The organism is Candidatus Galacturonatibacter soehngenii (assembly GCF_008830185.1).
Lineage (GTDB): Bacteria > Bacillota > Clostridia > Lachnospirales > Lachnospiraceae > Lachnotalea > Lachnotalea soehngenii.
Window position 1 is genome coordinate 692,057 of the sequence record NZ_WAGX01000005.1, and the last position, 461,373, is coordinate 1,153,429.

A 461,373-nucleotide genomic window follows, 5' to 3' on the forward strand; every position below is an offset into this window, starting at 1 on the left:
GCCTCACTTTCATATGAATTATTTTATCATAAATATCAGTGTTACTGTTACAACTTTAGTTTAGCATCTCACGCCCAGTCTAGATATTCGCTGTACCATTCTTCCTTTCTAATCGGAAGCTTTTCCTTAAGTGCCGCCTCATCAATCTGAATAATTTTGATCCCTGCTTTTTCCAGATCACAAACCTCTTCACGAATCGCGATGCCGATCTGATATGCCATCTCTCGAAGACTGATATCCTCTCTTGGAAATGACCAATTCAATATAGTAACAGGCCCAGTGAGCATTCCCTTAACCGGTTTATTGGTTAAGCTCTGTGCATACTCAGAATATTTAACAGTGATCGGTCTGATACGCTTAACGTCACCAAAGATAATCGGTGGTTTTACACATCTTGTACCATAAGACTGAACCCATGCACTCTCAGTGAATACATACCCCGCAAGATTTTCTCCAAAAAATTCCACCATGTCATTGCGTTCAAATTCTCCATGTACCAATACGTCCAGTCCAATTTCTTCTTGTTTTCTGATACAATCCTCTATGAACTCAAATATCTGTCTGTCATATGTCGCCTGCTCGATTTCACCTTTTCGGAAATTGCTTCTGTTCTTTTTTACATCCAATGTCTGCGGAAATGATCCTATCGTTGTTGTAGGAAGCAACGGAAATTTAAATTCATCCTTTTGAAGCTGTTCCCGTTCCTTTCTATCCATTTTTCTTCTGAAATCCTCTTCCGAGAGCGCCGAAACATCCGCTTGTACCTTTTTATCCTCATACAGCCTGTCAGTCTCGAATACTTTTCTGTTGTCACGATACTCCTGCGAGACTTCAAAGTCTCCTCTTTCTGCAAGAATGGAAATTTCATGCAGTTCACTCAGTTTTTCCTTTGCAAATGAAAAGCGTTTCTGAATATCTCTCTCAAGCTTTGTTTCACTTTCAATGGTATATGGAACATGGAGCAAAGAACAAGATGTTGATACAACGATATGTTTCGCATATTTTTTGATTTCGGAAAGTAGTTCCAACGTTTTCCGATAATCACATTTCCAGATATTTTTCCCGTTCACAACGCCAGCAAATAAAATTTTATCCTCCGGAAATCCGTTTGTGCTTATTAGTTGAAATGTCTTCTTTCCTTCAATAAAATCCAATCCAATCGCATCAAAATCTAAATCTACAATTTCCCTGTAGCAGTCCCTTACATCTCCAAAATAGGTCTGAAGCAATACTTTTGTTTTGTTTTTTCCTTTTAATATTTCTCTATATAGTGCTACAAATTGTGCAATATCTTCTTTAGATAGGTCTGTTACCAATGTAGGTTCATCGAACTGAATCAATTCTGCACCCAATTTATCGAACCTTGCAAGAATGTCCTTATAAGATTGAATTATATCCTCCACAAAATCACTGGCATTTTTACTGCCATTATATTTTGCAAGTTTTAAAAATGTAAAAGCTCCAATAATAACTGGCCTTGTTTCGATTCCTATAGCTTTTGCTTCATTATATTCATCAAACGGCTTGTTGCCGGAAAGTTTGATCTTAGTATCATCATAAAATTCTGGTACCAAATAATGATAATTAGTATTGAACCACTTTTTCATTGCAAAGGCTTTCACATCGCCATGTACACCCTGATATCCTCTTGCCATAGAAAAATATGTTTCATGCTCATTCAACTTCAAATTCCTATATTCTCTAGGAATAGCATTTAATAAAGTAGTCATATCCAGCATACCATCATAAAATGAAAAATCATTGGATGGTATATAATCAATACCGGCATTTTTTTGTAACTGCCAGTGTTTGCTTCTTAAAGCTTTACCTGTTGCATTCAAGTTTTCTTCGGTTATTTCTCCGCGAAAATACTTCTCTGATGCAAACTTTAACTCTCTCTGCTTTCCCACTCTTGGGAATCCAATTATTGCACTTTTCATTGTCAACCTCCGTTCCATTGATATATTAATCTGATGTTATATAGTATAGAGCAGTTTAATCATAATGAAAAATACAAAAAAATATGCGTTTGAAATAGTTTAAAGCTATATCAAACGCACATTCAAATTATGGGTCGTGACCCTGTTGAGCTCGCAAAGCGAGCGAAATATTAACCACCCGCTATGCGGGTGCGCGACGATTGTTATACAAAAAAATCACCTTTCCGTTATAATAAGGTTGTTCAAGCCGATTTATAACGAAAGGAAAGGTGATTTTAATGGCCAATAAGGCAAATAGTCTATCACACACTAAATGGATGTGTAAATATCACATAGTGTTCACTCCAAAGTATAGACGAAAAATAATTTATAATCAATATAAAGAAAGTGTAAGGGATATTTTAAAGCAGTTATGCCGGTATAAAGGAGTAGAAATACTAGAAGGACATTTAATGTCTGATCATGTACACATGTTGGTAAGTATACCACCCAAATTAAGTGTCTCACAATTTATGGGGTATCTAAAAGGAAAAAGTGCATTAATGATATTTGATAAACATGCAAACCTCAAATACAAGTTTGGAAATAGACATTTCTGGGCAGAAGGATATTATGTAAGCACAGTAGGACTAAATGAGGCAACAATACGTAAGTATATACAAGAGCAAGAGACACATGATATTGCGATGGATAAGTTAAGTGTAAAAGAATATGAAGACCCCTTTAAGGGGTAGCCAAGTAGTACGATTACCCTTTTAAGGGTAGCTACGAGTCAAGGGCAATAAGGCTTGAACAAAGTGAAAGCCAGCGCCCTTTAGACGCTGGCCGGTAACTGCCCCTTATAGGGGCGAGCAAACCACCCGTTTGACGGGTGGTCATGATTTTCTATGCTATATTAAATTACATGGAAATACTAAAACATTTTCATTTCTATTTGGCATATTCAGATATATGAATTTTTAATGATTCCATGTATACCTTCCCATACCTGCTGAGTGTCATATTCTTTTGCTTTATTGTCCCCACACACATATATTCTTCGACCTTAAGAGGTTTGGCGATAATATTCTCTCCATTCAACTCCTTGCTGATTACTCCCGTGCTGACAGTATATCCATTCAAGCCAATTACCAAATTGAATAATGTTGCTCTGTCCCTTACCTTGATATTTTTATTTCGATCAAGAGTACTCAGGATTTCCTCTGAAAAGTAGAATGAATTATACCCTTCTAATGAATCAGCGTAAATCTTTAGCTTTTCCCTCTGATTTGGTTTTTCTTCCCCAAGAATTTCATACAGCATATCCATATCTAACTTTCCTGACTGGCTCATCCGCTTCATTCGATTTGCTTGAGATAAAGACGGAATCACCTGCTCCAATTCCATAACTGCATGAAGCTCATACTGTTCTTCTTCTGACAGATAAGACAGTTCTACTGCGGAACGAAATGCCAGTTTTTCTTCATCTACCATATCCAGAATCTTTGGTATCAGATTGGTAAGGCGAATATATCTTGCAATCTGATTCCTACTTTCTCCAATCTGTCTTGCCAACAATTCATCTGTCCGTACTCTCTCTTTTTCTAATGGCTGACTGTCTAATTCCCATTTTCCCAAATCATCATAAGAACAAACCAATTGATTCAATTCTAAAGTAGGATTATCTAACTTCGTCCCCACTGGAGACAAAGTTCCATCTTGAAACAAATCATTTCGCTTCCCCTGTTGCTTCATTGCCTCCAATTTCATCTTATAAGCAAATGCCTTTTCACTTGGTCTTATATGTTCTCGTTGGAGATTACTGTCGATCATGGCTATTGTGGCTTCTGCATCATCCAACTGCATGACCATGACAGGAACTGTATCAACACCAGCACATTCACATGCCGCTTTTCTTCTATGACCTGCAATAATCTCATACCCTTCTCCATCAGTATTAGGTCTAACAATCAGTGGAACCAATACTCCCTTTTCTTCAATACTTCTGGATAATTCAAACAACTGCATATCATGTTCCACCCGAAAGGGATGTCCTTTAAACTCATGCAATTCACTGATTCTGACGTTTCCCGTCTGTAATTCCTGTTCGTTGTTCCATAATGAACACAATTCCTTTGATTTCTTCATCTTCTCATTCCTCCTGTTATTCTAGGTGTCATGTGAAAACTGGCAAAAAAAGAAGACCGCCTGCTTTCACATCAAAGATGTTGAAAACAAGCGGTCTTTCGACTTTTTCTTATGAAGTTGTTGACGGTTTATTTTACTGAAATAATCAAATTTATGAACGATATATTTTTGTGTCCACTCATACCAGTTCTATAACTACTGAGACTTTAATCTCATTGGAAATCTCTTTTTTTCTTCCGAAATTAGATTTCCCAGTGAACTTAAAAACCCTCGCAAAGTGCGTAAATTCAAGGATTTCTACATATTCACCCTTTGTAGACAACAGACGGTCTCCACATGCACCGTCCCCGGAAACATATCCACCGCCACAGCCTTTTCCACACCATACCCTCTCTCTTGCAATACCTCCAAATCCCTTACTAAACTAGTTGGTTTACAAGAAATATACACCAAGCGGTCCACTCCATAAGCAATGATTTTCTCCAATGCCTTTGGATGAATCCCATCTCGAGGCGGATCAAGTACAATCAAGTCTGGTTTATCTGTAATGGAATCAATTACTTTAAGAACATCCCCTGCAATAAATTCACAGTTACTTAGCTGATTCAGGCTCGCATTTTCTTTCGCTGCTTTGACTGCCTCTTCTACAATCTCTACGCCTACTACCTTTTTCGCAACTGGTGCCAAGATTTGTGCAATTGTTCCTGTACCACTGTATAGGTCAAATATCATCTTATCCTTTGTTGTGCCTACATACTCTCTAGCTGTATCATAGAGTACCTCTGCCCCAAGTGAATTCGTCTGAAAAAAAGAAAATGGAGATATTTTAAACGTTAATCCAAGTAATTTTTCATAAAAATAATCTTGTCCATACAAAATAAAAGTCTCATCACTTTGTACTACATCTGCCAAGCTATCATTAATTGTATGTAGAAAGCCAACTATTTTTCCACTTAATGATAATTGAAGAAGCGCTTCGGTTAATGGACCTAAATCCTGTGTCTCTTGAGAAGTCGTCACTAGATCAATTAAGATTTCAGAAGTTTGTGCTCCTTTTCTAACCAAGAGGTGTCGAAGATAACCCGTATGGCTCATCTTATGATAAAAACTTGTATTTTTCTCTTTAAAATAATTTAATACACAAGATAGAATTAAATTGTAATCATTATCCACAATCTGACACTCATTTACTGTTACTATGTCGTGAAAACTACCTCTTTTGTGCATGCCAAGTGCCAATGGACCATCTTTTATTTCATCACCAAAGGAGAACTCCATCTTATTGCGGTAAGCAAACTGATTTGGACTGGCTTTAATTCCTTCAAATTCGTATTCATCTTTTATTACAGAATCCAGCAAATCCTTTACCTGTCTCTCTTTTAGCTTTAATTGCTCCTCATATGAGATATTTTGATAAGTGCAGCCACCACAGTTTCCAAAGTGGATACAATATGGCTTTTCAAGCTCGATTGGGGCTTTTTCCAAAACTTCTAGAATTCTACCTTCGCCACGCCCTTTTCTAATCTTGTTTACTGAAAAACGAAGCTTTTGTCCTTCAATCGCATTTTTAACAACTACCTTTTTATCCTCCACACGAATGACTCCTTTATTTGGAAAATCAACCTTTTCCACTACGCCTTCGTATACTTGTCCTTTTTTCATACATATCCTCACTATCTTCTCATAATTTATATCATACAACACAACAAGAATGCAAAATGCATCTCCTATTCGCATTGTGTTTATTCCTATATATACAAAAAATCGCCCGCTATTTATGCGGGCGGTTCCTGTTCCTGTTGAGTAAAATCACAATTCTTCTAAAAAAGTATTATTCTACTTCGTCTTCCTCATCATCAAAAAAATCATCGTCAAAGTCTTCATCAAAATCATCTTCAAAATCTTCTAAGTAATCTGGTGTAAAAAACTTATAAGCAGCATAAGCGATTCCAGCTATAGCCGCGATTGCTCCAACAATTGCAAATATCCAAAGAACTGTATTTTTACATTTCTTTTCTTCTTCCTGTTTTCTCAATAAATCGTTAATTTTTGACATACTCAATAAATCATCAAACTTACTCATAACTTACACACCCTTTCTGAATCCTATCTATTAATCTTTGGTTTTCATTCTGAAATTTATATCTCACTCACTAATAAATTTCACTTTTCTTATTATACCACCATTTTCCCAAATTTACTATAATTTGATAAAATAAGTTTAGCCATGCATAGTAAAAAGAGAGTTGACCGGGCAAGCTTGCTTGCTTAGGGCTACTTTATTTTTACTATATTTGGCGCTCTGCCACAGCGAGAAGCTGCTTCGCAGATTCGAGCTGGCATGGCTTTACTTTTATCAAGCCATGCATAGTAAAAAGAAAGTTGACTGGGCAAGCTTGCTTGCTTAAGGCTACTTTATTTTACTGCTCAACCTTTTTCAATTTCGCAAAGGAGGCAAACATCTTTTTAACTCCAGCCGTGTTAAAAGCAACGGTAACCTCGTAATCTTTTCCGCCTTCTACGATTGCAGTTACAACTCCAGTCCCAAACTTAATGTGTTTTACCGTATCTCCTATTCCATAGGTCAGGCTTTCAGCTTTTTTTACCTGAAACATTTTAGGTTCAAACACCTTGCTTTGGAACGTATTTCTTGCTTGCTGGTATAACATAGATTTTGGCATTTCCTGAATTTTATCCTCTGTAACTTCCAAATCAACAAAAGAAGATGGAATCTCTTTGATAAACCTTGACACTTTATTATATTGCGTTTCGCCTCTTATCATACGTTGCTTTGCACAAGTAAGTGTTAAATGTTGTCTTGCTCTTGTAATTCCAACATAACAAAGCCTTCTCTCTTCCTCTATTTCAGTAGGATCATCTGAAGTAATCGTCATGTAACTTGGAAAGATTCCATCCTCCATTCCCGCGAGATACACATTAGGAAACTCCAATCCCTTTGCACTATGAAGCGTCATTAATACAACATGATTGCTATCTTCAGCTAAACTATCAATGTCAGCGACTAAGGCCACTTCTTCTAAGAATCCACTTAATGACGGCTCATCCGTTGATTCTTCATAGGTAACAATTTTGCTGATTAATTCATCAATGTTTTGAATTCTTGCAATTGCTTCTTCATCATTCTCTGCCTCAAGGTCTCTTACATATCCTGTTTCCTCGATAATCTCGTTCATAATTTCCGTTACGGAAAGAAATTCAAGTTTACTTCTTAAGACTTGAATAAAGTTAACGAAGAGTTTAATCTTTGCTCCACTCTTTCCTATTGAAGGAATGTCTTCTACTACACGGCATGCATCATAAAAGCTCATCTCATGTGCAATCGCAAAGTCTTGTACTTTTGCAATTGTCGCAGCTCCAATTCCTCTCTTTGGAACATTAATGATTCTTTTTACACTTAAATCATCCTTTGCATTGTCAATCGTCTTTAAATAAGCTAATAAATCCTTAATTTCCTTTCGTGCATAGAAGTTGATGCCTCCAACTATTTTATAAGGAATATTGGCAAGAATAAATTTTTCTTCAAAAGTACGAGACTGTGCATTGGTTCTGTATAGTATTGCACAATCATTGTATTCATATGCGCCACTTCTTACTTTCTGTGCGATATCCTCAGTGATATATTCTGCCTCTTCATAAGCATTTTGGAATTGTCGATATGCAATTTTTTCGCCTTCTTCATTTTCGGTCCATAGTCTTTTATCTTTTCTTCCAAAATTATTTTGAATGACATGATTTGCCGCATCTAAGATTGTTTGCGTGGAACGATAATTTTGTTCCAGCTTAATCACAGTTGCTTCATTATATACTTTTTCAAAATCTAAAATATTACTTATATTCGCCCCTCTAAATTTATAGATTGACTGGTCATCATCACCAACCACACATAAGTTTCGGTACTTTGATGCAAGTATGCTTATTAATTGAAATTGCGCTGTATTCGTATCTTGATATTCATCCACCATTATGTATTTGAATCTTTCCTGATAATAGTCAAGTACATCTTCATTATCACGAAATAATTCAACTGTTTTAACAATTAGATCATCAAAGTCCAGGGCATTGTTACTTTTTAGTCTCTTTTGATATTCTTCATATACCTTGGCAATCTTTTCTTTTGAGTAGTCTCCTTGCACATTCAGCCTATATTGAATTGGGCCAATTAACTCATCTTTTGCCTTTGAAATAGCACTAAGAAGCATTTTTTCTTTATATACCTTTGTATCAATATCTAAATATTTGCATACTTCTTTCATAATCGTCTTTTGATCATCGGTATCATAGATTGTAAAGTTATGATCATAACCAAGTCTATCGATGTATCTTCTTAAAATCCTAACACAAGTGGAGTGAAAGGTACTTACCCAGATACTTTCTGCGCCAAATCCAACCAAGCCATCGACTCTTTCTCTCATCTCTCCTGCTGCCTTGTTCGTAAACGTAATCGCCATGATATTCCATGGATTGATTCCTTTTTCTTCTATTAAATAAGCAACTCTATGTGTTAGTACTCTTGTTTTTCCTGAACCTGCGCCAGCAAGTATCAGAACAGGACCATCTGTTTGAAAAACAGCTTCCTTTTGTTTTGTATTAAGGGTATCGTATATACTCATTCTTTATCCACCTATTTTATACTAGCTTTGTTCCACAATTGGAACAAAAATTCGCTCCACTTGTTTTTGTTCCACAATTTGGGCAAAAATTAGGAATATTGTTTCCTGTATTTTGCTGACCTTCTTGCTGATTTAAGCTTTGGTTTTGCTGTTGTTGTTGGCTTCCTTGCATTTGATTCATCATTTGTTGTCCCATCATAAGCCCCATCTGAAGTCCTGCCATATCCCCAGCAATCGATGCCCCTTTATTTCCATTTGCCATACCATCTGCCATAGCAAACTGGGTGTATTTTGCCATATCCGCAACCATACTTTGGGACGCAGCTTTTTCAGCCATCTTTTGAATCTCTTCTGGATAAGAAAAGCTTTCCACTGCAAATCCAGTAATTCCAATACCGATTTTACACATCTCCATATCCAAATCTTCTCTGATTCCTTTTGCTATTTCAAAGGCATCTGCTTGCAGATGAAACATGTCTTTGCCACACTTTAGAATCCATTTCATGAGCAATTGATTTAAAACAGCAACAACTCTTTCTCTTATTTCATCTATTGTAAATTGCTTTTTAATTCCTGCAATTTTTTCAATCAAAACGGCATGGTCTACTACCTTACAGTTAAAGTTACCAAACGCTCGAATCGGCATACCTCCTGGCAATCCACTTGCTGGTATATTAATTGCGTTCTTGGTACCCCAATTAATGGTAAATTCCTTTGTATTAATAAATAACACTTCTGCACGCATCCCACTGTTAAATCCAAACTTAAATCCTTTTAAAGTAGATAGAAACGGAATAATTTCTGATTCAATGTCAAAGCTTCCTTCCTCCGTAAAAATTCCTTCCACCTTACCATTGAACATAAAAATAGCGTCTTGACCTTGACGTATGATTAACTTACTGCCCTTTTTAATTTCTTTATTATCCCATTTCCAAAAGATAACATCATCTCTATACTCTTCCCATTCTACTACGTTTGAAAACTGTCCACTAAACAATCCCATATATGCCTCCTGACTCCAATAGATGTAACTAGCAAAGTTACAATATTACAACAACTTTGCTAGTAAAAATTCTTCTATGTAGCTTATTTATTGATATGACCTAACGTCCCATTTTTGCTTTTAGTGCTGCTAATTCATCTTCCACTACGGTATCACCTTGACTATCATACTTATTCATAAGTTCTATTGTATCATCTTCCTTTGTTTGATTAAGCTGTGCCATTGCATTTGCTTCATCAAGCATGCGGTTGGCCTTGTCTTCCATTCTGTCAAAGGCTGATAAACTGTTATTTGCCCCTTGAAGACTTGAGCCTATTTGGTTTAATTTTTCCTGTGTCTTTGCAACTGCTACCTTTGCCTTTATGGCATCTTTTCTCGCATTTAAATCATTGATGTCTCCTAGCAGTTTATCATGCATTGATTTCATCTTATCTGCATTTGCTTTTGCTGCATCATATACTCTTTGAAGTTCACTTTGTTTTTGTACATATTGTGCTTTTTTCGTAAGAAATAATTTTGCATCTGTATCATTGTCTGCAAGTACTGCTTTTTCTGCATAAGCTTGCATTTTATCCACTTGTTCACTGCATTCATCTAATTCACGTTTTGCTCTTGTCTCCTCTGCCATAATAGCAGCGGTTTCTGCTTTTACTTTTCCAAGATCACTTTCTAAGTTTCTAAGATATTGATCTATCATTTTTGCTGGGTCTTCTGCTTTATCAAGCAATGCGTTCATATTTGCTGACATGATGTCACTAAATCTCTTTAATATACCTATCATAATTATTTCCTCCTTGGAATTTGAAAAGAATATCTTTTCTAAATTTTTCTCGTGTAACTATTATATTATACTTTTGCTCCTATGTCTAATGTCTCAACTCATTTATAACTATTTTAATTTTTTTGAAACAATATCAAATAAGAAATCATCTTTTGTAAAAGTACTTGTCATCTAGTTTTCAATACTATATAATGTTAGTGAGGTGATTGAAATGACTATAGACCGGGATGATTTACTGAATAGTATTTTAGAGAGTCTATCCAGAATTGATTATATTAAGCCTGATGAAATACCAAGTATTGAGTTATACATGGATCAGGTTACAACATTTATCGAAACACATTTAAAGTCTTCCAAGCGCTATCAAGAGGATAAGGTTCTTACGAAGACTATGATTAATAATTACGCTAAGAATAATCTTTTGCCTCCTCCTGTGAAGAAAAAGTATTCCAAAGAGCATATCTTAATGCTTATTTACATTTATTATTTTAAAAATATCTTATCTATTAATGACATTCAAAGTCTTTTAAATCCTTTGGCAGAGAAATACTTTAACACTGATAAAGAAATAAATATGGAGGATGTTTATACTGAGATCTTTGGATTGGAAAAAACGCAGATTGATGTATTAAAACAAGATATTACAGATAAATTCATGGCTTCACAAAAGACTTTTGCTTCAGCAAATGAAGAGGATCGTGAATTCTTAACCTTATTTTCATTTATTTGCATGTTAAGTTTTGACGTATACAATAAAAAGATGTTAATCGAGAAAATCATAGACCAGCTTCCAAAAGGTGATAACGCAAAGGGCAAATAATTAGACGAGTCAATAATGGCTCGTCTTTTATTACGATTATTACTTAGATTCATCCTGAATGTCTGGACTTAATAATTTATCTTTTTCTAAAATATGATGCACCAACCAATCATTTAAAAACTCTAAAATATCTACTAACGCTTGCAATTGATTACGGTCCATATTTTCAAAATCAATACTATCAATTTTTTCAAGAAACTCTGTATGTTCTGCTTTTTGTGAAAAAAACTTTTTATGTCCAATGCTTAGCATATAAGCTTCTTCGTCCGCAAAGTGTTGTGCCGCATAATCTTTTAATTTTCCAATGATAGCAACAATTTCATCAAACTTATCCACTATAAACTCGTCCTTTAGTAACATATATGCTTCATCCGCGATATGAAACAATTCTTTGTGCTGCTTATCAATTGCTTCTACACCTATGTAATATTCATCTTTCATTTCGTACATATTCATTCTCCTTTTCGTATTGTATTTCTTCCCTTTTTTAAAATGCGCCAATCAGTGTTATGATTGGCGTAATAAAAGACTTATTCTTCGCTATCTTCATCGTCCTCGATTTTTATTCTTGAAAAAACCATATCATACCCATCATTGCCATAGTTCAATGAACGATTCACACGGCTTATGGTAGCGGTAGATGCACCCGTTTTTTCAGCTATTTCTAAATATGTTCTTTGTTCTCTTAACATTCTTGCTACTTCAAAACGCTGGGACAATGACAGTAGTTCATTAATGGTACATACATCTTCAAAAAAAGTATAACATTCTTCTGCATTTTCAAGACTTAAAATTGCTTGAAACAAATGATCAACTGCCTTGGTTCTAATTGTTTTGCCCATATCATTCCTCCTCTTTAATATGGCGATACAAAATCAATTGTATTTTAACATATTAAAGTTCTAAAGTCTAGTTCTTACCCTCTTTATCGCCTTAAATATTTCTTTAGTTCACTCACTGATCGATTAATAATAAGTTCTTCTGGAAAATCTACTTCTTTTATTAATTCAAATGCTAAATCATGTCTTCCTACGTCGCTGTCTGTATGAGCATCACTACCAATTACAATTGGTACTTGATGCTTTTTACATAATGTTAACATCGTAATATCATTTCCTCTTGCATCTTGTCTAGCTCCATTTGGATTAAGAGAGCTGTTATTTAACTCTAAAAGTACTCTATGTTCCTTTGACGCCAAAACGAGTGCCTCCATGTCAACTGGATACCTGTTGTCATCTGGATGACCAATGATATTAACATAAGGATTCTTCATTACATTTATGTATGCTCTTGTATTTTCCTCCATCGTACCTGAAGGATAACAAGGTGTATGCATGCTTGCTATTACAATATCCATTCGTTTTAACAAATCATTACTTAAATCTACATTTCCATCAAAATCTAATATATTTAATTCCACACCAAGCAACAACTCTACTCCACACATTTGTCTGCTTACCACTTTTAAATTACTAAAGTAAAAATCATGACAAGTTCCTGGCATCTGCGGTGCATGTTCGGTTATGGCCAATAATTCTAAGCCAACTTCTTTTGCTGCACAAGCCATTTCTCTAATTGTATTATAAGCATGTCCACTTGCTAAGGTATGGGAGTGTGAATCTAGTACGTATTTCATCTCTTACACTGCCTCCAAACTGCCTTAACCATATCACCTTTAATTAACTTATACATTATATATGAATCGATACAAGATTTCAAGTTCTAATCCGATCCACTTTTGATGCAGTGTAAGAGCAAATTCCAATCATTACCGTTCTTTCTTTTTTTATACTTTTACTAATAATTTTCACAATTGATTTCATAATACCCTTGTGGAAAAAGACAAATGGGGCATATTTCTGGAGCACACTGTCCCCAATATACATTTCCACAATTGATGCAGATCCATACAGCTTCTCTTTCTTTACAAAATACTCTTCCGCTTTCTACATTGTTGGCTAGTCTAGTAAATCGATAGTCGTGATGTTTCTCTATCAGACCTATTCCTTCGAATAAGCTTGCAATATCTTCATAACCTTCTTCTCTAGCTACTTTAGCAAAATCACGATACATAGTGGTCCATTCATAATTTTCTATGGCCGCCGCATTTCTTAAATTTGTTAACGTATCACCCAACATACCATTGTTTAAAGCATTCATCCAAATGACTGCGTGCTCTTGCTCATTATGAGCCGTTTCATGAAAAATCTCTCCAATTTGTATGTACCCTTCTTTTGTAGCTTCATTTCCATATATTCGATATGTCGTACTATTATTTCTTTCCACATCTAATGCTGTAAGTAGATTTTTAAACGTCTGGCTATCTTGAAAATCCATTTCATCACTCCCAATTCTATTCCTTTCATTTTATGCGTATCAATGCAAATAGTTTCATCTTTTTTCGTTTTCCCTTTTCTTCACATGCACATTTTAAAATTACTATCATATGATATAACATTATCATCAAGGAGGAATTTATGAAAATCAAAGGAATTTGTCTTTTTTTCGTTCTCATACTTTGTTTTAGCATGATTGCGGGATGTGGTAAGGGAAAGGGTGCCCCTGGCAAAACAAAAGATATTACCTTAAATGAAGTTGCTCACTCCATTTTTTATGCGCCTCAATATGTTGCAATTGAAAATGGATACTTTAAAGATGAAGGATTAAATGTTACGCTGGTAACTGGTTTTGGTGCAGATAAAACCATGACAGCTGTCTTATCTGGAGAAGCTGATATTGGATTCATGGGATCAGAAGCCTCTATTTATGCTTATAGTGAAGGAGCAAATGACTATGTGATAAATTTTGCTCAATTAACACAGCGCGCTGGTAACTTCTTAATTGCTAGAGGGCCAATTGATAACTTTGATTGGTCTATGATAAAGGGAAGCACTGTACTTGGAGGAAGAAAAGGTGGAATGCCTCAAATGGTATTTGAATACATTTTGAAAAAAAATGGATTAGATCCTCAAACTGATTTGACAATTGTTCAAAACATTGATTTTGGTTCTACCGCTGCCGCATTTTCTGGTGGTCAAGGCGATTACTCGATTGAATTTGAACCTTCTGCAACTGCACTAGAATTGCAAGGCGATGGTTCTGTTGTTGCTTCACTGGGTGAAAGTAGCGGTTATGTTCCATATACTGCTTATAGTGCTAAAAAAAGTTATTTGGAGGAAAATAAAGATACCGTTCAAAGCTTCGTAAATGCCCTACAAAAAGGAATGGATTATGTAGCAAATCATACGCCTGAAGAAATAGCAAAGGTAATTCAACCGCAATTTAAAGAAACCGAATTAAGTACCATAACTGCCATTGTAACTAGGTATTATGAGCAAGATACGTGGAAAAACAATCTAGTATTTGAAGAAGATAGCTTTTTATTAATGCAAAATATCTTGCAAGAAGCAGGTCAGTTAGAAGAATATGCTCCTTATGAAAAATTAGTGGATAATACCTTCTCAAAACAAGCAAAATAACATTTTTGCTCCTTATCACAGTATTTACATACATATTTCACACTTTATATATTGTAAATTATACGATGAAATAGTATATTGTATATACAGCGTGAAAGGAGCATACTATATATGAAGGAAAAAATAAGATTATTTATGACTGGAAGATATGGTGCTGACGAATTAACCCGTTTTATTTTAATGTTTGATTGTCTTCTTATGGTTTTATCACTTTTAATTCGAAGCAATTTTTTGAATTCTTTTTGTATTCTTCTTATTGTCATTTGCTATATAAGAATGTTTTCCAAAAATCATAGTCAAAGATACAAAGAAAATCAAATATTTCTAAAATATATAAACAGAATATATCCTAAAACCGACCGTCTTAGATATAAGCTAAAGCAGCGGGTAAACTATCATATTTACAAATGTCCATCTTGTAAGCAAAAAATCCGTATTCCACGTGGAAAAGGAAAGATATCCATAACTTGTCCAAAATGTAGAAATGAATTTATTAAACACAGCTAATGGCTATTTTTTAAGGCTGTCGATAAAAGCGACAGCCTTAAAAATTTGATTAATACGTCATTATCTCATATCCGTTTTCGGTAACCAAAACCATAATCTCCCACTGTGCGGATGGCTTTCCATCTTTTGTAAAGACCGTCCACTCATCTTTTGCATCTACATAAACATCTGCTTTTCCCATATTAATCATAGGTTCTATGGTAAATACCATACCAGGTACCATCATCATTCCCGTGTTTTTTGGAATTACATAACTCACCCATGGTTCTTCATGAAACTCAATCCCTATACCATGGCCACCAATTTCTTTTACAACCGAATATCCATTGGCTTTGGCGTGGTCATTAATCGCTTGTGCTACGTCACCTAAAAAGCCCCATGGCTTTACTTGTTCTAATCCTAAATTCATACACTCTTTGGCGACTTCTACTAACTTTCTTTTCTCTTCGTCAACCTCACCAATTAAAAACATGCGAGAGGAATCAGAAAAAAAACCATTGTAAATAGTAGAAACATCCACATTTACAATATCTCCCTCTTTCAAAAGAGTATCCTTTGAAGGGATACCATGGCATACCACCTCATTAATCGAAACACATACGCTTTTGGGATATCCATCAAAGTTAAGAGGAGCAGGTATTCCTCCCATTTGAGTCGTCTTTTCATATACCATTTGATCGATCTCTTCCGTTGACATGCCTGCTTTTATATGTTCACCAACATAGTCTAGTACCGCAATATTTACTTTACTGCTTTCTCTCATTCCATCTAGTTGTTTTGGGGTTTTAATTATTTCATGATTTGGAACAAGATGCCCTTGGCGTTTTGCGGCTAATATTTTATTATCAAATGCTTCGTGGCAAACTTTATATTTTTTATGACTTCCACACCAACATAAATCATTTCTTCCAAGTTTTTGTAACATTTTCATTCCTTCTTTACTTTTCATTTTGCACTAAACTGTGAACGACAATTGAAAATGTCTGCTTCGCAGCCGCTTGATTTTCTTCCGATTGCACTGTCGGAACTTCGTTCCTTTGTGCTTACTCTAGAGCTTCGCTCTTTCGTTAACTTATCGGGTAAAATCAAATGTCTGCTTCGCAGCCGCTTGATTTTCTTCCGATAAGTTACATTATAGCACCATCGATTCTTTTTGTAAAATGGGTAAGGTTGAAAGGGGCTGTTGCAAAACTAATGAATTATCTTAGTTTTGCAACAGCCCTTCTACTTATTTATCATCGAAATCAAATATTTGCAATTCAAAATCATCGGAATCATCAAAATCATCTTCGCTGTTTTCAAATACTTCCTCTTCTTCATCCGATGTTTTTTGCTTCTTTTTTAACTTTTCAAGCTTAGCCTTTTCTTTTTTTTCGAGTTTGGCTGCTTTTTTCATTTCTTTTCTTGTTTTTTTATCTAGTACTTCATCGTATTCTTCTTCTAACTCATCTTCGTAATCATCTTCATAGTCGTCTTCATAATCATCATTGTCTTCTTCTAACTCTTTTTCAACAACTTTATGTTTTTTGCGGAAAAATCCTTTTTTATCGGATTTAGTGATGTTGGTTGCTTCCAAATTCTCGTCGTGAAACTCCAAATCTTCCTCTTCATCCTCGTTTTCTTCGTCTTCGTCTTCATCTGTAATAGAATGTTTTTTATCCACCAATCTAAAAATAAGATTAATGATTACAAATACGAGAAGGACTGTGACAACTAGAAAAATATAAATCACTTGCGTGCGACTTCGCATATCTTTTTTATAATTCTCATTCAATTGGTGATACATTGTCTCGTAAGATTCTGAATCTGCTGGTGTATTTTCGGATTCTATGCCACTGTAACGTTGCACTGTTTTTTCTACAACATCATATAAGTAAAGTCCTTTCGAACCTTCTGAGTTCATAAGATACAAAAGATAGTACTCCGAATTTATAGTAGATTGCCAAGCAGTAACTGCAACACCACCAACCGGTACTTCAGTCTCTGTAAAACCTTCTGGAAGGACAACATCCTCTTCCAAACTAACCACTGTGTAGTTTAAAGAAGAATTTACTGGAGCATAAATGGAAAATCCCTCTGTACTTGGATCATATACATAAAAGACAAATGGTTCTTCTCCCACCTGATTTAAATAAAATAATATAAAATTATCTTTTTTAAGAGCATCTACCGCAACGCCTTGATAATTATAACCTATGTATTCAAATCCTTCGGGAACTAAATCCTGAGGTATTTTACAAACATAAAAAGGCGTACCTGCAATCTTTACCTCCACATCTTTTTTAGGAGGTGCTACAATTTGATTATCCTGCGTTTGATTATCCGTTGTTTGTGTCATTGTTTCCTGTGTATTTACATCAAGTGTATCATCTTCTGCCTGATTCTCTCCTGATATTGTTACGGTTGAAGATCCCACTTTGCTTAGTTCAAGGGCATTACCTTTATCATCAATTATTTTATAATCTGTTACTTTAATATTTGATGTTGAATTTTTTAGAGTTTTAAAATTCAACGTATAAGTTTTAATTGAAGAATCTGCCTCACCAGATATTTGAATGGTACCATTTTCTCCTGTTGCTTGAGAATCACTTTTAAATTCCAATGCACTTTCATCATAAGAAAGTTTCATATCTACTGATTGAATTGTTTCACTTCCCGTTGCAGTAACTTTTACTGTTACAGAAACATCTTCTCCTACCTTTGCAGTTGGGTCTGATAAAGAAATTGTGCCAGCTGATGCATAAACAGTTCCTCTTAAAAATGGTATCAGTAACACAAATGTCACAGTTATCATAATCAACTTCTTCATGCGCATGATTAATGTTTTCATTCTTTTCCTCCACTATCGGGTAATCTACCCTAAGTATTTTATTTTTTTATCCTATTCTTCGTAACTTAATAGTAATTTTTCATACCTTTTTCTGGTATTTCATTTTTGACAAAATTAACCTTATAATTATACCGTATATTTATTATTTTGAACATACTTAAATTATAATATGTCATTATTTTATATTATAATTCAAATTTCAACGAATTATCTCATACACTTTATAGCACTTTACACATATACCAATGTATAAAAACTAGTACATTATATAGAAAAAATAGGTTTTTTTTATGTAAAGATTGCGTAAAATAGCAATATACTCCAAAAAAATATTATGGTATAATGCCTTTTATGGGTGCTAAAAACAAACAGTAACATTTGTAACGGAGGTCATTATGGAAGAATTACTAAGAGGATACGTTAACCATGCGGATGAACAGCTTTGTTTTTATTTTGAAAACACAATCAATAACATTGCTAATTTCATATTTAATAACAAAAAGCCAGATAATGAAGTTGTTGTTGAGACAATCTTTGGAAAAGAGTTATTAAAGGCAACAGACCACGGCAACCAGCTTACTGGCAAACCAGCCTATGTAGAAAAGATTGATGAATACTTACATAAATTAAAGTCAGGAAGTATCAAAAGGGAAATCGTAGAATTTTTAGATTTTTCTAACCTTAATAATCGTGACGAATTTGATTCAAAGGATATTGAAGAAAAAGAATTTATACGATTATATGATGGCCATTAATATTTAGAAATAAAACAAATGGAAAGAACGATGCATTCTTTCCATTTTTGTATAATAAACAAATATACCTTGGTAGAGGGTGGTATTTGCTATTACCGATTACTTGCATGAATGTGCATTGGTATTACATTATCTGAATCAGATACTTCAACATCTAAGTAGTTTTTTACCAAATTAAACTTGTATGCCGCTGTGGCACAAGCCAATGCTGTTTCATATCGTTTATTTTCTTCGATTTTTGAATCAATTCTAATTTTACCTGAATTAAGAACTGTGATTAATACCATATTAATTTTATTCTTATAAAATATCTTATCAGTAGGATATTTGATTACCTTTTCAAGCATAATGGTTGGTACGGAATCATCTGTTGGGATGTAAGATGCATTGTATAAACTGCCCTCACATAAAAAAGATTCTGTAAAAACTGGAAGAAAACATTCTTCATTTCCTGTATATTCCTTCAAAGCCATTCCCATGTAATCTCTCCTTTTCCTAATTCTTGCTTATTTTCTTTGTTTCGTAATCACTTACTATAATTATATACAATATTTGAGCTTATAATAGTGAAATTATTGCTTCATAAGTTGCAAAAAGTGCTATCTAATATAGCACTTGATACCTTGTAAAAAGTGCTATATACTAAAGGAGCATCAAGTTTTGGCTGTCAGGCTTTTTGCCTTAAGGAGGTATTTATGAATGAGAACAAACGCACAGGATATTTGGATCAAAAGTTTCGATTGTTTCATTTGAAAGATAAGACCAGTAAGGAATTTGATTTTCACTATCACGACTTTGATAAAATCATTATTTTCTTAAACGGAAATGTTACTTATTTTATAGAAGGAAAGGCGTATTATCTAAAGCCTTGGGACATTTTATTAGTGAATCATCATGACATCCATAAACCTATTATCGATTCTTCGCAAGAATATGAGCGCATTATTCTTTGGGTGGATAACGACTACATCACTTCGCAAAATGACAATTCCTCTGATATTACCACTTGTTTTAAACTTGCAGATGAACGAAGCTTTAACTTAATTCGATTGGATAGCAAATTTCAAAATCGTTTAAAAACAATTATCAAAGAATTAGAACTCTCTTTGCAATCAAAGGATTTTGGAAGTAATTTAATGAGCCAAGCTCTTTTTATACAATTTATGGTGTATTTAAATCGTATTTTTCTAGGTAATCTCTATCTAAAAAGTGACGATTCGCTCAAATATGACAAACAAATCGAAAAAATATTAAACTACATTAATGAACACATTACAGACGAATTATCCATTGACTTCTTATCAGAGACTTTTTATATAAGCAAATACTATTTAATGCATAAATTCAAAAAAGAAACGGGCTTTACGCTTCATAATTACATTTTGCAAAAGCGGCTGATGCATTCTTATCACTTGATCCAAGCTGGTGTGCCTGTTATAAAGGCTTCGGAGCAAAGCGGCTTTCGTGACTACTCTAGTTACCTAAGAGCATTTAAAAAGCTTTTTCACAAGGCACCAAGCGAAATAACCTAGTAATTTGAATTATTTCGTATTATAATAGAAAAAGTGGTTGTGACTCGTATTAAGGTGCAACTAATTCGTAACATATTTAGGAGGAAACTATGAAAAAAATACTAGATATCATTGAGCAAGAGCTAATCGATGCTTTTGTCAATTGTGGATATAGCGAAAAATACGCGCGCGTTACCCTCTCTAACAGACCAGACCTTTGTGAATATCAATGTAACGGTGCTCTGGCTGCTGCAAAAGAATATAAAAAAGCGCCGATTATGATTGCAAATGAAGTCATTGATTCTTTAAAGGCATCTACTTTGTTTGAAATGAAAGAGGCTGTAATGCCAGGCTTTATCAATTTGAAGCTTTCACCTTCTTTTTTGGCTGATTATTTAAACGAAGTGTTAGAAGATGATCGTCTTGGCTGTGAAAAGACGCAAGTTCCCAAAACTATTATCATAGATTATGGCGGTCCAAATGTTGCAAAACCACTACATGTTGGTCATCTTCGTTCTGCTATTATTGGCGAAAGTGTGAAACGAATTGCAAAGTTTATGGGGCATCATGTGATTGGAGATGTTCATTTAGGGGACTGGGGTCTCCAGCTTGGACTCATTATTACAGAGCTAAAATATCGTAAGCCAACTCTTCCTTATTTTGATGATACTTATACGGGTGAATATCCAAGCGAGGCACCTTTTACCATATCAGAGCTTGAGGAAATCTATCCAACAGCCAGTGGTAAATCAAAAGAAGATGAAGCTTATAAAAAAGAAGCAATGCAGGCTACCTATTTGCTTCAAAATGGACATAAAGGTTATGTTGCTTTATTTAATCATATCATTCAAGTTTCTGTTACGGACTTGAAAAAGAATTATGAAAACTTAAATGTTTCCTTTGACTTATGGAAAGGGGAATCAGATGCTCAGCCATATATTCCTGATATGGTCTCCTATATGAAGGAGAATGAATATGCTTACATCAGCAATGGTGCTTTGGTGGTAGATGTAAAAGAAGATACCGATACAAAAGAGATTCCTCCTTGTATGATTTTAAAATCAGATGGCGCTTCTCTTTACAACACCACTGATTTAGCAACCATTGTAGAACGTATGAAATTATACAATCCAGATGAAATGATTTATGTGGTAGATAAGCGTCAGGAATTGTATTTTGAACAGGTCTTTCGTTGTGCTAAAAAGACCAAGCTTGTAAATGAAGATACCAAATTAAAATTTTTAGGCTTTGGTACTATGAATGGAAAAGATGGGAAGCCATTCAAAACAAGAGAAGGAGGCGTTATGCGTCTTGAATCTCTGATTACAAGCATTAACGAGGAAATGTATAAGAAAATTACGGAAAACAAAGAAGGCGTTTCAGAAGATGAAGCACGCCGTACTGCCAAAATTATTGCACTTGCAGCAGTAAAATATGGTGACTTATCCAATCAAGCAACTAAGGATTATGTTTTTGATATTGACCGTTTTATTTCCTTTGAAGGTGACACTGGTCCATATCTTTTATATACGATTGTGCGTATTAAATCTATTTTAGCAAAATATGCTGAAAATAATCAAAGAATTGATAATGCCGTTATAAATCCAGCTAAAACAGACGTTGAAAAAACATTAATGCTTGAACTTACAAAGTTAAACAGTGTGATAGAAGCAAGTTATGAAGAGTCTGCTCCTCATAAGATATGTTCTTATATTTATGATTTGGCAAATGCCTTCAATCGTTTTTACCATGAGACGAAGATATTAACCGAAGAAGACGAAGTAACAAAAGCTGGTTGGATTAAGCTATTAATGCTTACGAAAAATGTATTAGAAACTAGCATTGATCTATTAGGCTTTAACGCCCCTGAGCGTATGTAATAAAGATAAGGTAAACTCCCCTATTATAAGATAAAGTGCCTGTTTCATTAGGCACTTTATTTTATGATTCTTATAACAATTTTGTTAAATCCGATAATTTGGACTGTTGTTTGTATCTCTTCTACTGTTGCTCTACCGTGTCTACCATGAAAAATCCTTTGTCAATTGCATTATAAATAGGAGCCACACAAATCGTGTAGCTCCCACTTTATCGTATGAATATATTATTGATGTATTACTACATCTGTTATCTCCAGTAAAGTCACATCCTCTTGATAGAATTCTAGTATACTTTCATCCTTTTCTATCTTTAAATCATGGAATACAACCTCTTTACAATAATTTGCATAAACTCCTGATATTTTTCCCTTAATACTGCCATCACCAGGGCAAGGCCTTACATCATATCCATCAATGTCCCATTTCGATTTTTTCGTAAGTTGTAAGCGTATATTTTCAAAGCGAACATCTTCAATATAATTATCACTGCTTCCAGATAGAAAAATTCCATTCTCGCCTTTGCAGGTAATGTTTTGAAAAGTGATATTTTTGATTTTACCAGCCTTTATTCCAGGTTTTCTATCGATTGCTGTTAAGCAGATTGCCTCTGCTCTTCCCCACCACTCATGTGAAAATCTTCTTGTTTCAATGGTGATATTAGAAAATACGGCATTTTCTACATTTCCATTATCTCTGATTTGTATGGAAATTCCACGATTGCTACGACTAATGGTGCAATTGTTTACTAATATATTTCTAAAATCAGCTTCTCCTTCGGTTCCAAACTTGATTGCTGCACTGGTTGAGATTAGTGTACAGTTTGAGATTACAATGTTTTCACAGTTTCCATACTGTTTGTAGTCACCTGAATTTTTTAATACAATTGCATCGTCTCCACATTCAATGTGACAATTCGTAATTCTAACATTCTTACAGTGATCTGGGTCAATTCCATCTGAATTTGCCATTTGAAGATTATTTAGAATTCTGATTCCATCAATTAATACATCTTCGCATCCCACCAGATGAACTGTCCAAAAAGCACAATCCTTCATTGTGACATCTTTTATTGTCAACTGTTTAAAGTCTTCTAACAGCATGAGCGGAATACGTGGATAATAGGTTCCCTCAATGTGATACCCTGAATTCGTTCCATAAAATATTTTTTCATTTGCATCAATGGTACCAAATCCGCTCACTGAAACATTTTTTTCATGGAATCCAGTAATAAACGCATGAAAGGGCCTCCCCGCGTACTCACTGTTTAAAAAGGAAGGTAATCCTGATTGATGGGCAACAATCTTTCCCTCATTTGCCAAAGGATAATAGTCTTCTAGGTTGTCACTTGCCTTTAATATTGCTCCTCGTTCTATGTGTAAATCTACTTCTGATTTCAAAAGAATCGAGCCGCTGTTAAAGGTATGTCCTGCTGGCAATAAAACGCGTCCTCCACCATTATGAGTACATGCATCAATGGCAGCCTGAATAGCACCCGCGTCATTCGTTTGCCCGTCCCCTTTGGCTCCATACTCCATTATATTGTATATCATCTTCTCTTCTCCTTACCTACTGATACGAAAGGTTTTGATTTCATATGGCTTTATCTCAAAATGAATTGCTTCGTTCGTTATCTCTTTTGTATCTTCTTTTTCCTCTACCAAGTTACATTCGAATACTTCCTTCGTAAAGTATGGGGAGGCCATAGTTACATTCGTACGTTTTCCATATGCCTCATAAACACGAATGATGATATCACTATTATCCTCCGCCTGTTTTACCACATCTGCAAATACATTTTCTGCATCAAGCTGTAATAAGGAATAGGATAGTGTTTTTACTCCTGTTACAATTTCACCCACAAGTGGACAATTTAGGTCATATGCTTCTTGCGTTACTCTTCCTGTTCTAAAGTCACCCTCATGTGGGTACAATGCATACGTAAAATGATGCACCTCTTGGTCTGCCAAAGGATTTGGGAAAACTCCTGACTTAATCAAGGTAAGTCTTATAACCGATTCATGGATGTCATAGCCATATTTACAATCATTTAGCAATGCAACTCCATAACCATATTCAGAGACATCCGCCCATTTATGTGCACATACTTCAAATTTTGCCTGATCCCAGCTGGTATTTTCATGAGTTGGACGCTCTACGTTTCCAAACTGTACTTCGTAGGTTGCTTTATTGCTCATGATATCAACTGGAAATGCTGTCTTTAACAATAATTGCTGCTGTTTCCAATCCACAGTCGTTTGAAAATCAATTCGTTTCGTATGATGATAAAAATAAATATTTTGCTCAATTGTAGATGCTAGGAAGGAACGTTTCATATAAATACATGCTCGAATTGGTCCATTTTCTACTACCTTACATTCTAAAAGCTCATCTACAATCCAACTTTTTTCTTTGTAGTACACATCAATATTCCAAGCATCAAATTCTTTTGGTCTATCTTCAAATACTTGTAAACGGTTTCCTACTTCTTCTTTCTTTAACACCTGTCTTTTTTCTGCTTTGTCATAGATAGAAACAAATTCTCCCACTTCATTTAGCTGAATTTGATAATGAGGTGTTACAAAATGTAGCCCCTGTTTCATTTCTTCTAGCTGAGAAATAACAAAATCCTGTGTCACAAGCTTCTTTGCTTTTTCTTTTGCAGTCTCTTGATCAATTACTTCCATTCCTTTTGAAGTAACATCAGATACCAAATATAAAAGTTCTCCATCCTTTGATTCCTGACTTTGTAGCCCTTCAATTGGATTGGCATGCTTGTCCACTGCTACGATTGCGCTACGTGAAAAGCCAAGGGTATTATAAACAGCAAGCTTTTCACAAGCCCTCGCTTCTTTGTGGTTTTGCAATATATTATTTTTAGCCTTATTTATAATGGTTTCATCGATTTCATGAACCACTGCATAATCTTCGTCAGAATCTTCATATACCTCTTTCATAGATGATCCTGGTAAGATATCATGAAACTGGTTCAAGAGCACGAGTTTCCAAGCCTTATCAAGCTCATTTGTTGGATAAACATATCCTGTTCCGTAAAGAAGTGCCAGCATACTATAGAATTCTGCATCTGCATTCATGAACTCATACATACGGTTGTTCTTCTTATTTCTTGCCATGGAGGTATAGGTTCCACGATGAAATTCAAGATATAGCTCTCCATTCCATTTTGGTACCTGTTTTCCCTTTAAATTATCTTCTAGGATATGGAAAAAGTCCTTTACGAAGGTCTGTTTTGTTGTTGGTACATCACAGATTCCATACTCTAATCGCTTGTTTTCCTCAAGCATCTCAGGTGTTGTTCCACCACCGCCATCTCCGTGTCCAAAACAGGTCAATAAATCCTGCGTCAAATTCTTGTTTTGATAACGCTGCCAAGTTCCTTTGATTTGATTCGCATTTTGTAATCCGTTGTAGGTTGTGTTAAAGTTTGGCTTTTGATTTAACTCTGGGTATACATCATAGCCAGTTGTGGTAATGAAATACGTTAATATCTCACTTCCATCAAGTCCTTGCCAAAAGAAGGTATCATTTGGAATCTTATTATATTCATTCCAACCTATTTTGGTCGTCATAAAGTATCGAATACCTGATTTCTTTAAAATCTGAGGCATGGCAACGCTATAGCCAAATACGTCTGGAAGCCATAATACCTCTTGATTTTCTACTCCAAATTCTTCTTTAAAGAATCGTTTTCCATGTAGAATCTGTCTGATTAAAGCTTCTCCTGAGGCAAGGTTACAGTCGGCTTCTAGCCACATAGCGCCTTCTGCTTCCCAGCGTCCTTGCTTTACCTTTTCTTTGATTTGCTCATAAAGCTTTGGCGCATGCTCTTTTACATATTGATATAGTTGAGGCTGGCTTGACATGAATTTATATTCTGGATATTGTTCCATTAAATTAAGTACAGTTAAAAAGCTTCGAACCACTTTTTGTCTTGTCTGTTTTATCTGCCATTTCCATGCCACGTCGATATGCGTATGTCCTACACTATGCACTACAACGTCAGAATGTGCTGGTTTCTCACTATAAAAGTGCTCTTTTAAATATTCAATTGCTTTATTTACAGAATCAAAAAAGGCTTCGCTATGATTAACACGAAGATCTAATAAATTAACACACGCATTTAGTGTCTCAATGGTTTTAATTGCTTTTAAGTCATCTTCCTTTAGTAAACATGCAGCATCAAACGGCACTTTCATATCGTAGTAAAGCTCTTGTACTTTGTCATGTAGCACTGCCATTTTTAAATCGAAAAAGTTAGTTTTTTCAGTGCTGTTTGAGTAGGCATAAAAGGCAAGGTCAATTTGTTCTTCCTTTGAATGTTCATTGGCTACTACAATTTCATGGTGATTCATATCCATCGTTGCGTACAAGGAATTATTTTTATATACCATAATCTGCGGATTGTCGGTATTCCATATGTCAGTAGCCCCTGTATTTAGCTGTATTACTACCTTCTTTTGCTGGTATTCTTTCGTCATTGGAAGCGTCGCATAAAACCAAAAATGTTTATCCGTACCACCCCAAGTCTCTCCACGTTCAAAATTTTTGGAATGTTTTAAGTCTGTTTCACAGGTTTCAAAAAAGGTATAATTTCCTTCCTTGACTTTTATGTCTTCCACCCATTTTACATTGGAATATCTTAATTCGCTTAAGCTTTTAAGAATAATTTCAATTCTATTTTTGTATTGCTTCATGATTTCCTCCATTATATCAATAAGTGTCTGTTATAGAATAGGAAAGTTCATAGAACTTTCCTATTCTATAACAGAGTATCCACGCGGCTTGTTTGCGCGTGGTGTACACTTTTTTTCATTATCCTTTAATTCCTGTTGACGCTATTCCCTCTACCAGATATTTTTGCATAGTCAAAAATATAAGAAAAATTGGTAGTAAGGATAAGGTTGCCATAGCAAACATAGCCCCCCAGTCGGAACCTGCTGTTGGATCCGCAAACATCTTAAGTGCGTAGCTAACTGGATATTTCAATGGATCGCTTATGTAAATAAGTGCGGATAAGAAATCATCCCATCTCCACATAAAAGAGAAAATAGCGCTCGTTACTAACGCAGGCTTAACAAGTGGTAACACAATCTGAATGAAAATCCCATAAATACTGCAACCATCAATTGCTGCTGCTTCATCCAAATCAACTGGAATTCCTTTTATAAACTGCATGATTAAGAAAATAAAGAACCCTTGTCCAAAGAATTGTGGAACAATAATTGGAAGGTAAGTTCCTACCCATCCTAATTTATTAAATAATATGTACTGTGGTATCATAATAACCTGAAAAGGAAGCATCATAGCGATTAGCATGCATGCAAACCAAAAGCCTTTTAACTTAAATTCACATCTTGCAAAGCCAAAGGCTACAACGGCTGATGATAACACTGCACCAATGGTTGACAAACCAGCAATAACAAATGAATTCTTAAAAAAGATTGAGAATTTGTTTCCTGCAAACCCTTGCCAGCCTACCACATAATTTCTGATATCAAAGCTAGCTGGTAATAATTTTTCTGCGGTTTTAAAGATTTCTGCAGTCTCTTTAAAAGAGCTCATTACCATCCAAAGTAACGGATATATCATGACAATTGCAAAGAAAAAGGTAAATACATGATAAATCACTTTTGATGACGTTTTTTTGATTTTGTAATTTTCCATTTTTACCTCTTTTCTGACTCGTAGTATACCCACTTATTTTGAGTCTTAAATAATACTAATGTAATGAAACCTACAAATATAACCATAAACCATGCTATAGCACAACCATAACCTAGCTTGCTGTATGTAAAAGAGTTTTGATACATATAAACAGTATAGAATAATGTCGTATCTCTTGGTTTTCCTTGTGTAATAATATAACTTTGTGTAAATGCCATAAACCCATTGATAATTTGATTAATTAAATTAAAGAAAATAGTTGGTGTAAGCATTGGTAATGTAATACTAAAAAAACTACGAATTCCATTGGCTCCATCTATGGTAGCTGATTCATATAAGCTTACAGGAATCTGCTTTAAGCCAGATAAGAAAATTAACATAGAGGATCCAAACTGCCAAATTGCAAGTACAATCAACGTCCAAATTGCTGTACTTGAATTCCCAAGCCATGCGGTATCACTTGGAAGCCCTACAAAGGCTAACAAAGCATTTAACACACCGTCACTAGCAAAAAGTCTCTTCCAAAGAATCGCAACTGCGACACTAGAACCAATAATGGAAGGAAGATAATAGATCGCTCTATAAAAACCTGAAAGTTTTGTATTCTTTACTAAAAGCATTGCAACCGCTAATGCCATAATAAGACGAAGAGGTACCGAAAAAAATGCATAGTATAGGGTAACTCCAAAGGATTTCCAGAACTTATCATCCTGGGTAAGCATATTGATATAATTATCCAGACCGATAAATACTGGCTTATCTAAAATGTTATAACGAGTGAATGAAAAACCGAATGATAGAACCATAGGAATCATTATAAAGGTAAGAAAGCCGATTAAGAAGGGCAGGATAAATACATATCCTGCAACTCCTTGGCTATTTAATGTTTGTCCTAAAGTCTTTTTCTGATTCGGAAGAGATTTGCTGTTTTTCAAGTTTGTTTCCTCCAGACTTTATATATGATTGTTAAATAAGGGATTAAGGGGGGTATTATTTTGCTGCTTCTTCTAATATTTTTTGAGCTTGCGCTACAAAATCTTGTGTAGCTTCATCACTTGTGATATCTGCGTAACGTAGATTTTCAACCGTTGTCTTTAACTGTGCTTCAACCTCACCAGAGCCTGCTGGATTTGGTGCATCAATTGGTGTAGCTACTTTTTCAACTTCCGCGATAAAGTCGAATACTTTTGAAGCTACGGTATCTACTTCTGATCTTAATAGGTTGGCAACTTCTGAGTTAATTGGAATTCCACGTTCTGCCATTAACACTTTGTTTGCCTGGTCACTATTAATGAACCAATCTAAGAATTTTGCTGCTTCTGTTTTGTTCTTTGAAGTCTCAGAAATTGCGAAAAACATACTTGGTTTTAAGAATTCTGGCTGTATACTTGCATCTGCTGTTGTTGGATACATTGTAATTCCAAGCTCTCTTTGTGCTGCATTTGATATACTGATAAACTGATTGGAGTAAGTAAAGTCATTCCAAGTTGTCTGGTCAACGATTGGTTTTGTCTCAACCACATCTGGATTTTTCTCAGCTAATAAATCAGGTGATATTGCAAACTCTGCTTCCGCAAATTTTTGAACATTATCAAAGTGTGCTTTGGTTGCATCTGTAGTTCCTGCAACAATTTCATCATAGAAATGAGAACCTTTGGTTCTTGCAAGAATCTGCACCATGTTTACACCACCGTCAAAGTATGTTTTTACACCTGTTTTTTCATAGATGGTTTTTCCAATTTCATATAGTTCATCAATCGTTGGCTGTGTTGGAATTTCTACCCCAGCTTTATCAACGATTTCTTTGTCGTATGCCATCATTGGAGCGTTACTTCCTAAGCTAAGTGCATATACTTTTTCATCAATTGTTCCACTTTGGATAATGGAATCAGCTATTTTACTTGTATCAATGGTTCCATCAAGAATAAAAGGACTTAAATCAGCTAACTGATTACTTTTTTGGTACTGGCTGATATAAGAATAATCCTGTTGAATGATATCTGGAAGGTTTCCACCCGATGCCATTGCAGAAAGCTTGTCCCAATATCCTGACCAATCTGTAAACTCTGTTTTGATTTCCACATTTGGATTCAGTGTCATATAAAGGTCAACTGCCTTTTGTGTCAAATCATTTCTTGTCTGATTCCCCCACCAGCAAAGACTTAATTGAACTTTCTCACCACTATCCGTTTTAGCAGTATCAGTTGCTTCTGTCGTTGTTGCTCCATCTGAGTTAGTTTTTGTATCGGATGCAGAGTTTGCACATCCTGCCATTACACTTGCTACCATGGTAAGTGCAAGCATCATGGATATTGCTCTTTTTTTCATATCTAATCCTCCTGTTTTGTTTGTTGTAAGCTTATTATAGGTATCCTTCCCCAAATAGTAAATTTAAAAAACGGCTTTTTCGGGGTAAAAAAAACGATATTTTGATAAAATCCCTTCCCCTTTCCTTGTCTGTTTTGTATAATCTGTGGCAGGGAGGGATTTATTTTGGTAAAAAAAAGACACCTGTTTGGTACATTTCAAAATATACCGATAAGAAAAAAAATTACATTAATCGTTTTTATGGCATTGCTTTCCATTTGTATTGCATTTTTTTTAAACCTTCATTTTTTAACCAGACAATACGATAAAGACATGTATGAGACGAATGCACAGTTACTAAATAATGTCATTTCAAATATTGAATCCGAAATGGCTTTCGTTGAAAACCTGTCCAATTATATCATAGCTGACTCTTCGATTCAGCAAAATCTGACTTATTTGTTGGATAATAAAAATAATACAAAAGCCGCTATTGCCAAACGTGAAGCCTATGAGTCTCTCTATACCTATATGTTTTCAAATGATTACATAAAATCAATTACATTGGTTATGGACGATACCATCATTAGTATGGGGGATACCTTTCCTGCAAGCGAAATCGATTTAAACACATTGAATCAACAGGCAATCAATGATGTAGGCAGACCTTTTTGGGCAACGGGTAAGATTTCCAATTATTCTATTCTTTGCACAAGGGAAATTAGACAGTTAAAATATTTAAAGCTTCGAACCCTTGCAGTTCTCTACATTGATGTCGATATGGAGCAAATTATTACGAACGCTCTTTTAGATGCTGGTTATTCTCCAAATCTAGTTGACTTTATTGTAATGCAAGAATCCGAACAAATCTATCCAAAAGAAATCACACATGATATTAAAACGTTTGTATCTTCAAGAGATTTAAAAGCTTATCACATTGATACGTATGAAGGCAAGAAAAAGTTTATCATAACGGGTTCCATGCATTCCGTAGATTGGGATTACTATTACTTTCGTGATTACAATCGAATCTTTGACCATATAACGAAAGCGAAATATTATACCGTATTTTATACTATTTTATTTTCTATCATTGCATTAATTTTTACTAACATCAGTGTGCAAAGCATTCTAAAGCATCTGGATTATCTGGTAGAAAAAATAAAAAGATTTGGGAATGGTATCACTAGCATTCCAAAAAATCCATATCATTATGAAGGCAGAATGGATGAAATCGGAACACTTCATAGAAGCTTTGATCAGATGACACATAGTGTAAAAGTCCTTCGCGATGAGAATTATGACAAACAAATATTATTAAAAGATACTTCGATAAAAATGCTGCAACAACAAATCAACCCGCATTTTCTTTACAATACGCTAGATACCATCAATTGGATGGCACAGATGTATGGAGCAGAAGATATTTCTACCATGGCATTGTCCCTTGGGAATCTATTTCGTGCTTCCATTGCAGAACAAAAGGACTTAATTTATCTAGAACAAGAACTTGCCTTTTTAAACAATTATATTCAGATACAAAAGATTCGCTTTAAAGAACGATTGCAGTTTGAAATCACAATCCCAGAACAATACCATAAAATGCTAATCCCTAAGCTTTGTATTCAGCCGCTTGTGGAAAATGCGCTAAAGCATGCAATGGAATATAGTGATGAAACCTGTATCATACAAATTAAACTGGAAGAAGAAAAGGATGCATATCTGCTTAAAGTAGCAAATACTGGCTCTTCCTTTGAAGAAAACCTACTTCAAAAACTGGAAGAACATACACTGAAAGCAGAAGGCAGTGGTGTTGGACTAGCCAATATCAATGCAAGGATGCGCTTGATTTATGGAGAAGAGTATGGGCTATCCTTTTACAACAAAGATGGTATGGCTGTTGTCGTTTTATCCATACCAAAAACCTATAAAAAGGATATGCCAGAAGATGAAACAACACTATTTATATAAGGAGAATCAACATGTTACGACTTATGATCGTTGATGACGAAGAAACAATAAGGACTGCCATTTCTAAAATGATTGATTTTAACTCATTGGGTTATGAAGTCATTGCAACTGCTAAAAATGGAATGGAAGCCTTTGATATTATATGTGACAGCTATCCAGACGTGGTCATTACTGATATTAAAATGCCCATTTTAAATGGTCTGGAATTAATTGAACGAGCTAATAATCTTGATGTTGGGATTGAATATATCATTTTATCTGGCTATGGAGAGTTTGAATTTGCCAAGCAAGCGATGAAATTTGGAGTACAGCATTTTCTCTTAAAACCAACCAATAAGCAAGAACTCATTCAAGCATTAATTGAAATACACGATACTCGTATGGAGGAGAAACAAAAACAGCAAGTACAACAAAAGCAAATCCTTGATACCGTCCGTTTTCCAATGGAGCAATGCTTTTTAATTGAAGCACTAGAATGGCAACATGACTTTTTAAAATGCTACCAAAAATATGACCAGTTACTAGCCTTTCAAAAAAATTGCCTTCATGCTTGTATTTGTTCCTTTGTGGAAGAAACCCATCTAAACACTTTTATAAAGGACGTACAAACATTACTTAAAAAGCAAGGAATCACATCCTTCTTTCCAATGATTGCTGTTAAAAATACGGTTATTCTAATTCTGGATGTGGAATCTCTTGCACTGCAAGAAGCATTACAAGAAGGTATTGAGCAACTAAAATACCCTGATCAAACGGTAACGTTTGAGGTTAATTTTCTTCATTATCATACAACCTTTGAGCTATTTCAATCCATCATACAAAAAATTGCCCGCTTTGGGCAAATTCTTTGTTTTGATTCTTCTCTTAACGTGTATGAAATTAGAAATAATTTGACCTCCTCATGGAAACTACAAGAATTAGAAACCGTTATGAAAAACGCAACCAGTGAAGAGGAATTAAATGAAGTACTACAGACTACATTTGCCAATACAGAATCTCTTGATTCTGCAAAAAAAATTGCCATTGAACTTTACCTTATGCTCAGTAATTCAGACGCCGAAAATTCACTTGATATGGCTTGTGACTTCTTTCGAAAAGTATATTCTTGTACCACCATTTCATCCATCTATGAATTATTGCGGGTGGTTCCTTCTCATACTTTATCAGAAGAAAATGTTCTGGAGAATAAACAAAAATCCTATATTACCTTGCTTAAAAATTATGTGAGTAGTCATTTGGATGCAGAATATCTTTCTTTAAAATGGCTTGCAGAAAACTATTTATTCATCAGTGTCGGCTACTTAAGTAAACAGTTTGTAAAAGAAGAGGGTGAACGCTTCTCTGATTACCTGAATCGAATCCGTATGGAAGAGGCTAAAAAGCTTCTCTCTTTGTACAGCAATGATAACATCAAAGATATTGCAAAGCAGGTGGGATTTGGTAGCAATCCTCATTATTTTAGTCAGGTGTTTAAAAAATATGTTGGGTGTACACCTAGTGAGTATTGGGAGAGGCAGAAGAAGGAAGGGATGTAGGAAAGAAGAGAGTGTACTTTACTGATTTATACACGGTTTTTTGTCTCACACATAAGCATGCATAGTTACAATATTTGCGGCTGTTCTTTTCCAAAGATAAGTACCTGTTATGGGAAAAGAAAGCCGCATTCTACTGGTTGCAAAAAAAGATTTTATGAATACTTTAGTTATTAGAACTTCACTTAAAAATTCGATTGTATACCCAAGGCAATTTTTTTGCTTAAGTCTCTTAATTCATATCATGGATTCTATTCCTTCGGAAGAAAGCCATGATATTGAATTAAGAGACAGGGTTTTACGGAGTTGGAAGTCCGAAAGTATAACCCTAATAAATATAACAGTTCAATCCTAGTTAAAATTTTGTGAATACATTAGTTATTATATCCAAAAATCTTCTTCTTTTTTTTCTAATAATCCTAAAAGATTTAACGTTTTATCAATTAATATTTGAACATTATATTCCAATCTATCTGGTAATAATGATTCAATATCTTCTATCTCACATCCTCTTTCGAGAATATCAATTAATTGTTCCTCATCACAACTTTCTTTTACTTTCTGAATAAAATAGGGTGAAAAAATAAATTTTTCAGCTTCTTCAATTGACATTTTCTTTTCTTTAATAGCAACAAGAACTCCTATAATATTTATTAAAAGAATTTTGGTATCTACTTCATTCGTCTTAAAGCATATATTTTCTATCTTCATATTTTTATTATCTCCTACTTATTACTCCATCCACGTTTTACTTTAACATTAAATTTTAATTCATAACTAACCTTAGCAAAATTTAAACTAAATAGTAATTTAGACCAGCTATAGACAATCTTTCCAATAGCTGGTCTAACATTTTACTGTGGTGTCACAGCTTGTTGATATATCTTTTCTATAATATCACAAATTTTTTCTAGTTGTTCCAATAATATTTCCGAAAAGAATATATTTCGATATTCATTAATAAATTCTAGATATAATTCTCTATTGTTCTCTTCATCAAAATATCTAAACATTGGTGTAACCATTAAATAAAACTTACCCCCTTTTTTATATAACCAAGTTGAATATTCTGATGTAGTAAAGCAACAATATTTTTCGCCAATCCACTCATCATTTTCATCCATAATAATATCTTTATTAGAAATATTTTCATTTAAACAATAATAATACTCATTTTGTAATACACCTAATTTTTGTTCCAAAATCCTTGCATCAATTTCGTATTTTTCAATATCAACGCTGTACATTTCCTTGATGTTTTTCAAAAAATAAATATTATCGTTTAAAATTTCATAGATATTATTCTCTCCAATCAATCTAATACAAATATTGGAATAATAATCTACTATATCGTCCATTATTTGTAGTTCAATTCTAAATGTATTTTGATTAAATAATATATAATTTTCCACTATTTTATAATCTTTCCTTTCTTTGTTACCATTCCTGCCTTCTTTAATGCGGCTTTCATTGGTTCTGATAATTCACTCCAAGAACGTACATGTCCATGAAAAACTCCCTTTGTAGTTTCATCAAATACAACTATTTCTCCATCACTAATTCCAACTCTCCTAGTAGTATTTTTTCCTATCGAAACGGAGTTATCTAATGCTTCTTGTCCATTATTAGGTGCTTTATTTTTAACTGAATTATTAGTTTTTCCATGATAATCTGCTTTTTCATATGTACCATTTTTACCAGTCTCAGAGTCTCCCTTACTAATATCCTCACCAAGCTTCTTACTTGCACTTATAGATATCTTGATTCCAGCTGCAGTTTCTGTAGCTCCCAACACCATTATTCCAGCTCCTGCTCCAGATATTTCTATCTGACCAGTTGCAGTAGATACTAACGTTATGCCCGCTCCTTTTTGCATGGTGCTTGCTCCTGACGCAGCAGTTATAAGTCCTAACAGCATTGATACTATATCTCCTGTTATTTCACCCTTGTTATAGGTGGTCTGATAGGTCTTACTATATGGTTCGGTACCAATATCTATACTATACACATTCTTTAATACACTGTCCGCAAATCCTCCCAAAAACGTGGCTAGCTGTTTTACCGGCTCTGGCATTCCATTTACAGCATTTTTTACCTTAGTTTGGATTTTCTTCGCATCCAAACACATCTTATGCTCATTATCAGACATGGCGGTAACTAATTTACCATCTACATACGCATAGCTGCTTGTTACATTTGTAACACTTGCTCCTCCATATCTGTTTTGTAAACTCTGCGTCACTGGATCAACTGGGGGTGCATCATCAGACTGATTAGCTAGATAATTCGTAAATGGATCGGTATAACCTCCCCCACTCTGTCCAGAAGAATTGTAGGAACCCGTAGCACCGGTTCTGCTTCCTCCACTTCCTCCGCCTGTGGCTGAACTGTTACTCTTTGACCCTCCTGTAATCATATCGATTGCTGTATCAACTGCTTCTGTTACCGTTTTCTTTACTTTACTTCCAAATTCCTTTAAATCTTCCCATGCTTCGTTAACTGTTTTTTTATTGTTTTTATTCCCTTATCAATTGCTTCCGTTGCTTTATCCAACAGATTACCAAGCCAACCGTGCCCACTCGGATCCATCAGATTCACCGGATTATTCCCCGTATAAGTATACAGATTCTGCGTCAACGGATCTTCAAGCATTCCAAGGTAAGTATCTTGAGTCAGGAAACCTCCAATACCACTATTATAATACCTTGCCCTTAGATACTGCAATCCGGTATTCCAATCTACTGCTTCCGCGTTGTATTGGTATGGACTGTATGTATCCCCATTTACTGTTGCACTTCCGTATGCATCATATTGACAGCTTACCACTGCATTTCCATAAATACTTGTTAATGCCGATACACTTCCTCTTCCATCATAGATGTAATACTGGGTCTGACTTGCATCACGCCTTTGATTTGTATAACTATTTCGTTGTACACCATAATCGTAGACAGACGCTACTTCTCCATTCACATCATACTCCATTAGGACTTGTGTATACTCTTGATTCACATCATTGACATAGCTGGTCATTCTGTAATTTTGACGTTCGATTTCTTCGGTTCCACTTGGAATCAATACAGTGTCATACAATATCTTTTCGTAACCACTTAATGCCTCTGGTTCATCATCCGGGATAAAATCCTCTATTTCCCTTGACATTGGTTTCATTTTGAATACCTTTTAACCATCTGATATATCGGTCTGATTATTCAGATATCGTTACAATCTTCTAAAAAACATTTTCCCATCTTCATATACTTTTGTATGGTCTGTCATCACATCAGAATAGGTGAGTGTAAGCCACTTACAATTACTAGGGTCCGTGGCATTACACCGTATCAAATCCATTAGTTTGTTGATACTCTTTCTAACACTTTTGGGTGTTTGATAACGGTTTTCAGATTTCTTTCTCTCTTTAATCTCCCCAGTTTCTTTATCAATGTATTTATCTTTTTAGATGTTCTGTATCGGACAGTAATTGTTATTTCCAACTCAAAACTGGACTTCTCGAGTATTTCCCGCTGTTATAAGTTTTACCTCGGTATTCTCATGGATTTTAATTGATTCTGAGTTCACTTTTTTTATTTTCATAATAAAACGCACCTTTCGCAACAAAATTTTTTGTTACAAATAGTGCGTTTATATGAACATATTGGAACTTCACCTAAAAATCCCAATGTATACCCAAGGCAGAATTTTTTGCTTAAGTCTATTAATTCATATCATGTATTACATCACTTCGTGAGAGACATGATGTGAATTAATAGACAGAAATTAAATAAGTTGGAAATTCTAAAGTATAGACATAATTAAATATATACTATAATTAATAAATATACATGTCAAAATCAAATTCTGCTTCTAGAAAGTTAGCAAACTCAACAATCTCCTTATCTAAATAAATTGCAGGCTTAATGTTTTCTTCAATGTTTATCACGATAAAAAATTTACATGTTAAATTATATTCTTTTTTCAACTTAACAATTTTTTCTTTTTTATTTGTTAATTTATGTAATAATTCATCAAATAACTCACTAACATACAATGTTTCGACATAACCTGTGCTTATGCTCCAACAGGATTCCTTCATTTCAAAATTACGTTCATTCTTGCTACCTTTCATATAATATTCTGTAGGTTCTACCATCAACATTTTAGTTATTTTTTCAGGATTAAAGTCTTCACCAATAATACTAAATTCTACCATTAAATTAGTCTTGTCCATAATTATTATCTCCTATTTTATATATTCTCCAGTTGCTATAGGGGATTCACCTTTTATATTATATTGAGGCTTCCTCTGAGTGTATAATTCCCCTGTATTCTTATCAACATAAATATCATATTCAGCAACTTTAGCCTTTTTACCATATATATCTTTTTTTAGTTGATGTGCATCTACCCCCTTCTTTTTTAAGTATTTATCGTTTACTTTATCTAGGTCAAGATTTTCTGTTTTAGAGCCTCCCTTATTTTTACCTCCACTATCCCCTTTCTCACTCTTCTTTATTCCCTCTTGCAATTTCTTAATTTCATCTTCAACATCACTGAATCCAGATGCACCATACAATCCACTTACAGCGCTTCCATCAATCGCAACCGCTACACTACCACCAGATCCTCCTGCCACTACAGGCGCTTTTGGAGCCGTTAAACCTCCTCCACCTGCTACTGACCATAGTAAGCTAAGGATTGCTATCGTATCACCTAATTTACTTCCACTATCGTAAGCATTTTGATATTTTCCTGTACTGGTATCAACCTTAAATGGTGATATACTATTAAATAATGCATCTCCTAATCCCTTAAAATAGCTGTCTATTACCTGTAAACATTTTGGAATCTTAACTTCGGGTGATTGAATCTTATCATTTGCATTCTTCGCATCCAAACACATCTTATGCTCATTATCAGACATGGCGGTAACTAATTTACCATCTACATACTCATAGCTGCTTGTTACATTTGTAACACTTGCTCCTCCATATCTATTTTGTAAACTCTGCGTCAACGGATCTTCAAGCATTCCAAGGTAAGTATCTTGAGTCAGGAAACCTCCAATACCACTATTATAATCCTAAATTTATTATAGTATTTATTCATAACTGTTCTTAAACCATTAACTCTCCATCAGTACTATAATACTAAATATACATTAAATTCTTTCGTTTCGCCATCTACCATGGTTGTTTTAACATCCTCTTCCCAATAAGGCAATATATCTTCTTCAAAACAATCTAAAATTATTTCTTTGACTTCCAAATTGTCATTAAGGAATTCTTTATAATCATAAATAATTAAGTTTATTTTTTTACTATTTATCCAGGATAAATCTCTCATCCAATCTAAAAAACTATCCAAACTGCCATTGCATGGATAAGGAAATTGCAATTTTTCCTCAATAACTTCAAGAAAATTATCTTTCGTTTTTATTTTTTTTCCGTCCAATATTATATTTAATCCTTCTGTAAATGAGTCGTTGTTTATTTTTTTGATATATATAACTTTATTTGTCAAATTATTTTGCCTCCTCTTATTTGAGTTTATCAAATGTTGAATAATGATCACTAGTATAATATTTTGAACCATCACTTCCAACAACAAATCTTTCCATATCTCTTTTTTGACCTTCTATTTTATTATTAACATCAAATTCTTTATATGTAATTTTATTACCAGACTTATCTACCTTTGGTAGTTTCCCATTAAGATTTTTATATGTACCTCCTGCTTTAGTTCCTGCTGATTGTCCTGGAACATTTCCACTCCAACCTGAATCATTATATTTTTTATAACTTTCCTTTGCATTTTTAGATAAAGATTTTACAGTTCTAGAACCTATCTTACTAGTCTCAGAGCCTCCCTCTGCAAAGAGTTTAAACTATTACAGAAATTTAGACCAGCTACATATTTTTTTAATAGCTGGTCTAACCTTATTGATGCAATTTTATCTAATCGTTCTTTTTATTTAATTGTTCCTTTGCATTCCATTGATGTGGTGCTGGTCTACCCTTTGAAAACCATATACATCCCTTTTTAATCCATTCTTCCCTCCACATTCTCTGACTCTCCATTTTATCTGGATAATCATCACATCCAAATTGAAATCCGCAACACGGGCATATCTCATCTGAACCATACCCTTCACTATCATATGGTGGTTCAAATAGTTTTTTACAATTACAAACTGGACATATATTTTCCATATGCTTTTCCCCTTTTTATTAATTTTCCTTGTATACTATTAAAATAATTTTGCCCCCTTAGTGTAAATATATATGTATGAATATTAATATATCTATTTTCTTGGTGTTAATCCATCAATACACCATGAACCTAATCGTACAATAGGTTGATTGAATTCATTTTTTAATAATAACATTGAATATATTGGTTTTTCACTCGCTCTCACTTCACATAGTGAATATTCAATATCAGCCTCACTATCACAAAAAGCATAATTAAACTCTGTATTATTCCATAATTCTATAATACTATTTGCAATTTTATCAGTTATAATATCTAAAATATCACTTGAAAATTTTTCTAAAAAAAGTTCTTCTTCTGGTATTTCAAAAAGAATTCCCCTAAACAAATCATTTTTACCTTTTATACTAACTAAGACATTATAATCTTTATTTTGTATTTTGCAATATATCTTTCCTGTTGAAAATTTTTTATCATTTAATATCGAAAATGCTTTTTCAAATCCTTCTTCTCCTACAAATGATTTTTCTTCCCAATTTTCACAAATATCATCGTCTGGATAATTTACAACTATTTTATTACAAAATGGAGATAAGTATTTTATTATATCAACCAAATCATCACCCATCTTAATAATATTTTTATCTGTGTAGACAATTCCTATACTTATAAAGCTTCCCATTATAATCCTCCTATTTTATTTTCACACCATTTGTTAAGTGATAATTAATTTGCTTAGAATTAAACTTCCACCCACCTATATAATTTCCGTTCATATCGACATATGCTCCTAATGAAGTTTCTTCATTCAAATAGACATAAACATCTTCACCTCTATATTTAGACTTATATACTTCCGGTGCATTATCAATGTGTTTCTGAATTGCTTTTTGATATTCTTTAGCTTTATTATTATTCCAATTTCCTTCTACTCCAAAATCTTCTGCATGTTTATATTCATGTTGTAATTTAGACTTACTATATTCAGTCTTTGGAAGTTTTGTCTCAGAGCCTCCCTTGGCAAAGACTCCGAACTATTATATTTATCTAAACCCATACACTAATTTCAAAAAAATCAATTGGTTGCCAGTATTTCTCTTTTTCTCTTTGCCATTTTTCGAATGGCAAACAAGCGTATCACACTGTTTCATTTTATCACAAGCAGATACTATTCTCTATTGATTTTTGCTTTTGATGGATCTCTATATTCTGTCTTATTTTTCAACATCCCATAAATAATATTAACCAATCTTCTTGAAATGCAAATTAAAACCTGCTTTTTGTTCTTACCTTCACTTGTTCTTCGAATGTAATATTCCCGAAAAACTTCGTTTCTTGGCACTCCTTTTGGCGATACCTGAATCATCTGTATTGCTAAGAAATAAAAAATCGCCTGCAACCTTCTGTTGCCCTGTTTGGATGGTAAGTCATTCCCTTTTCCTGCGGAAGAGAACCTCACTGGTGCTACTCCTGCAAACTTAGCTAACTTATCCGCACTAGGAAATCTTTTGATATCACCGATTTCTGCAAGCATATTGGTGGCTGTTGCAATATCAACACCTGGCATAGTCATAAGTGTACATTCAAACACTGGATACAATTCTTCAATACTTTTTTCCACTTCTTTTAACTGCATATTATAATGCTGCAAATCGCCGACAAGACTTCTTGTAATGGCATCTCGTGAAGATTGATATTCATGGTTTGTATTACCATCATTTTTTATCATGTCTAATATAGCATTTGCTGTATTGATAGAACAACGGTTATGGCTGACTGCTCTTAATTCTTCTGCCAGTTCTTCTGGGTCTTTTCCAGTCAGATATTCCTGTGACGGATAGTTATCCCAAAAATATAAAGCTGTTTTGGTACTGATATCCTTAAAACACGTTTTGTAGCTAGGATAGGTTACGCATATTTGTTCATGTAGTTGATTTTTAATTCGAATATGCTGCATCTTGATGTTATCTCGTCTTCTAACCAGCTGGCTGATTGTCCAATAAGCATCATTGGGAATTGCATCTGGTAACGTATCAACGTTATTAATCACAACAAGTGCACTGCTTCGGCATCATAACTGTCACTCTTTTGATACATAGGCACACTTTTTCTTTGTGCAAAAGACAAGGCTGTATTTACATCCTTAACCATGTACCCCTTTTCAATGAGCCATACTGCCAATCCTCTGCCATATCCATAGGCATTCTCAAGCCCATACACTGGTGTCTTTTCTTCCTTGCAATACTTTTCTACTTTTGTTACTAACTTATGAAATTCCGATGGTTTATTCGCAATCGTAATCTCACCTAACTTTTCATTCCAACAATTCAGAATGACTGCCGTATGCGACTCTTTGTGTAGGTCTATGCCCACGTAAATATATTGTTCTTTTCGAATCATAAAATTAAATCCTCCTATAAACTTTCTACTAATGAAATACTGGCAACCTCAGCTGATAAGCGTTATATCCCGAATTACGTTCTTCACAACAGGTATCGCAAGGGAGGCTAAGTCTATCTATCCCTTTAATCACAGGTTATATAGGAAATCACCTGCTGAATGCAGGTTGCACCAAAGACTTACGAATTGCTTTCGTGGTGTGTGATATTAACTCTGAATGTTGCAACATTCAAGTTAAATCTGCTGAAATAGCAGGTATTTCACTGCCTAATTCCATTATACAAATTGCACTTTTTGAAAGACCTCCAAAACTGCCACTACTTCATGTAGCAAACATACAAGATAAAATCTAATTTTTTCATTCTCAGTAAAAAACTAAAGTAGGAGAAATAGTTGCAGATATTCTAAAGACTAATCCCCCTCTGTCAAGCACTTTTTCTAAAAACCATGGACTTTTTCAACCTATCTTATCAATCCACATAGAAAAATCCACATCATACTGGCAGAATGCCAAGTAGCATGCGGATACGGAAAACTATATTTGATTTTTTTCTTTCTCTACCCAAGGCAGATATTTTTCTGAATGGCATCTTCTAATTCCTTACTACCGATACCAATATACCTTTGAGTAACTATAACAGATGAGTGTTGGAGCAGAGTCCTCACCAACTCAATATTGTAGTGATTATTCACATATACATTCGTGGCGAATGCCTTACGAAAGGAATGGCTGCCTATGCCTATTAATCCGAGATACTCACATACCACTTTCAAATGCTTTAGTACTGCTCGTTCTGTGATTGGAAATAATCTAGATTTTGGCGAAATATTATGTTCGTAGGCATAATCACGAATGAACTGGTACACTTCATCTGGCACAGTGAAATTTCTGTACTTGCCAGTTTTTTGTTCATAAATATCAAGGCGGTACCGATTGCCATCTTTCACAAAGGAATCTACGGTAAGATTTAGAATATCACCGACACGAAGTCCAAGGTTATACTCCAAAATCAACACAGTAGCAATCCTCTCATTCGGCTTGTAGTCTACCCCTTGATAGCAAAAACCTTCTTTCATCACTGATACAATCCGCTTATACGTTTCTTCATCTACTGCTTTTGTACGTTTATTCAAATCAAACACCAACTTTCTATCTTTCAATTCTTTTGAATCTGTCCATACTGGCAGACTTGCAAAACCTTTAAATCCTGCAAAGTTCCTAAATTCATCCCCATATAGTTCCATAAATCCAACACACAATAATCGTTGCACCAGTTCAAGCCAAAGTTCCGAATTCAGTACGAATAGGAACTAACAAGCAAAGCCGTAATTCGCCCTGTGTAGCGTTTTAAGGCAAGACTGGAAGTAGTTAGCACCCCGCACATAAAAAGCGAACGTAGGACATTGTGTGTAAGCGTGTGGCATTCCCAACCAAGTCCAAGGAACGAATACCCCCGAGCATTCATCCACCACGATGCAAAATGCCATCTGAAGAATAAGTCTTGGCAAGAATCCCAACTGTGACATTAGCAATACAATCCGCTACATAATCTTTTCCTGCCATGTTAAAGGAAAAAAATGAAAATAATCTCTGTACACAGCTTCTTTCAAAAAATACCAAAGTATTAAGATATTCTGCAACTGCAGGTCTGAAATGTTTCCCATTACCCACTTCAAGATATGGTTGTTCCAGAATACGAAGTGATACCCCTGCATGTAGTACTGCCTCTGCAAATGCTACAAATCTGGATACACTTGGGAATCTGTCAACACTTATTACATAGACGGTATCACCTGCTACTAATCTTGAAAGTAATACATCTAATCTTGATACGTGAATGATATTAACATCTGCTACCTTCTTACTCTTCAGATAAGCAAGACTCGTTCTATCATCTTTTTCTGAAACTATTCCATGATTCATACCTCATCACTCCATTCTGTAAGACATACCTAAAATCAAAAATATATCAATGGCTACATACAGATTGAATTTATCTGATATATCTGCAAACACGCATTAAGTTTAGGATTTGTGACTAGTTCCTATTTCGCAAAATTAAAAATGACTGTGATTTCGGCGATGACACTTAAGTCTTTTCTTTTTAAATGCCAGAATTCACAGTTATATCAATCGATTTTAGAAAAAATAAAAGAAAGAAGAAATTTTGTGACTAATATGACACTTTTGTTTGACTCTAATTGTGAATACACTTCGATACATTGCTAGAAAAGTTCGTAATTAAAATGATCAGCTGGCAGAAAATGGATACCCCTGTGACTGGAATATACCTTAAAACTTCTAATTTTGTCACATTTGCACTAATATATGAAATCAATAAAAGATAGAATCAAAACAAAATCAGTATGTATTAACTCAGAAAAAGATTTTATGAATACGAAATCAGAAAATGTCAAATCAATTACACTCATACTGATTTCAATTTAGCACAGATAAAAACGACAGATATTTTGCTCTGAAATATCTGTCGTCTACATTATTGTTTCTTATAAAATCTCTTATCGATAATATTCACTTTCTTATTCTCATCGCCAATCAAAAATGATTCTCGATACACTAATCTACAATCACTGACACGGTCCATTGCTTCTTTGTTGCTTATTTTCTCCACCACTGGTCGCTTCATACCCCTACTGGCCGAAAACAATGGCATTCCTGTTGGATAAAGTTTTAATCTGCCACCTTTAATGAACTGCTTAGTCTCTCCATTCACTTCTTTATATACTACATCAAAATCTTCATCACCTTCCATGTACTCAATATCACTAAGGTACACTTTAAAATACAGTGCAAGACCATCCGCATCATAAACTTTATGTGCATCTGTAAGACCATGTCCCCATAACTCTGTGATTTCTTTATTGGGTATAAATGGAGCGACATCTTCAAATATCAACAGTATGTGCAGATGCCACGAATTGCCATGACCATCGCCTGGTGGCTCCCCCACTGTGATTCGTTTGAATGATTTTTGCCCCTCTGACAAATTAGTTTGCTTATTCAGATATCGTTGCAATCTTCTTAAAAACATTTTTCCATCTTCGTAGACTTTTTCATGGTCTGTCATAACATTAGCATAAGTCAATGTCATCCACTTGCAACAACTTGGGTCTGTTGCATTACACCGAATTAAGTCCATTAGATTATTAATACTTTTTCGAACACTTTTGGGTGTTTGATATCGGTTTTCAGATTTCTTTCTCTCTTTAATCTCACCAGTTTCTTTATCCAGATATTTGTCCTTCGAAATATTCTGTATTGGACACTTTTTGTTAACTCCAGCTGAAAACTGGACTTCTCGGGTATTTCCCGCAATTTTGAACTTTACTTCGCTATTCTCATGGAGAATAATCTGATTTGAATTTACTTTTCTAATTTTCATATTAAAATGCACCTTTCGCAACAATTTTTTTGTTACAAAAAGTGCATTAATATGAGCCTAATGGAACTACACCTTAAAATCCGATTGTATACCTAAGGCAAAATTTTTTGCATAAGTCTATTAATTCATATCATGTATTACATCACTTCGTGAGAGACATGATACTGAATTAATAGACAGGGATTTACGGAGTTGGAAATCCTAAAGTATAACCATAATAAATAAAAATCTAATCACCAATAGCTATTAAATTTTTATTTTCTGAAATTGCTTTTTACACATATTTTTAAATTGTGAAAATATATAAATAACATCCTCTACATCTTCATGCCTTTGTAAAAAATCACTCTCTACAATGCTATCACAAACTTTAATTATTTGAGCAATTATTTCATTTTCCAATAAGGTATCAGCATATTCTTAATTTTAATTAACATTACTTAATTTTGTTCATACAGTATTCCTTTACCACTAATTAAGGAATATTCATCGATAAGCCCCCTTATATCTGGCAAATTATTTTCATTATACTTGCATTTGTTTAAACCCTCTAAAATATTATAGATGAGTTGTTTCCATTCATTAATAAAATCAATTTTATTCATCGAAACAATAGCTTGACAATTTAGCATTTCTGAAACATTCCCAACTGTATTTCCCCAAAAACTCGTAATATCAACAGTATCATCTTTCCATACAATTGTCCAATCACTTCGAAAAGTATCTGGAAGCCAATGTATTACTATTTTCCCTTCCTGCTTTTCTCTTAATACTTTTAACATATCAATAACATCATTAATCATATAACTAATATCATATTTATAGCACAGAGGAATATATATATTATTCCATACCATTATAGCTTTTTCTGTCCTCATTGGAAAAGTACTTTCAATCGCTGTACTTAAATCATAAACTGATGAATCATATATTTCTGTTACTTGTGGATTACTTGCTTGAATACAAAATAACATTTAGTTAATCTCTCCTTCCTATGGCATTGGATATCCATGCCAAGTTCCCGTTCCATTGTTACGAATCCAAAATCTAGTTGCTGTTTGAGTAGTACCATCTGGATTATATATAATGGATTTAGAACCTTCTGGTAAATTAAAATAACCACTTTCTCCAGGTTCTAATTTATTAGCAGCTTCTGTAGCATAATTTAAATCTTCTTTAGCCCACTGACCTTGAGGATTTCCCGTATCTTTTGCTCTAGCAGCTCCTTCTTTCCATTTAACCCCATGCTTTCCGCTACCAGTCACTTTTGCTTCTGGTTTAACAGTCTTAGAGCCTCCCTTGGCAAAGACTCCGAACTATTATATTTATCTAAACCCATACATTATTTTCAAAAAAATCAATCGGTTGCCAGTATTTCTCTTTTTCTCTTTGCCATTTTTCGTATGGCAAACAAGCGTATCACACTGTTTTCATTTTATCACAAGCGGATACTATTCTCTATCGATTTTTACTTTTGATGGATCTCTATATTCTGTCTTATTCTTTAACATTCCATATATAATATTAACCAATCTTCTTGAAATGCAGATTAAAACCTGTTTTTTGTTCTTGCCCTCACTTGTCCTTCGAATGTAATATTCCCGAAAAACTTCATTTCTTGGTACTCCTTTTGGCGATACCTGAATCATCTGTATTGCTAAGAAATAAAAGATTGCTTGCAACCTTCTATTGCCCTGCTTGGATGGTAAGTCATTCCCTTTTCCTGCGGAAGAGAACCTCGTTGGTGCTACTCCTGCAAACTTAGCTAACTTATCCGCACTAGGAAATCTTTTGATATCACCGATTTCTGCAAGCATATTGGTGGCTGTTGCAATATCAACACCTGGCATAGTCATAAGTGTACATTCAAACACTGGATACAATTCTTCAATACTTTTTTCCACTTCTTTTAACTGCATATTATAATGCTGCAAATCACTGACAAGACTTCTTGTAATGGCATCTCGTGAAGATTGATATTCATGGTTTGTATTACCATCATTTTTGACCATGTCTAATATAACATTTGCCGTATTGATAGAACAACGGTTATGACTAACTGCTCGTAATTCCTCTGCTAGTTCTTCTGGGTCTTTTCCAGTCAGATATTCCTGTGACGGATAGTTATCCCAGAAATATAAAGCTGTTTTGGTACTGATATCCTTAAAACACGTTTTGTAACTAGGATAGGTTACACATATTTGTTCATGTAGTTGATTTTTAATTCGTATGTGCTGTACCTTGATGTTATCTCGTCTTCGAACCAACTGGCTGATTGTCCAATAAGCATCATTGGGTATTGCATCTGGTAATGTATCAATGTTATTGATAACAACAAGTGCAACTGCTTCGGCATCATAACTGTCACTCTTTTGATATATTGGCACACTTTTTCTTTGTGCAAATGACAAGGCGGTGTTAACATCTTTAACTACATACCCCTTTTCAATGAGCCATACTGCCAATCCTCGTCCATATCCATAGGCATTCTCTAGTCCATACACTGGTGTCTTTTCTTCCTTGCAATACTTATCTACTTTTGTTACTAACTTATGAAATTCCGATGGCTTATTCGCAATCGTAATCTCACCTAACTTTTCATTCCAACAATTCAGAATGACTGCCGTATGTGACTCTTTGTGCATGTCTATGCCCACGTAAATAAATTGTTCTTTTCGAATCATATATTTAATCCTCCTATAAACTTTCTACTAATGAAATACTGGCAACCTCAGCTGATAAGCGTTATATCCCGAATTACGTTCTTCACAAGGTATCGCAAGGGAGGCTAAGTCTATCTATCCCTTTAATTACAGGTTATATAGGAAATCACCTACTGAATGCAGGTTGCACCAAAGACTTACGAATTGCTTTGGTGGTGTGTGATGTTAACTCCAAATGTTGCAACATTCAAGTTAATTCTGCTGAAATGGCAAGTATTTCGCTGCCTAATTCTATTATACAAATCGCACTTTTTCATCTTAGCGAAAAAAAACTTTAATTTCTTCGCTCTTCTCACACTGAATTTTTTAGCTCTATTTTATAATAAAAATCAGAATGGTTTTTTCAGAGATTATTACAACGAAAAATACATCAGTACATACATTCGATTGTCAATACCCTTTTTAAAAAGATTAGAAAATTTTACATCAGCTCAATAACTACACATTAAAAAATCCGCACCATACTGGCAAAATGCCAAGTAGCATGCGGATAATGAAATCTATCTTTGAATTTTTTCTTTCTCTACCCAAGGCAGATATTTTTCTGAATGGCATCTTCCAGTTCCTTAGAACCAATACCAATATACCTTTGTGTCACAATTACGGATGAATGCTGAAGAAGAGTTCTCACCAACTCAATATTATAGTGATTATTCACATATACATTCGTGGCGAATGCCTTACGAAAGGAATGGCTGCCTATGCCTACTATTCCGAGATACTCACATACCACTTTCAAATGCTTTAGTACTGCTCGTTCTGTGATTGGAAATAATCTAGATTTTGGCGAAATATTATGTGCATAGGCATAATCACGAATGAACTGATACACCTCATCTGGAACAGTGAAATTTCTGTACTTGCCAGTTTTTTGTTCATAAATATCAAGGCGGTACCGATTGCCATCTTTCACAAAGGAATCTACGGTAAGATTTAGAATATCACCGACACGAAGTCCAAGGTTATACTCCAATATCAACACAGTAGCAATTCTTTCGTTTGGTTTGTAATCTACCCCTGTGTGGGTAAAACCTGCTCTCATGACTGATACGATCCGCTTATAGGTTTCCTCATCTAATGCTTTTGTTCGTTTATTCATATCCACTCACTCCAATCCTCTTAAAGTCTGCCAGTTTCGCCAAATGCATGGCAGACTGGCAAAGTCTATAAATCCTACCAAGTTCCTATATTCATGCCCATATAGTTCCATAAATCCGATACCACTACAAGCGTTACACCAGTTCAAGCCATAGTTCCTAAACCAGTACGAATAGGAACTTACGAGCGGAGCCGTAATTCGCCCTGTGTGGCATTTTTATGTAGTACTGGAAGTAGTTAGCACCCCACACATAAAAAGCGAACGTAGGACATCGTGTGCAAGCGTGTAGCAATACCAAACAAATGCAAGGAACGAATACCCCCGAGCATTCATCCACCACGATGCAAAATGCCATCTGATAAATAGGTCTTAGCAAGGATGCCAACTGTTATATCAGCAATACAATCTGCCGCATAATCTTTTCCTGCCACATTAAAAGGAAAAGCGGAAAACAATCTCTGTGCACAACATCTTTCTAGGCATACTAAGGTATTAAGATGCTCTGCAACCGCAGGTCTGAAATGCTTTCCATTACCCACTTCAAGATATGACTGTTCCAGTATGCGAAGTGATACCCCTGCATGTAAGACTGCCTCTGCAAATGCTACAAATCTGGATACACTAGGGAATCTGTCAACGCTGATTACATAGATGATATCACCTGCTACGAATCTGGAAGATAATACATCCAATCTTGAAACGTGAATGATATTTACATCTGCTACTTTCTTACTCTTCAGATAAGCAAGACTCGTTTTGTCATCTTTTTCAGATACAATTCCATAAATCATAAATCAACCACTCCAATCTGTTATTCATAGTCAAAATCAAAAATCATATCAATTGCTACATACAGATTAAAAACATCTAGGTAATATCAAGTAATACATGAATCACAGAATTTTGTGACTAGTTCCTATATCGCAAAACTGGAAATGACTTTGAATACCACGATGACACTTAAGTCTTTTTATTTTAACTGCCAAAATTTACAGTAATATCAATCGATTTTAAAAAAAATGGAAGAAAGATGAAATTCTGTGACAAAAATGACTCTCGTATTTGACTCTAATTGTGAATTCACTTCGATACTTTGATAGAGAAGTTCGTATTTTCAGATGCTTAACTGCCATAGAATGGATACCCCTTGGCAGGAATATATATCAAAAATACTGCTATTCTTAAATCGATTTTATAAAAGATAAAAACGAGTTTATTCAATATGAAATTGATTTTAGTATCTATGAATTCAATAGAAATTTTTATGAAAACAAATCTAGAAATTATTGATTCAATTTCATCAAAACTCATACCAATTTAGTACACGTTACAACGGCAAATATTTTGCACTTAAATATCTGCCCTTCCTATTTCTAGTTTTTCCTATAATATCTTTTATCTATGAGATTCCCCTTCTTTTCCTTATCGCCTATCACAAACGTTTCTTGGTATACTAACTTACAATCACTGACACGTTCCATTGCTTCTTTGTTGCTTATCTTCTCGACCACTGGTCGCTTCATACCTCTACTAGCTGAGAATAATGGCATCCCTGTTGGATAATACTTTAATCTGCCGCCTTTAATAAACTGCTTGGACTTGCCATCCACAACTTTATCTACTACATCATAAGTTTCATCACCCTCAACATATTCAACGTCACTTAGATATACTTTGAAGTAAAGAGCAAGACCATCTGCATCATAAACTTTATGTGTATCTGTCATACCATGTCCCCATAACTCTGTGATTACATCATTTGATATGAATGGTGCTATATCTTGAAATATCAGTAGAATATGTAAATGCCACGAATTGCCATGACTCTCACCTTGTGGCTCCGCTACTGTAATTCGTTTGAATAATTTTTGACCAACTGACAATTCGGTCTGATTATTCAGATATTGTTGCAATCTTCTGAGAAACATTTTTCCATCTTCATATACTTTTGTATGGTCTATCATCACATCCGCATAGGTCAGCGTAAGCCACTTACAACTGCTTGTCTCTGTGGCATTACACCGAATCAAATCCATCAGTTTGTTGATGCTCTTTCTGACACTTTTAGGAGACTGGTATCGGTTCTCCGATTTCTTTCGCTCTTTAATCTCTCCAGTTTCTTTATCAAGATATTTGTCCTTTGAGATGTTCTGTATCAGACACTTTTTATTCACTCCAGCTGAAAACTGGACTTCTCGGGTATTTCCCGCTATTTTGAATTTTACTTCGGTATTCTCGTGGAGAATAATCTGATTTGAATTTACTTTTCTAATTTTCATAATAAAATGCACCTTTCGTAACAAATTTTTTTGTTACAAATAGTGCGTTTATATGAAGATATTGGAACTACACCTTAAAATCCGATTGTATACCCAATGCAATTTTTTTTGCTTAAGTCTATTAATTCATATCATGTATTGCATCACTTCGTGAGAGACATGATACTGAATTAATAGACAAGGATTTACGGAGTTGGAAGTCCTAAAGTATAACCCTAATAAATTTAAATATCTAATCGCCAATAGCTATTAAACTTTTATTTTCTGAAATTGCTTTCTTGCATAGTTTATCTAAGTGCAAAAAAATATTTATAGCATCATCTACATCTTCATATTCTTGTAAAAAATCACTTTCTAAAATATATTCACAAATTTTACTTATTTGAGTGATTTTTTCATTTTCTAATAAAGTATCAGCATATGGATCAATATCCATAAGACAACTTATTTCAAAATCGATAATGCTACTGTTTGTATATATATACTCTTGTAATTCCTCGTGCAAACTAACAAAATCATCAAACTCTGTAAGTACCTTTTTAGAATTTACTATATCTTTTGATTTTGCAATATAAAAATCTAATCCCATCTTATTCTCCTATTATTCTTATTTTCTCGGGTACGCTGTTATAACATTACCAAATTTGTCGACAACAACCCTAATTGTATTAACTGGTTTTCCATTACTATTTTTTCCAATAGCGTTCTTATATGTATATTCAATTAGCTTTCGCCCATTAGTTGAAGGAGTCACTTTTGAATCTTGGCTTGTCAATGCTTTATTAATTCCTTTTTTTATATCAAAGTTATTATTAAACTTACTTTTGTTTGGAACGGTAGAATTAGGACCATGATTTTCCATAATATGTTCTTCTGCATTCTTACTTATTTTACCAGTCTCAGAGCCTCCCTTGGCAAACCTACCTTACTATTATTATAATATAGACCAGCTATAGATGTTTTCCATAGCTGGTCTAACAAAATCTTTATACTTTCTTTAAACTATAAATTATTTTACCATAAACATGTCTATTAAACTGTCAAGTTTACTTTTATAGTACAATAGTTCATTTATTCCTTCTTTTTCACTACTAATTTCATTTAGCATCTCATTAAATTCATCATCACATTTCAGCATACTAATATCTATTTCATCCTTTTTGATGTACTTTGAGACCACCCCCATTATAAACATATCAATCTCTACTAATTCTGCATATAAATCATATAATTCATCATCTTCTGGTGTATTCGGAAACTCCAAATTATATATTTCCTCATATTTTGCTTTTATATCATTCTTTTTAATCCCAAAATGTAACCAATTTTCCATCTGTTGTCCAATATCCTCCTACTTTGTTTTTGCCTTTGCCTGTTTGAATTTTTATTCCTTTTGTACCATCCTTTAATGTTACTTCTTTCCCATGACTTTTGTTTTTATTATAAAAATCCATCGCATCTTCCGTGTACTGCTCTAATGTTCTTCCTTTTCCGTGTTTCTTCAAATGATAGTCCATGGACTCTTCAACAGTATCAAATGTTGCTTTATACCATTTAGATTTAGTCTCAGAGCCTCCCTTACTAACATCCTCACCAAGCTTCTTACTTGCACTTATCGATATTTTGATTCCAGCCGCAGTTTCTGTAGCTCCCAACACCATTATTCCAAATCCTGCTCCAGATATTTCTATCTGACCAGTCGCAGTAGATACTAACGTTATGCCCGCTCCCTTTTGCATGGTGCTTGCTCCTGACGCAGCAGTTATAAGTCCTAACAGCATTGATGTAATATCTCCTGCTATTTCACCCTTGTTATAGGTGGTCTGATACGTCTTGCTATATGGTTCGCTTCCAATATCCATATTATACACATTCTTTAATACACTGTCCGCAAATCCTCCAAAAAATGTGGCTAGCTGTTTTACTGGCTCTGGCATTCCATTTACAGCATTCATTACCTTGGTTTGGATTTTCTTTGCTTCCATACACATCTTTTGTTCCGCCTCAAATAGTGCGGTCACTAATTTATTATCTACATATGCATAGCTGCTTGTTACATTTGTAACATTTGCTCCTCCAAATCTGTTTTGTAAACTCTGCGTCACTGGGTCTACTGGTGGTGTATCATCAGACTGATTGGCTAGGTATTCTGTAAACGGATCGGTATAACCTCCTCCACTCTGTCCAGAAGAATTGTAGGAACCCGTAGCACCGGTTCTGCTTCCTCCACTTCCTCCGCCTGTGGCTGAACTGTTACTCTTGGGCCCTCCTGTAATCGTATTGATTACTGTGTTAACTGCTTTTGTTACTGTTTTCTTTACGGTATTTGCTATATTCTTGATACCGTTCCATACAGCATTTACTGTTTTTTTGACTGTTTCTAATCCCTTATCAACTACTTGCTTTACCTTATTTATCGCATTACTAAACCATCCATGTCCACTCGGATCCATCAGATTCACTGGGTTATTCCCCGTATAGGTGTACAGGTTAAGCGTCAACGGATCTTCTAGCATTCCAAGGTAAGTATCTTGAGTCAGGAATCCTCCGATATTACTATTATAATACCTTGCCCTTAGATACTGCAATCCGGTATTCCAATCTACTGCTTCCGCGTTGTATTGGTAGGGACTGTATGTATCCCCATTTACTGTTGCACTTCCGTATGCATCATATTGATAGCTTACCACTGCATTTCCATAAATACTTGTTAATGCCGATACACTTCCTCTTCCATCATAGATGTAATACTGGGTCTGACTAGCATCACGCCTTTGATTTGTATAACTATTTCGTTGTACACCATAATCGTAGACAGACGCTACTTCTCCATTCACATCATACTCCATTAATACTTGTGTATACTCTTGATTCACATCATTGACATAGCTGGTCATTCTGTAATTTTGACGTTCGATTTCTTCGGTTCCACTTGGAATCAATACAGTGTCATACAATATCTTTTCGTAACCACTTAATGCCTCTGGTTCATCATCCGGGATAAAATCCTCTATTTCCCTTGACATTGGTTCGATTTTGATTTCTTTTTCTGTCTTTTCGTCTAACATTGAACCATCCGGACTTGTTTTTGTTTCCTCTTCCTTTTTCGTCTCTGTAATGGTTTCTATTTCCGCCTGTGTTGACGCATCTTCGTTTTGCTTTGTATTTTCATATTCTGTGGTCGTAATATGTCTTACAATATAATATTGATTCGTCAAATAATCCCAAGCATCATGAAACCAAGAAGATAAGTATGAAGATGCACCGCCAAAGCCTTGTATAATCCCTTGTCCAAATCCATACCAGAAGAAATGATTCGTTGGATCGACATAAAGCTTTGATTCATCAATCGTAGTGGTAGGTGCATATTCCTTTGGCTCTCCCTTTGAATTATTTGTATCGGTGGTTTTAGTCGTGGTTGTTGTCGTCGTTTGTGTGGTCTTTGTTAATGTAACCCAAACATCGTATCTGATAAATGTCTTTTTAATTGTATCTATTACATGATCCCATGTGGTCTTATCATAATAAGTATCCCATTCTACTGGTTTTTGTCTACTTTGCTCTCCATGTTCAAAATCTCCATGTTCCGCTATGGTTTCCTCATAACTGCTTTTTGTCTTTTCCACAGTAAAAATTCGATTTCCGTCACCATCATAGAGCGCTGCCATCAAAAGTGTTCCCTGCTTCTTAATAGAACTCAAACGATTTTCTACGTCATAGGAATATTCTACAATCTCCTCTCCGGGAGCAAGCTCTTTTACCATATTCCCATTAGCATCGTATTCGTAAGTAGTCTCACCCTTTAGGCTGTCAATTGAAGTAATCAGTCTGTTCGCTTTGTTGTAATGGTTCTCAATCAGTTGTTTTCTTGCCGTTTCTTCAGATTTTTCAATACAGATTCGATTCCCTGCCTTGTCATAGGTATATCGTGTTTCACTCTTTTTTCCGTTTTCTACACTTATTACTTTCGTTAATTGTCCTCGAAGGTCATAGGAAAACGTATTTTCTATCTTAATTTTCTCCTTGTCCTTATAACGGTTTTCCTCTTCCTTTGTAATAAAACCACTGTTATCGTAAGTATAATAATAAGCAGAAATAATCTTATCCTCTGCATCCAGATTTTCAACTGCGGTTACCTGATTCAATATATCGTAGGTAAGCTTAGTGGTCGTCTGGTTTGGTCGTTCAATCTGAATCAAATTTCCTTTTTCATCATAGGTATAGAAAGTTTTTCGGTTGTTTCGATCGGTTAACAAGGTTAATCGGTCTATTGCATCATAACTATAGCTGACTGCTTTCCCATCTGGATAGGTAAGTTTCGATAAATTGCCATACTCATCATAGGTATACACAATTTCTTTCCCATCGCTTGTCTTCACAGAACCAATTCTTCCCGCTTCATCATAGGTATAGGAAGTCGTGCCTGTCACATCCTCCATAGATATCTGGCGACCTTCCTCATCATAAGCATATAATACATTTTGTTCTTTGTACTCTTCACCGTAGGAAATGCTTACCAACTGATCAAGCTTATTGTAATCGTATTTAATTGTGGAGCCATCTGGTTGTTTTGCTTCCTTTAGCCTGCCCTCCATGTCATAGACAAATTCCTGCACCTCGGATAGCGGATTGGTCATAGATGTCATTTTGCCGAGCAGATCGTAGGTATAGCTAGTTGTATTTTGATTTCCGTCCGTAACACTGGTTAAGTTTCCTACCGTATCATAGGTATAATAAGTTTCAACCTGTTCAGAATCCGTTACCTGTATCAACTGGTCTGCCAGATTATATGTATAATCAATTGTTCTTTCTTCTTCATCCTTTAGCTGGGTGATGTTTCCATTTCCATCGTAGGCAAGTCCTAAGCGATTGCCTTTTGCATCTTTAATGGCAGTGATCTGTCCCATTTTATCATATTCATAAGAGGTCTTTTGCCCCATTGGATCAATAATTGCGGCCAACTGGTTTCTCACATCATACTCAAATTTAGTTGTCTGATCCAGTGCATTTGTGACAGTCGTCTGATTTCCCATTGCATCATAGCTATAACTGGTGATTCTCCCACCGTTCTCTGTAATTTTAGTCAAGTTACCCTGTATGTCATAGGTTAACTCTGTTATTTTACCAACTGGATTAGTTAGACTTGAGATACGGTCTAACGCATCATAGGAATAGGTCGAAGTACCTCCAAGTGGCGTTATGACACTGACCAAATTGCCTCTCTCATCATAGGCGTAAGAGGTTGTTGCATTTTCTTCATTGGTAGTGGTCAACACACGGTGCTGCTTGTCATAGGTATAAGATATTTCCCTGCCTGACTGGTCGCGCTCTTTGACTAAGTCTCCTACTTCATTGTATTCATATTGTTTGAATAGCTGTTGTGGGGCTTCAATCTTTGTTAGTCTTCCGATTGCATCATACTCATAAGTAAATTCTGCTGTATTTGGAAGAATTCGTTTTGTCATCTGCCCTAATTTGTCGTATTCCATCGTGGTTACCGCCCCAAGGGGATTGGTAATCATGATATTGTTACCATGACCGTCGTAGGTATATTGATAGCTTCCTCCATTCGGAGTTACAAGCTGAATTAGCTGACTTACATTGTCATAGGTATAGTTTGTTACATATCCTAATGCGTCCTGATACTTTAAAAGATTTCCCAAAGCGTCATAAAGATATTGCTCTTTTCCCCCATCTGCATTTAGTACTGCAATTACTCGTCCAAGAGCATCGTAGGTGTATTTTGTTTCATTTCCATTTTTATCTCTATTTGCTATAATGTTTCCTGTCTTATCATATGAAATAGTTTGGATATTACCTGCCGCATCGGTAATTTGTGTCAGATTGCCAAGTACATCATACGTATAACTGTTTTTTTCCCCTAAAGGATTGGTATCGCTGGTTAGATTTCCAAGTTTGTCATAGGTATATTGATAGGTTCGCATGGCATGATCTTCTTTAGAAATCAAACGATTATTTTTATCATACTCATATTTGGTTACTTTCCCCTCTGGGTCTGTAATACGGATTACGTTCCCCATTGTATCATAATCATACTTTGTCTGATTTCCGTCAAAGCTTACAACACTTATCAGGTTTTGATTTTTATCGTGGGTATATGTCGTTGTTTGTCCCATACTGTTTGTAATGGAAGCAACATTTCCCATGGCATTGTATGTATATGAAGTTGAACTGCCTGCATTGTTTTCTTCCTGAATCAAGCGCCCTGCTTTATCATATTGATAATAAGTAATTAGTCCTTCACTATCCGTAGACTTAATTCGCAGATTTCTATTATCATAAACATGTGTAACCTCCATACCATTTGGAGATATTATTTTGGTATTATTTCCATTGGCATCATATTCCAGTTTGTAAATATTACCATTTGCATCTGTTATTTTTGTTGCCAATCCTCTATGATCGAACTCGTAATTGGTCTTACCGTTTAATGCATTGGTTATAGTGGAAATATTACCGGAAGAATCATAAGTGTATTCGGTCACATAATGATTGGCATCAACTATTTTAGTAATTTGATTTACAGCATCTAAAATATATTTTGTTTGATTCCCCATTGGGTCTGTAATCTGTGTAAGATTATTGTTTCCATCAAAAGAATAGCTGGTTTTGTTTCCATTTGGGTCAATCCTAGCTGTCATATTGCCTAACGCATCATGTTCATACGTTGTTTCATAGCCCAAGGCGTCTATACTTTTCAATAGATTTCCTACTGCATCATAAGTATATTTAAGCGTGCCTCCATTTGGTAATGTCAGAGCCGTCACTTGATTTAACTTATCATAAGTAAATGTATACCTTTTTCCATCACTATATTGTGCCTGTGTTATATTGTTATTCAAATCATAAGTATACGTAACGGTGAGACCACTCGCATTGGTTAATTCTTTTAATCTATTAGCACCATCATAGGAATAGGTTGTCTTTCCCCCCAAAGCATCCATTTGTTCTAACAATAATCCTAATGCGGAATAAGTATATTGTGTCTTGGCACCTGAATCATCTGTAACTGATGTAATTTGATTGGTTCGGTAATCATAGGAATATACTATTGCATTTTGATTTGGTTGTATTTCTTTTACCAAATTACCTACTGCATCATATTCATAACGAAACGTATTTCCTTCACCATTGATTATGGTTGTATTATTTCCTACGCTATCATAACCATAAGCGGTGATAATACCCTGAGGATCTATCATTTTTGTTCTATTACCAAGAGCATCGTATTCATAAGAAAATGTTCTCCCCATTGGATCTATTAATGACAAAATATTTCCGTTTCCATCATGAATAAACGTAGTTTTCGCTCCATTAAAATCTGTAATGGATGTTATGTTTCCTGCCTTATCATAAGTGTAGTATGTACTTTTTCCAGCACCATTTGTTTCTTTTATTTTTCTTCCTGCATTATCATATGTATAGCTGGTTGTCTTACCTGCTGCATCGATTACCGCTGTAATATCTCCACTTGCATTATATGTAAACGTTCTCGTTTGTCCTTTTGCGTCGGTAACGGAACGTATCCAAGGTCCTTGATATGTAAATGTGGTATGGTTTCCTTTTGGATCAGTAACTTTCGTCAAATGGTTGTTTCCATCATACGTGTACGAAAAGACTCGATTCTCAGGTTGAACCACCTTTGTCAGGTTTAGTTTTGAATCGTATTCATATCTTGTTTGCTTTCCTTCATAATCTGTTTGTGATGTTAGCGCATTCATAGTATTATAAGTAAATGTTTTGCTTGCTCCATCGAATCTGGTTTCTTTGATAATATTTCCGTTTGCATCGTATTCATAGAAAGTGGTATGGGCAAGAGCATCTGTTTCAGAAACCATTTGATTATTCTGGTATGTTCTGCTAATACTTGTTCCATTCGGATAGATAATTTTTGTTGTTCGATATTGATCATCATAGTAATAAGTGGTGGTATTCCCATTTCCATCATTGGTAATAGTTCTTCCTGCTGCATACGAAAGTGTGCTTTCTTTGCCATTTGCATCAATTTGACTTACAATGCGGTTTTCACTGTCATAAGTATTTAATATAACTCTGTTACCGTTCCCATCAAACCACTTTGTCATGCGATGCTTATCATCATATTCGTATCGAATGGTTATCCCAAGTTCATCTGTGTAACTAGTCAGATTCTCCGAGGTATCATATCCGTAGGTAATTTGTTTCCCATTTGGTAAAGTAATAGCTATAATATTACCGTTATCATTGCAGGTTACCTTGTAAATAAATCCCGTACTTGATGCAATTTGACGAATGAAATAATTATCATCATAAGTAATTGTAATCGTATTGTTTTTAACATCTGTTATTCTCGTCAAATATCCAAATTCATTAAAGGTTTTCTTAATCTTGTCATGATTTGTTATAGTATATTCATACACTTTATAGGATTTTTCTTTTGTTCCCATCAATACGGTTCTAGAATCTACTGCAACCCGCTCTAATGAATAATTGTATCCAGCAGGTGGAGTATATGAATTTCCATTTTTGGTAAATACGAGAGAACTTCCATCTCCACGGCTATAAATGATATTAAAATTTTCATCCATGGAAATTTGTTCTTCGTATTCCGTTTGCCATCCGCGACCAAATAATCCATTTTTATCAGCTCCTTTTGCATTATAATTTCTTGTAATAGCAAAGTCTTTTGTTTCATCTGGAATACTGGCATCTGTTTGCTCCATAAAAAAATTACCTGTATTTAGGTTAATTGGTTCAAATCCAAATTCACAATGCAGACCTCGTCCCATTAACATTGCATCAATTTGTGCCTTCCCTGAATCGTTTAGTTTTGGTGGATTATATGGTTTGTTTGCATTTTTCTTTGGATTACGGATAAACAGAGTATTATTTTTCACCACTAGCATATCAGCCGCCTTATTATCAAAGAGCATTTGATTAAGTGGAACTCCATAATACTTTGCAATCTTTGGTAATGTATCAAATTGCGTAACTTTATAGACTAAAAATGACTCACTTCTTGCCCTGTTTCCTGTTGTTCCATCTTTTGAAGCAGTGGCACTAATCTGGTATTACACATTAAAGTCATAATCTACAAAGGGGAGCATCGTTTGCCAGTTGGAAAGTTTGTCCTTGTATTTGGTAGTTCCTGAAGGAAATAAGCTATTTGTCGCACTACTATCTGGAAACACCTTGAAAAAACCTGCAAGAACTGAAGAATTAAAGCTTTTGGAAGTGTCATTTAATTCGTATTTTACAGTTGCACCAGGCTTTGCTTCTCCATCTGCGTAAACACCATGAAAAAAATGTTTTCCGTTAATATTTGCTTCAATTAATGTACGTAAATTAATAGTTGTATCATTAAGTGAATACGCATTTTCATCTAACTCACCTTCATACTTCCAATCTATTACAATCTTTGGTTTTTTGCTTTTGCTAATTCCACTGGACTCATAGGTGTAAAACTCTGCATTAGTTTTTGTCTCATTATTCGCAATTAAAACAAGACCATGAACTGGTGCAATCCCTTCTACCCATCGACTTACGGTATCTCTAATATCAATTTCATGTTTTCCTTTTTTAGAATTAAAGCTGCTTTTTTCACCTGCCATTTCTCTATTAATGGATACTGTATCTTTCCATGTCATTCCATCAATCCCGGCTTCATGTGGCAATGCCTCTTCTAAACGATAACAGGTAATTTTTCCTTTTTCATTTCCAGCATATTGATATAAATTAAGTGTAGCATTGGTAATTACCGCATTATCTGGAAGCATAGCAGTAAATGGATAACCGATTATGACATAACTTCTACTCTTTCCATAAACTTCATCATATCCAACGTATCCAGTTGTACTGGATAAAAAGTTTGAGCCTGAGCATATAGAATAAATTACAATATCCTTATCGATTGTATCAATAGAAGGATCTATGTGTATGGGATATACCCTTTCATCACTATTAAGCCATGTTTCATCTGCTTCCATGCTTACAATATAATTCCCCTCTTTCTCCTCCAATGAAAGTGTAATATTCTTACTTTCTGCTCCTGCTTCATCTTTCATAAGCGGTGCAGACAGCAACATAGAAGGAATATTCTCTCCTTCCTTGAATAAGTAAACTACATTGTCTATTAACCTAGCAGATAATCCCTTTTTTGAAAGCTCATAAGTATATATATTTTTATCTGTTTTTTCATTCAATATGATATCTTCTTTTACGCCAAAGGTATCAACCGTATATTGAATGTCGATATTTTCATATACCTGATTATATAAAATAGCATTTTCTTTCACTGCTACTTTACTATAATCTCCCTCGACTGGTTGCAAGGTAATCGAGAAATCATCTTTGTTTAATGTGATTCCATTCGATTCGCTGGCCTCCCCAGGTAGTATAACTTCCATATTATTGCTACTGTTTTTATAGGCCGTAACTACTTCTTTTATCTCTTTAATTACTTCCTCTTCCTCTGTCTCGGTCTGAATTGACTCGTCCTTAATTGTCGTATTTTCTTCATCTTTAATAATTCTTTGATTGCTTAGAATTTTTTCTTGAATCAACATTGATATGTCGTTATTTTTTTTATTTTCTTTGATATCTTCTTCTTTGGTATCTTCTTTATCAATTACAGTCTCTATTTCTTTTTCTTCTATAATTGGCTCGAGCGTATTATCAATTTCTATTTCTTGTCCATTTTCATCGATATATGTATTTGGTATTTCACTATAAACCGTTTTGTAAGCTCCCTCTGCAGTCTTGTAGACCTTTGTATATTGTGTAACTTCAATTGGTGAACCATATAATTGTTCGAATTCATCTACCTCTTCATCTAAAATAGGATACATCAGGTCCTCTTTTTGTTCTTCTGATTGATTTTCTTTTTTTTCATCGATTACTTCTTTATCATCCTCTGTCTTTTTTGAAGTTTCTTCTTGCCCTTCGTCCTTATTTTCATCAGTTTTAGGAAGCTTATCCTTTTCATCAGAATTATCTTCCTTTGATTCTTGATCCGTTTCTTCTATTATCGGTTGCTCTATCGTTGGCTTGTCTGCATCATTTTCCGTATTTTCTTTTTGATTATCGTCTGTATCCTGACTGTCACTAGTTGGACTCTCACTAGCACTGTCTTCTTCTGGAATATTTATATTACTTTGACTATCCTCTATTTGTATAACACTTTCGTCTGTTTCTGAATATATATTTGCATTTGGATATTCAAAAATTTCTTTTTCACTTCCCTTAGACTCTTTTTCACTTCGCACATCTTCAACTATTTGAGCAAAGGACGTAAGTGAATTAGTACTAAACAGGCATACTGTTAATAAACAAGCAACTATTTTTTTGTATTTTTTCATAACTATCCCCTTTTTAATTTAGCTCTCGTTAACTTTTTCCTGATTTGTTATATAAAATGTAATTATTATGACAAGTGTTATCGTTCCAGCAGATATAAAAGAACGTACTATTAATGCTCCATAGCTAGCTCCAATCATTTGCATTATAGAATTTATCAATGTCAGGGCGCAGCAAAAAACTGCAAGAAGTAACATATGGTCTTTTATAAACTTCCACTGCATACCATTCATTAACTTTACAAAATACAGTAATAAAAACGCGTTCACTGGCCCATTTGCCAATTGTAGTCCCAGGTCTATAAAACTTTTCAACCTATCTATATCATCGAAACGTTGTACAAAAATCACACCAATTACACCAAATAGTACTGCTAATATAATTCTAATTGCAATAAATATTATGAAAACCTTCCATAGTATATAAAGTTTTTCTTTGATTCTCATCTTCCCTTGGAATGAAAACATAGAGTAAAGCATTCCAAAACCACCAAAGCATATTGCAAATATTCCTATAAAATACCATGCTGTAAAATAAAAGCTATGATTAATAAAGTCTGATACAATAAAAGGAATAAAGAAATATGATGCTATGCTAAGAGACAAACTCTCACAAAATAGCATAATAAAATGTCTGCATTTTCCTTTACTAAAAAGATATAATTTCTTTTTATTCTCCTCCCACATATTCATCATTTATCCACTCTCCTTCCATGATAATTCCATTAGAATATGTAAATATTCCTTTCCCATCTCTAAGATTATTTTTAAAGTTTCCTTCGTAGGAACCAATTTTTTTATTATTTTCATCCTGATATGTTTCAAAACCATATCCTTCTTTTACATTGTTTACCCATTCACCAGTATAATAATCTCCATTTTCATAGGTCATCTTCCCTGTCCCATTTCTTTTTCCATCTTTAAAACTTCCCTCGTATGTCCATCCTTGCACTGATATTAATATTCCTTCTCCATTCTCCCTGTCATTTACAAAGTTTCCTTTATAACAATCCCCATTAGCAAATACATAAATGCCAAATCCATGTTTTAATCCTTCCCTAAAATTTCCTTTGTACGAAAAACCATGAACACTTGTGAAAGAACCTTCACCATTCCACATATCGTGCTCCCATGCTCCTTCATATACAGACCCATCCGCAAAATAGTAGATACCTTCTCCAGATTTTTCTCCATTCACAAAATCCCCTGTATAGGAGTCACCATTTGGATACTGCATAGAGCCTCGCCCCTCAATTACATCATGTACCCAATCCCCCTGATAAGACCATCCATCGGGGCTATCATATTCTCCATATCCTTCATAATAATTATCTGTAACTTCATTGATATTAGAATAATTTGTATTATAGTCTCGCATACCTTTTTCTTCATAATTTGATACTTGAGCGATATCTTTGGACTCTGTAGTCTCTGCTGTTATGCTCTCTTTCGACTCTTTATTTATGATTGAATTCTTTTCTTGGGAATCACTCGTTTGGTTATTTTTTTTTGAACTATCAGAATTTTTTACTATGTATTCCTTTTCTTCTATATATCCAATAGGCTCTTCCTTTTTAGATAAAAAATTGGCTGTTATTACACGCTTATCTTTTGGTATTTCTCTTATAAAAATAAGCACACAAAGAAGACATAGTATACATATGAGAACTATGTTTTTTTTGATTTTCCCTTTCATTACTCCCACACTCCTATTTCCTTTTTATTAGCACTTACCATTTATACCATTTATGTGAAAAATTTGTGAAATTAACACCTTCTTCTGATACTAGTTCCAAGGTGTTGCCAAATGCTTATGAAAGCAGAGTGTTTTTATGGCGTTATACAGGACTTTAAAAGGCTGTCGACTTTGTCAACAGCCCTAGACCAGCATCTTTTGATGCTGGGCCCAAATACTTTTACGACTCCTTATATAACACCGCAGACGCCGTTAATCCCGAGCCTACGCTACAAAATATACAATAATCCCCTTTTGAGACTTCATTTTCTTCCATCGCATGGGTATATGCAAGAATTGGACTACTTGTCCCTGTATATCCATAGATATCTCCCACATATTTCAATTTTTCTCTTGGAAAAGAAAGTTGTGAGGATACATTGTTAATTGCAGCTTCTGAAAATTGGGTCATAAAGACCATTTTGATATCTTCCATCTCTAACTTATTTTCATTTGCAACCTGTTTGATTATTTTGGCGCATCTGTTTTCGGCTTCAGTGGTATCAAAAGGAGTCCATTTCCATTTCTTCTTTTCTTCTGCTACAGTAGAATCATAAAGATTGGATAACCCACATTCTGGCATCAAAATATAGTCATGTAGGTTTGTATTCGTTGCATAAACAGAATCTAGGAATCCAGCTTCCGATTCATCTGTCTGTACTTCTAATATGGCTGTGGCAGCTGCATCTCCCATACAAGCATAGGTAATGGGGTCTGTAGGTAAACCGTAGTGATGAATCATGGTCGATCCGACTACCATAATCCGCTTGATTCTATGATTGCTTTTCATGAGAGCAGAGGCTTGATCTAGCGCAACTACCATACCAACACAATTTGCATTTAAATCATACACTGTGTGCGCATTTTCTGCTCCAAGTGCATGTCTTAGCATAATTGCGTTTGAAGGAGAGGTGTACTCTGGCGTGTCTGTACTAAAAATAATTCCATCCAAATCAAGTGGCGATAATTTCGCCTTGGCTAGAGTAATTTTTGCTGCTTCCTCTGCCATTGTTAATACGGTTTCTTTTTTATCCTTGCTAATAAATCTATTTTTTCTACCCAAATGTGCCATAAGATGCTCCACTTGGACACCAAGTTTTGGATCCATCTTTGCATAATAATCTACAAAAAACTGGTTCGAGACTACTTCCCTTGGATGATAGATTCCTGTTGCTTTCATAATTATGTTTCGCTGCATATGAATCTCCTTTCCAGAATGTACTTGCCTTTTTATTGTTCCATTTGGGAAATTAAATTTATCAGTTCCAGAATTTTGTCATCCAAACTTTGGAAACCTTCATAGATGTTTTGCATATTTGTATTTTGTCCATCGGACTTAATTGCAACCTCTGTTATGTTTTGTGACATTGCATCCGTTGATACCGATATTTCTTTTGTCTGCATTGTAACTAGTTTTGTATTGTTTTCTAATTCACTCACCTTTTCATGAATGTCACGAATACTACTTACTACTTTCTCAATGAATTCATATACAGTCGCAAAAGTAGTTACTGTCTCATCCGTACGAAGTAAACTTTCTTTCATTGCCTCTTGTCCGTGATTAATTTTATCTGCAATAACCGTAGAACTATTAAGAAGAGGCCTTAAAATCCCTCCAATTTGTTCTACACTATTTGCACTATTTTCTGCTAATTTCCTGATTTCTTCAGCTACAACAGCAAATCCTTTTCCAAGCTCTCCTGCTCTGGCTGCTTCAATACTCGCATTTAGTGCCAAAAGATTCGTCTGTTCTGCAATATTATCAATGCTTTGTAAAATATTTTCAATATTTTGAGTTTGACCAGTAAATGCCTGCATTAACGTGGCAGTATCATCTATGATTACGTTTAGCTCCTTGAATTTTTCAGCCATTGATTTAACAGATACATCACCTGATTTGATGATTTCAACATTTTTTGTTGATAATTCTTCTAACTCACCAGATACTTGATAAACAGAAGTCGTATGTTCATAATTCTTTTCCATATACTCATAGATGGAAGTAGCTGATATAGATTGTTCCTCTGTAATGGCAGCTGCATTTGTAAAAGAATCATTGATTTCTCTAGAAGCCTCTGCTGTTTCACTCACTGATTTTTTTACCAACTCGCTAAACTGCTTTAAAAAGTTGATAGAATCGGTTACTTTTATAAGTAAATTTTTAATTGATTCATTATTGTTTTTAATTTCCTCTACTTGCTTTTCGGATTCCTTTTGTAGTTGATTAATTAAATGAACCAAATCACATAAAATGATGCAACCTAAGCACATATAAAACAATATGATTAAAATCCCTTGCATATTGTCATAGTTAATAAACATCTTCGTTCCATACATAAAATAGAATGTAATTAACAAGATAATATTTGACACATAAATTAAAACGATTAAAATTCTTTTTTGGAATAAACTGATAAAAATTAGATTGAAAAATAATAAAAAGACCGTATTTAAACTTGGGTGTACGACTGTTATTGCAATTGCATGAACAATTAACCCTGTAAATGCGAAATATTTCATACTAGATATTAAAACTTTCTTCCACGCAACAATGGTAAAAATAATTGCTACGGCCGCCCCCAATGTTACTAATACAACGATAACATTCTTAGGTGACCCTCCAAAATAGTTACATATCACCCCCAGAATTACAGAAATCCAAAGTAGTTTAGTAGCTATTTTAATTTGTGCATACTCACGAGAACTTATTCTCTTTTGTGCCTCCATGCGATATATCCCCTTTCTATGCAAAACAAAATTTACAAATATATATCGACATAAACTAGAATGCATTTAATACCAAAATTAACCAATCATTTATCATCTAGCTTCAATTCTGTTGTTTGAAACATAGAATAAATACAATCGCCAAATTTTGTTATAAGAAGTCATACAATTCCCCGCATAAAATAAAAGAGAATGTGGGCTTAAACCTACACTCTCCTTTATTTCTTTATCTAAGCCAAACTCTGCGAATCTGTAGCAAATCCTTTTACATACGTAAAAGCATGCGCTACAGGAGGTATGGCAATCACAACTAATGTAATAATTCCTTCCACACCAATTGTCACTCCATTATAAGCTAATGAATAGGTGAGAGGTGACATCGTCTCTGGTGCATACATTCCAAAAAAGATGACTCCTGATAATACAGAACAAATATAGCGGCCAACTATTCCAACTATATATCCCTTTATCAGTCCATTCTTCTTATTGGAAAATAAGCCTGAAAGGCCTAAGGCTCCAAATGCAAATATGTAGTCAAGTAGCATTTGTGGCAAACTAATAATGTATGGATCAATGATAAGCTGTAAAAATGCATATGCAACACTTGTCATAAGTCCAACTTTTAAGCCATACCAATATCCAATTAAACAAATAAATAACATGCTTAGTAGTGTTACAGAGCCTCCCATAGGCAAGTCCAAAAACTTTATTTTGGAAGTTACGATTCCAATCGCCAACGCAAGTCCAGCAAATATCATGGATTTGGTATTGATACGTTTGGTTTGCTCCTTTTTACCAATCAATCCTGCCAAAAGGATAAGTGCAAGCATTGCAATCACTAAAATGATATAACCAGCACCTGTGATGGAATACGTGGTACCATAATCATCCACTACTTTGGTTACAAAAAATGACATAAAAAATCCTCCTTAAGTAAGTAACTTGGAGGGGCCTGTTTGGTGTGCTTCCTTACGCCGGTATTACCCGGTTCAAGTCATGAGGGTCCGTACAAATGTACTGTCTCAGCCAATGGCTCCCCTAGCATTAAAATGCTATAAAATTGTTTCAAGTTTAATATACTTTTATTTTTAAAAAAAGTCAATCTATATTTTATTATCTTCTAACAAATACTATTAAAAAGAAGTGGGGTTTAGAATGATTATGAACCTTAATCTTTATTTAAGAAATTGTATCTTTTAATCTTTCAGAAAAACGATTATAATACTAGGGAGTAATGATAATTACTAAAATGTTCCATACAAGGAGGAAACAACTTTGAAGCTTTTATCTATAGCAATCCCTTGCTATAATTCGCAAAACTATATGAGAAAGTGTATTGATTCTCTGTTGATAGGCGGAGAGGATGTTGAAATAATTATTGTAAATGACGGTTCATCTGATCAAACCGCACAAATAGCCAATGAATATGCCGCTTCTTATCCATCCATTGTCAAAGCAATTCATCAGCCAAACGGTGGTCATGGAGAAGCTGTTAATACTGGAATCAAGAATGCTACTGGCTTATATTTTAAGGTTGTTGACAGTGATGACTGGGTAAACGACCAAGCATATTTTAAAATTTTAGATACGTTAAGAACCATATTAGGCGGAAATCAATCCCTTGATATGCTAATCAGTAATTTTGTCTACGAAAAACAAGGTGCATCTCATAAAAAGGTTATGAGCTATAAGAGTGCCTTTCCTCAAGATGAGATCTTTACTTGGGACAAAGCTAAGCATTTTAAAAAAGGTCAGTATATTTTAATGCATTCTGTTATCTACCGTACTCAACTTTTAATTGACTGCAGATTAGAGCTTCCAAAGCACACTTTTTACGTAGATAACTTATTTGTATATCAACCTTTACCATTTGTCAAAACAATGTATTATTTAAATGTAAATTTCTATCGCTACTTTATAGGACGAGACGACCAATCAGTTCATGAAAGTGTGATGATAGGAAGAATTGATCAACAGATTTTTGTAAATAAACTAATGATTGAATCCTATGATGTATATAAAATAGCCAATCGAAAGTTACGAAAGTACATGATTAGTTATCTGGAGATTATTACCACAATATCATCCATTTTGTTAATACGTTCTGGAACGGATGAAAATTTTGAAAAGAAACAAGAGCTATGGCGTTATTTGAAAAAACAAAATAAAAGACTTTACTTTAAGCTTCGCTTTGGACTTTTAGGCCGTTATGTTAACCTTCCTGGGAAAAGTGGCAGAAAAGTATCAATTGCTGGCTATAAATTAACCCAAAAGTTTTTTGGATTTAATTAAATTTTTGTTTTAATCATAAAAGGAGCACACTACCTCATTCTAGGTATGTTGTGCTCCTTGATTTATACTCTTTTTATTACTTCTTTTTTCCATTTTTATAGATTAGGTTGGCTATCATTAATATGATGTAAATAAAACCAGCATCAATAAAAATATACTGTAGGCTCCACTCAGCTCCCATATCAGAAACAGTCAACATGTGATATAATCTTTGCATATCCATTGGATAATTATGATAAACAACTACCCAAGGATTTATCAATCCATATTCATACGTAAAATAATTCATATCGTGGTAGATTGGTCCTGTTTTTCTTACAAATGAAAGAACTAAGATAAAGAGACAAATTGCAAAATAATATCTTTTTTTAGGAGCATATTTTATAAGAAACTTTATTACTTTATTCATTATTTCCTCGCTGTGAAATCAAATGCATAACTCATGTTCTGATCTAATATACACTATCCCCCTCTCCCTTTTTTTATAATTATTATATCCCACATAATATATTATTAAATTTATAATATATTATGTTTATTATTATAAACACTTAATTTTTTTTTTGTCAAGTTCTTTATATGGATTGTTTTATTTCTATATTTAATAAATTGTTTTATTTTTACATCTTATTTCCTTAATATTTAACATTAGTCATCTAATCTAATAAATTATAATTAATTTTCAATTTTTTAATTATATAATGTTATTTAACAAAACGTTATATGATTATTCCAAATCTTTCCATTTCTCCAAACTCAATAACTGTTCTCGACAAAAGTTCTACTAAAAAAAGACAACCGCTTCCTCAAAAGAAGCTAGTTGTCTACACTCTAAATCAATATACATCTGCAACATCGTCCTCCCTCTCTTTAAGCATTAAGAGAGAGTGCGTTGATATTCATTTTCTTTACTATCTGATAAAATTAATTCGTTACGATATACCAAAGTATATGCAACTCCTGCCATAATAAAAGCAGTGATTACATCAAATACAGAATGTTGCTTAAGCATAACTGTGGACATAATTATTAATGTCATTAATATAAATGATGCAAAGCAAAGTCCCTTTTTCTCCTTTAACTTATCACTCTTTACAATTGCAAGATGTGTTCCAATGGAATTATATACGTGTATACTTGGAAATAAATTAGTCGGTGTATCCGCTTTATAGAGAGCGCTCACCATTTTTGTAAAAATATTATTATGCTCAAACGTTGTTGGTCTTAACAAATGACCATTTGGATAGACTGTTGATATAATCAAAAAAATGGTCATACCAGAAAATAAAAACAAACACATTTTCCGATAACTTCTCATATCATAAAAAAAGAAATACAAAAAAGTAACAGCTACATATGCAAACCATAGCATATAAGGAATAATAAACACCTCATTAAACGGTATCTTATCGTCTATATCCATATGAATGACATGGTAAGATTTTACTACATGCTTCTCCAAATAAACAAACCATGGAAGATATATTGCAAAATATAGCCACGTTACAGCATGTTTATATTTTTTTAAAAACTCTTTTAAATTCATAAATACCAACCTTTCAAAGAATGGAATGTACTACTGTGAATTATAGCATACTGTTTTTTTATTAACAACTAATTCTCAATAACTTAATAAAGTCTTAAGTAACTAAAAGATATTTCCAGTTATCATGGTCAGCTTCTCATTTAAAGTATGAACCAAAACTTCATCTTGTATCCCAAAAATTTCACCATCTGTATGCACATGAAGTTTTTTTGAAGCTTTTAATCTCAACTTTTTACATCGCATCATGTCAACTGCTTGAAATCTTGTATGCTTTCCAAAATATGCAGTTGGAAGAAAAAACAATAATTTTACTTTACTAATGTTTTTCACCACACATACATCTATTTTCCCATCTTGATAGCTAGCATTTGGGCAGAGCATTAAGCCACCACCTTCATATTTATGTATATGTGATGATATAAAATATATTCTTTTGTAATTTCTTTTATATGTTTCATCGATGGTTACTTCTACATTAACGGTTTGAAACATTATGATTTGCTTTAATGCAAGTACCACGTATGTTAACTTACCAAGTTTAAGCTTATTTAACGTCTTTTTTAATTGCGAATCCAACGCTTCCTGACAGATTGCAGCATCGAATCCCATTCCGCTGCTGACAATAAATCTTCTGGCTTTATTTTTCGCTTTTACCTCACCTATATCTAAATGGACAAAATACTTTGGATTTAGTATATTAAATATCGCTTCTTTGGGACTTGATGGAAGACGAAGACTTCGAGCCAAATCATTGCTTGATCCTGTGGGAATATAACCTAGGGTTACATTTTTAAAATTAAGAATACCCCCTACCACTTCGTTTACCGTACCATCTCCACCTAAAACAACCAATCGAAGCTTTTGATGATTGCTCGTTAGTTCTTTTGCTAGCCAGGTTGCATGTCCCTTATATTCCGTAAAAAACACCTTATAATTGATATTTTCTTTTTTTAACTCTTTTTTTACCTGTTTCCAGATTACTTTTGCATATCCTGATTTTGAATGTAAATTGACAATGAAATAAAGCATATATGATAATCTCCTCCTTTGTCCACTCATAGTTTTATAGTAACAGTTAAAATGCTCTTGGTCAACTGCATAAAGAATGGAAGGTCTCTTGTCAAATATTGTCTTATAAGGTATATTATTAAAGAATAAAAAGATACTATAAATGAAATACAAGAAAGAAGCAGTTGTAAATTCTATTTTTACAGCATAATATGAGGAATAATTTTATGAAAAAAAATCTTATTGTTGGTCAATCTGGCGGACCGACTTGCGTTATTAATTCAAGTTTATATGGTGTTATTTTGGAAGCTCTACAAGCAGAAAACCACATTGATGAGATCTATGGCATGGTAAATGGAATTGAAGGTTTTTTAAAAGGTAATGTCATTTCTCTCAAAAAACAATTAGATTCCAACGAGCAAAAAGTGCTTCAGACAACTCCTGGTGCGTATTTAGGTTCTTGTCGTTACAAGCTTCCAGCTAATTTAGAGGATGAAGTATTTGCAAAACTTTTTGAAGAGCTTACACGCCTAAATATCGGATATTTTCTTTATATAGGTGGCAATGATTCTATGGATACGGTAAGCAAGCTTTCTCGTTATGCCGAATCTATCCAAAGCTCCATTCGTTTTATCGGCATTCCAAAAACGATAGACAATGATTTGATTTTGACAGACCATACCCCTGGCTTTGGTAGTGCCGCAAAGTTCGTTGCTACCACAGTTCGAGAGATTGCAATGGATGCAGCCATTTACGATAAAAAATCTGTTACGATTGTAGAGATAATGGGACGTCATGCTGGTTGGCTCACCGCTTCCTCTGTACTTGCAAGAAAATTTAAAAACGATAATCCAGTTCTTATCTATCTTCCAGAGACTAGTTTTAACGAAGAAGACTTTTTAAAGGAAATAAAGCAACATTTAAACACAAAGACAAATCTTGTCGTGTGTGTCTCTGAGGGACTTCATGATGAGAAAGGTGACTTTATCTGCGAAAAAGTAAACTCTGTTTCTGTTGACAATTTCGGTCATAAAGTATTAGCAGGCTGTGGCAAATATCTGGAAGAACTTGTAAAAAAACATTTAAATGTAAAGGTTCGCTCAGTTGAACTAAATGTAACGCAGCGTTGCTCCTCTACTCTTTTATCAAAAACAGATCTAGATGAGGCGGCACTTGCTGGTAGAGCGGGAGTTCAAGCCATACTTACTGGAGAAACTGGTAAAATGGTAGCCTTTCATCGTGCCACAAATAAACCTTATTCGATTACAACTTCTTTGGTAGATGTAAATGAAGTATGTAATCAAGAAAAGAAAGTACCTCTTGAATGGATTACTAACCATGACACTGATATTGCAGATGAATTTATTTCCTATGTACTTCCTTTAATTCAGGGTAATGTAACAATTCCACAAAAGGATGGTCTTCCTCTTTTTGCATATCGTAATTTCTAAAATAAGAAAAGGATGTATGACTTTTTTAGTCAACATCCTTTTCTTATTTTACATGCTTTTCACCCCATTTAGACATTAACTCAAGAATGGGGATTAAGGTCATTCCTTCCTCTGTTAAAGAGTATTCCACACGTGGTGGCACTTCATTATATTGTTCTCTAAAAATCAGCCCACTTGCCTCTAGCTCTTTTAACTGATTACTTAGTGTTCGATGGGCAATTGGAAGTAAGCTATCACGTAATTTATTGTAACGTATACATTTTGCTTGATAAATCTTCCATAGAATGACCCATTTCCATTTTCCCTCCATTACAGACATTGTGTAATAAATCGGGCATTTTCCATACTTGCTTTCAAAATCCATAATATTATCCTTGCTAACATATAGTTTAGTATATAACAAAAATGTGCATACTTGTTTCACCTATCACTATCATATATAATTTGGTACATAAAATCAAGTAATCAAAAGGAGTACATTATGAATATTATTGCATTTAATGGAAGCCCAAGAAAAAACAAAAATACTGCTACTTTATTAACTCACGCTTTAGAAGGTGCTGCCTCACTTGGAGCAAAAACAAAGCTCATTCACTTATATGATTTAAACTTTAAAGGTTGTGTCAGTTGTTTTGCCTGTAAACGAAAAGATAGTAAGACCTATGGAAGTTGTTCTTATCAAGATGATTTGACTTTAATCTTGGAAGAGATTAAGAAAGCCGATGCACTCATATTTGGCTCTCCTATCTTTCTTGGTTCAATATCTGGCGAGATGAAATCTTTCCTTGAACGACTCGTTTATCCTTATTTAACCTATACCAAGGACTACAAAACAATATTTCCTAGACGCATTCCTACCGCTCTTTTTTATACCATGAATGTTACAAGCAAACAAATGGCAGAACTAAATTACATAGAAAGTCTAAAACGTAATGAAGTATTTTTGGAGCGAACCTTTGGAAGTGTGGAAACATTCTATGTAAATGATACATCACAATTTGAAGACTATTCTAAGTATGAATCCTCTGCATTTGATTTAGAAAAAAAAGCCATTGTCAAAAAGGAACAATTTCCAATTGATTGTCAAAAGGCCTTTGATCTTGGAAAGAGCTTTGTGAAAGTTGCTCTTTCATAATAACAAATGCATATATATTTAGGTTGTTGACGCTGTCGACAACCTTTCGCCCTGTTTCGTTGTAGGACCTTCTTCTAAGCCCATCTCATCGCGCTCCTTAAACGATTGATTCTGTTCATCTAATAAAGTCTTCTTCATAAATTCTTCCATTTCTTTGTTTAATTCCTTTGAACCATGTTTATTTAACGCCGCTTGGATGGCATCGGAATAAAGCCCTGCTCCCACTGTGGTAGCTTCTCCATCTTGACACTTTTCATCTGCGGCAGCAAGGAAGCTAGCCTGCGCTGTAGCCTCTGCAATCGCTGCGGCCTTTGCAGTCTCTGACCTTGCTGATTTTAGGGCGGTTTCTAAATTCTCTCTTATTCGATTTGCTCTCATAGCTTTTCTAAAAAGTTCAAGATTGGTTTCTTTTAAAAATTCAATTTCTTCTTTCGAAACTTTCTTACCTTGTGCGATTTTTCTCGCAATCGCATCTGGAGACATTTTTTTCTTACTTGTTCCTTTTACCTTTTGTATCAAAGGTGCTCCAAATACACTTGTTGATTTCTTCTTATTATTATCCTCGCTTATTGACGTACCTTCTTTTTTTGAAGAATTTGATAGTCCAGTATTACGAAAAACTCCACTTAAATTTACATTAATATTATTATTCATAACTCATCCCTTACCCTTCTTTTGATTCAATTGTAAGTTATATCGTCATAAATACGTTAAGATTAACCCTCTTAACAAAAACGTAAAGTAAATAAAGATAGAAAAATTATTTTACGTAAAAACAATTTCACTATCTTTTATTTTGCTACATGTCTTCTTTTTTACGCCTTCTCTTGTTCATAATACCCCCAATACGACCCGTCTCTTTTGCTGAAAGGCTTTTCCATCCATCCTCAAGAACTCTATCAAGCAATCCCAATTCTTCGGCTATTTCGTATTTTAACTTATCCTCTGGTGCTATATTATTTAAATCAATTTTCTTTTCTTTTTTGCTCATAAAAATACTCCTTTCGCTTCTGCTACTAGGAGTATCACCCTATTTCCTTATTTTATTCAGATTTTGCTTCGTTTTTATAGATTAACTTCATAACTATATTTTGAGGATAATCTCCAAAGGAATCTCCAAAAATATTGACTCCTCCAATATTCTTTGCATCTTCCTTAATCCCAATTCGAACGGATATAAAGGGATGATCCGCCAAATGATAATCTTCTATCGTATTATCATTGACTTTATCTTTATCGATAAACGTACCTCTATCAGTGAACCTCCATGTCTTTAAATTCCCATACTGTGTATTCTTATCTGGCCACCAGTCAGGATTTAACTTACCTCTTCTTCCACCAAAATCACTTGGTGAACACCAAGTACCTGCCTCTAAGCCATTGACCCATATGGTAATATCTGATTTACAGTTCAAATCATAATCTGCTGCCTCAGAACACAATTCCAATGATATTTCACACTGTTTGACCTTTCGTTCTTGAATGGCTGCATTGGGAAAACGATATTCTACATATCCTGCTCCAAACCAAATTAATTTTGCAGTGGTTCGTAGTGGATTATAAAAGCACCTTGGTTCATCCTCTTCATCAATATGCCCCTTCTCATTCACAATTCCACATGTTGGTGTTACTTTATAGTCCACGTAGTTACCTATTGGCATACTAATCATTTCAGTTTTGTTTTTATCATTATTTTCATTTCGATTTAAAATAATATTTAACTCTTCTACTTGCTTATAACATACTTTCATAGAGCCTCTGATACCTGGCTGCAAATCGCAATGAATTAGACCAGCTTCTTCCAAAACCTTAACATTTAACGCTGCTGTAGAGGCTGGAATATCTAGCCTTTCTGCTATTTCATTTACCTTTAAGCTCTCTTTACATAGTAGTTGCAATATATCGATTCTGACTTCAGATGCTAACGCTCTCGCTACCAAAACCAAATCCTTATGGCCTAAATCCAGACTTTTTTTCTCCATTTGATTCTCCTAGTTTCATTCTTACAGTATTTCTGTTTTAATCCATATATTTATTGTAACATAGAATGCAAATTGGTCAACTCATGTTCACTATCTATGAAATCCAGCTATTAAGTCTTACCCTAGATAAGCCTTTAATAATTCAAATGTATTCAAGACACCCTCTTTATGACTTCTCTCATAGCCATGTGATGCATAAACGCCTGGACCAATCAAGCCATGTTTTACATCGTATCCCGCACTTAACGCAACATCTGCATCAGACCCGTAAAGTGGATAGACGTCTACTGCATAATTTATATCCTTATCCTGTGCCGCCTTAACCAAAGCAGTTACTACGTCATAATTGTAAGGTCCTCTGCTATCTTTTGCACATATGGATACTTTAAACTCATCGCATTCCAATCCTTCCCCGATACATCCCATGTCAACTGCAAGCACCTCAACTACATTTTCAGGAATTGAGGCTGCTCCGCCATGCCCTACTTCTTCGTATACTGTGATATGCTGATAAATCTCACGTTCAGGCTCTATGTTTTCTTCTTTTAGGTATTTTGCATATCCTAATAAGATTCCAACACTTAATTTATCATCTAGAAAACGACTCTTAATAAAGCCACTTTGCGTTACAGTTGTTCTAGGATCAAAGCAAACAAAATCACCAGCCATGATACCAAGCTTTTGTACTGCTTCCTTTGAATCCACCTTTTCGTCGATTACTACTTCCATTTCTTTATAACTTCTGCTTGTTTCATCGTACTTTTCATTTACATGAATGGAGGCATTCGTCAACTGAAAGGTTCCTTCATAAACTTTACCAAACCGTGTGATGATTCTACAGTTTTCACTCTCCGCATTGTTTGCATTCATTCCACCAACTGGTGTTAATTTTAATCGGCCATTACTTTTTATTTCGGTCACCATACCACCAAGGGTATCCGCATGCGCTTCTAAAAGAATTGCATTTTCTTTATTTTTCCCACCTATTTTAACAAGGAGTCCTCCTTTTATTGTTATCATTGGCTCGTATCCAAGAGCTTCGTACTCTTTCTTTAGATATGCAATCACATCCTTTGTATATCCTGATGGACTATCAATTGCAAGTAGGTTTTTCGTCTCTTCTATTATATAATCTAAATAATTCATCTTTTAAATTCTCCTTTTATATCTTATTAAATTTCATCATTGATAAACAACTCAATCATCTCACTGGTAAGGCTAATAGTAGTAGATGGCCTTGGTATATCTTCTCGTTTAAACCAGGTAGCTTCTGATAATTCACTTTCTTGTAAGGTTACGGTATCATCCCCGTCAACCTCTGCAAAGTACCCTACTAACAAAGACCCAGAAAAAGGCCATGGTTGTGATTTATAATACGTAATATTCTTAACCTTTAATCCAACCTCCTCCATAACCTCACGTCGAACGGTTTCTTCTAGCTCCTCGCCTATTTCTGCATATCCTGCGACCAGTGCATAATTTTTATAAACACCATGAGCATATTTTGTCAATAACAGCTTATCTTGATTGGTAATCCCAACAATAACCGAAGGGCTTAGGGTTGGGTAAACGAGGTTGCCACAACTAGGGCACTGTAAGGCTCTCTCTGTATCATGCAACTTCATTTTTGTTGCACATCTTCCACAGTATTTATGGTTTTGATACCAATGATGAAGTTGTCCTCCAACCGCTGCTGCAAATACCTTCCATTCTGGTTTAGCAATTCTGATATTATGAAGTAATTCATATTTCCAGTCTATGTTTTCTTCTATCAATAGATTTTGAACATAATAATAATTAACTTCATCAATTGAAAAAAGATAAATTACATTTTCTTTTACTTTAGAATAATCACAGTTCAAATCAGAAAGCTGTGGAAATAGAATATCATTTTCTTTTTGCTGAATTAGCAAAGAATTCTCTTTAAAAATTAAAAGATAATCATTATCTGTTAGTTTATCTTTTTTAAACTCATTGTAAAATCTATGTGGGGCTATATTTTGAAACATATTGTTCTCCTATTCGTATCGCTTATCGGGTGAAATCAAATGTCTGCTTCGCAGCCGGTTGCTGTGAGTACTTAGAGAGAGTATTTTTCTCTCTTAGTACGAACGCACTCAATTTTACTTAGTGAGGTATTTTCGAACTTAGTAAAATTGAGTTTCCTTTTTTTCCGATAAGTTACACTTCGTGTAACTAGCTCTAGAGCTTTGCTCTATCGCTAACTTATCAGGTGAAATCAAGTGTCTGCCTCGCAGCCGCTTGATTTCCTTCCGATAAGTTACATTATATCATAATTGTTTTACAAATACGTAAAATTTGTTATACTAGAGATATAAAAAGTTTAAGAGGTGATAAAATGTCAGAAGAAACAAATGTTACACAAGCAATCCCTTCTATGGCAGAATTTGAGGTAGAGCTTGAGAATTCTTTTAAAAAGTTAAAAGAGGGAGACATTGTAACTGGAACTGTAATTGGTGTATCTGAAACAGAAGTTACGGTTGATCTTGGAAGCTATAGTGAGGGTATTATTAAATTAGAAGAATTAAGCAACGATCCTCGTTTTTCCATTAAAGCTGATATCCAAATAGGGGATGAGGTAAGTGCCGAGGTTCTCTATGAAGATATGGAAGGGCGTATTTTTCTTTCTAGAAAAAATGCATATGATATACTTTCTTGGGATGCATTAAAGGAAATGCAAAAAAACAAAACCGTTAGTAATGTAAAAGTAGCAGAAGCCGTTAATAGCGGTGTTATTACGTATCTGAATGGAATACGTGCTTTTATTCCTGCCTCTCAATTATCCTTACAATATGTTGAAGATTTAGGAAGTTTCGTTGGTCAAAAACTTGATGTACAAGTAATTGAAGTGAATCAAGATGCCAATAAGCTTATTTTATCTGCTAAGGAGCTTTTAAAAGAAAAAGCTTTAGAGGATAAGAATAGTCGTATCTCTAAGTTACAGCCTGGTTTAATTGTTACTGGAAAAGTTGAAACCATTGTACCTTACGGGGCATTTGTTAATATCGGCGAAGATTTAACAGGACTGGTTCATATCTCACAAATCTGTGGACGTCGTATCAAATCTCCAAAAGAAGTAATCAAAGAAGGCGATGAGGTAACAGTAAAAATTATCGATATAAAAGAGGGTAAAATCAGCCTAAGCATGAAGGCAGTGGCAGAAAATGACGAAGTATTAAATGATGTAGAAGAAGCTTCGTTTGAATATCATTCTGATGAAGAAGCCTCAACAAGCCTTGGTTCTTTACTTAGCAAATTAAAACTTTAAAAATAAAAATCCGTAAAGGTTCTCACTTTTACGGATTTTATATTTATTTGCATCAATTTTTCATTTTGGGATTAAAGATAAGAGAAGCTACATACCCTAATATTAGAGCACCTGATATACCTACTGCACTTGCAGTAAAGCCTCCCATAAAAATACCGATGAAACCATCTGTATCAATCGCCTCTTTTACACCTTTCCATAATACATTACCAAATCCGAGCAAAGGAACACTTGCACCTGCTCCAGCAAATTTTAAGAAGGGTTCGTAAAGTCCTAACGCTCCTAATACTGCACCACCGCATACTAACAGTACCATAATCCTACCTGGCATTAATTTGGTTTTATCCATTAAGATTTGTACCAATGCACAGATAAGCCCGCCAACCCAAAACGCATTTATATAATCCATTTTGTTTTCACTCCTTTTTATTTCATTGGTATTATATTTCCCTACAAATTGCAATATATGCATAGGTTTGCCGTTGTATCAGATTTTGTTTTATGCTATATTATTATTATAAAGTCGTGTAGTTTATGTTATTCCTACTACGTGAAATGATATCAAAAGGACAAAACACCTTTTGATCTGGACTTGTTATATTTGAAATTCAACGCAGTTATGATCCGTTTTTAGCTTCGTAATAAAAATGAATAGATTCGTAATTTACAAGGAATGAGGTATTGATATGAAAAAGAAAAAAATCGTAGTTGCACTTGGACGAGAAGCATTTGGTGCAATCATACCAGATCAACAAAGAGCAGTACGACGTGCAGCAAAGGCAATCGCCGATCTAGTTGAGGCGAAATATCAAGTAATTATTACACATAGCAATGGCCCTCAAGTGGGAATGCTTCATACCGCTATGACAGAATTTAGCCGTCTTGATTCTACTTACACCGTTGCTCCTATGTCTGTTTGTGGAGCATTAAGTCAAGGATATATTGGATATGATCTTCAAAATGCAATACGAAGTGAGTTATTAGAACGCGGAATATTCAAACCTGTTTCGACTATTATTACTCAGGTGCGTGTTGACCCGTTTGACGAAGCCTTTTCTCATCCAACCAAAGTGATTGGAAGATATATGTCAAAAGAGGAAGCCGATGAAGAAGTGAAAAAAGGTAATTATGTAGTAAAAGAAGCCAAAGGATATCGAAGAGTTGTTGCAACTCCAAAGCCAATTGATATCTACGAGATAGATGCCATTAAAGCACTTAGTGATGCAGATCAATTGGTAATCGCTTGTGGCGGTGGCGGTATTCCAGTTCTTGAACAGGGCACACATCTACGTGGTGCTAGCGCAGTGATTGAAAAAGACAGTGCGACAGCTAAACTGGCGGATATGGTTGATGCAGATATGATCCTATTCTTAACTGGTGTTGAGAAAGTAGCTCTTAACTATAATACTCCTTCAGAAGTCTTCCTAGACTCCATTACTGTAGCAGAGGCAAAGGAATATAAGAAAGAGGGACATTTTCCTGAAACCTCTATGCTTCCTAAAATAGAAGCTTCTATCGAATTCGTAGAAAAGAAGGAAGGACGAAGCGCTATTATCACTCATTTAGAAAAAGCAAAAGACGCAATTAATAAGAAAACAGGGACTATCATTACTGCTTCCTAACCATTTTATCTAATACAATTTAAGGTCTGTGTTACTAGGTTTGACCAACTTAGTAATACGGACTTTTTTACTTCTTTCTTATTCGTCAAATTAGTGCTATACTAGACAAGAATCGTCATAAAAAGTTAGTAATTGACACAAGAAAGGCAATGTAAGATTCATGCATTCACTTTTCATGATTGATTCAAATATATATTTTTTTAAAAACGGGAGGAAAAAATGAAAAAAAATCTAAAAATGGGATGTATGCTTATTATGTCTGCCATGCTCATTATGACTGGCTGTGGAAACAATAATAGCAAAGACGCAAGTACCCAAACAAACGACCAAACTGCAATTGCTGATACGAACACTAGCACGCAGTCCAATGAGAAGGAAGCTGAGAAAGAAGCTGAGAAGGAAGCTGACGCTACTTCAAGTGCAACGCAAGCTGGTTACACACCATATGATCAATTAAAAGACAGCTACGATGTAATTATCATTGGTGCTGGCGGTGCTGGTATGTCAGCCGCACTTGAAGCTAAGGCAAATGGAGCCAATCCAGTTATCTTTGAAAAAATGCCTATCGCTGGAGGAAATACACTGAAATCTTCCTCAGGAATGAATGCCTCTGAAACCAAATTCCAGAAGGAACAAGGAATTGAAGATAGCAATGATTTATTCTATGAACAAACCTTAAAGGGTGGTCATGATACAAATGATACAAAAATGCTTCGTTTCTTCGTAGACAATTCAGGAGCTGCTATTGACTGGTTAGATTCTATTGGTATTAAATTGAATAATATTACCATTACAGGTGGAATGAATGAGAAACGTACTCATCGTCCTGAAGATGGTTCTGCTGTAGGCGGATACCTAGTTAATGGTCTACTAAATAATATACAAGAGCAAGACATACCTCTTTTTGTAAATGCGAATGTTAAAGAAATAACAATGCAGGATGGTAACGTTAATGGTGTTAAGGTTGTTTTCAATGATACCGATGAAAAAATGATTACAGCAAAAGCAGTTATCGTGGCAACTGGTGGATTTGGTTCTAACCAAGATATCATCTCCGAAGTTAGACCTGATTTAAAAGGACTTGTAACAACCAATCAAGTTGGTAGCACAGGCGATGGCATCCAGATGATTGAAAAACTTGGTGGTACTACCGTGGATATGGATCAAATTCAGGTTCACCCTACCGTTCAGCAAGATAAATCTTACCTTATCGGCGAAGCCGTTCGTGGGGAAGGAGCCATTCTTGTATCCAATGAAGGGAAACGTTTCACAAACGAGCTTGATACTCGTGACCATGTTACCGCTGCAATCAATACTTTACCAGAGAAATCTGCTTTCCTTGTATTTGATTCAGGTGTAAAATCTCGTGTGAAAGCAATCGAACAATATGAAAAAATGGGATTTGTGAAAACAGGTGACACCATTGAGGCACTCGCACAAGAAATGGGAATTCCAGCTGATCAGTTACAGGCAACCCTTGATACTTGGAACAACAGTGTAAAAGATAAAAATGATTCTGAATTTGGCAGAACGACAGGAATGGATAACGACTTATCCGCTGCTCCTTACTATGCGATTCAAATCGCACCTGGAATTCATTACACTATGGGTGGTGTAAAAATTAATACAAATACAGAAGTTCTAAACGAAAGTGGTGACCCGATTCCTGGACTCTTTGCAGCTGGTGAAGTTACTGGTGGCTTGCATGGTCAAAACCGAATCGGCGGTAACTCTGTTGCAGAAATTATTATTTTTGGTCGTCAGGCAGGTATCAAAGCAGCTGAATTTACCAAATAATAAGCACCCTTACTCTAATTCAAAAACAGCGGGCAAGGAAAATTCCTATGCCTGCTGTTTTCTAACTATTATTCTCTTAACTCAACCCCAAAAAACATATTTTTCCATCATTCTTTTTCTATCATAGTGCCAATGAATCTCACATCTTACTATTGAATTGTAAAATGATACTGATCAATACCATATACCACTTTCATTCTATAAGAAGTAAAATATACATCAAGAAATTCAACTAATTTCTTTTTATCTTCCTGTGTCTCGTTGTTTATTACCTCGATCGAAAAACTTTGTCCACCACAAGCATCCTTTAAATGAATCGAATACGGTAACCCTTTTTCTTTCAATTGATTATTTATTTCTATTATCTGACTAATTGACACAATTTTCATAGTAACTCCTTACTCTTTGTTCCCTGTTTCATGAATCAAAGAAATTTCACCTTCAAATACAATTTCTGCTGGTCCTGTCATGTACACCATGTTCTCCACTTGATTCCATTCCACCAATAAGTCTCCACCTAAAAGACGTATCGTTACTTCATTGTCTGTGAGCCCATTTAATATGGATGCAACGGCCGTGGCACATGCGCCTGTCCCGCAAGCAAGAGTCTCTCCTGATCCTCTTTCCCATACTCTCATTTCGATTGTTTTTCGATCCATTATTTTTACAAACTCTGTATTGATGCGTTTTGGAAATCTTTCATGATTTTCAAAATCTGGTCCTATTTTTTCCAAATCAAGCCCTTTTACATCCTCCATGTAAATAACTGCATGAGGATTTCCCATGGAAACACATGTCATATGATAAGTTTTACCAGCCACCTCGATTGGCTCATTTACGACTTGTTCTCCAGTAGCAATCACTGGAATATCTGCTGGCGTTAAGATTGGACTACCCATATTTACCTTTATTTGAACTGCCTTGCCATCCTTAATTGTCAAATCTAAATACTTTATTCCTGCTAGTGTCTCCACCGAAATACTTGTTTTGTCAGTAAGTTTGTAATCATAAACATATTTCGCTACACAGCGGATTCCATTTCCACACATTTCTCCTTGTGAACCATCCGCATTATACATTTCCATTTTAAAATCTGCTATATCGGAAGGTTTAATTAGTATTAACCCATCTGATCCAATTCCAAAATGTCTATCACTTACTAGTTTTGCCACTTCACTTGGATTATCTATTTTCTCTATCAAACAATTCACATATACATAATCATTACCAAGTCCCTGCATTTTTGTAAATTTCATTACACGCTTACCTCTTTTCTTTCTAATCTCTTTTTTGCTATTCTATGGGGTACAAATACTCAACTTATTTTTTCTCTATGTTATATTATAACCTACAAAATAAAGAAAAACAGAGTATTTTTTACAAAAAATTATGCAAAAAATGCTCTGTTAAATGATTCTATATTTTTTACTCTTCTTGTATACCCTCATTTTCTTCAAACCAAGCATATTTATAGAACTCTATTGGTATCTCATCTACATTTAATTCTTTATATAAGTAATATTTCTTTTTGTTTTTAGTCAATATCAACCATTGTTCTTCGTTATAACCTTCTATAGTAAATATTGAATTTTTTTCTTGTGCGATTGTTACATCTCCTATTTTAGATTGAACCTCTAAATTAGAAGGTGCTGTAGAGAAGAGTTGAAATTCTTTATCCTTAAAAGTGAATGTTTGCTTGTATTCCTTAATATTACCTTTTGTAAATTTATACGGAATATATTCGATATTCTCTTCTCCAAATAAAGCCCAGTCTCCCATTAATGTTTTGCTTATAGTTAATAGCCATTGCCCCGTCGAATAATTCTTTATTTCCCTCACTTGCGTTATAATTCCTGATTCATCTTTCATATAGGCAAGTTGTTTTCCTTTTTCTAGGCTAGTACTAGATCCTAAAAATATATAAGTTTTTCCATTATAATCGAAACTACCGTCACTATTATATTCTATTTCTGGTAAATTATTATTATAGCAAGCAGTAAGCAATGAAATTACCACAAATGCTAAAGTTACAATACTTGTTTTTTTCATATCCTTCCTCATTTCCAATAAGAATATATACTATTCCGTTATTTCCGTTCTCATTATTAGCACCTATAATACCTAACATTGCAGTCCCATGTCCATTATCATCATATGTATCTAAACGGTTATTAACCAAATCAACACTATAAATAATCCTATTCTGTGGATATATCAAATCTTTATGTGGGTATATTCCAGTATCTAGAATGGCTATGGAAAAAGTATTTTCAACTTTCAAATCACCACTCTTATAAAAACCTATCATAGATTTTACTATATCAAAATCCAAGATTTCTACACCTTCATCAATATTGGTTTTAGTTTTATTGGTAACTTCCTGTTCCTAAATTACTTGTTTAGATACTACTTGATTATTTTTTTTAACAACTGTTTCTTTTCCATTACACGCAATAAAGCTATTACAATATAATAATAAAAAAAACAAACATATTAAATTTTTTTTCATATTTAATCCTTAGAATTATAAAATATATTTATTAAATGACTATAATTTATAAGAAAATCAAAGACAATTCAAGAAATTTAGCATGAATGGTCATTTTAAAGGCGTGAATAGCATATTACTTATATATATGTTAATTGGTTAATTCTGCTTCATAAACTAGTTTCATATTTTGTAAGTGACCTTCAAATTTACCCTTTTGTATCCACCTTCCCGTTTTACATTTTTTGCGTTAACATATATAGGGAGGCTTATATCTGTTGATACAATCCTCACGTAATAACGAATACAAATCTCTTCTCATTTCTTACAAACGATAAATATAGAATTCTTATAATCATTAGTTCCACATACTTTATTCCTTTTTTTTATTATAAAATACATCTATAGGAAGCCTCAAAAATGTCCATCGTCCAAAACATACATTTTACCAAGGAGGTTTCATATAGATGCATTCTAATTGTACCAAGAATCTTCTATTTAGAAGATGTCTTAATAAAAAAATAATACAAGCTGATACATTTGTAAAAGTATTTATCGAAACAAAACCTACTAATCAGATATGCCTAGCCTGTGGTCAGAATACAGGACGTATTCATGATTATTGCTATCAAACCATAAAAGACTTACCGTTCCAGATGAAGCACACTTATTTAGTTCTAAGAAAAAGGCGATATGCTTGTTGTTGTGGTAAAAGATTTTTAGAAAAGTATCCCTTTCTAGCTTCATATCAAAGACGTACTCTTCGACTTTCCTTTAAAATCATTGATCTACTCAGAAACATGCGTAGCATAAAATCTGTTGCTGATGATACAAATGTTTCAGCGAACACAGTGATACAACGGCTATAAACATTTCACTCTGCAAGATTGTTCCTAATATATCCGTAAAATAATAATTTGTGGTATTTATTAACATATTATACGTCACAATATCTTATTTATGGCAAAACAACAGCACAGAAAGAGCCAGTAAATGGTCGTAACCCACTTAAACTGGCTCAGTTGCTTCTTGATTCAAAACTGATTGAACTATTACACATAAACATCATTGGATCTCATAAAATTATTTTAATACCAAAACTTTTTGGAACATTAGTAGCTATTTTATATTAACTTGAGGACAGACTTCATTTCGATGAAAACAAACTTCATATGTGGACTTTAATTGCTAAGTTTTTTTCAATGTTTTATACTCACTATTTAATCTTTTAACAAAGTCAATACCATCTGAGCCGTTTCAACCATATTGGTTGCACTGTCCATACTACATTTTTGTATATAACGATGTGCTTCCTCTTCTGTCATGTTATTTCGTTCCATAAGTAATATTTTTGCCTGTTTAATGAGTTCGCGTTCCTGGTCGTTTCGTTCCTTTGGCTTTGACTTTAATTTTTTTCGTTTTCTGGCCATTGTTGTGACCATCATTTCGACTGTATTAATTAAATCATTTGCTTTAATTGGCATGGATAGACAAACGATGTCAGTACTATTTGCTGTACTTAGAACGTGTTGGGATGCCATTAAAAGCATCTCAAAATTAGGAGGCAAGGATTCGTGTAATTCAGAAAACATCATATCCGCATATTTATATCCACATACTACGATTCCATAGGTTAGGCTGTCTGCATAATTTAATGCCTGCGCACCTGATGTACATACTGCCGCTACCGAGTATCCATTTCTAACTAACAGGTTTCTTATGTTTTTTGCATCTTCTACTTTGGGAAAAACAACGATTATACTCGCCACAATTACACCTCCTCAATTTATTTTTAAATGGTATAATTGTGTTAAATCTTATACAAGTATTCTTCAATCTCCCAATTTGTTACCTGAGTGCGATAGCTATCCCATTCCATCTTCTTTGTTTTTAGATAAATCTCACTCACATGACTTCCCAAAACATCCAAAATAAAGGAGTCTTCTTCCATAGCCAAAATTGCTTCTTCCAAGCTTCCAGGTAGTGAATCAATGTTTTCTGCCATTCTTTGTTCTTTTGTCATAGCAAAAATATTTTTGTCAACGCTTGCAGGTGGGGTGATTTTGTTTTTGATACCATCTAATCCTGCTGCTAAGCATACTGCAAGTGTTAAGTAAGGATTGGTTGCAGGGTCTGGACATCTAAGTTCGATACGCGTGCCTTCCTCTCTTGAAGCAGGAATACGAATCAATGGGCTTCGATTTGTTGCAGACCATGCAATATATACGGGTGCTTCGTAGCCTGGAACCAATCTTTTATAAGAGTTTACCAATGGATTCGTAATTGCTGTCATTCCTTTGATATGCTTTATAATTCCACCCATAAAGTAATAGGCATCCTGACTTAACCCAAGTTTATCCTTTGGATCGTAAAATGCATTTTTTCCATCTTTTGATAAGGACATATTGGTATGCATTCCCGAACCGTTGATACCAAACTTTGGTTTTGGCATAAAGGTCGCAAATAGACCATGACGCTTTGCTATCGTTTTTACAGCAAGCTTAAATGTCATAATATTATCAGCCGTTCTTAATGCCTCATCATATTTAAAATCTATTTCATGCTGAGCTGGTGCAACCTCGTGATGAGAAGCTTCAATTTCAAATCCCATTTCTTCTAACGTCAGTACCATATCTCGTCTTGCATTCTCGCCAAGATCTACTGGTCCCAAATCAAAATAACCTGCTTTTTCATGTGTCAATGTTGTTGGGAGTCCATTGTCATCTGTATGATATAGGAAAAATTCACATTCTGGTCCAACGTTAAATGTATATCCCATCTTTGCTGCCTCGTTTACTACCTTCCGCAAAACATAACGAGGATCTCCTTCAAAAGGCTTCCCATCTGGCGTATATACATCACAGATTAGACGTGCGACCTTTCCTTGCTGTGGTCTCCAAGGAAAGATTTCAAAACTATCATAATCTGGATGTAAATACATGTCTGATTCTTCTATTCTGGTAAAACCCTCAATGGAAGAACCATCAAACATACATTTATTGTCCAATGCTTTCTCTAATTGACTTGATGTAATTGCAACATTTTTCAGCATTCCAAAGATATCCGTAAATTGTAAGCGAATAAATTCAACATCTTCCTCTTCCACTAATCTGATTATGTCTTGTTTCGTATATTTACTCATCATTCTCTCTCCTCTTCTTATCATTTCTATCTGGTTTCACTTTACAATGTCAAAGGCTGCTGTATTATAGGGAAGTTCAAAGAATTTTCCAATGATACAACAAAAAAGAGCGCATTTCATCTGAAAAACGCCCTTGTTCTTAGTAAGATAATAACAGTGGCCCTTCATTTTGTCAACCTCTAATGCTGAATTGAAAAGTTAATTTCCAGTCCTTTCAGCCAAAACTGGAACTTAGTATTGCAAAGTTACTACCAGAAGTTACTCTTGCAAACCTTCTAGTATGTTATATTAGTAGTTCAGCACCAGAGTCCGGATGGCGCGATACCAAGGAGATATTACAATGGCAAAGAACGCACATCTAACTCTTGATGAAAGAGCCACTATTGAAGGCTTCCTTAGAGAAGGAGCTTCATTTACTGAGATTGGAAGAGAGCTGGGAAAAGATCCATCTACCATATCAAAAGAAGTTAAGAACCATAGTCAAACAATACGAAAAGGGAGCTATAATCCCTGTGCTAATCGCACTAGCTGTTCTCATATGGGAAAAGCATGTAAACCATGCAAACACCCATATCATGGTTCTTGCAAGGGATGCTCATATCGAAACTGTTATGAGCATTGTCCTGACTTTATTGAACTTATATGTCAGAAACTAAATAAACCACCCTATGTCTGTAACGGCTGTGATACCCGCTTACGCTGTAAGCTAGAGAGACATCTTTATGATGCCAAGAATGCACAGAAGGAATATGAAGTAACTCGTTCTGAGAGCCGTCAAGGGATAGCAATTGCCCCAGGAGAACTAAAACGTATTGATACCATCATCTCTCCACTTGTGAAGCAAGGGCAGTCGATACACATGATTTGTGTTACCAATGCTGATGATATCATGCTGGATGAAAAAACCATTTATAACTACATTGATGCTGGTCTTTTATCCGTTGATAACATTGACCTTCCTAGAAAAGTGCGCTATCGCACTCGCTCGCACAAGAAGCCAGTAAGAGTTGATAAACAATGCCATATGGGACGCACTTACGAAGACTTCGAAGCTTATATCGCAGCTAATCCTGATATTCCAGTCGTAGAAATGGATTCGGTAGAAGGCCGTAAGGGTGGGAAGGTACTACTTACCATCTACTTTAGAAACTGCAGTCTTATGCTTGCATTTATCAGAGATACTAATACAGCCAGATCAGTAGCCAAAATATTTGATCAGCTATATGAGTTTCTAGGGCATGATACATTTACACGTTTATTCCAGGTCATACTCACAGACAGAGGGAGTGAATTTACCAATCCTCTTGCTATAGAGTTTAATGAGAATAACGAACGCAGAACACACATATTCTACTGTGACCCTCAACGGTCTGATCAGAAAGGTGGATGCGAGGTAACACATGAGTTTATACGACGCATTCTACCAAAAGGTACATCATTTGATGGGCTGGCTCAGGATGATATTACTCTAATGATGAGTCATATCAATTCATACAGTAGAAAAAAGCTGAACAACCAGTCCGCACACCAGCTGTTCAGCTTCCTAAATAGCGAGGAACCCTTAGAAAAGCTTAACTTAAAGCTTATTCCCGCTAACGAGATCAACCTCACACCTCTGTTGCTGAAAAAGTAAAATAACAAACGCCATTCGGAACAAATATTGAGCCGAGGAGGGGTGGAATTTAATCTTGCAAAAAAGGAAGCTAAATTCGACCTCTGGTTAACGTATGCTCTTTTTCCAGAGATAATTATCTCGAAAAAAGCATAACAGCTTTTGAACGATAAAACAATCTATTTGGCATTGTAAGTTCCAGTTATATTACTTTTTGCAATACTTACTTCCAGCATTTTAGGAATAACTTAGTTTACAGGAATTTAGTCTTGCAAGAGATACGCTGAACCAGAAGTAAATTTTGCAAACTGGAACCTTGGATTCCAATTCAGCGTCAACCTCTAATTATCCTTCTTTACATAACTTTTATCTTACTGTGCATGTCTTAACTATAACAATTTATTCTTTATATTTAAAATTAATACTATTTTTTATAACTTATTCTTCTACCGTACCATATTATTTATGCATAAATTTATTTCCTAATTAATACATTGTATAAAGCAAAACAATAGGAGGGCTTTCCATGAGTTCCAAAACAAAAATCGTAGTAATACAGCTAAAAGAGTTAATTTATACTGGTCTATTCGTCGTGCTTGGGATTCTTCTCGTGTTACTATTGATTTTTATGTTTATCCCAAAAAATTCTAAAGATAATCGAGCAGCTCCTACCATGAATTATGTTGCTGGTGTGTATTCTTCTTCACTAGTAATAAACGACAATACCATTGATGTTGAGGTAGTCGTTGACGAGGATCATATTAACTCCATCCGATTAGTGAATCTAAGTGAAGCAGTAACTACAATGTACCCATTAATGCAGCCTGCATTGGAGGATTTAACAAACCAAATCACTACCAATCAGTCACTTGAGGGTGTTACATATTCGGAGGATAATAAATATACCTCTATGGTACTACTTGATGCAATCCAAACAGCGTTAGACAAAGCAGTCCCTTCTGAGTAATCCATACCTATAGGAAGACCTTCATAAGGTCTTTCTATAGACAATCCAAATCCTCCATCCATACTCTAACGCATGCGTCACTTGGCATTCTTAAATCGCCTCTTGGAGATAGCGCAACTGACCCTACCTTTGGCCCGTCTGGAAGACAAGAGCGTTTAAATTGTTGACTAAAAAATCTACGATAGAATATTTTTAGCCACTTTAAAATGGTTTCTTCTTCATAGATACCTGCAAATGCTATTTTTGCAACTCTATAAATCTTAGAAGGTTCATATCCAAATCTCATTAAATAATATAAATAAAAATCATGAAGTTCATATGGTCCAACAATATCCTCTGTCTTTTGAGAAATTGTACCATTTTCTGGTGGTAAAAGTTCAGGACTTACAGGGGTATCTAAAATATCCTTCAACACATCTGCTAATTGTGTCTCATGACACGTCTCTGCATAGTAGGCAACTAAATGTCTAACCAAGGTCTTTGGCACCGATGCATTTACTCCATACATGGACATATGATCTCCGTTGTAGGTTGCCCATCCTAACGCTAACTCGGACATATCTCCTGTTCCCACTACCATTCCATTTACTTTATTTGCTACATCCATAAGAATTTGCGTACGTTCTCGTGCTTGCCCATTTTCATAGGTCACATCATGAACATTAATATCATGTCCGATATCTTTAAAATGCAATTGAACTGCCTCCTTTATGTTTATTTCCATAAAGGTAGCTTTTAGTATCTGAATCAACTCTACTGCATTATTATAAGTTCGATCTGTCGTTCCAAAGCAAGGCATCGTAACAGCTATTATATTTTTTCTATCAATTCCAAGACTATCAAAAGCGCGCACAGTCACAAGAAGCGCTAAGGTTGAATCCAACCCTCCCGAAATACCAAGTACCACATTCTTACAGCCTGTATGTTTTAATCTCTTCTTTAAGCCGAGACTTTGCATGGATAATATTTCTTCACATCGTCTTGCTTTATCCAAATTATTTTTCGGTACAAATGGAGAAGCATCGAAACTTCTGTTTAACTTCGTTTCTTCTATTTTTAAAGAAAATTCAACGGTTACATAATCTGATTCTTCCAGACATTCAAAGGTAGTCATTCTTCTTCTTTCACTTCTAAGTCGATTCAAATCAATATCGGCAACAATCATCTCATTTTTGAAACGGGCAGATTCAGCCAATGTAATTCCGTTTTCTGCAATGATGTTATGGCCACCAAAAACTAAATCTGTTGTTGACTCGCCCTCTCCTGCATTGGCATAAATATAAGCACACAACAAGCGAGCCGATTGACCATTAATTAAATTTCTTCTATAGGCATCTTTTCCTGTTGTTTCATCACTCGCAGAGGAATTAATAATGACAGTGGCTCCTGCAAGAGCATGCCTTATGCTTGGTGGATTAGGAACCCATACATCCTCACAGATTTCACCTGCAATTACGAGTCCTTCTATCTCCTTACATGTAAATAAAAGATTGGTTCCAAAAGGCACTTCTTTGCCGTTTAGAGTCATTAAAACAGGCTTTTCATTTCCTCTTGTAAAATGCCTTGCCTCATAGAATTCAGAGTAAGCTGGTATATACGTTTTTGGTATCAAACCAAGTACTTCTCCGTTACAAAGAGCGGCTGTTACATTATAGAGTTTCCCTCTCATTTCCATCGGAAGTCCCACAAAAATTAAAATATCTTTTCCTTTTGAAAACTCTGCTAAAAGAAGTAGCTGTTCCTTTGCTTTATTTAATAATCTTTCTTGTAAAAACAAATCACTGCAGGTATATCCAGTTAATACTAATTCAGGAAAAACAATTACTTTTATATGCTGTTGACAAGCTTCTACTATCATGGTCTCTATAGCCAATCGATTGTATTCGCAATCTGCTACCTGTATCTCAGGTGTGGCAGCTGCAACTTTTATAAATCCCTGCTTCATATGCCCTCCATTAATTGCGTTTATCGAACTGCCTTATTATAAATATCCTTTAATTCTTCAACATTAAAATTATATTGGGTATTGCAAAAGTGACAGTTCACTTCAATATCTTCTCCATCTTGAATCATCTCTTTAATATCTTTTTTGCCAATACTAATAATTGCTTTTGATACTCGTTCCTTGGAACAATTACAGTAAAACTGCGTTTTGGTTGTCTCCATAATCTGTATGTCCGAAAAGTCACCCAATATTCGCTCTAAAATCATCTCTGGTGTAAGTCCTTCATCTAACATCTGTGTTACCGACGTGATTTTAGAAAGACTATTTTCTAATTTTTGAATCACTTCTTCCTCTGCAAATGGCATCAACTGTATAATAAATCCACCTGCTTGTCTTACTGTATTATTATGCTCCATTAAAACACCAAGTCCTACGGAAGAAGGTACTTGCTCTGATGTTGCAAAATAATAAGTCAAATCTTCAGCGATTTCACTTGTTTGCAATACAGTCTGTCCGATGTATGGTTCTTTTAATCCCATATCCTTTATCACATTTAAAAATCCTACTCCAACAGCAGTTGCTACATCCAGCTTTCCTTTTTCATTTGCTGGAATCAACACTTCTGGATTCTTCACATATCCTTTTACATTTCCTTTTGAATCCGCTGTTACCGTAACTCCTCCAAGTGGTCCGCCTGCTTTGATTTGTAATGTTAAAATATCTTTTTCGCCCTTCATCATGATACCCATCATACTTCCAGCGGTTAAAAGGCGTCCAAGTGCTGCTGTCGCAACAGGGCTTGTATTATGTGCCTGTCTTGCCTTTTCTACGGTTTCTTTACTTGTTACTGCAAATGCTCTAATCTGGTTATTTGCAGCGGTTGCTCTTACTATATAATCACTCATTCTTATTTTCCTTTCTCTCTTGCAATTACATATATTCTTTCACTATCTTCTTTTGGTGGTTGTCTGGTAAATGCATCATATGCCACAATAAATTCCATACCAGCCTCCAAAAGCAGTGCTTTAATTGTATCTAATTCATATGCTTTTTGATAATGACTTTCCTGATATTTTCGAAACAAGTCCTCCTCTTCCTTAATAAAGAGTGTCAAATCATATTCATTTAGTCTTTCTTCTTTATCATAATAATTATCCCAAATAAAACTGCAATCTTCTCTATTTTCTGCAATTACTCGTTCACCTAATATTTGCTCATATTTATATTGTGTGTTCAAATCAAAGATAAATATTCCTTTGGGATCTAAATAGTTATTTACTAGCTTAAAAACGTCAACTAACTCTTCTTCACTTAATATATAGTTCAATGAATCACAAATACTAACTACTGCTTTCACAGTTCCATATAGTTCAAACTCTCTCATATCTTGTAACAGATACAAAATGTCTAAATTAGTTTCATATTTTTTTTCCATTGCAATTTCAAGCATATCCTCAGAATTATCAATTCCAATCATATCATATCCTGAATGTGCTAAAATCTGTGTCAGATTTCCAGTTCCACAACCAAGGTCCAACACAAGCCCGCTTTCCACTTCATATGTTTGGAGCAAGCCTTTTATATATTCTGCCCATTCCTGATAAGGTATATTATCCATAAAAGTATCATATACCCTTGCAAAACTTGTATAAGCTTCCATATAATCCTCTTTCTTTTCATTTCATTACTGTTTATCCCAGCTCGAATTCGCTTCTTCTCGCTGTGGCGTGCGCCATATACAGAAAAATAAAGGCAACCTTTTGCAAGTAAACTTGCACAGTTTGTAATGGTTTTACTTTATCGCCATTACTGTTTAGCCATGCCAGCTCGAATTCGCTTCGCTTCTTCTCGCTGTGGCGTGCGCCATATACAGAAAAACAAAGGCAAACTTTAGCAAGTAAACTTGCACAGTTTGCCTTTATTTTTCTGTGCATGGCTAAACTGTAATCATATTATAATCGTTTGTTTGATTTAAGTCAAAAAATCTTGTATACTTAATTTAGTGAAAGGAATTAATGTATGAAAAAACAAATGATAACGAAAACCATTCGACGAATTTATATTGCCAAATTAATACCTGCTTTTCTTTTTCTTATTTTTATTGGATATCTACTATATCAATATCCTTTTAAAGATATTTTATTTCCGACTCGTTTACATAGTGTAAATGCTTTATTAAGCGTGGATAAGTCCAATCAGGAATTTATTGAAGTTACTGTCCCTACTTTATATTACACGGGATATGATGATGTTAAAAATTCGAAAAGAATAGGTTCGTATTACTATACTTTTCTGGATGATACCTGTGTGTTTTTTTTGTTAAGTAACAAGGCTGATAGGCCGCAGGATACTGAACTTAGTAATATTACTTTAAAGGCTAAGCAATTGAAGGATACCTCGCGTGTGAATGAATTGAGGGAGTATTTAGCGACTGACTTATTATGGACAAAAGAAGCGCTTACAAAAATAAGCTATGACTATCTAATCAGTGAGCCTGATGCATTTTATATGCAGGGTTATTTTTTACTTGCTTTTATTGTTTTAACTGGATGTTATAGTATTGTTACAGTCATTTCAAGTATATTTTTTATGATTGCTCCATTTTATTCACCTTTTTGTAAATTTATGGCTCCTGGTAATAAGCGTATGGCTCTAAATATAGCTGAATTTGAGTATTCATCTAATCGATTCTTTCATTGCAACAAAACAACGATTACGCCAAATTATATAATAGAGCTTTATACATACAAAGTTGATGTCATTCCACTAGAACAAATTATTTGGATTTTTAAACATAGTACCATCAGTCGTTTTAACGGAATTTCCTATCATTTAGTAATATATACCACATATGGAAAACTAAAGATAAAGAACAAGCAAAAGTTTGAGGCGGATTCTGTTTTAGCTTATTTGAATGATTGTCCTCTACCAATTCTAATTGGTTATTCCAAGGAAAATGAAAAACAAGCAAAAGAAATGATAAAAAACCGTAAATTATACTGGGTAAATCGTTTAAAGGAAGGGTAGCTAACCACCCTTCCTTTTCCACACATTTATAAAGTAATGTTATACTTCTTTTTGCCCTAAATAATAAGTTACTCCTGCCCCCACAACGCACAAGATAATACCCACTATCAATCTTAAAAAGGTTACTTCGCCTAAATGTTTATATAAACCAGTGTTATAAAAGATAGCAATCGGTGATGCTAGAACTAGTCCAAAAATTGCACTATAGGTCATAACGCTATGCTTGCTAAATAAATACTCAATTAGTTTCGCTATAATTCCAATTCCAATTAAAATGCCAATTCCAAAAGGCGCAAGTACCAATATACCACTTATCAGTGAATTGATATCTAACACTTTAAGTGAATCTAAGAAATTTTTAATGGTATTGATAATTCCATAATAATATCCCAATATCATAAGCACCAATGAACCACTCACACCAGGTATTACCATGGTTGCTGCCGCAATTAAACCTACAAAAAATAAAATAATCATATTAAGAGGCGTTCCTTCTAATACATTTGATGTCTCAGACCCTACTCCTAGAAGTGGAAGACCGACAACAAGTGCAAACATAAGAAGAAATGCTATTAGGTTACCAATCCCTAACTTTTTATTCTTTTCAACCATTTTCTTTCTCATATCATTATAAAGCATTGGTAGCCCACCCAGTATAAGACCTACAAACGTCATACAGGTTACAAATGTATGCTGACTTAGTAAATATTCGATCAAGTATGTAAATCCAATTACACCAATCCCAATACCGATAACAATCGGTAATAATACTTTGCAACTTTTTTTCCAATCCTTAAAAAAACCTGTAATGGATGATATAAATTTATCATAGATTCCAAGGGATACTGCCATAGTTCCACCACTAACTCCTGGTATCACATTTGCTACCCCCATAAATATCCCTTTTATAATATCAATAAAAAACGCCATTTTATATTCCTCTCTTATTTACTATTTTCTTTAGCTCGTGTAATAATTGATCCATCTCTTCATCTGTTCCAATGGAAATACGAAGGTAATTATCAATACGAGCACTGTCAAAATATCGTACATAAATATTCTTTTCACGTAATTCTTCAAAGAGCTCTCTTGCTGGTATCATCTTGTGACTTGCAAACAAGAAATTAGCTAGGGAATCGGTAAATAAAAATCCAATTTCTTTCATTTGCTTTTTCACGCGTTCTCTTGTTTTTATAACTCTATCAACCGTGGACTCAAAATACGGCTTATCTTGTAATGATGCTACGCCTGCTATAATTGAAGGTGCATTCATAGTATAGGAATTATACGAATTCTTTACAGCGTTTAAATACTGTATTAATTCTTTATTTCCAATTGCATACCCTATTCTCATTCCTGCCATAGAACGAGATTTGGAATAAGTCTGAATTACAAGTAGGTTGTCATATTTTGAAACAAGGGAAAGCGCTGACTTTCCACCAAAATCAATATATGCCTCGTCAATCATAACAACAACGTCACGATTATGAGAAATAATATCTTCGATGTTTGCTAGCTCTTCATAAATAGCCGTAGGTGCATTGGGATTAGGAATAATAATTCCACCATTCTCCTTATAATAGTCTTCCTTTTTCAGCTTGAAATTCTCATCTAAAGCAGGCCTTTCATAAGGAATCTGATACAGATCTGCCCAAACGCTATAAAACGAATACGAAATATCTGGAAATAAAATAGGCTTAGAAGAATTAAAAAACGTCAAAAATGCCATTCCTATTACATCATCAGAGCCAACTCCTACAAAAACATTATCCTCTTCAACATGATAATAATCAGCCAATGCTTTTACTAAATCAGTTGCCTTTGGACTTGGATACAAGCGTAAATCGTTCGTATCCAAATCATGCAATGCTTGTTTTACTGCATTGGAAGGTGGGTAGGGATTCTCATTGGTATTTAGCTTAATTATATTTTTGCTTTCGGGTTGCTCTCCTGGTGTATAAGGTACTACATTTCTAACGTGATCCTTCCAAGCCATACTATTCACCTCTATCAAATATTCATAAGAACTACAAAAATTTATAAACAAAATCTATCTTACCAAATATATACATTAAAAGCAATGCTCTAATATAATTCGGTAATGATGTTACTATTTGATCTTTGTAACATATCCAGACTCAACCATAAATACAGGCTTATAAGATAACTTAGCCTTTCGAAGACCTTCTGCCCCCGTATCTTCTTCACGGTTTACATACATATAATCAGTAGCATGATGTGCTAGAAACTCTCGATTTATCATTGGATATGCACCCTCAACGCCGGCATATGCCTTTTCAATATGAATAACAAAGGTATCGTTAGTCAGTGGTTCGCCTACTGTGATTGCAACTACTTTGCCTTCTGCACGTATTAATCCACCAATCAACTCAAGTTCCTTTAACTTTTTCAATGCATTTAGACTAACACAAAATTCTACTCTTTTTAATTCATTTGTATCACAATCGTTTTCTTTTCTCCAACCATATGCCATTTCAATGCATTCTTCCAAATTCTCATCTGTGATATCTTCGTATTGCCAATCTGGATACAGCCTTTTGAATTTATTAATATGATTCTTTTTCCCATGATATTTTTTACCAGATAAATTAATAAGCTTTTCTGTTTCATACACATAATTTGCTTCATCTCTATTATATTCTACTTGAAATTCACCTGGATACAGTTCTTCTATAACATGAAACTGCTCCTGGGTTACTCCATACATTTTAAACTCTAGATTCATTTCTTTACAATACTCCATCATGAAATCTATTGCTTTTTTTACATCCCCTCCGCCAATTGGAAAGGAAAAGTATGGTTTTTCACCATTAGAGCGAAAAACAAGCATGTTTTCTACTATTGTAAATGTTACCTTATAATGTGGCTCCCACAAATATATATTTGCAAAACTAATGGAGCAACTCTTTGAATTTTGTTTTTTTATATAAGAGTCAATGAGTTCTTTATCCTCTAATTTGACTTGTCTAAATTCTAACTTCATAATTACCTCTATACTTTCGTATCTATTCTTTCTTCTAGAATCAATCTAGCTATAGTATATTTCCAGCTCGTAAAATGTAATTTGCATAAGGACTCATATCACCTGTTCGAACTGCAAATTTAACATTTCTCGTAAAACTCTTAAAACCAATAAACGGATTTACTTCTTCCTTTGCTTCTGGCATCAATGCCTTAATGGATGCATAATAATCTTTATTACCCTCTTTGAATTCTTCGGGGATAAAATAATATTCTACCACCATTTCTTTTAACATGGCTTTCAATACCGTTTTTACATCAGGAGTTCCTGCTGTGATTGCCAAATCAATGACTGGTATCGTACTAGGAATTGCAAGTCCAGCATTACAGACTAAAAAAAGATCTTGATGCCCTATCTGTGCGATTTGTTTCGCAAGCTCTCCATGAATAATGCCTGTTTTCTTCATATGTTCTCCTTAATCTTCTTTATTTTTAAATTGCATATTATAAAGTCCTTCGTAGATACCGCCCATTTCTAATAATTCTTCATGTGTCCCTTGCTCTTCAATTCCATTGTCTGTTAATACAATGATTTTTTCAGCATTACGTATCGTAGATAAACGATGGGCAATGACAAAAGTCGTTCTGTTTTTCGCTAATTTCTCAAGTGACTCTTGTACCACTCTTTCACTTTCATTATCAAGTGCTGAAGTAGCCTCATCAAAAATTAAAATCGGCGGATTTTTTAAGAATACTCTGGCAATGGATAGGCGTTGTTTTTGACCACCTGAGAGTTTAATTCCTCTTTGACCTATGTCTGTATCATACCCATTTGGAAATGACATAATAAAATCATGTGCATTCGCATTTTTAGCCGCTTGTATAATTTCATAATCCGTTGCCTCTGGTTTACCATAACGAATATTATCCATAATGGTTCCTGCAAATAAGTAAACATCCTGTTGAACGATACCTATATTATCTCTCAAATTCTTTATTTTAATCTTTCTAACATCAACGCCATCTATCAAGATTTTTCCTTGTGTTACATCATAAAATCTAGGTACCAGACTACAAAGTGTCGTCTTTCCTGCACCTGAAGATCCTACAAGCGCTATGTACTCGCCTTCTTTTACTGTAAGATTAATATTACTTAAGACATCCTCATTGCTTTCTTCATAACGAAAGGCAACCTGGTCAAATTGAATATTTCCTTTTACATTCTTTAATTCAATCGCGTTCTTTTCGTCTTTTATATCTGGTTGAATATCCATTATCTCAAGGAATCTTTCATACCCACTCCACCCATTTTGAAATTGCTCTGTAAAATTAATCAGTTTTCTAACAGGTTCTGTAAAATTATTGATATATAACAAGAACGTAATTAAGTCCGTAATGCGTAATGTATGATTGGTAATAAGCAACGCACCAATAGTAACAACTCCAATGGTTATCATAGTAGTAAGCGCACCAAGTCCAGCATGATATCCACCCATGTAAAAATAGCTTCTCTTTTTAGAACTTACAAATCTTGCATTTCCTTGATGAAACTTTTCTAATTCAATCTCTTCGTTTGCAAAAGACTTAACTACACGAATGCCAGCCAAATTATCCTCTATCTGACTGTTAATGTCTGCAATCTTTGCTCTATTTTCCTTAAACGCACGCTTCATCTTTCGATTAAAATAAAAAGCATATACAATCATGATTGGTAAGAATGCAAAGGCAATCAAAGTCAATTTTTCGTTTATACTAATCAGTATCAAAAAAGAACCAACGAATTTGATAATTGAAATAATGACGTCTTCAGGTCCATGATGCAATAATTCTGATATTTCGAATAAATCATTGGTCACACGAGACATTAACTGTCCTACTTTTTGGTTATCATAGAAGGCAAAAGACAGTTTTTGGTAATGGGAAAAGATTTCATTTCTCATATTAAACTCAATCTTAGCCCCCATTACATGCCCATAATACGCAATAAAAAAATTACAAAAGGCTTCTACCAATACAAGGCCAATCATAGCGATACCAAGTTTTATAATAATCTGGACGGATTCACTCGCCTCCATATATACGACCTTTGTTGTTACATAGCGCACAACAAGAGGAATAATCAAAGTAATTCCTGCTCCCAAAATCGCAAAAAACAAGTCAGCAAATAGCCACTTACGATACGGTTTATAGTAAGCAAATAGTTTTTTCCATTTCTGTTCCATCTCTGTCTCCTCTCAAGCTATTATAAATTGTTTCAAATTTAATCACACAAATGTTTTTAACCCGCTTCAATATCATAACATAGTTTTTAAAGCAAGAAAAGGGATTTAATCACACTTGGGTCGGCTAAGGTGATACCAAAGCCATTCTTTCATTATAATGGAACTGATAGGAAATAGCAAATGTTTGTTCGTATCAACCAATTAAGCGTGCGAAATAACAGGAAACATTTTATCTTCTTTATCAAAACTAGCTAATCCTTGGCCCATTACAAAAAGCGTTGTGTCCTCTTCTTTTATCTCTCTTTTTTGGCAGTCTTTAACATCTATTGGAGTGTATCCAAAGATTACATTGCTGATACAATCTCCAAACGCTTCAATTACCCAATCTTCACTTACATAACAATCGGCTATAATGGAATATAGTATAAGTGTAGTCTCATTTATGTCTGCAAAAACATATGTATTTTTTTCTTCTATATAATATACCTTATTTTTGAAAATAGAAGTGGCATAAAACATTAAAAGTCCCGGATTATTCATCTCAAATGAACCAACATAGCATTGCGCTTTCATTACTTTTTCAAGACTTTCCCAATCCTCTTTTTGCTTCATTGGCTTTAACACGGCTGATTGTGTACCAGTGTTTTTCACTTCCTTCGTATATTGATATTCTTTACTTTTTTCAAAACCAAACTTGGGATAAAAATCAAGAACACTGTCATTTGCAAAAAGATAAATCCCATCTGTTTTAGTCCTGTAATCCTCTAAAACAGCCTCCATCAAATATCTGCTAAGACCTTGCCCTCGATACTTTTTGTCAGTAATCACAGTTCCTAACTGAATCAGATGTCTTGTGTTTTCTTTCTCTATAAACTCCATAGGATTGACTGAAATATTTGCAATCACTTTTCCTTCTGTTACAATGGAATAGGGAATGTATTGATCAAGCCAATACCCCCTCTGATACCATGCTTCTATATCTATTCCAAAGGTTTTTTTCGCCAAATCACTTAGACTTTTCCTTAGCGCTTCGTCATCTTTATAATTTTTTATTAATTGATATTCTGCTTTCATTTTTCCACAGTTCCTTTCCTAATTAATCAAACCATTTTGTTTCTAATGTGTTGATTATCCGTAATTCTTGTGTTCTTTCATTCATTATATAACAGTAATACCTACTCTGCATTACTTTTCCATTTTTATCACAAATATAAAAATTCTGTAAAATATGTCAAATTTCCTAAAAATATTATTCAAAATAATGACTTTTATCCTATAATATGGTATCTTTAGTATTATAAAGTCAAAAGAAAGCAGGTGTATCCATGAGTAAAATTAAAATTGTAATAGTAGATGACTCACCGTTTTCCATTGCCTATCTAAGAAGTATATTAGAAGAAAACGCAATCGAAGTAGTTGGAGAGGCTAGCACTTTAGAAGAAGTGAAAGAAGTTGTTAAGAGTACAAAACCTAACTTAGTTACGATGGATATGACACTTCCAGGAACGGATGGTCTTGAATGTACTCGTGCAATACATGAAATTGATGATACAATTAAAGTAATTGTTGTCAGTTCTATGATGGATGACGAAATTGTACAAGAAGCAAAGAAAAATAATGTATCTGCTTATGTCCAAAAACCTGTTGATGCAGAAGAACTAATGACTGCAATCAACCGTGTTATGGCATCAGATGAACTTTTCGAATTATTAGAGAATGAATATACAGCTGTTTTTAAAGAAGGTTTGATGGACGGTCTTAACCGCATGACTAAAACTTCTTTAACTTATAAAGAGGAGTATAACGCTGAAAATGAATACGAATCCGAAGGTATGACTGTAATCATTGGAATCATCGGTAAGTTTTCTGGTCGAATGCTACTTGATTTTTCTAAGGAGACAGGAAATCAAGTTGCCAGTGCTCTATTACGAAGAGAACCTAAAAATTTGGATGAAACATTGGCGGCACTTGCTGAGTTTGCTAATATCGTATCAGGAAATGCCTGCTCTATACTAAACAGAAAAAATAAAGCTTTAGGCCTTCGTGTGGCTCCACCTTCTATCATGCATGGCGATAGCTTATACATATCCGCTCCTAGCTTTAAAACAACAACCGCTATTGCAGAAACAAACTTTGGAAAAATGTTACTTAATGTTGGTTTTAGAAGGAGTGAAGAAAAATGGATATAAGATACGTTAACCCCTTTATCGAATCATTTGCTTCGGTAATGCCACAACTTGGTTTTGGTAGTGTTACAAAAGGAAACCTAAGCGCTAAAGAACGAGAGCTCGTTAGCTCAGGTGTTATTGTAGTGGTTGGAATCGTTGGTTCTATTAAAGGAAATGTAGTGTACGTTATAAATATGGAAAGTGCTAAAAAAATAGCATCTCAGATGATGATGGGAATGCCTGTAAATGAGTTAGATGATATGGCAAAGAGTGCCTTATCGGAATTAACAAATATGTTAACAGCTAATGCTGCCACCTTCTTTTCGCAGCTAGACATTCCGATTGATATATCAACCCCGACATTGCTACATGGCGAAAATGTTTCAGTTGAGATGAGTTCAAACAAAGTACTTTGCATTCAACTTTTAGCAGATGGAATTCCAGTAGATATTAATATTTCGTTTGAAAAATAAGGTAACGCACAGCATAACAAATTTGTCATGCTGTGTTTTTTTATTAATTAATCTGATGACTGCAATAAACACTCGTAGCTAAAAAAAGAAACAATGGTATTTCAACTACTGATGCAATCATGATTACAACCCAGAAGTACTGATTATGATGAGCCTACTGCTGGCCTTAATCCGGGAGAGAGAGTTTCGTTTTCGCTGTATCTTGTCATCATCCACCACAAGAATTTTTTCACTCATAGCTCTAGTTCCTTTTCATCATCTTTCATGCTTTTAAATTATGCCATATAGAATGATTTTATTTGTGAGCTTTATGATGAGAATTCCTTAAGATTTCCCTAAGATTTATTTTTAATCATCTTCCGTTGCGTTCTTCATCTTCAAGGGCAACTTCTATTCAACTACATCCTACTAATAAATACAAAAACACAGAGAAAAGATACTTGTCATCTCTTCCCTGCGCTAAAATTAATCTAACATTTGAATTCTTTTTAAATGTCTTTCTTCTCCCGAAAAGTCAGTTCCTAAAAATGTTTCAACAATTTTAATTGCTAACCCAGGTCCAGTTACACGTCCTCCAAGAGCCAATACATTTGCATTATTATGCAATCTAGTCGCCTCTGCTGAAAAGCAATCGGTACAAAGTGCAGCTCTAATATCAGGTATTTTATTCGCGGCTATCGAAATACCAATACCAGTACCACAAATTAAGATTCCCTTTTCACACTTTCCTTGTGTTATAGCTTGTCCTACTTCTTTGGCATAATAAGGATAATCAACCGAGGCTTTACTATAGCATCCATAATCCTCATAGCCTATCTCTTTTGCATTTAAATACGATATGATTTCTTGTTTTAATTCGTAACCACCATGATCACATGCAATTGCTATCATTTTTATCTCCTCCTATTTGGTGAGAATTTAATTAAAACTGATCACCAAACACTGCCTTATAATCTGCTTGAAACTTAGCAATTCCTTGATCAGTTAAAGGATGTTTTGTCATTTGTTCTATTACAGGATAAGGAACGGTTGCAATATCAGCACCTGCTAGTGCACAGTCAATTACATGGATTGGATTTCTAACACTTGCTGCAATAATCTCTGTCTCAATAAAATGTAGTTTGAATATATCTGAAATACTCTTAATGAGTTCAATACCTGGCATTGAGATATCATCTAGCCTTCCAAGAAACGGAGAAACATAAGCAGCTCCTGCTCTTGCTGCTAAAAGTGCTTGCGTTGCAGAAAATATTAAGGTAACATTTGTTTTAATTCCTTCAGAGCTTAATACTTTAACAGCCTTTAAACCTTCTGTTGTCATAGGTATTTTAACAACCATATTATTATGAATGTTTGCAATCTCCCTACCTTCTTTAATCATTCCCTCTACATCCAGAGTTGTTGCTTTTACTTCTCCGCTAATTGCTCCATCTACGATTGCTGTAATCTCTTTGATTACTTCGTTGAAATCTCTTCCTTCTTTTGCAATCAAGGATGGATTGGTTGTAACACCACAAATGACACCCATATCATTTGCTTTTTTAATATCCTCAATTTTTGCTGTATCTACAAAAAATTTCATTCTTTTTCCTCCAAAGCATTAAAAGGGTTACGCCAATGCTTGCACTTTCATTATCTGCTCTTTTGTCAAGGTTAAAATGTCACTATTATCCATAGAAGTATTTGAATCCTCAATTAACACCATTTTCGTATCTTTTTTTGTTATTGTATTATGCCATAAGGTAGCTGGAATGTTATAAACCTTATTTTTCTCCATTTTCACAGCTTCAAACTGATGCTCACCATTTATTTCATTTGCAAATATTAATGTACAGCTTCCTTCTAATAAAACAAAAAGTTCATCCGTTTGATTGTGTCGTTCCAAGCAGTCAATTCCAGTCACATCATTTGCTGGTTTCCAGTTTTTAATTCCCACCGTCCACTTTTCATTTTCAAAAACACGGTTCATTCCTTCGCCATCAAAAATATATTTCTCAATCTTCATTTTTTCTTCTCCTCTGCTGCATACCCACGCTTCTTTTCTATTTGCACACCTTTTATTTCACTAATTGCCCTAACATTTGTTTTGCTTTTGCTTCAATATTTTCTGCTGTCAACCCATACTCTTTAAATAATTCATGTGGCTTTCCGGATTTACCAAATTTATCTTTGATTCCAATTCGCTCAAATTTTGCCCCTGCATTTCCTGCAAGTACTTCAGCAACAGCAGAACCAAGTCCTCCAATGATAGAATGCTCCTCTACCGTTATAATTCCTTTACACTTCGCATTCATACTCAATATAGTCTCTGTATCAATTGGTTTTATCGTATGCATATTTACTACTGCACAGCTAAACCCTTGTTCTTCTAAGCTCTTTGCTGCCTTCAAAGCTTCCGGAATCATAAGTCCTGCTGTAATGATACAAATATCATTACCTTCTTTCATTATGTTTGCTTTTCCTGGAATAAAAGGAGTATCCTTTGTTGTAATATCTTCGCATACTGGTCTTGCTACACGAATATAAACAGGTCCTTTGATCTGGGCAGCTGCCATAACTGCTTTTTCTGTTTCTGCTGGATCACATGGTACAAAAATAGTCATATTAGGAAGTTCTCTCATAAGGGCAATATCCTCAATTGACTGGTGACTTCCGCCATCTTCACCTACTGATAATCCGGAATGAGAGAATCCAAATTTTACATTTGCATTGGTATAACAAATGGAATTACGAATCTGTTCGAATGCTCTTCCTGCACCAAATAAAGCAAAAGTACTAACAAATGGAATATAACCAGTATTTGCAAAACCAGCTGCTGTGCACACCATATTTGCCTCTGCGATTCCAAGATTATAAAAACGTTCTGGATATTTTTCAGCAAACATACATGACATGGTAGCATGTGCCAAGTCGGCATCCAATGCAACCACTTTACTATTTTCTTCGCCTAATTTAACCAAGGCTTCTCCATAAGCAACTCTTAATGATTTTCCCATCGTCTAATCCTCCAACTCTTTCATTGCAAGCTTGAATTCTTCTTCTGTCATAGGTCTTCCATGCCATCCAGATTGATTTTCCATAAATGAAATCCCCTTACCTTTTACGGTATTACAGCAAATGAATTTAGGTTTGTTATATACTTTTGTATCTAATACCGTTTTTATTTTATCAATGTCATGACCATCTACTTCAAAGCATTCAAAACCAAATGCTTTAAACTTATTCGTTATATCGCCAAGACTCATGACATCTTCATTGCTTCCATCAATTTGTAATCCATTATAATCAAGCATGACAACCAGGTTGTCTAACTTATAGTGAGCCGCTGACATTGCCGCTTCCCACACAAGACCTTCCTGACATTCCCCATCACCAATTACGGTATAAATGTTATAATCCGCTTCTGCTTTCTTAGCAGCAAGTGCAAGTCCAATTGCAATAGAAATGCCTTGTCCTAAGGAACCCGTATTGATATCAACTCCTGGTGTCTTAGTGCAATCTGGATGTCCTTGTAAATGACTATCAATCTGTCTTAGTCTTTTTAAATCCTCTTTTGGAAAATATCCTAAATCTGCAAGTATCGCATATAAGGTAGGGCAAGCATGTCCTTTACTTAAAACGAATCGGTCTCTATCTTCCATTTTCGGATTCTTAGGATCAATTTTCATAGTTCCATAATATAAAGCCATTAGCATTTCTACACAAGACAAAGATCCCCCTGGATGTCCTGACTGACATTCATATAACATTTTTAAAATTTCTGCTCTAAGTTCTTTTGCTTTTGCTTCGTAATTCATTACCTTCTCCTCCTAAGTTAACCTTTCACTGCTCCGGCTGTTAGTCCTTCTACCAAGCGCTTTTGCGCGAAGAAGAACATAATGCATACCGGAATGATTGTAACAATTCCACCTGCTGTAAGTAAATCCCACTGTACTCCTAATTGTCCTATTAAACTTTTTAATGCAACGGGTATTGTTCTCGTACTTGTATTGGTAAACATCACCGCAAACGTATACTCATTCCAAGATGTCATAAAGATATACACTCCTGTTGCTACCAGACACGGACTAAGAATCGGCAATATAATGCGAAAAAATGCCGAGCCTCGATTACATCCATCCACTAATGCTGCCTCTTCAAGCGTAATCGGAAGATCATTTAAAAACCCATTTAAAAGCCATACTGAAAATGGAATTGTAAAAGTTGTGTATGCCAAGACAAGTGCCCATGGTGAATATAAAAGCCCCATCTTTCTCATGATGGAATAAAGCGGAATTAATAACAATACCGTAGGGAACATATTGTTACTAAGGAACATACACATAAGTACCTTTCGTCCTGCAAAACGGTATCTAGAAAATGCATATGCCGCCGCTGTGGACGTTGCAAGTGAAACAATCGTTGTAATAAAGGCAACAATCAGACTGTTTTTCATCGCATCTACAAAGTTAACTGTTGTTGTAAATAATTTTCTATAAGATTCCAAACTTAAGGATTTTGGCCAGTAAGTAACCACCATTCCATATAATTCTGATTCTGATTTTATTGACGTAACAAAGGTCCAATAAAACGGAAATAAGATAAATACTAATAATAACAACAGTGGAATATACAAGGATGCCACCTTTTTAAATTCAAATTTCTGCTTCATTTCTAGACCTCCTTCTTAAAAGTAGAGACCAGGTATGGTATGGCTACGATTGAAAGTAATAAGGCCATAATAATTGCCATACTGGAAGCATATCCAAGATCGAGTGCATTACCTTTGTTAAAAATATAAACACTAAGCGTCTGTGTTGAATATGCTGGTCCTCCTTCTGTCATATTAAAAATAACATCTACAGAATTGGCTACCCAGATAATTCGAAGTAACGCTGTTATATAGATTGTATTTTTAATCGAAGGGATGGTGATAGAAAAAAGCTTTTGACTTGCGCAAGCTCCATCAATATCTGCTGCTTCATAAAGTTCTGCCGGGATTCCTTGTAAACCAGCAAGTATCATCAAGGCAAAAAATGGTATTCCTTGCCATATAATTGCGACAATAACGCTTGGAAAAGCAGTATTTATCTGAGCCAAGAACGGAATTTTCGTATCAATCAAATGTAAGCGCAGTAAAATGTCATTTAATACACCATTATTTCCGTCATAAATCCATCTCCACATCAAACCAATTAAAACCCCAGGTGTCACCCATGGAATTAGGCTGACCGCCCTGATTGCCCCTCTGGCAAAAAACTTCTTATTCAGTAACAGTGCCATAATAAAACCAAATAAAAATTGAAAACCAACTCCAAATACGACCCACAATATTGTCCTTGCTAACGCTTTCCAAAACAAACTATCTTGAAAAACATTTATGTAATTTTGTAACCCAATAAATTGTATATCATTTGGTCTCCTCAAATCATAACTTTGGAAACTCATTAATATTGCATTTACTACTGGAACAAATACGACACACAAAATGATTAATAGAGCTGGAGCAACTAATAGATATGGCCAAATCGTCTTCTTCTTTACCATTTCCAAATCTCCTTTTGTTTGGACTGCCCCCATAAAGCAGTCCAAAAGTTTTTCTATTTTTTATTTATAAAGTTCGTTCTGTAATTTCTCCATGCATTCTTCGGCCGTCAGATTTCCTGCAAGTGCCATTCCTACTGTATTAGGCCAAATACTTGAAACCCATTCTGTAGTCGTATCTAATATTGGTAATATACCTGCATAAGATTGTCCTGCAATAGACGCTTTCATAAAAGGATCATTTTGAAAATAGTCTCCTGCCTGAACCGTCTTACTTACTGGAACATTTCCAGTTCCTTCGCACCACATCTTTTGACCTTCTCCTGTCGCAAGATAGGTTAACCACTCAAATGCTGCTTCTTTATTCTCACAACTTTCAAAGATAACTGTTTCTGTATCTCCCATAGAAGTCCATTGTCCTTTGCCAGCAGGAAATGGGAATGCAGAAACATCATCTCCAAGTGCCTCTACCATATTAGCCGATGATCCTGTATGATGAATGGTCATTGCAGTTAATCCAGATTGAAAATTCGCAATGATTTCATTATAGCCATCGCTGGTAGCTGTTGGTGGTACATATCCATTTTTATATAGATCAATAAAGTCTTGCATTCCTTTTACTGAATCAGCACTGGTTAAGTCCTCAAAGTTTCCACCTTCTCCGTGTATGAAACTTCCCCAAGGCTCTTGACCACCTTTGCCTCCACGCATACCAAATCCATATACATCTGTTTTACCATCTCCATCTGTATCCATCGTACACTTTTTCACTGCCTCTAAGAATTCTTCATATGTAGTCGGTACTTCTACGCCAGCAGCTTCAAAAATAGAAGGGCGGTAATATACATAAAGTACCTGTACATTCCAAGGCATTACATAAACATCATCGGTTCCACTTGCTTCCTTCATTACATTGTACATATTCTCATCAATATCTGAATAGCCGTCCCATTCTTTTAAATATGGTGACAGATTAGCCAGCAAATTGTTGTTCATAAATAATGGTGTTGAAGTCAGCTTCCAGGTTGCACAATCTGGTCCACCACCACCCATAGCGGCATTGAATAAATTCTCTGAATATGCACCGCCATCCCAAGGTGTCTCTTCACCAACTACGGTAATACCTTTTCCATTCTCCTCATTAAATTTCTTAATTATGCTTTGCATTAGAATAGAATAATCTGTATTATCTGCCCAATATCTGAAGTTAATCGTTGTATTTCCAGAATCTTTTGTATCTTCATTCGACTGATTGGTTGTTGTTTCCTGAGTATTACTACTTGTCTTCGAATCCCCAGTGGAGCAAGCTGTCAAACTGATTAGCATGACTACTGCCATTAGTAATGCCATTATCCTTTTTCTCATCGTTTTTCCCCATTTCTTTAATGTCTTTTAAAGTTTCCCATACATGGCGTTCTGCAAAATATTTTGCTTCCATATAGTTTTTTCTAATGATTGCTTCATAGATTCCGATATGACATTCTTTGGCTCTTTCATAGCTTCCAATTACACAAGCTGTTTCATTGTGTCCTACACGAATTGATTCATTAATAATTGGAACAATACGAATTAAAACATCATTTTGTGTACATTCTGCTATGGCTGTATGAAATTGTACGTCTAGTTCTGCGGCCAAATCATCATTTACCTTTGTCTCCTTCATCTTATGAATAATCTCACCCAAATACCTAATGTTCTCCTCGGTCGCACGTTGCACCGCTAATTCTGCAATCTGTGGTTCGAATAGCAATCGCGCTTCCAGTAAATTCTTAACTAATCGATGTTGGTTTGTAAAATTCAAACCAAGAGGGTCTTCTCCTACCCCTGTTTCATCGCTAACAAATGTTCCATTTCCTCTTTTAATAACAATTACATTTTCAGCTCTTAAATATTTCATTGCCTCACGAAGTGTTGACCTGCTGACCCCAAACATCTCCATTAATTCCGGCTCAGATGGAAGTCTATCTCCGGGTTTCATTTTTTGAACAATTATCATTTGCTTGATGTTTTGTGCCGTCTTACCAGGCAATAAATCTGTTTTGTTAACTTCTATTTCCTTCCTTTGAGGCATCATACATCCCCCTTCCATTTTCAACATTGTACGTTTTGCACAATAAACTCATTCTAAAATCAAATTCTTTAGCGCTAAAGATATTATACGTTTATATTAGTCTATGGTATGATGTTTGTCAAGTCGTATTTTGTCGTTTTTCGTCTTTTTTTCTATTTTTCATGTATTATCACCTTGTTTTTTAGATATATATTACATCTCTGACAACATATACATCATACCTTTATACATGTAGAGTGTTTAAGACGTATGATGTTTTTTCTTTTATCTAATTTAAAAATTCGATTGACAAAAAAGAAAATTCAAGCTATTTTAAATTATAAGCGCTAAGCAAGAAAACACTTATATTACTTTCTTGTCATGAATTATGATATGATTACACTTATTATGTAACAAAATGGTTACTTCATACTAAAATCAAATTCTTATATCAAAATTAGATTAAGGAGATAAGAATATGTTTGCATTAGCACCTTCTATTTTAGCTGCAGATTTTAAAAATTTAGGAAATGGATTAGAAAAAATTCAGAAATCTGGAGCTTCTTATGTGCATTTAGATGTTATGGACGGAAGGTTTGTTCCTAGTATTTCTTTTGGTATGCCTGTCATAGAGTCTATAAGAAGTATCAGCAATTGTGTGTTTGATGTTCACTTAATGGTAGAAGAACCCGAGCGTTATATCGATGACTTTATTGCTTGTGGTGGCGATTCTATTACTATTCACGCCGAGGCTACCACTCATGTTTCTAGAGCTATTTCGCAGATTAAAGCTTCAGGAGTCAAAGCAGGAATTGCATTGAATCCATCAACTCCCTTAAATGTATTGGACTACATACTTGATCAAGTAGATATGGTATTAATCATGACTGTTAATCCAGGTTTTGGAGGACAAAAATATATTGATAGTTCCACGAGAAAAATTACTGAGCTTAGAAATTTAATGAATGATTGCGGACTTTCAACGGATATACAAGTGGATGGTGGGATTACGTTAGATAACGTCAGTACAGTAATCGAGGCTGGAGCTAACATTATTGTTGCAGGTTCTGCTGTTTTTCAAGGAGACATTGAAAAAAATACTAAGGATTTTTTAAGGATTATGAAAAACTCTATTTTAATTTAGCAATACAAAGAAGGGAGACATAATGCCAAATAAAATTGAGTGGGCAACATGTCTTCCCTCTTTGTACCTAGATTTAATTATCATTTTTCCACTGTTTTAATAACAATGCAATTTCTAGTGTAGTTACAATCGACATTACATTACATAAAAGTATGGTGTTTCTTAGTATTGTATCTTTTTGAAGAGGGATTAAATAGGAGAAATCCGTCCATTTCACTCTCCACTCCTTTGCAATTCGACTCCAAAAACTAAAATCAGACCATCTGGTTGGAATCCATCTATCAGGAAAATAAAGCCTTGTAGTTTTGAAAAAAACATAGCTTATGAGAACTGTGACCAAGGTATAAACAAAGCACTGCAATAAAATATTTCGTTTTGTATATGCTTTTTTTAGAAAAAAAACAACCAAATAAATCCATATATAAACAGCTGGAAAAATAGCTGTATTGTAAAGTAGCCTTACATAAAAACTACCTTCCAATACAGTGATATAATCTGATGTCAATTGATAATCATTTAGAAAATTAATTGCAGCTACTCCCGTACCATCCTCCAATTTCATTTCCAGATTTGTAAAGCTTGTTTTTTCATCATTATTGATTATGATTACTAATTGCTCTTTACTTTTTACTATTCCTCGAATTACATACTGTTTTGATTCATAAGTAATGGTGTTTCCAACTACATTTTTATCTCGAAACAAATCATATGCCGTTTTCTCATCAATTACGCATCCCAAAGTATCTTTCTCGTAGCAAAAACTGCCAGACTTAATCTGAAACGGACATACCTTTGCCATCTCCCCAAATACCGTTATGATTCTTGTTTTTGTTGTAGTATTTAATTTATTGTTATGAATTGTGATTCTTGGCCCTCTATTCCAAGCGGTGATTCGCCAAGACTTATCTGCATTTTTACTTTGTTCTTGCTTTAACGCAGCTTCTAACTCCCCTTGTTTTACCCCAACGCCTTCTAATCGCAGACTTATTCCATCATAGTTTTTTACTGCATATCGTTGTAGATAGATACAACCACCCCAGGTTAACACAACTAAAGCAATTAAAAAAAATAAAGAAATGTTCTTTTTATTCATCTTCCACTACCCGAATTCTATCTCCTTGTGCGATTTCCTTGTTACTTCCAATGATTATTTGATCTTCATAGGTAATTGCCCCTTCTACTGCTGCCGTTGAAGTATCTTTGTCAATCACAGTTACATCAAGTCGAGACGCCGAAAGCTCATTTCCTAGAATTCCTTCCTTTTGACTTACACTCAATACATATGTCTGCCCCATTCCATCCTCTCTTAGAGCACGTATGGGAATACATTTATCATATTGAGCAGAATCTTTGCTCCATTCAAAGGAAACTTCTCCTCCGATTGTATAATCTCCTTCTGGCAAATTCATCTCACATATAAATGCTCCATTCGTTTCTTTCATTTCTATAGAGGAAATCTCTGCTTTTATACTCTCTTTATCATCTCCAATACGAACTTGAACTGCATCACCAATTGCCAACTTTTCTTTTTGATTTTTATCTAAACTAGCCTCTAAAACCACTCCGTTAACCGCACAAGATATCTTCTCAGTCCCTGTCGTAACAGCGCCCGCTTCTATATCCATTAAAACAAGTGTTCCCTCTTCTAGTGCATATACTTTTCCTTCCCCGTCCAGCAATGACTTTAATTCTTCCACTTCTTTGCTAGCCAAATCAATATCTAATTGAATACTTTTCAAAGTCAAACTTGTAGATTCTTTTTCTTTTTCCTTATTCTCTATTGCAGATTCCACTGCTAGTTGTGCTTCTTCCATAGATTTTTGTGCCTGTGTCAACGCACTGTTTGCATTGCTTAATCCTAATGTGTAATCATAGGTTCCATTTTGCACTGCTTCCCAGCTTTCCTTTGCTTCTTTTTGCAAATTTTTTGCCGACTCTATTGATTCATTCCACTTTTCCTTTCTAGAATCCAAATCTTCTTGAGCCGCCTCAACTGCTTGTTTTGCAGCCTCTATTTGCTGATCAATTGATGCAGCATCTACAGTATCTTTAGTATTTTTGTTTTCTAAATTTTCCTCAACTTTGACACTATTTTTTTTATTTTCAAGATCTTTTAATTCTTTTTGCGCCTTTTTCAATACTTCCTTAGCACTGCTAATATCGTTATCTCTTTCGCTTTTTAACTTCTCATACGCATCCTTTGCTTTCTGATAGGCTTCTTCCATTTCATCATCTATGCTTTGTTTTGCTGCTTCTAAATTTTCTTCTGCCTCCTCAATGCCTTGCTGCGCATATTTCTTGGCAAGCTCCGCGCTTTTTAGTGCGCTTTGACTATCATTTAAGGAAAGTTTATCCTGTTCAATTTTATTTTTATCAATTGCTGCTTTTTTAGTTTCATATAAACTTTGTAACTCCTTCATATCATAAGAAAAAAGCAGATCACCTTCTTTTATTTTTGTACCAACTAAAACAAAGACCTCATCAACTCTAAGACCTTGCAAGATTTTAATCTTTGTCGTCTCTTTTTCCTTTATCGTTCCAGTACCATTTAACTTAAAATTTAGTTTATAACTTTGAGGCTTTTTTACACTGACTTTGGCAACTAAAATCGAATCCGCTGCTCGTGACAAAAAAGAAAATCCAAACATTGCAATAAAAAATAACAAAAGAATATGTTTCATCGTTTTTCGATAAGAATCTCCTTCTTCTTTCGATGTTTTGTTCCATTGCTTTTTGATACATTCTTTCCATTTCATAATATATTTTCCTAACTTCATAAAATCCTCCGATTATTGCTTCAGCCCTGATGCAACGATTCCTTCCTCTAAGTATTGTTGGCCAAAAAGAAAGATCAAGCAAGCTGGAATCAACATAATGACTGAGGCTACAAAAGAGACTGAAAGATTAGATACAGACATCTCTGGTAAATATAAAGACAATGGCCATAACGACTTGCTTTTTAAAAATGTAAGTGGCTGCTCTAGGGCATTCCAATATTCAATAAATCCCAACGTTACTACCGAGATAATTCCTGCTGATGCATTTGGTAGTCCAATCTTTCTAAAAATCAATCCTTCTGAAGCTCCATCTATTTGCGCAGCCTCAATCAATTCCATAGGAATAGCTCGAAAAAATTTCACTAATATAAAAACAGGAAACGTTGCAAATAGATTTGGTATAATAATTGCGACATGACGATCGAGCAAATTCAAACGTTCCAATACAAGATAGCTTGATACCATCGTCACTTGAAACGGCATTATCATTAATACAATATAAAGATAGAACAATAGCTTTTTGCCGCGAAACTCAAACCTGGAAAAGCTCCATGCCGCTGGTAATGCAATTAGTAATTGCCCAAATATACTTGGAAACACCTGCTTACAAGAATTCCAAAACATCACAAAAAATTCTGGGGAATCAAGCAAAAGATTCACATAAGGCCATAGCGTTGGGTATTGTGGTATTACATGCCATACTGCTAGCTTTGTCTCATCTAAAAAAATACCTCCAAAGCACTCTATAATCTCTCCTTTTCCTAAAAATGATCCTAGAACAATCATTAGGATTGGTATCCATACTATCAATCCTAAAATTCCTAATAAAAAAAAGGAAATAAATCGTTTAATACCCACCCTCTTGATCTCCTTTACTTGTTATCTTGTGAATCATTCCTACAAACCCCATAATTATAATCACAAACAATACTGCTGCTGCACACATTTTAGAAATTTCCAGATTCACAAACCAATTGTTAAACAAATGCTGTATCATGTAGATACTTTTATCTGGATAATTGCCAGCAATCAAATATGCTTCTCGAAAAACCTTAAAGGAATTTACCAACGATAATACACTTATCATAAAAACGCTAGGCAATAAAAGTGGGAAGGTAATATATCGAAACTTTTGATATCGTTTGGCTCCATCTAAAGAGGCTGCTTCATAAAGCGTTCCTGAAATGCCCGACAACCCAGCCAGCCATAACACCATATTATACCCCATGTTTTTCCATATGTAGCTAAAAACCAAAACACCAAAGGCATATCCTGAGTTCATCCACAAAATCGATTTGTTTCCTGTCAATGTAAGGAATGCATTAATTAATCCGTTCTTATGAAAAATAATTTTCCATAATAAAACAACCGCTGCAACAGGAATGGCCATGGGAATAAGAAACGTAGTCTTAAAAAAACCTTGGTATTTTTTTTGTCCATATATCACTACCGATAGAGCAAGGGAGGTGACTAATAACAAGGGAATACAAACCAAGAGAAATCGTCCCGTATTTTTTCCCGCCAATAAAAAGGCTTCGTTTTGTATTACAGTGCTGTAATTTTTTATTCCTACAAAGTTCTTTCCCATCGTATCTTTCATAGAGCGATATATCGCATCTAAAAAAGGTAGTAATACAAATACTCCAACTCCAAGGAGACTGGGCATTAAAAATAAATATGCCCGTCTCTCCTCTTTTCTTTTTCTCTTTGAAATCTCTTTTTTATATTGCTTCACTACTCTCATCCCTTACCCGTTATTCTGCCAAATACGTACTAATTCCTGATAAGATATTGTGGACGGTTTCATCTTTTGAGGCGGTACCATCATAAAACTTGCTTGCTTCTTCTACAACTTTATTTATTAAAATATCATCGGTTTCAATTGGGGTATTTAGTGAAAGTAGCATTTGATAAAAATTAGCTCTTTGTTCTTTTTCTGGCCATTCTGCTTCCAAATCAATCGAACCGTCACTTGTTTCTAGGCTTCCTCCAACCATTATGTCATTACGTTCTTCTTCCATCCAAGTCTGTAGTGACTTTTGATTCACTGGAAAGCCATCGTAAAGGTTTACAGATTGTATTTTTTCAGAAAGCATCAACTCTATAAAGCCTTCCGCTAATTCTATATTATCGCTCGCACTATTGATTCCTACCATACCTAATGGCGTAAAGGTATTCATCCTTGTATCATAGCTATATTGCTTTTTATCAATTATTTCAAAAGGAATCATCATACCAACCGCATCTTGTAAATTACCCATTCCAAGTTTAATTTTATCAATGGATAGGTACGCAGAACTATTCATAATAATACTATTATTCATGCTTCTCCTATCATCTAACTCCTGCTGTTGAGCTAAATCAATCTCACCTTCACTTGCGTGTTCCATTGTTTGTTTCACTTGTAAAAGTAAATCACCCAATGCTTCCTCTTTTATGACTCCTTCATCTGAAACAATTTCAGGATAATAAAAACTTAGTAAATACTTTGTCATTGCACTTGCTGTTAATGCAGTGGTCACTCGTTCATCCGTTTGCTTTTCTGAATATTCTCTTAATGTCTTTAATGACTGGGCAGCTTTAACTGCTTCTTCATTACCAAATACAAAAGGTGCTTCAAATCTTGTTGGAATACAGTAAATTTTATCCTGCAAATATTTTTGTAGCATGGATTTACTGAGTGTTTCGTTTTCAAGCTGCGTTGTAATTAGTTTACTCATATCAACAAGTACACCTTTTTCAATATAGGAGTCTTTTGGCAATCCATCTAAAATTAGAAGATCAGCTCCTTTACCTGCCAGTAATTCTGTGTTTAACGCCTTAATATAATCATCTACCGTCGCACTGCCCTCATCTTGTATGGCTACGTTATACGTTACCTTCACATCCGTATTTTCTTTTTGATATTGAGTAATCGCCTGACGTACAGTATTATTTTCTTTTAACGAATAAATTGTCAATTGCTTTGTTGGAACACTTGGAATCGTACTGTCATATATAAATTGAAGAATCTTGTTGTTTCCACTTCCGTCACCACTATCGTGAACAAAACAATAAAAAATCACTTTATCATTTTCTATGCTACCTGTGAAAAAGTTATTTAAATATACGCTTGGAGTATTTAAAGAACTCAAGGAGCCGTCCACTATATTTTCCCACAATGTCCCCTCTGGTGAAAGCTTACTAATTCCATCCTCTCCACAAATATAAATTGTTCCATCACTTGTTGCAGCCAATATGCTATCTGCTGAATAGCCTTCTGTTTCTATTTCTCTTTCTATTTTTTGTTCTTCAGCATTATATACTATTACCTTATCTCCCGTTTCATTGATGGTAATCACTTTATTTTCAAATACTGTAAATGGTGCTATAAAATGATCGGATGAAGCATCGCCATAGGTATTTAATCTTGTTATTTCCGCTCCTGATGAATCCAAGATATATATGCTTCCTAACATATCTTCACTAATTACATAGTAGCCATTTTTTAATACACGGGCGCTTGCAATGCTGTTATACCTTATATAGCCTTCTCTTTCCTTTGCCTTTTCTTCTAAAATAGGCAACTCAATTTTTTGCGCGCTTTCTCTACTTGAATCCACTTTAACTATCATAGAGCCAGACCATCCTTCTCCATAAACCGTATAATACGCATAGAGTTCATTGTCTTCTCCATAAAAAATATTCTCTAACTGTACGAAATTCCCATCAGATCCCTCTTGTAATATCCATGTCTGCTTTGTTCGCTCAAAATTTCCATCTTCCTTTTGTGTATAACAATAATAGGAAGCTTCCTCCACTGAATAAGTATAGATTTCTAAACCTCCTGTTATTCCTTTCACGACTGCGGTCAGGTTTTCTCCTTCACACTCCTTTGGTAGTGTAAAATCAGATTCTACGTAACGTCCAAGTGCACCTGACTCATTCTTTCCACTCAAATTATTTTCTGCTTCACTAGAAACTGCTTTACTTTTACATCCTGATAGGGTTATAAGAATGCACACCATCATCAAAAAGATGGATATCATTTTTTTTCGCTTCACTTTACTTCCTCCTAGATTTTTCTTTATCATAATAAACAATTCTCTAAATAATCTCTAAAAAAGTGTCTTCGACACTCTCAACTCCCCTCCCCCTCAATCTTGAGGGGATTTAGGGGGTTTTCTTTTTGCTACAAATCCTTCATAATAATCTTATGAGCAACATACTTCAGGATATATTTAAAGATAACTATGAAAGAATGATTTATACTTTACACCCTCGCAAGTCGGTCATTGAAAATGTTAATCGTATGATTAACTGCGGTGACCCTTCTTTTGGTGGTGCAATGTATGGTTGCGGCAAATGTGGTACCCTTAAATTTGTTCCTTTCCGTTGTCACAGTCGCTTCTGTCCTACCTGTGGAACTAAGTATTCCATTGACCGCACTACCTCTATGTCTTTTAAGATAATCAATGCTCAGCACCGTCACTGTGTTTTTACCATTGATTCTGAACTTAGACATTACTTTCTTGAAGATAGAAAACTTCTTAATCTTCTTTTTGAAGCTGTTCAAAGTGTTGTCTTTCGCTTATTTCACAAAGACAATAAAGCCGAAAAATTCACGCCTGGATTCATTCTTGTTCTCCACACTTTTGGTAGAGACTTGAAATGGAATCCTCATATTCATTGTCTTCTGTCCGAAGGTGGCATTGGTAACTCTGGTATTTGGCGTCCCAAAACTCACTTTAATTACACATTCCTTCGCAACGCCTTTCGCACAGCCCTCCTTAACTTAATGGAGAAAAAGCTTGGGCCATCTTTTATACTGGTCAAGGCTAAATGCTACCACGAACATAAAGAAGGATTCTATGTCTATGCAAAACCTAATAAGTGTAATCCTAAAGTTGTTACTAAATACATAGGCCGTTATCTTGGTCGTCCTGTTATTGCCACTTCTCGTATCGACGATTACGACGGTGAAAATGTAACTTTTCACTACAATCGTCATGAGGATGACAAACTTGTCGTTGAAACCATTCCTGTTATGGAATTCATTGAACGACTAAGCATGCACATTCCTGAAAAACACTTCAAACAAATCCGCTACTATGGTCTTTATGCAAGAACACGTGAGAGTGATAAAAAGCTATCTCTTGCCATATCAAAAGAAAAACATAAGGTTATTCTTTCATTCAATCGCTGGCGCAATTGCACTTTATCCTCTTTTGGTTATGATCCTCTCAAATGTCCATGCTGTGGCGAGACAATGCTTTTTCTTGAGCTTTATCATAAACATCAGCATATTTCTCTGGACAAAATGTATGAAAGGGCAATGGGAAGACTCCCAACTTTCTCTTCTGCATGAAATATATACATACCACCTCCGTCTGTGATAAAATATATAAAACGGAGGAAAACACTATGTCAAAATGTTCAGATGAAATCAGAAACAAGTATATACAGAATCCACCCGAAGGCATGACCGCTGATGACATCCGCCACATGAGTGAGGATGATTTGCTTGATATGGATTACTTCTTAAATGAAGACGATGCGTTTGACGAAGACTTCCCGGGAGCTGAAGGTTTCTATATCTTCTAAAACCTATCGTTTACTTGTTGTGCCCGCCTCCATGCGGGCCCTTTTCATATCAAGAGTTCTCCGAAGGAGAACTTTCCTATAAAGTAAAAAAGTTTTTGGACTACTCCAAAAACTTTTTAAATGAATCTTTTTAATTTAATGGTAAATGTGGAGCCATTTTCTTCGGTGTCTTCACATTTTATAATACCACCATGTAATTCTATGATTTCTTTTGCAATACTAAGTCCAAGTCCAAAATGACTTTTTTCATTTCTTGCTTCATCTCCTCGATAAAATCGTTCAAATATGTTTGCTTTTATTTCTTCTTTGATTCCGATCCCATAATCAATTACTTGAATATATATATAATTTCTTTTTTCATAGGCGCGTAGTCGTATTTCTTTTCTCTCTTTTGCATTTGCATAAGCCAAAGAATTGTTTATTAATATAGAAAGCACCTGTGTAAGCCTCTCTTTATCTCCCTCCATCTTAGGTAGGGGCTTTGTTGGAAGGTCTACCACCAATCGATATCCTTGTTCTCTGCATAAGGCCTCCATACGCTCATAAGTTTCAAGCACTAACGTATCTGCATCGATGATACACTGATGCAGGGACCAATTCTTTGCATCAGTAGATGCAAGTAAAAGCATATCTTCGATTAGATTGGACATCCTCACACACTCATTTTCAATATTTTTGATAAAGATTGCTTGATTATCTCCATATTTTAATGCAGAAGCACTTGTTTGAAGCACTGCTAAAGGAGCCTTTAATTCATGTGATGCTGCTGCGATAAATTCGGTTTGTCGTTTTCTGTTTTCCTCCACAGGTTTTAAAGACTTGCCAACAAACTTCCAACTTACTACATACAATGCAACTACGCCAAGTCCATACATAATAAATATAACCATTCTGCTACGGATACGGCTAAATTCCATGGGAAAATATTGCAAAAGTATCACGCTTCTATAACCCTTTTTTTCTTTTATTAAATCAACAGCTCCCAAGTAATTTTTGTTATTCCATTTAATTTTATAGATATCGCTCATTACTTTATTTGATGTAATGGGAGGCATGGAAGAATTAATCCCATCTTCCATAGCGCGCTCTTTTACCAATTCCACCAAGTCGTTTCGAAGTCCGCTCTGATATCCGTATCCTTCATAATCAATTGGCTTTCCATTGTCTTCAATATGTATGAGTAAATTGTTATTATTTTCATATTCAGCCAGCCAGACATATTTAATCAAGGAATCCGTTTGAAGTTTTGTTTCAATTGCGTATAAATTATTTTGAAAAGTTTCTAGATTGTTTGCGGCTGCTTCTCTTTGAAAACTTATAAAGATAGTTCCTATTACTACAGTCAAAATAATTCCCGTTGTAATGGTGTATAAAAGCGTCAATTGCTTTCGTAATGTATTAAACATAACTTTTACTCCATTTCCATACGATATCCCACGCCGTGAATCGTCTTGATTTTAACATTGCATTTCACTGAAGCTAACCTTCTTCGAACAAAATAAATATAATTATCCACATTTCCTTCTTCTACAAAATGATCCATTCCCCAAACCTTTGAAAGTATTTGACTGCGAGATAAAATTTGATTTTTATTTCTCATAAAGAACTCCAAAAGCAGCGCTTCCTTCTTTGATAAGGAAACTTGATTTTCTTGATTCGTAAGTGTATGTAACTGCACATCTAACACAAGGCTTCCAAGCGTAATCTTTTCTACCTCTGTTATTCTTGCCGGTCGCCTTAGCAGCGCACGAATTCTTGCTAATAATTCCTCCATAGCAAATGGTTTAATCAAATAATCATCCGCTCCTGCATCTAAACCATCGATTCTATCATTAATTCCATTCAGTGCTGTTACCATAATAACAGGTACTACAATACCTAAACCTCGTGCATGTTCCACTAATGTCAATCCATCTACTTGCGGAAGCATACGGTCTAAAATAATCACGTCATAGATACCTTGTCTAAAATAGTAATCCGCTTCATCTCCCCGATAGCAAGTATCTGCCTCATATCCTTCTTGTCTTAAATGATAAGCCATTGTATCACATAATTCTTTGTCATCTTCAATAATTAATACTCGCATACGACACATCCCTTTCTAATCCATTAAATACCTTTAGGAGCCTGCAATTTGTTCTCCAAAGCTATCTGAAAGTATGTCTAATATAGTTTCATCATTACCTAAGTATAGAATCATAATATTTTGAATCTTATAAAAATGAGGGTTGTCAATCCAATCAATCGTAGTTGTCATGCCCTCATCTCCCTCTGACTTTGTATAAGAAAATCCATCCAAACTTATTCGCTTAGCATCTTCAATTGCCTTATCGGATGATTCGTAAATATATACTTGCATGTTTTCACTATCATTTAAGGTTATATTTACTCTTTCCCCTTCTAAAATACTTTTATTTGCATCTTCATAAGAAAAAGTATTATCACTTTGTTCAAACATTTCTTTCATTTCTTCTAAAAAATCATCTTTACTGATTGCAATTGAACTTTCCAAAGATACACTCTCCTCGGCTTGATTTGCAGCTTTACACCCCATCAGCATGAGTACCACACAAAAAATAACCATACCTTTTTTATACATATTAACTCCTCCCAATTTATCCTGTTTGATTCTTGTTGATTCCTTATTTACATAATAGTATTATCAATACCGTTTCATGTCCACTTACGTTTTTCTTAAGTCATTTCATCTTTTTGTTGTAGACTTTAATTACAAAAAGGACAGGAACCACACAAAGCTGGTTCTGCCCTTGCTATTTTCTATTACTTAGAATTAGTGTTGGTATTTTGCGCAGATTCATATATCCTTAGCACTCCATAGTATTTGCTAATTGTACTTTGATCTCTCACATCTTTACCTACATCTTCAATTCCATAACGAAGCAAAAAATAATCCATATCATGCAATAACTTATAAATTTTTACAATTTCATTTACATCATGGTTTTCTTTTACCTTTGTTAAAGAATCTTTAATTGTAAAAAGGTCTGCTTTTAAATCCTCATTATTGATAGTTAAACTCAATTCATCAATTAATTCGATATAACTATCTGCATTTTTCTCATTCTCAACCATTACTGGTTTTCCATATGTTTGCTCGTACTCTTCTTTCGTAAGCCCAGACTCTTCTTGTGAAACTTCAGTAGGCTCAAATGCCCAACCTATTTGAATCTCTCCAACTTTGTCCACATAATTCCATATGAGGTCTTTTGGATCGGATAAGCGTTTCCACAAATCATTGTAAAAAATACTATTTTCTAAATCCATGTTTGATGTTTTTACTAGGTCAGTTAAGCTTTTTCTCTGCTCTGTTGTCATACCCTCTAATGCTATCTCTCGCATACGTAGCACGGTTTCTTTGTCTGGAACGTATCTATTTTCCTTCGAAGATTTCTTTTTTATCTCTTCCTTTGAATCATCTGTAGACTGCGTTTGCGTTTCTTTTGTTCTATCTTCATTTGTTGCTTGGTTCTTTGACTCCTTATTGCACGCAGTAAGAAGTAGAACACTGATAAGTACTAAGATTGCATTGATACATAATCTTCTCTGTTTATTTTTCATCTTTCCTCCGTCCATGCTTATCTTTTGATACTATTATGTGTAATTCCTTAAATCTTATAACTTATATTTTTTCCCCAATAAAACAATAGTCATTACGCTATTAAGAAACAACAAGATAGCATTTACATAAAACGGAATATGATGACCATAACCATCATATAACCATCCTCCTAATAACGGCCCAATAATTGCACCTAAACTGGACACAAAAAAGTATGTACCATAAGCAGAACCACGTGTTTTCTCATCTACTATGTCCGCCACTAACGCTTCTTCTGCTGGAGATGCCAAGACTAGTCCTATAGATTCCAATACCCATAATATAACTAATAATCTAATATCATTGCATCGAGAGAATCCTAATGATATTATTCCAGCGCATAATAATCCTACAACCATTGGAATAACTCTTCCTACCTTATCACTAATACCTCCTAGTTTTGAGGGTAAAAATGCATATACATAAGCAGCTGGAGTAAATGCCAATCCTAATACAAAAATATTACTAGTAAACCTATCTTGTAAGTAAATCATTAATACTGGACTTAACATTGATGTTGATAAAGATGTTATAAATACTATGCTTAATAATTTGTAAAAATAGATATTATAATTATTTTTATTTTGAATAATTGTCCTTTCATTTTGTTTGACCGAAGTTTCAGGTATTTTTTTATATGCAATATACGCTGCTAATAAAGCTAATATAGCATACCCTTTAAATAAAATACTCCATCCTTCTAGTATAGAAAAATTACTTAAAATAATAAAACCTATAATTGCTCCACATAATGCCCCTTTTGAGCTTGCCCCATCTACTTGTCCAATTGTTTTACCTTTATTTTCATTATCAGCAATATCTGCCGCTATAGAATATGATGTAATCCACATCATTGAAGCTCCTATAGCTTGAATTAACCTGCTTAAATATAGTAATAGTATATTAGTTGAATATGAAAATAAAATCATAGAAATAGCGTAAAATATAAATGAAGACACAAAAAAACATTTTCTTCCATACTTGTCTATCGCTCTTCCTATTATTGGCCTTAATAGTAATGATATAATGCTAAAAACAGAAAATAGACCTCCTATCGATACTCCACTCCCACCAATATTCTTTGAATAGATAGGCAAAATAAATGATAAAAATCCAAAAGCAAATGACCCCAAAAATAAAACTATTTTGAGGTTTTTCTTAACGTTAAAATAATTTTCCATGTACCCTCCATATAATTTTATATAACAGCCCTCAATGATAAAAACTAATTATAATTTACTTTTATCATTTTTATATTAACATATTATTTTATCAAGTCAATTCATCAAATCCTATAATAATAGTAACGTAGTTCTTGTGAAGGCACAACTATAAGAAATAGAAAAAATCGTTCTACCTTTACCGCTGTAGAACGATTTTCAATCATGTTTATCTTATTTTATAACTACACATGCTTTACGCTTCCTCATTCAAGTTAGCCAACTTCGCTGCCTGATCCGCCGCTATCAAACTATCGATTACTTCATACAAATCTCCATCCATAACAGCATCTAATCTGTGAAGTGTTAATTTGATTCTATGATCTGTTAGACGTCCTTGTGGAAAGTTATACGTTCTAATCTTTTCTGAACGATCTCCTGTTCCTACCTGACTTCTTCTTGCTTCTGCCTCTGCATCATTTTTCTTTTGAAGCTCTAATTCATAGAGTCTGGAACGAAGCACCTTTAATGCTTTATCCTTATTCTTTAACTGTGACTTTTCATCCTGGCAAGAGATTACGATACCAGTTGGAATATGTGTCAAACGAACTGCGGAATCCGTTGTATTAACGCACTGTCCACCATTTCCTGATGCTCGGAATACATCAAACTTACAATCATTCATGTTCAGTTCAAAATCCACTTCCTCTGCTTCTGGCATAATGGCTACCGTAATGGTAGAAGTATGGATACGACCGCCAGATTCGGTTTCTGGTACACGTTGTACACGATGAACGCCACTTTCGTATTTTAATTTAGAATAAGCACCCTGTCCATTGATCATAAAGATTACTTCTTTAAAACCACCAATTCCATTTTCATTCAAACTCATCATTTCCGTCTTCCAACGGTTTCGTTCTGCAAATCTTACATAAAGACGATACACCTCTGCCGCAAATAATGCCGCTTCATCTCCACCTGCTCCTGCACGTATTTCAACAATAACGTTCTTCTCATCATTAGGGTCTTTTGGTAATAAGAGAATCTTAAGCTCTTGCTCTAATTCTTCAATGCGAGCCTTAGAATCATTTAATTCTTCTTTGGCTAGCTCTCGCATTTCTTCATCACTTTCTTCCTCTAACATAAGCAAGCTATCTTCCACACTTTGTTTTGCGGCTTTATATTCTTTATATGCCTCCACAATCGGAGTCAAATCACTTTGTTCCTTCATTAGCTTACGAAAGCGTTTTTGATCCTCCGCTACATTAGGCTCATTCAGTTCACTCATAATTTCTTCATAACGAATCAGCAGATCTTCTAATCTATCAAACATCTTTATTCCTCCATGACATTAACTAATCTATTATAATCCAGCCGTACTATGACGGGTAAATTCAAATTCCATTCTTCTATCACAACCACTTGCTTCGCTAAGTGTTTCCAATCACGACTCGGTCAAGTCCAGCCAAATCTTTTATTACTACTACATTATGGAATCCGGACTCTTTCATTAAGGAAGAGACATCCTCACCCTGATCGAAGCCAATTTCAAAACATAGAAATCCCCTTGCATTTAAATGCCTCTTAGCTTTACTTATGATTTCTTTATAGAAGAACAGGCCGTCTACACTGCCATCTAGCGCAATAAGCGGTTCATGTTCTTTTACCTCCGCCATTAAGCTATCTACTACTGCAGTTTTAATATAGGGAGGATTCGAAACAATTATGTCAAATGTATCATTAATTTCTTGAAACAAATCACTTTGTATAAAGGTAACTGGTGCGTCCAAATTCTTGGCATTTTGTCTTGCAACTGCAAGTGCCTTTTCTGATATATCACTTGCAAATGCTTGAATGCTAGGTTTCTCATGTTTTAAACTTATAATAATGCAGCCTGAACCCGTACACATGTCAAGAATCGTCATATCTTTTCTCACACGCTTTAATACCTCTTCTACTAAGATTTCTGTATCTTGTCTTGGAATTAAAACATGTTCATTTACACAAAAGGTCAGTCCCATAAACTCTTGTTGTTTCGTAATATGCTGAAGCGGAATATGTTCTCCTCTTTGCTTTAGGTATGTTATATAAAGTTGTTCCTTTTCTGGTTCCATCTGCTCTTTTTGATGTAAGAAAAAATAGCTTCGATCCGCTTTGATCACATACTCCAGTAGATACCAAGCGTCTATATGACTGTCTAAGATATGTCTGGATTCTAAATATTTTTTTCCATATTCCAAGGCTTCTTGTAAAGTCATCTTAGGCTCCTATCTATTCGGTAATTGGTTGGGCGTTTTTCTCTTTCGTATCATCTTCGATATAAGCTCTCCAGTCAAATACTGCTTCTACGGAAGCAATCGCAACCTCTATCATATCATCATCTGGCTCTCTTGTTGTTAAATTCTGAAGCCATAATCCTGGTTTACTTAATACCTCTATTATTTTATTTTCACTTCTACCTGCAAGCCTAATAAACTCATAGGACACACCTGCAATTACAGGAATCAATAATATTCTTACCAGAACTCTTAGAACAGGTGAATCGACACGAATAAATAGAAAGAAAATAATACTAATAACAATAACGATTAATAAAAAACTAGTTCCACAACGTTTATGTTGCTTTGAACTCTTTCTTACATTCTCTACATTTAATTCAAGTCCGTGTTCAATACAATTAATACATTTATGCTCTGCTCCATGATACATAAATACCCTTTGTATATCCTTCATAAAAGAAATAAGAAAGATATATCCCATAAAGATTACAAGACGCAATACACCTTCTATGGCAGCAATTGCCATATCTGATAAGAACATGTTCTTAAACAAACTTGATATATAATAAGGTAATAACATAAATAAAGCCACAGCAATTACAATAGAAAAACATACCGTAAGGCTCATTACAAACTTTTCCGCTTTATCCTTGAATATCTTTTCAATTAGTTTATCCGCTTTACTTGGCTTAACTTCTTCCTCTTCAAAAAAGCTAGCAGAAAAAGTAAGAGACTTCATACCCAGTACCATTGAATCGATAAAGTTAAATACACCTCTTACAATTGGTATTTTAGATATATTTTTATTTTTTATAATACTTTGAAATTCATTTGTTGATACTTCTATTGTTTGATCTGCTTTTCTAACCGCAACTGCATACTTGTCGGCATTCTTCATCATAACGCCTTCCATAACAGCCTGACCGCCAATTCCAGATGGTTTCATTTAATCCTCCTTTACCTTGCACTTTGTGTAGGGATTTGTATAAGAATGAAATGCTTTACAACTTAATATGATACAAAAAAGGCTGAGATTCATCAACCCCAACCTTACCTGCTCAAATACTATTTGCTTTCGTTCATACCATACTTACGATTGAACTTATCAATACGTCCACGAGCTGCAGCAGCTTTCTGCTGGCCTGTATAGAATGGATGACATTTTGAACAAATTTCAACGTGAATGTCCTTCTTAGTTGAACCAGTTACAAAAGTGTTACCACAGTTACATGTAACTTCTGCCTGATTATATTCTGGATGTATTCCTTCTCTCATTGATTTCACCTCTTTATAAATAATCATATAAAAACCGACACAGTCGATCTCATTTCTCATAAACAGCTTATTCATTGTAACATATGTTATAAGCCATTGCAAGCACTTTTAATTTAATTTTGTTTTCTTTACCATTTGCACAAATTCATCATTATTCTGTGTTTTTACAAATAAATCAAGAATTTTTTCAACCGCATCATCTGAGCGCATGCCATTTAAAGCTCGTCTCATAATATAAACTGCTTCCTGTTCTTCCTTATTAAGAAGAAGGTCTTCGCGTCTTGTTCCTGATTTTGGAATATCAATTGCTGGAAAGACTCTCTTTTCAGAAAGCTTACGGTCTAATACAAGTTCCATATTACCTGTACCCTTGAATTCTTCGTAAACTACATCATCCATCTTACTTCCTGTATCCACTAATGCTGTTGCAAGAATGGTAAGACTTCCACCTTCTCGCATATTTCTTGCCGCACCAAAGAAACGTTTTGGCATATGTAACGCTGCTGGGTCTAAACCACCTGATAATGTTCTTCCACTTGGCGGAACCGTTAGATTATATGCTCTTGCAAGTCTTGTAATACTGTCTAGTAGGATTACAACATCTTTTTTATGTTCCACTAATCTTTTTGCTCTTTCTAGTACCATTTCAGAAACTCTCTTATGGTGTTCAGGAAGTTCATCAAAAGTAGAATAAATTACTTCTACGTTCTTTCCTTCGATTGATTCTTTGATATCAGTAACTTCTTCTGGACGTTCATCAATCAAAAGAATAATCATATGCATATTTTTATTATTAGAAAGTATTGATTTGGCAACTTGTTTTAATAAAGTTGTCTTACCTGCCTTTGGCGGAGATACAATCATACCTCTTTGTCCTTTACCAACAGGTGATATCAAATCTACTATTCTCATTGCAGTTCCATTTGGAGTTGTCTCAAGTTTTAATCTTTGATTTGGGAAAATTGGAGTCATGTCCTCAAAATTTCCACGTTTGGAAGCTTCTGACGGATGAAAACCATTGATAGATTTAACAAATAATAATGCGCTGAATTTTTCTGCCTGAGTTTTTACCCTTGTATTACCCTCAACGATATCGCCTGTCTTTAAGCTGAAACGCCTAATTTGAGAAGGTGATACATATACATCATTTTCTCCTGGAAGATAGTTTGCACATCGTATAAAACCATATCCATCTGGAAGTACCTCTAAGATACCCTTGGCTAAAATCCCACTGTCTAGCTTATCCATTTCTGTTTCAGCCGTCTTTGTCTCGGATTTGTTTTCCGCTTTACTATTTTCTGTCTTATTGCTTTCTTTTTTAGTACTTTCTGTCTTAACTTCTGTTTCTTCTGTTGTCACGCTTTGCTGTGTTGCTTCTTTTTCATCTTCTCTTAGCATCGCATCAACTAATTCACTTTTTTTCATCGTTGAAATGTTTTTGATCCCTCTTGCCTTTGCTACATCTCTTAATGCAACTACTGACAATGATTCATATTTTTCTCTCATAGAATCTCCTTCTTTTGAGTTTTTACTCATACTGTACCCCCAATATATTCAATTCATATTTTTGTAATTGTTTTGGTTGGATTTTTATATCAGAATTGATGATGATTTAGTTACAATATTAACATTATACACCAAACCCCAAAAAATAGAAACAAAATTTTTCACTAAATTTATAATTTTAATACTTTTCATCAAACTATTACATTTTTCTTAACAAAACAGTAAAATAAAATCGTGACTATTCAGTTTTCACCCTTTTATTGACGCATTCAATTAAATCAATTGTGTAAAAGGTGATAAAAATTGATAGTTATCAATTTCTATTCACTGAATAGTTACGAATTTATAAAAGTAACCATATACAACTTATTAATTTTTTACATATTCTAGTTTACTAACAGATATTTCGTATGCAACTCTCTTTTCTGAATTGGCTTCATCAATTTTCTTTGTATATTCCCGACTCTGTATTCTTCCCCATACCTGAGCATGCCCGCCAATTTCAAAGGAGGAAGCAAATCTTGCATTTCTGCCCCAGCAGATACAAGGAATATAATCGGATTTTCCATAAGGCCTATTCACAGCAATCAATAGGTCAGCAATCTCTCTCCCCAGAGGTGTCTTTCGATAAACAGGAGCTTTACAAATATATCCATCTAAAAAGATTTGATTTGTTTTCACATTGTCATCTACTTCTTCAACAAACTCAATCTCTCTTGCAAATACTGATAATACTAATCTGTTCTTCTTTTCCTCATGTCTGTTATAGGATCGAAACTGTCCTTGTACACAAATGTTTTTTCCACGATAATCCTGAGTCACATCCAATAGTCTTTCAGAAATCATAAGAGGTATTACATCTGAAGAATCACTTAGCCTCTTTACAAGGATATCAAGCATATAAAAGCCTTCGCCAAATACCTCATGGCTAAATACAAAGCCTGATACTATTTCCCCAATTACCGTTACCTGATTGTTTTCAATTACCTTATCCGCCATTATAAATTTCTCCCTTCTTTTAAACGAAGTATCTCTTCTCGTATATTGTCCATAAGTATATTTATTCCCATTATTTCCATTTTAGAACGAAATATTAAAAAATTTTTATACAAAACGTAAAACCAGTACAAAAATGCTTGTAATCTCGCTAAAATATGATAAACTGTTAAAGTTGCCATTAGTGCGAGTTTAGAAAGAAGGATTAACGATTTATGAATCAAAAAAGAGAAGATGTTAGAAATATAGCAATTATCGCCCACGTTGACCACGGTAAGACAACCTTAGTAGATGAACTTTTAAAACAAAGTGGAACTTTTCGTGCAAACCAAGCGGTAGCAGAACGTGTTATGGACTCCAACGATATTGAACGTGAACGTGGTATTACTATTTTATCAAAAAATACTGCTGTTTATTATAAAAATACAAAGATTAACATTGTTGATACACCTGGACATGCTGATTTTGGTGGAGAAGTAGAACGAGTTCTTAAGATGGTAAATGGCGTAGTCTTAGTTGTCGATGCTTACGAAGGGGCAATGCCACAAACCAAATTTGTTCTTCGTAAAGCGCTTGAGTTAGATTTACACGTTATCGTATGTATCAATAAAATAGACAAACCAGAAGGAAGACCAGAAGAAGTTATAGATGAAATCCTTGAATTATTTATGGATTTGGATGCATCTGATGAACAGCTTGATTGTCCTTTCGTTTTTGCATCTGCCAAATCTGGCTTTGCAATCAAAGACTTAAATGATGAAAGAAAAGATATGTTTCCACTGTTTGAAACCATTCTTGATTACATTCCTGCACCAGAAGGCGACCCTGAAGCAGATGCACAGGTATTAATCAGTACGATTGACTATAATGAATACGTTGGTCGTATCGGAGTTGGTAAGGTTGATAATGGAACCATTAAGGTAAACCAAGATGCAATTGTAGTAAATCATCACGAACCAGACAAACTAAAGAAGGTACGCATCAGTAAATTATACGAATTTGACGGATTAAATAAAGTAGAAGTACAAGAGGCTACCATTGGTGCTATCGTGGCAATCTCAGGTATTGCAGATATTCATATCGGTGATACGATTTGTTCCGTAGATAATCCTGTTGCCATTCCTTTCCAAAAGATTTCAGAGCCTACCATTGCAATGCAGTTCATTGTTAATGATAGTCCTCTTGCGGGTAGAGAGGGTAAATTTGTTACCTCAAGACATTTGCGTGACAGATTATTCAAAGAGTTAAATACGGATGTAAGTTTACGTGTTGAGGAAAATGATAGTGCAGATAGCTTTAAGGTATCAGGACGTGGTGAACTCCATTTATCCGTATTGATTGAGAATATGCGTCGTGAAGGTTATGAGTTTGCTGTAAGTAAAGCAGAAGTTCTATACCGCACCGATGAAAACGGTAAAAAATTAGAGCCTCTTGAGATTGCATACATTGACGTTCCAGAAGAATTTTCAGGAACTGTTATTGATAAATTAAGCCAGAGAAAAGGCGAACTTCGTGCAATGGGAGCTTCCAATGGTGGATATACAAGACTTGAGTTCTTAATTCCTTCTCGAGGATTAATTGGATATCGTGGTGAATTTATGACAGACACAAAAGGAAATGGTATCTTAAATACTGTTTTTGATAGCTATGGCCCTTACCGTGGAGATATTCAATATAGAAAACAAGGTTCTCTTATCGCTTTTGAAGCTGGCGAATCCATTACTTATGGTTTATATAGTGCACAAGAACGTGGAACCTTATTCATTGGAGCTGGTGAAAAGGTATATGCTGGAATGGTAATTGGACAAAATGGTAAGGCTGAAGATATTGAATTAAACGTATGTAAGACGAAAAAACTTACCAATACGCGTTCTTCAGGCGCAGATGAAGCACTTCGTTTAACAACGCCTAAAGTATTAACACTTGAAGAAGCGCTTGATTTTATTGATGTAGACGAACTACTTGAGATTACACCAAAGAATCTTCGTATTCGTAAGAAATACTTAGATGCAAATATGAGAAGAAGAATGTCAAGAAATTAATCAATTTTTTTGAAAGAACCTTTCACACACAGAAAGGTTCTTTTTTATGTGTTAAATATGGCATCTATGTTATAATAATCTAAAATGGAAAAATATAGAATGGATAAGGAGATTCGTCAATGGATTTTTTAAGATTTTTAGCAGATTATAGGACACCAGAATTGACCTCGCTATTTGGTATGTTTACACACCTGGGTGAAGAATTTATTTCAATCACAATCATTTGCTTTTTATATTGGTGCTATGATAAACAAATGGCTCGTAAAATTTGTCTGTCTTATTTTGCCAGCGGATTACTGGTTCAAGCTTTAAAGATAACATTTTGCATTCCACGTCCTTGGATACTAGACCGTAGTTTTCAACCCGTTTCTTCCCTGCAAGATTCAGCTACAGGCTATTCTTTTCCAAGTGGACATACGCAAAATAGCACTGCTTTATTTGGCTCACTTGCGTTTCTTTCCAAAAAGACATGGCAGCGTATTGTTTTTTCCCTCATTATACTAGGAGTGGGCTTTTCTCGAATGTATCTGGGATACCATACTCCCAAAGATGTAATAACCTCACTGTGTATTGCTTTATTTTTTGTATTCTTCATCAATCAGCTTCATGATATAACTAGTATAAGTAATAAAAAAATCGCTTTATTTCTTAGTACCTATTCGTTTGTTATACTGCTATATGCACTTATGAGAAAGAATCTTTCAAATGCTGATTTGACACAATTTCATGACTGTTTTAAGGCTGTTGGTGCAGGTCTTGGCTTTTCGCTTGGTTGGTATGTGGAACCACACTACATCAACTTTAAAGAACAAGCTGTAGCACCTTTTATGCAAGCAATAAAACTATTATTAGGCTTACTACTTGCTTTGCTCCTCAAGTACGGTTTAAAAGCTTTATTAGGTACTTCTTTTACTGCGGATACCTTACGATATTTTATTCTCGTGTGTTTTATTATGATTCTTTATCCAATCATAATTCACCGATATTTTACACAGCATAATTAATCGTTATTCAAAGGATTTTCTTCGTTTTCTCCACGAGGTTGGCGTCGAACCAGTAATCTCTTTAAAAACGCGACCAAAGTGGCTTACGCTTGCAAATCCTGTATTAATGCTTATGTTTGTTATATTATCATCGGAAGAGTAGAGCATTCTTTGTGCATTCATGATTCTTGTTTTGTTGATATATTGATTAATGGTTGTGTTTGTATATTTTTTAAATTCTCTACACAAATAAAAGGGACTCATATAAAAATGCCCTGCGATATCTGCAATTGAAAGATCATACATATAATTTGCATTAATATATGAAATTATTTCAGTAATCTGATTCTTTTGTTCTATCTTCATTTTCTGACGTTTGTTTCGAAATAAGATAATAAGCATTGTATTTAGCAAGCTTTGACAATATTCATTGCTGTATTGCTGTGGATTTTGTTTTTCCCTATAAATCATATTCATGAGTTGGTAAAACTGTTGGGTTTCCTCTTTTGACAATTGATAGGCGCCCGTAGAGCCCTTTAATATTTCCTTCAAGTTTGCAGAAATAATTTCGTCTTCTCGAAAATAAATAATGAGTCTACAAAACGGAACATCTTTATCACCATAGGAATGATGCAGCATATAAGGCTCAAATAAAAGAAACTGGCCACCCTCAATATGATACATATTATTATCAATAAAATGGTATCTTTGCCCAGATTCTAGATAATACAATTCATAAAATTCATGATAATGTGGGGTAGGCATATTATCGTTTATACCACTAACTCTTTCCGTTGCAAATACAGCACCGCTTTTCATACATTTTTCTGCATAATCAATCATACGATCCCCTTCTTCCTTTCTATTTATTTGCCTTGTCTTTTAGATAAGGATAAGGGTGTCAAATTGCTGACACCCTGCAAAACCTATATGTTTTTATTGTTTTGCTCCTTTATTCTTATCCTTCTATTAGATCATTTGCTAACTCTGTAAAAATAACTCCCAGTGCAAATGCGCCTGCATCTGGATAACCAAGACTTCTTTCTCCTACCGTGCCAGCACGTCCCATACGTGCAACAATTCCTTTTGTTTTGTCTGCACCTTCTACTGCTGCTTTCGCACCTCTATAAAAAGCTTCTTTCATAGAATGTCCTTCTTTTACTGATTGCATCCATGCATCTTTACATGGAATCAACGCATCCATCAATGTTTTATCACCAACAATAGCTCCTCTTCCAAAAGAACGTTCTCCCGTCTTTTGAATTCCTTCTACGGCTGCCTGTAACAAATCAGCGAACTCTTTCATACTTAATGTTGTCTTTGAACCTGCACTTTTACCTGCACTTCGAAACGCCGATCCCCAAATAGGACCAGAAGCCCCACCGCAGTATTCCATAATAATCATGGAACAACTATCTAAAAATTCACCAATGCTAGAGGTGTGGTTCTTTAAGATATCAACCCATTCTCTCTTTAGCTGTTTAAATCCCTTGGCTACACTCATACCAAAATCGCCATCTCCAGCATGAGAATCTAACTCGCAAAAATATACTTCATGCTTTATAATGGAATCGCTTATTTTGTCAACCATATAAATTATGTTTTGTAAAGTAAGTGCTTCGTTATTTAATTTTGCATACTCTTTACTTGTTGAAAGTCCAAAATCAACTTCCTTATTCTCCTCGCTGATTAGACGCATATCTGTATATGGAATACTTTGTTCTGGTCCAGATATTTTTAAAGCAGGGGTAATACTTTCTTCATCCAATAATTCTTTTAGCATTGGATTCATTTTCATAAGAGTAACAGATGCGCCAAACATATCAATGCTTGTCATAAAGTTACCTACAAAAGTTCGATAAACTGGCACCTTTTTCTCGTGTAAAATTCTTGCAATGGAATTGTTTAACACATAAAGTTCTTGTAGTGGCGTACTTCCAAATCCATTTACAAGCACAGTCACTTCTTCATTCTCATTTCTATCTAACTCATTTAGTAATAAATTCACCATTCTATCTGCAAGTTCATCTGCACAAATGATTTTTTCTCTTTTAATTCCAGGCTCTCCATGAATTCCTACACCGTACTCCATTTCACCTTCAGCAATTTCAAAGGTTGGAGTCCCTTTTGCAGGAACTGTACAAGAGCTAAATGCACATCCAATACTTTTGATATTCTTATTTGCTTGTTCTGCCGCACTTTTAACTTCTTCAAGTGACCAGCCCTTCTCTGCTGCTGCCCCTGCAATCTTGTGTACTAGTACTGTTCCTGCAACACCGCGTCTTCCTACAGTGTATAGGCTGTCTTGTACAGCAATGTCATCATCTACTTTTACATAATCTACTGTTATTTTATCTTCCGAAGCAAGGTAAGCGGCATTTTTAAAATTCATCAAATCTCCGCTGTAATTTTTTATAATTAAAAGGGTTCCCTTTTTACTCTCTGTCGCTTTAATTGCTTGATATACTTGAACTTGAGATGGGGAAGCAAACATGTCTCCACACACAGCCGCATCTAACATTCCTTTTCCAATGTATCCTGCATGTGCTGGCTCGTGACCACTTCCTCCGCCACTAATCAAACTAACTTTATCTTTATTTATTTCTCTTTTTTTGATTATTTTAAATTTTTGTATAAACTCAAGTTCTGGATGTGCCATCGCAATTCCATTGCACATCTCAATTACCATAGTTTCCGGACGATTCATTATTTTTCTCATATTCTTAGGCTCCTTTGCATCCGAAAATTAGTTTATCGTACCTGTTTCCTTAAATTTTCTTCCAATTGCATCTGCCGTTTTAATGGCTGCCATTACACTTTCTACTGTCACTGGGAATGGCATTGCATGAATGGATTCTTCTTTGATACAAGATTTTTCAGCCACTTGACGAAGTTCGTCTTCTGATATTTCGCTTACTCCAATGTCTGATAGGCAAACTGGAAGCCCCACAGAAACACAAAAACTTAGAACTTCTTCTAACTCTTCTACTTTCGCATTTTCTAATACAAGCTGTGCAAGAGTTCCAAATGCAACTTTTTCACCATGGAAATATTTGTGAGTTCCTTCTAATATGGTTAACCCGTCATGGATTGCATGTGCTGCTGCTAATCCGCCACTTTCAAAACCAATTCCAGATAATAAGATATTTGTCTCTACTATACTTTCTAGTGCTGGAGTTACTTGATTGCCATCACATGCGATTTTAGCCTTCATACCTTCTCTTAATAAGTTCTGGTAACAAAGCGTTGCTAGTGCAAAAGCTGTCTGTGTTCCAGTTGCTTCTTTGCAAAAGCCTTCACGATAGCCACATGGTAGTCCTGCATTGACACGTGTAAAGGAAGCTACATTTGCTCTCGCTTCGAAATAAGTGGATAAGGCATCACCCATACCAGCAACCAAGAATCTAGTTGGCGCATTGGCTATTACTGTAGTATCTACAAGTACAACACTTGGACTTTGTTTAAAATATGCATAATCGTCAAATGCTCCATCTGGTGTATACAATACAGCGGAATGGCTGGTTGGTGCATCCGTCGCAGCTATTGTAGGTACAATAATCAAGGCCTCACCTTCCGCTACGCATTTAGCAGTATCAATTGCCTTTCCTCCACCTAAACCAATGGTACAATCACAATTTTTCTCTTTTGCTAAATCTTGTAATCTTTTCACTTCTTCTCTGGAGCACTCTCCAACAAAGTTACTTTCTACAAATGTAATTCCAAATTTATTCGTAGTCTTTTCTAATTTATCTTTGATTCGAAGTACATCGTCTTTATGAGCTATTAAAAGTGCAGAATCTCCAAACGTCTTGACAAAATACCCTAAGTTTTCTATTTCATTTTCACCCTGCACATATTTTGCAGGAGAAATAAATGCTTTTCTCATTTATATTTGCCTCCTTTTAATTTCATCCTCCGCTTTTGCGGAGGATGATTGATACTAACTACTCGTCTTTTAATTCAGCAAGTGTCTCGTTAATGAGTCCTTCCATATCAAGTAGATATGCTTCTACCGTCATATTTCCAGCTAATACAGATGCTAATTTCTCTTTGATATCACCTTGTACCGTTCCTGTAAATGCCTGGTATCCCCATTCAGCACCTGGCTGTGAACCGGTTGCAGCTAACTCTTGTGCAAAAATCTCAAAGAACTCTGCTCCATAATCATAGCTTAATTTTTCATTTCCTTTTACCTGTGATAGATAACTATTTTCCTGACAATATTTTGCATTGTTTTCAGCCTGTGAAATCCACTCGATGAACTCTGCTGCTTCTTTTTCAACCCCTGATCCTTGGAATGCTGCTAAATATTTACCACCTGGTACACTTGAACGATTTGCTTCTTTTGGTAAATAGGTAACACCCCATTCAAAATCTGTAATTTCGCTCTTGTAGTTTGCAATCATCCAGCTTCCTGCAAAATGCATTGCTACTTGACCTGTACGGAATAATTCATTTGGATTTTCTGAACCTAACCAAACAGAATCTGGAATTATTTTTTCATCGTGAAGCTCTTTGAAAAAGCTCACTGCACGATTCATTTCTGGTGTATTAAAATTGGATGCTGTTAAATCAGCATTTAACATACTAGCACCAGCTTGATACATTAAGGTACTGAAACGTTGGGTTGAGTTATCAAATACAAGACCATATTTCACATCGCTGTTTTCCATAACCTTCTTCATTGCTTCTTTCCACTCATTCCAAGTCCAAATCTCGCTCTCTGATTGTGGAACAGATACACCAGCTTGTTCAAAAGCTGTTTTATTATAGATTAATCCATTTGCTGTTACGTCCATTGGTGCAGCTAATATTTTATCATCATAAACAAATTTTAAGCCTTCTCCAAAATTATTCTTAAAAGCTTCTGCATCAGATACATACTCTGATAAATCTACTAGCTGATTCCTAAAAGCACCCAAATTAGTTAATCTTGCCAGTGCAGGTACTTCTTCACCGTTGATCATATTTTTAATTTTACTTTCTAAATCACTATAAGGAACCTCAATTAATTCAATCTTAACGTTTTCATGCGTTTCTTCATAAGCACTCGCAAGTTCTTTAAAGGTTACATCTTCTTTTCCGTCTGTAAACCAAACAACATTAAGTGTTTTAATTGCATCTGCGGAATCTCCTCCCTTACCGCAAGCTGTCAATGTGCTCAAAACAATGGTCATTATTAGTAACATAGATATCACTTTTTTCATATTTTTCTTCTCCTTTCGTTTTGTATATACATTTTAACAGTTATTTAGTATAAAAAATCACATATAAACCAGTAAATGTTATTCATTATTGCTATTTTTCTTCTTTTCTTGCGCATATTTCTTTGGAGTGATTCCCGTACTCTTTTTAAAAGTAGCAATAAAATGGCTGTCACTGTTATAAGAAAGCTGTGCCGCAATTTCTGTGACGGAATAACCGCTTTTTAATTTCGCCTTTGCTTCTACCACTTTACGATTCGTGATGTACTGTTGTAAGGTAAACCCTGTCTCCTTTTTAAAATAATGGCTTAGATAATACCGATTCATATAAAACTCTTTTGCTATATCATCTAGCTCTAGTTTCTCATTCACATGTTCTACAATGTACTTCTTAATTTGTTCGATTCTGTTGCGATACAAAATAGGATCTTTAAATTCTGTTTTTCGTATTTTATTTTCGCTACTGGTATCTTTTTGCTCTTTTAAAAAGAAACGGTACATTTCGTTTAGCTCAACGATCAGGTTTAAAATAGCCAGTCTAAGCTTTACTTGCTCTTCTTTTTCTTCCCCTTCATTGATTTCTCTTTCAATATTTAGAAAGAGCTTCTCTATCTTACTTAGATTTTCTTCCGATAGATGCAATCTATGTACAAAATTCTCTGGCCTGCGTTCAAAAAATAAATCGAATTCATAACCAAACGTTTCTGAACATCCCGCAAGAAAGATTTCTGGATCAAACATAAGAACATATCGGTTATGAGGCTTTCCCACTGCCCCACTCGTCCTATGATACTCCTTATTATTCAAAAGAAAGACATCTCCTGCCTTAACATTGTAGGAACGATTCCCAATTTCTAACAACGCTCCATCGCTAAGAAACAATATAATCTCATATTGCTTGTGAAAATGAAATCCTTGCATAGCCCAACTTTGCGTCGAACCATGAAAATAATATAAAGAATCAAATTCCTCAAAAAATACCCTTTCTTTCATGAAAAACACACCTTTCTAGTGCCAAAAATCCATCAATGCTTCTTGCAGCAATAAAATCATAAGTGCCTGTCCATATGTCATTGGACAGCATGGAATTTCTTTGTAAAATTCCTTTGATTCTCCAATTGGAGTTCCATATGAAACCTGTGTAACTGTCCCATCCTCTAATATATAATCAACAATATGATCCAGCGATTTTTGTATAAATTCAACGTATTCCTCTTTTGGTAATATTCCAAGTCGTACGCCTTTCATAATTCCACATAAGAATGCTGCACTGGCAGATATTTCAATATATGAGCTTTCATCATCAATTACAGTATGCCAAAGTCCCGTATTATTATCGCTATATTTTTTCAAGGCTTTTACCTGATTGGTATAAACTGTTAAGAAGTATCTTTTTACTGATTCCTCTATTTCCACGTCTTGAATAATTTCCATTATTGCTATGGTATACCAGCTATTTCCTCTTCCCCACATCACTTTTCCATAATTGTTATTCCTATTAAAGTTAAAGCCGTGATAGAAAAGACCTTCTTCTTTGTTTAATAAATATTTGATATGATTTAGAATCTGATAATTGGCTTCTGCTTTACAGTCCTCACGGTTTAGAATTTTACTTGCACGATATAAGAACAAGAGAGTCATAAAAATAGTATCAATTAATATTTCACCGTCATTAGGATCACCTGTAATCATATGCTGGAAGCAGTCATCACCTGTTCGAATCAGCTTTTTATCCTTCATAATCCAGTCTACCCAGTCTTCTATTAATACTAAGTATTCTGCTTTCTTTGTCTCTTCATACAAATACGTTAAAGTAAGCATTGGTGCAGTCGTATTAACATTGCGTTCTAAGATTCCCTCTTTCAATCGTTCATCAAACCAGCTTATCAAAAAATCTAATATTTCTTTCTTACCACTAATTTGATAATATTTGTAAAGGCCAAATATACCAACCCCTTGAGGCCATTCCCAACAATCAATGTCAATTAAACTAATCGGGAACTTTTCCTCCATTCCATTGTTTTTTAAGGACATCATTTTGTCCGATACTAAATTTAGTAATTCATCTATTTTCTGACGACTCATCATTATGTCTTATTCCTCCCAATCTATCAATCCTTGCACGGTGAGTGGATATTGGTAAACCGTTTGTCCATTGACATAAAATTCATTATTATCCTCTAGCAAGTAAGTATCTTTATTTTCTTGTAAAACGGTTACGTTTTCTTTCACACTAACCTTTAACGTCTTAAATTCTTTAAAGAAATCATCAAGATTTTCGTAATTACAACTTCTTTCTACTTTAAGCACCCATACATTCTCTCTACCATGACTTATAAACTCCTTGTACTTACATGGCCCCGTTTCTTGAATGGAGAGTCCATTATGAGCATACACACCGATATAAGCTCCATCTTTTTCTAGTACAATTACATTCTTTTCTCCAATATAGCGGTCAAATTCACACAGTGGAATATAAGCATGCGTATAATCAATTCGATTTTCTTCGCCTATTTTATATCTTAAAATACTTGTATTTTTGTGTTGAACTGCAAGTGGTAGCACTCCATTTCCTGCCCAGAAATTAGGCCTTCCACTTCCATAGGTATGAGATTCTCCTGGGTGATTAATAAATACCTGTGCAGTTTCGTTAATCGTTGCCTGTACAATATGCTCTTGATATCCTGGTTGGTAAGGTTTGAATCCAACCGCGGTTGAAAGCAATACATCTGCATTCTTATATAAATATAAGTTAACGTGTTGTTCAAAGCCTTGTGTATTTTGATGTATCAATTGTTGGTTCCCTGTAAGCTTCATATATTTTTCATACTCTTTTGGTGCTTCGTAATCGCCTAATACCAAGGAAATATATCCAATTACCGCACGGTTTAAATAACCTGCATTATACGCAACATATAATAGACTGGTCGTACCTGCATTGTAATTACCTTTTAGCTCTTTTTCATAACTTCTGCCAAAACTTGTCATGATAGCTCCTTTGTGCTCATTGATACTTAGTGCATAAAAGATCATATCAAGTGCCTTTTTGGCTTTCTTATGCAAATCACTCTCTTTATCTGTTAAATTGTAAAGCGTTCCAAGCCCTAATACATCAACAGGTATATAAGCATTTGAATTCCACTCTGTAATAAATTCTTTAAAAAATTCTTCAAACCATGCATCTAAAAGCTTGGATCCACTTTTTTCTACTTCTCGTCCCAATCGATTGCTATTGGTAAATATTCTCTCTGGAAGATATTGTCCTGCTAAGTACTGGCATACATGAAACAACAGTGCATGATTTTCACTAAAAAACCACATAACATCATCTCCTGGTTCATCAATCCAATAACGAAAACCTTGCATTGCATCTTCTATCTCACTCTTAAGGCGAACGGACAACAACCCATGAAACGTTTTATAAATATAAAGAATAATAACAAAATGAAAATCACAGCAATCTTTTCTTTGACGTACCCCTTCTAACTCCTCTAAAATGATTTCTTCTGCCCACTTTAAATCTCTCTCGAGTTTAAAAAGTGCCGCTGCTTTATATACATTATTGACCCCGTACTGTATTACTGTCTCAAGTGCATGTCTTTTTCGATCAGCAAGCTTTTCTTCGTGATAGCCTAAAAACTCTTTGCGAACCAATTGTGTTCCAATCTTTCTTTTTAGAATAATACCATCTACATCGACCTCTACACTAAAATAATAATAACCAGGTATAAGTTCATCACTGTGTAATAGAGGTATCATTTGCTGATCAGGTCTAAGTTGGTAGTCTCGATGCTGAATTAACTTAAAGCTTTTTTCCATCTTTTCAATAAACTCACCTGGAGTTATGGTCAAACGAAAATCAACTGGCCTAACACTAAAGTTATTCATTAAAAGCTTTACTGGTTCACTTATATAAGCTTCCTTTTCAAAACAGATATTATCTAGCATCTTCTCTGTTTTAGTTACTATCTCTGTTCTTACTTCATCTGAAACTGGAATTAAAACCGTAAGCTTAGCTTTTCCAATTCTTCTTAAGCGAAAATAATAATCGGTATCTCGTTCTGCTAAATCATCAAGACAAATAACAAACTTATTTTCTCCTTTTTTTACTTTTACCAAAACACGGGTACTTTTTACCATATTTCTAGTAAAAGGAATAAAATCAGTAACCAATTCATCATTTACCCATAATGTCATTCCACCACATGTGGTTAGTTCGAATTCCACCGTTTCATTCTTTTGCGCCTGAATCACTGCATAGCTATAAGTTCTTAAGTAAGTTGGCTTATAATAAAAACCAGATTCCTCCAGTGCTATGTTGCCAAAAGGAGCATAGAATTTAAGGGGCTTCTTTTCTCCAAATACTTCTACTTCTTCTCCCATTTCATACATACTTAAGTCAAGGTATGGTGGGAGATCTGCCTGCCTTTTTGCAATAAATTCCTTTCTACAAGGATTTTCATGAATGGAAAAGCCCTTTTTTAACCACTCATTTACCCTTCCACTTAAGGTAGCTTTTTCAAATTGTTGAACTTGTGTGTAAACCCCAGTAGTAAGGAAATGATTCACATATCCTTCTGCATACAATGGGTATTCGATATATTTCATACGTTTTGCTCCTCCTTACTTTTATTCTTTTACGCCACCTGTTGTCATTCCACCAATAATATACTTTTGTAAAGAAATAAATACGACGATTACAGGTATCATTGAGATGACAGACATAGCTAATAGGCTGTTCCAGTCAACTGAATATTCTCCTGAGAAATTAGCAAGTGCTAACTGTAACGTGTATTTTGATTTGCTATTGATAACAAGCTTTGGCCATAAATAATCATTCCATCTCCACATAAAGGAGAAAATACATAATACTGATATAATCGGCTTAGCCATTGGAAGCATAATTTTTGTAAAAATATAAAATTCTGATGCCCCATCAATTCTTGCTGCCTCCATATAGGCACTTGGAATTCCAGTGTAGTACTGTCTTACCAAAAATACTGCGGTTGGCGATGCTACTGCTGGAATAATTAATCCCCATAAGTTATTGTATAATTTTGTAGCTACAATTACTTTAAATACAGGTATCATAATTACTTCAAGGGGAATCATAAGTGTTGCAAGAACAATTCCAAAAAGAATGGTTTGCCCTTTAAATCGATATTTTGCAAATGCGTAACCAGACATTACATTTACCACCACTGTTAGTATCGTTGCAACTACACTCGTAAAAACAGTATTAAAGAAATAAACGACAAAGTTACCTTCACTCAGTGCCTTTGAATAGTTACTTAGGGATGGATTCTTTCCCAATAAACTTGGTGGCCATTTAAATAATTCTCCCGCGCTCTTAAAAGAGGAAAAAATAATCCATACGATTGGCATAACAAATAAAAAAGTTAATGCAAATAGTATCAACGCTAGTAATACGGATTTGCTTCTATCTTTCCAGGTTTTAGTTTTCATCCTGTTCTCCTCCTTGATTTAATTTAAACTGTATCGTTGTAAGAACTGCCAATATGATAAAAAGAAACATTGTCATTGCGCTAGCATATCCCATTTTGTTTTTATCAAACCCTGTTTCTTGAATTAACTGTACCATTAACTTTGTTGCACCAGCAGGTCCACCTTGCGTCAGTGCAAAAACAAGTGGATACGTCTTTATGACTGTTACCGTTGATAATACAATTACTAACAACGTAGTAGGCTTTAATAGTGGAAGCGTGATATAGCGAAATTGTTGTACAAACCCTGCTCCATCAATTTTGGCTGCTTCATAATAAGTCTCTGAGATTGATTTAATTCCCGCTATAAACATAACCATATAGTATCCTGCAAGACTCCATGTTGTTACGAAAATGATAACCCCCATAGCTGCCCTTGGATTGGTTAGCCATTTAACTGGAGACCTCCCCATTGCTGTAAGTAAATAATTGATAATACCAAAATCTTCTCCTAATAAGAAGCGCCAGCTTAGTCCTACTATAATGGTGGAAACCATAGTTGGCCAATAAAAAGCGGCACGAAAGAAGGAACTTCCCTTTATATTTTGTGTTAAAAGCAATGCCAAAAATAGGGCTGAAACATAAATGGCAGGTACCGTTATTACGGTAAAAACCACAGTATTAAGAAAGGCCCTCCAAAAGCTTTCATCACTTAGTAAATCAACATAGTTTTTTAACCCTATAAACTTTTGTGGGTTAATTCCATCCCACTTTGTAAATGAAATCCATAGTCCATTGACTGCTGGATAAAAAAGAAACACTCCAAATATAGCAATTGTTGGAAGCAACAATAAATATGGAAATATTTTTTGTTCAAAATTTTTCATTTTCATTCTCTCCTTCATAATTTTTATCCATTATAACACAAGAAATATTATAAATATCTCATATAACAATACAAAACTACTAAATTATTGTCATTTCCTGCTTATACACATGTCATTATAAACAATATTTTGATATAAATTTTGAAAATAGCAAGATATGTAGAATGCATCTCGTAATCCGTCATGATTTGAATAGTACTTAGACTCTTATCTCGATATAATAAAAACATCAATCATTGAAATGTAAGGAGGTAATATTTTGAAAACCTGCAACCAAGTAATTAATTTATTACAACATGATTCTTTTTATACTCTTATAACTGATGGTGCACCAATACGAATTCTTTTTCTAACTGATGATATCATTCGAATTAGGGCAGGCTTTCATCGTAATTTTGAAGAGGCTTCTTATAGTTTAGTCATGACTGCTTGGGAAGATATGATGGATCCATTTTTAGGGGAGAGACGCAAAAAGATTACACCTGCACAATCATCTGTTCAAGAAACTGCAACCCAAATTTTAATACAAGGAAGTAAACTTCTTATTGAAATTGACAAAGAACCATTTCGCATCTGCATTAAAGACTTATTTGGAAATTACTTACATGCCGATATTGTCGACCTTGGATACCTTGAGGATTCCAATCACAGATGTATTCATACGAGTGAAATTTTTGATGGAGACTGTTTTTATGGTTTTGGCGAAAAATCTGGAACCTTTAATAAACACAAAAAATATATGTCTATGAGTCCAAAGGATGCAATGGGCTACGATCCAGTGGAAACTGATTCTTTATATAAACATATACCTTTTTATATCAAATGTAATAAGCATACCAAAATAGCATCTGGCTATTTCTATCATACCACTTATGAATGTGATTTCGACATGGGACGTGAACATAGTAACTATTGGAAAAAACACAGTCGCTTTCGAGCAGATGGTGGAGATATTGACTTGTTCTTTATCTATGGTCCAAGTATTTCTGATATTACTCGCCGCTATACAGATTTGACAGGAAAATCTTGTATGCTACCTCGCTATGCCCTTGGTTATCTTGGCTCATCTATGTACTACTCTGAGTTAGATTCTGATTGTGATGATGCCATATTAGAATTTATAGATACAACAAAAGAAGAGGAAATTCCAGTTGATGGATTTCAACTTTCCTCAGGGTATTGCGCGATAGAAGGTAAACGCTATGTGTTTACATGGAATTATGACAGATTCAAAAATCCAAAAGAGTTTTTTGCTTTGATGGAGCAAAAAGGAATCACAACTTCCCCAAATGTAAAGCCTGGATTCTTACTGACACACCCTTATCTAGAGCAGCTAAAACAAGAAGGCATCTTTGTAAAGGACAGCCAAGGTCAAAAAGAATGTATTGGAACTTGGTGGGGAGGAAAGGGACTTTTTGCAGACTTTACCTCCAAGCATACTCGCCAGGTATGGAAAAAATACCTAAAAGAACATGTTTTAGATTTTGGTGTAACAAGCGTTTGGAACGATAACTGCGAATATGACAGTATTGTCGATAAGGATGCTATTTGTGATTATGAAGAAATGGGCGGAACTATTGGACAGTTAAAGTCTGTAATGTCAAACATAATGTGTCATATCACAGAAGAAGCTATTTTAGAAACTTCAAAAAATATAAGACCTTTTATTGTGTGTCGCTCTGGGCATGCAGGAATACAACGTTATGCACAGACATGGGCTGGCGATAATTACACCAGCTGGGATTCGCTAAAATATAACATTTCCACCATACTTGGAATGAGCTTATGTGGAGTCACAAATTATGGTTGTGATATTGGTGGATTTTATGGCCCAGCGCCTGAACCAGAATTATTTGTAAGATGGGTACAAAATGGTATTTTTCAACCTCGTTTTTCCATTCATTCTACAAACATTGATAATACCGTTACGGAAGCTTGGATGTACTCTGATTGTAAGAAATACATTAAAGAAGCCATTCAATTTCGCTATCGATTAATTCCATATCTTTATTCCCTTATGGTTCGTGCGCATGAAACAGGGCTTCCGATTATACAACCTATGATTGCTGCTTTTCAAGACGATGAAAATTGTTATGAAAATGGTATTGACTTTATGGTTGGAGACCACCTACTTATTGCAAACGTGGTAGAAAAAGGCCAATCCATTCGCGAAGTATATCTTCCAAAAGGAGAAACCTTTTATGATTATCATAGCCGCAAGCAATTAACAGGTGGACAAACCGTCCAGATACCAGTCACACTAGCTGACATACCGATGTTTATTAAAGCTGGTGCTATTATTCCAATTGCAGATAATCAGATGTATAACCTCCATCAAGATCATGTAACCGATCTTCATTTCATTATGTGTCCTGATAAGGATGGAGAATTTACCTTATACGAAGATGATGGAATCACAATGGATTATGCAAATGGAGCATTTTTAAAGGAACACATCCAAATGAAGGCTGGTGAAAAAGTAAGTGTTTGCGTGAAACGAGAGGGAAGTTACACGACCAAAATAAAAACTGTGCTTCTTGATATGATTCACACGGAAAAATCTCCTTATTGGGTGCAGTTAAACGAAGAACCACTAAAACACTTTCTTCACCGCTCAAAATTTGAAGCTGCCAAAAGTGGTTGGTATTACAGCCAAAGCTTACGGTCTGTGCTTATAAAATTTGAAAATCCAAAAGAAGACTACCATGTGACTGTTTCTTTTGAACAATTTGATATACTTGGAATGTAAACGTTTATTAGGAGGTATCACAATGGCATCAATGACTTGTAATTATTATAGCTATACTTTGCAACATAATATTACCATAAATATTGTAATTCCAACTCCTGAAGGGAATGAGCAAATTACAAATGAAGAAGTAAAAAAGCACTATCGCTATGAAGAAGGACTTCCAGTTGTCTATCTTCTTCATGGTGCTTATGGCAACTATAGTTCCTGGCTACGTTTTAGTAATGTAGAGCGTTATGCACAAAAACACTGCTGTGCACTTGTCATGGCCTCTGCAGATAATAGCTGTTATCAGGATATGAAACATGGAAATGCATATGCTACCTTTTTCACCAAGGAATTGCCCGCTTTTATCAAAAGCATTTTTCCTATCTCAGACAAACGTGAAGATACCTTCGTAGCTGGCTTTTCCATGGGTGGTTACGGTGCTTGGTATCTGGCTTTATCAAATCCTAACCTTTATGCTAAGGCAGCTAGTATGTCTGGTGCATTAGACATTGCCAAAACCTACGAAGAAAACATGAAAGGTGCCATTTCTGCTCCTTTTCAATGGACGAATGTTTTTGAAGAACCAGACAAACTTGCTGGTAGTCAAGCCGATTTGTTTAAGTTATATGACAATTGTCTTTCAACTGGAATTGTACCAGACTTGTATCAATCCTGCGGAACCGAAGATTTTTTATATGAAATGAATCGTTCGGTCAAAGAAAAGTTAGAGCAAAAAGGTGCTTCCTTTGTGTATCAAGAAAGTGAAGGAGGACATAATTGGGATTATTGGGACAAAGACATTCAAAGCATTCTTGATTGGATGTTTTCTAAAGATATTAATCCACAAAACAAATAACCTCATCCTTAATGATTGCAAAATAGATATCTTCCAGTTCCTCAAGGAAGGCCTTACCATTTGTAGCTTCGATTATCGCTTTTATCAGGCCTTCCTTTTCACTTATTGGTACTAATACAGTTATTTCTACCCTATCGGTGTATTCACTGGATAGGGTATTTATTTTTCTTTGCCCAAGTAGATACTGAATCTTTCCGATTCCATTATAGTCTGTTTCTATACAAAGCTTCGTCGCTAGACACTTATTGGCAATCAACGAATTCGCCAGCCCCTCTTGTACTGCCTTTGAATACGCTCTAACAAGCCCCCCCGTACCAAGTAATGTTCCACCAAAGTATCTGGTTACAATGACTAAGGTATTGTGAATTCCTTCTAAAAGTAACACATCAAGCATCGGTCTTCCAGCGGTTTGACTTGGTTCACCATCATCACTACAACGCTGAATTTCTTGATTCTTTCCTATTATATATGCAAAACAGTTATGATTTGCATTCCAGTATTTTTTCTTCGTTGCTTCAATCAGGGCGATTGCCTGCTCTTCTGATTCAACTGGAAATACTGTGGCGATAAATCTGGATTTCTTTTCTATAATCTCTGCCTCTGCGCCCTCATATACTGCTTTATAGTTTTCTATCATTTCATCCTCCAATGGTTGTATTCTAAAATCATTTCAATTGAGAAGATTTTACTACGTATATTGTATCATTACTTTTCTTTCTGTCAAATATAGAATTTTGAATTAAAATATATCAATCCAAAAAAGCAGACAACTAACTTACTATTTTGTAAATTAGTTGTCTGCACCTAATAAAAAACATAATTTGTTTTATACAAAACTTAGTATACTAATTAAGACTCCACATAATATCATGCATATTGGTAATACATAACGTTTTTTTGAATATGTTTTTAATGAAAAATGAGCTTTTAGCAATATAATCAAACCAACAACAATAATGAGAATTCCTGAAAGCATTATAACATCAAAATTTCCAATTCGTCCATAAATATTATTATAGGGTCTGGAATTCATTCTATCAATATCCACTTATAATACCCCTTTTCAAATTTTTATTATTCGTAGCATTTTATATCCATAGGGCACTGTACATATCCATATTCCCTGTCTTTCAAAGAACAAGAACGATGAATTTGAATACATGGATGTGTTCCAAATGTTTGTAATGTTCTTCCACATTTCACACAAATTTCTGCTCCATACTATCACTATTTACTTTTTCATTCTTCACTTTATTTAAATCTTCTTCATTTGCATAAGTTTTAACTGGACTATTAAAAGCTATAATCCCTATAATAAATAAACATAAACATCTTTTTATTATTTTCATAACTATTCAACCTCCATATTATAATAGCAAATTAACAGTTAAACAATATTCTAGAATATAAGTAAAAGATATCTTAATATCCATATTAACATTCTCTAAATATTTAGTCAACTATTCTTTTGCACATATTGAATTTCTTCCATTCTTTGCATAAATTTCCTATTCTTGACCATCCTTATAATATAAGTGTAACTTGTAAAAAATAGTATTACATATACCCACAAAAGTTGTGAATGTAATTTTTGGTAATCAATTGACCCGTCAAAGTTAGAACAATGCGCACAAAATAGACCTTTCAGCATTTTGAGGCAACAAATTTAGCTTTATTTAGCTTAGGTTATTTGTTATAATAGGGAGGATAAAGGAGGCATATAAATGAATTACGGAAAAAAGGGAGCTTCTGATAAGCAAAAATCCTTAATTTCCAAATCAAATCGATTTGGAAGAAAACTGTCTGTGACTATTTTTAAGGCTTTTATTGCTTGTTTTTTGGCTGTTGCTGTAATTGGCAGTTGCGCAGTCATTGGAATCGTTAGAGGCGTAATTGATAGTGCACCTGAAATATCTACTTACGATGTAACTCCTAAGAAATACTCAACTACTGTGTACGATCAGAGTGGCAGTGAGATAACAAAGCTAGTTGCCAGCGGATCTAACAGAATTGCAAAATCAATTGATGAAATTCCAAAGAATTTACAAAATGCCTTTGTAGCAATTGAGGATGAACGTTTTTGGGAACATAACGGTATTGATATGAAAGGTATTATAAGAGCTGGTGTTGTTGGTATTACAAGTGGCCGTTTCTCGGAGGGTGCAAGTACGATTACACAACAGCTACTTAAGAATAATGTTTTTGAAGGTTGGACGGAAGAAAAATCTCTTACCGATAAATTCAAGCGTAAAATACAAGAACAATATCTTGCAATTAAGCTTGAGAAGTCAATGCCAAAGGAAGCTATTTTAGAGAATTATTTAAATGCAATTAATCTTGGTCAAAATACATTGGGTGTACAAGCTGCATCCCTTCGTTATTTTAATAAGGATGTATCCGACTTAACTCTCTCAGAATGTGCGGTTATAGCTGGAATTACGCAAAATCCTTATCGCTTTAACCCAATCAGCTATCCAGAAAATAACGCTGAGCGACGTAAAAAAGTTCTTAATAATATGTTAGAGCAAGAATACATTACCCAAGATGAATACAATGAAGCAATTGATGATGATGTATATTCTAGAATTAAAACAGTTAACACCGAGATTGTATCCTCTTCTGTTTATACATACTTTGTTGACGCACTTACAAATAAAGTAATGCAGGATTTGCAAGAACAGAAAGGTTACACACAAACGCAAGCTTACAATGCTTTATATAGCGGTGGATTAAGTATCTATACCACTCAAGATAAAGAAATTCAGACAATTGTGGATGAAGAATTTGCTGATCCTTCTAACTATCCTGATGGAACGGAAGTTGCACTTACCTATCGATTGACCGTTACTGCAAAGGATGGAACGGTTTCAAACTATAGCGAAGAAAGCTTAAAGAATTATTTTAAAGAAATTGACGGTATCAGTTACAGTTTGGTGTTTAAAAGCGAAGAAGCCGCAAAAGAGCAGGTGGAACGATACAAGGAAGCAATCCTTACGGATGGAGATAAAATCGAAGAAGCAATTACTCTAACTCCACAACCACAAGCATCGTGCGTTATTATGGATCAAGCAACTGGTTATGTAAAAGCAATTGTTGGTGGACGTGGAACAAAACAGGCAAGTCTTACTTTAAACCGTGCAACTGATAGTAGGCGTCAGCCAGGTTCCACCTTTAAGGTAGTTTCTGCCTTTGCGCCTGCTCTTGATACGGCTGGAATGACATTAGCTACTGTTTATGACGACGCACCTTATAATTATGCGAGCGGACGCCCTGTGAGTAACTGGTATTCCACTGGCTATCGAGGCCTTTCAACAATACGAGATGCGATTGTTAATTCTATGAACATTGTGGCAGTTAAGACATTAACTGATGTAACTCCACAATTGGGATATGATTATTTATTAAAATTTGGTTTTACTACGTTAGTAAACACAAGAAAACAAGCAAATGGTACGGTGCTTACCGATGTTACACAATCTCTTGCTCTTGGTGGTATTACGGATGGTGTTACTAACTTAGAACTAACCGCAGCATTTGCTACCATTGCAAATGGTGGTACTTATACAGAACCAATCCTATATACTAAGATACTTGACCATGATGGAAATGTGTTGATTGATAATACACCTAAAACTACCACGGTAATAAAAAACAGCACCGCGTTTTTACTTACTAATGCTATGGAAGACGTGGTTAAATATGGTACGGGTAAATCAGTCAATTTAGGTACTATGCCAGTTGCAGGAAAAACAGGTACCACTTCTGATTACCGTGATGTTTGGTTTTCTGGATATACACCATATTATACTGCATCCGTATGGGGTGGTTATGATACAAATGATAAAATGGCAAGTAGTACCTCCTTTCACAAGCTTTTGTGGAAGAAAATAATGACTCGTGTTCATACTGGTCTTGAGCGAAAAGAATTTAGCGTTCCAGATAACATAGAAACAGCCGTTATTTGTAAAAAATCGGGTAAACTTGCTGTTGCTGGCCTTTGTGATGCGGATCCAAGAGGCGGCATGGTAGTGAAAGAGTATTTTGCCAAAGGCACTGCTCCTACGGAAGTATGTGATACCCATATCAAACTTGCTACCTGCGCAGTTACACATTTACCTGCAAGCCCATATTGTCCTGAAGTAAACTATGATTCAGACCAGGTATTTATTATTAGACCAGAGGGTTCTGAAGGCGTTACTGATGATTCGCAATATGAGTTACCACCAGATTATACTCAGAACCTGTGTCCAATTCACAATTCACCAGCTTCCAGTATCGATCCAAATTATTATTATAATAATTTACCGACCTACACGCCAGATGGAAGTGGTACAACGAATGAAAATAACAACAATGGATCAACTCCTCCTAACACAGATACAAATAATGGTGGAGGTACGAACAATACAACTCCAGATGCAGGTGTCAATTCCGTATTAGATACGAATGTCCCACCTGGACAAAGAGGTCGAGAAAATGAGCATGAATGGGAGAATGAAGCACCAACAAATCCTCCCATTCCATAAACAATCCAATGCCCAAACAGTTTGTATAATATTTTTGTAATTACAAATACTATCTTTATAATATGGAATAAAAGTGAGGGCAGGCTAATGCAATATATCCGTTTGAATGTTGATGGACTTGAAGATATCGAAACACAGGATAAAGTAAAAAAACAAATAGAAGGCATCGTTGGAGTCGGGAAGGTTAGTGTAAGTGCTGGACAGGATTATGTTGATATACAATTTGATGAACAGACTTCTTCCTCTGAAATAAGTAGTCATTTACAAAATAATGGCTACAAGGTAACTGACATGCTTGACAAACGCTTTCCTTTGTAAACAAACAAAAACACTAAAGCATTTTATAGTATAAGCACAGAGTTCATTCTCTGTGCTTATATTTTTAGCCAAAATCTAATTGTTGATAATTGTTAATAAATTCTTCTAGTTTTTGAATCGGTAATGGTTTGGAGTAGAAATACCCTTGAATTTTATCACAACCATTTTGTTTTAAATAGGTAAGCTGTTCTTTTGTCTCCACTCCTTCTGCGACAATAGTTAAATTCATTTTATGTCCTAGATCAATTATGGTATCTGTAACGTCTGTGTTAGATAATGGATTCCCGATATCATCTACGAAAAGCTTATCAATTTTTAATGTAGTAATCGGTATGTTTCTCAGATACGAAAGTGATGAATAACCTGTCCCAAAATCATCAATGGCAATTTTAATACCTAACTTTCGCAATATCTTTATTTTCTCTGTTACTAATTCCTGTGACTCCATAATTACAGATTCTGTAATCTCAAGCTCTAACAATTCTGGTGAAAGACAGGTCTCTTTTAAGACCTTTTTTACGACTTTTACAAAATCATCTTGAACGAGCTGAATGACTGAGATATTAACTGAAATATTAAATGATTGATTTAATTTTTGATTCAGTTTTGCCACCGTATTACAAGCTGTTTTTAATATCCATTCTCCCAACACCGTGATAAATCCCGTCTCTTCTGCAACCGATATGAATTTAATTGGAGAAAGCATCCCTAGCTCTTTATTTTGCCATCGAATTAGCGCTTCAAAACCATCTATATTATCCGTTCCTATTTTAATTTGAGGTTGGTAATGAATTTGGAATTCTTTATATTCTAATGCATTTTTAAAATTCTTTTCAATATTGATTCGCTCCATCAATTCTTCTTTTAACTGGTTGTTGAAAAAGTAATAACCATTTTTTCCATTGTTTTTTACTTTATACATTGCCATATCAGCATTTCGAAGTAGTTTGTCAATGCTAGCCCCATTCTCTGGAAACATGGCTATTCCGATACTAACGGTGACAGAAAGTCTATTTTCATTGATATCAAAGTTCGATGAGAATATATTTATAATTTTAACTGCAAAATCCTTTGCTACCTCTTTACTCTTAATTTTGCTTGCAAAAAATACAAACTCATCTCCGCCAAGGCGTATCAATGCTATGTTTTTTGACGTTAATGTCAGGAGCCGATTACTGATTGCTATTAATAGCTCATCCCCAATACTATGTCCCAAAGCATCATTTACAAACTTAAAGTTATCCAAATCGATAAAATACATCGCGCCTTCATAGGAATTATCTTCTAGTTTTTCTCCAATCTCCTCATACAAGTAGAGACGATTGTAAAGTCCTGTTAACGTATCATGGTATGCTAAGTGATGCAGTTTCGTACTATATTCTTCTAATTGCTCGTGTGCATCTGATATATCTGTTACCTGTGCTCTTAGTTCTTCTTCTGTAGCAGATAACTCTTCATAAAGTTGTGATAATTCTTCGTTATTTTGGGCAAGCTTATATTTCATTTTATTTATTTTTCTTATATAGAATAAGAGAACACCAGAAAAAGAAGCTAATAATATAATAATAAATAAAACTGTTATAACCAGATTTCTATAAGTTTCTAAAAAGGAAAATGGCTTATTCATAGTAATGTTTTGTAAAGGTAATTGGCTTTTTTTTATCTGAAACTTTTGTGCTACAAGATAATCATATGTAAAATGACTACTTTTTAAGCTAAGTATTGGTATTTCATCTGCCTTCTCACCTTTAATAATTCGATTCGCCAGTTCGCCTGCTTCCATCCCTTGCTGTCTACCAGTCGTAAGATAGCCACCAAACACACCTTGATTCATTCCAAAATCGTACAAATGGTATACAGGTACGTATGATTCACTGCTTATTTTTTTACAAAACGCTTGATGATTAATGGGGCTTCCATCCAAATCCGTAAAATATGTGGTTATGAGTATGATACTGTTTTGATTGATATCAGGGAGTTGATTTATGATATCAGTGCTACTTTCTTGATTCAGAGATATGACATTTAATGTGGAATTCACTTTGTTTGCGGCTTTTATACATAATTCACCCGTAGACATTCCACTTTCTGTGTTATCATAAATAAGATATATCGTATTAATAGATGGGTTTATTTTTAATGCGGCTCTTATGGTATCTTCAGGATAAATCTCTTCTAATACACCTGTATAATTACTCTCATCTTTCGCCTGTAATAATCCTGTTGAATTTACACCGCAAAAAACCACAGGTGCATCAGAAAAAATTGTGCTGCGATTTTCTAAAGCAAAGTAAAATGCAGCGTCATCCGTAGTAACAACAACATCAATTTTTTGCAATGCATATTTATCCTGTAAACTTTTATAAATGTTGTCTAAATTCTTGTCTGTAGGATACCTCTTCCAGTCCATATGTTCTATTGAAATATTGTAATGGGGATTATCCATGGAAAGAGCACTCAAAATCCCTTCTGTCTGATTATCTGTCCATTGGAATCCACTATGATAAGAATTCAAGATAAGAATATGTTTGTAGTCTGAGTTGGAAGCTTGTACTTTCTGAAAAGGTATCAAAAACCACACAACTAAAAGTACAAAGAATAAAAGATGTTTTTTCATATGTCCCCCCATTAGCAATACAATCTGTTTTTTCACACATATGATACTCATATTGAATCTCTTTATTTTATATCTATATAAATATTACCAATAGACAAATTATACCATATTTTTCAAATAAATACACTTTTTATGTGAAATTATTACGAAAAATATTGATAAAAAGTATAAAAACCTTCATCTCATGATTCTCTCATCAAATGAAGGTTCCTGTTTCTTTTTTATGTATTACTGTTCTACACTAATTGGCGTAATAACAATATTTTCAGCGGATACTCCCGTCTTTCTTTTCATGATATCTTCAATCTGAGCTCTTTTTGCATCTGTTACTTCTGCCATATTAACTACTACGTCAGCACTATCATCTGTGATACTAACTACCACATCTTCAAATCCTTTGGATTCTAATAAGGTTTCTGCTGCCGCTTCTCTTTCTGCAATATCTGTCATCTTAATCATTGCATCAATGGCAGTTTGCTTTTGTTCATCTGCAATTGAAGTGTTATTAATAATTTCTAATAATGCTTCTTTGTTCTTTGCTCGAACCTGTTCTCTTGAAAGTTTTGCTTCTGCAATAAAACCAACATTTGTAGTTGCACTCGTTAATACTGCCTCACCTGGTGTCTCACCTTCAGTCGTTGTCGTTGCAGCATCTGTAGGTTGTGTTCCATCAGCAGATGTATCGGTTGCTGTGTCTTTTGCTGTGTCTGTTGCTGGATCTGAGGATAAATCTAAATCATAACTTTCGATATCATCTTTTGCGTTTGGCGCTAATGCATCTAAAACCTGATCGGAACCAGTCTTTGCATTTGCCGCTTGATAAATATCTTCATCTGAGATATCGCCTACATCAACTTCTCCCTCTTCCACCTTTGCACTTGTTTCTTTTGTTGTTTCACTTGTATCTATTTTATCTGCATAGTTTAAATAAAAGGCTGCTGCAATCATAATTGCTAACGCTGTTATTACAATTTGATTTCTTTTAAATACATTCTTCAATTGCTTAATCCTCCTCGCTTAATTCATCTTCATTACCTTAATTTTATGCACTTCTACACGAAATAATGCTAAAATAGCATCTGAAATATTTTTTGCTACTACAGGGTCATCTCCTCCCTTTGCAATGACAATAATTCCTTCTATTTCTGGCTCAATCTCTTTTACAACATACGGAGTGCTCCCCCCACTATTATCTTGCTGATAGACTGTTGCTTCCGTCGTACTTTTATCCGTTGTACTTCTTTTTCCCCCTTCTGCATCCTCTTCCTGCATAATAGATGAAGTGGCAGGCGTATCTTTTTCTACGATAAGCTCTTTTGAAGATTTTAATGTAATCATCACATTAACTTCTCCTACTCCTTGCACTTTGCTTAATATGGTTTCTAAGCGTTTTTCTTGTTCCTCTACATAACTTAAGGTTTGTGTATCATTTTGATTGGATGTGGTTTCGCTTACACTTGGGACCTTTTTGTTGTCGTTTCCCTCTTTACTACTTCGATCTGAGGTAGGTAATGTAATCACAATTAGAAGAACCCCTACCAAAAGTACTATAATAAAATTATCTTTCTTCATATTTTTAAAGCTTAATTTTATATCTTGTAATTTATTCTTCCACTCCATACTCTACCTCTGTATACTAACATTTATATTATCTAAACCTACATTATAGAAGTCATCTATCACATTTTTTACACTAATTTCTTCTGGATTTTCAAACTGCTTTTGCCCTATTTGAATTTTATCTACTAATATTTTTTGATTCTTTTTTTCTTGTGTTGACAGTACTACTTGTATCCCTTCTAAGTTACCGTAATTGTCACTTTCTCTATCTTCGTTCATGACTATTTTAGATTTCACCACAAAATATCCCTCCTTATTTACGATTTCTTCTATCTGATTACTGATTTCATTTTTATATTCTTCTAATAATTTCGATGAGCTAGTATCGGAAATCTGATATGCATCCACCTTTAAGTTAACGATCTCTTGGTTATATATATTTTTGATAAAGTTCGAATCGAGTCTCGTACTTGCTCCTAAAAGCTTACTAATTGGAGATATAACTAAAATTATCATTACAATACCTGTAAACAAGTTAATATACTTTTTATAATTATTATTGGGAATCAAATTCATAACTGCAGTGATTAAAATCATATAAAATGCAATATTTTTAATCCATTGATAAATACCTGTAATCATACCTTTCTCCTAAACTGACGTAGTTGTTGTGGCCGTTACAATTGCTATTGTTATCATAAATAAAATTAGTGATGTCGTTACTACTTTAATTAATAATCTTGCTCCATCACCAACACTACCAATGCAACTAATCATTCTGGCATCCGAAACAGGTTGCATAATGGCTGCGGATAGCTTATACATAATAGAAAATATCCAAAGTTGTATCAATGGCGTAAGACTTAATACAGTAAGAACAACTAAAGCTACGACTCCAACACCGTTTTTAATGATAACAGCAGATCCAATTACCATATCCGTTACGGCATTTACAGCATTTCCAACTCCTGGTATCGCACTTACCGTTTTATTTAACATTGTAGTACGAAACGCATCAATTGCAGGAGCTAAGAGACTTTGAATGATATTAAATCCAATTACCACAGTAAGCAATGCTTTTAGCAACCATTCAATCACTCCCTTTAAAAGCTGTGCAAGTCTAGATAAGAAATCTTCCTTTGAAATGTTGTTTACTAACATTAACACTACATATATATTAATCAAGGGCAAAATTAAGTTGGAAAAAAGAAGTTGAATCCCTGTAATAATCATTAAGATAATTTGATAAAATATCATTGCAGTTGTTGTTTTTCCTGCAAAAGTAAGTGCTAAAAAGTAGGCTGGTACAAGACTTTTCATAAATTCTATTAGAGTATTGACTGCATCCGTAGCAATCGTAGTGACCGCAACAAACGATTTCATTAATACTGTAAGCATTAACATATACACAACATAGAAACTAATGTCCGATATCTGACTGTTATTAAATACATTACTAAAATTACTAAGAAGTGCTGCTGCTATTGTTATAATCATAATATGTACGATCGTTCGTTTTACATAATTGACTTGTCCAAATGCCTGATCAATGAGTGCTTGTACCAATTTATCTACATCAAGGGGCTCTTTTCCTTTTATCACATTTGCTATCATTTCCTTAAAATCTAAGGACTCTCCTTCTAACAACTGATTAAGACTTTTGTTTACACTGGTAAATTCTGTACTTTCAGTTATGGATAAATCTGACTCCTTTGCACATACACTTCCACTCATAGACAAACATGAGGTGAAAAAAAATAACACGCATCCTACTAATTTAAGTCTAGTAATACTTTTTCGTATCAAACCTTATCACCTACCTTTAAATCTCTTATTTAGCTTAGAAAGCTATCAATTGTTTCTAACAATGCAATTAAAACTGGCATACTAAGTGCCATTACTGATATTTTAGCAAATACCTCAATTTGTCCTGCAATTGCACTATAACCTGCATCTTTACATATACCAGAAGCAAATTCTGCTATATAGGTGATGCCAATAATCTTTGCAAGTGTTGTTAAATATACGGTATTTAGCTGAATATAGCCTTGTATTTTGTTAATTGCATCTATGACAATTGATAGCTTATCCGCGATGCAAAATAAAATAATGAGACTGGTAGCCAGTCCAATATAAATTCCGTATTCAGATTTTGTACCTTTAAATTGAATTGCTAATATAACACCAATTACTCCAATAAAGGCTATTTTTAACATGTCCATTCCAATCACCTACAAAGCAAATAGTTTTTTTATAGTTTCAAATAAATCATAAATATATGGTATAATCCAAAACAAAACGACAATTAGCCCTGCTAGACTTGTTAAAAATGCATGCTCTTCCCTGCCACTATGCTTTAACACCTGTCCCAAAACAGATACTAATATTCCTACTGCTGCAATTTTAAATATGATATTTACACTCATGTTTTCCTCCACTCGTACGATTATCGCACACACAACTGATAGCTTTCTTTCCAAATATCAAGGCGTGTAATTATAAGATAATAAGTACTGCAAATAATCCGATTGTAACGCCAAGACAGTGGTACACTCTGATTTTTTCATCTATACTTTCTTTGGTTAGCTTTATTTCCTCTTCCAACTGTTCCACATACAAATCTATCATGCCTAACTGCATTTCTTTATCCATGTAGCCAAGGTGTTCTCCAACTCTTTTTAGGGTTTGACAGTCCTTGTTACTTAACTTTACCTTGGAGAGCTCGTGGTCTATATGCTTGCACCAGATTGCATAAAAACTTTCGCATTCAAGCATCTCAATCTCTAGGGCTATTTTATTAAAAAATAAGTCAAAGGGTTCTTTTGCTCTCTTTGCTACATTAAAAAAAGCTTCGCCCAAGGGCGCCTTTAAATATTTAATTTCACCTCTAAGCATAAGCATAAGTTTTTTAATATATCTTAGGTTATCCAGTCGTATTTTTAAATCTCTTCCTGTCGTATATCCTATTCCTGTTGTTGCCATTACAATTAATATGGAACCGAATAATTTAAGCAAAATTATGCCTCCTCCCTATAAAGAATGGTTCCTCGTTCATCAAAGATTTCTCTAATATTTCCAACTTTTTTATTATTATCCAGTACGATATAACGCTCAAATACCTTTTCTGTTATCATTTTTTGAAGCAGGGGCTTGGTTTTTATATCCTCAATGGAACTTCCATGCACCGTTGCAAGTAATTTGCAACCACAATGAATCACTGCCTCAATTGCCTTTACATCATCATAATCTCCAATTTCATCTATCGCAATCACACTAGGAGACATGGAGCGAATTAACATTAACATACCTTTTGCCTTTGGGCAGCAATCAAGGACATCAGTTCTAATTCCTAAGTCATTTACCGCTACTCCCATATAGCATCCAGCGATTTCACTTCTTTCATCTACCACTCCAACCGTCTTTCCTATCCTTCCATTCACCCCATTTGATATTTGTCTGATAATATCGCGAAGTAATGTAGTTTTTCCACATCTTGGAGGTGATATGATAAGACAATGATGTACTTGATTTTCTTCTTCAATAAAAGGCATTACCGCGTTGGCACACCCTTTTATTTCATGCGATATTCTAACATTAATATAAGATATATACTTTAATCCTGTAATCTTGTCTCCATCAAGAACCGTCTTTCCTGCTATACCAATTCGGTGTCCACCTTGTATGGTGATAAATCCCTGCTTGATTTCATCTTCAAACGCATACAAGGAATAGCTACTTATATAGTCCATTGTTTCTTTAATTTCACTTTTTTCTACATAGTAGGCATCTGACTTCAATTGACTTAGTACTCCGCTTGGTGAAAGAAAATATTCTTTCCCTTTATAGATAAGAATCAATGGACCATTTACTCTTAAGCGCACTTCTTGTAACAGTTCGAAATCTATGTTACTTTGCAATAATATTGTCCTAATATTGCTTGAAAATATTTTAATTAGCTCGTCTCTTTTAATCATTTACTCACCTCTTAAAACAGTATATGAACAGATTACCAATTTATGTTATTAATTTTGTTTCGAAAAAAAAACAGGTATTCTTTTTTAATCCTATGGACATATTAATAATTCTATGTTATATTATAGATACAGTAACAGTAACAATTACTATTATCTGTTAATAAGAATTTTAGCACTTTGGCTTATGTAACAATATCTTGTTTTATTTTTTCACATAGGCTCACACAAGGAGGTTTTCAAATGACAAATCAAGCACAAGTAGATAACTTAGTAACATTATTAGATGGATATGCTGAAAAAGGTGGCCATCATTTGAACGTAAATGTTTTTACAAAAGAAACTCTTTTAGATGCACAGAAGAACCCAGATAAATATCCTCAGCTTACAATTCGAGTGTCTGGCTATGCTGTTAATTTCAACAAGTTAACCAAAGAACAACAAGATGATGTAATTGCACGTACCTTCCACAATGCAATGTAATTGTTTTTCCTTCTTATAATTTATCCTTCTTACCCTTATAAATATGAGGCTGTCGACTTTGTCGGCAGCCTTTCAATTTCATCACTTTTTATTTCTAGCATTTTTTTTATAGCTAGGCTATACTATAAGTTAGCAATAAAAAGGAAGTCTAGAATTAGATATAATATTTAAGTGATATCAGAAACGTTTTCTATTTCTGATTGGGAGGATTATGACATGTCAAGGAAATTGCCATCTTATCTACAAGTGTACAATCAATTGAAGCAAGATATTTTGAAAGGGAAATACAAAATAGGTGAAATGCTTCCCATTGAAGGTGATTTGGAAAAAATATTTGGGGTTAGTCGTATTACGATTCGAAAGGCTGTTAAATTATTAAATGAAGATAAATTAGTGGATGTAAAGCAAGGTCGAGGTACCATGGTACTTGATTTTAAGGCATCTCAAAATCTAAATCACGTCGTTTCCGTTACCGAAACTCTTCGCCAAAAGGGATATAGCGTAAGAACCAAACGAATGCATATTGACCTAATAGAAGCTGATTTAGAAATTGCTAGTTATTTACGAATATCTGCTGGGGAAATAGTGGCACGATTTCAAAGAATCCAACTAGCGGACGAAAAACCAATTGTAATTATGAAAAATTATGTTCCTGCACATCTGGTTCCAAATATTACAAAACATTGCAATAAGTTTTCAGCCCTATATCAGTTTCTAGAGGATACCTATCAAATAAAAATAGATGAGGCTTCCGACCGAATCTATGCAAAAAATGCAAGCTTTGAAGAGGCGCAAATGTTAGAAATAGAAACGGGTGATGCATTACTATGTATTCAACGAACCTGTTCCTATCAAGGCACACCTGTTTGTTTAGATGATGTTGTAATCATTGGTAAGCAATATGAACTTACATCAACCATGCAGGGAAGATATCGAGGTGAAGCAAAAAAATGAAACCTGATTTCATACAAACGTTGCATCGACATATTGATATTAGCTGTGTAAAAAGTACCCATACCAAAACTGAAATTGATACCATGTTAGCCTATGCAAAAAAGTATCAATTTGTCAGTGTTTTTGCTATGCCTTGTTACACCCCTTATATTATAGAAAGTTTAAAAAATGAGTCCTTCATTAAACCTGGTGGTGTTGTTGGCTTTCCTACTGGATGTGACAGTACTTTTTCCAAAGTAGAACAAGCCAAAGAGCTAATTAAGTTGGGATGTCTAGAACTAGATATGGTTATGGCTTATGGAATGTTAAAGTCTGGATATTACAATTATGTCTATGAGGATATTAAACAGGTGGTTCAAGTCAGTGATACAATCCCTGTTAAAGTAATTATTGAAGCCCCCTATCTTACGGATTATGAAATCGCAAAAGCATGTGAAATAGCCGTTTATGCTGGTGCTACTTATGTAAAAAGCGCAACAGGGTGGTCACAGGCCCCTACTACCATACATATGATTAAAATTATGAAGGATACTGTCGCAGACAAAGCCCTCATTAAAGCCGCAGGAGGTATCCGTTCGTTAGATACTATCACGCAAATGATGGAGCTTGGTTGTGAGCGTTTTGGAATGGGTGCAGAATCAGCACGTTCTGTTATGGAAGAACTGCATCATAAAGGTGATTTATGATGTAAGGCATAGAACGTTTCGCTTACAAAATCGTTATCATAAAAATGACAGCAAATCGTTCAAAGATTTACATGAACTTAATTTGCTGTCATAATATTTTATATAATAACTACTGGCTTAATTAAATCTTTTGGTTTATCCTTCATAAGCATAAGCGCATCTTCCACTTTTTCAAATCCATTAAACTTATGGGTTATTAATTTGCTGGTATCCAAACGATTTGTTGTGATTAAGGAAACTAATTTTTCCATACGTAGTCTTCCGCCCGGCATAAGACCACCTGCAATCGTTTTATGCCCCATTCCACATCCCCAGTCAGTGCGTGGAATCTTAACATAATCTCCTTCTCCAAGATAATTTACATTGCCAATTCTTCCACCTGGCTTAAGCATACGAATCGCTTGGTCGAACGTATCGACATCGCCACCTGCAATAATAATTTTGTCTACCCCTTTATTCTTTGTTTCTTCCATAATCTGATCAACAATATCACCCTCGCGATAATTGATGATGTTTGTTGCTCCATACTCTTTTGCTATCTCGATACAATTCGGTCTGGAACCTACTGCATAAATGTGAGATGCTCCACGTAATACAGCACCTGCTACAGACATAAGCCCAACTGGTCCAATTCCAATAACAACTACACTATCTCCAAACTGAACATCAGCAAGTTCAACTCCATGAAGTCCTGTTGGAACCATATCAGACAACATAGCTGCTGCTGCTAAATCAATTCCATTTGGTAAATGTGCAAGATTTGCATCTGCTTCATTTACATGAAATAATTCACCAAACACTCCATCTTTAAAATTAGAGAATTTCCAACCCGAAAGCATTCCCCCTGAATGCATGGAGTATCCACCCTGTGCTTCTAATGAACCCCAATCTGGTGTAATAGCAGGTACAATTACTTTATCGCCTGGTTTAAAATCCTTTACAAGACTTCCCACCTCTACAATTTCTGCAACTGCTTCATGTCCAAGTATCATGTCATGACGCTCACCAATCGCTCCTGCCCATACCGTATGTACATCCGAAGTACAAGGCGATAACGCTAATGGTCTGCAAATCGCATCAAATACTCCACATTTTGGAGCTTCTTTTTCAATCCATCCTGTGCTTCCAATACCTAACATCGCAAAACCCTTCATGTCCATTCTCCTTTATTGTTAATTTTTTATCATATACATATACTAACACATAATGTTTTTATAATCAATATTTTATCTGTTGTGTTTTTACATAATCTTTTTAATATCTTTTTGGACAAAATTGCTATTTTTTTGACAATTTATATTCTATCTATTATGTTTTAATCTATTTTTCTTATCATATTAGGTAACCGTATATCCCAAATAACATTATTCTTATCAGGCATTTTCATGAATTTTGAGCATATCCTTCAAGAAAACTTTTGAAATAATTGATAAAGTATGATAAAGTTTGGCAATGTAGATGAATAACTGTGTTGATTTGGCAGGATTTTCAGATCAGAGTCACTTTATAAACTTTTTTAAGGAGTTTATTGGGCTTACACCAAAGCAATATCAGAGAATATTTTTAGAAGCAAATCACGTTTCATCGAAAGGAGTAACACAATGAATCACTCAAAGACAAGAGGGCATCTTGCGGCTATTTTTACTATCATCATATGGGGCACCACATTTGTATCAACCAAAGTACTACTAAATGATTTTACCCCCATTGAAATTCTTTTCTTAAGATTTATTGCTGGATATTTTGCACTATGGCTTATCTATCCGCATAAACTTTCACTCGTCAATGCAAAACAAGAATGGTATTTTGCATTTGCAGGATTATGTGGAATCACATTATATTTTCTTTTTGAAAACATCGCTTTGACTTATACGTTAGCATCGAATGTAGGAATCATTGTTTCGGTTTCCCCCTTTGTTTCCGCTATTTTTAGCTATGTTTTCTTAAAGGAAAAAAAGCCTGGAATACGTTTTTATGCTGGGTTTCTTATCGCAATGATAGGAATTTGTATGATTAGTTTAAATAAGGATGCTGTTTTTGATTTTTCCCCAATTGGAAATCTTTTGGCCTTATTGGCTGCATTTATCTGGGCAGCTTATTCCACCTTGTCAAAAAAAATTTCCACTTTTGGTTATCCTATCATACCAGCCACCAGAAGGTGCTTTTTTTATGGAATACTCTTTATGTTTCCTTGGGTTATTGGTATGAAATTTGATGTCTCTCTGTTTGAAATTCTCATTCCAATTAATCTCTTAAATCTATTGTTTTTGGGCTTTGGCGCTTCCGCTATTTGCTTCTTAACTTGGAACTATGCCGTTAAAAATCTTGGTGTTGTACATACAAGTGTTTATATTTACCTTGTTCCAATTATTACCACGTTTACTTCAGTGCTTATTTTGAAGGAACCTATTACACAAGCTAGCATTGGAGGTATTTGCTTTATTCTTCTAGGATTATTTTTGTCCGAAAACAAGTGATTCACTTTGGTATACTTATAAGTATTGAAATGTGATGTATTATCATCTAGAATATAGGTAAAAGTAGAAAGGAAGTGACAACATGAAAATAATTAAAATCGCCTTTGGAACCGCTTTGGCAATTATTCTTGCTAATTTCTTTTCTCTTGCCTATAGTCCTTCTGCTGGTATTATTACTTTACTTACCATTCAAGATACAACAAAAGAAACCATTACGATTTCTTTCAAGCGTCTCCTTGCCTTTTGTATTGCAACAGTTCTGTCTTTTGGTATCTTTCAGATGTTAGGATTTACTCCTGTTTCATTTGGTGTTTTTCTTCTTTTCTTTGTATGGATTTGTTATCACTTTAAATTACAAGATGCCATTGCTATGAACGCTGTTTTAACGACACACTTTTTGATTGAAAAGAACATGTCTTTTTCTTTGATTGGCAATGAATTGTTCTTACTCATCATTGGTGCTGGCATAGGAACGTTACTGAATTTATATATGCCTAGCAAGATTAAGCAAATTCGGGATACACAAGCTACGCTAGAAGCCGACATACGTAGTATTCTTTCACATATCTCAGACCAAATAAAAAATGCCTCAAAAATGGAAGTTACCCCAGAATGTTTTACCTCTTTGGATGCACATATTCAAACTGGAATCAAGCATGCCTATACAAACATGAATAATACTTTTTCTCAAGAAAACCAATACTTCTTAAGCTATATGCAGATGCGAAAACAACAATATCAGGTACTTAAAAATATTTATGACAAAATTCTGTCTCTTGAGCACATTCCATCTCAAGCAAATGACATTGCTAACTTTATCAATCACATCGCTCTAAGCCTAAATGAAACTAACAATGCCAATAGCTTACTTATGGAATGCAATTCTTTGTTTGAGATGTTTCAAAGCAGTGAGCTTCCCGTTTCCAGACAAGAATTCGAATCAAGAGCGGTATTATATATGCTATTAAAAGATTTTGAATATTTTTTGAGAATCAAACAAGATTTTGCAATGTCTCTAACAGAGGAACAAAAGATAAAGTTTTGGAATCAATCGGAAGGGGGAAAGGCCATTGAAAAATGATCGTTTATTTGCTATTACGTATACATTACTTCATAAAAAAACAGTCACTGCCTCCTCTCTTTCTAAGGATTTAGGCGTGAGCATACGTACTATTTACAGAGATATTGAGACTTTATCCGCCAATGGAATACCCATTTATTGCACACAAGGCAAAGGCGGTGGAATCTCTATTATGGGACACTATTCCATCGATAAAGCACTTCTTTCAGATGCAGAGCAAAATGAAATATTAATGGCTTTACAAGGTGCTTCGGTTACGGGGCACCTGAATTTAAAACCATCAATTGATAAGTTGTCTGGTATTTTTCAAAAAGAGGTTGATGATTGGATTGAGATTGATTTTACAGGTTGGTCTCAGACTAACAGTACGCGGTCTGATTTTGAGGCTATTAAAAGAGCCATACAAGAGTCTCTTTTACTGTCCTTTTCTTATTATAATAACAAAGGAAAAGAATCAACGCGAAATGTACAACCGTATAAATTAATTTATAAAGGCACGCAGTGGTATCTATATGCTTATTGTATGAATAAATGTGATTATCGTTACTTTAAATTAAACCGCTTAAAAAATCTTCATCTAACACAAGAAAAATTCGAAAAAAATACCAATATAATGCCTTCATTGTATTATAAAGAGGATACAAAGGAAATGATTCATTTGACTCTAAAAATACAAAAAGAAATGGCGTTTCGTGTCTACGATGAATTTGGAGAAGCTACAATTACGGATAACATGGATCATTTTATTGTGAATGCGCAAATACCCCTTAATCCTTGGCTCATTCAATACCTTCTAGGATACGGCGCGTCACTTGAAATTCTTGAGCCCAAATCGCTTCGAGAGGCATACAAAAAAGAATTAAATCAGGTTTTAAATAAATATTTATAATATGACAAAACGTGTCAGGTTATATTTGCTATTCTCTCTTTAAGCAATTCATTTCATTGCTTAGAAAGAGAGGTAGTAAAATGAACTATGAAGTTGTAACTATGCCTGAAAAGAAAGTCGTGGGTGTTCGTGCTCGTACAAAGAATTCCGCTCCAAATATGTCTGAAATCATTGGAGGACTATGGAATCACTTTTATCAAGACGGTATCTATTCACAAATACCAAGTAAAGTAAATGACAAAGGTCTTGGTATCTATTCCGATTATGAAACTGATTTTAATGGAGAATATGAGATTTTTGTAGGATGTGAAGTAGAACAAGAACCAACTACGCAGATAGAAGATACAAGCGTAAAAATTATACCCGCAAGTAACTACGCCAAATTCGTAGTACGTGGGAATATGCATCAAGCTGTGGCAAACTTTTGGAGTGAGCTTTGGGAGATGAATCTAGATAGAAGCTATCTATGTGATTTTGAAGAGTACCAAAATAATAGCATTGAAGATGCAGAAGTTCATATTTATATTTCAATAAAATAACAAAGTTAGTTTGGCAGCACTTTGAATTCAGTTATAGCTTTTGTTATGCTATAATAATCATTCAAAGTAGCTGCTTGACTTTATGTTATACACGTTCGTTTGGCTATGCATATAAGATATCCACTTCCTTCTAATTTGTTTGCTCTGTATTGATATCTAGCCATAATAGGATGATGTTCTAGCCAAGGCATTACATGGTCACAAAAAAGATTAAGTTGGTAGAAGGTGTTCTCCTTTAGGAAAGGAAGAATTGCCATCTTTGAGGATATCTCTGGATGATTTTCTTGCAACTTTCTAAGATCAAGCTCAAAGATACCAGCCTCCTTTGTTTCTACGGGAGTTCTTGGATAATCTTTTTTTATTGACTTTGTCGTTTTCTCTTTTTCTTGCTCCATTTGTGCATAATCGTAACCTATTTCTTCAAATAGCTGGTCTGAAATTTCCTTGGCTTCACATAACATAAATCCTTTTTTATCTAACATCAAAAAAGGAATACCAGTAAGGATAGAGGCTACTATTATCTTGCAATCTCCCATTTCATGAACGAACTTTTCAATAAATTCTCGCATCAAAGAAATAGAATCTCTTTGCCTAAAAGAATCCACAACTTCCTTTGTTTCCTTCCAGCCATCCTCTTTTTTCTCATATATAATTAGCTTCGTTGCGTCTAATAGTGATGCAATTTCTTGCTTTTCGTTTAAGATAACACCTATTTTTGGCATCTTACATCGCCCCCCTTAGTTCTTCGTATACTTGCTTTTCAACCTCTCGTATTTGTTTTTTCGTCATTGCAAATTCAAAAATAGAATCACTAGCCTTTATAAAGTCATAAAAATTACAATTTCCAGTTCGTTCACCGATGCCAAATAGAGTAATATCAATAAAATCTGCTCCCGCCTTTGCTCCTATAATTGAGTTTGCCACTGCCATTCCTAGATCATTATGAACATGCATTTCTATTTTTACATCACTGTTTTCTTTTATTGTCTCAACAATTTCTTTGGTACGATTTGGCGTCAATATTCCTACCGTGTCTGCTAGGCGAATGGTATTGACCCCTTCCCTTGATAATTCTTTTATCAAACTTAGTACAAAACCTATATCCGATCTGGACGCATCTTCTAGCCCTACTGTAATATCAACATTGTTACTTTTTGCTATCGCCACACATTCCAGTATCTGCTTTTGTACCCACACTTTATTTTTCTTTAATTTGCTATATATCTGAATATAAGATACGGGTGTTCCAATATGAATAATGTCAGGCTGACAAACAAGTGATTTCTTTATATCCTCTGGTCTCATACGGCTCCATACCGATATTTTAGCCTGTTTAGTATTTTCTTTTATCTTGCAGATACTCTCTTCTTCAATAGCACCAAGGCAGGGTACTCCTGCTTCAATTTCATATACTCCCAATTCATCTAAAAATTTAGCAATTTTAACTTTATCTTCTGTGCGAAGAACAATACCTGGACTTTGTTCCCCATCTCTTAACGTGGTGTCAACGATATGTTTCATTTCTTTCATTTGCAATCACCTCATGAACAAGCTGTCTGAATTCTTCGTCCTTCAAACTGCTTTTCTTTTCTGTGCACGTTTCTTTGACAAAGGCTACCATTTTTTCCATAACTGCCTCATTTGGCAAAGGTATTTTAAGTTCCTGTAACTTATATTGAATGGCTTTCATACCAGAATGCTTTCCGATGACTATTTCTGCTATTCCTCCGACACTTTTGGGATCATATGCCTCGTAGTTGGCTGGATTCTTCTGAATACCATCCGCGTGAATACCAGATTCCACTTTAAAAATATTTTTTCCAATGACTGGCTTTTTATTACCAATCGTTGTATTTGTTATTTTCTCAAACAACTGTACTAATCTAGGAAGCATGGATAAGTCCCTATTTGGCTTATGTCTTAGTGCAAGGCGAAGTGCCATGATGACCTCTTCTGTTGCTGCATTATTCTTGCAACCCGCAAAACTTGTTGTAACATAGCATCCTCCCATCATCACCCATTGTACTGCTAATGCACTTGCACATCCATACGCATTTTCAGGACAAAAGTTAATTTTGCTTTTGGGTACACTTTGTTTTATTTCAGCCATTGTCTTATCGTAAGATTTACAAATTAAATCATCTAGCCCTACAATTCGAACCTCACTGCATTTTTGTAAAGATTTCAATCGAACAATTTCTCTTGCATCGTTTATTTGAATTTCGTTTATCACATTATCCTTAGGTTCCTCACTATGGCAAATATAGCGATAAAATCCGGGGAATAAATCAGCCATCTCCAGAAATTCAACATGGAGTGCAAATTTTTTCCCATTTATTATTTGCTCCATTCTTTCATATGCATCAACGGATAATTCTATGATATCGACACCAATGTCAAAAAGAAGCTCGCAAAAAACTTGCAGCTCCTCCTTGGTTGGCAGGCAATAATCAAATGTGGTTAATGTATTATCTATGATTTGAATCACCAGACAGACCTCCCCTTACTTACGCCTTTATTTTCTTCTAAATAACCAGTGACTCAACTACTAAGCCACCTTCTATATGCTGCTCCACTATGGTCTCAACATCATCCTCTGTCACATTGCCATACCAAACACCTTCTGGATAAACTACGACAATAGGTCCTTTATCGCAGATACCAAAGCATCCCGTATTGGTAATCATGACTTCACCTGATAAATCTCTGTCGTCGATTTCTTCCATAAATCTTTGCACCAAATCAACTGCTCCTTTTGAATAACAAAAGCCTTTTTGCTGACCATTTATTCTGCAACTTGTACAGACAAATATATGATACTTTGGACTAACCATATGCATTCTCCTCTTCTATTATACCTGATTTTCCTCTATTTCTAGTTCCTTTGCAATTTTTTTTACAGAATCTTCTATTTTATCGTAAGTGGTAAAGACTTTAATTCCTTTTTCATTTAATTTCATTCTAGGGGAATCACCAATTCTCATTGCTATGACTGCATCACAATCAGCAATCGTATGTATAATCAAGGATATTTTATCTTCCTTTTCTTCACACTCTTCTACACCTTTACAATATTGGTCGATTTTTCTTTTCTCTAGGAATTTGGCATTGCCATTTAAATATTCATAGACGTAGAGTTCGCTTACCTGTCCAAAGTGTTGATCGACTATCATTCCACTTTTTGTTGCAACTGCAACCTGTAGCTTTTGTTGTGCATTCTCTTTTTTGATTGAGTCTTCTTGTTTTTCCTCTTTGTGACAAGCATTAAATTCAATGGACTGATCATGATCTAATGTTCCAATTGCATCCGCACGACATTGTCTACAATGATACATTTGTTTCATTGTTTCACCACAGTTTTTACGCATTTCCATGATTTCTTTATTACTAACGAGTGGTAAATCTTCAAACACACTTCCTTTTACTGGTATCAGCTGCATGATATTCGTAATCGTTCCACCTAAATCTTTCACTTTTTTTACTACTTCTGGAATGTGATGATCATTAATGCCTTTTAACATTACAATGTTGACTTTACAAATGATTCCTTTGGAGGTTAATAGTTGGATACCAGTTAACTGATTCGCTAGTAATATGGCTGCTGCCGCTTCTCCATAATACTTCACTCCCATGTAATCCACATATTTGTAAATTTGTGCACCTATTTTGGGATCAATTGCATTCATTGTCACTGTAACGTGGGATACACCAAGCTCTATTAAGTCTCTTGCATAACGAGGAAGCATCAAACCATTGGTTGATAAACAAAAGGTAACATCTTGATCCACTTCTTTAATCATTGAAAGTGTCTGTTTCGTTTCATCGAAGTTTGCCAAGGCATCTCCTGGTCCTGCAATTCCAACAACCGATAGATTGGGGACTTTTTTCTTCACCTCTATGTATTTAGCCAAAGCCTCTTCTGGATTTAAAATACTGGTCGTAACACCTGGTCTGCTTTCATTTGGACAGTCATACTTTCTCAAACAATAATTGCAACTAATATTACATTTTGGTGCAATCGGTAAATGCATTCTTGCATATTGATGAGCTCCACAGTTGTAGCAGGGATGCGTTTTTGTTTTCTCTTCGATTGACTTTTCCATTTTCTTTTCTTCTAGGTTGATTACTTCCATAACATCACCTTTTTCTTTCTTCTTTGTTGCCTGCAACTGCTCTTCATAATATTTCTTATATAAATCTTTACGAAAACTCGTTTCTTTTTTTGACAATATCACATTTGCAATCTCATCTAAAAAGGTAAGAGCCCCTTCATAACCTAGCATACGAAGCCTTTGTCCTCCCACTCTATCATGAATTGGAAAGCTTCTTCGTACTAGACCAATCTGCTGTCTTTCTTCTATCCTTCTTCCATCCGAACTTCCAATTAAAATATTAATTCCAAGTTCTATTGATTTTTCTTCTATTGTTTGAAAATCAATATCGTCCAATATTTCAAACCGATCAATTAAATAGGCCTTGGCAAGTTCTTCTATTTCATGTTCCACCATTTTTTTTAATGTATTACATTTAGAGCCTGTTGCTACAATCATTGGCATAATTCCATTTTCAACACACAATCTTACTGTACTATATACAAAGTCTGGTTCCCCAAAGATTGCGGCTCTTGCTTCTCCATTGTACTTATGTCCATCAATCATTGCATCTAAAAATCGACCTCTTTGATTGGTTATCTCATTTGGAATCGACTTTCCAGATATCTCAGATAAAATTTTAATCAGTTGATCTGTATCTCTAAGACTCACTGGAAGAGCACATTTTTTGTACGGTACACCATATGTATCAAATAAATACTTTGCAACCGAAGGATTATCTTTTGTAAAACTTGATAATTCAAGCGTAAGTCTTGCCCCTGCCATGGTTTGAATGTCCCCTATGCTAGTTCCGCCAGAAGGTAAACGCTCATAAGTCGTTTTATGCATTCCATCTAACGTCTCTGACAGGTCTGGAAGTAGAATGGCATCGATTGAGAAATCTTTTAGCAAATCTTTTAAATATCTTGTATCTGCTGGAGATAATATGGAAGTTACAACATTAATCTTTTCATGCTTTGTTGTATCCATCTCTACATTCTTAACCACTTCATAGATTGCTCTCATATACCCTTCAAACTGCGTTCCGCCATAGCCTGGAGATGGGATGGGAATTACTTTAATATGACTATGTTCTGGGTTTTCCAGATAAAATTTATCAATCATTCGAACCAGATCTTCACCTATTGTCTCTGCAAGGCAAGTAGTAGCAACCCCAATTACTTCTGGCTCATATAATTGAATTAGATTCTTTAGTCCTTGTAAAAGATTTTTCTCTCCTCCGTAAACGGTTCCCTCCTCGGTTAAAGAGGTGGAGGCTATGTCAACTGGCTCGTTGTAATGGGTAGCCATATGCCGTCTAATATACGTACTGCACCCTTGCGATCCGTGCAGTATCGTCATACATTTATGAATTCCGTACAGCGCGGTTGCTGTTCCCATTGGCATACACATTTTACACGGATTTACATTTAAATTAACGAATGTACCTCTCATAGGCTTTCCTCCATATACTTCCAAACAGGATTATTGATACTTCCATTGATTTCCTTTACAAAATTTATCATGCCATCGAATCCGCTTAACGGGTGTTTTCTCTCATGGTTGTGATCACAAAATGCAATTCCAAGTTTATAAGCAAGTGGTCTTTCTTTTACTCCACCAACTAAAATATCTGCTTGTTTTTCCTTCATAAACTTTTCTAGCTCTGCAGGATTTGCATCATCTAGTATCACTGTATCTTTACTAACAAGACTCTCAATAATGTCGTAGTCTTCTTTTTTCCCTGTCTGTGTTCCAACCACTACGGTTTCTACTCCTAGAAAGTCAAACTGCCGAATCAATGATATAGCCTTAAAGCCTCCACCCACGTAGATCGCTGCCTTTTTACCCGTCAAATTCTTTTTATATCTTTCTACCAATGGAGTAATCTTACTGGTTTCTTCCTTCGTAAATGCGATTGCCTTTTGTCTTGCTTCTTCATCTTGCAACGCTTCTGCAATACGAATGAGGGAACTAGTGGTGTCCTCTATTCCAAAAAAGCTTACTTTAATGAAGGGTATCCCCATTTCTTCTTCCATTCGATTGGCTAGATAGGTGCTAGAACCTGCACACTGTACAACGTTTAGCGTAGCCGCTGGTGATTCCAGTAAATTCTCATAATTCGAATCACCTGTAAATCCTGAAATAACAGAAATGCCTATTCTTTTTAGGTAATCTTTAATGATCCACATTTCGCCAGCCAGATTAAAGTCGCCTAATATATTGACACCTTTTCTTTTTGCGGGTTTTTCACTTTTAATCAGTTCCATGATTGCATTACATGCCATTTTATAGCCCACTGATTTATTGCCTGAAAAACCTGGTGATTTTACAGGGATTACTCTTATCTGATACTTTTTAGACATCGTCTTACAGACTGCATCCACATCATCTCCAATTACCCCAACAATGCAAGTTGCATAGACAAAAATAAGCTTTGGCTGATGCTTTGTTGCTATTTCTTCAATCGCTGCGGTTAATCTTTTTTCTCCTCCGAAGATAATATCTGACTCTCTAAGATCCGTTGAAAAACTATTCCGATATAAATCTTCACCACTTGATAAGCTACCACGGATATCCCAGGTATAACTGGCACATCCAATTGGCCCATGAACAATATGAAATGCATCGGTTATGGGATTTAAAACGACTCGTGCTCCGCAATAGACACAAGCTCTTTGGCTTACCGCTCCGGATACGCTATTAGCATCACAACGCATCCCATTACCGCTGCACCCATTTTGCTTATATAGGATAAAATCCTTTCTTTCTTCCAACACACTGACATTTTCCATAAAGATGCACCTCCTCCATTCTTAAATGATCACATAGAGAGCATATTTTGCTCTCTTATGTGTAAGCCGCTTGCTGTGAGTACTTAGAGAGAGTTTTTTTCTCTCTTAGTACGAACGCACTCAATTTTACTTAGTGAGGTATTTTCGAACTTAGTAAAATTGAGTTTCCTCGTTCTTTTCCTTCCGATAGGTTACACTACGAAACTTCATTTCTTCGTGTAATAGCTCTAAAGCTTCGCTTTATCGCTAACCTATCGGGTAAAACAAATGTCTGCTTCGCAGCCGCTTGTTTTCCTTCCGATTTCTTACACTCCGAAACTTCGTTTCTTCGTGTAATAGCTCTAAAGCTTACGCTTTATCGCTAACCTATCGGGTGAAAACAAATGTCTGCTTCGCAGCCGCTTGTTTTCCTTCCGATAGGTTACATGACCATTTCGAAGTCTTCTTCTTTGCAATCTCTGTCTTGTCGGTCCATGATTGCATTGGTGATTAATTCTGCTAATCTCATTGCTCCTTTGTATCCAACCAAAGGCATATAGGAATGAATGTATCTGTCAATAATTGGGAAGCCTGCGCGAACAAATGGAATATCTTCGGCTCTTGCTATATGCTTTCCGTGGGTTCCTCCTATTAACAAATCAACACCTTCTTGTTTGATCCATTGGTGTAATTGATATAAATCTCCTGCGGCTCTCGCAATACATCCATCTACGCCAAATTTCGTAAATAATTCTGCGGCTTCTTTTTCAAAGTCATCTCCTGGTGTTCCTGTTACAATATATTTTGGAATCATTCCCATTTCTAAAACAAATTGGGTCATTCCTAACACAGTATCTGGATCGCCAAAAATGGCTACTTTTTTATTATAGGTGTATGGATGAATATCAATTAATACATCCACCAATTGTCCACGTTCTTCTTCTAATTCGTATGGAACTTCTTGTTGTGAGTATGCTTGCAACTCCATAATATACTCATCTGTTTTTTCGATTCCAATTGGTAATCCAAGTGTCTTACATGGCACTCCGCATTTTTTCTTAAGGGTTTGGGCACCTAATTCGCTTGCAAATTTTCCAAGTGCAAGCGTTAGATTGCTATCTCCAAGTTCTATGATTTCTTCCACTGTGGTTCCACCCTTTGGATACATCTCAAATTTACCAGTCATTGGGCTATCCATAACACCACTCGTATCTGGTAGCATCGTATAAGATACTCCCATAGTCGATGCTAATCGTTTCATCTCTCTCATATCACCTGGATTTGTAAATCCTGGAATCAAGGTTACTTTTCCATTTTTCTTTCCAGTTGAAACGGATAAGTATTTAATAAACCCGTCTACCATATTGCTAAAGCCTGTTATATGTGATCCTTTATAACTTGGTGTATTGGTATGTACCATGAATTTTCCTTCTGGTATATCAATGTCTTGAATAAAGGAATTCAAATCATCTCCAATGGTCTCTGAAAGACAAGTGGTGTGTACTGCAATAATCCTTGGATTATAGATATCAAAGATATTTTTTGCCGCTGTCTTTAAGTTACTTCCTCCACCAAATACGGATGCACCCTCAGTAAAGGAGCTAGAAGACGCCATTGCAGGGTCTTTAAAGTGTCTGGTCAAAAACATTCTGTGGAAGGCGCAGCATCCTTGTGAACCGTGGCTATGTGGCAAGCACTCATGTACTCCTAATGCCGCATACATGGCCCCTACCGGCTGGCAGGTTTTTGCTGGATTTACTCGCAGTGCGGTTCTATCATAGCTTTCTTTTTTTGTGTAATCTAACATGCCTGTTCACCTCCTAGTGTACCTGTCAAAATCGGAGCTGTTTTCCATGGTGCTTTAATAAAACTCCATGCTGGAGTATAAATTCCCATCGTAATATCTCTTGCAAAATTGACAGCTCCTCGAAAACCTGAGTATGGTCCACTATAATCATACGAATGTAATTGTCTTGATAAAATACCACTTTTTTGAGCTACAAATTTATCTTTGATTCCTGAAAAGAAAATATCTGGTTTTAATAATTTTAGAAATTCTTCTGTTTCAAAATGGTTCAAATCATCTACCATGTAAGTTCCTGCTTCCATCTCTTTTGCCATACCACCGTAATAGCTTAGAAGCTTTTCATCCCTTAATTTTTCTAAAACCTCTTTTTGCAGATACAGATGATATTTTTCTGGATCAGGTTCAACTGAAATGCTTTCTATGTTTTTACTGTCTGCATCTTCTTTTACAAAAGGTAGAATCTCTCTTCCTTCATACTCATCTCGATGTGCAAATTCATAGCCTGCTAATACCGTTGAAACTCCAAAATCATGTAAAAGAGTCTGGTAGTGATGGGATCTGGAACCGCCTACATACAATGCAGCGGTTTTACCTTTTAACTTTGTTTTATAATACTCGATATCATCAATGATTTTTTCCAACTCATCTGCAATGACTTCTTCTGTTCGTTTGGTTAATTCTTCATTGTCAAAATATTTGGCTATATTTCTCAATGTCTCTATGGTTCCTTTTACACCAATGAAATTCACTTTCATCCAAGGTACCCCATATTTTGTTTCAATCATTTCCGCGATGTAGTTAATCGAACGATGACACTGTACAAGACTTAGATTGGCTTGATGTGCATTTTTTAAATCTTCAATACTACTATCCCCTGTAAATACTGACACCACTTCATATCCAATTCTCTTTAAGATTCGCTCTGTTTCCCAACCATCGCCACCGATGTTATATTCTCCAAGAATATTAACGGAGAATTTACTTTCAATCTTACGATCTCCTTCACCTATGATAAATTTCATTAACTGATTGTTTGCAATATGATGTCCTGCTGATTGGCTAACTCCTTTATATCCTTCACAACTAAATGCGATACACTTGATATTGTGTTTTTCCTCGGCCCATTTAGCTACCGCGTGGATATCATCACCAATTAGACCGACTGGACAAGTAGAACAAATCATAATTGTGGAGGGATGAAATAATTCCATGGCTTCATCAATTGCCTTTTTTAACTTCTTCTCACCTCCAAATACGACATCTGGCTCTTGCATGTCGGTAGAAAAACTATACTGTAAATAGTTATCTACGCCTTCTGCATTTTTCCCTTTATGTCTTCTGGTTCCCCATGCATAGTAAGAACATCCAATTGGCCCGTGAACAATTTGAAGTGCATCTTTGATTGGCCCAAGTACAACGCCTTTACATCCTGCATAACAGCAACCTCTCTGCGTCATAATTCCTGGAATCGTACGCACATTTGCAGCTATCTGGTTTTCATTTTCATTGTTATTTATCTCTACAATGTGTGTTTTTCTGTTTTTATATACTCTTGAACTGTACTGGTCTAGTACTTTTTCTGCAACGCTCATATTCTCCTCCTCCTATATTAATATGCGTCGATGGTGGATGCACCGTTTCTAATCTGATAATTTTCATATACTGGCAATACAAATATCTTTCCATCACCTGGATTGCCCGATGAATTTGCTTCCATAATAGCCTCTACTACCTTTTCTACTTCTGTATCTTCTACAATGAATGTAAATACACGCTTTGATATCAATCTGGTTGTTTCTGATATATATTCTCCAACAGGACTGGTTGGCAGCTCACCTGCCTCAACGATGGGTTGTAATAGATTCATATCAATTAGCTTTTTCCCTCTACCTAATACTCTTCTACAGGTAAAAGCTGGTACTCCTACTTCTGCCAAAGCATCCTTTGTGATATTTACCTTGTTTTGTCTCACAATTGCCATAACTTCTTTCATAATCGGCCCTCCTATAGTCCTTTTTTCTTCGTACTGATTGTATAGGCCTCTTCTACTGGACTGACAAATATTCTACCATCTCCAAAATGTCCGCTTTCTCCTGTTCTAGCATACTTCATGATAATTTTTACCACATCATCTTTGTCTGCATCATCTACAACCATAAGTATCATATCTTTTGGAATCTCATCGTAATATACTTCTCCTACCTTTACTCCTTTTTGCTTACCACGTCCATATACATCCATTTTCGTAACGGCTGGATAACCTGCTGATAATAATTCTGATAATACGACTCCTACTTTCTCCGGTCTGATAATCGCTCTTACTAATAACATCATTACACCTCCAAATTGTTTATCCTTTTAGATATCCATGATTCCGTGTTCCATTAATAGTTCCTCTAGTCGTTCTTGCTTCATTGGCTTAGGAATTACAAACATATCATTTCCGTCAATCTTTTTTGCCAGTGCTCTGTATTCATCTGCTTGATTTACAGTTGGGTCATAATCAATGACTGTCTTTTTATGAATCTCTGCTCTTTGTACCATGTTATCTCTTGGAACAAAATGTATCATCTGAGAACCCAATTCCTTTGCAAAGGCAGATACTAGTTCTGCTTCTCCATCTACTTTTCTTGAATTACAAATAATACCACCCAAACGCACTCCGCCAGTGTTTGCATACTTTTGGATACCTTTTGAAATGTTGTTGGCAGCATACAACGCCATCATTTCTCCTGAAGCAACAATATAGATTTCTTGTGCTTTTCCTTCACGTATTGGCATTGCAAATCCACCACATACAACATCACCAAGTACATCATAGAATACATAATCAAGATCATCTGTATACGCTCCAAGCTGTTCTAACAAGTTAATAGATGTAATAATTCCACGTCCAGCACATCCAACACCTGGTTCTGGACCACCTGATTCCACACAACGAATGTCTGCATAACCATTTTTCATAATAAAATCAAGATCAATATCTTCACCTTCTTCTCGAAGTGTATCAAGAACTGTTTTTTGTGCCAGACCTCCAAGAACTAATCTTGTGGAATCTGCTTTGGGGTCACAGCCTACTATCATGATTTTCTTACCCATTTCACCTAAGCCTGCTGTTAAGTTCTGCGTTGTTGTTGATTTTCCGATACCACCTTTACCGTAAATAGCCACCTGTCTCATTTCATTTCCTCCTTTAAAACTGTTTCACGTCACAATTGTTACATTGATAAGAAGATTTGGAATAACAAAAAAGAGACGTCTCGACTTTTTTAGAATAAGTCATAAAGTCATGACGTCTCTGTCAAATAGAGTGCTAGCAATTTCTATAGTTAAAATTTTAGCATTCTCTTTCTTTTTTCACAATGCATCTATTTGTCAATATTTAATAGATATTTTAATTATTTTTCTACTTTTTACACTATTGATTCTATATTTTTGTTAATTATCAGAAATTAATCAAGATTCTACTTACATTATTCTAATAGAAGTAAAGCTTCTGGTATAAATCTTAATTTCACTTGATTTCCTTTTACTTTTTCCCATTCATTTTTAGGCATCTCTAGTCTAATTTCTCCATAGTTATGCTGTTTATCGACTCCGTTTTTTTGAGAATTTCTTAGTCCTTCTACTAAAATAATTGTTGTAAACGTATTATCAATTATTTTTTTTACCGTACAAAGCATGGTATTATCAGACTCCTCGTTTGAATCAATCACCTGAATATGATGCGCCCGAATTCCAACATATTGTATATCGTTAGAAACTGGCTCCTTTGTAATTAAATTGATCTGCCAATCAAATGCGTACACTTTATATTCATTCACTTTCTTAATGCGGGTAAAATTCTTACATCCTGTCAAAACAGCGCCTATAAAAGTTTTAGGATTTTCAAATATATCTTTTTTTTCACTGACAAACGAAAGCCTACCTTGGTCAATGACTCCAATCAAGTCACTGATGCGATATACTTCATCGCGATTATGGGATACAAACAACGTTGGTTTCTTGTACGTTTCAATAATATCTAATATTTCTTGTTCCATTTCCCACCTTAAATAGCTGTCTAGCGCCGAAAATGGTTCGTCTAACATAATAATTTTTGGATTTGAAGCAATCATTCTCGCAATCGCAACCCTTTGTTGTTGTCCTCCTGAAAGCTGACTTGGTTTTTTCTTTTCTAATCCTTCTAGATAAAATGATTTTATTTTTTCTTCTACTAACGTCCTTTTTTCTTGTTTGCTTGCCTTTAATCCAATTGCAATATTTTCTTCTACTGTCATATTTGGAAATAAGGCATAGTTTTGAAATAAATACCCAATATTTCTTTGCTGTGGTAACAAATTAATTTTTTGTTTGGAATCAAATAGTATTGTATCATCTAGTACAATCCTTCCCTCATCTGGCGTCTCTATGCCTGCAATGCATTTTAAGGTCATACTTTTGCCTGATCCTGATGCGCCTAAAATTGATAACGTTTCACACCCCATATCAAAGCTGACTTGCAGGGAAAAATTCTGCATTGTTTTTTTAATATCTACATGCAATCCCATCAAACCACCCCCTTTGAATTACCTTTTTCTCTATTGGAAAACCAATTCATAGATATTATGCTTCCAAAAGAAATGAGCATGATAACTGCAACCCAGGCATATGATTGTTCTCTCTGTCCTCCTTGCACCGCTGAATAGATTGCAACAGATATAGTCTGCGTTCGACCTGGAATGTTTCCTGCAACCATAATGGTTGCCCCAAATTCCCCTAGTGCTCTTGCAAAGGTTAATACCACTCCTGCCAAAATACTAGACATCGTGTTTGGCAATACAACCTTTCGAAAAATAGTGAAGTTACTCATGCCAAGTGTTTGACCTGCATAAATCAAATTAGTGTCAACTGCTTCAAATGCCCCTCTTGCTGTGCGATACATCAAAGGAAACGATACAACTACTGAAGCTAGCACTGCTGCAATCCAAGTAAATGTAAGTGTTATGTCAAATTGTAATAAAAACTTGCCAAATGGACTATTTTTCCCAATTAGTAGTAACAAAAAGAATCCTACAATTGTAGGAGGCAATACCATTGGCATAGTCGCAATCCCATCTATGAGTCCCTTCCCTTTTTTCATGTTTGCTACCTTCCATGCAAAAGGAATTCCAAGAATGATTGTTAGAATAGTTGCCGTACATGCAACCTTAAAGCTTATAATCAAAGGCGATATATTCATGTTATCCCTCCTACCCCTTTTGTTTTATTTCATCGTAAAGCCATACTTTTCAAAGGAAGCGACTGCCTCTGGTGTTGATAAGAAATCAACAAAGGCTTTTGCCGCCTCTTGATTGATTGAAGTTTTTATTACGGCAACTGGATAAATAATGTCTTTGTGGCTTCCTTCTGGTGCTTTGCAAATGATTTTAATATTTTCACCTACACTTACATCCGTGGAATATACCACGCCACAATCAACCTCTCCTGCCTCAACCCATGTAAGAACTTGCCTTACGTCACTACCGTAATTCGACTTGGTTTTAACGGTATCTAATATCCCAAGATTTGTAAATATCTCTTTAGAATATTGCCCAACTGGTACGTTCTCTGGATTTCCAAGTGCAATTATCTTTACTTTTTCTGTTCCTACATCTTCAAAGTTTGTTAGTTTAAGTTTACTATCTTTTGGTGCTATTAAAACTACTTCATTATGTAGTAACTCCTTTTTGGTATGCTCAAGTAAAAGGTCCCCTTCTTCTAGTGCATCCATTTGTTTTGTCGCAGCTGAGATAAAGACATCTGCTGGTGCGCCTTCTTCGATTTGGGTCATTAGAGCTCCTGAAGCACCATACGAAAAAGTTAGTGTGACATTTGGAGCTATTTGTTTATAGGTATCTGCTATTTCTTTTGTTACATCCGTTAAACTAACTGCGCATAGAATCGTCAACTCCACTTGTGTTTCTTTTGCTGCACTTGTAGACTGTTTTGTCGTTGCTTGCGTGTCTATTGTTTTTTTACTTGTACATCCTGAAAGTATGGACATTGTTAGTAAGGTTAGTAACATTGTTGCAATCAATTTTTTCATTGTAATCTCCATTCCGCCGCCAAGCGGCGGCACAAATAGTAATGAAAGTATTCACAAACCTTTACTTCCGTGAAATAATAACTTCAAGAAGCTACACTACAAAGCACGGGAGGAGGAGTTGTAAATTCTTTCTCGTTTTAGACAGCATTGTAATCAGTGTAAGTTCTGCCTGTTCAAGCACAAATAAGTGGCTCTATAAGACCGTACACTAAGAATTGTTTTAACGCCTAGGTTAAATTGTGTGGCAGAACAGTCAATGGCTTCTTTACTTAATTTCGAAAGGAGCATGACTATGAAAGTTATCTACCAAACCTGTTGTGGTGTCGATGTACATAAATCTTTTCTCGTTGCCACAATCATTAAAACAACTTCTGGTGTTGAACCTACCTATCAGAAGAAACGTTTTTCTACTTTTAACAATTCTATTCTTGAATTCAAACAGTGGCTGATTGAAAATGAATGCCGCGACATTTGTATGGAATCTACCGGCAAGTACTGGGTTCCTGTCTTTAATCTTCTTGAAGAAGATATCAATGTCACGATTGCCAACCCCAAATGGGTAAAAGCGGTAAAAGGTAATAAGGATGATACGAAAGACTCCAAATGGATTGGAAATCTGTTTCGGCTTGGACTTGTTCCCGGCAGTTACATTCCTTGTAAACCGATACGTATTCTAAGAGAATACACACGCTATCGTTACAAAATGGTTTGTTGCCGTTCCGGTGAAAAGAATCGGTATCAGAATGCGCTCACTGTATGCAATGTCGCATTAGACTCTGTTGTATCTGATATCTTTGGGAAGTCATCCACATCCATTATAGATTACCTACTTGAACAGTCTGGCAATTCAATCAACCACGAAGAAATCGCATCTAAACTCCTTAAAAAGCTCAAGGAGAAAGAACCTGCTGTTATTGAATCCATTGAAGGATATCAGATGACTGATACCCAAAAATATCGTATGCGCCTCGTCCGCGCACATATGGATTATATCACAGCTGAAATCCAAGATATAGATTCTCAGATAGAATTTTTGATTTCTTCCCATGCTGATTTTGAAAATGCTATCCAGTTTCTCTGTACCATTCCGGGTGTTAAACGTGATAGTGCAATTACTATCATCTCCGAAATAGGTATTGATATGTCTCAGTTTTCAAGTAACAAGCGTCTTTGCAGTTGGGCTGGATTAACTCCAGGTAATAACGAATCTGCTGGTAAGAAGAAATCTGTTAGGATTACACGTGCTGGAGTATACCTCAAACCTGCATTGGTGCAATGTGCCCATGCAGCCGTAAAATCCGACAAATCCCCTTACTATAAAAAGAAATATGAATCTCTTTTAAAACGCCGTGGCAAAAAAAGAGCCATTATTGCAATTGCTCGAATGATCCTCACCGCCATTTATCAAATGCTGTCTAATGGTGAAGTATGGAATCCAAGCGATATTTATAAAATTGATATGCCGGTTACCTTAGTTGAAAAACAAAAGGAAAAGGCCATCAAGCAAGCCAAGAAACTTTTATTACGTGAAGGGGTTATTACTGAATCACAATTACTTTCTTGAGCTTTTTAAAAATAAATAGTCCCTATTTTTAAGCTAACACCTGATAGCTTGTTTAAGTGCGCCATTTTCTGGCTGCCCTCTACTTTCTTTCACACTAATCTCCTCCTACTTTTCAACGAAAAAAAGGAGTCAAATTTAGTATTTGACTCCTTTGTCTACGATTGGTTTTCTTTATAAGAAATAATTATAACTGGTGTTTTTCAAATTTGCTATACATATTTAAATTTTTAAGACATTTTATTATAGTTATGAATTTTAAATGAAAACAATAATTTTTCTTTTCTAAAAAAATATGCTACAATTATCATGTTGTTAATTAATTTATTGAGAAGGTTATCTTTGAATCTTTTTTGAAATATTATAAACTTAAGGAGAGCTTAACAAATGAAACAATCACGAATTGATAATTTAAAAAATATTTGGGAAATGGCCAAATCAGTTTTTTGTGCTTTGATTCTCGCCTATGTGCTAAATACCTGTGTCATTGTAAATGCGCAAGTTCCTTCCAGTTCGATGGAGACTACAGTAATGACTGGTGATAGAATTATAGCCAATCGTTTGTCGTATCTCATAGAGCCCCCTAAAAGAGGAGATATCGTTACATTTATCTACCCTGATGACGGTAAGACTGCTTATTTAAAACGTATTATTGGTTTACCATGTGAAACAATTGAAGGAAGAGATGGAAAAATCTATATTAATGGTGAACAACTAGAAAACGATTATACAAGTGAGGAAGGTATTGATAACTTTGGCCCTTTTTTAATCCCTGATGAATGTTATTTTATGATGGGTGACAATCGAAATGATTCTTGGGATTCAAGATATTGGACAAATAAATATGTATCCTCTAAAAATATCATCGGAAAAGCTGTGATAAGCTATTATCCACATCCACGGATTTTGAAGTAGCTAGGACATCTATTATAAGGCTCTATTATTAAATATCTTCTCGGTATGATGTTTTTTCTTCTTCAGTGTCATATCGAATAGTTCATATTCTGCCGAATATTGCGGGAGATGGCTGTTTTTCCCAAACATGCCGAATCTATTGGATATGAATTTCAGTTTATTAATTACATAACTTTCCACTTACCTGAAGGATTTCAAAGGTTATGTCCATTCCGATGGATACTCTGGATATAACAAACTAAGTGGTATCACCAGAGTTGGCTGCTGGGCACATCTGAGGCGTAAGTTTGTGGAAGCAATTCCTACAAAGAAAGCTACAGATGGACCACCGACTAGTGCTGAGATAGGTCGGCAGTACTGTGATAAGCTGTTTGCTATCGAAGACAGTATAAAAGACCTGCTACCTGAAGAAAGATTCTGTAAACGTCTTGAACTTGAAAAGCCAGTTCTTGAGGCTTTTTGGTGTTGGCTTGATTCACTGAATGTATTAAAAGATTCATCACTTGGAAAAGCAGTTACCTATGCGCAGAATCAAAAGCCATATATGGAGAACTATCTTCTTGATGGAAGATGTTCTTTATCAAACAATGCAGCTGAGAATGCCATTCGCCCATTCACCGTAGGAAGGAAAAACTGGCTCTTTGCAGATACTCCAAAAGGAGCAAAAGCAACCGCTGCAGTATATAGTTTAATTGAGACTGCAAAAGCAAATGGTCTCAATGTATTTGCATATCTTCAACATTTGCTGATCTATATGCCTGATGCCCAATGGCAGCAACATCCAGAGGAATTGGATGATCTCATGCCTTGGGCACCAGAAGTACAGGAACAATGTAAATAGAAACTATTGTTGGGGATAGCATTATAAACCATCTCCGTTTTATTTAGTAGGCACTATGTTATTAATCGCTTACGTTAAATAAAATATTTTTTCTTACAAGTATCCCTTTATTATAAAAAATAAGTATCCCCAACTCTTGGAAAGTTAGGATACTTATTTTTTAATCATTCTGAGGGCACTTTTAAGTACCTTTCTTAATTCGAATATACCAAAGGATGCTTGTAAAATCAAGCGTCCTTTTTATTCAAAATCTTCATTTAGCAATCTTTTTATAAATGATTCACGATCATTTATAAATAGCTTTGTCACATTATAACATTCTGTTTCTTCATATTTGCATAAATTTATTTGTTCATTATCAAAAGAATATATACTTCCATTAGGAATACCTAAAAGAATAGGAGAATGCGTTGCTATTATAAATTGTGAACCTGCCTTTGCCATTCTTGATATTTGAATTAATAAAGATAACTGTCTTTGTGGAGAAAGAGCTGCTTCTGGTTCGTCCATGATGTATATTCCCTCTCTTTCATTGGTCTGAAAAAAAGAAAGAAAACTTTCACCATGTGACTGTTCATGTAAAGACTTACCACCGTATCTTTCATAAAAAACTTCTTTTGGTGTCAAATCTCGATAGTCCTCTAATTTACTTGCTACATTAAAAAAACTCTCCGCTCTAAAGAAGTAACCACCTTTTGGTCTCTTAATTCCTTTACTTATCTTAATTGCGTTACTTAGCTCAGAAACATCGTCGTATGTTGAAAAATTGTAATTTATGGTCCCTCCTTCTGGATTAAAACCATATGCAACTGCAATAGCTTCCAATAAAGTCGATTTGCCCGTTCCATTTTCACCTACAAAATAAGTTATTTCATTATCAAAATTTAAGATTTCTAATTGGCTAATCGATGGTATTTCTTTTAAATAGGAATTGTTAGAAATTTTATTCCAATCAATTGTTATTGCTTGAATAAAATTTTTGTTCATCTGTATGTATACTCCCTTCTTACATCATTTTACTACTGAACGTCTAACTTTACTGATATAAACTAATTATGTATTCAACTAATTTACCTTCTTGCATTTCATTATAACTGAATACTTTGTACTTTGATAGATGATTTAAGGCCTCCAGGTAAAATAAGTTATTTCTTTCAATTCCATTATTAAACATTTGAATTCCAGTCTCGCTCTCTGCTGTACTCATATCAAAAGCTAACTCTGAAACACAAAAAATAATTAATTATCTTATTCTCGTTATTGTCATATTATTTAGTTTATTTATTATACCATATACCTTTATTGTTTTACAATTTATTTTTTTCGACAAATCATATTTACTGTATTTTACATAGCATAGGATAGTTTTTTACTAAAGTCATTGATTTTAATATGAAATTTATAAATATTTATTCTTCTTAGTTTTCTTATTTATTTCAAAAAATACTTTATGTAGTGACGAAGCCGAGTATACTCCTTCCTCTATAGGTAGGGGATGAATCTGTGTTTTTTTATGTCACTTTTTTGTTGTAAAATAATAGTAATTGTTGCATTATATATTCAGTAGTATATTATAACTTCTCGGAATTAGCTCATTCCAGTACTAACGTAGATTGAAAACTGAATACAGATAGTTTTAGAGATAAGGAAGAAAATTGTGCATGAGAAATAGACATAGTGGCTGCTATGCTTTAAAATGAAGATGTCATGAAACTTATTATGTAGTGAGTTTACTAAATGACATTTGGAAATCCTCTACGGAAGGCATTTCCCATGCATCAAGATGTTGGAGCATCATGATGCCATAGAGGCGGCAGTACCACATCTTTGTTGAGCGGTGTCTGCCGCCTTCTAGTTTATAGTCTACTTTCTCACGTTTATTGGAGCGTTCCACAGAAGTTCTTTTATCATATTCCTTTTTCCATTCCTTACTGTCTCTTGGCGGTATGTTAAATATTCTGGGATTATCTTTTAGTTGGGTATGTACAGTGCGTCCATACTTTGCATTAGAACAGGGAGTCTCACAGTAACAACCGCGTTTTCGGTCTGATTGCGGACAACGAAACTTACAACGGTTTTTCTTTGGCTCTATCCCATCATGACACATGCGTAAGCCCAGTTTACAGATAGGAGCCCCATCCGGAGCTATCGTGAAGGAATCTTTATATTTGTAGTTGCCATTGTTGGTTTTCTTTAAATCAATAAAAGGCGTGATATGATGGCGTTTACAGTAATCGTATCGTATACAGGAATGGCATCCATAGCCGAGTCTAACAGGAGCTTTTCCAGATGGAACTGCGGCAGATAAACCTGCATGTAAAGAAGGAATGTAAAAATGACAGCATGTCATGTCTGGAAGCTCGCTCAAGCAAAGGAAATACAGGCAGGTCGCTGCGAGAATCAGAAGCTACAAACATATAGAGATAGTAGCCGTTGAAGTAGCATTCTCTAGAAGAGTCCCAGCCACTGTTGTAGTCAGGCTGTGAGAACTTCCATTTGCATTTACAATCAAAGATACCTTTATCACGGCAATCACAGATGCGTTTGCTTCGCAAAAGAGCAGATGTTCGAATGGGAGTGCCGTCACCAGCTACCGAAAGATGGGCTTGATTGATTAAGCCTCTCTCTACAGACCTGCTTAAGAACTGATGAAAATAGAGCTTAAAAATCAGGCTGAAGGGATGGGTAGTTTTCTGAGAATGTTTTTCCAAAAAGGGAAGAAGCCTAGAACACAAGGTATCCGTATTAGCAGGTGTTTTATCCCCCTTTTTCTTACCCTTGGCTACTTTTTCTTTTAGGTAGCGTTCTTAAGGTGAAAGATTGTTGCTATCAGATATCCAGAGGCGGGAAAAGAAATCATAAAAGGTACCAATACCTGGGGTGTCACCAACAGGAAAACCGCTGAGAATAGCATAAAGAGGGCAAGTTTTGAGTAAAGAAACCCAAGCGGTAATAGAAGTAACCTTGAGCTTCAGGGAAAGTAAATAGGAACGGAGCATCAAGGAAGGTAGTCTGGGTTCAGGACCAAGCTTAGAGTAGCGCTCCTGCATGATTGTATCTGTCTGTGATAAATCCAGATACCAGAACGTGGTGATAACATCCCAAGTATCCTTAGAAAGAGTAAAAGGGTCTGGATAATATTTAAGAAATTCGGATACAAAAGTATCCTGATAGGCGGAATGACCGCCAGTAATAACAGGTAACATTAAAATCGCCTCCAAGTCGAAAAAAATAAATTACATTTAATCGGTTTCGCCGCAAATTTTTGTGGATTAGTCAAGCGTTTTTGGCAAAAAAAGTGGGTGATTTTATAAAAATAGAATCTCAAAGCCTTATAAATTAAGGCCTAGAGATTCCGAGAATCTATTTAAGAATATAGGAGGAGGATTACAAAAATGAAAGGACTTAAAACTTTATTATTTGGATTTATGTTTATACTAATCGGTGGGTTTATATTAATTGATCCAAGCAGTAGCTTTGGAGGTGTTGTCGAAATTATATTGTTTGCTATTGGTATCTCATTTGGTATATCTGGATTAAAAAAGAATGACTAGTTATCACTTAAAAGAGCTGGTTATCTCTACCAGCTCTTTATATAAGGCTATTAAAGTGTATTCCGTGGCATAAGCAAGTTAGCCTACTCTTTTCCACATATAACTTGTAATATATGGCTGTAAATTACTAAAGGCTTGACCATTTCCACTTGCACTGGTATTACCAGAAACGGTCATATTATTAAATGATAATGATGTTGTTGCTGATGCACCATGTGTATGATTGCCGTTCCATTCAGTATTACCGCTAACCGTATGCGTATGAGAGGCATCTAAGTATGAAATATCATTTAATGTTGATAATTCTGTTCCACCACCATATCTGCCATGCTCTGCACTTGGTCCACAACTAAATACACCACTGGCTACCAAACCACCTTTTGATTCAGTTATCATATTTCCCAATTTTCCAGTAATATTTGCTCTATCTGCAGTTAATGCACCGGCTAAATGATAATGATTTCCGCCCGCTGCAATACTTACGCTTGTGCTTGCAGTTGCGCTCGGCTTTCCTGTCCAACTAAAATTATGAACATGTGAAGGCATATGTTTTGTTTCTAATGTAGTAGTCTCACTTCCACCAAATTTTTCCGCCTCATTGAAGCTTTGTCTGGTTCCATCGACTCCTATTAATGTTCTTCCTGCCGCAAATCGTTCCCAAAGTCCCCCTAAAAATTCAGCAGGCGATACATCGTTGACGCTGATATAAACAGATCCAATCGGATAAATTTTATCAATCAATGTTCCCATATTAACACTGGCTACTCCATTTGTTACCTGTAACCCTTTTCCAATCTTGATATGTCCTAGTGTTGTTTCAGAGGCTACTTTTTCTTCATGCTCTATAATCTTATCGTTTAACTGTACTCCCATTGCTGCTGATAATGAAGTACTTGAATCACTTGTAGTTAAATCATTTGCAATTTTAACATTAGCTACATCATCTTTCATTTGAATTCCTGTTCCAATTCGAATATGCCCAAGGGTTGTCTCTGATGCAACCTTATCTACATGTTCTATTACTTCACTAATTGATTTTTTTATCTTTCCCCACATAGTAGTATTAGTATCTGTACTATTGATTTGTGAAAGTTCTTCTGGTATCTCAATCTCCGCAATTTTGGTGGCATTTACATGAATGTCTGTGTCTCTTAAATGCTCATCTAAAATATCCACATTATTTTGAATCGGTTCAATGTCCTGACATTCTGGTCTCATTAATCCACTTTCGGTTATTTGCATATTTTCATCCTCCTATAAAATGACAAGTTTTTAGTAGTACAAATAACATTTTATACGCTGTTTAGTCAGCTAATTAATTTGTAAATTGAGTATATCACTATCTTTAGTATCAAAGTGTATCATCACATACTATGAAGCGATATTTTTTTCATATGTTTTTATTCTTCCTTAACTTTGTTGGTATTTCAACAGCTATGCTTTATTACAATCTCGTCCCCTGCAGACTACGTTGCAACTACTTTCCAAATGGTGTGCATTCAAAAGTGAACCTTTTTATACAATAAAAAAGAGCCTACAACATACGTATAAGCCCTTTTACGATACATAATAAACCGATAAGCTTAAAATATTCTCTACATTACTTTACACACTGTCTTCCCTCATGGTTCATATAAAAATTGTCTTTTAAAATTAACTGCGATATTGGAACTAATTCAAAACCTTTATCCTGTAAGCCAGTTATCATTGAGTCCAGTGCATCGGCTGTATATTTTGCTCCGTTATGACATAAAATGATAGATCCATTGCCTAGGTTCTTGTGATTTACAACACGATTTACGATATCGGTAGCACCGTAATCTTTCCAATCGAGACTATCAACATCCCACTGAATCGGATAATACTTTATTTCATAGGTTGCCTTTACTAAATTATTATTATAGTCTCCGTAGGGCGGTCGAAACAAAAACATGTCTATACCTGTCAATTGTTTTACTAAATCATGTGGCTTTTGAATCTCTTCAATACATTCTGCTTTACTTAACTGCGACATTTGCTTGTGGTTTTGACTATGATTTCCTAAATCATGCCCTGCTGCCGCAATTTTTTTAACATCTTCAGGATAGGACTCTATCCACCCTCCTGTCATAAAAAATGTAACTTTTACATTATACTTTGCCAAGGTATCCAAAATTCTTTGTGTATCCTCATTTCCCCATGCCGCATCAAAACTCAATGCAATTTGTGGTTTATCTGTCTGAACACAGTAGATTGGAAGTTCTTTTTTACTTACATTTCCACCTGTGGTAACAGAAATTATCCTTGGTGTGCTAAGAATTCCGGCAGCAAATAATAAAAGTAAAGCTCCAGCAATGACTCCTTTTCTATTTACTCTTTCTTTTATATGTATTTTTGCATTTTGTAATATCGTTTTGTAAACTTCCTTCATATCAAACTCCATAAATGTCCTCTTAATCTCATTATATGTTACTGGTATTTTATATATAACATTGCAAATGAGAACGAAACATCAATTTATTTGATTTTAGCTCTTTTGAAGTATATTAAATCTTGACATAAAAATAAATGGTTCCTCTCATGTTTAAAAACCATTTATTTAATAAATTTATCGTCTAACGAAAATACTAATATATTTATTCTGCAACAATGTTTTCTAGCCAAACACCCTTTTTTATCAAAATATATCCAATTAAGCATTTAATAATATCCATCGACTGGCATATCAAGTAGACAAATATAATATGAATTCCAGTATATCTACTAAAAAAATAAGCCGTTGGAATGCTAATTAACCAAACAAAAACACTGTCAAATAAGAATGTTATAATTGTCTTTCCTCCTGAACGAAGTGTAAAATAGCTAGCGTGCGTAAAGGCGTTGATTGGCATGCACAGTGCAGATACCAATATAAAGCTCTTTGCCAAATATTTTACATCATTGCTTGTATTATAAATGGCTGGAAATAAAGGTGCAACCACCGCCATAACAATTCCTATAAAAATACAACTCACTACTGAAAAGAATATCAGCTTAGTAGCACTATCTTTTGCTTCTTCCATCTTATTAGCTCCTAATAACTGCCCTATTACAACTGCAACAGATCCTCCCAGAGCGATAAATACAATGTTAAACATATTAGATATTGTAGTTGAAATATTCATACCGGCAACAACATCCAGACCTCGTACGGAATAGCATTGCATTGTGATTGCCATTCCACTTGCCCATAAGGCTTCGTTTATCATTAATGGTGCCCCCTTGATTAATATCTGTTTAATTAAATGTCTTGGAATCAAGAAACTTTTATATGCACCTATAATAAATTGATTCTCATTCGCATGTATATGTATCCATATCACAATAATACCACATTCAATAAACTTAGCAATAACGGTTGCTATCGCAGCACCTTGCACTCCTAATGCTGGTAGACCTAATTTTCCAAAAATAAGAATATAATTTAATACTGCATTTACGATTACTGCAATAATACCAGCAACCATAGGCATTACAGTCTTCCCCATTTCTCTAACAGTGTTAGAATAGGCTTGTGATATAGCAAAAGGTACAAGGCTAATCAGCATGACTGCCAAATATTCCTTTGCATGATATAATGCTACTGCAATATCTCCTTTGGTATTTCCCTCATGCAAGTATAGTGAAATTAATTCATTTTGAAACTGATAAAGAACCATAATACCAATCCCACTTAGTGCAATACAGGTGATTATCTTAAAGCGAAAAGAATTTCTCATTCCTTCATAATCACCTTTTCCGTAAAATTGTGTTCCAAATATACTTGCCCCAGAAACAATGCCAAAAATGCAAAGGTTAAATACAAAAATCAATTGATTTACAATTGCAACACCTGACATCTGTTCGGTACCTACTTGTCCAATCATTATATTGTCAAGTAGATTTACAAAATTAGTAATTCCATTTTGTATCATAACTGGTATTGCTACCATTAAAACCATCTTATAAAATTGTCGACTACCAATATACTTCTTCATATTTCCTCCAAATGTTTTATAACTTATCGGGTAAAAACAAATGTCTGCTTTGCAGCCGCTTGTTTTTCTTCCGATAAGTTACATTATACCTTTTGCTTAGTTTTTTATAAAGTGTTATATTCACTTTGATAGTGTAAATTTACAGTAGGATTTTAATAGACAGACTTGCCCCTGATGTGTTTCCGATTTTTTGACTGTCCTTATTTTATTCTATTTTTCTCTTCTTTACAATCCCCAAATATGATTCTTTAATGCTGCGATTTTCTTTATCTGTGTATAAGGAATACTATAAACGGGTATATCTGCAAGGTTTCCCAGTCGTTTTCGATTTGCACGTTCCATCTGAAACATTTGATTACTGTTGTATATTACCTCTTCACAACCCACTGCCTGCGCAAACTCTTGCTTTTGATATCTCACTAATTCCAATATGTCTGCTTTATTGCTTTTATAAATCCTTAATCTTGACATTTTATCAGCACCAGTTTTGCTCCAGCCCAATGGCCTCGAACTCATCCTATCTGCTAATATATGACTGATATGACCTTCCGCGCTGCATTCTACTTCCTTGTTTTTATCTCTTACCCACTGCATGATTCCAGACCAGTTTCCTAGAATATATTCTCTGGCTGCCATGACTGTCTTTTGTTTTGAGCCTTTTTCTGTAACATTTAAAATCTTTTCAAAGGTTTTTTCTGCAAGCCATTTCTTTTCTCCATAGATTGCTTTATAGATTTCTCTTCGTGCATCCTCTACAGAATCTAAAAGATGAGAAGTTGCTCCTATGATATATTTATGCATATGAAAACGATCAAGGACAAACTTTGCTTTATGAATCAGTTTCTGACCACTTTTAATCCAAGCAGCTCCATCTCCATTAATATAGATTTTTTCCAGATATTCTATATCATACGAGTTTTCGATATATTCATACACTTCACCCCAAAGCCTTGTGATTTCAGCACTTCCTTCATAGATTCCTCCAAAATGAGCCTTTCCTATTAATTCATTTCGACCATTATCGTTTGTAATACCTTCATAAACATAAACAAGCCTTGGCATAATTGTATTACTTCTTGGTTTCTTTATATCTCCTTTTTTATCAAGATACTGCAAGGATACGTGGTCTTCGTCAGCATCAATATATAAATATTTCACTTGTTTTTTCTCTTGTAGTGGCTTTATTTTTGGAAATTCAAGGGAATGTATTTTGTTCATAACAGTTTCTTTGCTGACTTGCGTTTCACTAATGGATACTCTCTCTCCACCTTTTCGATAGCTGCTGTCTACAGCCTCATTGAGCATTTGGGCAACTGCATCTTCTGTTAATCTGGTATGGGGATCCAGCTGCATCACTTTATCCAATAGATAGGCATACGTTTTCTCCTTGGGATGATAAAACAACGTCTTGTGGTAAGTTACTTCTCCAAGAGAAGTAACTAGTGATGTTTGATCTCTTTTCACAATCTGCCAGCCTCGACGAATGTGTTTATTTCTCCTAAGCATTTCATCATAGGATTCCCATTCTTCAGCAATCATTGATAGACCAAGATCAACAACACTTTTTGTAACGCCCTGAACCATTTCCGCTATCTTTTTCATATCTGTTGAATAATCTACAAATATATTTTCTAACTTTTTTACCCCTTCTGACTGAAACTGTTGTATACTTTTAATCATAGAAAGCACCTCTTTCTGAATTAGATTTTTGTTTGGTCACTTAAATCCTAACACAGAATCGTGCTTTCTTTTTATATCTATTTCATTTTCCTACAAAAACTTTACACTAGCATTCACTTTTATCTTTTCTTTGAGTAAGTTTTGACTGTATAATTTTAACATTTTCTTCTAATACTATGGTTAAAATATATATCAAAAGAAAGGATGCCATCATGGAGATACTACAGGCAATTTTAACTTCGATTCTTTCCATTATCACGCTGTTGATTTTAACAAAACTTATGGGGAATCGCGAGATGTCCCAATTAAGTATGTTTGATTATATTAACGGAATCACTATTGGTTCTATTGCAGCAGAATTGGCTACTTCGGAATTTACTGATTCTGTTAAGCCATTTGTTGCTATGCTTGTATATGCTGCCGTAAACATATTGCTTGCTATAGTTAATGAAAAATCAGTAATATTAAGAAGAGTTTTCAATGGAAAAACCTCAATACTATACGATAATGGCGAACTTTTTTCAAAAAACTTGAAAAAGGCTAAAATAGATATTAATGAATTTCTATCTCAGTGCAGAATCAATGGCTACTTTGATTTATCAAAAATTCAAACCGTTTTATTAGAGTCAAATGGGAAATTTAGTATTCTACCTTTATCGGATGAACGCCCTGTAATTGGAAAAGACTTAGGAATTGCTCCTACGCAGGATACTTTAGTTGCTAATGTAATTATAGATGGAAAAATAATGAAGCAAAACTTAAAACATACTGGAAAAAATGAAAAATGGCTCATTGATCAATTAAAGGCAAAGAATGTAAAGGATATTTCTGATGTTTTTCTAGCTACCTGTGATTTAAACAATAAGCTAAGCGTATTTAAAAAGCATCCAAAAGAAATGAAAGCTGATATATTAGATTAATGGAAAATGGAAAATAAAAAACCAAATGCCATATGACATCTGGTTTTTTATTTATTTAAAAAACAACAATAAGTAACATTTTAAACTTCTCTTTACCAAATACGGAGTGAGGGTGGTTGGCTGGCATTACAATTGATTGACCTTCTTTTAATACATATTTTGTATCATCAATTGTTATTTCTCCTTCGCCGTCTAAACAAGTAACAAAAGCATCTCCTTTGGATTCATGAGTACTAATTTCCTCATTTTTATCAAATGCAAACAAGGTAATACTAACAGCACCATTTTGCACCAAAGTTTTACTTACTACCTGATTATCTAAATAACCCACTTGCTCTTTTAAATCAACAACTTCAGACTTCACTATATTTTTCATTATATTTTCGATTGCCATATCCATCTCTCCCTTCCTCATTTTAATATGTTATCACTATCATTTACGTATTTGATTTTTTCATACTTCTTATGCAAGAAGAATCTTTAAATCATTTTCAACGTCTGTAATTCCTGCGATACCAAAGTTCTCTACTAATACATTTACCACATTTGGTGATAAGAATGCAGGAAGTGTTGGTCCTAAATGAATATTTTTTACACCTAAATGTAGAAGAGATAATAAAACGATAACTGCTTTTTGCTCATACCATGCAATGTTGTATGCGATTGGTAAATCATTTACGCTTTCTAAACCAAATACTTCTTGTAATTTTAAGGCAATTAAAACTAATGAGTAGGAGTCATTACACTGACCTGCATCAAGAACTCTTGGAATTCCTCCGATATCACCTAAATTAAGCTTGTTGTATTTATATTTTGCACAACCTGCTGTTAAGATAACAGAATCGTTTGGTAATGCCTTTGCAAAGTCAGTATAGTAATTTCTTGATTTTGCTCTTCCATCGCAACCAGCCATAACAACAAATTTCTTGATTGCTCCTGATTTTACTGCATCCACTACTTTATCAGCTAATGCAAATACTTGGTTGTGTGCAAATCCACCTACAATGCTTCCTGTTTCGATTTCTGTTGGTGGTTGACAAGTTTTTGCAAGCGCAATAATTTCTGAGAAATCTTTAACTTCGCCTTCATTTCCTTCAATGTGCTTACATCCTTCCATACCAGCACTTCCTGTTGTGAATAAACGATCTTTGTATGAAGCTTTTGGAGGTACGATACAGTTTGTAGTCATTAAGATTGGTCCATTAAAGCTTTCAAACTCTTCTTTTTGTTTCCACCATGCATTACCATAGTTACCTACAAAATGATCATATTTCTTAAATGCTGGATAGTAATGTGCTGGAAGCATTTCTGAATGTGTATATACATCTACGCCTGTTCCCTTAGTCTGCTCTAAAAGCATTTCCATATCACGTAAATCATGTCCTGAAATAAGGATACCAGGGTTTTTACCTACACCAATATTAACGCTAGTGATTTCTGGGTTACCATAAGAAGAAGTGTTCGCTTCATCTAATAACGCCATACCATCTACACCATATTTTCCTGTTTCAAGTGTTAATGCAATTAATTCATTTACGCTTAATGAATCGTCTAAAAGTTTTGCTAACGTTTCCTGTACGAAGATATCAACTGCTTCGTTTTCTTTGCTTAATGCATTCGCATGTTTCATGTATGCACATAAGCCTTTTAATCCATAAGTGATTAACTCACGAAGACTTCTAACATCTTCATTTTCAGTAGCTAGAACACCAACCTGTGCTGCCTTTGCTCTCATTCCTTCAACTGAATAGTCTTCCCAGATTGCTGCATCAGATAAACCACTCTTATCGGAAAGTTTTGCTAATAATTCTTTCTTTATATCTAAAGACTTATTTATTCTTTCTACAAACACTGCTTCATCAAAGTTTGCATTTGTGATTGTTGTAAATAAGTTCCATGTAATGTAATGATTTGTACTTTTTTCAATTGCTACATTTTCTTTTCTAAGCTTTGTTGTAACTTCAGCTAACCCCTTTGTAACGTATACCAATAAGTCCTGCATTCCTGCAACTTCAGGAGTTTTACCACAGACACCCATTTGAGTACAACCTGTGCATCCTGCTGTTTCCTGACATTGATAACAAAACATCTTATTCTCCATATAATTCTCCTATCTAACATATTATATTTTCTCGAAGTTATTCGAGTATTGTTTACTTGTTGATAGCATCATACCATGAGTAATTTGTATTTTCCGTCACATATGTTACAATTCTTTATTTTTTTTATTTTACTTTTTTATAAATATTCTTCTAACTGTTCTTGTTGTAATATTGTTATTTTTTTCCCACTAACGGAAATCAATCCTTCCTCTTGCAAAGCACTAAGTTCTCGTGATAAGGATTGTCTTGCTACATTTAAATAATCCGCTAAGGCTTCTCTGGTCATAAATAGCTGTATAATATTACTATTCTTCTGTTGATTTAACAGAAATCGAACAAGACATTGGCGTAAGTTACCACTGCTTAGGACCTGCAATTTCATATTCATAAAGTAAGCCTTTTGGGCAAAAAGAGTCAATATATTCTGAAATACAATGACATGAGAAGGTTCTAGCCTCCCCTCTTTCATATCAAATAAATCAGATGTAAATTCAAGTATTTGTGAATTTTCCTGAACTACCGAATATAAATTATATTTATCAACTTGCATATATAAATATACTTCACCAAATATATCACCACTTCTTGTTATCTCTGTAATTAATATTTTTCGCCCTGACATAGTATCCTTACAAATAGAGACTTTTCCTTCCATCAGCAAATACAGTTTTGTTGGTTTGTCATTTTCATGAAAAACAATACTTCCCTTTTTATAGAATCTTTTTGAGATGATACTGGTTTTCACGAAATTCTCAATTTGCTCATCACTCATGTTCTTGCAAAGAACACTGCTTTTTAGTGTAGATACGATTCGATCCATTCTACATTCCTCCTTCATTAGTTAACATGTTATTTTTATTATGTTTTCTTCGATTCGATTTTTCCACATATGTTTCTCTTTTACTACGTTGTATCCACATTCACTGATTTGTTTTGCTTGGTTTGGATCGTTTAGAAGCTTGGTTATTTTTTGAGGAAGCTTTTCTAATTCATCTAATGAATAATATATCAGATCTTCTCCATCCTTAAAGTGTTCTTTCATGTATGTACTTGAATCGGTAACACAAACGGCTTTATTAATCATTGCCGATAGAACTCTGTCATGTATACCATCTTTAAACCATGGCATAATATTTAACACAATCTTAGAATCTGCAATTATTTCTAAAGATACTGGAAAACTAACTGAATTTTTTATAATTAAATGCTCTTTATTACTGCATTTGAAATCCTCCCATCCTGTTCCATACACGGTTATATCAATGTGGTGATCTAATAATGTTTGAATTAGCTTTTCTCTAAAACAGGCTCTAACATATCTCTCAGCCAAATAAAGAGCATTCAAGCAGTCCGCAAACTCTTTATCAGACAAAGTTTCTCCTCTTTGTTCTAATATATATTTCAAAGCTTCTTCTTGTGTCTGTTTTGTGTTTTTTTGTAATTCTTGTACTAAAAGATACATTGTCTCATCGGCATTCATCTCCTTCATCTGCTCCATCATTTCACGAGAACTTTGATAAGACCCTGAAAATAGTACATCAATTTTACGTTGTTCATATGGAATTACGTTTAGGGCCTCCATTGCACCAAGCGGCATAAAAATCACTTTTTGAATGTCCGCATAATGATTTCTTATGTATTCTTCATGTTTTCGGTCAATACATATTACATTAGAGCGCTTTAAATTTAGCTTTATCACTGGATGGTGATACAAGGGATGATCCACTATATAATTATAAAATGGAGCATCAATATGATCTAGATAGCGTTCTCCATTCTCCATTTCCAAACGTGGTAATGCGGAATTAAAATCTATTATGGCACAAAAACTTCTTCCCACATATCCCATCAGCTTTAACTCTATTTCACCATCTTCTAAATCGATTTCACATACCTCAACTTCATAATCGTAATCATGTAGACATCTTTCTATTTCTGATACAAAGAAACGATTTGATTCATAACATAAAATTCTTGAAATAAAAATCAAAATATTTTTATTCATTCCATCATCACCTTTTTTATTAACTAATTGTAGTGTATCACTAATTTTAATTTATTCCTAGTCTGAATTTACTTATGTCTATACAAGGGAAAGAAAAGACAGCGAATACTAACTCGCTGTCTTTTTTTCACCTTGAAACATCATAAAAATAGTTACAAATGCAGTACCTAAAAATATAAACATATCAGATATATTAAATACAATATCTTTTAATTTCCGTACCTTTGTATTAAAACTAAAATAATCAACTACATATTTTCTTTTGATTCGGTCAAGGACATTACTACAAGCCCCACCAATCACAAGACTAAGTGCAAATTTGAGAAAATGAAAGCCTTTTTTACCAATAAGAAAAAGTTGTGCCATAATAATCGAACATGTTAACCCGGCAGAAAATCCTGCTACAAACTCCTGATTTTTATCTAATGCATTAAGTGCTCCCCCTCTATTATAAACTTTTCTTACAATGATTTTATCATTATATTTCTTCTCTGGCTTATTATATTCTAAGTTATCTTCCACATTTTTTTTAACAATGAAATCTAATCCAAAAATCGCAGCCGAAATTAAAAAATATATCATAGCTTCTCCTTATCCTCCATTTCTATTTTGCATAGTGCTTCTTTGGGTCACGTAGTTTTCTTTTCTAAAATAGGAAACTGGAATGCAATTTCCTATTTTAGAAAAAAGGAATGCACAACGATACATTCCTTCATCTCATTCATTAATATAATAAATCATTTAATCTTATTTTTCGTACTTTTAATCTATTTATCCTTCGATCTTAAGTACTCCACGCATATCTATTAGCGGACCGCCTGTTTTTTCAATATATTCTCTTGTAATAGTAACTCTACCAATATTTTCATCCTTTGGAATTTCGTACATAATATCAAGCATAAATTCTTCAATGATAGCTCTTAACGCTCTTGCACCTGTTTTCTTTTCCAATGCTTTTTCTGCAATTGCTTCTAAAGCAGGATCTGCAAAGTTAAGCTGAACTTCATCTAATTCAAGCAATTTTTGATATTGCTTTAAGATGGCATTCCTAGGCTCCTTTAATATCTTTATCAACATTTCCTTCGTCAAACTTTCTAAGGTAAAAATAATAGGAAGTCGCCCTATGAACTCAGGAATCATACCAAAGTTCTTGATATCTTCTATCGTAACTTTGCTAAGGACCGTAGGATCATTATCATATTTATCCTTTAAATCAGCTTTAAAGCCCATACTGGATTGCTTATTAAGCCTCTCTTTAATTATTTCTTCCAAATCCGGAAATGCTCCACCACAAATAAATAATATATTTTTAGTATTAACAGTCGTTAAAGGCACCATGGCATTTTTACTATTTGCTCCAACTGGAACTTCTATTTCTGCGCCTTCTAATAGTTTAAGCATCCCTTGTTGAACGGATTCACCACTTACATCTCGTTGATTTGTATTTTTTTTCTTTGCTATTTTATCTATTTCATCAATAAATATAATTCCTCGTTCTGCCTTCTCTACATCGTTACCAGCAGCCGCCAACAATTTGGATACAACACTTTCAATATCATCTCCAATATATCCAGCCTCTGTTAATGAGGTTGCATCTGCTATCGCAAGAGGAACATCTAATATTCTTGCTAACGTCTTAACCAAATAGGTCTTTCCACTACCTGTTGGTCCAATCATCAGCATGTTGGATTTTTCAATTTCAATCTCATCCATCGTATTAGTTGCAACTCTTTTATAATGGTTATAAACCGCTACAGAAATGACTTTTTTTGCATACTCCTGTCCAACAACATATTCATCTAAACTTGCTTTTATTTTATGCGGAGCGGGAATATTTTTTATATCCAAGGCTGGCGCTTTACTTTTCTCTTCACTTACCTTCTTCTTTTTTAATTTTTGTTTCTTGGGTACCATATTCTGTAAATCGGCTAAATTTATCATACTAATATTCGGGATATTAGACATCCCTGGAATATCGTCAAATCCAAATCCGCCCTTTCCCATTGCATCAAACGTTTTTTGCATGCACTCTGAGCATATATGTATATCATTCGGAAGCTCTATCATTTTTCCCGTTTTGCTTTCTGGTCTTCTGCACAAATAACAGATTTCTTCATAATCGTCTTCATCATTATCGTCATTCGTACTATCTATATCCTTCACTTCTTCTATTTCTAAATCGTCTTCTTTATTTATATCTGACATAATTCTATAATCCTTTCTATTACTGCATCAGAATTATATGTACCCTATAAAGTAATAATCCAGGTACATAACAAGCGAAATCATTCATCTTGTTTACTCTTATAAGTAAAATCATTCGAGTTAAAAAGTTAGTATGATACAGTTAAAAGGTAAGGCAAATAGAAAGCCAACCTTAATGTTAACTGTAACAGTAATATTATTATAACGTAGATGTTATTTACGCACAAGTGAAGAATTATGAAAAAATAGTGAATATAAGGTACTGTTTAGCCATGCAAAGAAATGTAAAAGACTATGTTTCATCATATTTGATTTCCATGGCTAAACAATATTTGAAAATGTGATGAGTCAGATATGAAAGATAATTCTTAATTTATAACCGAGACAAAAAATAATTGAAAGAATTTTACTAACTGTGATTCATTTGTAACAGGGTGGTTCAATTCCATAAACATATTAAAAAAATTATTTTTTTCCTGTTCTAAATCAGTCTTGTTCATAGTGTATTCTGCCATTTTTGATTGATAAAATACAATTAATTTTCCGTCTGAGGTTCCATTCGTCATTTTTTGATAAAAGATCTTAATATCTTTTGGTGGTATTAATTCCTCTTCTATCAGCTTTATATTTACTCTATTCTTTAAAAACCATGAATAACTAAATTCATAATCATATATATATCGTTTACGTCGATCAATGGACTCTGTTTCAAAATCTTTTATCTTTTCTTCTTGAGCCAGATTTCTAACAATTTCAATTAATGTTTCTCTTAATATTTTACACCAATAAAAATAATCTGAATTATAATAAAAGCAAGCTTGAAACATATCCTCTTTTGAAAATTCTTTTTGCAATTCTTTTCCTTCAAGTTCATTCATGTCCAAAGCTTTAATAACTGCATTGTATCTAAAACTTCTATATATATCTTGAAGTAATTTGTATTTATAAGCATTGCTATTTTCTTTTATTAAGCCAGTGTTGATACAATAACTTTTAATCGAAAAATAATACTGTCTTAATCTTTCGTTGACATCCTTTAAATCGCTCGTGCCTTTGTAATATTCTTCAAGGTTTGCAGGTATTTTAGAATATAGCATTCTCATTTGTTCTGCTACATCATCTGTATATTCAATTATCCCCTTCGTTTGAATATACTTATCCGTATTATCTAGTGCTTTTGTTTTTGTTTTTTCTTTCTCTTCATTATCATAATGTATTAAAACAAAACTACCTTTTTCGTCTTTACTATAGACGTCGCACTTTCTTGATCGATTCATATTATATCCTCCTATAGATAAACAACACACGTCACAAGTTAACATTTTTAGCTGTATTTATTATCATGAGATAAATGAATTTCCATAATGAAACCTTATAAATATAGGCACGCTTCCAGCGGCAACACTACTCCCATGGTGCTGCCGCCAAACAGTAATTTACCCTTCTTCCATAAACCCCTCATTCGAAAACATGATTCATGGATAACATTTTTTACTATTAGATAATCCCCTATTATTATCTATACTAAAATGAAGTTATTACACAACAATCACTTTATCATTTACGAAAGTGTTATTGTTCCCTCAAGTAACCATATAAAAAATACCACATATTGGTAAAAATTAACATAGCAAATGCATAACTGGTCTATTTGAAGACATGAATAGACTTTTTTCATGAAAAAAGCTACCTTCCATGGTGAAATGTAAAACGAGATTCCCGTTTTGTAAACGAGTTTCACATTTTGTAATCAACCTTCAAAATTTGTAATCGAAATTCCACAATTGTTATGACTTTCCCGTTTTTCTATTGCTTTTCATGGTATAATCTCTGGTAACAGGATAATTTGGGCGCACAAAAACCGGACGTCACTTTTGGCTTACAAATTTTGTACTCCGAAATTCACGTCTGCTGGTATCTGTTTTTTTCGTTCCAGCCAGTGGTTTCTTCTTCCGATTATCTTGCTACTTTTTTAAAAGACCCGGCGTTAAATTGATGCTGTTGGCGTCAACCTCGTGGCATCCTAATTTATCAGCCAGGTCTTTTCCATAATAAAAACAGAATGCTTCATACGGACTTTTCCCATTCAGTTTCTTTCTTCTATAGGAATTGATATGATCCATCATCCGATTGATTTCTTCCTGCGTCAATTCATCAAAACTTTTTCCCTTTGGCAATACCCTTCTTATGAATTCATGCCCTACCTCTATTTCCGCTTTCTGATAGGGGGCACTTGGATTGCAGTAATAGATTCTGGTTCTTTGGAATCCTTTTCCATCTGGACCATACTCGATACTCTTGGGATTAGAAAATTCACTTCCGTTGTCTGTCAAAATGATCGGAAACAACTTTCGAAATTCTTGTCCTCCCAGCCAATTATATAGCTCATCATAAATATCAATTACTGACTTAGAGGTATTGGAATCTCTTAGGAATGCAAGCATCAAGGACGTTTCTACAAAGAATACCGTAAGCAGAACCTTTCCACCTTTGCTTCCTATCACAGAATCCATCTGGGTCACTGCCGTATCAGGATGCTGCTCCAGATACACTTCATAATCATGATAGTTTCTTCCAACTCGACAGCCTCTGTCTACCTTTAGTTCTGGTTTTTTATAACGTGGACGATACTTTACTTTCCGTGGGAGATCAATGTTCCTCACATCAAACAGACTTCCGTCTATGTAATTGTATAAAGTCTTTTCACTGCACATCAGCTCATCCTTATTATTTAAATAAATCTGATGTATGGACTGTCCTTGTTTAATCAACGGAACCAGGATTTCATTCAGTCTGGCAATTTCTCCTTCCGTGGAAAGAATTCCACTTCTTGATTGTGCAATCTTTTTCGATGCCTGACGATGGGCTTCCAATGCGTCATAGATTGTCTTCGTCAATGTACACTTTTTCACTTCACTACATCCATTACATACATAGGGCGCTTTAAATCTACTGGTACACACTTCTTCCTCAAACTGTACGCAATACCTGTTGCACAGACGCTCACACTGTCTGCATGTGGTTACCATTGGATACTTACATTTATTGGTTCCACACACTTTTTTTCGCTTACATCCTTTTCGATACTTGCATACATTATGGAGATAGACTGAATATCCACTCCATTGCTCTACTGCATAGTTGCGAACTTCTTTTGTAATCGTAGTTCTGTCGCGCAAAAGCTCCTTGCCTATCTCGGTAAAAGTCATACCCTCCTTTAGTCCACTTTCAATCTGTAAACGATCTTCATATGATAAAAACTTAGCCATAGTGTCTCCTTTCCCACTGGCTAAGTTCAATATATCACAAAAGGCAGGGACTGCGCCCTGCCTTTTTGTAACACGAATTTCTCTATGCTATTTTCAAATATTTGTACCTATCTTTCCCTTTCAGACGGGAATGTTATTTTACAATTGAGGAGCTACCTTCCATCTAGTTTTTACATAATGGAAGATAGCGCTTTTCATACCTGAATTCCTTTATTTTTTTGTATCATTTAATCAAACTTCTTACTGAACTTTACGTCCAAGTGTTACTGTAATATCTCTTTCTTGGTATTCCCCATCCTGCGCAGTTTGAACTGTTATGGTAACTGTACTTCCTGCTGCATAATATTGAAGGGTATCTTGAAGACTCTGCATAGAAGAAACCGAACTTCCATCAAACTTAGTAATAATGTCACCCTTCTTAATTCCTGCTGCCTCAGCCGCACCACCATCAACTACCTGTGCTATATAAACACCCTTTGGCATTCCATAAGCTTCAATGGCTTCATCAGATACATCTATTCCTGCGATTCCTAGATAACCTGTATCTGCCGAATCAACTTTATCTCTAGTTTCCTTGGTAACTAACTCATTTATGATTGGAATCGCCGTGGAGATTGGTATTGCATACCCCATACCTTCTACCTCAGTAGATGAATACTTTACAGAATTAATTCCAATTACCTGACCTTTCATATTAAGTAAGGCTCCACCACTGTTACCAGGATTAATAGCGGCATCAGTCTGAATCAAACTATTCGTCACACTATCAACAGTTACTTCTCTATCAATAGCACTAATAACACCTGTTGTTACAGATTGGCCATAGCCTAATGCATTACCAATTGCGATAGCGGCTTCTCCAACCTTTAGCTGTGTTGAATCTCCTAGTTTTGCTATTTTTATTGCATTCATTGTATTACTTTCTATATTTTCCAAAGGAACTGCTATCACTGCAAGGTCACTATCAACATCTGTTCCTTTAATCTTTGCGTCCACAACGCTTCCATCTGCAAATCCAACAGACAATGTATTAGCCTTATTCACAACATGGTTGTTGGTAACAATTAAAAGCTCTGTATCATTTTTATCTATTATGAAACCAGATCCACTTGCTTCTTGTTCCTGCTCGTATGTGTTCCCACCACGTGTACCTCCTCCAAAACTTCCAAAGAAATCTGGAATTTGAACGGGTACTGTAGATATATTCGTTATGGAGACTACACTTGGCATTACTTCTTCAACTACGCTAGAAACATCGGTAACCGTTGTAGCCAACTGCGTTGTTTCTGTGGAGGATACGGTCTGACCCAATCCATCTGCATTCTGCGCTTCTCCTGAATTTGCATTATTTTCTTCCAATCCATTTAGATCAACCGAAGATATCTGATTTTGATTCAAACTACCTGATACGAATCTAACCGCTTCGAATGAAGCACCCGCTAAACCTCCGCCGATAATTGCGAGTGTTGCTACTGCAATCAGTTTACGAACAAAGCCACCTTTATTTTTTTTGTTTTTATTATTACCTTGACTGCTTCCAAAAGACCCATTTGTATATCTATCCTCTGATTCATACGGTGACTTGTAATAAGAGCGGCTGTATCGTTCATCACTTCCTTCAGAAAAACTGGAACTGCCACTGTCGGTAGTGTTACTGTTTGAATCTTTATAATAATCTATAACCTGATTGTTATCCTGATTTTCATTATTGTTCTCAAACATATTACATTCTCCTTTTCAATTGTTTTAATAACTATGTTAGTTATGTTTTATTTTCTTTAGTGTAGCAATGATTTGTGATTAAAATGTGATAAAAATTAAAATAAAATTTGTCTTGTTTTTCATTTATATTTTTTTCACTAATCATACATAAATACTGATTTATTATTTCCAATAACTTTTATTCATGGTTAACTTTAATATAAGCCACCTAGGAAGCTTTTGATAACCTAGACCAAGTTTATATCCAATGTATTTAAATCCACTTTTTGCAAACAAATCAATTACAAGCCAAGGCTTTCCTATTTTTATACAATGTTTTGCTGTCTGCAAAACAAGTCGTAGACCTTCATCTTCTGATTTTAGTCCTATAAAAATCTCTTCATTATCTTTTTGAGAAACCCCTAGGTCAAAATTTCTACGTAATTGTTGAATATTTGTGTAGTTATGAGAATGAACTACGATAGCCGTAGAACAATACCTGATTTTTCTTCCTGACTGAATAACCTTAGAAGCGTAAATCATATCTTCATTAAAGATTGTATGACGTATAAAACCACCCAAACTAAGATATAGCTCCTTATCATAAGCCGCACACACATTAGAGCAAAAATATGTTTTAATTCCTAACCGACTAATATCTGCCTGAGACTTGATACTATCATTCTCTGGATAATTAAAGCTTCTTGTGAATCTTTCTATCTCCTTACAGTCAGTTGTAGGTAATTGTTTAGCATACGCAGCTCCTATCTCCTTCGAATCAAAACAGCTTACTAAGCTTTCAATTAAATAATCGTTGTCTGGCATTGCATCCTGCGTCATAAAAACAATAATATCCGCATCCGACATTCTTGCTCCCATATCTCTTGTTGCCCCATGATCGAATTCGTTTAAAGAAATATGCTTTACCATTACATTATTATAATTTGTTATTTCATGAATTTGAAATAATTTTTCTTCTGTATTGATGACAATAATGTTTTGGATTGGATAACTTTGAGCATTTAATTTTTCTATTAAATGTAAAAATGTAACATCCGGCTTTAGCGTTGGAATTATCACATCCACTGTTTTTTGATTCATAAAAGCTCCTACCTCTTCTTTTGATTTTGTAACTCTACCTGTATTTTAACCGAAAGACACAAAAAAGTAAACGCTATCAACTTTGTTTCTATAGTTGATAGCGTTCTGTTATTATTTTACTTCTGAAATTCCAGTATCCTCGATTATTTTTTTACTAATCGCCTGTACGGTTGGTGATGGAGAATAATTTTCTTCTGCAAATAGGAATTGATGCAATTGTGATACATTTGACTCCAATGTAATAGGAATGACTACATCACCAATCTTTTTGGTCCAATTCTTTGTAGTTTTTTCAAATGGAAAACCAGTTTGATCCGCCAAATTATATTTTGCAATATCTGCTACTAACCCAAATATTTCTGGAGTTGAAAAGTTAGTGGATATACCTGGTGATACTTTATCTACGATACGATTTAAAGTGGCAAGATTTGCTTTCTTTGCTTTTTCTGCTATTTTTTCTAATACCAGTCGTTGTCTTTCGGTTCTCTTATAATCACCGCCACTCGTATAACGAATTCTAGCATATGAAGTCGCTTGTACTCCATCTAAGGTTTGAAGTCCAGTTTTGGTTAATTTGGTGGTTTGTACTCCTGTAACAGCAGAAGTCTCTACCGTATAATTATTTAAATGATCAATTTCGTCCTCTTGTACATCAATTTCAATTCCGCCTAAAATGTCCACCACTGTAACAATTGCGTTAAAATCAATGGATACATATTTTGTAATATTTAAATCAAGATTCATATTTAACATCTTGATGGCTTGTTCGGGCCCACCATGTAAATACGCAGCATTTGCTTTCTTATAAGTATCATCTGATAAGTTAAGGTAAGTATCACGATATACGGAACATAATTTAATGTCACCAGTTTTATTATTGATACTTGCAATCATAATGGTATCACTATTGGTTCCTTTACCAAGTTTACCATCTCTTGCATCTACTCCAAACAATGCAACATTGGTATAACCCTCTGTAATCTCTTTAATGTTCGTAATACCTTCGTTTGCCTTTAGGTTATCTTCATTGACATCTACGCTTCGATCTAATTTGTCAAGCTTACTCATAACAAATAAGACACCAATCAGTACTACAAAAACAATCGCTTCTATTATAAAAAGAATTCTCCTTCTTTTTTTCTTTGCGGCCGCTTTTTTACTTATTTTTTTACCAGTTGACGGTTTACCAGTCGATTTATTCGAAGCCTTTCCTGTATTTTTTGCCATTTTATACCATACCTTTCTTAATATGCGTTTTTATTAATGAACCCTTTAAATATCGTTAAAAATAAGATTTTAAAATCAAAACCCAGGGTCCAGTTTTCTATATAATAAAGGTCATATTCAATCCTTTTACGAATTGATGTATTTCCTCTATACCCATTTATTTGCGCCCATCCAGTAATACCAGGTCGAACTTGATGTTTTACCATATATCTTGGAATCTCTTCTCTAAATTTTTCTACAAAGAATGGTCGCTCGGGTCTAGGACCAACCAAACTCATATCTCCAAAAAGTACATTGAAAAATTGTGGAAACTCATCAATGCTTGTCTTTCTAATAAATTTACCTACTTTGGTAACACGTGGATCATTTGGTACTGTAAATTTTGTTCGCTCTTCGTTAGGAGGCTGTACCTCCATTGACCTAAACTTGTACATTTGAAATGGTTTGTTATGGAGGCCAACACGCTCTTGACTATAAATTAAGGGACCTTTTGATGTACCTTTTACAAACAGAGCAATTATTAGCATAATTGGAGAAGTTAATATAATTAAAAATAGCGACCCAAAAATATCAATGATTCGTTTTATAATAATATTAAAAGAATTCGTAAGCGGTACATGTCTGATATTGATAATTGGTAACCCAAGTAAATCTTCTGTATATGGTCGATTTGGAATAACCTGATTGTAATCTGGTATAAATTTCGTATGAACTCCAGATTTCTCACATTGAAAAACAATATTTTCTAACTTTGCATACTCAGATAGACTTAATGTAATTGCTATCTCATCCAACTGATTCTGGGATAGAATCACGCCAAGATCATCTGTACTTCCCATAACCTTGACTCCCTTATATTGTTTACCTTTTTCTACATTATCATCCAAAATTCCTCTTATTATATATCCCCACTGTGGATTTGAATTCACTCGATCAATATATTCTTCTGCCGCACGGCTATAACCCACCAAAAGTACATGCCTTAAATTAAAACCTTTTGTTCGGATATTACGTAAAAAGTACCTTACCGCATTTCGAAATAAGGTTTCAGCAATAATATTAAAAATAGCAAATATAATAATTAAGGAACGCGAAAAATTCACTTCTCGAATGTAATAAAACGTAGCCATGAATCCTGCAAGTCCAACCAGATTCGCTTTTACGATATTGTAAAATTCAGTTTTTCTACTTTGTACTCTTTTTGCTGTATATAAATTAAAAATAAAATACAAAATAATATAGCATGGAATGATAAATACCATGACAGAAAAATAAATGTCGGTCGATGAGACCGTATATTGGAACACCTTTTTAAGTGGTGGCCAAATCTCTACTATTTTGGGTACAATCACAAATCGAAAATACCACGTAAATGCATAAGCGATTCCAATAATAAATGCATCTAATAATACATGTAATCTATTAAAATACTTCTGATTGTCTTTTATCAACCATTCTCACCCATTTCACCTATCTAATTTAATTAACCATACGCTTTATAATACAATATCTGTGATTTTAGCGCAATATAATTTTCTTAACAATTATTTAATCTTTTATTAATATACAAACCTTCTTATTGTATTTATCCATAATTCAAATTGAATTGATGCATAATTGCCCATATTTTTAATATGAAATTCAACTTTTTCTAATTTTATAGCCATTTGAATCCCTTTTTTAAGCCCCAATAGATAGGTCTTTCCAAATCCCTTTTTACTAAAAAACATTATTTTTATGATAAAGCCAATTAGGAGGAAAGGAAGATTCAAAAGAATCTGTAAAAATGGCATATTCTTATATATTAAAAATATACTATTTCTTGATGCCAAATCTACTTTAAATTCATTGTATCTAGAACCACTAGAACCACTTCCAGCATGATATACAACACTCTTTGCAGCATATCGGTTTTTATAACCATGTATTCTAGCACGATATCCTATATCAATGTCCTCAAGATAAGCAAAATGTGCTTCATCAAAATATCCAATCTGGTCAAATACTTCTCTTCTGTAGATGGCAGCTCCTGCACATGCTGCAAATATCTTTGCATTCTCTTGATACAATAAGGAGGACTTACCTTTTCCTCTTGCAAAGGCCCAGCCAAGCGAGCAGTAATAATCACCTGCATCATCAATGCGACTTGAATCATACATCTGTAGCATTTTAGCTTGGCAAGAAAAAATCTGCTTTGATTCTTCCATAACCTTTACAAGTTCTTCTACAAAGTATTCATCTACCGTAGTGTCATTATTCAATAGTATTACATATTTAGAAGCAGATTGTTTAATGCCCTCATTTACGGCTTTGCTAAACCCATAATTTTTATCCAATTCTATTAATTTTACTTCTGGAAACTTCTCTTTTATATACATTGTACTTCTATCAGAAGAGGCATTGTCTACTACAATAATCTCGTAATTTTCAAAAGATTGATTTTGAAGAGATTGTAGGCAATTTGCAATAAATTCGATTCCATTATAATTTGGTATTACGATAGATACCATATTGTTTCTCATCTTCATTTATTTTCCTTTAACTCAAATTCAGCATATGGATTAAATACAATCTTTAAGCCAGCTTTTTTAGCCTTTAAGCAAAAATCAATGGCAACAAACCCTTTTTCTAATGCTCGATTAAATCCATTGTTATCAAAATATAAACTTTTTTTCATCATCATACATAAACTAGATACCGCATCTGTTTGTTGTTGAATAATTGCTTTACAAAAATAGCCTTGATTCCACCTTGCCAGCTTTGAAAACATTGGGGTTTTTTTAATCACTTCACCATTCGCAAATCCTTCTTTGGTGATAGCATGTTTCCCTGCCCATAAAAGTTTTTTTGTCTCATTCTTTTCATTGATTAAAAAGCCAGCATCGTATATCTCATTGCCTTTATAAATCTTTCCACCTACAATTCCTACTTCTCTGCGAATGCAATGTGAGGTAAGTTCTGTAAGCCAGTCTTTGTTAAGAGGTATTAAATCAGCATTATAAAATAAAATATAGTCTCCCTTTGCTCGAAACAACTGAGCTTCTTTGATTATTTCAAAATTACGATAGTTTGTATGTTCTGTTATTGTTTTTACCGCTTTTTTAAAATTTGCTGCTTCATTCATATCTCTTATAACGATTGAAACCAAAGGTTCTTCTGCCATAAGGTATTGTACTCTATAGTAGCCAAGGTTGACTGAATTTGTTACCGTTGCATCGATATGAAGTCTACCTAGATGTGCCTCTATGGCTCTTTTCCCTGCATCATACGCATACATTTTACTAGCTGGGTTATCTGCCACTGAATTAGAATGTATGCGCCAATGATATAGTATTTTAGGTATATGTCTAATTACTTTAGAAAGTTCCAAACACCGAAAAATAAAGTCATAATCTTGAGAACCATCAAATTCCTTACGAAATCCTCCTGTTCTATCCACAATTTCTTTCTTTACTACAAAGAAATGACAAATATAATTATTACTCCTAAGTAAATCCAAATCAAAACTCGGCTTGAAATGAGGTTCAAAAAAACGATCTCCATTTGTAGTTGTCTTATCTTCATCGGTATAAATTGCATCTGGATTTTCCTTGTTAATCAATCTGACCACTTCAAAGACTGCATTAGGAGCAAGAAAATCATCATGATCTAATAGACCAACGTAATGTCCCTTTGCTAGCTTTAAAGCTTCATTTGTATTTTCTGATATCCCAAGGTTTTCTGCCAGTTTAACATATTTCACTCTTCCATCAAGTTGTCTGTAAGAATTGACAATCTCTTCCGTTTGTGTATCATCAGCCCCACTTCCATCTGCCATACACAATTCAATATATTTATATGTCTGATTCAGTACAGACTCTATCATAGCGCGAAGAAATACTTCAGGCGTTTTATATAATGGTACTACAATACTGATTACTGGATTATAAGTAAACGTTACTTCTCTTTGTTCCATTAATTTTTTTTCATCTGGTTCATTTGCTTTTCTATAAGCTTCGTAATCAATACTTTCCCTTTGTAGTTGTCCCACTAACTTTGCGCCAAATTGTTTTACTCCATATTGTGAAATATAATTGACACCTTTTTTTACATTATCTGGAGTTATCTTAGATGTTAACCTGTCAAATACACTTTTCATTTCCGGTTTTTTATCCATGTTCTTATCCTCATTTTGTCCTACTAAACCATTTACTCATGCTTACTTGGAGCCACGACCTTATATTCTGCACTATCTAGTGAAAAGTTTATATTATAGTAAGGGTCACCAGAATCTAATATCTCTTTCCATCTTGCACGAAATCTTTTTACTTCTTCATTATAGCGAATCGCCTTTTCCTTTTCATCATCCAATCCTCTTGATTTGGATTCATAGTGATAAAGCTCCGCAAAAGGAGTAAAAACATTTAGTAATCCTAATTTACGTAATCTAAGACAAAAGTCCACATCATTTAATGCTACTGCAAAGCTTTCATCAAGTCCATTTAGCTGGTCAAATAAACTCTTTTTCACCATCAAACAAGCACCTGTCACTGCTGATACATCCTGTGCATAATATAACTTACCCATATATCCTAAATTCGCCTTTGGAAGTCTATAATGGGTGTGACCAGCACTTCTGTGTGCACCAAGACCAATTACAATACCTGCATGCTGTATCGTATCATCTCCATAATATAACTTAGCTCCAACTGCTCCAACATCATCTCTTTGCGCATACATAAGCATTTCTTCAATCCAGTTATTGGTTATAATTTCTGTGTCATTATTTAATAAGATGATATATTCACCCTTTGCATACGAAGCGCCTAAATTATTAATGGCAGAATAATTAAATTCTCCTTCATATTTTATAACCCTAATATTTTGAATTTGATTTAGTGTTTCATAATAATCAAATAACTTTTTATCGGTGCTATTATTTTCAACTACGATAATCTCATAATTATCATATGTTGATTTATACTGGATGGACTCAATGCATTTAGCCAAATCACTTAAATGATCTTTATTGGCAATGATGATTGATACCAAGGGTTTATCTTTTATATCATAATTTATTTTAAATATAGTTGGAAAGGCTTTTGTACTTTCTGCTTTTCCTGCTATGTTACATTGTCTTAAATGATCCTCTACTGCTCTTTTTGCGGCATCAATGGCATATACTTTTGCATTGATATCAGAAGCCACAGAATTTTTATGAGACCTCCAGTAGTATAAAATTTTGGGAATATGACATACATTTGTAGCCGCAGTTGTTAATCGTAAAATCATATCATGGTCTTGACTTCCATCAAATTCGCTACGAAATAAACCCGTCTTTTCCAAGAGTTTTGCATCAAAGGTAGAAAAGTGGCAAATGTAATTGTTTGCTCTAAGGGTATCAATAGCAAAATCTGACTTAAAATGCATCGTGCTCATATTATTAATCGAATTCCCATGAAATGTAGCTTCATCTGTATACACATAATCCGCATTTTTTTCACATATCACCTTCATATTTTCATACAAAACACTTGGGTGTAATATATCATCGTGATCAAACAATGCAATATAATCACCCGTTGCCATATTAAAACATACATTGGTGTTCCCTGAGATACCTAAATTTTTTTCTATCTTTTTATATAAGATTCTTTTATCTTTCTTATGATATTCTCTACAAATCTCTCCTACATACGTATGCTTGTCATCACTGCCGTCTGCAAGGCACAATTCCCAATTCGTATATGTCTGATTTACAACGGAATCAATCATCTCATGAAGGAATTTTTTTGGCGTATTATACAAGGGAACCAAAATACTAAACTTAATCTCTCGATCAAACTTGGTATTTCTTTGTGCTTTTGCTTCTTCCTCACTTGGAAAGCTATCCGTTCCAAACAATTTATAAACCTGCTTTTCAGACATTTTTTGTTTTGCTTTTTTTAAAAATCCTTTTAAGTTTCCACAACGTCTTATTCTGTCTTTCGTACGAATTATGAAATGAACTACAACTCTAGCTGGTTTTGATAACTTCCAAATAAATGTTCCTTTAATATTTTTAAGCTTTCCTTTAAGGAAAGTAATCTCTTCCTCTGCTTTTTCTAGTTTCACTGTCAAGTCATAATTTTGTTTTTTTTCTTTGTAATATAATTCTTTATAGTAATCGGCTTCCGTCTTTTTGTTTGTTTCATCCCTATTTATTTCTTCCATATTATATTGACCTTTCATTTCTTTTATTTTCTATCTTATATACAATAAGCATTGTTATCCAAACAGCTCCAATTAGGTAAATGGAATAATAGTACATAAATAGCTTGGAAGGTGATGTTAAAAATATTAATGGTATTTTAGCACAAACCGTTGCACAAATAAAGAAATATCCCCATTTTCTCTTGATTAGTAAAATCAAGCAGGTGAACAGTAAAATAACTGTCTGAACGAAAAAACTATAGATGATATTGTGTATTACTTCATTATTTGTGAATTCTAATATTTTTATAAGTTCACTACGAAATGGCGGTTCGCTATATTGATATTTTTCTCTGAAATTAACATAGTTTGCATCCGTAGCTTCCTCAAACATATCCTGCGTTTCACCTAACAATCCTGTAGAACTTAATAAGGTATCAAGTCTCTCTCTCATAAAAACTCCAGGATATTTTAGAATTAATTGATAGTAAGCTTGTTTCATTTCTTCAAATTCTCTATCCGTATAGGCTCTTGTTAGATGCAGCTCCTCATTCCAATACATGGATATCCCTGACTTACCTTCTAGATATCCATTCACTAAAACATTCGTATCTAGTACTTTATCAACCGCATTTAACAAAGAATTTTCCTCATTTACATACGCTTCATAAACAAGCGGCGTAATCGGAAGTACAATACTGGTAAGCTCATATTCTTTTGATGATTCCACTCTATTCCCCAAAAACTGAATTCCTGTTAGCACAGACGAAATCAAAAGAACTAAAAGTACAAATTTTACTTTTATCTTTCTTTTGGTTTCCTTCCAAAATAGTACTACAAAACTAATCGGTGCTAGTACAATATAATAGATGGATTCCGTTCTCCAACATACAAGAATTCCAGCTATGATTGCCAGAATCCAGATATGCTTCTTTTGTAGTTCTTTTTTTGTATATTTGAAATCAAATAGTAAAAAGGCATAAAGCAATTCTATATATGCATAAATTGACATTCGCATTGGATAAAAATTTGAGTCGATTACCGGAAATAACAAAAAAGGAAGGTACATGAAAAAGACAACCTTTTTGCTTTGAATCTGCTCAGAGCATCGATAAACCACATAACCTACCATCAAGGATATGATACAAATTTGTACAAATACCACTCCAGATGGATTTGGAATCAGCATCAGTGCAAATATATAGAATACCGAAGTCAAATATCCTTGCCAAAAATTAGGTAATACAAACGTTGCATTCTTTAATATTCCAAACTCATCCAATCTCCAAAGTCCAGGATATAATATCACAAAAAACAAAAGCATAATTGCAAAATAGATGCCTGTATACTTTAAATATGACACTAATTTCTTATTTCTTGCTTTGCACTCATTCAAACTATATAATATTCCATGCCATAATGTAACAAGTAATAATAAAAATCCAAATTTAGCCCCCCACGCAAGTATCGCTTTGGCACTTGTTACGGTGTCTGTAAAATCAAATAATTGATAGTGAAATACCAGACGATCCGTCAAAAAACTGATTCCCCAGTGAATACAGGCAATCATTATTGCCAGCTTATTGAATTGAACTAAACCACCTTTTGGTTTACTTTTATGCTTGTCAATTATCATAGTTTTACCCTTTATAATTCTCAATAAAAACTTGTAACTCTTCTGGTGTACCAAGTACATGCACTTTATCAAAATCCACTGTAGAAATCCTTACATCTCCACCTTTTGAGATCAAATAATTATACAATGGTGCGACATATTTTTCGCCCTTTTCTAAATTCTCATTTGAAGAATAATATTCTTTATAGAGTTGTTCATAAAGCTTACAGCTTCTAAAATAGTAGGCACCAAGCGTACAATGTTTGGAGATTCTTTCCTTTTCTCTCACTTCAATTGCCTTGCCTTCCTCGTTAAGCTTTACAAAACTCCAATGATCTCCTGGTGCATGAAAACAAGGAATAAAACCATCCCCTGTAATTTGGGATGCTTTCATTTCTCCTTCTTCTACATAGGTATCAATGTTATAAATCATCAGTTCTGACTCTTGGTCCCAATACTCTTTTCCAAGCATTGCAGTCGTAGCCTGTCCATCTGTTAGATAATCAAGTTCTATTACATGAATCTGTGTTAGATTCATTTCCTTACATTTCTCATGAATGAAGGAACTTGCATTATCTTCTTTTCTAACGATAAATATATAAGTATTTTCCTTTTCATAGAAGCCTGATAGGCTTAACATCGACCACTCAAACAGCGTCTTTTTATGAGCCTCAATCATGTATTTTGGAACTTGATAACCCGCCTTTTTAAACCGTGAACCAAGCCCTGCCATTGTAATTACAATTGTCATAATTATTCCTCCTTAAAAGGTCACTTCACCATCGTGAGACAATAAAGATACTAACATAACTTTATCAAGATTGGAAACCTCATTGATTAGTTGTCCTTCATTTTTCGTTTTAATTTCAATTACCATATCCAAGCTTTGATTGGAAATATTTCTGGATTTTACTTTATATAATTTGGTATTTTGCTTCACTGTACTTATAATTTGTTCTTCTATTGCCTTGTCTTCACAATTTATTACCAGTATCATTGCTGCCTTTGCAACAGGCAATAAATCAAGACCAAGTAAAGCAATGGTTACAAGAAAACTCATGAAAAGTGCCACTTCAAAAAGACCCGCTCCACATATAATACCAATACTAATTGACCAAAATAGAAAAATTAAGTCAAGTGGATCTTTGATTGCAGTACGAAACCTTACAATTGATAATGCACCTACCATACCAAGTGAAATAACAAGGCTTGACTGCATGGCAAGGATGATTCCTGCTGTAATGATTGATATGACTGCAATCGCAATATTAAAGGTCTTAGAATAAAATGTCTTTCTCGTAACAAACCGATACATTGCAAAAATATACAAAGCAAATACGCATGTCACAAACAATGTGACTACAATCTTTGTCGTACTAATATCTGAACCTGTAAATCCCTCTATAAATGACTTCTTAAAAATATCCTGAAAATTCATATAACCCAACCTTCCTTATAAGTCCTGCATAAATAAAATTTTGAAAATGCTGTTTGTCTTAATGTGCCTAACTCCATGTTATTTGCAATATAATCTGGTATAAATTCATCAAACTTTACCTCTAAAATATGTTGACCTGCACGCATGATTGGTCTTTTCCTTATACTTGGCTTAAGAAAATCAGCGATATAAGTGGAGGAGGAAATGTTTCGATCTAATGTAACTCTGACATTACCTTCTTTGCACACATAAGGTACTCTGTCATAATCAACAATAATACTTGGTTTCATTAATCTTGTCTTCATGAGAAGATTTAATTTTTGCAAGGTCTTATCATATTGATTAGACGAAGGTAGGGGAACTCCCTTCATAAGCTGTCTGCATTGTTCAAGTGAAAGTGCACAGGAGAGCTTTAACGTCTTACCCTTTTCTTTCCTCTTAAGTTCTAAGGAAATCTTATCCGTACTTCCATTGTAGATGCGAATGCGAAATTTTTCTCTAGGATCTGTACCTGCTTCATTTTCATGAAGGCAGGTGTTATAATAATCATCAAAATACAAGCTTCGAATGTTGTAAACACCGTTTTTAGATGCATTTTTATCAAGCTTCATAAAGGTCTGTATTCTAGCATTTAACACAGCTAATTCCATTTCATTACATATATATTTTAATTCGTGCCTGTATTTATCCGCCATTATCATTCCTCCGTAAGCGTTGCAAAATAGGAGTCTAGAAATTCCATTTTGTCTATTGCATATTGTTTGATATCGGTATAATCAGTGGTATGGGCTCCTTCTGGCCATCTTTTTGTATCTCTATCCATTGCACCAGAGTTAACAACTGTATGTTCCAAGTTCTCGATGTTCTTTATTAAAGCATCGTTTGTAAGAATGCTACCTCGTAACAAATTCCACTTTTCCTTCACTATCGCAATGGAATTACCCGCATTTAAGTCAATCACTCGTTGTCCTGTTTCCCAATTGGCTACCTCTGTCATAATTTCTGGCTCATATGCTGTAAATGTCGGTGGAAGTTTTTCTTTACTTACATTTCCCCAAGTCAAATCCATATCCCATGGTACAAAGAACAGTCGAATTCCTGAATCTGTCATCTTTGCCACATAATAAACATTCTTTGCACGATTATCAAGTCCCGATATAATCTGAAAGAAAAGCCATGCATTGGTCACACTGTTTATATCAATTGTGTTATCAATTTCTTTTACATATTCCTCATCTTCTAAATTGTGTACACGGATAAAATCACTGAGAGGCTTCCAAGTCTTTAAAGAAATATCTCCATATTTGCTTATGCCCTTTAATTCAAAACCACATCTTGATAACACATCAGACTCTTCCATAAAATAATCAAGTGATAACACAATTGGGTCTGTTCGCTTATATATATATTCTTGACTTTCAGCTTCATTTGATTTGGTAATATCTAACATCTTAGCATCTACTGGCTCCATTAAGCCATAAATCCCATAATAGTCACCGTCTACCACAAGTTCTACATATTCTAGCTTTGTGCCAAATTCACGGCTATAAGGATTATCCTTTGCTCCAAACTGGTTCCAGATATCAATAGAGAGTTTATCTCTAATTTTTGTATTGTCATTATACATGGCGTATAATATCCAATCATTGTCCTTTCTCATATTTAAAAGCGACAGATTATGATTAACAATATTTCCAGAATTATTATATTTTGTCAGTTCAAGCTTGTACCCTTTTTTGGGATATATTCTACTCGTATTTCCTCTTACCCTAATATTTGCCATTGAATGCTGCACCCATTCTGATTTGGTATCTGCTGAGTAAAGCGTCATATCAATGCTAGCACTTTCCAAAAAGTCTCCAGCATTTATTTTAATATCCATTATAGGCAATCCCGTAAATACGATATGATAATAACGATGCTCTTGTTTTGTAAACGCTAGAAAGGAGAAACTCTCATTGTTTGCTATTGCTTCTAATTTCGATACTTTTTTAAAATCATTGGTAAACAAAATGGAAGCTTCATTCGCATTGGATGTTAGTTCTCCATACTCCCAACCTTCATTCTTCATTGATAGCGGAAGATAAAATGTTGACGACTCCTTATCATACGGTAGTGCTTCTCCATTAAAATATAAATTTTGCAAAATATCGTCAGTTGTAAGCCTTGTGTTTTCCTCAATTTTGGCAATCGACTTTGGTGTTCCAATGTTACACTGAATGGAATCATTTTGATCAATTCCTACAATAAAAAATAAACAGACAAGAGCAAATAGTATTACATTTATAATAAAAACTATTTTTTTCATTGAAATAGCTCCTAATCTCTTACTTTATTTGCTAACAGGAATCTGGGATCCAAAACACTCTTTTATGATATCTTCCTTCACAGTTTCTGCTGTTCCATAAATATTACACATAAATTGGGTGGAGTCATCAATCATAACATAAGCACAATATTCAATATAGTTCTCTGTCTCTTCATATGTATAAGAAAGTGAAATATAATTCACCTTGTATCCGTTTACCTCGAGTGTTTTGACATCGCCTGTAGCAATATTTGTATAGGATACATCTTTAGAAGTAGCAATAATTTCTTTTTCAAATTCATAATATGATTCCATCTCCTGTTCCGTATGATTTTCGATGGAATAATTTATTCTTATCGTCTTATCTTCATTATAATATTCAGCATCAAAAGCACTTTCGTAGTCTTTACTCTGGGTATATCCGCTTGGGGGTACAACTTCTATTTTAATACCTTCCTCTGCATCCGTTATGATTGCATTCCCATTCTCAGCAAAAACTCCTGAAGATGCTTCGATTACTTCATCCTCTTGCCCTTCTTCATATGTCACATCACTTAACTGTGATTCATCTTTCATATAAAATAAGGCTCTACCCCCGATTACAGCACCCTCAATTGCTATAAGAGCGATTACTCCTGTTAACACACCTATCCAAAATGATTTCTTATTCATGATCATACTCCTCCCTTGATTTTTTGCATATCTCATTCAATTCTTCCTCAGAGTACTTTAGAAACTCATCTGGTCGAATGGAACGATCATCAACATAAAACCCCCTATGCCCTGGCCATGGTTTACCATAGATAATTTCGTCGTATGGTATATCCCACTTATCTAGCCATTCTAGCATTACCTTTGCTGTATTGGCATTAATCATTCCAATATTTCCATTATAACTATTCATGTTTCGAGAGGTGAAAAGAGTAATCTTCGCTCCTCCTTCTTTGTACTCTCGAATCTTTTTTACGATATTTTCATAGGGAACCAAATCAATATATTCTTGTGTCTTCTTTTTAATTGGGCAAATGGTTCCATCAATATCAAATACAAACGTTAATCCTTTATACATCGCTCTACCTCTTCTAAAATATTGATTGCATTTAACAGAAAACCAAATACTTTTTGCGGATTATCCATATGTAATGGAAGCATGGATAAAAATAGCGATGCTTCATAAACTCGAACCAATGTATAATCAAAGCTGTATGTTTCTAAATATTGTTTAAAAAGCTCTACATATTCTACGTTATTAAATTCCAAGCTCAATGATAATTTCAAATCTGACTCAATTTTAATATCGTATAATCCACTATTAAAGAAATCATATCGACCACATATAGAATGAGATAACTTCGCAATATCATAGTAAGGGTTTGTCCATAAATCTTCCTCTTTTAACGCTCCTTTTGGGTCAATTAATTTAAGCATAGCGGTTTCTTTGTTATATAAGATATTAGAAAAACATAAATCTCCATGTCCCACTACAAAATGTGGCTTAATATCAATATTCTTTCTTACTTTTTTATATAGCATTTCATAATTCGAAATAATTTCTTCAATGTCTTGGTATTTCGTCCCTGATGAAATAAAATGATTAAATTTCGTATAATAAGGACTTTTTTTCAGTTCTTCCATTCGTTCTCTTACTTTACCAATATAGAGAGCTTCTTCAATCGTATCAAATTCCTTTTGAGATACTGATTTTGTCTTTCTTGTTGTTACAAAATGAAACAAACGTTTTAAGATATCATCTAACTCGTCCAGATTTATCGCATTGTGAATCCAACGTATTGCAATATCTGTCATATGATATCTCTCCATCGTGTAAGAGGCAAATTCTTCTTTTTCTTGATAAGAAAACGGCATAACGAACCACATCTTCATTTCATCTGGAAGCAATCCATAGAATTCATACTCGCTTTTTATCTTTTTCTTATTACTTGAGCGCTTTGTGACTGTATATTCATCACCCTCTAAGGCATTAAAAAACCTTGCATCAAAACCACCTGTAATAAATTGCATAAAGTTATTCAATTCAGAAAGATCAATCATAGAATCTGATTGAATTACATCATAATTTTTTATTTTATCAAACGTAAGCTGTCCTTGTATGTTTTGATTCTCCTTGATGTAGCTTATGTATTCCTCCACATTACTAAACAAAGCAAAGATTGTTTTTTCCTGTTGTTTTACCAAAATATTAGTATTGATAAATTGTGCTTTTTCCAAAAGTAAGTTAAAGCTCTCTGTATTTTTAATACCGTAATTAGAATATAAATGCATGACACAACAATTACCCGGCACATCTTTTAATGCCCCAGTTAATCGTTCAATTGCATCTCCTTCACGATAATCAATCACATCAACTATAAAATTATTTGACATCAACACTTCTGTCATTCTTCGTTTTAAAGTTTTTCGTTTAAATATGGTATTTCCAAAGCTTTTTGGTCCTGTAATATTTTTAACCAACTTGTCTGCTACCACGGTATCGTCGTAAACGACTATTACTTTTTTTAACATTTTACAGCTCTCCTTTTCCAATACGAAATACCATACACACTGACTGTAATAATTGCAAGAATAATACAGCTTACAGTGGTATAGATGTTAAGTAGCTGTGTCTCCCCAAATCCAAAAATGGAATTGATATATGTTACAAATCCACTGATTCCAAATACTTTTTGAAAAATTGTCTGCATGCACAATAATAATCCAAATTCAGCCAGCCACCCTATACAAGATAGAATAAATATCAAAGAGCTTCTTCCCTTTAACAATCTTCTAATATAATCATACCAAGTCTTTCCATTTTCTAGTAAGTATAAACATCGTACTGCCTCTTTTGAACTCGCATTCGTAATCAGATATTGGTTCAAATAGTAATACGTAGGTAAAAAAATCCGGTATAAAAATAAGATAACCGCTGCAAATAAGGATAAAATAAGTGTTACTGGTGAAATTGCTTTATCAACAATTACATCGTAAGGAATCAAAATAACAAGCAAAGCACTAATATCAAAAACACGATCTATTATAACACTTAAAATGCCGATTTTTGCATCTTTTGTTTCTTTGGAAAAACAGTATACTCGAAAGATTTCACCTAGTTTAAAAGGAAAAGCCAAGTTCACAAACGTTATTTTCATATATACTTTAATGAAACGGAATAGATTAATTTTTTGTTCCATTAAGATAAGATAAAATCTCATCATTTTAGCTAAGTGTACAAATAAAAATCCCAGTATGAACAGTGGTATAAGGTAGCTTAATCTTACATCTATATTTAATTGTACATCAGTAAAGGTTTTTGTTCGCATACTTGCAAAGTAAACCGCTAGCAAAACAATCACCGCATTTACCCTTAAGTAAACCGCTTTCTTATTCATCGAACTTTACAATCCCACTTTCTGCAATTACCTTAGCACTATAGTTTTCTACCTGTCGTTCTCTAATTTCGGAAGTAATAAACTTTTCTCGATGCAAAAAATAATTACCTAGCATTTTTAAAACTGTAATTGCCTGATTCATCATCTTTACATTTGATACCTGATCATCTTCTCTCCATGTGATAGGAAAGAAGGCAATGTTATGCTTATAATAATCTGCTGCCATTATCATACAATAATTAAACATCAAATTATCTGGAAATTTCTCATAAAACTTGTCCTTTAACATAGCAACATGATACATGTTAAGCCCTGAGCCCAAATCTAATATTCTCTTCTTAACCACTATTGAAAATAATATGTTATATACTACGTTACCAAAGGTACGAAACGTTGAATACCCCTTTAGCTTAGAGCCATTCATAAATCTGGCACCTAAACAACAATCGTATTTTAAGTAGGCCTTTCTTTTTAGAACTACATTCAGGTCATGTATATCCCCTTGATCGTCCCCATGCAATACAATGACGTAATCATAGCCTTCTTTTATTGCATAATCAAAGGCAACCTTATGAGAGCCTCCAAGGCCATAATTATCATCATTTCTTAAAAGTGCTACAGGAATCTTTGGGTTGTTCTCAATAAACTCAATCACTTTTTCTTCTGTTGCATCTGTACTTCGATTATTTACCATAATTACTTGATCAATATACAAAAGTATACTTTCATCCAATTGACCAAGTACTCTTTGTATCTGGTTTTCACAATTATATCCCGGTATAAACAATAAAATTTTCTCTTTCATAAATACCTCCGTTTCCATTCAAAAATTATAACATTATTCACTTTTTTTGGCAAATCTGTGCTGTAACCTATTCTTCTTTTTCGGTGGTATCACTATAGACATCATCATTTTTGTAATCATATAAACTAGGCGTTAATCCGGTCTTTACATAATAAGCCATATTGGCCCCTGCTTCTTCTCCAATGAGGTTTAGTCCACCTTGTGTATAATGGACTTCATCTCGCATCAATCCCAAGTGCTCTAACTCAACCGCTTTTGTAGAAACAAGAATAAAGTCTTCATTATCTCTGCATAGTTCCGTCTGTGCCTCGATAATCGCATCATACATTCCTGGCTCTTCTGTTCGTATACCAATTCTGATTAGAAAACACTTTTCAACACCACTGTCTTTCATAATAGAAAAGATATCTTTCATAGAGGATATATAGTCTTCTTTTGAGGTTTGCTTGTTTCCATCGCTTTCACCCTGAAGCCAAACCATATAACTGTGACGTATTACATAACCATTATCAAGCAACCATTCTTTTGCCATATTATAGCGATTCACAGCGTCTGGTAATAGATTCCCATCCTCTCTCCAAGAGTGTAGGGTACTTCCTCCTGCTGATGCTGACACAGCAACCACAGGGACTCCACTACCACTATAATACGAGTTAACAAAAGAGGATACTAAGGACCCGGTTTTTAAATCCTTATCATCAACCCCTTCTTCATTATTTTCATATTGACCAAAGGGTTCTTCAATGGGATAAAGTTGAGTCGGATCTGAAATAGCTCGAAACTCATATCCTGCTCCGTCAATTACTACAGGTGCTTTTTCACTATCACCAGTTCCAGACATATTACTTTGTCCCATAAACATAACTAAATCCACTTCACTTCCCTTATTTAATGTAAGCTGTTTGTTTTCACTCGCATGTTTTTCTAGCACGAATACAAGCACGCTTACCGTTAAAATAAGTAGAAAGGAGAGTGCGGCAATTAATTTATTTTTTCTCTTCACAAAAACATCTCCAATTATCTGTCCTCTTTATCCTCCAGAAATATCTTTCTGGTAATAAAGTTATAAACCATAACAATGGCGGTCGCTATTATCTTTCCAAGCATATAATATATCGATACTTTTTCTACTGTAAACCACATAATGATTTGATTGATTCCAAGTCCTACTAGACTCAGTATCACAAATAGAATAAACTCTTTCATTTTATTTGTATCTTGCTTTGTTTGAAATACAAATTTGGTACTAAGAATATAATTTATAATCACGGATACCGTAAATGAGATTCCACTCGAGACCAAATAATTGATTTTCAAAATCTCAGTTGCTGCAAATAATACAAAATAATCAATGAAGAAGCATAAAAAACCTACGACCCCAAATTTCATGATTTGCTCGATTAATTTTTTCATTCGTATTGCTCCTTGTCTAGTCCTGATTTATTGTATGGTCCAATATCTTTTGCGCAGCTTCCAAACTAAAATATTTTTCTATATATTCTGGCATGCACTGGGACATTTGGTTTAACGTGTTCGTATCCTGATATAAATGAACTAACTCATTTGCAAAGGCATTTGCAGCATCCTCTACTCTCATTACATCATGATACTCTAACAAGCCTTGTGCCCCTACACTTGTTGTCATTACAGGTATTTGATAATACAACGCCTCAATAACCTTGCCCTTCATTCCTGCTCCAAAACGTAATGGTACAACCACCATTCTAGTTTCTAGATATGCTTTTTCAAGTTCTTCTTCCGATACAAATCCACGTATCACAACATGATCACTTGCAAGATTCATAATCTTATCTGGTGGATTAGAACCAATTACTTGTAATACAACATCAGGTATACTACATAATACCTTTGGTAAAATCTCTTGTACAAACCATACCACCGCATCTACATTTGGTTCATGTGCAAATCCTCCAACAAATAAAAGGTTCTTTCTTACATTTGCATCTAGTGGCTGTATCTTTCTTGGTTCATCATATACGAAAACAGGAATTGCATACGCGTTGATTTTACTGTTTACTTTTTCTATCTCTTCTATTTCTAAATAAGATGGATAATAGACTACATCTGCTTGTTCCATAATACTATATTCTAATTGTTTCATATGATTTGCATGTGCAAGCAAGGATTTGTCCCTTGTAAAGCTATATTCTAGCAACTCTCTCTTATAGTGCAAATCATGTCCATAATAAATTAGTTTACCCTTAATGCTTTTCTTTAAAACATCTAGGAATTTAAAGGTAGTATAAGGTCGATTGGAGAAAACAACATCAATATGTTTTCCATAATCCATTAGCCACTTATCAACATTTAATAAGTAAAAGCTACCAGTCAACACTTCCACTCCTAATTGTTCTAAATAGACTGAATATACATCATCTGCTTTAAAATCCTCTGGAATAAATTTGACCTGATATCCCATTTTTAAGAACGCTCTTATGTATGCCAAAGTCGATTTTGAACCTGCATCCTTATCAAACTGTGGAACATAGCGGTCAATAAATACGGCTATCTTCTTATTCATACTCCTATCTCTGGCAATAAATAATTCATTTGGATTTTTACACTGCTTTTCTAAATCAAGAGCCCACTTTTCCTTAAACTTTTCTTTGTTTTCAATCTGGTATTTTTTGATTCCATCAGAGGTATCTGTTCCATTTGAAATTCCTTCATAATGAATCACTACTGACTTTGGCTGATATACAACTTTATATCCTTCCTTTCGAACCGAAAATGCAAGATCCGTGTCCTCATAATAGGCAGGTGCAAATCTCTCATCAAATCCACCAATTAAGTTCCACAAAGAACTTCGAATCATCATAGCTGCCCCTGAAATATAATCTACTTCCTTCACATAGTTATACTCTGGCTTATCACACAAATCATTTCTACCATAATTCCACCCATCTGCATTACTCCATATAACGCCACCAGCTTCTTGTAATATTCCATTTGGATACACAAGCTTTGAACCCGTCAATCCAATTCGTTCATCTGCCTCCATTTGTTCTACCAATGGCTTTAACCAATTGTTTGTCACTGTCGTATCATTATTTAAAAACAAGATATAGTTTCCTCTTGCCGCTTTAGCCGCTTGATTGCAATTTCTTACAAAACCTAAATTCTCATTATTACGCTTTATGATTACATTCGCTACGTAATTGGAAAGCTTTCGTGTTAGGTCGGTAGAAACATCATCTCCAATGATAATCTCATAAGTGACATCTTTTGTATGTTCCAGAATAGATTTTAAGCATTTATAAGTATAATCAAATTGATTATATACAGGAATTATAATAGAAACTTGTGGTTTTTCTATGAACGGAAATACTATTTTTTCTAACTTATGATTTTTTTTTTGAAACAAGCCCCTAATCGTCTTTGCTGCTTTGACAGGTGCTCGTCCTATTTTATACATTGGATTAGAACGCATTTTTTGAATGATTGCTTCTAAATCCTGAATGTATTTATCTTTATCTGATATGGTATTGTCCTTGATATAGCAAAGTTCATTGAGATGTTCAATGTCTTTATCTTTTTCTTGCAGCATTTTAAAGCTACTAAGGTCAAAACCTTCCTCCCCTAGATTATCTCTCGACTTAATTGGTTTTTTATAGTTATCGGTATAGATGTACTGACGATTTTCTCCATGAGCGTAGTGTTGATAATGATCTTCCATTTCAAAATATGCATCTGCCAACTCCTGCGTATATCCAAAATATGCAAGAAACTTATCTTCTGTCATGTATTTTTCCAAATACATCCGATATCTTTGATAAAAGTAGAATACGCTTCTATACTTCAAGTATTCAACTGGAACAAGACAATCCACTACCCATTCACAGTCAAGGCAATATATTACTCCATCCTTTTCAATAAAATTATCAAACAAGCAATCGATATTAGCTGGATTTATTGCCATTCCCTGAATCTTTTTCGCCTCTCCAAAAATTTCAATAAAACGTTTTGATTCTTGAAACTCTTCCAAATATTCTGAATGAAAATCAAAGATTTTATTCTGTACAGATTTTATCTTTTCCAGCAATTCTTCTTTGTTCTCAATTACACGAAATAATGAATCTTGTAATGTATTACCCTCAATGTATTCATAGGAGGCAATGCCTTCCTCTATACTAGGTATCAAAACATGAACCTGATTCATTACCTTTTTAATTTGCTCGGATTTATCCCTTAGACTTTGAATGTGAGGGATTGCCTGTTCATTTAATGCTTTTTTTTGAACTATGGTCTTGCCACCCTCTTCAAAAACACATGTACTAATTTGAAACTCAAGTCTTCTTGTTCGATTATATTTTACAAATAAAACATTTTTCATGTCTGCCTCCAAATTCTACCTTATGCCTTTGCAAAAATCAAAAAGGAATTTGAAAAATATTCAAATTTTTGGTCATTGCAAAGTTGGTCGTATACGATATCTTCATCAAATAGCTTAAAACGTGCCCTATCATAGGCAATTGACATATTTCTCAAGTCACCAGCCTTTGGTAAATAGTTCTTGGCATACACTGCATTTGGCAATTTATAATCTGGTATCGGATAATAAAAGTCATTTCCTTGATACCCCGCTCTTTGTAGCAAGGATTCTATCTCATTTTTTGAGAAAGTTCTAACACTTGATACATTTTTGTAATTTTCAATGCCATCAAACAAGTTTCCTGTATGGTCTTCCATTGCACCAGCAAAATATTTTAAACCAAATTTATTTTCAATAGCAATGATTAGTGTTCCATTCGGTTTTAAGAATTTTTTCACTCGTTTTAACATCTCTTCATAAGGTGCTTTTGCGTTAATATAACTATCCGCATATTCTAACACCCCAATTAATGTCACATAATCGAACTTCTCAGTTAGTTCAATATCTTCAAAATTCCCCACCATAATTTCTAGATTATTGTACATTTCATTTCTTTTCGCATTAATAGTTGAACGACGCTTGGATAGTTCAATTCCGACTACTCGTTTCACTTTCTCACAAAATAACCCGGTAATTGCACCACAGCCAGAACCAATCTCTAATAAGGAGGCTTCTTTATCAAAATCATACCACTCAAGAATATTTTGTCTTATTGGAGACAAGTGATATAAAATCGCCCAATCGTCATCCTTCATAAGTCGTTCTTGTATATCTTCCTCGCTTTGAAAAATCTCTAATATTTTATCTTCCACATCACCATCACTATAAAGATCCTCACCCTTATAGTAGGTTAGATTTAATACCTCTTTGTTCATTGCTTCCTCCATTTTGTTCGTCTCTGATTTTGAGTAATTTCCTCTTACGACTCCTCTTCAAATACCACAGCACTGTCCATATCATAAACTCCTACTGTATTCTTATTCGAAATAACACTCAAATTAACAATGTCATACATACGATCATAAATAACAAGCTCTCCATTCTCAAAACCTGTACATCCAAGAGAGAGTAAGTAATCTTTCCCTTGTAACATCATTTTTTGTGTAAAGGAAATGACATATGTCTTTCCTGCTTCTGCCATTTTAACATCCGTATTTTCTACCATTGTATTCGTACCGGTAAGTTCAGAACCTTTGCTATCTTTTATCGTAAAGGCAAAAATCGGTTCGCTGATTGTCTCATTAAAATGAACCTTCATCTTAATGCTAAATTCCTGTCCTTTCATAATCAGGTTACTTAACCTTCCTTGTTCATCAAATATACCAACATCTATGATTTCGGCTCTTTTATCACCATAGATATTTTGATTTGGATTCACGGCCAACTGATGCATCCATTTCTTTGTCTGGTCTACTTCTATTGCCGCTTGTGCTGCAATCTCACTGATTTTGTTTGGATCATATTGATTTGCCAAAATCTTCTTATATAAATCTACGATAACATTTGGCTTACCTTCTTCAACAAAATTACCTCTATTTAGTAAGATTGCTTTATCACAATATTTTATAACACTACTCATGTCATGTGTCACAAGTAAAATAGTGGTTCCTTTTTCTTTGATCTCATTTATTTTATTAAAGCATTTTGCCTGGAAAAAGACATCTCCAACCGATAACGCTTCATCTACAATTAATATTTCAGGTTCTACATTAATGGCTGTTGCAAATGCAAGACGCACCAACATACCACTCGAATAAGTCTTAACTGGCTGATGTACAAAATCTCCAATATCAGCAAATGAAAGAATATCAGGAATTTTCTCTTCCATCTCTTTTTTCGTAAAGCCCATCATTGTTCCATTTAAATATATATTTTCAATACCTGTGTATTCCATATTAAAGCCTGCTCCAAGCTCCAAAAGAGCAGAAATCTTGCCGCTTATTTCTAGACTTCCTTGTGTCGGAGTCAATACACCAGTAATTATTTTCAAAATTGTTGATTTTCCTGAACCATTGGTACCTACAATACCAACTGTTTCCCCCTGTTTCACATCAAAGGTTATGTTATTTAAGGCATAAAAGCTTTTATGGTATTTCTTTTTAAAGGGACTTAGTGTCTCCTTTAAACGATCAATTGGCTTTTCATACAGCCTATAAACCTTACTTAAATCCTTTATACGAATCGCAAACATAAATTCTCTCTCTCCTACTATGAGCACTTAGAGAGTGTATTTTTAACTCTCTTAGTGCGAATGTACTCATTTTTCCTTAGCGAGATTTTTTCGAGCTTAGTAAAAATGAGTTTCCTTTTTCTTCACTTAGAGAGTGTATTTTTACTCTCTTAGTGCGAATGTACTCATTTTTTCTTAGCGAGATGTTTTCGAGCTTAGTAAAAATGAGTTTCCTCATTTATAATACATCTGCAAAATGAGGTTTTAGCTTTTTAAATAATTTAAGTCCTATTACGAATACTATTAATGTAAAGCACCAAAAATATAAGGTGTCAAACGGCTTTTCCCAAAAGCCTACATGCTCCATAAAACTAGAACGATAACCTTCCACGATATAATAAAGCGGATTAATCTTTAAAATCCAAATATATGGATCAAGTCTGCCGTGAAATGGCTCCTCCATATGTGGATGCCACATTATCGGTGTTGCCCAAATTCCAAATTGTAATGCAATATTAACAATTTGTGCCATATCACGAAATAATACCGTGATTGACGAAGTAATAAATGACAAACCAATTAGCAGTACAAACAAACAAAACGTATAATATAGAGCTTGTAACCAATAGATAGAAGGCGTTTTCCCGTATATTAAGTATGCAAAGATCATAATTCCAATAAATATTCCATGAACAAACATACAAGAAATAATTTTTACCATCGGTAATACGCTAACTTTAAATACTACTTTTTTAACTAAATAGCTATATTCAGTAAGGCAATTTGTAGCATGGTTCATGGCTTCACTAAAGAAAAACCATGGTACAATCCCAGGTGTAAACCAGATAAGATAAGGTTCATCTACAGGTGGGGTTGAGCGAAAAGCTACCTGAAATACCAGGAAATAAATCAATATAGTTACAATGGGTTGCACGAACATCCATGCAACCCCAAAGTATGATCCTACGAATCTCTTGCGAAAGTCTGCTACTGCTAATGACATGATAAGCTTTCGTTTGCCTATAACATCCTTCATACTTTCTATAAAATCCATCTTTAACCTCATTTCTTAAGTGACGAAATACCTTCCCACTTTTTATCCTTTTCCGATAACACAAGTTCTAAGTCCTTTGGAATCGGCCACTCAATTCCTATATCAGGGTCATTCCAAATGATTCCTCCCTCATCGTTTGGATGATAAAAGTCTGTGCATTTATACGCAAACTCTGCTGTTTCAGAAAGGACAAGAAAACCATGTGCAAAGTTTTTAGGAATGAAGAATTGTTTCTTATTCTCTGCTGACAAAACCACTCCAAACCACTTACCATACGTACTTGATCCTTCTCTTAAATCAACTGCCACATCAAATACTTCACCACTTACTACGCGAACTAGCTTGTCTTGCGGAAATTCTTTTTGAAAATGCAATCCTCTTAAAACGCCTTTTTTTGAACTGGATTGATTATCTTGAACAAACTGACAATCAATTCCTGCTTCTGCAAAATCTTTGTAGTTATAAGTCTCTACAAAGTATCCTCTTTCATCACCAAATACAGTTGGCTCTATTACCTTTAAACCTTCTATTTCGCATGTTGTTACTTTAATTTTTCCCATATCAAAAAGCCTCTTTCCTATAATCCATTTGCAATATCCATTAAATACTGACCATATGCAGTCTTAAGAAGTGGCTGTGCAAGCTGAATTAATTGTTCTTTATCAATGAATCCTCTTTTATACGCAATTTCTTCAATGCATGAAATATACAATCCCTGACGTTTTTGAAATGCAGCTACAAAATCTGCCGCATCTAACAGCATATCATGACTTCCTGTATCTAACCAAGCAAATCCACGTCCCAAGGTTTCTACATTTAAGTTACCTCTTCTTAAATATTCATTGTTTACACTTGTAATTTCAATTTCTCCTCTTGCAGAAGGCTTTACATTTTTAGCAATTTCTACTACTTCGTTATCATAGAAATAAAGACCAGGCACTGCATAATTTGATTTTGGATTCTCCGGTTTTTCCTCAATTGATAATGCTTTTCCATTTTCATCAAATTCAACTACACCATACTCTCTTGGGTCTCTTACATAGTATCCAAAGATGGTTGCTCCTGTTTCTCTAGACGCTGCTCTTTGTAATACATCTGAAAAGCTTTGTCCATAGAATATATTATCACCAAGCACCAATGCAACATTGTCTTTCCCAATAAATTGTTCACCCACAATAAATGCATCTGCTAGTCCTCTTGGCACTTCTTGCACGGCATATGACATATTTAATCCTAACTGTTTTCCCGTTCCAAATAATTCCTCAAATACTGGCAAATCTCTAGGTGTTGAAATGATTAATATATCTTTGATTCCGGCTAACATTAAAGTAGATAATGGATAATAAATCATTGGTTTATCATAAACTGGCATAATTTGTTTTGATATTGCTTTGGTAAGTGGATAAAGACGTGTCCCTGAGCCACCTGCTAATATAATACCTTTCATTCTTAAGTCCTCCATTTATTTGCTTAAACGTATGATAGGCAGTACCTAAAAATACAGATACTGCCACTATAATTCTTATTGATACATATCCTGATAGTATTTTTGATAATCTCCACTGGTTACATTCTTAAGCCAGTCCTCATTTTCAAAATACCATTTTATCGTAAGCTTAATTCCATCTTTGAACATAGTTTCTGGATACCAGCCGATTTCTTCTTTGATTTTATCTGGAGCAATCGCATAACGTTTGTCATGTCCTTTTCTATCTTCAACATAAGTGATTAAATCTTTGCTTACCAATTTCTTACGTTCATCACCTTCTGGAAGCATTTCTTGTAATGTATCTAAAATGATATGGATAATCTCAATGTTTTGCTTTTCATTATGACCACCGATATTATATCTTTCTCCAAGTCTTCCGTTTTCTTGTACCATATCAATGGCTTTTGCATGGTCATCTACATATAGCCAGTCTCTAACGTTTGTTCCAGTTCCATACACTGGAAGCTTTTTGCCTTGTAATGCATTATTAATAATAAGCGGAATTAGTTTCTCTGGAAATTGGTAAGGTCCATAATTGTTACTGCAATTGGTAATATTTGCAGGAAATTTATACGTATCAATATAAGACTTTACAAGCATGTCCGAAGAAGCTTTACTTGCTGAATATGGACTATGAGGATCTATAGGTGTTGTCTCATAAAAGAATGTATCGTCCTCTTCTAAAGAACCATATACTTCATCGGTTGAAACATGTAAGAACTTTTTATCTTCTTTAAAGCTTCCATCCTCTAACATCCAAGCATTTTTAGCAGCATTTAACATAACTAAAGTACCTAATACATTCGTCTGCACAAAAACCTCTGGATTCTTTATACTTCTATCTACATGACTTTCTGCTGCAAAGTGAACAACTCTGTCAATCTCATTTTCGGCAAAAATCTTCTCAATGGCCTCTTTATCGCAAATGTCAGCTTTAACAAAAGTATAATTCTCTTTGTTTTCCACTTCTTTTAAGTTCTCTAAATTCCCTGCATATGTTAATGCATCTACATTAATGATTCGAATCTCATTATTGTATTTTTTAAACATATAGTGTATATAGTTTGAGCCAATAAAGCCCGCTCCACCTGTTACTAAATATGTTCTCATTTTTAATCTCCTCCATAGGTTCATCTGTTTTTATAATAGTGAATCGTAGCTCACAAAATATGTAAGCATATACATATTTTCCCGCTAAATGCTACGAATAATTATAACATTAGAAATAGAATGCTTCAAGATGTATTTTTGAGGCTTCATTTTGATAATTTCTTTAACTGATTTAATTCCTCTTTTGCCGCTGGTAAACTTAACGATTCATAACGATATAAGCTATAACCTAAATAACCTGCATTTTTTGCTGCTTTGTACTGATGATACAAATTAGAGGTACTCCTGCCCCATCCCATATCGCTTCCCCAAGTAGTCTCTACGGCAGTTCCCACTTTGTATAAGGCCAAACCAGCATACATGGTAGTGTTATTTTTATTTATGGAAGCCCACTGTTTCATTGTATTTGTAAACATCTTTGTGTAAGTCCCGCTTCTTGTTACATAATCATCTGACCAGTATAGTTGGGGGCATATGTAATCAATATATCCTGTAGTAGATAGCCAAGTCTCAACATCACAACCAATTGACTTAGCGTAATCAATATTTCCCGCTGGACTTATACCAAAAATGACATTCGATTTAATGGATTTGATTTTCGCATATACTTGCATTACCATCTTATTAACGTTTGCCATCTTTTCTTCTTGGCTGGTATCGTCAGTTGATAGATAGAAATAATCATCAAAATGAATACCATCTACATCATAATTTAATACAATCTCTTCGACTCCTGACACTATTTTTTTAATAGCACTTGAACTACCAGGATTTACTCGACCACCATCTTTTGTTCGATATGGATTAATCCATGCTTGAAACAACAATCCCTTTTTATGTGCCTGCGTAATCATGATTTCAAGAGGGTCATAATCAGGCCCATCTTCACTTGATGTTATATAGTTTCCCCAGCTATAAAAACGTGAAGGATAAACTGCATCACTAAAAGCTCTTACATGAACAATTACTGTGTTTGCATTTTGTGCTAATACCTTATCATACATTGCATTAATATTTTTTGTAAAATCGCTCTCATTTTTATCTTTTAATAATCCATAATCTAGGTAAGATATCCATACAGCACGCATTTCTTTTGATAGATCTGCCGTATTTTCTTTTGGTATAGTTGCATTACATACCACTTTTTTACCTTTCGAATCATTACTTCGTGCATATACTTGATAATAATAAGTTTTACCATATGTAAGATTTTTATCAATGTATTTTGTCTTTTTTATCTCAGCAACCTTCGTAAATCCTGAGTTTTTCTTGTTAGAACGATAGATTTCATAGGTAACAGCCCCTTTTGCCTTCTTCCAAGTCAAGGTAATCGTATTATCTTTTACAGTTGCTTTAAGCTTCGTAACCTTATCTGGGATTGTATTTGCTTTGATTATTTTCTCTTTCCCTGGTAATTTATCTTTGTAAGGTACTATTTTATAAAAATAAATCTTTCCACATTTGACATTTTTTAGACGGTAGGTGGTTTTCGTTGTTGTCTTAATTTTTTTATAGATACCATTTTTACTCGTTGATCTATAGATTGTATATTTTGTTGCACCAGTACTTGCTTTCCATGAGAGAGTGAGTGAATTAAAGCTTTCTCTTTTGTATTTTAATCCTTTTACTGCTTTGGGTCCTTTCGGTATCTTAATGCTTTTTTTCGTTTGCACTCCTTCGCCTTGTGTTCCATTACTCTTTGCAAATACTTTGTAGTAATAGCTCTTTCCTTGAACCGTACTCTTATCTGTGTATTTTGTTTTATTGGTTTCTCCTACTATTTCATAAGCCGAATTCTTCTTTTCAGAGCGGTAAATCGTATAAACTTGTGCTCCTTTTCCTGCTTTCCAACTAATTGATATACTTGTAACTTTTAATTGCGCCTTTAAGTTGCTGACCTTATCAGGCTTCGTTACTATTGCAATAATATTCTCCTCACCTTGGATGGTATCTTTAAAAGGAACTACCTTATAATAGTATTGAAGTCCACATGAAACTTCACTCTTATAATTCGTAGTACTGATTTTTGCAAGCAGTTCGTATGTTCCATCTTTTTCAGCGGAGCGGTAAATACCATATTGTGTTGCTTCTTCACTTTCTTTCCACGAAATCATTACTTCTTTATAATTCATTGCCACATAGGTTAAAGAAGTAACTGCTTTTGGACCTGTAACGAGTTCTTTTACTACGTTATTGTCATCCAAGGTATTTTGTACGGGCGGTATTTGATTTTCATTTACGTCATCATCTATCTGCGTTGATTCATTTGTTTCTTGACTCTTCTCATCCTCTAATATTTCTTCATGTTCTTCCAGGTTTGCATCCTTGTCTGGATTTTCAGAATTTGTGTCATTATACTCCACTATTATATTATCTTCTTTATTCTCTATAATAGTAGCCTCTTCCTCCAGTGTAAATGTTCCTGTTTCTATTCCTTCTAACGAATCATTGCTAAAAGCATTACTGCCTTGTACCTCTAATATATCATTAGAGGCCAAGGCAGTATTAGAAAACGTAGAAATTATCATTACGGCCATCAGAAGAATTGCAATTATCCTTTTATTCACCGTACCTTCTCCTGTTATTTCTTAGTAAGATTATAATATTCAGCTATGGCAGTTGCCGTTGCTACACCGATGGATTTGAGTCCTAGTTCTGTAGAAAGAATTTCTCTATCTTCTGCATTGGAAAGAAAAGCACTTTCAACTATAATACCTGGAAATCCCTTATTGACACTTGTTCTAATGACTCCGTAATAATCTCCGTTGTCTCCTCGTCTCGTTTTTACTCCTCGGTTATTAAGTCCCAATCCCGTTAAACGGTTTAATATTTGTGCTCCTAATTTAGTAGACTGCGCATTAAATCTTCCATCTAAGGTAACGTATACTTCCGCTCCATTTGCTGAAGATGAATCAGCTGAATTATTATGCTGGCTTATAAACATATCAGCACCATATCTTTTTGCAATGGTGGTTCTTTCATCTAAATCTAGATAGGTATCATCCGTTCTTGTCATTTTAACTATAATACCACTGTATTTTTCAAGTTCTGCTTTTGTATAATAAGATATTTTTAAATTCATTTCGCTTTCTTTTAGTCTGCCATATGTTTTTCCAGGATCTTTTCCACCATGCCCTGGATCTAACACAACTACCACACCACTTTCCTCCTGATCTACACCTACCTCACAGGTTGCTGTAAGTCCATTGATAGTAGTCACTGTAATTGTTGTAATACCTGCAGACAATGCTGTTATTACACCTTTTGATGATACGGTTGCAATTTTATTATTTGCACTTGACCATGTAACTGTAGCGTCAGATACAGACGATGGATTAAAAGATACATTTAGTTTCGCAGTCTCTCCTGATTCTAGATTTAAAGTACTTGAACTTAAATATACTTTACTTGGATTTACATAAGAAACTTGTTTATAATCACTCTTAATCTTTCCTGCTACCGCATAAACTCGGTAATAATATTTCGTTCCATTTTTTAGCTTTTTATTTGTAAAGGATAAAGAAGTCGTTGTACCAACCTCTTTGTAACCAGATTTCTCACTTGTAGAGCGATAAATTGCATAGGAGGATGCTCCTTTTGAGGCAGACCAAGTTAAAGTAATATCCCTTCCACCTGCGCTCTTTGCTTTCAAATTCTTTACTGCTGTTGGTTTGATTTTTGCAGAAGCAACTTTACTCATTTTTCCTTCTTTGCCTTTTGTTACTGCGCAAACTTTATAGTAGTATGTAACTCCCACTTCTACTGTTTTATCTGTATAAGAAGTTTTGCTCTTAGAAACAGTCTTAATTAATGAATAACCTGATTTTTTTGAAGTGGAACGATAAATCGCATAGTTTCCAGCACCTTTAGATTTTGACCAAGAAATCTTTGTACTATTATATGATTTATTTACAGCTTTTACATTCTTAGGAGCATCCGCTAGTGCCACACTAGAAATAATTGCACTTTCTCCACCTTTTGCTTTGTTCGTGTAGGAAACAACTTTATAATAGTAAGTAACACCCGTTTTCACAGTATCTGAATATTTGTTACTTGTAACCGTTTTGACTTTTTTATATCCGCTTCCCTCTTTGGTAGAACGATATACTACATATTTGGTTGCTCCACTTGCCTTTTTCCATGACAAACCAATTTTATTATAAGCACTACTTGATGCTTTTAGCTTTTTAACTCCTGGAGCTGCAGCATATAAAGTTGCTTTGTTACTGTCACCACTTTCAAAAACTCCATTTACAGCAGTTACTTTATAAGAATATTTTGTTCCTGTTTTAAGGCTAGAATCCTTATAACTTGTGCCAGTTGTAGTTTCTACTAATTTGTAAGCCCCACCTTTGGCTGATCTATAAACCTTATAACTAGTTGCACCTTCTACGCCGCTCCAGCTAAGTTTTACGCTTGTAGCAGAAGATTGCGTGGCTGTTAAATTCTGTGGATTGTCAATTGTAGTCTTTACCGCTATTTCTGAACTCGCTGCACTCTTATGAATGGTACCTGCGTCATCAGTTGTATATGCATAAACTCGATATTTATATTCTTTCCCTACAATAATATTGTTGGTATCAACATAAGAGGTTGTTGTTGTTTTGGTAAGTTCTAATACAGTATTGGTATCTGTTTGGATTCTTTCTACTATGTACCCTTTCGCACCACTTGCTGTACTCCATGTGATTTTTATACTATTATAATTATTCACACTAGCATTTACGTTAGTTGGTATTTCTGGTACTACGATAGTAGGTTGTTGTGCTGGAGCAGTCGTGGTTGGTTGACTGGTCTGTGCACTTGGGTCATTCGAAGTATTAGGTACTTGTTGGGTATCCCCTTGTTCGGTTACGACTGCTTCTTTATCCTTTGAAGGGTCATTTGCTGCATTTTCATCTGCCACGTTTTCTTTCTTGTCATCGTCCTTAACCGAATCATCCACTTGGCTTTCCTGTTCAGAAACTTCAATACGATTTGTCGTATTCTCTAAAACTGTAGCATTTTCATCTACACTATAGCTTCCTTGTTCAATCTCTTCCTTATCAGAAGGCAGAACGATACCAGCTGCTGCAAAAAAGGCAGTTGGTCGATTCATCGACACTTCTGCCTTTGCTGTTTTGCCTATTGCAAACCATTCAGCCTTAATTGTACCACTTTTTATAATAAGACCTTTTTCACCAAGAGTACTATTGTTAAGAACCCCAACACTCTTGCTTCCTGTTGCTAGTAAATCAGCATGATCCAGCTTGATTGTACCTTCATTATAGATTACAATTCCATTTTCTTTCTCATTAACGATACTACCTTCACCTTTAAGAGTTAATGTAACACCCTCACCTACTTGTATTATGGCAACTGCTTCTTTTGAGCTTATTTTATAACCATTCAATTCTAAGTTAATTGATGTTTGTTCCATATCGGTTGGTAGTTCAAGCTCAATCATCTCTTCAATTTGCAAATCCTTATCAAGAGTGATTGTTCCATTCTCTAATAATGCAGTGTTGAATAATTTTTGCGTTGCAGATATCTGTTCTTTTGACTCTTCTTTTGATTCTGCCTCTTCTTTTACAGCACTATTATCCGTTGTTGGTGGTGTGTCAGTAGAAGTACTTTCATCAGGCACTTCCTTTTCTGTCTCATCCGTTGCATCTGTATCCTGTGTTTGTTTACTTTCTTCCGTTGTTCCTTCTTCTGTCTCTTGGTTCTCCATAGTAGTTTCTTTTGCTTCATCAGTTGACTCTTCTTGAACTTCTGCCTGATTAGTCGATTCTTGTTCTGTCTGCGTATTCACGTACTCTGTGGCACGAACTGGCAATTCAAAGCTGGTAAAAGTTAAAGCCGTTACCAAACTGATTGCTAAAGCTTTCTTCATTAATCGCATATCTTCTCCTCTTCCCTCGCATATGTAGAATAATTGTAACTGATTGAAATAAGTGTTCTTTATAAGATTTAACACCAAATTTCAACATAATCTTTATATAACATAAATTATAAATCAGCATACGGTAGAAGTCAAAAACTAATTACTTACAAATTATTTAAAATCTTAAATATTTACTTAAGTTTCTGGAAACTAAGTAATATTTTTACATAATTCTCACTTTTTTACATAAAATACATATTCATTTCTCATCTTATTTAACCTACTCCTTACATTTTTTAGCAACAATATTGACAAGTATTTTTACCTCTGTTACACTAACTCTGAATATGAATTAGAAGTTTAAATTTTTTGACAATTTTTGTTTATGAAAAGGAAGAATTAGAGGTATTCAGTTTGAATAATAATAGAGAACAATTTAAACGAGTGATTATTTTTATAGAAATGACTGCGATTATTGCGTTGCAGGCCTTAGTATTTTGGAATGTATGGATGAATTACTATAATCAAATGCTTCCAAAATCGTTACGCTATTGGAGACGTGGGCATTGGGTCGTAATTATCTTATATATCGTGTTATTATACTTTTTCTCACGTGTTTATGGTGGATTTAAGATTGGATATCTTCGACTATCTGATGTGATTTTTTCACAGATATTATCCATGATATTAGTGAATTTAATTACGTATGCTCAGATTTGTTTGATTGGACGCTCCATCATGAGCTTTACCCCGATTTTATTTGTAATATCAGTGGATATTGGAGTCATATGCGCCTGGGCACTTATTAGTAAGTATGTATATATGAAATTATATCCTCCTCACAAGATTATCATGGTGTATGGAGATAGAGAATCTACTTCGCTGATTCAAAAGATGAGCCGCCGTAAAGACAAATACGATATACAAGAAAGCGTTCATATAAGTGAAGGCGAAGATGTCATTATGGAAAAAATTCTAGGTTATGAAGCCGTAATTATCTGTGATGTCCCTTCACAGATAAGAAATAACATTTTAAAGTTTTGTTTTAAATATTCCATTCGAGTTTATGTAACACCAAAGTTATCCGATATTATAATTCTTGGTTCTGATAGCATACATTTATTTGATTCTCCACTTCTTCTTTCAAGAAATAGTGGCTTAAATTTAGAACAAGCCTTTGCCAAACGAATCCTAGATCTTTTTGTTTCGATTCTAATGTTAGTTATCGCTCTTCCTTTTATGATTATCATCGCTCTTTTAATCAAATGCTATGATCGAGGCCCCGTTTTTTACAAACAAGAGCGCCTCACCATAAATGGAAAGAAGTTTATGATATATAAGTTTAGAAGTATGAAAATGGATTCAGAAAAACATGGTGCAAGACTTGCCATGAAAAATGATGATCGTGTAACACCAGTTGGTAGAGTTCTTCGAAACATTCATTTTGATGAGTTACCTCAGATTTTCAACATTATAAAGGGCGAAATGTCGTTAGTAGGTCCCAGACCAGAACGTCCTATTATCGCCCAGCAATATGAAAAAGATATTCCAGAGTTTTCATTTCGTTTAAAGGTAAAGGCAGGTCTTACAGGTTATGCACAAGTTTACGGAAAGTATAATACAACCCCTTATGATAAGTTGAAACTTGACTTAATGTATGTAGAGAATTATTCTATTTGGTTAGATTTTAAATTACTTTTAATGACCTTTAAAATACTATTTCAGAAAGAAAATACTGAAGGTGTTGAACAATGGCAAAAGACCGCTGTTAAAAATAATTCAGATGATATATCCTCATCATAGAAGAATTAAAACAAATTGAACTTAGATACAAATGTTGAGCTGATGGGATAGCAAAGTAAATATTCTATCGGCTCAATGCATAAAAAGGAGAGTATAATGGAAAAACCACTGGTCTCGGTTATCATGCCGGCCTATAATGCAGAGAAGTTTATTGATACAGCAATACATTCCGTACTTATTCAAGATGTTCCTTTAGAGCTAATTATCATAGACGATTGCTCGACAGACAATACGAAGAAGGTACAAGTAAACTATCAAACCCATTCTAATGTAATTTATGTAAAAAACGAAAGTAATCTCGGTGCTGCTGCCTCTAGAAATAAAGGTGTAGCCATGGCAAGGGGAAAATACATTGCTTTTTTGGATGCAGATGATTATTGGCTTCCTCATAAATTATCAAGACAGCTAGATGCTCTTTTGGCAAAACAGAGAGTCTTATGCAGTACGGCCAGAGAACTTATGACACCTGATGGTAATTTGACAGGAAAAGTCATTCCTGTTCCCGAGAATATTACGTATTCTATGATGTTAAAACATAATTTAATCAATTGCTCCTCTGTGGTTATGCTTCGAGATGTAGCCTTAGAATTTCCAATGGAGCACGAAGATAGCCACGAAGACTATATTATGTGGTTAAAAATCTTACAAAAATATAAAAAAGCCTGCGCAGTAAATGAGCCACTTTTAAAATATCGCTTAAGTAATTCTGGAAAGTCTGGGAGCAAGCTACACTCTGCTAAAATGACGTATAAAGTCTATCGGTATATGGGCTTTGGACTTTTTAAAAGCTGGGCTTGTTTTGCTTCTTACGCAATACATGGAGTGTTAAAATATAGAAAGTAAAGAACGAAATAACCCTAAGTGCAAAATCTAATAATTTTACAATTAGGGTTATTATTTTTACTTTTTCTAACAGTAACTAGGATTCTATCATTGACATAAGAGCATCCGTAAACTCTTTTAATTTTTTCTTAGCATCCTCTAAGGAATCGCCTTTTACTCCAATATAAAACTTTATCTTTGGTTCCGTTCCAGATGGTCTGACACAACACCAAGCATCTTCCTCCATCTCAAAATATAATACATTCGATGCGGGTAGATTGGTATCCCTTTTCTCTCCTGTCTTTAAATCTTTAATGAATCCCGCTTTATAATCTCTAAAATACAACACCTTCTTATTACCGATTCGGATTGGTGTATTCGTTCTTAATCCATTCAATATATCTTCCATTTGTATAGAACCATCTACACCTTTTAGGGTAACCGACTTCAATACCTCTTGATAATAGCCGTATTTTTCATAGATACGAAGCATCTGATCCCATAGCGTCATATTCTTACTCTTATAATAAGCTGCGGCCTCACAAAGACTCATGACTGCCACAATGGCATCTTTATCTCTTGCATGAGTTCCAACCAAACATCCATAGCTTTCTTCAAAGCCAAATTCATAATGGTATGTTTGTTGTTCCTCAAATATTTTGATTTGTTCTCCAATGTATTTAAAGCCTGTTAACGTCTCAATGTGCGTTAGTCCATAATGCGTGGCAATTGCCTCCGTCATATTGGTAGTAACAATGGTATCAACAATTGCTCCATTTTTGGAGAGAATTCCTCTTTCTTTTTTTGCTGAAAGCAAATATTCACATATCAGTGCACCAGACATATTTCCAGTAAAGGCAATGTATTCATTAGTTTTACAATCCTTTACGTAGATTCCAAGTCTATCCGCATCTGGATCCGTTGCAAGTACAAGATCCGCATCCACCCTTTTTGCCAATTGAAGTGCCAATGTGAAAGCATTTTTGTCTTCTGGATTTGGATAGCGAACGGTTGAAAAATTTCCATCGGGTAATTCTTGCTCTTTCACCACATAAACATGCTTAAAACCAATTTCTTTTAGGATTGATTGAACGGGAATGTTACCAGTTCCATGAAGAGGGGTATATACAATTTTAATATCGTTACTTACCTGCCTAATTACGTCAGGATTTACGACCAGCTTCTTTAACGCAGCATAATACTTTTGATCCATTTCCTCACCAATTACATGATAAAGATTTTGTTCCATCGCATCTTTCTTTGTCATTGTTTGTACCTTTGCATAATCTGTAATTGCATTTACCTCTGCAATAATCTGGCTATCTTTGGGAGCTGTAATCTGCGCACCATCTTCCCAATACACTTTGTATCCATTGTATTCTGGTGGATTATGACTGGCTGTTATCACAATTCCTGCAATACAACCTAATTCTCTTACTGCAAACGATAGCTCTGGTGTAGGACGTAGACTTTCAAAAAGATAGGTTTTTATTCCATTGGCATTCAAACATAAAGCGGCCTCTTCACTAAACTCGAAAGACATATTTCTTGAATCATAAGCAATTGCAACACCGTTACCTGCCTTCCCCTCTTTGTGAATAAAGTTAGCGAGTCCTTGCGTTGCTTTTCTGACGGTATATCGATTCATTCGATTGGTGCCTGCTCCAATGATCCCTCTTAGTCCTCCTGTCCCAAAGTCCAAATCCTTATAAAAACGATCTTGTATTTCTTCTTCCTTCGTTAGTTCACTGAGTTCTTTTCTTGTGTTTGCATCAAAATAAGCATTATTTAACCAGTTACGATAGACTACCTTGTAGTTCATTCAAATCCTCCCCAACCATTTTTACATATTTAATTCTCTCTCTACACAATTTAGTGCCTGCTCTATCACATTATGCATATCATAATATTTATATTCGGCTAGTCTTCCCCCAAAAATCACTTTTTCTTCTTGCGTGGCAAGCTGCTTATATTGTTCATACACCTTATTATTCTTCTCATTATTTACAGGATAGTAGGGTTCATCGCCTTTTTCCCAAGTCTTTGGATATTCTCTTGTAATTACAGTCTTTGGCTGCATACCAAATTCAAAATGCTTATGCTCAATTATTCTTGTATAAGGAACTTCATATTCTGTATAATTCACAACCGCATTTCCCTGGAAATTATCTTCCTCTAGCGTTTCGCTTTCAAAGCGCAAACTTCTATACTCCAATGTACCGAATTGATAATCATAGAATTCATCAATCATGCCAGTAAATACAATCTTTTCAGCCAATGTGTTTAACTTGGCTTTGTTCGAAAAATAATCAGTATTTAATTCTACCGTTATTCCTTCTAACATTTTTTCAATGATTTGTGTATATCCTCCGATTGGAATTCCTTGATAGAAATCATTAAAATAATTATTATCATAAGTAAAGCGAACCGGTAATCTTTTGATAATAAAACTTGGCAACTCGGTAGCACTTTGTCCCCATTGCTTTTCTGTATATCCTTTGATTAGCTTTTCATAAATATCTTTACCCACCAAAGAAATTGCCTGCTCTTCCAAATTCTTAGGTTCTATGATACCACTTTCTTTGATTTGTTTTTGTATCATTTCTTTTGCCTGAGAAGGTGTTGTGACTCCCCATAGACCGTGAAATGTATTCATATTAAAGGGTAAATTGTAAAGTTCATCTTTATAAACTGCTACTGGTGAATTCGTATATCGATTGAATTTTGCAAATTGTCCAATGTATTGCCACACCTTTTCATTGCTCGTATGGAATATATGGGCACCATATTCATGTACATGAATATCTTCAACCTTATTTGTATAGATATTACCAGCTACATGATTTCGCTTGTCAATAACCAAGCATTTTTTGCCTCTTTTATTTGCCTCATATGCAAAAATTGAGCCAAATAATCCTGCTCCTACAACTAAATAATCATATTTCATATAGTTGCCTCCCATTTGTTTATTTGAATAAACTTTTGTCTTTTTGTATCATATATGATTTAGCCAAAGGAATCAAGCCCCTAGTACAATAAAATAAAACAAACACGTGATATCTATTATACCACGTGTTTGTTTTATAGGTATTCTTCCTTACCCTTTTCCTTTAGTATATCCACAATCTTCTTTACATCCTGTGCTTTCTCTTTGTTGCATACTAGCACTACATCATCCGTCTCAACAATAATCGTATTTTCAATGCCTATCGTAGCAATTAAGCGTTTATCAGAATATGAGATGCAATTCGTTGTTTCTAGGTTAATCTGATCACCTTTTATGATATTCCCATTTTCATCGGTATCATATAAAGCACCAAGCATGTCCCAACTTCCTAAGTCATTCCATCCAAAATCGCCTGTTAGTACGACTACATCGTCCGAACGCTCCATAATACTGTAATCAATGGATATACTTGGAATGTTAGGATATATTTCTTGAATTACATCCATTTCACTCTCCGTATGAAGAGCGTCACTTATTTTCATTAGCTCGTTGTATACTCTTGGAATAAATCTTTTAAAGTTCTCAAGTATAGTAGATGCTTTCCACACAAACATTCCACTGTTCCATAAAAACTCACCGCTTTTAAAATACTTTATTGCGGTTTCATGATTTGGTTTTTCTACAAATGTCTCTACATCTTTGATAGAACCTTCTTGAGTCTTATCAAATTTGATATAACCATAGCCAGTCGATGGAAATGTTGGAGTAATACCTATTGTTACTAGCTTTTCGCCTTGTTTAGCTACTTCAATTGCTTCTAATAAAACAGTATGAAAACGTTCTTCATCCTTTATGTAATGATCGGAGGGAAATATGCACATCACTCCATCACCATATTTTTTAATAATTTCTATTGCTGCGTATCCTATGCAAGCAGATGTATTTCTTTGTGCAGGCTCTGATAAAATGTGTCCGCTTCTTATATCATCTTCTACTAATTCTTTCATTCTATCCGCTTGCTTTGTGTTGGTAACTATAAAAATATCTTCTTTTTTAATAATAGTTGATATACGATCAATGGTTTCATTAATCATAAGTCCGTTTCCACTTAAATTAAGAAGCTGCTTTGGAGTTGTTTTGCGACTTAGAGGCCAAAATCGAGTGCCTGCCCCTCCTGCCATAATAATGCCATAAGTTTTCATAACTTATTTACCTCTTATTATTTTAAATATTTTTCAATGATATATCTTGGTCTGTGTTTGCTTTCTAAATAAACTTTACCAACATATTCTCCAACAATGCCTACTGCTAATATTTGAAGCCCACCAATTGCCCATATGGATACTATTAAAGAGGTCCAGCCTGCTGTTGTTACACCTCTAAAATGTTGAATAATTGACCACAAAGCCATACAAATGCTTGCTAAAAATATTAGGATACCAATCGTTGTAATCATTCGAATCGGTTTTATACTAAATGATGTTATTCCATCGGTAGCAAAGGCGAGCATCTTTTTAAGAGGATATTTTGACTCTCCTGCAAAGCGCTCATTTCTTTCGTACTCAACAATCGTACTTTGATAGCCAATCTGTGGAACGATACCCCTTAAAAATAAATTTACTTCTTTAAAGCTTTCAAGATTCTCAAGACTTCTCTTACTCATCAAACGATAATCTGCATGATTATAAACTAAATCAACTCCCATCATAAGCATTAATTTGTAAAAGCCTTGTGCAGTAAACTTCTTAAAGAAAGTGTCTTTTTTTCTTGCGCTTCGAACACCGTAAACGATATCATTTCCTTCGTAATATTTCTTTACAAATTCGTCTACCACATTAATATCATCTTGTAAATCTGCATCCATTGAGATCACCATATCTGCGTGTTCCTTTGCTGTCATAAGCCCTGCTAGCAATGCATTTTGGTGTCCTCTATTACGAGCCAGATTAAGTCCTTGAATCAGTGGATTGGAGGCATTTAACTCTTCAATGATTTTCCATGTATTATCTTTTGAACCGTCATTTACATAGAGAATTTTACTGTCTGGAGATATTTGCTCCTGATTTATCATATTGTTTAGTTTTTCGGTTAATCTACTTGTTGTCTCATGTAATACTTCTTGTTCGTTGTAACAAGGTATTACTAAGTAAAGAATCTCTTTGTTTTTCATTTGCTTCCCTCTTCTTATAGATTTATATATTTTTCAAACATTTTATCTTTAATTGTATCAATAAATTATAACATATTCATTCTAAGTGTCAAATTGATGTTCACTTAAAGTTTATTACTACTTTTTAAAATATAATTAGAATCATTCTCTTCCATTCAAAAATAAAGATAGGTCATAAGCTGATATTCCTTGTGACCTATCTTTATTTTTTTGTTACATAGTAATACAGCCAATTAATTTTTGATTTAAGCTATAAACTGTTTCTATTTCTTCTTCAATATCACTATATCTAGAACTTCCAACTTTTTCAATCAAGATTACTCCATCTACTCGTGATAGTTTTGTTAATGTTTCTGGATTCTTATTCATATCCATCTCTGCTACAACATCTAATTCCGGGAGCATTTTTCTTAGATTATCAACCACACTTAATATCTCCTCTTTGCTAACTGTTCCCGTAAACAATATTGTTTGTCCTTTTTCTGTATAATTAGAAATATTCGCCACTATTCTTCTATAAACATCTTCTTTACTAGTAAAATCTTTTCCCTCTAATTTATCTATAAGGTTATCAACCTGAGAAAAAACTCTTTCTTTTCTCTCTTGCCTAAAGGCTCCTAAAATCTTTACATTAAAACGATTCTTAAGTTCATTTGATGAATGTAACTTTGAATTTATCACATAAATAAAACAGTAAACAAACATAGCTACAGCTGCTCCGGCGACAGCCCCTATTATACCAAACTTAATTCCTGTTTTGATTGCACCAATCAAAGATAAAGTAGAAGATTCCTGAGGTTCTTCCAAGTCATCTAAAGCTTTTTGAGTCTCGTCTAATTTCTTACGCATATTTTCTAAATCAGCAACCCTCTTTTTTTGGCTATCCGCTAATTCTTGATCAATCACCATGCCTATATTTTGATTCATAATAATAATATTATGTTCACCCAAACCATTAGAAACTTGTGAATAGTTTGAATCTAAAGCTTCTAAAATGGTATCTATTATTTCCTTTGCACCTTCTTCATCCTTATAAGTAATAGAAATTGAAAGCATATTTCCTTCATTATCTGCCTCAACACCAATCAATTCGTTAATAAATGGAGCTTCAATTTTCATTTTTTTTGATAACTGTTCTAAAAAACTTCCATTATCTATAGCTGACTTATAAGCCTTTACTACACTATCTGCAGGGTCTACAGTAAAAGTGTTATTATCAATTTCTTCCATTTGAATAAAGATATCAGCAGTTGCTACCCACTTATTATTTGAATCAATATTAAATAAAACAGAATCTTTTTCATATTGCTCTTCATATTCAATGTTACTCGTTAAAGTATTAATCGTTCTCTCATACCCTGCTTTTAATGTCATATATTCTTTCAAATCTTTTTCGTACTGTTCCTCTACCGTAATAACATATGCCTGATCCCGCTGTGTTAGAAAAGCTTTGGTAAACTTATATCCACCAAGTAAAATTAGAGCAATCAATGTAAATGTCATAATTGGTCTCCACTTGCGTAGGATATAAAATAATAACTCCTTCAAATCTATTTCTTGTTCGTATCTATTGTCCATCCTTATCTCCTTTATGCTCAACTCTCATTATCTAGAACCTTTTCCCGTCAAAACCACCCAAATAGTCAAAACTAAAATTTTTATATCTTTTAATATGCTCCAATCATCAATGTATTTCATATCAAGCTTTACTACTTCATCAAAGTCTTTGATATCACTTCTTCCACTGATTTGCCACAAGCCTGTCAATCCAGGCGTCATACTTAAACGACATTTATGCTTTACCTCATAGCGTTCATACTCGTCAACTGTTGGAGGACGCGTTCCGACCAAGCTCATATCTCCTTTTAATACATTCCAAAATTGTGGGAACTCATCTATGCTAGTCTTTCGAATAAACTTTCCTACCTTTGTAATTCTTGGATCATCTTCTAATTTAAACATAAGACCTTTTACTTCATTTTGTTTCATTAAATCCTTTTTTCTTTGCTCGGCATCTTGATACATAGACCGAAATTTATAACAAGTAAAGATACGACCATTTTTTCCAATACGAGTCTGTCCAAAAAACACTGGCCCAGGAGACTCTAATTTTATAATAGGTGCTAAAAAAATTGTAGTGACACCTAATATTACCATTCCAACTAAACTCCCAATTATATCAATCAGTCTCTTTAATGCCATTTCTCGGTTAGAAAAAATATTTCTGGCAAAAGTCACAACTGCATACTTTCCAACTCTATTTAAAGTCTTTTTCCCACTCGATGCAATATCAAACATATCAATGTTTACATCTACGATAACTCCCATGTTTTCCAATTCGAATATCCACTTTTCCAAGTGATCTTCTGATGCAACAGACGCGCTACTTATAAATACCTCATCTACATTATTATGAACTACGTACTCTATTAAAGACTCCTTATCTGCTACTACTGGGAACCCACAAACCCACTCACCCAACATAGATTGATCGGTCAAAACAATACCGACTAATATCCTACTCCACTCATTGTACTCTATTAGATTTTTAACTATTAAATTAATACTACTAGAATCTGCCACCACAAGTAGTCGGTTACTATATTTACTGGTTTTAAAAATTTTAATCATAAATTGTTTAAACAATATCCGAGCAGTATAAATCACACAGGTACCGCTTATTATAAAGTAACCATATACAAGACGCGACAAATCACTGCTTTTATGAATTAGAAATAAAACAACAATCCACAAAATAGAAAAAATTGATAACTCACGGATAATTGTTACAAATTCTTCAAAGTATCCTCTTTGAAAAAAATGATTATTAAAATTACCAAACAAATGTAAGATACTATAAATTATAGTTACAAATGCTATCTGCCATAGCTGGTCTCCTGTTTCATATGTACCAAACATAACTTTAAATCGACACCAATATGCAATTCCAAAACATAGCCAAATACAAATTATATCTATCACTAATATAAGCGTATTTTCCACTGCTTTTCTTTTTTGATACATCGATGGGCACTCCTTATATTATAACAATTTATCTGCAAACATACCTATTACACTATTAGAACTTTAAGATATATAATACTCTGTGAGTTACTGGTCTGTCAAGGCATTCAAGTTTTTCACTAGTAAATTATAGCAAAAATCAATGAAATTAGTTACATAACAATATATTCATTTATTCACTATAAAGTACATGATGTCTCAACACTGGCCAGCAACATACAGCGAAGGACATCAATGTTTAGATTAAATATCAACATCTTTAAGGATTTCAACATTACCTTTTATAAACCACTTTTTGACTTCTTCAATATCTATCCCCATACCTTTAGCTTCTTTAAATCCTTTACCGCTACGCCCTCCATAATGATGAATAATGTTTTCATGATTTTCAACACATACAATTCTTTTTCCGTTTTTTAGCAATATACTTTGTAATTTTGTAACTCCCCAAAACCACTGAAAATTTTCATCTAAGCGATTATTGATATATAAATCCTTATTAATTAAAAAACAATATCCGTCTGCTCTTTGAGGCTCATCTAAAACAACACCATAGGAACTGACTCCGCCTTCATATGGATGCAATTCAATTAATTTTTGAAGCCATTTCTTGTGTAATATTTTTACATCACTATTCAAAAGTAAGATATATTCAGAATTATAATCACAATACTCACTCCCTATATTGTTACCGCCAGCGAACAGCATATTTTTTTCATTTGTAATCAGCTTATCAATTAAACCTTTCTGTTTTAGTCTCTTTAAAAGCAATTTCGTAATCCATTTTGAATTATTGTCAACAACAATTAGTTCATAATCTACCCCTTCAGTATTTTCTTTTAGTGTTTTTATACTCTGCTTCACATAATATGGAGCATTGTATACAAGCATAATTATACTAACTTTGTTCATTTTTAACTCCTTTTATCAATTATTTTAATAATTTTATTTTTTAAAAGGCTATAACCCTCCGTATTATGGTAAACAGCGATTGATACTAACATTGTAAAACTGCCCACAGCTACAGATTTAAGTAATATACCTAACAATGAATCTATTATTATTAATTCAGATACTTTTTTCAAAAATATTATACTTATAATTGTCAATAAAAAGTTTAACAACATCGGAAAATAAAAATGATATAACCTTTCACAGAAATAATCTTTAAATAATAATTTAGGTTCGTACCAAAAATATGTTAAAATCCTTGATAATGCAGAAGCAAATATGACTCCTGCTATTCCCAAATATTGAGCACCTAATACTGAAAGTATAATATTTAAGAAAGCGCAAATCAGCATAATATATTTAGTTTTTTGGTATAAGCCTGTTGCTTCTCTAAATGACCAAATTGGATGTAGTACTCCTGCTAAGTAAAAATTTAACACCACAGCCCAAACTGTTAAGTTATTAACCGTAAAGGACTCGCCAAGCCACCATGTAATAAAGTCATTAATTAGCAAAGAAAAGCATACTGTTGTTACGTAAGTAAGTATTAAACTGACACTCTGCATCATACGAAATACATTATATACTTTTTGTGCCGATTCAGAAGCGATTATGTTTCCAATACTTGCTGTAACAGAAGAATACAAAATATCAATAAAAGAATTTAAAGAATTAATAATTAAATTATAGTTTGAGTATATACCTACCCAAATTGTACCAATAAAAATAGATATAATTGTATTGTCTGTTCCATTTAGTAGTATTCCAGAAACTTTATATATGAAAATTGATTTAATATTTTTTAATATCTCCTTCTTTTCATTAAAATTAAGCTTTAAATCATTTCCTACGATATAAGGATATAATTTGTCCACTCTACGAGAAATACAAATATTTTGGAGTAACAGTAAAACTATACCTACTATTAGGTATAGTATATAGTTTTTTGTAAATATCAGAATTAAAATTTGAATAAATTGTTTCAGAATACTAAAAATAATTGAATATTCCGAAACAATATAACCTTTTTGATCTGCTGTTATTATAGATGACTTATATACTAATAAATAAGAACAAACAGAATTTAATACATATAGAATGTAATAAAATTTTAGATTTACAACCTCTTTATCTGTATTAACAATCAAATTTAAAAATGGAGTAATAGAAATACCTATAATAAATACAGCTCCTGCAATCCAACTATATATCCTCTTGTAAAAATTAATTAATCGAATAATCTTTTTTTGATTATTTTGTGCTAATGGTTCATAAAAACTATACGACATAGCAACATTTAATCCTAAATCAGCCATTGATAACATCATTAAAATATCGGAAAATAATCCACTTACTCCTAAAATTTCAATCGATAAATACCGAATAAAAAATGTACGATTGATAAAACTCATTATGATTAATAAAATTTTATTGAATAACCCAAAAAAAATATTTCGAATTGAATTATATAATCTACTTTCATTCATATTTACATTTTATTCCCTTCATATGAAAACTGCTCTTTCCATTTTCTAATATTTTCTTGTGGAATTCTAATTTCTGTGTTCCAGTCATTAAAAATATATCTTAACAATTCATTTTTCAAATTATCTCTCTCAACTATTGGTAAATTTGTTTCCTTGGATATTTCACGTGCTCTATTGTCTATAGATATAATCAAGGAACGGCATTTGTTATTTAATGCTCTAATTCCCGCATGTAGGCGTGTTCCTATATAATCAATTTCTTGTTGTTTAAGACACGAATCATATTCTTCCAAAGAAAAAACAAGACTTAAGTTGTTAACATCCACCAATTTTGAAATATACTCTAAATCGTTCTTACCTTGAACCCAAAAAAATACTTTTTCGTAGGACTCGATTAACGTTTCAATTAAAAACCTATCATTTTCTACATCTTTGTTATAATCTGTAAGTGTTGTTACTACAACATTACTTTTTTTAGTCCGAATAGTTTTACAGAATTCTGGCGTCAATTTCCACATTGTAACACACCCAGTATATAGAATATTATTAATACCAATCTTACGAAGCTTATCATATGTATACATATCCCTCACTGAATGAGTATATTGAGAACTCAAAATATACTTATAAAAAACTTTAGTATAATAATTAATCTTTCGCTCGTATGTTCCCCATCCAACGCCAAGCAAACAGCAGTTTTGTATTTTTCTTAAATCACTTGGGTATTTCCAATTTCTCTCATGATTCATACTCCCATATAACAAATTAGTACCACAAATAATTTTTATTCTATAATCATTATCTTCTATATCATCCCATTCACTAGCTATATACTCATGGGTTGATATCTGTTTATCACAATTAAATCCCAAGTCGTTTAGTTGCTGTAAAGAATAATCCATTATTATATAGTCACCCTTGTTATCACTATTTCTAGCTGTATTCAAGATAACTACATCTTTGCTATTTAATAACGTCTTACTTTTTTCACTTTTTACTATTCTTTTTAGTTTAAAGAGATCTCTAATATATAAAAAACCTCTAAAAATTCTCTTCATATCATTTATTGCTTTCTACCCGTTACTTTTGAACATATCTTATCAAGCACGGCTATACTTCCTTTCTCTTTATACAAATCTGTCAACCTACATATTTTCCAATATCCATCAGAAATACTACCTCCAAGTTTATGACCTAATAGATTTTTAATTTTTCTTTCAATTATTACTCTTTTTCTATTTTTTTCGTCTAACCAAGATGCATTGAACCAATGGATGCTGAATGTGTTACTACTAACTCTTAATTTTCCTGTATCATATTCTAAAGGGCAAAAAAAATCAGTTGGCAAAACAGTCATGTTTCCTAAGTTCTGAATCGTGTTGTTTAAGTTTAGTCCTTTCGACTGTAGTTGCTTTGTTATATATACCGGGGACGGGGTTAAATTTAATTTTCCATCTTCTAATATAAAATTTAAATTAAAATACATATCTCGCAATTCTTTTATAATATCGTTTCCAGGTTCAGCGCCAAAACCATGTCCACCATTCACTGAATCCATTTTCTCAAACCCCATCACAGCTCTATAGCCAAGTAGTGGATTTAAAGATTTCACAATCTCTACATCTGTATCAAAATAGAAACCACCATATTTATAAACAATATCAAATCTAGCAAAGTCAGGAACAAACCCCCATTTCTTTTTATCATATGCATCTTTCATATACTTAGAAGACGTTATATCATAATTCTCCTCATTCCATTCAATAATTTGATAATCAGGGCAATATTTTCTCCATGATTCAATGTTCTTCTTATCGCTTTCTGGCAAAGTACCTCCCCCAAACCAGCAATAATGTATTATTTTGGGAATCATTCTAAACTCCTTTCCACTCTTCCTTTTAGTAAGTAACACTAACAAACTAATAAAAATATTTAACTTCGCATCTACCAATTACTTCTTTAGTAAATTTTTAATAGCACTTTTTAAAAAAATCATCATTAGTATAGATTTTGATAGTTCACTTTTGATTGACCGTCGAATCAATCTCATTGTATTAAGCGCTAAAACAATGTCAACAAAACTTGAATGATTACTCTTGATTTTGTATAAAGCTTCAAAATTACTGTCACTAATATTAATATTAAGTAATTTCAAATTCCTTTTAAATATCTTTTCCTCACTTTCCAACAACTTTTCTCTTTTTTTTGACGTAACTTGTGAATCATGCATTCGATAGTATAATAAGGTTTCAGGAATTACATGAAATCTACAGTGATTTTCAAACGCTAATCTACTCCAAAGTTCATAATCTTCTGCTAAATACTCATCTGAATACTCTATTTTATTTTTTTCAAAATAACTTTTTCTAAATGCAACTGTTGGATGTACAATGGGATTTTGCCAAAACATTTCAGCTTTAATTTCTTTATCTAAAGTCTTTGATTTATAACGCTTCTTAATAGCTCCAAATGTAAGGGCGTATGAAGCTACAATATCTATATCTAAATTGCTATTTAAAAAAGATACTTGTTTCTCTAATCTAGTATTAACACAAATATCGTCTGCATCCATTCTAAAAACATATTCTCCAACTGCAACTTTAATCCCTCTATTTAATGAAAATGGTAACCCCATATTTTTTTCATTAGTTATTATTTTTATTCTTGAATCATTTATATCCGATATAAGCTCTGATACAGGTATATTTGATCCATCATCTATAATAATTAATTCAAAATCCGCATATGTTTGATTTAAAATACTCAAAACAGCTTCTTTTATATATTTTTTATTTGCATTAAATGCAGGCATAATAACGCTTACAAATGTACGTTCCATGAATAACCTCCTATTTTTAATTATATAAAAAGCAACTATAATTCCTAACCTCTCCACTATTCAAATATATGTAATCATACCAGCAAAAAAAGCTTAACACACATACTAATATAATTGTTACTCCTATTCTTAAATAAGTCTTTTTAACTGACTTGGTGATATATCCATGTAGAGAGGGAAGTACTATTAATCCTACATATGCACTTCTATATAGAAATGTTGTTGAAACATATGAAATCATCCATAATATAGTACCGATAATTGTTAAGAAAAAATACACATTTAATATTTTATCTATCTTGTGATTACGTCTTTTTGAAACTAAAATGCATATTATCGGCAATAAAACCAATATAATATATCGTAAAAAACCTAGTCCGATACCTTGGTAATGAAAATGCATAAAGTAATAAGCATAATGAGAAAATCTATCTGCAATATAGTATCCAAACTTTGGAATCATTGGCAATGAAAATACCATTGCCAATAATATTGCATAAATCCATAAACGGATATAACGAAACTTTTTCATCTGAATTAATGGCATAGCAAAAAAAACAGCCAAATATATAAATACTGATGAATGAATTAGAATAGACAAGCTAATAAATAATAAAAAAAGTTTTTTATTAGCCAAGATAAAGTAATAAATTGCTAGTGCGAAAATCTCTGCAGCTAATACTTGTCTAAAAATGTTAAAGGACATTAAATAAAACATTGTCATATATGAAAAAATAGCCATTGGAATACAAATATATTCCTCTAGTTTACATATTAAATAAAAAGCTATATAAATTGTTATAAATGCAATGATAAAAATAAATGTTTGATACGATCCTCCCAATACATCATTTAATTTCATCAACTTGTAAAATGTAACTGTTAAATTAGTACCAATGGAATCAATTTTAATTCCATCTTGAACTAATTGATATCTTTGCATGTATCCAAAATAATCTGTCCCAACAGTTCTTAACCCCGCAACAATACTAGGTACTAAAACTAGCAGAAAGAAAATAATTTTCTTTTGTTCTTTTTTTACATGTTGATATAAGTAACCCAAACCTGTTGTTAATGTAACAACTAATAAATATATACTCATTATGCCCCCATACTAATTATTATTATTTAAGACACGTGCTGGTACACCTACCAATGTAATATCATTCTCGCTGAAGGAATGGCAAACCAATGTATTTGCCCCAACTTTTATATTATTTCCCAAAACCAAGCCGCCAATTATAACTGCACCAACGCCTAAATCAAGGTTATCTCCTATAGTGGGTGTATTTCTACTACCACTTTCTATACCTTTATTTCCAATACAATTCAGACCGTGAAGCTTACAAAACTCTCCACATCGGGCGTTCTTATGAACAACAATGCCTTGAGAATGATATATAAGTAGACCTTTACCAAATGTATTTATCGGAATGTTTATTCCTAGTTTAATCCCAAGTCTATTGTGCTTTCTCCTAAAAATCAAGTTCATTAATTTAGCCCATGGCGTTCTTTTAATATTGGAATAGTATTCATCCTTACGCAATGCCTGCATGTATTGAACAATTTTACCCACCTCACACTGGGTAATATATGAATGAATTTTCCCTTTATAGCCTATGCCTTTATATAAATGTTTTTCAATAGATATACACTCTTTTAATGATAATTTACTATCAATCATCTTAACCAATCCTCTCACGACTGTTTTCATATATTTGTTGTAATGCATTTGCACAATCTTGAATATTATATCCACATTTCTTTACAATTTCTGATGCATTATTTATTCTATTTGACTCCTTATGTTTTAGTATGGCTTCCACCCATTCTGTAATTGATGCCTTAAGTGACAAAAAACTAACTCTTTCACATAGCTGAACTTCATTTGTAATATTCGTAGAAAAAACGCAAGGTAGACCACAACTTTGAGCTTCAATAGCTGAAACCGGTAATCCTTCATAAAGAGATGGCATCACATAACAATCCGCTGCTTGTAAAACATTTTGCACGTCGTCTCTAATACCTAAAAAATCAACTTTATCCCTGATTCCCAATGCAGATGCCTCTTCTTCAACTTCTCTTCGTAAGGGACCTTTTCCTAATAACAACAATCTTGAATTGTTTTCTCTTTTTAACAGTTCTGCAAAAACATGAACTAGAAACTTTTGGTTCTTCTGTTCCAAAAACCTTCCTACATGAATAATCGTGTATTCACTTCCAAGTTTAAGTTCATTTCTATATTTTTCCCTTACACTATTTGAAAAAGAAAATACATCCGTATCTATTCCATTATAGAATATAATATCTTTATATTTTTTCCATATATATGTTGGAAATAACCATCTTGAAGCTGCCTTTGAACATCCAAAACAGTGCGTAGCGTATAACGGAATTAATTGCTTAAACAACCAGTAAGTACACTTTTTAAATAGAGGCTTATCATTTATTTCAGCACTATGCGAATGGATTATTCTTGTTTTTACACCCGCATTTTTAGCTGCAATAAGATATAGCACTCTTAAAGGAGTCGTAGTATGAATATGAACAATAGTATACTTATTGCTTTTCAAAAAGTTTTCAAGCATCCTTGCTTCTTTATAGATACGCAAAATAACATTTTTAACATCAGTACAATCCACACAATATTTCTTTCCACCTAGGGATGTAATTTCATCATCATAAAATTCTTTTTGATTTCTTGTAACAAAAAAGTCAAACTGTACCTTTTCTTTATTTATATGGCGATACATATTCATAATAAATGATTCTATTCCTGCGGGTTCAAGAACTTCAGTAACATGTAGTACTCTCATCATAACTCCTTACTGATACAATATTTTACCTCTAATATTATTGACGATTGATAAAATATAAATCAAAAAATTTTTTCTTTTTCTAGCTAATTTTACTAACACTTTTTGAGGTTTTGGTAGCATACATATCTTAACATTATTAATACCTTCTTTAAATATCTCGTTTTCATATATATCATATAGAATTTTTTTCTTTTCATTAAACGTTTTTTTATTATTTATACTAAAGATATTGTTCATAACTAAAACAGCAAACACATTACAAACAAATATATAATAAGAAGTTATCTCATCTTCACTTAAACTTACTACCGTTTTTCTAATCTCAATAAGTGCCTTCTGATATTGCATTAATTGTTTAGGATTGTACATTCTTATTGTGGATGAAGAGCTATAAACATAATGATAACTTGCAAAATTCAAATAAATCATTAGCTTTGCACCTTTTATTAGTCTATAATTAAATTCTGCATCTTCACAAAGATTTAGGTCTTCATTAAATCTGTTATTACCTATAAATTCTCTTCTATACAACTTTCCCCACACAGTTCCTAATATTCTTGTATGATATGGGTTAAACTCCTTTTCACAGCATGTATATACAGCCTCTTCTTTCTCAGATATCGTAATATATTGATGTTTATATCTATATTCTTTATAAAAACTAGTAAAAACTATATCGGGGTGCTTTTCTAATGTGAGTGAAATTTTTTTCAATGCCCCTTCAGCAAGCCAATCATCAGCATCCAAAAAAAATATATACTCACCCACACAGTTCTCGATTCCATAATTTCTTGAAAAGGATACACCTTTATTAGAATTATCAACAACCCTTACTCGACTATCAGTCTCTTCAAACATTCTACATATTTGTAGACTGGTGTCTATGCTTCCGTCATTTATTAATATTAATTCAATATCCCTAAATTCCTGTTTTAAAACACTATTTATACATCTTTCAAGAGTTTTTTCCGAATTATATATAGGAACAATAATAGAAATCATTATATCTTGCATAAAAATACCTCTTCATAACAATTAACAATATACTCCCAACTATAGTTTTCCTTTATTCTTGTTTTCGCACTTATTCCAAATTGCAATATACAATCGTTATTCATTTTATCTGCTTTATCAATTAATTTTGATAAATCACCTTGCTCCTTACTCCAATAAATAGCAGCGCAACTCCCAACCTCTCTATTAAAATTAACATCTAGTAATAAATTCAAATTTGTACTACTCAAAGCTTCAAGCAAAGAGGGATTGGTTCCTCCAACCTCATGACCATGAAGATACCCATATGCATTTTCCCTTATCTTTCTTAAGAGTTCTTGGTCATATACCGTGCCGACAAATTTAATTCTTTTATCACTTTTAAAATGTAACTTATTCTCAAGCATATCCATTAATGTATCATTTGCAGTTGTTATTATTACTAGGTCTTTATTAGAATTAGATTTCATAAATTCACAAATTATTGTTTCATAATTATTCTCACGTACAAATCTACCAACAATAAGATAGTAATTGTGCGCAACTATACCCTTTTCATGATACCATTTTATTAATTTAGGGTTATCATCACTTATAATACTTCTCTTCGTTTCTGCTCCATAAGCAATATATTTAGTCTTTACGCTATATTGCTTATACGTGTCCTGAATATATTTCTCAATATTTATACTATCACAAATCACTAAATCTGCTTGCTTTACCATCATTTTTTCTGAAAATTTCCAATACATTCTGATAGGTAAACTCCATTTTGCCCTCTTCCACTCATGCCCATCTGGATTTATATATAGGCTACCACCTAATTTATGTAATTTTCTTTTGAAATGTAATGCAAAAGGACCTATTCGACAAGCTAAAACATATACAATTGGATTATCTATATTGTTTTTCTTTATATATTTACAACATTCCGAAAGCGCTTTTAAATCATAATAGATTGCTTGTGCCGATCCTATATTTGGTACTTTTATTTTAAAACAGCGTGCATTATTATATTCAAATTCTAAATTATCTCTCCCCTTACATGCTACATGATATTTAATCCTCGAGTTATTTTGATGATATTCTGTTAGTTTATCCACAAAAGTTTCATAGCCACCGTATGCACCAGGAATTCCCTTTGAACCAACTATAAATACATGCTGCATTATTATTTCTCCTTTCAGTATTGTCTTTTATTAACGAAATATACAATACCCTCTTTTTATTATATTTTATAGTTTATATCTTTATAGTAAGTAGAATAACAGGTAATCTAATCACGCAACTCCCTTTGATTCTTTGCAATTAAAAATGCGATAGGGAAAATTTCTCTGTTTTTTTGAGTGCGTTTAATATTTACCTATTTTTTCATAGCTTATGGATTTTAGTTTTAGTTTTGCTTCTCCATTCGCTATAATTAGAAAATCTACTCCAACTGAATCTATAATGGAGCAATCTAATGTTGCTATATATTGTCCATTCTCATCAAAGTCTGATTTATAAACTGGCATTACTATTAAAAGCTTTTTTCCATTGTAGGAAGTGACTTTTAATCTTGCTACTTCACCTTGGCTAACATCAGTATTAAGAAGCTCTAATTCATAATTTACTCTAACTAATCCACTGTAAATTGTTAAACCCAAACCTTTAGATACTGATTTTGTACTTCCAGAAATTAATATTGCATTATCACTATCAATAGACAGTTTGTTTTTTTTAGCTAGTTTTCTTAAATCTAAATTTTGCTTCAAAGCATAGTAGTCACTCATTTTTATACCAGACTCTTGAAGTATTTTCACTAATTTTTCATCATTTGTATAAATATACTCTGTATCCGAGATTTGTCCACACATATACCCAACCTTTAAAAGGTTAACCATTTCATTTGTTGCTTTTGTTATAACCGCTGCTCTCTTTACATTTGTTTTATATGGAGTCCCAGGCAATATGTCGTTATCCGCTTTATTACACTTCATATATAGGTATGGAATATCATCAATATACAAGTTGTAATCATCTAATTGTTCTAACCGTTCAAAAACATAATTACTCGCTTGAATTCTCTCCTTATATTGTGTTGCTCTTTTACTCATAAGAGTATTACATACTAAAAATTGCATACTAAAAAGAATTATACCAAATACACTTCCAACAACAAACCAATATACACACTTGTCTTTTTTTCTTTCTCTGATAGTATAACATAGATTCCATAACATGGATATTGTAAATATACATACGCCTCCAATACTCAACACTCCAAAAATAAAATAAATGTGTCTCCCAGACTCATTTAGCTTTAACAATGTAACCAGTGTTCTTGCATATGCAATAAGCTTAGAATGAAAAACTATTAAAAGTGTTATAAACGCTATACCAATAAAATATTTTCCTTTTCTTCGATTATTTTCCACGCTTACATCAGCAATACTATTATTAACCGACATATTAAAGTTTGATAAAATAAGTAATACAAATGGATTAAAAAATACCTCTAATAAATGATGTTCCATTATTGATTGTAATGACATTATACCTAATAATACTAACACATATCTTTTTTGCGTCCTCTTGACTTTGATTGCCAAATACACAAAGCCAAGAATAGTGAATGCAAAAAATACAATTCCGTATCTTACAAAAATCATGACATAGGAGCTGTCCACAAAGTTATAATCTATTCTAGCTACATAATTCCTTGCGAGACCTATCATCTTAAAAGGAGTTCCCCATAAACTAATTCCATACTTTTCTATTGCGTCTTTACCTAGTTTCAAACGCCCAGAAGAAATTAAATTAATCTTATTAATTAATACATTATCATGAGTATATAATAGAGTAAAACCTAATGACACTAATGCAGCTATAGGAAGAATAAAAACAAGACAAACATCAATAATTTGAAACACTTTTAATTTTATCATGCTCCACATTCCTATTGGTTTTGCACTTAATATTACTTTGTCAGAATATTTTACATATAGTCCCCCTAGAACAGTTAATATCATACATACAAAACTATTTTTTGCACCTGTGTATTCATATAGTACACATGCTAAAAATAGCAAAAAAATATTAAATAAATAGTTTGGTACTTTTCCTTTCCAAGCTAAATATGTAATAGTCAAGAACAAAATCTGCGCCGCAAAATTATTAGTATATACAAAACCAAATGCATGTTCGAATTTATTATTTCCAACAAATATTAAATCTTGTATACATCCTGTCAAGGCTCCTAATATAGTTATCAGCATAACCAAAGAAACAGTCACAAAATAAAATTTTAGAATTTTCTGATAAGCAATATCCTTAGCTGCTAAAATAAAAAAACCTAACTCCAGTAAAAAAATATATCCTGTTCCTCTATATACATAATAAAATACAATGAAAAGTAAAGTATCAAATATCAGAAATTTAATACTTTTAATATCGTACACTATAATTTTTAGAATTAAAAACGCAATCATAGCAATACGCAAATAATAATAATACCAGTCTGGCCAGTTAAGCTCAAACATGGTTCTATCAAAAACTTTACGTACTATATATAAACCTAAAATAAATAAATATGTTAAGTCCATTAAATTTAATATTAAACCTTTTTTTTGACTATAAAAATTACTTATTTTATACATATACTTCCTCTTAATTCTACTTAACTTGCTTAAAACCTAAGATTGAAAGCGTCTTTAACTCTGCAATAATTTCTATCCCATTATTTCCTTCAACTTGTCAACAACACGCTCCGCTGCATGTCCATCTTCATAACAGTTCATTTCTTGATAAAATCTCTGATAATCTATGTCATATTTCTTCTCATCAAAGCACGCTATCTGATCACACAACTCCCTTTGATTCTTTGCAATCGGAAATGGCGTGATTTCGATAGGAAACAAAAATTCTCTGTCTTTTTTTGTATATTCCTCTATATCTGGTACATATAAAAAGCCCGGCTTTTTCGTAAAAAAGTAATCATAAATCCAACTCGAGTAATCTGTCACACCAATATCTGCAAGTAGCATTAAATCCTGAATATCAGGATATTCGGTTGCATTAATTACATAAGGATTTCCTGCATCCAAACTTTTTAATTTTCTATCCATGAAATGATAACGAACCATAATGACCCATTTTCCTCCGAAACGTTCTTCTAATGCCTTTATAACGTCTTCATAAGGAAGCTCATATAAATCAGAATTTTGTTCTTCACGAAATGTAGGTGCGTATAGTAAAACACGTTCCTCATTATTTAATCTATATCTTTTTCTTATATCATGAACCAACTGTTTTACCTCTATGGTATCACTTTTAAACAATATATCATTTCTTGGATGACCATATGGCAGCATTTCTGCATTTTTCCAAAAAGTAGAACGAAATAGCTCTTCTTCAAACAAACAATTTGTCAAGCAATAATCTGTTTGCGCCCCTTCTTGGTATGCCTTTTTAATCCAATATTTATTATTATTTACAGTTTCATCAAACTTTTTAAGGCCAAACGTTCCATGCCATGTTTGAATCAACACTTGCTCTTTTCTTTTTTTGGCAAATAAATAAGAAAAAGTAACCGAATTATCTATCCAAACTTTTGACGTCGCTGCCTCCTCATAAAACTCTTTGGAACCACGCAAGATTATTTTCACATTTTTAGGAAAGTTTTCTTTGCTTTCAATATTTTCTGTTCTAACTACCCATACAATTTCGTAAGGTAACTTTTGTCTAATAATTTCATCTGCAATTGCTCTTGGATGACAGTTATAACTACCTCTAGAAGTCAGCATCATAATCTTATGATTATTAATTGGTTTATGCCAAAATTTAAAATAATTATATATATTGGCAAGCGCTCTATCTGCGTATGCAAGTGGTTTTTTAAAAATTGTTTTTAAAAATTGTCCTTCTGAAATCGTTCTTCCAACTTTACTCATTTTACATTTCCTCGGTATCTTCTAAGATTTTCAGTGTACTTCTAATCCCTTCGTCCAAGTGAATTAGAGGAAACCATCCTATATTCATAAGCTTATTAGAATTTAACACTGCTTTTACAACCTTTGAAAATCCTTGTTTTTCTATATCACTAGGGATATCAAATACTACAGATTTTTGTTTTTGCTGTGCAATTAAGGTGGCAATTGTTTTGATACTTGCATTTGACTCACTATCTGCTATATTATAGGCTTCTCCTTTCTCACCCTCAAGTAATACGTACATCATCGCATTAACAGCGTCTAGTACATAGCAGTGAGACCTTTCAAGACTACCATCACTTTTCAATACAATATCCTCTCCTTGTAAAACTTTACGGAAAAATTGAGACATTGCACGACTATCACTTGAAGTCATTGTTGGTCCATAACAATGGCACGGACGCACGATGACAACGTCTACATCATATTGAGTGATGTAACTTTGACATAGCACTTCAGCAGCTCTTTTACCAGAAGGATAACATGACCTTGGATTTGAATAATCAACAACTCCACAATACTCTTCATGAAAACCATTCGATAGTGTATCATCTGGTTGACCATACATTTCTCCTGACGAAACATATAATACTCTTCTTGACTTTTTCCTTCTTGCTAAATCCAAAACATTGTTCATTCCCACTACATTTGTTAGAAGTGTGTCTACAGGATAATTTGCCATCATATATGGATCTGCATTGCTCGCCGCGTGGATAATATAATCGACATCCTGATCCAAGTGTAACTCTTTACTAAGGTCAAAGTTAATTAGATTAAAATATTTTCTATCAACATACTCACCGAACCTATCACGCAATTTGCTTGCTGTTCTACCTAGTGCAAATATCTTAATATTGTATTGGTAAACCTCGTTCAAATAGATTAGCATATCTACTAAACCAGAACCTAACATCCCAGCTGCACCCGTTATCATAAAGGAGCTTTCCTTCAGTTTTTCTAAGGATAAACCGCCTTGTTTGACAACAGAATCTATCTGTTCTTTATATTTCGCATTGTCTAAAAGCATTTTCTACCTCCGATTATTCTCCAACACGTAACAACGCTTTAAAAATCTGCATATCATCATTGGTAGTTATTTTCAAATTTTTCTCAGACCCAGCTGAAAAATATACGACTTCATTTAGTTGTTGCATTAGCACACAAGAAGCAGCAGTGTTTTCAATTCCTTTTAACTCAGCCTGCTGATGTGCCCATAGCAATTTTTTTAGAGGATACGTGTGTGGAGTTTGAGTTCTTACAACAGACTCTCTTGGTATCGAGTCAACAGAAAAAGTATTATCTTCATCTTCACAACGAAAAATTGCCTCTGTACAAGGAATTGCAGCAACAGCTGAACCATTTTTTTTACAAATTCGGATAGAATCCGAAATAATGTCTTGAGAAACCATTGCTCTATTTCCGTCGTGTATCATTATTAAGTCGTCTGCATCACATTCCTGCTCAAGTACTTTTAATCCATTATGAATAGAATCCTGGCCATTTACTCCACCTGTCACTACCCATTTTAACTTCGTTATATTAAACTGCTTTGCATATGCTTTTAGTATTTCATGCCATCCTTCCAAACATACAACACAAATATAATCTATACTAGGATGTTTTTCAAACTTTTCCATAGTATAGATAATTAGTGGTTTGTCATCCACGTTAATAAACTGCTTTGGAACACTATTTTGCATTCTCGTTCCAGTTCCTCCAGCTGTTAATAATACTACATTCATATTCATAATCTCCTTTTCAAATTTCAACTTTGTCTTAAGTGCGTATGCCGCTCTTTCGGTATTTGATTATAGTTTCCATATAGATTTGTTAAATATACATGATATCCTTTTGGAACATAAAATTCTATCTCTTCAAACAAATGTTTTACTCTTTCTTCCACATGCTCTTTTTCTATTCTTTCTTTTTTCCCATATTTTGCAACGATACATCCTACATAATCAGATGTGTCAAACTCATATCGTTTGGCCGCTTTTGTTATCTTGTCAGCGTAATACCTTGCACCAATTAATCGAAAGGGGAAAAATAAAACTTTCTTTAAAACTTTTTTAATCCCACTTTCAATGTCTTGCTCATCACTTGTTGCTTGCCACAAAAAATATTTTAGATTCTTTATTTTTTTAATATGTTGGTTAAATTCTTTTTCTTTTATAGGCAATCCATCAATTGGAAATATATCAATCCATAAAGGCTGAGGTTTTTTCATTAATTTATAGGAGACATTTATATTTTTATCTACCACCTTTATAAAAGGTAGAGGGGTATCATCATATTTTTCTTTCCATAATACATTGTATTTGTTAGCTATTTTTCCATTTGCCAGTTTTATAAAACGTTCAAAGTCCGGCCTTGGCATCATAACATCAATATCATCATCCCATGGAATAAAGCCACTATGTCTTACTGCCCCAAGCAAAGTACCGCCTGCCAGGCAATAGCGTAAAGCATTATTATCACAAAATCTGGCAAACTCAATCAAAATATTCAATTCTGCCTTTTGAATTTCTCTTAATTCACTATAAACCTTCATATACCACCTTGTTTTATGTCTTATGATTTTTAGGACATAAACTCTTCATATGCACTTAGCACTTCTGCTGTATTTCCTTGTTGTTTAATTACTCCCTCATGTAGCCATAAAATAGTATCACACAATTTTCTTAATGTATCCATGCTATGAGATACAATAATAACGGTTCGCTCCTTATTACTAATAAGCTCCTCCATCTTTGCATAACTTTTCTTCTTAAACTTTGCATCTCCTACACTTAACACTTCATCAATCAGCATAATCTCCGCTTCTAAAATTGCGGTGATAGAAAATGCAAGCTTTGAATGCATACCGCTGGAATACGTCTTAACTGGTTTGTCTATAAATTTTCCCAATTCTGAGAACTCTATGATTTCATCCATTTTTTTATTAATATATTCTTCTGTGTAACCTAATAATAGACCCGATAGGTATATATTTTCACGCCCCGTTAGCTTCTTTTGAAACCCTACACCGATAGAAAGAAGAGATACTGAATGATTGTGTAGGTCTATGCAACCCTCATCTGGTGCAAAAATTCCCGCAATTGCTCTCAATAACGTGGACTTTCCACTTCCATTTTTTCCTACAATCCCCATTATTTCGCCTTTAGGTACATTAAAGGAAATACCTTTAACTGCTTCAAAAACTTCAACTTTACTTTTTTTAAATTTAAGTAGACTTTTTTTAAGTGTCATCTTAGTCAAAGAACGATATCTGATTTTTAAATCTTTAACCTCTATTGCGTATTGCTCTCCCATATTATATCACCTTTACATAACTATTTTCATATTTGTGTATTACATTTATACCAATATAGGACAAAATAAATCCTACTAAAAGCCATAACAACAACCAAGGAATATCTGGTGTCTTAGAATATATCATGCAATCCCTCATACTACTTATGATCAATGCAACGGGATTCAATCTTTGCAAAATACTTGCAAAAGGCTCGTCAACCCTTCCTACAATTGAGTAAAAAATACCTGACAAATAAAATACCAATTTTAATAAAACAGTAATTACATTTGCCAAATCTTCCACAAATACACCAAAGTGAAGTAATATGGTACTAATACCAAATGTTACAACTCCTAATATAAGAAGTATAGGTATAAAAAACAAGATGTTCAAACCAATTGGGACACGTAATAAAAACATCATAATAAAAACCAGGCAAAAGGATATACTTAACTTAATTCCATTAGAAAACATTTTAACAAAAATAAGTATATACTTTGGAATATATACTTTTGTTACAATTTGAGAATTCTTTGTAACCAACGTAACACTTTGCTTCACCGTTCTCTCAAAAAATTGCCAACATGTTAAACCAATAAATACAAATGCTGAGAAATACTTCTCGCCTTTCCCAAACACAATCAATGCTAGAAAAGAATACACTAGCATAAATAAAAGCGGATCTAGTATCCACCAAAGCCAACTCAAATGTGAATTCGCCGTCTCTGATTTTAGTTCCGCTTTACCGGAATATATTGTATATTTGTAATATTTTTGAACTTTTTTGATAAACTCTTTCATTCGTCCTCCTCGAGTTAGAAGCCTTTTATCGCCTCATAATTCCGCTTGCAGTTATCAGAATCAAAAAAGGTGAAAAAGGCTTCCTGACGCTGTCTATATCTATCATCAATCAAGAATTGATGTCTTCCGTAGTAATAAATTTGCTTCAATAACTGCTGTCTGTCCTCGCAAACTGGCCCAAACCCATCCTCTTTATAGCTAAAGTAGCCTTCTTCATAATGCTCTTCTCTAAATTTCAAAACATCAAACTGAAAATATAACTGTGGCTTCCTCATATAAGCAAAGTCCATTGATATACTTGAGTAGTCCGTAATTAGCATAGCAGCTGACATTAACAACTCTTGTACTTCATAATTTTTCTCATCAGCAATCTTAATATTTTTGCTATTTGAATGAAAGGCTTCGCCAAACTTTTGTATCTCTCTATGTGGATAAAAAACAAGGCGATAGCCATTTTGCTCAATATATTGTATTAAATCAGAATCGTCTAACAATCCCTGCCATTCTTTATAATACTGCGTCTCTTGAAACAATTCCAGCCTTTTTTCATTTACCTTATTAGAATCAGAAGGTGGTGATAGCCAGCCTCTCCAAGTCGGCATAACCAAAATCAGATTCTTATCTGTAATCGCATGATGTAAATTATCAAAACGACACATACCTGTCAATTTAACATAGCCTTCTGGATAACCAAACTTTTCTTTTACAAATTGATATTCTCTTTGAACACCGCACATAAACATCGAAATCTTGGAATTTTTATAATGTAAAAATTCCACATTATCCTTTGTAATCCCATGCTGTAAAAAAACTCGTTTGTTCTTTCTTATCTCGTATACTTCAAGAAGATAGCAAACTGCCGCATTTGGCTTGCCTCCCTTTTGTGTACTTATATTTTTTTCTGCCGCCAAATAATAAATCCAATGCAAAAAGGAACCGTATTCTATTACTTGTCCCAACGATGCTACCTTTTTATAGTCTGCCGATTTTCTTTTAATTGCATATACTACATCCTGATTTGGGTTGTTTTCTCTAATATAGCGAAATAACCAATAGGCATTATCCCTAGCTTCGTTTGCATTTTCACATATTAGCCACATGGAAGGACGTTTTCTTTTAAGCATAGCCCCAAAGGGTAATGCAATAATAAAAAATATGATATGCATAATATCTTTTATTTTGATTTCTTTGATTTTAACCCAAAAGCCTTGTTTCATACTCTTCACACTCTCTAAAGTTTCCAGTAATATAGTTTTAAATATATTAACATATCACTTTATAATCGTCAAACAATTCCCTCTCTACAAGTTGATAGACTTAACCAACCTAATTAAGGTAAAACATTTCATCCACTCTATTTTTACTGTCGTGAACATTATTATATTGAACAATCCTATATTTATTTATAAGATCATAGTAAGGTGATTTTTTTTCATCATACTCATAAAATTTACCATCAGCACCAAAGTAGCCTAGTGAATTTATTATTGGAATTTGTTCATGCATACTCAATAAAAACTGTTGATACGGTGTAAGTTTAAGCCCTATTTTATTAAAAATATAGGCAGAAAGATAGTTCAGACTAATTCCGTCCACTTCTTCCTCTTGAATATCATAATTTGCCCATGCAAAGAATGGAATTCTATATTTGGCCATCATGGTTTCTGCATCTAACTCACTTTGTTTTTGTCCAAATAACTTGTTATACCAAGATGAGCTAAGTCCTGGTTGATGATCTCCAAAGAAAATAATAATCGTAGGTTCATTTACGTTTTCAAAGTAATTAACCAGCTTCTTGACTGCATCATCTGTATATTTAATGAGACTTAAATACGTTTCAGCGTTCTCATTCCAGTATGTTTCATCTGTGATTTTAATTTTAGTCTCAAAATTAGGGAACTGACTCGCATTTTCATATCCGCTATGATTTTGCATTGTTATATTAAATAGAAAAAAAGGATCTTTGCTTTGCTTCTTTGACTCTTCAAATACCTCAATAATCTTATCAAAATTAGCCTCATCTGATACGTATTTTCTTATTCTTGCACTGTCCACAAAAGCCTCTTCTGAAATAAATTGTTTAAAACCTATTAACGGATATGCGGTTGCTCTTCGATAGCCATTTGCCCGATATGGATGCATCGCAACATTGCCTGTATAGTTTTGACTCTCAAAATTATACACGATACTCGGGAATTTTTTCTTAACATATAACTGATACGGTATGGCCCCCTCTGGCAACAGTGCCACCGAATTACCTGTCAAAAATTCAAACTCCGAATTAGCTGTAGCCCCGCCAAATACAGAACTGTACATCCACCCTTTTATAGTATTTTCTTCTAGGCTTCTAATAAATGGCATATAATCCTCATTTGTATCAAAATCATTGACTGTCTTTAAATCAGAAAATGCTTCATTCATTATAACAATCACATTTGGTCTTTCACCTGTTCCTGTTTCTTGACTGTATTCTTTCGCAATTTCCTCAATCAACGAAATACTATATCCTTCTGGCTCCTGTACAATAAGAGGACCTATAGAACGAACAACAGCAACAAATGTTCCATATAATTTATATCCCGTATGCGGTGTAAATAGCTTTGTCTTTACTTTCCAATCTGCAAGTTGATTAGAAAATATAAATACATGTAAAAACATAGAAAAATATGCTATACACACAACCACTGCTGGAACTCTAAATTTCCAAGTTGGAAAAGCCTTAAAACTTTTTAATTTACATATTGCAGTAACAATGAACAAAGTCATAATAATCATATAATAAATATGATAATCTAAAAAGAATTCATAATCTCCTGCTACACTCGCAGCCGTACCTGCCGTAAATACATCAGATGCTACTATTACAATTCCTCTGAAACTATATACATAATAATTTATAACTCCAAACAAATTGATTATTATTGTCATTCCAATTATTGCCGCTTTTATGCTATTCGTAATCACAAGAAGAGTCAATACTATAACTGATAGTATAATAAAATCCAATAAAATATATCGTTTTCTTATGCTAGTTATCACTATATTATAAATACTTTTTTGATAAAATTCAAAAGCATAATAACAATACACAGGAGAAAGAAAAAATAATCCCCATGAAACCACCTGATTTATCCTTTCATTCCATTTAATTTTAATCAATGCTAAAATAAGGGTTAGTACTGCAAATATAACTGATACAACTGCGGTGTCATAAGCATTCTGATCCCTGACTCCGTCCTGCGTATAGGTAATAAACCCTTTGTTAACTACCAGAAAAAACCACAGCCAGATTGCTGAAGCAATTAGTGTTGCGTATCTTGCAATACAGTTTATTTTTTCTCTTGTGACAATATTTTTTAAGTTTTCATTCATTTCCAAAATTTTATTTTTCATTTTTTTGTCCTTATATTCGTTCTACTCCTGGAACCTTTTAAAACAATTTCTCTGGATACTTACCTTGTGCTATTAATTGTTTGAAAGAAGACACAACAACATCTTTATCTTCTTTGTAAGTAACACCAAACCATCTATCGTTACTTTCTAGCAATTTAACTTTTGCTTTGTTTTCTTTAATTAGATTGTCTATAATAGTTGGTAGAAGATATTCTTTCTTTTCATCTACATCTCCAAGATTTTTTAAAAATTCAATAAATCCTGTTTCCAACTCATTCATAATACTTGGAAGAAATCCCCACATATTCATAGACACATAGCTGTTCTTATCTATCTCTTTTGTTTTTCCGTCTGCCAAAGATACAACTGCCTTATCTCCAATCTTTTCAATGCCACTTGTCTCTTCCACATCACGAAGATAGAAATCACTGTCAACACTGCAAACCCCTCTTGTAACTGCTCCGTTTTCACTTAAGGTATTGCCTAATATAAATCCCGCCATACAATAATTGTATTTGTCATCCATGTTCTTAACACTTTGCAAATAATTATGTATTTTAACAAATGCTTCTTTTCCATAATAATCATCTGCATTGATTACTACAAACGGCCCAGAAATAAGATTCTTACAAGACAATATAGCTTGTCCCGTTCCCCATGGCTTTGTTCTTTTTGTTGAAACATTTATACCTGCTGGCAAATCATCAATCTCTTGAAAAGCATATTCAACCTTAATAACTTTTTCCATTCTATTCCCAATTACTTCTTTAAAATCTTTTTCCAAATCTTTTCGAATGATAAATACTACCTTATTAAAGCCCGCTTCAATCGCATCATATATTGAGTAATCCATGATTATTTCACCGCTTGGTCCTACTGGCTCTAATTGCTTAATTCCACCTCCAAATCGACTTCCTATTCCTGCTGCCATAATTACTAAAGTTGTTTCTCCCATTTTTAATCTCCTTATCTTTTATCATATTTATATTTGTATAACTTACTCAACTAATTTAAATACCGTATAACTATCTGTCACTCCATATAATTTATACCCGTATTGCTCAATTTCTTCAATACCAATAGAGCTATTATCAAAAACAACATATTTACAATCTTTTTTCTTAGTATATTTGGCTATATATTTGGTATCTGGTTCACTACTATTTAATTGCAGTAGGATTTTATATTTTTTACCTTTTTGCTTATCTTTGCCTAAGTTTCGTCCATATAGCAAGTTTATATTAGGATTGTACTGTCTTATATAAGATACAATCGTTTCAGGAACTACCATTTTGGTATTGCTACCATTTGGAGCAACCATTTCGCATATTTCTATCACTTCTTGTGGTAGTTTATAATAATTAGTAGACTTGCTATAATTATTCGAATTAAATATATTTTTGCCGCCTAGTACTAACACGAATACAATTGCTGTCATAAATAATTGCTTTTGATAACGTCTGTTAATTCTTTCTAGAAGTTTCGTAAGCACCAGCGCAATAAGAATACCACTTGGCATCAACCAAAACACTCGCCAGTACACACTTTCTCCAATAAAATATTTACCAAAAACAAATGCAATTGGCGGAAATAAAATAATAACTAAAGCTGTAATACAATAATAAACCAAATGTATATTTTCTTCTTTTTTATCGTTAATTAAAATTATTATAAAAGAACCTATTAATAATAATTGTATTATACCATTCGATGTATATATCTGATAAGCATCTTGTACAAACTGCCAACCGATTTGAAACATAGAGGACTCCCTTCACTCAACTTATTATTACATAAAGTAATCCACATAAGATACTTGGCAAACAACAAAGCATATAACAAAAAAGTCTTGTTAATTTCTTAGTCATAATCAAATCTACTAGTGCCCAACATCCAATTAACAATGGAGCTAAAAATATTCCCATAGAAGAAACATGGCTTGCTGCTAATGTTCCAAAAAATAAAGCAATAAAAAATAGATATTCCATTTCTTTACGGGTCTTATAACATAAATACAAAAGAAATGGTAAAATACCTGCTGCAAGAAATGCCTTCCCTTGCCATAAACGAAATAATAAAAAGGATTGCGTTGTAAACTCAGAATAATTACCAAAAATATTAATTATACTAATGAGCACTAAATAAACTCCTAATGATTCTGATTTTTGAAACCATTCTTTCCCCCACAAATAATATACCATATATACGAATAATAATAAAACAAGTGGCAAAAATAAGTGAGCATATACTGTAGCGTGTACCAAAGTTAACTTTGACATGACAGCATAATAAATAGAAAATGGTGACAAAATATATCTGTCTGGTAAATTCTTATAAGTTACTCCTGAATAAGGACTTTTCACATATAAGTTATCATTGGCAACTGCAGTCGTTGCCGTTGCAACAAAAAATGCATCGTCATCATCAATATGCTCATAAGCTATATAGGAATACCCTTGTAACATTATTAACAATAACGCTCCAAATAAATAAATATTAAATTTTTTTAAAACTATTGTCACATGACTCATTGTAACAAAAATTCGCTTATGATTTATCACAATTGAAACAATGCTTAATGTTCCCCACACTAGCTTCACTAACATTGTTAAAAAGGTAAGTGAAACTTTCAAATAAATTGCAATGAGAGTAATCGGCTGAAATATTCCAAGCATAACAATAAATCCAATTAAAAAATTGATTGCAATATTGTTTTTATCATCTGATTTCATAAATTTAGTAATCAAATATCCAATTAATATTGGTACGATTAAATTCCATAAAACAATCAGTAAAATATTATAAAATAAACTCATCCTATTTACTCCTGTACATTTTCAAATACTTGAAAATCCTCAAACGTATTGACATACCGAAACCCATAATTTTGCGGATTATCTTCTTTCACCTGTTGATTCAACAAAATCAGGTAGTCGCATCCATTTTGTTTTGCAAGCTGAGTCAAGTTAGGCATATCTGGTTCAGAATCTGATAACATAATACGCATATTCATAACGCTTTCATCTTCTGCTTCATCCCAGTTTTCTCTTACCTTAGGAGCACATACCAACTTTATGTTTGCATTATATTGTCTAATAAAAACACCTTGGACTTCTGTGATTGCAATCGTAGGTGATTGGTTGGTAGCGGTTACACAATTGGCAATATCTACTGCAAGATCATAGACTTTATCTTCATTATTGGCCTGAAAAAAGTACTCTTTAGTATAAACAAATCGTCCACTTAATGCAATTAGAATCAAGCTTCCTATCAGTGCTATTAATCGCTTCTTTCTTTCAGTTACTTTTAACAATACATTTGTAAGTGCATACGAACTCAATATTGGAACCAATAGTATCATCCCCAATCGATAAAGATGATTCTCTCCAAAAATATCAATCTCATACTTTAAAAAAAACGGATTCAATAAAATAATACTTCCAAATAAAACATAAAGAGCAATAACCCTTACCCTTTGATTCGTCTTTATCAAGAAAAACCCTAATAAAGTGGTAAGCAAAAGCATTATTTTTCCAGTATGTCTATATATCTCGATAGAATTTTGTAAATTAGATATTAATTCCTGCATCTATTCTCTTCCTTTTGGTTAACATCCTCTCAACAAGGAAACTAAACCCTAGTAAAATTACAGTTAGGCTTGAAAGCACTATCCCACTTTTTGGAACTGACATAACGCCAATTATAAACATCATACCAGCCATAACCAAATCTAATACATTTTGTCCTTTTTTTAAAAACTTAAATTCAAAATAAAAGATTCCTGGCAAAGCTATATTATAAAGAAATGTTCCCCCTTGCCACACCGATGTCGTTAGCATCTCATAAGATGTATCATAATGATTACCGATAAAAAAATTTCCTATACATATCATAAGAATAAATAAACTTACATGATTGCGCTCTTTCTTAAATAATAACATTCCAATCTCTCGATATAGAACATAGGCAAGAGGTATATATACTACTGGTACGATACTGTGACACATAAATGCACCCGTGACACCGAATATCTTTGCAAGCATCGCCCAATAAGCAGGTAAAGAAGCAATTAAATGAGCCTTATAGCTACTCCATGTAATACTTGCTCCAGTGTATGGAGAATAGGAAAGTAATTGGTCTGTTGTAAGTGTTGTGCTCGCCATTCCCACATAATAAGCATCATTTGCATGCGTAAAAATGTACTTATAACAGATAACCATTTGAATTACTACAAAAAAAAGCACTATACCATCAAAAACATTTATTTTCTTTATCTCTAAAAAAGCTGTCTTTATCAATTCTAAAATCAGTTTTTTTGACACTAACGCTGAAACTAGTGCTATAAGACCAACTAAAATAGTCCAAATCTGAGTCAGTCTACTAAGTGTTTGTCCAAGAATTGTCATCGGAATAAACAACACTTCAAATAAAGCCATCATAACAATACTTCCACATAAAATTGATTTAAAAAAACTGGCTTGTTTTTCTTTTAATGCTTTCATTATAAGACATCCAATTAACATGGATATGAATATAAAAAGAAGCAATACCTGAATTACCTTTAACATTTATCCACCTCTCTAATTGCCAGCTATCTTATTATCATAAACAGATTGTTCTTGCTAAGTTCCCCATTAATAGAGATTGGCTCCATTCCTTCGATTACACCATCATTTAAATAGGGATATATATTTTTACTATTATAATTATGTTCATATTTTTCTATGCTGACTTCGTAAACTTTATCTTTTTCAACCTGAATGTTTTTCAACTCAATTTCATATAATTTATCACTTTCTATCAATGCTTGGCCTACTCTTTCTTGATATAAAATGCTTTGATTATATGTATCTGTGATTGTAACAACAATAGAACCACGATTTTTTCTTTTAATTGACTTGTTACGAAATTTTAACGTAAGGCTGTTTAGTTCTCTATTATCTGTTGCCTTAAACATTTGTTTAAACACATTTCCATCCATAATACTCATATCGGAAATAAAAGGCTTGTTACTAGTATTATACATAACTAAATTTTGCCCTTTAACTGATCCATATATTACTATACATGTAATAAGCAATGATGTAAATGCTCGAAAGATTGTACCTGTTAATCGATCTATTTTTTTATTTTCTAAATTGTTATCTAGTTTAACACGCGACGGAAAATTTATAAATAACATAACTATCATACATGCAGCAAAAACGGTAAATAACAATCCTTTATAATCTCCAATATATTTTAATAAAAATACAGATACATTACCGTACTTTAAATTTTGTTTTCGAGGAATCTCAATGATTTTGGGTAATAATAACTTTCTACACAATTGTGAAAGTTTATATATTTTATGTTCTGATAAAAGAAATAAAACACATGCTGTTGAACCTATGGATTCCAATACAAAATTCATCCATAACTCTGTAGGATTCATTGCCATTACTAAAATTACAAAAGGCAAATAAAGTACTATCCAATAAGATCTGAAATTTACAGTTATTAAAAATATTGTAAATATAAAAAAACCGATATATGAAATAATATATAAAAGCTCTCGATTTTTTTCTTTGTCATCATTTATATTCACAAAACCATTTTCAGTATAGCAATAAACACAAACCGCAATAAAGGCGATTAAGAATAATACTAACCCATGCTGACCGATACCTAAATTTCCTGCTATAATTAATTTTAGTGCATCTTTATTTTGTGATTGCATACACATAATATAAGCAGAGTCATTCCAATAAATCAATTTTTCAGCTATGACTAGGCTATATGTCAATAACATTTTAAATAGTATCTTTACTACCTTCTTTTCTTTGAGCAAAAGAATTGGAATAAATATAAACAAAGAAAACATTTTAAATGGAACTGCAAGCATAAAAATCAAAATAAACTTTGTATTTTGATTTTTTATAAATGCTTCCATCCCTGCCAAGATAAGAAAAAGTGTCAATACATCATATTGAACAGCTATGAATCCTCCCAGAAGCAGGGCACTGCTTGAAGCGAACAAAAGACATATTATTCTTTTACTATAGTTCTTATATTCTACTTCATCTAATAGATTTATAATTTTTTTAATACATCCAACAGCACCAAATACAATTAGTAGTTTACACCACAAGTATGAAGCAATAAAGAAATTTCCTCTTAACCCCCATATATTTTTAATAATATATACTGGAATATTCCATATTGCAAATACGATGTAAATTGGTAAATTGTAGTTTGCTGTATAAACGGTATTCCCAAATGCATTTATAATAGCATAATCATAATAATTAAAAAATTGTCCGTCTTTAATCGACTCAATTAATAAAATTGAGTTATTCATAGTATCATTTATATCAAAATAAAAAAACACAAAATAGGCTATTAAGATAGAAATACCTGTAAATGCCCAAGACAAGGCCTTTTTCTGACTTAAAAAGTCGCTCATTCTATATGAATACTGTTTCACTTTAAATATGTTTTCATTCATAGTGAGACTTTTTCTCCTCTTTTGTATATGTAATGTCTTATTCCCGCATCACACTAATAATTTAACATATACTCTTTAATCGCCTCTTCCCATGAAGCGAAGGTAAAATCACTTGTAAGCTTAAGCATATAATTATCCAACACAGAATAAGCTGGTCTTACTGCTGGTGTTGGATACTCAGCTGTAGTTATCGCTTCTACCACAGTTTTTTTACCTGCCAATCTAAAGATTTCCTTGGCAAAATCTGCCCAACTACAAGCGCCCTCACAAGTACCATGAAACAATCCATAATTTTGAGTTGGGACTAAATGTGCAATCATTTTCGCTAATTCAGAAGCACTTGTTGGCGAACCAAACTGGTCTCCCACTACTCGAACCTTATCATTCGTTTCTGAGAGTCGAAGCATTGTTTTTACAAAATTCTTTCCATCTCCATACAACCAAGCCGTTCTAATAATAAAATAATCTTTTGCAAACTCTTTTACAAAATTTTCTCCTGCAAGCTTAGTAAAGCCATACATTCCTTGCGGATTCACAGTATCAAATTCAGTATATGGCTTTGTTGCATTTCCCTCAAACACATAGTCAGTGGATATATGAATCATTTTGGCTCCCACTTGGGTAGCTGCTATACTTAAATTTCTAGGACCAATTGCATTAATACGATACGCATTGTCTTGATCTGTCTCACAAGCATCAACACCTGTATGTGCCGCGCAGTTAATAATTGCATAAGGTTTCACTTCTTTCATCATGCTTACAACCGCATCTACATTAGTTATATCAAGTTCTGCCACATCCGTATTTACTAACTCATAATCTGTATTCTCATATTGTTTATTGATTGCTCTCCCTAATTGACCATTACATCCTGTAATTAATAACTTTTTCATTTTTATTCCCTTTCACTTAAATCAAATTCAAATTATTTCTTTAAAATATTATGTTTCTTTTCATTTCCTACTAGCAAATAATTATGATGTTTATTTTGCTTACTTTACGAATGATTCCTCTGTAATGAATATTCTTCTATTTACATAGTTTTTATACATATCCTAATTTTATAGTATAAAGGATTCTTAGTAAATAGGCAAGCTATCTAAACAATACTTTTTAACGTTTGATTTTACCTTGATTATTTGTAATCCCTATAAAACATTACAAATATTTACAGAAACCTTAAGTATCTGCTATTTTCTTTTCAATGGAATTTATTTGTGATATACTCTCAAGTAATAAAAAGTAACAAGTGAGGGATTCTCATGAAACATGCATACGGTATTATTGCTTTTAATAATTGGAGCCTATTAGAAAAGTTGATTATGCTCCTTGATGATGAGCGTAATGACCTTTATATTCATATTGATAAAAATGTAAAGATAGATAATATGGAACGCTTTAAGACAATAACCAAATATTCCAATGTGTTTTTTTTAGAACGATTGGATGGAAGCTGGGGAACTCCAGGTCTTATGGATATCCAGTTATTATTTTATAAAACTGCAACAAAGAAGGATACCTACCAGTATTATCATCTTCTGTCTGGTGTATGCCTTCCACTTAAAACACAAGATGAAATCCATGCATTCTTTGACAAAAATGCTGGCAAAGAGTTTGTTCACTTTGTATCCAAACCTCCTGTCGAAGAATATATCTATAAGCGCTATTCTCTCTATCATTTCTTTTTGCGTTATGTAAGAGGAGGAGGCTTTGTACGCAAAGCCTTACTTGGTGTGATTGGAGAAAAAATAAGTATAGCGCTACAAACACTACTTCGTATTGACCGACAAGCCGATATAAAGCAAGTGCTTAGCTACGGATCAAATTGGAGCAGTATTACACACGATTTAGCACTATATGTTGTGGAAAATATAGACAAGATAAAAAAAAGAACGCGTTACACCTTTGCTCCAGACGAATGTGCACTACAAACTTTGGTGTATCAATCTGATTTTAAAAACAAGTTGTATCATACAGAATATAACGATGACTATATCGCAAATCAACGATACATTGACTGGAATAGGGGAAACCCATATGTCTGGACAAACGAAGATTTTGATGAATTAATGAATTCAGGGTTTTTATTTGCTAGAAAATTTGATTTGGCAACCGATTCTATAATCGTCGAACGTATTTTTGATAAATTAATGAAATTACAAGAAACAAAAAAGGGGATTTAATTAATATGAAATTAGAAACATTTAGAGCTTCTTTACCCCCTGGTAAGGGTAAAAAGGCATATCATGCTGTTTTGAACTTTATCAATCGTTTTTATATTCCCATTTTTATTTTATTATCTGGAGTCCTATTCTTTCTATGTTTTTATCATTTGGATGTTAAATGGGTCTCTGAATGGGATGAAGCAAGACATGGGGTGAATGCTTATGAAATGTACACCAATAAGAACTTCATTGTAAATACTTATAACTATGAGAATGACTATTGGAATCTAAAGCCTCCACTTAGTTATTGGGGTATTATGCTTGGCTTTCGTATCTTTGGTTTTAATGTATTTTCCTTGCGTTTTTATAGTGCGGTTTGTTACTTTATTACCTGTATCGTTGCCAGTCTATTTGTAAAACGACAAAGTAGACTGGCTTCACTTGCTACATTGGGATTCTTTTGTGCCAGTGGTCTTGCCTTCGCAACGCATATGGCTAGAGCTGGTGATGCTGATTCCTTATATACCATGTTTTTTACCCTTTCAATGCTAGCAATGATGTTAGTTCATGAGAACAAAAAAATGCTTTATATGAGTGGACTTTGCTTCGCGCTTGCCTTTCTTACAAAAAGCTGGCATTCTGGCATGATTGTAATAATTGGTGGATTGTATCTATTAATTACGGGAGAAATCAAAAAAATAAAATCTAAAGAATGGATATTCTTCATTCTTTCTTTTTGTTTGCCAATTTTTCTTTGGGCTTTGGCGCGATACCTTGCAGACGGTCCTAGATTTTTTATAGAAATGTTAAATACGGATTTACTAAATCGCACCAGTAATGCATTGGAAGGACATGAATATCCGTTTTCATTCTATTTTCAGCACATTTTTAATGGTTATTATCAAAATATCGATGGCTCATATAGCCTGATTACAAAAGACGGATTGTATGGAAATTATATTTATAAATTCGCCTTGCTCATCTGCATGATTGGTGCCATATTTTTTAATATGTTATTCCAAAAAGAGCATAAAAATAAGTTTATCGGTTACTTTCTTTGGTTTTTTGTTCCCTTTTTAGCGTTTTCTGCTACCAAAACCAAATTAATTTGGTATGTTTATCCAGCTCTTATACCACTTTCAATGGTCGCAGGTATTTATACTGCAAAGTTACTTACCTCGGAACAAATTTTATTGAAGGTAAAATGGATATTACTAATAGCCATTACCTTGCTGCTGTTCAAATATACAACCCTAAATATAAACGCCATACAAGAAGTGAAAGGGGATTCCTTTCAAAGTTTTATAGCAAATAGTGTTTCCAGAGATTCTTCTTATGCTGGTGCAGATGCTTATTTGTTTACAGGCGATAGTGAAATTCCCAAAACCAATTGGAGCCAAGATATTTTATTTTTAGGAGAAATCAATGGGGATTACCATTGTATGGATGGAGGACTAGATGCTTTTTTAAAAAGTAAGGATTCTAGTGTGTTATATATTTCTTCTGTTTACTATAAGTTATATCAGGAAAATGAGTTAAAGAATTGTGACATATTATATCAATCTGAAGATTTTTATTTATTAAGCAACTAGACAAAGTATATTTTTCCTAACCTAATATACAAACGAGACCACAAGGAGATTTTTACAAATGATACAAAATGTTTTTGAAAAAATAAGCATTAAATTTATTTACACTTTATTACTAATTTTTGTTTTTATCGCACTACTAGGTTCCTTCTTCTTCGTGCCACACCTAACTACACTAGAAAGTAATACTTTTTATTTTGTGTTAATAGAAATAATTGGTGTTTTCTTTTTTATGTGCATGATAAAGATACTCTACACTTTTGTTTTAAAATTACCTCAAAAATATGATTTGCTATTTAGCGTTGTGTGTTTAGCGTTCATAGCAATAATCCAATTATTAGTCGTAAAATACTTGGAAATAAGAGCACTTGATGATCTTAATAAAGTCAGTAATATGGCAATTGACTTAATTCATGGAGGGAAATTTACCAGCAAAAACACATACTTTAGTATGTATACTAACAATATACCTTTAACTATATATTTATCACAATATTATAAATTATTGATTCGATTTGGCTTTGGAAATTATACCTTGACAGGAAGTTTACTTGGTGTTTTTTGTATTGATGCGACTATCATAATAACTAGTCTTATATTAAAGGAGTTAAGAGACAAAAAAACAGCAGTCTTTTTCATTGCCTTTAATATCTTTAATCCAATCATCTATTTATGGGGAACTTTTTATTATACGACTATAGTAGCCCTGCCTTTTATGATGCTTGGAATTTATCTGATTGTTATATTACAAAGGGAAAAGAAATTAACTTACTTTTGTTTGAAAGCTTTTTTATTCGCTATCGTTCTATACATAGGAACACAATTAAGGCCCACAACTTCTTTTGTATTAATTGGATTAATCGCCTTTAGTATCTTAAAGATTTTTACTTATAAATTTAATCGCAATCATGTTATATTACATGGGAAAAAATTATTATGTGGAATCGCTGCCTTTTTTATCGGATTACTTCTTGTTCATATCAGCTATCATAGCTTGTTAGACCCTACCATGGAGGCAGATTATAATAAGACAAAATTTCCAGCCACTCATTGGGTTATGATGGGTCTAAAAGATAACGGTGGATTTGATTGGGGAGACGAACAAGCAACTTTAGCACGCGAAACAAAAGAAGATAAAATAAAGTTCAACAAAAAACAAATACATTCTCGAATAGAGGCTATGGGGATTCGTGGAATGGGAGAATTATTTGTCAAAAAATTAATTTATACCTGGTCAGATGGCTCTCATGACTATCCAGTTACGATGCGAGCTAGCCATAATTATACTAATTATCATAAATATATCACTGGTGAAAAAAAAGATCCTTTTATCATATATTGTCAAATATTTAATATTACGATACTTCTTTTTCTTTTTATACAAATGGTAAAACTGTTTCGAAATAATATTAATCCTAAGAGTTTATTGATTTATATCATCCTTCTTGGAGGTTTTCTATTTCACATACTCTGGGAAGCTAACCCCAAATACAGTTTAAATTTTATCTTTCTAGTATTGTTTATCGACATGGAAGCTCTACCAGACTTTTTTCAAAACGAGCACTTGTCACAACTATTTAACAAGGTAGTCCCTGCGCTTGGAAACATTTTTATTTTGCTGTCACTCATAATTTCATTTATACTGTATCCGCATTTTACAAAAGATTCTATGACCTTTCATGACTTGGTACAAGGTCAGTTTGTATCAAATAAGGATCGCATAGGTGATATGTATCAAGGTTCCTATATTCAGCAAAGTTTTCATACAAGCAGAGCTTTCAATAATGTAGAAATCCAAGTATTTAACAACTCCTCTTCTCAAGATGCCATTTATCGATTTGAATTACTTGATGAAAATCAGACTGTAAAATATACTGCAGATTTTTCACCCACTACGAAAAATATGATTGAGTTGATTGAATTTAATTTTGAAACGATTGTTCCAAAAAAAGCAAGTACCTTTTACATTAAAATATCTTCTGACGGCGTGGAAGCAAATGATGCAATCATCTTTTGTATGTCGAACAAACAAGGATATGACGTTTTCCCTCATGGAAATCTCTTTGTTAATGATCAGGAAATCGCTGGAGATATTGCTTTTTCTGTAAGTGAAGTATCAAAAGCGCCTTACACAAGTTCATTCCTATATGTATTATTTATAGGAAGTGTGTTATTAATTGAATATCTCATCTTTTATTACTATAAGAAAAGAGGACAAGTCCACATCCGCTCACTAATCCCTCATTCTTGAGGGACGTGACTGGCTTTTATCTACTGAATGCACTCACTTATTAACATGCATTCACAAAACCTTCGTCTTTAGACAGTTCAAACCTTGAAGAATAAGCAATTCGATAAAGGATATAGCTATAAGAATCATCATAAATATCACAATACCTTTGCTATAACTTAATTGATTTAAGTATGCACCAATCAAATAAATTACAAAGATTTGATTTAAAAACATCGGATAACTCAATTTACCAATCCAAACAATAGGTTGTTTCGATAACAATTTGGTTATATACGTCTGTTCTGAAAACGATAGCGTGATACCAACTGCCAGTAATAAAATTATATAAAAGTCAATTTGTGTGTGCCCTTTTTGATTCATTAAGAAAATAGAAAGTAAAAATACTGCTAACTCTCCAATACTAAGCAACACTCTTACAACAGAAGAGCGCTGCTTTTTCTTTATTAAAAGGCTTGCATAATAACAGATTCCTCCAAGACTCATGCCAGCAAAAGCTCTCATTAAAGCATCTGAAATATCAAGAATCTTAGCGCCACCCCAAACATCTATATTTTCTGCATTTTTGGAAAAAAAGCAATAAATTCCAAGAACTGCAAGAGGCATATATAATTTTGCAAATTTTTTCTCATTTAGTTCTAATAACGCGTAAATAAAATAACCTACTATTAACATAGCAGAAATATACCAAGCAGGGTAATTAAATAATCGAAACCCCTTTAATCCAGATATCTGTAAAAAGGAAAGCTCCCACGCAGATTGGGAGAAATTTGTAATCCATGTACTTAAACTTGCTTTGTCTTGCACCATAATAAAACAAAATAAGACAAGAAAAGACAATAAATAGCATGGGTATAAGTTCTTTATCCTATGGAAGGTAAACTGCCATGCATTTATTTCTTCTTCTCTTGCCCTATTCTTATAAAAGCTAACGAACAATAAATATCCCGAGACAATAAAGAAAAACTCTGTGGCTACATAGGCACCTCCAAAATAAGGCGATGACCCATAATAAGAATTACTAAAATGCATGATTCCAATTGCACCGATTAGTATAAAACGCCATAATTCAATCGCACCATTGCGATTACTTTGATTTTTCATTTTTCTCTCCTATTTACTCTATCAGGACTCTGTTTTAAAGGCCCACTTCTTATTCAGAATAAAATTAATAGGTATTGTTACCAACAAACTTATAATTGGTGATATCACTTTTGGAAAGTGTAATATCGTTACCCACAAAAACAAAAGGATTGAGGAGCAAAAATATCCCCCTGCATAAGACATCACACATTTTACAAAAGCCTTTATAAGTGAACGTTCTTCTCCTTCTTCTTGCTTAAATACATATTTGTTATTCCAATAGAAAGCATTCACGATACCAGCAACATAACCTATAAAATAACTAATCTGATAATGAATTCCTATTTGAACACATATGACATAGACAACATATGTTAGTAAGGTATTCGATAATCCAACCAAACCAAACTTGACAAACTGCATAAAACTGATCCACTTATCTTCTTCTATCGTAATTCCAACCAAACCAGCTAGTGCAAACACAACGTTACGAGATATTTTTTCGATAAAATTCCACAGTGTATTTAACATAATAACTCCTTTACAATCTTATGATAGACAAATAGGATTTCTGTAATAGAACACAATTTCCTATTCTATTACAACAAAACATGAGCCTTATTTTAGCTCATGTTTATCTTTCACGTCTCCTACAACTTCATCTACAATGTACGGTGGTCTGTTTCTAGATGCATCCAATGCTCTCCAAACATATTCACCCAAAATTCCTAGCATTAACATAATAAGTCCAGAGGAACAAAGTAACATTACCATTAAAGACGTCCAACCTTCAACTTCTATGTGTGTAACATATTTTTGTATGACAATAATCAATGCCCATATAATGGAAGCTCCAAAAAATGTAACTCCTACCCCTGACATAAATCGAACTGGAAAATAAGAAAAACTCATCATGGAATCTAATACAAGTTTAACCTTCTTGGATAGTGTCCATTTGGACTCCCCAATTTCCCTAGCACCTCTATGAAAATAAATCATATCACGCTTAAATCCTACCCAGAGCACCTGTAAGGTAAGAGCGGAGTTCTTCTCATCTAATAATCGAAGTACTTCAATTACCTGTCGATCTAGTAAGTAACAGTCAAACCCACCCTTTGGCATAGAAGGCATGATAAATTTACGTACAATCGCATAATATAAATTTGCAAATAATTTTTCAACAAATCCATCATCTCGATCTGCTCGAACTGCTAAAACTACTTTATTTCCTTTTTCCCAACTATTCTTCATATCTAGAATCAGTTCAGCAGGTTCAACCAAATCTGCTTGTTTAACAACCGCACAATCACCAGTGCAATGCATAAGTCCCGCTAATACTGCTGCATGCTCTCCATAGTTTTTGGATAGCTTTACAAGCTTAACATGCTCATCCAATGCTTTAATTTGGTTCATAACTTCAAAAGAGTTATCCCCTGACCCGTCATCTACAAAAATAATTTCATAATCGCCTAATTTTTCTAATATCTTACTTTTAAGATCCTCATATAAAAGCATGATGGTATCTGCATTATAATATACAGGAACTATAATTGATAGTTTACTCATTCAAAACTCCTACTTCCTTAAGAAACTCATTATAATCACGTATATATTCAGATGAATCATAGTGTTCACTCGCAAGTACAAGCAATACCGAATCCTCTGAAAAATCATACATGTCCTTCCACAAATTAGTTGGAAGATATAACCCCATACGAGGTCGATTTAATTCTATTATTTCACTTTCAAAGCCATTATCTACTTTTACCTTAGAAGTGCCACTCACATTAATCATAACAAATTCAGTTCTTTTATTTGCATGCTGTCCACGAATCACCTCTGGATCAGAGCCATAAATATAAAACACTCTCTTTATTGCAAACGGTATGTCTGATTCACCCTCTACAACAACCAGGTTTCCTCTTTCGTCACCCAAATCCTTAAATTCTAAAATCTTATACTGGTTATGTATACTCATCAAAGTATTTCCTTTCATACTAGAATCTATTAATTGCATTAATAACAAAAGTCTGTTCTTCTTCTGTCATTCCATTATACATAGGAATTGACAAAACGGTATCGGCGTAATTTTCTGCAATCGGAAAATCACCTTTCTTAAAACCAAGGTAAGCATAGGCTTCTGATAAATGAGGAGGGATTGGGTAATGAATGATTGTCCCAATTTCAAGTTCATTTAAATATTCAATCATAGCATCTCTTTCTTCACATTTAATTACATATTGATGATAAATAGAAGTCGCATTCTCTCTTACCGTTGGAAGCTTTATTTTAGAATTATTAAGCTCCTCATCATATCGTTTTGCAATTGCAATCTTCTCCTGCGTTAACTCCTCCATATGTGACAGACGAACGCGAAGTAAACCAGCTTGTAACTCATCCAGTCTTGAATTTGTTCCAACAACTTTATTATAATAACGCTTTTCACTTCCATAGTTTCGATATACTCTAAAGTCTTGTGCAATTTTCTCATCATTAGTAACAATGGCACCCGCATCACCAAAGGCACCTAAATTCTTAGATGGATAAAAGGAAAAACACCCAATATCTCCAAATGTACCTGTTATTTGTCCATTGAATTTAGATCCGTGTGATTGTGCACAGTCTTCTACTAATCTCAAATTATATTTTTTTGCCAACGCAACAACATCATCCATTTTACAGGATTGACCATATAAATGTACCACTAAAATCGCCTTGGTCTTATCCGTAATCTTTTCTTCTATTTTAGATGTGTCAATATTATAATACTCATCTGGCTCTACAAATACAGGGGTTGCACCGTTCATAGAAATCCCCATAACGCTTGCGATGTAAGTATTTGATTGAACAATAACCTCATCACCCTTACCAATACCAAGAATACGAAAAGCCATCCATAGTGCATCAAGCCCATTTGCTAGTCCTACGCAATGTTTTGTTCCTATATATTCTGCAAATTCTTCTTCAAATTTTGATACTTCATTCCCTAGCACATACCAGCCTGAGCGAAGAATCTCCAATGCTTTATCCTCGAATTCCTTCTGATATAAATAAAAGCCTCTATCAAGGCGATTTGGCATTATTTTCATCTTATTAACCTCTTTTCAATCCAATATAAGCACACCTATCACATAATAAATCTTTCTTATTCTAACATGCCCCATGTGATTCGTCAATGTCCGAAACCTTGCATTTCGTCTTATTCCGTTCGACAATTTAAGCTTTTCTTAAGAATTATTTCTTCCAAACATAAGAAGGTTTGTAACCTTATTTTGCTTTATCATATAAATAAGTAACGCACTTGTAATACTCATAATAATAAAAGTAGCGAAAACAAATAAAAAACCTCGCAAAGAATAGAGCCCAAAGTTTAAATCTCCAGAGTTTAATTTGGTTGCAAAGTGAAAATGTACCGTATAAATCTCTAAAGTATATTTTCCAATCCATGCCAATTTTGACTTTATTAAGTTTTCCTTACTTTTTGAAAAAGCATAAAAAACAACATAACTTCCGAGTAAACCTTTTATAATAGACATAGAAAGTATTACTAACGGGCTGGTAAAATTATTTTGTCGAAGGCATAATACAAAAAACAAAATCAAACAAGCAAAAAAGGCAATTGTTTGGATTTCTCTTTTAAAAATAGATTGAATCTCTTCTTTGTAAACACTTAAAAAATACCCAAATAAAAACGGAGGAATATACTTTATGGTTAAAACAGGACTTAAGAATGGGTTCCCCATAATATATTGAACCACAAATACACTGCTAAGTAGTAAAAAGACAACGCAAAATCCTAGAAAACCAGTCAGCTTTGATTTTTGATAACCCTTTTTATTTAACAGCTGCGTGGTATAAAAAAGCACATTAATTATAAATAAAGTCATTAAAAACCATAGACCTCTGTCTAATTGAATCATTGTATTTGTAAAGCCACGAATCAAATCATCCCATTGCTTTAATAGTAGCCACGTAAAAAACGGAAAAAGATAAGTAACTGCTCGCTTTGAAATAACCTGTCGCCAATCCATTATGTTGCTGACTGGACTTTTCATACCACTAATATAACCACTAATCATAAAAAAAGCAGGCATTTGAACTGCTTCTATCAGTGGATAAATATAAGGATCGTAAAATCGATTTAAATTTATAATATGGCCTATCATGACAAGTAAGATGACAAAGCCTTTCATTGCATCTAAAGATTGATTGCGTTTCGCCATAAACAACGACTTCCTTTCTTTCAACTCTTAGCTATTGTATCATATATTATAGGATGCTTCCATTCATTTTATTGCAAATCATTAGATAAACTTACCTTTATACTTAAGTCTCCCTTTCATTAGCTTTATCCCATTTATCAATAGCGATTTTACTGTTTTTATGATACTATAATAAAGATTGAGATTCTCTTATCATACATGCTCATTTCAAATTATAATCAGGAGAAGATAAAATGAAAAAATTATTATTAACCATATATTTGTACCTTCATAGGAATTTGATCCGTTTTGCATGGAGTTTTTTTACTCTTTTCAAATTGGAACCTACCAAAATTGTTTTTAGTAATTTTAACGGTGGCGGATATGGTGATAATCCCAAATTTATCGCACAAGAAATCATTGATGCAAAACTTCCCTATAAGCTAATTTGGGTATCTGGTGAGCCCTCTAATACGTTTCCACCTGAGATTACACCTGTTCGGCCAAATACACTGTCTTTTGTCTATCATATGGCGACAGCAGGATTTTGGATTGATAATACACGAAAGCTATATTATTTCAAGAAGCGTCCAAATCAATACTACATTCAAACCTGGCATGGTGGTCCTGGTTTAAAAAAGGTGGAAAAGGATTGTGAGTCTGCACTAAGTGAAGAATACAAAGCGTATGCAAAGATTGATTCCAAACACATTGACTTGTTTTTATCCTGCTGCGAGTGGTGCAGTAAGTTATATCATTCCTCCTTTTGGTATCATGGGCCTTTGTTAGAAAAAGGAATCCCCAAAAATGATTTGTATTTTAAGGATCCAAAGCCAATTAAAGAAAAAGTCTTTTCCTATTATAATCTGGATTTAGATAAAAAACTAATTATGTACGCACCTACCTATCGAGACAACCGAAAAACTGATATGTATAACCTAGATTGTGACAAGGTCCTTGCAGCGCTAAAACAACGATTTGGTGCCTCCTTTGCTATTTTGATTCGCCTTCACCCAAATGTTTCTGATCAAGATGATAGGTTCACCTACACAGACCGTATTTTAAACGCTAGTAAATATAAAAATATGCAAGAGCTTTTAGTTGCCTGCGATATGATTATAACCGACTACTCAGGATGTGCCTTTGACTACCCAATTTTGAAAAAACCTGGCTTTTTGTACGCAGAAGACTATGAGGAAATGAAACGAACAAAGGATTATTACTTTTCTTTGGAAGAACTTCCTTTCTCCCTTAGCCAAACCAATGAAGAATTAGTTCAAAACATACTGACGTTTGATAATGACAAATATCAAAAAGACTGCGAACGCTATGTCAAAGAAATAAACTATTTTGATGAAGGACATGCCGCAAAAGCAGTCGTAGATGAAATCACTTGTAAAATAAAAGGGCATATACTATAATTTTTAGTAACGAAGCGGCTTCGGCATCTACTACCGAACTGTTACGGTTTTTACACAACACAAAAGGAGGTCATTATGTACGAATTGGCCAAAGAAAGTAACGTCAAAGAACTATTATCGTTTTTTGAAACAGATTTAAAAAATTGTTTATACAGCTATATTGATTTAAAAAAATACGGAATTCAAAATGAAAATTTACAAATATTTATTTATAAAAACCAAGACAAGTTAACCACAATAGCAACCAAATATTACAACGGTCTTCAACTTTTTCATGACCACCACTACACTTTTCCAATACAAAGCACCATGTCATTAATCGAGAAGTTAAACCCAAGCATCATCTCATCTACGCTAGATGTAATTGAGGCATTAGCACCACTTTATAAAAAAGAATGGGAGGTTGAGAAAGGTTATGTCACTTCCTTATCCCAGACCCTGCAAGAAGATTTTCCTTATTCAATAGAAGAAGCCACACAACATGACTTAAATGAAATCTCTAGGCTCATTTGTATGGATGAAGGACTCGGAGGGCATTACAGCGTACCAGAGCTAGAAGCACAACTAAGCACTCGTATGAAGGAACAATTCGGGCGAAATTATATAATAAGACAACAGGGCACCATCGTTTGCCACGCTGCTACCTACGCAGAAATAGATAACTTAGCCGTCATAAGTGGTGTCATTACTCATCCAAAGTATCGAGGAATGGGCTTTGCTGCTGCTGTGGTATCAAAACTTTGCAAAGACTTATTATTGGAAGGGAAACAACCACACTTATTTTATTATACAAAGGAAGCAGAGCATTTGTATCAAAAGATAGGTTTTCATTTGCCAAGTCAATGGGCAAAATTAGTAAGAAAAGCGTGTTGAAGCACTTCATGCATAAGAAAGAAAAGAGGTATAAAAATGTATTATGTAAATCCAAATATAAAAGATGTGGTTCGAATATTTCCACCGCAAGATCGTTATGGATATTTAAGGTTAGATATGAATGAGAATCCAGAGGGACTCCCACAAGATTTCGTCGACTCTGTGTTAAAAGAATTTACACCTTCTTTTTTGGCCACTTATCCAGAGCCAGACATTTTCATGCAAAAATACGCAGACTTTGTTCATGTAGCACCTGAAAATATATGTCTTACCAATGGATCAGATGCAGCCATTCGATATACGTTTGAAGTATTTGCTGCCCCTGGCAGTAGTGTTGTAACCGTAACACCTAGTTTTGAAATGTATGGTGTCAATTGTAATATGCTTGGACTTGTGCACAAACCAGTGCCATATTCAAAAGACTTTACCATTTCAGTTGCTGATATTATATCTGCCATTGATGAAACAACAGATATTGTTGCTTTATTAAATCCTAACAACCCAATCGGACCAAATTTTACAGAAGCACAGGCAAGACAAGTGATTGATCGTGCAAACGAAGTTGGTGCTATCGTTATCTTTGACGAAGCGTACCATTATTTTTGCAAAGATACATTCCTTTTGCTTATTAATGAATATGATAACGTAATTATTTTCCGTACCTTTTCAAAGCTATTTTCTTTAGCTGCTTGCAGACTTGGAATGGTAATCAGTAATGAAACTATCATAGAATATTTGAGAAAAGCACGCCCATCCTTTGAGGTGAATGCACTTGCCTTAAAATTTGCAGAACGTATATTAGATCATCCTGCAATTTTTGATGAGCTTTTATCTACTTTTGAGGCTGGAAAAAAACATTTAATTGATTCTTTAGAAAAACATGGTTATGAATATTATCCACAAAGCGGTAATTTTATATTTATCAAACCGCATATTGATGCGAACTTACTTGCCACTAATCTTATGAAGGAGAAAATTCTTGTTAAAACCTATGGCAATGATTTATTAAAAAACTACATCCGCATTAATATCGGCGCACCTAAAATTATGGAACAATTTATGCAAGCTCTCATCAAAGCAGATACAAAAGAAGCGAATCAAGAATAAGGGAGGTATCTATGAAAGCATTTTTATTAGCTGCTGGAGTTGGTAGTCGAATCAGTCGTGAAGTGAGTAAACCTAAAAGTTTGCTTGATATTGGAAATGGGACTCCTCTCATTCGACATACCGTTTCCTTACTACAGCAATATGACATTGAAGTCTCTATTATTGTTGGCTACAACAAAGCTCTTTTTTATGAAGCATTAGAGGGAATGAATGTTACGTTCTATGATAACCCTTTTTATCGTGTATCCAATAGTATAGCCTCTCTTTGGTTTGCAAAGGATGCATTGATTAGCGATGATGATTACTTATTTGCAAATGCAGATGTGTTTTTTGAAAAAGATATTTTGGAAAAACTATTACATGCAAAAGAAGATATCACAATGCTTGCCGATTATCGTAAGATTGAAGAGGGTGACTACTTTTTTCACTGTGAAAATGGCTTGGTCACAAAGTATGGTAAAGACCTGGATGTATCAGAGCGTACCTGTGAATATGTAGGGATTGCTAAAGTAGGAAAACGCTACATCAATCATTTTCGTGAAGTTATGATTGCAATGGTTGATCAAGAAGATTACAAAACTTGGTGGGAAACCGTTCTTTATTCTCATTGTGAAGAGTTTCCTATCCATACGCTTGATGTAGCTCCCTACTTTTGGTCAGAAATCGATTATATTGAAGACTATGAAAGAATTGTTGCATACGTAAAAGCAAATAAATCCTATTAATGAAAAAAGTGTAATCAAACAGCTGCCATGCTATTTGGTTACACTTTTTATTGTACTAACTCTTTTTTATTTCATTTAATTCTTTATTTATAATAGTTAAAAGCTCTTTTGGCATTCGAAACCTTGAACGCTTTGACATACTATCAATTGTCATGAGCCCTTTCATAGCTTGTATCTGTGGGTTATCTGCCACATCCTTAAAATATTTAACAAATACCGCTTTTGCTTTTTCATTCTTAAATAATTCTTCAATTGTATCAAAGGTGGAGTAATACCCTTCCTTCAATGTAACTTCTTGTACATTGGTTAAATCAAATTCTTGAAACCAGTTTGTAACATGAGCCTGCTCTACCTTCTTTTCTATCACATAGCTTTTATCTTCTTCTTGTACATAGTTTAAAGTCATTTGATCTGAATACACTTTGTTATCCACATCAAAAGCTTCTACACAGATTTCATTGCTATCTTGTTTTAATTGAACTCCTTTTATTATCTTCATTGGCTCTTTACTGATTACTTCTCCGACTAGCTCTTGATTTACATATAACTTAACATAGTTTAAATTGGAAAGTATTGTAATATCGTTTTCTTTTTTATGGCGATTCACAAAGCGACTTCCAGCCAATTTAACAAACGGTTCTTTGGACCAATAGGCCTTACATAAATAAAATGAATCTTTCTTTAACTTTCTATCAATGGTGATAAGTCCCTTTTGGTTTTTTCCTTTTACGCCACCTTCGTTTCTAATCTCACTGCCAAAGTCAAACATTGCCCAAACATAACCGCCCAGAACAAAATCCCTCTCTTCAAATGTCTTTAAGGCGTTATTATGAAACAGCAATTGATACTCCTCTGTATAATCTTTTACGCAAGGTTCATAAGAGTGATACTTTGGATTGGTATCGACTCCATATTCTGTCACCATAACTGGTATATCTGGTTGTACTTTATGAAAATCATCTAATCGGCTTGCAAGATCCTTTATTTCTTTATAGTACCATCCATAATACAAATTATATCCGACAAAATCCGTTAATCCGTTTAACTCACTTTCATTTGCAACTGAATGAATATTGGCTTGAGCAATATATCTAGAAGAATCTAAGTCTCTTGCCAATGTTACAAGTTCACGTACCATATTATAGATTGTTTCATTTTCTATGGCAATAGTGATTTCATTTTGTACTCCCCAGCAATAAATGGAACAATGATTCATCCCTTGTCTAATTAACTTCTCTAATTGCTCCTTTGCATTTGTATTATTGGAATCTTTTGTAACTGGTACACTAATAAATGGAATCTCTGCCCACACTAAGATTCCTTCCCTGTCACAAAGAGTATAGAAGTAATCATGATGCTGATAATGTGACAACCTAACCGAGTTTGCACCAATTTCTTTTATCAAAGCCATATCTTTCTCCATATGAGCTTTGGTTAATGCATTACCAATGCCTTCATAATCTTGATGTCGGCTAACTCCATTTAACTTGATTGGTACTCCATTTAAAAATACTCCTCGATCGGCTGTAATTTCGATATGTCTGAATCCAATTTCAATTACTTTCTCATCATACACTTCGTTATTATAAACTAATTTAATTTCCAACTGATATAAATATGGATTTTCAATTCCTTGCCAAAGTGTAAGGTCGTTTATTATTTCGGAAAATTCAAATTCTTTTTCTTCCTTCACATCCATATCAAGAGACTTTTCCACAATTTTATTTTGCTGATGATCAAGTAATGCAATCATTACTTTTGCATGTGTTTCTTTCTTTGTCTCACATATTATATTTCCCTTTATCTTTAATTCAAAGGTTTTGTCTTTTATGTGTTTCTGATTTACATAAATACCATCTATACTCTGATCTAGAAGGTCAAAATGTAAGAACTTCGTTTTCATCCAATAGACATCTCGATATAAGCCTCCATAAAATGAAAAATCTGCCATCAGAGGATACACATCATCCATTACTGAATTATCCACCATGATAGTAATTTCATTTTCTCCAGCCATAAGATATGGGTTTAAGAAAACACGATACATTGAAAAACCACACTTACAACTATAGGCTATCTTTTTATTGATATAAACAGTTGAAACCAAGCTAGCTGCACCTATTTCAAGATAATGATATTCCTCTAATTCTTTTTCCGATATTGTTACAACCTTTTGATACAGGGCTTTTCCTTTGTACATACCTTCGCCACTTTGACCGTCAATTGCATTGTAACAATGCGGCAAGGTAACAACACTTACATTTTTTTCTTCTTTCTTGATTTCTTTATAGGACTCTTCACTTTTTGTAAAAAGCCAGTCTTTATTTAAATTAATTTTTTCCATGTATCCTCCTATGAAAATACCACCCGAATATAATAACGGGTGGCACTTATCTATTATATTACTCTTGGTTATTTTCTGCTGATTGTTCTATTTGATAAGCTTCATTATCGGCTTTCTTAAAGAATGGATACCAAACAATGGTACTTAAAGCAACCAAGACTACCTGAAGCGCAGCAATTTTCCAGCTTCCTTCCATTAAACCACTTAAGATAATTGGTGTTCCAGATACTGGTGTAAAGCCTGCAACTCTTGGTATAATTCCAATTGCGGTTAAAGTATACGCAATGATTAAGTTAACACCGTTCATAAATACAAAAGGTACAAAGAATTTAAAATTAAATACCAATGGTGTTCCAAATACTAGTGGTTCACTAATACCAAAAAGGGCAGGTACAGCTGATAATTTGCCAAGTGTTTTATATTGTTTACTTTTTGCTACAAAGAGCATCAAAAGAGCAAATCCAATCGCACTACCAGACATGGTATATGTACTAACAAAAGCTCGTCCTGTGATATTTGGAAGTGCTTCTCCTGCCGCATACGCCGCCATTTGAGCCGCATCCATTGCTGTAAAGATTGGCAAAACAACAGAATAAATAACTAACGTGCCATGAATTCCAAAGAACCAAAGTAATTGAGCAAATGTCCACAATATTACGATTGATACAATGTTTCCACCAACACCTTGAAGCGGAATCTGCAAGAACGTATATACAAACTGATGTATCGTTCCAAAAGAAGTTGCTGCAAATACGGAAGAGACAATGGTAAAGAATATTACCGCTGCAAATCCTGGAATCAAACTACTAAAACTTGATGCCACTACAGGTGGTACACTCTCTGGCATTTTTATCGTTACACCTTTTTGTTTTAAATATATATAAATTCTGGTTGCAACTAAACTTACAATAATGGCTGTAAATATTCCAGTTCCTCCAAGCCATTGAAAAGGAATCAGCTTGACTCCTTCTTCTGTTACATTCATTGGAGTAACAATAAAGAAGCATACAAGAGTTAATAGTCCTGCAAACACTCCATCCTCTTTATGTTGCTTTGCATATCCACCTGCAATCGCTACCGCAAATATAACCGCTAGAAAATTAGTAGAAAATTGTATTATCACTTGCAATGCATTTGCAATTCCAACATTTGTTATAAATTCTTTATAGGGAGCGATTGGTAGATTAAGAAGTAATGCAGAAAATGCACCTAACAAAGTAACTGGCATGGCTCCCATTAAACCGTTTGATATTCCGTTTACTACCTTACTCTTTTGAATTTTATTCACAGTTGGAGTTATTTTTTGAGACAATGCTTTCGCATCAATTGTTGACATAATGAAACCCTCCTCTTTCTTCCTTTAATTTAATAGATTCAATGCATCTTTTAACACTTTTTCTCCATTCATACTTCCATAATCAATCATGTCGATTACAGCTACTTTCATACCTTTTGGTTCGTATTTACTGCGTATTTCATCCTCCATATAAGAAATCTGTGGGCCAATTAGTAATACATCTGTTGCTTCTTCATAAGTTTCAAATTTCGCTTCAGACATTGCTATAATCTTCGCCTCAATCCCTTGTTGTTTTGCACTTTGTTGCATTTTTGACATCAGCATTGATGTAGACATTCCTGCTGCACAAACGAGTGTAATATTTATCATTTTCCTCATCCTTTCTGTTAATCATTTTTTTTGAAAATTATTTTATACATATCAATCATTTCTAATGCTAAATCTTTCGTGGTAATTGCATTCATCAAATGATCTTGACCGTGTACCATCAATAAAGAGATTTCTGCTTTATTTTCTCCTCTTGTTTCTGCTTGTATAATCTCTGTTTGAAATTTATGAGCCTTATTTAACGATTCATTGCATTCTTGTATTCTTTGTTCTGCTGTATTAAAGTCACCTATTTTTGCAGCTCTGATTGCTTGGATAGCTTTGCTTTTTGCATCTCCTCCGTTCACAACCAGCTCTGTAACGATTTCTTCCAAACTAATTCCCATTTTATTGCTCCTTTCTCATTTCTCTTCTCTATCGTAGCACTCTTCTTTTTTTTACTCCAACCAAAAAATCGCCACATTCAATGTGGCAATTCTTGACTATCATACTTCTGCTTGTGTTTTCTTACTCAATAAATTCATTAAAACTTCAAATTCTGGATTTGCGATGAGATATTCCATATCCGAACCATCAAAGAGTAACTTTGTAGTCAATTGATAGAATCGTTCAATATCCGCATCCTCTTCTACCGATATGGCAATCAAAAATACAACCTGCACATCGTTATGCCCCCACCATATTGGTTCTTTTAAGATTCCTACTGTAACAAAACTTTCTTTTGTAATTACTTGATAAGGGTGAGGAATCGCTACTAAATTCCCAAAATCTGTTTGCCCTAATTCCTCTCTCTTCATTACCACATCGTAAAAATTGCTTGGTATGTCATAATAGTTACTTGTGTGTTCACACATAAATCGTATGACTTCTTCTTTTGTATTAGCTTCAATATTTGTTAGAAATAAGGATTTTTTATAATATTTATGCAAAAATTCGTTGCTTCCCATTTCAAATAACTCACTATACGTTGCTATGTCCTTATGCTCTAAAAAAAGATTTACCTCAAATACTGGGATTGGTACCTTACAGTTGATTGGAACCGTTGTAAATACATAGTGAATATCCTTTTCATCAAATGGAAAGGATTCAAGCTCATAAGCAGTGCACTCATATATATTGTTGATATACTTGCCAAATGCCTGCTTATATTTATAAATGAATAATTGCGTGGTTCCCTTTCCCGAAGCACAAACCACTAAGATATTCTTTTTCTCTATCTTTTTATCCTTTTTCTCTAAGGCAAGTGCAAAAAGCATAGCAAAATACCCTATTTCGTCTTCGACAATATTGGTTTTATAATATTCATTGAGAACGGTACAAGCGGTCGCTGCTATCGTATAAGCAAAAGCATATTCTTTTTTTATCTCTTGAATTAACGGGTTTTTTAACGGTATTGCATATTGCATTCGAATATTAAAGGGAACCATATGCTGATTTAGAGACATACGAAGCTCCAAATTATCACGAAAATCAATCTTGAATCCTTTGTATACAGTGTCTATCATACAAAGCACCAACTCATCAATTTCGCCTGAAATTACAACATTCGTACCATATTTTTTAAAAGAATTCGAAGAAAGCTTTGCTCCTAGATGCAATGCCAAATATGCAGTTTCATCTTCACCAAGGACTACTTGCATTCTCTCTTCTAAAAGCACAGAAATATCCTTTGATGCCATCATCGCCTCTTCTCCCACTAATTTTTCAATTTTTTCACGACTGATTTCAATTGAAAAATTACGTCTGATTCTTCCCAACGCAATATAAGTGTGGATGATTAGACTCTCCAAAGAGATTTCTGATATCCGCATTTTATATTTATTTATAACCTCTAGAATGATATCTCCAATCTTTTGTTGCTCTTGCTGCTTTTTATAATCTTTTAACATGATACCGCTTCTCTTTACAAGACTATTAGCAAGACAAATTCTTTTATCAATCTCTTTCCCAATTACTAGAATTCCATAATTTGATTTTCGTTCTAGCAAAAGATGATAGATATTCATAATATATTCTACTTTTTTTAAATCTGCTGTGAGAGTATTTCTCGATATATATAGAAAATCACATAGTTCCTCTAGCTTGATGTAATCATCTCGATTAAGAAGAAAAGCCAGAATATACAATACACGTTCGGAAGAAGTGACTGGTATTTTGTCTTTTTCTTCATATTCAAAATGAAGATACTTAGCAAATTTCGCCTCATCGAGAATTTTTAAGCGATATCCGTTCTTTGGCCTTGATTCTATTGTCGCACCAAAGCCTTTTAGTCTATCACTCAAATCTTTAATTCTATTTCTTGTTGTTTTTTCACTGACATCTAACGTTTTTGCTATCTCCAGAGCAGTATGAAATTCGCGGTCCATAAATTCTTCTAATAGAATTTCTAATTGATTACCTAACATATGTCTACTCCTTCCTTTATCTAATTTGTCCAAAATAACCATTAGTATTAGTGTATCATTATGTCTTTTATACTTCCACACAAATAAATGCTACAATGAATATGGTAGTTATTGAGTTTTTAAAACTTTCGCTTAATTCCCTCACATACAAAAAGAGTGTAAACATTATTACACTCTCAGCCTTAAACTTCATATCAAACATTAATTGATTTTTATTATACTATTTTCTTTTATTTCTATTCTTCCCTCTTTAAGCAAACGACCAACCGCTCTCTTAAATGCATTTTTACTAAGATTAAATTCAGATTTAATGATTTCTGGTGAAACCTTATCGTTAAAAGGCAATGCTCCACCACGTTTTTCAATTTCCTCCATGATAAGCAATGCATCGGCATCCATTTGCAAGTACGCTTTTTCTCTTACACTTAAATCAAGCTTTCCATCTTCTTTTACGTTAATAACTCTAGCTTGTATGGTATCGCCTATCTTTAAGTTTCCGTAGGATTCCTTTTTGCTAATCAAAGCCGAGTATTTATTGTCTACTGCTACAAATAGTCCAAATTCCTGACTTTCTTCATATATGGTACCCGTAACTCTATCGTCCTTTTTATAAGGTGAGTTAAGCTCCAAATATTCATATACATTCATAGTTGCACAAAGTCTTTGGCTCTTATCGATGTATAGCGCCACTAGACAATGATCTCCTTGTTTCACACGACTTGTCTGTTCCTTAAATGGTAAAAGTAAATCCTTTTCTAGTCCCCAATCGAGAAAAGCACCTATTTTACCAACTTCCAATACTTCTAATACAGCCACTTTACCAAGCATTAACTTTGGTTCTTTGACCGTTGCAATCCATCTGTCATTTGAATCTTTATAAACAAATACTTCTATGGTATCGTATAATTTTGTTCCTTCTGGCACCTGTTTTTTAGGAAGGAGGATACGCTCTTCACTCTCTTTTGTTTCTCCTAAATACACTCCAAAATCTACTTCTTTTACTACGATTAACTGTTGTTTGTTTCCTAATTTAAACATAATACTATCTATGGTAATTAATTGATTACCACATACTCCTTTCCGCTACGACATTTATGAGTCCTTCATGTATTTATAACATGAATTCTATGACTGCATACACATTATCTTCTTGGTCACACAGCTCTATGACATATCTATTTTCTTCTATTGAAAGTTTTGAAACAATGACGTCTTGATACAATGCAGACTTCTTATATTCTGCCCTCATTTGCTTCACACAAGCACTCTCAGGTAAATATTCCTCAGCCATTTCAATATATTTTCCATTATTCACATGATTATTCGTATCCAAATGGCTTTTTCTTACCACAAACTGATCGATTACTTTTGAATCATTTGGAATCTTTATCTTCCGTGGAAGATAGATCATATCATATGGTTCTTCTAACTCATATCCCGCACTATCTTCCGTTGTTATCTTGGTTGGATGTCCTGTTTGTGTGTCTACCAAAGCCCACAGCGTATTAGCAACCGCAACCACTTCTTCTTTTTCATCGTAAATAATAAAATTCCTTGCACCATAAAGACCTTTAAAAGAATGTGCCCATGTTCCAATCCTTATATTCTCCCCCAGTTCTAATTGACGCTTTATATCAATTTGCCATGACGTCAAAAGCCAGCCCCGTTTACGTTGCAAAAGTTTAGAAATACCTTGCCCAATGCTCTCTGACTGGAATGTACTACAATCTTGAAAATAGTTTACAATTGAACTGATCGTTGTTTTACCATCTATACCAATTTCGCTATATCTTACTTTAGTACAAAAGCTAAACATATAACCCCTCCATCTGTTCCAATTATGTAAAAAACCCTGTAAGCAATACTTACAGGGGTATTAACTGGGCTACAAGGATTCGAACCTTGAGATGCTGGAGTCAGAGTCCAGTGCCTTACCGTTTGGCGATAGCCCAATATTTAAATAAATCACTTTGCTGTTTCGTCAACAAAATGTATTATATACGATAAAGGATATTATTTCAAGTATTTTTTTGTATTTTTTTAAAATAATGTAACAGTTCAGTCACAGCAACCTTGCCGTCCTTGTTGCGTTTATCATCCATACTGAACTGTTACAAATAACGTATATAAATAAAATTTTAGTTAGCTTCTAATACCATATTCTTCCTTTACAAATAATTCAAGTGCCTCTAAACTTCGCATAACTTTCTTCGTATCAATACAATACGCCATACGAAAATATCCAGCTACACCAAAGCTATCACTTGGTACTAGTATTAAATTATACTTTCTTGCTTTGATACAAAAAGCTTTTGCATCTTCTTCCAAAGCTTTAGGGAAAATATAAAAGGTACCACCTGGCCTAACCACTTCAAATCCAAGTTGTACTAATTTATCATAAATTAAGTTCATATTCGTCTCATACACCGTTAAGTTACTCGTCTTATTCAATACCTGTGCCACTGCCAATTGAACGCTTGAGGCTGGGCAGTTATGTCCGATTCCCCTGCTGATCTGTCCACACATAACACTTATGATATCCGCATCTGTCGCTTTTGGATTCACTGCGATATAGCCGATTCGTTCACCTGGAAGACTAAGACTTTTGGAAAAAGAATAACAGGATAATGAATTATTGTAATATCTACTTGGATATGGCACACTTTGCTTATCAAAAATTATTTCTCTATAGGGTTCATCACTGATTAAAAAGATATCATGTCCATATTCCTTTTGTTTCTTGTATAGAATGCTTGCAAGCTTTTGTATTGTTTCAGTCGAATAAACTGCCCCTGATGGATTATTTGGTGTATTAATTAAAACTGCCTGAACTTTTTCATTCATCACTTCCAAAAACGCCTCAAAATTAATTTGAAAATCATCTTGATTGGCTGGCACTACTTTTAGTATAGCACCTGTTTTTCCGACATATTCTTGATACTCTGGAAAATAGGGGGCAAATGTAATAACTTCATCACCTGGAGCTGTAACACAACGAATCGCATGTGCTAATGCACCTGCTGCACCACTTGTCATAAAAATATGCTTCGTATCATAATCTATATCAAATCTTTCCCTTAGACTTTTGGCTACTTTTAAACGTACCTGCGTAATTCCAAGTGATGGACTATATCCATGTAGATTAGCAGGACTTTCTTGTTCTAATAATTCCATCATAACTTTGGTATAGTCATCATGAACGGGAACACTTGGATTACCAAGACTATAATCAAAGACATTATCATAGCCTATCTCTTTTCCAAGCTCCGCTGCAAACTCTGACTGTTCCCGAATGATTGACTTGCCTTTCAGCATTTCTTTATACGTTTGGTTAATCATTGTATCAACTCCTTTTTATTTTCCACTCTAAAAAACACCATCATTATAACATGATGGTGTGAGAACTACCATAAGTTTCGGTAGATTTCTTTTACTTGAGACTTTGTTGGTACGCGTGGATTTGTGGCTGTGCAAGCATCTGCTAATGCAGCATCTGCTAACGCATCTATCTTAGACATATATTCACTTTCCGTAACTTTTCCTGTTTGGGAAACTGAAATCGGAATATTCATTTCTTTTAGCATAAACTGAATCCAGTTTACGAGCGCTCGAACTGTTGTGATTTCATTAAAATTATTCAAGCCTAATAATTTTGCAATGTTACAGTATTTGCGAACCGCAGGCAAATACTCTTCTTTACTCTTGCTATGTATATTAATATCACTATTAAACTCTATGATATGTGGCAATAGCATTGCATTGGCTCTACCATGAGGAATATGAAAATTAGCGCCTAATGGATGTGCCATTCCGTGATTCAAGCCTAGATATGCAGAGTTAAACGCAAGTCCAGCAAGGCATGAAGCTACATGTATCTTTTTTCTTGCATGCATGTCATTACCGTCTAGATAAGCTCTTAATAGCCATACTCCGCAGATTTCAATTGCTTTTTCTGCCAGTGCCGCAGAAAACTCATTGTTATTAATACTAACATAAGCTTCTATTGCATGCGTTAAAACATCCATTCCTGTATCTGCTGTTACAGCGGGCGGAACACTTCGAACCAACTGTGCATCTAAAATCGCTTCGGATGGAATAAGTTCATCTGATACCAGAGGATATTTTACTTGATTTTGTGGATCTGATATTACTGCAAAGGAAGTCACTTCTGAGCCCGTTCCGCTTGTTGTTGGAATTGCAATCAAAGGAATATCTTCCATACGTTCAATATCCATAGCAAACTTCTTAATTGACTTAGCAGAATCAATGGCAGAACCACCACCAACTGCAACTACTGCTTCTGGCTTGTATTCAATTAACGCCTTAACACCCAATACAATTTTTTCAATTGGAGGATCTGGTACAACATCACTAAACACTTCAAATAAAGATTTTCCCTCTTCCAATCGATACGTAATCAACTTTAACATCCCACTTTGTACTACAAATGGGTCTGTTATAACCATAACTTTTTTATATGGAAGCTGTGCAAGACGATCCAATGCATTATCACCAAAATATATTTTCGTCTTTATATCAAATGACTTCATATGCCTGCTACACCCTTTCCGAACATCTTTGTTATTTATTTGTCATTATTATACTACATTTTTTTCCATACTGCAATATAAATACAAACAAAACAACAAAATACCACATTTTATTATAACAAATATGTCGGTAAATCGCTTTTTATATTAGATACCACCTGATTATACATCTTTGTTTCTTTTTTATTTGCTTGTTTTTTTGGCTTTTTAGTAGTCATTTTCTCTTCCGTTTGACTTGTTGTTGGTTTTTCTTTTGTTTGAGTTGTTTTAGAGACTGTGTTGGAGTCCTTTGTTATATTATTAGCATTTGCTGCTCTCATAATACTTTCTTTACCGATTGCCACGTTCTTCTACCTCCTTTGCTAACGCCATATATTCTTTTGCACTTCTACTGTTTTTCTTATATGCAATTACTGTTTTACTGTTATCTTGTGCCCATTCAATAGAGCTATCAATTCTAATATAGGATTCAAACAGATACACATCATCTACTTCTGATAAAGTCTGTATTGTCTGCTTAAAATAGTTCTTTCGCTCATCTACTTTTGTAATTGCGACTCCCATTAATGATAAGTCTGGAGTAATTTGTTTTACCTCATTGATAAATTCGAACATATTTGCAAGACCAAATAATCCCCAAGGACTTGCTTCCACTGGTACAATGACCTGATCACTGGCACATAAAATATTCATAACCCATCCTCCAAGAGTAGGTGGTGCATCAATTAAAATATAGTCATACTCGCCAGATTCTCTTATTTTATGCAAACATTTTTTTAATATAAATTCTCTTTGCCACTTCGTAAATAGTTCATATTCTATGGAACTCATAAGCGTTGATGATGGGATCAAATCCAGATTTTCAAATTCTGTATGGATAATATAATCCGACAAATCTTTCTGATTTTTAATTGCATAGTATAGATTCTTATCACTTTTTGCTAATTCTAATACCTGGTCTTCCAAAAAAAACGATAATGATAAATTAAGTTGCATATCACCGTCAATCAACAGAACTTTTTTACCAAGCAAGGTTAAGCCATAACCAACATTAGAACATGTCGTCGACTTACCACTTCCGCCTTTATTGTTTGCAAAGCAAATTACCTTTGTCATCGCGGTTCTTCCTCCTGTACCCTTTTCCTAGTATTCATTATATCTTTTCATTCTTCATATGTCCACCTATACCAAGACAACTTTTCATTTGCTATTTCTACTTCCTGTCGATAAACAAAACCAAGCTTTTTTACTAATTGGATAGAAGCAACATTATCTGGGTGGATAAAACAATTCACAAACAAACACTCTAATTTCTCAACCGCAAACTTAAGAATTTCTTGACATGCCTCAAATGCAAGACCTTTTCTTTGATATGCTACCCCTATCATATATCCTAGTTCAATTTGTATTTCTCCGTCGACTTCCCGATTGCTTAGCCCCGCACGTCCAACTAATTTTCCCGTTCTCTTATCAAGAATAGACCAGAGTCCATATCCATAAAAGCCATACATATTTTTTATATACGCTTTTGTAAATTCAATCTCTTCCTCTTTTTCGTATAACGGCTCTAAAAATCTGGTCATAGATGCATCTTCATATAAAGCATAAAGTTCATCTAAGTCCTGCAATTTCATTTCACGAATCAAAAGGCGATTCGTGGTTGCTATCACAATCGGTATCTGATAAAACCTTTGATAAACTTCCAAAACAAATCTGTAGTTTACTTCCATAAAACCTTCCACCAACATATTTGCCCTAAACAAATCCTGCTTGTTAACCCTTGAATTCTCATACGCAATGCATGGAATCTGCAAATGAAAGCATTCTTTTACCATGCTTTCGTTATCGGTAACAACAATACATTCTTCTTTCTTCGTGTGAAGTTGCCTACACTCGTTTTCCAAATTCTTGTCTATAGAAAATAAATTTATGGAATTTCTTTTTAAATCATTTAATAAACCTTCAAATCCTTCCAGCCAATGATACGTTTGCTGATTTTTCAATTCTATTTGATGAAGATTAAAAAATACCGTTTTTAGCATATTAATACCTCAAATTTTTGTGCTTTGCCATTCCCATGTGATGAATTCTTATTTCACCTTTACAAATTCTATATTACCATATAAAATAAAAGAACGGTGCTTGTAAAAGCCAATTTATAAATAAATTTGAAAGGAAGTATTTCAATGGCAACGAATCCTATTGTAACTTTTGAGATGGAAAACGGCGACATCATCAAAGCAGAATTATATCCTGAAATTGCTCCTAATACGGTTAACAATTTCATTTCGTTAGTAAAGGACGGTTATTATGATGGATTGATATTCCATAGAGTCATTTATGGTTTCATGATCCAAGGCGGCTGTCCGAATGGAAATGGTATGGGAGGCCCTGGTTACACCATTAAGGGAGAATTCTCTCAGAATAATTTCAAGAATGATTTAAAACATGAGCCTGGTGTTCTTTCCATGGCACGTGCTATGGATCCAGATTCCGCTGGTTCACAGTTTTTTATTATGCATAAGACCTCTCCACATTTAGATGGAGCTTATGCCGCATTTGGTAAAGTAATTGAAGGACAGGATGTAGTAGATAAAATTGCAGAAGTTTCTGTTGATTATAGCGACAGACCACTTAAACCACAAGTAATGAAAAAAGTGAGTGTTGAGCTTTCTGGTGTAGAGTATAGTGAACCTGAAAAGATTGGTTAAGCTTCGTATATTTTATTAGTACAATATCAAAAGAGCAAGCTATCTTATCCGCTTGCTCTTTATTATTCTGTTTACGCTGGAATAATCTCAATCCAATATCCGTCTGGATCGGATATAAAATATATTCCCATTGCTTCATTTTCAAAGCAAATAATACCCATCTCTTTATGTTTTGCATGAATCTCATCAAAATTGTCGGCTTTAAATGCCAAATGATATTCTAGCTCTCCTAAGTTATAAGGTTCTACCCTATCTCTTAACCACGTAAGCTCCAAGGTGAAATCGGTCTGTTTATCTCCAAGAAAAACGAGCTTGAAGGATTCATCCGCGGCAACCTTTTCTCTTACAGGTTCTAAATCAAGAGCTTCCTTATAAAACTTTAAGCTTCTCTCTAAATCTAACACATTGAAATTAAAATGATTGAATTGTACCATATTTACCTCCTGAATCTTTTAAAATTTACCACTACTTCCACCATGTCTGTTTCCACTGCTTCCAATGCGGGTACCACCGCCACCGCTACCACCTTTCGGTGTTGTATCAATATGACGTCGAATGGTTGTAGTTCTTTGAAACACATCATGTTGTTTTAATACATTACTTTTATTTCCACTGGCATAAGTATAACCGTTTACAGTCATTTTACTCTTACTTCCACTGCACATAATCCATACCACAATTGAAGCTACAACCAAAGATGCAACAATTGAAACCACCCAGTCTAACAAAAACGAGTCACTCCATTTACCACCGTTTTCTATATATTCTTTGGTCATCTTGATATAAGTTTCAAATCCAGTATAATAATCCCCATCACTTAAATAAGAACTTACCTCATTAATAATTCTATCAGATGCACTCCCAGAAAACAACTCCACACATGCTCCACTTGTAGAAAATGTAATTTCACGTTCCTCCATTGCAAGTAGAAATATTGTTCCAGTTCCTTCTTTCTTTTCAAAGCCAAAACCTTGATAATCATAAAAATCATCTGCATATGCGGTAATCGCTTTTCCGTCTAGACGTTCAACGGTAACTATGACAAAGTCCGCTTTCGTTTCATTTGCCGCTTCCCTACATAGTTCATTTAATCTTTCTTCTTCTGCTTCTGATAAAATATTTGCATTATCATAGACCTTTGTTGTTGGACTACTAAAACCACAAACCAGTAGTAATATCAATAGACTCATCCAACCAATAACATATCGCTTCATCATGATACCTAGCCTTTCTAAAAGAAAATATAGCTGCAAATACGAACAACTAAAAATGTAATAGCAGCGACTGCTCCAAACCATCCCGCTACCTTTTGTTTACTAATTGGTAAATCACCAACTACTTTACCCGTCTGTCCGTTCATTGCAAAAACAAAATTCTTACCAAGATAACGATAATTTAGAATCCATACTGGCAGCAACACATACTTCGATTCTTTTTGATACAAACTTACATTTTCATATTGAATTGTTGTCGTTGCATAGCCATTAATTGTATTTCTTGCCGCTTCTGTTGCATAACTATGAATCCTTTTTTCTACTCTTTCCTTCATTTCATTACTTTTATATGTATATTTCTCAGATAAGAAACCAGACAAATATGGCATTTCGAATTGCTTTAGGGATTCATAGTTAAATGGTTCTAATTTATCCATGATTCCATCCTCCATTTTTTCTGATGCATCCGCTGGTACTTTATTGTAAGTAGTCTTTACTTCACGATATACATCAAAATGATCCGTATGCACATACTCCGTATCTCCCCTTCTTTCCACTCTTACTCTTGTACAATCCGCTCTTAATGAAACTTCTGCATCATAGTCATAAATCCAAAAAGGGACATAGATTCCGCTTATTTTTTCAATTGTATTTTTACTTATAAAACTCTTAGGCGTTAGCAATCCTTTCTTACACCATTTTAAATAGGCTTCCACAGCCTCTTCCTTGCTCACCGAAAAGGGAATGATTGCTGCTGGCTTATCTTGCATAATACGATTTTCGATTAATGCGGAATTACCGCAGTAATTACAAAACGTTGCTGTAGTCGTCATATCAGTAACAAGCTCTGCACCGCAAGTCGGGCATTGAAAGGACTTCATCTCCATTTTATCTTCTTGCTTGTTATCCATTTCTTCAACGCTTTTTGACGTTCTACAATGTGGACATACAAGTTTTTGGGCTTCGCTATCAAAAACCATATTTGAGCCACAGTTTGGACATTTATAAACTAAAACCATATTTATTCTACCCTTTCATACTTAATATAGAGCTAAACCTAGCAATTATGCTAACTGAAATATATCATACTTTGTGGTATTTTGCACCGATTATTTTACAAAGGAAGTGATAACTTTTCTCCCATTCATAATTTATTCATATAACATTCAAAAAACCTTTACGTATCTCTCATGATTTCTTAATTTATATTTTATATACTTGATTTATGATAAATAGTAATTACTAAATAAATTAGTAATCATTTGATAAATAATCTTTTTCATATTACATGCCAAGCAAAATATTTTGCTTGGCATCCTCCCTTTTATGAGTCTTTTTTCATTCCTTTTGGTTCCTAGAATATTTAGACTTTTCCATACATAAGTTAATATTGGAAGTCAAAAAACACCTTACTTTCCAGTTTGAAGAAAGGATTTTGTTATGGAAAAATTCATATCAACACTAGATTCTGTGAATCAAATGTTAAGTAGTTTTGTCTGGGGACCTGCAATGCTTTTTTTATTTCTAGGCATAGGTTTTATGTTTACGATTCGAACTGGCTTTTTTCAACTGACACATTTTAAACTTTGGATTCAAAATACCATTCTCGCCATTTTTAAAAGACAGGATGTGTTAAAGACAAAAGACCAGCATTCTATTTCTCAATTTCAATCCTTATGTACTGCACTTGCTTCTACCATGGGAACTGGCAATATTGCTGGAGTAGCAACTGCAATTGCAGCAGGGGGACCAGGTACCGTATTTTGGATGTGGGTGAGCGCTTTCTTGGGCATGATGACAAATTTTGCCGAAAAAACATTGGGAATCAAATACCGTTATAAAAATGAAAAAGGATTTTGGGTAGGCGGAGCAATGATATACATTGAACGTGGTCTAGGCGTAAAATGGCTTGCTGCTCTTTTTTCTATCTTTTGTGCACTTGCTTCCTTTGGTATTGGCAATATGGCACAAGTAAATTCAATTTCCACTAGTCTTTTAAACTCCTTTCAAATTCCCCCTATCGTTACTGGCGTTGTGATGGCTTTTACAGTCGCTCTTGTAATCATGGGTGGAATCAAACGAATTGCAAGTGTAACAGAAAAGTTAATACCTGTAATTTCTGTTTTATACATAGTAGGTGGTCTTATTGTTATTTTCGTAAATGCAAGTGCATTACCTCATGCGTTATCACAAATTTTTCATGAAGCATTTAACTTTATAGCATTAGGCAGTGGTGTTACTGGATACGGCTTTGCTGTTGCTTTACGAATGGGAGTATCAAGAGGAGTTTTTTCAAATGAAGCTGGACTTGGCTCTTCTGTTATGGTTCACTCTGCTTCTGATGTAAAAGAACCAGTGGTTCAAGGAATGTGGGGTATGTTTGAAGTATTCGCCGATACATTAGTGGTATGTACAATAACCGCACTTGTAATACTTACATCAGGCGTATACAATATGGATGCTTATCTAAGTAATACGGCTGCCAATATCGCCAATCTGGACGGCGCTCCACTGACTGCCAATTCTTTTTCTGCTGTTATTCCGTATGGGGCTCAATTTATTGCTATCTCAATCATGTTATTTGCATTTGCCACCTTAGTAGGCTGGTCTTATTATGGCGAACGTGCCGTGGAATATTTATTTGGTACCAAAGCTATCTTTCCTTATAAGCTAAGCTATATTGTAATTATTGTGTTTGGTTCTGTCGCTTCGGTTCGACTTGCTTGGGAAATATCGGATACATTAAATGGGTTTATGGCTATTCCTAACCTAATTGCCCTTACCCTTTTATCAGGTGAGGTGATTCAGATGTTAAAAAGCTATCTTGCTATTAACAATAAAAAATAGTTCTATTCTATACAAGTACTTATTATTTAGTTAAAAAGGCGTCAAAGCTGACGCCTTTTAATACATTCTAACTTTTTATTTTGCCCAAAGGCTTTCATTGTTAAAATGCTTATCTAACTGTGCACTAAACCAACGACCATTTAACACCTGCTTTACAATCGTATCTTTTGCTTCTTGCGAAATAGTCGTATCTGCTTCAATTTGTTTTAAAACATCATCATAAGAAATGGTGCGATCTTGCATTGAAATCATTGCCTTTTCTTTATCTGCATCTAGTACTAATGTCTGTCCAGCTGCATCTTTGGACCATTGCTCCCAAGTCACAAGACCTTCTTCGTTTGGATCTCCTGTTTTGATAAAATTAGCAATATAGCTTCTAAACTGTTTACCCAAATCCTTTATTCCATCGAATGTGTATGGTTCTGCAAACATTGCCTGATAGGTCGCATTATCAGAATCAAGAAGTGGTACGAAAACACCGTGGAAAGCGCCAAGGTTTGCCATATCTCCTACAACCTCTTTGTTCTCACCATAGGATATGGTTGTTAGATAAATAGGTGCTTTATAGTTATCAGCCATAGTAATTGCAGACTCTTGTGCATTAAATAATTCATATAACATACTTCCGTACTTATTTGCAAATGTATATTCTGCATTCTTTGTTTCATCTGTAAATAAGGTTCCATCTCCATACTCTTTTGCAAAGTAAGGATCACTTGCCGCAAAGAAAGAGAATTCAGAAGTTGAGGTAAGCATTAATAATGGTACTGAATTATAGTTTGTTGTAGCAAAGCCTTCTTTTGGAATTACAGTGCCGTCGTTAAATATATGAGGGAATACACTCATGCGGATACCTGCATTCATCATAACTTTTGCAAGACGCTCTGCAGAAAGCGTATATAAATATTCTTTCACCTCAGCATCACTGGTCTGTAACCATTCTTTTGCTTCTTCTACATCTGCTTTTTTACCATCTTCTACTGCTAAAGGAGCTAAAGCTGTGGCAATTGTTTTTACACTTGCATCGGTATCTGCAATTGTCATACCACCACTAAATGAAATTGCTTTTTGGAACTTTCCTTCAAATAATGGTGAAATTAGCATTGCCATAACATCACGTCCGCCTGCCGAAAATCCTGATATTGTAATATTATCTTTATCTCCGCCAAACGCTTCAATATTTGCATGAATCCAATCAAGTGCCTTTGCAATATCAAGTAAAGTATAGTTACCAGAGTCCTCATTTGCATCCCCTGTTTGTAATGCTGGCAGACAATTAAAGCCCAGCACACCCAAACGATAGTTTAAAGAGATAAAAATACTATTTGTATCATTTGCTAATGTAGAACCAATGATCTCTGTGGATTTTCCTGATTGGTTATTTCCACCGTGGATAAACACCACAACTGGTAAACTTGTATCTTGTGTATTTGGTCTATAAATATCTAGATTCAAGCAGTCTTCACTACCGATTACTTCTCCGTTTGCAACTTGAACACCAAGATTACCATCTTTGGTTGCATCGAATACTTCTGTCCAGTTATCTGGGTCTTGTGGTGCTTTCCATCTCAAATCTCCAACTGGTGCTTTTGCATATGGAACTCCCTTCCACTCAATGGTCTGCTTCGCCTCATTTACGCTACCTTTTACTGGCCCAAATGCAGTATCTCTAAGGGTAACATCTGCTTCTTTTTCTTGGTCAGCTTCCTTTACTTCCTCAGTCGTTGTTTCCTGCTTCGTATCTTCTGCAGGCGCTTGCGTACTTGTCTCATTTTTTGCGCATCCTACCATCAAAGTTGAAATCGTTAATACACATAATAAACTTTTCCATATTCTTTTTTTCATAAAAATCCTCCTTAAATCTTATAAAATTCTCCTAATACTACATTACCCAAAATTAAATTACCCGTATCCTCCTTTCTATTTTTCTTATTTATTTGCAACTAGCTAATTACTAGTGTCACAACTTGAAATAAAAAAACAACAAAAAAAACCCAATCCTATCCATAGTAAATCATACATGAATAGTTAGGTTTTGCCTGCTGTTCAGTAACAATCCTGTTCTTAGTTATTATTTATAATATCATTTTCAATATATTAATATAAACTAGTATATTTGTCAATACCTTTTATTTTTCTTTCGTTATTTTGTATATATTCGTCTGTTAATTAGATGTTTTGTGTTTTGTTTTGTATGGAAGATTGGTTACTGTTCATGCACATAAGGAATAACTTCCTATAAAGCAAAAAAGCACAGAGAATCAAATGAATTCTCTGTGCTTATTATTATTTATTCTGCTTTTCCAACAGATCCAAATAACTCCATTTTTTCTTTAACAGTTGCTTTGATTGCCTCTGTTCCTGGTGCTAAAAGTTTACGTGGATCAAAACCTTTTCCAGATAAATCTTTTCCTTCTTCAATGTATTTACGTGTTGCTTCTGCAAAAGTAAGCTGACACTCTGTATTCACATTGATTTTTGCAACTCCAAGTGAAATCGCTTCTTTAATCATTTTTTCTGGAATACCAGTTCCTCCATGAAGTACGAGTGGCATTTCTCCTGTTAATTTTTGAATTTCTGCTAACACTTCAAAGTTTAATCCTGTCCAGTTTTCAGGATATTTTCCATGAATGTTACCAATTCCTGCTGCAAGCATAGTTACACCTAAATCTGCAATTGCTTTACATTCGTTCGGATCTGCAACTTCTCCATTACCTACAACACCGTCTTCTTCTCCACCGATTGAACCAACTTCTGCTTCGATAGACATTCCTTTTTCTTCACAGATTTTTACTAACTCTGTAGTCTTTTCAATATTCTCAGCAATTGGATAATGGGAACCATCAAACATAATGGATGAGAATCCTGCTTCGATACATTTCATACATCCTTCAAAACTACCGTGATCTAAGTGAAGTGCTACTGGTACAGTTATGTTTAACTCTTCCATCATTCCATTTACCATACCTACTACTGTTTTATAGCCTGTCATATATTTTCCCGCACCTTCAGATACACCTAAGATAACTGGGGATTTATTCTCCTGAGCTGTCAATAAAACTGCCTTGGTCCACTCTAAGTTATTGATATTAAACTGACCAACTGCATATTTTCCTGCTTTCGCTTTTTGAAGCATTTCTTTTGCTGATACTAACATAATTCTTTCCTCCATATATTTTAATTTGTTGTGAATTTACTATAAATTCCATTTTCTTTTAATCGGTTACACTCCAAAACTTCGTTTCTTCGTATAACCATTATACCTTATTTTTTTGTAAAAGAAAATATGAAATTGTTAAATTTTTCACTTTTAAGTCATTTGCACTATAGTTATTTTGCAAAACAGTCATCCTTTATTGTATTTTGTTCGATAAGAAGTGGTTTATTTAAGTCAACTTTAATATTTAAAGCTTGCTTATTGCAACGAATAACACTCTTACAATGCTCGCCACCAAATTCTCCATCAAGCGTCCATGGTATGGCTTCTTCTGAGGTTATTACAACTTTATCTGTCTTATAAGAATAGATATAGCTACTATCTAGATTTTCAATTAGTAATGTTGCGATAATGTCTTGAAGTTCAATTGGATTGTTGGGCTTTTTGATAAAAGCTGCTTCAAACAACCCATCATCAAGCAAAATATTTCGTGATGTGATATGTTTAAAACCACCTACTGAAACCGAATTCGTAACCATTCCAAAAATAAATTCATCTTCAATTGTTTCCCCATTGCATTCTATTTTTAAATGATATGATTTGATCGAGCCAAGTCTTTTCATTCCTTCCAGAATGTAAGCCGCATGTCCTAGCACATTTTTTGCCTCTTGCTTTGTTTGATAGGATACATCTGTAAAGATTCCAAATGCAGCGATATAAACATAGTAATCATCATTAAAACTTCCTATATCACTCAAAAAATAATCTTCTCCAACTGCTACTTCTGCCGCCTTTAACATGTTTTTTGGAATCTTAAGACTATTGGCAAAATCATTCGTGCTACCAGCAGGAATATAACCAATTGGAAGTTTTTCTTCACGTTTCATCATTCCTGATACCACTTGGTCAAGTGTTCCATCACCGCCACTACACACCACCAAATCATACGTATTTTGCGGTAAGTCCCTTGTTAGTTCCATTGCATCCTGATTTCCTTGTGTCGGATATATGGTTATTTCATAATTATTCTTGGTAAAAATGTCTAGTATATCAACTAACTTATTTCTTATCTGAGCCTTACCTGCATAAGGGTTAAAGATAAACATCATTTTCTTTCTCATAATGCACTCCTATCGTCACGTAAATGTATGACCGTGGATAATCCTACGGTCATACATAAAACGAATCAAAACCTATTGCCTTTAAAACTCAAAAAACCTACATTTCATTACTACTTAAATATTTTTCAATATTTAAAATTGCCTCTTCTTCATCCGTACCTTCTGCTGACACGACTACAGACTCACCTGCTGCTAATCCTAGCGTCATCATACCCATGATACTTTTTGCATTAACTTTCTTTTCCCCATATTCCACATAAATATCACTTTCATACTGGCTTGCAACCTGTACTAACAGCGCAACTGGTCTCGCCTCTAGTCCTGATGGAATTTTAATTGTAATTGGTTTCTTTGTCATAATATCTCCTCCTTATCGAATTCCCTAAGTTCTTGTGCTAAATTACTTAATTTTCTCAGTCTATGATTCACCCCAGATTTGCCTACAGGGGGACTTAGTAATTCACCTATTTCTTTTAACGTTGCTTCCGGGTATTCTAATCGAATTCTTGCCACATCGCCTAAGCCTTCTGAAAGTCCTTCAAATCCCATTCGCGCTTTTATATATTTTATATCTTCAATCTGCTTTACAGCAGCTGATACCGTTTTATTAATGTTAGCCGTCTCGCAATTAACCTGACGATTAACCGAGTTTCGCATTTCCTTCAAGATACGTACATTCTCCAAATTCATGAGGGCTACATGGGCTTCCATTACATTGAGAATCTCAACTATTTGAGCGCCTTCTTTGATATACACCACATAATACTTCTTTCTTTGAACAATCTTAGATTCAAGTTCAAAGGTATTGATGATATTTTGAAGTTGAACTGCCTTATCATGTTTTGTACACACAATTTCTAAATGGTAAAATTTCTCGGGATCACTAATCGAACCAGATGCTAAAAATGCACCTCTAATAAAAGCTCTTTTACAACAAGAATTTTGTATGACCAAATTACTAACTATGGATAGATTCTCTTTGATTTCTCCATCTTCAATTAGTTTACATGCATTTAATACACGAACAGAATCCTCATGTCCTTTTATTAAAATTGAGTATGTTCTAGTTTTCTTTAAATATACGTTCCTGCGGATTGAAATTTCAGTATTTATATTAAATGTTTTTTTAATTAATGTAAAGTATTTTCTTGCAACTGCTACATTCTCTGTATGAACTTTGATACAATACTTATCTTCAATAGAAATGATGACTTTGCCACAAAGACTTATGATAGCCGCTATTTCTGCAATCTGGCAATGCCTTCCTAAGCTGATTTGCCTGGAAAGTTCATCTTTTACATCACTTGAAAAAGACATCATGCCACTCCTATCTATATACTTTTTCTTATTGCATCCTTTTGGATGTCTCTATGCTCAACCTTAAGACCAAATTCCTTATTTGTTGTTAATCGTTCAAACAACTTATTGGCCAATGTTACCGACCTATGTTTACCACCTGTACAGCCAATTGCAATTACCAACTGATTTTTACCTTCTGCAATATAGTTTGGAATTAAGAAACGAATCATATCTTCTAGCTTGTTTAAGAATTGTCCTGCCACTTCAAATCCCATAACATAGTCTTGAATGGCTTGTTCATTCCCAGTCTTTGGCTTTAGTTCATCAATATAGTAAGGATTGGGAAGAAATCTCACATCAAAGACTAAATCTGCATCGCTAGGAATCCCATACTTAAATCCAAAAGACAATACGGTGATAAATAAATTATTATAACCTTCATTTTTTACAAAGATATTATCCAGTTCACTTTTTAGCTCTCTTGTTAAGAGCTGGCTGGTATCAATGATGTAGTCTGCCTGTTTCTTTAAGAAATTTAATTTGTTACGTTCCTCTTCGATTCCTTGATCTACGCGTCCTTCTAAAGCCAAAGGATGATTTCTTCTTGTCTCTTTATATCGTTTCACTAAAACAGAATCTGATGCATCTAAAAATAAAATTTCATATTGAAATCCACTTGCTATCAAATCCTCTAAGACATGTTCAAGCTCTGAAAGTGCCTGTCCTGAACGAATGTCAACTCCCAGAGCAATATTATTTACATCAATCGATTGCTTATATGTCAATTCTGCAAATTTACGAATAAGGAGAAGTGGTAGATTATCCACGCAAAAATATCCAATGTCTTCCAGCATCTTTAACGCTGTACTTTTTCCTGCTCCCGACATTCCAGTTACAATTACAAATCTCATAATTCCCTCCACTCGTGCAATTTACCCTGCACATACTACTTCAGTATGAAAGTTATCCCTTTATACTTTCTCCATTTTGTAAATCAACTAAAATTCACCAAGCATTTTAACCTCTGTCTCCAATTTGACACCAAATTGTTCCCAAACTTGATTTTGAACATATCGAATCAACTGTATTACATCCTTTGCTGTAGCATTATTTTTATTAATGATAAATCCACAATGCTTTTCGGATACCTGAGCTCCTCCGATAGCGTAGCCTCTAAGGCCTGCGTCCATAATAAGCTTTCCTGCAAAATAACCCTTTGGACGTTTAAAAGTACTTCCTGCACTTGGATACTCCAACGGCTGCTTATCTGCTCTTCTTTGACCATAATCATCTATTATAGCCTTAATCTCAGTGCAATCACCACACTCTAGTCCGATTTCTGCTTCTAATACCGTATAATGATTTGTACTAATGACACTGGTTCGATAACCAAATTGAAGTTCTTCGTTTGTAAGTGTTTTTATATTTCCTTCTTCATCCATTACTGTGACAGTGGTTAATACCTGCTGCATTTCGCCACCATATGCTCCTGCATTCATAACAGCTGCTCCACCAATGGTACCTGGTATCCCTGCTGCAAATTCAAAATTCTTTAATCCTGCTTCGCAAGCCTTTGTAGCAATGTCAGATAACAGTGCTCCTGCTTGTGCCTTAATACTTAACTTATTTATCTCAATCTCATTAAAATTATTGTAAATCTTTATGATAGCCCCATGGTATCCATTATCACTAACTAATAAATTACTTCCATTTCCTACTACACAAAACGGTATGTTTTGCTTTTTTAAAAATAAAATGGTACTCTTAATTTCTTCTATCGTGTGAGGTATTATATAGTAGTCTGCTTTTCCTCCTACTTTAAAAGTAGTATGTTTATACATAGGTTCATCAACTAAGACATGTTCAATACCTGCTATATTACAAAGCTGATTTAATATTTCTTTATCCACGCTGACTCCTCGGTTCTATTTTCATTCAAAGTAAAAGTATCATAAGGATATTTTTACTTCTTTCCTCTATTTATATGTTTCATTTTTTCAATTCACTACAATATAATACAATATCTCAATATAGAATTCAACCTTATATAGAATTTATCATGTTACTGTATGAACTGTAACTTTATAATACTAGTTTTGCCGCTCCAAATATTCCTGCATCATTACCAAGCTCTGCAAGTGAAAATTTAGTCTCCTTACATGCAGCAAATGCACGTAATACATAATATTTTTTAATATAGTCAATTAAAATGCTTCCCGCTTTTGAAACGCCTCCTCCAATAACAAATACTTCTGGATCTGTTACTGCCGCTACATTTGCAAGGGCTGTGCCAAGATACTTGCCAAATTGCTCGGCAACTGATATCGCAAGAGCATCATTTTCTTTTACTGCATCAAATACAGCTTTTGCAGAAATCTCACCATTTCTTAAAAGAGAAGGGGAATCACTAAGTTCTAAAGCCTTTTTAGCAAGGCGAACTACTCCTGTAGCAGATGCCATCTGCTCTAAACAGCCTTTTTTTCCACATCCGCAAGTATCTGTTTCACTGTCTTCTACATGTATATGTCCGACTTCACCACCAGCACCATTGGTACCTGTTATTATTTCACCGTTATGAATGATTCCGCCGCCTACACCTGTGCCTAATGTAATCATAACAACATTTTTGCTTCCTCGTCCTCCACCTTGCCACATTTCTCCAAGCGCGGCTACGTTTGCATCATTTCCTGCCTTCACCTTTAAATGAGTTAACTTCTCTAATTCATTTGCTACATTAAAGATTCCCCAGCCAAGATTAACCGCATTCAATACCGTTCCATCTTCTTTCACAGGTCCTGGTACACCTATTCCAACACCTGCTACGTCTTGAATTTCAATAGCTTTCTCACTTATTTTTGCCTGAATGGACGCTGCGATATCTGGTAATATATGTTTACCCTTCTCTTGTGTTCTCGTAACGATTTCCCATTTATCCATTACTTGTCCGTCTGCTTGAAATAATCCCAACTTAACTGTTGTTCCACCCACATCAACACCAAAACATACTTTACTCATTTCTAAACCCTCTTCTTTGCTAAATTGTTTTGTACTCTATTATATAATTCCTTCGCTGCATTATATCCCATTTTCTTTTGTCTATAATTGACTGCTGCTGATTCACAAATAATAGCTAGATTTCTGCCTGGGCGAATCGGAATGGAATGACACACCACTTTATTACCAAGAAACTCTGTATATTCTTCCTCCAGCCCTAAGCGATCATATTCTTTATCTCTATCCCAGTCTTCTAACTTGATAACCAAATCAATTGACTGAGTCTCTTTTACACTTTCAACACCAAATAACGTTTTAACATCTACAATTCCAATGCCTCGTAGTTCAATGAAATGTCGTGTGATATCAGGTGCCGTTCCAATCAAAGTATCATCACTTACTTTACGGATCTCAACTACGTCATCCGTTACTAAACGGTGTCCTCGCTTGATTAACTCAAGTGCTGCCTCACTCTTTCCGATTCCACTTTCTCCCATAATAAGGACACCTTCACCATATACATCCACTAATACTCCATGAATGGAAATAGTCGGAGCCAATTGTACGTTAAGCCATCGAATGATTTCTGCCATAAAAGAAGAGGTTGTTTTCTCCGTTTGGAAGATTGGTACCCCGTTTTTATTTGCAATACCTAATATATCTTCGTCTGGTTCCATGTTTCTGCTATAGACAATACAAGGAATTTTACTAGATAGAAGCTTATTATACATTTCTATTTTTCGACTTCTTTCAAGACTTTCTAGATAGGTATATTCTACATATCCAATTACTTGAACACGTTCCTCATCAAAATGATCAAAAAAACCAGTTAATTGAAGAGCCGGTCTATTAATGTCTGGTTGTGTCACTTTAATGGAATCTAATGCAATATCAGGGGTCAGATTTTTAAGATTTAATTTTTTAACAATCTTTTTCAATTCTACGCTTTGCATACCATTTCTCCTTTATCTATCGTTGTTATCATCTTATCATATTTTATTTTTTAAAACAACAGTGCATACTTAAGTTAAACGTTTCGCGGTATATGAAAAAACTCATATACTTTTCTTGCCGATGCCTCATTCATTGTTGGGATATTTTTTAATGTATCTATTTGTGCATTTTTTATTTCGTCCAAAGATGTGAAATGCTGCATCAGTGCTTTTCTCCTTGCTGGTCCAATTCCATCAATATCGTCTAATATGGAGTGTACTTGTCCTTTGCTTCTAAGCGATCTATGGTATTCAATTGCAAATCGATGTGCCTCATCCTGTACTCTGGTAATCAAACGAAAGCCCTCTGAATTTCTTTCAATTGGAATCTCTTTGTTTTGATAATATAACCCTCTTGTTCTATGATTATCATCCTTTACCATACCGCATACAGGAATAGAAAGCTTTAATTCATCTAAAACCTTTTGAGCAATGTTAACTTGTCCACGCCCTCCATCCATCATGATTAGGTCTGGAAATTTGGTAAAGCTTCCATAGTCTACGTCCTTATTATTTAATTCTTGTATCCCATGTGTAAATCTTCTGGTTAACACTTCATACATACTGGCATAATCATCTGGACCAGCCACTGACTTGATTTTGAATTTTCGATAATCACTTCTTTTTGGTCTTCCATTTTCATATACAATCATAGACCCAACCGACTGATAACCACTTATATTCGAAATATCAAATGCTTCCACCCTTAAAATATTAGAAATTCCAAGCAATTCTTCGATTTCTTTCATAGCACCAATGGTTTTCATTTCTTCTATCTTGATTCGCTCTTTGTCCTTGACCAAAACCATGGCTGCATTCTTTTCTGCAAGCTCAACCAGTTTTTCCTTACTTCCCTTTTTCGGTACACGGATATATACTCTTAGGCCTCTTTTTTTCGTGAGCCACTGTTCAATCAGTTCCATATCTTCAATCTCCTCTTGAATCATGAGCTCTTTTGGTATGTAAGGTGTTCCACTATAAAACTGTTTGATAAAACTAGATACAATTTCCCCTTTCGAATCATGTATGGAAATATCCATATGAAAATGCTCTCTTCCAATTAATCTTCCGTTACGTATAAAAAATACTTGTATGACTCCATCATTTCCATCTCTTGATAGAGCTATCACATCTTTATCTTCCAAATCATTGTTGGTAATTTTTTGTTTTTGGGAAATCTGTTTTACGGCATTTAGAAGTTCACGATACTCGATTGCTTTTTCAAACTCCATATTCTCGGAAGCATCCATCATCTTTCCTTCCAACATTTTTTCCACGTCACCTAAATTTCCATTTAAAAAATCAAGAACCTGCGTAATATTTTTACCATACTCTTCTTCAGAAATATACCCCTGACATGGCGCATCACATTGTTTAATGTGATAGTTTAAGCATGGTCTCGCCTTTTTAATATCTCTTGGTAGATTTCGATTACACGTTCGTATCTTATAGATTTTTTGTAAGAGACTAATTGTATCTTTTACAGCACCAGCACTAGTATAGGGACCAAAATATTTTGATTTATCCTTTTTCATGGTACGTGATAGCATCACCCTTGGATATGCTTCATTCACTGTTACACGAATAAAAGGATACGTTTTGTCATCTGTAAGCATCGTGTTATATTTGGGTCGATGTTCCTTAATTAGATTACATTCTAGAACTAACGCTTCTACCTCAGAATCCGTCACAATATACTCAAAACGTTTGATTTTGCTTACCATTTGTTCTATTTTAATGGTCTTATTTCTACTACTTTGAAAATATTGTCTGACACGATTTTTTAGACTTATTGCCTTCCCTACATAAATAATTGCATCCTTATCATCATGCATAATATAAACCCCTGGCTTACCTGGAAGTTTTTTTAATTCTTCTTCTATATTAAACATAATATCTCCTATTATTTCTAATGTGGAAAAAAGAATACCTCCTCCACAAATCCTACTTTGTGAAAGAACGTATTCTTTTATGGATTGTTTTATTCTATTATTTTAACCGAAAATCGAGTATTAATCAATTAATTCTGGCTCAGAAATAGACTCAGCTTTGTTTGCTGGTTTTTCTTGCGTTGATTCTTCTGTTGGCGCTTCTTGAATTACTACTCCTTCTTTTGCTTCTTCTTTTAACGTATTTTCTGGTTGTTCACTAAAGTCATATGTTACGTTCTCATTTAAGTCAACACTAGCTTGGCTTTCAGTCATACTGTCTGAAGCAACTAATTCCTTCTTTGGAGTTTCATTTTCATCGTCTGTTTTCTCTGGTTCAGGTTCAATTCCTCTTACCTTATTATAGATATCCATGAATTCTTTACCAGTAATCGTTTCTTTTTCAAACAGAAAATCAGCAATTTTATCAAGAATCTCTTTGTTATCTTCCAATAACATTTTCGCCTCTTCATAGCACTCTTTTAGAAGTCTCATTACTTCTTTATCAATTTCTGCGGCTGTGTCATCTGCACAATTTAATACCGTTCTTCCTGTTAAATATTGGTTTTCTATTGTCTCAAGACCCATTAAACCAAATTTTTCAGACATACCATATTGGGTAATCATGGCTCTTGCCATTTTAGTCGCCTTTTCAATATCGTTTGAAGCACCAGTTGTTACTGATTGAAAAATAATTTCTTCTGCAGCACGACCACCAAACAAGGTAACAATCCGTGCTCTTAATTCCTCTTGTGTCATTAAATATTTTTCTTCCTCTGGTACCTGCATAACATAGCCAAGCGAACCCATTGTTCTTGGCACAATTGTTATCTTTTGAACTGGTTCTGCATTCTTTTGAAGAGCTGTAACAAGCGCATGCCCCACTTCATGATAAGCAACAATTTTCTTTTCCTTTTTACCAAGAATTCTGTCTTTCTTTTCTTTACCTGCAATGACAACTTCAACCGATTCAAACAAATCAGATTGCGATACTACTTTTCTTCCATTTTTCACTGCATTAATAGCAGCTTCATTAATCATATTTGCCAAATCAGAGCCCACTGCTCCTGAAGTAGCAAGTGCGATTGCTTCTAAATCAACTGTATCATCCATCAAAACATTCTTTGAATGTACTTTTAATATATCAACTCTACCTTTTAAATCAGGTTTATCAACAATGACTCTTCGGTCAAAGCGGCCTGGTCTAAGCAGTGCGGCATCAAGTACTTCTGGTCGGTTCGTTGCAGCTAGAATTAAAATACCCTTTGACGTATCAAAACCATCCATTTCAGCTAATAATTGATTCAGTGTCTGCTCTCTTTCATCGTTACCGCCACCATATCTGCTGTCACGACTTTTACCAATTGCATCAATTTCATCTATAAAAATGATACAAGGTGCATTTTGCTGTGCTTGCTTAAATAAGTCTCTTACTCTTGAAGCACCCACACCAACAAACATTTCCACAAAATCAGAACCAGATAGTGAGAAAAATGGTACTTTTGCTTCTCCTGCAACGGCTTTTGCAAGTAATGTTTTTCCAGTTCCTGGAGGTCCTACTAATAAGGCTCCCTTTGGAAGTTTAGCTCCTATTTGCGTGTATTTTCCTGGGTTATGAAGAAAATCCACTACTTCTTGTAAGGATTCTTTCGCTTCATTTTGACCTGCTACATCTTTAAATGTTACACCTGTTTGCTTTTCTACATAGACTTTGGCATTTGATTTACCAACGCCCATCATGCCTCCACCTTTTGACATTCTCTTTAATATAAAGCTTGCCATCAGCCATACCATAGCAAGTGGTAATCCATATAATAGCAAAATATCTAGCAAGGTAGATCTAGAGTCAGGTATTTTTGCATCAATCTTTGCTCCTGAAGCCTTTATTTTCTGCAGCAAATCTTTATCTGGAAAAATACCAGTATAATATTTAATCTCAACTAACTGTGATGCTTGTGCCTTTGGTGTAATAATTATTTTATCAGAATCAAGATAAACGCTTTTTACCTCTTTATTGTCTAACATGATTAAAAACTCATCGTATGTGATTTTTTTCATGGTGCTTCCTTCGACCATATTATTAAAAAAGCTCATGATCATCAATACCACTAATGCTACAATGAGAAAAACCATTATGGTCTGTTTGTTTTTAGGATTATTATTATTATTCTGATTGTTGTCCATTCTTTTCCTCCTAAGTTCGATATCTATATTATAGAGATTGTTGTCACATAAATCAACTACCAGATTGTGAATTTTACTACACAATTTATTTTGCTTTATGCCCTCAAAAATAACATTATAACATTGAACTAAAATATTATTTTATAATTTTTTAAATTAATAGTAGATTTATTGTATTATTAGTTGTATAATATATAAGTTATTTTATGTCTTTTTATAAATATAAATTTTGTTAACTTATGGTTTACAAATTTTGCAAATGAACAGCAAATTGAAAACTATTGTTATTCTAAATTCAATTGAATCGATTATTTTGTCGATTCAATTGTTGCTTTTATAACTATTTATCTTATGAAAAATATCCCTATTTTTCATTTTCACTTATTCAAAAGGAGGAACATTAAATTATGCCAGTAAAGTATGTCTTTGTAACAGGCGGTGTTGTTTCAGGACTAGGTAAAGGTATTACTGCTGCTTCTTTAGGAAGACTTTTGAAGGCACGTGGTTACAAAGTAACGATGCAGAAATTTGACCCTTACATTAACATTGATCCAGGTACTATGAATCCAATTCAGCATGGAGAAGTTTTCGTAACCGATGACGGTGCTGAAACCGATCTTGATTTAGGTCATTATGAGAGATTTATTGATGAAAGTCTTGATAAAAACTCAAACGTAACCACTGGTAAGATATATTGGTCTGTATTATCAAAAGAAAGAAGAGGAGACTTTGGTGGCGGAACCGTTCAGGTCATTCCTCATATCACCAATGAAATCAAAAGTCGTTTTTATCGTAATTTCACAGATAAAGATACCAGAATCGCTATTATAGAAGTAGGTGGAACGGTTGGAGATATTGAAAGTCAACCTTTCTTAGAATCCATTCGCCAATTCCAACATGATGTGGGCCGTGAAAATGCAATTCTAATTCATGTTACATTAATTCCTTACTTAAAAGCTTCGGGAGAAATGAAGACCAAGCCAACGCAGGCAAGTGTAAAGGAATTACAAGGAATGGGTATTCAACCTGATATTATTGTTTGCCGTTCTGAAATGCCTCTTGACCAGCAACTAAAGGACAAGATAGCATTGTTTTGTAATGTACCAAACAACCACGTATTACAAAATCTTGATGTTGATATTTTATACGAAGCTCCACTTGCTATGGAAAGCGAACAACTTGCTCAGGTTGCTTGTGAATGTCTAAAACTTGAATGTCCAGAACCAGACTTAAAAGAATGGGAAGACATGATACATGCTTGGAAGAATCCAACAAGTGAAATAACCGTTGCATTAGTGGGAAAATACATTCAGCTTCATGATGCATATATTAGTGTTGTTGAGGCTTTAAGTCATGGCGGTGTTGCAAACAGCGCTACTGTTAATATCAAGTGGGTTGATTCAGAACTTGTCACAGAAGAAAACGCAGCAGAAACTTTTAAAGATGTCAGCGGAATTTTAGTACCTGGCGGTTTTGGCGACAGAGGAATTGAAGGAAAAATAACTGCAATTCGTTATGCACGTGAAAACAAAGTTCCTTTCTTAGGTTTATGCCTTGGAATGCAGCTTTCTATTGTGGAATTTGCAAGACATGTGGTTGGTTATAATGATGCGCATAGTGTTGAATTAAAAGCAGATACCACCCACCCTGTGATTCATTTGATGCCAGACCAAAATGGAATTGAAGACATTGGAGGAACTTTAAGACTTGGTTCTTATCCTTGTGTATTGGACGAGTCTTCAAAAGCCTATGACCTTTATAAAGAAAAAACAATTCATGAAAGACATAGACATCGTTATGAAGTAAACAATGATTACAGACATATTCTTACGGAAAAGGGTATGACTCTTTCTGGATTATCTCCTGATGAAAGAATTGTGGAAATGATTGAAATCAAAGATCATCCTTGGTTTATCGGTACACAAGCTCACCCTGAGCTAAAATCAAGACCAAATCGTCCGCATCCTCTATTCAAAGGATTCGTTCAAGCTGCATTAAAATTTAATTAAATATATAAGCTTCCCCACAAATTAGGACTTAGTTCTAACTTGTGGGGGCTTTTTATTTCACATTATAAACTTAAAATTAACAATTAATTATAACAATTTTAATTTGTATATTTTACTGTCGTAATTATGTGTTATTTTATGATTCTAAGTCTATTTTTACCTTTATGGCATTTGTAATTTCTGAAATAACCGTATCATTGCCATCAATTACACTCTTAGCACCTATTATGTTTTGAATTCTCCTATTCATCAATCGAATCGTGCAAGCTTTTTGTGTATTGATTGCAATATGAATCTCATTTTCCTTTTTCTCAGCTTCCATTGAAATAGCTAACTTAGTATGTTCATCATATACTACTGTTGACGCTTTTGTTTTTAATTCATAGATACGCAGTTCTACATCTTGTGCGTAATCATAAACCGTCTTGTCATCATTTTTTCCAATTGCGATAATACTGTTCTCTCTCACATAAAGGGGAACGTCTAGATATCCACAAGTTTCCTTGTACCAACAGCCTCCTTGTTTTTTCTCTCCAGTCAGTAAATTAGTCCAATCCCCATCTGGAAGATAATACTGCGCAAGTGATTTATCATTACAGATTGGTGCTACCAGTAAATTATCACCAAACATATACTGCTTATCAAGGTATTCGCAATTACGATCTCCCATAAACTCCATCACCATACTTCTCATCATCGGAATACCTGACTGAGAAGTCTCAACCGCATTACGATAGATATATGGCATTAATTTTGCTTTTAACTTTGTAAAAAATCTCACCGTATCAACTGCTTCTTCTCCGTATAACCACGGTACACGATAAGAGCCACTTCCGTGTAATCTACTGTGACTACTCATAAGTCCAAATGCCGCCCAACGTTTATATACATCTGGGGTTGAAGTACTTTCAAAGCCTCCTATATCATGACTCCAGTATCCAAATCCAGACATGGTAAGTGATAGACCACCACGAAGGCTCTGTTCCATACCGCTGTAATCAGACCAACAATCTCCTCCCCAATGAACTGGGAATTTTTGTCCCCCTACCGTGGCAGAACGTGCAAATAACACTGCTTCCCCTTTTCCTTTTTCTTGTTCAAGTAGTTCAAATACTGTTTTGTTATATAGATAGGTATAATAATTATGCATTTTCTCTGCATCTGATCCATCATGATAGACTACCTCAGTCGGAATTCTCTCGCCAAAATCTGTCTTAAAGCAATCCACACCAATGTCTAATAGGTCTTTTAATTTACTCTGATACCATTTACAGGCTTCTGGATTTGTAAAATCAACAATTGCAAGGCCAGGTTGCCACATATCCCATTGCCATACGCCACCATCTTTGCGTGTTAGTAAATATCCATGTTCCATTCCTTCTTCAAACAAAGCAGATTCTTGTGCGATATAAGAATTAATCCATACACATACTTTGATACCTCTATCATGAATTTTCCCAATTAATCCTTTTGGGTCTGGAAATGTCTTACTATCCCAACAAAAATCAGTCCAATGAAGTAACTTCATCCAACAGCAATCAAAATGGAAGACTTGTAGTGGGATATCACGCTCTTTCATACCATCAATCAATTTCAATACGGATTCTTCATCGTAACTTGTCGTAAATGAAGTGGACAACCAAAGTCCAAATGTCCAAGGTGCTGGAAGACTTGGCTTTCCCGTCAAATCGGTATATCGAACCAAAACCTCCTTCATAGTAGGTCCATTGATTACAAAATAATCTAGCGATTCACCTGGAACTGTAAAGGATACTTTTCCAACAAACTCAGACGCCACTTCAAACGATACTTTATCTGGATGATTTACAAAAACACCATAACCTGAATTCGTCATATAGAACGGAATATTTTTATATGACAATTGAGTACTTGTACCGCCATCCTCATTCCATATTTCAACTTCCTGCCCATTTTTTACATAAGGAGAAAAACGTTCTCCCAATCCATATACTAATTCTCCTACACCTAAACTCAATTGTTGACGCATATATGCAACATTTGATTGATTATCATGTGCTAATCCCTTCCAATTCGTAATTGCATAACCAAGATCACGGTCTTTGCTTTCTGTAAGCTTTTCCTCACCTCTGTAGTATGCCATTGACCAGTTCTTTTTTGTAATGACAAGCCTTAGAGTTTTGCTGACAACTTCTAAGTACTCCTCATTTTCATTTACATGAATTTTTGTATTCTTGGGTATATTTAATTCAAATTCTGGCGCTTTCTTTTTCACCCCAAGGTGATGAAACGCCTGAACACGAATTACTTCCTCCATTGGAACTGTGATTTTTACGGTAAGATTAACAAAGCCAAGCGTATCCCCTGGTCCGTTGATTCGAACAGATGGAGCCATAATTCGAACTTCCTCTTCTTTCACCTGCGCTTCATAAAGTTCTTTTGGAGAAAAAATCTCACATCCTTCTTTGATTACCCAGCAACCGTCATTAAATTTCATATCATCAATCCCCTCTCCTCTTTAAAACTACTTGCTCAATTTCCAGACCATTTGCACCGTAGTATAATTTGACATAATGATTACTGCCAAACACATAGCATAAATCTCTTGTTTCCTCAATCACCTTTCCTTCTGTTCCATTGATACTAACTGTTGTTTGGAACACATTGTCAAAAAATATGGAAATTGGTAATTGGGCGAGACTTCCTAATTCTGACTTTATAGTAAATGATATGCTGTATTCTCCATCTATATCCGCACTGATTGCAAATACATCTGACTCACCTGCTTTTGGATTTAACTCAGAGCCTGGTATTACAATTTCATGAGTATCTGGATCTGCATAATAAAACACAGGATCTACGATTCTTTCTTGCTGTGAGGTCATAAGCTCCATGGCCTGCTGCTCCTCTTTACTAATCCTTCCCGTAAACCGAAGTATCGCTTGACTTTTTAATATATATCCTAATATATTTTTCGCATTTCTTTGTAATTGCGCCTTTGTAATGTATCCCACATCAAGCATTTGTTTAACGTCGTCATTTTCTGGATTATCCTCTGGGTGCGCTACACACATATAGATATCGTTTTGCGCTTTTACCATTGGAGCTTTTACTGTTTTATTTGCTTTTTCTCCCAAATAATTTGCTTGCGCCCACCAATCGGTCATAACGATTCCGTCAAATCCCCATTCTTCTCGAAGAATTTTGGTACATAAATCATAGCTTCCTGCAGTCCAATATCCATTTACAGAACCATATGTTGTCATGACTGCGCGTGCATACCCTTCTTTTACCGCTATTTCAAATCCTTTTAAATATATTTCTCGAAGCGCTCTTTCTGAAATAACCGAATCTGATGTACTTCTTCCAACTTCTTGATTATTTCCGCAGAAATGTTTGATTGTCGTTCCAATTCCCGTGTCATACATAGCTTTTACTTGAGCGGTTGCAATTTTACCTGTAACATATGGGTCTTCCGAGATATATTCAAAATTACGTCCGTTTAGCGGATTACGATGGATATTCATTCCAGGTCCTAGTAATGAATCGATTTGGTTTAATCGCAGTTCTTTTCCTACCATTGCAAAAAGCTGTCCCACCAACTCTGGATTAAATGTGCAGCCAAGTGCCGTACCATTTGGAAGTGAAAATGCTTTCGTTCCACAATCCATACGAATTCCAGAAGGTCCATCTGCACAACAAGCGGCTGGAATACCATACTGTTGCAATCTATCTGTGACTCCCCCAAATGCCGCAGCTGTTCCAGGTGTTACGCGTGGGCTACACATTCCTTCCCCTCGAAACATATGAATCAAATCATTTTCATCTAGCTGTGCTACAAACTCATCTAAAGATGCTTTTTGATCTAGAACATCAACAAGTTTAATTCCTTTATCTCCTGTGTATGCAATTTCACTAGAGGTACAGGTATTACAGTCATCTACACTTCCTTTCTCTTGCAGTGGAACCTCCTCCATATCAACTTCATAGGAATCCCCCATAGGAACAGGCTTTATTCTTTCAAATGCTTCTATCGGTGCCAAGGCAGATTCTAATTGTTTTACTACCTTGAATTCTTGATCAAATGCACCAATCTTCACTGCACTTCTTACATCTGTACCCACATAAAATTCATATTGTCCTTCTTCTAATACGTAGCATGATTTATGTCCAGCCATACCACTATCATCATAAGAAGCCAAATCATCCTTGTTGATAGTAATAGGAAGTATTTCTTCTTCTCCTGGCATTAACAGTTTCGTCTTTGCAAAGCCAACTAATTGTCTTAGCGGTTTTCCTAACTTACCTTGAGGTGCATTTACATAAACTTGCACCGTTTCTTTTCCAGCATAGTTTCCAATATTTTTTACGTTTGCAATAATCAAACAAGACTCTTCTTGATTGCTTTTTATTTCAGAATTTACTGAAAAATATGTATAAGACATTCCATAACCAAATGGATATAAAACCTTCTCTTTTGCAAACGTCTCAAAATAGCGGTAACCTACATAAATATCTTCTTTATAATAATTCTTCTCTGGATCTCCAAAATTTGAAGTAGAAGAATAATCTTCAATTTCACGGGCAATGGTATCAGTCAGTTTACCACATGGGGCCACGTTTCCAAGTAATACATCTAGAGTCCCATTTCCACCTTCTTGTCCTCCTTGCCATACATATAAGACAGCTTGTGGGTGATATTCCTCTACCCACTTCATATCAATAATATTTCCTACATTTAGAATAACAATGGTTCGTTTTGATACTTTACATACGCGTTCAATTAGGCTTTTTTCGTCTTTTGTAAGAAGATAGCTACCTTCTTTTGCAGTATTATCCTGATCTTCGCCTGCGGTTCTTCCAATAACGATCAAAGACGCATCCACCTCATTTGCGATCTCAAGCATTCTATCTGTAATCGGCATCTCTTTCTGGCTCCAAGGAACACGCCCCCACCCTTGCCCCTCATCATATGGGTTTTCTTTCAACCAGCTCTCATAAATTTCTAATAATTCTTGATTGATAACAATATCATTCGTACCCTTAAGTGCATCCAGTATTCCAACCACATAGGAAGTATTTACAAGACCACCTGATCCTAATCCACTCTTATAATACCGAAAGGCACTTCGGCCATACACTGCAATCTTTTCTCCCTGCTTTAATGGAAGTGCCTGTGCTTCATTTCGAAGCAATACACAACCTTCTGCAACTGCTTGTCGTGCAAGTGCAGCATATTTCTTCCTATCTAATGTGAATTTTTCCAATTATCTTTCCTCCTATTATACAAAAAAGGAGTTCTTGGGGTCAAACCCTCGAACTCCCTTTCCAGTTCTGCTTTTCAACAGTAATGACTCAATTACGACTCATCTTATTTATTTTGCTTTCCAATCATTATATTGTTGCTGAGCTTCTTTCAAGATTTCCTGATATCCAGCCTCATCAAGAGCTTTTTGGTAAGCTGCAATCTGATTTTCTACATCTGCTGGGCTACTTCCACCATTTTGAAGAGGAAAACCAAATTCATCAAATACATTTAAGCATGCAGCATATTGGCTTTCTATATTTGATTTGTCAAAACGAAATCCTGATGCAATAGATGGAATTGAGTTATCATTAAATGTTTTGTAAAGTTCTACTTTGTTTTCTGGTTCACCTGCTTCAAGAGATAGATTTAAAACAGAGCATGACTCCCAAGCACTATGGTTATACATATCACCTTTTTTCACTACTTGACCTTTATCATCTAGATCATAATCTTCTCCTTCAATTCCATAAGTATAAAGATCTGCTAATGTTTTGTCTGTATATAACAGACCAAGGAAATCTAAACACGCTTTTGCCTGCTCTTCAGTGGAGTTTGCAGTTACAGCAAAGCAAGATCCTAATGTAGTTGTAGAATGTGAGTATTTTTCTGTTACAGGAACCATTGTTACAGCTTGTTTGTAACGTGTACTAGCTTCTGCATTATTAGGAACATCTGTCCACCAAGAAACACCCCAATCCTGTGTCTGTGTTGTTGTATCTGTTGTAGTCTTTGTTACATCATCTTCACTAAGATAACCCTTTTCTCCCCATTCACTCATTAAAGTAGTAAATTCTTTAAACTGTGGAGTTTGAATTGGATTTACAACTTCATTTGTCTTTCTATCAACAGCAAATAAACTATCCTGTGTAAAGAAATCAAAGTCATCAATATAATAACGGAAGAACATACCAGTTTTCTGAGTTAAATATGGATATTTAAGTCCTTCGGCTTTGCAGTCAGCTAACATTGGTTCAATATCTTTTAGTTCTTTTACCTTAGAAAGATCCCATCCGTATTTATCAACAAGGTCCTGACGGAACATCAAATCATATCCTTCGGCTGATTCCTTGTAGCATGAAATAAATTGATTTTTTCCGTTATAAGAAGATGCATCCCACACCCATTGTGGAATGGAGCCGTACAAGGTACTGCCTTTTAATAGGTCTGTAAGATCATAAACTGCATTCTGCTTTACAAGACTGTCTGTGTTAATTGTCTCTAGCCAACTTGCTGTCCATAATAAATTAATTTCATTATTGGATAGAGCAAGATTTGCTTTGTCTTTATACTCTGCGCTTCCAATGTCTGTTAATTTGATCTGAACGTTGATTTTGTCACCAATGTAATCATTGATTGCCTGTTCAATTTTAGCAACTTGATTCGTATCTGGCGCTGCAAGATTGAAAGAAGAACGATAAACACTAATAAGTGTTTTGCCATCTGATTTGCTATCTTGTGCTTTGTTATCTTCTGTCTTTTCTGTTTCTGTTGAAGATGCTGAAGTTGTATCCTTAGATGTTTCTTTTGCGCTACCACAACCGACCAACATACCTGTTGCCAACGCTGCTACTAACGTAGCAGATAGTACTTTTTTACCGAATGCTATTTTGCTCATTTTAAAACCTCCCTATTTTTTTATATTCATCAAAATATGCATCTGCATATCTGGAATATCACCCCTTAACCGATCCAACTGTTAATCCTTTAATAAAATATTTCTGGAAAAATGGATATGCAATCATAATCGGTCCTATTACTGTAATTACAGTAGCCATTGTTGCTGAATACTGTGGAATACTTCCCTGCATTGCAGCCAATGCGGTTGAAGGAATATTTCTGGAATTCAATAATGTCTCAATACTCTTTTGGATATTAATTAACAATAACTGCAATGGTTTTTTGCTGTTGCTATCTATGTACAATAAAGCGTTTTGCCAATCATTCCAATAAGTGGTAGCCATCATAAATCCAACTGCTGCACACGCTGGTTTCATCAGTGGAAATGCAATTTGGAAGAATGCTCTATATTCTCCTGCCCCATCAATTCTTGCAGAATCCATTAATTCATCTGGTATACTTGTTTGAATATAGGTTCGAAGTATAATAACATTCATTGTGGTTACCGATAATGGCAAAATCAAAAGCCATATACTATCCTTCATATGATAATTACTTGTAAAAATAATATAGCTCGCTAGCTGTCCACCTTGAAAAATCATTGGTATCATAAGGTAAATTGATAAAATTTTTCTTAAACGAAAATCCTTTCTACTTAAGGCAAATGCAAACATACTCATTAATAAAAGCCCCAATAATGTACCAGCAGTTGTAATACCTATTGTTACACCATAAGATACGATTAATTGTTTTCCATACCTTAGTACAACATTAAAACCATCTAATGAAAATTCTGCTGGAAAATAACTAAAACCTTTTGTTACTAATGTCTTTTCATCCGTAAATGCTGATACAAAAACTAAGATAATTGGTAATGCACAAAACACTGTATATGCAGCGAGCAAAGATGTTAATATGTACTGACCAACTCCGACTTTCTTTCTGCTTTTTTTTCTAATCTCAGGCTTTGTCTTTTTTACCGAATCCATGATCTCTACTTTTTTTACTGTATCCATAATTATCCCTACCCCCTTTACTAGAATAATGAATTCTCAGGTGCTACTTTACGAACAATCTTATTTGCACCTATAATTAGCACAACGCCAACAATCGACTGGAAGAAAGTAGTTGCCGCCACAAAACCAAAGTTCGAATTTTTAAAAATCGCATTCAATACATAAGAATCTATAACTTGTGTGCTTGAATATAACGTTCCACTATTTCTTGTTACCTGATAGAATAAACCTGTATCTGATCTCATAATTCCACCGACACTTAGCAGTAATATGATCGTTATCATTGGTACTAAGGAAGGAAGTGTTATGTTGATTATTTGTTGCCACTTATCAGCCCCGTCAATTTCAGCCGCTTCATATATTTCGGAATCAATTCCAGCTAATGCCGACATATATAAAACTGACCCATAACCAACGCTATTCCACATTTTAACAATGGTCAAAATAATGGTCCAAAGGCCCGCCTCTGAATACCAGCGAATTGAAGTGCCAAATAAATTATTAATCATACCGCCTTCTGTATTTAAGTATGCATAAACAATAAACTGAACTGCTGCATAAGAGATAAAAACAGGAATAATCATAATACTCTGCATTATTTTTCCCGCCCTCTTAAATACGAGCTGGTCGATTGCAATCGCAAGAGCAACATTAAGAAAGGTTCCAACAATTATAAAAATCAAATAATATTTAATTGTATTCGTTGTCATATTAATAAAAGCATTTTTTGATGCAAGTAAGAATTTAAAATTATCTAGCCCATTAAATGGGCTCCCCCATATACCTAATTTGTAATCAAATTTCTTAAAAGCTAAAACAAGTCCTGCCATTGGCACATAATTAAAAAATAGCAAAACCAGAACTGCCGGCAGACACATAACGACATGTGCTCTGTGTTTCCAAGTATTTTGTAATAAGCCTTTCATTTATTCTCTCCTTTTCCTTTCAGTTTTTACTGGTTTGGTTCCAAATTTGCAATCGATTGGCCCGTCAGAAGCATCCCTTCAATAATCACTCTCTCAACCAAGGCTAATTTTGGTTTTTCAATATTACAAATCAAACGTCTTGCCGCCTCAGTTCCGATTCGTTGCGCATCCTGTTTAATTGTAGCAATGGTAGGATATAATAATTGTGACATCTTACTTCCGTCATATCCAGCAATCGATATATCTTTTGGTATTTGAAGTCCCAATTGCTTTATAACATTCATTCCACCAAGTAATGCAGTATCATCAGGATATATTATGCAGGTTGGTGGATCTGGTAGCTCAAGAAGCTTTTTCGTGCATACTGCTGTTTTTGTAGTTTCAATATAATCTGCTGTCTCTATATATGTATCAGGAACTTCAATGCCTAAACTATCCATTGTGCGATAGAAGCTAGCCAGACGTTCCTTCGTAACATAAGAATTACTTTGTCCATGTATGTACGCTATTTTTCGATGCCCTTTTGAATAAATATAGCGAAGCAAATCTTCAATTCCCTGTATATTATTCGAACATACTGCGGTACAATTGTAGTGTACATAATCGATAGTTACTACAGGTATCGTCCCCTCCATAAGTTCATGCACCTGCTTGTTTTTATAGTCTGCACATACAATTGCGATGCCATCTAAATTACGATATTTGCAATGTTCATAATAGGAAATTTTTTTATTTTCAAAATTAGAGCTAATAAATAAAATATCATATCCATTCTTTTCTACTTCTAACTTCAGCCCATTTAATACTCCCGAAAAATATTCATGCGTCAGTCCACATCCAGCTTCTTCCTCAAAGAGTACTCCTATACTATAGGTACGATTTGTTTTTAGTGCTCTTGCAGCCGCATTAGGGAGATATCCAAGCTCATCCGCTGCCTTTTTTATTCGTACTCTTGTTTCATCTCCAATGTCATTATGTCCATTCAATGCCTTACTTACTGTTGCAACAGACACATTACATTTTTCTGCTATAGTTTTTATAGATATCATTAAAAGTGCACACCATTCCTTAGTTAATTTATTACATTACTTAATCGTTTTCTTAAGTCAATTATAGTTTATGTTTTTTATATTAGCAACCAATTATTGTCATTTCGTCTAATTTAATATTTATATATCAAGTTTTTTGTGCACTTCTAACAAATTATATGTAGATTTTATTAAAAGATTACTTATACGTTTTTGCCGTTCCTTTTATTATAATAAAATTTTCACCTACGTTTTATCACTTCAGGTGGAAAATAAAAATTTTTATTCTCCATAATTACATCCGCATAATCACCCCCAAAAACATTATTGTCTAAATCTAGGGAAATTCGTCAAAAACCCTGACTTTCTCTGCATTACACTAATACTTCATCTTCTTGTTTGCTTCACTTTGTCTTTTAAATTTTATGCAGTTTATAGCAAAGTTTTCATATGTTTTAATATTTTTATTGCTTTTTTTCCGTATTAAATATATACTCATCTCATATTCTTTTTACTTAATCGTTTTCTATCTGCTTGATTCAACACACATTTATAAAAAATCAGCTTAAATCAACAGGAGGTATTTCATATGAAATATGGATATTTCGATGACATACAAAGGGAATATGTCATCACTTCACCAAAAACTCCACAACCATGGATCAACTATTTAGGTTGTGAAGACTTCTTTTCATTAATATCCAATACTGGAGGGGGATATAGCTTTTATAAAGACGCAAAATTACTTCGACTTACTAGATACCGCTATAATAATGTTCCAAGGGATAGTAATGGACATTATTACTACATAAAAGAGAATGATTCAATTTGGAATCCAGGATGGATGCCTTCAAAAACACCTTTAGATTTCTATGAATGTCACCATGGGATGGGTTACAGCGTTATTAAGGGGACAAAAAACCAGCTAGCTTCTGAACTCACCGCTTTTGTTCCAATGGGTTCTGCTTGTGAGATTAACAAATTAACCTTGACGAATGAAAGTAATGTTTCAAAGAATTTTTCAATATTTTCTTATGTTGAATTTTGCTTGTGGAATGCAATGGATGATATGACTAATTTCCAGAGAAATTTCTCTACTGGTGAAGTGGAAGTTCATGGTTGTGCGATATATCACAAGACAGAATACCGTGAACGCAGAAATCACTATGCCGTATATGCCGTAAATTCCTCCATCGATGGTTTTGACACGGATCAAGATTCTTTTCTTGGCTCTTATGGTGAGAATTCTGCTCCAGAAGTTGTTGTATCTGGTCAGTCCAAAAATAGCATTGCAAGCGGTTGGCGTCCAATTGGTTCGCATCATCTAAAGGTTTCGCTTGCCCCAGGTGAAAGCAAAACCTATGTTTTTGTTCTTGGGTATGTTGAAAATGCAGTGGAAGATAAATGGGTTGGTAACGCAGAAGATGGAATCATTAACCGTGCTCCTGCTGAGACATTATTAGCCAAATTTGATACAACGGAAAAAGTAAACCAAGCATTTACTGACTTAAAAGAATATTGGAATCAATTATTAAGCCATTTTACTATTTCTTCTTCCGAAGAAAAACTAGATCGTATGGTCAATATATGGCATCAGTACCAGTGTATGGTTACCTTTAACATGAGTCGCTCTGCTTCTTATTATGAGTCAGGCATTGGGCGTGGCATGGGCTTTCGAGATTCTTGCCAGGATTTACTCGGTTTCGTACATTTAATTCCAGATCGTGCAAGGGAACGTATCCTAGATATTGCTTCAACACAGTTTGAAGATGGAAGTGCATATCATCAGTATCAGCCACTTACCAAAAAGGGAAACTCTGACATTGGTAGTGGATTTAATGATGATCCACTCTGGCTTATTGCTGGAACTGCTGCTTATATCAAAGAAACTGGTGACTATAGTATTTTAGATGAGCAAACCCCATATGATAGTGATCCTTTAAAGGCAACTGACTTAATGGAACATCTAAGACGTTCCTTTCACTATACGATGGAGCATATCGGACCACACGGTTTACCTCTCATTGGTCGAGCTGATTGGAATGATTGCTTAAATTTAAACTGTTTCTCAACAGAGCCAGGTGAATCGTTCCAAACATTTGGTCCTTCTGAAGGCCCAAATGCAGAATCGATATTCATTGCAGGAATGTTTGTAAAGTATGGAAAAGATTATGTTGAAATCTGTAAGCATAGAGGCTTGGTTGAAGAAGCTAAACTAGCACAAAAGGCAATCTCTGATATGAAAAAAACGGTTTTAGATACTGGTTGGGATGGCGAATGGTATCTTCGTGCTTATGATCATTATCAAAATAAAATTGGTTCAAAGGAATGTGTGGATGGTAAAATCTTTATCGAACCACAGGGCTTTTGCGTTATGGCAGAAATCGGATTAGAAGAAGGCTATTGCTTAAAATCATTGGAATCGGTTGAAAAATACTTAGATACCAAATATGGTATCGTCCTACTTCAACCTCCATACCATCGTTATCATGTTGAACTGGGCGAGATTTCTTCTTATCCACCAGGATATAAAGAAAATGCTGGAATTTTTTGTCACAACAACCCTTGGATCTCTATTGCTGAAACAGTAGTCGGAAGAGGGAATCGTGCCTGGGAAGTTTACACAAGAACATGTCCTGCCTACATTGAAGACATTAGCGAAATCCACCGCACGGAACCGTATGTTTATTCTCAGATGATTGCTGGAAAAGATGCACCAAACTTTGGTGAAGCAAAAAACAGCTGGCTTACCGGAACTTCTGCATGGACTTTCTTAAATGTATCACAATATATTTTGGGAATTCGACCAGATTATGATGGGTTAATTATTGATCCATGTATTCCAAATACCATGGACGGATTCAAGGCAAAAAGAGATTTTCGTGGTGTTACTTATCACATCACAGTGGAGAACCCATCACATGTAGAAAAGGGCATCAAATCTGTTACTGTTGATGGTACTTTAGTTGAATCAAATATCATTCCTGTTGCGAAGGATAAATCTGAAGTAAATGTAACTGTTGTTATGGGATAGAGGGAAGTTTTATATAAATATATTTAATAAGGTCTTCTATGATAAAATACTGTATCATAGAAGACCCTAAAACAATTACGATTTCCACTAGAAGATTGACTTTTTCGTCAACTACTCCCTTTCCTACATATTCGTAAACCTTTGTGTTTCTTTATTTAGTTTATCTGCAATTACCTTACTGTTATTTAACTGGTCTATAATAATGCTCATAGCTTGAACTAATCCATTTGCATTATTTGCCACATTCGTTACACCTTGAGAGCTTTCATCTATGGTTACAGAAATTCCATCCAGTGCATCATTAACATGTTGCATGGTCTGTTTTAATTCACCAGAACTAACTGCAAATTCATTGATAATTGAATTTATATTATCTGCATCACGTTTATATTCCTGCGTTGATTTTACAAAATCCTCATAGTCATTTAATACGTTTACACTTACAAATTCAATCATCATTTCTGCATTACTAACTAACTGGTCAACCGCTGAAGTAACCATATTACTAATCTCTTTGATATTGTTCGCAGTATCTCTACTGTTATCTGCTAACACTCGAATTTCATCCGCTACTACTGCAAATCCTTTTCCTGCTTCTCCAGCTCTTGCAGCCTCAATGGAAGCGTTTAATGCTAATAAATTAGTCTGACTAGAAATATCAAGAATCTGACCTGTTAATTCATTAATCTTATTAACATCTTTACTACTTTCCAACGCAACCTGTAACCCAGTATAGATTTCATTTACGGTTTTGTCGGTAAGACTTTTACTATTTTCCGCATTCTCATTCATAACTTCGGCACTCTTTTTAATACTTTGCGCCATATTGGAACCTTCAATCGCACGCTCATTCATCATTTCACATGCTTCTAATATAGATGAGGCATCTTCATTAATCTGAATTACAGTAGAAGTCACCTCTTGCATACTTGCTGATAATTGCTCTGTAGTAGAAGAAACATCATTAATATTTGCATCGGATTCAGATACTTTTCCTTCAATTTCAACAATTGCTTCATTCAAATGAGAAGATTCTATTTTAATTGCTTTTAATATCTGCTGCATACAATCCAATAGATTATTGACACCTTTTACAATTTCCGCAATTTCATCCTTTGATTTTACTTGAATCCTATGTTTTAAATCACCCTTATTAGAATTAATATCTTCAATTAAACTTTCAATTTGACTCTTAGCTTTTTTAGCAGGATTTGCTACCGTAACTATCGTCATAATCATGATAAATATAACAATTAAAATACCTACTACTGACATCGCTGCAATTGCAGTATAGCCAGTATCCAAAATATCACCCCAGCCCGAAGCCAATTCCGTTGCATTCATTTCACTTTTAATACCAGACATTACTGTTAGTGAAATTGCATTACAAGCCACACAAAGTAAAACTAAAATTGAAAGCATACCTCCGACTTTTAAACTAATCTTCTTATTCATTGTTCTCCTCCTGCCCTTTATCCTATAGTAATAAAACAAGCATTATTTATTGATAGCCATTTGGATTATTAGACTGCCATCTCCAAGAATCTTCGCACATTTCATCAATACTACGTGTAGCTACCCAACCAAGTTCTTCTTTTGCTTTGGTTGCATCTGCATAACAAGCTGCAATATCTCCAGGTCTTCTAGGCTTGATTTCATATTTGATTGCCTTCTGACATGCTTTTTCAAAGCTTTGAATCACCTCTAATACACTGTATCCATTTCCTGTACCAAGATTATAAATTGATACACCTCCCTTTGTCTGCTTTAGTTTTTCAATGGCTTTTACATGTCCTATTGCCAAGTCTACTACATGAATATAATCACGTACTCCCGTACCATCTGGCGTATCATAATCATCACCAAATACACCTAAACATTCTAATTTGTTCACTGCAACCTGTGTAATATATGGAACCAGATTGTTTGGTATTCCCTTTGGATCTTCTCCAATCAACCCACTTTTATGTGCTCCAATTGGATTAAAGTAACGAAGTAATATCACATTCCATTCTGGGTCTGCCACAACAAAATCCTGCAATATCTCCTCTAGCATAAGCTTTGTTCTTCCATATGGATTGGTTACGGATAATGGAAAATCCTCTTTAATTGGCACTGTTTTAGGAGATCCATAAACCGTAGCGGATGAACTAAACACAATGTTCTTCACATTATGTGCCCTCATAACATCACAAAGAATTAATGTCCCTGTTACGTTATTGTGATAATACTCAAGCGGCTTGCTTACGGACTCTCCAACTGCTTTTAATCCAGCAAAATGAATAACTGCGTCAATCTTTTCTTGTTCAAATATTTTTTCAACGCTTTCCTTATCCAATAGATCATTTTTATAAAATTTAACTTGTTTTCCTGTTATTTTTTCCACTCTTTTTAATGCTTCTTCACTGGAATTGTATAGGTTATCAACCACTACTACCTCATAACCCGCATTTAATAATTCAACACAAGTATGACTTCCAATATAGCCTGCACCACCTGTAACTAATATTGCCATAACATCTCCTCCAGTACATTTTAGACCAAAAATAAGAATTTTCACTACTTTTTAATCTATTGTATTTTTAAATATAATACCACTAAATTTCGCTAAATACAATGCCTTCAAAATCACTTTTTCCCTTATAATTACTTTATTTTCACGCACTGCTTTATGAGCTATTATCTTAATTCAATCATTTAACTTTTACCGTAGTAACCTTACTGTATCCACTATAAATTTTAACTCCTGATACTTTTTTATAGGTTCGTATCTTAAAATAGTATTTCTTATTCTTTTTAAGTCCTTTTTTGGTATAACTTACTGTCTTTCCTTTTGATATCGTTTTTATCTTAGAATAACCAGAGGACTTTTTCGTTGACATATAAATTTCATACCCCGTTGCCCCTTCTACCTTTTCCCAAGAAAGCTTTGCTTTCTTACTCTGAGGTGTTCCTGTTAACTTCGGAGTTGACGTTTTAGTGGCAGTCTTTAATACGGATGAGTACGAACCATATGTCTTTTTCTTTTTCACATTTACATAAGCTCTTACTTTATATTGATAGGTACTTCCAGCTTCTTTTGATTTATCTGTGTAGCTGTTTTTAGAAGCCTTTGTATTCGTTGCAATTTTTTCATATTTTTTAGTACTTTTATTATATCGATAAATTTCGTATCCACTTACACCGTTTTGCTTAGTCCAGCTTAATTTTATCTGTTTTGTCGTCTGAGATGCCTTTAAGTTTACAACTTTACCTATTTTTCCTGTCACTTTGCAGGTGGTAGAAATTCCATTGCTTGCTGTTGCTGTTATAGTTGCCGTTCCAATACCAGTTGCCGTAACGGTTCCATTTGCATCTACTGTAGCAACTGACTGGTTTGATGTGGTCCACGTAAGTGCATTGCTAGGTATGGATACTGGCGTTGTTGTCGCAGTAAGTGTGACACTCTCTCCCGCTTTTAATGTAAGAGAGCTTTTATCGAAAGAGATTCCCGTCGGCTGCGTTAATGTTGTATCCGTTGTAAATGCCTTGATTCTGGCTGTCATTCCTTCTTCTGCTAAATCATACCAATCATATCTAGACGAGACTTTTACAAAACTTTGCCCCGCTTGTGTTGCATTGGTAAATTGTATCCAATCTCCATTCGTGCGAGATTTATCTGCAAAATAATAAACTCCTGTACTTGCACTTCTAGCTAATGTTATTACAACGGAAAATTTACTACCCTCTGCAACTTCTATGGCTTGGTCAAGAGGAACGGTATAATAGCCGACAAAAGAAGTACTTCCCTTTTTGGGAGTAGAAAGCATGGCGGTTCCGCTAGTTGGATCATTTGCATTCTTTAAATTTGTGTATATTTGAATGCTATACTCAACATTAACATCATACAAAGCAAAGGAAACAGCCTCAATATTTTCTGCACCACCGCTTGGATTGGCTTTTGCAGTAAATACATTTGCTATACTTCCTCCATTCGCGACACCACTTCCCAAAACAGCAGATGAACCATCATACTGATAGTTATGGTCATAATTGTCAGCTGACTCAAAATCAAAAACAAAAGCTTGCGAATAATCTGCATCATTTAATGCAGCATCTTCATAGGATATCCAAAAATACCCGTTATCTCCAAATCCTGTCCCCCAGCTATTTTTCACTAACCAAGCTCCGTTGTTTTTCGGTCTGCATGTTTCATTAAAATTAGTTTTACTAAAGGAATCATCCCATCCAACAATTATAATTGCATGGTCTGTATAGTAAGGACCATTATAATACAAAGCTTTTGTTGCTGCGTTGTAGTATTTCGTTGTTGCATTCCCATTTTGATATGCATAATAGGAGGTACTAACTGCTCCATAGTTCATAATCATATTCTTTACATCGGCAGTATCTGTCATATTAATCCAATATGCATTTTGCATATGATAAGCATCGTCAAACGCCAGACTAGAATTCAGTGCATAATCCTCGCTTGTTGCTGCCCCATATGGAGCTTTTGATTCATCCGCCGCACCAATCCAACTTGCAAGTGCAAAAGTGGTAAAAGCACTGTTTCCCCCTTGATTTAGGTAACTGTCTAATAGCGCCTTGGTGCTATCACCCGCTGTGTTTCCTAATGGGTCTGTAACTGTATGGTAAAAGAAGTATGCTAAATGTAGTTCGGATAAATCAAGGTTATTTCCTGCAAGACCTTTTTTAACAAGGTTTGCTTCTGCCATACCAATTGCAGAAAATGCCCAACAACTTCCCCAATACCCTTGGTCTCTTACTGGTGTGATATACCCATATTTTCTAGAATCATAACTAGAAGGAAGTGTTCCCATATGATTTGGTAAGTAAGAGCCATCATAAAGACTTGGAATGTTAATGTCTTCCACGCTGTTATAGCCCATATGACGTTCAACCGCATCTTCATCCTCTTTTTCTTCCAGTTCTTCTTTCAACTCTTGTGTATCTTTGTCTATATCATTTTTTTCTAGTTCTTCTTGGTTGGTAATTGTTGTATCTGTAATCTCTGTCGTATTTGTGCTATCCGTCTTATCTGTTGGATTTGTTGTGTCACCAGCATTTGAGTCATTTGTATCTGTCCCATTATCCGTAGTATCTGTATCTGTAGTGTCAGTGTCCGTAGTACCAGTATCTGTAGTACCAGTATCCGTAGTATCCGTATCTGGATTACTTGGGGTATCCGTTTCTTGTGTATCTTTTTTATCGTCTGTCGTACCGTTATCTTCTGATGTCGTATCAGAATTATTTGTGCTGTCGTTATCATTCGTATCTGTGGTATCAATATCCTCATTGTCTTTTGCACCTTCTGGTGTATCTGGTGTATTGCTACTATCCGTCACTTGCACAGACTCTACATTTTGATTCGTTGCAAATGCCGTTACCTGAAAGGTGTTTAGCGTTACGCAGGCGGCTAAAAAAATTGCACCTGCCTTCATCATTAGTCTATTTTTCATAAGTCCTCCCTCAATTAGTCCTCGTGAATACTTGGTACTTTTATATCTACATCCTGATAAGTATTTTTACGTTCTTCATTCGTATTTTCTTTATCAGAATCACCCTTTGATTTATCCGTCTCGCTATTGATATCTGATTCTTCGATGTTCTCAAAATCATCCGTATTCTTCTCATCTTCAGCGGATATGTCTTTTGTTTCGTTTGATTTTGTATCCTTTTGTATATCACTTGTTGTTGCATTATCACCTGTATTTTTACTTTTACAAGCGGCAACTGTGAGCACAAGGATGCAAATACATGCCATCATCAGCTTCTTATACATTTAACTCACCTCATTTATTTGATTTGAACCGATACCTATCTATAATACCTTATTGACACAAGCTCTTCAATCCTTTTCGAATAAAAATTCGACACAATCCTTGTAAAAACGGAGTATAAAAAAACAGAAAAAAACCAACTGCTACATTTTATTACTCATGTAGAAAGTTGGTCTTTTGTTTTGCTACCACTCTCGAATTGTCCCACAAAGCGTACTATAGAATGTATCTGCAATCTGGTTATAGCCTGCTGGACTTGGGTGGATTCCATTATCAGGTACTTCAATTGTAGTCGTAGTATAAGGATTATCTGCCTGCGTGTATGTGGTAAAATTATTGGCGCTATCAAAAGTAATCGCGGCAGGAACCATATAAACTTTATCATAATTTGCAAGTTTGTTCGCCATATATACCATCAAGTTAAACACTTTGGTATCTTCTTCAAACTTATATCTTCCTGGGAGCACTGCTAAACTATGGCTGTTTTGCCAAGAACCAATGCCATCTTGATTGGCTGGATATATGGTATTTACGAAATAAATTGGAATATCAGGATCCGCTTGTCTTATTAAATCAATCATTAACAGGATATTGTTTCCATTCTCTGTTGGGTCCACATCAATCTCATTTGTTCCTAGAAAAATTTCAATTACATCAGGATTACAACCTGTAGTTTTCTTGTAATAATTCCAGTCAAACTGCTTTGTCTCTTTATTAAAAAACGGTTGCAGGGGTGTTCCACCATCATATTCGTAATAGGTTTCTGACAAATAATCTCCTGCGGAAAAGCCTAGTCTTGCTTCACATTTATAACCATCAATATCCCTTGTCCCAACAAATTCAATATTTCCCGTACCAAGCTTTGCCAATTGTAAATATGAATTCACATTAGAGGATAAACTATCACCTATGGTCAATATTGAGATTGTCTTTGGAATTTCATTATCTATAAGAGATAGGGTCGTACTTTTAGAGGCAATCAAATTCATTTTATTATCATAAATCTGCAACTCTAAAGAATAGTCTCCAATTAACTCGTAAGTTCCTGTAACGGAAAACTTACGTCTCATATTCTTTCCAATTTCACATACCCAATTGACATTGTACTGGTCAATCTTTTCTCCTAATGAAGTTACCTGACTGTCATAGATTTCCGTTGTAATTCCTTCTGCTACATAAATAACATCAGGTAAATAAATCTGAATATCATCCTTATAGGAATCAAGCTTTTTATTTGTCTCTTCGTATTTGTCATCTAACTCTGTTTGCAATGCGGCCAGTGTCTCATTTAGCTGTCTTATTTTAATAAATTCATACGTTATTAAGGCAATTACAAATATCATCAAACCTATTAAAATAAGTTTCTCTGTCGTCTTTTTATGTGCCATTTTCATCTGTTCATAGCTCCTTAGTTCTAAAATGCTATTACAGTATAGCGTACAATCAAAAATTTTTCAATCACGGCTTTATTCGTCAAACGTGATTTCAAAATCTCCCGCATATTTTCGTCCCATTTGATGCTGTGCCTTTCTCTTTTCCACTGAGTCAAATACGATAGAAAAATCATAATCCTCTGGATATAACTCTTCTGCTTTAACAAGTAATTTTACTCTTTTATGATTTAACCAAATCTTTTTATCTTTTAATTGTACCTGTAGCACACCTTTCTCATTCACCCTTTTACAAACGATACCTATCTTTTTATCTGGATAAATTGTAACGCTGTCGCCAATGTTATAAAGCGTACTTAACTCTTTTGTGATTACCTTTTCCTTCTTCTTTTGAATCTTAGGAATAGGCTCTTGCTTGGGCACATCCTTCTTTTTTTCTTGTATAAGAGATTTTATGAATGCATTTTCTTCTTCCTTGTATGCAGCCTTACTTGCTGTAATAAGCATATCAATAGGCATTCCAAGACTTTTTGCAATTTGAAGTGCACAACTTTCTCCTGCTTCTCCAACCTTAAGTTGATAAAGTGGTTGTAAGGAATCTTTGTCAAATGCCATTCTTGCATTGATAACGCCACTTGTATTCGCCGCATACGTTTTTATTTCAGGATAGTGAGTGGTTGCAAGAAACAAACATCCAGATTTTCTTAGCTCTTCTAAGATAGCAACTGCAATGCCCATTCCTTCCGCTGGATCTGTTCCTGAGCCAAGCTCATCTACAATAACTAAACTTTCTTTATTAACCCTTTGTAATATGAAAAGTATATTCTTTATATGAGCAGAGAAGGTCGAAAGATTTTCTGTAATATTTTGACCATCTCCAATGTCACATAAATATTGACTGTTCATTGTAAAGTTTCCATATTCGCAAGGTACATGAAGGCCACTTTGTGCCATGATACTTAAAAGTCCTACTGTTTTTATAGCCACCGTTTTTCCACCTGTATTAGGTCCAGTTACAACAATACCGTTTATCCCTTCTCCAATTTCAAAATTAAGCGGGATACACTTGCTTTCATCTAAAAAAGGATGCCTTCCGTTTCTTATCTCTATTTTTCTTTGGGTGTTAATCCTTGGCTCTGTCGCCTTCATGTCAAGGCTTAACTTACCCTTAGCAAAGATAAAATCCAACTTTTCAATGATTCTTATGTTTTCATAGAATATATCTTCTGATTCGGTTACCTTTGCAGCTAGTGAATATAGTATTCTTCTTTCTTCGTTTTCTTCTTCAATTTTTAAATAGGATAGCTCCTCATTCATTTGCGATATTTTGGTAGGCTCTATAAAAAGAGTGGCTCCCGTAGAAGATTTATCAATGGTGCTACCTGAAATTTTGAATTTATATTCCTTTTTTACGGGAAGGCAGATTCTTCCGTTTCGAAGCGTTACAAAATGGTCGGTAAAACACTCTTTGTTTTTTCTCAACATGCTGTCTGCTGTTGTTCGCATTTTACTATCTAAGGCATCTATCTCAGAGCGCAGTGTTTTCAATTGTTTGCTTGCATAATCATCCACTCTTTCTCCTCGTATTTTCTCACTGATTTCTTTTCTTAACTCATCTATACTACCAAGTTGTTCTTCATAGTACGCTAAGCTAACTTCCAGCGATTTTGCACGGTTCAAATAATCTTTTAATCTTAATACACTTACCAAAACAGTTCCAACATATTCTAGCTGTGCTGGTGTTAAAAGCCCTCCCTGCTTTGCTGTAATTAAAATACTCTCTACCTGATTTAAGCTTACAAGTGGTGGCTCACCATAATGATCTAGTATGATTCTTGCCTGTGTTGTTTCCGATTTATTTTTTTCCAGTTCTTGTTCTGACAAAAATGGCTGAAGTTCGTTTAATTGTTGTTTTGCCCGCTCTGTGAGTGCTGATGCTACTAAATGTTCTTTTATTTTATCAAATTCTAATATTTTAAATGATTGATTCAATGTGTTATCTCCTTTTTTTCATAAATTAAAAAATCCTGTAAGACCATAAAGAAATAGTCCTACAGGTAACACCCATACGATTGTATATATTCTTTATCATCTTTATGGCTAACAGGTACCAAAATAAAGGCATACTAAATGCCCAAAAACTCCTGTTATATACTTAAATTCATAAGTTACCTATAAAGATGCAATTAACAAAAATACACAACCTTTCATTTAAAATTTATTTCATCATAACATTGTTTCATATTCATTTCAAGGTATTTTAATAAAAAACATCCATAAAACAACAAAGGTAGATTGCTGTCTCACAGATGTTTTTAATTTTTATTTGGTTTTAGTAATGACTTTCACTCATTAATATGTAAAGATTTGCACCCAGTACTGTATGCCTGAAGCATTTTGAAGATTACCAACTCCAATATTTACATAGTTTGGATTCATGATATTCGCTCTATGTCCTGGACTATTCATCCAAGCCGTTACGACTTCTTGAGGAGTTTTTTGTCCCCATGCTATATTTTCACCTGCACCACGGTATGTAACTCCCTGTTCTTTTAATGCAGTAACAAATCCTGTACCATTTGGTCGAACATGCTCAAATTTGGTTTGAATCTCATTTGCTCTTACAGTAGCTGCTTTTGCTACATTTGTATCAATTTTTAAAGCTGCTAGTCCTTCTTTTGCACGCTCAGCATTAACAAGATCAACTACTTGCTGTGCATAAGACTTTGTGGAAGTCTCTGTGCTAGGCGTTTGTGTTTCAGGGGTTTTAGTAGTATTTGTTTCTGTATTCGGTGCCTTTGTATTGGTTGTTTCGGTATTGGTTGTCGTTTCTTGATTCGGTGTTGTATCTTTTGTTACTTCTGTTTCTGGCACTGTAGCCTCTTTTGATGTATCAGTAGTGTCGGTCTCATTTGTAGACTCTGTCGGTACCTCCACCTGTGTTTGATTGTTACAGTATTGCTGGTTTAGTTGAGCCGTTGCATTTTTAACTGCCTCTGCTAGTTCTTCATTTGTGCATGTCCCATTTGAATACTGCGCACCAAGCACATCGTTGATGTTTATTTTATCTAATTGCTGTATTGCTTCACAATTTTGTTGATTGAGAGCCTCTGCCCAGTTTGCGCAGTTTGCGTTTACTCCTGCATTTTTAAGCTGGCTTTGTAAGTCTTGTAAGTTACAGTTTCCATTAATGGTTATTATTTTTTGTCCACCGCTATTGTTTAACCCTGCGGCTTCTGAACTCATTGGTATCATGCTCACTGCTATTGTAATTGCCACCATTCCTAGTGTTGTTACTTTTTTCATTGAACTTTCCTCCTTCTAGAATGTTACAAATTTATTACGTATTTATTACAAAACAATCATAACACTCTTATTTGTAACATACTAGCGGGAATAAATGGGAATGATTTTGCAACGAAAAATAATAGCATAAAAGCCTTTCTTGCTCTTATATGTTCTATCTATTTTAAGTAATCAACGTACTAAAAGCATTGTAGACATCCAAGATTCCGTAACCCCAGTCACGATTTGGATAAACCACACTTGGATCTCTTCTTGCTCCACGAATCAAAAAATTCTTTATCTGCAGTGTGTCCATTTGTGTCTGGTTTCCTTTCACAATTCCCCATTCCAAAAGCATGGCAACAACACCTGTTGTAAATCCTGCTGCTATACTAGTACCTGACTGTGTTGTATATGTATTTCCAATGGCTGGAACAACCATATTTACCCCTGGTGAAGCAAAGGAAGGATTTACAACATTATCTAGAGTATATCCCCTACTCGAATAAATATATAATCCGGAATTTCGATAATCATAAGCAGCTGTAACAATCGGGATGACTGTATTGCCTGGTGAGGTAAGTGTGTAATACGGCTCAGGTCTTATAAATCTGGTTCCTTCCGTTAAAAAGTTATTAATTGGAAGCCAAATATTAAAACTTGGCTCTATGTTAATCGCTGAATAAACGCGAAAGCGCCAAATGCCCTCCATCGGATTTTGGAATCGAATTAAAATAAGTTCTCCTCCTGTTTGCGCTTCTACTAATTCATAATCCACAAATACCCTTGTATTCTCAAAAATAAAATTAAGTTCTCTTGTTTCTTTTAATCTTGCTGGAATACGTGGTATGTATTGTCCCGTTGGTGAGAATAAGTCGATTGAAAAAATATTTGGACTTTGTCCCCATAATTCCATAGAAAAACCTGGATTATTAGGCCCTATGTTTAATTCCACGGTATCATATCCAATGGTAGGATCTACAGTTGCTGCATAATGATGCCCCCGATTTCCTTCATTTCCACCCGCAATAGAGATTCCAACTCCTCGTTGTGTGGAAAGTGATGTAATATAAATACTCAGTGGTAATTGTGCATTGTGAGCCCCTTGTGAAGTACCAAGACCAATGCAAATTGATATTGGGCGAGACAGCCTTCTAGATACATTAATTAAATATTTAATGCCTTGCATGATGTCATTTTCCTGATAACAATTTGCATCTTGTGGTATAAAAAAAAATCGTTTTAAAAATTCCTTTGCTTGCTTTAATTTTACAACTACAATTTTAGCATCTTGTGCAACTCCCGAAAAACCCTGTGACACATTACGAGTCCCCGCAGCTATACCAGCGATTGCTGTCCCATGTCCGATTTCGTCTACACTAGGTACAATTGAAAGGGGATTGGTACTAGCAAGTGCAAGATTGATTTGTTCTTGTGTATATTCGGTTCCATAAAAGAATCCTTCTGGACTTCCATCTGGACTTTGAATGGTTTGATCCCAAATAGAAATGATTCTAGTTGTTCCATCAGGATTCTTAAATGCATCATGCATATAATCAATTCCTGTATCTACAATTCCAACTATGACCCCCTCGCCAGTCAAATTCAAATAGCTACTATTTTGAATCCTTGCAACGCCTGAATCTTCTAAGCTATTTATATCCATTAATCCAAAGCAACTAGGGTAAATACTATAAGAATATCTAGGGATCAAATTATCTGGTATTAATGCTAGTGGCAAATATGCAACTGCAAATATATTATTAATGTTTTCATAACAAAACTCTGGAACTGCTTTTATACTATCTGGAATTTCATCAATTTCAAATATAAAATCTCCAAATTCTTCACTTACAATACGATCCGCACAATTATCCAATTAGCCAAGCCTCCTTTTTTAGTATTCTAACGACTACTTTACATCTCTACTAAACTCTCCTTTTTCGTTGACTAAAAAAACTTCCATTAGTATTTGTTTCGTTTGCCAATCATCAAAAGTAACTGGTTCCCCCAGTAAAATAGTATGAGCTATTTCAACTCCCAATTCACCCATTCGAAATGGTTGCTGTGCAATGGTTCCTTGCATATCTCCCCTTTTTATTGCTTCTAATATTGAAGGTCCCGCATCAAAACCAATAAGCAATATCTGGCCTTTTTTTCCTGCCTCTACAATAGCCCTTGCTGCCCCTAATGCCATTGTTCCATTTTCACTAAATACTACCGCTAAATCATCTTTGTAGTCTAAAAGGATCTTTTTCATTTCTACATATGCTTCTTCCTCTATACTATTAGCTGTCACCTCTGCAACCAAATCATAACCTGCTTGTGTTAATACTCCTTCAAATCCTTCTCCTCTAAGTAATGCATATTTAGCAGTTTGTTGTACTTTTATAATTGCAAAGTTCTTACTTACTAACTTATATTCTTCAATCAAGTCAAGAGCATATTCTCCTGCCAAAACACCACCGCCAAAATTATCCGATACAATAAAGGCCGCAACATTTGCACCTCCTGTTCCCGTATCAATTGCTACTACTGGAATGTTATACTTTTGCGCATTCTCTACTACTACTGGCATTAATTCTGGATTATAGGGCGCAATGATTAAGGCATCAATTCCTTGCGTAATCATGTCTATACTACCAGTAACCATTTCAATGGAATTACTTTTTTCATCGTTTAACAAAAGATTAATTCCAAGTTCTCTCGCTTTAGACACCACTCCGCTTTGCATGGTTTGCCAAAATTCAAGAGAAGCATCAAATACGGACCATCCAAAAGTAAGTATTTTTTGTGGCGGTAAAATACTCTCTTTCATTTCTACATTATTTTCTTTTTTTTTAAATTTCATTATGTTGTTGGATTCATTTTTTCGATGAAGGGGTGTAATTTGAATGTACTTATCTCCTGTTACTCGAATTAGTTCGAATTTCCTTTGTAAAATCTCAAATACTCCAAACGTAACAGGATGAAATCGTAACTTAGATACAGGTGGACACATATAGCCTGTATTGATGTGTTTATAATCATTATTATATATCATAGGTGCATGGGTATGTCCCATCACCACAATGTTTATCGATTCTTTACAGCACTTTTTTAAAAAACTATCCGCTACATACATGCTATTATAATCATCTAGGATATTAGAAAGTTCAATCTGGTGGCCTAAAATCCCTTTGTTTTGATAAATGGTCTTTACTTCGTCTAATGTTACCGTGATAAATCGATTGATTTGAATGGGTAAATTTCCAGGCATGCCTGTAACGTTTATCAATGCATCAATAAAACTACAAACGGTATTATATTTATTATCGAAGTTTTCATAAAAGAAGGGTAGCTTGGGAAGAAAATCATTGTAGCTATAAGAGCTGTATTCATTTAGATCACTGATGGACTTATTGGGTGTTGTCATTAAGTCTTTATGTATTTTATATGCCATTGCCCTAGTTACAAAATACCCCAGCGGCAATGGTGAAATATGACTTATAAAATACGGTGCGTTTACTGCGGTACATTCATGTCCATGCATAAACTGCATATGGGTATCGTAAATCGGAACATATACACCATAATGATATTTCATGACATAGCCGTCATTTGTTCTTAACTTATCAAGGTCTGCCTTCGTTACATTCATATCATGATCGCCAGGTATAAATACCATCCTACCCTTAAGAGCACTTAAAGCTTCTCTAAGCTTGCCTTCTTTTCCTAATATATTGGGATGTGTACGAATAATGTCGTCAATGGATGGAGGTAATTGTTCTGGTGGATACGACCAAAACTCAAAAATATCCCCAAGAAGAACTACCTCTTCTATGCTCTCTGCTAAATCTATAATATAATTTAAAACAGATACTACATATTTTTCATGTATCTCTTTTCGATACCATACAGTAGGCGCATTGGTTCCCATATGAATATCGCTTAAAACAATGACCAAATTCCTTTCTTCCATACATACTCCCACTTTTCACTATTACAAAACAATATATGTATGAAAAATTCCTATTATACGGAAAATTTCTCCATACGCGCAATCACGCGAGGCTCATCTTCATTATAATAATTGCATCTTTTTAGTAATTGAAGCGCAATATCTTCTTTGCCTTGATTCATCATATCATCTGATATTTGCAACAACGTATCAATTGCTAGCTCATTCGTGTCACAAAACAACATGACCGCAATAGAAATTGCAATATAAGTAACCTTTCTGTTACATAAATAGATAATATCAGTCTTAAGAGGCTGTTTCTTTTTATATCGCTTGATGATATCGTTTAGGTTGCGAAAGTAGTTCATCAACGTCGCAAAATCATTCACATAATCAAGTGCTGTTCTTAATTGGCACATTCTCTCGTTTTCACAAGTCGATATTACTTGCATAGATAATTTTAGCTCCCCTGTTGTATCCGAAGCTTCCAACAAGACATCTGGCCTTTTTTCGTAACATTCCATAAAATATTGCTTGGCACCTTCGATATCTTTTTCTTTGAAAAATACAGCAAGTTTTTCTTTCATTTCTTTTGTCTCTGTTTTTTCTGCGGACATTCCAACCATACATTCATAAGCCTTTAACTGATTAGCCTCAACCCAAACGAGTAATAAAAACTCCGAAATAAATCCAAACACTCTTTTGTGATAGTCATCGTATGAGGAGATATCGATTCTTTTTTCTACTTCTAGTAATATCGTAAAGAGCCATTTTGCATAAGCATCAAACAACGGTTTGGAGGCTACCATAATATTACCAAAGTAAGATTCTTTTGCATGTACAAGTCGATTAAAATGTTCGTAATATTCGGGATATAATTCTTGTATCACTTCACCTGTCTTAATTAAATCATTGATATTATGCGCATCTTTATATCCCTCATAATACGTATAATCATAATGCAACCTTTTTGAGGTAATTAAATCATATTGTTGTAAAATATCTTTTAATTCAGTTTCAGAAAAGATTTTTCCGCTTTTATTAATTAAATATCTACGATAATGACAAATTCCAACGTAATCGGCAGACGTTTCATTTTTCCACACCCAGTATACACCAGTTAGCTCACTAAAACTTGCGTTACGCTTCGATATATTATCTCCTGTATTATCTGCTAGATAACCTAAGTCAAAAGACAACGCCCTTCCAACATGAAGCGGAATATACATTGTATCCTTTGGCTCGTCGAATTTTTTATGTGTCATGGTAAACATTTTAACAGACATTCTTTATCCTCCGTAATCTTGATTAATCATTCATTTTACTTCCGCATTTTGGACATATATTACCATGAGAATAAACAAAACCACACCGATAACAGCATTTTACCTTATGCTCTTCTTTTGCCAAATACGATACATTCCTAGATTCTGGTTTTTCTTTTAAATACATAACAAAATTATTCAACACCTCTCCAACAGGCTTTAAGTCCTTTATTTTGAGTGAATTTGCAATTTTAATCGTATTGCTAACTGTTTCTACATAAATTCCTCTCTTTAACATCCCATTATGCGTAAATACTTTTTCAATTCGCATGATATCTATTTTCCCGCCATTTAAAAGAGAATGATAGAAGATATGATTGGGAGTTAAAATAAACCCACTTTCCCCATTTGAAGCATAAGAGGTATCGCAAATCAAAATTGGATATTCATACTTTTCTATCCCTTTTGCGTAAGAATTTATTGCATTTTGTATGATTATGGTTTCCTCATCCTCATGCTTGCCTCGAAGCATTTTTCTTACATTATAAAAATACATTCTGGAATCTAAATTTAAATAATCTCCAAGCTCTTTGATTAGTTTATTTACTAATTGTTCGCATTCATCGCTTTTTAATTTGGTTAGACGTTTGTCAATCTGACCAAGCATATCCTCTTTTAGTTCAGGTAAATATTCTCCAAGCAAAATCTGTTCATAGGCTTGGATTCCTTCTTCAAAGGTCAAATCTGCTGGTTCCTTACATATATCTTGAATTGCAGACAAATCAGCATTGTAGATTTTTTGCTTTAACTTTTCAAGCGTTGGAGCCACATTTCGTTCTTCAAAATGAAGCTCTTGCAATTGTTCATACGCTTTTTGATAGGCCTTACGATTTCTTGGATTTAATCGCTTCATCATGGAAGAAATCTCTTGTTTTTGGGCTTCATCCAATTTTTCTTCTAGCAGCTTTTCATAAAGTCTCGTATCAATATTATGATACTCTTTCATCTTATCTTTTAGCTGTTCGTACTGCCTTTTGCTTAAATCCTTTGGTGCCTTGCTTACTAAATTCTCTAATTCACTTTTTGCTTTTTTTTCTAGTACTTTCTTTAAAGAATCTATAATAGGACTATTTATATCTTCCTTTCGTTTCGTTTTGGTAATTTCCTCTAATATCTTTTCCACTTGTGAAAAGCTTTTATCTTTGCATTCTGCTACCTTTTTGCGTATTTCTTCTTCCGCTTCTTCATCAAGGCGCTCATCAATTAATTGTATTGCACTTACTTTTTTCTCCTCTTCCATATCCTCTATTAACGGTATTCTGTCTCTAAGTTCTTGAAGTTGTAATTTGGGTAACTTCTTCAATTCAAATGCAATGTCACTTCTATCTCCCTTTTTTACCAATTCTTTAAAATGAAAAAAGGCTTCCATTGATAAGGAGAAGGTATCTTTTTGTTTGGTTGGTGCTTCTTGTAAATATGGAGTTTCTTCTTTCTTATCCGATTCCAAATGATTCGTGGTTTTAGTTGCATTCTTGGTGAATGGATGTATCTTTTTTGTTTCTTTGTCTTCTTTTTCTCTTTCAACAAAATTCGTCTTTGACTCAATCACTTGTGAACGTTCTAAATCTAGCTTCTTTTCTTCTTTTTCTTGTCTTACTTGTCTTTTTTGAATCTCACGTTCAATTACTTCTTTATATTTATCAACGATTTCTTGAGGATAGAATCCAGATTCTAATTTTTCTAACAAGGCATTTAACTCTTCCTGGGTCAAAGCTTCATATTGTTCAAGCTCATAAAGCGACTCTAACTCCTCTCCTGTCTCTTCCTCGCCTTGCTTTAGATATTCTGATTCATACTGATTGAAATTGCTGTTTGATATCCTTTGTCCTTTTTTTCCTAATAACTCCTGATAGTCTTCATAGGCTACTTTATCATCCTCGAAGCTAAGTTGAAAAACATCTCCCTCTGCTAATAATTGCTTTGGTTTTGGGGTATAGAAGCGATTGCATGCACTACATGTATAAGCTCTTGCTAAATATACCCCTCCCTCATCCGTTTCAATACGAAATTCTTGCCCTTTTGGATAAACCACCATATGAAGCTTGCTTTGGCATGTAGGACATTTGTAATTTACCATATAAAACTGGTTTCCAAGACGTGCCTTTGCTTTATCTTCCATAGTCAGTTCTTCCTTTACAAAGGTGAGGTTTATTGAATTCCAAATCACCTTATGCCAAAGGCCAAGTCTATACTCTTCATCTTCTTCCTCTGATATCGATGTTTCCTTTTCTTCTTCTTCTGCTTCTTTTTCTTCCAAAGGTGTTTTCTCATCCAGAATCATTTGTATAACCTCTTCATAAGTCATTTGGATTCCTTCTTTGAAAAAACGCAAGTTATCTTTGGTCAATGAGGCTTCCACTCCTATTTCTTTAAAGATGTATGCCAGTAAATGATTTAGCTGGTCATAATCCTTTTCTACCTTAAGCCCTTTGATACTCCCCCATTTACCAAATGTATATAAAATCATATTGATTGCATTTTCAAGCGTTTCATTCTCTGTTATTTCCCAGGCCGTCTCTTCATTTACTGTGATATCAATGATATTACTGTAGGTTCTTTTGTTATCAAAATTAAAAAAAAGAGAACGTACTTTACCAAGTAAAATCAAATCGTTATTATTAATAATAAACAACTCATTCCACTGTACGTTTTCACCCATTGTTTTTATCATCTTATGAAATATTACTTTTAATTTATCATTTGCTTTTAATAGAATCATCCTCATCACTCCTTGTAACTATTATAACGTGACTTTGGTAAATTCTCCATAAAAAACAAAAAAACAAGATAGGTACTTTAGTCACAGTACTATCTTGTTTTTTATTTTGTCTATTCTATATCAGGTACTTTCTCTCTCAACTAAACTAACTGGAAGTGTTGTTTTGCTTGCCACCATTTTATCCTTACTTGCGTCAACCAACATAGAAATAGCCATTTGTGCCATCTCTTTAATCGGTTGATGTATGGTTGTAATTGTAGGTGTTGTAATGGAGGATACCAATACATCATCGAATCCAACCACCTTTAAATCCTTTGGTACGCTTATCTTTAATCTGGAACATACCTGTAATACCTGTGCTGCAATCAAATCACTGCTGGCAAATATTCCATCTACTTCTTTATTCTGCGTTAACACCTCTTCGATTAGTTCATGGTATTCTCCCATGTTGTACTGTACCTCATTCGTCTTAAACGCCTGATAGGTTATACCACATTCCTTGCAAACCTCCATGAATCCAATTTCTCTGTCATCTGCGGGCATATAATTTCCTCTTACACCACTAATCACAGCAAGATTGGTACAGCCTTTTTCAATCAAATGCCGTGCAGCCATACGACCACCCTTTAAATTATCACATTCCACGGCTGCTGTCCCCATCTCAAGATTTCTCTCTATCGTTATTAACGGTACATGAATCCCTTCGAATTTGTTCATTTCAACCGTACCACTACAGAGTATGATTCCAGCTACACGATTGCGGTTACACATATCTAAAATCTCTTTTTCTTTTTCGTCTCTATCTCTGGAATTAAACAATAATATTTTGTAATTGCGATGATTGGCAGCCGCTTCTATGTGGCTGATTAATTCCGCAAAATAGGGATGCTTGATATGAGGCACAATGACGCCAATTGTATTTGTTGTCTGCTTTGATAATGATCTTGCTACTTCGTTTGGCTGGTAGTTTAATTTCTTCATAGCGTCGTAAACGCTTTTTTTTGTCTCTTCACTGATATAACCTCTGCTGTTTAGTACGCGCGAGACAGTACTTACCGCCAAACCAGTCTCTTTTGCTACATCCTTTAACGTTGCCACACAATCACCCTCCAAAATCCCTTATTTCACTTCATAAATCATCAGCTCACTAATCTCATTGGAGCTTAAATTTATCTCATCATTAGAAATACTATGTTCTAGTTGTATTACTGCATATATTATATCATTATTAGCTGTTATTTCAATGATTCCTGAATCAAATATCATAGAAAGCTCTTCAAGTGGTGTTTTAATAGGAATTTGTTCCTCTCCAACTTTTATTACTCCATTTTCCTGATTGTATTCTACTTCACACCCAAGTATAAAGCCATGAAAGCCTTTTGAAGTTTGATCCTTTTTCAATGTCAACTGAAGGCCCAATACGCTTTCCTTCTCCCACTTAAGGTTTACTTCTTTACTTTCCTTACTATTCATGGAGTAAATAATATTAATTCTTTCTCTAATCTCCTTTGGCAGACTTTGCTTTAAGCGTAATTCTCCCTTACATCTACACAAGTTAAACTCTCTTGGCAATCCCATACATCCAGTATAAAGCTTGTTTACTGTTTTTGTTCGAAGCCAAGGAATGGATATCACTCTGCCATCCATATTAGAAATTGTCTGGGCAGCGTAAGGAAGTTTTGTATGATATGCTTCTTTTTTTGATCCCTCTACATGAAATTCATATCCGTCGAAGTTTCCTAAATAATAGTAGCCGTCTGCACACCAAAATACCCATTTGGTTTCTTGTGTATTTTCACCAGACTCGTCTTCTATTTTTAATTCAAATAAATCGGGGCACTCAAAACCTTGATCTAGAAAAAGGCGCTGGCTTATTTCAAATTTCTTTAAATCAACGGAACACAATATTGCAAATTCGTTTCCCTCCAGCCAAAGACACATGATATAAGCTTTCGTTGGCTCATGATAGAATACTTTTGGATCTCTGTTTTCTTTGCATATCGTTGGTACTGCCACCAGACTTTTTGTCAGTGTATTGCCTCCATCTAAGCTATAGGCTAACTTTTGAACAAAATCTTTTCCCTTACTTAATTCATTTGCATTACCTGCTGCCGAATAGTAAAACAAAAGCGCATCCTTTGGTAGCCCAAGCAGTCCAAATTCATTGACTATTCCGCAACCAGAAAATATGGTGCCGTCTTCATCGGGAAACAATACCGTATCTATTTGCTCCCAATGAAGCAAATCTTTACTTATTGCATGTCCCCAGCTCATATTATCCCATTGCGTATCAAACGGATTATATTGAAAATACAAATGATACAATCCTCCCTGATATAGCAGCCCATTCGGGTCATTGATCCAACCGTAGTCTGGGGTAAAATGAATTTGTGGGCGATTTTGTCTTTTCTTTATAATATGTTTTGCTGTATGAACGCCGTTGATAAAATTCTGGGTATAATCTCCCTTTAATAAGATTTCTTTTCCTTGAAACTGACTGATTGGAAGGAAAGCCAGATAATCATACTGATATTCTACTTCCTCCTCTTCTAGCATTGGAATATTTAGCTCTGTAAAATATGTATCCTCTACTATGAAAAATATTTTTTTCTTAGGTTTTTCTGCCAGAATGGGTATCACAAGATAGTGATCTTGTTCTCCTATTAAAATTCTATTTTCCTTCATGAATGTGCGCTCCTGCTAAGCTTAAGACCTTTTCGTTAAAATCTACATCTGTATAGGTAATGGTCATCTTTTTGCTTTCAAAATCTGCGTATAACACAGCCTTGTGTTTTCCATTTACTCTTTCTATAATGATTTCTTTCTCACTACATGAATGCATATGGAATTCACCATCAAAAGCTTGATGTGTATTACGAAATTCCATTAGCTTTAAAAGCGATTGTACCACTGGACGTTTTACTTCTCGTTCAATTTCTTCCTCTGTATAGTAATGTCTGTTAATATTTCTGCCAACCTTTGTTTCCTCCAAAAGTTTCAAATCATTTTTACCCGCCAATAATCCTACATAATAGACTTGTGGAATACCAGGCGCAAAAAACTGAACTGCTCTTGCTAATAAATAAGATGCATCATCATCTCCAAGGGCGGAGTAGTAGGTACAGTTTACCTGATAAATATCAAGATTGTTGTACGCTGCTGTATTGTATATTTTCTTTACGTTTGCACCATATTTAAAGATATCTTCCTTGGTACGTTCAATTTCTTCATCTGGGAGCAAATCCCTAACATCCACAACTCCAATTCCATCATGAGTGTCCAAAGTCGTAAATTGTTTTCTAGGACAAATGGTAAGCCAGTTTTTCAAATACTGTGTCTGTCCATAATACAGCGCATGAATCAAAAGCATTGGAAGGGCAAAATCATATACGTAATAATCCTTTTCCTCAATCTTTTTTTGCATGGTATAATGTTCATGAATTTCAGGTAAAAGAGAAACCCCATATTCTGAAACAATATCCTGACATTCTGCTAAGAATTCCCACACATCTGGTTCGATAAAAAAGCAACTTGTCCCTGCCTTTTTAGTAGCATAAGCAAAGGCATCCAATCGTATTAAGGCTGCGCCGTGCTCACATAAAAAGGTCAAATTATCACGAATGAATTCTTTGGCTGTTTCTGATTTGCAGTTAATGTCGATTTGTTCTTCATCAAAAGTACACCATACCTTTTCCGTCGTTCCATCTGCAAATTTTGCATCTACATAAGGTGCTCTTGGCTTTCTTTTGTAAATAGCGTCTACCTGTTCTTTGGTAGGCTCTTCGTTTTCCCAAAAATCTTTATATCGAATAAATAAATCTTTATATTTCGAATCATCTTTCTTTAATAAAAAATCTTGGTAGTATTCGCTTTGTGCTGAGATATGATTAATCATATAATCAAACATCAGATAATAGTTCTTAGATAGTCTTTCAATATCAGACCAATCCCCAAATGCCTCTTCTACTTTATGATAATCCATAGGAGCAAAACCTCTATCTCCCGAAGAAGGAAAGAACGGTAAAATATGTACTCCACCAACCGCTTTTGTAAAGTAACGTTCTAATATCTTATATAAATCTTTTAAATTATGACCCATTGAATCTGAGTACGTAATTAGCATGACTTTATTCTCAATCTTTTTCATTTTAATACCATTGACAGATTCCCTTCTGCCAAATTCCTTTCTTGACAATGTACTTTCGCTGTTACCATTTTCCACAGCTTTTGTGCGTGTTTTATGACTTTACCGCTCCTGCCACAACACCACTTATAATCTGCTTTTGAAGAACTAAGTACAAAACCAGAATTGGTGCAACTGTAAGCACAAGTCCAGCCATAATGGTTCCATAATCAGCAGAATAAGTTCCATAAAACGCATAAGTGGATAAAGGCAGCGTCATAATTTGCTTTTTCCCTAACACCAAAGAAGGAAGTAGATAATCATTCCAAAATGCCAATACATTTAAGATGACAAGAGTTGAAGTAATCGGCTTTAAAAGCGGAAAGACCACCATAAAAAATGTCTGTGGCTTACTACAGCCATCTAAACATGCAGCTTCTTCCAAAGATAACGGAATACTACTTTTGATAAAGCCTTGAAAAATAAACACCGACATACTCATTGCAAATCCTACATGAAAAAAGATAAGGGAAGTCCTATGGTTTAACATATTAAGTTTTGCTCCATATATGGAAACCAAAGGAATCATGATTGCCTGAAATGGGATAATCATGGATGCCGCCATTAAAGAAAAACAAACGGTTGAAAATTTATCTTTTGCCCTTACAAAATAATATGCAGTCATTGACGCTAAGACTGTTACTATTAAAGTACTTAGCCCTGTAACAAATAAAGAGTTTGAAAAGCTTCTTAAAAAATTCATTTTTTCAAATGCCACCAGATAATTATCAAAGGTATAACCCTTTTCTGCTACAATGGAAAATGGACTTTTAATAATATCTCTTTTATATTTAAAGGAGTTAAGAATAATTAGTACAAAGGGAATCATGTATACGAAAAACAGAACTAACATGGATATCGCCTGGCTCCAATCAACAACCATACGTCTTGTACCGCCAACCTTGTTCTTTGTATTCATTATGCCTCAACCTCCTTTTTCTTTCCTAAATAAATTTGTACACCACTAATCGCCGCTACGATGAGAAACAAAAATAATGCTTCTGCCTGACCTACCCCATAATTTCTTGCAGTAAATGCTTTCTCATAAACATGCATAGCCACTAGCTTAGTGGTTCCATATGGTTCTCCTCCTGTTAAAGTAAGATTTACATCATATACCATAAATGCTCTTGATAAGGTTAAAAATAGGCATACAACAAAGGAGGGTACCATTAATGGTATGATAATTCGAAACATTCTTTGAAATCCTGTTGCTCCATCAATACTTGCAGCTTCTAATACATCCGTTGATAGACCTGTAAAACCTGCAATATAAATTAACATCATATATCCTGATAACTGCCATACCGTTACAATAACCAATGCCCAAAATGCCTTACTTGGATTCGAAAGCCATGAAGTACTAAAGATTCCCCATCCTGTACTTTCTCCTAAATTAACTAAAACTCTTGAAAAAATAAACTGCCAGATAAATCCTAATACAACACCACCAATCAAATTGGGTGTAAAAAATCCTGCTCTAAAAAAGTTCTGTCCTTTTAATCCATTTGTTAAAACATAAGCTAGCATAAATGCCACTAAATTAACTAAAATAACGGAAAAGAATACATACTTTAATGTCAGTCCCATGGAAGACCAAAAATCCGCATCCTTAAATACTTGTGCGTAATTTGATAAACCTATGATATTTTTTGTTGCTGTTACCCCATTCCAATCGGTTAGTGTCAAATAAAATCCATATATAAAGGGTACGATTACAACCGCAAAAAAGATTGACACTCCGGGTAAGGCAAATATGATTAGGTTTCTGATTTTTTCTTTGGGCTTATTTCCCATAGTTCCCATACTATCCCGTTCCTTTCTTTGTCGGCACTTAGTGCCAAGGATAACACACCACGCGGATAACATCATTTATCCGCGCTGGTGTGAATTGTCTTTAAAACAGACAAATTATTCTTTCTGTGCTGTCCAGTAATCTGCCAGACTCTTAGTCAATTCTTCTCTGCTACTTTGTTTTGCAATGTATTTTTGCATAGCAGCTCCCATTACACTCCAGTGATCAGAAGGTGCGATAAAAGAAGAATTAAATGTATTCCCACTTGATAACTTAGTCTTAATATCTCTTCCAAGCGGATCAAGAGGTTCAAAAGCATTATTAGCGGTTGCTGGAATCAATGCACAAGTCTCCACTAACATTTGTTGTCCTACCTCTGAATATACAATCCAGTTTAAAAACTCTTTGGCTGCTTCTTGTTGTTCCTTCGTTGCCTGTACATTATCAATCATTACTTGTTTTGATGGAGCAGCTTGAATACTAGTATTTGCAAAATCAGTTGTATCATTTCCTAATATAAAAGGTAAAAATCCATATTCATCTGTAGTTTCTGCTCCTGCCTCTTCAATATTTGGCCAAGCCCAAACACCATTTGCCCAAATAGCTGCCTCACCATCTGCTAAAAAGATAGGATCTTGTTCATACAAAGCACCTAAAGGATCTTTTCCATTGATGTTGTATTCTAACAATAAATCGATGGTATCTAAGAATTGATTGAATCTGTTATAATCAGCTGGAGCTAATTCACCGCTCTTTAATTGTTCAATTAACTTAGTACTTCCTGGCGTTGTACCATCATATGTATCATAGATAAATCCTAACTGGTGAGCTCCTAGAGACCAGTCTTCCTTTGAAATTACTACAGGGTTCTCCATACCTTTTGCCCTTAAGTCTTCTAACAGACTTTTTAATGCATCATATGAATTAATAGTAGAGGCGTCAAATTCTGTTCCTAGTGTCTTTTCAATTGCTGTTTTATTATAAATCAGACCTCTTCCTTCAATACAGAATGGAAAACTATATACCTTATCATTTACTTTTGTTACCTGATCTTCACATTCTGCAATCCATTTTTCATTGGATAAATCCAATGCATATTCTTCTGCCAATGCCACGATATCTGTCGTATCTAACATAGCCATCGTTGGAGCTGAACCTGAATTATAGGCACTGGTAATCTTTGTATATGGCACTTCTCCTGCACCACACGCAATAATATCTACTTTTACACCCTTTTCTGCTTCATATCTTGAAGCTACCTCTTCCAAAGCGGATTGAATCTCACCCTTACTATTTAAGAAAGAGATTTCCACACCCGTCAAATCTGCTTTGGCATCCTCACCTTTTTGTTCACTGTCCGTGTTAGAAGTATCCGCAGTGTTTTCAGTGTTCTGACTATCAGCAGACTGATTGTCTGTTTTACTTCCACATCCCGCCAGTAACCCAATAGATAAAGATGTTACTGATAATAAAGCGACAAACTTTTTCATTCTTAATTTCATAAAATTCCCTCCATTATTCATTTGTTACTAAGTAGCACATAACATAAATCTGTTATAGGATGATAATAGCATGCAAAACATTATGTGTCAATCGGTTGACATATAATTTGTATAAAATGTCATTCTGATATTTTATATTATTGTTACTCTTTAACAAAATCGTTTTTAAAATAATCCTTAGTCAATTTTATGATAAAATTTACTTAATCATCATTAATGCACGACTTTTATCTCATAACCAAGACCTTTTTTATTTCAATGCATCTTGTTTAAATTGACAAATCTATATCAAATCCTATTATGCACTTTGCTAAATAAACCGAAGATAACTACGATTTTCATTTCACGTCAAATCCATTTAATATGACAATCGATTAACATATATCTTGTTCTTATTTATGTGCCTGTGATTTTTCACTTAACAGAGTACGGGACATGGAAATTATCCATGCCCCGTACTCTGTTAGATATAATTCTATTTTACGCGTAACACCTTGTCAAGCTTAGTCATCTGTCCTAACTTAGTAGTCTCGATTGTTTCAAAGCTATCGGTATTCGTAATTACAAGTGCTGTTGTCGTTACATAACCAGCTTTCTTTATTTCATCCATTGAAAAGTTCATAATTAATTGACCACACTTTACCTTATCTCCTGTTTTTACAAGAGGCTCAAATCCAGCTCCATTCATTGCTACTGTATCCATTCCCACATGAATTAATAGCTCGATTCCATCTTTACTCATTAAACCAATAGCATGCTTGGTATCTGCAACCTGAATTATTTCTGCATCAAACGGTGCATATACTTTGCCTTTTGCTGGCTTTATTCCACAGCCTTTTCCTAATATTTCAGCAGAAAACACACCGTCATTTATCTCTTCCAAAGGGATTACTTCACCTTCAATTGGCATATATATATAACCTTTTTCGCTCTCAATTACACGCTCATCTTGTTTCGTCTTATTTTTAAATATATCAAATATTCCCATATTCCTTCTCCTAACTTTCATTTTAATGGCTTGGGTGCCACATTACTAATGTATTATAAACCTGTTTCTAATATTATCCAAGAATAATTTTATCATAAAATTACCCTCATCTTTTTTATTTATCATACCAAATCACAGTATAAAATGCTAAAATAAAGTTACAAGCTATTCTACGAAGCGAATTAGAGGGGAGATAATTATGGAATACAAAGAAATTAAATGTGCTACCGCTTTAAATAAACTAAAAAGAAAAATACCCTATTCATGGGATTTAAATATTTATCGTGGTTGTGAACATGGTTGCACATACTGTTATGCAATGTATTCGCATAACTATTTAGACAAAGAAGACTTTTTTCAAGAAATACATGTAAAGTCAAATGTCGTGGAAGCCTTGGAAAAACAACTCTCTTCTTCTAGTTGGAAGCAGGAGGTCGTTAATCTTGGTGGTGTAACGGATAGCTATCAGCCAGCAGAATCTATTTATCGAATCATGCCCGATATTTTAAAGCTATTCATTAAATACAAAACTCCATGTATCATATCTACCAAAAGTGATTTGGTACTTAGAGATTATGATCTCATTGATGAGTTATCTCGCATTACTTATGTAAATATAGCGGCAACCATTACAACTATGGACGAAACTATAAGAAAGAAAATCGAACCTCAAGGGGTTGATTCTTTAAAAAGGTTTGCTATGCTAAAGGCTTTTTCAAAGACTAATGCTTCCATTGGTCTACATTTTATGCCAATCATACCTTATTTGACTGATTCTTTTGAAAATGTCGATGCCCTTTATTCCCATGCAAAAGAAAGTAATATTTCTTATGTACTTCCTGGTACGTTGTATTTGCGCGGAACAACAAGAACTTTCTTTTTTAACTTTATAAGAAAAGATTATCCAAACCTATATGAGCCATTAAAATTGTTATATCAAACTGGAGGTGCCCCAAAAGAATACAAAAATGAGCTCTATAAAATGGTCAATTCACTAAGAGATAAATATGCTCTACCCTCCAGTTATATGGCTCCACTCAAAGAAAAGTTAAAGAAAGAGGAATACACACAGTTATCCCTTTTTGATTAAAATCCTGTACTACTCTTCTATTGTACTTTCCTTCCATATCTTAATTGCATAGACTAGTAGCAATAAGACTTGTATAAAAAGAATGAGCAATGCTTTTGTATCCAATTCTCCCTCTGTTGTCATGGCTATAAAGTCATGGCTGGCGTGCCAGATTATAACCACCCAAAGACTTTTTGTAATACTTACAAGTTCAGCCAAAACAAATCCAACTAAGAAGGCAAATGACATTTGTAAAATAAGGTAAAGCAGGTTCTTGCCATTGAATGCATTGGTAAGATGCAAAACACCAAAAATAATTGCAGATCCGATAATTGTCTGTTTTCTTCCCTTTACAGTAAGAAACTGAAGGATTAATCCTCTAAAATATATCTCTTCGTTAAAGCCGACTGCAATTGTTAAAAATGCTACTATCAGATACTGATAGGGTAATATCTTATTGCTAAACCCGTATACGACAAGAGGAAGAATTTCCATTAGAATCAAAGGTGCGTACCACCAAATCTTTTGAAAACTGTCTTTACTACGAAACGAAAAGCCATATGTACCAAGACTAATGTCCGTTTTTTTCATGATGAGGACACCTAGACTAGCTGAAATGACAAGGCTAATTGCCGCTATAAAATAAATCATATAAGTATCATGTCTCATAGCTTGGGGAATTGCCATACTAAGTGCAGTCAAAAATGTACATAAAATACCTATTAAACTAGCTGCTGCATAAGGATGTTTGATTCGAAATGTTTTGTTTTTCATTTTAGTTTTTCTTCCTCTTTCTTTAATTTCATAGCTAATCCCATAAAGGAATTATCTAAAAGTCTCTTGATTTCATTATCGTTATATTGGCATCCGTTTGTTGCAAACATGGCTGCTATACCATGAGTCGTAAGCCAAATACCAGCATATAACTCCTTGGCCCCTTTTTTTGAAAGACCTGACATTTGACAAATCATAGCAATTACCTCATCATCACCTTGCGTTGAACCAACAATATCCATGATACTCTTTTTTTGAAATGCTTCTGACATGAACAGCAATTGAAAAAGATTTCGTTCTCTTTTTGCAAAATCAATGTAGGCAAGACCCATTTGCAAAAATCCGCCCTCTTGTTTTCCTGCTTCTATCATCTTGTTGTTGTAAATCTGCTCAACTTTTTGATAAACTGCTTCCTTTAATCCATCCATTGATAAAAAGGCACGAAAGATTGGATGAACCGAACAACCAAGTCTCTTGGCAAGGTCTCTTGCATTCAAATTGGTATATCCCTTTTCTCGAATGAGCAATATGGCTTCCTCTAATATTTCTTCTTCTGAAATCTTAATTTTTGGCGGCATAAAAAACTCCTGTCATTAAATAATTTATGTTACGTAACGCATGTTACCTATTATAAACAAATGTTTTTTTCCTGTCAATCTTTTTACTATTATTTCATACAAAAAACACCTTTACTTTTAATGTAAACTGTAATACGTTTATAGTAAAATAACAGGAGGAATTCGGAGGACAAACATGGATAAACGTGATATGTTGATAAAACAATTTAACCAAACGCAAAAACAAGAAAATAAAATATTAAATCAAAAAGAAAATGCATTGTTCAAAGAAAAGATGAAGCCTGCGCTTGATAAATTACAAGAAAAAATACCTACCAAGATAAGAACAGGACTTGATACTGCCTTTTATAAGGGTTTTATGCTTGTTTTTGAAAAGGGCTCTCCAGTCATAGAAAAGACGTATAATAAGGAGAAACTAGAAATTGATTATGACTTAAATAATTATGCCGTTGACAAGCATTCCAGTAAAAGACACATAAAGAGAATGGATCGTTCTTCCAACCAGTCAAAGGCATTGAATCAATCCATTGCTGCCGTTGAGGGCGGTGTACTTGGTCTACTTGGCATTGGACTTGCTGATATTCCCATCTTTCTTTCCGTTATGGTAAAAACGATTAATGAAATCGCATTGCATTACGGCTACCCTTATAATACACAGGAAGAGAAAATATTTATGCTATCTATAATCTGTGGTGCATTATCAAAGGGCGAATCGCAAAAAATGTATTCCGAAAAAATAGACGCGATTGGTAGAAGCATCGACTCTGCTTTCGTACTTACTTATGATTTGGATGAGATTATGAAAGAAACCTCAACACTTTTATCCACTACTTTACTTACCGCAAAGGTAATACAAGGAATCCCAATCGTTGGAATCCTTGGTGGCACTGTCAATCCTGTTATCATTCATAAATTAGGAAAATACGCGAAAGTCAAATATAAGAAACGATTTTTGCAAAAAAAGATATTAGAGCAACAAAAGTAATCACTTATTTTAACATAGCCAAGACTCATAAAGAATCTTGGCTATCGTTATACCTTATTTTTGTTTGAATATAAGTTTCATGATTGGGAAAAACACCCAAAACGAAATCACACTATTTATTAGCATAGTTACAATATCTGCAAGTGTCATACCAAAAGATGCACCAAGCTTACTCATAAGCAATGTATATATAGGTGCTTTATATAGACCTTGTAAAGCAGATGCACCAACCGAAATTAGAATCCATGCAATTAAATACCAAAAGGCTGCCTTATAAACACTTGTATTGGATTGAAAGGTAACATTTCTTTGTAAAAAGAAATTAATTATTTGTGCAAGAAGCAGCGTGATTTCCACCGCTAAAAAGTAAGCCAATCCACCTCCTCCGCCAGCTCCAAGCGCACCAGCGGCATAATCAAAAACATAATAAATGCTTCCATCTACATTTGCTCCAATTGGTATTACTTGAAAAGCAGTATTTACTAACGTTGTAAATCCAAATATATACTTAATCAAAGGCATTACTACCATCTGTAATACGGTTACACCATTACTAATTAGAAAGAAAACAAGAAATTGAACTAAATTTGGATGCTTTTGCTTAAATTTATTCCAAGTCTCAATTATTTTGTTGTTGTACTTTATGTCCTCCAAACTTTATCCCTCCTTATTTCATACTTTTTTGTGCCTTTTTATTTCTAAAATATCCTTTTATAAAACCCTTTAAACCTGACCAAAATTGTCCATTAACCATGCGAACCATTTCATTTGCCATATCCATTGTGATAACACCATTTGTCATTTTTGCTATGCCTCGAAATGGCATATTGTAAATAAACAAAACATTTAAATTAGGAACTCCTTTTTTTTCACTTCGTACTTTTAAGGTATGAAGAATCTTATATGCTAACCTTGCTAACCCACTCTTTGCATAGTACATTTGACATAACGCATCGTTTACATCTAAAAGTCCCTGTTCATTCCAACGTCTATTAGGAATCTGCCTTCCCAATAAACACTCAAATTCCCTATCGCTAATGGTTTGAATCTGACCTGTATAATAAGGCTTCATGGAATCCTTTTCATACCAAAGTTTTGCTTTGCTTCCTTTTATAAAAATGGTTTCTTTTAATCGAATCTCCTTGCTAGAAGCTCCAATTAAGATTTCATACTCACCTTCTTCAACCTCCCACTGGCTATTTCCCGTGTTGTAATAGCGAAAGGCTTTATCATCAAGTGTAATCGTAAGTTCTTTTTCTTCACCAGCTTTTAAGAAGACTTTGGTAAAGCCCTTTAATTCCTTAAATGGGCGGTATACATCAGAATCTTTCGCATGGATATAAAGCTGGACTACCTCAGCACCATCGCGTATCCCTGTATTTTTAATACAAAATGTAGCTTGATTTTGGCTTACCTTTAAGTTGGAGTACTCAAACGTCGTATAGCTTAAACCGTATCCAAAAGGAAATTGCACTGAAATGTTTGCTGTATCATAATATCGATAGCCGATAAAAAGCCCCTCTCGGTACTCTGCATGATATTCCTTTCCAGGAAAGTATTGATACGTTGGTGTGTCTTCATATTTAATTGGTAATGTCTCGGCTAGTTTTCCACTTGGATTCACTTCTCCTGTTATCACTTGCAGCATTGCACCAGCTCCTGCCTGGCCACCCAAGTATCCATGAAGTACTGCCTTACAGTTACTAATCCAAGGCATTTCAATGGCAGAACCCGCAGACAATATTACAACAATATTTTTATTTACTTTCGAGAGTCTGCTAAGAAGCGCAACCTGATTGCTTGGAATCTGCATATGAGTTCGATCAAGCCCTTCTGTCTCACTGATTTCATCAAGTCCCATGTAGAAAAGAACAACCTCAGCCTTTTGAGCTAGTTCCACTGCGGCTTGTTGCATACGATCATCCATTTTACCATTTCTCTCATATCCAGCTTCAAAGCCAACAACGTCTAAATCAAATCCCTTTAAAACATCAAGGGTACTATCTAGTTTTGTACAATTCACAATAGAAGAACCAGCTCCCTGATAACGTGGAGTTTTCGCAAAATCACCAATAACTGCTACTTTACAAGCAGAAGAAAGTGGTAAAATACTATCTTCATTCTTAAGTAGCACAATACTTTCAGCTGCTGCTTTTTGTGCAGCTTTGTGGTGGTCTTCTATTTTTAAATCATTACTCTTATTTCTCTCAAATGCTGGCTTTATTTCATATAGTACCTTTAAAAATTCTTCTACTCTTTGATTTAGTAATTCTTCTTCTAGTTTTCCACTTTTTACAGCGTCAACAAGCTCCCTGTCACTATCTCCACCTGTTGTCGGCATTTCAAGATGATTTCCTGCTCGAACCGATTCCACATGGTTGTTTGAGCCACCCCAATCGGTTACCACAAAACCGTCAAATCCCCATTCATCCATTAATATATCTTGAAGTAATTTTTCATGTTCACTTGCATAAATTCCATTTACTTTGTTATAAGAAGTCATAAGACTTCTTGGTTTGGCTTCTTTTACTACCATTTCAAATGCAGTCAGATAAATTTCTCGAAGCGTTCGCTCATCCAGTATGGAATCGCTTGACATTCTTCGTAACTCTTGACTGTTTACTGCATAATGTTTCGGACATGCGGATACACCATTGCTTTGCACTCCTTTTACAAATCCTAATGCCATTTTTCCACATAAGTAAGGGTCTTCACTATAGTATTCAAAATTTCGACCACAAAGAGGACTTCTTTTCATATTCATTCCAGGACCAAGCACAACTCCAACTCCTTGAACCAATGCCTCTTCTCCAATACAAGCCCCAATTTGTTCTGCCACCGAAGGATCCCAACTATTTGCAATCGTTGCCGCTGTCGGAAAGCAGGTTGCTGGTAAGCTGGCATTTAAGCCCAGATGATCTCCTGCACCTACTTGTCGTCTTACACCATGAGGACCATCCGATAATACAACTGTAGGAATATTTAGACGCGCAATCGTTTTTGTCTCCCAGATATCCTTTCCAGATAACAAAGAAGCCTTTTCCTCTAATGTCATTTTACTTATTAAGTCTTTTAAATCTACCATATAACTTCATACCCTTTCTTAATCTGCATAACGCAAGTCTAGGTCTATTAACTACGCTATTTTGTTGCTTTATCATACCATGGTCTTCATAATTATTTTAAAGCATTACACAAATTGTTTGATTCATTTCACAAACTGCTTCTTTTCTCATATCAAAATAACGAATAATTTAATTCATCTTTCATTCATTTTTCCTTCAATTTTGAATAATTTGCTTCATAATCGAAGGGATTTTTACACAAGGCAAATCGTAAAACAAATATGATACTTTTTCAAATACATCATATCATATATCTTGAAAGGGATATTTTTTTAGCACAAACGGTTTGAATTTAAGCATAAACGGAAAAAAGAATGTGACATTCCCATCACATTCTTTTTATTCCTTGTTAGCTGGAATGACCACCGTTAGCTCAAACCAGTTTTCTCTTTTATTAATCGTGGCCCACCCATTGTATTTTTTGGCCGTGTATTGAATACTCTTAATTCCATATCCATGGTATTCTTTATTGGGTTTTGTGGTAGCAGGAAGATTATCTTCAAACTCTAGCTTTCCTTCAAAATAGTTTTCAAAACGAAGTACAATAAAATCCTTTTTTGATAGGACCTCAACATGAATTAACCTTTTTTCCTGTTCTTCGATTTGTATTTCACACTCAATTGCATTATCCAGTGCATTTCCAAGAATGGTGCAGATATCCATTACGTGCATGAAATTTAGAAGTTTTCCATCTACGACACAAGTTAACTCTATGTTGTGCTTTTGACAGGTAATACTTTTGCTCGTAAGTATAGTGTCTACCACTGAATTACCCGTCTTATTTTGTGCTTCATACATTTTAATTTCGCTTTCCATTTCGTCTAAAAAAGCCTGACGTTTTTGAGAATCCTCTTCTGAACGAAGAACTGCAATCTGATGCTTTAGGTCATGGTATTTCCGATTAATAATATCGATACTCTCACCTGATTTTCGATAAATCGCATACTGACTTTGTAAAATATTACGCATAGCATCTAGGTCGTATTTCGCCTGCATTTCTCTTCTTAATATATGATACGCATATAAAATGGTAAGTCCGCTAAAATCTACTAATGTTCTGATATTAAAGATTTCTCTTGTAATCTGACTACTAAACGGAGTATTGGCATACACAAAGCTTAAATTACTAACAAAGAAAACCGTTCCTCCAACAACAATTACAAAAATCAACTCTCTTATGGTGGTTCGCTCTTGTTGAAGATACATATGTTTTCTTTCTAATAAATAAATCACAAAAAAGACTGTCCCATAAACAAGAAATAACACAAGACCATTTAGTAAAATATGGTTGTTGTTCGTACTTTGCACAATATAATAATAAAGCTGCCATTCTAAAGATGCGGCAAATTCCGCAAGAATAAAGGATCGAACGCAATAATATCCTGCATTCATCCAATTCAAATCACAGCAAAAATAAAAATAAAGTAGCATCATGCCAATTGCAAGTAACATACCAAAAATCCATAATGACTTTGGAAACATTCCAACTACTAATTGCGTAAAACACTGTAAAAACAGTGCAATCGACATTATGATTATTAAATAAGCGCCATGAAACTTTTTCTTTAAAATAGCAATGTAAATACTACAAGCCGCCCATTCTGCTATTCCAGTATATATTCTTGGGATTTCTGTAAGCGTAACATGATTCATTGCAATGTTCCTCCAAGATAATTAGTCAACGCTTCTGTAAAGTCTTTTTTTCTAGCTCTGCTAATTGCCAGTCTATCTCCCTTTATTATCACGCATCCATCTATTACACTATCCACATAGGAAAGGTTTAAAAGACACCCTTTGTTACAACGAAAAAAATACATGTCCTTTAATTTTTCCTCTACCTCTTTCATTGTCCCAAAGGTCACATATTCTTGTTCCATGGTATGAAAAATAAGTCGATGTCCTTGGCTTTCAATATAACAAATATCAGAAATATATAATTTTACCGTGCCACCCTTTACTGATATTGCAATAAATTTATTTACCTTTCGGTTAATTCGATTGATTACTTTATCTAGACGTTGGGAAAAGGAAAAATAGGATACAGGCTTTAAAACATAATCGGTTGCATTCACTGTATAACCTTTGATTGCATATTGCGCCATATTTGTTATAAAGATAATAACCACTTCTGGGTCTTTTTCTCGAATTAACGAAGCTACTGTCATTCCATCCATAAATCTCATCTCAATATCTAGTAAAATCATATCGTATTCCGCTTTATAATTTTCAACTATTTCATCACCATCCGAAAATGTTTCAATTTGCATGGTAACGTTTCGCTCTTTTTGATATTGAATTAGATATTTGGTTAACTGTTTTATGCTTGATTCTTCATCGTCTACAAGGGCTATTCGAATCATCTTGATACCTCCTCCTGCTTGTATTCCTATCATTATACAATAAGAACTGCTTTTTTCCTATGTCTGTTCGTGAAAATAGATATTGCCAGTCTTTTTGGCAATATCTATTTCTGCACAGTATCCTTGTTACCAACAAAGCCATAAGGCTTTATCGTAACGTATTATTCAATTGATAGGTTTCCATTTTCTTTCTTTCGATAATTTAGTATAATCACAGCCTCCAAAGCAATCAATATTACAGCTAGTAATACATCAATTGCAATTGCTGTCTTCATCCAATTTTGCAAATGCAATCCTGATTGATAGTTTTCATAAGCCTTACTATTCACGGTTGTGAATAAAATATTATGACTTGCTTTTCTTAGAGAAGTAACTGCTGTTGCACTTTGCGTGTCATCAGGTGTTGCACCATTTTCACCAGTTGTAGAAAGCATTAAGTCATTTCCTGCACGAATGGCTTTATCTGCATCCATGAATCCATAACCGCCAAAATAATCGGTGATAACAAAACCTCTAAATCCCCATTCATCTCTAAGAACATTCGTTAGAAGCTCTTTACACCCTCCTGCCCATTGGTTTCCAATGTAGTTAAAGGAGGACATTACTGCACCTGTTTTTCCAACTTTCACTGCAATTTCAAATGGTTTTAAATAAATTTCTCGAATTGCTTGCTCGTTTGACCAGGTACAAAGTAATGCAAGACGATTTGTTTCTTGATCATTTAATGCAAAATGTTTGATATATGCATACAACCCTTTACTTGCCGCTCCACTTACTTCATTAGCAGCCATGATACCAGATAATACACCGTCTTCTGAATAATATTCAAAGTTACGTCCTGCAAAAGCATTTCTATGAATATTCATTGCTGGTCCATACCAACCAGATACTTCAATACCATCTGACTCATTGCCCATTGCAACTCCACGTTCATACGCAATATCTTTGTTCCAGGTTGCCGCAATCATAACTGCACCAGGAAAAGCCGTTCCGCGGATTGCTGTATTAAAAAAGCTACTAAATCCTGCTGGACCATCTGCATCTGTTGTAGAAATTTTACCAATCGAAGAAATCTCACTTGTCTGATATCCTCCGTACGTAATTAAGTTCTTCATATCATCTATACTTAATTCGTCCAATAACGTATCCCATTTTGGATCATCATAATCCAATCCTCTAAGTTCATGTAATTTAACCCCATTTTTTGCCCCTGTTGTAGGCATGGTATCTTCTTCGTTATTTTCAATTACGTAAGTTTCTACATTCGTTAAGTTTGCTGCATTTTCGGCACTAATTGAATAATTAGAAGGCGCAGCAATTGCAATATCGTAATTTTCAAAATTATTTGCTCTGCTAAGATATGTCACATCACCTTCTGCAAAGTCAAATTGGTTGGTTGCTACTACCGCATCACTGGTACGCTTATTGCTTTCATTATAGACAATATCCTGATTTACTGTATACGTCTTTTTATCAATAAGTGTATGAGAATCTGACATAATCTTTATATCATAATCTCCTGCTTCTAATACATAACAGCCATTTCCATAGGTATCATAAGAAGCCATTTCTTCTTCATTGAAGGTAATAGAAAGAGTCTGGCTTTCACCTGGCGCAAGTTCATCTGTCTTTGCAAACTCAATCAAATCAACAGCTGATTTTTCAATTCCACCTTCTGTATAAGGTGCTGTATAATATACTTCAATAACATCTTTTCCAGCTTTATCACCAATATTTTTTACTGTGACATCGAAACTGATATTACCATCAAAATCTCTATTTAATTCACCCATTGTCTGTTCAAACGTGGTATAGCTTAATCCATATCCAAATGGGTATTGTACAGCTTTTTGATATCCTTCTTCATTATCAAGATAATAGGTTTCAAAGAAGCGATAGCCCACATAGATTCCCTCGACATAGTTTAAAAAGGTGTAACCTTCGGCATTATCATAGGCAAAAGCACCAAAATTTTGAAAGCTTGGTGTTTCTTTTAAGTCATATACATATGTATCAACTAATTTACCAGATGGATTTGTCTCTCCATTTAAAATCGAACCAAGTGCTTTAAATCCAGTTTCTCCAGGTCCTGCCATCCAAAGAACACTTTTGATTTCATCGTATTCATCCACCCAACCAAGTTCCATAGGATTTGCGGAGTTAATTACAACACATACCTGCTCAAAATTTTCTGTCACAAGGTCCACAAGGTCTTTTTCTGTCTTTGATAGTTCAAGATAGGTCTGACCCGCTTCAAAATCTCCTGGATTTCCTTCATACGTTACGGCTGACATATCGGTTGGAAGGTCTGCACCTTCACCGCCAACTCTTGTGATTACTACAACAGCATAATCCGAGAAATCTTTTGCATTCGTTATCAAATTGTCTGAATAACTATCTTTTGTAGGCTCTTTTAATGTCCAGTCTTGTGCCCACATAGACACCTCAGGACGTGTAGCGCTATAATCGGTATAAAAATTGGTTAATTCCGTGTTTAATTCATATCCTGCGCTAGTTAAACCTTGTAATAAGGTTACGCAAGTCGAAGTATCAACAGAACCTGACCCTGTTCCTCCATAGCAAGGATTGGTAGATGCCCAGCCAAATACATTTAATTTCTTTACATCTTGGCTTAATGGAAGCATCCCGTCCGTATTTTTTAATAGTACAGTTCCTTCTTTTCCTATTTGTTCCGTAAGCGCTTTAGAACTTGCTGCCGCTTCTTCACTTACCCCATCCACTTTATAAAAAGTGAGATTTAAAATACTTTGCATCGGAACAAAACAAACTACATTTACAGTTATCGCAAATACTAATGTAAGACCTAAAATACTCTGCCATTTTAGCATATAGCGTACTTTATCGCTCTTATTTTTCCAAAGTATTCCTAAAACAATGGTTAACACAAGTAGAATAGCAAATGGTATAAAATACGGTAATATTGTCCCAATGGTTGCATAAACATCTGCCATGTTTAACGTTTCATCTTGGCTTAATGTATAAAGTGCAAACCCAATTCCCCCTGCTATTACTGCAATTACCAAAAGAATGATGAATAGTTTCTTAATCCAACTTTTCTTTTCCATATTATTTCCTCCTAGTATTATATGTAATACTCTCTACAGTAAGATATCATATAATTCTCCTAATATACGCTATATTTCATAAACTGTATCTTTTTTTACACAAGTGGAAGCTTAGCACAAATAAAGTGCACTGTAGGGGTGAAATGTAAAACGAGATTCCCGTTTTGTAAACGAGTTTCACATTTTGTAATCAACCTTCAAAATTTGTAATCGAAGTTCCACAATTGTTATGACTTTCCCGTTTTTCTATTGCTTTTCATGGTATAATCTCTGGTAACAGGATAATTTGGGCGCACAAAAACCGGACGTCACTTTTGGCTTACAAATTTTGTACTCCGAAATTCACGTCTGCTGGTATCTGTTTTTTTCGTTCCAGCCAGTGGTTTCTTCTTCCGATTATCTTGCTACTTTTTTAAAAGACCCGGCGTTAAATTGATGCTGTTGGCGTCAACCTCGTGGCATCCTAATTTATCAGCCAGGTCTTTTCCATAATAAAAACAGAATGCTTCATACGGACTTTTCCCATTCAGTTTCTTTCTTCTATAGGAATTGATATGATCCATCATCCGATTGATTTCTTCCTGCGTCAATTCATCAAAACTTTTTCCCTTTGGCAATACCCTTCTTATGAATTCATGCCCTACCTCTATTTCCGCTTTCTGATAGGGGGCACTTGGATTGCAGTAATAGATTCTGGTTCTTTGGAATCCTTTTCCATCTGGACCATACTCGATACTCTTGGGATTAGAAAATTCACTTCCGTTGTCTGTCAAAATGATCGGAAACAACTTTCGAAATTCTTGTCCTCCCAGCCAATTATATAGCTCATCATAAATATCAATTACTGACTTAGAGGTATTGGAATCTCTTAGGAATGCAAGCATCAAGGACGTTTCTACAAAGAATACCGTAAGCAGAACCTTTCCACCTTTGCTTCCTATCACAGAATCCATCTGGGTCACTGCCGTATCAGGATGCTGCTCCAGATACACTTCATAATCATGATAGTTTCTTCCAACTCGACAGCCTCTGTCTACCTTTAGTTCTGGTTTTTTATAACGTGGACGATACTTTACTTTCCGTGGGAGATCAATGTTCCTCACATCAAACAGACTTCCGTCTATGTAATTGTATAAAGTCTTTTCACTGCACATCAGCTCATCCTTATTATTTAAATAAATCTGATGTATGGACTGTCCCTGTTTGATCAGCGGAACTAGAATTTCATTTAGTCTGGCAATTTCTCCTTCCGTAGAAAGAATCCCACTTCTTGATTGTGCAATCTTTTTCGATGCCTGACGATGGGCTTCCAATGCGTCATAGATTGTCTTCGTCAATGTACATTTCTTCACTTCACTGCATCCATTACATACATAGGGCGCTTTAAATCTGCTGGTACACACTTCTTCCTCAAACTGTTCGCAATACCTGTTGCACAGACGCTCACACTGTCTGCATGTGGTTACCATTGGATGCTTACATTCGTTGGTTCCACACACTTTTTTTCTCTTACATCCTTTTCGATACTTGCATACATTATGGGGATAGACTGAATATCCACTCCATTGCTCTACTGCATAGTTGCGAACTTCTTTTGTAATCGTAGTTCTGTCGCGCAAAAGCTCCTTGCCTATCTCGGTAAAAGTCATATCCTCCTTTAGTCCACTTTCAATCTGTAAACGGTAACCGTCAAATAACTCTGTGGATATAAAAATCACCAACTTTCTGATATGCTAGAAAGTTGGCGATTCTGTTAACGACATCGTTTTTGAATGGTTGGATCCCATGGCATGTAATCTTCCAAGAATTCTGGATTTTCTAGAAATGCACTGCCAGGTATATCACTTAAAATATATTGGATATATTTGTTTGGATTTAATCCGTTTGCTTTTGCCGTTTCAATTAAGGTATAAATACCAGCGCTTGCCTCGGCTCCTTTCGGACTTCCTGAAAATAGCCAGTTTTTTCTTCCTATGGTGAAGGGGCGAATACTGTTTTCTGCTAGGTTATTAGAAAGTGCACAATTCCCATCCAATAGATAATTCATCAATCCCTCTTTTTGGTTGAATGCATAAGTAAAGGCTTGTCCTAACTTTGATTTTGGAAGGATTCCCATAGAAGCAGTTTTTGCCCATAACCAAAAGGCCTCTAACACAGGTAATTCCTGTTCTAGACGCTGATCCATTCGACCCTTTGCCGAAAGAACCTCTAGTTTCTTTTCGATTTCAAAGAGTTTGTTGATATATGTGATTGCCTGTGAAGGGACGGTTGCTTCTGGTGATTTCACATCCTTTGGTAGTGCATCTACAAAATATCGGCGAAGATGAGACCAACACAGACATCTGGTTATGCCACTTACTTTTTCATAGCCCTTATAAGCATCCGTATGGATAAAGCCCTTAAAATCCTTTAAGAAAACTTCTGGATACTTTCCGCTTCTTCCAGGTTGATATTCAAAGATTCGAATCGGATGCTGACTTTCTTTTATGGAACTATACACCCACATATAAGAGTCTGTGGTGTTCTTGCGACCAGGCTCATTTAATACTTGAACTGGAGTTTCATCCACATGAAGATATGTTTGTTTCAAAAGTTTTTCGTGCAGAAGTTTTGTGATTGGCGAAAGCCAATCGCGGTAACAAGTAATGATCCAGTTTGACATGGTAGCACGACTTAAATTAACACCAAGTGCTTCCCATTCTTTTTCCTGTCGGTACAGTGGCACTGCCAGCTCATATTTTTGATGAATCACCCAAGAAACCGTAGACGGCGAAGCATAGGAATGTTGCATAACTGCCGTAGGCATGGGTGATTTTTCCATATAGGGTTTACCATTTTTTCGGCAACTACGGCACTCAAAGGTTTCGCGGTAATAATCAATCACACGGACTTTCGCTGGAATAAATTCGATTTCTGTACGGACGAATTCTTCTCCAACAGAATGTAACATATCCCCACAGGTTACACAAAAACGATCTTCCTCTGCAAGAGTACAAAGCTTCTTTTCATGAGGAATATCTTTTAATAATTCTTCCCATTGCCCTGGAAATCGTTTACGGCGATACGATTCCACGGTTTTCATATCAGGTTCTATCGCTTCACTATTGGCTTCTTGTTCCGCTTCATCAAAAATAGACATCTGTCCCTCAATACCAAGAGATAATGTCTGCTCTGATTTGTTACCATATAGTTTGCGGGTCAAGAAATCAACCTTTTCCTGAAGAATAAGATTTTCTTTTTCTAGCTTGCTGATATGTTTTTCAAGAAGTTGAACCTGGTTTGACGTTTCCATAAATAGCAGTTCCTTTACTTTTTTACTGTGATTATTATAGCATAGAAAAGCCAAAAAATCCAGTAAAATCGGGCTTTGTGGCGCATTATATCGCTTGTTTTATATTGATTTTTCGAACTGCTTTTGGTTGATTTATGGAAAGTCCTTCTAAAAGCCAACGGAATTCCTGTTGTGATATTTTCTGTATTTCATCCTGATTTCTTGGCCATTGAAAGCTTCCACTTTCAAGGCGTTTGTATAAAATCACAAACCCATCACCTTCCCAGTAAAGAGCTTTTAGTCTACTGCATTTTCTGCCACAGAATAGAAAAAGACTATTGGAAAAGGGATCTAGATGAAAGTTCTGCTGAACCATAGCAGCCAGACCGTCAATGGATTTTCTCATATCAGTATATCCGCAAGCAAGATAAATACTTTCCGCTTTTGAAATATCACCTAACATAGTTGTTTTACCGCGAGTAACACGGAATGAATCAGCTCGGGTGTAGCGGTGTTGTTTAAACCGATTTCCATGCCATTTAGTGAAATCATCACATCGGCAGATATTTGCTTGTCTGGTACTGGTATTCTTGCAAATATAGCATTTTCATCAGATACTTCTTGCACTTTTATTTCTGTATTGAGTGTAGGCAGTTGTTCTAGTGACTTTAAACGAATTTTTTTCAACCAGTAATAATAAGTACCTTCCAGAATTCCATTCTGATTGCACCATTGTCTGGTGGAAAGTGCACTGGCATTTCGTTCTTGAATAATGGATGCCCACTTTTGTAAGCTATAATGATTTTTTACTTCTTGTGTTGTCAATTTAAAACCTCCTTGAAGTATTTTGAGATGGCTCAAAACACTGTATATAGTAATTTGAGTCATTTTCTCATAAAACAGGAGGTATTTAAATCCACGATGTTATTTGACGGTTACTGTAAACGATCTTCATATGATAAAAACTTAGCCATAGTGTCTCCTTTCCCACTGGCTAAGTTCAATATATCACAAAAGGCAGGGACTGCGCCCTGCCTTTTTGTAACACGAATTTCTCTATGCTATTTTCAAATATTTGTACCTATCTTTCCCTTTCACACGGGAATGTTATTTTACAATTGAGGAGTGCAACTGTAGGGTGCACTGTAGCTCATCGGTTAAACGAAAAGTTTTATCTAATTGTCAGGAAGCAAAGTACTAGGTACAAAGAACAGCGTTAACTATTCAAAGTAAATCATAAATGCCCTCAAATATGGGTTAACAAATGCTCCTACTTAGAATACAATAATAAAATCAAGTCTTAAAAGCGTATATCCTATGGTATACAAAACTTTAAACGATTTCGAATAAGAATTTTACATAGCATGAACCTAAATAACAATAACTGACACGAGGTTTCTTTGCCGTACCAAGAAATATAAAATTAAAGATAAACATAAAAATAGCCTAAAATCAGTTATAGGAGCTATTCGAAGAATCAAATCCCAACTATTGACATAGAGACTAATAAAAAGGCCTCCTGGTCTTTAATATCATAGAAGACCTTATAAAACTCTATTTACAGAAAAAATGTTTTTCTCTTGAAGAAAAAAGGATAGCTTCTCTTATTTCATATGATTTTTCTAAAAAACATACTTAAATAAGATAAATTATCCATCAATCTCGTCTTTTATTAACCTTCTGTAAGACTCTCCAAAGCATTTTCGGCGTTCTTCACTAATTGGTAATTGTAATCCGTTTATAATAGTTACCTTTGTTTTTGAGCAAGATTTAATCCAATGATAGTTAACAAGATATGATTGATGTATTCTTAAAAAGGGAATTTTGCCTGTTTGTAATCGTTGTTCAACTACATTTAATTTTTCATTAAAAATCTCTACCTCACCATTTTTCATATATGCTCGTATTTGTCGTCCCCTACTCTCAAAATACATAATTTCACTACATAGTACCTTATATTTTTCATTCTTGTATTGAAATGTAAAATATATTTTTTTATTGGATATTTTCTGATATGCTAAAAGAAATATTTTTGAAAAATCATCAAAATTAATTGGCTTTTTAATAAAATCAAAAATATCTAAGCGAAATAATTTTATCAAATGTCTCATATAACTAGATACATAAATTATCAACAAATATTCATCTATTTTTCTTATGTTCCTGGCTAGGGTTATACCAGCTTCACCTTTCATATAAACATCCAAATATAACAAATCGTACTGCTCTTTTTTTAATATAGCCTTTTCCAGCGATTTTCCACTATAAAATATGTCTATTTCCATTGGTATGTACATTGCTTCACTTAATTCTAAAAGAAATTTTTCAATTTGATTTACAGTTGTGTACTCATCATAACAAACAGCAATCTTTATCATTAGGATACCCCCTTTATCCTGTACTTTATAATCCCCAAAATATTTTTAAATAAATTATTTTGCTTATATATAACAATTCAACAAATACCAATAAATACAATTCTTCTATATATTATACCAAAAAACTAACACTAACTATTAAGTTGGTATATTACTTCTTGAAGATACAAAAGAGTTTTATCTATATTAACATACATTAGAATGTCATGTTGCAATAGTAAAGTTTGAAAGATAGTTAAGAATTTTCTTATACTGTATGCGATTTATACTTCAACGATATTTTATATGAAATAATTGTTCCTAGAACTCCTATTGAAATTAATAAAATATTTAAACTAATAGCTCTGTTGATTATGTATATTAATCGTCCAAGCTGGTATCCTAAAGTTTTATATCCCCAACATATTATCGCAATGATACTTAAAAATACACATAATACATAGGAGGATTTTTCACCGCCTTTATTTAAACTAATTGGAACAGCTATTAACATCTGCATATAAGCAGCAAAAAACTCTAGTAATAGAAAATTAAAGGGCATACCTTTAGAATAGACTGATAGAATTATGTTAATAAAAAATAAAAACACTAACATTGATAAAAGCATTCCCATACATACAATATACCTAGCTATCACTCTTTTCTTTAATGTTATTGGTAATATACTTTCATATTCATCCCACCGTGTTTTTGCATCACATATTGAAATTGTATTACAATATCCAGATACTACAATCAAACAACTCGCCCCCACTATAGGCATTGCATATTCCCCTAATCCCCAAAATGAAAATATGATTAGACATCCCATTATTAAAATATCTCTTTTATGAAATTGATGCTTCATTACAAGTAGATCCCTTTTCATTAATCCTAACATACTATTCTCCCTTTATTTTCATATATATAACTTCTTCCAACTCAGCATGTCTACATTTATATTCTTTATAATTTACTCTATTTTTTCTTTTATCTAATAATATCCGAACACTTCCATTTTCATTAATGGCTCTTTCAACACAATACTGCTTCTTTATTTCTAGGAATTGATTGTCTTCTGCCTCGACTATAAAATAATTTTCCGTTAAGCTTTTTTTATCTTCAATAGAACTTATCTTTCCACAATTTAACATTATAATATCATTAACTATACCTTTCAGTTCAATAATATTATGAGTTGATAATAAAATAGCTACATCCCTTTTTAAAAGACTATCCTTTAATACATCTAATATCATCTTTTGAGCTACTATATCTAATCCATTCGTCACCTCATCAAATATCAATAGTTTTGCTTCATGACTAAGTGCAACTGCAATATCAAGTTTTCTTTTCATTCCTTTTGAGAAATTCCCGATCTTTTGCTCGACAGGCAACTCAAATAAATCAATATATTTATAATACTCCTTGCTATTCCATTCAGAGTAAATCATTTTCATAAAACTTTGAATTTCTTTAACACTAAATTCATTTGGCAAAAAGCTATCATCTAAGACTACTCCTAATTTTTGTTTTATATCCATTTCATTGGATAATAAATCTTTTCCAAAAATGGTAATTTCTCCTGTATCTCTTTTAATTTTATTTAATAGAAGATTAATGAGAGTGGTCTTTCCAGCGCCATTCTCCCCCACTAGCCCAACGACTTGACCTTTTGATATTGAAAAACTAATATTTGATAGTTCAAATGTTCCATATGATTTACTTAGATTGTCGCATTGTATCGTATTGATATTCATTAAAAACTCCCTTCTATGCCAATTATTGGTCTCCCTCCTATTTGACATTTTCTTTAATATTTATCTTTTCTTATTTTTCTTCTGATAACATCGTACAAATTGCATTACACTATTACAAATTAACCCCACTCCCATAGCCAGAAACAGTGAGGGATAATAATTTTCTTTAATAATAAGACCCATAACCAGCAAAATAAGTCCCAAAACAATATATAATAATAATATAATCTTAGTAAACTTTTTCATTCTCATTCTCCATAAAATACATATTCTCAATACTTATGCTAAAATACGTTACTATTAAATAACAGAAAATTAAAATAATTGTAATCTTAAAATTACATCTGTCGGAAATTTACTTTGTTATCTTAATTTAACAAATAATTCAATATAATTTGTTTTTTATACTTTTCATTATATATAACTTCTATTATATTTCAAGTATACTTTTATTGTTGAATATAAAATACTTGCTTATAGAAAATAGGAGATTTAAAAAGCACTTCATTATTACTCAAACTCTCACATATTCTTAAGGTCTTACTACAAGCAAGGTGTCCTTCCGCTTATGATTTTAAAAACCATCGTTTTAGAACACCCTCTTGTATATTATATGGTTTGAAAGTATTGCGTAAACTGTTCAATCTCTTATACAGTAATTTTTCTAGGTCTACATTATTTTAATCTTTTTCAAAATATTACTGACCAGCTGCCGTTTCATCACCTGCCACACTACCTACTCCTCCTCCAAGTGTAGCAACCGCTGGAGCTAAAGACGATGTGATAACAATTCCGAGAACTGCCAATCCACACGCTATTGCCGCACACGCAACGGCAGGTAATAAACAAAGAGTAGTACACTTTGTTCCCATTGGTTGAACTCCTAATCCATTACTATCATTGATAATTTCCATATTTCCTATGCTTTCCATATTTACCTCCTTAATATCACTTTCAAACCATATAATTCAAGTATAATAATCAAATTTTGTTACATGTCACCTTTTTAAATAGATCAGAACCTAGTATATATTCGTTAGCCCTGCAATCTTTGCATGCATATCGTATAGCACACGTTTTACATTTACTAATATTGTCCATGCTGGTTAAATGCCAGAACTTATGAAGACCTTCTTTATTCCATACTTCTTTAAAATTATTAATATTTCCCATCTTAAAATCTAATAAATTTGGACAAGGATATACATCTCCATTTTGATCAAAGTATATAAGTCCCCCTAAACATGAATGAAAATATTGATTATAGGAAAATGATTCTATACTCGTTCGATTAACAAATTTAGGATTATTCAAATAATAATTTATTGCATTTTCCTTTTCAATATACTTACTAATTATACAATTAATTCCATTTTCATTTGTAATCTGAATTTCTTCCACTAATTTGTTTTTGACTTCATCGTCATATACAATAAAGAGCAAAGATATTTTTTTATGACCTTTTATTTTTTTTAATCTATTATATATACTTAGTGAGGAACCTATCTCCTTATTTTTTACTTCTTTTTGTATTATTATATTTATATTATAATTTAGAAGATTATTTAATGTTTTATCGCATATACATGTATTTCCTAACAAAACTGTTATATTTTCAAATAAATATTCTGTTGCTATATCTAAACATTGAAAAAAATACTCAGTTTTTACTTCAATATCAGGAATTTTTAATACCACATTCTTGCACTTTAGTTTCACAATAGCTGAAAAAATTTTATTTAATTTTTTGATTTCCATATACTGCTCTATATTACTTTTTTCTAATCCACTACAACAAATACATGTATTATCACCTAAATATTGAGCAGGATAGCATAACTTACATTTTTGACGACATTGATTACTTAAGCTAATAATGGCTCTAGTAATCATAATTGAAGACATCACTGGAATATTATTCATAGCTTTATAATCAATAATCAATTTATTAATGTAAACCGGTTTATCATAAAATGTTCCAATTTCGTTTTCTTTATACAAATTAATCAGACTAATTAAATAATCTTTTTTTATATGAGGCATTTTTGAAAGGACTTCATTAATACTTACATTACTTTCTAGTAATTTAATAATACCTGCCTCTTTCTCTGTAACTTTATAGATATCTCCACTAAATACATTATAAATTGCGCCTGTGCCTCCTCTATCAGGAACAAAAAAGCACTCTTCGAATAATCTAAAATACATATTCACAATAAATTTTTAACCTCCTCTTCCATCGATTTGTAATATAAAGCTATAGCCATTTTCGTCCATATAGGATCTTTTTCACATATATCAAGAGCTAATTTAAATTGTTTTTTTCTTGTATTGTATATGCTCTCGCATACAGCCTTATCCACATTAAAACCATTATCATTTTCAATTATCATATTGCAAACTCCGCACTCATTTCTTATTTCACATACTTTACATCCTACTATAGATTCACAATATTGTTTCACTAAATTAACAATCTTTTTATAATTTAATCCTTCTTCCACATTTCCGATTGAATAGCTTTGACTAACTTTTTCGCATACGTATATCCTACCTTCAACTGACACAAATATTTTTTGTCCAGGTATACAAGGATTAGTGCATTTGGTTATCTTTCCATTTACGCTATGTGTATCTACAAATGAGCAAAAAAAAGTTGCGCACCGATCAATAAAATATCTATCCAAAAAATTTAATACTTTACTATTATCACCGGCAATATTATTCATAAAATAATATTTCATTTTCTTTTCTTTTTCATTAAAATCTATTTTCTCCTTCTCTGTAAACTGTGTATAATAGTCAGAACCAAAGGATTTAACTGGAGTTGTATTCAAGCAAATTACAGCGCTTGTATTATCATAAAACGTAGATATTTTTTCAATATCTGACCTTATATCATATACACAGATTGTAAATACAGGTCTCCTAAACTTTTTCGATAATTTAATAATATTTATGTACACATCATCAAATGTTCCTTTACCATTACTATAAACACGATTTCTATTATGTTCTTCTTTAGGACCATCCAAACTTACAACTGCATTAACATTATGAAGATATAAAAAATCAATTACTTCATCTGTTAATAATGTTCCATTTGTAGTTAACGAATAATGGACATCATAATTGGTGTATTGCTGCTCAATATATAGAATACAATCTTTTATTAGTGTAAAATTTATTAATGGTTCTCCTCCATAAAAAGTAACCATGGGTTTTCTAGTGTAATTATATTCTTCTGCCTCACTAAATAGCTTAAAATAAAGATCAATTGCCTTTTTAGCAGTTGTCCAATCCATATTCTTTGTTTCATGAGATCTCATAAGCTTATAATTGCCTCCAAAGACGCAATATTTACAACGAAAATTACACGCTGTCGTAACCTCAAGTGTTAATTGTTGAAGTGCTGATTCATATATTTTTCTTCTTATTATTTCTTCATCTATTTTTTCGTCCTCAAAAAATCTACTTTCTTTGAGTAAATTTAATTTCTCAAGATATTTTATTCTTTTAGGAGATTTTAATATCTCACTAGTAAAAATTGTATGAGAATCATTTAATCGCACATATTCATTTCCATTTTCAGATACTACTTTAGTATAATATAATTTTTCTTCTGTCATCATACCTCTCCCTTCTTTATATCACTAAATTTGCTAGCTTGGTAAAAATACAATTTATAGTAAGCTCCTTTTGTCTTTATTAATGTCTCATGCGTTCCCTCTTCAACTATTTTTCCTCTCTCTATAACGAAAATTTTATCCGCAATGTAAATATTTGATAGTCTATGAGAAACAAATACAACTGTTTTTGTTTTATCTTTTTTTATAGTATCAAAAATTTCATACTCAGCTTGAGGATCCAAACTAGAAGATGGCTCGTCTAATAAAAGCACATCCCGATTTCTATAGAAAGTTCTGGCTAAGGCTAACTTTTGTCCCTGCCCTGCTGATAATTGAACTCCTTCTTTATCAAACATCTTTGTTATATTTGATTTTTTCCCTTTTGGTAATTGTTCTATTTCTCTATAAAAACCACTTTTAAATATTGCCTCATTAAATAAGCTTTCCATCATGTTCGTACCGATATCAGATATTCTAATATTTTCTTCAAGTGTAAAAGCATAATTTATACATTGCTGAAAAAATGTTGAAAATATATTTCTTAATGATTTATGAGTATATTTCTTTATATTTTCATTATTAATCAGTATTTCTCCTTCATCTGGATCATAAAATCTTAATAATAATTTAATAATTGTTGTTTTTCCAGCTCCATTTACTCCAATTACTGCTATTTTTTGTCCTGCATATATTTTAAAACTTATATCATTTAATACTTTTGTAACTCCGAATGGATATGTAAAACTAACATTTCTAAACTCTATACTTTCAAATGTATCTTTTAAAATAATAGAACCATTTTTAATCATATTTCTTACCTCTTTTAATTCTATTATATTTTTTACCCTTAATTTATTATCATAAATACTAATAACTGCTAAAATCAAACTAACTATTGCTGAATTTAATTGTTCCAGTTGAGATGCATATAATGAAAAATCACCAATACTCATTCCATAATTTATGTTTTTTGAAATAAATATTAAAATGCATCCCATTACAAAAAACGGCAAACAATTTGTAACTATTTGAGCGAAATTTCTTTTTGATAGCAACTTTTTTTTCTCTCTATACCATATTTCCCATGATTGTATATACTTTTCCATCAAGAAAGAATTGATATTCCAAAATCTAATATCCATGCAAGTTTGTCTACTCATCATTAGTGAATAAAAATATTGATTTTTTCTTTGTTTTATAACATTTTCTTTTTCCCATTTATATATTTTTTTAGTATAAATTTGACTGTAAATTGCATTAGGTATTGATATAACTAACATAATAATCCCCATCCAAATACTGAATTTAACCAATACACAAAAAGCTACAATACAACTTATTATGCTACCTATAACATCTGTCAAGCCCCAAATAACACTTATTGTGGATTGAATATTCATTTCTGCGTTTGTAATTTTATTATATGTTTCGGAATCATCAAACGCAGAAATATCAAGTTTTACAACTTTTTTAGCTATTGATATTTTCATATAATTTTGAATTAAATTTGAATGCATATTCATAATATATAGATTTAAGTTAGCAATAATTAAATTTACGATTATTGATGCGGAATATAATAAAAGGGGAACAATCACGTCTTTATAACTAAAATAATCCATTTTAGCCATAATATTAATAATATTTCTAAGAAAATAAGAAATTAATAAAGGCAAAATAGCCATGGCAAGTTTACAAATAAGCCTAAAAACGGTATATATAACAGATGATTCAAATGACACTTTCATGCAATACATAAAAATATTTATTGATTCCTTAGCTCTTTTATACATATATACTCCTACCTTAAAAATTAAAGTTTTGATTTACTTAGTATATCTCTCGTCTATAAAAATAAACCTTAAAAGTATTTTATCATTTTAATTCTATAGTCAGAACCAACTGTTAAAATTACGCTGTTTAGCGTAATAAATAAGTAACTATACATAGAAGGCAATTGAGGCAATTGAGGGCAATTTAGGGTAATTTAGGTAATATTAGATGATATGGCCACATTTACAATACCAACTGTGTTACCTCTCTTTTCCTTTTGCAAAAAGAGAGGTAACATAATACATTACATGCTATAATTAAATAATAAATGTACAAGCTTATAACATAATACATTTATATTTGCTTACGAGCATAAAAGAAAGGGGATACGTATGGTTCATTTAGTATATTGTGATAATAAAGAAAAGGTATTAGAAAAAATTCTTAAAGGATCTAAAACTATGATTGTAAGAGGGTCAGCTGGTAGAAAGATTCCACATAGTCGGGTATTTGAAGGAGAAACCTTATATTTTATGAAGAAAGGTACTGCGAAAATCACAGCAAAGGCCAAAGTGAAATCTGTTCAAAACTATGTAAAGCTATCAGAGGAAGAGATTACAAATACACTCTTAGAAAACCAGCCGAAACTAAATCTAACAACAGCACAGCAAACACGCTGGCACAAAAAATGTCTTTGTCTGGTAGAATTTGATGGGTTAGAGGAAATAGAGCCTCTTGATTTTGATCATCAAGGAAATATGGACGATTGGCTGATTATTGAAAAAATAGAAGATGTCGTAGTTGGTACAAGCATTCCATATAATTATGAAAAGTCTAAATTCTAACAAGGTGCTTTCATAAATGATTATCGGCTTAGCTAGGCTAAGCCGATTGGAAAAGAAAATGGTTACATATCTTTTTTTATATAATTTGATCTTTTCTTACTTTCTCAAGTCTTATACATTCAAGGCAATAGCTTGATATTTGAACAATCCAAATAATTGAGACAAACGTTACTGGCAACAATCCAAAGTCCCATATAGTTGATCCTAGTGTACATACCATCCACAGTATAATACAGGTAATATTTACGGATCTATACGCTTTGTACGAACTCTTATAAATCTTAAGTTTCTCAGCTTCATCACAGCTATTCTCCCACTTTTTTGCAAAATTAAGATCAAAAACACTTCCTTCTTTTTCTGGATTAATTTCTTTTGTAAAATTCACTACTTTTTGTTGGGTTAAGGTTATAAAGATATTGATTAAAATAAAACCTCCTATCCAAAGTGCAAGAAAATTACCAGAAACAGAATATTCTGCGTTAGTAGTTAACCATAATCCAACTGCAAAAAAGAACATTGACAGTATCATTGCTAAATTAGTAATCCACAATGCATAGCTTATATTGAGTTCTATCTTTTCTAACTGTGCTTCGTTTTCTCCTCCCCATTCCCTATATCGTCTACGACTACTTTGATATAAATATAAGGCTGGGAGAAACGTCACTGGAATCAGAATCAAATTTGCAAATGGTGCAATAAATACTAACATATTTTGCAGCCATTTTTCAGACACATCGGCTATACTCTCACCCAGGATAGCAGATAGAACTCCAATCAAAGCTCCAACTAGCATTCCAATTAATAAGATTAAAATAAACTTATTGAATGCACTTTTATCTTCTTTTTTAATTTCATTTATATTTTTACTTCTCACTCTCATCATCCTCCTCATAACGAAAAATATCTTCAATAGAAACGTTAAAAACCTTTGCAATCTTTAATGCCAATGTAACGGATGGGGAATAATCTCCTCGCTCAATCTGACTTATTGTCTGTCTGGATACTCCTACCAATTTTCCCATTTCAAACTGATTCACATTAATCTTTGCTCTGTATTCTTTTAAACAATTGTATAATGGCACACCATCGCCTCCTAACTTGTGACAACTTTTCTTGTCATTTTCTATATCAATCATACCATTGCCAACTTTAGTTGTCAATATATAAATGTAATTATATAAAAAAAAGGTCAACTTATGTGTCAACCCTTTTCCATATAATTTCATATAATCCATGACTATTCGTGTTCTATCTTCTTTTTCGCTTCTCCTAAACGTTCATAAAATTGCGAGTAAAAATCTTGATTTGGATCGTAATTTTTCATAAAGAAGACATGAAGCAAATACATATTTATATTTTTAATCCATGTATCATCTTTGCATTCCTTAATTTTATCCTCCACAGCATTCAAAAAGTAATGCCAATCCTTTACATATGCCTCATAGTCTTTTAAATGATTGACATCAATCCATTTACTCACTTTTACCTTTGTTTTATTTGGCATGCTACATTCATGAACTTGTAAAAAGTAGTGAAAACTATTGTTTTCATAATATCTCCCCAGCGGAAATAATCTGCATACACCTGGACGATGAGCATGGATACTGCACCTACCTTCTTCATTTAGGAAAGAACATCTTTCTTTCGTTCCTACCATCTTTAGATTGGGCAAGATAATACCGTCTACCACACTTAATTCAATATGCTCTGCCATTAACGCTTCAAAAGGTTTCTTTAGAGCTGTAGAAAGGCGGTTGATATCAAAGGGATCTAGTATAATGGAATTTCCCATTCCCTGACAACAATCATAGCAACCTTTACAACCATTGCAATTGGCTTTGACCATGTCATTTGCACCATATAATTTTCCGTCTGATATTTCGTGGAGAGCTACATTTCGTTTCATTTTAATTCCTCATATCTTACTATTTTTTATTCTTATCCTTCTTTCCCTTTGTTATTGTATTACTTTTTTCTAATAATTTCAATGCCCATCAAAGTCTCTGATAGTGTAAATTTACAGTAGGATTTTAATAGACAGACTTGCCCCTGATGTGTTTCCGATTTTTTGACTGTCCTTATTTTATTCTATTTTTCTCTTCTTTACAATCCCCAAATATGATTCTTTAATGCTGCGATTTTCTTTATCTGTGTATAAGGAATACTATAAACGGGTATATCTGCAAGGTTTCCCAGTCGTTTTCGATTTGCACGTTCCATCTGAAACATTTGATTACTGTTGTATATTACCTCTTCACAACCCACTGCCTGCGCAAACTCTTGCTTTTGATATCTCACTAATTCCAATATGTCTGCTTTATTGCTTTTATAAATCCTTAATCTTGACATTTTATCAGCACCAGTTTTGCTCCAGCCCAATGGCCTCGAACTCATCCTATCTGCTAATATATGACTGATATGACCTTCCGCGCTGCATTCTACTTCCTTGTTTTTATCTCTTACCCACTGCATGATTCCAGACCAGTTTCCTAGAATATATTCTCTGGCTGCCATGACTGTCTTTTGTTTTGAGCCTTTTTCTGTAACATTTAAAATCTTTTCAAAGGTTTTTTCTGCAAGCCATTTCTTTTCTCCATAGATTGCTTTATAGATTTCTCTTCGTGCATCCTCTACAGAATCTAAAAGATGAGAAGTTGCTCCTATGATATATTTATGCATATGAAAACGATCAAGGACAAACTTTGCTTTATGAATCAGTTTCTGACCACTTTTAATCCAAGCAGCTCCATCTCCATTAATATAGATTTTTTCCAGATATTCTATATCATACGAGTTTTCGATATATTCATACACTTCACCCCAAAGCCTTGTGATTTCAGCACTTCCTTCATAGATTCCTCCAAAATGAGCCTTTCCTATTAATTCATTTCGACCATTATCGTTTGTAATACCTTCATAAACATAAACAAGCCTTGGCATAATTGTATTACTTCTTGGTTTCTTTATATCTCCTTTTTTATCAAGATACTGCAAGGATACGTGGTCTTCGTCAGCATCAATATATAAATATTTCACTTGTTTTTTCTCTTGTAGTGGCTTTATTTTTGGAAATTCAAGGGAATGTATTTTGTTCATAACAGTTTCTTTGCTGACTTGCGTTTCACTAATGGATACTCTCTCTCCACCTTTTCGATAGCTGCTGTCTACAGCCTCATTGAGCATTTGGGCAACTGCATCTTCTGTTAATCTGGTATGGGGATCCAGCTGCATCACTTTATCCAATAGATAGGCATACGTTTTCTCCTTGGGATGATAAAACAACGTCTTGTGGTAAGTTACTTCTCCAAGAGAAGTAACTAGTGATGTTTGATCTCTTTTCACAATCTGCCAGCCTCGACGAATGTGTTTATTTCTCCTAAGCATTTCATCATAGGATTCCCATTCTTCAGCAATCATTGATAGACCAAGATCAACAACACTTTTTGTAACGCCCTGAACCATTTCCGCTATCTTTTTCATATCTGTTGAATAATCTACAAATATATTTTCTAACTTTTTTACCCCTTCTGACTGAAACTGTTGTATACTTTTAATCATAGAAAGCACCTCTTTCTGAATTAGATTTTTGTTTGGTCACTTAAATCCTAACACAGAATCGTGCTTTCTTTTTATATCTATTTCATTTTCCTACAAAAACTTTACACTAGCAAAGTCTCTAAAGAATAAATCCAAACGCAATAAATACCACAATTCCTATCACAATACGATACCATCCAAATGCTTTAAAATCATTCTTTTTAATGTATCCTATAAAGAAGCGAATAACATACAAAGAAACAACAAAAGAAGAAAGCATCGCAGTGATTAACAACGCTAGTTCATTGTCTTGAAACGTAACGCCAAAAGAAAGAAGTTTCATAAAGCTTGCTCCAAACATGACAGGAATAGCGAGATAAAAGGTAAATTCAGCAATCACCGTTCTTGAAACCCCTAGTAAGAGGGCACCAATGATTGTGGCACCTGACCTTGACGTACCTGGAAAAACTGCAGCAATTACTTGAAAGATTCCTATGATAAAAGCTGTTTGATACGTTATTTCTTGAATGGAGCAAATCTTACTCACTCTATTTTTATTCCAGTTTTCCACTACAATAAATAATATTCCTACGATGATTAGCATAACTGCTACTACCTGATAATGATAAAAAACTCCTTCAATATAATCACCAAAGGCCAATTCTACAATGACAGCTGGAATACAGGCTACTACAATCTTAAACCACATGGTAAAGATATCTTTTTTAATTATGTTTTTCTCTTGAAAGGAAAAAGGGAATATCTTTTTCCAAAACAAAAGAACTACCGCCATAATTGCACCTAATTGGATTACCACCAGATACATATCTAAGTACTCTTTGCTGACTGATAATGGCATAACTTCATTTAATAAAATCATATGACCTGTGCTACTAATTGGTAGCCATTCTGTAATTCCTTCGACGATACCAAAAATAATTGATTTGATTATTTCTATCATAACTCCTCCTATTTTATATCATTCTTCCCAAAATACCAGATGCTTAGTATCATTCCTATTATAGAGGTGATTATAATGATTAGAACCGAAAGTTCAATCGAATAGCCAGTTTCCTCAACTCTATTAGTAGCCACCATATAGATTGCAGACCAAGGAAATAAAGCTGCCAACTCTTCGTTTGATAAAGCTGCGTTCATCATCAATAAAGTTGCTGATGCAATGACTGGTATAACAATTCCTTTTGTATAAATACTAAGGAAAATTAAAGGGGTTAATAGAAATACTAAAATAGCAGTAGCCAGCATATTTTCAATGATACTCTTAAAAAGTATTGCAGTACTAAACTGCGTTGCCTTAGTTATACTGGCAATCACAAAACAAAAGATCCATGACAGCAGCGATAATAGCGTACACCATATCAAAAGGACAATAAATTTACTAATTAAAAGTCCTACTCTTGACACTGGTATGGTGACAATCATTTTAAGCGTATTTTCTGAATACTCTCTGCTAAACAAAAAAGCTGCAAATACGGTATATACTACCAACCCAAAGAGTAAAATCATATAGAAATTCGATTGGTCAAATACAGTATAATACGTAACCTGATACTCTGGGTCACTCATTCTCTCTTTTAATATCCCTACTAGTATCATAAATGGCGTCACCATAGCCCCAAGAATACTAACCAGAATCATCTTTGAATTTCTTAACTTCAACCATTCACATTGTACTAAACTAGCCAATGACATCACCTCCAATTAACTCTTTGAAATAGTCCTCTAACTTCTTTTCACTTAATTGTATTGTAGATACTTCAATGTCATTTTGAACAAATAAATGATTGATACGCGCTCTTGCCTCAAAATTCTGAAAAAGCTGTATTGAATGATTTCCAACAATCCGATAATCAGTCATATGGAATTCTTCTTCCAGAAGAAAACTAGCTTTTTTTGCATCCGATACTACAAATTCAATGTACTCGCGATTTTTTTCATGAAGCAAATCCATAGATACTTCTTCCACCATCTGCCCTTCATGAAGTATTCCAATCACATCCGCAATCTGTTCGATTTCACTCAAGATATGACTAGAAATTAGGATTGTCGTTCCAGTCTCTTTACATAACTGTTCTAGATATTCTCGAACCAGTGCAATGCCAACAGGATCCAGTCCATTCGTTGGCTCATCAAGAATCAAAAGTTCAGGTTCATGCATAATCGCTGCTGCAATTCCAAGTCTTTGTTTCATTCCAAGAGAATAATTGGAAAAAATTTTTGTATGTTCCTCCTTGAGTCCCACAATTTCTAAGGCGTCATCCACACTGCTTTCCTTATGATTTCCTCGCAATTTTGAAAGTATTTGTAAGTTTTGCCTGCCTGTCAAATTGTTATAAAATCCCGGAGATTCAATCAAGGAGCCAATTCGATGATATATGTTTTGTTGGTTTTTTGATATCTCTTCTCCAAATAATTTAATCTGACCTTTTGTCGGTAGCGCTAGGTTTAACAACATTCTCATTATTGTAGTTTTCCCTGCACCATTTCTACCAAGCAGTCCATAAATCTGCCCTCTTTTTACATTAATGCTTACATCATTTACAACTATATTTTTGTTAAATGCTTTTGTTAAATGCTGTGTTTCTATGATATAGTCACTATTTTTCATGTTCTCGCCACCTTTCTACTTCACAATTTATGTTAAAGTACGAAACTGACATGGGTCTTACTCAAATCTTACTTTTTCCTTACTTGCTTATTCTTCCTCTTCTTCTATATATTCAAAAAGATCTCCTGGCTGACATTTTAATGCTTTACAAAGTGCATTTAATGTTTCAAATCGAATACCTTTCATTTTATCATTTTTTAAATTGGATAAATTAACATTTGTCATTTCAACCTTACTTGCTAATTCATTTAATGACATTTTTCTATCTGCCATCATTCTGTCTAATCTTATTATGATTGCCATATTTAATCCTCCTAACAAATCTGGTCGATTTCATCTTGCAGTTCGAATCCATATTTGAAAATCTCTGATAAGACACCAAACAAAATTCCTGACAAAATAATAAATGGATTGATTTGCGACACAGCTACATTTACATAGGAAAAATAGACATACCTCATAATTGTCATAACTACCACTGGCATCAAGGATAGAAGCATGGTAAGTACTGCTATGATGCGTAGGCGTCTAATGTTATTTTTTGAAAAAGGCTGGAATATATTATCTAACATTAGATAAGCAAAATAAAAGATAACAGCCATAAACAAGTTACTCGTTATTTTACCAACCTTTTCAATTATTAGACACATCTTAAAATTGGTATTGCCTTGTGCATCTACACTTGCCATATATTCATTATAGTTAACCTCACTCCACTGTTCTCCTTCTACAAACAAATGATAAGTCCCGTTTTGACGCTCATCCTCTATCATTTTAACTTCAAAGACTTCTGGCGCTTTCTTAGCTAACTGTACAATATCATAAATGTGATTAAATGCAAAACCAATCAAAAGGGTTACAATAAGGGATAAAAAGATACGATCTCCTTTGATTTCCTTTTTCATTTTCATTATTTTATCTTCCATTTTTTCTTCCTCCATTCTTTTATAGGTTCGTTCTATGTTGTCATTTTATAACATAGAACAGATAAAGTCAATAACAATTTAAAGTAACACTTTAAATTGTTATTGACTTTGTTTAACTTTTTACTATGTTTCATTAAAAAGGAAGAACCACATAAAAAACTGTTCCTTTTCCTAATTCGCTCTCTACATTTATATCTGCGCCCATCATTTTTGTTAACTGCTTTGCGATACACAATCCCAATCCAGAATTGGTTTTGCTTCTGGCGTAATCGCCCTTATAAAGCCTTTCAAAAACATGTTCCAATTGCTTTCTTGCCATACCAATTCCATTATCTTTTATTTCAATCTTAATATTACTATTTCTTCTTTCTACCCTTATATCAATCTGTTTTGCCTTACTATGATCGACGCAGTTTTGTAATACGTTATTGATAACCCGATTAAATGCGCTTTGGTCGATTATTAAAAAATACTCTTCCTCTGGTACTTGTACATTGCATAGTATTTTATTCTTATCAAAGATTGGCAACCAAGCAATAATAATCTGCCTCATCTGCTCGCAGATATCTAGTTTTTCATATTTAAGCTGCATCTCATTCGAATTAATTTTAAACCAATCAAACAAGGTATCTACAAGCTTCTTTAAATCATATGATTTTCTTCTTGCAATGTTAATATATTTTCGTTCTTCTTCTTTTGAGAAAACTCCTTCTTCTAACGCCTCCAAATACCCCATCAATGAGGTAAGGGGCGTTCGCACATCGTGAGATAGACTTGTTAATAACTCCTTATTCGCTTGCTCTATTTTATTGATCCTTCGAAGCTCCTCTTGGTGTCTTTGTTCAATCTCATTGATTTGAAGAGCTACTTTTGAAAGAGAAGAATTTCCTTTTACAAAGAGCTTATGATAGTTTTTATCATTTAGTTTTTTAACCGCTTCTAATATCTGCCTAATCTGTGTATGCAATACAATTATATAGAGTAGCAAAGCAACCAATATCACACTTAAGACTACTATTATAATAAGCTTCATCCTCACTTTCCTTTTCCAAATTTGTAACCAACTCCCCATACCGTTTGAATATAGGACGGATGTTCAAGATCTGGCTCTATCTTTTTGCGAAGTCTTCGAATATGAACCATAATGTTATTATCATCAAATGCATACTCCTCTTGCCATACCTGATTATAAATTTGCTTTTTGGTAAATACCTGACCTGGGTGCTTAGCAAGAAAATATAGAAGTTCAAATTCCTTTGCCGTCAATTCTATCGACGAATCATTGATGAATACTTCTCTCGTTGTTTTGGAAATAGACATTTCTTCAAATTCTAACGTTTCTGTTTCCTGAATTTGATTACCAAATGCGGTATAACGACGAATCAAAGACTGTACTCTTGCAACGAATTCATTCATACTAAAAGGCTTTGTCAAATAATCATCAGCGCCCATACGAAGCCCTGATACTTTATCAAGCTCACTGTCCTTTGCCGTTAGCATAAGAACGGGAACATCGCTTTCTTTTCTAAGTTTACTAAGGATTTCAAAACCATTTTTTAATGGTAACATGACATCAAGTACAATTAACACGTAGTCATTTTTTAAACATTCTTTTAGACCACTCTCTCCATCATGTCGAAGCGTCACAGCATAACATTCCATCTCTAGAAATTTCTTGATTAAATCACATAATTCTACATCGTCATCAACGACTACTATTTTTTGTTTCACTCTAACACCTCCTTACACCAAACATTAGACAAACCATTTTCCTTATTTTAACACATGAAAGCTTATGGCACACGTTATTTTTCCCGATATGGTTCAATTATTGATTGAAAAAAGCCATTCTACAAATCTGTAGAATGACTTCTCTGCTTATATTAATTCTTAATTTTTAAATCACTGGTTGCTGGATTATCAATAAGCTGTCCCTCCTTAGTAAAACGTGAACCATGACAAGGGCAATCCCATGTATGTTCAATTGGATTCCACTTTAATGCGCAACCCAAATGGGGACAACGTTTAAAAGTTGGTGTTAAAAGATTAACGACTGCTTCAAATCCATTGACCGCAAGCTGAGGACGAAGAATGGTGCGTGAAGGTGAAAATACTTTTTCATATGGATTTTCTTTTCCTTGAACCAAATCACAAAGAAGCATGGCAGAAACCATAGAGGAGGTCATACCCCATTTGTTGAAACCAGTAGCAACATACATATTGGTTGTTCTTGCAGAATACCTTCCAATATAGGCAATACCATCTAGTGTCATACAATCTTGGGTTGCCCAACGATATTTGATTTGTGCATTTGGATAATGTTGTTTGGCAAAACTCTCAAGTTCTTCAAAATTACCTCCTTTTTTACCAGTTCTATGGTCTCCGCCGCCAATGAGTAATAGGTTTTCATAGTTTCGAAAGGACATTCCTTTTTTGGCTTCATCCACATACATGCCGTTTACATCGGTTGCATTTTCTAGTGCAATCACATAGGAACGGTGTTGATACATTTTCAAAAAATAACTGCCGTGCTTGTTAATAAACGGAAAGTGTGTCGCAACGATTATTTTATCCGCTGTAATTTTTCCATAGTCTGTGACAGCCGTTGTTCCAATTAGTTCTCGTACAGTTGTACGTTCATATATGTTTAGTTCTTTTACTATACTTGCTATAAATTTCAAAGGATTAAACTGCGCCTGATTAGGAAACTTAACAGCCCCTGTAACCGTGAATGGAAGGGATAACATATCCTCTCTCTGTGCTGCATAGCCGGTTTCTTTGAGAGCCGCTATTTCTTTTTCAATCTTATTATTGTCTTCAAGAGTATAGGTATATGCGTCTTTTATCTCAAAATCACAATCAATATTATGACAAAGCTCCTTGTATTTATTTAGTGCTTCCTCATTTGCCTGAAGATACAGTCTTGCTGCTTCTGTATCAAATTTTCGTATAAGCTTATCATATATTAAGCCATGCTGCGAAGTGATTTTCGCAGTTGTATTTTTGGTAATACCACTACAAATCCTGTCCGCCTCCACAAGTGTATATTCTACTCCTGCTTGCTTAAGCATATATGCGCACAAAATTCCTGCCAACCCGCCACCAATTATTAGGACATTAGTTTTGATATCTTGTTGTAAGCTATTAAATTCTGTTACATTCGAATTATTTGTCCAAACCGAAGCATTCATAATAACCACCACCATACCTTTTTTAGTATATTGTTCGTTATAAATGTATTTGCTATACATAATTGGATATATGTAATAAAAATACTCCCCTCATGGTTTAGACCAAAAGGGGAGTGTCCACATTATTCCTTATTCAATTGCAATATAGCTTTTCTTTTCTTCAATTCCTACATTCTGTTTTGGGATCGATAGATGTAGAATTCCATCCTTAAAAGCTGCTTTAATGTCTTCTTGCTTCACACCATTTCCAATGTAAAAGCTTCTTTTACAGCTTCCTGTATAACGTTCTCTTCGGATGTAATTTCCTGCTTCATCTTTTTCATCTTTATTTTCATTGCGTTTTGCAGAAACCGTTAAATAGCCATCCTTTAATTCCGCTACAACCTCTTCTTTTGCATATCCTGGTAACTCTACATCAATGAGATAACTTCCGTCTTTTTCCAAAACATCGGTTTTCATCAAATTGGAGTGTTCCATCCAAGAAGAAGGTGTTCTAAAAAATGGATCTTTAAACATTTCATCAAATAAATTATTTACTCTATTTGCTAATAACATGGTATATTCCTCCTCACATGAACTAATTTTATTTTCTATTATTTCAATCAATGCTATGAATTATTCAATTGCAATATAATTTGATTTTTCTTCGATTGCAACTGTTTTTTTAGGTATTGCCAATCGTAAAATTCCATTTCGAAATGCTGCCCTAATATCTTCTTGCTTTACGTCCTTTCCAACAAAAAAACTTCTTTGACAACTACCAACATAACGTTCTCTTCGTATATAATTACCTTCTGTGTCTTTTTCATCTCTATTTTCATTATGGTTTGCCTTAATAATCAAATATCCCTCCTTTAATTCAGCCTGAATATCCTCTTTTGCATAGCCAGGCAGTTCCATGTCAATCATGTAACCCCCTTCTGTTTCTTTTACATCTGCTTTCATTCTAAGGCCGTCTTCAAACACTGGTATATCAAAAAACAAATCATCGAAAAACGAATCATCAAAAAAATTATTAAAGAATTGATTCACTCTGTTTGTCAGTAACATAGTACCTACCTCCTTAAAATTATTTATTTAAAATGTTTGTTATAGTTGTTATATATATTATATAACACCGTTTTAAAAATATGTCAAGTGATTCATTCAATTTTTTTCATATTCCATTCGTTGACTTTTTCACTTATGCCAATTATACTAGTTGCAAACAGCCACAAAAAAAATTAAAGCGAAAGGAGAGCGCTATGTTATTGGAACAATTAAAGACAAGAAGAAGTATACGAAAATTTCAAGAAAAACAAGTAGAAAAGGACAAAATTGATCTTTTACTAAAAAGTGCATTATTAGCCCCCTCTTCCCGTTCCATTCGACCATGGCAATTTATTGTAGTCGATGATTGTCATCTACTTGCTAAGCTATCTCTTTGTAAAAAGCATGGAGCTACTTTTCTAGCAAATGCACCATTAGCTTTTGTTGTCCTTGCAGATCCTAGCTTAAGCGATGTTTGGATTGAAGATAGCTCCATCGCCTCTACTTTGATTCAATTAAGTGCGCATGATTTGGGTCTTGGGTCTTGTTGGATACAAGTAAGAGAAAGAGATTACTGCGAAACTGAAAAATCCGAAGAATATATAAAAAAATTACTAGCCATACCTGATTCATTTCGTGTAGAATGCATAATAGCAGTTGGCTATCCAGCCGAAGAGAAAAAACCTTATCAGGAAGAAACTCTACTTTACGAGAAAATACATTACAATCAATTCTAAACGTATCATAAACGGAGGGCTTTGTTAAGCACCTCCGTTTTTAATATCTCTTATTAATATTTACCTAATTTCATATGTCCTGCAAGCTCTGTCTTACATCTTTGTTTCATCACCCATGCTTCATCTTTTGCCTGTGTAAAAGCTGCAACACACTTTGGATCTAGATTATCTTCAATTCCTTCTTTACTTAAAGCAATAATCTTTTCTGTCAAAGTAATGATTTCCATATGAATGGCATTGGTTCTATCCGAACGATAAATCTTGTCTGCTTCTTCCTTGCTTAATTTCTCAAACTTATCTGCTCCCACAGCACATTTTGGACAGGCATTTGGCGCTTCTTCCCCTTCGTGAACATAGCCACATACACTACATTTGAACAATTCTTTCATTTGAATACCTCCTATTAATTATATGTTATTCGATTTGATATAATTTAATTATCTCACAAAATAAAAGATTGTCAATGCAACTTTACAATAAATCCTATTTTAAATCTCTATTCTATAAAGTTTGGCTCCATGTCCATAGACATGTGCTTCAAATGATAGACCTGTGCCAATCGAAGTTTCTTCACTCCATAGTTCTTCAAACGGTAAGTCTTGAAAAGACTTAAGCCCTAAATCATTGGCTTCTATCATTATGTTCTGCTTAGATTCCTTTAAATTAAATACTGCAAGGTACCCAATCGATTCTTTCGTATCGCTTGAAAACCACACCGCCTGCGTATCCGTCCTTCTAATTTGTCTGGCCTTATGTGAATCGGAGAGTAGTTTTAAGACCTTCTTATTGGTAATTAATTTCTTTGTCCAATCATCTAATTTCGTTAGATTTGCGCCAAGCATAAGCGGAGAGCGAAAGATGCACCACAATGTCATCATTGTAATTTGCTCCTCTTTTGTAAAGGAAGTATAGCGCTCTTTTCCAAATCCTTTTCCAATATAGCCAAGAGGTAGCATATCACAGTCTGGATAACAACCTTTTGCTACATGCGACTGCCACGTTTCACAGCGTTCAAACATCTGGTATAAATACTTCCAGTCATCCCAAAAATCATCCGTAATTCTCCACATATTTGCATAGCCTTCATAGTAACTTGCTTCTTCAATCAAAGCTGGACCTGGTGAAAGGCTAAGAACGATAGGTCTTTTGCAATTTTGTATTGCTTGATGGAGCATCTTAATTTCTTTTTTAGCGGAAGGCATATCCATTCTACAGATATCATCGCATTTAATAAAGTCAACACCCCACTCAGAATATAATGCAAAGAGTGAATTGTAATATTCCTGCGCACCCCTTTTCTCTGTTTCTAGTCCATACATATCTGGATTCCAAAAACAGATGTTATACGGGTTGGCAATTTCGTTGGCTGTTACATCACAGCCTAATATCTTACTATGCTTATGCGCGGCTTCTCTTGGAATCCCCCTCATAATATGAATCCCAAACTTAAGTCCTAGACTATGGATATAATCTGCCAATGGGCGAAACCCTTTTCCATTTACAGAAGAGGGAAAACGCTCTGGACAAGGAAGTAGCCTGGAATATTCATCCATCTCCACTTTTCCAAACGGGATGTATTGATACTGTTCTCGTTTTGAGCCTGCATCATAGGCATACCATTCAATGTCTACCACAATATATTCCCAGCCAAATTCTTTTAAATTTGCTGCCATATATTTTGCATTTTGCTTAATCTGCTCTTCATTAACAGCGGTATCGTAATAATCATAACTGTTCCACCCCATAGGTGGGGTAGGTGCAAATTCATTCTTATTCATACTCCCTACTCCTATCTTGTTTTTACAAAAGAAAACATTTTTGCAATAAAATTTTTACTTCATAGATGATAGCAATCTCCCTTATGCTATTTAACACGTTGCTCTTTTCTAGAAAACATTATATAATTACTGGTAAATACAGTCTATGTTAAATGTGTCTTAGACTTGTAATTATGTTGACAAATCACTTATTGTATCTTTCCATTTTATAAGTGATTCCAAGGAGCCTCTATGAAAATAGAAAAAAATGATTTAATAGTTGTACCCGAGCGACCACTTTTTTTACACCAATGCGGATATGAAAAATGTAAACCTTCGCACTTTTTTGGTCCTGCGATTCGACCACATTATCTGATTCATTTTATTAAGAGCGGAAAAGGAACGTATCAAGTGGAGGGGGAAACGTATCATTTAAAAAAAGGAGAAGGATTTCTCATTCATCCTGGAATTCGTACCCTATACTTTGCAGATGAGACTGAGCCATGGGAATATTATTGGATTGGATTTGATGGTTATGATGCTATGAATGTTTTGTATGGCTGTGGTCTTTCAAAGAATCAGCTTATTATAAGAAATTGTGATAAATCAAAACTGTGGGAAGACTTAGCTTCCTTGGTTGATGTTTTTTTTGCTAAAAGAGGCAATGAGTTTGCTTACCTTGGCATGCTTTATCAGTGCTTTTCTTATATCTATCACCCAATTGATTCTCCTGATAAGCTTTCCTTTGAAAGCTATCTTAAGAAGGCACTTGATTATATCCATAATAATTACACTTACGATATTCAGATTACTGATATTGCGAAATATCTATCCATTGACCGAACTTATCTTTATAAGTTATTTATGGCTAACAAAAATATATCTCCTCAACAATATTTGATTACCTATCGATTAAAAGTTGCGAAAAAGCTTTTAAGCGATTCTGATTTGCCAATATCAGAAATCGCTTATTCTTGTGGCTTTAAAGATGCCTCTTCCTTTAATAAACATTTCAAAAAGCACGTTCACACTACGCCTTTTTTGTACCGAAAGAAACAAAGTGAATGACGGCATACTTTATTTCCTTTTTATTTGATGCTTTTGTGGCTTTATAGTAAGTTCTGTAATTACAAGTCCTTCCCTTTGATCGAGTAAAAAGGACATCGCATCTGCGATTTCATGAGATTCTACATAGGTATCCTTTTGCTCTCCCTCCTTGAAATCTGCATTTCGATAAAAATTACTTTTTGTCATATCAGGATGTATGACGGTTACTTTCACCTCGTACTTTCTTACTTCATCAAATAGACTTTTTGCAAAGCTTGTTAGCCCTGCTTTGGTTGCTCCATAAGCACAGCCATGTGTGTTGGATTTTTGAGCGGTAACAGAGGATATGAAAAATACATATCCTTTGCTTTTTTTAATATCACGAAGCAGGACTTGTGTAAGAAGCATTGGTACAGTAAGATTAATATTCGTCATTTCTTTTATTTTCTTAGCATTTAGTTCTTCGTGTGGACCAAAGTAACCAACACCTGCATTGTTGACTAATACATGAATATCCACACTTTTCTTTAAATCATTGATTGTTTTCAACAATAAGGGAGTATTCTCAACATCTATCTTAAGGGGATGAAAGTTTTCTTTTGTTAGAATTTTATTCACTAAATCCACCGATTGGTCAAAATTTCTTCCTATCCCATAGACAATGTAACCCTTTTCTAAAAGCATATCCACAATGGATAGTCCAATGCCAGAAGACGCTCCCGTTACAAGTGCTACTTGGTTATTTACGCTTTTTTCCATTGCTTTCTTTTCCTTTCTCCTCTTCCCAAGAAAATATTTTCTCCTCTGGAATGGATTCTTTTAATGCATCCATTGCAAAGTTAAGCATCTCGTTGGTGAGCTCTCTTTGATATTGGTACACTCCATTTTCGTTTTCATATGGAAATTGAAGTACCGCGGACTTTGGATTTTGCTTTCGCATCTTTTTTAGATAATCCTCTGAAACACGAAAGACACCAATACTTACGTCATATACTTGATTCAAAGCTATCTCTTTCTTAACCTCATCAAAAAAGGCTCCATATATCTTTTTATAATCTGAAATATAAAGCATTGGATCAAAGCACAAACGTACTTGATAGTCTCGTTCCATAAGTGTTTTAATGCAAGTTAGTCTTTGTTTCAGCGAGGGTGTTCTTTTTTCATATGCTTTTGACACCTCTTCTGGGGATAACGTAAATGCATAAATGACTTGTTTTGAGGGCATTATGTCCTCCCAGGCTTTTAAGGAAGCACACTTGGTTCGAATCTCAATGGTTAATTTCTCGTTTTCTTTCGCAAATTCTGCCCACCGCTTTCCATAGGAAAGAATGGATTCTAATGCCATCAAGTCTGTATCATAGGATACGCAAAGATAAACTGGATGTTGTTTGAGCAATTCTCTCACCTCATCAAACATATCCTCCAGATTCAAAAATACGACCAAATTAGCACTAGGGTACATTCCTTGCAAATAACAGTATTCACAGTCATAGATACAATTCATGACACTTGAGGTATAATAAAAATGTTGATTTCCAAAGCTTTGGCACACTTGTGCACCAGGATAGACTAACTTCCCTTTCTTATTCGCAAGAATTAGGTTTCGCACTTTTTTTTGCTCATGAAAATTTTGCCCACTTCGGTTAAATACATCTTTATAATGGTCAATCAAAATGATTTTAGCATTGGGAAAATGCTTCATTATGTCCTTTGCCTGCGTGCCACTTGCCAATTCTTTTTCTACATAGATATGTGTAAAGGCTCTATCATAATAATTGTCGTTTGAGTTCTTCAAAATAAATCTTTCCTTCTCTTTTACTTTTACAACTGTTTGGTATATGTGTGTCGCACCATTTTATAATGTCCAAAAGATCATCATGCAAGAGCAGATAATAACTAAGATGCTGTTGCAATATATATTTCATGGAGGTACTTAAGCAAAGCAATTGTTCCATTTGCTCTAGAAATTCACTCGTCTGTGTGTGAAGCAATTGCTCTTTTTGCCTGGCTTGCTCTTTCATCTGCTCGATAAAAGGAAATAGTGCATGTGCTTTCTCTTCAATCATCAAGGTAAGTTGATTGGGGGTAAGCCATTCTCTTTGATCTTTTTTTTCACCATAATCAGATAGGATTCGCAAAAAAGCCATTTGATGTGTTCCAAAAAAATAGGAAGCACTGATGTAAGACGCTGCTCCTTCCATATCATAAAGAAAAAGACTTTCCTCTTGTGTTTGATTCAATGCTTGTATCTCTTCCTTTAATACCCTACTTCCCGTTACACCTTGTATCTCCCTAAAAGGATGGCGAAATAATACGTCTGGATAAAAGGTCTGGTTCGTAGATAATTGTGTTATCTTATTGAGCAAATAGATTTCCTTTAAAGTCAAAGACTTTGAGACTGTACCAGCACTTCCAAAGGAGAGAAAGAAATCTCCTTTTTCTGGTGGAATAACACTGCATATACTAGAAATTGCAACGGACGCCGCTATCTCTCCCACACCTGTTATCACAACTAATATGTCATCTCCTAAGAATACTTGAAATTTATGAAATTGGTCTGTCTTTTTTAAACCAAAATACAAAATTATGGGCTTTGCCTCACAATAAAGTGCTGTTGAAATATAAAGCATGGCTTCACTCCTCTTGTCTTTGTTTGTTTTTAGTATAGCCGATGGAGTGGATTTGTTCAACTATCTTAAACTGTAATCTCCTTACAAAAAAGGACTTTTGCAATCATACAAAAGTCCTTTTGTCTTAACCATTATTCAATCTCTTCAACATTTGTTTCATAGTTGTATTCATCAATTTTTGCAGTTATACACTTATTAAATAATGTATCCAATGTTTCATAACCATAATAATAAAAATTATAATAATCCCAGCTACTAGATCCAAATACTACTTTTCGCGTAAAACTATCACTTGGAGTTTTGTATGAACTTAAGTCTATTGAACATGTCCCATCAGGTAAAGTAATAATATCTTGAAAGGCTACAAAGTAATAATATGTAAAATTTTCATGAATATCTGCTTCATCAAAGTTATTACTTGCTTGGATTTTATATACCAAATAGACCTCATTATTATAACCACTATTATAACCATAAATATAACCATAATTTTCTTTTGCATTTTTAGGTGTTAATAAATAACTTCCAATATAGGTCATCTCATCCAATGATTCATGTTCATTCCATGCTTGAGCTACATAGGCTTTTAAAGTGTCTTCACTTTGTATTTTCATTTTATCAAGTGATTCTTTTGGAATTTGCGTTAATGAAGTAATATAGGAGCCTAAACCATCAACTGTATATTCTTTACTTGTTAACGTAAATTTTACACCATATTCATCCAAGTAATAGCTTTGTATATCATCCCACCATCCATCACTAATAGATACAACTACTTTATCTCCATTACTCAAACCATCCGATGGTTCCACATCAAAATATAGGTCATCCATGATGTTGTTCTTCACTTTTTTGCTAACTTTTACGCTTCCCATTGGAGAAATTCCTGAATAAGTCAATTCAATGTTTTCAAATGGATCCATTTCATAAACTTCTTTTAGTCCACTTACCGTAAATTTCAAATCATCTAGTTTTAATTTTACTTTAAAAACTTCTTTGGCGACTTTTTCATCACAAGTCCACTTATATACTACAGTATCGCCATTTTTAAGATTCTCCATTTTATCTAAATTTCCACTAATGCATTTATCAATAAAGATTTCGTAAGGTTCCATAAAGCTTGCCTCTAGTTTATCCTTACCGTAATACTTTAGTTTATCCGCATAATCTTTTTCAAATGCATCATAATCAATTTGTACTTTAGCAGTACCAATCGTATCATAACCTGAGAATTCTATCTTAACATAATCCGACACATTAATTGTTGTTTTTTTATTAACAACTACTAATAATCCAAAAATGAACACGATACAAAGCATACCGATGATAGAAATATTCTTTTTAGAAAGCTTTTTAAATTTTGTAATATTTTTATTCTCAATTACATTCAGATTCTCTGAATGATTGCCCTCATCTGATTTGATCATTTGTCCACACTTCTCGCAAAATTTTGCATCGTTAGCTAATTTTGCACCACAATTTTCACAAAACATACTACTCCCGTCCTTTTCTCATAAGTATACATATCAATTTAATAAAACGTACTTAAAATACTACCCATACTACTCATAGCAGACTGAATAGCTGCAATGATAGCCTGCTTAATAATTATCATCTGTATTAACGTAACAATTAAGCTACTAAAAATAAATGCCCAGTAACACTTATCTTTATCATTTTTTAGAATAACCTGAAATGTTATTAATTCTGAGCTAATTGCTATAACATATGGCATAATTAGCAGAATGATTAATAACGTATAGGAAGAAGCAAAAATAAATGATAGCAAAAATACTACTAGTATAGCCACTGTTTCAGGCAATGAAGATAAGCAAAATAAACCTAACAATGTTTTAAGTTGATAGTTTTGCTTTTTTGCAAATATATATAGCGCTCCCGCATATATTGCTTTAAATAAAACAAACGCCAGTGTAATTAACAATATCTTACCAAATGAAATTTTAAAATAAGATAACTTTATTGTTAAACATAACATCAATACGACTGCATAAATTAATCCAATTATAAATTGGGGTAATTTATTATTTTCTGCCAAAGCTAATTCTAATGTTTGAACTGGCTTTAGCAAGAAACTGACACTTAAATCTTTTATTGACGAAACTGTGCTTTTTACTAACTTCTCGTCAAATTTAATAAAATGTTGATTTGTAGCTTGACTATTGCTGTTTACTACATTTAAATCTGTCTGATGATCCAATTTACCTTCTTCTTGACCATTTGATTGACATGTGCATACTTCTCCCTCCTGTGTTGGTTTTCCACAATACCTACAAAAATTTCCCATGTTTTTTCCTCTTTTCTTATGTATTTTAAAAATATTTAATAGTTTGCTATTATGAATCTATTAAATAAATTTAACAAAGATAATTAAAACAACTGAAATAAATAAATAAATTTTTAAGCGGAATTATACAATCTTTTATTATTATTTTTGATTATTAATTTCCTTTATTTCGTTTGAGCTTTTAACATGTAGCCCAACCGATCAAACTTCTTATTTTGGTAAATGAAAGCTATATTCGTTTCAGAATATTTTAGATAAGTAGATATTCTTATTTAGAACATTATGATAATAAAGAACACAGAGAATTTTTGTATTAAAATTGTATCAATTTTTACCCCTAGTTTATCATCAGATTGACTCATATCATTCATATCTGATTTAGATTCATGTAATAATCCATAACTCCTTGATTGTAGCTTTAACAAAACTTAGAATCTTCTGATATAAATTTTGCAAAACATATCGTATTAAATATTTATCTCCCCAGTATATCTTTACCCTTATTTACTACTTTTCTATCTTATATAGTAACATGTATCTTTTTAATAAACAATCATTTTTTCCTATTTTTTTAGTCCAATAGTACTAAAGAAAAGGAATTGAATTCTTGTACAAACAAGAGTTCAATCCCTTTTCTCTTTTACATCTCAACCACTCTCGTTGCAATCTTTTCCTGAAATCTCACATCATGATCTACAACTATCATAGTAGGATTTGTACTTAATAATAACTTCTCGATTTGCATTCTAGAAAATACGTCAATGTAATTTAGTGGTTCGTCCCATATATAGACATGGGCTGGTGTCATTAAGCTTGCTGCAATCAATACTTTTTTCTTTTGTCCTTGCGAATATTCTTCCATTGGCTTAACAAACTGTACTCGCTCCATATCCAGTTGCCTTAGAATTGCACAAAAAAGGCTTTCCTCTAGATTTCTGGTTTCACAAAATGCTTTGATACTTCCTTTTAAGAAGCTAGTATCTTGATTGATATAAGAAATAATAAGTCCCGCTGAAGTCTTTAGTGTACCACTTGTAATCATATTATCAAGATTTTCCTGCTGATTAGAGGCAAGGATTGCTTTGATGAAGCTAGACTTCCCACAACCATTTTTACCTTTCAAAAATACTCGTTCCCCTTGATGTAAAGCAAAATCAAACTCGTTGATTACATTCTTTGATGCATCTACATATTTGAGGTTATATTCTTTGGCATATATCAAAACGTCCTTGTGGTGGGTAAGTGGACTTAGCTTTAAATCCACAGGACTTTCTATATCTTGTAAAAGCCCTTCTTTTTCACTAATTTCTCTTTCCATTCTTTTCTCATATTGTTTTACTCTACTTTGCATCTTTTTAGTTTTAGCTCCAATGTAGGAACGGCTGCTAATAGACCTGTCGTTTTCCTTTACTGGATCAAACCCTATTTTTGTATTTTCATTCTTTTCTGCCCAGCGATTGCTTCGATCAGCCGCTTTCTTTAATGATGCAATCTCTTTTAGATGCTTTTCATTTTCCATGATGGCAAAATTATCTTTTTTGCTTTTATTCTCCCACCAACTGGAAAAATTACCCGCTTGTATCTCAATGCTTCTTCGATTCAGAACCAATACATGATCCACGCAAGCATCTAGTAAATCTCTATCATGTGATACCATAAGAAAGCCTTTCTTTTGCATAAGATACTCCTTTACCGTCTCTCTGGCTTCCTGATCCAAATGATTGGTTGGTTCATCAATGAGTAGGAAATTATTATCGCCTGAAAATAAGATAGCAAGCATGGCCTTCGTTCTTTCTCCGTAACTAAGTGTATCAAAAGGTCGATATAGTATATCCGCAGAAGCTTTTAATTTTTCAAGCTCACAAATGACTCTCCACTGTTCACACCCTGGTTTAATTTCCTCCATAAAATCTGCAATACTCCTATTCATTTGCTCTTTACTGATTTCATATGGGAAATAATCAAATACTGTTGATGTTTTAATCGTTCCTTGATATTCATATTTTCCAAGCAATAAATTAAGAAATGTAGTCTTTCCTTTCCCATTCCTTCCAATAAACCCTAATTTCCAGTTCGTATCTATGGAAAATGATACCTCATCAAAAATTGGTTCAAAACTTCCTTCATAATAAAACGTAAGATTCGATATATTGATTTGTGCCATATTAACTCCTCCTTCATAACACTAAAAAATCATTTGTTGCCAAATGATTTTGATTCACATCTTATCTCTCTTACTTTGTTACTATGACACCAATTTGTAAGTATCAAACAAATAATCTAACCTTATCTAACTTCGTTAGTTTTTTACATGCAAAAAGAGAGGTTATGAGAATCATAATCCACTTTTGGCAACATGAATTACAGTATAATCCAATTGGATTTACTGCAATAAAACGTATCATGTCTCAAAAGTAAATTATTTTCTCATCTTTTCACCTCTCTCTAAAATTCTAACTCTTATTATTATACTATATGCTAAATTAGATATCAATTAAAATCTATCCTGTACAGCGGTGAAGAATAAATTTTATTTATTCCATTTCAAAAATAGTATTTTCTATTTTTGCTAATTATCCACTTTTTTTCATTTGTTTCTTATTGTTATGCACATCCTACTGCGCTACTTAACCAATTTTTAAAGCTTGTGGATAAATATTCTGTTATTTCATCTTTCATTCAATCACCACCTGTGCTACAATTAGCTTGTTATTCGAGATACACAGTTGTGTATCTGTTTATGTAAGATACATCTTCTTGTGTTACTGTTAGTCCTCGAAAACTTTCCAGTAGGCCTGAAGATGTATTTTTTATGCTCTGTTTTAGTTCCTTTATATACGGATTCCACGCAAGATAGAGTTGCATCAGAATATCCGATATCTGTGTCAGCAGGTAATGGTTCTTCATCGCATTACTGTTTTTACTGTTAAGATGTTCGATGCGATAAATTCCATTCTTCTGATTATTAAATCCTTCATTTTCTATTTTCCAACGACCTCTTCCTGCAAGTATTATTTCTTCCAGATTTCGATTGGTTACTTCTAGACTACTTATCCATTGAAAACGAATTATCTGCTTTTTCCCTTCTTTATCTTTCGTCTCATATTCATACTCTAATACATTCATGACCTCTTCTTTTTCAGCAAGTTCTTCCACATGGTTTGCATAATAGGCCGTTCCTTTTTCTTTACAGAGCCCTTTCTTTCGCGTTGTATCTTCGCCGCTTTTGATCCATTCAAATCCCTCACCCAGTTTCTTTTGTCTGGTATTTTTCTGTGTAAAAAGATACTCCCAATGATATTTTTTTCGGCAAAGATTCATGAATGGTTCTGTTGCATACAAAGCATCCCCCTGTACACAAATCGGCAGTCTTTTGTAGTCTTTCTTTATTTTCTTTAGCAGACGTTTTGCTGCGTTTATTTCACAATCTTGCTTGCTTATATCTTCTTTTTCATTTTCTATGAATTCCGTACCTAGGCTTATAACTACATTATCATTCAATACAATTTTTGCTTCCAACACTTTATGATAGTACAACTTCATTGCCTTTCCATCGTCCGTCTTCCTTGTCACGCAAAGACAGTTATCACAATGCTTCTCTTTGAAATAGAACAAACCCGTTCCATCCAGAATAATACGCCAGTATTTTCCTAGCATACGTCCTCTGTTGAACTGTTTCCCACGGATTAGACTTGTAACCATCTTTTTCCTCAAGCCTGACAGGCAATCTGGCGAAAGTTTTTCGAGATAATAATTCAAGGTATCATAGTGAGGCATTTCCTCTAGGTTCTGATTTCCTGACATAAGACGTAAAGTAGCAATACATGTTTCCTTATTAAAGTTTTCTTCCATTTCCCTCATTGAGTGCTGTCCACATACATTTTTCAGAATTGCCATATAAGTTAGATCCGTTTGTGTATATGTGGTATAACTCGGGTTCCTTGGATCATCCATTTCCAAAATCCATTCTTTCAATGCATGAAAAAAATGATTAGCAACCATCATAAAATCAACAATTCCACGGTCCTGTTTTTTACGCTTACGTTTTTCCTTTTTTGTCATCTGTATCCTCCTGTGCGAAAAGTTTCTTGCTTATATTTTACCGCACAGGTGGTCACCCTGCATGAAATTTAAATATTTTATTGCGAAAAATTTTTATTCCTCAAAGCTGTATCCTGTATTTCTTTTGCCTTATTTATTTCTTCTATTGTAGCATCAGGAAGCATTGTAATTCCTCCCAAAGTTTTCACGGGGTCTTTTGTTTTACCAACTGTTTTTATTTTATATTTTTCTTCTTTTAACATAGATTGCATACTAAGCCCTTGTAGAATATATCCCAGTTCCCAGTCAGCCATTTTATCCTTTAAATAAATATATATGATGTGTCTCATTTATTATCTCCTATGTTTGTTTCCTTTTTGTATGCTATCTTAGTCTTCATAGACCTTTAAAATGTTGTTACAATCTTCTTTGATTCGTCTGATTAATTCTGGTGGTTCCAAAACTTGTATCTTATCTTTAAAGAACAAAAGAATACCATACCAAAATATCTCTTCTTCTGGAACTAGAGCTTCACATACAAAATCCCCATTTGTTTCAACCTCTAGTATAGTTGCTTTGAAGTATTCGCGACATTTTGCATGTAATATTTTATTGCATTTCATAACAATACGAATTATTTTGCGATTTTCCTTAGCATTTTGCATGATTTCCTGCACTTTGTTTAAATCATGTACCTTAACTTTTTCATGTACTAAGGCACTTAACTGATCCATGCGAACTACCTTGTATAATCGATACTCTTGATGCCTCCTACTATATCCAATCAAATACCAATTGTACCATTTGTATAGGGTGCTGATAGGTTCCACCACTACTTGTTTTGTTTCATCATTTGCATTGGTATAAATAAATTGAATTACTTGCTTATCATTTATACACTGGTTAAGAACATACAGCATTTCATTTGTATTTCGATTTTCATGAGCAACGCTCAAATCAAATATCATGGTTTGATTCTTACCATCGTTTAAACTTTTTATTTTCTCAAGTGTTGCTTGTATCTCTTTATTCTCAAATGCGGAAGCAAGTCCTTGTAGCGCACAAATCACATAGTTATAGTCTAACTGTCCTGCCACTTGGCTTTGCATCTTAAGTGTTCCATAATCTCATAACCGCCATCCACACCTGTTGTGGAACATACAGGAATACCTGCCAAGCATAATGCATCCATATCTCTCATAATGGTACGTTGTGACACTTCAAAATAATCTGCTAACACAGCAGAAGAGGTCTTACCGTGATTTAATAAGTAAATTGTAATTCTTAAAAGGCGATCAATTTTCATCCTATTCACTCCATTTTATGTAATACCCAATAATCCTGATATCTTGACTTGTCATAACCAATTAAACTTTGATCTGACAAGTGAAATTCCATTTTTGTTAACGCATGTATTCTCTCCTTGGCAAATTCTTTGGCTTTCGTTGCAATCTTATTACAACTAAATAATTCAAAGGCTTGTGGAATTATTAAGGATAGAATCGAAAGAATACTGGTTTCATTTTCGTAGTCACTTCTTAAATCAAGACGTAGTAATCTACATGCATGAAAATAGTCCTTCGCCACTCTGTGAAATAGCTCAATGGTTCCAATCACACTATTTTTCTCTTTATCTACAATTGACCATCTTACAAATCCTTTTCTTTCGTATTCCATAATCCAAAACAAAATTGCATCTTTCATTTGTTCCATTGTAACATAATGAAAGGTATCTCCATGACAATTATCGCTATTAAAGAGTGGAACTGCTAGTTTATCACTATAAATCTTTAACATATCCAAAGTGTCATCAATCTCTACAAATCTTAATAAAAAAGAATCGTTTTCAAGGATAGGACACTTATTATATACATCTACCATAACATATTTCCCCTTTGTTTTTTTATCAAATTATAACAATATAACTATGACAGCTGTATGTCACTGTTATTAAATTTACTAAATGAAGTACATTGCGGGAATCAATTTTAACCTTGACCTTATAGTTGCTACAGGGTGTAAGCTTATTTCTGTATAAACAAGCGCTTGTTTTACTGTTTAATTTGTCAAAAAAATAACAAACTTTGAAACATATTAATTGGGAGGAAACATATGAAAAAGATTTTACCATTATTCCTTAGCTGTATCCTAGCTGTTTCTATGCTAGGTTGCGCAGGTGAGAAAAAAACAGCCACTGAAACCGTAAATCAAAACACGAAAGAAACTCAAACAGAAGAACCAACACAAGATGCAAACACATCTGGAGTAACCTATACTGCAGGTACCTATACTGGGGAAGCAAAAGGAAAAAATGGCACCATAAAAGTTGAGGTAACTGTCACAGAAAACGCAATTGAGAGCATAACTCTTTTGGATTCTTCTGAGACTGAAGGCTTAGGTGACAACGCGATTGCATCTTTGATACAAGAAGTCATTGCCAAACAATCCTTGGGCGTAGACGCTGTAAGTGGTGCAACAGAGTCCTCTGATGGTTTTCTAGCTGCAATTGAAGATGCCCTTACTCAGGCAGGTGCAGACATTGATTCTTTAAAAAAGGAAGTAGCAAAGGAAAATGAAGGAAAAACAATTGAATTATCTGCTGATGTAGTCGTAATCGGTGCTGGTGGTGCGGGAACAGCCGCTGCTGTTACAGCTGCTGAAAACGGAGCCAAGGTGATTGTTCTTGAAAAAACAGCTATTGCAGGGGGAACCACTGCAAACGGAGGGGGATTTTTTGCAGCCAATAGTAAAAAAGCAAGAGAATTAGGTGATGAGCCAGTTGACATCGACTATATATTTGAAGAATGGATGAAGGAAATGGATTGGCTTTCAGATGCTTCTTTGGTAAAGCAGTTCCTTGAATTATCAGGCACGACTGGAGATTGGCTAGAAGATCACGGTGTTGTATTCCACAAGACTGAACAAGCCGTACAGCAAAGTCATGGAGCTGGTACAAACGGTTATCATAAATACGATGATTATACAAAAACCTCAGAGCAATTAGGAGCAATGTTGACCAAAATAAAAGAGGAAAATGGAGCAGAAATTTACTATGAAACACCTGCTGATGGCTTAATAACCGACAATGGAAGTGTAACTGGTGTAACCGCCAAAGCTAAAGACGGTGCAACTCTTAAAATTACTGCTAAGTCGGTTATTGTTGCGACAGGTGGCTTTGTTGGAAATCAAGATATGATAAAAGAGGCATTAAATGGCGTAACCGTAAATGCGGCCGGATATAATTCCAATGTAGGAGATGGAATTTTGATGGCATGGGAGGCAGGGGCTGCTTCTAGAGGCTTATCCGCCATGGTAGCACATACCTTCAATGTAGAAGGCAATGGCCAGATTGAAGGCGACTACGAATTTATGGATTTATACCAAGCAACTTCCTCGGTAGCATATATGCCTATCATTCCATGGGTAAATGCCCAAGGTTATCGATTTGCCAATGAAGATATTGTTTATGATAGAGCACTTTCCAGTAATTCTGTAATATCACAAGGAAATTACGCATATTTTCTGTATAATGAAGAACTCTTAAAAACATTAGAAGAAAAGGGCGCAAGATCTGCTGGTATGAAAGATAAGATTGCTATGGGGCCTATGCCTGAGATTACTCCTATGGATAAAGGCTGGGGTAAACTAACTGAAATCACAAACAAAATGGTAGATGGCGGATATGTTGTAAAAGCTGATACCTTAGAAGAATTAGCAACGAAGCTTAATATGAAACAAAGTACATTGCAAGAAACTATGAACCGCTATAATACGGATGCCAAAAATGGTAAAGATACTCTTTTTGGAAAAGATGCACAGCATATGTACGAGATGAGTCAAGGACCTTATTACGCTTATAAAGTCAGTGTTAATAATCTTTGTACCGTTGGGGGAATTCGTATTAATTCAGCCTTTGAAGTAGTACAGGCAGATCCAGAAAACGGCTATACTACAATTCCTAATCTGTACGCTGCGGGAGCAGATGCTGGCGGAATTTATTCTGACCATTATGCCCATACCATAGAAGGTGCTGCACAGGGATGGGCTTATAATTCCGGAAGACTTGCCGGTGCTGCTGCAACAGAAAATGCATTAGGAAAAGATATTGACTTGCTTAAACAATAGGCATATATACATCAAACAATTGTGAAATAAGGCCGTCCTTCTTCGTTTCATGAAGTATATTTCCATAGGTAATTCCACTTAAGGAATAACCATTTTGGCGGCAGTATTGATTTGCCTCCTCCAGCAAAGTGTTCATGTGTTCAAACAAATCAGTGTTTAAAAGAAACATGGTATACAAGCACTTAGTTGGAGGAAGGTGAATCATATCAGCTAACTCAACGTGTTCTACTTCAATACCATATCCAAAACTAATTTTATCATCAATGGAAGGCTCATAATAAAAACATGGCCAGATTGATGGAAAATAATCAAAGCAATGCCAACTATTTTCAAATACAGTGGAGTTTAGAATAAAAGAGTCAAGTGTTTGATTGGGATGATAATAACATCCAGGGGATTTTACAATTTCAAATCCACCCTGAAATGATTTCCATTTATTTAACTTAATCTGTAAGTCAAAGATATGCTTATGTGCTCGTTCTAAATAATTTTGATTATTTTTTATAACTGTCAGCTGTTCATTTAGCTTGTCTAACAGATAATCCTCGGAATTTCCTGATACTAACTGTTTAGCATCCGTGGACGAAAAAAGAAGAGAACGATACATTTTATAAGCAAATATTTTATTAATATCCGTTGCTTTAAAGTAACGGTAATTATTACTTTCATCTCGGCTGGTTTTTATGATATCCTGATTGTCATAATATCGTAGCGTTTCTTCTTTGATATTTAAAATACGTTTTACATCTTTAATTTTGTACTTCATGATAACCTCTTTTCCAAATATCATTTATCAATAAAATAGTATTAAGACTAAGTTTATGGAAGCAATTTTATGAGTCTATCGTTTTTTGCCTTTTGATAGAACTTTATTAAAATTCCCTTTCTCTTTTAATGTTCCATCTGCTGTCATACGATATTTTTTCTTTTCTTGTAAAGTCTTCTTTGCAGGCTCTTTTTTTACTGATATAGCTGTCTTTGATGATGTATTCTTTCGTTTTTCTTGAGATTTCTCTGTTTTTGTTTTCTCTTTTCTTGGCTGTACAACCTTTATTCTTGGAAAGTTATTTTTTAATGGAAATGGATGATCATTTATCTCTATTAATTTCTTACCAATTTTTTAATCCATTAAGGCAGCTAATCTGCCTGGTGTGGCAACTAATATATCTACCTTACGTTTTAAATTTTCTTCTTGTTGTTTTTGCGATAAGCCTCCGTATACAACACAACATTTTAGTTTTGTAAATTTATCCAATGGCTTATCGGTCAATTTCTTTCGCTTTTGTATCTAGGACAAAACACAAAATGGTAGTTTACTAGTGAAACTGTTGTCATTGTACTTATATATTTTATTTCCATAATATAATTATATCAAAATGTAGATATAAGTTAAACATACATCTACATATTGATAAATAATTTAAATATCTTGTACTGATTGCGTAAACTACAAACATTTGCAAATTAAGGCAATATATTTAATGGGCTCTCCTAGTCTTTGTATTGACAAAAAGCACATAATTATCCATAATTAAGCTATTATAATAATTGCGGAAGTTATCAACATCCCTTTCAAAATAAATACTCATCAATAAATATAATGTAGTTTTAAGGGAATAAATGTGCTATTGTTATTGATGGATAATTCAGATTTATCAGGATTTTAGGTTTATGTGAATAAATGAATTATCTTATAATAAAAACAAAAGAAGAGGGGAAATTTTATGAAAAAAGTTATAGTATTAGTACTAATTGTATGTATAGTGTTCACTAGTTGCTCTACAAAAGACACATCAACATCTGAAACCGAAGTAAATACTCAAACAACAAATAGCAAAAAAACTGAAACCAAATCTGAAACCGAATCAGACACCGAATCTAGAACAGAGGCTGAAATGAATTCTGAAATCGATGACACAATTGAAACAATAGGAGAGGTTGAAGTTGATAAAAGATTATTAACTATTGAAATCGTAATACCAGCAGAATATATGGAGGGTACTTCTCAAGAAGATTTAGACACTTCAAGTCTGGAAAGTGGATTTATATCGGCAACATTAAATGCGGATGGAAGCGCAACTTATGTAATGACAAAGGATACACATAATAAATATATGGAAGAATTAAAAACACAATTAACATCTGAAATTAATGAAATGGTCGGTTCAACTGATTATCCCAATATATCTTCGATTGAAATAAACGATGATTATACCGAATTTAATATTACTACGACTTCTACCGAGCTATCAATGAGTGAGTCTTTTTCCGTTATAGCATTCTTTATGTATGGTGGCATGTATAACATGTTTAACGGAACTAAAACTGATAACATAACAGTTAATTTCATAAATGCAGATTCTGGAGAACTCATTAACACAAGCAATTCTGCTAATTTAAAATAATAGGAAACAAAAACTGCTCCCTAGGAGTAATCTAGTTTGCCCCTAGCTAGACAAAAATTAAATCAGGCAAACTTTCGTTTAATTTATTGTCTAACAAAAGGGGCAATTTTAATTAAGGAATGGCAATTTTCATACTTTCTTATCCTTTGAAAATGGAACATAGTATTTCTTTCCTGTTCGCGGATTTTCTAATATGTCAAAATCGACATCATAGACATCAATTAAGTTTTCTCTTGTAAGAACCTCTTCTGTCTTACCATTGCTGTGGATACGTCCATTCTTCATCATGATAATCCGATTACAATATTGCGCTGCCATATTAATGTCATGAAGTACTGCGATAATCGTTTTTTCTTTCTTTTCATTCAATTTTACAAGGGCTTGCATAAGTTCTATCTGATGCTTTACATCCAAACTAGAGGTCGGTTCATCCAGAACCAAACATTGTGTATCTTGGGCTATTGCTCTGGCTGTTACAATACGCTGTGCTTCCCCGCCACTCAAGGTTGTAACGCTTTTATCCCGCAATTCATAGCAATCTGTTAATAACATTGCTTTTTTTACTTTCTCTCTATCTATTTCGCTTGCATCGGCAAATCGCTTTTGATATGGTATTCTTCCCATCATTACGATATCTTTTACTAAAAAAGAACTTTCAATCCGTATGTTTTGTGGCACCAATGCAATTTTCTTTGCTAAGTCCTTCCGTTTGTAATTCATCAGGTTAATCTCATCCAATACAATCTTACCTTCTTCTGGTTCGATGAACCTAAGAATATTTTTCATAAAAGATGTTTTACCTGAACCATTCGGTCCGATGATACCATAAATATATCCTTTTTCAAATAAACAATTTAACTTATCAAGAATTGGGTTTTTATCCTTCTTAGGGTACCAGGAGAGTGAATCAACTAAAATCCCTGGCTCTTTTGCCTGTTTTATTTCTTTCTTCATTATGACAATCCCCCTTTCTTATTGCGTTGCAATAAATAGATAAAATATGGGGTACCTAACATCGCCGTAATGACTCCAACAGGTATCTCAGATGGTGCCGCTGCGTTGCGAGCAATGGTATCGCAAATAATCATAAAGATTGCACCGCCTATACAAGACAAAGGCAGCAATCCTTTATGCCTTGGTCCGCTAATCATGCGAATACAATGTGGAATTACCAACCCCACAAATCCAATTATTCCACTAACCGATACACATGCTGCGACTTGCAAAGATGCTACAATCATAATGATTTTTTTAATTCTAACTGTATTAATACCTAAACTTTCTGCTGTATCATTTCCTGTCGTTATTACATCCAATTCAGTTGAAAATAGGATCAACACACCACAGCAAGTTACAGTGAAAATAAAAAGGAATAATACCCTGTCCCAAGTTGCTGCTGAGAAGGTACCCATCGTCCACAAAAATACTTTTTCTATTTTATCGTGGTGAAACGTCATTAATAAAGATATTACAGAAGAAAGCATCGTGCTAATGGCAGTACCTGTCAATAATATATTTACCACAGGCAATTTACTCCCTACGCAGGATATCTGATACACAATAAAAGCTGTTAAAAGGGCACCAAAAAATGCAAATGTTCCAATCACTCCAAGACCAAAGAAATGAAGCCCGATGCCACTTAACATAGCAAGTGTCGCCCCAAGTGCTGCACCTGAAGAAACACCTAAAATATGTGGGTCTGCTAATGGATTGCGAAATAGCCCCTGAAATGCAGCACCAACCACAGATAAACCACATCCTACCAAACCAGCCAGTAAAATTCTTGGCATTCGAATCTGCCATACAATTCTAAGATAGACTTCTGCAATTTCTGATAAATCAATACGCTTTCCAAAGTACGGAATCCGAGAAAAGATTATCTTCAAGCTGTCGCTTACAGACAAATCAGCAGAACCTAAAGAAGCCGAGATGACAATGCACATAAACAAAATTATGATTAGAATTAGCTTATACCACATATCTTTACTATTTACATATTTTCCTAAATTTATTATTTTTCTTGTATTCATACCGTTTTTTTGTCCTTAAAGCTCTCTATTTTTAATTTATTCATCTATTTATTTTTTGAACAAGTATGTTCCTTCTTATCCTATCAAGCAAACTCAATATAAATCCAAATTGGGGTAAAACAAATAGGCCCAGAACAAGATATTTGCCGCCTATCCTGTTCAAAGCCTGATATAACTACTGAAACGCCTCTGGATGTATTATTTCTGCTAAGGCTCTTAACCCTTCCGCATTTCGATACCCTTGACGTTCCACTAAATCTTTATTTATTCCGTATACGTGATCATTTTTTACAGCCGATAAGTCTTTATAATTTTCTGCTGCCTCAAAGTCAGCCTTTAAATCTATAGGAATTATTATGATATCAGGGTCTGCTTCTACTAAAGCTTCTAATGTATATGACCATCCAGATATATCCTGTGCGATATTGTTACCACCAGCAAGTGAAAGCATCTGACCGATGAAAGTGTCTCCTCCTGCTGTATAATCACCATATTCACCATAACCTACCACATAATATACACTTGGTTTATGTAATCCTTCTATCCGAGATTTTACCTCTGTTATTGTTTTATTCATATCATGAACAACTGCTGCAGCTGTTTCATTTGCATTTAAAATGGTACCCATTGATGTAATAATTGAATATACGCCCTCTATTTCAAATTCATCATAAAGAACGACAACCTTTACACCTAAATCAACTAATTTTTTATTTGCTTCTTCACTAAAATGTGTGGAGGCAATTACAACATCTGGTTCTAAACTAATTATCTTCTCAATATCAGGCTCACGTAAGGTGCCCACCGATTCTATACTACTTACCTGTTTGGGGTAATCGCAATAATCTGTACGTCCAACGAGCTTACTTTCTAAGCCAAGCTGATACATCATTTCCGTAATATTAGGTGCCATGGAAACAACCTTCATAGGTTCTGAGTCAAAGGTCACCTCACTCCCTTGTGAGTCGGTAATTGTTATCGGATATTTGGTTACCTTTGCGAATGATTCCGACGCTTCTGTAGCAGATTGGAAATCTGTCGTTTCTTTCGTTTTTTCCGTTGTTACTGATGCCGTTGCCGAATCGACATTTGTATCCTCTAAACTGTTTTTCTTTGTACTGCATGCCGAAAGAGCACATATTAAGCCCAAACAGCATAATACTACCATTATTTTACGTATATTATTCATTAAAATCTCCTTCTGCTCTCTCTTCCCTCCGAAGATGAACGGTTCAGTTATATATGGCAGGTTTCCTGACTTATGGTTAACTTACTAACTGCAGTCTTCTCAGATTAATGTATCTTACTCAACCTAGTTTTCACGGCAATAGATGAGCATTCTATCATATCTCCAATGACTATTACGTACAGCTTTCAAACCAATTACAGTAGCGGGGGCTGTTGTGGACTTAAACCACATTCCCTTTTAACTTTAAAAAGCACCATATAATTGTAACACTTCCATATTATATATGTTTTATTATTATAATACAAGGCTGAAAATGGCTATTCGTGTATGAACGTTCTCACGGGATACACTCTTAAAACATTTTAATTTTATCACCTTAATAATAAGAATCCATACGATATGTAGACAACAACCTATTCCATAAATCTTTGGATATATACTTATTAAGAAACTTATAACTCTTACCAACACTGAGTGTAAATCCTGTTTCTATTCCAACTTTCCACGATTGTTTCACCATTACAAATTTATTGCATCCTCTATTTTATTCATTTTTTTATCGACATCAATATTAGAATGATTTTTATACCAGTCATAGGATAATTTCATTCCATCCTCTAATCCAATGTTAGGGATAGGTAAGTTATCCTTTTCCAAATTTATGACATCTAGCAGATATGTGCAATCTCTAAATGGGAAAAATTCTCGAGCTTTTAATTTTCCTTGGTAGTGAACTTTCTTAATTCTTGCATGTCTGCCAACAGCAAGAGCTGCACATCTTACTAACTTTTCCCAATTAGTTACTTCAGGGTTTGTTACATTGTATATTCCTCCTGCCTGCATATATAGTAACTTATCAAAAATCTTCAATAAATCAGATATATAAACAAACTGTATCTGACTACTACTATCTGGAATTGGGATTATCTCGCCTTTTTCTATCTTTTCAAAGAAATAACTCTCCCTATATAAATTATTACCAGCACCATAAATATATGAAGGTCTTACAATTGAAACAGATACCTTATCGGAAATACTTTTTTCCTGTAAAAAAGTCTCGGCAGATAATTTATCTGTTCCATATTCACCCCAATTCTCATTATAGCCACATTCGGATTTTTCATTTAAATATTCAACTGATGGTAAATATACTGCACCCGAACTACATAAAATATATTTTTTTAATGATTGTTTATCTAGTACTTGATATAACAGCTCGACATCTTCTTTTGTATAGGCGGAAATATCATATATAACGTCAAACTTTTTATTTCTTAAACTTTCTAAGTCAGTAGCATTTTTACGATTACCTATAAAATGCTCCTCTATACCTTCGTAATCTAAATTAGACTGATTTCTCGTAAAGATAGACACCTTATATCCTTTATCTATCATATATTTTGCTAACTCTTTGCTAACAAATTGCGTTCCTCCCATTAATAGTATATTCATTTTTTCCTCCAATAAATGTATAATTACTTATATTTAGTGCTGGTTAAAGGATTAACTCATAACAATTATTATATCTAAACATTTTATATTGTCAAAACAATTTATCCGCAAGCAGCGGTGAAGAATAAATTTTATTTATTCCATTTCAAAAATAGTATTTTCTATTTTTGCTAATTATCCACTTTTTTTCATTTGTTTCTTATTGTTATGCACATCCTACTGCGCTACTTAACCAATTTTTAAAGCTTGTGGATAAATATTCTGTTATTTCATCTTTCATTCAATCACCACCTGTGCTACAATTAGCTTGTTATTCGAGATACACAGTTGTGTATCTGTTTATGTAAGATACATCTTCTTGTGTTACTGTTAGTCCTCGAAAACTTTCCAGTAGGCCTGAAGATGTATTTTTTATGCTCTGTTTTAGTTCCTTTATATACGGATTCCACGCAAGATAGAGTTGCATCAGAATATCCGATATCTGTGTCAGCAGGTAATGGTTCTTCATCGCATTACTGTTTTTACTGTTAAGATGTTCGATGCGATAAATTCCATTCTTCTGATTATTAAATCCTTCATTTTCTATTTTCCAACGACCTCTTCCTGCAAGTATTATTTCTTCCAGATTTCGATTGGTTACTTCTAGACTACTTATCCATTGAAAACGAATTATCTGCTTTTTCCCTTCTTTATCTTTCGTCTCATATTCATACTCTAATACATTCATGACCTCTTCTTTTTCAGCAAGTTCTTCCACATGGTTTGCATAATAGGCCGTTCCTTTTTCTTTACAGAGCCCTTTCTTTCGCGTTGTATCTTCGCCGCTTTTGATCCATTCAAATCCCTCACCCAGTTTCTTTTGTCTGGTATTTTTCTGTGTAAAAAGATACTCCCAATGATATTTTTTTCGGCAAAGATTCATGAATGGTTCTGTTGCATACAAAGCATCCCCCTGTACACAAATCGGCAGTCTTTTGTAGTCTTTCTTTATTTTCTTTAGCAGACGTTTTGCTGCGTTTATTTCACAATCTTGCTTGCTTATATCTTCTTTTTCATTTTCTATGAATTCCGTACCTAGGCTTATAACTACATTATCATTCAATACAATTTTTGCTTCCAACACTTTATGATAGTACAACTTCATTGCCTTTCCATCGTCCGTCTTCCTTGTCACGCAAAGACAGTTATCACAATGCTTCTCTTTGAAATAGAACAAACCCGTTCCATCCAGAATAATACGCCAGTATTTTCCTAGCATACGTCCTCTGTTGAACTGTTTCCCACGGATTAGACTTGTAACCATCTTTTTCCTCAAGCCTGACAGGCAATCTGGCGAAAGTTTTTCGAGATAATAATTCAAGGTATCATAGTGAGGCATTTCCTCTAGGTTCTGATTTCCTGACATAAGACGTAAAGTAGCAATACATGTTTCCTTATTAAAGTTTTCTTCCATTTCCCTCATTGAGTGCTGTCCACATACATTTTTCAGAATTGCCATATAAGTTAGATCCGTTTGTGTATATGTGGTATAACTCGGGTTCCTTGGATCATCCATTTCCAAAATCCATTCTTTCAATGCATGAAAAAAATGATTAGCAACCATCATAAAATCAACAATTCCACGGTCCTGTTTTTTACGCTTACGTTTTTCCTTTTTTGTCATCTGTATCCTCCTGTGCGAAAAGTTTCTTGCTTATATTTTACCGCACAGGTGGTCACCCTGCATGAAATTTAAATATTTTATTGCGAAAAATTTTTATTCCTCAAAGCTGATCCGCAAGATTATTTATTTGCAGATAAATTTAACATAAAACTAATATTCACCTATATGATTACATTTTTAAATATATTAATTTTAAGTGATGCAAAAAATGCTATCAAAATGGAAAATGACAGTAAAAAGTGCACTCATATCCTTTCGATATTGACAGGAATAGGGGCTGTTGCAAAATGACTGATTTTTAGTCATTGAGCAGCAACCTTGTTTTTTTTCTATTTTATGGAAGTGAATAGAATCTCATTTTGTTTTTATGCGCACTTTAATAAGGTATAATCTTTCTCTCTTTTATGCTGGTCTTTTCAAACTGTGCAGATAGGATTTTAACCTGTCATTTTGTATCTTGGCATGAAGTTTGTTAATGTTATAGCCAAAACACAGTAACATAAATTCAGTTTTTACTCGGTTTTTGCCACGTGTTAAAAATCTTTGAAATTCATAGTCACTTTTTAGCACCCCAAATGCACCTTCAACCTGAATGGAACGGTTCATACGAAGTCTTGCCCCTTCTTCTATACTTATGTTACGATAGGATATTTCACGCTTTTCTATGAAGGTTTTAGAAACCTGCATCTTGCGATTCCCTTTCGCTTTCGTACATTTTTCTTTCCATTGACAACCCTCACAACTCTCGCATTCATACACTGTCACTTCCGAAATATATCCAGTAGCCGACTTGCGGTGTACGATGCCCTTTGGTCTTAACATTTTCCCATTGTGGCAGGTATAACTATCGGTCTCCTGATTGTAAGACATATTTTCCCGCTTGCTGATATCCTTTTTGAAGCTTTTCTTTTTCCATTTTTCATAAGTCTGGGGCTTGATATAGGGTGTCTGCTGATTCTCTTCCAAATATAGATAATTCTCTTCACTTTCATATCCAGAATCAGCTATCACATTTGTATATTTTCTGCCCAGTTTTTTAGACATGGTCTCCAGCATAGGGATTAGGGTTGCTATGTCATTTCTATCTTGGAAGATACCAACTCCCACCACGTATTCGCTCTCCACTCCAATCTGTACATTATATGCTGGTTTAAGCTGGGAATTACGCATGTGATCGTCCTTCATATGCATGAAAGTGGCATCCGGATCCGTTTTGGAATAGCTGTTTCGCCCAACCATCTGGGTATTTCCATAATCATACTTTTCTTTTCGTTCTTTAAACTCTGTCAGCTGTTCTGTCCATTTTTGAATGGAACTTTTCCGTTTTCCTATACCATGTACAAATGTAATTTTTCGTTTTGTCTTCTCTTCATCCAGCCACTTGGACACCTGATTCATATCTTCCGGTAAAGTGTCGCGTGATACGAAAAAATCTTTGATTTCTGATTGGTTGATTTCTGCTATAAGAGCCTGGATTTTTGGATACATCTTTTCTTCGTTTTTCTTGATTACTTTTTTCCAGACAAAAGTATAGCGGTTTGCATTCGCCTCTATTTTTGTTCCGTCAATAAATAAATTTTTATACTGGATTTCTTCCACTTCTGCAAGATATCTTACCTGTTGGTAGAAAATGTCATCCATCACCTCGTCCGTTAGATAAAACTGCCGAAAACGGCTTATCGCACAGTGGTCTGGCGCTTGAGTACCAGCAAGTAGCCACCGAAAGTTGATGTCACGAAGGCAGGCTTTTTCTATTTTCCTGCTAGAATAAATGTTTTGCGAATAAGCATAAGTCACTACCTTGCACATGATCTGCGGTTCCACTGCTGGTTTTCTTCCTGTAGAAGCATAAGCCTGATACAACTTCGTGTAATCCAATCCCTCCATAACGTGGCTATGCAGTCGGACAGAGTCATCTTCTGGTATAAGACTTTCCAAATTTAATGGTAAAACTAATTGATAAGAATCATTAAATTCGGTATAATCTTTATAGTTAATTACGTTACTTGTCATAACATAATTATACTATTAATGCAGGTTCTTCGGAACCTGCATTTTTCACCTAATGGCATAAAAAGGAGGCTGTTGAAAACTAACCTAATTAGTTAGTTTTGCAACAGCCCCTTAATACTTTATTGTATAAAATGATGTATAGATCCTCTAAGTGACACTGGCTTATTACTCGTAAATACAATTCTTAAATTCCCAATATTGGTAATATTCGAACCAAAATGAGTATATAGCCCAACTCATAGTGATTGAGTGTTTGTACTAACCGTTAGCCACTCATTACCCAAACCCCTACATACTCTTCAAGCATACTCCATTATTCTTTTTTTCTAATAATATCAATCCATAAATCCTGATCCTTTAGTTCAACAATCGCCTGATCAATCATTGTCCCAACCAAAGATAACTCATCACAATCATCATCATCTCCCACCAATTGCCAATAATAGCCTTCCACCTCTGCCTGACGGTGAACATTTAAACTATAGCGTAGCATCTGAATGAAATCCTCATCATAACTGCATTTGCGCTGTATGATAGCAATTTCTGTCGCTTCGTCACTTCGCTTAATATCCACTTCAATGTTTCCATTCCCGTTGAGCAAAAGCATTGTAACCAGTTCATTCACAATAAGTGCAATTTTTTTTGATTCATGCTGCATGATTATTCTCCTTCTTAAAAGCATCAATTACTGGAATCATAACACTTGCAACGATTCCACCTGAAAATCCATTGTTATACAGGTTAATTCCACCATGTACCACACCTACATTGGTAACTAAAATCAAATGTAATATACCAGATATAAATCCTGCCATCGGTCCATATGTACCTGCAATTGGAGCAAGTGTTGTAGAAAATAAAACAGCTATAATGATATTCGTACTAGAAAGTTCAAACTGAAACAACAAAGCTGTAACAATGGTTCCAAGCACAACTGGCAAGCAGTTTTTTATATGTTTACCAAGTGCAGAAAAGCCAACAATTGTAAACACACCAGCCAAAGTTGGTCCATTTAACGTACCACCAATCAGTAAAACGTATGCCATACTGAATATACCCATAATAGCCATATTAAAAAATGTGATTCCATACCCTACTTTGTGCGTAAAATCAGTAATTAGTTTGCCCTTATATTCAAAGATACCAAAATAATCCTTTAAGGTTCTAGGATTTAATATAAATCCTGTTATCAAAAAACCTATAAAGATAAGAAGCAGCACTACAATTATAATGATATTATTTTCATTTGATACCGTATTGGCAGGTCCTACTGCTATTCCTAAATTTCTCAGTAGACTGGTAAATATCATACCTATTATACCAGAAGTAAAACCAATATTGTATAAATTATAACCATCATGGAATTTTAACATATGAGATGATAAGGGTAAGATTACAAACCCTACAAAAATACCTGTAAGAACAGCCACAAAAACTGCAATCGGCCAAGGTAAGAATCCCGAAAAACTAATTTCACTAATCATTGGGGCAAGCGCTGTCCCAAACATGATTACTACAATTACATCTTTAAATGAAATCTTTTGATATTTGGTGTATATATATCCTCCCAGATAGATTGGTAAAATATTATATACATTTTTTCCAAAAAACGAGAAACCAATTACGGTAAAAAATGCTGCGATTAAAACACCATTAATTTTTAATCGATAGATATACAGTAAATAAACATTGAAAAACCCAATCAAAGCAACATTTATAAAAGCAGCTTCGATTCCACCTACCTTAATAAAATCAGTAAATAAAATAGTGGGTGAAGTAATAATATTTTTCATACCTTCTATGATATCAAAATATCTTGCACGTGAAATGGCAAAACCAATTCCAGCGATAAAAAATAAAAGAGGGGTGGCAAATAAAAGTGATAAAAGCTCCATGCGCCCCAGATTTTTTTCTTCAATAATTCTGTAATTCAATAGAGTCCTCCTATAGTTAAGAATTTTGCATTTTATTATTTACTTATTATTTAAATTTTACATTAATTTTTTTTCTGTGTAAACTTTTAATTTCATTTTTTTGTATCAATTTGTAACAAATGTATGATACTTTGGACACCTTTTTGTAGCAAAATATAATTCACGCAACAATAGTCGCTAAAATACAAATACAATCACTCAATTCCATTGCATTAATGAAGTAGAAAGCTATACTTAAAGATAGTTTTAATTTTATTTCATTAAGGAGGATTCTATGGATAAACAACAAATATATCTAACAAAAAATTGGCGCTTTCATCTTGGCGATATTCCTGAAAGCTTTAGCAAGACCTATCAAGACGTAGATTGGGAGAAGGTAGAGATTCCACATGACTGGTCGATAAAGCAACCTTTTTCCACAAATCATTCAAGTGGTACTGGGTATGTAGCAGGAGGAATCGGGTGGTATCGATGTTCTTTCTTTTTAGATGAAAAATACCGCGGCAAACATATCAGCATTGTGTTTGATGGTGTATATAAGAATAGTCAAGTATGGTGCAATAGCTATTACAAAGGAAGCTGGCCATATGGTTACACTACCTTTCACCATGATATTACGAATGATGTATGCTTTGGCGATGAAGAAAACTTAATCTGTGTCAAGGTAAGCCATACGGATATCTCAGATTCTAGATGGTTTACTGGTTCTGGTATCACAAGAAAAGTCACCTTACTAATTGAAGATGAAATACATCCCGTTGCGGACGGCATTTTCTTTCAGACCCCTAAAGTATCAAAGGAAGAAGCTGAAATTCTAATTACAAATGAAATTGCAAATTCTTCTAACAGCCAAAAGAATGTAACAATAAAAAACGTATTAAAAGACAAGGAATCTAATGAGATACTAACACTTTCTTCTACGTGTACTTTGGAAAAGAATACCACGTGTGAGTCGAAACAATTGGGTATCTTAACCAATCCTATTCTTTGGTCTACCAAACAGCCATATCTATATACCTTAGAAACCTATATCAAATATGAAGATGTTGAAACAAAAGACAATACGTCTTGGTATTTGGCAAACACAATGAAAGTCGGGATACGAAGCTTTGCTTTTCACCCTGATACTGGCTTTACTCTAAACAATGTCTCACAAAAATTAAAGGGCGTATGCCTACATCATGATGCGGGTTGTCTTGGTGCTGCCGTAACCCCTCTTGTATGGGTTAGAAGGTTATTAAAGTTAAAAGAAATGGGTTGTAACGCCATTCGTACGAGTCACAATCCACATATGCCAGAACTCTATGACTTGTGTGATTCACTCGGATTTTTCGTAATGGATGAAGCCTTTGATGAATGGGAAGGCGCTAAGAATAAGTGGTCCACTGGACATAATGTTTATCCGCCAAAACACCAAGGGTATTATGAAGTATTCCCAGAATGGCATGAAAAAGATCTAGTCGCTTTGATTCGAAGAGATCGCAATCATCCAAGTATCATTATGTGGAGCATTGGAAATGAAATTGATTATCCAAATGACCCTTATTGCCACCCACTCTTTCAGAGTATGACTGGTAACAACGATAAAAATAAACCAGCAGCGGAACGTGAGTATAATCCAAATAAACCAAATGCCACACGCTTCGTTTCAATTGCAAATCGCTTGATTGAAATCGTAAAAAACGAGGATACTTCAAGACCCGTAACACTTGCGTCAGCTTTTCCAGAGTTATCAAGTCAGCTTGGACTCTATGAGAATTTGGATGTGATTGGGTATAATTATAAGGAACATTTATACGAAGAGGATCACAAATCTTTTTCTAATCAGCCAATACTTGGTAGTGAAAATGGCCATGGATATCAGGAATGGTTAGCTGTCACCAAAAATGATTACATAGCAGGACAATTTTTATGGACTGGTATTGATTATCTGGGCGAAGCATATGGATGGCCAATTCATGGCTCAAGTGCTGGACTTTTAACACTTGCTGGTTTTGAAAAGCCTGCATATTATAGGCGAAAAAGCTTATGGGCAAATCATGCATGCATTTATCTAGCCACAACAAGGTATGAGATGGATAATCATGAATTTACAACCGTTTATGAATCATGGAATTACATTCCAGGTGAAGAAGTTGAGGTTCGTTGTTATACCAATCTAGGCAGTGCAGAATTATTCTTAAATGAAAAAAGCTTAGGAGTCAAAGAAACCTCAAAGGATACTGGTTATGTCTCCTTTGTCGTACCTTTTGAAGAAGGTTTGCTAAAAGCAGTTGCTAAGCATAAAGATGCAAACTTAACCTCTTTGGATACAACCTTAACTACATGTTTGCAAACAACATATGCACCATGTAAAATAAATTTGAAGGAATTTACATGTGAGGACTTCTATCAAGAGAATTTACATCAGATTGAAGTTACAATTGAAGACCAAAATTCGAATCGAGTGGTAACAGATTCTTCTATGCTTCATATTGGCTTAGAAGAAAATGCAATACTCTTAGGACTTGAGAATGGGGATTTAGCTGATGTTACAGCTTATTGTGAACCTGCTAGAAGAGCATATGAAGGGCGTATGTTAATTTACTTAAAAAAGAAAGATCCTACCCTACCTGCTAAAATTAAAGTAGAAGGGGCGAATCTTAAAACCAACTTTTTTACATTTTAATCAATAGGCTTTCCTCTAACTTTTGATATAATGAGTCGGAGCTACACCTGTATGCTTTTTAAATACTTTACTAAAATAATAAATATCCAAAAATCCAACCCGTTCTCCTATTTCACCGACCGAAAGAGACGTGGTGGATAGAAGTTCTTTTGCATGTTCCATTCGAACCTTATTCAAATAAGAAAAAATCGTACTGCCTGTTATTTTCTTAAAATTACGGTTCATAGAATCAAAATTGCAAGAGAACCTCTCTTCTAGTATTTGGCTAGATAAGCTTTTAGGATAGTCTTCATTAATATAATTAAGAATAGCTTCGACCTTGGTATATGCCTTTGCACTACTAAGGTCGAAGTTCTCCATACAGGTAGATACAAAATATCGCTCCATAGTTACCATGGCTTCCATAACCTTGCAAGAACACGTTACCTTATAACCCTCCAAATGAGTTTTATTTTCTTCAATTGCTTCATTAAGAACATACATAAGCTTAATAAAGCTTGCTTGATTGCTATAATGAAAATATTTCGGAAGTACAAGCTTTTCCTCATCATAAATCTCATATGAAAAGGAGTTACTTTGTAGTGCATCACTTCTCATTTGTATCAAACGTTTCTTAGACACCTTCCTATCAAGTTCTACTTCTTTACTCATTGCCTCATGTCTAAAATGAATATAATAATACTCGCATTCAGAAGCTTTTAATCCTTCATGATAGAAATCTGGATCAAGCGTTATTACATCGCCTGATTTTAGTTCATATGTCATATCACCTTCTTTTAAATACATGACACCCGATTTTATCACATACATAATATATTCATCTGCCCTTCTTTTCTTATGCACATAGGGCGGTTTTATGTGTGCAATGTTTACTAAGCTTATTTTAGGAAGTATGGCTGATTTCAAAAAATAATACATAGTGACCTCTTTCACCCTAAGTCAGGTTCTGCTTCTAAGGAGATGTTCTCCCCAATTTTACCATCTGTTTCAAAAACAATAATTTGATTTCTTCCAACCTTTAAAAATGGCGCTGGAATATAAAGACGCTTTTGTGGTCCCCTTTCCCAAAAACGACCAATGTTTTCACCGTTTACAAATACACAACCCTTGCCCCAACCATTCAGTGCAAGAAATGTATCACATGCCTCTTTTATGTCTAATTCAAATTCATAAAAGGACGGTGTACCTACCTTATAGGATTTGTTAAAATCAATTTGATCTACATTGTCAAGCGGTAGTGTATAATGGCTCCAATTGCAATGTAGCATTCCATCAAAGGCGACACCCTTTTTAATCCCCTTTGCTTGTTCCTCTAGTCGAAGACCAAAATTAACCCTTCCCATATTCTCCATTAGTATATCTAAGGTAACTTCTTCTTTTGGCACCTCAAAATCATATTCTTGTTCTAACTCCAAATTATAACGTATTCCTACCTGTTGTTCTTCAGCAAATAAAATAGCACGATCTCCTGCTCCTAAAATCCTGCATTTTTTAATGTGAGTTCCTCGATGTAACTTGGTTCGGTAAAGAATATATCCATAATTTTGACCAAGCTGTTCCATGGTAAGCGTGCAAGGACTTACTACCTCTTTGCTAATATCGTCAAGGACAGAGAATAAACTAACTTTTCTATTGATTGCTAATGTCCCATAAGCACATTTCTTAATATCAGTGGTAAAGTTAACCTTTGGAAGCGTTGTATACGTTCCAATTATTTTTTGAAATTCATAATACTTCTTAGTTAACTCTCCATTTTCAGTTAAGATAGCATCATAGTCATAAGAAGTAACATCTGGCTCCAATCGATCATAAAAGTTTGCCCCATTCATAAAACCAAAATTAGTTCCGCCATGAAACATGTAGAAATTTACATGTCCAAGTTCTAACATATCTGTAAGATCTTTTTTATTTTCTTCTAAGTCTGAAGTATTATGCTTGCCACATTCCCAAGCATCAAACCAACCAATCCAAAATTCCATACACATAAGCGGCTTATCACCAATGCATTCTTTCATGATTTGAAATCGCTCTCTAGTTCTTGAACCAAAATTGCCAGTTGGTAAGACTCCTGGGATTCCCCCATCCATAAGCGTTTGCTTGGTTGGACCATCGGAAGTAACAAAAGGAACAATGGCTCCATTTTTTTCCATACTGCTCTTTAACGTTATCATATAATTTACATCATTTCCATAATAGCCATATTCATTTTCAATTTGCATCATGATAATAGGCCCACCATAAGGAAGCTGTAATGGTGTTAGTATTTGAAATAGTTCTTGATAGTAACGCTCAACCAAGGAAAGAAACGGCTCTGTATTTGTTCGAAGGCGTATGGATTCTTTACTTAATAGCCAAGCTGGAAGTCCTCCAAATTCCCATTCTGCACAAATAAAAGGAGATGGTCTTACAATGACCCAAAGCCCTAATTCTCCTGCCAATTCAATAAATTTCTTTATATCATACATACCCTCAAAACAAAACTGCCCTTCTTTTGGCTCATGAACATTCCATGCAACATATGTTTCTACGGTATTGCAGCCGAGTGCTTTTAATTTTTCTAATCGATCTCTCCAATACTGCCAAGGTATTCTAAAATAGTGCATTCCTCCAGAAATAATTTTTATTTTCTCTCCATCCATATAAAAATCATCTCTTATTTCAAATGTGTGTGTATTCATTAAACTAGTCCTCCTACTTCCATCATTACCCTTACTATCTTATACATTATTTAAGACTGTTGCAAGGGCATTACAACAGTCTTATTTCCTTCATTTGTAAGACGTTTCAGTCGTTATCATTATTTTGATTCATTTAATTGGGTCTGAACTTCATTTAAAACCTCATCATATCCAGCCGCTTTTAGCTTTTCTCTAAATTCAGCTACCATTGCCTTTGGATCATCTACTTTTCCAAATGCAATTCTTGGAATATAATTGGCACATACATCTGCCATTGCTGCAATCTGCGTTGATACCTTACTGTTATCAAATACAAACTTTCCATATGGGTAATCAATGGCATACGTATCATAATCTGCATAAATATCTGCTGCACCTTTATAGTGTCTTGCATTTGGCAATTCTAATTCATCATTTCTTCCACACCAGAAATTTGATTCTAGTGCATCAATGGATTGATCCCATCCATCTGGTCGGTCTAATTCACCGCTATCATTGATAATGTAATCCGAACCTTCAATTCCATAATTAATATAACGATAGCATTCTTCATCATTACGAAGTAAATCATACACCATAAGTGCACGCTCTGCATTCTTTGAACTAGCTCCGATTGCAACACAACCATGTGTAATGCTTGTTTTTACTAGGTTCTTACTTGGTTCTGAAAAAGAAAACATTTGCGTATCCGATCCAGGCTGCTTAATGTCCATATTTGGTCTTACATCTGTTACATAAGTCTGCGTATGATGTTGATCTGCGCCTGAAGCACCTGCCTTAAATAACTCTCTGGTGTCACCGTCATAATTTAATACGTCTTCTCTCCAGTATCCTGCATCCGCCCATTCCTTCATCAAAACTGCAAAATCTTCAAAAGAAGTTCCCTCCATATAAGGTGAAGTAACCGTATAGGCATCATCTTTTGAGGCTCCATAATAAATAGAAGATAATCCAATTGGCACTCCATCAATCACGATATTACTGGTAGTTGACTGCACATAACCAGATGCTAATGCGTTACCATTTGCCGCTGTGCCAGATACATCCCATGGAATGACATTACTCTTGTTATCTTTTACAAATTGAAAGTATTTTCCAAGGTCTGAAAAGTTATTGATATTACTAAGTCCTGCTTCCTTTGCCCAGTCTCCTCGATAGAAAATACCATGATTGGTATACTGGGTATAGTGATTTTCAGGAATGAGATAAATCTGTCCGTCATAGCTGCACTTTTCCCATTCTTCACTTGTTACAGAAGCATACGTATTAGGTGCATAGGTTTTAATCATATCATGAGTCAAAGGCATAAAAGAACCTTTTTTAATATTTGGCCACGCATCCAACCAGTCAGTCGCTGTCGTAATTAAATCAATTGAGGAATCTCCACTTGCTAAGAGCAAATTATACTGCGTCTGCCAATCCGCCCACTCCACGTATTGCAAATCTAACTCAGCATTTACTTTTTCTGTTAACACTGTATTTAGTTCTTTTAGCATTGATTCTAACCTACCATTAGTTGGACGGTTTCCTAATACTACAAATTTTACTGTAACATGCTTGGATGTGTCTAATCCACCATCGTTTGTTGTCTTATTTGTTGCAGAATCCGCAGAAGGATTTGTATCTGTGCTGGTTTGTTTTGAACCACCACAAGCTGCAAGACTTAATGTCATGGTTGCTGTTAAAACTGCTGCTAGAATCTTTTTCCCTAACTTTTTCATATTACCTATACCCTCTCTTTCCTTTTTTATGTGAATTCTTAAAGAATTGTCACCCTTTTACTGCTCCTATTGTAATACCAGATATAAAATATTTTTGAACAAATGGATAAAGCAATATAATTGGCCCTGTCGCAATCACAGCGGTTGCCATCTTAAGTGATTGTGTTGGAATGGTACCAGGATTTACATTAGAACCAGCCAATGAGTTCTTAAGCGCCGCTGCCTGTGTGATAATTCGATACAAATAGTACTGAAGCGGATAATACTTGATACTAGAGGAGGAGGATAAATATAACATAGAGTTATACCACTCGTTCCAATAGCCAAGTGCCAAGAATAAGCCAATCGTTGCCAATGCAGGCTTTAACATTGGTAAAATAAGTGCTGTAAATATCTTAAAATCTCCTGCCCCATCTATTTTTCCTGACTCTGTGATTTCAAAAGGAACTGACTTTGCAAAGTTCTTCATCAGTACAATAAGCCATGGTGTCATTAGTAATTGTAAAAAGACAGCAAGATAGCTTCCTTTTAAATGCAAGTACTTCGTAATCCAAAGATAGGTTGGTGCAAGACCTGCTGAAAACAATGTAGTAAAATAAATGAAAAAGGATATCACATTGCGAAATGGAAAGTCTCTTCTTTGTAAACAATATCCTGTCATTGCAATTAAGAATAATCCAATCACCGTACCAAAAACTGTCATTACAATTGTAACTACATAAGAACCAAGAATCATTTTAGGAACTTTAAATATCAATTCGTAGGCTGCAATCGTAAAACCTTTTGGTAATAAGCCAATTCCAGTTTGGTTTATCATTGTCTCATTGCTAAAAGATGCAGATATCATTAATAGAAAAGGGACTAAACAAGAAATTGCAAAACCCCCGATCAGTAAATAAGCAAAAATATGTAATATAGTAGTGAATTTATCTTGTTTGATTTTCATTTTTATCCCCCCTAAAACAATGCATAATCTTTATCAATTCTACGTACTATGCCGTTACTAAACATGACAACAACAAAACCAAATAATGACTGATAAAGACCAACTGCCGAGGCACTAGGGAAGTTAAAGTTATTCATTAAGGTACGATATACATAGGTCTCAACAATATCGGTATACGGCCATAACGTAGCATTGGATGAACCAACCAGATTGTAAAACAATCCAAAGTTACCTTTCATAATTCCACCAATTGCAAATAGGAATAAAATAATAATCGTAGGTTTTAAACTTGGTAATATAATATAGCGAATCTTAGCAAATACATTTGCTCCGTCAACTTGTGCCGCTTCTATCATCTCTTGATCTATTCCGCATATAGCTGCAAAGTATACAATAGAACCATAACCCGTTTGTTGCCATAGCTGAGCCAATACAATAATAACAGGCCAAGCCTTTGGAGTCTGATAGACACTAAATGGTTCTCCACCTAATTTCTGAATTATCGTTGTTAAAAAACCAAACTCATAATTTAGAATATTAAATGCCAATAGCCCCACTAAAACCGCTGAAATAAAATAAGGTAAAAACATAATTGTTTGAGAAATTTTCTTAAAGACATTGTTTTTTACTTCATTTAACAAAATAGCAACAATAATTTGTAACACATTACCAAGGACGATAAATGCAAGATTGTAAAGAATGGTATTGCGGGTTAACATCCATAGACTTCCTGAATTCAATAGAAACTTAAAGTTATCAAGCCCTACGAAATCGCTTCCAAAAATCCCCTGCTTATAATTAAAATTTGTAAATGCTATGTATGCACCTGGCATTGGACAATAAAAGAAAACGATAAAAAATAAAATTGCTGGCAAACACATGATTATCAAGGTTTTACTGTCCCATAACTTTTTGCCTAAGGGCTTTTTGTTGACTGCTTTTTTTACATTTTTTATTTCCATTGCGTAAGTTCACCCCTTTATTTTTTGAAATCGGTTTCATATATTGTGAAAAAAAATACTATTTTTAAAAAACAGCAAATATAACAATTTTCTTTTATTTTGAAACCCATTTCATAGTCATATTATATGTTTCTGCAAGGGAAATGTCAAGTACTTTATATTATTTCTTTGTCTATATATTATATTTATCAAGTTGTATACGGTTATTATTTGTGTATTTTTCCTTAATAATACTATTAACTAATAAGATGTATCGGTAAGATTTCTATTGTCTTTTATATACAAAAAGAGATAGCATATACTACCTCTTAGCTAAATAAGAACAGTTCTGAAAAAGAATATCTTACAATCTCAGCCAACTTTCATCCTATCTTGGTACAAGATTCCTTAATCACCAACCTCGTATCAATCAAGCTGATTCTTGCCACCTTTTCACCACGAATCACACGAATCGCTGTCTCTATTATTTTCTTTCCAAAATATTCATAATTATAATCAATTCCTGTCAACTTGGGAACTGTTAGATCCGTTAAAAAACTATTGTCATAACTTACTAAGGAGATATCATTTGGAACCGTTAACTTTCTCTCTTTCATAGCCCTCATAATGCCTATTGCTGTAAAATCATTGATGGCTATAATTGCAGTTGGTAATTGCTCTACTGCATTGAGTAGCTGCATCATCGCTTGGTAACCACCAGCTTCATCATAATCATAATCATCCATTATCAGTTCATTTTTGCATTCAATTCCAAAGCGATTTAATAGCTGTTTGAAGCGTAGTTGCTTTTCCACTGTGCTGATAACATCTCTTTTTCCTCCCACTAACGCAATCTCTTTATGTCCATTTGAAACAAGATACGAAATGACAAGTTCCATTGATTTGCCTTCATCAATGTTAACCTGATAACAATCTGCGCCATCTAATTTTCCTGTTATAATAATAGGAATTTTATTTGCAATCCGATTCACTCGCTCAACATAACTGCGATCTGATACTAATTCATCGACTCGCCCACCAATTTGTACAATCGCTTCCACTCGCTGGCTCTCGAGATTCTCAAGTTGCAAATCTTCCAGTTCTTTGTTATTTAACGAATTACATAACACTACCCGATAACCAAACTCATTCGCAGCTTTTTCACACTCAACAAAAAGTGTTGCATAGAATGGATTACGTATGTCTGATGCAATAATTCCAATGACCTTACTTTTCGTTTCACTCAAACCTCGAGCCATTTCATTTGGTTTGTAATTATACTTTTCAATCAAATGTTGAACTTTTTCTTTTTTTTCTTTACTGACGTTTGCATTGCCTGTAAGAACTCTTGATACTGTAGATACAGAGACTCCCGCTTCTTTTGCAATGTCATATATTGTAACTTGTCTTTTTATCTCCATACTTGCTCCCTGTTACATCCTTTAGCAATTCTTTTAAGAAATCGGTTTCATTCTTTCTCGATTATACTTCGGATTATGACAAATATCAACTGTTCGACACAACATTTTTAAAATAAAAAAAGATCATCCAAAGCCTTACTAACTATTGGGTGATCGATTCTTGTATCATCTATATCATTCATCTGGATAACCGCAATCAATAATATCTTCTAATTCTTCTTTTAACTGTTTGCTTTCATATTCTCCACCATGATAGCAAATCAATTTTACAATGGGATAAGGAAGAACCTTCCTTAATGACTGTATTTCAGCTTCTTTATCTATCACAAACTCCTTGGTAGCAATGTCTAAAATCCCTTCTTCTGAAATGAGTAAATCTCCACATATTAAAGTGTTTGAGGATTCTACATAAAGTGACAAATTATTGCTTTTTTCTACATATTATACCACTTAAACTTGTAAGATACTATATAAAACACTAATAAAATCAAAAAATAGTTTAGTTTTACTACGTATGTTACATATCAAACATAAGAATTTAAAAAGCCCTTTTCGCTATTATATCTACATTGTAATAACGAAAAGGGTTTTTATCATTTATTTTTATGTTATCCCAAGTTATGGTATTGACCAAGAAACTCTCTGGTTCTTTGATTGGTAGATTGAAACATTTCTTCTGGAGTCGTTTCTTCTACAATTACACCCTTATCCATGAATATCATTCGATTGGATACATCTTTTGCAAAATTCATCTCATGGGTTACAATCACCATCGTCATTTTTTCCTTGGCTAATTCCTTAATTACCTTTAATATCTCTCCCGTTAATTCTGGATCTAGCGCAGAAGTTGGTTCATCAAAGAATAAAATCTTTGGGTTCATAGCCAAAGCTCTTGCTATAGAAACTCTTTGCTGTTGTCCACCAGATAACTGGCATGGATAGTAATCGGCTCTATCACTTAAGCCCATTTTCTCAAGCAACAGCTTTGCTTCTTTGTTTACTTCATCCTTATTTCGTTTTTGTACATGTATGGGTGCATCAATGATGTTTTTTAATACTGTATAATGAGGAAAAAGATTAAAATTTTGAAATACGAGTCCAAAATACTGTTGAATCTTTTTCAATTCATTGCTATTTGCATATTCTGCTTTTCCACTCACGTTAGCCGCTGCTTTTTCACCTAAATAAATTAACTCTCCTGAATCCATAGTTTCCAACAAAGTTGCACATCGAAGTAAGGTTGATTTTCCAGAGCCAGAAGGCCCTATAATCGATACCACTTCTCCTTCTTCTACCGTCAGGGTAATGTCCTTGAGCACTAAATTATCATCAAAGCTTTTTTTTACATGATTCATTTCTAGTAACTTCTTCATCTTTGTGCTCCTCCTATTTATAGTAACTCATTTTCTTTTCCCAATACTCCATCAAAGCTGCCACAATAAAGTTAAAAATATAGTAAAATACTGCGGCCGCCATAAAAGGAACCATGCTTCTTTGGGATGCTGCAAGGGATTTTGCAACCGTAAACATCTCAGCATAAGCAATGGAAAATGCAAGGGAAGTATCTTTTACCAAGGTAATTACTTCATTGGTTATAGATGGTAAAATACGCTTTATCACCTGAGGCATAATAATTCGAATAAACGTCTGACTCTTTGTATATCCTAACACCTTTGCTGCCTCGTACTGCCCCTGTGGCATAGACTCTATTCCTCCGCGGTAAATTTCTGCAAAATATGCCGCGTAGTTAATCGCAAATGCTATGATTACAGCGTATGCTCGGTAAGATGAAGAAATTGAAATTCCAAATATGTAATATGGCCCAAAATACACTACCAAAAGCTGTAGCATAAGAGGTGTTCCCCTCATGATAGAAATGTAGATTTTGGCTAAATTGCGAATTATTATATTCTTTGACATCCTTCCAAAGGAGATTAGTAAACCGAGTGGAAGAGAAAATACTAATGTCATTACAAATATGATGACGGTTGTGACCATTCCAGCAGCAAGCTGGCTAAGCATAGTAGAATAGCTCATTTGTTTTATTCTCCTAAAATAGATACATCGTATCCAAAATATTTATTAGAAATCTCTGCAAAGGTTCCATCCTCTACCAATTCCATTAATGCAGCTTCAACTTTATCTCTTAACTCTTCATTTCCCTTTAAGAAACCAATTCCATATTGCTCGCTGGAAATTTGTTCCTTCAATATGGTAAATTTGTCTTCTTTTCCTTCTAATTGAAAATGTGCAACACCAATATCAATACCAATGGCGTCCACCGCACCTGATTCTAAATCCATAAAAGCAGTATTATATTGATCGACTGTTAAGAACTGTCCAAATGAAGCTAATAAATCCTTATGATCATCATCTTCTAGCGCAGTCTGTGCGGAAGATTCTTTTTGTACTTCTACGACTTTACCAGCTAAATCTTCTAAACTTGTAATTCCTGAATCTGCTTTAACCACGAATACCTGTGAGTTATCCATATAAGCTTTTGTCCAAGTATACTTGTCTTCACGCCCATTAATGGTAAATCCATTCCAAATACAATCAATGGTTCCTGCCTCTAATTCCATATCCTTTGCATCCCAGTCAATTGGCTGAAGTACAATTTCTTTTCCCATACGTTTTACACATTCCTTTGCCATCTCTATATCAAAGCCTGTGTATTCCCCGTCATCTCCAACATATCCAAATGGTGGAAAGTCTTGGTCAAATCCCACAACTATCGTATTACTTTCTTTTGTGTTGGCACTTTCTTGGCTTACTTCTTTTGCCGATTCAGCACTCGTCTTTTCCTTTGATGCTGAATCATTGTTACTATTTCCACATGCTCCCATTGAAAATACCATTCCAACAGAAAGTATAATCGCTAAAAATTTCTTCATAAATAATCTCCTCCTAATTCGTTATGGTAGCATGTTATTACGCTGCCACAATAAAGTACTCCTATAAATTATCACATCTATCGCTTGGTTGTCAATCCTGACTTAGCCATAATGAGTAATTGGAATAAATTAAAAATGAGGCTAGTTCATTCTAACCTCACTTTATCCTATTATCACCTTTATACTACATAATTTATGCTTTTTTTAATTTGTTAATTTGATCTTCTAATAACTCAACAATTTCCTTATTATAATAAAAACGAATGCCCTTCTTTGCCGCTCTAAACTTATCATAAACGAGTCCCACTATATAAAACACAAGTAAACAGATACCGATTAAAACCATGACATTCATCTGCATATTAATAAATTCCAAATTCATATTGGCAATTACTGCGCCTAGTTTCGATAATGGATTTTCATTTACTGTTGCTAAATTATTTGTATCTAATTGTGCTTTTTGGTTTACTTGTGCCGCTGATAAGATTTGTGAGCTAATTGCACTTATAATCGTTACAAGCATTAACAAGATTGGTGTTATTTTCGTTATAAAATCAACAATATGACCGCCACTTTTATTGGTGATATTATTTAACTCATAAGGCTTTTTTAAATCCTCAAGTTCTTCAATGGTTAATCGTTCATCATATAAATTCTCAATTACATTCTTTTTCCATTCGGAATACTTTATTTTTTTCTTTCTAATCCTTTGGAACTCTTTGTAGATTTTTCTCTCGTTTGTAAATGTCCACCCCATGCTTTATCCTCCCTTATCTTATGTTTCTACTTATACCCCTTTAATAATGAACTCAACATAACAGAATAAACGGCTAACGAAATAGCCGTTTATTCATTTAATCCTATTATACTACATTTTCTTGCAAAACCAAATAAATATTGACATTTTTATTTACTTTAAACTTTTGGCCTTCTACACCGTTGTTTTTGTATAAAATAAAATGGCATCTCTTAAAAATTCTGCTAATCCAGATTGGTTTTTATCATAGTAGGCCCTAAATCTCTCATCTGCTACATACATCTGTGCAATACCTGCATGTGCTTCCTTTGAGTATTCTTTCCATGTATATCCCAACCACTTTCGGTGTAAATCAGCCGCTTTTTGGGCAAGTTCTCCTTTTGGGTCCTTTGTCTGATATGCAGCTTCTAGGGTATCTAGAATTTCTTGTTCCAATTTCTTAAAGGCTTCATATTCTTCCTCTGTCATTTGAAGCATTTTTTGATTGGCTTGATTCACCACATCATCAGAATATTTCTCCCTGATTTCCTTTCCATACTTTTCTTCATTATCGTCTACAAGCTTTTTCTTAAAGCCTTCAAATTTTTCTTTATCACTCATTTGAATCCTTCCTTTCTTATATGCAATCGTCTTGTTTACATTCTCAATTAGTAAATCCAATTGATTTCTCTTTGCAAGAAGACTATCAAGATGGCTTGCGAGTGCATGAACTTCATCAAAATTCTTTGCGCTAAGAATTTCTTTGATGGCGGAAAGCTCAAGTCCCATTTCTCGATAAAACAAGATTTGTTGTAGAGCATCCACTTCCTTTTGTCCATAGATACGATATCCTGATGAATTGATTCTAGCCGGCTTAAGAATTCCAATTTCATCGTAGTAGCGTAACGTTCTTGTACTGACTCCAGCTAATTTTCCTAATTTTTGCACTGTATATTCCATGTTGCACCTCCTTACAAACCTAGTGTAAACCTTTCCGCTACGTGAATGTCAATACCTTTTCAAAATATTTTGTAAAATGTATATTATGTGATGCAACTTTGATGCATTTTAGAGTATAATTTATAAATAGATTGGACAGGCCACCCAAAGTAAGTAGACCAATTGTAGGTCGTTGAATAAAATAATATTTACTTATTCGTAAAATTATATTTAAGAATATAGTTGGTAGAAAGGAATGTTATTTCTTATACTGGAATGACATTGTAAACATGTATGATAAATATACTTATTGTTGAAGATGAAAAAAATATTTCTGATTTAATAAAAATAAATCTTATGGAAGCAGGATATCATTGTGTTTGTGCTTATGATGGAAAACAAGCTGCAGATTTGATTGAGCAAAACAATTGGGATTTGATTTTGCTTGATATTATGCTACCCAAAATCAATGGATATGAACTAATCGAATATATCAAGCCGTTAGATATCTCAGTTATATTTATTACTGCAAAAGCTAGTGTAACTGATATCGTAAAAGGTCTTAAGTTAGGTGCAGATGATTATTTGACGAAGCCCTTTGAAATAATAGAGCTACTTGCTCGTGTAGAAAGTGTTTTACGACGTGATAAAAAAAATAATCGCATACTAGAAGTTGCTGATATCTCGATAGATACCTTTTCTCGCCTTGTCAAACGAGGGGAGGATACGATTACACTGACTTTAAAAGAATACGAACTTCTTTTACTTTTTATACGAAGTAAAAACATTGCCCTATTTCGTGAGCAAATCTATGAAAAAATATGGGGGGATGATTATATGGGTGACAGCCGTACCGTAGATTTACATGTACAAAGACTACGCAAAAAGATGGGTTGGGAAAAATATATAACAGCTGTTTATAAAATTGGTTACCGATTCGAAGTGAAGCCATGAAGCTCTTTTGGAAATTCTTTTTCAGTACAAGTATTATTTCATTATTTATGTTTGGTTTAGGAAGTTCTATTATGATAAATACACTCTTTCAGTCTTCATTAAAACAAGAAATCAATTATTCTTTCAATGAAAATGACATTTTACAGACTGCTTTAAATAATGAACTTACAAGAATCTATCAAAACTCCAATACATCTAATACTGGCAAAGAAGCTGTTAGCTCTTTTACTAGTGAATCCGCAGATAACCTTATAATAAATGCATTAACCCAAATCGCTATAAGTACCTCGAATGGAAGCATTCCATTCCAAATCAGCAACAGTAATTACATTACGGTCTATACTACAAGTTCGCTAAATTATGATAATAAGCTGATAAAACTACTCGATAACGGTACGAGAGCATATGAGGTGACTTCACTAGACAATCGTTATTACATTCGAGTGGCATGCCCAATTTTATTTGCTGGAGAAAATTACTATCTTGAAACCTACAAAGACATTACTGCTTTGTTTCAAATTAGGGAAAACCAGTTTCAAATTTTTTTCTATTCTGTCATTGGTATCATTGGGTTTAGCTTTATTCTAATCTTTTTTGTTGCATATTGGCTGACGAAACCACTAAAGGAACTTGCCAATTCAGCCATACGTATTTCAAAAGGAGATTATGATCTACCAGTTTTACAAGAAGGTTATGATGAAATCGGCTTACTTACTAGAGCGTTCAACCAAATGTCTACTAGTTTAAGGCAAACGATGACTGAGTTAGAGGCTAGTGCTCTACGTCAAGAGAATTTTATTGCAAGTTTTGCTCACGAATTAAAAACACCTATGACTTCTATCATAGGTTATGCGGATATGCTTCGTTCCAAAAAAGTGAGCCAAGAACAATTAATATTATATTCAAACAATATTTTTAAAGAAGGGAAAAGATTAGAAGCTCTTTCCTTCAAGCTAATGGAGCTTATTGTCTTAAAAAAACATGAATTCCAAATGAGAACCGTTTCTGCTTCTCATTTTTTTGAAACGGTACAAAGTGTAATTACTCCTATACTAAAGCGTGACAAAATAGAATTCATAACCAAAGTAGCTGAAATGAATTTACAACTAGAGCCTGATTTAATGAAAACAGTTTGCCTTAATCTATTGGATAATGCAAGAAAATCAATTGATGTAAATGGACGCATTCACTTTCTTGGAAACGTTGAAAAGGATGGCTATTGTATTACCATAGCAGACAATGGAAAAGGGATTGAGTCAGACGAGATTTCAAAAATCACTGAGGCTTTTTATATGTCAGATAAGTCACGTTCAAGGGCAACTGGTAGCGTAGGTCTAGGTCTAACGATATGCTCCCAGATTATCGAAATACACCATGCTAAAATGCTTATTGAAAGTGTGCCAGGTAAAGGTACTTGCATCTATATTCATCTAAAGGAGAGCAAACCAAATGAAAACATATAAGATAATCGCAATCAATCTTTTACTTACTTTAATCCTTATATTCTCCTTGATATTTCCTTTGCTTTTATCCAAACTAAAGGACAAGCAACTTCTAGGAAAAGTCTCCTTACAACAATACGATGCAATTAAAAATATTAATTACATTCAGAACGAGGCTACGAATTACACTATAATAGACAAACTAAAACTTTTATATGGTGTTCGTATCAAGTCTGATAATATCGTTGTAATCCAAAACTCGCAACTGTCGTCAGCGGAACAAGAAAGGATTAAAACGGCTTACAAAACCGAATTATTAAAGCTTAGTGCTATAAATTTACTCCCAGACTTAGAAACTGATATGAATAATCCTGCAGAGATATCAACCTTTACCTACTCTTCCACATTAGCCCCTGATTTAACAGCTAACTTTTATATGGTAAAACTAAATTCAGCCGCATATACTATTACTTTTACAATGGATGCTGAAACAAACAAAATCTATGCTTTTGATATTAATTCTAGCGTTGAGCCTTTGACAATTGATTTCTCTAATGCTGATTCTCTCTGGCAAAACTATATTGGTCTACCTCTTTGGTATGTCCCACAAAATACGGACAATGATGAAATGACAGATGATACTTATATTGATAATGAAATGCAATCAAGCCTCATGAACGAACCCATTAGTGAAAACAATTCCAACGACCAATTAGCCACCTCTTCACAAATTGAAGAATCTGACCTATTAAACGCAACTGCAAGTGATTATACAGATGGTAATCAAATCGTTTCATTTTCTTTTTATGTAGGAGATAATTGCAAAAAATTTTCAATTCGATGTTCTTTTAATTAACAATGATACAAAAATGATGGAACTTTGATAAATTTCAGATACAGTGATTTGATAAAGTTATCTTACAGAAACGGCCGAATCTGTAGGATAAGAAAAATCTAAATCAAACAATTGAAAGGAATGTATGAAAATGAAAAAAATAGTAATTTCAACTTTATTTGTAGCATCGATGATATTAGCTTCCACGATAGTAATGGCAAAACCGCTTATTACCCCAGATATAAGCTCGCAACCAGTATCTAAAGTAGTCCATCAGCCTACCGACAAACAATCTGTAGATGGAATTGAATATACAAAATTAACTCAATTAGAGGAAGACGGTAGCAAAGGGGTTGTGATTGAATCATGGGTAGATCCAATCACAAATGACAAACGTGTGGATTCAATTGTAAAAGAAAGTGATGGAACAGTCCACCCAAGAAGCAACTACTTATTGGAAGATGGAACCAAATGGGTACAAGTAGATAGAGATAAAAATGGAAATGCAATAAGTGGAAAATATTGCAGTCTAACGAAAGAAGAAAGTCAAGATCCAGGCGTTGATATGTGGGATACCTTCGCTGATTTGAAATTTATATATTCTAAACCAGAATGGAAAAATGAAGGGATGACTAGTTCTAAAGATGGAAAAAAACTTTTAAATCTTTATGGTACTGGAATATTAGAAGATAACATACAACCAGAAGGATGTAGTGTTAACGTAAGTGAATATGTTCAGATTCAAGAGGATACAGGTCTACCTGTTAATTTAAGTGTTTATTATGAAGAAAATGGAGTTAAGAGTTTTATGTACGCAGAAGCATATGAGTGTAAATACATTCAAGATAAGGATGTATTCAATTTAACTGATATTCCTTTAACAAAATATACAAAACTACAGTTTATCCATGGTGAGGAGTATTAGTTAACATAGCATGATTTAGTATGAAAATTGAGCCTTTGTTATACAAAGGCTCGCCATATTTCATTTTTTTATAGTATAAACATAAAAAGCAATACCAAATAAGCCTTTTTGATATCTCGATTCACAAAAAGATACGCTGCTCCAAGCATAAATCCTAACAAAAGCCCTTCCAATCCGATGATTACACTTCCCTTAGTTATAATATGCACCAAACCCCAAGTGAAACCGCAAATAATACCTCCATATGGTATCTTTTTATTATGAAACCATTCTTCAAAGGCTTTTTGAGCAAATACAATAATAAGAAGTACTAATACAATTTCAAAGGCATAATAAATATATTGAAACGTAAATAGCAATGCACCTTTTCGCTCAAATTCGATTGCAACTTTAAAACCACCCCAACTTCGATAACTTGAATATATTGACAAGATGATAGATAAAATCACTGCAACATATTGCCATACTCTCATGGAGTCCTTCCTTTTGAGTAAATCAAATCCATAATCCTTTTTGGACGTGCGATGTAAGTAAATTGCAACCAATCCCCATGTAATGCAGGTAAGAGTCCAATGTATTATGCTCTGCATCTGACTCCACTCTTGCATCTGTTTCCCATAGACCATTGGCTCAATCAGATATGCATATAGCATCTCTATTCCTAGTCCTCCAAATGCAGTAAGGCTTAATAATAAATAATCAAATCCTCTTTTTTTCTGATTCATTTTAAGCACTTCCCCCTTCATAAACCTCTAATCTTTTCCTTTCCCTCATTATATCAAATCGTCATTAAAGCACAACCAATTTTTAACTATGTTACATTTTATGGGTATAACTTACATTCTATGTAACTACCATATATCGGATACCTGAAAATGGATTTTATTTTCAGATATCCGATATATGGTTAAACTAATATGATGCTCCCTTTTCTTTATGGAAACAATGTTTTTTCTTCTATAAAAAACTTAAAAGTCCCCATTTGTAAAATCTTCCACAATTAGAACTTTCGAAATATCCATTTTTTCATGATTTGAGGAAGAATCTCTTTTTTTCAAAAATGTTGTTGCTACTTGTGGAAGCATAGCATAGCTAAGTACGTCTTCCTCTGACTTTGCAATCTCTTTACATTCTTCATACACCCTATCAAACTCTTGTTCAAGCAAATCTGCTGGTCTTACCGTAATAATCTCTTGCTGATTAATTGCCTTTTTTCTTACCTCTTCATTTACTTGTCCTGGTAGCTTTCCATATGCTCCCCGCAATAAATCTTTTGATTCTTTTGAAAACATCTTATACCGCTCACCTGCTAAGATATTTAATACGGCTTGTGTTCCAACAATCTGACTAGTTGGAGTTACCAAAGGAGGATAACCAAAATCTGCCCTTACTTTTGGTATTTCTTCTAGTACATCTTCATATTTATCTTCTGCATTCGCTTGCTTTAGCTGTGATAATAAATTTGACAACATTCCTCCTGGGACTTGATAAACCAGTGTATTGGTATCTACTCTTAACACTTTTGGGTCAATTTCTAACTTATCAACCACTTTTCTAAAATGCTTAGAAGCCTCACTTAACTTCTTCAAATCCAATCCTGTATCTCTTACTGTTTTTGCTAAACTAGCTACTAGCGATTCTGTTGCTGGTTGAGCTGTTCCATTTGCCAACGGAGAAAGCGCACAATCCACAATGTCTACTCCAGCCTGTGCAGCCAAGATATAAGTCATGTCACCAGTTCCAGTTGTATTGTGCGTATGTAGATGAATGGGTACTTTGATATTTTCCTTTAACTTTTTTACTAAAGAATACGCCTCATAAGGTAGCAAAAGGTTGGCCATATCCTTTATACATATACTATCTGCCCCCCTTTTTTCAAGTTCAATTGCCATCTTTACAAAATAATCCTCTTCGTGAACTGGACTTTTTGTATAACTAATGGCTGCCTCGCAATGCCCGCCATACTCTTTTACATACTTCATAGCTGTCTCCATATTTCGAATATCGTTTAAAGCATCAAAAATACGAACGACATCAATTCCATTTTCCAATGATTTTTTACAAAAGCGCTCAACGATATCATCGGCATAGTGACGATATCCCAACAAGTTCTGCCCTCTTAGTAACATTTGTAGCTTTGTCTTTGGCATTGCAGCTTTTAAAAGCCTTAACCTCTCCCAAGGATCTTCATTCAAATATCTCATACATACATCAAAAGTCGCTCCACCCCAACATTCTATTGACCAATACCCCATTTCGTCCAAAAGACTGCAAGCCTTTAACATATCTTGCGTCCTCATACGAGTAGCGGCCTGAGATTGATGGGCATCACGTAAAATTGTATCGGTAATTTTCAAAGGATTCTTTTTCTGCTCCATGTTTTTTCCTTTCTCAATTTATATCTTACCCATTCATTACGAATAAAATATTGCTAACAACACACCTGCAGCTACAGCCGATCCGATTACTCCTGCCACATTTGGTCCCATTGCATGCATCAAAAGAAAATTAGAAGGCTCTTCTTTTTGTCCTACTACCTGGGATACCCTAGCCGCCATCGGGACAGCTGAAACACCTGCCGAACCTATCAGAGGATTTAATCGATTTTCTTTCTTACAAAACAAATTTATGAACTTTGCCAAAAGTACTCCTGCGGCACTTCCTATGCCGAATGCACATACTCCTAATACGATTATTTTAATGGTATTAATGTTCAAGAAGTTTTGTGCTGTAGTCGTTGCTCCTACTGAGAGTCCTAAAAATACGGTTACAATGTTCATTAGTTCGTTTTGTACTGTTTTAGAGAGTCGCTCGGTCACGCCACTTTCTCGTAATAAGTTACCAAGCATTAGGGCTCCTACCAATGGTGCTGCTGATGGTACAATCATAGAAACCAAAAGTGTTACTACGATGGTAAACATTATTTTTTCAGTTTTACTAACGTTTCTAAGCTGTTTCATTTTTATTTTGCGCTCTTCTTTTGTAGTAAGCAATTTCATAATAGGAGGTTGAATTACAGGAACCAGCGCCATATAAGAGTAAGCTGCAACTGCGATTGCTCCTAAAAGATGCGGAGCTAATTTTGAAGTAAGATATATTGCTGTTGGACCATCTGCTCCTCCAATGATTCCAATTGCACCAGATTCTGCTCCTGTAAATCCCACTTTTTTTGCACATAAAAATGTAAAAAAGATACCAAATTGAGCCGCAGCTCCTAATAGAAGACTCTTGGGATTTGCAATTAATGGTCCAAAATCAGTCATGGCACCAACACCGATAAAAATCAACGAAGGATAAATACCTAATTTTACTCCTAAGTATAGAATATCTAACAATCCTGCATTTCCAGTGCCAAACTCACTCCAGGCAATATTTCCGTTTGCAAAAAATTCAGGGTGATAAAGTCCTGCCCCTGGCAGATTGGTCAAAAACATACCAAAAGCAATTGGAAGTAATAATAATGGTTCGAATTTTTTTACAATCGCTAAATAAAACAATACAAATGATACTGCTATCATGATAAAATTAAGCGAATTATCTTTCATTAAGGCAAATCCACTCTGGAGTAGAAAATCTATTATAATATCCATTTATACAATCTCCTTTTCTTACAATATCCGTTAAGAGATGGAGCAGAGAATGGTTCCACTTTCTACGCTGGTTCCTTCTTGCACATTAATATTGGTTACTGTTCCATCCTTTGGAGCCATAATTTCATTTTCCATTTTCATTGCCTCTAAAACAAATAAAACATCTCCTGCTTTGACTGTCTGTCCATTTTTAATATTTATTTTAAATATGGATCCAGGCATTGGAGATATTATATTTTCTACATCTGTTGTTGGAAGAGTGGTTGCATGCATGGTGTTTGTTTGTTTTGTTTCAGATACTTCATTGGTAACCTCTTTTATTAAAACTTCATATGGGGTTTTATTTACTTCTACATAATATTTTTTCATTTTATTCATCCTTTTCTTTATAT

Annotated in this window: 407 protein-coding genes, 1 tRNA gene, 7 pseudogenes and 2 riboswitches; of the genes and pseudogenes, 69 read left to right on the forward strand and 346 right to left on the reverse strand. The window is 34.2% G+C overall.

Features of this window, described 5'->3' with window-relative positions; all coding sequences use genetic code 11:
• Positions 1 to 68 precede the first annotated feature (68 nt).
• Positions 69 to 1,940, reverse strand: coding sequence for a 5-methyltetrahydropteroyltriglutamate--homocysteine S-methyltransferase (gene metE, locus F7O84_RS10725; RefSeq protein ID WP_243140869.1), 1,872 nt, complete (start codon positions 1,938 to 1,940; stop codon positions 69 to 71).
• Positions 1,941 to 2,218: 278 nt separating this feature from the next.
• Between metE and tnpA (F7O84_RS10730) the strand changes: the two genes are divergently transcribed.
• A complete protein-coding gene (tnpA, locus tag F7O84_RS10730; RefSeq protein ID WP_151144803.1) occupies positions 2,219 to 2,674 on the forward strand; it encodes an IS200/IS605 family transposase in 456 nt (151 codons plus the stop codon).
• Between the two features lie 196 nt (positions 2,675 to 2,870).
• Here the strand turns inward: tnpA (F7O84_RS10730) and F7O84_RS19480 are convergent, their stop codons facing one another.
• From F7O84_RS19480 to F7O84_RS10760, 6 genes are all read right to left on the reverse strand, one after another.
• Positions 2,871 to 4,067, reverse strand: coding sequence for a ParB/RepB/Spo0J family partition protein (locus F7O84_RS19480; RefSeq protein ID WP_151144805.1), 1,197 nt, complete (start codon positions 4,065 to 4,067; stop codon positions 2,871 to 2,873).
• 297 nt (positions 4,068 to 4,364) lie between these two features.
• On the reverse strand, positions 4,365 to 5,729 hold the full coding sequence (rlmD, locus tag F7O84_RS10740; protein WP_151144808.1) for a 23S rRNA (uracil(1939)-C(5))-methyltransferase RlmD: 1,365 nt from the start codon (positions 5,727 to 5,729) through the stop codon (positions 4,365 to 4,367).
• A gap of 169 nt (positions 5,730 to 5,898) precedes the next feature.
• Complete coding sequence (locus F7O84_RS10745; RefSeq protein ID WP_151144810.1) at positions 5,899 to 6,150, reverse strand: DUF4366 domain-containing protein; 252 nt, start codon at positions 6,148 to 6,150, stop codon at positions 5,899 to 5,901.
• 337 nt (positions 6,151 to 6,487) lie between these two features.
• On the reverse strand, positions 6,488 to 8,698 hold the full coding sequence (gene pcrA, locus F7O84_RS10750) for a DNA helicase PcrA (protein ID WP_151144812.1): 2,211 nt from the start codon (positions 8,696 to 8,698) through the stop codon (positions 6,488 to 6,490).
• Between the two features lie 16 nt (positions 8,699 to 8,714).
• Complete coding sequence (locus F7O84_RS10755) at positions 8,715 to 9,701, reverse strand: SPFH domain-containing protein (RefSeq protein ID WP_151144814.1); 987 nt, start codon at positions 9,699 to 9,701, stop codon at positions 8,715 to 8,717.
• 100 nt (positions 9,702 to 9,801) lie between these two features.
• Positions 9,802 to 10,482 (reverse strand): PspA/IM30 family protein, encoded by a 681-nt coding sequence (locus F7O84_RS10760; protein ID WP_330578770.1) that lies wholly within the window; start codon positions 10,480 to 10,482, stop codon positions 9,802 to 9,804.
• A gap of 211 nt (positions 10,483 to 10,693) precedes the next feature.
• Here F7O84_RS10760 and F7O84_RS10765 point away from each other — a divergent pair, with 211 nt between their 5' ends.
• On the forward strand, positions 10,694 to 11,302 hold the full coding sequence (locus F7O84_RS10765; protein ID WP_151144816.1) for a DUF1836 domain-containing protein: 609 nt from the start codon (positions 10,694 to 10,696) through the stop codon (positions 11,300 to 11,302).
• Positions 11,303 to 11,341: 39 nt separating this feature from the next.
• On the opposite strand, the gene F7O84_RS10770 is transcribed toward F7O84_RS10765, so the two are convergent.
• From F7O84_RS10770 to F7O84_RS10785, 4 genes are all read right to left on the reverse strand, one after another.
• Positions 11,342 to 11,752: a bacteriohemerythrin gene (locus F7O84_RS10770; RefSeq protein ID WP_151144818.1), complete on the reverse strand. Its 411-nt coding sequence runs from the start codon at positions 11,750 to 11,752 to the stop codon at positions 11,342 to 11,344.
• Between the two features lie 80 nt (positions 11,753 to 11,832).
• On the reverse strand, positions 11,833 to 12,144 hold the full coding sequence (locus tag F7O84_RS10775) for a YerC/YecD family TrpR-related protein (RefSeq protein ID WP_151144821.1): 312 nt from the start codon (positions 12,142 to 12,144) through the stop codon (positions 11,833 to 11,835).
• Positions 12,145 to 12,227: 83 nt separating this feature from the next.
• Entirely contained in the window at positions 12,228 to 12,938 is a 711-nt protein-coding gene (locus F7O84_RS10780) for a phosphatase (protein WP_151144823.1), read from the reverse strand.
• A gap of 161 nt (positions 12,939 to 13,099) precedes the next feature.
• Positions 13,100 to 13,639: a rubrerythrin family protein gene (locus F7O84_RS10785; RefSeq protein ID WP_151144825.1), complete on the reverse strand. Its 540-nt coding sequence runs from the start codon at positions 13,637 to 13,639 to the stop codon at positions 13,100 to 13,102.
• 140 nt (positions 13,640 to 13,779) lie between these two features.
• On the opposite strand from F7O84_RS10785, the gene F7O84_RS10790 reads away from it, so the two are divergent.
• Together F7O84_RS10790 and F7O84_RS10795 are read left to right on the forward strand one after the other, a co-directional pair.
• Entirely contained in the window at positions 13,780 to 14,781 is a 1,002-nt protein-coding gene (locus F7O84_RS10790) for an ABC transporter substrate-binding protein (RefSeq protein ID WP_151144827.1), read from the forward strand.
• Positions 14,782 to 14,892: 111 nt separating this feature from the next.
• A complete protein-coding gene (locus F7O84_RS10795) occupies positions 14,893 to 15,288 on the forward strand; it encodes a hypothetical protein (RefSeq protein WP_192451721.1) in 396 nt (131 codons plus the stop codon).
• 49 nt (positions 15,289 to 15,337) lie between these two features.
• Here F7O84_RS10795 and F7O84_RS10800 read toward each other — a convergent pair whose 3' ends face one another.
• The 3 genes from F7O84_RS10800 to F7O84_RS10805 form a co-directional block, all read right to left on the reverse strand.
• Positions 15,338 to 16,213, reverse strand: coding sequence for a methionyl aminopeptidase (locus tag F7O84_RS10800; RefSeq protein ID WP_151146676.1), 876 nt, complete (start codon positions 16,211 to 16,213; stop codon positions 15,338 to 15,340).
• A 20-nt stretch (positions 16,214 to 16,233) separates the two neighbouring features.
• Positions 16,234 to 16,377: a hypothetical protein gene (locus F7O84_RS19105; protein WP_207708056.1), complete on the reverse strand. Its 144-nt coding sequence runs from the start codon at positions 16,375 to 16,377 to the stop codon at positions 16,234 to 16,236.
• Between the two features lie 139 nt (positions 16,378 to 16,516).
• Positions 16,517 to 18,118, reverse strand: coding sequence for a cohesin domain-containing protein (locus tag F7O84_RS10805; protein ID WP_151144829.1), 1,602 nt, complete (start codon positions 18,116 to 18,118; stop codon positions 16,517 to 16,519).
• A gap of 395 nt (positions 18,119 to 18,513) precedes the next feature.
• Between F7O84_RS10805 and F7O84_RS10810 the strand changes: the two genes are divergently transcribed.
• Positions 18,514 to 18,873 (forward strand): hypothetical protein, encoded by a 360-nt coding sequence (locus F7O84_RS10810; protein WP_151144831.1) that lies wholly within the window; start codon positions 18,514 to 18,516, stop codon positions 18,871 to 18,873.
• Positions 18,874 to 18,965: 92 nt separating this feature from the next.
• Here F7O84_RS10810 and F7O84_RS10815 read toward each other — a convergent pair whose 3' ends face one another.
• Positions 18,966 to 19,352, reverse strand: a complete 387-nt coding sequence (locus F7O84_RS10815; protein ID WP_151144834.1) for a hypothetical protein — start codon at positions 19,350 to 19,352, stop codon at positions 18,966 to 18,968.
• A gap of 216 nt (positions 19,353 to 19,568) precedes the next feature.
• Between F7O84_RS10815 and F7O84_RS10820 the strand changes: the two genes are divergently transcribed.
• Positions 19,569 to 20,405: an AraC family transcriptional regulator gene (locus F7O84_RS10820; RefSeq protein ID WP_151144836.1), complete on the forward strand. Its 837-nt coding sequence runs from the start codon at positions 19,569 to 19,571 to the stop codon at positions 20,403 to 20,405.
• A gap of 89 nt (positions 20,406 to 20,494) precedes the next feature.
• The gene (gene argS, locus F7O84_RS10825) at positions 20,495 to 22,264 is read left to right on the forward strand and encodes an arginine--tRNA ligase (protein WP_151144838.1); all 1,770 of its coding nucleotides are present in this window, start codon (positions 20,495 to 20,497) and stop codon (positions 22,262 to 22,264) included.
• A gap of 224 nt (positions 22,265 to 22,488) precedes the next feature.
• Here the strand turns inward: argS and F7O84_RS10830 are convergent, their stop codons facing one another.
• From F7O84_RS10830 to F7O84_RS10850, 5 genes are all read right to left on the reverse strand, one after another.
• On the reverse strand, positions 22,489 to 23,814 hold the full coding sequence (locus F7O84_RS10830) for a glycoside hydrolase family 28 protein (protein ID WP_243140870.1): 1,326 nt from the start codon (positions 23,812 to 23,814) through the stop codon (positions 22,489 to 22,491).
• A gap of 12 nt (positions 23,815 to 23,826) precedes the next feature.
• Positions 23,827 to 26,976 carry an alpha-mannosidase gene (locus F7O84_RS10835; protein WP_151144840.1) on the reverse strand — a complete coding sequence of 1,050 codons (3,150 nt, stop codon included), beginning with the start codon at positions 26,974 to 26,976 and terminating at the stop codon, positions 23,827 to 23,829.
• 118 nt (positions 26,977 to 27,094) lie between these two features.
• Positions 27,095 to 27,946, reverse strand: coding sequence for a carbohydrate ABC transporter permease (locus tag F7O84_RS10840; protein ID WP_151144842.1), 852 nt, complete (start codon positions 27,944 to 27,946; stop codon positions 27,095 to 27,097).
• A gap of 2 nt (positions 27,947 to 27,948) precedes the next feature.
• Positions 27,949 to 28,881, reverse strand: coding sequence for a carbohydrate ABC transporter permease (locus F7O84_RS10845; RefSeq protein WP_243140871.1), 933 nt, complete (start codon positions 28,879 to 28,881; stop codon positions 27,949 to 27,951).
• A gap of 55 nt (positions 28,882 to 28,936) precedes the next feature.
• Positions 28,937 to 30,274 carry an ABC transporter substrate-binding protein gene (locus F7O84_RS10850; RefSeq protein ID WP_151144844.1) on the reverse strand — a complete coding sequence of 446 codons (1,338 nt, stop codon included), beginning with the start codon at positions 30,272 to 30,274 and terminating at the stop codon, positions 28,937 to 28,939.
• A gap of 165 nt (positions 30,275 to 30,439) precedes the next feature.
• On the opposite strand from F7O84_RS10850, the gene F7O84_RS10855 reads away from it, so the two are divergent.
• Positions 30,440 to 32,224, forward strand: coding sequence for a sensor histidine kinase (locus F7O84_RS10855; RefSeq protein ID WP_151144846.1), 1,785 nt, complete (start codon positions 30,440 to 30,442; stop codon positions 32,222 to 32,224).
• Between the two features lie 11 nt (positions 32,225 to 32,235).
• The gene (locus F7O84_RS10860; protein ID WP_151144848.1) at positions 32,236 to 33,759 is read left to right on the forward strand and encodes a response regulator transcription factor; all 1,524 of its coding nucleotides are present in this window, start codon (positions 32,236 to 32,238) and stop codon (positions 33,757 to 33,759) included.
• Positions 33,760 to 34,137: 378 nt separating this feature from the next.
• On the opposite strand, the gene F7O84_RS10865 is transcribed toward F7O84_RS10860, so the two are convergent.
• The 32 genes and pseudogenes from F7O84_RS10865 to thiT form a co-directional block, all read right to left on the reverse strand.
• Complete coding sequence (locus F7O84_RS10865) at positions 34,138 to 34,467, reverse strand: DUF3969 family protein (protein WP_151144850.1); 330 nt, start codon at positions 34,465 to 34,467, stop codon at positions 34,138 to 34,140.
• 143 nt (positions 34,468 to 34,610) lie between these two features.
• Positions 34,611 to 35,168 (reverse strand): hypothetical protein, encoded by a 558-nt coding sequence (locus F7O84_RS10870; protein WP_151144852.1) that lies wholly within the window; start codon positions 35,166 to 35,168, stop codon positions 34,611 to 34,613.
• Positions 35,168 to 36,172: a hypothetical protein gene (locus F7O84_RS10875; RefSeq protein WP_151144855.1), complete on the reverse strand. Its 1,005-nt coding sequence runs from the start codon at positions 36,170 to 36,172 to the stop codon at positions 35,168 to 35,170. Before F7O84_RS10875 ends, F7O84_RS10870 begins: the two co-directional genes overlap by 1 nt.
• Positions 36,173 to 36,231: 59 nt before the next feature.
• Positions 36,232 to 36,918 carry an RHS repeat-associated core domain-containing protein gene (locus F7O84_RS10880; protein WP_243140872.1) on the reverse strand — a complete coding sequence of 229 codons (687 nt, stop codon included), beginning with the start codon at positions 36,916 to 36,918 and terminating at the stop codon, positions 36,232 to 36,234.
• 667 nt (positions 36,919 to 37,585) lie between these two features.
• Positions 37,586 to 37,984, reverse strand: a complete 399-nt coding sequence (locus F7O84_RS10885) for a DUF4279 domain-containing protein (protein ID WP_151144858.1) — start codon at positions 37,982 to 37,984, stop codon at positions 37,586 to 37,588.
• Between the two features lie 12 nt (positions 37,985 to 37,996).
• Positions 37,997 to 38,785 (reverse strand): polymorphic toxin type 33 domain-containing protein, encoded by a 789-nt coding sequence (locus F7O84_RS10890; RefSeq protein WP_243140873.1) that lies wholly within the window; start codon positions 38,783 to 38,785, stop codon positions 37,997 to 37,999.
• Positions 38,786 to 38,895: 110 nt separating this feature from the next.
• Positions 38,896 to 39,276 (reverse strand): barstar family protein, encoded by a 381-nt coding sequence (locus tag F7O84_RS10895; RefSeq protein WP_192451722.1) that lies wholly within the window; start codon positions 39,274 to 39,276, stop codon positions 38,896 to 38,898.
• Between the two features lie 16 nt (positions 39,277 to 39,292).
• Positions 39,293 to 39,601 carry a ribonuclease domain-containing protein gene (locus F7O84_RS19605; RefSeq protein ID WP_151146691.1) on the reverse strand — a complete coding sequence of 103 codons (309 nt, stop codon included), beginning with the start codon at positions 39,599 to 39,601 and terminating at the stop codon, positions 39,293 to 39,295.
• Positions 39,602 to 39,710: 109 nt separating this feature from the next.
• Complete coding sequence (locus tag F7O84_RS10905) at positions 39,711 to 39,965, reverse strand: hypothetical protein (protein ID WP_192451723.1); 255 nt, start codon at positions 39,963 to 39,965, stop codon at positions 39,711 to 39,713.
• Between the two features lie 92 nt (positions 39,966 to 40,057).
• Positions 40,058 to 40,648 carry an Imm64 family immunity protein gene (locus tag F7O84_RS10910; protein ID WP_151144862.1) on the reverse strand — a complete coding sequence of 197 codons (591 nt, stop codon included), beginning with the start codon at positions 40,646 to 40,648 and terminating at the stop codon, positions 40,058 to 40,060.
• Between the two features lie 10 nt (positions 40,649 to 40,658).
• Positions 40,659 to 40,925 (reverse strand): annotated as a pseudogene (locus tag F7O84_RS19610) (colicin D domain-containing protein); the annotation flags it as partial.
• A gap of 209 nt (positions 40,926 to 41,134) precedes the next feature.
• Positions 41,135 to 42,016, reverse strand: coding sequence for a transposase (locus F7O84_RS10920; RefSeq protein ID WP_420886641.1), 882 nt, complete (start codon positions 42,014 to 42,016; stop codon positions 41,135 to 41,137).
• Complete coding sequence (locus F7O84_RS19615; protein WP_420886642.1) at positions 42,013 to 42,366, reverse strand: IS110 family transposase; 354 nt, start codon at positions 42,364 to 42,366, stop codon at positions 42,013 to 42,015. Before F7O84_RS19615 ends, F7O84_RS10920 begins: the two co-directional genes overlap by 4 nt.
• A gap of 558 nt (positions 42,367 to 42,924) precedes the next feature.
• On the reverse strand, positions 42,925 to 43,611 hold the full coding sequence (locus F7O84_RS10925; RefSeq protein WP_151144864.1) for a tyrosine-type recombinase/integrase: 687 nt from the start codon (positions 43,609 to 43,611) through the stop codon (positions 42,925 to 42,927).
• A gap of 217 nt (positions 43,612 to 43,828) precedes the next feature.
• Positions 43,829 to 44,290, reverse strand: a complete 462-nt coding sequence (locus F7O84_RS10930) for a hypothetical protein (RefSeq protein WP_151144866.1) — start codon at positions 44,288 to 44,290, stop codon at positions 43,829 to 43,831.
• Between the two features lie 574 nt (positions 44,291 to 44,864).
• A complete protein-coding gene (locus F7O84_RS10935; RefSeq protein WP_151144868.1) occupies positions 44,865 to 45,770 on the reverse strand; it encodes a rolling circle replication-associated protein in 906 nt (301 codons plus the stop codon).
• Between the two features lie 440 nt (positions 45,771 to 46,210).
• On the reverse strand, positions 46,211 to 46,744 hold the full coding sequence (locus F7O84_RS10940; protein WP_151144871.1) for a hypothetical protein: 534 nt from the start codon (positions 46,742 to 46,744) through the stop codon (positions 46,211 to 46,213).
• 18 nt (positions 46,745 to 46,762) lie between these two features.
• Positions 46,763 to 47,035: a hypothetical protein gene (locus F7O84_RS10945; RefSeq protein WP_151144873.1), complete on the reverse strand. Its 273-nt coding sequence runs from the start codon at positions 47,033 to 47,035 to the stop codon at positions 46,763 to 46,765.
• 186 nt (positions 47,036 to 47,221) lie between these two features.
• On the reverse strand, positions 47,222 to 48,454 hold the full coding sequence (locus F7O84_RS10950; protein WP_279237997.1) for an IS110 family RNA-guided transposase: 1,233 nt from the start codon (positions 48,452 to 48,454) through the stop codon (positions 47,222 to 47,224).
• A 562-nt stretch (positions 48,455 to 49,016) separates the two neighbouring features.
• Positions 49,017 to 49,592: a tyrosine-type recombinase/integrase gene (locus F7O84_RS10955; protein WP_151144874.1), complete on the reverse strand. Its 576-nt coding sequence runs from the start codon at positions 49,590 to 49,592 to the stop codon at positions 49,017 to 49,019.
• A 329-nt stretch (positions 49,593 to 49,921) separates the two neighbouring features.
• Positions 49,922 to 50,383, reverse strand: a complete 462-nt coding sequence (locus F7O84_RS10960; protein ID WP_151144876.1) for a hypothetical protein — start codon at positions 50,381 to 50,383, stop codon at positions 49,922 to 49,924.
• Between the two features lie 582 nt (positions 50,384 to 50,965).
• Entirely contained in the window at positions 50,966 to 51,871 is a 906-nt protein-coding gene (locus tag F7O84_RS10965) for a rolling circle replication-associated protein (protein WP_151144878.1), read from the reverse strand.
• A gap of 232 nt (positions 51,872 to 52,103) precedes the next feature.
• Positions 52,104 to 52,460 carry a hypothetical protein gene (locus tag F7O84_RS10970; RefSeq protein WP_151144881.1) on the reverse strand — a complete coding sequence of 119 codons (357 nt, stop codon included), beginning with the start codon at positions 52,458 to 52,460 and terminating at the stop codon, positions 52,104 to 52,106.
• A gap of 18 nt (positions 52,461 to 52,478) precedes the next feature.
• Positions 52,479 to 52,733: a hypothetical protein gene (locus tag F7O84_RS10975; RefSeq protein WP_151144884.1), complete on the reverse strand. Its 255-nt coding sequence runs from the start codon at positions 52,731 to 52,733 to the stop codon at positions 52,479 to 52,481.
• Positions 52,734 to 52,880: 147 nt separating this feature from the next.
• Positions 52,881 to 53,204, reverse strand: a complete 324-nt coding sequence (locus F7O84_RS10980; protein ID WP_151144886.1) for a hypothetical protein — start codon at positions 53,202 to 53,204, stop codon at positions 52,881 to 52,883.
• The gene (locus tag F7O84_RS10985; RefSeq protein WP_151144888.1) at positions 53,176 to 60,804 is read right to left on the reverse strand and encodes a DUF6531 domain-containing protein; all 7,629 of its coding nucleotides are present in this window, start codon (positions 60,802 to 60,804) and stop codon (positions 53,176 to 53,178) included. The genes F7O84_RS10980 and F7O84_RS10985 overlap by 29 nt, the downstream gene beginning before the upstream one ends.
• A gap of 138 nt (positions 60,805 to 60,942) precedes the next feature.
• Positions 60,943 to 63,228, reverse strand: coding sequence for a DNRLRE domain-containing protein (locus F7O84_RS10990; RefSeq protein ID WP_151144890.1), 2,286 nt, complete (start codon positions 63,226 to 63,228; stop codon positions 60,943 to 60,945).
• A gap of 18 nt (positions 63,229 to 63,246) precedes the next feature.
• Positions 63,247 to 63,921 carry a hypothetical protein gene (locus tag F7O84_RS10995; RefSeq protein WP_151144893.1) on the reverse strand — a complete coding sequence of 225 codons (675 nt, stop codon included), beginning with the start codon at positions 63,919 to 63,921 and terminating at the stop codon, positions 63,247 to 63,249.
• A complete protein-coding gene (locus F7O84_RS11000) occupies positions 63,896 to 64,864 on the reverse strand; it encodes an MORN repeat-containing protein (RefSeq protein WP_192451725.1) in 969 nt (322 codons plus the stop codon). The genes F7O84_RS10995 and F7O84_RS11000 overlap by 26 nt, the downstream gene beginning before the upstream one ends.
• A gap of 277 nt (positions 64,865 to 65,141) precedes the next feature.
• Positions 65,142 to 66,158, reverse strand: coding sequence for a ketoacyl-ACP synthase III (locus F7O84_RS11005; protein ID WP_151144898.1), 1,017 nt, complete (start codon positions 66,156 to 66,158; stop codon positions 65,142 to 65,144).
• 32 nt (positions 66,159 to 66,190) lie between these two features.
• Positions 66,191 to 67,687: a methyl-accepting chemotaxis protein gene (locus F7O84_RS11010; RefSeq protein WP_192451726.1), complete on the reverse strand. Its 1,497-nt coding sequence runs from the start codon at positions 67,685 to 67,687 to the stop codon at positions 66,191 to 66,193.
• Between the two features lie 230 nt (positions 67,688 to 67,917).
• Positions 67,918 to 68,604 carry an energy-coupled thiamine transporter ThiT gene (gene thiT / locus F7O84_RS11015; RefSeq protein WP_151144904.1) on the reverse strand — a complete coding sequence of 229 codons (687 nt, stop codon included), beginning with the start codon at positions 68,602 to 68,604 and terminating at the stop codon, positions 67,918 to 67,920.
• 32 nt (positions 68,605 to 68,636) lie between these two features.
• Positions 68,637 to 68,737: riboswitch (TPP riboswitch) on the reverse strand.
• A 225-nt stretch (positions 68,738 to 68,962) separates the two neighbouring features.
• On the opposite strand from thiT, the gene F7O84_RS11020 reads away from it, so the two are divergent.
• Complete coding sequence (locus F7O84_RS11020; RefSeq protein ID WP_151144907.1) at positions 68,963 to 69,979, forward strand: glycosyltransferase family 2 protein; 1,017 nt, start codon at positions 68,963 to 68,965, stop codon at positions 69,977 to 69,979.
• Between the two features lie 76 nt (positions 69,980 to 70,055).
• Here the strand turns inward: F7O84_RS11020 and F7O84_RS11025 are convergent, their stop codons facing one another.
• From F7O84_RS11025 to F7O84_RS11035, 3 genes are all read right to left on the reverse strand, one after another.
• On the reverse strand, positions 70,056 to 70,388 hold the full coding sequence (locus tag F7O84_RS11025) for a hypothetical protein (RefSeq protein ID WP_151144910.1): 333 nt from the start codon (positions 70,386 to 70,388) through the stop codon (positions 70,056 to 70,058).
• Positions 70,389 to 70,856: 468 nt separating this feature from the next.
• Positions 70,857 to 71,525 carry a phosphatase PAP2 family protein gene (locus tag F7O84_RS11030; protein ID WP_151144913.1) on the reverse strand — a complete coding sequence of 223 codons (669 nt, stop codon included), beginning with the start codon at positions 71,523 to 71,525 and terminating at the stop codon, positions 70,857 to 70,859.
• A gap of 102 nt (positions 71,526 to 71,627) precedes the next feature.
• Positions 71,628 to 72,554, reverse strand: a complete 927-nt coding sequence (locus tag F7O84_RS11035; RefSeq protein ID WP_192451727.1) for a diacylglycerol/lipid kinase family protein — start codon at positions 72,552 to 72,554, stop codon at positions 71,628 to 71,630.
• Positions 72,555 to 72,760: 206 nt separating this feature from the next.
• On the opposite strand from F7O84_RS11035, the gene F7O84_RS11040 reads away from it, so the two are divergent.
• Positions 72,761 to 73,984: a 6-phosphofructokinase gene (locus tag F7O84_RS11040; RefSeq protein WP_151144918.1), complete on the forward strand. Its 1,224-nt coding sequence runs from the start codon at positions 72,761 to 72,763 to the stop codon at positions 73,982 to 73,984.
• Between the two features lie 43 nt (positions 73,985 to 74,027).
• Here F7O84_RS11040 and F7O84_RS11045 read toward each other — a convergent pair whose 3' ends face one another.
• The gene (locus tag F7O84_RS11045) at positions 74,028 to 74,348 is read right to left on the reverse strand and encodes a winged helix-turn-helix transcriptional regulator (RefSeq protein ID WP_151144921.1); all 321 of its coding nucleotides are present in this window, start codon (positions 74,346 to 74,348) and stop codon (positions 74,028 to 74,030) included.
• Positions 74,349 to 74,465: 117 nt separating this feature from the next.
• Here F7O84_RS11045 and F7O84_RS11050 point away from each other — a divergent pair, with 117 nt between their 5' ends.
• Positions 74,466 to 75,119 (forward strand): flavodoxin family protein, encoded by a 654-nt coding sequence (locus F7O84_RS11050; protein ID WP_151144924.1) that lies wholly within the window; start codon positions 74,466 to 74,468, stop codon positions 75,117 to 75,119.
• Positions 75,120 to 75,137: 18 nt separating this feature from the next.
• Here F7O84_RS11050 and F7O84_RS11055 read toward each other — a convergent pair whose 3' ends face one another.
• The 5 genes from F7O84_RS11055 to nudC all read right to left on the reverse strand — a co-directional run bounded on the left by F7O84_RS11055 (position 75,138) and on the right by nudC (position 79,110).
• The gene (locus F7O84_RS11055; protein WP_151144927.1) at positions 75,138 to 75,773 is read right to left on the reverse strand and encodes a hypothetical protein; all 636 of its coding nucleotides are present in this window, start codon (positions 75,771 to 75,773) and stop codon (positions 75,138 to 75,140) included.
• Between the two features lie 145 nt (positions 75,774 to 75,918).
• Positions 75,919 to 76,110 carry an alpha/beta-type small acid-soluble spore protein gene (locus F7O84_RS11060; RefSeq protein ID WP_151144930.1) on the reverse strand — a complete coding sequence of 64 codons (192 nt, stop codon included), beginning with the start codon at positions 76,108 to 76,110 and terminating at the stop codon, positions 75,919 to 75,921.
• Positions 76,111 to 76,162: 52 nt separating this feature from the next.
• On the reverse strand, positions 76,163 to 77,101 hold the full coding sequence (locus tag F7O84_RS11065; protein WP_151144933.1) for an ArsR/SmtB family transcription factor: 939 nt from the start codon (positions 77,099 to 77,101) through the stop codon (positions 76,163 to 76,165).
• A gap of 117 nt (positions 77,102 to 77,218) precedes the next feature.
• On the reverse strand, positions 77,219 to 78,247 hold the full coding sequence (locus F7O84_RS11070; RefSeq protein WP_151144936.1) for a M42 family metallopeptidase: 1,029 nt from the start codon (positions 78,245 to 78,247) through the stop codon (positions 77,219 to 77,221).
• Between the two features lie 26 nt (positions 78,248 to 78,273).
• Positions 78,274 to 79,110, reverse strand: coding sequence for an NAD(+) diphosphatase (nudC, locus tag F7O84_RS11075; protein ID WP_151144939.1), 837 nt, complete (start codon positions 79,108 to 79,110; stop codon positions 78,274 to 78,276).
• Between the two features lie 350 nt (positions 79,111 to 79,460).
• Here nudC and F7O84_RS11080 point away from each other — a divergent pair, with 350 nt between their 5' ends.
• Positions 79,461 to 80,390: a S1 RNA-binding domain-containing protein gene (locus tag F7O84_RS11080; protein WP_151144943.1), complete on the forward strand. Its 930-nt coding sequence runs from the start codon at positions 79,461 to 79,463 to the stop codon at positions 80,388 to 80,390.
• Positions 80,391 to 80,442: 52 nt separating this feature from the next.
• Here F7O84_RS11080 and F7O84_RS11085 read toward each other — a convergent pair whose 3' ends face one another.
• A complete protein-coding gene (locus F7O84_RS11085) occupies positions 80,443 to 80,799 on the reverse strand; it encodes a SpoVA/SpoVAEb family sporulation membrane protein (protein WP_151144946.1) in 357 nt (118 codons plus the stop codon).
• A gap of 277 nt (positions 80,800 to 81,076) precedes the next feature.
• Between F7O84_RS11085 and arcC the strand changes: the two genes are divergently transcribed.
• Positions 81,077 to 82,012, forward strand: a complete 936-nt coding sequence (gene arcC / locus F7O84_RS11090) for a carbamate kinase (protein WP_151144948.1) — start codon at positions 81,077 to 81,079, stop codon at positions 82,010 to 82,012.
• A gap of 219 nt (positions 82,013 to 82,231) precedes the next feature.
• Complete coding sequence (locus tag F7O84_RS11095) at positions 82,232 to 83,809, forward strand: flavocytochrome c (protein WP_151144950.1); 1,578 nt, start codon at positions 82,232 to 82,234, stop codon at positions 83,807 to 83,809.
• 149 nt (positions 83,810 to 83,958) lie between these two features.
• On the opposite strand, the gene F7O84_RS11100 is transcribed toward F7O84_RS11095, so the two are convergent.
• The 4 genes from F7O84_RS11100 to F7O84_RS11115 all read right to left on the reverse strand — a co-directional run bounded on the left by F7O84_RS11100 (position 83,959) and on the right by F7O84_RS11115 (position 86,141).
• Positions 83,959 to 84,198: an RDAC family protein gene (locus tag F7O84_RS11100; RefSeq protein ID WP_151144953.1), complete on the reverse strand. Its 240-nt coding sequence runs from the start codon at positions 84,196 to 84,198 to the stop codon at positions 83,959 to 83,961.
• 9 nt (positions 84,199 to 84,207) lie between these two features.
• Positions 84,208 to 85,065, reverse strand: coding sequence for a diaminopimelate epimerase (gene dapF / locus F7O84_RS11105; RefSeq protein ID WP_151144956.1), 858 nt, complete (start codon positions 85,063 to 85,065; stop codon positions 84,208 to 84,210).
• Between the two features lie 169 nt (positions 85,066 to 85,234).
• Complete coding sequence (locus tag F7O84_RS11110) at positions 85,235 to 85,858, reverse strand: hypothetical protein (protein ID WP_151144959.1); 624 nt, start codon at positions 85,856 to 85,858, stop codon at positions 85,235 to 85,237.
• Complete coding sequence (locus F7O84_RS11115; protein ID WP_151144962.1) at positions 85,794 to 86,141, reverse strand: S8 family serine peptidase; 348 nt, start codon at positions 86,139 to 86,141, stop codon at positions 85,794 to 85,796. Before F7O84_RS11115 ends, F7O84_RS11110 begins: the two co-directional genes overlap by 65 nt.
• A 623-nt stretch (positions 86,142 to 86,764) precedes the next feature.
• On the opposite strand from F7O84_RS11115, the gene F7O84_RS11120 reads away from it, so the two are divergent.
• Positions 86,765 to 87,166, forward strand: coding sequence for a helix-turn-helix domain-containing protein (locus tag F7O84_RS11120; RefSeq protein ID WP_151144965.1), 402 nt, complete (start codon positions 86,765 to 86,767; stop codon positions 87,164 to 87,166).
• A 351-nt stretch (positions 87,167 to 87,517) separates the two neighbouring features.
• On the opposite strand, the gene F7O84_RS11125 is transcribed toward F7O84_RS11120, so the two are convergent.
• Entirely contained in the window at positions 87,518 to 88,066 is a 549-nt protein-coding gene (locus tag F7O84_RS11125; RefSeq protein WP_151144968.1) for an ANTAR domain-containing response regulator, read from the reverse strand.
• Between the two features lie 41 nt (positions 88,067 to 88,107).
• On the reverse strand, positions 88,108 to 89,439 hold the full coding sequence (gene glnA / locus F7O84_RS11130; RefSeq protein ID WP_151144971.1) for a type I glutamate--ammonia ligase: 1,332 nt from the start codon (positions 89,437 to 89,439) through the stop codon (positions 88,108 to 88,110).
• Between the two features lie 340 nt (positions 89,440 to 89,779).
• Between glnA and F7O84_RS11135 the strand changes: the two genes are divergently transcribed.
• Positions 89,780 to 91,072, forward strand: a complete 1,293-nt coding sequence (locus tag F7O84_RS11135) for an IS30 family transposase (RefSeq protein WP_151144973.1) — start codon at positions 89,780 to 89,782, stop codon at positions 91,070 to 91,072.
• 505 nt (positions 91,073 to 91,577) lie between these two features.
• Positions 91,578 to 92,018, forward strand: coding sequence for a hypothetical protein (locus tag F7O84_RS11140; protein WP_151144976.1), 441 nt, complete (start codon positions 91,578 to 91,580; stop codon positions 92,016 to 92,018).
• A gap of 34 nt (positions 92,019 to 92,052) precedes the next feature.
• On the opposite strand, the gene F7O84_RS11145 is transcribed toward F7O84_RS11140, so the two are convergent.
• From F7O84_RS11145 to F7O84_RS11155, 3 genes are read right to left on the reverse strand one after another with little or no spacing between them, the layout of a single operon-like run.
• Positions 92,053 to 93,963: an NAD(+) synthase gene (locus tag F7O84_RS11145; protein WP_151144979.1), complete on the reverse strand. Its 1,911-nt coding sequence runs from the start codon at positions 93,961 to 93,963 to the stop codon at positions 92,053 to 92,055.
• 20 nt (positions 93,964 to 93,983) lie between these two features.
• Positions 93,984 to 94,868: an Hsp33 family molecular chaperone HslO gene (gene hslO / locus F7O84_RS11150; RefSeq protein WP_151144982.1), complete on the reverse strand. Its 885-nt coding sequence runs from the start codon at positions 94,866 to 94,868 to the stop codon at positions 93,984 to 93,986.
• A gap of 2 nt (positions 94,869 to 94,870) precedes the next feature.
• Positions 94,871 to 95,623 (reverse strand): class I SAM-dependent DNA methyltransferase, encoded by a 753-nt coding sequence (locus tag F7O84_RS11155; RefSeq protein WP_151144985.1) that lies wholly within the window; start codon positions 95,621 to 95,623, stop codon positions 94,871 to 94,873.
• A gap of 359 nt (positions 95,624 to 95,982) precedes the next feature.
• Here F7O84_RS11155 and F7O84_RS11160 point away from each other — a divergent pair, with 359 nt between their 5' ends.
• Entirely contained in the window at positions 95,983 to 96,990 is a 1,008-nt protein-coding gene (locus tag F7O84_RS11160) for a DUF6709 family protein (protein ID WP_151144988.1), read from the forward strand.
• Between the two features lie 39 nt (positions 96,991 to 97,029).
• On the opposite strand, the gene F7O84_RS11165 is transcribed toward F7O84_RS11160, so the two are convergent.
• From F7O84_RS11165 to F7O84_RS11190, 6 genes are all read right to left on the reverse strand, one after another.
• Positions 97,030 to 97,920, reverse strand: a complete 891-nt coding sequence (locus F7O84_RS11165) for a DUF368 domain-containing protein (RefSeq protein WP_151144991.1) — start codon at positions 97,918 to 97,920, stop codon at positions 97,030 to 97,032.
• 1 nt (position 97,921) lies between these two features.
• Positions 97,922 to 98,986, reverse strand: coding sequence for a histidinol-phosphate transaminase (gene hisC, locus F7O84_RS11170; protein WP_151144994.1), 1,065 nt, complete (start codon positions 98,984 to 98,986; stop codon positions 97,922 to 97,924).
• 114 nt (positions 98,987 to 99,100) lie between these two features.
• Positions 99,101 to 99,997, reverse strand: a complete 897-nt coding sequence (locus tag F7O84_RS11175) for a DUF2156 domain-containing protein (RefSeq protein ID WP_151144997.1) — start codon at positions 99,995 to 99,997, stop codon at positions 99,101 to 99,103.
• Positions 99,998 to 100,043: 46 nt separating this feature from the next.
• A complete protein-coding gene (gene rbsD / locus F7O84_RS11180) occupies positions 100,044 to 100,439 on the reverse strand; it encodes a D-ribose pyranase (RefSeq protein ID WP_151145000.1) in 396 nt (131 codons plus the stop codon).
• A gap of 9 nt (positions 100,440 to 100,448) precedes the next feature.
• Positions 100,449 to 102,194 carry an ABC transporter ATP-binding protein gene (locus tag F7O84_RS11185; protein WP_151145003.1) on the reverse strand — a complete coding sequence of 582 codons (1,746 nt, stop codon included), beginning with the start codon at positions 102,192 to 102,194 and terminating at the stop codon, positions 100,449 to 100,451.
• A gap of 201 nt (positions 102,195 to 102,395) precedes the next feature.
• Positions 102,396 to 103,268: a GNAT family N-acetyltransferase gene (locus F7O84_RS11190; protein WP_151145006.1), complete on the reverse strand. Its 873-nt coding sequence runs from the start codon at positions 103,266 to 103,268 to the stop codon at positions 102,396 to 102,398.
• A 251-nt stretch (positions 103,269 to 103,519) separates the two neighbouring features.
• Between F7O84_RS11190 and F7O84_RS11195 the strand changes: the two genes are divergently transcribed.
• Together F7O84_RS11195 and F7O84_RS11200 are read left to right on the forward strand one after the other, a co-directional pair.
• Positions 103,520 to 104,383, forward strand: a complete 864-nt coding sequence (locus tag F7O84_RS11195) for a response regulator (RefSeq protein WP_151145009.1) — start codon at positions 103,520 to 103,522, stop codon at positions 104,381 to 104,383.
• On the forward strand, positions 104,374 to 104,835 hold the full coding sequence (locus tag F7O84_RS11200) for a chemotaxis protein CheX (protein ID WP_151145012.1): 462 nt from the start codon (positions 104,374 to 104,376) through the stop codon (positions 104,833 to 104,835). The genes F7O84_RS11195 and F7O84_RS11200 overlap by 10 nt, the downstream gene beginning before the upstream one ends.
• A 465-nt stretch (positions 104,836 to 105,300) precedes the next feature.
• Here F7O84_RS11200 and rpiB read toward each other — a convergent pair whose 3' ends face one another.
• Genes rpiB through F7O84_RS11245 form a run of 9 tightly spaced genes read right to left on the reverse strand, consistent with a single transcriptional unit; the run spans position 105,301 to position 112,429 of the window.
• Positions 105,301 to 105,726, reverse strand: coding sequence for a ribose 5-phosphate isomerase B (gene rpiB / locus F7O84_RS11205; RefSeq protein WP_151145015.1), 426 nt, complete (start codon positions 105,724 to 105,726; stop codon positions 105,301 to 105,303).
• A 31-nt stretch (positions 105,727 to 105,757) separates the two neighbouring features.
• Positions 105,758 to 106,417 (reverse strand): fructose-6-phosphate aldolase, encoded by a 660-nt coding sequence (gene fsa / locus F7O84_RS11210; protein ID WP_151145018.1) that lies wholly within the window; start codon positions 106,415 to 106,417, stop codon positions 105,758 to 105,760.
• 27 nt (positions 106,418 to 106,444) lie between these two features.
• Positions 106,445 to 106,840, reverse strand: a complete 396-nt coding sequence (locus F7O84_RS11215) for a cupin domain-containing protein (protein ID WP_151145021.1) — start codon at positions 106,838 to 106,840, stop codon at positions 106,445 to 106,447.
• A 52-nt stretch (positions 106,841 to 106,892) separates the two neighbouring features.
• The gene (locus F7O84_RS11220; RefSeq protein ID WP_151145023.1) at positions 106,893 to 107,831 is read right to left on the reverse strand and encodes a transketolase family protein; all 939 of its coding nucleotides are present in this window, start codon (positions 107,829 to 107,831) and stop codon (positions 106,893 to 106,895) included.
• 3 nt (positions 107,832 to 107,834) lie between these two features.
• Positions 107,835 to 108,632 carry a transketolase gene (locus tag F7O84_RS11225; RefSeq protein WP_151145025.1) on the reverse strand — a complete coding sequence of 266 codons (798 nt, stop codon included), beginning with the start codon at positions 108,630 to 108,632 and terminating at the stop codon, positions 107,835 to 107,837.
• 17 nt (positions 108,633 to 108,649) lie between these two features.
• On the reverse strand, positions 108,650 to 109,486 hold the full coding sequence (locus F7O84_RS11230; RefSeq protein WP_151145027.1) for a carbohydrate ABC transporter permease: 837 nt from the start codon (positions 109,484 to 109,486) through the stop codon (positions 108,650 to 108,652).
• Between the two features lie 2 nt (positions 109,487 to 109,488).
• Complete coding sequence (locus F7O84_RS11235) at positions 109,489 to 110,361, reverse strand: carbohydrate ABC transporter permease (RefSeq protein ID WP_151145029.1); 873 nt, start codon at positions 110,359 to 110,361, stop codon at positions 109,489 to 109,491.
• A gap of 60 nt (positions 110,362 to 110,421) precedes the next feature.
• Positions 110,422 to 111,723 carry an ABC transporter substrate-binding protein gene (locus tag F7O84_RS11240; RefSeq protein WP_151145031.1) on the reverse strand — a complete coding sequence of 434 codons (1,302 nt, stop codon included), beginning with the start codon at positions 111,721 to 111,723 and terminating at the stop codon, positions 110,422 to 110,424.
• Entirely contained in the window at positions 111,635 to 112,429 is a 795-nt protein-coding gene (locus F7O84_RS11245; protein ID WP_151145033.1) for a FadR/GntR family transcriptional regulator, read from the reverse strand. The genes F7O84_RS11240 and F7O84_RS11245 overlap by 89 nt, the downstream gene beginning before the upstream one ends.
• A 457-nt stretch (positions 112,430 to 112,886) precedes the next feature.
• Between F7O84_RS11245 and rpe the strand changes: the two genes are divergently transcribed.
• Positions 112,887 to 113,552, forward strand: a complete 666-nt coding sequence (rpe, locus tag F7O84_RS11250) for a ribulose-phosphate 3-epimerase (RefSeq protein ID WP_151145036.1) — start codon at positions 112,887 to 112,889, stop codon at positions 113,550 to 113,552.
• 73 nt (positions 113,553 to 113,625) lie between these two features.
• Here the strand turns inward: rpe and F7O84_RS11255 are convergent, their stop codons facing one another.
• The 5 genes from F7O84_RS11255 to F7O84_RS11275 are packed head-to-tail and all read right to left on the reverse strand — an operon-like array spanning position 113,626 to position 120,372.
• A complete protein-coding gene (locus F7O84_RS11255; protein ID WP_151145038.1) occupies positions 113,626 to 114,645 on the reverse strand; it encodes an ABC transporter permease in 1,020 nt (339 codons plus the stop codon).
• Entirely contained in the window at positions 114,638 to 116,329 is a 1,692-nt protein-coding gene (locus tag F7O84_RS11260) for a hypothetical protein (RefSeq protein ID WP_151145040.1), read from the reverse strand. The genes F7O84_RS11255 and F7O84_RS11260 overlap by 8 nt, the downstream gene beginning before the upstream one ends.
• A gap of 12 nt (positions 116,330 to 116,341) precedes the next feature.
• Positions 116,342 to 117,181 carry a carbohydrate ABC transporter permease gene (locus F7O84_RS11265; protein ID WP_243140898.1) on the reverse strand — a complete coding sequence of 280 codons (840 nt, stop codon included), beginning with the start codon at positions 117,179 to 117,181 and terminating at the stop codon, positions 116,342 to 116,344.
• Positions 117,177 to 118,073, reverse strand: coding sequence for a carbohydrate ABC transporter permease (locus tag F7O84_RS11270; RefSeq protein WP_151145042.1), 897 nt, complete (start codon positions 118,071 to 118,073; stop codon positions 117,177 to 117,179). Before F7O84_RS11270 ends, F7O84_RS11265 begins: the two co-directional genes overlap by 5 nt.
• Positions 118,074 to 118,083: 10 nt before the next feature.
• Positions 118,084 to 120,372 carry an ABC transporter substrate-binding protein gene (locus tag F7O84_RS11275; protein WP_192451728.1) on the reverse strand — a complete coding sequence of 763 codons (2,289 nt, stop codon included), beginning with the start codon at positions 120,370 to 120,372 and terminating at the stop codon, positions 118,084 to 118,086.
• Between the two features lie 152 nt (positions 120,373 to 120,524).
• Here F7O84_RS11275 and F7O84_RS11280 point away from each other — a divergent pair, with 152 nt between their 5' ends.
• Positions 120,525 to 121,676 (forward strand): IS91 family transposase, encoded by a 1,152-nt coding sequence (locus tag F7O84_RS11280; protein ID WP_151144754.1) that lies wholly within the window; start codon positions 120,525 to 120,527, stop codon positions 121,674 to 121,676.
• Positions 121,677 to 121,732: 56 nt separating this feature from the next.
• Complete coding sequence (locus F7O84_RS11285) at positions 121,733 to 121,912, forward strand: hypothetical protein (RefSeq protein WP_042679852.1); 180 nt, start codon at positions 121,733 to 121,735, stop codon at positions 121,910 to 121,912.
• Positions 121,913 to 122,028: 116 nt separating this feature from the next.
• Here F7O84_RS11285 and F7O84_RS11290 read toward each other — a convergent pair whose 3' ends face one another.
• The 11 genes from F7O84_RS11290 to F7O84_RS11340 form a co-directional block, all read right to left on the reverse strand.
• Entirely contained in the window at positions 122,029 to 123,318 is a 1,290-nt protein-coding gene (locus tag F7O84_RS11290; protein ID WP_151145047.1) for a sensor histidine kinase, read from the reverse strand.
• Between the two features lie 5 nt (positions 123,319 to 123,323).
• A complete protein-coding gene (locus F7O84_RS11295; protein WP_151145050.1) occupies positions 123,324 to 123,998 on the reverse strand; it encodes a response regulator transcription factor in 675 nt (224 codons plus the stop codon).
• Between the two features lie 33 nt (positions 123,999 to 124,031).
• Complete coding sequence (locus F7O84_RS11300) at positions 124,032 to 124,511, reverse strand: hypothetical protein (RefSeq protein WP_151145052.1); 480 nt, start codon at positions 124,509 to 124,511, stop codon at positions 124,032 to 124,034.
• Between the two features lie 182 nt (positions 124,512 to 124,693).
• Positions 124,694 to 125,491 carry a hypothetical protein gene (locus tag F7O84_RS11305; RefSeq protein WP_151145054.1) on the reverse strand — a complete coding sequence of 266 codons (798 nt, stop codon included), beginning with the start codon at positions 125,489 to 125,491 and terminating at the stop codon, positions 124,694 to 124,696.
• 54 nt (positions 125,492 to 125,545) lie between these two features.
• Positions 125,546 to 126,712, reverse strand: coding sequence for an MFS transporter (locus tag F7O84_RS11310; protein ID WP_151145058.1), 1,167 nt, complete (start codon positions 126,710 to 126,712; stop codon positions 125,546 to 125,548).
• A 235-nt stretch (positions 126,713 to 126,947) separates the two neighbouring features.
• Positions 126,948 to 128,024, reverse strand: a complete 1,077-nt coding sequence (prfA, locus tag F7O84_RS11315) for a peptide chain release factor 1 (protein WP_151145061.1) — start codon at positions 128,022 to 128,024, stop codon at positions 126,948 to 126,950.
• 97 nt (positions 128,025 to 128,121) lie between these two features.
• On the reverse strand, positions 128,122 to 128,949 hold the full coding sequence (gene prmC, locus F7O84_RS11320; RefSeq protein WP_151145064.1) for a peptide chain release factor N(5)-glutamine methyltransferase: 828 nt from the start codon (positions 128,947 to 128,949) through the stop codon (positions 128,122 to 128,124).
• Between the two features lie 13 nt (positions 128,950 to 128,962).
• Positions 128,963 to 129,916 carry a DUF1385 domain-containing protein gene (locus F7O84_RS11325; RefSeq protein WP_151145067.1) on the reverse strand — a complete coding sequence of 318 codons (954 nt, stop codon included), beginning with the start codon at positions 129,914 to 129,916 and terminating at the stop codon, positions 128,963 to 128,965.
• A gap of 119 nt (positions 129,917 to 130,035) precedes the next feature.
• Complete coding sequence (gene rpmE, locus F7O84_RS11330; RefSeq protein ID WP_151145070.1) at positions 130,036 to 130,245, reverse strand: 50S ribosomal protein L31; 210 nt, start codon at positions 130,243 to 130,245, stop codon at positions 130,036 to 130,038.
• A gap of 108 nt (positions 130,246 to 130,353) precedes the next feature.
• The gene (gene rho, locus F7O84_RS11335; protein WP_151146703.1) at positions 130,354 to 131,751 is read right to left on the reverse strand and encodes a transcription termination factor Rho; all 1,398 of its coding nucleotides are present in this window, start codon (positions 131,749 to 131,751) and stop codon (positions 130,354 to 130,356) included.
• A gap of 369 nt (positions 131,752 to 132,120) precedes the next feature.
• A complete protein-coding gene (locus tag F7O84_RS11340) occupies positions 132,121 to 132,750 on the reverse strand; it encodes a single-stranded DNA-binding protein (protein ID WP_151145072.1) in 630 nt (209 codons plus the stop codon).
• Between the two features lie 212 nt (positions 132,751 to 132,962).
• On the opposite strand from F7O84_RS11340, the gene typA reads away from it, so the two are divergent.
• Positions 132,963 to 134,789 carry a translational GTPase TypA gene (gene typA, locus F7O84_RS11345; protein WP_151145075.1) on the forward strand — a complete coding sequence of 609 codons (1,827 nt, stop codon included), beginning with the start codon at positions 132,963 to 132,965 and terminating at the stop codon, positions 134,787 to 134,789.
• 119 nt (positions 134,790 to 134,908) lie between these two features.
• Positions 134,909 to 135,793 carry a phosphatase PAP2 family protein gene (locus tag F7O84_RS11350; protein WP_151145078.1) on the forward strand — a complete coding sequence of 295 codons (885 nt, stop codon included), beginning with the start codon at positions 134,909 to 134,911 and terminating at the stop codon, positions 135,791 to 135,793.
• Positions 135,794 to 135,796: 3 nt separating this feature from the next.
• Here F7O84_RS11350 and F7O84_RS11355 read toward each other — a convergent pair whose 3' ends face one another.
• The 9 genes from F7O84_RS11355 to F7O84_RS11395 all read right to left on the reverse strand — a co-directional run bounded on the left by F7O84_RS11355 (position 135,797) and on the right by F7O84_RS11395 (position 147,307).
• Entirely contained in the window at positions 135,797 to 136,615 is an 819-nt protein-coding gene (locus tag F7O84_RS11355; RefSeq protein ID WP_151145081.1) for an AraC family transcriptional regulator, read from the reverse strand.
• 115 nt (positions 136,616 to 136,730) lie between these two features.
• The gene (gene dhaK / locus F7O84_RS11360) at positions 136,731 to 138,491 is read right to left on the reverse strand and encodes a dihydroxyacetone kinase subunit DhaK (protein WP_151145084.1); all 1,761 of its coding nucleotides are present in this window, start codon (positions 138,489 to 138,491) and stop codon (positions 136,731 to 136,733) included.
• A 27-nt stretch (positions 138,492 to 138,518) separates the two neighbouring features.
• The gene (locus F7O84_RS11365; RefSeq protein ID WP_151145087.1) at positions 138,519 to 139,658 is read right to left on the reverse strand and encodes a glycerol dehydrogenase; all 1,140 of its coding nucleotides are present in this window, start codon (positions 139,656 to 139,658) and stop codon (positions 138,519 to 138,521) included.
• A gap of 58 nt (positions 139,659 to 139,716) precedes the next feature.
• Positions 139,717 to 140,979, reverse strand: a complete 1,263-nt coding sequence (locus F7O84_RS11370) for an ABC transporter substrate-binding protein (RefSeq protein ID WP_151145090.1) — start codon at positions 140,977 to 140,979, stop codon at positions 139,717 to 139,719.
• Positions 140,980 to 141,057: 78 nt separating this feature from the next.
• Entirely contained in the window at positions 141,058 to 141,969 is a 912-nt protein-coding gene (locus F7O84_RS11375; RefSeq protein ID WP_151145093.1) for an AraC family transcriptional regulator, read from the reverse strand.
• Positions 141,970 to 141,984: 15 nt separating this feature from the next.
• Positions 141,985 to 143,061 (reverse strand): glycoside hydrolase family 88/105 protein, encoded by a 1,077-nt coding sequence (locus F7O84_RS11380; RefSeq protein WP_243140874.1) that lies wholly within the window; start codon positions 143,059 to 143,061, stop codon positions 141,985 to 141,987.
• Positions 143,062 to 143,070: 9 nt separating this feature from the next.
• Positions 143,071 to 145,584 (reverse strand): hypothetical protein, encoded by a 2,514-nt coding sequence (locus F7O84_RS11385; protein ID WP_151145099.1) that lies wholly within the window; start codon positions 145,582 to 145,584, stop codon positions 143,071 to 143,073.
• Between the two features lie 21 nt (positions 145,585 to 145,605).
• Positions 145,606 to 146,442: a carbohydrate ABC transporter permease gene (locus F7O84_RS11390; RefSeq protein ID WP_151145102.1), complete on the reverse strand. Its 837-nt coding sequence runs from the start codon at positions 146,440 to 146,442 to the stop codon at positions 145,606 to 145,608.
• Complete coding sequence (locus F7O84_RS11395; RefSeq protein WP_151145105.1) at positions 146,432 to 147,307, reverse strand: carbohydrate ABC transporter permease; 876 nt, start codon at positions 147,305 to 147,307, stop codon at positions 146,432 to 146,434. The genes F7O84_RS11390 and F7O84_RS11395 overlap by 11 nt, the downstream gene beginning before the upstream one ends.
• Before the next feature lie 259 nt (positions 147,308 to 147,566).
• On the opposite strand from F7O84_RS11395, the gene F7O84_RS11400 reads away from it, so the two are divergent.
• On the forward strand, positions 147,567 to 150,056 hold the full coding sequence (locus F7O84_RS11400) for a glycoside hydrolase family 31 protein (RefSeq protein WP_151145108.1): 2,490 nt from the start codon (positions 147,567 to 147,569) through the stop codon (positions 150,054 to 150,056).
• A gap of 22 nt (positions 150,057 to 150,078) precedes the next feature.
• Positions 150,079 to 150,900, forward strand: coding sequence for an alpha/beta hydrolase (locus F7O84_RS11405; RefSeq protein ID WP_151145111.1), 822 nt, complete (start codon positions 150,079 to 150,081; stop codon positions 150,898 to 150,900).
• Here the strand turns inward: F7O84_RS11405 and F7O84_RS11410 are convergent.
• The 3 genes from F7O84_RS11410 to F7O84_RS19015 form a co-directional block, all read right to left on the reverse strand.
• Positions 150,881 to 151,537 carry a YigZ family protein gene (locus F7O84_RS11410; protein WP_151145114.1) on the reverse strand — a complete coding sequence of 219 codons (657 nt, stop codon included), beginning with the start codon at positions 151,535 to 151,537 and terminating at the stop codon, positions 150,881 to 150,883. The two genes, F7O84_RS11405 and F7O84_RS11410, sit on opposite strands and share 20 nt — an antisense overlap.
• A 189-nt stretch (positions 151,538 to 151,726) precedes the next feature.
• The gene (locus F7O84_RS11415; protein WP_151145117.1) at positions 151,727 to 151,948 is read right to left on the reverse strand and encodes a hypothetical protein; all 222 of its coding nucleotides are present in this window, start codon (positions 151,946 to 151,948) and stop codon (positions 151,727 to 151,729) included.
• Between the two features lie 151 nt (positions 151,949 to 152,099).
• Positions 152,100 to 152,249 carry a hypothetical protein gene (locus F7O84_RS19015; RefSeq protein WP_192451729.1) on the reverse strand — a complete coding sequence of 50 codons (150 nt, stop codon included), beginning with the start codon at positions 152,247 to 152,249 and terminating at the stop codon, positions 152,100 to 152,102.
• Positions 152,250 to 152,624: 375 nt separating this feature from the next.
• Here F7O84_RS19015 and F7O84_RS11420 point away from each other — a divergent pair, with 375 nt between their 5' ends.
• Together F7O84_RS11420 and F7O84_RS11425 are read left to right on the forward strand one after the other, a co-directional pair.
• A complete protein-coding gene (locus F7O84_RS11420; protein ID WP_151145119.1) occupies positions 152,625 to 155,426 on the forward strand; it encodes a transglycosylase domain-containing protein in 2,802 nt (933 codons plus the stop codon).
• A gap of 87 nt (positions 155,427 to 155,513) precedes the next feature.
• A complete protein-coding gene (locus F7O84_RS11425) occupies positions 155,514 to 155,744 on the forward strand; it encodes a heavy-metal-associated domain-containing protein (RefSeq protein ID WP_151145121.1) in 231 nt (76 codons plus the stop codon).
• A gap of 64 nt (positions 155,745 to 155,808) precedes the next feature.
• On the opposite strand, the gene F7O84_RS11430 is transcribed toward F7O84_RS11425, so the two are convergent.
• The 9 genes from F7O84_RS11430 to spoIIIAA form a co-directional block, all read right to left on the reverse strand.
• Positions 155,809 to 158,361 (reverse strand): ABC transporter substrate binding protein, encoded by a 2,553-nt coding sequence (locus tag F7O84_RS11430; protein ID WP_192451730.1) that lies wholly within the window; start codon positions 158,359 to 158,361, stop codon positions 155,809 to 155,811.
• Positions 158,362 to 158,589: 228 nt separating this feature from the next.
• Positions 158,590 to 159,360 (reverse strand): SpoIIIAH-like family protein, encoded by a 771-nt coding sequence (locus tag F7O84_RS11435; RefSeq protein ID WP_151145126.1) that lies wholly within the window; start codon positions 159,358 to 159,360, stop codon positions 158,590 to 158,592.
• Between the two features lie 18 nt (positions 159,361 to 159,378).
• The gene (locus F7O84_RS11440; protein ID WP_151145128.1) at positions 159,379 to 159,981 is read right to left on the reverse strand and encodes a stage III sporulation protein AG; all 603 of its coding nucleotides are present in this window, start codon (positions 159,979 to 159,981) and stop codon (positions 159,379 to 159,381) included.
• Between the two features lie 3 nt (positions 159,982 to 159,984).
• Positions 159,985 to 160,563 carry a stage III sporulation protein AF gene (locus F7O84_RS11445; protein ID WP_151145130.1) on the reverse strand — a complete coding sequence of 193 codons (579 nt, stop codon included), beginning with the start codon at positions 160,561 to 160,563 and terminating at the stop codon, positions 159,985 to 159,987.
• A gap of 9 nt (positions 160,564 to 160,572) precedes the next feature.
• Positions 160,573 to 161,655, reverse strand: a complete 1,083-nt coding sequence (locus tag F7O84_RS11450; RefSeq protein WP_151145132.1) for a stage III sporulation protein AE — start codon at positions 161,653 to 161,655, stop codon at positions 160,573 to 160,575.
• 101 nt (positions 161,656 to 161,756) lie between these two features.
• Positions 161,757 to 162,143: a SpoIIIAC/SpoIIIAD family protein gene (locus tag F7O84_RS11455; protein ID WP_151145134.1), complete on the reverse strand. Its 387-nt coding sequence runs from the start codon at positions 162,141 to 162,143 to the stop codon at positions 161,757 to 161,759.
• A gap of 9 nt (positions 162,144 to 162,152) precedes the next feature.
• Positions 162,153 to 162,347 carry a stage III sporulation protein AC gene (gene spoIIIAC, locus F7O84_RS11460; protein WP_094376457.1) on the reverse strand — a complete coding sequence of 65 codons (195 nt, stop codon included), beginning with the start codon at positions 162,345 to 162,347 and terminating at the stop codon, positions 162,153 to 162,155.
• Between the two features lie 70 nt (positions 162,348 to 162,417).
• Positions 162,418 to 162,936, reverse strand: coding sequence for a stage III sporulation protein AB (locus F7O84_RS11465; RefSeq protein WP_151145137.1), 519 nt, complete (start codon positions 162,934 to 162,936; stop codon positions 162,418 to 162,420).
• A 2-nt stretch (positions 162,937 to 162,938) separates the two neighbouring features.
• Entirely contained in the window at positions 162,939 to 163,895 is a 957-nt protein-coding gene (spoIIIAA, locus tag F7O84_RS11470; protein ID WP_192451731.1) for a stage III sporulation protein AA, read from the reverse strand.
• A 192-nt stretch (positions 163,896 to 164,087) separates the two neighbouring features.
• On the opposite strand from spoIIIAA, the gene grcA3 reads away from it, so the two are divergent.
• The 3 genes from grcA3 (at position 164,088) to deoC (ending at position 166,015) form a co-directional block, all read left to right on the forward strand.
• Positions 164,088 to 164,375 (forward strand): autonomous glycyl radical cofactor GrcA3, encoded by a 288-nt coding sequence (gene grcA3 / locus F7O84_RS11475; RefSeq protein ID WP_478210076.1) that lies wholly within the window; start codon positions 164,088 to 164,090, stop codon positions 164,373 to 164,375.
• Positions 164,376 to 164,591: 216 nt separating this feature from the next.
• Positions 164,592 to 165,329: a GntR family transcriptional regulator gene (locus tag F7O84_RS11480; protein WP_151145141.1), complete on the forward strand. Its 738-nt coding sequence runs from the start codon at positions 164,592 to 164,594 to the stop codon at positions 165,327 to 165,329.
• A complete protein-coding gene (gene deoC, locus F7O84_RS11485; RefSeq protein WP_151145143.1) occupies positions 165,326 to 166,015 on the forward strand; it encodes a deoxyribose-phosphate aldolase in 690 nt (229 codons plus the stop codon). Before F7O84_RS11480 ends, deoC begins: the two co-directional genes overlap by 4 nt.
• 98 nt (positions 166,016 to 166,113) lie before the next feature.
• Here the strand turns inward: deoC and F7O84_RS11490 are convergent, their stop codons facing one another.
• A complete protein-coding gene (locus F7O84_RS11490) occupies positions 166,114 to 167,169 on the reverse strand; it encodes an NAD(P)-dependent alcohol dehydrogenase (RefSeq protein WP_151145146.1) in 1,056 nt (351 codons plus the stop codon).
• A 322-nt stretch (positions 167,170 to 167,491) separates the two neighbouring features.
• Between F7O84_RS11490 and F7O84_RS19620 the strand changes: the two are divergent.
• The 5 genes and pseudogenes from F7O84_RS19620 to F7O84_RS11515 all read left to right on the forward strand — a co-directional run.
• Positions 167,492 to 167,620, forward strand: a pseudogene (locus tag F7O84_RS19620) (helix-turn-helix domain-containing protein); the annotation flags it as partial.
• A complete protein-coding gene (locus F7O84_RS11500; protein ID WP_151145149.1) occupies positions 167,617 to 168,492 on the forward strand; it encodes a DMT family transporter in 876 nt (291 codons plus the stop codon). The pseudogene F7O84_RS19620 and the gene F7O84_RS11500, both read left to right, overlap by 4 nt.
• Positions 168,493 to 168,574: 82 nt before the next feature.
• Positions 168,575 to 169,573 (forward strand): aromatic acid exporter family protein, encoded by a 999-nt coding sequence (locus F7O84_RS11505; protein WP_151145152.1) that lies wholly within the window; start codon positions 168,575 to 168,577, stop codon positions 169,571 to 169,573.
• On the forward strand, positions 169,563 to 170,462 hold the full coding sequence (locus tag F7O84_RS11510; RefSeq protein WP_151145154.1) for a helix-turn-helix transcriptional regulator: 900 nt from the start codon (positions 169,563 to 169,565) through the stop codon (positions 170,460 to 170,462). The genes F7O84_RS11505 and F7O84_RS11510 overlap by 11 nt, the downstream gene beginning before the upstream one ends.
• Positions 170,463 to 170,542: 80 nt before the next feature.
• The gene (locus F7O84_RS11515) at positions 170,543 to 171,001 is read left to right on the forward strand and encodes a GyrI-like domain-containing protein (RefSeq protein WP_151145157.1); all 459 of its coding nucleotides are present in this window, start codon (positions 170,543 to 170,545) and stop codon (positions 170,999 to 171,001) included.
• An 80-nt stretch (positions 171,002 to 171,081) separates the two neighbouring features.
• On the opposite strand, the gene F7O84_RS11520 is transcribed toward F7O84_RS11515, so the two are convergent.
• The 14 genes from F7O84_RS11520 to modA all read right to left on the reverse strand — a co-directional run bounded on the left by F7O84_RS11520 (position 171,082) and on the right by modA (position 185,740).
• Positions 171,082 to 171,723, reverse strand: a complete 642-nt coding sequence (locus F7O84_RS11520; protein WP_151145160.1) for a Fe-only nitrogenase accessory AnfO family protein — start codon at positions 171,721 to 171,723, stop codon at positions 171,082 to 171,084.
• Between the two features lies 1 nt (position 171,724).
• A complete protein-coding gene (locus F7O84_RS11525; RefSeq protein WP_151145163.1) occupies positions 171,725 to 172,531 on the reverse strand; it encodes a beta/alpha barrel domain-containing protein in 807 nt (268 codons plus the stop codon).
• Positions 172,506 to 173,489, reverse strand: coding sequence for a homocitrate synthase/isopropylmalate synthase family protein (locus tag F7O84_RS11530; RefSeq protein WP_151145166.1), 984 nt, complete (start codon positions 173,487 to 173,489; stop codon positions 172,506 to 172,508). Before F7O84_RS11530 ends, F7O84_RS11525 begins: the two co-directional genes overlap by 26 nt.
• A 37-nt stretch (positions 173,490 to 173,526) precedes the next feature.
• Complete coding sequence (locus tag F7O84_RS11535) at positions 173,527 to 173,835, reverse strand: 2Fe-2S ferredoxin (RefSeq protein ID WP_151145169.1); 309 nt, start codon at positions 173,833 to 173,835, stop codon at positions 173,527 to 173,529.
• 18 nt (positions 173,836 to 173,853) lie between these two features.
• Positions 173,854 to 176,547 (reverse strand): nitrogenase cofactor biosynthesis protein NifB, encoded by a 2,694-nt coding sequence (nifB, locus tag F7O84_RS11540; protein ID WP_151145172.1) that lies wholly within the window; start codon positions 176,545 to 176,547, stop codon positions 173,854 to 173,856.
• On the reverse strand, positions 176,544 to 177,887 hold the full coding sequence (nifE, locus tag F7O84_RS11545) for a nitrogenase iron-molybdenum cofactor biosynthesis protein NifE (RefSeq protein ID WP_151145175.1): 1,344 nt from the start codon (positions 177,885 to 177,887) through the stop codon (positions 176,544 to 176,546). The genes nifB and nifE overlap by 4 nt, the downstream gene beginning before the upstream one ends.
• A gap of 421 nt (positions 177,888 to 178,308) precedes the next feature.
• On the reverse strand, positions 178,309 to 179,673 hold the full coding sequence (nifK, locus tag F7O84_RS11550; RefSeq protein WP_151145178.1) for a nitrogenase molybdenum-iron protein subunit beta: 1,365 nt from the start codon (positions 179,671 to 179,673) through the stop codon (positions 178,309 to 178,311).
• Positions 179,667 to 181,265 (reverse strand): nitrogenase molybdenum-iron protein alpha chain, encoded by a 1,599-nt coding sequence (nifD, locus tag F7O84_RS11555; protein ID WP_151145181.1) that lies wholly within the window; start codon positions 181,263 to 181,265, stop codon positions 179,667 to 179,669. The genes nifK and nifD overlap by 7 nt, the downstream gene beginning before the upstream one ends.
• 17 nt (positions 181,266 to 181,282) lie before the next feature.
• Positions 181,283 to 181,666 carry a P-II family nitrogen regulator gene (locus F7O84_RS11560; RefSeq protein WP_151145184.1) on the reverse strand — a complete coding sequence of 128 codons (384 nt, stop codon included), beginning with the start codon at positions 181,664 to 181,666 and terminating at the stop codon, positions 181,283 to 181,285.
• A gap of 11 nt (positions 181,667 to 181,677) precedes the next feature.
• A complete protein-coding gene (locus tag F7O84_RS11565; RefSeq protein WP_151145187.1) occupies positions 181,678 to 182,004 on the reverse strand; it encodes a P-II family nitrogen regulator in 327 nt (108 codons plus the stop codon).
• A 27-nt stretch (positions 182,005 to 182,031) separates the two neighbouring features.
• Positions 182,032 to 182,853 carry a nitrogenase iron protein gene (nifH, locus tag F7O84_RS11570; protein ID WP_151145190.1) on the reverse strand — a complete coding sequence of 274 codons (822 nt, stop codon included), beginning with the start codon at positions 182,851 to 182,853 and terminating at the stop codon, positions 182,032 to 182,034.
• Between the two features lie 293 nt (positions 182,854 to 183,146).
• Positions 183,147 to 184,223, reverse strand: coding sequence for a sulfate/molybdate ABC transporter ATP-binding protein (locus F7O84_RS11575; RefSeq protein ID WP_151145192.1), 1,077 nt, complete (start codon positions 184,221 to 184,223; stop codon positions 183,147 to 183,149).
• Positions 184,223 to 184,894 carry a molybdate ABC transporter permease subunit gene (modB, locus tag F7O84_RS11580; protein ID WP_151145194.1) on the reverse strand — a complete coding sequence of 224 codons (672 nt, stop codon included), beginning with the start codon at positions 184,892 to 184,894 and terminating at the stop codon, positions 184,223 to 184,225. Before modB ends, F7O84_RS11575 begins: the two co-directional genes overlap by 1 nt.
• Positions 184,895 to 184,918: 24 nt before the next feature.
• Positions 184,919 to 185,740: a molybdate ABC transporter substrate-binding protein gene (gene modA / locus F7O84_RS11585; RefSeq protein WP_151145196.1), complete on the reverse strand. Its 822-nt coding sequence runs from the start codon at positions 185,738 to 185,740 to the stop codon at positions 184,919 to 184,921.
• Positions 185,741 to 186,032: 292 nt separating this feature from the next.
• On the opposite strand from modA, the gene F7O84_RS11590 reads away from it, so the two are divergent.
• The 3 genes and pseudogenes from F7O84_RS11590 to tnpC (F7O84_RS11600) form a co-directional block, all read left to right on the forward strand.
• Positions 186,033 to 187,304: an IS110 family RNA-guided transposase gene (locus F7O84_RS11590; RefSeq protein WP_151145200.1), complete on the forward strand. Its 1,272-nt coding sequence runs from the start codon at positions 186,033 to 186,035 to the stop codon at positions 187,302 to 187,304.
• Positions 187,305 to 187,688: 384 nt separating this feature from the next.
• A complete protein-coding gene (gene lepB, locus F7O84_RS11595; RefSeq protein ID WP_151145203.1) occupies positions 187,689 to 188,216 on the forward strand; it encodes a signal peptidase I in 528 nt (175 codons plus the stop codon).
• Positions 188,217 to 188,397: 181 nt separating this feature from the next.
• Positions 188,398 to 189,057: pseudogene (tnpC, locus tag F7O84_RS11600) on the forward strand (IS66 family transposase); the annotation flags it as partial.
• Between the two features lie 240 nt (positions 189,058 to 189,297).
• Here tnpC (F7O84_RS11600) and F7O84_RS11605 read toward each other — a convergent pair.
• From F7O84_RS11605 to F7O84_RS19270, 5 genes are all read right to left on the reverse strand, one after another.
• Entirely contained in the window at positions 189,298 to 190,044 is a 747-nt protein-coding gene (locus F7O84_RS11605; RefSeq protein WP_151145206.1) for an AAA family ATPase, read from the reverse strand.
• A 49-nt stretch (positions 190,045 to 190,093) separates the two neighbouring features.
• Positions 190,094 to 190,264, reverse strand: a complete 171-nt coding sequence (locus F7O84_RS19020; protein WP_192451732.1) for a hypothetical protein — start codon at positions 190,262 to 190,264, stop codon at positions 190,094 to 190,096.
• Positions 190,265 to 190,774: 510 nt separating this feature from the next.
• Positions 190,775 to 191,407, reverse strand: a complete 633-nt coding sequence (locus F7O84_RS19260; RefSeq protein WP_243140875.1) for a hypothetical protein — start codon at positions 191,405 to 191,407, stop codon at positions 190,775 to 190,777.
• A 57-nt stretch (positions 191,408 to 191,464) separates the two neighbouring features.
• A complete protein-coding gene (locus F7O84_RS19265; RefSeq protein WP_243140876.1) occupies positions 191,465 to 191,644 on the reverse strand; it encodes a hypothetical protein in 180 nt (59 codons plus the stop codon).
• A gap of 220 nt (positions 191,645 to 191,864) precedes the next feature.
• Positions 191,865 to 192,263: a hypothetical protein gene (locus F7O84_RS19270; RefSeq protein ID WP_243140877.1), complete on the reverse strand. Its 399-nt coding sequence runs from the start codon at positions 192,261 to 192,263 to the stop codon at positions 191,865 to 191,867.
• Positions 192,264 to 192,452: 189 nt separating this feature from the next.
• Here F7O84_RS19270 and F7O84_RS19025 point away from each other — a divergent pair, with 189 nt between their 5' ends.
• On the forward strand, positions 192,453 to 192,611 hold the full coding sequence (locus F7O84_RS19025; RefSeq protein ID WP_192451733.1) for a hypothetical protein: 159 nt from the start codon (positions 192,453 to 192,455) through the stop codon (positions 192,609 to 192,611).
• Positions 192,612 to 192,689: 78 nt separating this feature from the next.
• On the opposite strand, the gene F7O84_RS11615 is transcribed toward F7O84_RS19025, so the two are convergent.
• From F7O84_RS11615 to F7O84_RS11630, 4 genes are all read right to left on the reverse strand, one after another.
• Positions 192,690 to 193,853, reverse strand: coding sequence for a phage baseplate protein (locus tag F7O84_RS11615; RefSeq protein WP_151145208.1), 1,164 nt, complete (start codon positions 193,851 to 193,853; stop codon positions 192,690 to 192,692).
• A gap of 358 nt (positions 193,854 to 194,211) precedes the next feature.
• The gene (locus tag F7O84_RS11620; protein ID WP_243140878.1) at positions 194,212 to 195,033 is read right to left on the reverse strand and encodes a polysaccharide deacetylase family protein; all 822 of its coding nucleotides are present in this window, start codon (positions 195,031 to 195,033) and stop codon (positions 194,212 to 194,214) included.
• 193 nt (positions 195,034 to 195,226) lie between these two features.
• A complete protein-coding gene (locus F7O84_RS11625) occupies positions 195,227 to 196,606 on the reverse strand; it encodes an MATE family efflux transporter (protein WP_151145210.1) in 1,380 nt (459 codons plus the stop codon).
• 225 nt (positions 196,607 to 196,831) lie between these two features.
• Positions 196,832 to 198,286, reverse strand: a complete 1,455-nt coding sequence (locus F7O84_RS11630; protein ID WP_151141076.1) for an ISLre2 family transposase — start codon at positions 198,284 to 198,286, stop codon at positions 196,832 to 196,834.
• Between the two features lie 212 nt (positions 198,287 to 198,498).
• Between F7O84_RS11630 and F7O84_RS11635 the strand changes: the two genes are divergently transcribed.
• Complete coding sequence (locus F7O84_RS11635; protein WP_151145212.1) at positions 198,499 to 199,206, forward strand: DUF421 domain-containing protein; 708 nt, start codon at positions 198,499 to 198,501, stop codon at positions 199,204 to 199,206.
• A gap of 55 nt (positions 199,207 to 199,261) precedes the next feature.
• Here F7O84_RS11635 and F7O84_RS11640 read toward each other — a convergent pair whose 3' ends face one another.
• The 37 genes and pseudogenes from F7O84_RS11640 to F7O84_RS11815 form a co-directional block, all read right to left on the reverse strand.
• Entirely contained in the window at positions 199,262 to 199,594 is a 333-nt protein-coding gene (locus tag F7O84_RS11640) for a cupin domain-containing protein (RefSeq protein ID WP_151146712.1), read from the reverse strand.
• A 75-nt stretch (positions 199,595 to 199,669) separates the two neighbouring features.
• Positions 199,670 to 201,307 carry a hydroxylamine reductase gene (gene hcp / locus F7O84_RS11645; protein WP_151145214.1) on the reverse strand — a complete coding sequence of 546 codons (1,638 nt, stop codon included), beginning with the start codon at positions 201,305 to 201,307 and terminating at the stop codon, positions 199,670 to 199,672.
• 137 nt (positions 201,308 to 201,444) lie between these two features.
• On the reverse strand, positions 201,445 to 202,128 hold the full coding sequence (locus tag F7O84_RS11650) for a Crp/Fnr family transcriptional regulator (RefSeq protein WP_192451735.1): 684 nt from the start codon (positions 202,126 to 202,128) through the stop codon (positions 201,445 to 201,447).
• Between the two features lie 21 nt (positions 202,129 to 202,149).
• Positions 202,150 to 203,313 (reverse strand): glycosyltransferase family protein, encoded by a 1,164-nt coding sequence (locus F7O84_RS11655; RefSeq protein WP_151145219.1) that lies wholly within the window; start codon positions 203,311 to 203,313, stop codon positions 202,150 to 202,152.
• A gap of 108 nt (positions 203,314 to 203,421) precedes the next feature.
• The gene (locus F7O84_RS11660) at positions 203,422 to 203,895 is read right to left on the reverse strand and encodes a signal peptidase II (protein WP_151145221.1); all 474 of its coding nucleotides are present in this window, start codon (positions 203,893 to 203,895) and stop codon (positions 203,422 to 203,424) included.
• Between the two features lie 189 nt (positions 203,896 to 204,084).
• Positions 204,085 to 205,518 (reverse strand): ATP-dependent Clp protease ATP-binding subunit ClpX, encoded by a 1,434-nt coding sequence (gene clpX, locus F7O84_RS11665; protein ID WP_151145223.1) that lies wholly within the window; start codon positions 205,516 to 205,518, stop codon positions 204,085 to 204,087.
• Positions 205,519 to 205,886: 368 nt separating this feature from the next.
• Positions 205,887 to 206,795: a hypothetical protein gene (locus F7O84_RS11670; RefSeq protein WP_151145225.1), complete on the reverse strand. Its 909-nt coding sequence runs from the start codon at positions 206,793 to 206,795 to the stop codon at positions 205,887 to 205,889.
• Between the two features lie 687 nt (positions 206,796 to 207,482).
• Complete coding sequence (locus tag F7O84_RS11675) at positions 207,483 to 208,787, reverse strand: IS30 family transposase (RefSeq protein WP_151145227.1); 1,305 nt, start codon at positions 208,785 to 208,787, stop codon at positions 207,483 to 207,485.
• A gap of 240 nt (positions 208,788 to 209,027) precedes the next feature.
• On the reverse strand, positions 209,028 to 210,509 hold the full coding sequence (locus tag F7O84_RS11680; RefSeq protein WP_151145229.1) for a S1C family serine protease: 1,482 nt from the start codon (positions 210,507 to 210,509) through the stop codon (positions 209,028 to 209,030).
• Positions 210,510 to 210,671: 162 nt separating this feature from the next.
• Positions 210,672 to 211,589 carry a glycosyltransferase family 2 protein gene (locus F7O84_RS11685; RefSeq protein ID WP_151145232.1) on the reverse strand — a complete coding sequence of 306 codons (918 nt, stop codon included), beginning with the start codon at positions 211,587 to 211,589 and terminating at the stop codon, positions 210,672 to 210,674.
• A 111-nt stretch (positions 211,590 to 211,700) separates the two neighbouring features.
• Entirely contained in the window at positions 211,701 to 212,816 is a 1,116-nt protein-coding gene (locus tag F7O84_RS11690) for an LCP family protein (RefSeq protein WP_151145235.1), read from the reverse strand.
• A 17-nt stretch (positions 212,817 to 212,833) separates the two neighbouring features.
• Positions 212,834 to 214,267, reverse strand: coding sequence for an undecaprenyl-phosphate glucose phosphotransferase (locus F7O84_RS11695; protein WP_151145238.1), 1,434 nt, complete (start codon positions 214,265 to 214,267; stop codon positions 212,834 to 212,836).
• A gap of 108 nt (positions 214,268 to 214,375) precedes the next feature.
• Complete coding sequence (locus F7O84_RS11700) at positions 214,376 to 215,344, reverse strand: glycosyltransferase family 2 protein (RefSeq protein WP_151145240.1); 969 nt, start codon at positions 215,342 to 215,344, stop codon at positions 214,376 to 214,378.
• Entirely contained in the window at positions 215,341 to 216,972 is a 1,632-nt protein-coding gene (locus F7O84_RS11705; protein WP_151145243.1) for a glycosyltransferase family 2 protein, read from the reverse strand. Before F7O84_RS11705 ends, F7O84_RS11700 begins: the two co-directional genes overlap by 4 nt.
• 32 nt (positions 216,973 to 217,004) lie before the next feature.
• Entirely contained in the window at positions 217,005 to 219,008 is a 2,004-nt protein-coding gene (locus F7O84_RS11710; RefSeq protein WP_151145246.1) for a glycosyltransferase family 2 protein, read from the reverse strand.
• Between the two features lies 1 nt (position 219,009).
• Positions 219,010 to 220,623 (reverse strand): hypothetical protein, encoded by a 1,614-nt coding sequence (locus F7O84_RS11715; protein WP_151145249.1) that lies wholly within the window; start codon positions 220,621 to 220,623, stop codon positions 219,010 to 219,012.
• Between the two features lie 4 nt (positions 220,624 to 220,627).
• Positions 220,628 to 221,353 carry a glycosyltransferase family 2 protein gene (locus tag F7O84_RS11720; protein ID WP_151145252.1) on the reverse strand — a complete coding sequence of 242 codons (726 nt, stop codon included), beginning with the start codon at positions 221,351 to 221,353 and terminating at the stop codon, positions 220,628 to 220,630.
• Between the two features lie 12 nt (positions 221,354 to 221,365).
• Positions 221,366 to 222,040 (reverse strand): DUF4956 domain-containing protein, encoded by a 675-nt coding sequence (locus F7O84_RS11725; protein ID WP_151145255.1) that lies wholly within the window; start codon positions 222,038 to 222,040, stop codon positions 221,366 to 221,368.
• Positions 222,037 to 222,735, reverse strand: coding sequence for a polyphosphate polymerase domain-containing protein (locus F7O84_RS11730; RefSeq protein ID WP_243140879.1), 699 nt, complete (start codon positions 222,733 to 222,735; stop codon positions 222,037 to 222,039). The genes F7O84_RS11725 and F7O84_RS11730 overlap by 4 nt, the downstream gene beginning before the upstream one ends.
• Before the next feature lie 2 nt (positions 222,736 to 222,737).
• Positions 222,738 to 224,348, reverse strand: coding sequence for a CotH kinase family protein (locus F7O84_RS11735; RefSeq protein ID WP_151145261.1), 1,611 nt, complete (start codon positions 224,346 to 224,348; stop codon positions 222,738 to 222,740).
• A 24-nt stretch (positions 224,349 to 224,372) separates the two neighbouring features.
• Positions 224,373 to 225,020 carry a hypothetical protein gene (locus F7O84_RS11740; RefSeq protein ID WP_151145263.1) on the reverse strand — a complete coding sequence of 216 codons (648 nt, stop codon included), beginning with the start codon at positions 225,018 to 225,020 and terminating at the stop codon, positions 224,373 to 224,375.
• Positions 225,013 to 225,417, reverse strand: a complete 405-nt coding sequence (locus F7O84_RS11745) for an HAD family hydrolase (protein WP_151145266.1) — start codon at positions 225,415 to 225,417, stop codon at positions 225,013 to 225,015. Before F7O84_RS11745 ends, F7O84_RS11740 begins: the two co-directional genes overlap by 8 nt.
• The gene (locus F7O84_RS11750) at positions 225,402 to 226,871 is read right to left on the reverse strand and encodes an aminoglycoside phosphotransferase family protein (protein ID WP_151145269.1); all 1,470 of its coding nucleotides are present in this window, start codon (positions 226,869 to 226,871) and stop codon (positions 225,402 to 225,404) included. The genes F7O84_RS11745 and F7O84_RS11750 overlap by 16 nt, the downstream gene beginning before the upstream one ends.
• Positions 226,865 to 227,737, reverse strand: coding sequence for a lysylphosphatidylglycerol synthase domain-containing protein (locus F7O84_RS11755; RefSeq protein ID WP_151145272.1), 873 nt, complete (start codon positions 227,735 to 227,737; stop codon positions 226,865 to 226,867). Before F7O84_RS11755 ends, F7O84_RS11750 begins: the two co-directional genes overlap by 7 nt.
• The gene (locus tag F7O84_RS11760) at positions 227,730 to 228,542 is read right to left on the reverse strand and encodes a glycosyltransferase family 2 protein (RefSeq protein WP_151145275.1); all 813 of its coding nucleotides are present in this window, start codon (positions 228,540 to 228,542) and stop codon (positions 227,730 to 227,732) included. Before F7O84_RS11760 ends, F7O84_RS11755 begins: the two co-directional genes overlap by 8 nt.
• A 67-nt stretch (positions 228,543 to 228,609) precedes the next feature.
• Positions 228,610 to 229,545: a sialate O-acetylesterase gene (locus F7O84_RS11765; RefSeq protein ID WP_151145278.1), complete on the reverse strand. Its 936-nt coding sequence runs from the start codon at positions 229,543 to 229,545 to the stop codon at positions 228,610 to 228,612.
• 14 nt (positions 229,546 to 229,559) lie between these two features.
• Positions 229,560 to 229,955 (reverse strand): GtrA family protein, encoded by a 396-nt coding sequence (locus tag F7O84_RS11770; protein WP_151145281.1) that lies wholly within the window; start codon positions 229,953 to 229,955, stop codon positions 229,560 to 229,562.
• Positions 229,956 to 229,971: 16 nt separating this feature from the next.
• Entirely contained in the window at positions 229,972 to 231,084 is a 1,113-nt protein-coding gene (locus tag F7O84_RS19660) for a glycosyltransferase family 4 protein (protein ID WP_478210077.1), read from the reverse strand.
• A 153-nt stretch (positions 231,085 to 231,237) separates the two neighbouring features.
• A pseudogene (locus F7O84_RS19665) lies at positions 231,238 to 231,870 on the reverse strand (glycosyltransferase family 2 protein); the annotation flags it as partial.
• Between the two features lie 1,046 nt (positions 231,871 to 232,916).
• Positions 232,917 to 233,810 (reverse strand): class I SAM-dependent methyltransferase, encoded by an 894-nt coding sequence (locus F7O84_RS11780; RefSeq protein WP_243140880.1) that lies wholly within the window; start codon positions 233,808 to 233,810, stop codon positions 232,917 to 232,919.
• A 44-nt stretch (positions 233,811 to 233,854) separates the two neighbouring features.
• On the reverse strand, positions 233,855 to 235,126 hold the full coding sequence (locus tag F7O84_RS11785; RefSeq protein ID WP_151145290.1) for an ABC transporter ATP-binding protein: 1,272 nt from the start codon (positions 235,124 to 235,126) through the stop codon (positions 233,855 to 233,857).
• Between the two features lie 217 nt (positions 235,127 to 235,343).
• Positions 235,344 to 236,159, reverse strand: coding sequence for an ABC transporter permease (locus F7O84_RS11790; protein ID WP_151145293.1), 816 nt, complete (start codon positions 236,157 to 236,159; stop codon positions 235,344 to 235,346).
• 8 nt (positions 236,160 to 236,167) lie between these two features.
• Complete coding sequence (rfbC, locus tag F7O84_RS11795) at positions 236,168 to 236,719, reverse strand: dTDP-4-dehydrorhamnose 3,5-epimerase (RefSeq protein WP_151145296.1); 552 nt, start codon at positions 236,717 to 236,719, stop codon at positions 236,168 to 236,170.
• A 17-nt stretch (positions 236,720 to 236,736) separates the two neighbouring features.
• The gene (gene rfbA, locus F7O84_RS11800; protein ID WP_151145299.1) at positions 236,737 to 237,606 is read right to left on the reverse strand and encodes a glucose-1-phosphate thymidylyltransferase RfbA; all 870 of its coding nucleotides are present in this window, start codon (positions 237,604 to 237,606) and stop codon (positions 236,737 to 236,739) included.
• A gap of 75 nt (positions 237,607 to 237,681) precedes the next feature.
• Positions 237,682 to 238,758 (reverse strand): dTDP-glucose 4,6-dehydratase, encoded by a 1,077-nt coding sequence (gene rfbB, locus F7O84_RS11805; protein WP_151145302.1) that lies wholly within the window; start codon positions 238,756 to 238,758, stop codon positions 237,682 to 237,684.
• A gap of 146 nt (positions 238,759 to 238,904) precedes the next feature.
• The gene (locus tag F7O84_RS11810; RefSeq protein ID WP_151145305.1) at positions 238,905 to 241,325 is read right to left on the reverse strand and encodes a family 10 glycosylhydrolase; all 2,421 of its coding nucleotides are present in this window, start codon (positions 241,323 to 241,325) and stop codon (positions 238,905 to 238,907) included.
• Between the two features lie 14 nt (positions 241,326 to 241,339).
• A complete protein-coding gene (locus tag F7O84_RS11815; RefSeq protein WP_151145308.1) occupies positions 241,340 to 244,642 on the reverse strand; it encodes an N-acetylmuramoyl-L-alanine amidase in 3,303 nt (1,100 codons plus the stop codon).
• Positions 244,643 to 245,038: 396 nt separating this feature from the next.
• Between F7O84_RS11815 and F7O84_RS11820 the strand changes: the two genes are divergently transcribed.
• Positions 245,039 to 246,427 carry a sugar transferase gene (locus tag F7O84_RS11820; RefSeq protein ID WP_243140881.1) on the forward strand — a complete coding sequence of 463 codons (1,389 nt, stop codon included), beginning with the start codon at positions 245,039 to 245,041 and terminating at the stop codon, positions 246,425 to 246,427.
• 96 nt (positions 246,428 to 246,523) lie between these two features.
• Entirely contained in the window at positions 246,524 to 247,270 is a 747-nt protein-coding gene (locus tag F7O84_RS11825) for a glycosyltransferase family 2 protein (RefSeq protein ID WP_151145311.1), read from the forward strand.
• 76 nt (positions 247,271 to 247,346) lie between these two features.
• Here F7O84_RS11825 and F7O84_RS11830 read toward each other — a convergent pair whose 3' ends face one another.
• The 32 genes from F7O84_RS11830 to rfbD form a co-directional block, all read right to left on the reverse strand.
• A complete protein-coding gene (locus F7O84_RS11830) occupies positions 247,347 to 249,071 on the reverse strand; it encodes a phospho-sugar mutase (protein WP_151145314.1) in 1,725 nt (574 codons plus the stop codon).
• A gap of 21 nt (positions 249,072 to 249,092) precedes the next feature.
• Positions 249,093 to 250,196 carry a UDP-galactopyranose mutase gene (glf, locus tag F7O84_RS11835; RefSeq protein WP_151145317.1) on the reverse strand — a complete coding sequence of 368 codons (1,104 nt, stop codon included), beginning with the start codon at positions 250,194 to 250,196 and terminating at the stop codon, positions 249,093 to 249,095.
• Positions 250,197 to 250,330: 134 nt separating this feature from the next.
• A complete protein-coding gene (locus F7O84_RS11840) occupies positions 250,331 to 251,398 on the reverse strand; it encodes a mannose-1-phosphate guanylyltransferase (RefSeq protein WP_151145320.1) in 1,068 nt (355 codons plus the stop codon).
• A 17-nt stretch (positions 251,399 to 251,415) separates the two neighbouring features.
• Positions 251,416 to 252,366: a glycosyltransferase family 2 protein gene (locus F7O84_RS11845; RefSeq protein ID WP_151145323.1), complete on the reverse strand. Its 951-nt coding sequence runs from the start codon at positions 252,364 to 252,366 to the stop codon at positions 251,416 to 251,418.
• 213 nt (positions 252,367 to 252,579) lie between these two features.
• Positions 252,580 to 253,944 (reverse strand): YveK family protein, encoded by a 1,365-nt coding sequence (locus F7O84_RS11850; protein ID WP_151145326.1) that lies wholly within the window; start codon positions 253,942 to 253,944, stop codon positions 252,580 to 252,582.
• Positions 253,945 to 253,971: 27 nt separating this feature from the next.
• Positions 253,972 to 255,390, reverse strand: a complete 1,419-nt coding sequence (locus F7O84_RS11855) for a sugar transferase (RefSeq protein ID WP_151145329.1) — start codon at positions 255,388 to 255,390, stop codon at positions 253,972 to 253,974.
• Positions 255,391 to 255,633: 243 nt separating this feature from the next.
• Entirely contained in the window at positions 255,634 to 256,302 is a 669-nt protein-coding gene (locus tag F7O84_RS11860) for a glycosyltransferase family 2 protein (protein WP_151145332.1), read from the reverse strand.
• 2 nt (positions 256,303 to 256,304) lie between these two features.
• The gene (locus tag F7O84_RS11865; protein ID WP_192451736.1) at positions 256,305 to 257,828 is read right to left on the reverse strand and encodes a lipopolysaccharide biosynthesis protein; all 1,524 of its coding nucleotides are present in this window, start codon (positions 257,826 to 257,828) and stop codon (positions 256,305 to 256,307) included.
• A 2-nt stretch (positions 257,829 to 257,830) separates the two neighbouring features.
• A complete protein-coding gene (locus F7O84_RS11870; protein ID WP_151145334.1) occupies positions 257,831 to 258,886 on the reverse strand; it encodes a polysaccharide pyruvyl transferase family protein in 1,056 nt (351 codons plus the stop codon).
• 5 nt (positions 258,887 to 258,891) lie between these two features.
• The gene (locus F7O84_RS11875) at positions 258,892 to 259,701 is read right to left on the reverse strand and encodes a glycosyltransferase family 32 protein (RefSeq protein WP_151145337.1); all 810 of its coding nucleotides are present in this window, start codon (positions 259,699 to 259,701) and stop codon (positions 258,892 to 258,894) included.
• Positions 259,702 to 259,779: 78 nt separating this feature from the next.
• Positions 259,780 to 260,667, reverse strand: coding sequence for a glycosyltransferase (locus tag F7O84_RS11880; protein WP_151145340.1), 888 nt, complete (start codon positions 260,665 to 260,667; stop codon positions 259,780 to 259,782).
• Positions 260,668 to 260,683: 16 nt separating this feature from the next.
• A complete protein-coding gene (locus F7O84_RS11885; RefSeq protein WP_151145343.1) occupies positions 260,684 to 261,769 on the reverse strand; it encodes an EpsG family protein in 1,086 nt (361 codons plus the stop codon).
• Between the two features lie 12 nt (positions 261,770 to 261,781).
• Positions 261,782 to 262,351, reverse strand: a complete 570-nt coding sequence (locus F7O84_RS11890; protein WP_151145346.1) for a serine O-acetyltransferase — start codon at positions 262,349 to 262,351, stop codon at positions 261,782 to 261,784.
• 1 nt (position 262,352) lies between these two features.
• Complete coding sequence (locus F7O84_RS11895) at positions 262,353 to 263,483, reverse strand: glycosyltransferase family 1 protein (RefSeq protein ID WP_192451737.1); 1,131 nt, start codon at positions 263,481 to 263,483, stop codon at positions 262,353 to 262,355.
• Between the two features lie 9 nt (positions 263,484 to 263,492).
• Positions 263,493 to 264,500, reverse strand: a complete 1,008-nt coding sequence (locus F7O84_RS11900; protein WP_151145352.1) for a glycosyltransferase family 2 protein — start codon at positions 264,498 to 264,500, stop codon at positions 263,493 to 263,495.
• Positions 264,488 to 265,648, reverse strand: a complete 1,161-nt coding sequence (cps2T, locus tag F7O84_RS11905; RefSeq protein ID WP_151145355.1) for a beta 1-4 rhamnosyltransferase Cps2T — start codon at positions 265,646 to 265,648, stop codon at positions 264,488 to 264,490. Before cps2T ends, F7O84_RS11900 begins: the two co-directional genes overlap by 13 nt.
• Positions 265,649 to 265,831: 183 nt before the next feature.
• The gene (locus tag F7O84_RS11910) at positions 265,832 to 268,117 is read right to left on the reverse strand and encodes a hypothetical protein (protein ID WP_151145358.1); all 2,286 of its coding nucleotides are present in this window, start codon (positions 268,115 to 268,117) and stop codon (positions 265,832 to 265,834) included.
• A gap of 72 nt (positions 268,118 to 268,189) precedes the next feature.
• Positions 268,190 to 269,410, reverse strand: a complete 1,221-nt coding sequence (locus F7O84_RS11915) for a CDP-glycerol glycerophosphotransferase family protein (RefSeq protein ID WP_151145362.1) — start codon at positions 269,408 to 269,410, stop codon at positions 268,190 to 268,192.
• Between the two features lies 1 nt (position 269,411).
• On the reverse strand, positions 269,412 to 270,476 hold the full coding sequence (locus F7O84_RS11920; protein WP_151145364.1) for an NAD-dependent epimerase/dehydratase family protein: 1,065 nt from the start codon (positions 270,474 to 270,476) through the stop codon (positions 269,412 to 269,414).
• Positions 270,477 to 270,489: 13 nt separating this feature from the next.
• Complete coding sequence (locus tag F7O84_RS11925; RefSeq protein WP_151145367.1) at positions 270,490 to 271,191, reverse strand: IspD/TarI family cytidylyltransferase; 702 nt, start codon at positions 271,189 to 271,191, stop codon at positions 270,490 to 270,492.
• 23 nt (positions 271,192 to 271,214) lie between these two features.
• Positions 271,215 to 272,000: a LicD family protein gene (locus F7O84_RS11930; protein ID WP_151145369.1), complete on the reverse strand. Its 786-nt coding sequence runs from the start codon at positions 271,998 to 272,000 to the stop codon at positions 271,215 to 271,217.
• A gap of 29 nt (positions 272,001 to 272,029) precedes the next feature.
• Positions 272,030 to 272,761: an ABC transporter ATP-binding protein gene (locus F7O84_RS11935; RefSeq protein WP_151145372.1), complete on the reverse strand. Its 732-nt coding sequence runs from the start codon at positions 272,759 to 272,761 to the stop codon at positions 272,030 to 272,032.
• 1 nt (position 272,762) lies between these two features.
• Positions 272,763 to 273,545, reverse strand: coding sequence for an ABC transporter permease (locus tag F7O84_RS11940; protein ID WP_151145375.1), 783 nt, complete (start codon positions 273,543 to 273,545; stop codon positions 272,763 to 272,765).
• 14 nt (positions 273,546 to 273,559) lie between these two features.
• Positions 273,560 to 274,762: a CDP-glycerol glycerophosphotransferase family protein gene (locus F7O84_RS11945; protein ID WP_151145378.1), complete on the reverse strand. Its 1,203-nt coding sequence runs from the start codon at positions 274,760 to 274,762 to the stop codon at positions 273,560 to 273,562.
• A gap of 109 nt (positions 274,763 to 274,871) precedes the next feature.
• Entirely contained in the window at positions 274,872 to 276,938 is a 2,067-nt protein-coding gene (locus F7O84_RS11950; RefSeq protein ID WP_151145381.1) for an LTA synthase family protein, read from the reverse strand.
• A 37-nt stretch (positions 276,939 to 276,975) separates the two neighbouring features.
• Complete coding sequence (locus tag F7O84_RS11955; RefSeq protein ID WP_151145384.1) at positions 276,976 to 277,893, reverse strand: nucleotidyltransferase family protein; 918 nt, start codon at positions 277,891 to 277,893, stop codon at positions 276,976 to 276,978.
• 42 nt (positions 277,894 to 277,935) lie between these two features.
• Complete coding sequence (locus F7O84_RS11960) at positions 277,936 to 278,700, reverse strand: hypothetical protein (protein WP_151145387.1); 765 nt, start codon at positions 278,698 to 278,700, stop codon at positions 277,936 to 277,938.
• A gap of 16 nt (positions 278,701 to 278,716) precedes the next feature.
• The gene (locus tag F7O84_RS11965; RefSeq protein WP_151145390.1) at positions 278,717 to 279,754 is read right to left on the reverse strand and encodes a DUF6077 domain-containing protein; all 1,038 of its coding nucleotides are present in this window, start codon (positions 279,752 to 279,754) and stop codon (positions 278,717 to 278,719) included.
• A gap of 5 nt (positions 279,755 to 279,759) precedes the next feature.
• Complete coding sequence (locus F7O84_RS11970; RefSeq protein WP_151145393.1) at positions 279,760 to 280,527, reverse strand: hypothetical protein; 768 nt, start codon at positions 280,525 to 280,527, stop codon at positions 279,760 to 279,762.
• Positions 280,508 to 281,506 carry a DUF6077 domain-containing protein gene (locus F7O84_RS11975; RefSeq protein ID WP_151145396.1) on the reverse strand — a complete coding sequence of 333 codons (999 nt, stop codon included), beginning with the start codon at positions 281,504 to 281,506 and terminating at the stop codon, positions 280,508 to 280,510. Before F7O84_RS11975 ends, F7O84_RS11970 begins: the two co-directional genes overlap by 20 nt.
• A gap of 23 nt (positions 281,507 to 281,529) precedes the next feature.
• Positions 281,530 to 283,425, reverse strand: a complete 1,896-nt coding sequence (locus tag F7O84_RS11980; protein ID WP_151145398.1) for a hypothetical protein — start codon at positions 283,423 to 283,425, stop codon at positions 281,530 to 281,532.
• A gap of 53 nt (positions 283,426 to 283,478) precedes the next feature.
• Complete coding sequence (gene rfbD, locus F7O84_RS11985; protein WP_151145401.1) at positions 283,479 to 284,318, reverse strand: dTDP-4-dehydrorhamnose reductase; 840 nt, start codon at positions 284,316 to 284,318, stop codon at positions 283,479 to 283,481.
• A gap of 369 nt (positions 284,319 to 284,687) precedes the next feature.
• Here rfbD and F7O84_RS11990 point away from each other — a divergent pair, with 369 nt between their 5' ends.
• The 3 genes from F7O84_RS11990 (at position 284,688) to F7O84_RS12000 (ending at position 289,430) form a co-directional block, all read left to right on the forward strand.
• Positions 284,688 to 285,608: a beta-1,6-N-acetylglucosaminyltransferase gene (locus F7O84_RS11990; RefSeq protein ID WP_151145404.1), complete on the forward strand. Its 921-nt coding sequence runs from the start codon at positions 284,688 to 284,690 to the stop codon at positions 285,606 to 285,608.
• 5 nt (positions 285,609 to 285,613) lie between these two features.
• On the forward strand, positions 285,614 to 287,182 hold the full coding sequence (locus tag F7O84_RS11995) for an ArnT family glycosyltransferase (protein WP_151145407.1): 1,569 nt from the start codon (positions 285,614 to 285,616) through the stop codon (positions 287,180 to 287,182).
• 448 nt (positions 287,183 to 287,630) lie between these two features.
• Positions 287,631 to 289,430, forward strand: coding sequence for a glycosyltransferase family protein (locus F7O84_RS12000; RefSeq protein ID WP_151145410.1), 1,800 nt, complete (start codon positions 287,631 to 287,633; stop codon positions 289,428 to 289,430).
• 51 nt (positions 289,431 to 289,481) lie between these two features.
• On the opposite strand, the gene F7O84_RS12005 is transcribed toward F7O84_RS12000, so the two are convergent.
• From F7O84_RS12005 to F7O84_RS12030, 6 genes are all read right to left on the reverse strand, one after another.
• On the reverse strand, positions 289,482 to 290,534 hold the full coding sequence (locus F7O84_RS12005; RefSeq protein ID WP_151145413.1) for an acyltransferase family protein: 1,053 nt from the start codon (positions 290,532 to 290,534) through the stop codon (positions 289,482 to 289,484).
• 21 nt (positions 290,535 to 290,555) lie between these two features.
• A complete protein-coding gene (locus tag F7O84_RS12010) occupies positions 290,556 to 291,044 on the reverse strand; it encodes a GtrA family protein (RefSeq protein WP_151145416.1) in 489 nt (162 codons plus the stop codon).
• 87 nt (positions 291,045 to 291,131) lie between these two features.
• Positions 291,132 to 292,079 (reverse strand): glycosyltransferase family 2 protein, encoded by a 948-nt coding sequence (locus F7O84_RS12015; RefSeq protein ID WP_151145418.1) that lies wholly within the window; start codon positions 292,077 to 292,079, stop codon positions 291,132 to 291,134.
• A complete protein-coding gene (locus F7O84_RS12020) occupies positions 292,072 to 292,491 on the reverse strand; it encodes a sugar 3,4-ketoisomerase (RefSeq protein WP_151145421.1) in 420 nt (139 codons plus the stop codon). Before F7O84_RS12020 ends, F7O84_RS12015 begins: the two co-directional genes overlap by 8 nt.
• A 19-nt stretch (positions 292,492 to 292,510) precedes the next feature.
• Complete coding sequence (locus tag F7O84_RS12025) at positions 292,511 to 293,602, reverse strand: DegT/DnrJ/EryC1/StrS family aminotransferase (protein WP_151145424.1); 1,092 nt, start codon at positions 293,600 to 293,602, stop codon at positions 292,511 to 292,513.
• A 138-nt stretch (positions 293,603 to 293,740) separates the two neighbouring features.
• Entirely contained in the window at positions 293,741 to 294,736 is a 996-nt protein-coding gene (locus F7O84_RS12030) for an acyltransferase family protein (protein WP_151145428.1), read from the reverse strand.
• A 233-nt stretch (positions 294,737 to 294,969) separates the two neighbouring features.
• Between F7O84_RS12030 and F7O84_RS12035 the strand changes: the two genes are divergently transcribed.
• From F7O84_RS12035 to F7O84_RS12050, 4 genes are all read left to right on the forward strand, one after another.
• Positions 294,970 to 296,136, forward strand: a complete 1,167-nt coding sequence (locus tag F7O84_RS12035) for a CDP-glycerol glycerophosphotransferase family protein (protein WP_151145431.1) — start codon at positions 294,970 to 294,972, stop codon at positions 296,134 to 296,136.
• 75 nt (positions 296,137 to 296,211) lie between these two features.
• On the forward strand, positions 296,212 to 297,009 hold the full coding sequence (locus tag F7O84_RS12040) for a GNAT family N-acetyltransferase (RefSeq protein ID WP_151145434.1): 798 nt from the start codon (positions 296,212 to 296,214) through the stop codon (positions 297,007 to 297,009).
• A 36-nt stretch (positions 297,010 to 297,045) separates the two neighbouring features.
• The gene (locus F7O84_RS12045; protein ID WP_151145438.1) at positions 297,046 to 298,116 is read left to right on the forward strand and encodes a pyridoxal phosphate-dependent aminotransferase; all 1,071 of its coding nucleotides are present in this window, start codon (positions 297,046 to 297,048) and stop codon (positions 298,114 to 298,116) included.
• Positions 298,117 to 298,127: 11 nt separating this feature from the next.
• Complete coding sequence (locus tag F7O84_RS12050; protein WP_151145440.1) at positions 298,128 to 298,841, forward strand: phosphocholine cytidylyltransferase family protein; 714 nt, start codon at positions 298,128 to 298,130, stop codon at positions 298,839 to 298,841.
• A 55-nt stretch (positions 298,842 to 298,896) separates the two neighbouring features.
• On the opposite strand, the gene F7O84_RS12055 is transcribed toward F7O84_RS12050, so the two are convergent.
• From F7O84_RS12055 to F7O84_RS12115, 13 genes are all read right to left on the reverse strand, one after another.
• The gene (locus F7O84_RS12055; protein ID WP_151145443.1) at positions 298,897 to 301,185 is read right to left on the reverse strand and encodes a glycoside hydrolase family 2 protein; all 2,289 of its coding nucleotides are present in this window, start codon (positions 301,183 to 301,185) and stop codon (positions 298,897 to 298,899) included.
• Between the two features lie 58 nt (positions 301,186 to 301,243).
• Entirely contained in the window at positions 301,244 to 302,521 is a 1,278-nt protein-coding gene (locus F7O84_RS12060) for a PTS sugar transporter subunit IIC (RefSeq protein WP_151145446.1), read from the reverse strand.
• A gap of 24 nt (positions 302,522 to 302,545) precedes the next feature.
• Complete coding sequence (locus F7O84_RS12065; RefSeq protein ID WP_151145449.1) at positions 302,546 to 302,851, reverse strand: PTS sugar transporter subunit IIB; 306 nt, start codon at positions 302,849 to 302,851, stop codon at positions 302,546 to 302,548.
• Between the two features lie 17 nt (positions 302,852 to 302,868).
• The gene (locus tag F7O84_RS12070; RefSeq protein ID WP_151145452.1) at positions 302,869 to 303,195 is read right to left on the reverse strand and encodes a PTS lactose/cellobiose transporter subunit IIA; all 327 of its coding nucleotides are present in this window, start codon (positions 303,193 to 303,195) and stop codon (positions 302,869 to 302,871) included.
• Between the two features lie 99 nt (positions 303,196 to 303,294).
• Positions 303,295 to 305,214, reverse strand: a complete 1,920-nt coding sequence (locus tag F7O84_RS12075) for a BglG family transcription antiterminator (RefSeq protein WP_151145455.1) — start codon at positions 305,212 to 305,214, stop codon at positions 303,295 to 303,297.
• Between the two features lie 201 nt (positions 305,215 to 305,415).
• Entirely contained in the window at positions 305,416 to 306,252 is an 837-nt protein-coding gene (locus F7O84_RS12080; RefSeq protein ID WP_151145458.1) for a CvfB family protein, read from the reverse strand.
• Between the two features lie 73 nt (positions 306,253 to 306,325).
• A complete protein-coding gene (locus tag F7O84_RS12085) occupies positions 306,326 to 307,030 on the reverse strand; it encodes an acyl-[acyl-carrier-protein] thioesterase (protein WP_151145461.1) in 705 nt (234 codons plus the stop codon).
• Between the two features lie 64 nt (positions 307,031 to 307,094).
• A tRNA-Gln gene (locus tag F7O84_RS12090) sits at positions 307,095 to 307,166 on the reverse strand.
• A gap of 190 nt (positions 307,167 to 307,356) precedes the next feature.
• On the reverse strand, positions 307,357 to 308,553 hold the full coding sequence (locus tag F7O84_RS12095) for a pyridoxal phosphate-dependent aminotransferase (RefSeq protein WP_151145464.1): 1,197 nt from the start codon (positions 308,551 to 308,553) through the stop codon (positions 307,357 to 307,359).
• 65 nt (positions 308,554 to 308,618) lie between these two features.
• Positions 308,619 to 309,764 carry a 1-propanol dehydrogenase PduQ gene (locus F7O84_RS12100; RefSeq protein ID WP_151145466.1) on the reverse strand — a complete coding sequence of 382 codons (1,146 nt, stop codon included), beginning with the start codon at positions 309,762 to 309,764 and terminating at the stop codon, positions 308,619 to 308,621.
• A 113-nt stretch (positions 309,765 to 309,877) separates the two neighbouring features.
• Positions 309,878 to 310,108, reverse strand: coding sequence for a hypothetical protein (locus tag F7O84_RS12105; protein ID WP_151145469.1), 231 nt, complete (start codon positions 310,106 to 310,108; stop codon positions 309,878 to 309,880).
• A complete protein-coding gene (locus tag F7O84_RS12110; RefSeq protein WP_151145472.1) occupies positions 310,095 to 310,880 on the reverse strand; it encodes a ParA family protein in 786 nt (261 codons plus the stop codon). Before F7O84_RS12110 ends, F7O84_RS12105 begins: the two co-directional genes overlap by 14 nt.
• Before the next feature lie 47 nt (positions 310,881 to 310,927).
• Positions 310,928 to 311,806: a GNAT family N-acetyltransferase gene (locus tag F7O84_RS12115; protein ID WP_151145475.1), complete on the reverse strand. Its 879-nt coding sequence runs from the start codon at positions 311,804 to 311,806 to the stop codon at positions 310,928 to 310,930.
• 144 nt (positions 311,807 to 311,950) lie between these two features.
• On the opposite strand from F7O84_RS12115, the gene F7O84_RS12120 reads away from it, so the two are divergent.
• The gene (locus tag F7O84_RS12120) at positions 311,951 to 312,475 is read left to right on the forward strand and encodes a peptidylprolyl isomerase (RefSeq protein ID WP_151145478.1); all 525 of its coding nucleotides are present in this window, start codon (positions 311,951 to 311,953) and stop codon (positions 312,473 to 312,475) included.
• A gap of 71 nt (positions 312,476 to 312,546) precedes the next feature.
• On the opposite strand, the gene F7O84_RS12125 is transcribed toward F7O84_RS12120, so the two are convergent.
• The 3 genes from F7O84_RS12125 to F7O84_RS12135 are packed head-to-tail and all read right to left on the reverse strand — an operon-like array spanning position 312,547 to position 314,708.
• The gene (locus F7O84_RS12125; protein WP_151145481.1) at positions 312,547 to 312,909 is read right to left on the reverse strand and encodes a VOC family protein; all 363 of its coding nucleotides are present in this window, start codon (positions 312,907 to 312,909) and stop codon (positions 312,547 to 312,549) included.
• A gap of 18 nt (positions 312,910 to 312,927) precedes the next feature.
• A complete protein-coding gene (locus F7O84_RS12130) occupies positions 312,928 to 313,692 on the reverse strand; it encodes a TPM domain-containing protein (RefSeq protein WP_207708057.1) in 765 nt (254 codons plus the stop codon).
• Positions 313,693 to 313,706: 14 nt separating this feature from the next.
• Positions 313,707 to 314,708 (reverse strand): TFIIB-type zinc ribbon-containing protein, encoded by a 1,002-nt coding sequence (locus F7O84_RS12135; RefSeq protein WP_151145487.1) that lies wholly within the window; start codon positions 314,706 to 314,708, stop codon positions 313,707 to 313,709.
• A 421-nt stretch (positions 314,709 to 315,129) separates the two neighbouring features.
• Here F7O84_RS12135 and F7O84_RS12140 point away from each other — a divergent pair, with 421 nt between their 5' ends.
• Positions 315,130 to 316,536: an alanine/glycine:cation symporter family protein gene (locus F7O84_RS12140; RefSeq protein WP_151145490.1), complete on the forward strand. Its 1,407-nt coding sequence runs from the start codon at positions 315,130 to 315,132 to the stop codon at positions 316,534 to 316,536.
• 75 nt (positions 316,537 to 316,611) lie between these two features.
• Here the strand turns inward: F7O84_RS12140 and F7O84_RS12145 are convergent, their stop codons facing one another.
• The 11 genes from F7O84_RS12145 to ftsH all read right to left on the reverse strand — a co-directional run bounded on the left by F7O84_RS12145 (position 316,612) and on the right by ftsH (position 330,211).
• Positions 316,612 to 318,381, reverse strand: coding sequence for a carboxylesterase family protein (locus F7O84_RS12145; protein WP_151145493.1), 1,770 nt, complete (start codon positions 318,379 to 318,381; stop codon positions 316,612 to 316,614).
• 445 nt (positions 318,382 to 318,826) lie between these two features.
• Positions 318,827 to 319,693 (reverse strand): class II fructose-1,6-bisphosphate aldolase, encoded by an 867-nt coding sequence (gene fba / locus F7O84_RS12150; protein ID WP_151145496.1) that lies wholly within the window; start codon positions 319,691 to 319,693, stop codon positions 318,827 to 318,829.
• Between the two features lie 173 nt (positions 319,694 to 319,866).
• The gene (locus F7O84_RS12155) at positions 319,867 to 320,814 is read right to left on the reverse strand and encodes a diacylglycerol/lipid kinase family protein (RefSeq protein WP_151145499.1); all 948 of its coding nucleotides are present in this window, start codon (positions 320,812 to 320,814) and stop codon (positions 319,867 to 319,869) included.
• A 97-nt stretch (positions 320,815 to 320,911) separates the two neighbouring features.
• Positions 320,912 to 321,172 carry an HPr family phosphocarrier protein gene (locus F7O84_RS12160; protein ID WP_151145502.1) on the reverse strand — a complete coding sequence of 87 codons (261 nt, stop codon included), beginning with the start codon at positions 321,170 to 321,172 and terminating at the stop codon, positions 320,912 to 320,914.
• The gene (gene whiA / locus F7O84_RS12165; protein ID WP_151145505.1) at positions 321,169 to 322,131 is read right to left on the reverse strand and encodes a DNA-binding protein WhiA; all 963 of its coding nucleotides are present in this window, start codon (positions 322,129 to 322,131) and stop codon (positions 321,169 to 321,171) included. The genes F7O84_RS12160 and whiA overlap by 4 nt, the downstream gene beginning before the upstream one ends.
• Positions 322,132 to 322,145: 14 nt before the next feature.
• Positions 322,146 to 323,024, reverse strand: coding sequence for an RNase adapter RapZ (rapZ, locus tag F7O84_RS12170; protein ID WP_151145508.1), 879 nt, complete (start codon positions 323,022 to 323,024; stop codon positions 322,146 to 322,148).
• A gap of 87 nt (positions 323,025 to 323,111) precedes the next feature.
• Positions 323,112 to 324,023, reverse strand: coding sequence for a UDP-N-acetylmuramate dehydrogenase (gene murB, locus F7O84_RS12175; protein WP_151145511.1), 912 nt, complete (start codon positions 324,021 to 324,023; stop codon positions 323,112 to 323,114).
• Positions 324,024 to 324,195: 172 nt separating this feature from the next.
• A complete protein-coding gene (locus F7O84_RS12180) occupies positions 324,196 to 325,128 on the reverse strand; it encodes an ROK family glucokinase (RefSeq protein WP_151145513.1) in 933 nt (310 codons plus the stop codon).
• Between the two features lie 2 nt (positions 325,129 to 325,130).
• On the reverse strand, positions 325,131 to 326,060 hold the full coding sequence (gene hprK / locus F7O84_RS12185) for an HPr(Ser) kinase/phosphatase (RefSeq protein ID WP_151145516.1): 930 nt from the start codon (positions 326,058 to 326,060) through the stop codon (positions 325,131 to 325,133).
• A gap of 74 nt (positions 326,061 to 326,134) precedes the next feature.
• The gene (gene uvrC, locus F7O84_RS12190) at positions 326,135 to 327,991 is read right to left on the reverse strand and encodes an excinuclease ABC subunit UvrC (protein ID WP_151145519.1); all 1,857 of its coding nucleotides are present in this window, start codon (positions 327,989 to 327,991) and stop codon (positions 326,135 to 326,137) included.
• Between the two features lie 120 nt (positions 327,992 to 328,111).
• Positions 328,112 to 330,211 carry an ATP-dependent zinc metalloprotease FtsH gene (gene ftsH, locus F7O84_RS12195; RefSeq protein ID WP_151145523.1) on the reverse strand — a complete coding sequence of 700 codons (2,100 nt, stop codon included), beginning with the start codon at positions 330,209 to 330,211 and terminating at the stop codon, positions 328,112 to 328,114.
• Between the two features lie 407 nt (positions 330,212 to 330,618).
• Here ftsH and F7O84_RS12200 point away from each other — a divergent pair, with 407 nt between their 5' ends.
• Positions 330,619 to 332,220 (forward strand): CTP synthase, encoded by a 1,602-nt coding sequence (locus F7O84_RS12200; protein WP_151145526.1) that lies wholly within the window; start codon positions 330,619 to 330,621, stop codon positions 332,218 to 332,220.
• A gap of 136 nt (positions 332,221 to 332,356) precedes the next feature.
• On the opposite strand, the gene yicI is transcribed toward F7O84_RS12200, so the two are convergent.
• From yicI to F7O84_RS12230, 6 genes are all read right to left on the reverse strand, one after another.
• A complete protein-coding gene (gene yicI / locus F7O84_RS12205; RefSeq protein ID WP_151145528.1) occupies positions 332,357 to 334,696 on the reverse strand; it encodes an alpha-xylosidase in 2,340 nt (779 codons plus the stop codon).
• Positions 334,697 to 334,700: 4 nt separating this feature from the next.
• Positions 334,701 to 337,466, reverse strand: a complete 2,766-nt coding sequence (locus tag F7O84_RS12210; RefSeq protein WP_151145532.1) for a glycoside hydrolase family 3 protein — start codon at positions 337,464 to 337,466, stop codon at positions 334,701 to 334,703.
• Positions 337,467 to 337,574: 108 nt separating this feature from the next.
• Positions 337,575 to 339,122 carry an ABC transporter substrate-binding protein gene (locus F7O84_RS12215; protein ID WP_151145536.1) on the reverse strand — a complete coding sequence of 516 codons (1,548 nt, stop codon included), beginning with the start codon at positions 339,120 to 339,122 and terminating at the stop codon, positions 337,575 to 337,577.
• A 58-nt stretch (positions 339,123 to 339,180) separates the two neighbouring features.
• Positions 339,181 to 340,140 carry a carbohydrate ABC transporter permease gene (locus F7O84_RS12220; RefSeq protein WP_151145539.1) on the reverse strand — a complete coding sequence of 320 codons (960 nt, stop codon included), beginning with the start codon at positions 340,138 to 340,140 and terminating at the stop codon, positions 339,181 to 339,183.
• Positions 340,141 to 340,160: 20 nt separating this feature from the next.
• On the reverse strand, positions 340,161 to 341,066 hold the full coding sequence (locus tag F7O84_RS12225) for an ABC transporter permease subunit (RefSeq protein WP_151145542.1): 906 nt from the start codon (positions 341,064 to 341,066) through the stop codon (positions 340,161 to 340,163).
• 26 nt (positions 341,067 to 341,092) lie between these two features.
• Positions 341,093 to 342,115, reverse strand: coding sequence for a LacI family DNA-binding transcriptional regulator (locus F7O84_RS12230; protein WP_151145545.1), 1,023 nt, complete (start codon positions 342,113 to 342,115; stop codon positions 341,093 to 341,095).
• A gap of 568 nt (positions 342,116 to 342,683) precedes the next feature.
• Here F7O84_RS12230 and F7O84_RS12235 point away from each other — a divergent pair.
• A complete protein-coding gene (locus F7O84_RS12235; RefSeq protein WP_151145548.1) occupies positions 342,684 to 345,128 on the forward strand; it encodes a glycoside hydrolase family 94 protein in 2,445 nt (814 codons plus the stop codon).
• Positions 345,129 to 345,251: 123 nt separating this feature from the next.
• Here the strand turns inward: F7O84_RS12235 and F7O84_RS12240 are convergent, their stop codons facing one another.
• The 18 genes from F7O84_RS12240 to F7O84_RS12325 all read right to left on the reverse strand — a co-directional run bounded on the left by F7O84_RS12240 (position 345,252) and on the right by F7O84_RS12325 (position 372,039).
• Positions 345,252 to 346,583, reverse strand: a complete 1,332-nt coding sequence (locus F7O84_RS12240) for a methyl-accepting chemotaxis protein (RefSeq protein ID WP_151145552.1) — start codon at positions 346,581 to 346,583, stop codon at positions 345,252 to 345,254.
• A 46-nt stretch (positions 346,584 to 346,629) separates the two neighbouring features.
• Positions 346,630 to 347,643 carry a UDP-glucose 4-epimerase GalE gene (galE, locus tag F7O84_RS12245; protein ID WP_151145555.1) on the reverse strand — a complete coding sequence of 338 codons (1,014 nt, stop codon included), beginning with the start codon at positions 347,641 to 347,643 and terminating at the stop codon, positions 346,630 to 346,632.
• Positions 347,644 to 347,821: 178 nt separating this feature from the next.
• Positions 347,822 to 350,590: a C1 family peptidase gene (locus F7O84_RS12250; RefSeq protein ID WP_151145557.1), complete on the reverse strand. Its 2,769-nt coding sequence runs from the start codon at positions 350,588 to 350,590 to the stop codon at positions 347,822 to 347,824.
• Between the two features lie 14 nt (positions 350,591 to 350,604).
• The gene (locus tag F7O84_RS12255; RefSeq protein WP_151145559.1) at positions 350,605 to 350,913 is read right to left on the reverse strand and encodes a hypothetical protein; all 309 of its coding nucleotides are present in this window, start codon (positions 350,911 to 350,913) and stop codon (positions 350,605 to 350,607) included.
• 183 nt (positions 350,914 to 351,096) lie between these two features.
• A complete protein-coding gene (locus F7O84_RS12260; protein WP_151145561.1) occupies positions 351,097 to 352,305 on the reverse strand; it encodes an SGNH/GDSL hydrolase family protein in 1,209 nt (402 codons plus the stop codon).
• A 72-nt stretch (positions 352,306 to 352,377) separates the two neighbouring features.
• A complete protein-coding gene (locus F7O84_RS12265; RefSeq protein WP_151145564.1) occupies positions 352,378 to 354,294 on the reverse strand; it encodes an endonuclease MutS2 in 1,917 nt (638 codons plus the stop codon).
• Positions 354,295 to 354,654: 360 nt separating this feature from the next.
• Positions 354,655 to 355,608, reverse strand: coding sequence for a CAP domain-containing protein (locus F7O84_RS12270; protein WP_243140882.1), 954 nt, complete (start codon positions 355,606 to 355,608; stop codon positions 354,655 to 354,657).
• 163 nt (positions 355,609 to 355,771) lie between these two features.
• Entirely contained in the window at positions 355,772 to 357,466 is a 1,695-nt protein-coding gene (locus F7O84_RS12275) for a S8 family peptidase (protein ID WP_151145567.1), read from the reverse strand.
• 33 nt (positions 357,467 to 357,499) lie between these two features.
• Positions 357,500 to 359,548, reverse strand: a complete 2,049-nt coding sequence (locus F7O84_RS12280) for a substrate-binding domain-containing protein (RefSeq protein WP_151145570.1) — start codon at positions 359,546 to 359,548, stop codon at positions 357,500 to 357,502.
• Between the two features lie 53 nt (positions 359,549 to 359,601).
• Complete coding sequence (locus tag F7O84_RS12285) at positions 359,602 to 360,813, reverse strand: DUF4422 domain-containing protein (protein WP_151145573.1); 1,212 nt, start codon at positions 360,811 to 360,813, stop codon at positions 359,602 to 359,604.
• Between the two features lie 22 nt (positions 360,814 to 360,835).
• Complete coding sequence (locus tag F7O84_RS12290) at positions 360,836 to 363,571, reverse strand: hypothetical protein (protein WP_151145576.1); 2,736 nt, start codon at positions 363,569 to 363,571, stop codon at positions 360,836 to 360,838.
• Positions 363,572 to 363,691: 120 nt separating this feature from the next.
• Positions 363,692 to 364,669 carry a LacI family DNA-binding transcriptional regulator gene (locus tag F7O84_RS12295; protein WP_151145579.1) on the reverse strand — a complete coding sequence of 326 codons (978 nt, stop codon included), beginning with the start codon at positions 364,667 to 364,669 and terminating at the stop codon, positions 363,692 to 363,694.
• A 21-nt stretch (positions 364,670 to 364,690) separates the two neighbouring features.
• Positions 364,691 to 366,256 (reverse strand): glycoside hydrolase family 32 protein, encoded by a 1,566-nt coding sequence (locus F7O84_RS12300; RefSeq protein WP_151145582.1) that lies wholly within the window; start codon positions 366,254 to 366,256, stop codon positions 364,691 to 364,693.
• A complete protein-coding gene (gtfA, locus tag F7O84_RS12305) occupies positions 366,243 to 367,718 on the reverse strand; it encodes a sucrose phosphorylase (protein ID WP_151146721.1) in 1,476 nt (491 codons plus the stop codon). Before gtfA ends, F7O84_RS12300 begins: the two co-directional genes overlap by 14 nt.
• A gap of 91 nt (positions 367,719 to 367,809) precedes the next feature.
• The gene (locus tag F7O84_RS12310) at positions 367,810 to 368,673 is read right to left on the reverse strand and encodes a carbohydrate ABC transporter permease (protein ID WP_151145584.1); all 864 of its coding nucleotides are present in this window, start codon (positions 368,671 to 368,673) and stop codon (positions 367,810 to 367,812) included.
• Positions 368,673 to 369,551, reverse strand: a complete 879-nt coding sequence (locus F7O84_RS12315; protein WP_151145587.1) for a carbohydrate ABC transporter permease — start codon at positions 369,549 to 369,551, stop codon at positions 368,673 to 368,675. The genes F7O84_RS12310 and F7O84_RS12315 overlap by 1 nt, the downstream gene beginning before the upstream one ends.
• A gap of 114 nt (positions 369,552 to 369,665) precedes the next feature.
• Positions 369,666 to 371,051: an ABC transporter substrate-binding protein gene (locus tag F7O84_RS12320; RefSeq protein ID WP_151145590.1), complete on the reverse strand. Its 1,386-nt coding sequence runs from the start codon at positions 371,049 to 371,051 to the stop codon at positions 369,666 to 369,668.
• Between the two features lie 475 nt (positions 371,052 to 371,526).
• Positions 371,527 to 372,039: a PTS sugar transporter subunit IIA gene (locus F7O84_RS12325; RefSeq protein WP_151145593.1), complete on the reverse strand. Its 513-nt coding sequence runs from the start codon at positions 372,037 to 372,039 to the stop codon at positions 371,527 to 371,529.
• Between the two features lie 199 nt (positions 372,040 to 372,238).
• On the opposite strand from F7O84_RS12325, the gene F7O84_RS12330 reads away from it, so the two are divergent.
• The gene (locus tag F7O84_RS12330) at positions 372,239 to 373,129 is read left to right on the forward strand and encodes an SPL family radical SAM protein (protein ID WP_151145596.1); all 891 of its coding nucleotides are present in this window, start codon (positions 372,239 to 372,241) and stop codon (positions 373,127 to 373,129) included.
• Between the two features lie 9 nt (positions 373,130 to 373,138).
• On the opposite strand, the gene F7O84_RS12335 is transcribed toward F7O84_RS12330, so the two are convergent.
• Entirely contained in the window at positions 373,139 to 373,882 is a 744-nt protein-coding gene (locus F7O84_RS12335; protein WP_151145598.1) for a CPBP family intramembrane glutamic endopeptidase, read from the reverse strand.
• Positions 373,879 to 374,460, reverse strand: a complete 582-nt coding sequence (locus F7O84_RS12340; RefSeq protein WP_151145601.1) for a TetR/AcrR family transcriptional regulator — start codon at positions 374,458 to 374,460, stop codon at positions 373,879 to 373,881. Before F7O84_RS12340 ends, F7O84_RS12335 begins: the two co-directional genes overlap by 4 nt.
• Positions 374,461 to 374,635: 175 nt before the next feature.
• Between F7O84_RS12340 and F7O84_RS12345 the strand changes: the two genes are divergently transcribed.
• Positions 374,636 to 375,445: an EcsC family protein gene (locus F7O84_RS12345; RefSeq protein WP_151145604.1), complete on the forward strand. Its 810-nt coding sequence runs from the start codon at positions 374,636 to 374,638 to the stop codon at positions 375,443 to 375,445.
• Positions 375,446 to 375,499: 54 nt separating this feature from the next.
• Here the strand turns inward: F7O84_RS12345 and F7O84_RS12350 are convergent, their stop codons facing one another.
• From F7O84_RS12350 to tnpA (F7O84_RS12390), 9 genes are all read right to left on the reverse strand, one after another.
• On the reverse strand, positions 375,500 to 376,099 hold the full coding sequence (locus F7O84_RS12350) for a hypothetical protein (protein ID WP_243140883.1): 600 nt from the start codon (positions 376,097 to 376,099) through the stop codon (positions 375,500 to 375,502).
• Positions 376,100 to 376,112: 13 nt separating this feature from the next.
• The gene (locus F7O84_RS12355) at positions 376,113 to 378,530 is read right to left on the reverse strand and encodes a glycoside hydrolase family 3 C-terminal domain-containing protein (RefSeq protein WP_151145607.1); all 2,418 of its coding nucleotides are present in this window, start codon (positions 378,528 to 378,530) and stop codon (positions 376,113 to 376,115) included.
• Between the two features lie 379 nt (positions 378,531 to 378,909).
• Positions 378,910 to 380,223 (reverse strand): ATP-binding protein, encoded by a 1,314-nt coding sequence (locus F7O84_RS12360; protein ID WP_151145610.1) that lies wholly within the window; start codon positions 380,221 to 380,223, stop codon positions 378,910 to 378,912.
• Positions 380,220 to 380,930 carry a LytR/AlgR family response regulator transcription factor gene (locus F7O84_RS12365; protein WP_151145613.1) on the reverse strand — a complete coding sequence of 237 codons (711 nt, stop codon included), beginning with the start codon at positions 380,928 to 380,930 and terminating at the stop codon, positions 380,220 to 380,222. The genes F7O84_RS12360 and F7O84_RS12365 overlap by 4 nt, the downstream gene beginning before the upstream one ends.
• A 161-nt stretch (positions 380,931 to 381,091) precedes the next feature.
• A complete protein-coding gene (locus tag F7O84_RS12370; protein WP_151145615.1) occupies positions 381,092 to 384,016 on the reverse strand; it encodes a glycoside hydrolase family 3 protein in 2,925 nt (974 codons plus the stop codon).
• Positions 384,017 to 384,420: 404 nt separating this feature from the next.
• On the reverse strand, positions 384,421 to 385,665 hold the full coding sequence (locus tag F7O84_RS12375; protein ID WP_151146727.1) for an IS30 family transposase: 1,245 nt from the start codon (positions 385,663 to 385,665) through the stop codon (positions 384,421 to 384,423).
• A gap of 104 nt (positions 385,666 to 385,769) precedes the next feature.
• Positions 385,770 to 387,308 (reverse strand): IS66 family transposase, encoded by a 1,539-nt coding sequence (tnpC, locus tag F7O84_RS12380; protein WP_151145618.1) that lies wholly within the window; start codon positions 387,306 to 387,308, stop codon positions 385,770 to 385,772.
• Between the two features lie 85 nt (positions 387,309 to 387,393).
• Positions 387,394 to 387,750, reverse strand: coding sequence for an IS66 family insertion sequence element accessory protein TnpB (gene tnpB / locus F7O84_RS12385; RefSeq protein ID WP_151145621.1), 357 nt, complete (start codon positions 387,748 to 387,750; stop codon positions 387,394 to 387,396).
• On the reverse strand, positions 387,744 to 388,112 hold the full coding sequence (tnpA, locus tag F7O84_RS12390; RefSeq protein ID WP_151145625.1) for an IS66 family insertion sequence element accessory protein TnpA: 369 nt from the start codon (positions 388,110 to 388,112) through the stop codon (positions 387,744 to 387,746). The genes tnpB and tnpA (F7O84_RS12390) overlap by 7 nt, the downstream gene beginning before the upstream one ends.
• Before the next feature lie 408 nt (positions 388,113 to 388,520).
• Here tnpA (F7O84_RS12390) and F7O84_RS19625 point away from each other — a divergent pair.
• Positions 388,521 to 388,675: pseudogene (locus F7O84_RS19625) on the forward strand (transposase); the annotation flags it as partial.
• Between the two features lie 261 nt (positions 388,676 to 388,936).
• Here the strand turns inward: F7O84_RS19625 and F7O84_RS12395 are convergent.
• The 8 genes from F7O84_RS12395 to F7O84_RS12430 all read right to left on the reverse strand — a co-directional run bounded on the left by F7O84_RS12395 (position 388,937) and on the right by F7O84_RS12430 (position 396,826).
• Positions 388,937 to 389,665, reverse strand: a complete 729-nt coding sequence (locus tag F7O84_RS12395) for a LytR/AlgR family response regulator transcription factor (protein WP_151145627.1) — start codon at positions 389,663 to 389,665, stop codon at positions 388,937 to 388,939.
• Positions 389,666 to 389,912: 247 nt separating this feature from the next.
• Complete coding sequence (locus tag F7O84_RS12400) at positions 389,913 to 390,545, reverse strand: ABC-2 transporter permease (RefSeq protein WP_151145631.1); 633 nt, start codon at positions 390,543 to 390,545, stop codon at positions 389,913 to 389,915.
• 1 nt (position 390,546) lies between these two features.
• The gene (locus F7O84_RS12405; RefSeq protein WP_192451739.1) at positions 390,547 to 391,404 is read right to left on the reverse strand and encodes an ABC transporter ATP-binding protein; all 858 of its coding nucleotides are present in this window, start codon (positions 391,402 to 391,404) and stop codon (positions 390,547 to 390,549) included.
• Between the two features lie 60 nt (positions 391,405 to 391,464).
• Positions 391,465 to 391,650, reverse strand: coding sequence for a hypothetical protein (locus F7O84_RS12410; protein WP_151145637.1), 186 nt, complete (start codon positions 391,648 to 391,650; stop codon positions 391,465 to 391,467).
• Positions 391,651 to 392,102: 452 nt separating this feature from the next.
• The gene (locus F7O84_RS12415) at positions 392,103 to 392,336 is read right to left on the reverse strand and encodes a hypothetical protein (RefSeq protein WP_151145640.1); all 234 of its coding nucleotides are present in this window, start codon (positions 392,334 to 392,336) and stop codon (positions 392,103 to 392,105) included.
• Positions 392,337 to 392,385: 49 nt separating this feature from the next.
• Positions 392,386 to 393,612 (reverse strand): SPASM domain-containing protein, encoded by a 1,227-nt coding sequence (locus F7O84_RS12420; protein ID WP_151145642.1) that lies wholly within the window; start codon positions 393,610 to 393,612, stop codon positions 392,386 to 392,388.
• A gap of 2 nt (positions 393,613 to 393,614) precedes the next feature.
• Entirely contained in the window at positions 393,615 to 395,033 is a 1,419-nt protein-coding gene (locus F7O84_RS12425) for a radical SAM protein (RefSeq protein WP_192451740.1), read from the reverse strand.
• On the reverse strand, positions 395,033 to 396,826 hold the full coding sequence (locus F7O84_RS12430) for an ABC transporter ATP-binding protein (protein WP_151145648.1): 1,794 nt from the start codon (positions 396,824 to 396,826) through the stop codon (positions 395,033 to 395,035). The genes F7O84_RS12425 and F7O84_RS12430 overlap by 1 nt, the downstream gene beginning before the upstream one ends.
• 372 nt (positions 396,827 to 397,198) lie before the next feature.
• Between F7O84_RS12430 and F7O84_RS12435 the strand changes: the two genes are divergently transcribed.
• Entirely contained in the window at positions 397,199 to 397,651 is a 453-nt protein-coding gene (locus F7O84_RS12435; RefSeq protein ID WP_151145651.1) for a hypothetical protein, read from the forward strand.
• Positions 397,652 to 397,727: 76 nt separating this feature from the next.
• On the opposite strand, the gene F7O84_RS12440 is transcribed toward F7O84_RS12435, so the two are convergent.
• From F7O84_RS12440 to F7O84_RS12505, 14 genes are all read right to left on the reverse strand, one after another.
• The gene (locus F7O84_RS12440) at positions 397,728 to 398,525 is read right to left on the reverse strand and encodes a DUF3169 family protein (RefSeq protein WP_192451741.1); all 798 of its coding nucleotides are present in this window, start codon (positions 398,523 to 398,525) and stop codon (positions 397,728 to 397,730) included.
• Complete coding sequence (locus F7O84_RS12445; protein ID WP_151146730.1) at positions 398,515 to 398,733, reverse strand: helix-turn-helix transcriptional regulator; 219 nt, start codon at positions 398,731 to 398,733, stop codon at positions 398,515 to 398,517. The genes F7O84_RS12440 and F7O84_RS12445 overlap by 11 nt, the downstream gene beginning before the upstream one ends.
• 155 nt (positions 398,734 to 398,888) lie before the next feature.
• Positions 398,889 to 399,557 (reverse strand): YkgJ family cysteine cluster protein, encoded by a 669-nt coding sequence (locus F7O84_RS12450; protein ID WP_151145657.1) that lies wholly within the window; start codon positions 399,555 to 399,557, stop codon positions 398,889 to 398,891.
• Positions 399,558 to 399,754: 197 nt separating this feature from the next.
• Complete coding sequence (locus F7O84_RS12455) at positions 399,755 to 401,209, reverse strand: ISLre2 family transposase (protein WP_151141076.1); 1,455 nt, start codon at positions 401,207 to 401,209, stop codon at positions 399,755 to 399,757.
• 118 nt (positions 401,210 to 401,327) lie between these two features.
• Positions 401,328 to 402,149: an undecaprenyl-diphosphate phosphatase gene (locus F7O84_RS12460; protein ID WP_151145660.1), complete on the reverse strand. Its 822-nt coding sequence runs from the start codon at positions 402,147 to 402,149 to the stop codon at positions 401,328 to 401,330.
• Positions 402,150 to 402,157: 8 nt separating this feature from the next.
• Positions 402,158 to 402,895 (reverse strand): ABC transporter permease, encoded by a 738-nt coding sequence (locus tag F7O84_RS12465; RefSeq protein ID WP_192451742.1) that lies wholly within the window; start codon positions 402,893 to 402,895, stop codon positions 402,158 to 402,160.
• Entirely contained in the window at positions 402,888 to 403,817 is a 930-nt protein-coding gene (locus F7O84_RS12470) for an ABC transporter ATP-binding protein (RefSeq protein WP_151145666.1), read from the reverse strand. Before F7O84_RS12470 ends, F7O84_RS12465 begins: the two co-directional genes overlap by 8 nt.
• Before the next feature lie 87 nt (positions 403,818 to 403,904).
• Positions 403,905 to 404,120: a helix-turn-helix domain-containing protein gene (locus tag F7O84_RS12475; protein WP_151145669.1), complete on the reverse strand. Its 216-nt coding sequence runs from the start codon at positions 404,118 to 404,120 to the stop codon at positions 403,905 to 403,907.
• 11 nt (positions 404,121 to 404,131) lie between these two features.
• Positions 404,132 to 404,743 carry a DUF2975 domain-containing protein gene (locus tag F7O84_RS12480; protein ID WP_192451743.1) on the reverse strand — a complete coding sequence of 204 codons (612 nt, stop codon included), beginning with the start codon at positions 404,741 to 404,743 and terminating at the stop codon, positions 404,132 to 404,134.
• A gap of 133 nt (positions 404,744 to 404,876) precedes the next feature.
• The gene (locus tag F7O84_RS12485) at positions 404,877 to 405,776 is read right to left on the reverse strand and encodes a sensor histidine kinase (protein ID WP_192451744.1); all 900 of its coding nucleotides are present in this window, start codon (positions 405,774 to 405,776) and stop codon (positions 404,877 to 404,879) included.
• Positions 405,777 to 405,778: 2 nt separating this feature from the next.
• A complete protein-coding gene (locus tag F7O84_RS12490; RefSeq protein ID WP_151145678.1) occupies positions 405,779 to 406,474 on the reverse strand; it encodes a response regulator transcription factor in 696 nt (231 codons plus the stop codon).
• Positions 406,475 to 406,626: 152 nt separating this feature from the next.
• On the reverse strand, positions 406,627 to 407,994 hold the full coding sequence (locus F7O84_RS12495) for an FAD-dependent oxidoreductase (protein ID WP_330578780.1): 1,368 nt from the start codon (positions 407,992 to 407,994) through the stop codon (positions 406,627 to 406,629).
• A 69-nt stretch (positions 407,995 to 408,063) separates the two neighbouring features.
• Entirely contained in the window at positions 408,064 to 408,489 is a 426-nt protein-coding gene (locus F7O84_RS12500; RefSeq protein ID WP_151145681.1) for an Hsp20/alpha crystallin family protein, read from the reverse strand.
• A gap of 60 nt (positions 408,490 to 408,549) precedes the next feature.
• A complete protein-coding gene (locus tag F7O84_RS12505) occupies positions 408,550 to 408,984 on the reverse strand; it encodes an Hsp20/alpha crystallin family protein (protein WP_151145684.1) in 435 nt (144 codons plus the stop codon).
• Between the two features lie 194 nt (positions 408,985 to 409,178).
• On the opposite strand from F7O84_RS12505, the gene F7O84_RS12510 reads away from it, so the two are divergent.
• Positions 409,179 to 409,700, forward strand: a complete 522-nt coding sequence (locus tag F7O84_RS12510; protein ID WP_151145687.1) for a nitroreductase family protein — start codon at positions 409,179 to 409,181, stop codon at positions 409,698 to 409,700.
• A 266-nt stretch (positions 409,701 to 409,966) separates the two neighbouring features.
• On the opposite strand, the pseudogene F7O84_RS19540 reads toward F7O84_RS12510, so the two are convergent.
• Positions 409,967 to 410,089: pseudogene (locus F7O84_RS19540) on the reverse strand (rubredoxin-like domain-containing protein); the annotation flags it as partial.
• Between the two features lie 99 nt (positions 410,090 to 410,188).
• The gene (locus F7O84_RS12520) at positions 410,189 to 411,478 is read right to left on the reverse strand and encodes a glycoside hydrolase family 27 protein (protein ID WP_151145693.1); all 1,290 of its coding nucleotides are present in this window, start codon (positions 411,476 to 411,478) and stop codon (positions 410,189 to 410,191) included.
• A gap of 231 nt (positions 411,479 to 411,709) precedes the next feature.
• On the opposite strand from F7O84_RS12520, the gene F7O84_RS12525 reads away from it, so the two are divergent.
• Complete coding sequence (locus tag F7O84_RS12525) at positions 411,710 to 412,525, forward strand: AraC family transcriptional regulator (RefSeq protein ID WP_151145696.1); 816 nt, start codon at positions 411,710 to 411,712, stop codon at positions 412,523 to 412,525.
• A gap of 9 nt (positions 412,526 to 412,534) precedes the next feature.
• Here the strand turns inward: F7O84_RS12525 and F7O84_RS12530 are convergent, their stop codons facing one another.
• The 11 genes from F7O84_RS12530 to F7O84_RS12580 form a co-directional block, all read right to left on the reverse strand.
• Positions 412,535 to 413,263: an SDR family oxidoreductase gene (locus F7O84_RS12530; protein ID WP_151145699.1), complete on the reverse strand. Its 729-nt coding sequence runs from the start codon at positions 413,261 to 413,263 to the stop codon at positions 412,535 to 412,537.
• Positions 413,244 to 414,299 (reverse strand): SPL family radical SAM protein, encoded by a 1,056-nt coding sequence (locus F7O84_RS12535; RefSeq protein ID WP_151145703.1) that lies wholly within the window; start codon positions 414,297 to 414,299, stop codon positions 413,244 to 413,246. Before F7O84_RS12535 ends, F7O84_RS12530 begins: the two co-directional genes overlap by 20 nt.
• Positions 414,271 to 415,134: a 5'-methylthioadenosine/S-adenosylhomocysteine nucleosidase family protein gene (locus tag F7O84_RS12540; RefSeq protein WP_151145706.1), complete on the reverse strand. Its 864-nt coding sequence runs from the start codon at positions 415,132 to 415,134 to the stop codon at positions 414,271 to 414,273. Before F7O84_RS12540 ends, F7O84_RS12535 begins: the two co-directional genes overlap by 29 nt.
• 131 nt (positions 415,135 to 415,265) lie before the next feature.
• Positions 415,266 to 416,627, reverse strand: coding sequence for a zinc ribbon domain-containing protein (locus tag F7O84_RS12545; RefSeq protein WP_151145709.1), 1,362 nt, complete (start codon positions 416,625 to 416,627; stop codon positions 415,266 to 415,268).
• Between the two features lie 38 nt (positions 416,628 to 416,665).
• Positions 416,666 to 417,439 carry a hypothetical protein gene (locus F7O84_RS12550; RefSeq protein ID WP_151145712.1) on the reverse strand — a complete coding sequence of 258 codons (774 nt, stop codon included), beginning with the start codon at positions 417,437 to 417,439 and terminating at the stop codon, positions 416,666 to 416,668.
• A 640-nt stretch (positions 417,440 to 418,079) separates the two neighbouring features.
• Positions 418,080 to 419,603: a ribosomal protection-like ABC-F family protein gene (gene abc-f / locus F7O84_RS12555; protein ID WP_151145715.1), complete on the reverse strand. Its 1,524-nt coding sequence runs from the start codon at positions 419,601 to 419,603 to the stop codon at positions 418,080 to 418,082.
• 545 nt (positions 419,604 to 420,148) lie between these two features.
• The gene (locus F7O84_RS12560) at positions 420,149 to 421,501 is read right to left on the reverse strand and encodes a transposase (RefSeq protein WP_151142126.1); all 1,353 of its coding nucleotides are present in this window, start codon (positions 421,499 to 421,501) and stop codon (positions 420,149 to 420,151) included.
• Between the two features lie 77 nt (positions 421,502 to 421,578).
• The gene (locus F7O84_RS12565) at positions 421,579 to 421,830 is read right to left on the reverse strand and encodes a DJ-1/PfpI family protein (protein ID WP_151145717.1); all 252 of its coding nucleotides are present in this window, start codon (positions 421,828 to 421,830) and stop codon (positions 421,579 to 421,581) included.
• Positions 421,831 to 421,869: 39 nt separating this feature from the next.
• Positions 421,870 to 422,589: a helix-turn-helix transcriptional regulator gene (locus F7O84_RS12570; protein WP_151145720.1), complete on the reverse strand. Its 720-nt coding sequence runs from the start codon at positions 422,587 to 422,589 to the stop codon at positions 421,870 to 421,872.
• The gene (locus F7O84_RS12575) at positions 422,562 to 422,786 is read right to left on the reverse strand and encodes a helix-turn-helix transcriptional regulator (RefSeq protein ID WP_151145723.1); all 225 of its coding nucleotides are present in this window, start codon (positions 422,784 to 422,786) and stop codon (positions 422,562 to 422,564) included. Before F7O84_RS12575 ends, F7O84_RS12570 begins: the two co-directional genes overlap by 28 nt.
• Positions 422,787 to 422,791: 5 nt before the next feature.
• The gene (locus tag F7O84_RS12580; protein WP_151145726.1) at positions 422,792 to 423,361 is read right to left on the reverse strand and encodes a GNAT family N-acetyltransferase; all 570 of its coding nucleotides are present in this window, start codon (positions 423,359 to 423,361) and stop codon (positions 422,792 to 422,794) included.
• Positions 423,362 to 423,592: 231 nt separating this feature from the next.
• Between F7O84_RS12580 and F7O84_RS12585 the strand changes: the two genes are divergently transcribed.
• Positions 423,593 to 425,605 carry an FAD-dependent oxidoreductase gene (locus tag F7O84_RS12585; RefSeq protein WP_151145729.1) on the forward strand — a complete coding sequence of 671 codons (2,013 nt, stop codon included), beginning with the start codon at positions 423,593 to 423,595 and terminating at the stop codon, positions 425,603 to 425,605.
• On the opposite strand, the gene F7O84_RS12590 is transcribed toward F7O84_RS12585, so the two are convergent.
• Positions 425,595 to 426,371 (reverse strand): MerR family transcriptional regulator, encoded by a 777-nt coding sequence (locus F7O84_RS12590; RefSeq protein WP_192451745.1) that lies wholly within the window; start codon positions 426,369 to 426,371, stop codon positions 425,595 to 425,597. The genes F7O84_RS12585 and F7O84_RS12590 overlap by 11 nt on opposite strands.
• A gap of 354 nt (positions 426,372 to 426,725) precedes the next feature.
• A complete protein-coding gene (locus F7O84_RS12595; protein WP_243140884.1) occupies positions 426,726 to 426,875 on the reverse strand; it encodes a DEAD/DEAH box helicase in 150 nt (49 codons plus the stop codon).
• 454 nt (positions 426,876 to 427,329) lie between these two features.
• Between F7O84_RS12595 and F7O84_RS12600 the strand changes: the two genes are divergently transcribed.
• A complete protein-coding gene (locus tag F7O84_RS12600) occupies positions 427,330 to 428,010 on the forward strand; it encodes a hypothetical protein (protein WP_151145735.1) in 681 nt (226 codons plus the stop codon).
• A 129-nt stretch (positions 428,011 to 428,139) separates the two neighbouring features.
• Here the strand turns inward: F7O84_RS12600 and F7O84_RS12605 are convergent, their stop codons facing one another.
• From F7O84_RS12605 to F7O84_RS12645, 9 genes and pseudogenes are all read right to left on the reverse strand, one after another.
• Complete coding sequence (locus F7O84_RS12605; protein WP_151145738.1) at positions 428,140 to 428,964, reverse strand: ABC transporter ATP-binding protein; 825 nt, start codon at positions 428,962 to 428,964, stop codon at positions 428,140 to 428,142.
• Positions 428,964 to 430,040 carry a FecCD family ABC transporter permease gene (locus F7O84_RS12610; protein WP_243140885.1) on the reverse strand — a complete coding sequence of 359 codons (1,077 nt, stop codon included), beginning with the start codon at positions 430,038 to 430,040 and terminating at the stop codon, positions 428,964 to 428,966. Before F7O84_RS12610 ends, F7O84_RS12605 begins: the two co-directional genes overlap by 1 nt.
• A 175-nt stretch (positions 430,041 to 430,215) precedes the next feature.
• Positions 430,216 to 431,229, reverse strand: a complete 1,014-nt coding sequence (locus F7O84_RS12615; RefSeq protein WP_151145740.1) for an ABC transporter substrate-binding protein — start codon at positions 431,227 to 431,229, stop codon at positions 430,216 to 430,218.
• 38 nt (positions 431,230 to 431,267) lie between these two features.
• Positions 431,268 to 431,502: riboswitch (cobalamin riboswitch) on the reverse strand.
• Between the two features lie 109 nt (positions 431,503 to 431,611).
• A pseudogene (locus tag F7O84_RS12620) lies at positions 431,612 to 431,737 on the reverse strand (aminoglycoside 6-adenylyltransferase); the annotation flags it as partial.
• A gap of 11 nt (positions 431,738 to 431,748) precedes the next feature.
• Positions 431,749 to 432,681, reverse strand: coding sequence for an NAD-dependent epimerase/dehydratase family protein (locus F7O84_RS12625; RefSeq protein WP_151145742.1), 933 nt, complete (start codon positions 432,679 to 432,681; stop codon positions 431,749 to 431,751).
• Between the two features lie 310 nt (positions 432,682 to 432,991).
• A complete protein-coding gene (locus F7O84_RS12630; RefSeq protein WP_151142126.1) occupies positions 432,992 to 434,344 on the reverse strand; it encodes a transposase in 1,353 nt (450 codons plus the stop codon).
• A gap of 402 nt (positions 434,345 to 434,746) precedes the next feature.
• Positions 434,747 to 436,357 (reverse strand): IS1182 family transposase, encoded by a 1,611-nt coding sequence (locus F7O84_RS12635; RefSeq protein ID WP_151145744.1) that lies wholly within the window; start codon positions 436,355 to 436,357, stop codon positions 434,747 to 434,749.
• A gap of 313 nt (positions 436,358 to 436,670) precedes the next feature.
• Positions 436,671 to 437,015 (reverse strand): hypothetical protein, encoded by a 345-nt coding sequence (locus F7O84_RS12640; RefSeq protein WP_151145746.1) that lies wholly within the window; start codon positions 437,013 to 437,015, stop codon positions 436,671 to 436,673.
• Positions 437,005 to 438,291 (reverse strand): DUF1576 domain-containing protein, encoded by a 1,287-nt coding sequence (locus F7O84_RS12645; RefSeq protein WP_243140886.1) that lies wholly within the window; start codon positions 438,289 to 438,291, stop codon positions 437,005 to 437,007. The genes F7O84_RS12640 and F7O84_RS12645 overlap by 11 nt, the downstream gene beginning before the upstream one ends.
• Positions 438,292 to 438,565: 274 nt before the next feature.
• On the opposite strand from F7O84_RS12645, the gene F7O84_RS12650 reads away from it, so the two are divergent.
• Complete coding sequence (locus F7O84_RS12650; protein WP_151145749.1) at positions 438,566 to 440,959, forward strand: glycoside hydrolase family 2 TIM barrel-domain containing protein; 2,394 nt, start codon at positions 438,566 to 438,568, stop codon at positions 440,957 to 440,959.
• Positions 440,960 to 440,974: 15 nt separating this feature from the next.
• Here the strand turns inward: F7O84_RS12650 and F7O84_RS12655 are convergent, their stop codons facing one another.
• From F7O84_RS12655 to F7O84_RS12710, 12 genes are all read right to left on the reverse strand, one after another.
• Positions 440,975 to 441,877 (reverse strand): AraC family transcriptional regulator, encoded by a 903-nt coding sequence (locus tag F7O84_RS12655; protein ID WP_151145751.1) that lies wholly within the window; start codon positions 441,875 to 441,877, stop codon positions 440,975 to 440,977.
• Positions 441,878 to 441,888: 11 nt separating this feature from the next.
• The gene (locus F7O84_RS12660) at positions 441,889 to 443,637 is read right to left on the reverse strand and encodes a glycoside hydrolase family 35 protein (protein ID WP_151145752.1); all 1,749 of its coding nucleotides are present in this window, start codon (positions 443,635 to 443,637) and stop codon (positions 441,889 to 441,891) included.
• A gap of 119 nt (positions 443,638 to 443,756) precedes the next feature.
• On the reverse strand, positions 443,757 to 445,358 hold the full coding sequence (locus F7O84_RS12665) for an ABC transporter substrate-binding protein (protein WP_151145754.1): 1,602 nt from the start codon (positions 445,356 to 445,358) through the stop codon (positions 443,757 to 443,759).
• A 49-nt stretch (positions 445,359 to 445,407) separates the two neighbouring features.
• On the reverse strand, positions 445,408 to 446,304 hold the full coding sequence (locus tag F7O84_RS12670; RefSeq protein ID WP_151145756.1) for a carbohydrate ABC transporter permease: 897 nt from the start codon (positions 446,302 to 446,304) through the stop codon (positions 445,408 to 445,410).
• A gap of 11 nt (positions 446,305 to 446,315) precedes the next feature.
• On the reverse strand, positions 446,316 to 447,266 hold the full coding sequence (locus tag F7O84_RS12675) for an ABC transporter permease (protein ID WP_151145758.1): 951 nt from the start codon (positions 447,264 to 447,266) through the stop codon (positions 446,316 to 446,318).
• A 362-nt stretch (positions 447,267 to 447,628) separates the two neighbouring features.
• Positions 447,629 to 448,666, reverse strand: coding sequence for a LacI family DNA-binding transcriptional regulator (locus F7O84_RS12680; RefSeq protein WP_151145760.1), 1,038 nt, complete (start codon positions 448,664 to 448,666; stop codon positions 447,629 to 447,631).
• A 174-nt stretch (positions 448,667 to 448,840) separates the two neighbouring features.
• Complete coding sequence (locus tag F7O84_RS12685; protein ID WP_151145763.1) at positions 448,841 to 449,086, reverse strand: MBL fold metallo-hydrolase; 246 nt, start codon at positions 449,084 to 449,086, stop codon at positions 448,841 to 448,843.
• Positions 449,087 to 449,274: 188 nt separating this feature from the next.
• Positions 449,275 to 450,039 (reverse strand): amino acid ABC transporter ATP-binding protein, encoded by a 765-nt coding sequence (locus F7O84_RS12690; protein ID WP_151145765.1) that lies wholly within the window; start codon positions 450,037 to 450,039, stop codon positions 449,275 to 449,277.
• Positions 450,040 to 450,052: 13 nt separating this feature from the next.
• Positions 450,053 to 450,703 (reverse strand): amino acid ABC transporter permease, encoded by a 651-nt coding sequence (locus F7O84_RS12695; RefSeq protein WP_151145767.1) that lies wholly within the window; start codon positions 450,701 to 450,703, stop codon positions 450,053 to 450,055.
• Positions 450,704 to 450,708: 5 nt separating this feature from the next.
• Positions 450,709 to 451,560 carry an amino acid ABC transporter substrate-binding protein gene (locus tag F7O84_RS12700; protein ID WP_151145769.1) on the reverse strand — a complete coding sequence of 284 codons (852 nt, stop codon included), beginning with the start codon at positions 451,558 to 451,560 and terminating at the stop codon, positions 450,709 to 450,711.
• 193 nt (positions 451,561 to 451,753) lie between these two features.
• Entirely contained in the window at positions 451,754 to 452,317 is a 564-nt protein-coding gene (locus F7O84_RS12705; RefSeq protein ID WP_151145771.1) for a hypothetical protein, read from the reverse strand.
• Positions 452,318 to 452,491: 174 nt separating this feature from the next.
• On the reverse strand, positions 452,492 to 453,256 hold the full coding sequence (locus tag F7O84_RS12710; protein WP_151145773.1) for a MerR family transcriptional regulator: 765 nt from the start codon (positions 453,254 to 453,256) through the stop codon (positions 452,492 to 452,494).
• Positions 453,257 to 453,529: 273 nt separating this feature from the next.
• Between F7O84_RS12710 and F7O84_RS12715 the strand changes: the two genes are divergently transcribed.
• The 4 genes from F7O84_RS12715 to F7O84_RS12730 all read left to right on the forward strand — a co-directional run bounded on the left by F7O84_RS12715 (position 453,530) and on the right by F7O84_RS12730 (position 457,391).
• On the forward strand, positions 453,530 to 454,189 hold the full coding sequence (locus F7O84_RS12715; RefSeq protein WP_151145776.1) for a response regulator transcription factor: 660 nt from the start codon (positions 453,530 to 453,532) through the stop codon (positions 454,187 to 454,189).
• 71 nt (positions 454,190 to 454,260) lie between these two features.
• On the forward strand, positions 454,261 to 455,652 hold the full coding sequence (locus tag F7O84_RS12720) for a sensor histidine kinase (RefSeq protein WP_192451746.1): 1,392 nt from the start codon (positions 454,261 to 454,263) through the stop codon (positions 455,650 to 455,652).
• Positions 455,639 to 456,487, forward strand: coding sequence for a hypothetical protein (locus tag F7O84_RS12725; protein ID WP_151145780.1), 849 nt, complete (start codon positions 455,639 to 455,641; stop codon positions 456,485 to 456,487). Before F7O84_RS12720 ends, F7O84_RS12725 begins: the two co-directional genes overlap by 14 nt.
• A 130-nt stretch (positions 456,488 to 456,617) precedes the next feature.
• On the forward strand, positions 456,618 to 457,391 hold the full coding sequence (locus tag F7O84_RS12730) for a hypothetical protein (RefSeq protein ID WP_151145782.1): 774 nt from the start codon (positions 456,618 to 456,620) through the stop codon (positions 457,389 to 457,391).
• Positions 457,392 to 457,459: 68 nt separating this feature from the next.
• Here F7O84_RS12730 and F7O84_RS12735 read toward each other — a convergent pair whose 3' ends face one another.
• The 4 genes from F7O84_RS12735 to F7O84_RS12750 form a co-directional block, all read right to left on the reverse strand.
• Positions 457,460 to 458,116 (reverse strand): hypothetical protein, encoded by a 657-nt coding sequence (locus F7O84_RS12735; RefSeq protein ID WP_243140887.1) that lies wholly within the window; start codon positions 458,114 to 458,116, stop codon positions 457,460 to 457,462.
• Positions 458,117 to 458,359: 243 nt separating this feature from the next.
• Positions 458,360 to 459,769 carry a pyruvate carboxylase subunit B gene (locus F7O84_RS12740; RefSeq protein ID WP_151145786.1) on the reverse strand — a complete coding sequence of 470 codons (1,410 nt, stop codon included), beginning with the start codon at positions 459,767 to 459,769 and terminating at the stop codon, positions 458,360 to 458,362.
• Between the two features lie 36 nt (positions 459,770 to 459,805).
• Complete coding sequence (locus F7O84_RS12745) at positions 459,806 to 460,981, reverse strand: sodium ion-translocating decarboxylase subunit beta (protein WP_330578781.1); 1,176 nt, start codon at positions 460,979 to 460,981, stop codon at positions 459,806 to 459,808.
• A gap of 30 nt (positions 460,982 to 461,011) precedes the next feature.
• Complete coding sequence (locus F7O84_RS12750) at positions 461,012 to 461,350, reverse strand: acyl-CoA carboxylase biotin carboxyl carrier protein subunit (protein WP_151145789.1); 339 nt, start codon at positions 461,348 to 461,350, stop codon at positions 461,012 to 461,014.
• Between the last annotated feature and the right edge of the window lie 23 nt (positions 461,351 to 461,373).

Bases quoted from the DNA above. Each gene is read 5' to 3' on its own strand.
- F7O84_RS12580 (WP_151145726.1), bottom strand. From the start codon at position 423,361: ATGGTAGATGTATATAATAAGTGTCCTATCCTTGAAAACGATTCTTTT.
- F7O84_RS12455 (WP_151141076.1), bottom strand. From the start codon at position 401,209: ATGATTAAAAGTATACAACAGTTTCAGTCAGAAGGGGTAAAAAAGTTA.
- F7O84_RS12070 (WP_151145452.1), bottom strand. From the start codon at position 303,195: ATGGGAATTAGTTTGGAAGAAATCGTTACAGAGCTGGTTGTGAACGGA.
- rpiB (WP_151145015.1), bottom strand. From the start codon at position 105,726: ATGATAGCAATTGCATGTGATCATGGTGGTTACGAATTAAAACAAGAA.
- F7O84_RS10950 (WP_279237997.1), bottom strand. From the start codon at position 48,454: ATGATTCGAAAAGAACAATTTATTTACGTGGGCATAGACATGCACAAA.
- F7O84_RS10970 (WP_151144881.1), bottom strand. From the start codon at position 52,460: ATGGGATTAGATTTTTATATTGCAAAATCAAAAGATATAGTAAATTCT.
- F7O84_RS12235 (WP_151145548.1), top strand. From the start codon at position 342,684: ATGAAATATGGATATTTCGATGACATACAAAGGGAATATGTCATCACT.
- F7O84_RS12605 (WP_151145738.1), bottom strand. From the start codon at position 428,964: ATGAAGAAAGAAATAAAACAGGCAAAAGAGCCAGGGATTTTAGTTGAT.
- F7O84_RS11855 (WP_151145329.1), bottom strand. From the start codon at position 255,390: ATGTATCAAAAAAGAAAAGCAGTGGAAAATACGCTTATATTAGTGATA.
- F7O84_RS11770 (WP_151145281.1), bottom strand. From the start codon at position 229,955: ATGAAAAAATTAATCGAGCAAATCATGAAATTTGGGGTCGTAGGTTTT.
- hslO (WP_151144982.1), bottom strand. From the start codon at position 94,868: ATGAGTGATTATATAGTAAGAGCAACCGCTGCAAATAACCAGATTAGA.
- F7O84_RS12655 (WP_151145751.1), bottom strand. From the start codon at position 441,877: ATGTATTATTTTTTGAAATCAGCCATACTTCCTAAAATAAGCTTAGTA.
- hprK (WP_151145516.1), bottom strand. From the start codon at position 326,060: ATGCAAAGCGTAGAATTGAAAAAGATTGTTAAAAAATTAAATCTTAAA.
- F7O84_RS12300 (WP_151145582.1), bottom strand. From the start codon at position 366,256: ATGAAGGAAAATAGAATTTTAATAGGAGAACAAGATCACTATCTTGTG.
- F7O84_RS12220 (WP_151145539.1), bottom strand. From the start codon at position 340,140: ATGGATACAGTAAAAAAAGTAGAGATCATGGATTCGGTAAAAAAGACA.
- F7O84_RS11825 (WP_151145311.1), top strand. From the start codon at position 246,524: ATGGAAAAACCACTGGTCTCGGTTATCATGCCGGCCTATAATGCAGAG.
- F7O84_RS12035 (WP_151145431.1), top strand. From the start codon at position 294,970: ATGAAAAAATTATTATTAACCATATATTTGTACCTTCATAGGAATTTG.
- F7O84_RS11430 (WP_192451730.1), bottom strand. From the start codon at position 158,361: ATGAAAAAACATCTTTTATTCTTTGTACTTTTAGTTGTGTGGTTTTTG.
- F7O84_RS11190 (WP_151145006.1), bottom strand. From the start codon at position 103,268: ATGAAAGCAGAATATCAATTAATAAAAAATTATAAAGATGACGAAGCG.
- F7O84_RS11065 (WP_151144933.1), bottom strand. From the start codon at position 77,101: ATGGAGAAAAAAAGTCTGGATTTAGGCCATAAGGATTTGGTTTTGGTA.
- F7O84_RS11060 (WP_151144930.1), bottom strand. From the start codon at position 76,110: ATGAGCAAAAAAGAAAAGAAAATTGATTTAAATAATATAGCACCAGAG.
- F7O84_RS11220 (WP_151145023.1), bottom strand. From the start codon at position 107,831: ATGGGAAAATCATTAAGAGTTGCTTATGGAGAAGCCTTGGTTAAATTA.
- F7O84_RS11845 (WP_151145323.1), bottom strand. From the start codon at position 252,366: ATGAAAAACAAAGAGATTCTTTACTTAGTAATACCTTGTTACAACGAA.
- F7O84_RS11850 (WP_151145326.1), bottom strand. From the start codon at position 253,944: ATGGACAATAGATACGAACAAGAAATAGATTTGAAGGAGTTATTATTT.
- F7O84_RS12460 (WP_151145660.1), bottom strand. From the start codon at position 402,149: ATGATAGAAATAATCAAATCAATTATTTTTGGTATCGTCGAAGGAATT.
- F7O84_RS11745 (WP_151145266.1), bottom strand. From the start codon at position 225,417: ATGTATAAAGGATTAACGTTTGTATTTGATATTGATGGAACCATTTGC.
- F7O84_RS11935 (WP_151145372.1), bottom strand. From the start codon at position 272,761: ATGGGAGAGCAATACGCAATAGAGGTTAAAGATTTAAAAATCAGATAT.
- F7O84_RS11860 (WP_151145332.1), bottom strand. From the start codon at position 256,302: ATGAACAAAGTTAGTATAATTATGCTTGTATACAATGCTCCATATTAT.
- F7O84_RS10755 (WP_151144814.1), bottom strand. From the start codon at position 9,701: ATGGGATTGTTTAGTGGACAGTTTTCAAACGTAGTAGAATGGGAAGAG.
- F7O84_RS12145 (WP_151145493.1), bottom strand. From the start codon at position 318,381: ATGAAAAAAAGAATATGGAAAAGTTTATTATGTGTATTAACGATTTCA.
- F7O84_RS12000 (WP_151145410.1), top strand. From the start codon at position 287,631: ATGTATACTAACAATATACCTTTAACTATATATTTATCACAATATTAT.
- F7O84_RS11730 (WP_243140879.1), bottom strand. From the start codon at position 222,735: ATGGCGGATAAATACAGGCACGAATTAAAATATATATGTAATGAAATG.
- tnpC (WP_151145618.1), bottom strand. From the start codon at position 387,308: ATGGAAACGTCAAACCAGGTTCAACTTCTTGAAAAACATATCAGCAAG.
- F7O84_RS12100 (WP_151145466.1), bottom strand. From the start codon at position 309,764: ATGAAGTCATTTGATATAAAGACGAAAATATATTTTGGTGATAATGCA.
- F7O84_RS19025 (WP_192451733.1), top strand. From the start codon at position 192,453: ATGAAAGGACTTAAAACTTTATTATTTGGATTTATGTTTATACTAATC.
- F7O84_RS12720 (WP_192451746.1), top strand. From the start codon at position 454,261: ATGATAAATACACTCTTTCAGTCTTCATTAAAACAAGAAATCAATTAT.
- F7O84_RS12125 (WP_151145481.1), bottom strand. From the start codon at position 312,909: ATGGTACAATTCAATCATTTTAATTTCAATGTGTTAGATTTAGAGAGA.
- F7O84_RS12545 (WP_151145709.1), bottom strand. From the start codon at position 416,627: ATGTTTTGTGAAAATTGTGGTGCAAAATTAGCTAACGATGCAAAATTT.
- whiA (WP_151145505.1), bottom strand. From the start codon at position 322,131: ATGTCTTTTTCAAGTGATGTAAAAGATGAACTTTCCAGGCAAATCAGC.
- F7O84_RS12575 (WP_151145723.1), bottom strand. From the start codon at position 422,786: ATGAAAATTGATCGCCTTTTAAGAATTACAATTTACTTATTAAATCAC.
- F7O84_RS12485 (WP_192451744.1), bottom strand. From the start codon at position 405,776: ATGAAGCTTATTATAATAGTAGTCTTAAGTGTGATATTGGTTGCTTTG.
- deoC (WP_151145143.1), top strand. From the start codon at position 165,326: ATGAAACCTGATTTCATACAAACGTTGCATCGACATATTGATATTAGC.
- F7O84_RS12040 (WP_151145434.1), top strand. From the start codon at position 296,212: ATGTACGAATTGGCCAAAGAAAGTAACGTCAAAGAACTATTATCGTTT.
- F7O84_RS11405 (WP_151145111.1), top strand. From the start codon at position 150,079: ATGGCATCAATGACTTGTAATTATTATAGCTATACTTTGCAACATAAT.
- F7O84_RS12005 (WP_151145413.1), bottom strand. From the start codon at position 290,534: ATGAAAAATCAAAGTAATCGCAATGGTGCGATTGAATTATGGCGTTTT.
- F7O84_RS10905 (WP_192451723.1), bottom strand. From the start codon at position 39,965: ATGGAAAATATATGTCCAGTTTGTAATTGTAAAAAACTATTTGAACCA.
- F7O84_RS11480 (WP_151145141.1), top strand. From the start codon at position 164,592: ATGTCAAGGAAATTGCCATCTTATCTACAAGTGTACAATCAATTGAAG.
- F7O84_RS11720 (WP_151145252.1), bottom strand. From the start codon at position 221,353: ATGACAATTGTAATTACAATGGCAGGGCTTGGTTCACGGTTTAAAAAG.
- F7O84_RS10930 (WP_151144866.1), bottom strand. From the start codon at position 44,290: ATGAATCATGGAATAGTTTCAGAAAAAGATGATAGAACGAGTCTTGCT.
- glnA (WP_151144971.1), bottom strand. From the start codon at position 89,439: ATGAGTAAATATACGAAACAAGACATAATCAGATTAGTGGAAGAGGAA.
- F7O84_RS12395 (WP_151145627.1), bottom strand. From the start codon at position 389,665: ATGATAAAGATTGCTGTTTGTTATGATGAGTACACAACTGTAAATCAA.
- F7O84_RS12010 (WP_151145416.1), bottom strand. From the start codon at position 291,044: ATGTTAAATACACTGTGGAATTTTATCGAAAAAATATCTCGTAACGTT.
- F7O84_RS19660 (WP_478210077.1), bottom strand. From the start codon at position 231,084: ATGAATAAGAAGATAGCCGTATTTATTGACCGCTATGTTCCACAGTTT.
- F7O84_RS10910 (WP_151144862.1), bottom strand. From the start codon at position 40,648: ATGGGAAGCTTTATAAGTATAGGAATTGTCTACACAGATAAAAATATT.
- F7O84_RS12705 (WP_151145771.1), bottom strand. From the start codon at position 452,317: ATGGGGTGGACATTTACAAACGAGAGAAAAATCTACAAAGAGTTCCAA.
- F7O84_RS11155 (WP_151144985.1), bottom strand. From the start codon at position 95,623: ATGGAAGCTTATACAAGTTTTGCAAGGGTATATGATACTTTTATGGAT.
- F7O84_RS19020 (WP_192451732.1), bottom strand. From the start codon at position 190,264: ATGAGTACAGCAGAGAGCGAGACTGGAATTCAAATGTTTAATAATGGA.
- F7O84_RS12475 (WP_151145669.1), bottom strand. From the start codon at position 404,120: ATGGCAATCATAATAAGATTAGACAGAATGATGGCAGATAGAAAAATG.
- rpmE (WP_151145070.1), bottom strand. From the start codon at position 130,245: ATGAGAGAAGGAATACATCCAGAATATAATCAGGCAGAAGTTACATGT.
- rfbD (WP_151145401.1), bottom strand. From the start codon at position 284,318: ATGAAAAAGTTATTAATTACAGGATGTAATGGTCAATTAGGGAGAGCA.
- F7O84_RS10775 (WP_151144821.1), bottom strand. From the start codon at position 12,144: ATGGGCAAAACAATTAGAACCAAGGCAGTTGATCATTTGTTTCAAGCA.
- F7O84_RS12095 (WP_151145464.1), bottom strand. From the start codon at position 308,553: ATGATTAACCAAACGTATAAAGAAATGCTGAAAGGCAAGTCAATCATT.
- F7O84_RS12250 (WP_151145557.1), bottom strand. From the start codon at position 350,590: ATGAAAAATAGACTAATGATGAAGGCAGGTGCAATTTTTTTAGCCGCC.
- F7O84_RS11990 (WP_151145404.1), top strand. From the start codon at position 284,688: ATGAAACATGCATACGGTATTATTGCTTTTAATAATTGGAGCCTATTA.
- rlmD (WP_151144808.1), bottom strand. From the start codon at position 5,729: ATGAAAAAAGGACAAGTATACGAAGGCGTAGTGGAAAAGGTTGATTTT.
- F7O84_RS12520 (WP_151145693.1), bottom strand. From the start codon at position 411,478: ATGAATAAGAATGAATTTGCACCTACCCCACCTATGGGGTGGAACAGT.
- F7O84_RS12635 (WP_151145744.1), bottom strand. From the start codon at position 436,357: ATGACAAGTAACGTAATTAACTATAAAGATTATACCGAATTTAATGAT.
- F7O84_RS12315 (WP_151145587.1), bottom strand. From the start codon at position 369,551: ATGGGAAATAAGCCCAAAGAAAAAATCAGAAACCTAATCATATTTGCC.
- F7O84_RS11755 (WP_151145272.1), bottom strand. From the start codon at position 227,737: ATGAATAAGAAAGCGGTTTACTTAAGGGTAAATGCGGTGATTGTTTTG.
- F7O84_RS10800 (WP_151146676.1), bottom strand. From the start codon at position 16,213: ATGTTACAAAAACTTGGAAGAAATGATTTATGTTGGTGTGGAAGTCAT.
- F7O84_RS11040 (WP_151144918.1), top strand. From the start codon at position 72,761: ATGAAAAAAAATCTTATTGTTGGTCAATCTGGCGGACCGACTTGCGTT.
- F7O84_RS10810 (WP_151144831.1), top strand. From the start codon at position 18,514: ATGGAAGAATTACTAAGAGGATACGTTAACCATGCGGATGAACAGCTT.
- F7O84_RS11500 (WP_151145149.1), top strand. From the start codon at position 167,617: ATGAATCACTCAAAGACAAGAGGGCATCTTGCGGCTATTTTTACTATC.
- F7O84_RS12290 (WP_151145576.1), bottom strand. From the start codon at position 363,571: ATGATTCTATTAAAAGCAAATGATAAATTAAAAGTAATATTTCATAAG.
- F7O84_RS11890 (WP_151145346.1), bottom strand. From the start codon at position 262,351: ATGATTGATAGTAAATTATCATTAAAAGAGTGTATATCTATTGAAAAA.
- F7O84_RS11440 (WP_151145128.1), bottom strand. From the start codon at position 159,981: ATGGAGTGGAAGAATAAATTACAAGATATAAAATTAAGCTTTAAAAAT.
- F7O84_RS11725 (WP_151145255.1), bottom strand. From the start codon at position 222,040: ATGAATTTTCAGGATATTTTTAAGAAGTCATTTATAGAGGGATTTACA.
- nifE (WP_151145175.1), bottom strand. From the start codon at position 177,887: ATGGAAAATGTCAGTGTGTTGGAAGAAAGAAAGGATTTTATCCTATAT.
- F7O84_RS11685 (WP_151145232.1), bottom strand. From the start codon at position 211,589: ATGAATCAAAAAACAGTGGATGTGATAATTCCAACGCTAAAGCCGGAT.
- F7O84_RS11660 (WP_151145221.1), bottom strand. From the start codon at position 203,895: ATGATATATTTTTTAATTTCGGCTGCGATTTTTGGATTAGATTTCATT.
- F7O84_RS12060 (WP_151145446.1), bottom strand. From the start codon at position 302,521: ATGTCAACAATTGATGCGAAAGCATTGTCTCAAAAAATAACTCCAACT.
- F7O84_RS11865 (WP_192451736.1), bottom strand. From the start codon at position 257,828: ATGAATGAAAGTAGATTATATAATTCAATTCGAAATATTTTTTTTGGG.
- F7O84_RS12560 (WP_151142126.1), bottom strand. From the start codon at position 421,501: ATGACAAAAAAGGAAAAACGTAAGCGTAAAAAACAGGACCGTGGAATT.
- F7O84_RS10790 (WP_151144827.1), top strand. From the start codon at position 13,780: ATGAAAATCAAAGGAATTTGTCTTTTTTTCGTTCTCATACTTTGTTTT.
- F7O84_RS12670 (WP_151145756.1), bottom strand. From the start codon at position 446,304: ATGAAAATCAAACAAGATAAATTCACTACTATATTACATATTTTTGCT.
- F7O84_RS11565 (WP_151145187.1), bottom strand. From the start codon at position 182,004: ATGTTATTAGTAAGAGCGATTATCAGACCGGAGAAAGTAGGAGTCGTA.
- F7O84_RS11390 (WP_151145102.1), bottom strand. From the start codon at position 146,442: ATGAAAACTAAAACCTGGAAAGATAGAAGCAAATCCGTATTACTAGCG.
- F7O84_RS12680 (WP_151145760.1), bottom strand. From the start codon at position 448,666: ATGGAGATAAAAAGACAAGTTACAATATATGACATTGCAAAAGAAGCG.
- F7O84_RS11785 (WP_151145290.1), bottom strand. From the start codon at position 235,126: ATGTTTGCGATTCGTATAAAGGATTTAAGTAAGGTTTATAGGCTGTAT.
- F7O84_RS11140 (WP_151144976.1), top strand. From the start codon at position 91,578: ATGAGTTCCAAAACAAAAATCGTAGTAATACAGCTAAAAGAGTTAATT.
- F7O84_RS10980 (WP_151144886.1), bottom strand. From the start codon at position 53,204: ATGGAAAATTGGTTACATTTTGGGATTAAAAAGAATGATATAAAAGCA.
- F7O84_RS12745 (WP_330578781.1), bottom strand. From the start codon at position 460,981: ATGGATATTATAATAGATTTTCTACTCCAGAGTGGATTTGCCTTAATG.
- F7O84_RS11035 (WP_192451727.1), bottom strand. From the start codon at position 72,554: ATGCTTTATTTCATTGTCAATTTACATTCAAAATCAGGATATGCAAAA.
- F7O84_RS10770 (WP_151144818.1), bottom strand. From the start codon at position 11,752: ATGTACGAAATGAAAGATGAATATTACATAGGTGTAGAAGCAATTGAT.
- F7O84_RS12155 (WP_151145499.1), bottom strand. From the start codon at position 320,814: ATGAGAAAGAAAATGATGTTTATCTTTAACCCTTATGCAGGTAAGGCT.
- F7O84_RS12410 (WP_151145637.1), bottom strand. From the start codon at position 391,650: ATGAAAAAGTTTACTAAGATTATATTATTATTATATATTGTTTTGGGA.
- F7O84_RS11650 (WP_192451735.1), bottom strand. From the start codon at position 202,128: ATGGATCGAATCGTATCTACACTAAAAAGCAGTGTTCTTTGCAAGAAC.
- F7O84_RS12710 (WP_151145773.1), bottom strand. From the start codon at position 453,256: ATGGAATATACAGTGCAAAAATTAGGAAAATTAGCTGGAGTCAGTACA.
- F7O84_RS11240 (WP_151145031.1), bottom strand. From the start codon at position 111,723: ATGAGAAAAAGGATAATGGCATTACTAATGGCAGTAGTCATGCTAATC.
- F7O84_RS12215 (WP_151145536.1), bottom strand. From the start codon at position 339,122: ATGAGCAAAATAGCATTCGGTAAAAAAGTACTATCTGCTACGTTAGTA.
- F7O84_RS11355 (WP_151145081.1), bottom strand. From the start codon at position 136,615: ATGATTGATTATGCAGAAAAATGTATGAAAAGCGGTGCTGTATTTGCA.
- F7O84_RS12610 (WP_243140885.1), bottom strand. From the start codon at position 430,040: ATGAATACAAGAAAAATAATAAATTTAGGAAAATATGTAAATAGTAAA.
- F7O84_RS11965 (WP_151145390.1), bottom strand. From the start codon at position 279,754: ATGAGTTTATTTTATAATATTTTACTGATTGTTTTATGGAATTTAATC.
- F7O84_RS11215 (WP_151145021.1), bottom strand. From the start codon at position 106,840: ATGAAGATTGAGAAATATATTTTTGATGGCGAAGGAATGAACCGTGTT.
- F7O84_RS11885 (WP_151145343.1), bottom strand. From the start codon at position 261,769: ATGAGTATATATTTATTAGTTGTTACATTAACAACAGGTTTGGGTTAC.
- F7O84_RS11395 (WP_151145105.1), bottom strand. From the start codon at position 147,307: ATGAAAAATTTTGAACAAAAAATATTTCCATATTTATTGTTGCTTCCA.
- F7O84_RS10880 (WP_243140872.1), bottom strand. From the start codon at position 36,918: ATGTCAAGGGAAATAGAGGATTTTATCCCGGATGATGAACCAGAGGCA.
- arcC (WP_151144948.1), top strand. From the start codon at position 81,077: ATGAAAAAGAAAAAAATCGTAGTTGCACTTGGACGAGAAGCATTTGGT.
- F7O84_RS11975 (WP_151145396.1), bottom strand. From the start codon at position 281,506: ATGTTAAAGGTAATTCAGGTATTGCTTCTTTTTATATTCATATCCATG.
- F7O84_RS19270 (WP_243140877.1), bottom strand. From the start codon at position 192,263: ATGTTACCTGTTATTACTGGCGGTCATTCCGCCTATCAGGATACTTTT.
- modA (WP_151145196.1), bottom strand. From the start codon at position 185,740: ATGAAAAAATTGATTGCAACAATGTTACTAACCTTACTAACAATGTCC.
- F7O84_RS11490 (WP_151145146.1), bottom strand. From the start codon at position 167,169: ATGAAGGGTTTTGCGATGTTAGGTATTGGAAGCACAGGATGGATTGAA.
- F7O84_RS11750 (WP_151145269.1), bottom strand. From the start codon at position 226,871: ATGTTAAAAAAAGTAATAGTCGTTTACGACGATACCGTGGTAGCAGAC.
- F7O84_RS12590 (WP_192451745.1), bottom strand. From the start codon at position 426,371: ATGAAGTACAAAATTAAAGATGTAAAACGTATTTTAAATATCAAAGAA.
- F7O84_RS12480 (WP_192451743.1), bottom strand. From the start codon at position 404,743: ATGGAAGATAAAATAATGAAAATGAAAAAGGAAATCAAAGGAGATCGT.
- F7O84_RS11815 (WP_151145308.1), bottom strand. From the start codon at position 244,642: ATGCGATTAATGAAGAAAGCTTTAGCAATCAGTTTGGTAACGGCTTTA.
- F7O84_RS11270 (WP_151145042.1), bottom strand. From the start codon at position 118,073: ATGAGAGTAGTGAAGCAATATAAAAAAGAGATTTCAAAGAGAAAAAGA.
- pcrA (WP_151144812.1), bottom strand. From the start codon at position 8,698: ATGAGTATATACGATACCCTTAATACAAAACAAAAGGAAGCTGTTTTT.
- F7O84_RS12075 (WP_151145455.1), bottom strand. From the start codon at position 305,214: ATGTTAGGTAATCAATTAGAAATTCTATTAGAAGAATTTATGGACCGC.
- F7O84_RS12505 (WP_151145684.1), bottom strand. From the start codon at position 408,984: ATGTTACTGACAAACAGAGTGAATCAATTCTTTAATAATTTTTTTGAT.
- F7O84_RS11620 (WP_243140878.1), bottom strand. From the start codon at position 195,033: ATGGAGTTTGATATGAAGGAAGTTTACAAAACGATATTACAAAATGCA.
- F7O84_RS11005 (WP_151144898.1), bottom strand. From the start codon at position 66,158: ATGCAGCGAAACATAATTATGAAAGCAACAGGAATCTATCATCCAAGG.
- F7O84_RS12570 (WP_151145720.1), bottom strand. From the start codon at position 422,589: ATGCAAAGCCAAGTGGCAGGACAGTTAGACTATAACTATGTGATTTGT.
- F7O84_RS11875 (WP_151145337.1), bottom strand. From the start codon at position 259,701: ATGATTCCCAAAATAATACATTATTGCTGGTTTGGGGGAGGTACTTTG.
- F7O84_RS12240 (WP_151145552.1), bottom strand. From the start codon at position 346,583: ATGAATAAGAAGATTAGTTTAAAAGTCGGAGGTATGCTTTCAATTTTA.
- F7O84_RS11120 (WP_151144965.1), top strand. From the start codon at position 86,765: ATGCATTCTAATTGTACCAAGAATCTTCTATTTAGAAGATGTCTTAAT.
- nifH (WP_151145190.1), bottom strand. From the start codon at position 182,853: ATGAGACAGGTGGCTATTTACGGTAAAGGTGGTATCGGAAAATCAACA.
- F7O84_RS12325 (WP_151145593.1), bottom strand. From the start codon at position 372,039: ATGGGAATATTTGATATATTTAAAAATAAGACGAAACAAGATGAGCGT.
- F7O84_RS11655 (WP_151145219.1), bottom strand. From the start codon at position 203,313: ATGAATAAAAATATTTTGATTTTTATTTCAAGAATTTTATGTTATGAA.
- F7O84_RS11895 (WP_192451737.1), bottom strand. From the start codon at position 263,483: ATGAGAGTACTACATGTTACTGAAGTTCTTGAACCCGCAGGAATAGAA.
- F7O84_RS10815 (WP_151144834.1), bottom strand. From the start codon at position 19,352: ATGGGAATGGCTTTGAAGGAATATACAGGAAATGAAGAATGTTTTCTT.
- F7O84_RS11635 (WP_151145212.1), top strand. From the start codon at position 198,499: ATGGAGATACTACAGGCAATTTTAACTTCGATTCTTTCCATTATCACG.
- F7O84_RS11340 (WP_151145072.1), bottom strand. From the start codon at position 132,750: ATGGCGGATAAGGTAATTGAAAACAATCAGGTAACGGTAATTGGGGAA.
- F7O84_RS11715 (WP_151145249.1), bottom strand. From the start codon at position 220,623: ATGATAATTGACAAGCATAAAAGTAAACCAAAAGGTGGTTTAGTTCAA.
- F7O84_RS11625 (WP_151145210.1), bottom strand. From the start codon at position 196,606: ATGAAGAAGTATATTGGTAGTCGACAATTTTATAAGATGGTTTTAATG.
- F7O84_RS12320 (WP_151145590.1), bottom strand. From the start codon at position 371,051: ATGAAATTAAGAATGAAAAAGTTTGTCGCTTTATTATCAGTAACATCT.
- F7O84_RS12120 (WP_151145478.1), top strand. From the start codon at position 311,951: ATGGCAACGAATCCTATTGTAACTTTTGAGATGGAAAACGGCGACATC.
- F7O84_RS11525 (WP_151145163.1), bottom strand. From the start codon at position 172,531: ATGAAAGAAATGAAACATATCGTTGACACCACGTTAAGAGATGGGGAA.
- F7O84_RS12025 (WP_151145424.1), bottom strand. From the start codon at position 293,602: ATGAAAATAATGCCAAATCGCCTTGATAGAGGCTTTTATTTATATCAG.
- F7O84_RS11310 (WP_151145058.1), bottom strand. From the start codon at position 126,712: ATGGAAAATTATTTTAACGTTAAGAAAAACCTCAAAATAGTTTTATTT.
- F7O84_RS12420 (WP_151145642.1), bottom strand. From the start codon at position 393,612: ATGTATTTTAGATTATTCGAAGAGTGCTTTTTTGTTCCTGATAGAGGA.
- F7O84_RS12115 (WP_151145475.1), bottom strand. From the start codon at position 311,806: ATGCTAAAAACGGTATTTTTTAATCTTCATCAAATAGAATTGAAAAAT.
- F7O84_RS12370 (WP_151145615.1), bottom strand. From the start codon at position 384,016: ATGGAAAAGAAAAGTTGGATTAAGAAACTATTCATCATTCTTTTGGTA.
- F7O84_RS12285 (WP_151145573.1), bottom strand. From the start codon at position 360,813: ATGTCTGTTAAAATGTTTACCATGACACATAAAAAATTCGACGAGCCA.
- nifB (WP_151145172.1), bottom strand. From the start codon at position 176,547: ATGAGAGGTACATTCGTTAATTTAAATGTAAATCCGTGTAAAATGTGT.
- F7O84_RS12015 (WP_151145418.1), bottom strand. From the start codon at position 292,079: ATGAGTAAACTATCAATTATAGTTCCTGTATATTATAATGCAGATACC.
- F7O84_RS11385 (WP_151145099.1), bottom strand. From the start codon at position 145,584: ATGAAATATATCGAATACCCATTGTATGCAGAAGGATATGTGAATCAT.
- F7O84_RS11680 (WP_151145229.1), bottom strand. From the start codon at position 210,509: ATGTTTGAGAACAATAATGAAAATCAGGATAACAATCAGGTTATAGAT.
- F7O84_RS11760 (WP_151145275.1), bottom strand. From the start codon at position 228,542: ATGAAAGAGAAAATTTTATTGTTTATACCGGGATATAATTGTGAAAAC.
- F7O84_RS12020 (WP_151145421.1), bottom strand. From the start codon at position 292,491: ATGAGTATACATAACCAGTATAAGATTTTAGAATTTAAGGATTTGGGT.
- yicI (WP_151145528.1), bottom strand. From the start codon at position 334,696: ATGAAATTTAATGACGGTTGCTGGGTAATCAAAGAAGGATGTGAGATT.
- F7O84_RS11840 (WP_151145320.1), bottom strand. From the start codon at position 251,398: ATGAAAACTTATGGCATTATTATGGCAGGAGGGGCAGGCACTCGATTT.
- F7O84_RS11350 (WP_151145078.1), top strand. From the start codon at position 134,909: ATGGATTTTTTAAGATTTTTAGCAGATTATAGGACACCAGAATTGACC.
- F7O84_RS11380 (WP_243140874.1), bottom strand. From the start codon at position 143,061: ATGAGTCGTCAGAAAATAGATGAATTACTAAATTTAGTATCGGACAAA.
- F7O84_RS11195 (WP_151145009.1), top strand. From the start codon at position 103,520: ATGAGTAAAATTAAAATTGTAATAGTAGATGACTCACCGTTTTCCATT.
- F7O84_RS12330 (WP_151145596.1), top strand. From the start codon at position 372,239: ATGGAATACAAAGAAATTAAATGTGCTACCGCTTTAAATAAACTAAAA.
- F7O84_RS12430 (WP_151145648.1), bottom strand. From the start codon at position 396,826: ATGTATAAAAGAGCTAAGGAATCAATAAATATTTTTATGTATTGCATG.
- F7O84_RS10795 (WP_192451721.1), top strand. From the start codon at position 14,893: ATGAAGGAAAAAATAAGATTATTTATGACTGGAAGATATGGTGCTGAC.
- F7O84_RS11520 (WP_151145160.1), bottom strand. From the start codon at position 171,723: ATGCCAAAAATAGGTGTTATCTTAAACGAAAAGCAAGAAATTGCATCA.
- F7O84_RS10820 (WP_151144836.1), top strand. From the start codon at position 19,569: ATGAATGAGAACAAACGCACAGGATATTTGGATCAAAAGTTTCGATTG.
- F7O84_RS12405 (WP_192451739.1), bottom strand. From the start codon at position 391,404: ATGAATATCAATACGATACAATGCGACAATCTAAGTAAATCATATGGA.
- galE (WP_151145555.1), bottom strand. From the start codon at position 347,643: ATGGCAATATTAGTTACAGGTGGTGCAGGCTATATTGGAAGTCATACT.
- F7O84_RS11375 (WP_151145093.1), bottom strand. From the start codon at position 141,969: ATGAAAGAAAGGGTATTTTTTGAGGAATTTGATTCTTTATATTATTTT.
- F7O84_RS10745 (WP_151144810.1), bottom strand. From the start codon at position 6,150: ATGAGTAAGTTTGATGATTTATTGAGTATGTCAAAAATTAACGATTTA.
- F7O84_RS11055 (WP_151144927.1), bottom strand. From the start codon at position 75,773: ATGAATAATAATATTAATGTAAATTTAAGTGGAGTTTTTCGTAATACT.
- F7O84_RS12650 (WP_151145749.1), top strand. From the start codon at position 438,566: ATGGATAAACAACAAATATATCTAACAAAAAATTGGCGCTTTCATCTT.
- F7O84_RS19615 (WP_420886642.1), bottom strand. From the start codon at position 42,366: ATGATTCGAAAAGAACAATATATTTACGTGGGCATAGACCTACACAAA.
- F7O84_RS11630 (WP_151141076.1), bottom strand. From the start codon at position 198,286: ATGATTAAAAGTATACAACAGTTTCAGTCAGAAGGGGTAAAAAAGTTA.
- nudC (WP_151144939.1), bottom strand. From the start codon at position 79,110: ATGTTTCAAAATATAGCCCCACATAGATTTTACAATGAGTTTAAAAAA.
- F7O84_RS11575 (WP_151145192.1), bottom strand. From the start codon at position 184,223: ATGGGATTGCATGTAGATATTAAAAAAACAATGCAGAATTTTTCCCTG.
- F7O84_RS19015 (WP_192451729.1), bottom strand. From the start codon at position 152,249: ATGAAAATAATAAAAAGATGTTTATGTTTATTTATTATAGGGATTATA.
- F7O84_RS11995 (WP_151145407.1), top strand. From the start codon at position 285,614: ATGAAATTAGAAACATTTAGAGCTTCTTTACCCCCTGGTAAGGGTAAA.
- F7O84_RS12640 (WP_151145746.1), bottom strand. From the start codon at position 437,015: ATGCAGCATGAATCAAAAAAAATTGCACTTATTGTGAATGAACTGGTT.
- F7O84_RS11920 (WP_151145364.1), bottom strand. From the start codon at position 270,476: ATGCTTTTAGACAATGCGAAATATAAAGAACAGATAGATTCTGTTGTC.
- F7O84_RS11255 (WP_151145038.1), bottom strand. From the start codon at position 114,645: ATGAATAAAAAGAACATTTCTTTATTTTTTTTAATTGCTTTAGTTGTG.
- F7O84_RS11445 (WP_151145130.1), bottom strand. From the start codon at position 160,563: ATGATTACAGGTATTTATCAATGGATTAAAAATATTGCATTTTATATG.
- F7O84_RS10875 (WP_151144855.1), bottom strand. From the start codon at position 36,172: ATGATTACAGGAGGGTCAAAGAGTAACAGTTCAGCCACAGGCGGAGGA.
- F7O84_RS11100 (WP_151144953.1), bottom strand. From the start codon at position 84,198: ATGAAAATTGTGTCAATTAGTCAGATAATAGAAATAAATAATCAATTG.
- F7O84_RS11420 (WP_151145119.1), top strand. From the start codon at position 152,625: ATGAATTACGGAAAAAAGGGAGCTTCTGATAAGCAAAAATCCTTAATT.
- F7O84_RS12675 (WP_151145758.1), bottom strand. From the start codon at position 447,266: ATGGAAATAAAAAATGTAAAAAAAGCAGTCAACAAAAAGCCCTTAGGC.
- rapZ (WP_151145508.1), bottom strand. From the start codon at position 323,024: ATGAGATTTGTAATTGTAACTGGAATGTCGGGAGCAGGAAAAAGTACA.
- F7O84_RS12355 (WP_151145607.1), bottom strand. From the start codon at position 378,530: ATGGTAGATTTAAAAGACTTAATAAGTAAAATGACATTAGAGGAAAAG.
- F7O84_RS12335 (WP_151145598.1), bottom strand. From the start codon at position 373,882: ATGAAAAACAAAACATTTCGAATCAAACATCCTTATGCAGCAGCTAGT.
- F7O84_RS11945 (WP_151145378.1), bottom strand. From the start codon at position 274,762: ATGAAACAAGGCTTTTGGGTTAAAATCAAAGAAATCAAAATAAAAGAT.
- F7O84_RS11930 (WP_151145369.1), bottom strand. From the start codon at position 272,000: ATGAAGGTTTATAGTGAATTAAGAGAAATTCAAAAGGCAGAATTGAAT.
- F7O84_RS12690 (WP_151145765.1), bottom strand. From the start codon at position 450,039: ATGAAGAAGTTACTAGAAATGAATCATGTAAAAAAAAGCTTTGATGAT.
- clpX (WP_151145223.1), bottom strand. From the start codon at position 205,518: ATGTCAGATATAAATAAAGAAGACGATTTAGAAATAGAAGAAGTGAAG.
- F7O84_RS11925 (WP_151145367.1), bottom strand. From the start codon at position 271,191: ATGAATGTAGTATTATTAACAGCTGGAGGAACTGGAACGAGAATGCAA.
- F7O84_RS11165 (WP_151144991.1), bottom strand. From the start codon at position 97,920: ATGGCGTTTTTTATTGATATTATAAAAGGGATATTTATGGGGGTAGCA.
- F7O84_RS11830 (WP_151145314.1), bottom strand. From the start codon at position 249,071: ATGAACTACAAGGTAGTCTATCGTAACTGGTTAAATAATGCTTATTTT.
- F7O84_RS10975 (WP_151144884.1), bottom strand. From the start codon at position 52,733: ATGGAAAATCATGGTCCTAATTCTACCGTTCCAAACAAAAGTAAGTTT.
- F7O84_RS12615 (WP_151145740.1), bottom strand. From the start codon at position 431,229: ATGAATAATATACGTAAAATAATGGTAGTATTATGCTGTTTGGGCTTA.
- F7O84_RS11505 (WP_151145152.1), top strand. From the start codon at position 168,575: ATGAAAATAATTAAAATCGCCTTTGGAACCGCTTTGGCAATTATTCTT.
- F7O84_RS11590 (WP_151145200.1), top strand. From the start codon at position 186,033: ATGAAAGTTATCTACCAAACCTGTTGTGGTGTCGATGTACATAAATCT.
- F7O84_RS11290 (WP_151145047.1), bottom strand. From the start codon at position 123,318: ATGTTTAATACATTACGAAAGCAATTGACGCTTTTATACACCATTACA.
- F7O84_RS11950 (WP_151145381.1), bottom strand. From the start codon at position 276,938: ATGAAAAATAAAATTTTGGAAATGAATGAAAACTTAAAAAATATTGTC.
- F7O84_RS12180 (WP_151145513.1), bottom strand. From the start codon at position 325,128: ATGAGTAAAGTATGTTTTGGTGTTGATGTGGGTGGAACAACAGTTAAG.
- F7O84_RS11050 (WP_151144924.1), top strand. From the start codon at position 74,466: ATGAATATTATTGCATTTAATGGAAGCCCAAGAAAAAACAAAAATACT.
- F7O84_RS10990 (WP_151144890.1), bottom strand. From the start codon at position 63,228: ATGAAAAAATACAAAAAAATAGTTGCTTGTTTATTAACAGTATGCCTG.
- F7O84_RS10885 (WP_151144858.1), bottom strand. From the start codon at position 37,984: ATGGACAAGACTAATTTAATGGTAGAATTTAGTATTATTGGTGAAGAC.
- F7O84_RS12375 (WP_151146727.1), bottom strand. From the start codon at position 385,665: ATGACTTTTACCGAGATAGGCAAGGAGCTTTTGCGCGACAGAACTACG.
- F7O84_RS11960 (WP_151145387.1), bottom strand. From the start codon at position 278,700: ATGTTTCAAATCGGTTGGCAGTTTGTACAAGATGCTTATCAGATATAT.
- F7O84_RS12030 (WP_151145428.1), bottom strand. From the start codon at position 294,736: ATGGCGAAACGCAATCAATCTTTAGATGCAATGAAAGGCTTTGTCATC.
- F7O84_RS12470 (WP_151145666.1), bottom strand. From the start codon at position 403,817: ATGAAAAATAGTGACTATATCATAGAAACACAGCATTTAACAAAAGCA.
- F7O84_RS11425 (WP_151145121.1), top strand. From the start codon at position 155,514: ATGCAATATATCCGTTTGAATGTTGATGGACTTGAAGATATCGAAACA.
- F7O84_RS10840 (WP_151144842.1), bottom strand. From the start codon at position 27,946: ATGGAAAATTACAAAATCAAAAAAACGTCATCAAAAGTGATTTATCAT.
- F7O84_RS12270 (WP_243140882.1), bottom strand. From the start codon at position 355,608: ATGAAAAAAGTAACAACACTAGGAATGGTGGCAATTACAATAGCAGTG.
- tnpA (WP_151144803.1), top strand. From the start codon at position 2,219: ATGGCCAATAAGGCAAATAGTCTATCACACACTAAATGGATGTGTAAA.
- nifK (WP_151145178.1), bottom strand. From the start codon at position 179,673: ATGTTAGATTACACAAAAAAAGAAAGCTATGATAGAACCGCACTGCGA.
- F7O84_RS11365 (WP_151145087.1), bottom strand. From the start codon at position 139,658: ATGAGAAAAGCATTTATTTCTCCTGCAAAATATGTGCAGGGTGAAAAT.
- F7O84_RS11225 (WP_151145025.1), bottom strand. From the start codon at position 108,632: ATGAATTACGAAGCAAAAGCAAAAGAACTTAGAGCAGAAATTTTAAAA.
- F7O84_RS10865 (WP_151144850.1), bottom strand. From the start codon at position 34,467: ATGAAGATAGAAAATATATGCTTTAAGACGAATGAAGTAGATACCAAA.
- F7O84_RS11160 (WP_151144988.1), top strand. From the start codon at position 95,983: ATGAAAAAACAAATGATAACGAAAACCATTCGACGAATTTATATTGCC.
- F7O84_RS12110 (WP_151145472.1), bottom strand. From the start codon at position 310,880: ATGACAAAGGTAATTTGCTTTGCAAACAATAAAGGCGGAAGTGGTAAG.
- F7O84_RS11085 (WP_151144946.1), bottom strand. From the start codon at position 80,799: ATGGATTATATAAATGCGTTTTGGGTTGGCGGGCTTATCTGTGCATTG.
- F7O84_RS11410 (WP_151145114.1), bottom strand. From the start codon at position 151,537: ATGATAGAAAACTATAAAGCAGTATATGAGGGCGCAGAGGCAGAGATT.
- F7O84_RS11200 (WP_151145012.1), top strand. From the start codon at position 104,374: ATGGATATAAGATACGTTAACCCCTTTATCGAATCATTTGCTTCGGTA.
- F7O84_RS10860 (WP_151144848.1), top strand. From the start codon at position 32,236: ATGTTACGACTTATGATCGTTGATGACGAAGAAACAATAAGGACTGCC.
- F7O84_RS10985 (WP_151144888.1), bottom strand. From the start codon at position 60,804: ATGCTCTTTGATAATAAGGCGGCTGATATGCTAGTGGTGAAAAATAAT.
- hcp (WP_151145214.1), bottom strand. From the start codon at position 201,307: ATGGAGAATAAGATGTTTTGTTATCAATGTCAGGAAACAGCAGGATGC.
- F7O84_RS12415 (WP_151145640.1), bottom strand. From the start codon at position 392,336: ATGGAAAGCATAGGAAATATGGAAATTATCAATGATAGTAATGGATTA.
- F7O84_RS12130 (WP_207708057.1), bottom strand. From the start codon at position 313,692: ATGATGAAGCGATATGTTATTGGTTGGATGAGTCTATTGATATTACTA.
- lepB (WP_151145203.1), top strand. From the start codon at position 187,689: ATGAAACAATCACGAATTGATAATTTAAAAAATATTTGGGAAATGGCC.
- F7O84_RS11185 (WP_151145003.1), bottom strand. From the start codon at position 102,194: ATGGAACAGAAATGGAAAAAACTATTTGCTTACTATAAACCGTATCGT.
- hisC (WP_151144994.1), bottom strand. From the start codon at position 98,986: ATGGCTTGGAAGGATCACGTTAGAAATGTAGTACCTTATACACCAGGA.
- F7O84_RS12730 (WP_151145782.1), top strand. From the start codon at position 456,618: ATGAAAAAAATAGTAATTTCAACTTTATTTGTAGCATCGATGATATTA.
- F7O84_RS12665 (WP_151145754.1), bottom strand. From the start codon at position 445,358: ATGAAAAAGTTAGGGAAAAAGATTCTAGCAGCAGTTTTAACAGCAACC.
- F7O84_RS12255 (WP_151145559.1), bottom strand. From the start codon at position 350,913: ATGTATAAGAAGCTGATGATGGCATGTATTTGCATCCTTGTGCTCACA.
- F7O84_RS10960 (WP_151144876.1), bottom strand. From the start codon at position 50,383: ATGATTTATGGAATTGTATCTGAAAAAGATGACAAAACGAGTCTTGCT.
- F7O84_RS10890 (WP_243140873.1), bottom strand. From the start codon at position 38,785: ATGCTTGAAGATCCGTTGACGCAGAGTTTACAAAATAGATATGGAGGA.
- F7O84_RS12280 (WP_151145570.1), bottom strand. From the start codon at position 359,548: ATGGAAGAAAGGAATTTGGTCATTGTTTTAAGCGATATTCATATGGGA.
- F7O84_RS11245 (WP_151145033.1), bottom strand. From the start codon at position 112,429: ATGCCTCAAAGGAAGGAAATAGAAGTTAACAAAACAGATTTATTGCCT.
- F7O84_RS10780 (WP_151144823.1), bottom strand. From the start codon at position 12,938: ATGAAATACGTACTAGATTCACACTCCCATACCTTAGCAAGTGGACAT.
- F7O84_RS10830 (WP_243140870.1), bottom strand. From the start codon at position 23,814: ATGATATACAATATAATGGAGTATGGAGCCAAAGGGGACGGGCAAACG.
- F7O84_RS12230 (WP_151145545.1), bottom strand. From the start codon at position 342,115: ATGATATCTATAAAAACTATAGCAGAAAAATGTAATGTGTCTGTTGCA.
- F7O84_RS12630 (WP_151142126.1), bottom strand. From the start codon at position 434,344: ATGACAAAAAAGGAAAAACGTAAGCGTAAAAAACAGGACCGTGGAATT.
- F7O84_RS11230 (WP_151145027.1), bottom strand. From the start codon at position 109,486: ATGAAGCAGAAATTTGAATTTAAAAAGGTGGCATCCTTGTATATTCCA.
- F7O84_RS10785 (WP_151144825.1), bottom strand. From the start codon at position 13,639: ATGGATTTTCAAGATAGCCAGACGTTTAAAAATCTACTTACAGCATTA.
- F7O84_RS12435 (WP_151145651.1), top strand. From the start codon at position 397,199: ATGGTTCATTTAGTATATTGTGATAATAAAGAAAAGGTATTAGAAAAA.
- prmC (WP_151145064.1), bottom strand. From the start codon at position 128,949: ATGACTTTACAAGAAGCCTTGGAATATGGAAAAAAATATTTAGAATCC.
- F7O84_RS12135 (WP_151145487.1), bottom strand. From the start codon at position 314,708: ATGGTTTTAGTTTATAAATGTCCAAACTGTGGCTCAAATATGGTTTTT.
- F7O84_RS12600 (WP_151145735.1), top strand. From the start codon at position 427,330: ATGAAAAAAGTTATAGTATTAGTACTAATTGTATGTATAGTGTTCACT.
- F7O84_RS11455 (WP_151145134.1), bottom strand. From the start codon at position 162,143: ATGGACATGTTAAAAATAGCCTTTATTGGAGTAATTGGTGTTATATTA.
- rfbA (WP_151145299.1), bottom strand. From the start codon at position 237,606: ATGAAAGGTATTATATTAGCAGGTGGCTCAGGGACACGTCTTTATCCA.
- F7O84_RS12510 (WP_151145687.1), top strand. From the start codon at position 409,179: ATGTTATTGGAACAATTAAAGACAAGAAGAAGTATACGAAAATTTCAA.
- F7O84_RS10925 (WP_151144864.1), bottom strand. From the start codon at position 43,611: ATGGAACTATATGGGGATGAATTTAGGAACTTTGCAGGATTTAAAGGT.
- F7O84_RS11045 (WP_151144921.1), bottom strand. From the start codon at position 74,348: ATGGATTTTGAAAGCAAGTATGGAAAATGCCCGATTTATTACACAATG.
- F7O84_RS12525 (WP_151145696.1), top strand. From the start codon at position 411,710: ATGAAAATAGAAAAAAATGATTTAATAGTTGTACCCGAGCGACCACTT.
- thiT (WP_151144904.1), bottom strand. From the start codon at position 68,604: ATGTCATTTTTTGTAACCAAAGTAGTGGATGATTATGGTACCACGTAT.
- F7O84_RS11915 (WP_151145362.1), bottom strand. From the start codon at position 269,410: ATGAGTAAAGTTGGAAGAACGATTTCAGAAGGACAATTTTTAAAAACA.
- F7O84_RS12050 (WP_151145440.1), top strand. From the start codon at position 298,128: ATGAAAGCATTTTTATTAGCTGCTGGAGTTGGTAGTCGAATCAGTCGT.
- F7O84_RS11740 (WP_151145263.1), bottom strand. From the start codon at position 225,020: ATGAATAAGAAATCATTTTGGATAGGTGTGTTAACAGGAGTAATCGCT.
- F7O84_RS12550 (WP_151145712.1), bottom strand. From the start codon at position 417,439: ATGGGAAATTTTTGTAGGTATTGTGGAAAACCAACACAGGAGGGAGAA.
- F7O84_RS10805 (WP_151144829.1), bottom strand. From the start codon at position 18,118: ATGAAAACATTAATCATGCGCATGAAGAAGTTGATTATGATAACTGTG.
- F7O84_RS12495 (WP_330578780.1), bottom strand. From the start codon at position 407,994: ATGTATAGCAAATACATTTATAACGAACAATATACTAAAAAAGGTATG.
- F7O84_RS12725 (WP_151145780.1), top strand. From the start codon at position 455,639: ATGAAAACATATAAGATAATCGCAATCAATCTTTTACTTACTTTAATC.
- F7O84_RS10760 (WP_330578770.1), bottom strand. From the start codon at position 10,482: ATGATAGGTATATTAAAGAGATTTAGTGACATCATGTCAGCAAATATG.
- F7O84_RS12140 (WP_151145490.1), top strand. From the start codon at position 315,130: ATGGAAAAATTCATATCAACACTAGATTCTGTGAATCAAATGTTAAGT.
- F7O84_RS11535 (WP_151145169.1), bottom strand. From the start codon at position 173,835: ATGGTTAGTCCAAAGTATCATATATTTGTCTGTACAAGTTGCAGAATA.
- F7O84_RS12585 (WP_151145729.1), top strand. From the start codon at position 423,593: ATGAAAAAGATTTTACCATTATTCCTTAGCTGTATCCTAGCTGTTTCT.
- F7O84_RS12450 (WP_151145657.1), bottom strand. From the start codon at position 399,557: ATGAAACGAAATGTAGCTCTCCACGAAATATCAGACGGAAAATTATAT.
- rpe (WP_151145036.1), top strand. From the start codon at position 112,887: ATGTTTGCATTAGCACCTTCTATTTTAGCTGCAGATTTTAAAAATTTA.
- F7O84_RS11940 (WP_151145375.1), bottom strand. From the start codon at position 273,545: ATGAAAGAGTTTATCAAAAAAGTTCAAAAATATTACAAATATACAATA.
- dhaK (WP_151145084.1), bottom strand. From the start codon at position 138,491: ATGAGAAAAATAATGAATCGTCCGGAAACTATGGTAATTGAGATGTGC.
- F7O84_RS11700 (WP_151145240.1), bottom strand. From the start codon at position 215,344: ATGAAGATGAGAAACAATATGGTATCTATCGTAATACCAAATTATAAT.
- F7O84_RS12080 (WP_151145458.1), bottom strand. From the start codon at position 306,252: ATGTTTAAATTAGGAAACAAACAACAGTTAATCGTAGTAAAAGAAGTA.
- dapF (WP_151144956.1), bottom strand. From the start codon at position 85,065: ATGAAATTTACAAAAATGCAGGGACTTGGTAATGATTATGTATATGTG.
- argS (WP_151144838.1), top strand. From the start codon at position 20,495: ATGAAAAAAATACTAGATATCATTGAGCAAGAGCTAATCGATGCTTTT.
- metE (WP_243140869.1), bottom strand. From the start codon at position 1,940: ATGAAAAGTGCAATAATTGGATTCCCAAGAGTGGGAAAGCAGAGAGAG.
- F7O84_RS11735 (WP_151145261.1), bottom strand. From the start codon at position 224,348: ATGAAAAAAATAGTTTTTATTATAAATGTAATACTATTTGCTCTTGTC.
- F7O84_RS12200 (WP_151145526.1), top strand. From the start codon at position 330,619: ATGCCAGTAAAGTATGTCTTTGTAACAGGCGGTGTTGTTTCAGGACTA.
- F7O84_RS10935 (WP_151144868.1), bottom strand. From the start codon at position 45,770: ATGAAAATTAGAAAAGTAAATTCAAATCAGATTATTCTCCATGAGAAT.
- F7O84_RS11880 (WP_151145340.1), bottom strand. From the start codon at position 260,667: ATGGAACGTACATTTGTAAGCGTTATTATGCCTGCATTTAATGCAAAT.
- abc-f (WP_151145715.1), bottom strand. From the start codon at position 419,603: ATGGCACAAATCAATATATCGAATCTTACGTTTTATTATGAAGGAAGT.
- F7O84_RS12400 (WP_151145631.1), bottom strand. From the start codon at position 390,545: ATGTTAGGATTAATGAAAAGGGATCTACTTGTAATGAAGCATCAATTT.
- F7O84_RS12500 (WP_151145681.1), bottom strand. From the start codon at position 408,489: ATGTTATTAGCAAATAGAGTAAATAATTTATTTGATGAAATGTTTAAA.
- F7O84_RS11605 (WP_151145206.1), bottom strand. From the start codon at position 190,044: ATGAACAAAAATTTTATTCAAGCAATAACAATTGATTGGAATAAAATT.
- F7O84_RS12625 (WP_151145742.1), bottom strand. From the start codon at position 432,681: ATGAATATACTATTAATGGGAGGAACGCAATTTGTTAGCAAAGAGTTA.
- F7O84_RS11690 (WP_151145235.1), bottom strand. From the start codon at position 212,816: ATGGCAAAAAATACAGGAAAGGCTTCGAATAAATCGACTGGTAAACCG.
- F7O84_RS11615 (WP_151145208.1), bottom strand. From the start codon at position 193,853: ATGCAAATAACCGAAAGTGGATTAATGAGACCAGAATGTCAGGACATT.
- F7O84_RS12045 (WP_151145438.1), top strand. From the start codon at position 297,046: ATGTATTATGTAAATCCAAATATAAAAGATGTGGTTCGAATATTTCCA.
- F7O84_RS12425 (WP_192451740.1), bottom strand. From the start codon at position 395,033: ATGACAGAAGAAAAATTATATTATACTAAAGTAGTATCTGAAAATGGA.
- F7O84_RS12530 (WP_151145699.1), bottom strand. From the start codon at position 413,263: ATGGAAAAAAGCGTAAATAACCAAGTAGCACTTGTAACGGGAGCGTCT.
- F7O84_RS11955 (WP_151145384.1), bottom strand. From the start codon at position 277,893: ATGGGAGAAACAACTTTAGTAATTATGGCAGCAGGAATAGGAAGTCGA.
- spoIIIAC (WP_094376457.1), bottom strand. From the start codon at position 162,347: ATGAGTGTAAATATCATATTTAAAATTGCAGCAGTAGGAATATTAGTA.
- F7O84_RS11710 (WP_151145246.1), bottom strand. From the start codon at position 219,008: ATGGAAGAAATAAATAGGGATGAAACAAACAAAAAGACGGAAGCCGAT.
- F7O84_RS11095 (WP_151144950.1), top strand. From the start codon at position 82,232: ATGAAAAAAAATCTAAAAATGGGATGTATGCTTATTATGTCTGCCATG.
- F7O84_RS12695 (WP_151145767.1), bottom strand. From the start codon at position 450,703: ATGAGCTATTCTACTATGCTTAGCCAGCTTGCTGCTGGAATGGTCACA.
- uvrC (WP_151145519.1), bottom strand. From the start codon at position 327,991: ATGTTTAATATAGAAGAAGAATTAAAAAAACTTCCAGGTAAGCCAGGG.
- cps2T (WP_151145355.1), bottom strand. From the start codon at position 265,648: ATGCAGCATGTATTTATAGTTGGTTCAAAGGGAATTCCTGGTGCATAC.
- F7O84_RS11285 (WP_042679852.1), top strand. From the start codon at position 121,733: ATGTCAAAATGTTCAGATGAAATCAGAAACAAGTATATACAGAATCCA.
- F7O84_RS11910 (WP_151145358.1), bottom strand. From the start codon at position 268,117: ATGTATAAAATAAGTAATTTTTATAGTCAAAAAAAAGGTTTAATATTA.
- F7O84_RS11010 (WP_192451726.1), bottom strand. From the start codon at position 67,687: ATGGAGGCACAAAAGAGAATAAGTTCTCGTGAGTATGCACAAATTAAA.
- F7O84_RS11515 (WP_151145157.1), top strand. From the start codon at position 170,543: ATGAACTATGAAGTTGTAACTATGCCTGAAAAGAAAGTCGTGGGTGTT.
- F7O84_RS12750 (WP_151145789.1), bottom strand. From the start codon at position 461,350: ATGAAAAAATATTATGTAGAAGTAAATAAAACCCCATATGAAGTTTTA.
- F7O84_RS10765 (WP_151144816.1), top strand. From the start codon at position 10,694: ATGACTATAGACCGGGATGATTTACTGAATAGTATTTTAGAGAGTCTA.
- F7O84_RS10850 (WP_151144844.1), bottom strand. From the start codon at position 30,274: ATGAAAAAAAGAGCAATATCCATGATGCTTGCACTTACCATGGTAGCA.
- gtfA (WP_151146721.1), bottom strand. From the start codon at position 367,718: ATGAAAAAGATTGAGAATAAAGTCATGCTAATTACGTACTCAGATTCA.
- F7O84_RS11145 (WP_151144979.1), bottom strand. From the start codon at position 93,963: ATGAAGCAGGGATTTATAAAAGTTGCAGCTGCCACACCTGAGATACAG.
- F7O84_RS12225 (WP_151145542.1), bottom strand. From the start codon at position 341,066: ATGAAAGGCTTATTACAAAATACTTGGAAACACAGAGCACATGTCGTT.
- typA (WP_151145075.1), top strand. From the start codon at position 132,963: ATGAATCAAAAAAGAGAAGATGTTAGAAATATAGCAATTATCGCCCAC.
- rho (WP_151146703.1), bottom strand. From the start codon at position 131,751: ATGAGAGAAAAATATGAATCATTGTCAGTAGTTGCATTAAGAGATGTA.
- F7O84_RS12340 (WP_151145601.1), bottom strand. From the start codon at position 374,460: ATGCCGCCAAAAATTAAGATTTCAGAAGAAGAAATATTAGAGGAAGCC.
- F7O84_RS11560 (WP_151145184.1), bottom strand. From the start codon at position 181,666: ATGAAAGAAGTTATGGCAATTGTGAGACAAAACAAGGTAAATATCACA.
- spoIIIAA (WP_192451731.1), bottom strand. From the start codon at position 163,895: ATGATTAAAAGAGACGAGCTAATTAAAATATTTTCAAGCAATATTAGG.
- nifD (WP_151145181.1), bottom strand. From the start codon at position 181,265: ATGAGCGTTGCAGAAAAAGTACTAGACCAGTACAGTTCAAGAGTATAT.
- F7O84_RS12735 (WP_243140887.1), bottom strand. From the start codon at position 458,116: ATGAATCAGAAAAAAAGAGGATTTGATTATTTATTATTAAGCCTTACT.
- F7O84_RS11705 (WP_151145243.1), bottom strand. From the start codon at position 216,972: ATGGATAAAAAACCGGAAATGAAAAGTGTATTTGACAGGTTAACATCT.
- F7O84_RS11870 (WP_151145334.1), bottom strand. From the start codon at position 258,886: ATGAAGAGAATTTTTAGAGGTTTTTTATATATTAGAGATCTCTTTAAA.
- tnpB (WP_151145621.1), bottom strand. From the start codon at position 387,750: ATGTTAGGTGATATTTCAAAAGCGGAAAGTATTTATCTTGCTTGCGGA.
- glf (WP_151145317.1), bottom strand. From the start codon at position 250,196: ATGAAATATGATTATTTAGTTGTAGGAGCAGGATTATTTGGCTCAATT.
- F7O84_RS11260 (WP_151145040.1), bottom strand. From the start codon at position 116,329: ATGAAGTTAGGAAAATATATTATGAAATGGAAAGAATGTATCAAAAAG.
- rbsD (WP_151145000.1), bottom strand. From the start codon at position 100,439: ATGAAGAAAACAGGCATTATTCATGGAGAGCTTGCGAAACAAATCGCA.
- F7O84_RS12700 (WP_151145769.1), bottom strand. From the start codon at position 451,560: ATGAAGAAATTTTTAGCGATTATACTTTCTGTTGGAATGGTATTTTCA.
- F7O84_RS12715 (WP_151145776.1), top strand. From the start codon at position 453,530: ATGATAAATATACTTATTGTTGAAGATGAAAAAAATATTTCTGATTTA.
- F7O84_RS11030 (WP_151144913.1), bottom strand. From the start codon at position 71,525: ATGAATTTAAAAGAGTTTTTAAAAAAATATAAACATGCTGTAACGTGG.
- F7O84_RS11295 (WP_151145050.1), bottom strand. From the start codon at position 123,998: ATGCGAGTATTAATTATTGAAGATGACAAAGAATTATGTGATACAATG.
- F7O84_RS11900 (WP_151145352.1), bottom strand. From the start codon at position 264,500: ATGCAAGATATAATGATTTCTATTATTGTTCCTATATATAATTCGGAA.
- F7O84_RS11300 (WP_151145052.1), bottom strand. From the start codon at position 124,511: ATGTATAAAAAAGGTATGGTTATTTTTTGTGTGGTACTCATGCTGATG.
- fsa (WP_151145018.1), bottom strand. From the start codon at position 106,417: ATGAAATTTTTTGTAGATACAGCAAAAATTGAGGATATTAAAAAAGCA.
- F7O84_RS11280 (WP_151144754.1), top strand. From the start codon at position 120,525: ATGAGCAACATACTTCAGGATATATTTAAAGATAACTATGAAAGAATG.
- F7O84_RS11080 (WP_151144943.1), top strand. From the start codon at position 79,461: ATGTCAGAAGAAACAAATGTTACACAAGCAATCCCTTCTATGGCAGAA.
- F7O84_RS10835 (WP_151144840.1), bottom strand. From the start codon at position 26,976: ATGAAGCAATACAAAAATAGAATTGAAATTATTCTTAAAAGCTTAAGC.
- F7O84_RS12085 (WP_151145461.1), bottom strand. From the start codon at position 307,030: ATGTTTAGCTTTTGTACTAAAGTAAGATATAGCGAAATTGGTATAGAT.
- F7O84_RS11790 (WP_151145293.1), bottom strand. From the start codon at position 236,159: ATGGATTTTATAGAAAGTATGAAGGATGTTATAGGCAAACGAAAGCTT.
- F7O84_RS11070 (WP_151144936.1), bottom strand. From the start codon at position 78,247: ATGAATTATTTAGATTATATAATAGAAGAGACGAAAAACCTACTTGCA.
- F7O84_RS12565 (WP_151145717.1), bottom strand. From the start codon at position 421,830: ATGAGACACATCATATATATTTATTTAAAGGATAAAATGGCTGACTGG.
- modB (WP_151145194.1), bottom strand. From the start codon at position 184,894: ATGAATATATCGCCTTTGATTATAAGCTTTAAGGTTGCATGTACGGCA.
- F7O84_RS11235 (WP_151145029.1), bottom strand. From the start codon at position 110,361: ATGGTAAAGAAGAAGACGATTTGGCCATATCTATTAGTTGCTCCAGCT.
- F7O84_RS11670 (WP_151145225.1), bottom strand. From the start codon at position 206,795: ATGAATCGATCAAGAAAGTGCGACGTCTATAGTAAAGACGAAAAAGGT.
- F7O84_RS11980 (WP_151145398.1), bottom strand. From the start codon at position 283,425: ATGAATGAAAACATATTTAAAGTGAAACAGTATTCATATAGAATGAGC.
- F7O84_RS12740 (WP_151145786.1), bottom strand. From the start codon at position 459,769: ATGGAGCAGAAAAAGAATCCTTTGAAAATTACCGATACAATTTTACGT.
- F7O84_RS11305 (WP_151145054.1), bottom strand. From the start codon at position 125,491: ATGAAAAATAAACAGAGAAGATTATGTATCAATGCAATCTTAGTACTT.
- F7O84_RS12345 (WP_151145604.1), top strand. From the start codon at position 374,636: ATGGATAAACGTGATATGTTGATAAAACAATTTAACCAAACGCAAAAA.
- F7O84_RS12365 (WP_151145613.1), bottom strand. From the start codon at position 380,930: ATGATTCGAATAGCCCTTGTAGACGATGAAGAATCAAGCATAAAACAG.
- F7O84_RS12540 (WP_151145706.1), bottom strand. From the start codon at position 415,134: ATGCTTTATATTTCAACAGCACTTTATTGTGAGGCAAAGCCCATAATT.
- F7O84_RS10955 (WP_151144874.1), bottom strand. From the start codon at position 49,592: ATGAATAAACGAACAAAAGCATTAGATGAGGAAACCTATAAGCGGATC.
- F7O84_RS19480 (WP_151144805.1), bottom strand. From the start codon at position 4,067: ATGAAGAAATCAAAGGAATTGTGTTCATTATGGAACAACGAACAGGAA.
- rfbB (WP_151145302.1), bottom strand. From the start codon at position 238,758: ATGAGAACATATTTAGTAACAGGTGGAGCGGGCTTTATTGGCTCAAAC.
- F7O84_RS19260 (WP_243140875.1), bottom strand. From the start codon at position 191,407: ATGACATGCTGTCATTTTTACATTCCTTCTTTACATGCAGGTTTATCT.
- F7O84_RS11780 (WP_243140880.1), bottom strand. From the start codon at position 233,810: ATGAACAAAGAGGTATTAAATCTAACCTACTATAAGGGTGAGGATCTT.
- F7O84_RS11970 (WP_151145393.1), bottom strand. From the start codon at position 280,527: ATGCAGGAATTAATATCTAATTTACAAAATTCTATCGAGATATATAGA.
- F7O84_RS11675 (WP_151145227.1), bottom strand. From the start codon at position 208,787: ATGGCTAAGTTTTTATCATATGAAGATCGTTTACAGATTGAAAGTGGA.
- F7O84_RS11135 (WP_151144973.1), top strand. From the start codon at position 89,780: ATGGCAAAGAACGCACATCTAACTCTTGATGAAAGAGCCACTATTGAA.
- F7O84_RS10965 (WP_151144878.1), bottom strand. From the start codon at position 51,871: ATGAAAATTAGAAAAGTAAATTCAAATCAGATTATTCTCCACGAGAAT.
- F7O84_RS12065 (WP_151145449.1), bottom strand. From the start codon at position 302,851: ATGATAAATATTACACTCGTTTGTGCAGCAGGAATGTCTACATCAATG.
- F7O84_RS11025 (WP_151144910.1), bottom strand. From the start codon at position 70,388: ATGAATAAAGTAATAAAGTTTCTTATAAAATATGCTCCTAAAAAAAGA.
- F7O84_RS11370 (WP_151145090.1), bottom strand. From the start codon at position 140,979: ATGAAAAAAGTGATATCTATGTTACTAATAATGACCATTGTTTTGAGC.
- F7O84_RS10995 (WP_151144893.1), bottom strand. From the start codon at position 63,921: ATGATGAATATGTGGGAGGAGAATAAAAAGAAATTATATCTTTTTAGT.
- fba (WP_151145496.1), bottom strand. From the start codon at position 319,693: ATGTTAGTATCAGCAAAAGAAATGCTTCAAAAAGCGAAAGCAGGAAAA.
- F7O84_RS12160 (WP_151145502.1), bottom strand. From the start codon at position 321,172: ATGACAAAGAAACCAATTACAATTAAAATTCCATCAGGACTAGAGGCG.
- ftsH (WP_151145523.1), bottom strand. From the start codon at position 330,211: ATGGACAACAATCAGAATAATAATAATAATCCTAAAAACAAACAGACC.
- F7O84_RS12360 (WP_151145610.1), bottom strand. From the start codon at position 380,223: ATGAATCATGTTACGCTTACAGAAATCCCAAGAATATATACTGGAATA.
- F7O84_RS12660 (WP_151145752.1), bottom strand. From the start codon at position 443,637: ATGAATACACACACATTTGAAATAAGAGATGATTTTTATATGGATGGA.
- F7O84_RS12260 (WP_151145561.1), bottom strand. From the start codon at position 352,305: ATGAAAATGGCACATAAAAAGACGACAGAGAAACTTATTTTAATAGGT.
- F7O84_RS11110 (WP_151144959.1), bottom strand. From the start codon at position 85,858: ATGAAAAAAACAAGTATTGTAACTTTAGCATTTGTGGTAATTTCATTG.
- F7O84_RS12310 (WP_151145584.1), bottom strand. From the start codon at position 368,673: ATGAATACAAAGAACAAGGTTGGCGGTACAAGACGTATGGTTGTTGAT.
- F7O84_RS11325 (WP_151145067.1), bottom strand. From the start codon at position 129,916: ATGAAACCATCTGGAATTGGCGGTCAGGCTGTTATGGAAGGCGTTATG.
- prfA (WP_151145061.1), bottom strand. From the start codon at position 128,024: ATGTTTGATAGATTAGAAGATCTGCTGATTCGTTATGAAGAAATTATG.
- F7O84_RS10940 (WP_151144871.1), bottom strand. From the start codon at position 46,744: ATGTTATTTTGTATTCAAGCAAGTAATCCACAAGTAACAGAAATATAT.
- rfbC (WP_151145296.1), bottom strand. From the start codon at position 236,719: ATGGGAAAAATTAAAGTAACAACATGCGAAATAGAAGGTTTAAAGGTA.
- F7O84_RS11450 (WP_151145132.1), bottom strand. From the start codon at position 161,655: ATGAGTGGAAGTGTATGTGCAAAGGAGTCAGATTTATCCATAACTGAA.
- F7O84_RS12055 (WP_151145443.1), bottom strand. From the start codon at position 301,185: ATGGAAAAAATTAATTTAAATAAAGACTGGCTTTTTACAAAAAGTGAA.